The sequence below is a fragment of the Roseovarius sp. W115 genome, from assembly GCF_032842945.2.
Lineage (GTDB): Bacteria > Pseudomonadota > Alphaproteobacteria > Rhodobacterales > Rhodobacteraceae > Roseovarius > Roseovarius rhodophyticola.
On sequence record NZ_CP146606.1, the window covers coordinates 2,032,315 to 2,482,582 of the forward strand.

Genomic DNA, 450,268 nt, shown 5'->3' on the forward strand with positions numbered 1-450,268 from the left:
CATCGGGCCATCTTGGATGACCGTGGCGCCGGTGGCTTCCATGAACGGGTTGCAGTATGCTGTTTCTTGGGCGGCCTGATAGCTGCCGCCCCAGCTGGCAAAGACCATCTCGCGGCCCGACAAATCGACCGCGGCGTGGGCAGACCGGGTTCCGATGCCCAGGGCCGCCACCGATGCCGAGGCATAAAGCGACGTGGTCAGGAATTTACGGCGGCTCAGTCCCGCCAATTTGGTTTGGTCAGTCATGGTTTAGCTCCCTATTGGTTGACTGTTCTTGGGTTAGGGGACTGGCCGCATTCAGGCGGCCAAATCCTTGGTCTTGAAGTGAGGGATGATGCGCTCGCCAAACAATTCAATCGTGCGCGCGGCATCCTGGTGCGGCAAGCCGAAGGTCGGGCCGATCATGATGTGGTCGATCCCGGCAGTCTGGTAGCGTTCTAGTTTCTCGATCACCTCGTCCGGCGTACCGAATAAAAGGTTATCCCTGAGGTTTTCCGGCTGGTACTCGCCCCGAGCGGCAACTGTGTCGAAGTCCACCGGTTCCGGGAAACCATTGGTCACCGAGCCCGAGTTCTTGAACAGGTTTTCAAAATTACGCCCGAAATTGATGGCCGATTTGACGGCAGTTTCCAGAACACCCGGATCGTCATAGACACAGCAGACCCGCAGCGTTGCATGGGCAAGATGTGCGGCGTTTCCAGCAGCGGCCCTGGCGGCGTCAAACTTGGAGATCAGATCCTCGACCTCGCCGAAATCCTTGCGCAGGGCCGTGGACATGACGTTGCAGTTGTTGGACAGTGCGAATTCAAACGTGTTCTGGTCGCGTGCGGCCACCCACATGGGCGGTGCTTTCTGGATTGGTTTGGGGACACAGGCCACCGAGGGAAAGTTCCACAATTCGCCAACATGGGCATAGTCGCCCTCCCAAAGCCGCTGAACCGCCGGGATGATCTCGCGCAGGTAACGCCCGCCTTCGCCCTGGGGCATACCACCCGCCATGCGGTCAAACTCGTACTGATAGGCTCCGCGGCCCAGGCCAAGCTCTAGCCGGCCACCGGTGAGGATGTCACACATCGCGGCCTCACCAGCCAGGCGGATGGGATGCCAGTATGGTGCTGCAACCACCGCGGTGCCAAGCCGGGCATTCTGGGTGTGATTGGCCCAATGCGCCAACAGTTGGAACGGGTTGGGAGAAATGGTCAGTTCGATTGTGTGGTGTTCGGCCGTCCAGATGATATCGAATCCGGCCTGATCCGCAATTTTGACCAGCTCGAGTGCTTCTGCCGCGACCTCCTCCATGGATTTAGTCGTATCGAAACGGGCCATATTAACGACGATGGAGAACTTCATGTTGTGTCCTATTTGTTGATGCGCATCACAAAGGCGTCCTGCTGGGCGCCGGAATAGTCGATCACGACCGTCTTGATGCGGCTGTACTCTTCGATAGCGGCAAAGCCGTTGTGTTTGCCGTAACCCGAGGCCTTGAAGCCACCGACAGGCGACATCACAGAGGGGCTGCGGTAGGTGTTGATCCAGACCATTCCGGCCTCGATCCTGCGCATGAAGCGCAGCGCGCGGTTGATGTTTTGCGTCCAGATGCCCGAGGCCAGCGCGAAATCGCTGTCATTGGCCTGCTGAAGAAGGTCATCTTCGTCGCTGAATTTCAGGATAGCCAGCACCGGACCGAAAATCTCTTCGCGGGCGATGCGCATGTCGTTGGTGACATCGGTGAAGACCGTGGGTTCCACATACCAGCCATCGCCCAGCCCCTCGGGCCGCCCGCCACCAAAGGCCAGTGTTGCGCCTTGTGATTTGGCGCTTTCAACGAATTCGGCCACCTTTTCGACCTGGCTCCAAAGGGCCAATGGTCCAAGTTGCACGTCATCACGCCGCGGATCGCCGATTTTAATAGCGCGGGCTTTCTCGACGATGCGTGCCACGACCTCTTCATAGACGGTCTCCTGCACGAAACAGCGTGAGCCTGCGACGCACGTCTGCCCGGCGGCTGCGAAAATACCTGCCACGACACCGTTGGCAGCGGCATCCAGATCGGCATCGTCACAAACCACATGTGGGGATTTTCCGCCCAGTTCCAGCGAAGAGGGTGTTAGCGTATCGGCGGCGTTCCGGGCGATCACCCGGCCGGTGGCGGGCCCGCCGGTAAAATCGATCTTGGCAATGCCGGGATGGGTGATCAGGGCGTTGCCCGCGCTGTGTCCATAGCCGGTAACCACGTTGAAAACACCGTCAGGGAAACCGGCCTCGGTCACCATTTCGGCAAAGGCCACAGCCCCGGCGGAGGCATGTTCGGACGGTTTGACCACCACCGTGTTGCCGCAGGCCAGAGCCGGGGCAATGGCGCGGACCATCATATAAAGCGGTGAATTCCAAGGGATGATCACACCGATGACGCCCAAAGCTTCGCGCACGGTGAAATTCAACATGTCGGGCTTGTTCACGGGGATCGTCGTGCCCTCGATCTTGTCTGCCATCCCGGCAAAGTACCGCAGGCCCACAGGCAGCGCCTGGGCCAAGGCACGCATTTCGCGCAGCAGTTTGCCGTTATCCTTGACCTCGATCTCGGCGATCCGGTCGATGTTTTGTTCCGGGATCTCGGCCAGCCTTTGCATCAGCAGGCCACGCTGGCTTTGCGTGATATCGCGCCAGACCGGATCGCGCATTGCGGCGCCAGCGGCGGTGACGGCGGCATCGACCTCGGCGTCTGTACAATCTGATATCCGGCACCAAACCTGTCCCGTTGTCGGATCGTAACAGTCGATCTCGGGGCCATCAGATGCGCGATAAGCTCCGCCGATGCTGATGGGAAGGCAGGTGTCCTGCATGTGTGCCACGGTAATTGCGCTCACGCGATATTCTCCTGCTCGTTCATCAGTTTGCTCCAGGGGGTGGCGTTGCGATCAATCGGGTTGATCTGTCCGGCGCTTTTTGACCCATCGACGTAAAGACCGAACCGCGCCTCGCGGAATTCAGATTGATAGCGCCGCAGAACCGATCGCACTGGTCGAAGTGTCACATCCTGCAAAGGAAGGTCCTGTACCGGAAACAGCCGCAGATCGTCGGACAATGGCCCGTCCTCCATGTCGCCATGAAAGATCAGCCAGGTCGCATTGCCTGATGGGGCGTCGAACACTGAATAGAGAAAGCCTAGTTCGGCACGGATGCCGGATTGGCACAGAGTATCTTCCAGTGCGGTTCGGCCTTCGCGAAACCCCGGGCGCGCCGCCCCCATCGGCAGCCCCCAACCTTCGGACGTTTGGCGCAGCAGGACCTGCCCCTGGCAATTCAGTAGGCACCCCACCCGGACGCCCCCGTGATGTGACACGGATTCCGCGGCGGTCTCGGCCAGGCCCAGATCGAGATAATGACCCCTCAAGTAGGCCAGTGGCCGTCCGTCCGTCTGATCAAAGCCTGCAATCCGCCCGATCAGGACGACATGATCACCGGCGTCCACCACGTTGTCGGTTTCACAGTCGAACCAGGCGACGGCCCCGTCGATCAACGGGTTTTTCAATGCACTGCTCCGCCAGATCACATCGGCAAACCGGTCGGGTACGCGACTGGCAAAGCGGTTGGAAATGCCCTTTTGTGCCTCGCCAAGAATATTCACCGCAAAGTGACCGGCCTGGGAGAAATGACCGATATTGGACGAGGTCTTGGCAAGGCACACCAACAGAAGGGGCGGTTCCAGTGAAACCGAGGTAAAGGAATTGGCCGTGAAGCCCACCGGTGCACCTTCGGATGTTCGGGATGTGACCACGGTCACCCCCGTCGCGAAACTGCCAAAAGCCTGCCGCAAGCGCAGCCTTTGATCGCTCCGTTCACCATCCTTCTGTGCTGCCATGGAAACGTTTTCCCCTGCTGTCCAATTCGAGACTAATAGGCAGGGCGGCGGTGTGGCTTCCACCGGTTTGATTTAGATCAAAGTTTATTTTTCCTGTGTTTTATAGGAATTTTGAATCTTTGAGAGGCGAATTGCCAGATCCATCTCGAAGCATTTGTCCGAATCGTTGAAATCAATCCCATGTTGATCCTGCAACTGATCCAATCGGTAGCGCAACGTCGTGACATGGATGCCCAAGGTGTCTGCGGCCTCCTGATACCTTCGGCCCACGCGCAGGAACACGTCTATGGTCTCACGCGCAACCTGAGCCTTGCGCGATGACCCTGACAGCGCCCTGGGCAGCACGCTGTCCAGAAATGTTTGGATTCTCGACAAATCCGCAGAGGCCATCAAAAGAGGAAAGTCACCCATGTTCACCGGGCTGATCCATCCCTCAATCTGCATCGAGCGGGCCACTTCCATCGTGTTGACGCAGGTCTGTCTTGCATTGGGAAGATCCGCGATATCGACCAGCCGGTCCGACATCACCAGGACCGCACTGTCCGGCAAGACCGTTCGAATGCGCGACAGAAACGTCACCCTGCGATCCGGGGCCTTGTCCTTGTCATCGCCCAGCAAAAGCACCAGTCCATTATCCAGAAAGCAGGATATGACCGGACCGAACACCAACTGTGCGCTGCGTTGGACAAAGCTGTGCATGCCCTCATCGACAGAGTCGCCCGTCGGCAGGTCAATCATGATCAGTCGCATCGGGGTTTGCAGATCGAAATCCAGCATATGCGCTTCGTTCAGCATTTCCTCACGGTCACGCCAGTCTCCGCTTAGCAGTCTTGATAGCAATCGCCGGGCCGTCACCCTGCGCGATCTGAACTCGATAAAGCTGCGCAAAATAAACGATGACAGCGCCAGCCGGCCCGCCTTGGCCGCAATCCTTTCATGATCGCTCAGACCAGAGGCGCCAAAGAAGAACAACGCACCGACATGATTGCCGTCAATCTGCAAGGCGCTGATTTCAGACCGTATTCTAGAGCGGCCAATATACAGTTCCACCAATTCCTCGCTGGCATGTTCCTTGGCCGCGATGGCCGCGCGAAGCAAATCGTCCGAGACGCGGCGTGTTGTTCCCATTGGAATGGGCGGTGGAGTGTCCGGGTCAAAAAGGCCGCGCCCCGACGTCAAATCGACCGCCAGCCAACCCGCCGGAAACAGGCCGCTTAGCCCCCCGGCCAATGTATCGGTGGCCTCGGAATCCAATGAATTGTCAAGCGATGCCGTCATGTTTTCCAGGATCGCTTTTAGCCGCTGTGCCTGAAGTCGTTCGTTCTCTAGTTTGCGAATCTTCCGAATGGCGATGTTGGTGAGCTCCGCGACACATTGCAGGAACCCAAGATCGGCCTCGTCGACATCGACAACCCTGCGGGCCGCAACCGAGTAGACCATGGGCCTTTGTTCGGCATCCTGAACATCAAGGGGGATCATAACCGCCGTGTGATAGCGGCGGCGTAGTGCGTCGTCGCGAAAGTTTGGAACATCGTTCTGCGCTGCCGTGTCCCGCATGATGAATGGCTCTCCGGCCTCCAATACCTGACGGACCGGGCTGCACCGCGCATCCCAACCAGGAACCCGGCTTAGGTCTCCTCCGAAAAACGGATCATGGCGAACGATAGGGATGGCAAGACCCGCATCCAGATCGAGAACCTGAATGCTGCTAATATCCCATTTCGAATGCGCGCAAACGCCTTGGGTCAGCAGCTGATAGGTTTCTTCAGTGTTCTGACTTTCGTCGATAATCCGGGCGAGTCTGGAAATGCTCAGCAACTGGTTTTCCAAGTTTGGAACGATCATCTCCTGCAATCAATCCTCCGCGGGCATTTGCCTGCTTGTGAAGAGGTTCACCAACCATTGTCAATCAGACAGGTTTTTCCTGCCGTCTTCCATATCTCTGATGTTGCACCCCTGACAGGGACAGTTTCAAGGCACAAAAAGGATAGATGGAAACTCATCACCGTCTCATCATGCGGGAACAATCTCATTTGCCCCTTAAGGTTCAGATTTGTGAGATAGTTGGATCGGCAATTTCGGAAGGATGAATAGGGACTGGGAGCTGATTGCCATCTTGTCGAGAACTATCACGACAGCTAAATGTTTTTAGAAATGCAGTTTTCTCGTCCAATGAGACACTTGTGGACTTGCGGCTCATCGTTGCCAAGGACCGCAGTGGATAGTTCAGAATTGAAGCTCAATTTTGACCGATGCGGTTCTAGCCACAACCAAATTTGAACCGGACATTTAAGTTTGTATCGCGAATGCCTGGTTTGTCCGCAAACCAGCCTTCTACCCTAAAACTCCACGCCAATCTGCGCTTTGATGCCAGAGCGGAACGGGTGTTTGACCAGTTCCATTTCTGTCACAAGGTCAGCCGCTTCTATCAGTTCGTCCTTGGCGTTGCGGCCTGTGAGGACGACATGGGTCATTTCAGGCTTTTCCGACTGCAGGAACGCAACCACCTCGTTGATGTCGAGGTAGTCATAGCGCAGGGCGATATTGATCTCATCGAGAAGCACCATCTTGTTGCTTTCATCGCGGATCAGGTCCTTGGCCTTGGCCCAGGCCGCCTGGGCCATTTCGGTGTCGCGGGTTTTGTCCTGGGTTTCCCAGGTAAAGCCTTCGCCCATCGTGTGGAAGGCACAAGTGTCGGAGAATTTTGACAGGATCAGATCGCGCTCACCGGTGGACATGCCGCCTTTGATAAACTGCACGACGGCGCATTTCATGTCATGGGCGATGCAGCGAAAGATCATGCCAAAGGCGGCGGAGGATTTGCCTTTGCCTTTGCCGGTGTGCACGATGATCAGGCCCTTTTGATCGGTTTTTGTGGCCATGATCTTGTCGCGCGCGGCTTTCTTTTTGGCCATTTTCATTGCGTGGCGGTCTGGATCGTCGGTCATGGCGTGCTCCTTGGTGATCTTGATGAAACTGCGCTCAGCTTACCGCTGGTGCAAGTGGAATTCAGGCTTTGTCCTGCGCGCATCCCGGAAAATCCTCTGGCATCCAGGGCAGGCGCTCGTCGGCGTGGTAGATTTCTTGTGGCGTGAGCTTTGAGGGGTCATCCAGCAAGCTTGCATGAAAGTGGAGTTCATTTGGATAGCGGGTCGAGCTGTACGCCACCGACGCGCCACAGGTGCTGCAGAAATGGCGGAAATTTCCCGGAGAAGATTCGTAGACCGTTGGTGTTTCACCCGTCCAGCGCCAGTGCCCGTTGGGATGGCCGACAAATGTGACCAAGGGGGCTCCGGCGCTTCGTCTGCAACTGTCGCAGTGGCAATGGCCGACCCAGTTAGGAGGACCGGTCATCTCGAAGGTGATCTTGCGGCAAAGGCAATGGCCTTTGGTGCTCATGAGGCGACTCCTTCGGGTGCGCGAAGAGATCCGATGCGTGCGCGTGCCGAGTTTGAGCGCGGGGTCCAGAGCCCCCGGTCGATAGCCTCTTGCAGCCGCTCGGCGATCTCACGCAGGGCCGGTGCGTTGTGGTTTGCGATGAAGTCGCGCGTCTCTTCATCTTCCAGAAAGGCCGCTTCGACCATGTCGAAATGGTGGCCTTTCACAGCACCGGTCGTGGCGGCGAAGGCAAAGAGGTAATCAACGGTGGCGGCAATCTCGAAGGCGCCCTTGTAGCCGTGACGCTTGACCCCGTTGATCCATTTCGGATTCACCACGCGCGAGCGGACGACGCGCGCAATCTCATCATCCAGTGTGCGGATCACAGGGCGTTCGGGGCGGGAATGGTCATTGTGATAAATCGGGCGGTCTTGGCCTTGGAGGGTGGCGACGGCGGCGGCGGCCCCGCCTTCAAACTGATAATAATCATCGCTGTCCAGAAGGTCGTGTTCGCGGTTGTCCTGGTTTTGGACAATCGCTTCGGTTTGGCTCAGACGTGTTTCAAAACCGGCGCGATCCGGTGTGCCTTCTTCCTTGGCACCGTAGGCGTAAGAGCCCCATGTGAGATAGGCCTCTGCCAGATCCGCCTTGTTACCCCAGAGACGTTCGTCGATCATCGCCTGCAGGCCAGCGCCGTAGGCTCCCGGCTTGGAGCCATAGATACGCGATTGTGCCTCACCGGCGCGGGTGCGGGCGGCTGCGGGGTTTTGGTCTTCGCCCTCGTCCAGCGCTTGTACCGCACGCGCGGCACTGTCAAAAAGCGCGATGAGTTGCGGGAACGCATCGCGGAAAAAGCCGGAAATGCGCAGGGTCACATCCACACGCGGGCGGCCCAAGACGCTTTCTGGCAAGATCTCGAACCCGGTGACACGGCGGTTGGCGGCATCCCATTTGGGTTTCACGCCCAAAAGCGCCATGGCCTGTGCGATGTCGTCTCCGCCGGTGCGCATATTGGCCGTGCCCCAGGCGGTGATCAGCATTGTGCGTGGCCAATCTCCGTGGGTTTGCAGGTGTTTTTCGATCAGCAGGTTGGCGGATTTCCATCCCAGCGTCCAGGCGGTTGGCGTGGGCACGGCGCGGCTGTCGACGGAGTAAAAGTTCCGCCCTGTGGGCAGCGTGTCGAGACGGCCTCTTGTTGGGGCACCTGAGGGACCGGGTGGGATGGCCTGCCCATCCAGAGCTTTGAGCAGGTTTGCACCTTCCTCAGCACCGCACTGGCCCAAGCTGGGGCAGATGTGCTGCGCAATCTCCTGCATCACCGCTGCGGTGGCGGGCCCGGGGTGATGTGCCACGTCCTGAAATTGCTCAAGTGCCAGGAGCTCGAGCCGTTCAACCGTGTCGCCGTGGCTGCGCCAGGGTTCACCGCTTAGAGTTGCCAATGCCTTTGGTTTTGGTCCTGTCCAAGGAGCGGCCATGTCGCAATCCAGCGGATCGAAATCAAGTTCGAGGTCCTCTGCCATAGCCCGCAAGAGGGAGGCGTTTCCCCCTGTCCATCCCCGCGCGGGATGCGTGCCAAGGCAATGGTGAGGTCCAGAAACTGGCGCCCGGTTGGTGACTGGCCGAACACGTGCAACCCGTCGCGTATCTGTGCTTCTTTCAACTCACACAGATATGCGTCGAGCTTGGCCAGATCAGCGTCTTCATCTTCACCCTTGATACCGACATCCACGTCCAGACCGGTCGCAGAGGTCAGCGAAAGGATTTCACGACGAAGATGCGTGATACGGCGTGGATCGACGCCTGCGGCCTCGTAATACTCATCGACCAATGCTTCAAGATCGCGCAAAGGGCCATAGGTTTCTGCGCGGGTGAGCGGCGGGGTCAGGTGATCGACGATCACCGCCTGTGCGCGGCGCTTGGCCTGAGTGCCTTCTCCGGGGTCATTCACGATGAAGGGGTAGATATGTGGTGTGGGGCCGAAGATGGCCTCGGGCCAGCAGGTCTCAGAGAGCGCCAGCGCTTTGCCCGGAAGCCACTCCAGATTGCCGTGTTTGCCCATATGCACAATGGCCTGCGCGCCAAAATGGTGACGTATCCAGAAGTAGAAGGCGAGGTAGTTGTGCGGTGGGACAAGGTCAGGTGAGTGGTACGTATCGGTGGGATCAATATTGTACCCGCGAGCAGGTTGAATGCCGACAACCGCGTTGCCATAGGTCAGAACAGAGAGTTTGAACCCGCCTGCGGCGGGTGCCTCCGGCGGGGATATTTCCGGCAAGAAGAATGGGTCTTCTTCTGGCGTGCCCCAGCGATCGGTGATCTTTCCCTTGAGCGCCCAGGGCAGGGCGTTGAAATATTCGAGATACGTGTCGAGGGGGAGGGTTTCGCCGCCTGATTTATCGGCGCGATCTGTGAGCCAGTTCGTAGGGCCATTCATTATGGCCTGCATCAGTGTATCGCTATCCTCAGGGGCCTGGTCAATCTGGTAGCCTGCGTTCTTGAGCAGAGCCAATACGTGGACAGTGCCCGCAGGCGTATCCAAGCCCACGCCATTGGCGAGGCGCCCGTCCTTGTTCGGGTAGTTAGCAAGGACAAGTGCGACTTTACGGTCAGTGGCAGGGGTCTGGCGCAATGTGGCGCAGTTTTTGGCCAGCGCAGTCACAAATTCAATCCGGTTGCCTTGCGCATGGTACGTGGCAATTGGGCATTGAGTAGCGTCATCGTAAAATGCTTCACCCTTGAAGCTGATGGCGCGGGACAGGATGCGGCCATCGACCTCGGGCAGGGCCACGTTCATGGCGATGTCACGGGCACTGAGGCCTGTGAGCCCTTCGGCCCATGCCTCTTCTGAGGACCCGGCCAGAACGGTCTGAAACACTGGTGCGCCGTTGGCCGACGGCATGGCAAGCGGGTTTGTCGGACTGTCATCTCCGGCATGTGGGGACCCCACCGCAAAGGACGTGGCGTTGAGGATCACGCTTGGCGCTGCGGCCAGGAACAGCTGATCAAGCGTGGCGACCGAGACCGGGTCTTTCAGGGAGGCGACAAAAACGGGCAGCGGGTTCAAGCCGGCCCGCAACAGGGACCGGGTGAGCCGGTTTATGGGATTGAGGCCTGCGCCCTGGACCAAGGCGCGATAAAAGATGATTGGCACAATGGGTGCGTTTTTGGCCCACGCATCTTGCGCCGTTTTGAGATCAGCCAGACCACTTCCAGGCCAGTAGACGCCCGCGCGCAAGAGCGGGGAAGCGGCGGCAGGTTTTTCACCGCCATTCAGCATGGTGTTTACATAGCTTAGGAAATTTGCGGTGTTTGCCGGGCCTCCCTCAACCAGATAAGCCCAAAGCGCGTCGTAGTCGGCGTCAGAAACTGTTGACAGGCTGCGCAGGTCGTCATCCGGTTTGTCGTCACCGGGCAAAAGCGCCAGCTTTACTTCGGCCTCATGCAGGCGTGCGGCATATTGTTCGGCCCCGTATTTCCAGTATCCGACCCCTCCCAGAACACGAGCGACGACCAGGCGGGATTTCGTCGCACATGTATCCAGATGCAGGTCGACAGACATCGGGTGTTGCAGGTGAGTGAGATTTGCAAGCCTGAGGCTTGGCGCAGCTTCCATTTCAGCGCGTGCTTCGGACAAGGCGGCAAGTTCAGTATCTGCGGCAGAGATAAATATGACCTCAGCCGGACTCTGGTTTAGATCGACGGGTTCTTTCCCGTCATCAATCGCTCCGGGTGTGGCGGCAAGCAAATGCATCAGGTTAACGGCTTTTCCATAAAGACCGAGGTTTCATTGGGTCTGTAGTCGCCAAAGATATCGCAACGGGTAAAACCGTGGCGCTCGTATAAACGCATGGCTGCGGATAGCAGTTCTGCGGTTTCCAGGCGCAGAACAGGCAGGTTGAGTGCACGCGCCTGATCCTCGATCTGACGCAAAAGGGCTGCGGCCACACCTTTGCCGCGTGCGCCGTCGGCAGTGAACATCGACTTCACCTCGCCATAGTCATCCTTTGCAGCCAGCGCCCCTGTGCCCAGTGTGGTGTCGCCAATGCGGGCGGCAAAGAAATAGACATCCGGCTCGCACAGATCATCAATGTCGAGGAAATAGTTGTCCTCGGGCGGAAAGTTGGTGCGCATCAGGTCGTGGCTTGCTTCGAGCAGCGCACGTGGGCCATCCGTGCGTGGATCCGCTGGTTCAATAATGAGCGTCACGCGGCCAGCGCTTTTTCAATGGCCGCACGGTCAAGTCCCGATTGGCCGATGACCACCAACCTTGTTTCGCGGGCCTCTGCGCCAAAGGGACGGTCGAAATAAGTTTCCACGCGGGGGCCGACAGCCTGCAAGGTGAGCCGCATGGGTTTCCCCAATACCGCCGCGAAACCCTTGAGGCGCAGGATATCATGCGTGCGGATCACGTCCGCCACCTGTTCGGCAAAAGCATTTGGATCGCTGATCTCAGACCGGGTGACGACAAACGATTCAAACGCATCGTGGTCGTGATCGTGGTGATGATGGTCATGGTCGTCGTGGTGATCATCGTCATGATGATGGTGGTGATGTTCATGGCGGGCGTCCATGTCCGTCTCGGCACCGACGCCCTGACCCAGCAGCACATCCACAGGCAGCGCACCCATAGTGGATTTCACCACCTGAACGCCATCGCGGCTTTCAGAGCGCAGCTGACCCACCAATGTGTTGGCCTCATCCGCTCCCAGAAGGTCGGATTTGTTCACGACGATCATATCAGCACAGGAGACCTGATCTTCAAAAAGCTCTGACAGCGGTGTTTCATGGTCTAGGTTTTCGTCCTGAGCACGCTGAGCGTCGACAGCGGCCACGTCATGGGCAAACCGGCCCTCGGAAACGGCCTTGCCATCGACCACGGTCACAACGCCGTCCACGGTCACGCGGGTGGAAATCTCTGGCCAGCTAAAGGCACGGACCAAAGGCTGGGGCAGGGCCAGTCCGGAGGTTTCGATCACGATGTGGTCTGGTGCATCTGGGCGGTCGAGCAGTTTTTCAAGCGTTGGAATGAAATCCTCAGCCACGGTGCAGCAGATGCAGCCGTTTGATAGCTCCATCACGTCTTCCTCGGCACAACCTTCGATACCGCAGCCCTTCAGGATGCCACCATCGACGCCAAGGTCGCCGAACTCATTGATGATCAAAGCAATGCGGCGCCCGTTTGCGTTTTCCAGCATATGGCGGATGAGGGTGGTCTTGCCGGCTCCAAGAAACCCGGTGACGACAGTTGCGGGAATTTTCGACTGCATGGTGTTCTCCTTGAAGGGCTTGTCAGTGCTGCTGCCATGGCCTATCGGCGATTTGAGAGGAAATGCCGATGCACCGAATTGTGGTTTGTTCATCTTGTGAAGGCGTGGATGGACCTGCGTTCGCTGAGATGTTGCGAGTTGCCATCGCAGAGCACGGACTGACCTTTGAGGTACAGGACCACATCTGCATGTCGAATTGCGCGCGGGCACTTTCCGTCGCGTTTTCGGCTGCGGGTAAGGCCACGTATCTCTTTGGTGATATCGATCCTGATCGGGACTTGGCCGATACTTTGGCTTTCGCAAAGATGTACATGGACATGCCTGATGGTTGGATCGAAGACGCACGACCGGCTGGGCGTCTGAGACATTGCCTCGTGGGCCGGGTGCCAGCGTAAGTTCTCATTCGATCACAAAGGATTTGATTACTTCGAGCGGCTCACCATTGACGGCCAGATGCGAATGATCATTGGCATTTAGCGTCACGCGCAGGGTGTGTTCACCCTTGGGCAAGGCAGAAAGTTGCAACCACGGTGCATAGGCACGGGTGATTTTCACATCGTTGATGTAAACATGCGCATGCCCTTTCCCCGGCTCATGCTCGCCGTTGACGCCGACCGGGTCAAATTCGAAATTCGTGGTCACAATCTCAAGATTGCGGCTTTGGGGGCCATCTGGATGTAACACAACGCTAAGGGTCGGTGGCTTGTCAGACACGTCTGTCATCTTCGAGTGGTCCATGCCTTCGTGTCCGCCATGATCATGCGCGCTGTGGTCATGCACGGCAGACCCATGTTCATGCCCTTCGAGCTGTGCGCCGCTTGTGGCAGCGATGAGAAACCCAATACCTGTTCCAAAGAACAGTCCGATGATCAGAAAAATGATCGTCTTTGGCATTTCAGAACCCTTTCAAACAAATCCCGGCGCTACGCAACGCCGGGACAGAAAGATTATGCAATGGCTTCTTCCTGGTTTTCACTTTGCCAGAAGTAGCCTGCAAGTGCGCCAAGAATCGCCCAAACTATCAGCCCAACACCAAGCGCGCGGCTGGCAAAGAGCGCGGCAATTTCAGGTGGAACCGGTCCAATCAGGGTATCAGGATGCGGCGCGCCCCAAATATGTGGTGCCAAGATAAGCGCAAATCCAGCGCCCCAAGCCACCCAGTTGGATCCAAAGGCTAAGAGCATCAGGCCAATCCCGGTTGCAGTGACCGTTGACCACCACCAGATTTGCCGAAGCCCAACATCTGCTGCTGCAACACCGGGAACCTCGGGAGGCATCGAGAATGCTGGAGCAAAGTGGAACGTAACGAATCCGGCGATGCCCCACAGCAGCCCTTTGCGCGCGTCGATTTGGATGTCGCGCTCTGCTGCCATAGCCATGGCGGCCACGAGGATAAGCGCATACCCGACGTATATTAGCGCTGAGAAGAGGACACTCAGCCCATCCCGCATGGCGTCAAAGCCGGGAAGTTCGGGGTGCGCAGTCACAGGGTCAGCCCCGAAATGCACCAGATCACCGCCCTCATAGAGTTCGGCATGGAGCAACACAGGTTGCACGAATACGAACTGCAACACGGCTGCCAGCAGCCCTGCGCAGAAGCCAGCGAACAGCGCGCTGGTCAGAATTTTCTGAAACATGGCTTAGTGGCAGGGAAAGCCAGTTGCGTGGCGCACATCATGAGCCGCATCGTGCAGAGCTGCGGCTTGGACATGTCCGGCAACGGTGATGATGCCAAAGCCCAAAACCAGAGCCGCCACGATTGGCAAGACAGAGGATCTGGAGGTGGATTTTACCAGGGTCGTCATAGTTTGTCTCCTTTTACGGCTCTCACCCGAGCCGTTGAATTAGGTTCTACGAAGGCCGGTCTCCTGGCTCGCGGGTCGGTGCATCCATCGGCCTTCCCGGGGTCATCCCAGTGGCGCTGCGATGGGTGCTCTCCGCTTACAGTCGCGGGGGCGGCTGACGATTTGGCGCCCTGAATGGGTCCGCTGTCACGTCATTCCCAGTTTCATCCCCAGTGCTTTGCACATTGCGCGGGGAACCTTGCCTCTCTGGTATGAGACTGACCACACGCCCCGTCAAGAAAGATTCCGACCTCCAGCAGCTTTTGAGCGGCATTTCTCGCCGAAGCTTTCTTAAGGTTTATTCAATATCTTGTGGATAACTGGCAGAGTATAGCCACATACAGGGGTTTTGCGTTGACTCCATGGCTCCGGCTGGCGTTCCATATGCTTCCAAGGCTGGAATCACTTATAAAACCAGATCGGCCAGGTAAGAGGGATCGACACGCGTGCAGTTTTCCAAGCTCAGATTGACAGGCTTCAAAAGTTTTGTGGATCCGACCGACCTGTTCATCTCGGATGGTTTGACCGGTGTGGTTGGGCCAAACGGCTGTGGCAAGTCGAACCTGCTTGAGGCGTTGCGTTGGGTTATGGGAGAAAACCGACCCACCTCGATGCGTGGTTCGGGCATGGAAGATGTGATTTTTGCCGGTGCGGCAACGCGGCCCGCGCGCAACTTTGCAGAGGTCAGCATCCATATCGACAATTCCGAGCGCCTTGCCCCGCAGGGGTTCAACGATGCCGATCATCTTGAGATCGTGCGCCGGATCACCCGGGACGTGGGCAGCGCCTATAAGGTGAACGGCAAGGATGTGCGGGCGCGTGATGTTCAGATGCTCTTTGCCGATGCGTCGACGGGTGCGCATTCCCCGGCCCTGGTCCGGCAAGGTCAGATTTCAGAGTTGATCAATGCCAAACCCACGGCGCGTCGGCGTATTCTTGAGGAAGCGGCGGGGATTTCGGGCCTCTATCAGCGGCGGCATGAGGCCGAATTGAAGCTGAAGGGGGCAGAAACGAATCTGACCCGCGTGGATGATGTCATTGAACAGCTTGCCGGACAATTGGCGCAGTTGGCGCGACAGGCCAAGCAGGCCATGCGCTATCGCCAAATTGGGGAAGAGCTGCGGCAGGCCGAGGGTCTGTTGCTATACCGGCGTTGGAAAGAGGCCGATGTCGTGCGGGCCACTGCTGAGCAGGAGTTGACAGAGCGCACGGCAGAGGCTGGTCGCGCCGAGGCCGCGGCACGTGAAGCCGCCAAATTGCGTCAGCGCGCTGAGGAAGCCTTGCCACCGCTGCGCGAGGAAGAGGCGATTGCCGCCGCAATTCTGCAGCGCTTGATGGTCAGTCGCGATACTCTGGCCGATCAGGAACAGGCGGCGCAGGATCGCATTGAGACCTTGCAGGCGCGCATTGAGCAACTTGAGCTCGATATGGAGCGCGAGGGTAATCTCAACCGCGACGCGGGCGAGACCATCGAGCGGCTCGAATGGGAGGCCAAAGAACTGGCCAAGGCGACTGAGGGGCACGAAGACCGCGTGGCCGAGGCTGCAAAGGAAGCGCAGGATGCGGCGGCTGTGTTGCAGACACGGGAAACCGACCTGTCGCAACTGACCGAAGATGTCGCACGGTTGGCGGCCCGGCATCAATCTGTGCAGCGTTTGGTGGAAGATCATAAGACGACGCTGCAAAAATCTGAGGACCAAGCGACCCACGCGAAAGACGCCGCACAGGCCGCAGAAGCCGCGGTTGCTGAGGCATCGGAACAGTTTGAAACAGCCCAAAAAGCAGAAACCGAAGCTGCTTCGGCCGCCGTCGCAGCAGAGCAAGCGCTGACTGCAGCGGATGAAGCGCGGGCTGATGCACAGGCGCGCGAAGCGGAAGCACGCGCCGAACGTTCGGAGGCAGAAGGCGAGGTCAATGCGCTTTCGGCTGAGGCATCGGCTTTGGCACGACTTCTGGAGCGCGACACCGCTGAGGGTGGTCAGATCGTCGACATGGTGCAGGTCAATGCAGGGTACGAGAAGGCTCTGGGTGCAGCTTTGGCGGATGATTTGCGCGCTCCGGCTGTTGAGAGCGATGGCCCGTCTGGCTGGGTGAACCTGTCGCAGTATTCATCCGCACAAGCCCTGCCAAAGGGCGTTCCGGCACTCAGCGACTTTGTCACCGTTCCGGGTGTTTTGGCCCGACGTATTTCGCAAATTGGTTTGGTTGATCCGGACGAAGGGGCCAAGCTTCAGTCAGACCTCAAGCCCGGCCAGCGGCTGGTCAGTACCGAAGGGGATCTGTGGCGCTGGGACGGGTATCGTGCCTGGGCCGAAGATGCGCCTTCGGCCGCCGCTTTGCGCCTGCAACAGCTCAACCGATTGGAAGATCTCAAACAACAACTCTCACATGCCAACGCGCGCGCCGAAGGGGCCGCTGCAGCGCATGATACGCTCAAGACTCGGCTGACCGATACGACGGAAGCTGACCGTGCTGCCAGAGAAGCGCGTCGGGCGGCGGATAGTGCCATGGCAGACGCAAATCGTGCTCTGTCGCGCGCGGAGGCGGATCGCAACCTTGCGCAATCGAAGCTGGAAAGCCTGAAATTGGCGGTGACGCGGCATGCCGAAGAGGCGCTGACTGCGCGGGATGCCTTGTCAGAAGCTGAGACGGCGCTGGGTGACCTTGGCGATCTGGATGCGGCGCGTGCGCAGGTTGAAGACATCAAGATGACGGTTGAGGCTGCGCGGATCACGATGATTTCGCATCGGTCGTCGCATGATGAACTGCGCCGTGAGGGCGAGGCGCGCACCAAACGGGCGCAGGAGGTAACAAAAGAACTGTCCGGGTGGCGGCACCGGTTGGAAACCGCCGAGAAACGCAGTGCGGAATTGGCGGAGCGCAAGGTTGAAAGCGAAGCCGAACTTCAGGAGGCCATGGCCAAGCCAGATGAGCTTGCCAACAAACGAGCGGCGTTAAGCGAAGACATCACCAAGGCCGAAGCGCGCCGTGCAGAGGCTGCTGATATTCTGTCAAAGGCGGAAGCCGTGGCGCGTGATGCCGTAGCCGCAGAGCGCGACGCAGAGCGCGCCGCAGGAGAGGCGCGTGAGGCGCGGGCGCGGTCGGATGCGCGGGCTGAAGCGGCGCGTGAAACCCTGACATTGGCTGCCACGCGTATTGCGGAAGAGCTTGAGCTGACGCCGGAAACCCTGCTGGAGAAGCTTGATGTTGATCCAGAGGCGATGCCAGCTGCGGATGCGATTGAGGCAGATGTGAATCGCCTGAAACGTCAGCGTGATGCGCTGGGAGCGGTGAATCTACGCGCTGAGGAGGACGCCCGAGAGATTGAGCAAGAGCATATGGCGTTGCTGGAGGAAAAGACGGATCTGGAAGAAGCCATTCGCACGTTGCGCAATGGTATTGCATCGCTCAACAAGGAAGGTCGCGAACGATTGCTCACGGCTTTCGAGCAGGTCAACTCCAACTTTTCTCTGCTCTTCAAACATCTCTTTGGCGGCGGTGAGGCCAACCTGGTGATGGTTGAAAGTGATGATCCTCTGGAGGCCGGTCTTGAGATCATGTGCCAGCCGCCGGGCAAGAAGCTGGCGACGCTCAGCCTGTTGTCGGGGGAGCAGACGCTCACGGCCCTGGCGCTTATCTTTGCGGTGTTCCTTGCCAATCCGGCACCGATTTGTGTGCTTGATGAGGTCGATGCGCCTTTGGACGATGCCAATGTTGGCCGTTTCTGTGATCTGCTGGACGAGATGTGCCGCCGAACGCAAACGCGGTTTTTGATTATTACGCATCACGCGGTCACCATGAGTCGGATGGATCGTCTCTTTGGCGTGACCATGGCCGAGCAAGGTGTCAGTCAGCTTGTTTCCGTTGATCTCAAGAAAGCCGAACAGATGGTGGCCTGAGCGGTCTAACCGCTCAGTTGCCGACCGGGTGGCGCTGTCGTTCTGGCCAGGCGCAAGAGGTCCGGCGGTCGTCGCTTCTTAATCGTGACAGACAGGTGCGTATTTGGAGACTGCGCAGCATCATGACAATCGCTACCCAAGCAAGGTTGTCCCGGAACGCTGTGGACACGCGCTTGTTTGCTGGCGCTGGCCCCGTCGATCATGCGACTGTCATTCGCACCGCTCATCCGGCCTATGAAAATAGCCACAGCGATGAGAATGGCACCGGGGATCAGTCCCGCGCCAGGGTTCTCGCCAAGCAGCAGCATCGCAATCAGAATTGCGGCCAGAGGCGAGAAGGACGTGGCAAGAGCCAGGTCACTTGAGCTGGCATGCTTGAGCGCGAGGTTCCAGGCGATTTGGCCAAAGACAATGACCACACCGGCATAGACCCAGATCCAGCTCCAGAGCACAGGCGACAACAGATCACGGAATGTGTCCGGTCCGAAGATGAGTATTGCCAGCACGAAATATATGCCCGCACCGACGATGGTCCGGTAGACGGAAAAGATACCCATCGGCACGTCACGCAGGCTTTTGCGGGTCACGAGCGTAGAGGCGATATAAGACAAGGTTGCCGCCGCGGCCGCCCATTCGCCGATGCCCAGACCCATCATGCCGCCATGTTCGTTCATGCTGATCATCACGACGGCACCGGTCAGGGCTATAAGCCCGGCAATCATGGCGCGGGGTGGGAAGCGTTCGTTGAACACAAACCAGGCGGCCAGCAGAAACAGAGGCGGTTCGATACGGCTGATCAGAATCACATTTGTGACGGTCGTATTGGCCAGCGCGAAGAAGAAAAGCCCCGGCGTCAGGGCGGAAGACAGGAAGGCCGAGAGAGTCATCACCCGCCAGTCCCGAGGTTTGAGCGCTTGGATGTTGTCGCGGGTCAGGTCCTTGCGAAACAGGATGGCCATCGGGATCACCGATAGAAGCGACCCCAGCAAGAGCAGGTTGGAATAGGTGATCGCATTGCGACCATTGCCGACAGGATTGGCGGCACCAATATCAACGAGCTGCGTCACAATGGAATTTGAGGCGGCGTAGATCACCACAGCGATCCAGGCAAAGAGCACACCAAACCGCGACAGAGGCCACCGCGGCGAAAGCGGCAGCCCTGCGACTGGGGTGTTTGTGGCAAGAAGTGCCATGGTGTGCGTCTCTCCTTCGTGGACCTTTAGGCCCGAATTTCGACACGTTTTTTCACGCGCGTTTGACGACAGATACGCACGAATTCTGCAATTCGATCAGCAAGTTCGGTAAAGCTTTGGTGAGGTGCCGTGAACTAGGGCAACGGGGTCGTTGTCCACAGTTTGATTTTCAGGCCACCATGGGCGATCGGAGGGCCGGGTTGGATAAACGGAAGACCGGTTGTTTTGGCCAGATCAGCTTCGGTTGTCACAAGACCCACGCGCCAGCCGGAGAAGTGATTTTTCAAGCGTTCCCCGAGACTTGCGTATAGCCCATAGAGTGGTTTCTTGGTGCCGATCCGGGCTCCGTAAGGCGGGTTCACGATGACCAGACCGGGCGGGCCATCAGGGCGGTTAAGATTGCTCACGGGCTGGTGTGTGATGGAAATGACGTCAGCAACCCCGGCCCGTGCTACATTCTCATTTGCGCCTTTCACGGCACCTGTGTCGCGATCGAAGCCAAGGAATTTTTGATCCGGGTCGTTCGGCTTTTCTGCGGCACGCAGTGTTTCCCATGCGGCGCTGTCAAAACTCGCGAGATCTTCAAACGCAAAGCTTCGTGTCCGACCCGAAGCAAGCCCTTTGGCCATCTCTGCGGCTTCAATCAGAAACGTGCCAGAGCCGCACATTGGATCAACCACCGGTTCGGTGCCGGTATAGCCGCAAGCGCGCAGCAAAAGAGCGGCCATGGTTTCGCGCATGGGCGCTTTGGCGACGAATTGCTTGAACCCGCGCTGATGCAGAGGCGCGCCGCTGGTGTCGAGGCTGAACGTGCAGAGGTCATCCTCAATCCGCATCATAAGGCGCAGGCTGGCGTCTTTGGTGATGGGGGCGCCTAGTGTTTCATGGATGGCGCGTTCGATGCGTTGGGCCGCGGCTCTGTCATGGTAGATCTTGGACTTTTTGCACGTGGCTTCGACCCGCACAGGCACATTCGGGCGCAATAGGTCACCCCAGGGAAACTTGCGCGCGCGTTTGTCGAGCTGTGCCAGATGAAAGGCGCGGAAAGACCCGATACGCGCCAACACCCGTGAGGCGCCGCGCGACCACAGGTTGGCGCGCCAGACATCCGGCCAGGTTCCCATGAAACTGACACCACCGGGCGTCGCCTTGGCCTCGTGAAAGCCAAGCTCCTGCGTTTCTTTCAAAAGATAAGGCTCTAACCCCGGTGCCGTTGACAGAAATATCTCGAACGGGGCTTCCGTCATAGCCGGTTCAGAAGCGCCGCCGTAGGCCAGGCATCGGCAGGCATACCAAGTTCCTTTTGCACGTCCTGAACAGCAGCGCGAGTGCCTGCGCCGAGAATGCCGTCGATCTTACCCACATCATAGCCGCGATCAGCCAGTTTGCGTTGCAGCGCTTTCATTTGCTCTCCAGCAAGGCCCGGCTCTGGGGTGCCCGCGTCAAACACCGGCGCACCTTCGAGGCGGTTGGCAAAATAGGCGGCGGTCAGGACGTAGACAAAGCTTTGATTCCACTCGAAATACACGCGGAAATTCGGATAGGCGAGGAAGGCTGGCCCCTTGCGCCCCTGCGGCAGGATCAGGCTGGCCTCCAGTCCATCGGCGATTTGGCCGTGGCGCGGTGTGATACCCAGTGCCGCCCAGTCAGAGGCGGGTTTTGTGGTGCGCAACCCGCTTAGTGACCAATCAAGTGTGTCAGGCACGTCCACTTCCTGTAGCCAAGGTTCACCAGCGCGCCAGCCCAAAGATTGCAGCATCTTCCCGCCTGACATAAGCGCGTCCTTGGCAGAGCGTTTGAGATCGACTTTGCCATCCCCGTCGCCATCCACACCGTTTTCCAGAATATCGCGCGGCAGCATTTGCACCATGCCAATCTCACCGGCCCAGGCGCCGGTGGTGCGGACGGGGTCGAAGTCACCCTGCTCAAACAACTCCAACGCGGCGAAGACCTGTGGGCGGAAAAGTTCGGGGCGGCGGCAGTCATGGCTGAGCGTGACCAATGCGTTCAGCGTATTGAAACCCCCTGAAAACCGCCGAAATCGGTTTCAAATGCCCAGAAGGCGAGCAGGACACCGCGGCTGACACCGTATTCATTTTCGATCCGGTCGAAGGTTGATGCGAACTGACGACCCTTGGATATGCCAGTGTTGAGCCTGTTGGCGCTGATCAGGCGGCGTGCAAAATCGGTGAAGGGTTTTTGGAAAACACCCTGCCTGCGGTCGGCTTGCAGGACTTTTTGATCCTGACGCACGGCTGCGAAAAAACGATCAACGGTGGCGGCGTCGTGACCCTTTGATGTGGCTTCGGATTTCAGTGTGTCGACAAAACCCGAAAAGCTTCCGCCACAGCTCTGAGCGGCCACTGATCCGGCGCACAGGCTGAGCAGTCCGGCAAGTACATATGTTTTCATAGTCGTCCCCAAACCGTCCCTTCACCGGCAATCTAGCGTGCTATGGGATACGGGCAAAGCTTTCAGGTGTGATTTTCGTTGGTTACACGAAGAGTGCGAGCGTCGAGACACAGAGAAAGGTCAAGCCCCAGGCCATCCAAAGAGCACGACAGGCGGCGTCGATGTCGGCGGGGTTTGCATTTTTGCGGCCATGGGCATGTACAAAGGGAAAGTCACACAATTCGCCGCCATAGGATCGTGGGCCTGCCAAGGATACGCCCAGACCGCGCGCCATGGCGGCTTCGGGCCAACCGGCGTTGGGCGACCGGTGCAGCCGGGCATCGGCTTGGATATCGCGCCAGGCGTTCAACAGGCCAAAGACCAGTGCAAGCAAGGCAGCCGTGAGACGCGCAGGAATAAGATTGAGCAGATCATCAAAGCGCGCTGCTGCCCATCCAAAGGCTTCATGCCGGGGCGTGCGATAGCCGATCATGCTGTCGGCGGTGTTGGTGATCTTGTAGATGAAAAGACCCGGTAAGCCGCCGACAAGGAACCAGAAGGCTGGGGCGATGACGCCATCGCTGAAGTTTTCGGCAGCGGATTCGATGGCGGCGCGCGAGACACCTGCAGAGGTCATATGCGAGGTGTCGCGGCCCACGATCATGGCCACGCTGTGCCGACCATCTCCAAGGGACAGGCGCAGCGCGTCGGCCACGGCGGCGACATGATCAATGAGGGAGCGGTGCGCCAGAAGAATGGCGGCAAGGATAATCTCGGCCCACGCGCCAAAGGTCTGGAACAATAGACCCAGACCTAAGGCGGCCAGAACTAGCAAGAGCATCAGGGCCACGCCATTGAACTGCCGGGTTGCACCGCGATTGAGCCATTGGTCGCCAAGCTCTATCGCACGGCCCATGAGGATGGCGGGATGCGGGATGCGCTGCCAAAGCCAGCGGGGTTCACCAAAGAGTGCATCCAGCAAAAGCGCCAGCGCGAGGATAGCGAAGACCGTCACAGCGCGGCCTCAAGTTGATCCCATTGGTGCGGCGCTGGCAGGCCCAGACGGAGCCAGGTTTTCGAGTAAGGGAAGATGCGCGACCAGACGCGCCCCTTGGCAAGCCTGTCTTGCATCTCAATTGCATCGGGCACCTCATAGGTGCGAAACAAATCCGTTCCGCCCACCAATGGCCAATCAACCAATGCATCCAAACGTTTGGCATCTTTCGCCAGACGTGCACGCGTCGTTTCAACCCAATCGTGATCGCTCAGCGCTCTCGCCCCTATTTCCATTGCCGGTCCCGAAACAGCCCAGGGTCCAAGGTGATCCACGAGACTGGCGATGGGCATTTTCTTCTCGGGTTGCAAAGGCAGTTTGTAACGGTCCACGGGGAATAGGGTTTCAGGTGCGCCAATGGCGAAACCCAACCTAAGACCTGCAAGCCCCCAGAATTTGCCAAAGCTCTTCAAAACAAGAATACCCGGACCTTCCGTCAGGCCAATATGGCTTTCCCCGGGCGTCATGTCGCAGAAGCTTTCGTCAATGACAGTCAGGGGGCGTCCGCCCATCCGGTTTGCGTTCCACATCCTGCCAGTTGGATTGTTGGGGTGAACGTAAACATGCAGATAAGCATCGTCCGGGTCATCCGTGACCCAGCTGTGCCCGCACGCCTCTACAGCCGCTGCGTGCTCGTTATACGTGGGGCCAGGGATATATGCGCCGCCCACGTGATTTGTGAGGTAGGGCACTTTGGCAATGATCGCTGACGCTCCGTTGGCTGCCACGATCTCTGCATCGTCCGGCACGTTCCAGAACGACCGAGCGGCTTTCAGAAGACGGTTCATCGCCGCTTGGTCCGGCAGAGCTGTCCATGCCTCGGGGCCAATATCGCCAACTGGATAAGGCACAGGGTTGATACCAGTGCTCAGATCCACCCAGTCCGCGCGCGTACCGCCATAGCGCTCGATGGCGGCATCAAGGCCGCCACCGTGATCTCGCGCCGGTTTGCTCATCAGACTTTGCCGTCGCCGGGCAGGGGCGGGATGCGAGTCACGAAGTGGCCTTTGACTCCCTGTGGCCATTGCTTGAACGGAACCTGGCCGCTGTCGCTTTGGGCATGCAGCTCCGCGTAGTCAACGATGGCCTCGGCATCTTCTGGGTTGGGCTCAAACCGCCCAAGCGTGTAAGAAAGCTTGCCCTCAGCTTGAATCGCGATGTTGCAGCCATGGGTACACCCCATCAGGCAGGACACGCGCCGTGTTTCGACAGAGCGCCCCTGCGCTTGCGCCTCAACCAGCTCTGCGAGCTCTTCACCATGGGTACGGTCGTTTTTGGTCTCGTCCCAGTCCTCGCGTTTACAGGTGTCGCAAATGGTTATGAAAGTGGTCATCAGAAGGCCTTTCCAGTGCAGAACTGTGTTGAAACCGAAACCTGCACCGAAAACAAGCGGGATCAAGCCTAACGGGAATGTGAACAGGCAAATTAACCATTTGTTAAGATTTGAGGCGCACCACTGAAGATGCATTTACTAAATTTTTAGATCATTAACTCGGGTGGGTCCCTTGCGTGTCTTGATCGTCGAAACGAACCTGTCTCTTGGACAGGTCTGGCAACGCCATTTAGAGCGTCACGGAATCAAGGTCCGCCTTGAAACGGATCAGAGCGGCGCAATCGCAGCCCTGGCGGAACGTTCATATGATGTCGTAATTCTTAATCTAGTGTTAAAGGGCAGTAGCGCGCTGGCGATTTCCGATCTGGCGAGCATTCGCAACCCCGAAACGCGGGTGATCTTTGTCACCGACACGTCGTTCTTTTCCGATGGTTCGGTGTTCTCGCTCTGCCCGAATGTCTGCGCCTATCTGCAGGCTGACACGCCGCCAGATGATCTGACGGCGATGGTCGAGCATTACGGCAACCACGTCTGACCTGAGGCTACGCTGCCTTTGTGATTATCTCTGAGCTGCGCTCAAGCGTGCGGTGCACGGGACATTTGTCGGCAATTTCCATCAGCTTGTCGCGTTGTTCCGCCGACAGATTACCAGTCAGGCGGATCACGCGGGTGAACTGATCAATCTTTTCGTCGCTTGGGGCGTCGGCATCCTGCGCATGCACTTTGTGATGGGTGACATCGACACTTACATGATCCAATGGCCAAGCTTTCCGACGTGCGTACATACGGATCGTCATAGAGGTGCACGCCCCTAATCCGGCAGCAAGAAAGCCGTAAGGAGACAGGCCTCGGTCCGTGCCGCCATAGGCTTCGGGCTCATCTGCAACGAGGTGATGTTTGGCCCCGACATTGATGTCTTGCAGGAAGCCGTCCGGGTCTGCTTCGCTCACCCGCAAGACACCTTCCGGTGCGCCTGGGGGTGGGGCGGGAATGCGGAATTCCAAATAACGTTTGGCCCATGTGACGATCACCTCGGCAGCGTATTCAGCGTCGCAGGGAGCTGTGATCAGGTGGTCGGCATTGTCCAGCGTCACAAAGCTTTTGGGATGCTTGGCGGTGGTGAAAATGCGCGCTGCGTTTTCCACGCCAACGATTTTGTCATGCGGGGCATGTAGGACCAGAAGGGCACGTTTGAGATTTGCGATGTCCTCTTCCAGTTTTTCAGACCGCACGTTTTCGACAAACGACTTTCCGATCTTTACGGGTCGCCCGCCCAAAAGCACCTCAGCCGCGCCTCGCGATTCAATCTCGGCCAATGCGCCGCCAAAGTTGTGGGTGACATGTTCGGGGTCAAAGGGCGCCCCGATGGTCACGACAGCCCGCACGCTGTCAATTTGCCGTGCAGCCCCCAAAACAGCAGCCCCGCCAAGACTGTGTCCGATGAGCAGGCTCGGAGCCATGCCTTTGGCGTCCAGCGCTTCGGCCGCGAGAACGAGATCCTGAATGTTGCTGCGAAAGGACGTGTTTTCAAACTCGCCCTGGGAATGACCCAAGCCGGTGAAATCAAATCGTAAAACAGCGATGCCCAAGCCCGCCAACCGCGCCGAAATGCGCCGGGCGGCGGGGATGTCCTTGGAACAGGTGAAGCAATGCGCAAAAAGCGCCGTCGCCAAATGTGGCCCCTCGGGCAAATCCAGCCGCGCAGCAAGCTCGTGCCCGGCATGGCCCCGAAAGGTGAATTTCTCGGTCGGCACGCGGGTGCCTCCTTTCTTTGGTGTTGCCACAAAGGGTAGGAAGCCGCCCACTGTTTCGCCAGTGGAGTCGCACATGTGTCACGGCAAGGTGAGAGTCCGGGCCGATTCTGAAACACTTGCGCGGAAGGTCTGAGTTTTAGGTCAGGCCCATGAGTGCGGGGTCAAACGGGTATTTCGTCAGGTTTTCATACCCGTCTTCGGTGATCAGCACCTGATCTTCCAGCTTAATGGAGAAATCTCCGCCAACTTCACCGGCGAGCACTTCCACACAAAGGGTCATGCCGGGTTCCAGCGCGTAGTCGAAGGCACCTTCAACGGCCTTGTCAGGGTAAGCCACGAGAGGCCATTCATCGCAAAGCCCCACTCCATGCATCAGGCAGCCGTATTTCTGTTTCTGAAATTTGTCGTCTAGTACATGGGTGTTTGCGGTGAGTTCAGGGATAGTGACGCCTGGTTTGAGCATTTCCATATTGGTCATGATGTGCTCATGCGCGTGCTGCATAGCGTAGATCATGTCAGGGCGGGGCTTCTCATCGCCGATCCACCAGCTGCGGGAAATGTCCACGCAAATGCCGTAGCTGCCGACGAGGTCTGTATCAAAGGAAATGATTTCGTTGTTCTGGGCGATACGCGGGCCGCATTCCTGGAACCAGGGGTTGGTGCGGGGGCCTGAGGCGAGAAGGCGGGTTTCGATCCACTCACCGCCGCGTTTGATGTTCTCGGCATGCAGCACAGCCCAGATGTCGTCCTCAGATGTGTTGCCCGAGGGCACGCTTTCACGCGCAAAACGTTCCATCTCCGCGACGGCGGTCTCGCAGGCATGGCTGGCACAACGCATGGCGAGGATTTCGTCGGGGCCTTTGACAGCACGGCATTTCTCGGTGAGCTCTTCGCCTTCCATGATCTCAAATCCCTGCGCCTCAAGCGCGCGCAACCCGTGCAGCATGACCTTATCCACAGCAAGGCGCTTGTTGCCGGGGGCGTGCTCTTCGAGGAGCAGACGAACCTCGTTGGAAAACACATCTGCGGCCACATCAACCTTGTCCCCACGGTCAAAGTAAAAGAGATCGGCGCCAGAGCGTTGTTCGCGCACTAAGGGGTTGAAAGTGCTGAGGAAAGGAGAGTTCTTGTAATCCCAGATCACCATGTAGCCATCGGCGCAGACCAGCAGAGCCCGAAACGGGTTATGGGTGTTCCACAGCTGCATGTTGGTGCTGTCAGAGGCGTAGCGGATATTGAGCGGGTCAAAGACCAGAAGACCGGCATAGTCGCGATCCTGAATGAACTTGGTCAGACGCTCCCAACGGTAGCGGCGCATGGCTTGCAGGTCTGGCAGTTGCAGGCCCGCCGCTTCCCATTCCCGGAAGGCCAGTTGGGTGGGGCCGATCTCAATTCGGTCCGCGTCGTTGGGAGTGTTGTCCCCAAGCGTGGCACCGCGTGTGGGGTCGATCTTGCGGGTGTCGCGGTAATGCGTGTTCATGGGCCGGGCCTCCTCCGTTACGGTCAGGTTGGACCGCAGCAAAGGGGCCACGCCCGTCTGATTGCGACATGGATTTTGCCAGATTCCGCCGTGAGGGCCGCGAAACTTGGGTTAACTCCTGAAAAACAAGAGATTTGGCGCGTCGGTATCACGTCGGTAAAACGTCGGTGTCGCGTCGGTGCGCGGGTCGGTAGAGGGCCGGGTTACTGCGCCGTGCGGTGGGGTGAAGAGTTTCTTAAGATGTTTGAGGGAGGCTGTGAGACCCGTTGCCCATTCGTGTCTCGATCCGTGCCGAGTGTCTGTGTTTGAGAATTTCTGTCTGTTAAAGCGTTTCGCGATGAACCTGAGACGCAGATGATCGCGAAACGCCGCGCGACACTCAATCGGTGCACGCGTTTCGCCTTTCGCTGAGGTTTCAGGTTAAAGGCGCAGCGCTTTAGGTTGTTGTAGTGGAAACGTTATTTCGTCATGATCTGGTGACAGCTCCGCGGACTTTGTTGCCGTTGGCTCCATAGCACTTACCAACTAAGATGCGAACGATGGATATTGCCGTTCAAATTCTCGCCGAGACCGGAAAGCTGGAGAAAGCCCAGAAGATTGCGGTTTGGGCTGCGCAAGAAGTTCCGTTCCAACCGGAAAGATTTGAGCCACGGGGAGATGGAAAGTTCTTTCGTATTTTCGGAAGTATAGAGATTTCTGAGCATGATTGGCCCAGCATATTCTTAGAAACGTTTCGCCTTGCAACACTGGTCGGTCGAAACTTCGAAGTCACCACAGATGCGGAGAACGATTTGGAAGTGCTAGTCAAATCACCGTCTGTAGTCGGCGCACATTGGATAATGCTTTTCGCCCAATTGGATCGCTGACCTCCTGGTAGGTTTGGGCTCACAGCAGTCATCTGACGCGCACTGCCAATCGTTTTTGGTTTGAAAGGCTTGCTGCCGGAAATACGAAAAGCCAATGTTTGCTTGTTGTCTCAAGCATCCTTTGTTTGCACCTCCGAAACACTCTTGGACTCAAGACAAAGACTGTCATTTTCTGTTGCTCTTGTGAGGCCGGTTTTGCGCAGAACTCCGCCGATGGAGTTGCAGCGTTTTTTGCCTGTCACACACGTGTTTAACGAGCGAATGCGGCAGCTAAAGTTTCTTTTCTTTTAAGCGCTTGGCTATCCAGTGCCAAGTTTTCCACCAGAGACTCAAGTGGTTCAGAATCGTCAACTAGGGCAGAATTGTGTGCTTTCCCGCCATGCTTTTGCCCAGCTCTTCGTCGGAATTTGGCGCAGAAAACGCGCGCAAGATCCAAGGCTCCCCGCCTGCATAACGACGCGACACAAGACGGAGAATGAAAGTGGAAGACGACTTCAACGGAACGAATAGAAATGACCGCATTATCGTGGGAAGTGGTGCTCAGAATGTAGAAGGCGGGGGTGGAAATGACAGGATCGTTTCTTTGGCCGATGCTGGAGAACCAGATCCGGCCCAGACCGATGGCTCTGATGGTCGCGTAACCGAGGCTGTTTTAGCAGAGACTGCGAATGATACGCTGACCGGCGGTGACGGTGCGGATCGGTTTGAGTTCCACGCACTCATCGATGCGAAGGAAGAGGTCATTGCCCAGCACACAAATTCCGCTGGGCGCACGAATTGGGCCAAGGTCGCGGGCGAAAATGACAATGTTCACGACCACTGGGTCAATGGGTTTGGCTTCGATACCATCACGGATTTTTCCAAGGCTGAGTGTGACACAATCGAAATCAAAGGACACACGGCAACGATCCAATCCATCACGTATGGCGAGGATGAAGGGGGCGCGTATTCGCTGATCACTGTGATCAGCCAACCGGGCAACGGCGGCGCGGGTGGCGCCAATACAGCCACAGGCGCACATGACGAGGACCCGCTGGGTCAGATCAAAGTCTATGGCGACGAAGTCACACTGGATGATGTGAAGGTGACCAATACCAATGACGGGATTGATCGCCTTTACCACGCCGATGCGGTCTATGGCGCCATTGATGCTGGGGTTACACAGGAGGTTTACACGAACACCGACGGTGACAATTACGACGGGAGCCTCTATCGCCAACGCGACGTGGTGCATGCCGGCGAAGGCAGCCAGACGATTGACACAGGCGGTGGCAATGACCTGATTTTCAGCTATTCGGATGGCGGCGAACCGGATCCCGCGCAAACAGATGGTGCGGACGGCCGTGTTAACCCAGCCGTTCCGGATGGAGCCGCAGATGACGTTTTGGCGGGCGGGCAAGGCAAAGACACATTTGCATTCCGGCTGTTGCTCAATGCCAAGGAAGAAATCCTTGAAAAACACACGCGCGACGATGGCTCAGTTAACTGGCGCAAAGTGGCGGGTGAGAATGACAATGTACACGACCATTGGGTTGAAGGCATTGGCAATGACACGATCCTGGATTTTTCAAATCAGGATGGCGACAAGATCGACATTCGCGGACACACCGTAGAGATTGCGTCAATCACATATGGCGAAGATGACGGGGACGACTTCTCCCTGATCGCGTTGCGGTCGCAACAAGGCGATGGTGGCGGCGCGCATGATGAAGATCCGCTTGGCACAATCAAAGTCTATGGCGACAAGGTCACAGAGGACGACATCAATGTGAAGGCCAAGGTTTTCTATGGTGTGGATCAACTGGATGAGCTCAGCGACGGCGAAGCGACCGCTCCGGCCTCCACGCCCGAGCGTGAAATTGTGCAGCCCCAATGGGTCGCGGAGGATCCAGAAAGCATTGATCTGAATTTCGAAGGCACATCACGCTGGGACTTCATCAAGGCAGGTAGCGGCTCGCAGACGGTCAATGGCGGCGCAGGTGGAGACCGGTTCATTTCTTATGGTGACGCCGGTGAGCCGGACCCTGCCCAAACGGATGGTGCCGACGGCCGGGTCAATCCTTCGCTTTCCGAAAGTGCTTCGGATGACGTCTTTATCGGTGGTGCCGGGGGAGATCGATTTGAATTTCATGCGCTTTTGAATGCGCGCGCAGAAGTTCTTGCGCAGCACACCAATGATCGCGGTCACGTCAACTGGCGCAAAGTGGCTGGTGAGAATGACAATGTGCATGATCACTGGGTCGAAGGCATCGGCAATGACATGATCATGGACTACAACAAGTCCGAAGGTGACAAGATCGTCGTGCGCGGTCACACGGTCGAGATTGCCGACATCACCTATGGTGCAGATGAAGGTGGGGAGTTTTCCCTTGTTCGTATCATCAGTCAACAGGGTAATGGCGGCGCCGGGGGTGCCAACACCGAAACTGGCGCGCATGACGAAGACCCGCTTGGCACGATCAAGGTCTATGGCGACAAGGTCAATTTAGAGGACATCAAGGTCCAGGCCTCGGGCGTTTTCGACGGTGTCGACCGGCTTGCCGAGGCCGATCAACTCGCTGAGTTCAATGGAGGTGTGCAAAGCTTTGCGTCCTCCACCGACGGCGAAGAGATCATCACGGCACCAGCAAGCATCAAGACAACGGACCACATCGAAATCGGAGCTGGCGCGCAAACCGTGTTTGCCGGCGCAGGGCGCGACTACATTCGCGTATATGCCGATGCGGGCGAACCGGATCCGGCGCAAACCGATGGGGCCGAGGGTCGGATCAACCCACCCGTTGACCCCTCCACGACAAATGACGTGATATCCGGAGGGCAAGGCAAGGACCGGTTCACGTTTAATATGTTGCTCAACGCGACGGCCGTAGTACTTGCGAAACACACCAGAGACGATGGCTCTATCAACTGGCGCAAAGTTGCAGGCGAAAACGATGCAGTGCATGACCACTGGGTTGAAGGCATCGGGAATGACACCTTGCTTGATTTCTCTGAACAGGATGGGGACCAGATCATTTTGCGTGGCCATACTGTTGAGATTGCGGACATCACTTATGGCGAGGATGCGGGTGGTGACTACTCTTTGATCGCCATTCGCTCTCAACAAGGCGATGGCGGCGGTGCGCATGACGAGGATCCACTCGGCACGCTTAAAGTGTATGGCGACACAGTCACCCAGGAGAATGTTACGGTCCAAGCCAAGGGCGTATTCGACGGGATCGATGCGTTTGAACCTATTGCAAACGCCCCTGCCCATCAGGCCGGAACGGATGGTTCAGACAACCTTTTGGGCACGGATGGGGCCGACAACATTCACGGCAATCGCGGCAATGACCTGATCACCGCCGGTGACGGCAACGATTTTGTCTTTGGTGATGGCGGCAATGACATCCTGTTTGGCGGGGACGGAAACGACTACCTCGAGGGCGGATGGGGCCGAGACCTGTTGGATGGCGGAGATGACAACGATGTTCTGGTGTCAACCGGGGGCATTGACGTAATGATTGGCGGCGATGGTGCAGACACCTTTGGGTTCCAGGGCAAAAGCAAAGGCGGCACGATTGTTGATTGGGAAGCGGGCGTTGATCGAATTGATCTATCTCGTCTTGATGAAGTGGATGAATTCGAAGACATCACCATCACCCAAACGTCTGACACGGCGGCCACAATTACATTTGTGAATGACAAATGCCAAGAGGCGTCAGTGGATGTATTTTCCAGCTCAGCTTTTGAGCTCACCACCAACAATTTTCTAATCTAGCGTGTAACCACAGCTGCGAATGGAACCTGATCCGAGATGTCCACTTTGGATCAGGTTGCAAGCTCAGCACAGTAAATTTCTGAAAACACATTTTGGCATCCGGATTTTCGTAACCCTTACTACCAGTGCAGGCACCCAAGTTTTGCTTTTGTGACAACTTTTGAATGACTGCAACGGGCTCAGAGCGCTCATAGACGTCACCTAAAACCGCACAGTCACGCCTCGCGCACTGTGTCGATCATCAGCTGTACATTCTCAGGATCTGCATCCGGTGTGATGCCGTGGCCCAGGTTGAAGATATGTGGGCCTTTGCGGAAGGCCTCCACCACGGCTTTGGTTTCGCGCACAAGGGCGTCTCCGCCGGTGACCATATGGGAGGAGGCCAGGTTGCCCTGCACACAGCCCGCCACCTGCACATGCTCTGCGGCCCATTCGGGGCTGACGGAGTTGTCGATGGCGACGCAGTCGGCACCGGTTTTTTCGTGGAAACCTATATAGCCGTCGCCGCCTTCGCGGGGGAAGGCGATGATGGGGATGGAGGGATGTTTGGCCTTGAGTGCCGCGATGATGCGTTTGGTGGGGGCTACCGCGAAATCCTCAAAGTCTTGCCCTTTGAGCGACCCGGCCCAGCTGTCGAAGATTTTGACCACCTCTGCGCCGGCCTCGATCTGTGCCGAGAGGTAGACAATTGTGGCGTCGGTCAGCCGGTTCATCACGGCCTCAAAGAGCGGGCGGTTTTCGTCCTTGAGCGCATGAGCGGGGCCTTGATCCGGTGTGCCGCGCCCGGCGATCATGTAGGTGGCCACAGTCCAGGGAGCCCCGGCAAAGCCGATTAATGTGGTCTCGGAGGGCAGAGAGGATGCGAGGTTGCGCACGGTTTGATAGACGGGGTTGAGCGTGTCGTGGATGTCGTCGGCACCTTTCAGGGCATCGAACTCGGATTGCTGCGTGATGGTCGAGAGGCGCGGGCCTTCGCCCGTGACAAACCATAGATCAGCGCCCAAAGCCTGCGGCACCAGAAGGATGTCGGCAAAGAGAATGGCGGCGTCAAACCCGTAGCGGCGGATGGGTTGCAGGGTGACTTCGGTGGCCAGATCCGAGTTATAGCAGAGCGACAGGAAATCCCCGGCCTCAGCGCGGGTGGCACGGTACTCGGGCAAATACCGCCCGGCCTGACGCATCATCCAAATGGGTGGTGTGTCTTGAACCTCGCCCGCGAGCGCTTTCAAAATGGTTTTTTGTGCCGCCATACCCGGTCTCCCTTTGTCTTGGTGGTCCCAAGAGAGGAACGGAAAGTCAACCAAAACTTGTCAGGCTAGGTTTACACATCTAAACGGGTTGTATGACAAAAGAATTGCCCACCCCGTCCGCCCCACTGAAGATTGGCACCCGTGGCTCGCCTCTGGCGCTTGCACAGGCGCATGAAACAAGGTTGCGCCTTTCCAAGGCGTTCGACCTGTCGGAAGACTGTTTTGAAATCCATGTCATCAAAACAACCGGCGACCGGGTTTTGGACCGGCCTTTGAAAGAGATTGGCGGCAAGGGATTGTTCACGCGTGAGATCGAAGATGCGATGCTGTCAGGTGAAATTGACATTGCTGTGCATTCGATGAAGGACATGCCGGTGGAACAGCCCGGTGGGCTGGTGCTTGATACGTATCTGCCGCGCGAGGATGTGCGCGATGCATTTGTCTCACCGCATTTTGACGGGCTACAGGCGTTGCCGGAGGGCACCAAGGTCGGCACGTCGAGCCTGCGCCGCAAGGCACAGGTTTTGGTCAAATTCCCCCATCTTGAGGTGGTGGAGTTTCGCGGCAATGTACAAACCCGGCTGAAAAAGCTTGAGGATGGTGTGGCGGGTTGCACCTTTTTGGCGATGGCCGGGTTGAACCGGTTGGGACAGTCAGAGGTGGCCAAGGGGGCGATTGCGCCTGAGGATATGCTGCCGGCTGTTGCGCAAGGGGCCATCGGGATTGAGCGGCGCGTGGATGACACCCGCGTGGCCGATATGCTGGCGGCCATTCATGATGGGCCGACGGGACAAAGGCTGGCGGCAGAGCGGGCGTTTCTGGCGGCTCTGGATGGGTCTTGTGAGACCCCGATTGCCGGTTTGGCAGAGCTGGAAGGTGGGTCAATCCGGTTGCGCGGAGAAATCCTGCGCCCGGATGGAAGCGAGAGCCTGGAAGATGCGGCCACCGCTCCGATTGAGGATGGCGCGGCTTTGGGGGCTGAACTTGCACATGGATTGTTGAAGCGCGCGGGCGAAGGGTTCTTTGACTGGCGCGCCTGATCCGGCGGGGTTCGGGCCATCGGCGCGCGTGGACTGCGTCATCGGTAAGGCATTGCCGACAGTTTGGGAGGTCTTCGTACCAGTTTACCTGCCGGACCTCTTTCCGAAAGCCAAAGGTCCTATTCCACCGGTGGTGGATGTGCAGGATCAGACCGGGCGTTGGGATGAGGTTGGTCAAACCCGGACCGTGGTTCTGGGCGATGGCAACACGGCGCGCGAAGAGATCACCTATAGCGCTCCCAGCGGGGGACAGACAGCGGAGACCCTGGCGGAGTTTGCCTATACCGTGTCAGGGTTCACCGGGCCGTTTTCCTGGCTGGTGAAATCTGCGCATGGGCGGTGGGTCTTTACGGCGCAATCCGGCGAAACGCAAGTGGTGTGGACCTATGGGTTTCGCGCGACCAATCTCCTGTCGCGCTCTCTTGTGACGCTATTGGCGACCACGTTCTGGCGGGCGTATATGCGCGATGGCTTGGGCCATTTCAAAGCTTTGGCTGAGCGCGGTTAACCCCCTGACACAAGGGTCTTCCACGCCGCCTCAATGTGATCCGCTTTGAAGCTGTGCCCACCATCATGCAGGCATTTTGTCATCGTTGCTTCTTGTTCATTGCGCCAGCTTTCACAACTCAGATCAGAGGTCATATCGGGGCTGTCGGACGCGCTGTAGCCGCCGTTTGCGATGTACATGGCCAAGGTTTTGTTCACGTCGCCCTGATGGGTTTCCGCGATGGGCCGACCGGCGAGGGGTACGATCTTGTCTGATGTGCCATGGATATGGATGATGTTGGCCGTGGGCGTATCGCAGCTTGTCGGCTCAGGGGCCCAGAAGGTGCCAGCAATGGGGATGAACCCGGCATAGTCATCCGGGCGGGCGCAGAGGAGGTTCCAGACCATCATGCCGCCAGCAGAAAACCCTGCAACAACGATGCGGTCGGGATCGATGTTGTGTTTCGAGATGAGCGCTTCTTTGAGCGCATCGAAATAGGCGATTTCGTCGACATCGGGTGAGGTGCTTTGCCCCGGCGCGTTGGGGATAGACCAGTCGTCCATGATGGCATCGGGGGCGACAAGCGCTACGCCGAGCCGTTCAGCCAGGGCCGCAAGAGACTTGTTGCGCATTGTACCTCGCGCCGAGCCTTTGTAGCCATGCGCAAAGATCAAGGCGGCGGGTCTGTCGCCTGCGGTGTCTGGCATTTGAATGCGGTAGGTTCGGTCGCCAAGGGCGCAGTCGGCGTCTGCACCGCAGGCGTGCGCCGAAAGCGGGAACAGGGACAGGGCAAAAAACAGAGCAATAAAACGTTTCATGGCACAGTTGTATCAGCAGATGTGTCGCCGCAAAGAGGGCGAGTGTGGTGGTCACGCGCTATTGATGGATAGGGTCAAGAAAAACGCCCCGCGGATGAACCGCGGGGCGTTTCGTGCAAGGACGTGGCCTTTACTTGTGGTTTTTGTACTTGTTGCTTTCGATGCCATTGCCGAGGAGCAGGGCGGCGATGCAGATGCCGATGGCGATCATACTGTACATCATGGTTGAGCCACCGGCACCGCCAACGAATATCACGCCGCTGACGCCGTCCCAGGATGCGTTTTCATATGGAAATCCCATTTTTCATTCCTCCTATTCAGGTTATTGCGACGCCGGCGGTGAAACCGCGATGCCTTCGGGGTAGGCCTGTGCCGGCACTTTGACCGTGTCGAGACCCGCGATTTCGGCCGCTTCTGGCACACGCAGCATGCCAAGCATTTTCAGCACCAAGGCGCTTGCCAAGCCAGTGATCAGGCCAATCGTGATGAAGACGATTGAGCCGACGATCTGACCCACGAGGCTTACGGTTGGAACCGTGCTGCCTTCTGGAACTGAGAAGTCCATGACGGCAGGGTAGCCTGAGGCGAAGATGCCCAGCATCAGCATTCCGTAGATGCCCATGGTGCCGTGAACCGTCACAGCGCCCACCGCATCGTCAATGCCCATGCCTTCGAGGATCTTGGCTGCGGGTTTCAGCATGACACCTGCGCCAATCGCGATGATGAAGGTCAGCGACGGGAAGTAGATGTCGAGACCAGAGGCCACCGAGATCAGACCCGCCAGAGCACCGGACATCATCCAGAATGGATCGCGGGTGAAGAGCCACGCCCCGATGATGCCGCCTGCGACACCCATCAGGATGTTAAAGCTCAGCGCGCCGAGGTTTGTCGGTGTGCCATAGATGGTGGTGAAGTTTGAGCCCCACGACCATGCTTCTCCGCCGACCACGAGACAGGCCATCAGGAAGCCCCAGAAGCCCACGACGATGAGCATGAGGCCCATGGCCGTGAAGGGCATGTTGTGGCCCGGCAATTCGTTGGCCGTGCCGTCTGCGTTGAATTTGCCGATGCGCGGTCCAAGCACAATCAGCACACCCAGGGCAAAGAAGGCCGCAACCGCGTGTACAAGACCGGCAGCGCCGAAGTCATGAACACCCCAGTTTTGCACCAGCCAACCGTCTGCATGCCAACCCCAGGCCGCGGCCAGCGTCCAGCTGAACCCACCCAGAACGATCGCAAGAATGACAAAGCCCACGGTTTGAATGCGCTCAATCACAGCGCCCGACATGATCGAAGCTGTTGTTGCGGCAAAGAGTGTGAAGGCGCCCCAGAACACACCATCAATCTGATCTTCGGTGTTCGGGCCCATGTAGGCCGCAGATTCACCCCATGCCAAAGCGATGGAGCTGGCGTATTCGGCACCGGAAATCCCATTGGGTCCTGCCGAAAATGAGAAGCCCGTTGGGAAGGCCCAGTAGACCCACCAGCCAAAGAAGTAGAAGGCCGGGATCACGAATGCGAATGCCAGAATGTTTTTGACGCCCGATGAGAGCGCGTTTTTGGCGCGGGATGCGCCCATTTCATAGGCCAAGAAGCCTGCGTGAATGATGATCATCAAGGGGATTGTGAGATAGTAATATGTCTCTGCGAACATCGTGTTCGTCAGATTCCCCTTCGCCTCCATCTCGGCCACCTTGGCCGCGAGTTCCGCGAGTTGTTCTTCCATTTTTCTTGTTCCCTCCGTGTTGGCCGGTCGGCGCAGTCCCTTAGGCGTCGATTCCGGCGATGGTCATACTCAAGCTTGCGGCAGGACATCCGCCAATAGTTTTTTTTGAGTCATCCGACGCAGTTGGCCTGGTGCAAGTCGTGCGTGGCTGGCAGTAGGGGAAGAGCCACTTGATGGCACTAACAGGCCGGTGTTTTGCTAAAAAACTGATTTTCATACAGTTTTCGGCATGAAAGGGTTGTGTCACGCAGAAGTATCGCGGTTCTGATGTTCAGGGAAAATTCTTTTTATGAAATAATTTTGACCATGGAGAAAAAGTTAATTCCTTTTGTGTATAGACCAATAGTGATCCAAGATATGCATAAAATTTAGGCAAATTGTGGACTGCCACTCGCAATAAGACCAAATTTATACCGAAATAACTCGGTAGAGCTTAACGCGGTGACAAGGTATTTTCATGGCTGTTTACGGCTAGGGGAGATCATCCGGGGCGGGGATGACCTTGCCTGGATTCAGGATATTCTTGGGGTCCAGAGCACGTTTAATCGCGCGCATCACGTCAAGCGCGACCTTGTCCTTGTGCCTTGCCATCGCCGGGAGTTTTGATAGTCCCACGCCGTGTTCGGCCGAGAAAGAACCGCCTAACGCGATGGCCTCCTCTTCCACGGCGAGATTGATCGCGGCGTGTGTGTTTTTGTCTGTTGTTTTGGGCCAAGCCGTGAAGTGCAGATTGCCATCGCCAAGATGCGCAACGTTTAGCATCTTGATGTCAGGGTCCAGCGCATGGATGCGCGTTTCGATGCGCGTGAGTAGGTCTTGCATGCGGTCCACAGGAACAGCGATGTCGTTGTCGACAATCGGATCATGCAGACGAGACAACTCGGCTGCGGCTTCCCGACGGGCCCACATTTCGGCGCGTTGGGTTTCGTTCTGTGCGATGACAGCGTCGAGCACTTGTCCATTTTCCAGCATCTGCGAAAGCACGTCTTCGAGATGGGCGCGGGCCGGGATCTGTCCCTCTGGCGTTGGGTCGGCATCGCGTGAAGACAATGCGCCGACTTCGACAAAGATATTCACATCATAGCGCGCCTCAAAGGGCGCGCGGGCGTCGGGAAAGCGTTCCAGATGCCCCTCGATGAAGCTGGCGGGCATGTATTCAAAGGCCTCAACCGCGCCGCCGGTTTGCGCCTGTAGCGTATTGAGCACGTCCACCGCGGCCGATACGGACGAGCAGGCCAGCATGGCCGATGCATAGGCCAGGGGTTTGGGCATAAGGCGCAGCACGGCTGCCGTGATGATACCAAGCGTGCCCTCGGCACCGATCATCAGGTCACGCAGGTCATAGCCGGAGTTATCCTTGTGCACTGCACTCATCAGGTCAAGGATGCGGCCATCGGCGAGCACCACTTCGAGCCCAAGGCACAGGCCCCGTGTGCTTCCGTAGCGGACCACGTTCGAGCCACCTGCGTTGGTGGAGAGCGCGCCGCCGATCATCGCCGACCCGCGCGCGCCAAAGGTCAGCGGAAAGATCAGGTCATGCATATCTGCCGCCTTGTGCAGGTCTGACAGGATTACACCTGCTTCGACAACTGCGATGCGACCCGCGGGCCGAATTTCCCGGATCGCCGAGAGCCGGTCGAGCGACAGCAGCAATTGTCCGTCCGCCTTGGTGCCTTTGGTCAGGCCAGTGCGACCTGATACAGGCACCACGGGCACCTCATGCAAGTATGCAAGCTGCATGATCTGTGAAACGTCTTTTGTGTCTGCTGGCCGCAAGACGGCAAGTGGCGAGGTGTAAACCTGTCCGGTCCAGTCGCGCGCGAATGGTTCGGCGTGTTTGCCCGTTAAAACGTATTTGGCACCTAGCTCTTTGCGTAGTGCGTCCAGTATCGGATGGGTGGTCTGCGTCATAGGCGCAGACTGCGCGGCAATTTGCCGTGCATCAAGACCATTTGACGATGAATTATTCCTTGACCTGCGCGGGTGCCTGTCATACCTAGCGCCTCGGTCTGGCGGAGTAGCTCAGCTGGTTAGAGCAGCGGAATCATAATCCGCGTGTCGGGGGTTCAAGTCCCTCCTCCGCTACCAAATCTCCAAACTCAGGTTTTGTACGTATTGGCCGGTCACAAGTTGGCGGTTAAGCATATGCTGGGATTTGTGAGACGTGGGTTGCCTGTGGGGCAAGTCCGGATTTTCGCCTTTGCATCAGCAATTCTGCTTCAAAGCTTTTAAGTGTCCGGCGTGCGGCTGGGCCGTAGGTTGCCAGACTTTGGCCGAGGTTCGAAAGGGCGCCTTCGATCTCTGACACGGCTTTGACTCCTAACGCCGATTGGGCGCATTCACCGGGCAGGAGGCTTTCGCTTGCGATGCCCTCGGCAAACACAACCTCATGCCGATCTAGCAGGAAATGGTGGTATTCTACAAAGCCGCCACTCCTGCGATACACCTGATCGCCATCGACAAGGTCGACCGCTCGTACGAAGGCATTCTCGGTGCCAAAGAGCAATTCAACGCGCCAATCGTTCAACAAAACCCGGTGCTGCGGTGAGATGACGAGGTCTCTTTCGTTATCCAAAACTCCGGCCTGAATGACAACTGGAGCCAGCCGACCCAAAGCGGGAACACGTACGCTCCCGGTCCAGCGGATTGGTTGTGGTCCGTGGTCTGTGGTTTGCACAAAGTCGTTGGTTCTCAAAATTTCGACAGGACGTGGCCCAGTCGGCGTGTCGATCAGTGTGCCAGCGGCGTAGCATACAATGTCTGCACCCAGTCCAAGATGCGCCGTAAAGGCATCGTTTTCGACGATGTTGCCAATCGTGTAATCTTGGCCTGCGGGCGGTACTCCGTCGGGGAAAACCAGGTAGTAGCCGTCCTCGGCATCACCACCCACGACATCATTCAGGTCATCATCGTTATTGAGATCAACATCGATGACTGCAACGCGAAACACTGTGCCGTCTGCGGCAGTGACTTCGAAGGTGTAGTCCCAGATAACCTGTCGAAACGTGCCATCAACTTCGGTGACCTGTTCCCAGACACCACCGATCTGTTCGTTGGCAGAAACTTGTTCGTTGGTTGAATCGCCGTTGAAAAGCGTGGCTCCGTCATTTTCCCTGACGGCGAAGTTGGTGGTTGCACCTGTCCAACTCCAGGTGCCGCCATTGGGTGGGCCAAAATTATAGTTGAACGCAGAGCCGTTGACCGTGCTCTGCGTACCAAAGATAGCGTTTTGATACCCGTACCAAATGGGCATTATTGATCCTCAGACATCGTAAGTGCCACTTTTAGTCGGCTGAGTTTCGCATTTTGTTGTGACCGATGTAGGGGGAAAATTCGTCATAAATTTGCAGAAAAATTTACTCAAGATATTGATAATAAAACGAATTTTTAAAACGTGACACGATTGTCTTTCGGCGAAATGCGTAGGTGCACAGGCGATATCGGTTTCTGCTATTTTTCGAATGGAGTACCTGTGCGCGGATGGTTGCCGTGCATTGCAGTGATTTCCCGGTCTAGCCAAGACACAAAGGCGCGGCTGGCGGGGGTTTCGTCGTGGCTTGCCGGAGAGAGTAAGAAGTAGCCTTCTGGAAGTTTTGCCGCTCCTTCAAATGGGCGGACCAATTGCCCGGCCTCAACGAGATCCGCAGCTATGGCGTCATGGCTCATGCAGATACCTGCGCCGTGTAGGGCGGCTTGCATGGCGATCACATAGGTGGATGCCAAGTTGACTGTGTTGCTCTGGTCAAACGGTGTGTTTGTGGCTGTGCTCCAGTATTCCCAGTTCCCCATCATGCCGGAACAATCAAATAGCCGGGCTGTCTTCAGATCAAACGCGCCGTTCTGATATTGCGGGATGCAAACCGGGTACATGGTGTTGGCGGGTAGGGGACGTGCCGTTTGTGACATATCACCGGGGCGGCCAAAGCGGATTTCAACCGGTGCATCGTGGGCCGAACGTTCCGGATCCCAGATGGCAGTCGAGATATTGAGCGTCAGCCAAGGGTGCTGCGCATAGAGGCGCGGTAGGCGGGGGGCAAGCCAGAAGACAGAAAATGCCATATTGCACTGCACAAGAAGGGTCTGACCGGGATCACCACCTGTAAAAGAGCGGGTGCCACGTGCGAGCAGGTCAAACGCCTCTCGGACGGTGGGCAGGTAGTTGGCCCCTGCTTCGGTGAGTTGCAAAGCACGGGTGCGGCGAATGAAGAGCTCCCGTCCCAGAAACGCCTCAAGGCTTCGGACATGCTGGCTTATGGCGGACTGGGTCAGGTTCAACTCTTGCGAGGCCAGGGTGAAGGACAAATGTCGTGCGGCGGCCTCAAAGGCGCGCAGCCATGTGAGCGGGGGCAGGCCGGTGCTGTTCATATTATGCACGATCTATACATTAATTTTATTAATGTCATGGCGCGAAATCTATTGTTTGTAAAGTTTGACAGGCTTGGGCAACGTGAATGAAACGCGCGAAAGGAGTGGTTCCATGTTGCAGCCGAAATCCAACGAAACCGCAAATATTGCTTTCTGGCGGGAACGCGTGGAACTGGCCGCGACATTTCGCTGGACTGAGCGGCTGAATTTCCACGAAGCGGTGGCCAATCATTTCAGCCTTGCGGTGAACGACGACGGCACCCAGTTTCTGATGAATCCCAATCAGGTGCATTTCAGCCGGATCAAGGCGTCTGATCTGTTGCTGCTGGATGCCAATGATCCGGACACGCTGGACCGCCCCGGCGCGCCCGACCCCAGTGCCTGGGGTTTGCATGGATCCGTGCATCGGCGTTGCCCGCATCACAGGTGTCTGATGCATGTGCATTCCATTCACGCCACAGTGTTGGCGAGCCTTGCAGATAGCAACCTCCCCCATTGATCAGAACACAGCGACGTTTTTCAATCGCTATGTGATTGATGAAGATTTCGGCGGGTTGGCCTTTGAGGATGAGGGTGAACGCTGTGCCGCTCAGCTTCAGGACCCGACGAAAAAAGTCATGATCATGGGCAATCACGGTATTCTGGTCATGGGCGACACCGTCGCGGATTGTTTTAACCGGATGTATTATTTTGAGCGTGCGGCAGAGACCTATATCCGTGCGTTGCAGACCGGGCAGCCGATGCGTGTGCTGTCTGATGAGATTGCTGAAAAGACAGCGCGCGAGATTGAAGAATATCCCGGACAGGCCGAGCGGCATCTGGCGGAACTGATGGCGATTCTTGACGAAGAAGGCTCGGACTACGCGCATTGAGGAGCGTGCTATGACAGATGCAGCACATGACCCTGAGGCCGATCGCTGGAATCATCGGCCGGATGATCTTGTCACGCTGAACCCGGTGTTCAGCTGGCCGCCCAATCCCCGCGCGGTTTTGCGTTGGTATTCGGGCGCGTGGCTTCAGATCACCGCCCTGACGGTCTGTTTTGCCATTACAGTGTTTGTCTATGTTCTCTTCCTGCCGCCCCTGGAGGCGATGCAAAGTTTTGCGTTTGGCTGGATGTTTACGATCTGGCTGATCAACATGGTGCCTCAGACGCTGGTAGCAGGAGGCCTGCATTGGTGGCTCTACATTCGGCGCGGGCAGGATATGAAGACCAAGTTCGACCGCCGGGACCTGACGCGCAACAACGGCACGTTCACATTCAACAATCAGGTGCTGGACAACATCTGGTGGACGCTGGGCAGTGCGATGACTGTGGCGACGGTCTATCAGTGGGTCATCTTCTGGGCGATGGCCAATGGTTTTGCGCCGACGATCACATTCGCCAGCGCGCCTGTGTGGTTCGTGGCCTGGATGTTCTTCATCCCGATGTGGTCAGGCCTGCATTTCTACTGGGTGCATAGGCTGGAGCATCATCCAAAGCTCTACAAACATGTCCACGCGGTACATCACCGGAATGTCAATGTCGGTCCGTGGTCGGGGATCTCGAACCATTGGTTTGAGAATATGATGTATTTTACGACTTATTTCGTTCACCTGGTCGTGGCCTCGCACCCATTGCACGTGTTGTTTCACGTTTATTTCCAGCAGATTAGCCCGGTTTTGTCGCATTCCGGATTTGAAAAGCTGATCCCGAAAGACCAGCCAGCAGCGCGGGCCGGGGATTTCTTTCATCAGCTGCATCACCGGTATTTCGAGTGCAACTACGGCACCTCCGAGATCCCGTTTGATCGGTGGTTCGGCACGTATCACGATGGCACGGCTGACGCGACCGAGCGCACGCGGGCCTATAAAAAGCAGATGTACACGCGGTAGGTGCGACTTGGAGGAAGTCTTTTCGGAAAAGACTTCCGAAAAGCTTTTGAAAGCTTTTGGCCCGTTAGGCGTGGCCGGCTTCGGATGAGAGCGTGACTGAGCTGACGCCAAGCTTGTTAAGGGCCGCTTCCCACTTGCAGTCGTCTTGTGGCCCAAAAACCAAATCCGGGTCCGCCTCGACGGTCAGCCAAGCGTTTTGGGAGATTTCCGCCTCAAGTTGCCCCGGTCCCCAACCGGCATAACCCAGCGCCACAAGGCTCTGTTTTGGGCCCTGGCCGCTGGCGATATCCTCCAGGATATCAAGTGTCGCGGTCATGCCAAAGGCGTCGTTCACTTCCAGCGTTGATATGGAAGAATGATGCGCGCCATCATGTAAAACAAAGCCCCGGCCATTTTCGACCGGGCCACCGAAATGGACTGGCAGGTCTGTCGATTCGTCTTCGTGCGAAATGTCCAATTGGTCCAGCAATGCATGAAGGCTCAGCCCGTCTGCAGGTTTGTTGACAATAAGGCCCATGGCTCCTTCGCCAGAATAAGCGCACATGAAGACCACGGATTGCGCAAATCTGGGGTCGCTCATGGCGGGCATGGCGATCAGCAGTTTTCCGGTCAGATCAATTTCTCGCACGTGGGGCCTCTGAGTCTCACGTCTCCATGATGGGGGGCGTAATCGCCCGGTGCAAGCGTGCTCTCTTGGCATCACGACAAAATCTCGCTTGAATGTGAGTTGGACTTTATCGGCGGAATGGGCATGTCGTACCCTATGAAAATGATTCCGACTTTCCTGGCAGCGGCTGGTCTGGCCATATTGGGCTCGCTCTCAGAGGCGCAGTCCTTTGACGTGGACGACGTTGTGAAAGCACACGTGATCCCCGGTTGGCGGGGATCGGATGGTCGCCATGTTGCGGCGCTGCACCTTGAGTTGGGTGACGGGTGGAAAACCTATTGGCGCGCGCCGGGGGATGCAGGCATTCCACCACGGTTCAATTGGGCTGGCTCGCGTAACGTGTCGGAGGTCAAAGTGGACTGGCCGATGCCCAAGCAAATTCCGCAAGGGCGCTACATGACCATTGGCTATGACAGCTCGGTCACGTTACCGCTGCATGTCGCGCCCAAAGCGGCGGGACAGGCCATGCAGTTGAAGGGCGAGATTGAGCTGGGCGTGTGTCGCGAGGTGTGTATCCCGGTCAAGGTGTCCGTGGCACAGGATTTGCCGAACGCTAAGGGCAAACGTGATCCTGCAATTGTCGCCTCACTGGCCGCGCGGCCATATTCGGCCTCCGAGGCGGGTGTCTCACATGTGGCGTGCCGCATGTCTCCAATGGAGGGTGGCCTGAAACTTTCTGCGGTGATCACGATGCCAAAGCTGGGCGCGCGCGAGGTAACAGTGTTTGAGGTTGGGGACCCCAAGATCTGGGTGGCTCCAAGCAAATCAGAGCGTCAAGGCAGCAAAATCGTGGCTCAAACAGAGATGCAGCATGTGTCGGGGCGCTCCTTTGCTCTGAAACGCCCGGATGTCCGCATCACGGTTCTGGGTCAGGGGCGTGCTGTGGAAATTCAGGGCTGTCCTGCGGGCTGAGCGCGGTGACGCAGCAGAGCTGTGATTAAGTAGCACAAAACAATCAATACACTGAGACCAATCACGAAGACGGCTAAGGCGATTGGCATCTGAGCGCTGTCGCTTGCGTTGGGTGCGATGGCCGACAGAAATCCCGGCAAACGTCCCTCGACCGCTGTCCAGCCGAGCGTCAGCGCCATCCATGTGAATGACAGAACCACTCCTGCGCCCAATGTGATTTGCAACCCACCCTGACGGGTTTGCAGACCACGCCGCAGGGACCGTGTGTAGTGATGCACATCATTCTGGATGGCCATGATCGCAGGCACCAGGATCAGGACAAGAACCATGCCAAAGCCCAGCCCGTAGACCAGCGTGATCACCGCAGGCTTGATGAATTGCGCTTGGGTGGATTGTTCAAAAAGCAGCGGCGTAAGACCCAGTACCGTTGTGAGTGTGGTCAAAAGAACCGGTCGCAATCGGTCGGCAGCGCCTTCAATGATGGCCGGTACGATGGCGCGGTCGCGACGGTAGTCATCAATGGTGGTCACCAGAACGATGGAATCGTTGATGATGATGCCGATCATGCCCAAAAGGCCGATCACGCTGAAGAGGCTGAAGGGGATGTCCCAGTAGGCATGGCCCCATATCGCGCCAACAAGGCCAAAGGGGATCACCGCCATGACGACGATAGGTCGCGTCCAACTGGCAAAGACCCATGCCAGTACGAGGTAGATCCCTGCCAATGTCAGGATCAGGCCCACGCGGGTGTCTTGCAGGAATTCGTTTTCCTGCTCTGACAGTCCACCCAGACGCCATTCGACCTGATAGGTGCTCGCGATATCTGGCAGGACTTCTTCCCTGAGCGCATCCGTGACAGCCTGAGCGCGTGCCGGGTCATCTTCGGCGATATCGCCGGTGACATTGACCAGACGGATGCCGTTTTCGCGGCGAATGGTGGAAAAGCCGATGCTTTGCTGGACGCTGACAATATCGGCCAGAGGGACATATGCGCCCGAAGGTGCGCGGATCTGCATGGCTTCCAGGAAATCGGCTGAGATTTCATCTTCGGGCAGTTCTACGCGTATTTCCGCGCTGCGCGGACCAAGCGGATAGGTGGCGGCCTCAATGCCACTCAAGCGATGGCGAACAACGCGCCCCATCGTGTCTGTTGTGAACCCAAGCGCTTGGCCCTGTGCCGTGAGTTCCAGAACAAGCTCTTGCTTGTCAAAGGCAAGGTTGTCCTGCACAGCCGAAACCTCGGGGAAGCGCAGGAGCGCCTCTTTCAGAGCCTCGGAAGCGGCCTTTAAAGTGCCGGCAGACGCACCAAAGAACTCGACATCAAGTGCGTCACCCCCGGGGCCCGCGCGCCAGCCTCGAAAACTCAGCTCTTCGACAAGCGGGTGGCGATTGACGCGTTCCTGTAGTTCACCGACGAAGGCAAAGCTGGAATAGGGGCGCAGATCGGGGTCTATAAGTTCAATCGAAATGCCGCCCAATTGGTCCGGCTCTTTCGTGTCGGCCCCAGCGAGGCCAAAACCGGCATTGCCACCGATCTCGGCCAGAACGAAATCAATCGGATTGGCGCCGTAGCGGGTCTCATACTCTTGGCCCAGTTCCTCGGTGGCGCGTTGCAATTCACGCATCATCTCAAGCGTGTCGTTGCGCGTGGCACCGGGTGCCATCATGAAATTACCGGTGACACTGCCGCGTTCAGGGGCGTTGAAGAACCGCCATTGCACATCGCCTTTGATGAAAAGGGCGGCTTGTGCGGCCAGCAGCACGACGATGAAAGCAAAGACTGGATAGCGCGCCTTGATCACAAGCGCCATGAGCGGGCGGAACAGCGTCTCACGCACCCACGTAAAGCCTCGATTGACCATGCGGCTGGGCCAGTCGTACCAGCGCTCGCGCTCTGATTGGGTCAGCGCATGGGCCATATGGTTGGGCAGGATGAGAAAGCACTCGATCAGCGATGCGATGAGAACGGCGATGACCGTGAAGGGGATGGCGTAGATGAGGTTGCCAAACTGTCCGCCGATGGCCACGAGGCCGAAAAAAGCGATCAATGTGGTCAGTGTGGCGCAAAACACCGGAAGTGCCATGCGGCGTGCAGCACGTTCCGCGGCCTGCACGGGGGTCTCACCAAGTTTTCGCACACGCGCGTCGGCGTGTTCGCCGACGACGATGGCATCATCCACAACAATGCCAAGCGTGATGATAAGCGCAAAAAGCGAGACCATGTTGATGGTCAGACCCCCTAGATACATCAACGCAATCGTCGTCAGCATTGCCACGGGGATACCTGCCGCGACCCAAAACGCTGTGCGGGCGTTGAGAAAAAGGAACAGGAGCCCGATGACCAGAGCCAGACCTGTCAGACCGTTGTCGAGAAGCGTTTGCAGGCGGGCGGAAATAGCCTCGGATCTTGTGCGGATCAGAAAAACCTCGACACCTTCTGGCAGAGTGGATTGCATCGTCTGTGCAATCTCTTCAACCTGCGCCTGGACGGCGATGGCATCCCCTTCGGCGGAGCGATCTACGCGCACGGAAATGGCGGGTTTTTCATCAACAAAATAAGAGCGAACGCGGTCAATGCCTTTACTGCGCACAGAGGCGACATCTCCAATCCTGAGCTTGGTGCCATCGAGGTTGGAGCGCAGGACAATGTCCTCGATATCCCGCACATCACGTTTTTCAACGCCCACCCGAATGCGCGTGTCGCCGCCGCTGACATCTCCGGCGGGGTCTGCCTCGACCTCCTGATCAATGGCCTCGGCGATTTCGGCCATGGTGATGTCAAAAGCCAGAAGATTCGTGGTGGGTATTTCGACGATGGTGCGTGGGTCGGCGATACCGCGAATTGTAGTGCGGGTGACGCCTTCATCATAGAGCCGCAGGACAAGTTCGTCGGCGTATTGCCCAATTTGTGTGACGTCGACAGGGCCGGAAATGACCACATCGGTCACCCGGTCGCGCCAGACACCGCGTGTCACCGTTGGCTCTTCGGCATCCTCGGGCAGGTCGGTGATGGTATCAACCGCGCTTTCCACGTCGGCAGCAGCGCGAGACATGTCCCAACCGGGTTCGAATTCCAGGACAATACTGGCGTTTTCCTCGGTACTTGTGGCCGCGCTTTCAATGACGCCTTCCACGGCCAATAGCGTGGGTTCGAGAAGCTGGACCACGGCGCTGTCCATGTCCTCGGCGCTGGCGCGGTCCCAGATCACGGATACTGTGACATTGTCGATGATCACATCCGGAAAGAACTGCGCCTTCATCCGGGGGGCCGCAGCAAGCCCCAGGATGATCAGCAGCACCATCAATAAATTGGCGGCGGTACGATGACGGGTGAAATACGAAATCACGCCGCCTGCGCGGTCGGGCAAGTCGCGCATCACGACCTAGCCGCCCATCCGGCGTTCAAGCCGTTCGACCACACGTGCAGGCACACGGGGTTGGGTCAGCTGTTCTTGCAGTCGCTGTTTGACGGCCTCGGGCATGTCGGTATTGGATTGAACGAAGTTTTGAAGCCGCGCGCGATGTTCGTCACTTATCTCCAAGAAACTTGCAGTGGCTTGCTCGTTCTCATCTGCGAGGGGTTCAATGACTCGGACCTTTAGACCTGGACCAAGAAGAGGCGTGCGCTGGGCCACAATTCTTTGCCCTTCCAGCCCGTTGCCGCGTACGAGAACTTCATTGCCCTGGCGGCGTAGCAGTGTCACGACACGCGTCTCAAGTCGGTCTTCTGCCCCGACAATCAGCACCCGCCCGTCTGCCCCAAGTGCTGTTGCGGGCAGGCGCACGACGTTCTCCAGCGGTGGTTCGGTGATTTCCACAGTGACAAAATCGCCAGGTTTAAAGCCAACAGCGCTGTCTAACTGAGCAAAGACCAGGCGACCGGTTTGCCCGTCTTCGACCGATCCGCTGTCACGTGTGATGCGTCCGGTGCTTTCGATTTCAACACCAAACACGTCAAGACGCGCTGTAATCGGCGTTTGGGTAATGCGACCGGTTGCGTCCAACAGGCGCGTATGCTGCGAAGTGGACAGCCGAAACGCCACGTCCAGACGCGCGCTGTCAACAAGATCGGCCAGCTTTTCGTTCGCTGAGACAAACCGGCCCTCGACAACTGAGACATCTCCCAGCGTGCCGGAAAACCCTGCGACGATGCGTGTGTCCTCGAACCGCTTTTTGGCTTCTGCCAAGGCGATCCGAGACCGGGCGAGTTGTGTTTGAGCCTGATCCACGCGCGCCTCGGCCACAGCAAGGGCTTGTCGGCGCGACAGAACCGTCTGATCGGCTTGCGCCATTTCCAGTTCTGCCTGTTCCACCGTTGCGGTCGTGCCAACGCCCCGCTCTTGCAGGTCCAACTGGCGGGTCAAAGCTTTGTCGCGCAGTTTGGCCTGCGCGCGGGCGGCATTCAGATCATCCTGTGCAAGGAACAGCCCGCGCTCTGCTTCGCGCTCTTCGGCTTCGGCATCGGTGACATCGCTTTGTGCCCGATCCAGAGCAAATTGCGCGTCTGCCGGATCAATCCGCGCCAGAAGCTGGCCTTCCTCAACACGCCCGCCGTCTTCGAAATCCAGGGCCAGCTCGACCAGTGTGCCGCCCGTCCGTGCACGGATTTCCAGCGTGCGCCGGCTGATCACTTCACCAAAAGCCACTAGTGTTGGCGTTTCGGTGGCCAGTCTCCCCTCGACCGTGTTTACAACAAAGACCCGTTCACTGCGTGGTGCGCTAGGCGCCTCAGCGGCGATGCGTTCCTGAATGGCGGAATACACGATCTGCCCGGCATAGACGAACAGGCCCAATGTCAGAGACAACAGGAACAGTCCGGTCAGGCTGGTGCGTAAGAACCGCATTGGCAAAGACCTTTTGAGGCGCACGACGGCAATCGTTTCTACTCAAGAATATAAGAAAAACCACGACTGTTTCGAGGTTTAACGCACGAGCTTGTTATTTCCGACGCAAATGTTCGTCCAATCGAGGCATGATTTCCACGAAATTGCAGGGCCGGTGGCGGTAATCAAACTGATATTGCAGGATTTCATCCCATGCGTCCTTGCAGGCACCGGGGCTTCCGGGCAGGGCAAAAAGATATGTACCGCCCGCAACACCGCCTGTGGCGCGGGATTGCACGGCGCTGGTGCCAATTTTTTGCATGGAAACGATGGTAAAGACCGTGCCGAATGCGTCGATTTCCTTTTCATAGACATCTCTGTGGGCCTCAACGGTCACATCGCGACCCGTCAGGCCGGTGCCACCTGTCGAGAGCACGACATCCACGGTTTCATCCTCGATCCAGGTGCGTAGTTGCGCGGCAATCTGGTCGCGTTCATCTTTCACGATCCGCCGTTCCGCGAGGTGATGCCCGGCAGCGGTGATCCGCTCTGCCAGCACATCGCCGGATTTGTCCTGTGAGGAATCGCGCGTGTCGGAGACGGTCAAAAGGGCAATGCGGACCTGGATGAAGTCCTTGGTGTCGGTGTTTTGGGACATGGCGGCCTGTAAATTGTGTGATCAGATATCGAACCAATTGGGGCGTGGCCCGAGATTGACAATACGCGTTGCGCCAATCTGTCCGGTCTGGCCCCAGCTGTCGTGGATATGACCGCAAACGGCCAGTTTGGGCTGAACGCGGGTGATGGCATCGCGGATCGCGGTGGAGCCGACTGACATGCCAGCGGAGGTCAGGTCAGCCACGCCTTTGGGCGGGGAATGCAGGATGAAAACATCAGCGGCATCGCAGGCGTCCAGCAAAACGCCTGCCGCAGCTTCGCTCAGGTCGCAAGACCAGTCGCCAAAGGGTGTCGGTGGCACACCGTAGCCGAGGCCGAAGAAGGTCACCCCATCGACGGTGTATTCAGTTCCGTGCAGCACCTCAGCGGTCACTGGCGCGGCGGCGCGCAATTCTTCGACACTCTCGGCATTGCCGGGGACCAGGATCATAGGGGCAGCCATGTCGCTGAGCATGTCCATTGCCTCATTCAAGCCTTTGCGATGATTGCAAAAATCACCTGCGCCAATCACCAGATCAGCCTTCGCGCTGGCCTCAACCAACTCTGTGGCTCTGTTGCGGGCCATGTGCAAATCAGAGAAGGCCATAATCTTCATGTGCCTGACTCCAGCCGCGCTTTCAGTTCCAGCAGATCAGCCCAGGCTTCTCGCTTGGCCGCCGGGTTGCGCAAGAGATAAGCGGGGTGGAACACTGGTAGCGCAGGCTTGCCATAGGCCTCCGCCCAGGTGCCGCGCAGGCGGGTGATGCCGCGTCGGCCAAGGCCTGCGTCACAGCTGATATTCCCCACAAGAACAACAACATCAGGGTCCACGAGATCCACATGACGCTGCATGAAGGGACGCATCATGGCGATTTCTTCGGGTTTCGGGTCGCGGTTTTGCGGTGGGCGCCAGGGGAGGACATTGGTGATGTAAACCCCCGCTTCGGGTGTGTCCGATTGTCGATCCATGTCGATGGCCGCGAGCATTTTGTCCAGAAGCTGCCCGGCGCGGCCGACAAAGGGTTTGCCCTGCTGGTCTTCATCACGCCCCGGAGCTTCGCCGATGAACATGACGCGTGCACTTGGGTGGCCGTCAGAGAAGACGAGGTTCCGAGCACCTCGTTTGAGGTCGCAATGGTCATAGGCACCGAGCGCGGCTTGCAGTTGGGGCAGGTCTTGTGCATTCGCCGCGGCGGTGCGTGCATCGCCGATGGGATCTGTATCTGCCGAAGCCGTTGCGGTGGGTACGGGAGCTGCACTCTTGGGTTTTTCGATCCGGTCTGGCACGGCATAGCGGTCCACGGGGGCATCGCCGATGGCCTCGGTTGCGCCGAGATCAATCTGCCATTCAAGCTGGGCCAGTGCGGTGTGAGCATCCGATTCCATGCTCTGACTCTAGGCCGAGTTCGCGACGAGGGAAACGGGCCGATTTGGCATGTCGGTATCACGTCGGTATTGCGTCGGTATCACGTCGGTGCGCGCATCGGTCTGTGCGCCCCCTTGCCCTCGGCCCCTGACCACCCTTATAAGCGCAAAAATTCCGGAACGGAGCGCTTGATGGCCTTTTCGCACTCGCACCTTTTGGGGATCGAACCCCTGTCACCGGAAGATATCAACGCCATTCTCGATCTGGCCGAGCAATATGTGAAGCTCAACCGCCGTGAGGTGAAGCACGGGGATGCGCTGGCGGGTCTCACGCAGATCAACATGTTCTTTGAAAACTCCACTCGCACCCAGGCGAGTTTCGAGATTGCGGGCAAGCGGCTTGGGGCGGATGTGATGAACATGGCGATGCAGGCCAGTTCGATCAAAAAAGGTGAGACGCTGATTGATACAGCGATGACGCTGAATGCGATGCATCCCGATCTTCTCGTGGTGCGGCATCCTCAATCAGGCGCGGTGAACCTGCTGGCGCAAAAGGTGAAATGTGCAGTTCTCAATGCCGGTGACGGGCGGCATGAGCATCCTACGCAGGCGCTCTTAGATGCGTTAACCATTCGCCGGGCCAAGGGGCGTTTGCACCGGCTCAACATCGCGATTTGCGGGGATATTGCGCATAGCCGTGTGGCGCGGTCGAATATCCTGCTCTTGGGCAAGATGGAAAACCGGGTGCGGCTGGTGGGGCCATCGACACTGATGCCTTCGGGGATCGGCGAATTCGGCGTTGAGGTTTATGAGTCGATGCGTGAGGGCCTCAAAGACGTGGACGTGGTCATGATGCTGCGCCTTCAGCGCGAGCGGATGGATGGCGGGTTTATTCCCTCTGAGCGGGAGTACTACCACCGCTTTGGTTTGGACGCCGAAAAACTGAGCCATGCCAAGCCTGATGCGATTGTCATGCATCCCGGACCGATGAACCGGGGCGTCGAGATTGATGGCGAGATTGCCGATGACATCAACCGGTCTGTCATTCAGGAACAGGTCGAGATGGGCGTGGCGGTGCGCATGGCGGCGATGGACCTTCTGGCGCGCAACCTGCGGGCGCGGCCCAAAGAGGTGCTTGCGTGACCGAGGCTTTGCAGGTTCGCGAAAATGAGCGCGGCGTCGTGCGGCTGTTCACCGTGGACAAAGACGCCGAGGGCGCCAAGAAAATATCCATCGAGCCGGATTGGGAGGCGGATGCCGACGATCCCCCCTGGCCGTTGCGGGATGCGTTGGGTGTCACCTATCTGGATTCTGACTTCATTGAGCTTTTCGACGTGCGTGATCTCGATGACCTTGGCCTGACGGGCTACATGGTCGAAGGGCTTGGGATTGCCGAAGCGGATGTGGCCCAGCACCGGGCGCAGCTTGAGGCGATCAAAGGTTTGGTTCTCTTGGTTTATTCCAGTGCGTTGGGCGGATTTGAAACCACCTTGCGGCCCAAATCACCACTGCGCTGGGTGGGTACCTTCGTTGAAGAGCGTCCTCCTGTGACGTTTGAGCCGATGCCATCCGAGGCTGCGCAAGGCGATATCGCGCCTGAGGAAAAACCGCGCCCCTCTGATGCGGCCATGTCCGGCCGTGTGGCCATGGTGGTGCTTTTGGTGCTGTTTGCGCTGACCGCCGTAGTGATTTGGGTGGCGTCATGACCGAAGCCTACACCGTCATGACCCCCACAGCCGCGTTGCAGGAGGGGGAAACCGTGCAGCAAAGTTTCTACGCGGACCGGGGCACTTATTGGCGCGATCACGCGTGGTTGACCGCAGCGGCGATGGCCCTTGGGATGGTGGCGCTTTGGCTTTTGGGAAATCCGCATGTCTGGACCGGGGCCGTGGGCGGGCTTGCGGCGATTGCGGTGCGGGCGGGCTATCTGGCCTCGGATGAGTTGAAGGCGCGGTGGGATCTGACCGATCGCCGGTTGCTAGGCCCTTTGGGTAAGGATGTGGCGCTGGGAGATATCGCAGAGCTCAGGGTTCTGGGGTCTGCGGTGCAGATTGTGACCAAGGGTGGGGACAAGCACCTGATGAAGTATCAAAAGGACCGCGATGCGACACGACAGCGGATCGAGGCCGTGATGGAGGGACTTGCGCAATGAGTGTTCTTGGGCGCCTGGAGAAAGTAGAGCTTCGCGATATCTGGAAAACCGAGGCGCAGGACTTCACCCCTTGGCTCGCTGGCGAGGATAATCTCGCCCTCCTTAGTGATACGCTCGGAATTGATCTTGAACTAGAGGCCGTCGAACAGAACGTCGGACCGTTCCGTGCTGATATTCTGTGTAAGGACACGCTGAGTGATCGTTGGGTTCTAGTGGAAAACCAGTTGGAGCGTACGGATCACACCCACTTGGGACAGCTTATGACATATGCTGCGGGGCTGGACGCCGTGACAATCGTTTGGATTGCGTCGCGGGTGGCAGATGAACACCGCGCAGCGATGGATTGGCTCAATGAGATTACTGATGCTGAAGTGCGGTTCTTTGCGCTTGAAGTCGAACTCTGGCGGATCGGCGAAAGCCCGGCTGCGCCGAAGTTTAATGTCGTAAGTAAGCCAAATGATTGGTCTCGGAGTACCTCGGCTGCTTCCAAGGCTGTGTCGGAGGGAGAACTCTCACCGACTCGCCTACTGCAACGTGACTACTGGCAGGCGGTCGAAGAGCTCGTGGCTTCGAACTCTGGACCAATCAGGCCGGTTAAGCCTCAGGCAGCTTCTTGGATCGGTCATAGTATTGGTCGCACCCACTTTGGTTTAAACATGAGCATGAACACACGAGAAGATTGGATTCGTGTGGAACTTTATCTCTCCGGACCATCGGCAAAAGGGAATTTCGATTTTCTTGCTGATCAGAAAGACAAGATTGAGCAGGAATTGGGATTGAAACTTGATTGGCAGCGATTGGATGAAAAACGCGATGCGCGTATCTGTATAACAAGAAACGTGGCGGCGCTCGACCAAAGACAAAAATGGCCAGAACAACATAAGTGGCTTGCGGAAAAGTTGATTTCATTTCATGGCGCCTTTGCACCTCGCATTCGAGGAATTGACCCCGAAACGGTGGAATTGCTCTCATGACCACAACCCTTTTCACCAATGCCAGGCTGATTGATCCGGATGCGGGGACGGATTCGACGGGGGCTGTTCTGGTCGATAAGGGCGTGATCCAGGACGTGGTCGCGTCGGGCAATCCGGACCCCAAGGCGCAGGTTGTTGATTGCAGAGGCAAGTGCCTTGCGCCAGGGATTGTCGATATCGGGGTGAAGGTCTGCGAACCTGGTGAGCGCCACAAAGAGAGTTACCGCTCTGCCGGTGCTGCGGCAGCGGCGGGGGTGTGACCACGATGGTCACGCGGCCCGACACGGTGCCTGCAACAGATAACCCCGAGGCGCTTGAATTTGTCGCGCGCCGGGCCAACGCAGCGGCCCCAGTCAACGTTTTACCGATGGCGGCCCTTACTAAGGGCCGCGAAGGGCGAGAGATGACCGAGATCGGCTTTCTGATGGATGCCGGGGCCATTGCGTTTACCGATTGCGATCACGTGGTGCAGGACGCCAAGGTGTTTGGCCGGGCGCTCAGCTATGCGCGGTCGTTGGGCGCTTTGGTCATTGGGCACGTGCAGGAGCCTGTGTTAAGCGCCGGTGCTGCGGCCACGTCGGGCAAGTTTGCCTCGCTGCGGGGTTTGCCTGCTGTCTCGCCCGTGGCTGAACGGATGGGGCTGGAGCGCGACATTGCCATGATTGGCATGACAGGTGCGCGCTATCATGTGGATCAGATCACCACTGCACAGGCACTTGAACCGCTGCGCCGTGCGCGGGAAGACGGGCTGGACATCACAGCGGGCACGTCGATCCATCACCTGACGCTGAATGAACTGGATGTTGCTGATTACCGGACCTTCTTTAAGGTCAAGCCGCCTTTGCGCTCAGAGGAAGATCGCATGGCTGTGGTACAGGCGCTCAGCGAGGGTCTGATTGATACGCTGAGTTCGATGCACACGCCGCAGGATGAAGAGTCCAAGCGTCTGCCGTTTGAAGAGGCGGCCAGCGGGGCGGTGGGGCTTGAGACACTTTTGCCAGCGGCGTTGAGACTTGTGCATTCGGGGGACCTGGACCTGCCGACTTTGTTCCGCGCTTTGTCGCTCAACCCGGCAAGGCGGCTGGGTCTGTCATGTGGGCGAATGGCCAAGGGCGCGCCTGCGGACCTGATCCTGTTTGACCCGGATGTGCCTTTTGTGCTCGATCGCTGGGCGCTGAATTCCAAATCCAAGAACACACCATTTGACGGCCAAAGGATGCAGGGTAAGGTTCTTGCGACCTATGTGGCGGGTCGCGCAGTTTACGAGAAGACAGATGCCTGAACTTGTTTCATCCACGCCTGTTTTGGTTTTGTGGGGTGTGATTGGGTATCTGCTCGGCTCAATCCCATTTGGCATGGTCTTGGCTCGGGTGATGAACCTTGGTGATCTGCGCAAGGTTGGATCGGGGAACATAGGCGCCACCAATGTTTTGCGCACTGGCAATAAAGTGGCGGCGGCCTTGACGGTCTTATTGGACGGCGCAAAGGGCGCAGTTGCCGTATTGCTGGCGCGGGTGCTGGCGGGGGAAGATGCGGCTCAAGTTGCAGCTCTGGCTGCGTTTCTGGGCCATTGCTTTCCGGTCTGGCTTACGTTTCGCGGTGGCAAGGGTGTGGCGACTTTCCTGGGGCTGATGCTGGCCCTGGCATGGCCTGTTGGCCTTGCGTGCTGTGCGACGTGGCTTTTTGCTGCTGTGGCGACACGGATCAGTTCGTTGGCGGCAATATATGCGGCAGCCCTCTCGACGATCTGGGTTGTTTTGCTGGGCTACAGAGAAATGCTTTTCCTTGGCATGGCGCTCACGCTTCTGATATTTACGCGACACTGGCAGAACATCTTGCGCATACGCAAAGGCACGGAGCCGAAGATCGGCGAAAGCTGATGCAGGCGTTTTTGGACGCCTTTGATGCCCTTCCGGAAGGGGTTTTTGTTGGTCAGTCTCACGGACGGCGCTATGTCATCGTTCGACGTGTCTCTGGCGCAGTTCAGAAACTGGTTGCCGAAGAACTGGGCGGTCCGGATTACATCAGTCTCAACCTTTATCGCCTGGCGTCTGGGGCGAGGTTGAAGCCGTGCGAAATGCCAGAGCAGAAGGTTGTGGATTTTGTGCTGGACCTAAAGGTGTCGGGTCGGATGTAGAATAGCGGAAATGTAAAGAATATTAGTAGCTGAATTCGCCGTAAATCTTCGTCAAGTCACCCTCCCAGTCACCATGGTACTTCGTCAAAAGCTCATCGGCCGGAACCTGGCCCGACTCGACACTTTCACGCAGGGCGTTGAGGAAGTGAGTTTCATCCGGTACGAGGCCGCCTGCACCGGGGATGGATCGAGCTTTCAACCCAGCTTCTGAGAGGTCCAGAACTTCCCGCGCCAAGTCATGCATGCTGATCTTGCCGACGCGTGCGTCGAGCGCTTGTTCACTGGCTGCCACGCGCAATGCTTCTCGCGTTTCTGCGTCCCAGCCTTTGACCAGATCCCATGCGCCATCCAGAGCCGTCTGATCATACATCAGACCAACCCAGAAGGCGGGCAGCGCACAGAGTCTGCGCCATGGGCCGCCATCGGCACCGCGCATTTCCATGAATTTCTTGATGCGCGCTTCGGGGAAGATTGTCGTGAGGTGATCTGCCCAATCGCTGAGCGTGGGTGTTTCGCCGGGCAGGGCGGGCAGCTCGCCCTTGAGGAAATCGCGGAAGGATTGGCCGAGCGCGTCGACATATTCGCCATCACGGTAGACAAAATACATCGGCACATCGAGCGCGTAGTCTGCCCAGGCCTCAAACCCAAAGCCATCTTCAAAGACAAATGGCAGCATGCCGGTGCGATCCGCGTCAAGGTCGCGCCAAACGCGGGCGCGCCAGGATTTGTGCCCATTGGGTTTGCCGTCAAAGAACGGGGAGTTGGCAAAAAGAGCCGTGGCGACGGGTTGCAAAGCCAGCGCAACCCGCAGTTTTTGCACCATGTCGGCCTCGGATGAGAAATCGAGGTTCACCTGCACAGTGCAGGTGCGGAACATCATGGATTTGCCCATTGTGCCGACCTGATCCATGTAGGACTTCATCAGCTTGTAGCGCCCCTTTGGCATTATCGGCATGTCGTCATGCGACCAGATGGGCGCAGCCCCCAGACCGATAAACCCGACACCAACCTTATCGGCAATGTCTTTCACGTCGGCCAGATGCTGGTTCACCTCGTCACAGGTCTGGTGGATGCTTTCCAGCGGTGCACCGCTGAGTTCAAGCTGACCGCCGGGTTCCAGAGACACGTTGGCGCCGTCTTTGGTCAGGCCAATAAGGTTGCCGCCCTCTTCCAAAGGGGCCCAGCCGTGGCCATCGCGCAGACCTTCAAGAACGGCAAGAACACTGCGCTCACCTGCATAGGGAATGGGCTTGAGAGTGTCTTTGCAGTAGCCAAATTTCTCGTGCTCGGTGCCGATGCGCCAGTCTTCGCGCGGTTTGCACCCGCTTTCGAGATATTCGGCCAGTTGGGAGTGGCTTTCAATCGGGCCGCCGCCGGATTGGGGGATAGACATCTGAAAGCCTCCTGGCTTGGCGCATCTTTGGGCGCCAGAAGTGGCGCGGATTGTAGAGAGTGTCAATGCGCTCCGCACCGTCCCATGCGTGTTCACGCGTGATCAACTAGATCGGAGGATGACGTGATAAACATGGAACTTGCCAGCGTGAGTGACGACATGACCTTCAGATTTGAACAGGCCCATCACAGGAGTTTGAAATGTCTGGAACAATGTCACGACGCGGGTTTTTCACGTTTAGCCTGGCAGCGGGTGCAGCTGTAGCCATGAGCCAACCTGCCCTGGCACGCGGTGGACCGGATCCTGAAGACCGGTTAACCCCAAAGAAACGCCGCGAGCTTGAAGAGCAGCGGCGCAAGGCTCGCGAGCGCAGAAAGCAGGAGCGGAAGAATACGAAACGCTAAGGGTGTTTTCGGTGCCACAGGCGCACCGGGATGTCTGATGTGGTTCGCATTGCGGCGACAAGCGTTTCGCTGCGCAGGCCCGGAAGGGATGAGAACGCGTCAAAGAGCGTGTCGTTGCCGCTGGCTGAGACTGGAATGAAGAGCTTTGGCTGTCCGGGCTGCGACAGGCACCAATGGGCTGGCTGACCTGTCGGGTCGAGGGTCAGTTCGGTCATTTCGGCCAGATCAATGCTGCCGCCGGTGAGAGGGCCGAAATACGTGACCCGGCCCTCATCGATCTGCACCATGCCTGGCCCGCCTGTTTTGGATCGGAAACGACCGCGTTGTATGCCCGTGATGGTCAGGGACGCACCGATGGGAAGCAAGATCAGCCCGACCCAGGACAGAATTCCGTCTAGGCCCAATGCCCACCATCCACCCAGGGCGATCACCACCAGGCCAATAAGTGTTTCGCGCCACCGCTTCAGACTTTGGGCTGCCTCAGGGCGAATGAAACTCATGATGTTTCTCCGTCAAGCGGATGCCAGGTGGAGGCGTTCACGGACTGAACATCAGAAAGGTGTGTGTCATAAGGCGCGCGGATCGGCTCGAACGCCATATCGGAAAAATCACGTATCAACTTTTCGCCTGTCCCAGTCAGGCGGTAAAGGCATCCCAGCCTTGTTTCGTAGTGATCCAGTGCAGTGTCCCGGTCTGGCTTGGTGCGTCCAAGCAGCTGATTGCGAATGTCGGGGTCTAGCGGCGCGGGCGTGTTGTTCGCTAAGCGCAGGCCTGTGGTGCACCCTTTGCCGGGTGCGCCCTTGTAGACCCTGTGTATGTCCTTGGCCTCGTCAAACAGAGCAGTTTCGGTATTGGCATCAATGATGTAGTGATGATTGTCCAAAAACCGCCCACCGCCGCCCCAGGTGTCGCCTTGAGGGATGAGGGTCAAAGCTGTGAAGTAGGGCGGTTTTGAAATCGCGGTGTAGCTGCCTTTGGTCTCGGTCGGCCATTTGCCATCGAGTGCAAAGAACAGAAAGTGCTGACCATCAGGCGACAGATCACAGCGATCCGGATAAACCTTGTGCTTGAGCCATTGACCGTCTTCAAATCTGTCGCTGTCCCGATGCCACAGGATCAGGCGACTTACCTTTGAGGGGCCCTGCCGCAGGATCACGGCCTTGTCGTTATCTCGGGCAAAAAAAGATAAAGCCGGATTGATGGCGCGGTGTTCATGTCCAGTCTCCCAACGCCTGTTGCCAAATGGTCAGAGCTGCCACGGCGGCGGTGTCGGCGCGCAGGATGCGGGGGCCGAGGCTGATTGCATGGGCTTGGGGCAGTGCGGCCAGGCGTCGGCGTTCGGCATCGGAAAAGCCGCCTTCGGGGCCGATGAGGATGGCCCAAGGGCCACTTCTGTCGTTTTTGGCGAGGCTGATCAAAGCCGAGGATGGGCCAGCGAGCGCTTCGTCACAGAACAGGATTTGGCGGTCGTCAGGCCATGTGTTGAGCAATGCGTCGAGTTTTTGCAGGGCTGTCACTTCGGGCACGTATGTGCCGCCGCATTGCTCGGCGGCTTCGACGGCATGTGCCTGAAGGCGATCCTGTCGGATGCGTTCGGAATTCGTGAATTCGGTTTGCACAGGACAGATACGTGCGGCGCCCATTTCAGCGGCTTTTTCGACGATGAAGTCGGTGCGGGCCTTTTTTATTGGCGCGAAGAGGAGCCACAGGTCCGGTGGGTATTGTTGCGGGCGGGTCTGCTCCTCGACTATCAAAACCCCACGCTTTTTGCTCGCCTCTGCCACCGTGGCGCGCCATTCGCCGGATTGGCCTTCGAACACCAAAACGGCGTCACCAAGACCCAGCCGCATGACACCAAAGAGGTAATGCGCCTGATCGCGCTCTAACGGAACGGATTGCCCTTGCCCCAAAGGGTGATCTACATACAATCTGATCTTCGCGTTGCGCATGGGGCCAACATATGACCGGTGAGAACCAGACACCAGAGGCCTCAGGCCAGGTTGCGGATGCCGTCAAGGACAATTGGGTGGATCGTCTGGCTCCGCCCGCAGTACGGCCTTACCTCCGGCTTTCCCGGGCGGACAGACCGATTGGCACATGGTTGCTGCTCCTGCCCTGCTGGTGGGGGCTGCTCTTGTCGATGATCCATGACGGGCGGATGAGCTGGCATGATCTTTGGATTTTTGTGGGCTGTGGGATTGGTGCCTTTCTGATGCGCGGGGCGGGTTGTACGTGGAACGACATCACGGACCGGCATATTGATGGCAGCGTGGCGCGCACGGCGTCGCGGCCCATTCCTTCGGGGCAGGTGAGCGTGAAACAGGCCCTTGCCTGGCTGGTGGCGCAGGCCTTGATTGCTTTTTGTATTCTGATCACCTTCAACTGGGCGGCGATTGCATTGGGCATCCTGTCGCTCTTGCCCGTGGTGGTTTACCCGTTTGCCAAGCGGTTCACATGGTGGCCGCAGGTATTCCTGGGCATCGCGTTCAACTGGGGGGCTCTTCTGGCCTGGACGGCGCATAGCGGCAGTCTCGAACTGCCAGCGGTGATCCTCTATCTGGCTGGCATCTCTTGGACGCTCTTTTACGATACAATCTATGCCCATCAGGATGCCGAAGACGATGCTTTGATTGGGGTAAAGTCCACGGCGCGGCTTTTTGGAGAGCGCTCGCCGACCTGGCTATTGCGGTTTCTTATAGGTGCCGTAGTGTTGCAGGCGTTGGCTGTCATCATGGCCGTTGTCGGCGCCTCGCCCATCGCGCTGCTCTTGGCGCTGTGTGGATCCTGGGCATTCGGGTGGCATATGCATTGGCAACTGCAGCGGTTTGATCCCAATGACAATGACGTGCTGCTTCGGCTCTTCCGGTCAAACCGGGATGCGGGTCTAGTTCCCCTGCCGTTTTTTGCTATCGCGCTCTTCGTTTGATTGCACTTGAGGATACTGGCGCTTAAATAGGGCGCGGGAAGGAAAAGGGTGGTTTCGTGAATCTGCGCCTGTCTTCAGTGTTTTCGGTAGCTGGTATTTTCGCTGTCGCGTTTATTCTCTGCCTGTTTGCCGCGCGTTTTGCGGTGTCGGCCATCGAAGAGAATTCGCGCAATGCGGTGCGCGATACGCTCGATGAAAACGGTATGGTCTGGACGGAGGTCGATGCCGATGGCTTGCAGGTCTACCTTGCCGGAACAGCCCCGTCTGAGGCGACGCGCTTTCGGGCCCTGTCGATAGCCGGCAGTGTCGTGGAATCCGCGCGGATCATTGACCAGATGCTGGTCGAGGACACTGCAGGTATCGAACCACCGCGCTTTTCCGTGGAAATTTTGCGAAATGACAGCGGCATCTCATTGATCGGGTTGATCCCGGCTTCGATGGATCGTGACGACCTGCTCCTTGATGTGGCGCGACGCACCGGGGATCAGGAGATCACCGATCTTTTGGAAACCGCCGACTATCCTGAGCCGGAAACGTGGCAGGAAGCTGTCAACTATGCGGTGCGGTCGCTGGATGATCTGGAACGGGCCAAGATTTCGGTCGATGCGTCGCGGGTCGAGGTTACGGCCATGGCGGAGAGTGAACAGGATAAAACGAACCTTGAGACCGACCTGGCGCGTAGGTTGCCTGATGGGGTGCGGCTGGCCTTGGATATTTCCGCGCCTCGTCCAGTGGTGACGCCTTTTACTCTGCGGTACACTATTGAAGGCGGCGCTGGAAAATTTGATGTGTGCGCCGCCGACACTGACAATGCCCGAGAGCGTATTTTGCGGGCTGCGGGGCGCAACGGGCTGGACTACAAAGCACAGTGCACATTGGCTTTGGGTGTACCCTCGCCAAAATGGGCTGATGCAGCGGAACTGGCAATTGACGCGCTGGGTGAGTTGGGCGGTGGCAGCGTGACTTTTTCGGATGCGGACATCTCGCTTATTGCGGCCAACGGAACGTCAGAACCAATATTTGACGCTGTAGTGGGACGTCTTGAGACCTCGCTGCCAGATGTGTTCGCGCTTCACGCGGTGTTGCCTACGCCAGAGGTTGAAAACGCACTTGCGCCTGAGTTTGTAGCTACGCTTTCACCGGAAGGGTTGGTTCAGGTGCGCGGACGGGTGGACAGCGAACGCGCCCGTGAAACAATTGATAGCCTCGCCAAAGCTCGATTTGCGTCAGATGCGGTTTACACCACAGCACGGGTGGCTGAAAATCTGCCACGGGATTGGACGGTACGCACGCTGACGGCTTTAGAGGCGCTGGCCTACCTGTCGAATGGGGCTGTGACCGTAACACCGGATGCGATCAATGTCATCGGACAGACTGGCAACAAGGATGCCGAGGCGGCAATCACCAGTATGCTGGCGCAAAAGCTTGGAAACGCAGAGCAATACACAATCGACGTGTCTTACCAGGAGGCGCTTGATCCAGTAGCAAGCTTGCCCACCCCGGATGAGTGCGAGGCACAGATTGCGCAGATTCAGGTGGAGCGGAAAATCACCTTCGCCCCTAGTGAAACGACAATTGATGATATTGGTGCAGCGATCATGGATGACATCGCGGAAGTCGTTAAATCCTGTGGCGAGATCCGCATGGAAATTGGCGGGCACACGGACAGCCAGGGCCGCGAGGTAATGAACGAACAGCTGAGTCAGGCCCGGGCGCAAACCATCCTCAATGAGCTTCGGTCGCGTCAGGTTCTGACCGCGTCGATTTCGGCCAAGGGGTATGGTGAGAGTAAGCCGATTGCGGATAACGACTCTGAAGAAGGGCGCGAAGCCAATCGGCGCATTGAGTTTCGGGTGATCCGGCCCGATCCCATCAAGGAAGAGCAGACAACGCTTGAAGCGATGGAAGAAGAGGTTCAAAACGAGGATCAGGGTGAGGATGCAGGTGCGTCCCCCGAAGAACCGGAAGCTGAGGCGGAAAGCGCTGCGGAATGAACAGAACCGAATTCATCATAGCAACGGCGATCGTTCTGTTCGTGGCGTTTTGCATGGGCTGGTTCGCCAACTGGCTGGTGCACCGTTTTACACGTGTGCTGCCATCCGATGTGGGTGAGCTGGAGCGCATGTCGCAAGAGCTTCATGATGCCGAAGAGACACGGGATCAGGCGATCACTTATCTGCAGCAGCGGGAGGCGGAGTTGACCAATCAGTTAACGCAAACCGAAGCTGAGCTTTCGGCAACGATGGATGGGTTGCGAGAGGCGCGGCAGGAGGCCGAGATGTTGCGCAATGAGCTGTCCAAGGTGCGCACTTAAAATCCAGTTTTAGCTTTTGGCGAAGGTGACAACCGCGTCGCACAGGCAGGTTAGGCTGTCAGTTGTGGGCATGTCATTGGGCAGGGCACCCTGCAGTGGTGAAAGCTCTGTGTTAGCGACAAGGATATGTTCGGCACCTTGATCTAAAAGATCGTTCGCTATGGCTTGCAGGTTCTGTTCAAGACCGGCGCTCTGCTTTCCGCTTTTGGCGGCGGCAATGAGGTTGGACATCCCAGCCTCATCTTTCAGCCAAACAGGTGTCAGCCCCCTGGCGTCGAAGATTGCATCGAACACCTCGAATGTGCGACAGGCCGGTGCCGCCAAGAGGCCAATTTTGTTTGCGCCGCTCGCTTGGACCTGCGTCGCGGAAAGTTCAATGATATCAAGGAACGGCAAGGTCGTGGCATGGCTGACAGCCAGGGAATAGTGGTGCGCTTCGACATTCGGCATGGCGAGCGCTTGTGCGCCCGCGCGTTCAAGATCCTGTGCCATGCTCATCAAGGCAGGCATGGGTTCGCGGTCGTCACCGCCGTCAACAAGGGTCACGCGCGGCGGTAGTTGCGGGTTGTGATTGAGGATCAGTGGGATGTGATGGCTGCTATCCTGCGCTTGCGAGGCAGACAACAGCCTTTGCATCACAAGAACTGTGGTCTGCGGAACCATGCCGCCTAGGATGCCGATGGGCTTCATCTTGGAGAACTCATTTTACTGCTCGTACTCTGTCACGCTGCGTGGGGTCTTTTGCCCAAGCTTGGCGCAGACATAGCAGGTTTTCGCAGTTTTTGAAGCGGGTTTGCGCAGAGGTTCGTCGGACGTGAGGGGATTGGTTTGCCAACCGACCTTCGAGCAGGCGTTGATCAGGCCAGGCGTTGTCTCATCATTGACCAATGCAGGGGAATAGATGGGATGAAGAACAAAATCCACCATCCAAGACCAAACGCGATCAACATGGCGGGAATCCAGAGCACGGACAACACAAGGCCGACGGCACCGGTGATGACCATGGCATAGTCCTGCCGCACAAGACGCAAAAGGCCCAGATGAAAGAGCTTGCCGCCATCAAGAGGCTGTACCGGGATCAAGTTGAAGATCGCAAGGAACCCGTTGATATAGGCAAACAGCCCGAGCACTTCGGCAATGGTGGCCTGTGGGCTGTTGAACAGAATTTCCGGATTTTCGTACCCGGATGCCTGGGCAAAGATGCTGTCCCACATAACATTCGAAATCAATGAAAACACCGCCCAAAGCACGATGTTCACAATTGGGCCCATAGCAACGATGAATTCCTGCTCGTATGCTGTGGCAGAGCGCGCACGCTCGCAAAACCCGCCGCCGCCATAAAGCATGATGCGACGCACCGGAATACCCTGGATCAGACAGGCCCAGGCGTGGCCGAGTTCGTGCAGGAAGATCGACACGAAAAGCAGGGCAATAAAGGTTGCCGTCCAGGCGACATCGGTGCCGCCGGTGTAGAAATAGAAGCCCAGAAGCAGTACAAGCGAGGCGCCGATCTGAATAGGAACGCCAAAGGGGCCGCGGAACTCGAAAATCGGGTTATTGTCGTTGAACAAATGAATATTTCCAGGCGTTTAAAGACTTTTGCGCATAATGAGCGTAGTGTGATTTTGATACCGTTAAGTGGCAAGTTGAGCAAAACTAAGGCATGAAAAAGGTTGTTATTCTGACAGGTGCCGGAATTTCGGCCGAAAGCGGGTTGGGCACGTTTCGCGACGAAGGCGGGCTTTGGGCACAGCATGCGATTGAGGATGTGGCCACGCCCGAAGGCTTTGCCCGTAACCCGGGCCTTGTGCACGAGTTCTACAATGCGCGCCGGGCGCAGGCGGTCGAGGCCAAACCCAATGAGGCGCATTTTGCGCTAGCGCGGCTGGAGGCAGAAATTGATGGTGAAGTGCTTGTTATCACACAGAATGTCGATGGGATGCACGAGGCTGCGGGCAGCCGGAATGTGATCCACATGCATGGCGAATTGGCCAAAGCGCTGTGCCAGTCTTGTGAGCATCGTTGGCAGGCGCCATTAGTGATGTCGCCGGAGGATCCTTGCCCCAGTTGCGGAGAAGCCGCCACGCGACCGGATGTGGTGTGGTTTGGCGAAATTCCCTATGCGATGCACGTAATAGACCCCGCGCTCGCCGAGGCGGATATATTCGCCGCTATTGGCACTTCGGGGCAGGTGTATCCGGCGGCAGCTTATGGTCAGCATGCGCGAAGGATGGGGGCGCACACGGTGGAGTTGAACCTTGAGGCTTCTTCGGCATCACGCGACTTTGCTGAGCACCGAAGGGGTAAAGCGAGTGAGGTTGTGCCGGTTTGGGTGGAAGAGATTTTGGATGTTTGCGGCACATAAATCGGCTGTTTTTGCGACTCAAAGGTTAACGCCCATATTTCGCGGGTATTTGGACGTCGGTATGAAATCGGTATCACGTCGGTATTGCGTCGGTGCGGGGCCGGTTCAGCATGATGTTTAACGCGGCGTGCGTTGCAACCGTGGCCTTTATGGATCGCCGGCGACGCCGTAGCTGGGGGCGGCTGAGGGGTCGATCGCTCTGTTAAGATAATCGTTCATCTGCGGCTCATAGGCGTGCCACAGGCTACGAAGTTTTTCGATCGGCCCATTGTCTTCCCAATCCACGCGCAGATCAACGAGGTAGAAGGGCATTTTGTCGGCGACGATGAGAGCGGCGGAATGTACCGGGCCTTCTTCTCCGCCTGCGGCCAGCCCGCCTTCGATGCCGCTGAGCAGACGTTCGGCCAAATGGGCAGACGGATCTGCCATGAACCCATCTGTGATGGCCTTTGCCACCGCGGTGGATGACAAAAGATTGCCCGCCGCGACACAGTGAGTGTCTTCGCTGATGGCATTGGTTCCAAGAATATGCGCGCCAGTGAAATGTGCGGTTGTACCCTTGGCATCTACGGCGGTCAGTTGGCGGTAGTCGATATTGTCCCGGCCTTGGACGACGCTTGCAATGGCCTCGCTTGCGGAGTGCCCGGCCTCCATTGCGTTGAGCACCAATGTGGCCAGATGCGGGTCGGTGATGTTCTGTGTGGCGACTGCCCCGACACCGGCGCGGGCGTGCGGGCAGCGGGAGCCGACGGAGATGGACGAGGTCGTAATGGCGACGCCAAACTGCCCGGTGCGCTGGCAATGTCCTGCGATGGAAAAGGTCATGTGGTTGGCTGCCTTTGCTCAGGTCCCGTCGCCCAACCGGCGCGAGAGGTATTTCTGAAAGTCGTGGATTTCGCGCTCCAGCCAGCTCAGCGGGCCTGGGGCGGCTTGTGAAGCGGCTGATCCGGCGAAGATGCCTTCGACAACCTGACGGTCTTCTGTGTTCACATGTTCAAAGAAGGTGACAAGATCATCAATCCAGGCTTGCCGCTCATCCGCATATCCGAGCTCTGCATCCACTTCGGGCGCGATGGCCACGCCAAAGCGGACATCGACCTGTCCGACACCCTTGGGACGCAGGCTGAGATACCAAAGGTGATCCGGGGCGAGGACGTACATGTGTGTGGGAAACACGGTTGGCAAAACGGATGTGATGCGCCAGTTGCCTTCCAAGCGCTCATTATTGGGATGCGCATGCCCGTAGGTCGCGTTGCCGACCTTTTGGAACGTCTGGTAGGTGAACGCGTCGTGCACGTCTTCGGGGAACACCGTTTTTTCAACCGGGAACCATGCGCCCACGGTGGCCTTGTGCGCCACGGGCAAATGGTAGCCTTCCATGAAGTTTTCGGTCAGCAGTTTCCAGTTCGTGTTCCAGACATGCTCTTCATGGACCACGGGCACATAATGCTCCATGCCGTATCGCTCGACCACGTCGTGCAGAGGCGCAAGAATATCCGCAACCGGCGGCGCATCGGGGTTGAGCGTGACGTAAATCCAGCCATTCCAGATTTCGGTGCGGACCTCTGGCAAGCAGATGGATTTTTTGTCGAAGCTTTCCGTGCGCTCCATATGACCTGCGCCGATCAATTTGCCCGATAGATCATAAGTCCAGGCATGATACGGGCAGACCACGCGGCTGGTGCATCCCTTGCCTTCCAAAAGCTGCATCATCCGGTGGCGACACACATTTGAAAATGTTTTGATCTCACCCGCCTTGTCACGGATCGTGAAAATCGGGTCGCCTGCGATGCTGAACGTGATGTAGTCGCCCGGATTGGGGATTTCTGCGGCCAAGCCGGGGCATAGCCAGTCCTGCCGGAATATCGCGTCCGTTTCCCGCTTGGCGACGGCCTCGTCACGATAGAGCCTCGGATCAGCGCTCATTGCGCGTTCAAGAGGCCCGTTGGCTGTGAGCGCGAGTTGCTCAAGGAGAAGGGAGGCGGTCATCAGTTGAACCTCAGTCTGGGATCACAGCGGTCACTTCGATTTCAACCACCCATTCGGGTCGCGCAAGGGCAGGCACAACAAGACCGGTGGAACAGGGGTGCACCCCTTTGAGCCATTTGCCCATCTCCTGATAAACCTCTTCTCGGTACCGGATGTCAGTCAGGTAGACAACGATACGGCACACGGCCTCCATCGTGGTTCCCGCCTCTTCGAGAAGCATCTGGATGTTTGCCATGGTTTTGGCGGTCTGTTTGGTCACGTCGCCCACATGCAGGCTTTCCCGTGTATCCAGATCCTGGCTGACCTGACCGCGTAGAAAGACCATGGTGCCTTTGGCCACGACCCCCTGGCTCAGGTCGTTGTCGAGGTTCTGTTCCGGATAGGTCTCTTTGGTGTTGAAGGGGCGAATGCGTTTGTGAAGCATGGGATCGTCCTGCGTATGGGTTTGGCCTAGTGCCGGGTGCCTTTGCCCCAGACGTTATCTGACAGGTCTGCCGCTTTGTGCGCAAATTCCAGCGGGCCTTGCCAGTCAAAATTGCGATAGACAGCGGCCAGCTGGGCAAAGGGCGGCGATTGCGCAAAGAGTTGGAAGGTGAGGCGATGGCCGGCATAGTCCGAATTCAGCAGATCGCGCGCGAGGCTGAGAAGGCGGCGACGGTCATCGGCCACCCATTCATCATTGATGGAATAGAACTTGTCCATCCACGGCTTGGTGTCCGCTGCGGCGAAAGTGGCCGCATCGGGTGTCACGCAGATCTGACCGCCGCAGAGCTCTCGTGCCATATGCATCATGCGTGGCAGGTTGGTCAGGGCGTGCACCCGGCCAGACATCAGCATGGACTGGTTGGGCATCAACAGGCCATTGGGGCTTTTCTCAGCGGTGGCAATCGAGGCCGTCAGGAAGGCATCGATGCCTTCGCGCCAGACGGCCAGTTCGCTCAGTTTCTCTTGCACGGCTTGCTGTTTGTCGAGGCCGGTTTGTTTCACGTTCCAAAGCGCGGCACCGATGATGAGGTCGGCGTAGCTCAGCGTGCGCTGCACAAACGGGAAGGCGGAATACCGGTGCAGGGTGGTGCGGATGAAGGCGGCGGCGCGGGTATGCTGGTAGAACAGAACATCCTCCCAGGGGATCAGCACGTCGTCGAGAATCATTAGCGTGTCGATTTCGTCTACGCGGTTGGACAGAGGATAGTCGTTCGACCCTGCGCGACCGGCAAATCCGGTCCGGCAGATATGCTTCACTCCCGGTGCGTTCATTTTGACGATGCAGCCAAGCGCGTAGTCGCTGAGTTTGTCATTGCCCCAGTTCGCAATCGTGGGTTTCAGGAAGGCCTGATTGGAATAGGCCGCCGCGGTTTCATACTTCGCGCCACGAATGACGATCCCGGCATCGGTTTCCTTGACCACATGCACCAGCATATCCGGGTCCTGATCCTGCGGCGCCTTGGAGCGGTCGCCTTTGGGGTCAGTGTTGGCCGAGACGTGGAACGGATCATCCTTGATGCATTGATGGATGTGCCGTTCGATGTTGGTGGCAAAACGCGGGTCAATCTCGTTCAGGATGTCTTTGCCGTCCCAAAGTGACCACATCTCACCAATGGTCTCGTCGCCCATACGTGTGACCACACCGCCGATGTCGTTCATCACCAGATCAACGGCGTCGCGTTTGTCTTGCCAGTCCTGTTTTTCATACGGAAGACGCAGGCCTATGGCGAACCGTTCACCTTGCTCTTCATAAGTCATCGCGTCCTGGGTCTTGGGGTCGTGCTGCATGTCGTAGATGCGCGCACGGATATCGATCACCGGCTTGAACTGTGGGTGATTGCAGGGGTCATCGACGCGCTCTCCACCGATCCAGATTTCACGGCCATCATTGAGGGAGTCGCGGTAGTCGTTTCCAGTACGGATCATGGTGTCATCCTTTGGGTCAAAGCGGTCGCAGGGCTTGATAGGTGCGTTTGGAAAAGGCGAGTGGAGCGGCATCCTGGCTTATTGCGCGCGCCACGCGGCCTATGAAAATTCGGTGTGTGCCAGCATCATAACTTGTTTCGATATGACAATCGAAACTGGCCAGCGCTGACGATAAGAGCGGCGCAGTGGTTGCGGCCCTCTCCCATTCGGCACAAGAAAAATCGTAGGGTGTCACGTCGCCCGGGCGGCCGGCAAAACAATTTGCGATTTCGGCCTGATCATCGCCCAGCAGGTTCACGCAGAAGACACCATTTGCCTCAATCGCTGTTACGGACGGGCTGCGGCGGTTGATGCAAACGAGAACCAGAGGCGGCTCAGCCGAGACCGAGGAAAACGCACTGACTGTTACGCCGAAACGGCCTGAGGGGCCATCTGTTGTGACAACGGACACCTGTGTGGCGGCGCCGGCCATAGCGGCGATGAACCTGTCGGGGTTTTCGTGTGGCATCGGCGCATTGCGAAACATGGCTGTCATTGAGTCAGTCTCCTGTTTCACCAATCTGTAGCAAACCCCAGTCATTTTACAAAATTCATTGTATTTATTAAAGTATTAGCTTTTAACTAATGATATGCATCGCTTTACACTGCGACAGTTGGAATACCTGCTGACCTGCATTGACATGCGGTCTGTGGCAGGTGCCGCCGAAAAGCTCAGCGTGTCGCAGCCCACAATTTCCGTGGCCATAACCAAACTTGAAGAACAGCTTGGAGTGCAGCTGCTTTTGCGTCATCCATCGCGCGGGGTGGCGCCGACGGCCGCGGCAGACAAGATCTTGAATTCAGCCCGCAGTCTTCTTGCGCATGCTGCGGATCTGGAGCGGCAGACGATGGAGACCGGCAGCCACCTGGAAGGCGAGTTGCGGCTGGGAAGCTTCAGCACTTTGGCTCCGGCGGTCTTGCCTGGGTTGATACAATCGCTGAGCCAGCAACATCCCGGAATCCAGTTGCGCCTTCGCGAAGGGACACAGGATCAAATGATTGCGGCGCTTCAATCCGGTCAATTGGATCTGGCGCTGCTCTATGACATCAATTTGCCCGACGACGTTCACACGACCCCGCTTGCAACACGCGCGCCCTACGCGGTGCTTGGGATGAACCACCCGCTTGCTCAATGCGAGGAAGTCTCCCTTTGCTATCTGGCGAAGGCCCCATTGATCCTTTTGGACGTCCCGCCCAGCCGGGAGTATTTTTTGGGGCTATTCCGCAGCGCAGGGCTGGAGCCAAGGATTGCCTACAGTACTCCGTCCATTGAAATGGTGCGCGGCATGGTGGGATGCGGATTGGGATATTCTTTGCTCGTTACAAGACCCAAAGGCGACACCACGTATGATGGGCATAACCTGGCCATCAGACCGTTGACGGATGATGTCGAATACAGCGCAATGGTCCTCGCGCGCCTTGCCACGCTGCGGCCCACCCGGCTGATGTCTCGTTTCGAAGAGATTGCGGTGGATTTTGTTCAGTGATGCAAGTCGTGCGGTAGGGTTCATTCAACAAGAAGACGCGTCTGTGTGATGTTTATCAGGGACTTTACTGCAGTTGAACGCCATCGCGCGGCTCTTGGGGCTCTTCCGCCTCAGGCTCAAAACGACCGTTCACATTTACGATTGTTCTAAGGGTAGAGGGCCCTCGCGTTGGCGAACGAGAGGAGCTTTCTGGTATCTTCATCCCAGAGATGGAGCCGGGCATTGGCGAGGCTTTCGCGGATCGTCATACGGTTGCTTTTGGCCAGCGCATCATGGTCGCGGAGAACTTCCGGCAATCGATAGAACGGAATGCGGCTGTAGAGGTGATGCACGTGATGAATCCCAATATTGGCAGTGAACCATTGCAGCACAGGAGGCATTATGTAATGCGAACTTCCCTGCAACGCGGCCTCATGTAGTTGCCAATCGCCGTCAGCTTCCCAATGGGTGGTCTCAAATTGGTGCTGAACATAGAAAAGCCATACACCAGCCGTGGCAGCCAGCAGCGTAGATGGCAGAAAAATCAACAGGATTGGCATGAGGCCACCGAAGTACACGATGATGGCCAACCCAACGAAAATACCCGTATTCGTGCACATGGCACTGAGCCAGTATTTACCAATGGCCATGAAACCTAACGGTATACGGTTCCGGACAAGGAACAGATAGCCTGGTCCCAAGCCGAATAGGATGATCGGGTTGCGGTAGAGCCGGTACACCAGACGGTTCATCGGTGAGAGGTCGCGATATTCCGCCACGGTGAGCGTGTTGATGTCGCCTATGCCGCGACAACCCAGGTTGCCGGATGAACTATGATGGATGGAGTGCGAGCGCCGCCAAACGTCATAAGGTGTCAGCGTGAGAACTCCAATCACCCGCCCAAGCCAATCACTGACGTTACGGTTCTTGAAGAACGCACCATGGCCGCAGTCATGTTGGATGGCGAACAGGCGCAAAAGGAAAGCCGCATTGAAAAGCGAAATGGCGAGCGTCAGCCAATAACTGTAGGACAGTGACCACCAAGCGAGAACCCAAAATAAAACAAATGGGCCAATGGTGATGCAGAGTTCGATGCAACTGCGCAGGCTGCTGGGCTCACGGTATTCAGCAAGTATGCTAACCCAGTCCTTTGCCTCCCGAGTACCAGGATCTATCTCACAATCGACTGGAGCAATGGTCATTGGCCCGTATTCCTTGTTTTTTTGATATCATTGTTAAACGATTTGTGCGGACTGGGAAATGGCGGAAACGGTCTCATATCCAATCAACCGAAAAGTTCATTGGGAAAACCGGGTCATTTAAGAGAATGAATTTCAGCTTTGCGGATAAAGTGGGTTCCGAGCGTCCTCGCGAGGCTTTTTGGCTAAAATAGCTTTGAGCTCAAACCCGCCGTTTGATGGCCAATGTCGGAATCGTAGGATGCACGCCCCCTAAACAGGCAAACAAAAAGCCCCGCTTAATTGGGCGGGGCTTTCAAAATCACATATGCAAGACCTCAGGCGTTCGCGGCCTGCGCTTTGGCGATTTCTTTTTTCACTTTGAGCGCGCGGTCCGAGAGTTCGGAGTCCTTGGCTTTGGCCAAAAACGCGTCGAGGCCGCCGCGATGGTCTACGCTGCGCAGAGCCGCAGCTGAGATCCGCAGTTTGATGCCACGGCCGAGCGTTTCGGACTGCAGCGTCGTATCGTTCAGGTTCGGCAGGTAACGGCGCCGGGTCTTGTTGTTTGCGTGGCTCGAGTTGTTGCCAACCATCGGGCCTTTTCCGGTCAGTTCGCAGCGGCGCGACATGGGTTTATCCTCGTGTTGGGCGGGCGATGTGCCGCCTTCTCAATACAAATGGGCACCGCCCCTGGCAGCGCCCCAAATTCCGTTGGGCGTCTTTACGGTCAAAGACCTGAGGCGTCAAGGGATTCGGGTGTCTTTCCTTACGGGAAATACTGCCATACGGGCGAGCTGTCCCGATTTGCTGTGTTTCATGGGGAAAATAGGCGCGAGATCCGCGGCGGACAGGCGCAAATCTGTGCTTGTAAACATATGCCATAGTCTTTAGGTACAGGGCTTCTTGAGACATTTGCCCAATTCGGAGGTCATATGGCCCGCGTCACAACAGAAGATTGCGTTGATAAGGTCCCGAACCGGTTTGATCTGGTCATGCTGGCGGCTCATCGTGCGCGTGAGATTTCCGCTGGCTCTCCGATCACTGTGGATCGTGACAATGACAAGAACCCGGTTGTGGCCCTGCGCGAGATCGCAGAAGAGACCCAGCCGGCGGATGACCTGCGGGAACGTCTGATTGAATCGAACCAGAACCAGATCGAAGTGGACGAGCCTGAAGAGGACTCGATGGCGCTTTTGATGGGGGATGAGGCCGAGAAGCCCGCCGAAGATGATATGTCCGAAGAAAAACTGCTTCGGGCGTTGATGGAGGCGCAGGGGCAGGGCTAAGCCCCGCGCGCACCCTGCCTGGGGAAGCGGAGCGCAATGATTGCTGCCGATAACCTGATTGATCTGGTTCGCGCCTATAACCCCAAAACCGACGAAAACTTGATTCGCGATGCCTTTGAGTTTGGCCGCGACATGCATGAGGGGCAGTACCGGCATTCCGGTGAGCCGTATTTCACGCATCCTGTGTCTGTCGCCGCCATATTGGCCGAACAGCGGCTTGATGATGCAACGATTGTCACGGCGCTTTTGCATGACACGATTGAAGATACGCGCGCCTCGTTTGATATCGTGGCGCAGCGCTTTGGCCGGGAAGTGGCCGATCTTGTGGATGGCGTCACGAAACTGACCAATCTGCAGCTGTCGAGCACGGAAACCCAGCAGGCTGAAAACTTTCGCAAGCTTTTTATGGCGATGTCGAAAGATCTGCGTGTCATTCTGGTGAAGGTCGCTGACCGTTTGCATAACATGCGCACGATCCGGGCCATGCGTCCGGAAAAACAGCTCAAGAAAGCGCGCGAGACTATGGATATCTATGCGCCTCTGGCAGGGCGTATGGGCATGCAATGGATGCGCGAAGAGCTAGAGGATCTGGCGTTTCGGGTGATCAATCCTGAGGCACGGGCCTCGATCATGCGGCGGTTTATCACGCTTCAGAAGGAAGCAGGCGATGTGATCGAGAGGATCACCGGAGATATGCGCGCAGAGCTGCAGGGCGCAGGGCTGGAAGCCGATATTCTGGGGCGGGCAAAAAAACCCTACTCAATCTGGCGCAAGATGCAGGAAAAGGAGATGGGCTTTTCCCGGCTGAGCGATATTTACGGGTTTCGCGTGGTCACTGGGTCGGAAGAGGATTGTTATCGCCTGCTCGGCGTCATTCACCGCCGCTGGCGCGCGGTGCCGGGGCGGTTCAAGGACTATATCAGCCAGCCTAAGTCAAACGGATATCGGTCTATTCACACCACGGTTTCCGGACGGGACGGCAAGCTCGTCGAGGTGCAGGTACGCACGCGGCAGATGCATGAAGTGGCCGAGACCGGTGTTGCGGCGCATTGGTCCTATAAGGATGGTGAGCGGGCGGAGAATCCGTTTGCGGTGGATCCGGCGAAATGGATCTCATCCCTGACTGAACAGTTTGATGCCGAGGAAGACCACGAGGATTTCCTCGAAGCGGTCAAGCTTGAGATGTATTCGGACCAGGTATTCTGCTTCACGCCCAAGGGGGATGTGATCAAGCTACCGCGGGGCGCAACCCCGATTGATTTTGCCTATGCGATCCACACGCGAATTGGCAATGCCTGTGTCGGGGCCAAAGTGGACGGGATGCGCGTGCCGCTTTGGACGCGGATCAAGAACGGACAGTCGGTCGATGTCATCACCGCGGACGGGCAGACGCCACAGGCGACATGGCTGGATATCGCGACCACCGGCAAGGCGCGTGCTGCGATCCGGCGGGCCCTACGTGAGCTGGACCGGGATCGCTATATCAGGCTTGGGCGCGAGTTGGCGCGCGCTGCCTTTGAGCATGTGGGCAAGAAGCCTACGGACAAGGCATTGGAACGGGCGGCCAAGACGCTTCGTTTGAAAAACCACGATGAGGTTCTGGCGCGGCTGGGCAGTGCAGAATTGACGGCTCAACAAGTTTTGAACGCGGTTTATCCCGACTTGTCGCCGGGTACTGGCGCCGAAGTGCGCTGGGATCGTGCGGTGATCGGTCTTGCCCCGGATCAGCGATTTGATCGCGCACCCTGTTGTCAGCCTTTGCCTGGGGAACGCATTGTCGGGATCACCTATCGTGGCAAGGGTGTTGTCGTGCATGCCATTGACTGTGCAACGCTGCAGTCTTTTGAAGAACAACCGGAACGCTGGGTGGACCTGCATTGGCATGGCGGACGACATCCGGCGGTTTATGATGTCACGCTGGATGTCACGATTGGCAACGATGCGGGTGTACTTGGGCGGATTTGCACATTGATTGGAGAGCAGAAGGCCAATATCTCTGACTTGACGTTCATAGATCGAAAACCGGATTTTTACCGGCTGATGGTTGACGTCGAACTGAGAGATGCAGAACACCTGCATGGGGTGATTTCTGTTGTGGAAGCTGAGAGCGATGTGGCCGCGGTTGAGCGGTTCAGGGATGTCGCACTTGGTTTGGGCAATGGGTCTGAGCCTGGAAAGAACGAGTAACAGGAGCCGCTTCCAGTGGTCTTTAAGCGCCGAGACAAGCTGCCCTGGTGGAAGGCCACATTGCAATTTCTGTGGCCCAAGAGCGGTTGGTCGCGCGCTTTCCAATATGTCAAACATCGGGTTCGTCGCTTGCCAGACCCACCTCACAGGATCGCGCGTGGAATTTTTGCGGGCGTCTTTGTCACTTTTTCTCCCTTCTTTGGGCTGCACTTCTTTCTGGCTGCCGGGTTGGCGTGGATTATGCGGGGCAATATCGTTGCGTCGCTCTTGGCGACGTTTGTCGGCAATCCGGTCACGTTTCTGGCGATTGGCGCATCGTCGTTGCAAACCGGATATTTCCTCTTGGGGATCCGCAATGTGCCAGAGTTCCACGAGCACGGTACTTTGGGGACAAAGTTTGTCGATGCGGGGCGAGATCTGAAAGACAATATTTGGGCGATGTTTACTGAGGCGCGCGCGGATTGGACGCGGCTTGATATTTTCTATGACGAGGTGTTTTTTCCGTACATGGTGGGTGGGGTTATTCCAGGCCTTATATCAGGAATTATTGCTTATTATCTGAGCCTTCCGGTTATTCAGGCCTATCAGAACCGTCGCAAAGGGCGGCTTAAGGCAAAACTAGACGCCTTTAAGGAAAAAGCAGCTGAGAAGAAGGTGAAATCCAAGGCTAAGGACAGCGGTGTGTCGGGTGGGCCAAACGTTTGAAGATATAGAAATGCTTGCTTGAGTGCGCTTTCGGCTGACGCCTGAACAAAATCGCACTAGATTTGGTATTGAATTGAGACTCAAGCCAAGGAGAGCGCCATGTCTGCCGTTGGAGCGTTGCGTTTAGGTGTGAACATTGACCATGTCGCCACAGTGCGGAATGCCCGCGGTGGGGATTATCCCGATCCGATCCGTGCCGCAAAGCTGGCAGAAGAGGCCGGGGCAGACGGGATCACGGCGCATTTGCGCGAAGATCGGCGACATATCTCGGATGCGGATATTGACGGTCTGATGGCTGCGCTGGACGTGCCGCTCAATTTTGAGATGGCGGCAACCGATGAGATGCAGGCGATTGCCCTGCGTCACAAACCGCATGCGGTGTGCATTGTGCCCGAAAAGCGAGAAGAGCGCACCACGGAAGGCGGGCTGGAAGTGGCGCGCGAGGAAAACAAGCTGGCGCACTTCATTGGGCCTTTGCGCGAGGCCGGGTGCCGGGTTTCGATCTTTATCGCGGCGGATTCCAAGCAGATTGATGCGGCAAACCGAATAGGAGCGCAGGTGATTGAATTGCATACTGGCGCCTATTGCGATGCCCATTCTGAGGGGCGCTTTGAAGAACGCGACGCAGAGCTTAAAAGCCTGCGGGAAATGTCGGCTTATGCGCATTCGCTTGGGCTTGAAGTGCATGCCGGGCATGGCCTGACCTATGAAACCGTTGCGCCCGTGGCGGCGTTTCCCGAAGTGATGGAACTCAATATCGGGCATTTCATTATTGGTGAGGCGATTTACCGTGGTCTGGCGCCCGCAATCCTCGAAATGCGCAGGATCATGGATGAAGCGCGGGGCGAGCCGCTTAGGCCTGCGGGATGAGCTGGCTGCGCTATGCGCTGGTGTTTCTGGCCGTGGCCATTGGCGTCGCGCAACTGGTGCTTTGGCTGAACGCGGAGCAAGGCACGACATTGGGGTCAGCCGCGCAGTTGATGGTGCCTGCGATGATTGCAGCCCTGGTTGAGGGGCAACAGGTGGCCAAACAGCAAAGACTTGTGCCGCGCGGTGCGCAGGCATGGCAGTTTGCAATTGTCGCGACAGGTGTGGCCTTAACGCTGAACTTGGCGTTGGTCTATTCTGGCCCAGCGGTCGCGCCGGAGTTTGCCAAGCTGGCCATCGCGCCGGTTCTGTCCAAGCAGTTTTTGATCCTTCTGGGCCTTTATGCGCTGGGCTATCTCATTGCCAATCGGTTTTTCTATTCATTGGGGGCAGGCAATCAACTGAGCCTGATGAAGAACCGGGACGAGGCGGAGTGAACAAGGTGCTGCGGCCTTGAACATCCGTTGGGGCAGATGGCGTTTGGCCGGGGCGCTCGTTCTGTTGATCTGGAGCGTTTGGACCCTTGAGCAGGCGCGATCCGGCGTCAGCATTGAAGAGACGATGATTGGGCAGACACCCGTAACGGTGATGCAAGGAGAGGTGGATGCCCCCGCAGTTGTTGTGGCGCATGGGTTTGCTGGCTCGCGGCAGATGATGCAGGGCTATTCGCTATTGCTGGCGCAGGCTGGATACCGGGTATTCGCCTTTGATTTTGAAGGTCATGGCCAGCATCCGGTGCCAATGTCTGGGGATGTGAATGCAATTGAGGGTACGACGCGGCTGTTGATGAAACAGACGCAGGAGGTCGTGGCGGCTGCGCGGCAGGGGGATGCGCCGATCGCCTTGCTCGGGCACTCCATGGCGACCGACATCCTCATTCGTGTAGCTTTAGAGACAGACGGGATTGGGCCGCTTGTTTTGCTATCTGCCTTTTCGAAAGCAGTGACTGCGGACATGCCGCGCGACATGCTTTTAATAACCGGGGCGTGGGAGCCCGGTCTGCGGGAGTTTGCCCTGGAAACTGCAGCGGAGGCGACGCCAGCTGCCAATCGGGGAGCCTTTGTCGCGCCGGCGGTCGAGCATGTCTCTATCCTTCATTCCCGCGCCGGGCGAGAGGCCGCGCTGAGATGGATGAATGCATTTTACCAGCGTGATGAGGTGCCCTTCGTTAAACAGACAGGCTGGTCATTGATGGGGGTACTGGCGGCTATTACTCTGCTTTTCCCGGCCATTGCAAAGCTCGTACCGGTCAGGACTGTCGTGCCAGAACCTGTAAGCTGGCGCCTGTTTACCTTGGCCGCGATCCTCCCGGCGCTGTTCACTCCGCTTATTGCATCGGTGATCGGCATAAAAGTCCTGCCGGTTCTGGTCGCAGATCACCTCATGGTTCATCTGCTGGTCTTCGGAGCGTTGCAGCTGGCGGTTTTATTTTGGTTCAATCGGCGCATTGAGAGGCCCAGCGTTGTCGGGGCGGCGTTGCTTCTTTTCTGGACAATAGTCGTTTTTGGGTTTGCGCTGGATCGTTACGGCGCAAGCTTTTGGCCCACATCGGAGCGTTGGGGGATTATCGCGGTTCTGACACTGGGCGCGGTGCCCTTCATGCTGGCGGACGCAACGCTCACGTTCGGCGTCACATTGGTTCAGCGTATTTTCGCGCGTGCGGCGTTTCTAGCGTCATTGGGCATTGCGGTGGCTCTAGATTTTGAAGCGCTTTTCTTTCTTATCATGATCGCGCCGGTCATTGTTCTGTTTTACCTCAGTTTTGGGTATATGGGCCGGGTAAGTGCGCTTCGGTCCGGGCCAACCGGCGCGGGTTTCGCACTCGGGCTGGCACTGGCCTGGGCGATTGGGGTCAGTTTTCCGCTCTTTGCGGCGTAAGGGGAAGAGATGATTTTAGGTGTGGGCACGGACCTGGCGAATATCGAGCGTATCACCGGCACGCTGGAGCGTTTTGGTGACCGATTTCGCAACCGTGTGTTTACGGATACTGAACAGGCCAAAGCCGAACGGCGCAAGGATGTGGCAGGCACCTATGCCAAGCGTTGGGCCGCGAAGGAGGCATGCTCGAAGGCATTGGGCACAGGGCTTCGCATGGGGATTTCCTGGAAAGATATGTCGGTTGAAAACCTTGAGACAGGGCAGCCAGTGATGAGTGTCACAGGCTGGGCGGCCGAACGATTGGCGCAGATGACGCCACCGGGGCACGAAGCGACCATTCATGTGAGCCTGACCGATGATCACCCTTGGGCGCAGGCTTTTGTTGTGATCGAATCAAAACCTAAGAACATTGAACAGCCATAAGACAGGTGCAGAAAACGCAGGATTGTGAAGCGACAAACCCGTGCTCTGCGCCTTGACACCCCCGCGTCCGCCCCGCATGTAGCCCAAAGAGGCATTGGAGACAGGCATGGCCAGTGAAGCCAAGAAATCGAGCGCGATCTGGGAAACCGTCAAGACCGTTTTTTGGGCGCTGGTGGTTGCGGGGATATTCCGCACGATCTTCTTTCAGCCGTTCTGGATTCCGTCAGGATCGATGAAAGACACGCTGCTGATCGGCGACTTCCTTTTCGTAAACAAGATGGCCTATGGGTACTCTTACGCCTCTTGCCCAAATATCCGCCTGGGTGCGATCAACGTTGATGCGCAAAAACTATGCGCGTTTCTGGACGGGGACAACACCAGGCTCTGGGGTGACGAGCCAGAACGCGGTGATATCATTGTGTTCCGCCATTCGGTGCATGGCACGGATTTCATCAAGCGTGTGGTCGGGCTTCCGGGTGACAAGATCCAGATGAAAGACGGGCGGCTGATCATTAATGATGAGGTTCTACCGATTGAGGATGCCGGCGTTTTCCAGGAGGTGATGGAGCGTCAGGGGCCACTTCGCCGGACGCCGCAATGTGCCAATGGAGCTGTCGGGTTTGGGGCGATATGCGATAAACCGCGGTTCGTTGAAACCCTGCCAAACGGGCACAAGCACAACATTTTGAACATCGCCAACCAGCGGTACGACAATACGGGTGTCTTTGTTGTGCCCGAGGGTCACTATTTCTTCATGGGTGACAATCGTGACAACTCCACAGACTCGCGCGCACCGCTGACAGCGCAGGGTGTGGGGTACGTGCCATTTGAAAACCTGATCGGGCGTGCAGACCGGGTGATTTTCTCGTCGGCAGGACGCTCGATGCTGTTTTTCTGGACCTGGCGTGGAGATCGTTTTTTCGAGAAGCTGGAATGAAACTCTCTGCCGAGCTGAAAGCGTTTCAGGCGCGGCTTGGTCATGAATTTCAACGCCCCGAGCTTTTGGTGCGTGCGGTAACGCATGGGTCCATGACGACAGCCAATCGCGAAGATAATCAACGACTGGAATTCCTGGGTGATCGGGTTCTGGGACTTGTGATGGCCGAGGCGCTTCTTGATGATGATCGTGAGGCGTCAGAGGGACAACTTGCCCCGCGCTATAACGCTTTGGTGCGCAAAGAGGCCTGTGCCGATGTGGCCAAGGAGATTGACCTTGGCGCGGTGTTAAAACTGGGGCGGTCCGAGATGCTCTCAGGCGGGCGGCGCAAACAAGCTTTGCTCGGTGATGCGATGGAAGCCGTGATCGCCGCCGTGTACCGCGATGCCGGGTTTGAAGCAGCCAAGGCGCTGGTGCTGCGGCTTTGGGGCGCGCGGATCAAGACCGTTGAGGCGGATGCGCGTGATGCCAAAACCGCGCTTCAGGAATGGGCTCAGGCGCGGGGATTCGCGCCACCTGACTACGTTGAACAGGCGCGCAGCGGTCCCGACCATGCGCCGCAGTTCACCATCGAAGCGCGGCTGGATAATGGCAAAGCTGAGCGCGCAACCGCGGGGTCTAAACGTCAGGCAGAGCAAGCTGCGGCCAAGGCATTGTTGGCGCGGCTGGAGAAATCCTAATTGCTTTCGGTGGGGCCGCGTTTGGTGTGACACCAACGCATATGGTGGTGTACCGTTCTTTTCGGTATAGCTTCGCGCAAATTGCGGGGGGGCAATGGGATACGATCCTGTTTGTTGATAGGGCGACTTCCATATGGCGCATATTGGCGCGATGACCGCCTCGCATTCTGATACGGCTATGACGAGAAGAGGAGTGGCTCATGGCAAGCTATGCAGATGTGTATGGGAACTGGCAAACGGACCCTTTGGCATTTTGGGCAAAAGAAGCGCAGGCGGTGGACTGGATCAAGCCGCCGGAGCAGATCCTCGACGATAGTGAAGCGCCATTTTACCGCTGGTTTCCCGATGCGGAATGCAACACTTGTTACAACGCGGTCGACCGTCACGTAGAGGCCGGGCGCGGAGATCAACCGGCGATTATTCATGACAGCCCAGTTACGAACTCCAAAACGATTATCACCTATTCCGAACTGCAGGATCGCGTATCCAAAGTGGCGTCGGTGCTTAGCCAGCGTGGCGTGAGCAAAGGCGACCGCGTCATCATCTACATGCCGATGATCCCAGAAGCGCTTGTGGCGATGCTGGCATGTGCGCGGGTTGGAGCGGTGCATTCGGTGGTGTTTGGCGGCTTTGCCGCGCATGAACTGGCGGTGCGGATCACCGATGCCACCCCCAAGGCCATTCTAAGTGCGTCTTGCGGCATCGAAGGGTCGCGGATCATCGAATACAAACCGCTTCTGGATGAGGCAATTGAACAGGCTGAAACCAAGCCGGAGTTCACCCTGATCCTTCAGCGCCCGCAATGCCAGGCCAGCATGGTTGAGGGACGTGATATGGATTGGGCGACCGAGGAGGCCGCAGCCGAACCTATTGGCTGCACCCCGGTGGCGGCGACCGATCCGCTCTACATCCTCTACACCTCTGGCACCACCGGACAGCCTAAGGGCGTTGTGCGCGACAATGGCGGTCACATGGTGGCGCTGATCTGGACCATGCAGAACATTTACAACGTCAAACCGGGAGAAGTGTTCTGGGCGGCCTCAGACGTGGGCTGGGTCGTGGGGCATAGTTACATCTGCTATGCGCCTCTGCTGACCGGCTGCACGACTGTTGTGTTTGAAGGCAAGCCGGTGGGCACGCCAGATGCCGGGACGTTCTGGCGCGTGATTGAAGAGCATAAAGTTCGCGTGCTTTTCACTGCGCCAACCGCGCTACGGGCTATCAAGCGGGAAGATGCGGATGGGGATTTCATTAAGAAATATGACTTGAGCTCAATGCATACGCTCTTTCTGGCGGGTGAACGGGCCGATCCGCCGACGATTGAATGGGCGCAAAAGCACCTTGGCAAGCCGGTGATTGATCACTGGTGGCAGACTGAAACCGGCTGGGCGATTGCGGCCAACCCGATGGGGATTGAGCATTTGCCGGTGAAACTTGGCTCACCGACTGTCGGGATGCCTGGCTATCAGATTGATGTGCTGGACGAAGGCGGGCATCCGGTTGAGGCCGATACGCTGGGGGCGATTGCTGTGAAATTGCCGCTGCCGCCGGGCACGTTGCCGACGTTGTGGAACGCTGCGGAGCGGTTTCAGAAAAGCTATCTGAACACGTTCCCCGGTTACTATGAGACCGGCGATGCGGGGATGAAGGATGCAGATGGCTATGTCTATATCATGGCGCGCACCGATGATGTGATCAACGTGGCAGGGCATCGCCTTTCGACCGGCGCGATGGAAGAAGTGCTGGCCGCGCATCCGGATGTGGCGGAATGTGCTGTGATCGGAATCTCGGATAAGCTCAAGGGCCAGGCGCCTTTGGGTCTTGTGTGCCTGAGTTCCAACTCACAGCGCGATGAAGCGGATATCGAGAAGGAATGTGTCGCCCTGGTCCGGCAAGAGATCGGACCGGTTGCTGCGTTCAAGAAATGTATTGTGGTCAATGCGTTGCCCAAAACGCGGTCAGGTAAAATTCTGCGTGGTACGATGGTATGTATCGCTGACCAGACACCGTGGAAGATGCCCGCAACGATCGATGATCCGGCGTCGCTTGATCATATTGCAGAGCGGATTGCGGGCCTCGGCGAGGCCGTGGGCTAAGCCGCAAAGAGCGAAAGGATGAGAAGATGAAGGACGTAGTTATACTGGATGGCGCGAGAACAGCCATTGGCACTTTCGGGGGCTCTTTGGCGGGCGTGCCACCGACCGAATTGGCCACAGCCGTCTCGAAAGAGGCAATGTCTCGCAGCGGCATCGAGGCCGGGCAGATCGGACATGCCGTGTTTGGCCATGTGATCAATACCGAAGCCAAGGATATGTACATGGCCCGCGTCGCGGCGGTTAATGCAGGTGTTTCCGAAGACGCGCCTTCGCTCACGGTCAACCGATTGTGCGGCTCTGGCGCGCAGGCGATTGTGTCGGCGGCGCAGCATATCATGTTGGGCGATACCGATTATGCGCTGGCCGGTGGGTCGGAGAGCATGTCGCGCGCGCCACATTCGACACAGAGCATCCGTACAGGTGCCAAGATGGGCGATATCAGCATGACGGACATGATGATCGGTGGTCTCACGGACCCCTTCGGTGTTGGGCATATGGGCGTGACTGCGGAAAACGTAGCGGCTGAGAACCAGATCACCCGTGAACAACAGGACGCCTTTGCGGTGGAAAGCCAGAGGCGTGCGACTGAGGCGATTGCCGATGGACGGTTTGCATCACAGATCCTGCCCATCGAGGTAAAGGTGCGTCGGGATATGGTGTCGTTCGACACAGATGAGCACCCTAAGGCGAGCACAACGATGGAAAGCCTTGCTGGATTGCGTCCGGCCTTCAAAAAGGACGGGACCGTTACGGCGGGAAATGCCTCGGGTATCAATGATGGTGCGGCGGCGATGGTGCTGGCCTCGGCCGAGGCGGCGGAGAAAGCGGGTCTGAAACCACGTGCGCGGCTCCTGGGCTATGCGCATGCCGGTGTGCGGCACGAGGTGATGGGCATCGGGCCAATCCCGGCTGTGAGCAAGCTTTTGGAAAAGCTCGACATGAGCGCGGATCAGTTTGATGTCATCGAGTCGAATGAAGCTTTCGCGGCGCAGGCCTGTGCGGTGAATGCCGGGTTGGGGCTGAATACCGACAAGGTGAACCCCAACGGTGGCGCGATTGCTCTGGGCCATCCGGTCGGAGCGACGGGCGCGATCATCTCGATCAAGGCGCTTTACGAGCTTGAGCGGACTGGCGGACAGTACGGACTTGTCACCATGTGTATTGGCGGCGGGCAGGGCATTGCCCTGGCCTTTGAACGCTTGAACTAAAGCCAAAGGAGCGCGCGGCAGATGAATACCCTTAACCTGCTGCGCGATCTTATTGCCTTTCCAACGATCAGTGTCGATCCCAACCGGGCGTTGATTGACTATTGCGCCGACCGATTAGAGGCGGTCGGGGCGGATGTCACGATCATCGAGGATGAAACCGGTCTGAAGGCCAATCTCTATGCCACTATCGGTCTAAGGGACCGGCCTGGAGTCATGCTGTCCGGGCATACCGATGTGGTGCCGGTTGAAGGGCAGAACTGGACCGTGCCGGCTTTTGAGATGACCGAGGCAGATGGGCGCGTTTACGGGCGCGGGACCACCGATATGAAGGGATTTGTCGCATCGTCCCTGCGAGCCGCGTTGAACGCCTCAAAGATGGAGCTGCAAACCCCACTTCACCTGGCCTTTTCCTATGATGAAGAGCTTGGCTGTCTCGGCGTGCATTCGATGATCGACATGCTGCGCAAAGCGCCGTTCCGACCGATGTTCTGCATCGTGGGCGAGCCGACCGAAATGGGTGTGGCCACAGGGCATAAGGGCAAGACGGCGTTTCGGGTAACCTGCCGTGGCAAAGAGGCGCATTCCGCGCTTGCGCCAACAGGGCTCAACGCGATCTATCTGGCGATGGATATGATTGCTGCGCTGCGTCGCCTTCAGGAGGAGATCAAGGAGACTTCCGTTCGTGATGACGCCTATGACGTGCCCTACACAACAGTGCATGTGGCCAAAATTGAAGCGGGTGGTGCGCTCAATATCGTGCCAAACCATGCGGAATTCCGGTTTGAAATCCGCAACTTGCCAGAGGATGATCCGCAAGAGCTTTTGGCGCGCATTCGGGCTGAGGCGGACGCAATCATCGCCCCGGTCAAGGACGATTTTCCAGAGGCCTCCGTCGAGATTGAAATCACCAACAGCTACCCACCGCTGGCCACGGGACCGGACGCGGAAGTGGTGCGGTTTGTGAAATCGCTCACGGGTGGCAACTCTACTCTCAAAGTCGCGTTCGGTACAGAAGGCGGGCTTTTTCATCGCGAGTTGGGCATTCCCACGGTGATTTGCGGGCCGGGATCCATGGCGCAGGGGCACAAGCCGGATGAGTATGTCGCACTGGACCAGCTAGAGAAATGCGATGCGATGCTGGCGGCACTCTTGGAGAGGCTGCGCGAAGGACTGTGAAGGTCGCCGTTTGATTTTGCTCAATGCGCGTTCTGAATGCGGCTGTTGATGTATTGGGCAAAGTCGTAGTTGGGCCTCTCTAGATGCGACAAATGCCCAGGCTTTGCTGCTTTGGAGCACAGCCCGCGATAGACTTTTTCAGTGCATCCCTTGTCCTCGGCATTCACATCATCCAGCAGGCTTTTGAGATGCGCAAAGTGTTTCTGCGCGTCAGGGTCGTTGACATAATCGGGTGACATACCACCGCCAAACCCGATCTGAACCTGACCTACGCCATGCGGGTGTAGGGAAAGATACCAAAAATACCCTGGTGTGAGCGTAATCAGCAGGCTGGGGTAAATGGCCAGCAGGAAGGTTGTGCGCCGTAGATCGCCCTTCAGCCGGGTGTTGTCAGGATGCGCGAGCGCGATCTTGAGCGTGTCGTCCTTGAGGATCGTGTGATAGTTGAACGCCGCCTCGCCGGGGGGACAAACCATCTCTTCAAGTTTGGAAAGCCCGCCGATTGTGCCTGCGTGACAGACCGGAAGATGGTAGCTCTCCATGAAATTCTCAGCGAGCACCTTCCAGTTGGTGTCCCACAGATGGGTCTCGAAAAAGGTTTCGGTATAGGTCTCCATGCCAAAGTCGCCGATCAGGTTTTCGACGCTGCTCAGTTGTGACACGATGTCCGGCGCATCGGGATTAAGCGTAACAAACACCCAACCAAGCCATTCTTCGCATCGTACTTTGGGAAGCTGGTAGCTCTCCTTGCAAAACCCGTCATTGAGCGTCATGGCCGGAGCGCCGCGCAGGCTTCCGTCCAGATTGTAGGTCCAGGCGTGATAAGGGCAGACGATGCTGCGGGTGTTGCCCCGTCCTTCGAGCAGCGTGGACATACGGTGCAGACAGACATTGGACATCGCCTTAAGCTCGCCCTCGGCATCCCTCAGGACGATGATCGGCTGTTTGGCTAGCTCAAGTGTCACGTAATCACCGGGATTGCACAGAGCCGATGCGCGGCCGACGCAAAACCAGTCTTTTGAGAAAATCTGAGAAAGCTCCTGTTCCAGAAAGTCCTCAGACGTATAGACCGATGGCGGCATCGCGCGGGCCTGCTCAAATGGCACGGCAACGTTGTCTTTGAGTTCTCTGGCGGCGCCTTTCATGATCTACCCTGAAATTGGCAGCATTGCTTTGCGCTCAGCATACTATCGCGGAACACAGCCGTCACCGGTCTTTTGCGATGCGAACTTCTTTGGTCGCGTTGGCTGAGCTATTTTGCGCAAAACCAACGGGACCAAGTGCTTATAGAGAATTCTCAAGACATTATGTGGGCTTGACCAAATCTTGTCACACCGCCATGAAACGCAGAACGGAAAATTTGCGAACAAGGTGACATGGTACGCAGGGCCGAGAATGGCGCGGATATGCTGGATCGGGAGAAGTCAAAGCAAATAGGCGCTTTGGCGGCGATCTGGCCGTTTATCAAACCGTATCGATTATTGCTCACAGCCGCGCTTCTTGCGCTTGTTGCGACGGCCAGCGTATCGCTTGTGCTGCCTTTGGCCGTGCGCCGCGTTGTGGATAATTTTTCGGTCGAAGATGGTACAATTCTCGACCAGTATTTCTTGGCAGCCGTGGGTATTGCCGGGCTATTGGCGATAGGGACGGGCCTGCGCTATTTGTTGGTCAGTCGCCTGGGAGAACGTGTTGTAGCGGACCTTCGCAAAGCGGTATTTGGTCGTGTGATCGGCATGAGCCCCAGCTTTTTCGAGCGCAATCTGACGGGTGAAATTCTCAGCCGAGTGACCACGGACACCACGCTCATTCAATCCGTTATTGGCTCGTCAATTTCGATTGCGCTGCGCAACCTGCTGATTTTCTTGGGTGGGTTGGTTTTCATGTTGGTCACATCGGCCAAGCTCACGGGAATGGTGCTTTTGCTGGTGCCATTGGTGATCGTCCCGATCCTTGTGCTAAGCCGAAAACTGCGCCGCCTGAGCAAGGAAAACCAGGATTGGATTGCGGCGAGCTCTGGCAACGCGTCCGAGGCTTTGTTGAACGTTCAAACGGTGCAGGCGTTCACCCATGAAGAGGCCAGCCGAGGCGCGTTCAATAGCGTAACCGAGAAGAGTTTTCATGTCGCCAAGCATCGCGTGAACGTCCGGGCACTTATGACGGTGATTGTCATTTTCCTGGTGTTTACCGGGATTGTCAGCGTTCTTTGGATCGGTGCGCGAGACGTTCGTGCTGATTTGATGAGCGCAGGCACGCTCATTCAGTTTGTGATCTACTCGGTCATGGTGGCCGGTGCTGTTGCGGCTTTGTCTGAAATATGGGGCGAATTGCAGCGGGCGGCTGGGGCTTCCGAGCGTCTGGTCGAACTTTTGCAGGCCGAGGATGAATTGGAGGATCCCGTTTCGCCGGTCGCGCTGCCCAAACCTGTAAAAGGGCGCATAGCCTTTGAGGACGTAAGCTTCACATACCCCGCAAGACCGGATGCGCCTGCTTTGGATCGGTTCAATCTTGTGATCGAGCCGGGTGAAACCATAGCGCTTGTTGGACCGTCCGGCGCAGGAAAAACCACCGTGATCCAACTCATCCAGCGGTTTTATGATCCGCAAGCCGGGCAAGTGACTCTGGATGGTGTGGCTTTGCCTGATATGGCGCGCCCGGAATTTCGGGCTGCTTTGGCCCTTGTGCCACAGGAACCGGTGATCTTTGCCACCTCGGCGCGGGACAATATTCGATTTGGTCGCACGGATGCCAGCGATGCCGAGGTTGAAGCCGCGGCGAAGACGGCTTGGGCCCATGACTTTGTCGCAGCCTTGCCCGAGGGGTACGACAGCTACCTCGGAGAGCGCGGTGTGATGCTTTCAGGCGGGCAAAAGCAACGTGTCGCGATTGCACGAGCTATTTTGCGGGACGCGCCCGTACTGCTTTTGGATGAGGCCACATCAGCACTTGATGCTGAAAGCGAACGGGCGGTGCAAACGGCAGTGGACGCTCTTGCCAAGGAACGGACGACTGTGATCGTCGCCCACCGCCTGGCGACTGTAAAAAAAGCCGACCGGATCATTGTAATGGATGCCGGTCGGATCGTAGCACAAGGCACGCATGATAGTCTGGTTTCCGAAGGTGGACTTTATGCACGACTGGCGCGGCTGCAATTCACCGACGGCGAAGCGGCGTAAGGCGCTTTACGCGCCTTTGAAGTTCAAGTGACCTTCGGCCTCCATCGACTTGTCCATTTGCCGTTTCTGGCGCTCTGCTTCGGCGCGCTTCTCTTTGGTCTTTGCGCGCAGGCGTCCGTATTGCCCAATCGCGATGGCCGAGAGGATGATCAGACCGCCGGGGATAAGACCCGGGCCCGGGTCTTCGCCCAGGATCAGCATGGCAAGCACCAGCGCCGCAATAGGAGAGAAAGACGTGGCCAGAGACACATCGCCTGAGCGCGCGTGTTTCATGCCGAGGTTCCAGGCCAACTGCCCGCAGAGCACCACGATCACCGCATAGACCCAAACCCATTTCAGGACGATCGGTTCCAGAAGATCCTGGAAATGGTTGGGGCCGTAGAGGTAAAGACCGAGGAAATAGAAGATGATCGTACCCAGGACCGAACGGTAGATCGAGAAGATGCCAAGTGGGATGCCTTGCAAACCAACCCGTGTGATCAAGGTGGATGCGATAAAGGACAAGGTCGCGAAAACCGTGGCGATCTCTCCTTTGCCGAGGGTGAAGCCCTCTTCGCCAGTGTTGAGCACGAAGATGACCACAGCGCCGCAAAGCGCGATCAATCCACCGGTCAGTGCCCACCAGTCCAGCTTTTCTTTCAACAAGATTGCCGAAGCGATCAGGAAAAGCGGCGGTTCGATCCGACCGACGAGAACGACATTCGTGACGGTTGTCGCGTCAAGCGCAATGAAGAAAAGATAAGGCGTCAGGGCAGAAGACAGCCCGGCAGAGATCGTCAGTATGATCCAGTCCTTGCGCCGCAGGGCGCGGACCTTTTCCCGCGTCCAGTCTTTGCGAAACATGAAGGTCATCGGCACCAGCGATATCAGCGACCCCAGAAAAAGCAGGTTACAAAAGGAAATCGCATTGCGTCCTGCAATCTTGTTTTGCCAGCCGATCTCGGCCAAGGCGGACACGATGGAATTGGATGACGCGTAGATGATCACCGCGGCCCAGACGAGCAGGGCGCCCATGATAACTTTGGATTGTTCTGGTTGCGTGTTTGTACTTGCGAGGCTCACTGTATTTGTCCCGGTTTTTATTGGTTTCGGGAGCTATACGTGCAAACCTCGCTAGTTATTCTTTGGTTGAGAAGATTTTTTAGGCGCCTTTGAAATTAACGCGACCTTCCGCTTCCATCGCTTTGTCCATATCGTGCTTGCGGCGTTCTTCCTCGGCACGCTTCTCGGCGGCTTTGGCGCGCAGGCGACCGAACTGACCGATGGCAATAGCCGAAAGGATGACAAGCCCGCCGGGGACAAGACCGGGGCCCGGGTCTTCGCCCAAAAGCACCATCGCAATGATAAGGGCCGCAACAGGCGAAAACGATGTAGCCAGTGACACATCACCAGAGCGGGCGTGTTTCAGGCCGATGTTCCAGGAAAACTGACCCACGATGATCACGATGATCGCGTAGACCCACACCCATTTCAGAACGATGGGCTGGAACAGGTCTTGGAAGTGGTTGGGGCCGTAGAGATAGAGCGCTAGAAAATAGTAGATAATCGTCCCGAGCACCGTGCGATAGATTGAGAAGATGCCCAACGGCACGCCGCGCAGGCCCAGCCGCGTGACGATGGTTGAGGCAATAAACGACAACGTGGCAAAGATTGTTGCGATCTCGCCTTTGCCAAACTCAATCGCAGCACCGTTCATAACAAAAATGATCACAGCACCGAACAGCGCCACAATTCCGGCAGCCAAGGCCCATGGGTCGAGCCTTTCACCGAGGATCAATACAGTCGCCAGCAGGAAAAGCGGTGGTTCGATCCGCCCGATCAGCACCACATTGGTCACGGTGGTATAGTCCAGAGCGATAAAGAAAAGTGCTGGTGTCAGCGCCGAGGACAGGATTGCGGAGAGCGTTAGCACGCCCCAATCTTTGCGCGACAGCTTGCGTAGGTTCTCCATCGTCCAATCTCGCCAGAACATAAAGACCATGGGCACCAGCGAGATGAGAGATCCCAGGAAGAGCAGGTTGCATAACGATACCGCATTGCGGCCCATGACCGGGTTTTCCCGTCCGATATTGGCCAGCAAAGAGACGATTGAGTTGGACGAGGCGTAAATGATGACCGCTGCCCAAACGAGCAAGGCGCCCATGACAACCTTAGATGTGTCGGCTTGCGGATTTGTCGTGGCTTGTGCCATGGATCGTCCCCTCGCGGCGTGATTTAGAGGATACTGAGCCACAAAGGCCTGTTGTGGCAAGCGCACGGCACGCACAATGAGTCACGAAGCGAGTATATCTCGAAACAATGTTTCAGGGTGAGGGATCTGGGTCACGCCTGCGTTTTCGAATGTAACACTCGGCTGTAGTTGCCGCATGTGGTCTTACGTAGGGCTGGCATAGATTCTTGTGCTCGCGCTCTCTGTGTGCGTAGGAAGCTGTGCGTTGGATAACGAGAAGCGACTGCAGATATGATTGAAAACAAAGGGGCCCCGGGCCAGAAGATTGTCACCATCTATGATGACATCTACGATTTGCCGGATTGCCGGTCGTATTACCGGGCGATGCATAATGCGGGGTTTCGCACGGCGCATTATGCGTCGACCGCGTTTCGTGCGGTGTTGGCAGAGCTTAAGCACCTGCGGGGGTTGGACCAGGCCAATGTCATGGATTTTGCGAGCGGTTACGGCATCGCACCTGCGCTGATGCGGCATGATGTGACGCTGGATGATGTGCTGTCGCGTTACATTGAACCCTGGTATGATGAGGCAACCATCGAGGACGTGATTGCCAAAGATCGCGAGTGGTTTCAAAACCGCCGTCGCGTGGGGCAAAATGATCGCTTTGCCGGGATCGACATCGCCGGACGCGCGCTCGAGTATGGAAGGGCCGTTGGCATTTTTGATGCGGCATTCGCCGAAAACTTGCAGGATGATGCGCCGAGCGCGGAATTGCAGGCTTGGTTGGCCGAGACTGACTTGATCGTGGAATGCGGCAGCGTGGCGCATATGCTGCCCGGTGCATTGGACAAAATGCTTCAAGCCACGGCAAGCAAACGACCATGGATAGCGACTGCGCCTATTCGGGGCAACGACACATCTCAGGCGCTCGAAATGATGCGTGAGCATCAGTATGACGTGGTGGCGCTTGACATGCCTCCCTTCCGCCATCGCCGTTTCTCCAGCCAGGATGAACAGAAGCGCGCGATCGCCAATGCCGAAGCGCGTGGACATGACACCAAAGGTTTTGAGGACGCAGGGTACTTTCACGCCCAGGTGTTCATCGCGCGACCTAAGGAGGAAGTCACACATGTGGTCGACTGGGCGCACTCGCCTGTGGCTTAGGGTTGGTGCCCGGCATTGCGCATGTGTAAGCTTGGGCTAACCAAGGAGTTTGCCCGCAATGTCAAACGATCCTGCCTATGACCACAGCGTCGACCTTGTGGTGCCATCTGATACGCGCCGCGTCCTGCTGTTGGGTGCGACTGGCACGATTGGGCGTGCTGTCCTCAAGACGTTGCTCGAGGCGGGGTTTGATGTGACATGTGCGCTTCGCAGTCCATCCAGTTCCAAAGCGGAGTCGGATCACCCAGGTCTGACACTGCAGGTAGGTGATCTGACTTCCGATGGGTTTCTGCATGATATCTCAGACGGAGTGGATGCGGTTGTTTCCTGCCTCGCATCGCGAACCGGTGCGCCTTCGGATGCCTGGGCCGTGGATCATGGGATCAACAGCAGGCTTCTGACGGCGTGCAGGGCGCTGGGCAATCCGCACTTTGTGCTTTTGTCTGCCATTTGCGTGCAAAAACCCAAACTGGCGTTTCAACACGCCAAGCTGGCCTTTGAAGAAGAACTGGTCGCGTCCGGCCTGACCTATTCGATCGTGCGGCCCACCGCGTTTTTCAAATCGCTTTCCGGACAATTGGGCAGGTTACGCGCAGGCAAGCCCTTTTTGGTGTTCGGAGATGGGGCACACACCGCTTGTAAACCGATCAGCGACGCGGATCTGGCGCGTTTTGTGGTACGTTGCCTCACACACCCGGCTTGTCAAAATCGCATTCTGCCCGTCGGTGGACCAGGACCGGCACTTACACCAATTGAGCAGGGAAACCTACTTTTTCAGGCACTGAACGAAAAGCCGCAGTTCCGTCGCGTGCCGGTCGCCCTGATGAGCGCGATTATTTGGCTTTTGACAGCCGTTGGAATGTTCAGCCCGGCGGCACGGACGAAGGCTGAACTGGCCCGGATCGGACGCTACTATGCAACCGAATCAATGCTGCTCTGGGATGCGGACCGCCAAGGATACGACGCCGATGCCACCCCAGAGTTTGGCCAAGATACGCTGGCTGATCACTATCACGGCCTGACACGTGGCGAAGTGGAAGTAGACCTCGGCGAACATGCGGTGTTCTAAGACGGTTCTGGCGCTTTGGCCGAGGATGCGCTAGGGCAGAGCGCACGCAAAACTGAAAGCACACATATGTCCACGCGCGCTGGTTTCATTGCCCTGATCGGAGAGCCCAATGCGGGCAAATCCACGCTGCTCAACCGTATGGTTGGCGCAAAAGTCAGCATTGTGACCCACAAAGTGCAGACTACTCGAGCACGCATTCGGGGTGTGGCAATCGAAGGCGATGCGCAGCTTGTCTTCGTTGATACCCCAGGTCTTTTTGCGCCCAAACGCAGACTGGATCGTGCCATGGTCGCCGCGGCCTGGGGCGGTGCTGCAGATGCTGATTTGGTTGTGCTTTTGATCGAGGCGCATCGGGGCGTAACCGAAGGTGTTGAGCGCATTCTTGAGGGACTGGGTAACATCCCCAAGGGGCGTCGCGTGGCACTCGCGATCAACAAGATTGACAAGGTGAAATCTGAAGTGCTCTTGGGACTGGCCCAAGACCTTAACGAGCGGTTCCGTTTTGCCGACACGTTCATGATATCCGCCGAAAAGGGACATGGGGTTGCCGACCTGCGCCTGTGGCTCGCCGCGGAGTTACCCGAGGGCCCTTGGCTTTATCCCGAGGATCAGATTGCTGATCTCCCCATGCGCATGATCGCGGCTGAGGTCACGCGTGAAAAGCTCACCCTGCGCCTGCATCAGGAATTGCCCTATCAACTCACCGTCGAGACCGAAGCCTGGGAAGAACGCAAGGATGGCTCTGCCAAGATTGATCAAATCATCTATGTCACACGGGATGGTCACAAAGGCATCGTGTTGGGTAAGAAAGGCGAGACGATCAAGGCGGTCAGTCAGGCGGCGCGCGTCGAACTGGAAGAGTTTCTGGGCCGCCGCGTGCATCTGTTCACCCAAGTCAAAGTGCGCCCTGGCTGGCTTGACGAGGCCGAGCGCTATTCCGAAATGGGGCTTGATTTCAAGGACGGCAACGCGTGAGCCGGCTGACAGCAGAGTTCTGGGTGCATGCCTACTTGCGGCGCTTGAAACTGTTGGACATTCCCGGGTTTGTGGTCAAACACGGGGATGATACTGCGGGTGCTGTCGTCGTGAAGCTGAATACTCTGGATGGCAACGCCAAGGCATTTCAGCGCGGTTTTGATTTGATGAGTGGGGCGCGGCAATGGGATATGCTGACCGAAGGAGCAGAGACAGACGTGGACGAGGCGATCGACCGTCAAAAAAGCTTTGATCCTGACCTTTGGGTTTTGGAGATTGAGGATCGTCAGGGCCGACATCTACTGGATGAGCCGGGTCTGGCGGACTAGGCGCTATGGAGTGGCGCGATCAGGGCATCCTGCTGAGCAGCCGTCGCCATGGCGAAAGCAGCGCGATCATCGAGGTTTTTACGCCTGAGCATGGGCGCCACGCAGGTGTGGTACGGGGCGGCGCATCACGCAAAATGTCTCCTGTCCTGCAACCGGGCGCGCAACTGGATGTCAGCTGGCGCGCGCGACTGGAGGATCACCTTGGCACATATCAAGCGGAACTGGTGCGGTCGCGCGCTGCCCTCGCGATGGGTGACCGGCTCTCGCTTGCAGGGCTCAATGCGGTTGCATCGCTTTTGCTCTTTGCTCTGCCGGAGCGAGAGGTACACATATCACTCTATCAAAAAACTGAACAGCTTCTGGATCTTTTAGGCCAAGCCGATGTGTGGCCCCTGGCCTATTTGAAATGGGAAATGGCGCTGCTGGAGGATATGGGATTTGGCCTTGATCTCAGCACGTGCGCTGTCCTGGGAGGCACGGATCACAAACTGGCCTATGTCTCGCCGCGGACCGGGCGCGCGGTGTCACGTGAGGGGGCGGGAGAATGGGCTGAAAAGCTGCTTCCCTTACCGCCATGTCTTCTCGGGCAAAGCCCTTTGGATGATGCCGAGATTTTGCAGGCCCTGGAGGTGACGGGATATTTCCTGTCGCATTCCCTGGCACCGGAAATTGGGAATAAGCCTCTGCCGGAAGGGCGCGGACGTTTCATTTCACGCTACGCTGCACAAATCCGCGCGGAGTAAAATGTTTCGCGAAAAGCGTTAGCGCACCGCTTCGAAAACCATTTCACCGCCTGCATCATTGTTGAGAATGAGCGCGTTTGCTGACACTTCCGCCAAAGTCATCTTGTCCAAGCTTTGCAGCATCCACGTTTCGGCCTCCAGATCAGGGCACGCGCGACGCGTGCTGGCGAGGTTTTCGGTTTTGAACCATGGGTAGGGTTCTAATTGTGAGCCGAAAAACTGGTTGCATGGGCCTTCGCCGGTGATTTTGCCTTCTTCTGGGAATTTTATCGTGGCATTGGCGGGAAAGACTTGGCCATCTATTTCAACAAGCTTCCAAGTTGCATCCGACGCTCCATAGCCTGATAGCGTTTCATCGCCACTGCACTGAAACAGAGCAACAAGTAAAGGGAAGGTGAACGCAAACCGCATATCTATCGCAGGGCAAGCACCAGATCGACCAGCGATCCAATGGCCGCGGCGTTGTCGCTTGGGGCCTGCTTCCCGATCCCGTTCATCCCGATCGCTGCCGCGTAGATGATACGTGCCATTTCTGGGTTGGCGATGCCAATTTCAGTCAGCGCATTCTGTAAAAACCCAAGACGTGAAGCATCGATGCGTTCCACGGACCTGCGTGCGCCTTTGTGGGCTTGCGCCCAGCTTCGAACTGCTATTTCCAGCTTATCGAGTGTGGCAAAGGCCTGCGCCAGAGATCTTAACTGCGCAACTGGAGCGTCATCTGCATCCCTGACGTCTTCGCTGTGCGTCAACGCGTTGACTTCCCACTCCTGCAACAACGACTTTTGAAAGGCTGGAACGTCGCGAAAATGCCAGTAAAAAGAGCCTTTCGAGACCTTCAGCCGGACAGCAAGTGGCTCAGCTTTCAGCGCGTCTGGCCCTGCACTTGCCAAGGCTTTCGCGCCGGCTTTTAGCCAGTCGCCGGGTCCCAGACGTGAGGAAATGCGAGCCATGCGTTCGACATACTTTTGCGTATGTGCCAATTCAAGACGATCGACGTGATGGGGTCAATTGGTCACGCCCGCGCACCTGGATTTTGGAGCCAAATCGAGGGCAGACGAAAAAGAGCGGCCATAAGAGGCCGCTCTGTTTGGTACTCAAATAACTTGAAAAAAGCTGGGGACTTTTAACAAACTCACATTCAGAAAAGAACGCGACATCGCCATGAACATGTTGTGAAAAACCTGTGACAGTTCAAAGGTTATTCCTCGGCACGCCCATTCCTGTTTAAAGCGCTACGCGATAAACCTTACTCACAGATGACCGCGAAATGCAGCGCGAGACTCAATCGTTGCGCGCGTTTCGCCTTTTGCTGATGTCGCAGGTTAAAGGCAAAGCACTTTAGGCTCGCATCAAGAAAAATCTGGATTGATTTGAACTGGCTCGATGCACTCAAAGGCACCGAATGTCCTGCGGCTAACGCACACGTTTGGGTCTCATGCTGACAGCAGCTTTGCGATTTGCGCTACATCATCAGAAGCGCAAGGTCGCACATTATTCTGCAGGCGTGTCTTTGGCTTCGCGCTTTTTGGAGGCGCCAAACAAGGTGCCGGGAAAGATATCCTTGAGCATTTTGCCCATCAGCGCTGCGCCGAACAAAACCATCAACCCGATGGCAACCATCACAAACGTATCCATGAATGTATCCCTCTATTCGTAGAATTCCGACAGGCTGCGTAGTTAAGGAAAAGGGCGAGAAAATGACCAAATTGGCGCGTTTGTGGTCATAGCTGGAGGGTACAAGCCTTCAGATAGCGGTGGAGTGCACGCCCGAAAGTCAGATAAACATCTGAAATCATTATACCTTAGCCTTGCAAAGCCAGCCGTTGGATCAGATGAAACCGTCCTTGGGTGTCCTCGCCAACAAGGCTGAGCGCATCGACATCAAAGGGGCGGGGTACATGCGGCATGACATGCGACTCAAGGATGTCTTGCACAGATTTAGCCTGCGTTTTGGGCATTTTTTCGGTCAGCGTCATATGAAACCGAAAGGCATCCATCACATACGGATACCCCCATCGCGGCAAGAGCGCGTCCTGTTCGGCGTTCAGGTTATTTGCCCGACGTTTCGCGATCTCGGCGTCTGTCAGCGGGGCGCGAAAGGGATCAAGGTCGCGTACAGCATGCGATGCGAGTGCACCAAGAGCAGATGTGTCTCCTTCTGGCACAAGCGCCAGAAATCGCCCTAAGCGCGCAAGCGCAAGGCCCTTCAACTTCACCGGTTTCAAGCCTGCACACAGCGCCTCAAACCCGGCGCAGAGATCTGCCTCGGATTGCCCTTGGGCCAGTCGGAAGGGCGGTTTGATCGTTGCATGAAAGCCGTATCTGCCTGGGGTTCGAGTGATGTTTTGCCTGATATTGGCCAGTTCCGGGATACTTGGCGGCCGTGGTATCTGTCTTGTCAAAATGTCCCAGCCAAGCCAACCGGCGCCAAACGTTGCCAAGGGGCCTGGGGCGGGGGTGAAATAAATGGCATAGCGGATAAAATTCATGCGGGCCGAGCCTATCTGGGCACTTTGCTTTGTCCTGCAACGACGCAATAGCAAAGTTTGTTCTACCGGCACATGCCATGGCTTCTGTGTCGCGCGCAAGATTGCGCATCTTGTCAGTTGCAGCCTTGTGTCAGACCTGCGCATATCTTCTGAACAAAGGGAGACCCGTCGATGCCCACAAAAACGTTGTTCGAGCCGCCTCAAAACCCAATGTTGCCTGTAACTGGACAGGATGCTCAGTTCCCCATCCGCCGTATCTTTTGTGTGGGGCGCAACTATGCCGCTCATGCCGCTGAAATGGGCAACGAGGTGGACCGTGAAGCGCCGTGGTACTTCAATAAATCTGCGCATGCCTATTGTGCCAGTGGCACGCAAATCCCAATGCCACCAGAGACAGAGAATTGCCACTTTGAGATGGAATTCGTCGTGGCCCTTGATGGTGAGGCGGCCAATGTAAATGTCGAGCATGCTATGGACGCGGTTTTCGGATATTGCTGCGGTATAGATCTGACGCGGCGCGACCTGCAGGCACAAGCCAAGGAAAAGCGTCGCCCCTGGGATATCGGGAAGGATTTTGAAAATGCCGCCATTCTTGGCCGCGTATCACCCAGATCGGAGTTCGGAGAGATCGGTGACCAAACAATTTGGCTCGATCACAATGGTGTGCGTGTTCAGGAGGCCCCGCTGAGTGACATGGTTTGGTCCGTGCCGGAAATCATTGCGCATCTGTCGCGGTTTTACCGTCTTATGCCCGGAGATCTTATTATGACCGGAACACCAGCCGGTGTTGGACCGGTTGGTCCGGGAAGCCACCTTAAAGGCCAGGTAGAGGGCTTGAGCGAAGTTGAAGTTTCGTTTTCGGGATGACACGCGGCTTGATGGTTGCAAACAGCAGAACAATAATGCCATCGTTTTGGTCTAATTCGGCGGATTGAACAAAGGGGCGATCCGATTTTTGGGAGGATGAATTCATGAAATGTCTCAAGCTGACGGCGAGCGTTGCCATCGCCGCGATGTTGGCGACAGGTGCACTGGCGGCGGATGTTACGCTCAAAATGCATCAGTTTTTGCCACCTCAGGCGAACGTGCCCAAACTGATCCTTGAACCTTGGGCGGAGCGCGTCGAAGAAGCGTCCGACGGCAAGATCCAGATTGATCATTTTCCTTCAATGCAACTTGGCGGCAAGCCGCCGGAACTGATCAGTCAGGTTCAGGACGGCGTGGCCGATATCATCTGGGTGGTTGCCGGATATACACCGGGCCGCTTCCCGCAGGCCGAAGTTTTTGAACTGCCGTTCATGATGACCAATGCCGAGGACACGTCGCGCGCCTATTGGGAATTTGCCGAAGCCAACATGATGGACAAGGACTTTAAGGATCTTAAAATCCTGGGCGTTTGGGTGCATGGTCCGGGTGTGATCCATTCAGCGGAGCCCGTGGATGAGATTAGCGATCTCAACGGCATGACGGTGCGCGGCCCAACCCGGATCATCACCGGAATGCTTGGGGAATTGGGTGCAACACCCAAAGGCATGCCGGTACCTGCAATGCCAGAGGCCCTTTCAAAAGGCGTGATCGACGCTGGTGTTATCCCGTGGGAGGTCACAGCAGCTCTGAAAGTGCCGGAGTTGGTGGAAAACCATACGACATTTGGGGACGAGTCGCTTTACACGGCCGCCTTCATCTTTGCGATGAACAAGGAAAAGTACGAAAGCCTTCCGGACGACTTGAAAGCGGCTATCGACAGCCAGTCAGGCGCGGATTTCTCGGCCCTTGCAGGCAAGATCATGCAAGAGTCTGACGCGCCTGCGCGGGCTCTGGCCGAAGAGCGTGGCAACAACATCATCGATCTCACACCTGAACAGGTGGCCGAGTGGAAAGAGGCCGCAAGTGATGTTGAAGCCAAATGGATTGCCGAGATGAACGACAAAGGTTTTGACGGGCAGGCACTTGTTGATCAGGCGCGCGGGCTGATCGCGGAAAAAAGCGAGTAAGCAATGTGAACCGCGCTGCTGATGGTGCGGCGCGGTGCTTTCAGGGGGCAAGGCATGCCGCGATTGGTTCTGGCACTGGCACGCGGTATGGCGGTTTTGGGCGGTCTGGTTCTGACCGGTTTGATCCTGATCACCTGCGTGTCGGTTCTCGGCGGACTTGGAAACAGCTTTTTTCACAGTGCCTTTGCCGAGAGCGTGTTTCCCGAATTTGCACAAGGCGCACTTGATCTCGGCGTCGGCCCACTATTTGGCGACACCGAGATGGTCGAGGTCGGCATGGCTTTTGTCATCTTCTGTTTCCTGCCGCTGTGTCAAATCTCGGGTAGCCACGCGTCTGTTGATATCTTCAGCTCAAGGCTGCCGTTGCAGGTGAATCGTGCGTTGCAGGTGCTGATTGACCTGATCTTTGCGGTCATTCTGATCCTGATCGCGCTGCGGCTCTTTGCCGGGCTGCAGGAAAAGATGCAGTACAACGAGACCACCTATGATCTGCAATTCCCGATCTGGTGGAGCTATGGGGCCAGCCTTGCAGCGTCCGGGATTGCGGCGCTGGTCGGGGTCTATGTCGCGGGCGCCCGGGTTGTTGAGGCGACCAGCGGGCGCGTGATCCTGCCCAGCCGTCAGGGGATGGACGGGTGAGCAACCTAGAGATTGGCATTGCCTCATTTCCGATTTTGATGGGGTTGATCTTCCTGCGGGTGCCCATCGGGTTGGCGATGTTCCTAGTGGCGCTGGGTGGTCTTTTTGCCATCACCGATGGTTGGACCGTGGCGCTTGCCCGGCTCAAGCATGAAACCTACTCGACCTTTTCCAATTACTCTTTGTCGATTGTTCCGATGTTCTTGCTCATGGGCCATTTCGCGACATTGGGCGGCATGTCTACCGCGCTCTTCAAAGCGGCAGAGGCGTGGCTCGGCCATCGCAAAGGCGGGGTGGCCATGGCCTCAGTTGGGGCCTGCGCAGGGTTTGGCGCAATCTGTGGCTCATCTCTGGCCACCGCCGCCACCATGAGCCAGGTCGCGTTGCCTGAGCTACGCCGCTATGGCTACTCTGGCGGTTTTTCTACCGCGACGCTGGCTGCGGGCGGCACGTTGGGTATTCTCATCCCGCCATCTGTCGTGCTGGTCATCTACGCCATCCTGACCGACCAGAACATCGCCAAACTGTTCCTAGCCGCGTTTGTACCCGGAATTTTGGCGGCGATCGGGTATATGATCACGATCAACATCTATGCCCGCCTTCATCCCGAGGCCGCGGGCGCGCGTGATCCTGTGCCTATGCGCGAACGGGTGCGTGCATTGATTGACGTCTGGCCGGTTCTGGCGGTTTTCTCGCTTGTCGTCGGGGGCATCTATCTTGGCTGGTTCACACCCACAGCCGGGGCAGCGGTTGGAGCGGCGGGGACCGGGCTGATTGCGTTGTGCAAAGGTGGGATGGGCTGGAAAGCTCTGGAAGGCGCTTTCCACGCCACAGCACGCAATACCGCGATGATCTTTTTCATCATTCTGGGTGCCGCGTTCTACAACGGGTTTCTCGCACTCAGCCAAGCGCCTCAGGCCTTGTCAGAGTGGGTCATCGGCCTGGGCCTCAGCCCTTGGTCGGTCTTGATCTGCATCCTACTGCTGTACCTCGTCTTTGGTTGCCTGATGGACAGCCTGTCGATGATCCTGCTGACAATCCCGATCTTCTTTCCCATCATCAGCCAGCTTGATTTCAACTTTGTCTCCCTCGCCGCATTGCAAGCCGACGCTGCACGCGAGGTGCTCGCCAGTGGCATACCAGACGGCATGACCGCCGAAATGCTTGGCTCGATAGAGACCGCTATCGCGTCGGGGCAGGAACTCTCACGGGATATGATGCGCGCGCTGGATATCAACATCACCCAAGGCCGCGCCAACCGCATCGAGGCTGAAGAAGTGGCGATCTGGTTCGGCATTCTGGTTCTGATCGTGGTCGAAGTCGGCCTGATCACACCGCCTGTGGGAATGAATCTCTTTGTAATCAACGCTATGGACCCGCGCACAAGGATGTCCGAGACCTATCGCGCGGTGCTCTACTTTGTAGGCTCGGACGTGGTGCGCGTGGCCGTTCTGGTTGCGTTTCCGGGGATTACCTTGTTCCTGCTGCGATGGCTTCATTAGGAGTGAATGATGGTTGAAGACACCTCTCCCTGGCTGGCCCGCTTCCCAGTGACGCTTTTTACAACGGTGATGGGACTGAGCGGGTTGACACTGGCACTGGCCGAAGGAGAACGCGTGTTGAGCTTGGCTCACGGCATGTCGATACTCAGCGCGCTCATCACAGTTGTCGTCTTTATGCTGGTGACCGCCGCCTATGCTCTGAAGGCTCTACGATACACAGGTGCCGTGCAGGCCGAGTGGAACCACCCCGTCAGTCTGGCATTTTTCCCGGCGATCTCTATTTCCCTTCTGCTGCTCGCGGCTGTGGCTCTACCTTGGTCAGAACCAATCTCGCGCGGGATATGGATCATAGGGGCTGCGCTTCAGCTTGTTTTGACCTTGGCTGTCATCTCAAGTTGGATCGGTTCGCGCGCCTTTGTACATGGCCATCTAACCCCGGCCTGGTTCGTTCCTGCGGTCGGCAATGTCATAGCACCTCTGGCCGGGGCACAGCTCGGCTACATCGAAATCAGCTGGTTTTTCCTCTCCATTGGACTGCTCTTTTGGATCGTGCTGCTCGCCATGGTGATCAACCGGCTGGTGTTTCACGACCCTCTGCCGGAACGGCTTCAACCGACGTTGGTGATCTTGATTGCCCCACCGGCCATTGGATTTCTGGGCTGGACCAGTCTGAACCCCGGACTTGATCCTATGGCGCGCATCTTGATGAATTCTGCGCTGTTTTTCTTAATCGTCGTGATGGTGCAGCTCCCAACCATCCTCCGGTTGCCGTTTTCGCTGTCCTTCTGGGCGCTTAGCTTCCCCTTGGCTGCCGCGACGACAGCATCCTTGCGGTTTTCGACTCTATCCGGGTCAATGTTCCACCATTGGCTGGGCTTGGTTTTGTTGGGTATCCTTACGCTCACCTTGCTGGTTTTATTATATAAAACGCTCAAGTCGCTCGCTTCAGGACATGCCTTTTGAGGCCCCAATACCTTCATGGGAAAGCCAAATTGGTTTCCTTCATTTGACACAAACTGGTGGCAAACCCTTGGGGCATGAGCAGGGAAAACCAAAGCAAGCACCTCAAAGCCGCGTTACTTGGCGTGGCCGTGTGTGCAATTATCGTCTCTTTCCGCCTGTTTGGTGGAGGGCCAGAACGGCTTGTTCCCTACTTGTCTGAGCCGGTCATCAGCGTGACCGGTGACGCGCCGCTCTCAGGCAGCGCTGCGGAAGACTATGAGAGCCTTGTCGAGAACGCTGACTACTATGCGGCCTTCGCCATGGGCGAGGCAGGTGGTCATGGGTGGTCGGATAATCATTCCACCCAAGACATGGCTGATGCGTCCGCTTTGGCGTGGTGTGAAGAGTATGACGCCGAATGCCGTGTCATCCTGCGGATCGCTCCGGCCGCGCCTCTTACGCTCGATGACTTGCCCTTGTCAAAAACCTCCGCACTCGCGCTCAGCGAATACAAAAGCCGTCCTTCGACAAAAGCGATTGCCTTGTCAGAAACCGGGGTATGGGGGATGTCCTGGGGTCAGGACACCAAAAAAAGCGCGGTGACAGTCGCGGTCAAAAAATGCCAGGAGCGCCTGAACATGGGATTTCCTGACCGCCGCACCTACGGCACATGCCGTCTGGTCTGGTTCGACTGAACGGCTAGCCTAGAATCCGGCGCGCAATCACCTGTGCCTGAATTTCCGCGGCACCCTCAAAGATGTTGAGAATTCGCGCGTCACACAGCACGCGGCTGATGGCGTACTCAAGCGCAAAGCCGTTGCCGCCATGGATCTGCAGGGCATTGTCCGCCGCCGACCAGGCAACACGTGCACCCAAGAGCTTGGCCATACCCGCCTCGACATCACAACGTCGCCCCTCATCCTTCTCAAAGGCCGAGAAATAGGTGAGCTGCCGGGCGATCATGATCTCAACCGCCATCATCGCCAGTTTGTTGGCCACGCGCGGGAATTCAATCAGGGATTTGCCGAACTGCTTGCGGTCCTGAGCATATTGCATGCCTAGATCAAGCGCCGAGGCGGCAACACCAACCGCTCGCGCGGCTGTTTGGATACGCGCGCTCTCGAAGGTTTCCATAAGCTGCTTGAAGCCTTTGCCCTCTTCGCCGCCCAAGAGGTTCTCGCCCTTCACTTTGAAATCATCAAAGTTGAGCGTGTATTCCTTCATGCCGCGATAGCCCAAGACCTCGATCTCGCCGCCAGAGATGCCAGGATCCTGCCAAGGCTCTGCGTCGGTGCCGGGGGTTTTTTCGGCCAGGAACATGCTGAGGCCCTTGTAGTCCTCTGTGCCGGGCACGGTGCGTGCCAGCACCGTCATCACATGGGTACGCGCGGCATGCGTGATCCAGGTCTTGTTGCCATTCAGGATCCAGTCGCCGTTTTCATCCTGCTTGGCGCGGGTCTTGAGCGACCCAAGGTCAGAGCCTGTGTTTGGCTCCGTAAAGACAGCCGTTGGGAGTGTTTCACCAGAGGCGAGGCGCGGCAGCCATTTTTCCTTTTGTTCGTCCGTGCCGCCAGCGATGATCAACTCGGCGGCAATCTCGGAGCGTGTGCCGAGAGACCCCACACCAATATAGCCGCGGCTCAGCTCTTCGGAGACGACACACATGGACGCTTTGGACAGGCCAAAGCCGCCAAACTCCTCGGGGATAGTCAGGCCAAACACGCCCATTTCGGCCAGTTCGTTGATCACCTCCATCGGGATCAATTCGTCCTTGAGGTGCCATTCATGTGCCTCAGGCAACACACGGTCGACGGTGTAGCGGCGGAATTGCTCGCGGATCATTTCCAGCTCGTCATCAAGACCGCTGGCGCCCACGGTGATCTCGGCGGCACGCTCCTGCATCAGCTCCACAAGGCGCACGCGGGCCGCTTGTGTGTTTCCTGACTGCGTGAGCGTCATGACCTCGGGCGTCATAAGAACGCGCATATCGTCCTGGCTCAGGCCAATATCCTGCAGGCGCAGCACCTCGCCCTGGTTCATCGGAATGCCGCCATAGATCTGCCAGAGATACTCGCCAAACGCGATCTGGTGGATGAGCTGCTCTACTTCGCCAAACTTTCCATCGGAGTGTAGCCGAGAGGCCCAGTTTTGCATCTGACGTAGGGATTCGACATAGGTGGCCAGCCAGGCAAGCCCGTGCGTCGCGGTCTGATTTTCTTCCACGGCGCGGGATGAGACACGGCCATCGACCGCAACAAGCTCCTTCAGAGCCGACTTGGCCTTTTCCAGAATGGCCTCTGCCGGAGCGACGGCGGCACCGGTTAAAGTCAGAAGATCGTCAATGAGTATTGCTTTGGATGCCATTACGTCTTGTCCATCATGCGCCATGAATCACACTCCCTTTACTCGGTCGGACTGTCCTAGCTATTTCGCAGGTGCAGCGCAACTATTTTGCTTATGCGGCACAGCAAATGGTTTAATATTGCGCCAACCTGTCGCGGCTATGGGGTCGCCGGGCCCGAGTCGACGTATAATATCATGAAACTAACCCGTGCGGAGGCTGGGAAAAGTGATACCAACGGCCTATGGAGATTTTGCTCGGCCCGGATTGGGCGTTCCTGCTTGTCTTTGCTTTTTGCATTGCCGTTTTGGGCGGCATCGTGAAAGGCGTGGTGGGATTTGCCATGCCGATGGTGGTGATCTCGGGGCTTAGCACCTTCATTTCACCTGAAATAGCGCTGGCCGCCCTGATCCTGCCAACACTGGTGTCCAACGGATGGCAGGCCCTGCGCAATGGCGTGGTCGCGGCCTTGGGGTCTGTGTGGAAGTTCCGGGTTTTTCTTCTGGCAGGGGTGTTTTTTATGCTCGGCTCAGCCCAGCTTGTCCCTGTGATCCCCGAGGCGGCGATGCTCCTGATTATTGGCGTGCCGGTCGTGATATATTCCGCTTTCGCGCTTGTGGGCCGCCCCCTGGCGTTGCCACCCAATCCCGGCAAACGGATCGAGGCGGGGATCGGGGCCATTGCAGGGTTCTTTGGTGGCATCTCCGGCGTGTGGGGGCCGCCCACGGCCATCATGCTGACGGCGATGAACACCGAAAAGACCGAGCAGATGCGTGTTCAGGGTGTCATCTATGGTGTCGGCGCGGTGCTATTGGTGGTAGCGCACCTGTTTTCCGGGGTGTTGAATGCGCAAACGGTGCCCTTTTCGCTTATGCTCATTCCACCGGCGTTGCTGGGTTTATGGATCGGGTTTTCCATTCAGGACCGCATTGACCAGGCGCTCTTTCGCAAGCTGACGCTGGCGGTGTTGGTGATAGGTGGTCTAAACCTCGTGCGCCGCGGGGTGATGGGCGTTTGAATTTGGGTATTTTTGACAAGAAAGAAGCCCAAGACCCTTAGCCCTCTTTTATGCGCAGCGCTAATCCGGTAAAGCGCGCGGGACGTGACTGAAATTTATGGATAAGAGCCAATGAAGTTCACCCTGTCCTGGCTGAAAGACCATCTTGAGACCGATGCAAGCGTGGCGGAGATTTCCGACGCGCTGACCGATCTTGGGCTGGAAGTCGAAGAGATCATCAATCCGGGCGAGCGGCTGAAGGACTTTACCATTGGCAAGGTGCTCAAGGCCGAGCAACATCCGGATGCAGATCGTTTGCGCGTGTGTCAGGTGATGACGGATGAGGGCGAGACGCAAATCATTTGTGGAGCACCCAATGCGCGGACCGGCATCACAGTGGTGATTGCCAAGCCGGGGGTTTATGTGCCGGGCATTGATACCACCATCGGCGTCGGCAAAATCCGCGGCATCGAGAGCTATGGCATGATGTGCTCAGAGCGCGAGATGGAGCTTTCGGATGAGCATGATGGGATCATTGAGCTGCCAAGCGGTGAGGTTGGGGAACGCTTCATTGACTGGTTGGCGGAACATGATCCGGTAAAGGTGGATCCGGTGATCGACATCGCCATCACGCCCAATCGGCCTGATGCGCTGGGTGTGCGGGGGATTGCGCTTGATCTTGCAGCGCGGGGTCTGGGCACGATGAAAGAGGCGCCCTCCGCCAAGGTAGAAGGCCAATTCCCGAGCCCGATTACCGTGACGATCGATGAGGATACGCGCGACGGTGGTTGCCACGTCTTTGCCGGACGTCTCATTCGCAACGTCAAGAACGGCCCCAGCCCGGAGTGGCTGCAGGACCGCTTGCGCGCCATCGGACTGCGGCCCATCTCGGCGCTTGTCGATATCACCAACTTCTTCACCTATGACCGCAACCGCCCGCTGCACGTTTTTGATGCCGACAAGGTCAAAGGCAATCTGCGGGTGCACCGCGCTCAGGGCGGTGAGACGCTCGTTGGGCTGGACGAAAAGGAATACACGTTCAGCGCGGGGCAAGTGGTGATTTCCGATGACGACGGCATTGAAAGCATCGGCGGCATCATGGGCGGTCTGGAGACGGGCTGTACCGAAGAGACCACCAATGTGTTTCTCGAAGCCGCCGTATGGGACCATATTCAGATCGCCCATACCGGTCGCGCGCTCAAGATCAATTCTGATGCGCGCTATCGCAATGAGCGCGGCATTGATCCTGCGTTCAACATGGAAGGCCACGAGCTTGCCACGCAGATGATCCTTGATCTCTGTGGCGGTGAGCCGTCGAATGTCGTTGTGGCCGGTGACGTACCGGATGTCAGCCGAGCTTATCGCCTTGATGCGGCGCGGGTCCAGTCGCTCGTAGGTATGGACATCCCCGAAGCGGAACAGCGTCAGACGCTCACAAGTCTTGGCTTCAAGCTGGAAGGTAATATGGCGCATGTGCCCAGCTGGCGGCCTGATATTCTGGGTGAGGCCGATCTTGTGGAAGAGGTGGCGCGCATTGCCTCGCTGACCAAGCTGCAGGGTAAGCCGATGTCGCGCGCGCAGGCTGGCGTGCCGAAAGCCATTCTAAGCCCTGCGCAAAGAGAGAGCGCACCGCGCGTCGCACAGCGGCGGCTCTGGGTTACAATGAATGCGTCACCTACAGCTTTATTGATCAGGCCAGCGCGACGCTCTTTGGCGGCGGGTCTGATGCCACTATGCTCGCCAATCCAATCAGTTCCGAGATGAGCCATATGCGCCCGGCGCTCCTTCCCGGCCTGTTGCAGGCAGCGGCGCGCAATCAGGCGCGTGGTGCGATGGATCTTGCGCTTTTTGAAGTGGGTCATGCGTTCCATGGTGGAGAGCCCGAAGAACAGCATTTGCAGGTCTGTGGTCTTCTTGTCGGTCGAACTGGACCCAAAGATGTGCACGGCGCGTCCCGTCCTGTTGACCTTTATGATGCGAAGGCAGATGCCGAAGCCGTGCTGTCTGCGCTGGGCGCACCGGCCAAGGTACAAATCCTGCGCGGCGCGCGTGAATGGTGGCATCCGGGTCGGCACGGCATGATCTGTCTTGGGCCAAAGAAGGTCTTGGGTGTCTTTGGCGAGTTGCACCCCAAAGTGCTGCGCGAGATGGATGTCAAAGGTCCTGCCGTGGGTTTCACCCTCTGGCCACAGGAAATTCCCATGCCGCGCAATGCAGGCGCAAGCCGTGGGGCCATGCAAATCAGCGACCTGCAAGCGGTGGAACGTGACTTTGCCTTTGTCGTGGACACGGATGTTGAGGCGCTGACGCTGGTCAACGCCGCCGCAGGTGCGGACAAAGCCCTGATTGAGGATGTGCGTGTCTTTGATGAGTTCATCGGTGGCAGCCTTGGCGACGGCAAGAAGAGCCTGGCCATCACCGTGCGCCTGCAGCCGTCTGAGACGACGTTGAAAGACGCCGATATCGAGGCGGTTTCGGCCAAGATTATTGAGAAGGTGGTGAAAGCCACGGGCGGGGTGCTCAGGGGGTGACGTGCCCTTTGGGTCACAGACCCAATCTCTAAATCTCAAAAGGGCTTGAGGCGACTCAGGCCTTTTTTTATTCACGGCATTTCGCAACTGAATCTGAAAGAGGACACACCAATGCGTGTTCAACAGACCCCTATCGGACCCGTCGGAGGACGGATGTAAGTTGCCTGTGGACCCATCCGCAGGCGCGTTGTTAACGCTTGTGGAGATGGTCCATGACCCCTCAAGACGTAGAATTGATCGGGCAGCGTTTGCCCAAAGAAATGGTGTTTCCCTATTTCGCCGACCGTGAAAGCGCGTGGGTACTGGCGGCCTGCATGCCTGCGTCCGCGCGTATCGGTGACTTGCGCAAAACCCCGGTTGGCAAGCTTTTGGACCGGCCCGCGTTGCTTGCGTTGGTCGCGCGGTGTGGCGGTGTGCTGCACCGCGATGATGTGCTGGCGGTGGCTTATGCCGACCAGGCCATGGGGCGCGTCACACTCGGGCCCGTCGCTACGGCCGGGGTCGAGGCGGTGTTTGGCGAAACCTGGCATGATTTTTATCTCAGCTTCGATATCTGGGGCGACAGGCGGCGTTGGTACGACCAGACCACGCGCCAGAACGCCAACCTGGTGGTTCAAATGGGCTTTCCCAGTGATCATGCCGCTCTCATGGGGCGCTATCTGCAGGAGGGCGCGCGCAAGGATTTTGAATGGGATGGTCATCCCATCCGCACCTCAGGCCGACCGACGCTGGCCTGGGCACGGCTGGATATTGACCTTGAGGCGCGTGAAGCGCTGATCGATGAGGTGCAAACCGATTGGTTGCGCAACGCAGGGGATGAGGTCGCGGCCTTGCGCGACAGCGCCCCGCGCAGCCGTGCTCTGGCGCAGATGGAGCGGTATGAAAGCGGGCTTGTGGATCGTTACGGCAAGATCTGGAGCCGCGCGATGCTTCTGGCGGCGCTCATGTTGTTGCGCGATGGGCTTGGGGTAGAACGGGTGTGGATGCATCAGCCAACGCCAGGAAAACTCCTCAAACGCATCAATGGCGTTGCGCCACCTCGGTCGCTTTACACCAGTTTGCCACGATCCTTCTGTTTCGCACCCACCCGTGTGCGTCCGGGTTTCCTGCGGCATCTGCCCAAGAAGCTGACCAAGACACTGCCGAAAGATGCGCCGCTCTTTTGGCAAATGGAATTCGGCCAAAGAGGTGGTCGAATTGACACGGTTTAGACCATGCGCTCTTTCAGCATATCGGCCAACAAATCAAACACCAGCCGGATTCTCCGGCTGGTGTGTAAATCGCGATGCGTCACCAACCAAACCGGAAAGGTGATGTCTGCCGCCCCGTCCAGCAGGCGCACCATGTCGGGAAAATCGCGAGCGATATCATCTGACATCGGGACAATTCCGAACCCCTTGCGTGCCAGTGCCCAGGCAGTGCTGCCATTGGCTGAACTTGTTGTAAACTGGGCCGCATCAATCGAGATGCCCCATTCTTGCAACGCTGCGATAAGACGCTCGTCATCACCCATACCGACAAAGTCATGCGTGCTCAGGTCATCGGCCTTCATGGGTGTGCCGCGTGCGTTCAGATAGTCTCTGGAGGCATAGAGATGCGCAGGCGCATCGGCGATCAGCCGGGCAATCAGGTCCGGCTCGGTTGGTCTCACATGCCGGATGGCGATATCCGCCTCGCGCGCCAGAATATCGCGGATGTCGTTCGCGGCGATCACATCCACCCGCAGGCGCGGTGCCATGCTCCGCAACCGCACAAGGATATCGGGCAAGACATAAGTGCTGCTCATATCCGAGGCTGTGACGCGCACCACCCCCTCCAGGGAATGTGCCCGTCCTTCGGCAATAAGGGCAATACGATTGGCCGCATCCCCCATGGCCTTTGCATCAGCCAAAAGATCCTGTCCGGCGTCCGTGAGACGCAAGGCACGGCCACTGCGCTCAAACAGGGTCAGGCCAAGCTCTTCTTCCAGGGCGCTGACCTGACGGCCAAGCGTGGGTTGGGTCAATCCAAGCGATCGGGCGGCCGCAGAGAGAGATCCGGTCTGCGCCGTGGCCAGAAATGCCCGAAGCCGCGACCAGTCAAACGGCTGTTCTATACGTTTTTGCATGACAATCCTGCAATTTTCGCCAATTCAGTCTGAATTCATGCGGATTTATAGGGCATGGCAAAGGAGAGATGCAATGCACCCTGATTCCAAATTCTGGACAAAACTCGCTGAGAAATACGCCGCCCGACCAATCTCGGACATGGCGGCCTATGAGCAAACGCTGAGCCGCATTCGGGCACAACTGCCGCCTAATGCGCGCGTGTTGGAAATCGGCTGCGGCACAGGTGGGACAGCCGAGCGGCTGGCGACTGATGTCAAAACCTACATCGCAACAGACTTTTCCGAAGGCATGATCGCGCAGGCGCATTTGCGAGATGTGCCGAACAATGTGGAGTTCCACGTGGCCGATGTCTTTGACCCTGCATTTGAAACCAGCAGCTTCGATGCGGTGATTGCGCTCAACCTTCTGCACTTGGTGCCGGACACGCAACCGGTCTATGCGCGGGTGCAAAACCTGCTGAAACCAGGCGGTGTCTTTATCTCCAAAACGCCCTGCATTGGCGAACGTGATCTGGGGTTCAAATTTGGCCTTTTGAAATGTGCCATTCCGATCATGCAATGGTTGGGCAAAGCCCCGTTCGTGCGGTTTCTCAGCCGTAATGACATGGACCAGGAAATCACCACCGCGGGCTTTCGCATTGTCGAGACCGGCAACTACCCGGTGCGACCGCCCAACCATTTTGTCGTCGCACACCTGGCCTGACTTGCTTTTCTTTGCCGCCGCCGCAGGTTAAGCGCTAGAAAACGGAGGAGACCGCCCCATGCTGAACGTTTATTTGTCAGGTGAAATTCACACCGATTGGCGCGAACAGATCATCGCAGGCGCCAAGGGGCTGGATGTGGTGTTCAGCGCGCCCGTCACGGATCACGCGGCCTCTGACGATTGCGGTGTGGCCATCCTGGGTGCGGAAGAAAACAAGTACTGGCATGACCACAAGGGGGCGATGGTCAACGCCATTCGCACCCGTAAGGGGATTGCCGATGCCGACGTGGTCGTGGTGCGCTTTGGCGACAAGTACAAACAATGGAACGCGGCCTTTGATGCAGGCTATGCCAGCGCCTTGGGCAAGTCGCTCATCATCCTGCAACCGCCCGAGCATGACCACGCCTTGAAAGAGGTCGACGCGGCGGCTCTGGCTGTGACGCGCGAGCCGGGGCAGGTGGTGGAGATATTGCGTTACGTGCTGGATGGGTCGCTGCCGGGGTGAATTAGGCTTATTGGCGACTTTGAGCCCAAGACGACTCCCATCGCGCGGAATCAAGGCCGGAGGCCGCCGCGCGATCGCCAGACCGCCCCCGGGCTGGCGATAGGTCTACGTAAGTGCTTCGATCAAAGAACAGGCGGGTTTGGCTGGCATAAAGCGACCTGAACCAATGGCAGGTCGCCACCCCGCGGTCTGGCCATCACACGTCTTCACACTCCAATTGGCGATGTCAGCAACGTCCGCACACAGGCCAATCTTGTTTTTTCGATTCGACGCAAATCCTCCGCGCTATTTTGATTGCTCGACACATTGCGGACATTACACGACACAAATCATCAACTTGAATCCTTAATAAGTGCCAAACCCACTGTGCGCACGGTTAACCTGCGCCCTTTACTGACCCCGCACCGACGCAATACCGACGTGATACCGATGCAATACCGACATCCAAAATCCTGCAAAACAAAGCCATTAACCTTTTTCGGCCGGAATACGCCTCAAACCATGAAAAAGCCCGCGCTCCGTTGGGATGCGCGGGCTCGTGCTGCATATTCAGTTTGGGTGTAGTTTACCCGATCGCCGCAGCTTTCACATCGTCATCGATATGCGGCAGGTATTGCTCAAAGTTGTCGGCAAACATCTTCACCAGCTTTTCGGCCTGTGCGTCATAGCCTTCGGTGTCCCCCCAGGTGCGGCGCGGGTCGAGCAGAACCTCGGGCACGCCGGGCACGTCCACGGGGACGTCAAAGCCAAAGTTTGGATCCTTGCGGAACTCCACCTTGCTCAAAGAGCCATCCAGAGCGGCGGTCAGCAGGGCACGTGTCGCCTTGATCGGCATCCGCTGGCCTGTACCATAAGCGCCACCAGTCCAGCCTGTGTTCACCAGCCAGCAGGTCGCGCCATGCTTGGCGATCTTCTCGCGCAGCAGGTTGCCATAGACCTCGGGGCGACGTGGCATAAAGGGCGCGCCAAAGCAGGTCGAGAATGTCGGCTCTGGCTCGGTCAGGCCCCGCTCGGTTCCGGCCACCTTGGCGGTGAAGCCGCTGAGGAAGTGATACATCGCCTGCGCCGGGGTCAGCCGCGCGATGGGAGGCAGCACACCAAAGGCATCACAGGTCAGCATGATGATGTTCTTGGGATGCCCGCCAAGTGCGGTTTCCGAGGCGTTTGAGATGTAGTGCATCGGATAGGCGCAGCGCATGTTGGCGGTCAGGCTGTCATCGGCAAAGTCGAGGTCCAACGTTTCCTCGTCATAGACCATGTTCTCGATTACGGTCCCGAATTTCTCGGTTGTGGCGTAAATCTCGGGTTCTGCCTCGGGATCAAGATTGATCGTTTTGGCATAGCAGCCGCCTTCGAAATTGAATGTGCCGCGATCTGACCAGCCGTGCTCATCGTCGCCGATCAGCGTGCGGTTTGGATCGGCAGAAAGGGTTGTCTTGCCTGTGCCGGAGAGGCCAAAGAAGATGGCGGTATCCACGGGGTTGCCCTTGGCATGATTGGCCGAGCAGTGCATCGGCATGATGCCTTTTTCGGGCAACAGGTAGTTCAGCAGGGTAAAGACGGATTTCTTGTTTTCGCCCGCATATTCGGTGTTGCCGATCAGGATGAGTTTGCGGTCGAAATTCATTGCAATGACCGTGTCGGAGCGGCAGCCGTGTTTTTCAGGGTCAGCCTTGAAGCTGGGGCAGTTGATCACTGTGAAATCTGCCACGAACCGGTCCAAAGCCTCGCGCTCAGGACGACGCAGCATGTGACGGATGAAAAGACCGTGCCAGGCAAGCTCGGTCACCATCCGCATGTTAATCGAATGCGATGGGTCCGCGCCACCGACGAGATCCTGCACATAGTAATCACGGCCCTTCATATGTGCGATCATATCGTCATAGAGCCGGTCAAACGCCGCAGGGTCCATCGCCGCGTTGTTGTCCCACCAGATGCTGTCTGCGACGCTATCGGTTTTGACGACATGTTTGTCTTTGGGGGACCGGCCGGTGAACTTGCCCGTTGAAACAAGGAAGGTTCCGCCACGACCCAAGCGGCCTTCGCCATTGCGCAGGGCCAGCTCAATCAAGGCGGGCTCAATGAGGTTGTAGTGAACGTCCCCCAATCCCTCGATGCCTTGGTCTTCAAGCCGGAATTTCGGGTTCACCCGTCCTATTGTCATTGTGCGCTCCTACTTTGTCGCATGGCCTCAGGTGGGGCCGGAAAATACATCTTTTGCGCGGCTCTGTCGCGCCGGTCTGTTTGGCAATACCGATGAATGCCGGGGTCATAACACGCCGGTTTCTGGAATGAACAGGACGCAATTGCATCGTTAGCGCAACCAATGTGATGCGTTAGCGCAACCAAGGCCTTGCCCGCGAAACTTTGCCGTCAAATTGCTGGAACTGTTGCCTATTTGAAGGTGAATGCCTGCGAAAAAGTGAGGCAATTTAGCCATTCATAAGACATTTTGATGCCAAATGGCCGCAATCCCAGTGCTGATTCGCAGTTTAGCATTGATTGTAAAGGCCAAAACGGCTCTTATTGCGAAAAACAAAAGAACGAGAGCAGTATAAGGAAACGTTATGTCTAAGATCGCCCTTGTGGACGATGACAGAAATATTCTGACGTCGGTATCTATGACCCTTGAGGCTGAAGGCTTCGAGGTTGAAACCTACAATGATGGCCAACAGGCGCTTGATGCGTTTAGCAAAAAGCTCCCTGACATGGCTGTTCTGGATATTAAGATGCCGCGCATGGATGGCATGGATCTGTTGCAGCGGTTGCGTCAAAAAACGTCGATGCCAGTAATCTTTCTAACATCCAAAGACGATGAAATTGACGAGGTTCTGGGCCTGCGCATGGGTGCTGATGACTACGTCAAGAAACCTTTCTCGCAGCGCCTTTTGGTGGAACGCATTCGCGCTCTTTTGCGCCGTCAGGATGCCATGGATGGCAATGTGGTGGCTGATACCGAAGATACCAAGGTGATCGAGCGCGGCGACCTGCGGATGGACCCTCTGCGTCACGCGGTAACTTGGAAGGGGCAGGATGTGTCTCTTACAGTCACCGAGTTCCTGCTTCTGCAGGCATTGGCGCAACGCCCCGGTTTCGTCAAAAGCCGTGATCAGCTGATGGATGTGGCGTATGATGATCAGGTCTATGTCGATGACCGGACAATCGATAGCCATATCAAGCGTCTGCGCAAGAAGCTGCGTATGGTTGATCCGGAGTTTTCGGCCATCGAAACGCTGTACGGGATCGGGTATCGGTATAACGAAGAGTAAGTCCTTTGACCGGGGGCGTTTAGGTGCGAGATCATTCGATCAGCGATAATGATGACGTCGTCCTCGGCGATGACTTTGTTGCGCCCGAAAACACCGTTGAAGAAGAGGTGCGCATCAGGCGTGCGCGCCGCAGCTTTCTTCGAAATGGCAGCGGCGGGTCTCTGACGCGGAAAATCATCACGTTCAACCTTATTGCGTTGAACGTGCTGGTGGCAGGCATTCTTTACCTGAATTCCTCTCGTGACGGTTTGGCGCAAACACGCGCGGACAGCCTTTTGGGCGATGTGGAACTCATTGCTGATGTGTTTGAGGCCAAACTACCAGCGCCAGAGATATCTCTCCTCACCTCTTCAGGTGACGCGAATGCGCAAGACACGCTTGCACAGCTGGACATTCAGCAGGGCATGGAGGTGTTTGTCTACGACACCCAGCAGAATCTGCTTGCTTCGATTGCAGGATCGATGCCCCGGCCAAACCGCATTACAGACCTTGATCACCCCACTGTCATAACGGACGCAATTGACAGTGGGTGGGCCTTTGTGTCGAAACCTTTTGAGTTTCTGCTCAATCCGGATGCGCCTGAAACAATCGAAGATCAAGCGCGCTTGATTGTTGGCCCGTCTCTTGAGGCGGGTGTCCAAACCATTCAAGGCGAAGTTGACGGTACGACTGTCTACATTGTGGCGACGCCTGTGATGCAAGGCGAAAGGGCCGTTGGCGCAGTCGCTTTGGCCAGCGCGTCAGGCGAGATTGAAAAGCTGTTAAAGGTAGAACGAGAGCGCGTTTTGCAGATGTTCATTGTCGCAACGCTCGTCTCTGTGGCACTGAGTTTGATCCTCGCTTCAACGATTTCCAATCCGCTTGCAGAATTGGCCGCTGCTGCTGAAGTGGGGGGTGCGCGCAATCGTAGCAAAGGACAAGATGGCGGGCGTATTCGTATTCCTGATCTGACTGCGCGACCTGATGAGATCGGTCGTTTGTCTGGGGCTCTGCGCGGCATGGTGGGGGCGCTCTACAATCGCATAGATGGTAACGAACAATTTGCGGCGGACGTCGCACATGAGATCAAAAACCCGCTGGCCAGCCTACGGTCCGCCGTCGGCACAATGCGAGTGGCAAAGCGTGATGACCAGCGTGAGAAACTACTGGAAGTGATCGAGCACGACGTGCGCCGACTTGACCGGTTGGTCAGCGACATCTCGAATGCTTCACGGCTTGACAGCGAACTGGTCAAGGAAGATCAGGAGTTTTTTGATCTGGTGGGCATGCTCGACAATCTGGCTCGCTACCTAGGGGAAGAGGCAGATAAAAAAGGCATTGAATTTATTACGGATTTTCCGCCTGATCCGATAGAAGTCACAGGTCTGGAAGGGCGATTGGCGCAGGTTTTTGTGAACCTGATCAGCAACGCGATTTCCTTCTGCGAAGAAGGTGACGCTATTCGCGTTTGGACGCGTAAGCGCGAAAATCGCGTTGTGGTCGTCGTCGAAGACACTGGCCCAGGAATCCCTGAACAGGCGCTGACCAAGATCTTTCAAAGGTTCTATTCAGAGCGCGCTGAAAACGATTTTGGCAACAATTCCGGCCTTGGCCTTTCGATTTCCAAACAGATCGTCGAGGCACATGATGGTGTGATCTGGGCCGAAAACATCCGCCCGACGGACTCTGATATTACGTCTGACCCTCTGGGCGCGCGTTTCGTGGTCGGCCTGCCGGTCTGATACCGGGATGCCGTCTCACCCTGATCTGTCCAAGTTAACACTGCTGCACGCCACGACGATTGCCTTGGATGACCGTGCGGTTCTGATCCGCGGCGCGTCGGGTAGCGGTAAGTCTGGATTGGCGCTCCAACTGTTGGCGTATGGAGCGGGCCTTGTGGCGGATGACCGAACCCATGTTTGGGTGCAGGATGGGCATGTCATGGCGGATGTGCCCCAAACGATTTCGGGCCAAATTGAAGCACGCGGCGTTGGTGTTCTCAAAGCTCCGCCAACGGGCCCAAGACGCGTGAAACTTGTCGTTGATCTTGACTTGACAGAAACCGAGCGCCTGCCGCCTATGCGAGAAACACATTTGCTTGATGTTGCCGTTCCCCTAGTTGGAAAAACGGGTTTTGCCCATTTTCCTGCAGCAATCTTGCTATATCTAAGGCATGGACGATTGGCTTAGAAAGGGTTGGAATGCCGGATAAGGGACCGGATCAGACAATGCGCCAAAGATCGGTTCTGGTAACCGGACCCTCAGGCGCGGGGCGCAGCACGGCGATCCGGGCGCTGGAAGACATGGGGTACGAGGCCATCGACAACTTGCCCTTGTCGCTGTTGCCGCGCCTTATGGATGATGGTGGGCCCGAAAAACCTCTGGCACTTGGCATAGATGTGCGTAACCGCGACTTTTCCACCAACGCGCTCATCGAGGCCATTGACCTGAGCACGCATGGCAGAAGTTCTCCGCTTCAGGTGCTTTATCTGGATTGTCGCGCCGAGGTGCTGCAACGCCGGTTTTCCGAAACGCGGCGGCGTCATCCGCTGGCCCCGGCCGAGAGCCCTGATGAAGGTATTGCGCGTGAGTTTGACTTGTTGGGGCCGATCCGGGCGCGTGCTGACATCCTGATCGATACATCCGAGATGTCGCCTCACGAGTTGCGTGCAGAGCTTGAGCCCTGGTTTGCGGCCAAAGCCGAAGGTGAGTTGGCCGTTACTGTGCAATCCTTTTCTTACAAACGAGGGTTGCCGCGTGGGCTCGATATGGTGCTAGATTGCCGGTTTCTGAGAAATCCCTACTGGGAGGCACGGTTACGGTCCCTTGATGGACGCGCGCCGGAGGTTGCCACCTACGTCAAAGATGATCCCCGGTTTGACGAGTTTTCCAACCGCGTGAGCGATCTGGTGCAGATGCTGCTGCCTGCCTACCTTGCCGAGGGAAAGGCGTATTTGTCGATCGGGTTTGGATGCACGGGCGGCCAGCACCGCAGCGTCACAATGGCAGAAACATTGTCCCAAGCCCTTGCAGAGAGTGGCTGGCAGGTGTCTATACGTCATCGCGAGCTGGAACGTCGTGGCATGCATGCTACACCTGTTTCTGGCTCACATGGGGACAATACAGAAGAAAAGGAAGCGCAGCGTTGATCGGTGTCGTTATCGTGGCGCATGGCAGCTTGGCGCAGGAGTATCTTCGTGCCATTGAACATGTGTGCGGCACGCAAAAAGACATCAAAGCGATCTCGATCGAGGGCGATCATGACCGTGCGCAGAAACAGGCCGAAATTTGCGAAGCGGCTGATAGCGTGGATGTGGGGGATGGCGTTCTTATCGTAACAGATCTTTTCGGTGGCTCGCCTTCGAACCTGTCTCTCAAAGCGTGCCAGCCTGAGAACAGGCGGATCTTGTACGGAGCAAATCTCCCGATGCTGCTCAAGTTGTCCAAAAGCCGCCATCTGAGTGTCGCGGACGCGGCGCGTGCCGCCTTAACGGCGGGGCGAAAGTACATCGATAGTCATGCCGTGCTGCCAGCAGAACAAGATGCAGAAACTGACGTAGATGTCTCGGATGATCCTCACCAGGGCGCGTGAACAGGAAAGACCAAAAGTTCCATGAATGACTCTCTCTCCCGGCAAATCAAAATCATCAACGTAAAAGGTTTGCATGCACGCGCGGCCGCAAAACTTGTGGAAACGGTAGAAGCGTTCGACGCCTCTGCAGAAGTGTCGCATGATGGGCAAACAACCGGTGCAGACAGCATTATGGGTCTTTTGATGTTGGCAGCCTCTAAAGGAAAGACTATTGACGTGCGTGCTTGGGGGACCGATGCCGCAGAGTTGCTTGATGCAGTACAGGCCCTTGTCGCAGACAGGTTTGGTGAAAAGATGTAGGCGCGCAGGGCGCAACGGGACAGGATCAGACCACGTGGTGGAACGCGCTCAGGATCAAATTGGCACTCAAGTGAGCACTCCGGTGTCGCCCACCAAGTATGACCGGCGGAGCCTGACCTATGCCAATTCATTTGATGCGCCGCTGACGGCATTCACGATCCGAGCCGTCGAGTGGTTCACCGGTAAGTTAACGATCCTTCGGATGATCCGTGAGTTTGAACGCAAGGGTGCCCCGACAGGTCAGGCATTCTGGCGTGCGGCGCTTGGGACCATGGGTATCGACCTTTTGACTCCAAAAGAGCAGATTGATCAAATTCCCAAAACTGGTCCTGTGGTGATCGTGGCCAATCACCCCCACGGGTTGGTGGATGGCATGATTTTGGCTGATCTCATTGGTCAGCGACGCACCGACTACAAGATCCTGACACGGGCTTTGTTGACCGGGATTGATGAGGTTGCGGCGTCCTACATGATTTCGGTGCCCTTCCCGCATGAACCAGACGCTCAGCGTAAATCAGTGGAGATGCGCGCCAAGGCGATGGCGCATCTGAAAGAAGGCGGTGTGATCAGCGTCTTTCCTGCCGGTGTGGTGGCGTCAAGCGATACGATGTTCGGCCCTGCGATTGAACGTGAATGGGCCGTGTTCACAGCGCAGATGATCCGGCGTTCGGGCGCGCAAGTCGTGCCGATCTTTTTCCCGGGGGCCAACAGCCGCGTTTATCAGATGGCCAATCAGATATCCGCCACGCTGCGACAAAGCTTTTTGCTTCATGAAGTGGTCAAAAGCTGTAACAAGCCGCAGAATCCGGTTGTGGGCGCGCCGATTGACGAAGAGCGCATGAAGATGCTCCAAAGCGACCCAAGAGGTTTCATGGCCTGGTTGCGTGAGCATACACTCAGTCTTGAGAAATAAGGGTTTTCTGGAGAACCTGAACTGAAGGTGGATCAACGTGTCGGGACAGGTGTCTCGCCGCGATAGTCATAAAATCCACGTCCGGTTTTGCGGCCTAGCCAACCGGCCTCGACATATTTGGTCAAAAGCGGGCAGGGGCGATATTTGGTGTCCGCCAGCCCATCATGCAGCACATTCATGATGGCAAGGCAGGTATCCAGCCCGATGAAATCAGCAAGCTCCAGCGGCCCCATCGGATGATTGGTGCCCAGCTTCATCGACGTGTCGATTGAGGTCACACTGCCCACGCCTTCGTAAAGTGTGTAAACGGCTTCGTTGATCATCGGCATCAAGATGCGGTTGACGATGAAGGCGGGGAAGTCTTCGGAACTGGCCGCAGTCTTGCCGAGTTTTTCGACCACCCCGAAACAGGCGTCATAGGTCGGTTGATCCGTGGCAATACCGCGAATGAGTTCGACCAATTGCATGATCGGCACGGGGTTCATGAAATGAAACCCCATAAATTTTTCAGGTCGGTCCGTGCGGCTGGCCAGGCGGGTGATCGAGATCGAAGACGTATTTGATGTCAGGATCGTGTGCGGTTGCAAATGCGGCAAAAGATCTTCGAAAATGGCCTGCTTGACCGTCTCGCGTTCGGTGGCGGATTCGATGATCAGGTCTGCTTCGCCCAAGTCTGGCAAGGACAGCGTTGTCTGAATGCGCGCCAGGGCATCTGCCTTGGCGCTGGCCTCCATTTTGCCCTTGCCCACTTGACGTTCCATATTGCCATCAATGATCGAAACAGCCTTGTCGAGTGCATCCTGACTGATGTCATTAAACAGCACATCATACCCTGCGACGGCCATGACATGCGCGATTCCATTGCCCATCTGTCCTGCGCCTACGATTCCGACTTTGCGGATTTCCATCGACCTGCCCCTTTTGAAATGACCTGCTCAGGATACGCGGGGCGCATTGTGGGCTGCAAGGGTTGGTTCGACCCAAAATTACTACGAATTGTATGTTTAAGGGTTTCTCAAAACTTTTGACCTAAATCTGTCGCTTGGGTGAGTAAAAATATGGTGGGCGATATGAGTGTTCATTCCTTGGAACACCGTGGTGCGGCATATGAGATGTGTCAGTACCCCGGCTCAAAGTTAACGTTTCGCGGACCAGCAAAAAACCTCCGGCGGGATTTCATTGCGTGTTTAGGCGGCACAGAGACCTTTGGCCGCTTTGTGTCCTATCCATTTCCGCATTTGCTTGAGAACAGTTTGGAAATGCCTTGTGTTAACCTGGGATGGCCGAATGCAGGGATTGATGTTCTCACGCATGACAAAGTTCTGAATGATGTCGCGCGGCGTGCACAGCTTGTTGTGTTGCAGGTTCCTTGCGCCGTGAACATGAGTAACCGGTACTATACGGTTCATCCGCGTCGCAATGACCGCTTTCTGAAGGCCAATGAACCTCTGCAAGAGTTGTTTCCGGAAGTGGATTTTACGGAATTTAGTTTTACGCGCCATATGCTTGAAGACTTGCGTCTTGTATCCGCTGAGCGGTTTGTGCAGGTCCATGCAGAGCTGGCATCCTGTTGGATCAGTGGCATGAAGCGCTTTCTGAAACAAGTGGAGAGCCCTGTTGTTCTGTTCTGGTTTTCTGACCGTAAACCAGAAACTCATAGCAATGAGCCAGGTGTTCACTATGACCCAGCGCTGGTGACGCGCGCCATGCTGGATGCTGTGCGACCAGATGTGGCGGAAACTGTTGAATATGAGATTGCTGTGTCAGCCCATGCCGACAAGATAGACGCGGTTCGGGGGGACCCGGTGCTGACATCGGAAGATTTGCAAGTTGCGCGGGAATTGCCTGGGCAACGCGCACATGAAAAGGCGGCGCGTTTGTTGCGCCCGGTCGTGCATGCGGCCTTGAACACTTAGGTCCAAACGCAAAAAGGCCCGCTCGATGGCGGGCCTTTCAATTCTGCTGGCCAAGGTCTTAGCCTAGCTTTTCGGTCAACTCCGGCACAGCCTGAAACAAGTCGGCCACAAGGCCGTAATCGGCCACCTGGAAGATCGGTGCTTCTTCGTCTTTGTTGATTGCAACGATGATCTTGGAATCCTTCATCCCGGCCAGGTGCTGAATGGCGCCTGAAATCCCAACGGCGATGTAGAGATCCGGTGCCACAACCTTGCCGGTCTGACCGACTTGCCAGTCGTTTGGCGCAAAGCCCGAGTCTACAGCGGCACGTGACGCGCCAACAGCAGCACCCAGCTTGTCCGCAAGACCTTCGATCAGAGCGAAGTCCTCTTCGGACCCAACACCACGTCCACCGGAAACAACAATACCCGCAGAGGTAAGTTCGGGGCGATCGGATTCGGCAACCTTGTCCTCGACCCATTCTGACAGACCGGGATTGTCCGCTGCTGAGATGGATTCAACGGATGCTGATCCGCCTTCGCCGGCCGCGTCAAAGGTCGACGTCCGGAAAGTTACAACCTTTTTCGCATCAACAGATTTGACCGTCTGAATGGCGTTGCCCGCGTAGATTGGACGCTCAAAAGTGTTACCATCGACCACGCCGGATACGTCCGAGATCACCATTGCGTCGAGCAGGGCTGCGACGCGTGGCATGACGTTTTTTGCGTCAGTCGTGGCAGGCGCGACGATATGGTCATAGCCATCGGCCAGAGATACGATCAGAGCCGCGGTAGATTCCGCAAGACGATGACCCAGCGAGGCATCCTCGGCCACGAGAACCTTGGACACGCCGTCGATCTTGGCGGCAGCTTCGCCTGCTGCGGCGGCAGATCCACCTGCGGCAAGAACAGTCACGTCGCCCAGTGGCTTGGCAGCTGTCACGGCTTTGGCGGTGGCATCGAGTGCCAATTCGCCATCATTCACTTCGGCAAGAAGAAGTACAGACATTTACACAGCCCCCGCTTCTTTGAGTTTTGCAACAAGGTCATCCACAGAGCCCACGATTTCGCCTGCTTTGCGGGCCTCGGGTTCTTCGGTTTTGACGACTTCAAGACGCGGCGAGACATCCACGCCATAGTCCGCGGCGGTTTTCTCATCCAGCGGCTTTTTCTTGGCCTTCATGATGTTCGGCAGCGACGCATAGCGCGGCTCGTTGAGGCGCAGGTCTACGGTCACGATGGTTGGCATCTTGACCTTGATGGTTTGCAAGCCGCCATCCACTTCACGTGTGACCACGGCGTTGTCGCCGTCTACATCAAGCTTGGAGGCAAATGTACCTTGGCTCCAGCCGAGCAGCGCAGAGAGCATCTGACCAGTGGCGTTCATGTCATTGTCGATGGCCTGCTTGCCTGCGATGACAAGGCCAGGCTGTTCTTCTTCGACCACCTTGGCGAGGATTTTGGCAACAGCCAGCGGTTCGATATCGGTGTGAACATCATCCGCAGCTTCAACCAGGATGGCGCGATCCGCACCCATGGCCAGCGCAGTGCGCAGCGTTTCCTGGGATTGCTTGACGCCGATCGATACGGCGATCACTTCTTCCGCCTTGCCCGCTTCCTTGAGGCGAATGGCCTCTTCCACGGCGATTTCGTCGAACGGGTTCATCGACATTTTGACATTGGCAAGATCGACACCCGATCCGTCCGCCTTGACGCGAACTTTCACGTTATAGTCGATCACGCGTTTGACAGGCACGAGCACCTTCATTTGCATGGTCTCCCTAAATCAACAAAGAGCCGCGCAACGCGACTCTGCAAATTCCTCTGAGGCGTTTGATACAGATTTGTTTAGCGCCACAACAGAGCAAAATCGTCACGTTTCCGTCTTGCGACGTCGCGTTTCCGATGTGTTGGGAGGATTTTTTCACCAAAATCGCGCTTGGCGCTGAATTCAAAAGAAGAGCGACACAAGTTTTACCGGTTCGCGCCGGGCACCCAAAGCACGTCGGATTTGCCTTCATCATTGGCCATGCGCCCGGCCACAAAAAACCAGTCGGACAGACGGTTGAGATATTTGACTGCGGCCGGATTGATCGCTTCCATCGTGGCCAGTTCCACCGCAAGCCGTTCTGCGCGGCGCGAAACCGTGCGGCACAGATGGAGATGCGCGGCAAGCGCCGATCCCCCCGGAAGGATGAAGCTGCGCAGAGGCTCCAGTGCTTCGTTCATGACGTCAATTTCCGCTTCCAGCCGTTCAACCTGACTATCGGCCATGCGCAGCGGCGGATACTCGGCTTCAGCGTCCATTTCCATGTCGGGGCGACACAAGTCGGCGCCGAGATCGAAAAGATCGTTCTGAATGCGGGCCAGAGCGGCATCGGTGTCACCGCCACTGTGAAGGCGCGCCAGACCCACGGTCGCGTTGACCTCATCCACGGTACCATAGGCGGTCACGCGCATTGAGTGTTTCGCCACACGTGTGCCATTGCCAAGTGCGGTTTCCCCGGCATCCCCGGTCTTGGTGTAGATCTTGTTGAGTACAACCATTTATTCGCCTCCTGCCTGCCGGCGCACATAGACAAAGAGCAAAATCAGAAGCACCGCAATGAACTGTGCGATGATCCGGTATTGCATGAACTTGTTTGCGCGTTTTGCGTTGTCCACGCCTTCCTTGCCAAAGGTGCTGATGCCCTTGATCAGGATCACGGCCACCACACCGCAGGCCAACGCGGCCACAATAAAAAGAGGGTCTTTGAGCATTCGAAATTTTCCACTTGTCCCTTGCTTGGCCACTTAGACCGTGTGTCTGAAAAAGCGAACTGGAAATGGTGACGCAGGCAAAGAAGTTCAGTTTTTAGACAAAATCCAATCAAGAGCGCGGGTCGAAAGAACACGCCTCAGTCCGCCCATGAGGTAGGTTGGCGTGGTGACGTAGTATCGTGGTTTTGGACGTTTCGCCTCAATCGCATGAATAAGCTTCTTGGTCACAGCAGAGGCCGGAAGCTCAAAAGTGTCGCGTGATTTGGGGCCATAGAGGCGCTTGCGCAGGACCTCATAACTTTCCGCTCGCGCAGAATTTTCCCAGTCAATCCAGCTTTCGAAATGCGGAATTGCGTTTTGCCGGATTTTAGAGGTTACGGGACCTGGCTCAATGAGGGCCACGTGGATGCCGGTGCCGCGCATTTCGATGCGCATGGTGTCGGTAAGACCCTCAAGTGCGTGTTTTGTGGCATTATAGGCGCCGCGCCAAGGCAGTGTAATAAAGCCGAGGATTGATGAATTCTGTACGATACGGCCGTGACCCTGAGCACGCATCACTGGGATGACATAGCGGGTAAGCTCATGCCAGCCAAAGAAATTGGCCTCGAAAATCGCGCGCAAGGCGTCTGTTGGTAGATCTTCGACAAGCCCTGGACAGGCAAATGCGCCGTTGTTGAATAGCGCATCCAAGCGCCCGTCTGTTGCTTCCAGTACTTCTGCTAGCCCGGTGGCTATGGTTTCGGGGCTTTGGTAGTCTATCAGCGGGCTCTCAAAGCCCTCGCTGCGCATACGTTCACAGTCTTCTGGTTTGCGGCAGGACGCGAAAACACGCCAGCCACGCTCACGCAGACCAATCGCGCCATCGTAGCCGATACCGGAAGAACAGCCCGTGATAAGAATGGTTCTTTCGCTCATGCGCTGCACACTGGACCGCGCGTGCGCTTGATGCAATCAGTTTGCCGTACTCACAAGCCAGTCGGCCATCCAGCCTTCCTGCCCAGTTGTCATGACACGGAGCATGACCCAACCATTTCCTGGCGCATCCAAGATCGCAACTTCGGTGCCTTGGGACAGCTTCCCAACTGCGGCAAATTCAGTGCCCGGGCCACCGCGCATGTTAACAATATTGCCGGTGACATATCGGATGTCTTGGTTTGCGGCCTGTTCGTCTTGCTTCAACGCTTTGATGGATTCAGTTTGCTGAACGCGTTTGGCTTCTTGAAGCTGGAACAGCTCAATCGCTCCGGGCCAAACTTCGCGGGCGTCTTCCTCTGCCGCTTCCAACGCCTGTTGCTCGGCCTCATCCAGAGTCGCGTCGCTTGCTGTCACACGCACTGTTTTGGCGTCAGGCTGAGATGGGTAGGCCGACGCATCAACTTTGACCGAAGCGAGGGTAATATCCAGGCGCCGCGCTGACTGCGCCTTTGGTGCAGGTTTTGCAAGATCGGCTATGGACGGAGTCTCAACGGGTTCCAGTTCAGCAACGCTGACTGGTTGAGTTTGACCTGCCCGGGCTTGAATTGAGTTCGCATGGGGTTCGTAATCCGCACCACCACTTAGCTCATAAAAAGCAAATCCTAAAAACCCGAAGGTTATCATCATAAAGCGCCACATAGCGCGAACCCCTGTACGATTGGCAGCAAACTTCCCTATTCCAACCTATACGATTCGCAAAATAGCATCATGGGAAAACCTTTCGGATTTTCCCGAACAGGTGCTTTACGCCCTGAACCCGCACGAGTATCACATCATCTATGAGTGATTTGGTCGACGACCCCAACATAAGCCCTGAGGGCGGATCAGAAGCTGTTGCAGAACCGCTACGCCGGGCCATTGGCGAGCGCTATCTGACCTATGCTCTGTCGACGATCATGCATCGCGCGCTGCCCGATGCGCGGGACGGCTTGAAGCCTGTGCATCGGCGGATTCTCTATGCGATGCGCGAACTCAGGCTGGCCGCGAATGGAGGATTCCGGAAGTCGGCCAAGATCTCTGGCGACGTGATGGGGAACTACCACCCCCATGGTGATGCCGCGATCTATGACGCCATGGCGCGCCTCGCGCAGGATTTCAACGTGCGCTACCCGCTGGTCGATGGCCAGGGTAACTTTGGTAACATCGACGGGGACAACCCCGCCGCCAGCCGCTACACAGAAGCGCGGTTGACCATCGTGGCCGAGGCTTTGCTGGAAGGCCTCAATGAAAACGCGGTCGATTTTCGCGACAATTACGATGGAACGCTGACCGAGCCGGTTGTTCTGCCTGCGCAATTCCCGAATCTCTTGGCCAACGGCTCCAGCGGCATTGCCGTGGGTATGGCCACCAACATCCCGCCGCACAATATCGCGGAGTTGATCGATGCGTGCCTGCATCTGATCAAAACGCCCGATGCGCGTGATGATACGTTGATGAAATATGTGCCCGGTCCGGACTTCCCGACCGGAGGCATCATTGTTGAGCCGCCAGAGGCGATTGCCCAGGCGTATCGAACCGGCAAAGGTGGTTTCCGCCTACGCTGCAAATATGAGGTCGAGGATCTGGGCCGGGGCCAATGGCAGATCGTTGTCACTGAAATTCCTTATCAGGTGCAGAAATCCAAGCTGATCGAAAAGCTGGCGGAACTGATCCAGACCAAGAAAATTCCAATCCTTGCCGATGTTCGGGATGAGAGCGCCGATGACATCCGGGTCATCCTTGAACCGCGATCCAAGAATGTGGACCCTGAGGTTCTGATGGGCATGCTCTATCGCAACTCCGATCTGGAAGTGCGGTTCTCGCTCAACATGAACGTGCTGATTGACGGGCTGACGCCCAAGGTCTGTTCGATGAAGGAAGTGCTGCGCGCCTTCCTGGATTTCCGGCGTGAGGTTCTGATCCGGCGCTCGACGCACCGGATGGAAAAAATCGACCACCGGTTAGAGGTGCTCGAAGGCTTGATCGTGGCTTTCCTCAATCTCGACCGGGTGATCGACGTCATCCGCTATGACGAAGACCCTAAAGCCGCACTGATGCGTGAGGACTGGTCCAAGGATCACGTCCGGGCGAGCGATGAGGCTGACTATGTTCCGCCTCCGCCGGGTGAAGGCGAGTTGAGCGATGTGCAGGCCGAAGCCATTCTCAATATGCGCCTGCGCAGCTTGCGGCGCCTTGAGGAAATGGAGTTGTTGCGCGAACAGGGCGAGTTGATGGAAGAACGCGCCGGTTTGGAAGACCTTCTGGAAAGCGAAAAACTTCAATGGTCGGCGATTTCGGATCAGCTCAGAGACGTCAAAACCAAGTTTGGCAAAGACTACGAAGGCGGCGCACGTCGCACACAGTTTGCCGAGGCCGGAGAGGTCGAAGAAGTGCCGCTTGAAGCGATGATCGACAAGGAGCCGATCACGGTTGTGTGCTCGAAAATGGGCTGGATCCGGGCGATGTCGGGCCATATCGATCTGAATCGCGAGTTGAAATTCAAAGACGGTGATGAAGGACGGTTTGTCTTTCATGCAGAGACCACCGACCGTCTACTGGTCTTTGGCACCAATGGCCGGTTCTACACGTTATCGGCGGCCAATCTGCCCGGTGGGCGCGGTATGGGAGAGCCGCTGCGCCTGATGGTTGATCTGCCAAACGAGGCCGATATCGTCGCCATCCTGATCCACAGCCCCGGACGCAAATTGCTGGTGGCGTCCAGTGCTGGCGACGGATTCCTGGTTCCCGAAGATGAGGTTGTGGCCCAAACCCGCAGTGGCAAACAGGTGCTCAATGTCAAAAACGATGTGCGCGCGCAGGTGTGTCGCACTGTTGAGGGCGATCACGTGGCCTGTGTTGGCGAAAACCGTAAGGTACTGGTCTTCCCACTGGACGAGTTGCCGGAAATGGGGCGCGGCAAGGGTGTGCGGCTTCAGAAATACAAGGATGGCGGTTTGAGCGACGCCATGACGTTCACTCTGGCGGAAGGGCTAAGCTGGCTTGATCCCGCGGGTCGGACGCGCACCGAGACGGAACTTGCCGAATGGATAGGCAAACGCGCCAGCGCAGGCCGCATGGCCCCGCGCGGTTTCCCTCGTGACAATCGATTTACGAAACTGTGATTTGATCACAGTCGAATTGTGCTTACTTTTGCGGAGATCGCAGGAGGAGACCGCCCATGACGCTTTCAAGACGTGCCATCTTGATAGGGGCAACCGCGGTGCTGGTTGCACGACCCGCATTTGCCAAAGAGCCACGCTGGTATGACAGCGGCAGCGGCTATGCGGCTGACGGGGCGGATGTTGTGGCCTATTTCTCGCTTGATGAGACCGCCAGAGGCGTCAAAGGGTCATCTGAATATAGCACAGAGTGGAACGGCATGCGTTGGCGCTTTGCCAATGCCGAGAACCTCGCCGCATTTCAGGCAAATCCGGAAAAATACGCGCCTCAATTCGGCGGCTACTGCTCTTGGGCCGTGTCGCAGGGCTACACTGCCCATGGCGACAAAGATGCCTGGTCTGTCAAGAACGGTAAGCTTTACCTGAACTACAACAACCGCATCCGAAACCGTTGGCTTAAGGATGTGCCCGGATTTATCGCCAAGGGAGAAGCGAATTGGCCGGGTATCATCGGTTCTTGAAGCTCTAGAGCGAGTGGGCAAAAAGCGACCGGTAACGCAGGTCGCTTTTTTTACGCCGCGTTTGCCGGGCGAAACGGCCCGAGCGATTTCGCCTCCAGCCAAACACCGCCCTCAGGGCGCAGCGTCAGGATCATGACCGGGTCAGGGTCGCGACCCGCAACCGGCGTGAACTGGAACCGACTTAACAGCGTGCCGAGAATGATCACGGCCTCCTGAATGGCAAAGCTTGCCCCAATACAGATACGCGGCCCATCTCCGAAGGGCAGATAGGCGTAGCGTTCCATCGACTTGCGCTCCGCGAAGCGATCCGGGCGGAACGCATCCGGATCCTCCCAGAGCATATGATGCCGATGCAGGGCATAAATCGGGACAATAACCGTGTCGCCTTTGCGGATCTCGCGCCCGCAAAGCGTGTCATCGGCCATCGCCGTCCGCGACACCATGCCCGCAGGTGGATAAAGCCGCAGGGTCTCATCAATGATTTGCCGCACGAAAGGCAGGTTGGCGACATCGTCGCCCGTCACGGGCCTGTCGCCACAAACGCGATGCACTTCGGCACGCGCGCGCTTCTGGACCTCCTGGTCAAAGGCGCTGAGATACAGCGACCAACCCAATGTCAGCGCAGTTGTCTCATGGCCTGCCACGATGAAGGTGAGCAGGTTATCTCGAAGCTCGGCAGTATTCATCTGCCGCTTGGTTTCCGGGTCTTCGCCCTCCAGCAGCAGGTCCAGTAAGTCCGGCACGCCATCCGGGCCTCTTTTGCGCCGTGCTTCAATGGCTTGATCGGCCACGGTTTTCATCTCTGATACGGCCCCGCGTGAGAACAAAAGCCGCCCGGGTCTTGGCACCCAATCCGGCGCACCCAGAACGTCGAGCAGGGAAATCTTGCCTGCTTCCGCGATGTAGTTGTCGATGCCGCGATGCACGGCATCTGAGTCAAACATGCCATCGCCGGAAAAAGTAACCTCGGCGATCACGTCAAAGGTGGTGCGCACCATGTCTTCGGCCACATCCACCGCGCGGTCTCCGGCGGCGGCAATGCGTTCGGCGCTGCGTTCTGCGGCGGCGGTCATGATCGGTGCGAGGTTCATCACATTACGATGCGAAAACACCGGGGCCGCAGTGCGTCGCTGCCACCGCCAATGCGCGCCTTCGGCGATGAAAAGCGAGTCGCCGATGGCCGGTTTGAGCAGGTTTTTCGTGACCAGCGACTTGGGGTAGATTTCCAGACGTTCCAGAAGCATTTCCCGCAACGCGCCGGGGTCCATAACCATGTGCCAGCGCTTGCCCGTACGGCCTGAAACCATGGGCTGACGAGTGGCAATATCCGGAATAATGCTCAGAACGTTTCGGCGCGCGGCGTTCAAACTGCCAAGGATGCCCAGTGGTTCTGTGACCAATGGTACTCTGACTGGGATCGTTGAGGACATTGGACCACCTCCTTTGTCTCGGACACAATATAGGCCGACCGTTGCATTCCGGCAATTCTGGGGACTGCGACGAAAGGCCCTCGATTGCGCGAAACCCGTCCCTGCGATAATCACTGAAAGGAAGATTTTGTGGGAAGAGGACAACGCTATGCTTGGCAGAGTGGTGCTGGTGCTTCTGTGCTTGGTGGTTGCGGCCTGCACAAACGTCAATGATTTGGACAAGGAACCTACCTACCTTGGCAACTTCCATTTGGGGCACAATGTTGTTGTCGCACCCAATCTAACCAAGGGTCCGGCATCGCGCGACGCGACGAAGGAAGAATGGACCGAAGGGATGAAGCTAGCCATTGACGAACGCTTTGGGCGCTATGAAGGCACAAGGCTTTATCATCTAGGCATCAGCGTCGAAGGCTATGTCCTTGCCATCCCCGGCATCCCTTTGGTCGCGGCTCCAAAGTCGGCGCTTATCATCAGAGTGACAGCCTGGGACGATGAAAAAGAGGCCAAACTTAACGAAAAACCGGAAACCATCACGATTGTTGAGTCAATTTCCGGGCAGACCTTGATCAGCTCTGGGCTCACCCAGTCCAAAGAAACGCAGATGAAAAACCTCACACAGAACGCAGCCAAACTGATTCAGAACTGGTTGGTGAGGCAAAACAATCAGGAAGGTTGGTTTGAGGATGATGGTGTGCCCGCCAAAAACAAGCCACAAGGACGGGCAGCCCAGGCACAGCTTGAAGCGGAAGAGGCCGAGACAGCCGTTGCGACGGACACAGATGATACAGCCGTCGAGGCCGAGATCGAAAGTGACACTCCGGGCGAGGATGACACGGACGTGCCCTCCGAGGTGCCTGCACCTGTCTTATAAGTCATCCCACTCTGCCTCAGCGCCGAAAAGAGTGTTGACCTCACGCCGTGCGGTGCGCAACCTTATGGCGTAGATTGATGCGCTAAACACTCATAGGATTTTTCTGACATGCTGTCACGACGCAGCGTATTGGGCGTTCTGTTCGCGGTGCTTCTTGCAGGGTGTACAGAGCCACGCAAACCTGCGTTTGGAGAAAATGCAGTTGTGGATTTTGGGGTAAATAAGGATGTGGTCACAACGACCAACCTCGCTAAAGGAGTCGAGGGAAGACCCAATTCTATTTCGAAACAGCAAGTTGCACGCGATCTGTCCAGCGCCTTTGACTTCGTGTTCGCCAATCGCCGCTCTGGTGCGCGAAAGGTCAACATTGCTGTGGATGTGCGCAAAATTCGTCTGCCGCCCCGTCTGGAAACCGCAATAACTCCGGAAACGAGCCACCTTATCGCTGATGTGCGTGTCACCGATACACGAACAGGGCAGGATGTGATGCCACCGAGTTCTTTCGTGGGTGTGTCGGACTATGATGTCTCTCAGCCAGTCCATATCTTTTCTGCCCTGACGAAGCTCTCTGTGCAGGATGATTACCTTGACACCATCCAAATTTCTGCAGAGCAGTTGAATCAGGTCCTCTTTGGTCAGGATGGCACTCGCAAGTTCCCGGGTCCTTTGTCTGGTGCCTCGGGATGATACGGACAAAGCCACGAACTGCTTGATTTTCTCATCCCAACCCAATACATGCGCGCGGAGTAGAAAACGGGCCGTGTCTGGCCCCCCAAACGGATAGGGCGCCTAAGAGAGATGGCAAAGGAAAAGTTTGACCGCACGAAGCCACATGTGAACATTGGCACGATTGGCCATGTTGACCATGGTAAGACGACGCTGACAGCTGCGATCACGAAGCAGTTTGGCGATTTTAAAGCCTATGACGAGATTGACGGCGCGCCGGAAGAGAAGGCGCGGGGGATCACCATTTCGACGGCGCATGTTGAGTATGAGACGGAAAACCGTCACTACGCGCATGTCGACTGCCCCGGCCACGCGGACTACGTCAAGAACATGATCACCGGTGCGGCGCAGATGGACGGCGCGATCCTGGTTGTGAACGCGGCCGACGGCCCGATGCCCCAGACGCGCGAGCACATCCTTCTGGGCCGTCAGGTTGGCATTCCGTACATGGTTGTCTTCATGAACAAGGTGGACCAGGTCGACGACGAAGAGCTTCTGGAACTGGTGGAAATGGAAATCCGCGAGCTTCTGAGCTCGTATGAGTATCCTGGCGACGACATTCCGATCATCGCTGGTTCGGCTCTTGCCGCTCTGGAAGGTCGCGACGACAATATCGGGTCCGAAAAGATCTCTGAGCTGATGGCGGCTGTGGATGAGTATATCCCGACACCTGCACGGGCTGTGGATCAGCCGTTCCTGATGCCGATTGAGGACGTGTTCTCGATCTCGGGCCGCGGCACGGTTGTGACCGGCCGTGTGGAGCGCGGTGTGATCAATGTGGGTGATGAGATTGAGATTGTCGGCATCCGCGACACCAGCAAAACGACCTGCACGGGCGTTGAGATGTTCCGCAAGCTCTTGGACCGTGGTGAAGCGGGCGACAACATTGGCGCACTTCTGCGCGGTGTGGACCGTGAAGGTGTTGAGCGTGGTCAGGTTCTGTGTAAGCCGGGCTCGGTGACACCGCACACCAAGTTCGAGGCGGAAGCCTATATCCTGACCAAGGATGAGGGGGGCCGTCACACGCCGTTCTTCGCCAACTACCGTCCGCAGTTCTACTTCCGGACCACGGATGTAACCGGCACGGTTGAGCTTCCCAGCGGCACCGAGATGGTGATGCCGGGCGACAACCTGAAGTTCAACGTGGAGCTGATCGCGCCGATCGCGATGGAAAACGGCCTGCGCTTTGCCATCCGCGAAGGCGGCCGTACCGTCGGCGCCGGCGTCGTGTCCAAAATCATCGAGTGAGATAGACTCATGTGAGACCAGAAGGGTGCCCAATCGGGCGCCCTTTTTGTTGAAGATGCGCGGTCCTAAGCGCCAAATGTGCCCGTTTGCGATGTCAAGAAAACATGGACGTGAGTTTGGTTTCTGTCACATCATCAAGCGGAACCATCAGCTCGATTTCAATCCGTTCAAGACGCACGTCCTGCAGCGTGGAAAGCGATCCGATAAAAGGCGTCATTCTGAGACGGGTGCCATCAGGGAGACCCATCTCTGCACAGCTCATCACAGGGTTTGCGCTGCCGCTTGTGATGTGGCGCGGAACATCGTCAAACAGGCCCGACGCACGCGCGGCTTCAAATGCAACACGGACCGTCCTATCGCGTTCCGCCGCTGCCATAAGACGAAAGTAAAAGCCCGGACTGACCTCTTCCCAATTTAGAATAGCGGTCCGGAAACCCGGCGATAAAACCATGGTCAGCAGGCTTTGGTTTGCTTGCGACAAATCGATCCCGAACATCGCAAACATCGCGGTCGCGCTTGGATTGGCCCGCAGGATTGTCCAATCTTTATCCAATGCAAAGGCCGGAAAGGGCCAGTTTTGCAGAATGCGTCGCTCAATCGTGTCCAGGGCTTGCGTGATCTCAGTATCTGTAAGCTGGCGTTCGGGAAATGGGTTACGCAAGCCCGAGGCCTCAAACAACGCGCTGCGCTGTGCTGTTGAGAGGTTTAACTCAACGGCAACACGTTGCAAAAACTCTGATGTGGCGCGCGATCGGCCGGTTTCGAGAAATGAGATGTGTCGCTGGGTGCTGCCAAGGCGGTGTGCAAGTGCGAGTTGGCTCAGACTCAACGCATTTCGGATCCCTTTGAGCGTCAAACCGAATTCGTTTTGTATCGCCATCATTCCCTCCTAAGGAATTGTAGCTATTCCTTATTCTTCTTACCTCCAAATCGCACAATAAAGAAGGAATGGAATATGGTTTTCTGGATTTTGGCCGGACTGGCCTTGTATCTGATGAACGTGTTTGGGGCAGGAAGTTTTCTGATGCTGCGTGTCGGGCCTACGGCGTATATGGAACCTCGGGACAGCCTGCCGGAGCCAGGAAAATTCCATGCGCGGGCTTTAAAGTCCGCTAAGAATTTCTCGGAATCGTTGCCGGTTTTCGTGGTTCTTGGCCTGCTTGCGCTGATCGTGGATGGCGTTGATCTTGAGCTTGCCGAACAGGGCGCGATGCTCTTTGTTCTGGCAAGGCTGGCATATATTGCGGCCTATGTGGCCGGCGTTCCTTATATTCGGTCCGTTATTTTTACGGCAGGGTTTGTAGGGCTTGGCATGATGGCCTACGCGGTCATCTGACACGATCGGGTCGCGATTGAGGCAGCCAATGGTAAATTTCCGATTGCGGGCCAATGTGACTTGATTCCCAGCCGTAGGTGACGTAATTCGAGCCTTGGCCTTAGGGGTATAGCTCAGCTGGTAGAGCGACGGTCTCCAAAACCGTAGGTCGCGGGTTCGAACCCTGCTGCCCCTGCCAACTATCGTTCCAAATCAAACTCGACCCCGTAGTCTGTCAAATCGCTGACGTTCTTGGCGGGGTAATTGTCGGCCCAGATTGGAAAATCCGAACTTGGTAGCATGATGGGTAAGTTGAACGGACTAGTACCAGTATCCCGAGCGAACGGAAGGTTGACCAAAAGCCCATGCGGGTGATCGTTTTCATCTTTGTGATAAAACGCTTTTGTAGCAAAGCCGGTAGCCGCTTCGAGCCTTGACGCAGCATCTTGTAATTCGATGTCGGCGTCGGTCTGCTCTCCCAAGAGCTGCTGAAGACGTCGAATTTCGCTGTAACGCATTGATTGAATCTGATCGTCCTGACCGCCATATTCCTCCAGACCTCGACACCTTACCAGATAACCGCGCGCTAGCGACGGTTCCGCTCCGTAGACGGCGCGTAGATGCAGACAACACGCGGCTTCAATCGAATATCTCTCGTCATCGATCTTTTTATAGAGCGTGAAAGGCATATCCTGTTTGGCTTCGACAACGAGCGTAGACATGCCGCCGTGAATACGGGATTGATCAACGGTCTGACCGTTTCGGCTGACGATCTGGCCTGATGCGAGGTACCGGTCTTCTATATTGTCGACCCAACCTTTTGCGCCAAGGTATCGGTTGTCACCGTGGTTTGCGTAAGATGCCAAAGACAACATCATGAAACGCGTGCCTTTGTTCTTGTGTGGAAAGAAACGCACGAAGTTCAGCGATATCTGGCTGGTCAAGTTATGCGGGGGGCGTTGTCCCAATGCACGACGCTGCTCGACACGGTACATAACGTAGTCGCCGTTGAGTCTTATTTCTCCTGTTGTGGAGATTGGTTCGACAATACCAGGTCTACGGTAGAGGTAATAGTCGTCGCCTGGGAGTGGGTCGAACTTTTCTCCGTAGTAAAATTCGTAGGCTTCGATCACGTATTGCAGATCTTTGGAATGAATCCGAACGTAGTGAAGCTCTTTCTTTATTCGCGCGCAAAGGTCGCTGCCTGCTGTAAACCTACTGTAATCGGTCAAATTGATGTTTTTGAATTTAGCGCTGGTGTATTTCGGTTGGTCAGGTGGGCACCCTTCGACCTCGTTCAGGCGCTCCAGAAGTGTACCGTCAAAGGCAGTCGCGATGCCATCAACAATGCCGTTGGCTTTCAGCGCGTTAAAAAATTTGAATAGCTTTAATTGTTCCGTGACTTTTTCGTCATCTGAATATGGTTCAAACTCGAAGTGCCCCACTTTACCCTCAAACAGTCGTCAACCGAATCATTGCAACATTAGGTGGAGCTACCTGATCTGCCAACCTTTTAGGGTGACCACCCTAGTAGTGTCTCAAAAATCTTAAGAGGCGTAGAAGCCACCTTGCTTTTGCCTTCCGTGCTCAAGCCAGAGGTGCGGACTTAGGAAAGTGCTCCTAACGCGAGAACAATTCAGGGTGATTTGAATTTATTGTTTCTCATCAAGGAGTAATCTCGCGTTTTGGGACAGGCGGGTGGTTTGGTCCGAAAGTTTTCTTGCGAGAAGAAGAGGTGCCGCGCAATATCAATACGTCATCAATTGTTCGGCACCCCTCCAAGGAGTTAGCGCTCCTTGTACAAAGGTAACCTTGGTGTGGCGCTGGGACAAGTGGTGATGAACGCAACGCTCAAATGGGAGAAGTCCAATGGGTAACATCACTAACCTTGAAACCGTGGAACTGGCGTTCCGCTATCTGGGACTGGGGTCTCTGCTTGGTAAAGCTTGGGGACTGTTTCGCATCTTTCTGCAATTTGTCATCGACTTCATGATCATGACTTTCCTCAGCGACACTGAGGAAGACGGTGATGGCGGCGAGGGGGCGGACGAGCCGGAGTTTTGGGTCAGCACGACGAGACCCTCTTACGAGCGGGACGAAGCCCCGCAGTCGAACATATACAACTGCAACGACTACGCCATGGGCTAAGCCCAGTAGCCGAACGAGACTTCAAGGGGCGTCCTGCCGGGCGCCCTTTATGCGTTTGATATCTCATCAGTTCCCTAGCCGCTCATATACCGAACCTCGGGCACCGGCCTTGTCTGTATCCGACCTCAGGTCGATGACATGATATTGAGCAGTTCCATTGGAAGCAGCAGGCAACAATGTGCAAAGCAAGTGATTGCATACTCTTAAGTGTCTGAAATGAATAAAATTCCAAGGAAACCTTGCTGCTGAATATAAGGTGCTAGAAGTTACACAAATTCTTACACATTTTAGAAAAAGAAAAAAATAATTATATAAATCAATAAATTAAAGAATATGCCACCTATCTCCAAAACCGTAGGTCGCGGGTTCGAACCCTGCTGCCCCTGCCAAACACTTCCTCGATTTCAGACACTGCTGGTTTGCCTCGGTATTGTCGCGCCTTTCCCGGCGCTTGGCGTTCTGCGGTTTGAAGCGGGACGCGCTCCAGAGCGCTTTCAAGGCCGTTTTCGAGCCCAAGTCTCTGTTTGCGATTCCGGCGGTACGAGTTTGGGGAGGGTGTGGGTGTCAGAGCGCGGCGAATTGCGCGCGCTGCTCTGACCAGACAGCGGAGAAGCTGGTTTTGATCAGGTAATCGGTGGTCAGGCCGCTGGGTTGTTCGCCAAGCGTGATGGCGTCCAGAATGTCAGGAGCGATCAGTGCGAGACCGGCGACGTCCTGGACGCGGCGCGTTGATACGTTCTCGATGTCTGCGATTTCCGAAACCGGTTTGCCATCAATAATCATCGCCAACCAGCGGCGTCCCTTGGCAATATTCTGCACCAGCGTTTTGTCGATCTCCGGCGGGGGATCGCCAAGATGCAGTTTCAACTCGACACCTCGCCTGCGCATCTGGAATGGTGCTTCTATTGACAGTTCCGATGCGTTGATATTTCCCGGCAGGCACCTGCAAACGCGTTTCATTTGTTCACAGAAAGGTTCGTTGGCTTGATTTGAGAATTTTCAGGATTGGTGGTGAACTCAAATAAGCCGCCTATTCACCTTGTTCGGCGACAAAACAGTGGAACGTCCTATGGCAAGTCAAAGTGAAAAGATTGTCGTCATGTCAAGCGCCCGCTTTGGCGTCGTTTTGGCTTGGGTTGCTGTTCTTATCTACGCGTCATCCAATTCCATTGTGACTCTTCTCACGAATATTGGCGCAGAAAACCTGGTATATGGACGCAATGCGATCACGTTTTGCAATCTGCTTTTTCTTGGCTCGCTTATCTCGCTCATTCCTATGGTATTTTTCTTTTGGAGAGATTGGACGCGTGAGAATCTGCGCAAATTGACTAAGTCAGATTGGGTTTTTCTGACCACCTCCGCCTTTTTGTCCTCGGCTTTGACGCCTGGCCTGTTCTTCTTTGCCTTGGAGCATACGACGGTTACAAACGTCGTTCTCATTGGCCGAATTGATCCCCCCTTGTTTCTACTGGCGGCAACGTTCTTGTTGAAGGAAGAACTGGACCCTTGGGCGTTCGCGGGTGGCATCATCGCTCTGGTGGGCGCGGTCGTGATGATTGCGCTGAAGGAGGACAGCACCAGTTTCTCGTTTGGCAAAGGTGAAATTGCAGCGGTTCTTGCGACACTTTCTTTCATCGCGTCCACACTTGTGACACGCATTGGTCTCAAGGGGGTGCCGCTCGGAATATTCACAATCTATCGAACAGCGCTTGGAACCGTGGTTTACTTCACTTGGGCCATGTATCTATTTGGTCCGCATCATTTTCAGGATCTGTTCCAGCCAGTGGTTCTGAAGTGGATATGGGTTTACGCAGTTATCGTAATCATAGTTGGACAATTCGCCTGGAACCTCGGCCTAAAATACGCCAAGTCCGGGGATGTGGCGCTGGCAACATCATTCTCGCCACTGGCCGCCATTCTCATTGCAATGCTTCTTCTAGGCGAAGACCCCGGCGCCGGGCTCATTCCTGGTGCACTGGTCATTCTGCTGGGTATAGGTGTTGCTCAATACGGCCGTTGGAAACGCGATATGGCCGAAAAACAGGCGTCGCAAAAATCGCTCGAACTTGAAGGCAGCGTTAACTTTAAAGGGGCCTAGAATGTTTCAATTTATCTTTTTTCACGTGTTTGAAATCTTTGTCGTGTCGGCAAGTTTAGCGATCATTGGCGTTTTGATTTTTGCGATAAGGTACAGGATGAAAGAGAATGAGAAAGAACAAACCAATTTTGCCGACGAGGCAGCGACCAGAGAAATGATGAAGGTGCGTGAGGTCGGGATGGCGTCGGCAGGAATTGCTCAGACCTACACAACTGATGAAAAGCCGGCCGCGACAGATGACACCGAAAAAAAGCAGATAACTGAAGATTGCAAATGAACCTCTGCGCCTGACCTGCCTTTTACCGTCGCAATCGTTTCGGTGTAGTTGAGTGCGCTTCGGGCTCTCGTAAGTGCAATTTGATTTGCGCCCTTTCGCCACAATTCTGCCCGCCTGTAGACATCTTTTTGCCAGTTTTCGCCCATAGCGTGCCTTAGTCTGACGACTCGCATGCGAGGCGTTGGGTTTTTGCGTGGGGGCGTGAAACAGACACCGTGGGTGGTGAGGGTAGTGCTGCTATGACGGATACCGCAGGTTCCATGCCTTTGGGTCATCCGCGCGCCGCAAATCGGCGGCCGTCGCGGGACAAGATGCTCATGGAAACACCGACAATTGAAGATCCAAACTCCCCGCAGATGACGGCGATGATCAAGTCGATGTTGCTTGATCAGAAACGCGAAGAGCGTCAGCGCCGCCTGCCGGAACTTTCCCCGCCCGAGGTGACGCCAAGCCCGGCACAACCTGACGAGGCTACAGATGGCAAGCTGACAAAGCTGGACGTGTCCAAGCTTGTGCCGAGCATGCCGGCCTTGCGGCCGAAGCGCACTACGATGTTCGATGACGATGTGCCTGTACAGCAGCCAATTGAGTTGGATGAGGAAGATCCCCTTTTGTCACAAGACCAATTGATGGCTGAACCAGAAGATATCATCACACCTGAAGACATTGCCGAAGTTGTCGAAGAAGATAAAAAAGCGCTGGCCAAGCCTAAGAATACCCATGGCCCTAGGGTCAAGGCGCATGTCGCTGCGCTCAAGTCTCACGCCAATAAGATCTGGATCCATGCTCGCAAGGTCAAGGCAAAGCACGTCTTCCTGGCTTTTACAGCGCTGATTGTGATTTTACGCCCGTGGCTCGTTATGGGTGTGACACTTACACTTCTGATGGTGCTTTTGATCACCTACCTTTCGCTCGGGCACGAGCGGTTTGCCGAAGTTCTTTTGGCGCGCTGGTTGCGGTTCAAAAAGCGCAAACCCCAGAAAGCGGAACAGTATTTCAAGAAGGCAACGCAGCTTGTCGAGCAGTACAATGCCAAAGTGGCGCGATTGCCGAAAGCTTTGGCCGAGCGGGTGATTCTGCCGGACCTGGCAGAGTTGGAAAAGGAAGACGATCGGCCCGATCCGTTTGACCGTTTGGCCGAGCAGGCGCAGGACGTCTAAGCTCGGCATATAGGCAACAGGGCTGCTCTGGTGAAAAACCGGGGCGGCTCTCAGCTCTTGAATTCAGTCTGCTTGCGACGTATGTCCCGAATTGACTTCGACCCTTTCACACGGTGGATTCCATGGCCGTCACCAACCCGCTTCAGTTTATCCAGCAAGTTCGCGCAGAAGTTGCCAAAGTTGTTTGGCCAACCCGGCGCGAGGTTTTGCTAACCACGATCATGGTGTTCATCATGGCGGCCCTGACGGCCGTGTTTTTTGCCTTGGTGGATCTCTTGATCCGTAGCGGGCTTGAGGGGCTTTTGGGGCTCTTCGGCTAAAGCGCAAAAATCCCTGTCTGCGGCCTTGAAAAGAAGGACGAAGAGGGGTAATCCAGCCATCATTCCGATACAGCGCGCGGCGATTCGAGCCCGCGCGCTGATTTGTTTCATCGGGGTGGTTTGGGCCAAAAGCCTGAATGAAATAGAGAATTCCGGCCAGGTGCCGATAACAGCAGATGTGGGGTCCAGCATGGCAAAACGGTGGTACTCAGTGAGCGTTCTCTCGAATTTCGAGAAGAAAATCGCAGAGCAAATCCGTCAATCCGTGGCCGATCAGGGCCTTGAGGACGAGATCGACGAAGTGCTTGTGCCGACCGAAGAGGTGATCGAGGTGCGGCGCGGCAAGAAGGTCACGACCGAGCGGCGGTTCATGCCGGGCTATGTGCTGGTGCATATGGAAATGTCGGACCAGGGCTATCACCTGGTGAACTCAATCAACAAAGTCACCGGGTTCCTTGGACCACAAGGCCGTCCGATGCCGATGCGCGATGCGGAAGTGCAGGGGATCCTGGGCCGTGTGGAAGAGGGGGCCGAGGCGCCGAAGCTGCTGATCAGTTTCGAGGTTGGTGAGAAGGTCAAGGTCAACGATGGTCCGTTCGAGGATTTCGATGGCATGGTCGAGGAAGTCGACGAGGACAATCAGCGTCTGAAGGTGACGGTCTCGATCTTTGGTCGTGAGACGCCGGTAGAGCTGGAATACACGCAGGTGACGAAGCAAACCTGACCCGAGGATTAGCTCTCAGTTCTGGACGAAAATTGGAACCCTGGCTTTTGGCCGGGGTTTTCTTTTGCCCCACTCCAGTGAAGACTCCTGCATGTTTGGCGGCTCAAAGATTAACGCTCTTAATTTGCGGGGATTTGAGCGTCGGTACTACATTGGTATCATGTCGGTATTGCGTCGGTGCGATATCGGTAAAGCTTGTAGATTAATGCACCGTGGCGTCTGCTGCACGGTGTGTGCAACAGGTTCCCAAAATTTGAGCTTGCCGCAGAAGGTGGACGCACGGTGTTGCACAGTTCGGCGAATGTTCGTGAACGGTGTGTTCAGGACCTGTTCACTAAGTGCTGATGCAATCGTGATTAGCCATCTTGCCCGGAACCGTCATCTTTGGGTGCACTTGAAATGTGCACATGAAAGGTCCTTTGATGGCAACTACATTTGGCTCAACGCCGCGTCTCTTGATCCTTGCGTCGCTGATGATGCTCTTCGCTCTCTGGTCCACAGCGGTGCGTGCCGAACAGCCAGCCGCGCTGCCGGACTATGTGGTTGAGCAGTTTGGTCAGCCGCCTGCCATTCCGGATGGTGACTTGTCAGCGGACTTGAAGGCCGCCGCGAAGATGGCGTTTGTCGACAGTATCGAAGGGTCGACATGGGGTACGGATCAGGAAGTGGCCTTGCGCACGTTGGCTGCTTCAAAAGACCCGCGCCTTGCCTGGCCCATCAGCGACCTGATGCGCTTTGCCCCCGGACAAGCGCTCAATGTGCAGCTTGCAAATGCAGCAGCGACATTGCTTGAAATTGATATGCCCACTGAAAACCATTGGGGCGTTATAACCGATCACCTGATTGCGTGGGATGTGCCTGCGCCGCCGGATTACCTGAGTGCAAAACGGGCCATTTTCACCGGGATTATTCCCGGCTGGGACAAGATTTTTGTCGAAGGTGACATTGACTGGCGGATGGTGTCCTGGGGCGGCGTGCTGATTGATGACCGCGCCTATGACGCCACCGATGAGCAGTGCAACTGCATTCCGGCGGCGGATAACCCAGAGGTCAGCAGCGCGGCAGAGGCCACCTGGCTCAAGGATAGCGACATTGTCTTTGGCGTGGTCGTGAACGGTGAGGCGCGGGCCTATCCGCGTCGCATCATGGAAGTGCGCGAAATGGTCAACGATACCCTGGGCGGTCGTGATCTTGGTATTCCCTACTGCACTTTGTGCGGCGCGGCTCAGGCGTACTTTACCGATGACGTGCCTGTCGGTGTAGAGCGCCCGGTTTTGCGGACATCGGGGCTTTTGATCCGGTCCAATAAGGTCATGTATGACGTGCGTACGCATTCGGTGTTTGACACGTTCCTGGGTCACGCTGTGACAGGGCCCTTGGCCAAGAAGGGTGTGAAATTGGAACAAGCAGGTGTCGTGACCACTGACTGGGGCACGTGGAAGACAGCACATCCCGAGACAACCGTTTTGGTAGAAGAGCTTGCTCTTGGTCGGGATTTTGATTTTCGCAATGGGCGTGATGCCAACGGACCGATCTTCCCGGTGGGTGATGTCGATCCGCGTCTGCCGGTGCATGAAGACATTATCGGCATTGTCACGGCGTCAGGCAAACCTGTTGCCTTCCAGCGCAGCAAGGCGATGGCGGCGCTGCAGGGCGGCAACGAAATCGCAGTGGACAACGTGCGCCTGACGCTTGATGGCGGTGGGATCAAGGCGGTGGATGCGAATGGCGCTGACCTTGGCAGCCATCAGGCCTTCTGGTTTGCTTGGTCTCAGTTTCATCCAACGACTGAACTCTGGGAGGGGTGAAGCAGCGCCGAGGATTTCACTCCAAGGTGTAAAAGCCACGCGCAATGAGCAGCGCGTGGCTTTTTGGTTTCACGTCGCGATGAGCGTCACCTGTGTCAGATCATGCTTGTCAAACCGGCGTGCCCGGTGTAGTGCGCACGCCAGTCTCTTGAATGAGACCCCCATGTGGGAGGCGAGGGCATCGCGATGTTCGGACCAGACCACATCAACATAGGCTAAGGGGCGCGTCCTGAGGCTGTTTGAAAAGGAGATGGCCCATGGCCAAGAAACTTGCTGGCACCATGAAGCTTCAGGTGCCTGCCGGACAAGCAAACCCATCCCCGCCGGTCGGTCCGGCGCTGGGTCAGCGCGGCATCAACATCATGGAATTCTGCAAGGCGTTCAACGCCAAGACGCAAGACATGGAGCCCGGTGCGCCGTGCCCCACCGTGATCACCTATTATCAGGACAAGTCCTTTGAAATGGACATCAAGACGCCACCTGCGTCTTACTACCTGAAAAAAGCGGCCAAGTTGAAATCCGGTGCAAACGCGCCCGGTCGTGAAACTGTCGCCTCGGTCTCGGCCAAGCAGCTGCGTGAAATCGCAGAAGCCAAGTGGAAGGACCTGAACGCAAATGACGTCGAAGCCGCGATGAAGATCATTGCCGGTTCTGCACGCTCCATGGGCATTGAGGTGAAGTAAGATGGCAAAGCTTGGAAAACGCACAAAAGCGGCGCGTGAAGCGTTCGCGGGCAAAGAAAACGTCACCATCGAAGAGGCGGTGGCGCTGGTCAAAGGCAATGCCAACGCGAAGTTCGACGAAACTGTCGAGATTGCGGTGAACCTTGGGGTTGATCCCCGGCACGCGGATCAGATGGTGCGCGGTGTGGTTGGCCTTCCGAATGGCACAGGCAAGGATGTGCGCGTGGCGGTTTTCGCCCGTGGCCCCAAGGCCGATGAAGCGAAAGAGGCCGGTGCAGATATCGTCGGTGCCGAGGACCTGATGGAAACGGTGCAAGGCGGCAAGATCGACTTTGACCGCTGCATCGCCACACCAGACATGATGCCCATCGTGGGTCGTCTGGGTAAGGTACTAGGCCCACGTAACCTGATGCCGAACCCCAAGGTGGGCACGGTGACCATGGATGTGGCCGATGCCGTGAAAGCGGCCAAGGGCGGCGAAGTGCAGTTCAAAGCCGAAAAGGCTGGGGTTGTGCATGCCGGGATTGGCAAGGCGTCGTTCGATGAAGGCAAGCTTGTTGAAAACGTCCGTGCTTTTGTAGAAGCCGTGCAGAAAGCAAAGCCATCTGGCGCCAAAGGGGCCTACATGAAAAAGATCGCCCTGAGCTCGACCATGGGTCCGGGCGTGAGCATCGATGTAGCAGGTGCCGTTGGCGAATAAGCTGACGCCGATGTGACACGCAAATTCGGGGCTTCCTTCGGGAGGCCCCTTTTGTTTTTGCGAAATGGGTTGTTTGTCGGGTTTGCGGGACGAAGCTGACTTTGGATCAAAGCCGTGCCTGAGTGAGATGAACGAATGGCGTGCGCTACGGGCTCACAGCGGCCAATCAAAATGAAAGTAATGAGACATCTGACCTCCAGGAGTATAAACTTCAAATCGATGTCTGATGTCGTTTTGGGCGAATACGTTGGACACGCGTTCTGAGAAGTTGGCCAAAACATAGGCAGAATGGTTATCTGCTTCTATGCTGCCGCCCTGTTTCCCATCGAGTAAATCGTGAAAACCAAACCTGTCAAATTCCTCTAACCGTACCGAATGTTTGCCTTCATAGATGCGGAATCCAGCGGATTTGAACATTTTTGGCCAGTTCAGCTTTCGTTGGCCATTTTTCGATTTCTCCGTGCATTATTGCTCCATCATCCAAGTAAGGAGACTGATTAACTGCGCTGGCTATTTCAATTGCAATTCGCCTTGGCGTATCACTGCAAACCACCAGCTCGTTTTCTTGTTCAAGCTTTCGAATTTTGGTTTCTATCTTTTGGATCAGTTCGGCGTAGCCATTATTTTCCACATCAACCTCCGACCTTGTACCGTTCTAGCAGCCAGTTAATATGCATTTGGTACGGCGTGATAAAGTAGTTATGACTGGTCCGTATGGGCTCACAACAGACCTTGCGTAAAACTCAGCGTTCCTGAATATCGATCCCCTCAAACCCCGGTCTGAGCGGCTCTTTGTGGCCAGTTTTGAGCCTTGTTTAAAAGGGGCTTGGCATTTGCCTGGATGCGGTCTAGTTACTGCGTTGCACACGTGGTCCGATTCGTCGGGCCATTTGTGTTTCGTCCGAGACGGTGGGTGGTCGGGATATGCCGGTCATAATTCCTGCCTGAGACGGGAAAGACCAGAATTTTGCGCGGCTCTCCTAAGGTGGTTCCTCGTGTCTGGCTCAGCCCGTTTAACGGACCCAAAGGCTGGGTCTTTTGGCCCAGTAAGACTGAGCCGGGGAATTTCCCCACAATTGGAGTGAAACTGTGGATAGAGCCCAGAAAGAGAAAGTGGTCGAGGAACTCGGCCAGATCTTCGAAAGCTCTGGCGTCGTCGTGGTAGCCCACTACGCAGGCCTTACAGTTACCGAAATGCAGGATCTTCGTGCCCGCGCCCGCGAGGCCGATGCATCCGTACGCGTTGCCAAAAACAGGCTCGCCAAGATAGCCCTTGATGGAAAGCCATGCGCCAGCATTGCGGACTATCTGTCGGGCATGACTGTTCTGACCTTTTCGGAAGACCCTGTGGCAGCAGCCAAGGTCGCCGAAGGGTTCGCCAAGGATAACAAGAAGTTTGAAATTCTTGGCGGGGCTATGGGTGAGAACGCATTGGACCGCAAAGGCGTCGAAGACGTGTCGAAAATGCCATCTCGCGAGGAGCTTATTGCCTCCATCGTGGGCTGCATCGGCGCACCTGCTTCGAACATCGCCGGGGCCATTGGCGCACCTGCTTCGAACATCGCGAGCATTCTGTCATCCGTCGAGGAAAAGGCAGAAGCGGCATAGCGGAACTGGAAAAGGTCTGACGTGGACTGCCTGGTCTGACGTTGGAACACATCTAAGAGAACGGAAAAGAGCTAGATATGGCTGATCTGAAAAAACTCGCTGAAGAGATCGTTGGTCTGACGCTTCTCGAAGCACAAGAACTGAAAACCATTCTGAAAGACGAATACGGCATCGAGCCCGCCGCGGGCGGGGCTGTGATGGTTGCCGGTGCAGCAGGCGGTGACGCCGGTGGCGCAGGCGGCGGTGAAGAGCAAACCGAATTTGACGTGATCCTGAAATCGGCCGGTGCGTCGAAGATCAACGTCATCAAAGAGGTGCGCGCGATCACGGGTCTTGGTCTGAAAGAAGCCAAGGATCTTGTTGAAGCCGGCGGCAAAGCTGTCAAAGAAGGCGTCGACAAAGCCGAAGCAGACGACATCAAAGGCAAGCTGGAAGCAGCTGGCGCTGAGGTCGAACTCAAGTAATCCGTGGGTTTGCACCCATCCTAAAGTCATGTGCTTTGGGTGGGGCGACCCTCGTATTGCGACATGAATTTTGGCTGGTCCCGGCAAAATACGGGTCCAGCCGAACCTGTCTCAGAGAGGCCCTGTTGCGCGGGGCTTTTCTCAGGCGAGGTTCAACGATCGGGTGGCCCCTTGTGGGATGGGGGCCAAGAATGGATCGTACTCGCTGTCTCTGATGGACGTGCCGCTGGGCCCCGACAGCGCGCATGACCAGTGAGAAATGAAAGGTGACCCGTCACATGACGCAGAGCTTCCTTGGCCAAAAACGTCTTCGTAAATATTACGGCAAAATCCGCGAAGTGCTGGAAATGCCGAACCTCATTGAGGTGCAGAAATCAAGCTATGACCTGTTCCTGAAATCCGGCGACCAGGAGATCCCCACCGATGGTGAGGGGATCAAGGGCGTGTTTCAGTCGGTCTTTCCGATCAAGGATTTCAACGAAACAGCTGTGCTGGAGTTCGTGAACTACGACCTGGAAAAGCCGAAATACGATGTCGAAGAGTGTATGCAACGCGACATGACCTACAGCGCGCCGCTTAAGGTGACGCTGCGGCTGATTGTGTTTGATGTCGATGAGGACACTGGTGCGAAGTCCGTCAAGGACATCAAGGAACAGGACGTGTTCATGGGCGATATGCCCCTGATGACCCCCAACGGGACTTTTGTTGTCAACGGAACAGAGCGCGTGATCGTCAGCCAGATGCATCGCTCTCCAGGCGTGTTTTTTGACCATGACAAAGGCAAGACACATGCTTCGGGCAAGTTGCTCTTTGCCTGCCGCATCATTCCCTATCGCGGCTCATGGCTCGACTTTGAGTTTGACGCCAAAGACATCGTCTTTGCGCGCATCGACCGTCGCCGGAAGCTGCCTGTGACAACCCTGCTTTATGCTCTGGGTCTGGATCAGGAAGGTATCATGGATGCCTATTATGACACGGTTGACTTCAAGCTGAAGAAAAAGGGCAAGGCGGTTACCGGATGGGTGACCAAATTCTTCCCGGAACGTGTCAGGGGTACACGTCCGACACATGATCTGGTCGATGCCAAGTCCGGGGATGTCATTGCCGAAGCGGGTAAGAAAGTCACGCCGCGTGTGGTCAAGCAACTGATCGACGATGGGAAAGTGACCGAGCTTTTGGTGCCGTTTGAGCAGATTGTCGGCAAGTTTGTTGCCAAGGACATCATCAACGAAGAAACCGGTGCGATTTACGTCGAAGCCGGGGATGAGTTGACGCTTGAGCGCGACAAGGACGGCGAGATCATTGGTGGCTCAGTGCAAGAGCTTTTGGATGCCGGGATTACCGACATTCCTGTTCTGGACATCGATAACATCAATGTCGGGCCGTACATGCGCAACACCATGGCCAATGACAAGAACATGAACCGCACAACGGCGCTCATGGACATCTACCGCGTCATGCGTCCGGGTGAGCCACCCACCGAAGAAGCGGCCTCGGCGCTGTTCGACACGCTGTTCTTCGATAGTGAACGGTATGACCTGTCGGCGGTTGGCCGGGTGAAGATGAACATGCGTCTGGCGCTTGAGAAGCCAGACACACAGCGCACGCTGGATCGCGAAGACATCGTGGCCTGCATCAAGGCTCTGGTTGAGCTGCGCGATGGCAAGGGCGATGTGGACGATATTGACCACCTCGGCAACCGTCGTGTGCGCTCGGTTGGTGAGCTGATGGAGAACCAGTATCGCGTGGGCCTTCTGCGGATGGAACGTGCGATCAAAGAGCGGATGAGCTCGGTTGAGATCGACACGGTCATGCCGCAGGACCTGATCAATGCGAAACCGGCTGCTGCGGCTGTGCGTGAGTTCTTTGGCTCGTCGCAGCTGTCGCAATTCATGGACCAGACCAACCCGCTGTCAGAAGTGACGCACAAGCGTCGGCTCTCCGCGCTTGGGCCCGGTGGTCTGACCCGCGAACGGGCTGGGTTTGAGGTGCGTGACGTTCACGCTACGCATTACGGTCGCATGTGTCCGATTGAAACGCCAGAAGGGCCGAATATTGGTCTGATCAACTCGCTTGCCACCTTTGCGCGGGTGAACAAGTATGGCTTTATCGAAACGCCCTATCGCAAGGTTGAGGGCGGGCAAGTGACGGATGAAGTCACTTACATGTCTGCGACCGAAGAGATGCGCCACACCGTGGCGCAGGCCAACGCGACGCTGGATGCCAAAGGCAAGTTCGTCAACGAGATGGTCAACACCCGTCAATCTGGTGAATACATGTTGGCCCCGGTCGACAATGTGGACCTCATTGACGTGTCGCCCAAACAGTTGGTCTCGGTGGCAGCCTCGCTTATTCCATTCCTGGAAAATGACGACGCCAACCGCGCCTTGATGGGCTCGAACATGCAACGTCAGGCCGTGCCGACGCTGCGCTCCGAGGCGCCTCTCGTGGGCACCGGGATCGAAGGCGTTGTGGCGCGCGACTCTGGTGCGTCGGTCTTGGCCAAGCGGGCTGGTGTGATTGACCAGGTGGATGCGCAACGGGTTGTGATCCGGGCGACAGCCGATCTTGAGATTGGCGACCCGGGCGTTGACATCTACCGGATGCGCAAATTCCAGCGCTCGAACCAGAACACCTGCATCAACCAGCAGCCGCTGGTGAAGGTGGGCGATACGGTCTCGAAAGGCGAGGTGATCGCCGATGGTCCGTCGACGGATTTGGGCGAACTGGCACTGGGTAAAAACGTGCTCGTCGCGTTCATGCCCTGGAATGGGTACAACTTTGAGGACTCGATCCTGATTTCCGAACGTGTGGCGCGCGATGACGTCTTCACCTCGATCCACATCGAGGAATTTGAGGTTGCCGCCCGTGACACCAAGCTGGGCCCTGAAGAGATCACCCGCGATATCCCCAACGTCGGCGAGGAGGCTCTGCGCAACCTCGACGAGGCGGGCATAGTCTATATCGGGGCCGATGTGGAACCGGGCGACATTCTTGTTGGCAAAATCACTCCGAAGGGCGAAAGCCCGATGACGCCGGAAGAGAAGCTTCTGCGCGCCATCTTTGGCGAGAAGGCCAGCGACGTGCGCGACACCTCACTTCGGGTGAAGCCGGGGGATTATGGTACGGTCGTCGAAGTGCGCGTCTTTAACCGCCATGGCGTGGAAAAAGACGAACGTGCGCTTCAGATCGAGCGCGAAGAGGTCGAGCGCCTGGCGCGTGACCGCGATGACGAGTTGGCGATCCTGGATCGCAACATCTATGCGCGTCTGAAGTCACTCATCATGGGCAAAGTGGCCGTCAAAGGCCCCAAAGGCGTCAAGGCGAACTCGGAAATCACCGAGGACCTGCTGGAAACGCTGAGCCGGGGTCAATGGTGGCAGCTGGCGCTCAAGGATGAGAAAGACGCACAAATCGTCGAAGCGCTCAATGAGCAATATGAGGCGCAGAAGCGTACGCTGGATGCACGCTTTGAGGACAAGGTCGAGAAGGTGCGCCGCGGCGATGACCTTCCCCCGGGTGTGATGAAGATGGTCAAAGTCTTTATCGCGGTGAAGCGCAAGCTTCAGCCGGGCGATAAGATGGCCGGGCGTCACGGCAACAAGGGTGTGATCTCCAAGGTTGTGCCAATGGAAGACATGCCGTTCCTTGAAGATGGAACGCCGGTGGATTTCTGTCTCAACCCGCTTGGCGTGCCAAGCCGGATGAATGTCGGCCAGATTTTGGAAACCCATATGGGCTGGGCCGCGCGTGGCTTGGGCATCAAGATCGATGATGCATTGCAGGACTATCGCCGCACCGGTGATCTGACACCAGTACGCGAAGCCATGCATCATGCCTATGGCGACGATGTCTATGACGAAGGCATTGCCAAAATGGACGAAGGATTGCTCATCGAGGCGGCGGGCAACGTGACCCGTGGTGTGCCGATTGCCACGCCAGTCTTTGATGGCGCGAAAGAGGCCGATGTCAACGATGCGCTGCAACGCGCCGGGTTTGATGAAAGCGGTCAGTCGGTCCTCTATGACGGCCGCTCGGGCGAGCAATTTACCCGTCCAGTGACCGTGGGTGTCAAATACCTGCTGAAACTGCACCACCTTGTGGATGACAAAATCCACGCGCGCTCGACCGGGCCTTACAGTCTTGTCACACAGCAACCTCTGGGCGGTAAGGCACAGTTCGGTGGTCAGCGCTTTGGTGAGATGGAGGTTTGGGCGCTTGAAGCGTATGGCGCAGCCTACACGCTTCAGGAAATGCTCACCGTCAAGTCGGATGACGTGGCGGGTCGGACCAAAGTCTATGAAAGCATCGTCAAGGGCGAGGACAACTTTGAGGCCGGTGTGCCAGAGAGCTTTAACGTTCTCGTCAAAGAAGTCCGTGGCCTCGGCCTGAACATGGAACTCCTGGATGTGGAGGGGGATGACGAAGGGGACATTGCGGCGGAGTAACTGCCGCGTCCTCTCTTTCCCTTCTGCACCTGACCAAAGGATTCTCAAATGAACCAGGAACTGACAAACAACCCGTTCAACCCTAACGCTCCGGCCAAGGTGTTTGACGAAATCAAAGTCTCATTGGCCTCGCCAGAGCGTATTCTGAGCTGGTCTTATGGCGAGATCAAAAAGCCTGAGACGATCAACTACCGGACGTTCAAGCCCGAGCGTGACGGCCTGTTCTGTGCGCGTATCTTTGGCCCGATCAAAGACTATGAGTGTCTCTGCGGCAAATATAAACGCATGAAATATCGCGGTGTTGTCTGCGAGAAATGCGGTGTGGAAGTCACGCTGCAAAAGGTCCGTCGCGAGCGGATGGGCCATATCGAATTGGCCGCACCTTGCGCGCATATCTGGTTTCTGAAGTCGCTGCCGTCGCGTATTGGCCTCATGCTGGACATGACTTTACGCGATCTTGAGCGTGTATTGTACTTCGAGAACTACGTTGTGATCGAACCCGGTCTGACGGACCTCACCTACGGCCAGATGCTCTCGGAAGAAGAGTATATGGACGCGCAAGACGCCTATGGCATGGACGCGTTCACCGCCAATATTGGTGCGGAAGCCATTCGTGAGATGCTGGCCAATATCGACCTTGAGAATGAGGCTGAGACGCTGCGTGCCGATCTGGCAGAGGCGACAGGTGAACTGAAGCCCAAGAAGATCATCAAGCGTCTGAAAGTTGTCGAAAGCTTCATCGAATCCGGCAACCGCCCGGAATGGATGGTGATGACCGTTGTGCCGGTCATCCCACCAGAGCTGCGCCCGCTGGTGCCGCTGGATGGGGGCCGCTTTGCGACATCGGATCTCAATGATCTCTACCGCCGGGTGATCAACCGGAACAACCGCTTGAAGCGCCTCATTGAGCTGCGCGCGCCGGATATTATTGTTCGGAACGAAAAGCGGATGCTGCAAGAGTCGGTTGACGCTCTGTTCGACAACGGCCGTCGTGGCCGCGTGATAACCGGTGCCAACAAGCGTCCGTTGAAGTCGCTGTCTGACATGCTGAAAGGCAAGCAGGGCCGCTTCCGTCAGAACCTTCTCGGGAAACGGGTCGACTTCTCGGGCCGTTCGGTCATTGTGACCGGTCCTGAGCTTAAGTTGCATCAATGTGGTTTGCCCAAGAAGATGGCGCTGGAGCTGTTTAAGCCGTTTATTTACAGTCGCTTGGAGGCCAAGGGTCTGTCGAGCACAGTGAAGCAGGCGAAGAAGCTCGTCGAAAAAGAGCGCCCCGAAGTTTGGGATATCCTTGATGAGGTGATCCGTGAGCATCCGGTTCTTCTGAACCGCGCGCCAACGCTGCACCGTCTGGGTATTCAGGCGTTTGAGCCGGTTCTGATCGAAGGTAAGGCGATTCAGCTTCACCCCCTGGTTTGTTCGGCCTTTAACGCCGACTTCGACGGTGACCAGATGGCGGTGCACGTCCCTCTGAGCCTTGAGGCGCAGTTGGAAGCGCGGGTTCTGATGATGTCGACAAACAACGTGTTGTCGCCTGCGAACGGTGCGCCGATCATCGTGCCATCACAGGACATGGTTCTGGGCCTCTACTACACCTCGATCATGCGTGAAGGCATGAAGGGTGAGGGCATGACCTTTGCCTCCATCGAAGAGGTGCAGCATGCTCTTGATGCGGGTGAAGTGCACCTGCATGCCAAGATCACAGCGCGCATTCCTCAGATTGATGAGACTGGTCAAGAGGTCATGATGCGGTTTGAGACCACACCGGGCCGCGTGCGGATCGGATCTCTCTTGCCGCTCAACGCCAAAGCGCCGTTTGAGCTGGCCAACAAACTGTTGCGCAAGAAAGAAGTGCAGCAGGTGATCGACACCGTCTATCGCTATTGTGGTCAAAAAGAGAGCGTCATCTTCTGCGACCAGATCATGTCCATGGGCTTCAAGGAGGCGTTCCGTGCGGGCATTTCCTTTGGCAAGGACGACATGGTCATTCCTGACGACAAGTGGACGATTGTTGAAGAAACCCGTGACCAGGTGAAGGGGTTTGAACAACAGTATATGGACGGCCTGATCACCCAGGGTGAGAAGTACAACAAAGTGGTCGATGCCTGGTCGAAATGTAACGATCAGGTCACCGATGCCATGATGGGAACGATCTCAGCCGATAAACGGGATGAGGCCGGTGCCGTTGAGGAACCCAACAGTGTTTACATGATGGCGCACTCCGGTGCGCGGGGTTCGGTCACGCAGATGAAACAGCTGGGCGGCATGCGCGGCCTGATGGCCAAGCCAAACGGCGACATCATCGAGACACCAATCATCTCGAACTTTAAAGAAGGCCTGACGGTTCTTGAGTACTTCAACTCAACCCACGGCGCGCGGAAAGGTCTGTCAGACACCGCTCTGAAAACAGCGAACTCCGGTTACCTGACACGTCGTCTCGTGGACGTGGCGCAGGACTGCATCGTGCGGGAGCATGATTGCGGCACCGAGCGTGCGATCACCGCAGAGCCTGCGGTGAACGACGGTGAAGTCGTGGCATCTTTGTCCGAGCGTATCCTGGGCCGTGTTGCGGCGGAGGATATTGTGCACCCAGTGTCCAACGATGTGATTGTTGCCAACGGCCAGTTGATCGACGAACGCACGGCAGATGCCATTGAGGAGGCAGGTGTGCAAACGACGCGCATTCGCTCGCCTCTGACATGTGAGGCCGAGGATGGCGTCTGTGCCATGTGCTATGGTCGTGACCTGGCGCGGGGCACAATGGTCAACACCGGCGAAGCTGTGGGGATCATCGCAGCGCAATCCATTGGTGAGCCGGGCACGCAGCTGACGATGCGGACGTTCCACATCGGCGGTGTGGCTCAGGGTGGCCAGCAGTCCTTCTTGGAAGCAAGCCAGGCGGGCAAGGTTGTCTTTGAAAACGCCCAGACCCTTGAGAACGCCAATGGCGAGACCCTCGTCATGGGCCGCAACATGAAGCTGTTGATCATGGGCGACAAGGATGTCGAACTGGCCAGCCACAAGGTTGGGTATGGCACCAAGCTTTTTGCCAAGGATGGCGACAAGGTGGCTCGGGGCGACAAGCTCTTTGAGTGGGACCCTTACACGCTGCCTATTCTGGCCGAGAAGAGCGGGACGGCGAAATTTGTTGACCTGGTCTCGGGCATTGCGGTGCGCGATGTGACGGATGATGCCACTGGCATGACCCAGAAAATCGTGACCGACTGGCGGGCAGCACCCAAGGGCAATGAGCTCAAGCCTGAGATCCTGATTGTAGACAAAGATGGTGAGCCGGTGCGTAACGATGCGGGCAACCCGGTGACCTATCCGATGTCCGTGGATGCGATCCTGTCCATTGAAGAAGGCCAGGAGGTGCATGCCGGTGACGTCGTCGCGCGTATTCCGCGGGAAGGGGCCAAGACCAAGGACATCACCGGCGGTCTGCCACGGGTGGCTGAACTCTTTGAGGCGCGTCGCCCCAAAGATCACGCCATTATTGCCGAAATCGACGGCTATGTGCGCTACGGTCGCGACTATAAGAACAAGCGCCGGATCAGCATCGAGCCTGCCGATGAGAGCATGGAGCCCGTCGAATACATGGTGCCCAAGGGCAAGCACATTCCGGTTCAGGAAGGTGACTACGTCCAGAAAGGCGACTACATCATGGACGGCAACCCGGCCCCGCATGACATCCTGAGTATCATGGGTGTCGAGGCGCTTGCCGATTACATGATCGACGAAGTTCAGGACGTGTATCGACTGCAAGGTGTGAAGATCAACGACAAGCACATCGAGGTTATCGTGCGCCAGATGCTTCAGAAGTGGGAAATCCAGGATTCTGGGGAAACCACGCTTCTGAAAGGCGAGCATGTGGACAAAGCCGAGTTTGATGCCGCCAATGAAAAGGCCATCGAACGCGGCAAACGTCCGGCTCAGGGTGAGCCGATCCTTCTGGGGATCACCAAGGCGAGCCTGCAGACACGCTCGTTCATCTCGGCGGCGTCCTTCCAGGAGACCACGCGTGTTCTCACCGAGGCCTCCGTGCAGGGCAAACGCGACAAGCTTGTCGGTCTGAAGGAAAACGTCATCGTGGGTCGCCTTATTCCGGCGGGCACAGGTGGCGCGACACTTCAGATGCGCCAGATCGCGCAGCAGCGTGACAATGTGGTCATCGAGGCCCGTCGCGAAGAGGCCGAAGCGGCCGCTGCCTTGGCTGCGCCGATTGACGATATCGTCGGCGGCGATGCGTTCGATACGTTTATTGAAACGCCGGAGAGCCGCGAAGAGTAAGCTCTGGTTTAGCGGTTGAGAAATAGAAATGCCCCGCTGGAAACAGCGGGGCATTTTGGTTTTGTGAGGCGAGTGATTGGTAGGGTGGTGCGGGGCACCTCTGAATAGATTTGATTTCGGCTTCGAGTCTGCCAAGCACATCTGTTCATCTTACCAACGGCACGGCTAATTCAAACGGCAGCAAAGTTCGCAAAACAAACCTTTGCCAAAGGTCGCGTAAACTTCTGTTGAGAATGCCCGAGACCTCTGATCTGACCTCATGAAAAGCAGTTGTCTTGGGCGCCGCTTTCTGGAAGCGTGCCCACATGATGCGCCGTATGTCTCCCGATGATCTTGTCCTGACGCCGATGGGTGTGCGGTTTCGTGGGCGGCGGTATCCTTGCACGATTGGCAGCGGGGGTATTCGAGCCGACAAGCACGAAGGGGATGGGGCCACCCCGGTGGGGGTGCACCGGATTGTCGGGATGCTCTATCGGCCCGACCGGATGGCGCGGCCTGCGGATTGGGCGTTGCCCATTCGTCCCGGCGATCTTTGGTCAGATGATGAAGGCCATGAGGATTACAATCTCATGGTCCGGCATCCCTATCCGCATTCGCACGAGGTGCTGCGGCGCGCTGATCCGCTTTATGATCTCATCCTCATCACAGACTGGAACTGGCCCTATGCCACAAGAGGGCAGGGCTCCTGCATCTTCCTGCACCAATGGCGCAGGATGGGGTATCCCACGGCGGGCTGCGTGGCGTTCCGGCGCGACCATTTGCGCAAGATTGCGGCGCAGATCACCTATGATACAAGGCTTATCGTGCGGCCAAATCCTTTCTGAAAGGATTTGGCAAAAGCCTTCAGAAGGCTTTTGCGGCGCATCTAGCCATACGCGCGTGCACCGAAGATCGCGCTTCCGACGCGCACATGGGTTGCCCCCAAGGCAATCGCGCTTTCAAAATCACTGCTCATGCCCATGGAGAGCCCGGTCAACCCGTTCCGCTCTGCGATCTTGGCCAAAAGCGCAAAATGCAGGCTGGGTTCTTCATTGACCGGCGGGATACACATCAGCCCTTCAAGGGGCAGGTCCATGGCTCTGCACTCGGCCACAAACGCATCCGTCTCTTTCGGCGCAATCCCCGCTTTTTGCGCTTCTTCACCGGTGTTGACCTGAATAAAGAGGCGTGGACAGTGACCTTCCTCCTGGGCGAGACGCGCTATGGTTTTTGCCAATTTGGGGCGGTCCACGGAATGGACGGATTGGAACAGCTCAAAGGCCTGGCGCGCCTTGTTGGTCTGCAGCGGGCCAATAAGGTGCAGGTCAATGTTTTGAAAAGTTTCGCGAAATTCAGGCCATTTACCTGCCGCTTCCTGCACACGGTTCTCGCCAAAGGTGCGATGGCCATCTGCCAACACCGCAGCCACACGTTCATTGGGTTGCACCTTCGACACCGCAATAAGAGAAACCGCGTCTTCGGTGCGACTTGCGCCCTTGCAGGCCTTTGCGATGCGCGTTTTGATGTCATCCAGACTCACGCTGCTCTCCTTGCCGTGCTGCGTTGCTATGCGTTATGTGCCACAGCCTTTGAACCTGGGACAAGACCCACAATTTGCCAGAGTGAAGTTACGGTGCGGTAACATCTCGTGGTACTTAGTCGGCAAACTCCTTGCTCCGCTCTTAACGGTTAGATAGTAGAGTATGGAAACAGTAACGGACGACCCGATGTACCACGCCCTGAAGTTGAGAAACGTTGGTCTGCTCTTTGCAGCGTTTTGTGTTTTGGCGTCATGCAGCGTCTTTCGTGGTGCGAAATTGGATCCTGACGCGTTTACAGTCTCAACAGGACGAGAGTCGTCAGTTGGCTCACAAACAGGTGGCTCCAGTTTGTTTGACGCGTTCCGCGGTGATGGATCCGCCGGGATTAAGGTGAACAGGTTCCTGTGGACCGCGTCTTTGGAGGTTCTTGACTTCTTGCCGGTGCAAAATGCTGATCCCTTTACCGGAGTTATCTCCACCGGATTTGGTACACCACCAGGTGGGGGACGTGCCTATCGCGCGACCGTTTTGATCAGTGATCCAGCGCTGGATGCGCGATCGTTGAATGTCGCTTTGCAAAGCCGAGGTGGCCCTGTTTCGGCAGAGACGCAAAGGGCTGTGGAAGATGCGATTCTGACGAGGGCGCGCCAGTTGCGTCAACAAGCCGGGCGTTTCTGATCCCAGGTGCCTATAACGTCATTCCGTTCATAACCTTTGACAACCACTGCATCTGTTTTGGCAGGCACACAGAATTCAGATCATAGGTTTCTTTAATCGTTTTGCGTGCGTTTCGACCCAGTCTTGCACGCTCTGTTTTATCCTCCAGCAAACTGCAGATTTCTTCCAACAGAACCTCTTGATCAAAAAAGTCGATCAAGCGCCCGTCTTGTCCATGACGGATGACTTCGCGTACGGGCGCGGTGTCGCTTGCCACGATTGCCGCTTCGCAGGACATCGCCTCTAGCACGCTCCAGCTCAGCACGAAGGGGTAAGTCAGGTAAACATGCACCCGTGAGATTTGCAGAAGAGACAGGAACTGGTCGTAAGGCAAACGTCCGAGGAAATGCACGCGTGTCCAATCGTGGTCTGATATTTCAGGGCGGACCTCGCTTATGAACACCTGTTTCCAGCTTTTGTCGTTTGGGGGCGTGATGCCATAGCTGACCTCATCGCCGCCTACGATCAGGATCTGTGCTTTGGGGCGTTCTTTGAGCAAGCGCGGCAGAGCGCGCATGAACCGGTGATAGCCGCGCATGGGCTCCAGGTTGCGGTTCACAAAGGTGATAACCTCGTCAGAGCGCGTCAGCGTATCGCGGCCATTTACCCTCAGGCTGGCATTTGCATTGGGGCGCGCCTGTGTCGTGTCGATACCATCATGGCATATGGTGATCTTTCCCCGAAACTCGGCCGGGAATGTGTCGGCCTGGAACCTGGTGGGGCTGAGGCCTGCGTCGGCATGTGCAAAATGCAAATGATTGTTGAGGTTCTTGAGGCGAATGCGCAGGGTCTGCAGGTCTGAGTCTTGCCTGGCGAACTCAGGGTCAAAATCAAGATGTTCTTCGCCGGTGAGGTAGTAGAGTTCACAATAAAGCGCCATTCGCGCTGTGGGCCAAACATCCTTGAGGAACATTGCTTCTCCCCAGCCGGGATGTGCCAGGATGAGATCAGGAGTGAAACCGGAATCACGTAATGTGCGTGCGGCTTTAAAACAGGCTTCAGCCCGGGTGACTTTGGTGTCGAGATCCACCAGCCATGGATGCAGGTTTTGGCCTGTCCGCTTTAGCAGGGCATAGGGCAGGACACGTACACCTTGCCAGTTTGTGGGCTTTGTGACCTTCAGGGCGAGCGCAGAGCAGTCATGTCCGCGTGCTGCAAGCATGGGAGCGAGATGTTTGTACTGACCTGGAAAGTTTTGATGGATGAACAGGATTTTCATTGAAACAAAACCTGTGCTTAACCGATACAAGCTGACAAGGGGCAATATCTGAATGATACCGCATGAGCGCTTTATGACCTGTGATAGCTTGAACCTCCGTTAATTCATCACAATGCGCCTGTTCTATGGCGCGCGCGGATGTGCCCTGTTTTTACCGCTCAGCACTGGACCCTGCGCGCCCTTGGGCCTATCACGTTTCGGAGTTTGAAACGAAGAGGTCAGGTCCGGTTATGTCGCGTTATTCAGCCGCCGAGATCGAGAAGAATTGGCAAGAGGCCTGGGATAAGGCCGGTATCTTTCGTGCGCAGCGGTCGAAGGACAAGCCAAAGTATTACGTGCTTGAGATGTTTCCCTATCCCTCAGGGCGCATTCATATGGGGCATGTGCGCAATTATACATTGGGCGATGTGATTGCGCGTTACAAACGCGCGACCGGGCACAACGTGTTGCACCCCTTTGGTTTCGATGCATTTGGATTGGCTGCTGAGAACGCCGCGATGGATCGGGGTATTCATCCCAATGATTGGACCTATGCCAACATCGCCGACATGGTTGAACAAATGAAACCGTTGGGGTCTTCGCTCGACTGGGAGCGGATGTTTAACACATGCGATGTCGAATACTATGGGCAACAACAGGCTTTGTTCCTCGATTTCCTCGAAAAAGGGCTGGTTTATCGCAAGAACGCGGTGGTGAATTGGGATCCGGTCGACATGACCGTTCTGGCCAATGAGCAGGTGATTGATGGCAAGGGCTGGCGGTCGGGCGCGGATGTGGAAAAGCGCGAGCTGACGCAGTGGTTCTTCAAGATCTCTGATTTCTCGGAAGAGTTGCTGGAGGCGTTGGATACGCTGGAGGATTGGCCCGCCAAAGTACGGCTGATGCAGGAAAACTGGATCGGCAAGTCGCGGGGGATTGAGATCCCGTTTGAGCGCACGGATGGCGGTGATGCGATTGTGTGCTACTCAACCCGGCCTGACACGATGCGCGGCGCAAGTTTCATTGCGATTTCGCCGGAACATCCGCTGTCGCGGGAATTGGCAGAGAGCAACGCCGAGCTGGCCGCGTTCATTGCCGAGACGCGCAAGATGGACACCACTGAGGCCGCGATGGAGAAGGCCGAAAAGAAGGGTCTTGATACCGGGATAACGGTCAAGCATCCGGTTTATCCGGATCGCGACTTGCCGGTTTGGGTCGGCAACTTCGTGTTGATGGATTACGGGACCGGGGCGGTCTTTGGCTGTCCGGCGCATGACCAGCGCGATCTGGATTTTGCCCGGAAATACGACCTTGATGTGCGCAATGCGTTTTATATGCCGGGGCAGGAGGTCGAGGTCGAGAACGAGGCGCTTGTACCCGCCAAGACAGAACAAGTTGTGTTCATCGACCATTTTGCCGGTATCGCGGACTGCACGAGCCAAGAGGGCATTGATGCCACGATAGACTGGTTCGAAGCCAAGGGGCTTGGCACGGGCCAGGTCAAGTACCGCCTGCGGGATTGGGGACTGTCCCGCCAACGCTATTGGGGGTGCCCCATTCCGGTGGTGCATTGTGACGCTTGTGGCGTGGTGCCGGAGAAGAAAGAGAATCTGCCGGTGGAGCTGCCCTATGACGAGGATGGCGCGCCGATTGATTTCTCTATCCCCGGCAATCCGCTCGACCGGCATCCAAGCTGGCGGAACTGTACTTGTCCCGCTTGTGGCAAACCTGCGCAGCGTGAGACTGACACGATGGACACGTTTGTGGACAGCTCATGGTATTTCGCGCGGTTCACGGCGCCGCACGCAAAGGCGCCGACCGACATGGCCGAGGCCGAGTACTGGATGAATGTGGACCAGTATATCGGCGGGATTGAGCATGCGATCCTGCATCTGCTCTATAGCCGGTTCTTTGCCCGCGCGATGCAGATTTGCGGGCATTTGCCAGAAAAGGCGATTGAGCCGTTTGATGCGCTCTTCACCCAAGGTATGGTGACGCATGAGATTTATCAGACGCGTGATGGCAATGGGCGACCTGTCTATCACCTGCCAGAGGATGTCGAGTTACGCGAAGGAAAAGCCTTTCTGAGGCGAGAATTGAGAGATGAATCTGGCAATATTTTATTTGACTCGATTGGGCAGTCTTTGACTGCTTCTGAGGTCGAGATCATCCCCTCCGCCAAAATGTCCAAGTCCAAGAAAAACGTCGTTGACCCGGTCAACATCATTGAGGCGTTCGGCGCCGATACCGCGCGGTGGTTCGTGCTTTCTGACTCGCCTCCCGAGCGGGATGTTGAGTGGACCGCCGCAGGGGCGGAGGCCGCGCATAAATTCCTGGGCCGGGTCTGGCGCAAGGCCTATGAGCTGTCGCAGATGAAGGCGGACGGGGTGGCGGACCTTGATCAGTCACTGCAGGAGATCATGGACAGCTATCAGCTTGGGATCAACGCGCTGGATGACGAGTTGATGCGCGCGATGCACAAGACGATTGATGAAGTGACCAAGGGTGTTGAGAGTTTTGGCTTCAACGCGGCGATCGCCAAGATCTATGGTTTCTTCAACCAGCTCAGCAAAAGCAAGGCCGCAGCCTCGGTGCAGTGGCAGGCCATGCAGGTTCTCGCACAGCTTATGTCGCCCATGACCCCGCATCTGAGCGAGGAAATCTGGTCCATGCTTGGTGGGGACGGGCTGGTTGCGCAGGCGCCGTGGCCACAGGTTGACGAAAGCATGCTGGTGGAAGACACCGTGACCCTGCCCATTCAGGTCAACGGCAAGCGCCGGGCTGAAATCAGCGTGCCCAAGGATATGGACAAGGCAGAGGTTGAAAAAATTGTTCTGACGCAGGATGCTGTCATTCGAGCGCTGGAAGGGGCCACGCCCAAGAAGGTCATTGTTGTTCCGGGACGGATCGTGAATGTCGTCATATAGCCGCCGCTTCATCCTATGTGCCATGCCTGCCGCGTTGGCCGGGTGTGGATTTTCACCCGCCTTTGCGCCGGGGGTGCGGCCACACGGCTTCAGAACAACATTCTGCTGGATGAACCGAAAGGGCGTGAGGGCTTTCTCTTTAACCGCCATTTTGAAGATCGTCTGGGGCGCGGGGTGCAGGGAAAGTATGGCCTGAGCTATTCGATCACCTTGGATGAAGATGCCATTGCGATCGCCGAGGATAACGTAATTACGCGCTTTAACCTATTGGGAAGCGTGAAGTATGCGCTGCGCGATATGCAGAGCAAAGCGGTGCTTGTCTCGGGCCAGGTCGACAATTTTACATCCTACTCCGCATCCGGGACGACCGTTGCGACCCAGGCCGCACAGCGCGATGCCGAGGCGCGGCTGATGGTTATTCTGGCCGATCAGATCATCAACAAGCTGACCGCCGAGGCGGGCAAACTTCCGGCATGAAGTTAAGCCCGCGTGACGCGCCTGCCTATTTTGCCCGGCCTGATCCCGACAAAACCGGCTTGCTGATTTACGGTAATGACAGCATGCGGGTGGCTTTGCGGCGGCAAGAGGTGATCGCCGCTCTGATTGGCCCCGAAGGCGAAGAGGAAATGCGGCTGACGCGCATTCCTGCTTCAGAGCTGCGCAAGGATCCCGCGATGCTCAATGACGCGATCAAGGCGCAGGGGTTTTTCCCTGGGCCGCGCGTGGCTTTTGTTGAAGAGGCCAATGACACGGTGGCGCAGATCGTGACAGATGTGCTTGGGGATTGGCAGCCGGGTGATGCGCAAGTGGTCGTGACGGCGGGCAGTCTCAAGCCTACGTCCAAGCTGCGTAAGCTTTTTGAGGGGCACAAGTCTGCCTATGCCGCGGCGATTTACGACGATCCTCCCAGCCGGGCGGAGATTGAGGCGACGCTGGCAAAGTCAGGGTTGAAGGATGTCTCGGGCGAGGCAATGCGCGATCTGACGGCTTTGGCGCAAGAGCTTGATCCCGGGGATTTTCGGCAGACAGTAGAAAAGCTGGCGCTCTACAAGCTGAGCGATACAGCGCCGGTGTCGTCCGAGGACATCATTGCCTGTGCGCCTGCATCCACGGAGGCGGATCTGGACGATGTGATCCATATCGTGGCCGAGGCGCGTTCTGGTGAGATTGCGCCCGTCATGAAGCGTCTGCGCGCGCAGGGAGTGCAGCCTGTGGGGCTTTGCATGGCGGCGATGCGGCATTTTCGGACGCTCTACGCGGCGGCCTCTGATCCGGGAGGACCGTCGCAGGGGATTTCCAAAGTGCGCCCGCCTGTGTTCGGACCACGCCGGGACCGTATGCAGCGACAGGCGTCCAGTTGGGGGGCGGCCAAGCTGGAGGATGCGCTGGGGCTTTTGACCGATACGGATCTGCGGTTGCGTTCGGCAGGGCAAACCGCGCCGGATATGGCACTTGTTGAACGGGCCTTGGTCAGACTGGCCAACCTGGCGAGGCGGTAGCGGTCACTCAGGCGGAGCGTACATCGCAAAGACCTCGGCCCCGGTCATTTTCTTGGTGTCTCCGGCAAAGGCGTAGCCATCTGGTTTTTCATCGACGAAAATTTCTTCGGTCATGATGATGCCGTCGGGCTTGTCGAGCAATCCCAACCCGATATGCATGTCGCCTTTGATCGGTCCATCCATCGTGACCCGGTAAAACAGGTTCGTTCCGCAAATATTGCAAAAACAGCGTTCTGCCCATTCTGATGACGTGAAGGCGGTGATGTTGTCTTCGCCTTTGATCTTCGCCTCACCAGCTTTGACATTTAGCCCCAAGAAAACACCGCCTGACCACTTTCGACACATTGAGCAGTGACAGGCGCCCGTTGATTTTGGCGTCTGGGACAATTCGATTTCAACTGCGCCACAAAGGCAGCGTCCGGTGCATGGCATGTCGTTTCCCTTCTGTCGGATCGGTTTGATTTTAGCTTATCTTAGATTGTTGACATGAATTGTCAGTATTGCTGTCTTTGCCCTTGCCATTTTTGGCCGGGCACCGGAACGTGGGATGTCAGGTCAGAGCAGGAGCAGATCATGTATGAGGTCTTCGGAAGTCGGGGCAGCCGGGCTATTCGGGTGTTGTGGATGCTGGAAGAAATCGGTGTGCCTTACAGCCACGTTGCCGCAAAACCGCGCAGCCCTGAGGCGCTGGCCAACAACCCCTCCGGCAAAGTCCCAAGCATGCGTGATGGCGATGTTGTGCTAACGGACTCCGCCGCGATCCTGACCTATCTGGCGGACAAGCACGGCGCTTTCACGCACCCTGCCGGAACGCCAGAGCGTGGTTTGCAAGACTGCCTTTTGCATCAAGTGTTGGATGAGATTGACAGCACTCTCTGGATGGCGGCGCGGCACAGTTTCGTGCTTCCTGAAGAGCGGCGTGTTCCAGCGGTGAAGGATACGCTGAAGTGGGAATACGACCGCAACATCGCGCGGATTTCTGATCGGTTAGCAGGACCTTTCCTTATGGGCGAGACCATGACCGTGCCGGATATCGTTTTAACGCATTGTCTCGGCTGGGCGGATCGGGCTGGTTTTGAAAGATCGGGGGACGCGCTGGAGGCATACAGGGCGCGTATGGAAGCGCGGGATGCGTTTCAAAAAGTAGTCACATTGCCGTAAGCGCACTGCAATCCACGCAACTGTGAAAAGACTGTGTGCCGCTGGCAGGATAGTTCAATCTCGTCCAAAATATTCGGAGGAGAAAACAATGTCCTTGATCAAGTTGGTGCCCGCCGCAGCGCTCGTTTTGTCCATCTCACTGCCCGCTTCGGCCGCTGATCTCAAAATGACTGGCCCAAACGAAACCCGGGTACATATCAAGTGTGACAGTTCGAACTGTCGGGTGAAAGAAAAGACTCCTGACACCAAGTGGAGAACCGTGGAAAACACACAAGGCGGGAGTCGGAATTTTGACAAACTGAAGGCCAAGTATCAGGAGGCCGGATTCAAGTAGTCTTCTCGTTTGTAGCCCATTGAGCCGCCGCCAACCCCGCCCAACGGCCGGTGGCCAGACATGCTGTGATCAGATAGCCCCCTGTGGGGGCTTCCCAGTCTAGCATTTCTCCGGCGACGAATGTACCGGGACGGGTGCGCAGCATCAGGTTTTCGCCCAGCGCGTCGAAGCGCAAGCCCCCTGCGGTGGAAATCGCTTCGTCGATTGGGCGAGGGCCAGACAAGGGGATTGGCAGGGCTTTGATCATGAGGGCTATGTCGTCGGGTAGGGGACGGGCGCATTCCATCAACAAAGCCTGCTTTGCGGGATCAAGCCGCAAGGTTTTGCGCAGGTGATTTCCCAGGCTGGCCTTGCCCCTAGGTTTTGCAAGACGCGCCTGGATCGCCTCAAGCGGCACGTCCGGCATCAGGTCGATTGTCAAAGTGGCACCTTCTCGTAGAGCGCGCGAGAGCGCGTATATTCCCCGCCTTCGATACCGCGCTGGGACAGTATGACTTCTCCACGAGATATGTGGCCCCCTGCATCAAGGGCGATGCCCTTGAGTGGTCTGCCAAAGTGCTGGGTCATGTGGGAAGACCAGCTGATGTCAAAGCCCATATTGGCGGGTTGAAAGGGTGCGATCTGCGTGTCGTCTAAATGTCTGGCCCATGCCCCGTCCGAGCCGAGCCTTGCCCAGCTGGCCCCGCCGCACGCCAACACTGTGACATCGGCTTGCCGCGTTTGCACGCCGTCAGGCGTGTCGAACCTTAATGCACTCCCGTCCCAGCCGGTCCAGCGCCAGCGCCGTTGCAGCTTCACCCCAAGGCCCTCAAGCCTCGTCAACCAGGCGCGCAAAAGTGGCGACGCTTTCATGGACTTTGGAAAGACACGACCTGTGCTTCCTATGAACACATCTTGCCCAAGACGGGTCGCCCATTGAGCCACTTGCTCAGGTCCAAAGGCTTCTAAAGCCGGGCGCAGGTGCGGCAAGGCTTTGTCATAGTGTTTCAGGAACCTTTCCAACGGTTCGTCTTTGGTCAGGTTCAGCCCGGATTTACCAGCCATAAGAAACTTGCGCGCGGGTGAAGGTTTGGCCTCAGCAATGGTCACTTGTACCCCTGCATGTGCCAATACATCCGCCGCCATAAGTCCAGCGGGGCCTGCTCCGACAACAACGGCGGTGGTCATGCGCCCGGCGGCGTTGCCTCGCCCAGGCCTTTGTGGTGCACCACCTGTTGCGGGAACGGAATCTCGATGTTGTGTTCTTTGAGCGCGTTCCAGATCGCAAAGAGCACCTGCGGCGTGAAGCGGTTCTTGCCGTCATCAATGCCGTTCACCCAGAACTCGACCGCAAACTCCACGCCGCTGTCTCCAAAGGCGCGCAACTCGCAATCGGGTTTGTCCGGCTCTTGCAGGATGAAATCGAGCTTGCTGACGGCTTTTTCGATGATGTCGGGAATGATGTTGATGTCGGTGTCATAGCTGACCGAGAAAGGGGCCTCGTACCGGTTGGCACTGCCCTGATCAGAGTAGTTGACCACGCGAGTGGTGATAAAATCCTCGTTCGGGACAACAATCCAGCGGCCATCGAAGGTCTCCAGGATCATCGCGCGGGCCGTGGTTTTCACGATTGTGCCAGACTCGCCATTGTCGAGTTCCACATAGTCACCCACCGTGGCCTGCCCTTCGAGCAGGAGGATCACGCCCGAGATGAAGTTGGCCGCGATCTTTTGAAGGCCAAAGCCGAGGCCGACGCCAATGGCACCGCCGAGCACTGCAAGTGAAGTGAGCGAAATGCCCAGAAAATTCATCAGGATGAGAAAGGCCGCGCCAAAGATGGCAATTTCCGCCGCCTTGGCCGCGAGTTGCCGCGTGGCAGGCTGCATGTCTTCCTGGGCGTGAATGTAGCTGTGGGATTGATCATTGGACCACCGGCCCAGCCAGAACATGATGCCACCTGCAACAACGGCTTTGATCAACCACAACAGGTCGAAGGACATGTTGCCTAAGGGCACGATTGTTTCCTGAAGCCGCGTTGTCACCAGGTCCAGCACGCCAAGCGCATAAAGCGCAGCCACCGGGATCATCACGTAGCGCCCCAACAATTTGAGGAATGGATCGCTGATGATGTCGCGCACAAGGATGCGCACGGCCAGGAAGAGGAACACGCGCTTGCCGAACGCAATCACTTCGCCCGATCCAAAAACGGAGCGCGTGACCGCTTCGCCGATGCCCGTCAAGACATAGGCTAGAAGAGGCAGCACCAAAGGCACAAAGATCAGAACGAAGCGCCGGGCGCTTGCGATGACATGGGTTTGATCGTCGGGCGGCGTCAGCAGCCGTGTCAGGGCGGGGCGAAGTTTGCGGCTGATCAGAACGGCCAGCAGATAGGCTGCGATCAAGACCGCAAATTGAGACCAAGCAGCGGGGCTCAGGAGCCACCCTTTGGCGATGTCGATGCCCTGCTGACCATATTCCATGGCCTGGGCTACAATTTCGGGCGGATTGTCCCAATCCATGACGCACCCCTTGTCAATCTTCAAACTCCCGCCACCCTCTTGCCTGACCGGGAAAGGTGGATCAAGGAAAAGACATGGAAGACCCGATTTGCCCGCTCTGCCGCCGACCGATCCCGCCGGAGGCGAAGCAAAGCCAACATCACCTGATTCCGAAGCTGAAGGGCGGAAAGGGCGGGGAGACTGTGCTGTTGCACCAGATCTGTCACAACGAGATCCACGCCACGCTGACCGAGGCAGAACTGGCGCGCGACTATGCGACGATAGAAGCCTTGCGCGCGCATCCCAGGCTTGAGAAGTTTGTGGCATGGATTGCCAAGCGCCCGCCGGGGTTTCATTCCAAAACGCCAGGGCGGCGGCGGAAGCGGTGAGGGACGCAAAAAGGGCGGATTGAGTGACATGAAAAGACGCACATTCCTGAAAGGTTCTGCCTCGGTTTTGGCCGCTTCGATTGGTAAGTCTGTTCATGCGACCGCACACCTGCGCGACATCAGAGCAAGTTCAGGGGCAGTGCAGATCGCACCTGCTGGTTATCCTCAGACTGAAGTTTGGGCGTATAATGGGCAGGTGCCTGGCGCGACCCTTCGGTTTCGCCAAGGAGATTGGCTGGAGGCGCGGCTGATCAACGATTTGCAGGAGGACACGACACTCCATTGGCATGGGCTCAGGTTGCCCAATGACATGGATGGTGTGCCGGGCATGACACAAGAGGCGGTCGCGCCGGGCGCGTCTTTTGACTACCGCTTTCAGATGCGGGATGCGGGCACATTTTGGTATCATCCGCATCAAAACTCGGTCGAGCAGATTTCGCGCGGCCTGGCGGGTGTGATCATTGTTGATGAGGATGAACAGCCCGACATTGACGGCGAAGAGACACTCGTGCTGCAGGATTGGCGCATGACCGAAGAGGCGCAAATACATCCGTCTTTCGGCAACCGGCACGACATGTCCCATGCGGGGCGTTTGGGCAACTACATCTCGGTAAACGGGGGGCGGACGTCAAGGGATCCTATCCCAAAGGCGCGCGCCTACGTCTTCGTCTTGTGAACACAGCGACGGCCAAGATTATACAACTTGCTTTGCAAGGCTGGCGCGCGTGGGTTGTTGCGGTGGACGGGATGCCGCTTGACGTGCCGTATGAGACTGAGACTGTTGAGATCGGCCCGGCGCAGCGCGTGGATTTGATCGCTGATGTCATGGCGGAAGACGGGGAAGAGGCGCTGATCGGGTCGGTCGAGCGCGGCGGCACATTTGTTTTGGCGTCTTTCGGTGTAACGTCAGGGTCTGCCGCACGTCCGGCACCGCAACCCTTGCCGCCCAATGATATGCCTTCACCCGATCTGACGACTGCGAGGTCGGTTCCCCTTGTGATGGAAGGCGGCGCGATGCGTGGTTTACCAAATGGTGCGACGTGGCAGGGAGAAAAGATGGATGCGCGTGCTCTTGCGGAGGCTGGTCAGTTCTGGTCGTTCAACGCTGTGGCGGGAATGACGGATGCACCTTTGGTGGACGCAGGTCTGGGCGAGACAATCCGCATCCCGATGAAGAACAAAACCGCGTTCCCGCACGCGATGCATTTGCATGGTATGCATTTTCGCGAAGTCATGCAGGACGGATCGCTCGGGCCGTGGCGCGATACGCTGGTTATTCATGGTGATCAGGCGCGCGAGATTGTGTTTGTGGCCGAAAACCCTGGCGACTGGATGTTCCACTGCCATATGGCGTCGCACCAGATGTCAGGCATGATGAACTGGATCAGGGTGAATGCGACTTAACGCGTGCAGAGCGCTTTGATTGCCGCCGCGTGCTCGGCGGTTGCGGTCAGCGTGTCCGTTGCAAGATCGCGAGCCGTGTCCAAAAGCGCATCTTTCTCAACAACCTGATCAAAAAGCCCCCAGTGCAGGGCTTGCTCGGCTTCGATCTTTTGCCCTGCCATCAGGATTATCTTGGCGCGTGAGGGACCGATGAGCTGTCTCAGGCGTCCGGGATCTGAGGGTTGCGGGAGAAAGCCAAGGCGCATCACGGGATAGAAAATCTTGGTGCTGGGCACAGCCACGCGCAGATCGCAGGCCAGAACCATGCCGATGGCTCCACCCGCCACGGTGCCATTGAGGGCGGCGATGCTCAGGCCGGGCAGGGCGGCGATGGCGCCAGAGAGGCGCTCCCAGACCGGATCGGTGGCGAGTCCCGTTTTGGCAGCGTCGAGGTCCATGCCCGCCGAAAAGACCTTGCCCTCGCCGGTCAAAACAAAGGCACGGGCCTCAGTCGCGGCCTCCGCTATGTCGGCAAGCTCATTAAGCATCTCGCGGGTCAGCGAATTGGCCTTGTCCGGGCGGTTGATCGTGACCAGCCAGAGCCCGTCTGCGCCCTTGTCGAGAGTGATCATGTCAGGCCCACCCGCTTGCGTATATCCGGATCACGAAGCGAAATTTCCGCGCCGATGAATTCATCGGCATCCTTGGTGCACATCCACATCAGGGCGCGTGCGGGCCAATAAGGCGGGATGTGATCGGACCAGTCCAACTGACTCACAGGGTTAATGCCGCTGGCCTTGATTTCGTGCTGCATCTCGGTGGCCACAGTGCCTGGTGAAAGGCCCATGACGCGCAGGCCAGACGCGCGCCCTTCTTTGTCGGCGCACCGTGTGAGCATCGCGGCACCGGCTTTGGATGTACAATAATGGCTCCAGCCTTCGAGCGCGCTGCTTGCGGCCCCTGAACTGATGGTGATGATGGTGCCGCCACCTGCCTTTGTCATCACTGGCATTGCGGCGCGCATCCCGTAGAAAACGCCTTTGAGATTGATGTCGATCACCTTGCCCCATTCTTCCGGGTCGGCAGATTGCAGGTGAGAAATGGGTTCGATCACCCCCGCGTTGCCAATCAAGACATCAAGTCCACCAAACGTGCCGCAGGCAGCATCGACAGCGCGACACAGATCCTCGTACCGACCGACGTCGCAGGGCACGGCTAGTGCCTTGTTCCCAAGGTCAGACGCCAGCTCTGCTATGGCGCCTTCTGACCGCGCTGTGAGCACAACATTCGCACCCGCTTTTGCAAAATAACGCGCTGTTGATGCCCCAATTCCACGACTTGCGCCTGTGACCAGTACTGTTTTCCCAGAAAAATCCATTCATTTGTTCCTTTTGCGCTTCAAACTGGGTCACAAGAAAGTCAAAAAGACTCCCATCGAGCGCCCCAGACTTGCGTAACAAGCCCTTGACCATCCTCTGGCTTGCACAGAAGCTAGGGGCGATTTTTTAAAAACGGAAGGGTTCATCATGACCTCATTTGGACAGGCCACACTTCGCAGCAGTACTTCGGCAGTGGCTTTGGGATTTTTTATGACCGGAACGGCAGCATTTGCCGATGTGACAGCTCAGGATGTCTGGGCTGACTGGAAAGGTTACTTCGCGGGTTCTGGATACACTATGTCCGCCGAAGAAACGCTGTCGGGTGACACGCTTTCGGTGAAAAACATCGTGATGAGCATGGAGATCCCCGAGGAAGACGCGAATATCCGCGTAGAACTGGGTGAAATCAACTTTGTTGAAAAGGGCGACGGCACCGTTTCTGTCGAGTTCCCGGCGTCCATTCCGCTGAACATTGTGGTTGATGGACCCGAGGCTGTGACCATTGCGATGGATTACAACAACACCGGCCTTGTGATGAATGTCTCGGGTGATCCAAACGACATCACATATAACTACACGGCGGCGGAAATTGCTCTGAAGTTCAAGGAAATCGTGGCCGAGGGTCAAAGCATTGATCTGGGTGTGATGGATGTCACCGTGGCTGATATTGTTGGTACCACGACTATGAAAGTGGGCGATCTGCGTGTCGCGGACCAGAAAATGACCAGCGGTCCGGTCAGCTACAATATTGATTTTAAAGACCCTGAAAATGAAGATGCGCGCCTGGTTCTGAAAGGCAGCCTGGCTGGTATGGATGCCACCGGGACAAGCACGCTGCCGCTCGAAATGGATGCCGCGATGATGCATGCCGCCGTGGCCAACGGGTTCGCGGTCGATGCAGATTTGTCCTATCGCGACAATGCGATGGAGTTCGCGTTCACCGAAGGTGCCGAGAACGTTCAAGGCAGCACCAGTTCGACCACAGGTCAAATCAAAGTGGCCATGAGCGATAAGGGTCTGATTTACGACGTCGCGACCACAGGAACCAATGTCTCGATGGCGGGTGGTGAAATTCCATTTCCGGTCGAGTTTGCGCTTGAGGAAGCCGGGTTCAAGTTCGGCATGCCGATTATCAAAGGCGAAGATGAACAGGATTTCGCATTTGGATTCACCATGGGCAATTTCACGATGTCAGACCTGATCTGGGGTATTTTTGACCCAACGGGCCAGTTGCCACGTGATCCGGCGACGATTGCCATCGACATGACCGGCAAGGCGAAACTGTTCTTTGATTTCCTGAACCCGGAAGAAATGGAAAATGTCGAGACGTCGGGTGAGATGCCGGGTGAGCTTAACTCACTCAGCCTGAACACATTGACCGTTCGCGCGGCAGGGGCCGAGCTGACCGGGTCGGGGGCGTTTACTTTTGACAACACTGACCTGGAAACTTTTGATGGCATGCCGGCTCCGGACGGTTCAGTTGACCTGAAACTGGTTGGTGCCAATGCGTTGCTTGATACGCTGGTGTCCATGGGCTTTGTGCCAGAAGATCAGGCAATGGGTGCCCGTATGATGATGGGTCTCTTTGCCGTGCCTGGTGATGGTGAGGACACGCTCGATTCCACAATCGAGGTCAAAAGCGACGGTCAGGTTCTGGCAAACGGTCAGCGTTTGCGCTGATCTGGTCTGACACTTCGCTTTGACGGGTTATCTGAGGCCCGCGGTCTTGTAAGGCCGCGGGCCTCGGTCTACCTGTTGCGGGCCGGAGTGGAGACATGAATGCTGTCTGATTTGAAATCCTTGACCGACGCGCTTTTGAGTGCAGCGAAAAAGGCCGGAGCGGATGCGTCGGACGCCATCGCGGTTGAGGGGCGGTCGCTGGACATCGCGGTGCGTAAAGGGGCCTTGGAAAAAGCAGAGCGCGCGGAGGGGACTGATATCGGATTGCGGGTTCTTATTGGCCAACGACAGGCCTGCGTTTCGGCGTCTGATACAAGTGATGCGACAATTGCCATGCTGGCCGAGCGCGCGGTGGCGATGGCGCTAGAAGCGCCGGAAGACCCGCATATCGGCTTGGCCGATCCGGAGCAGATTGTTCGGGATTGGGATGCCACGGCGTTGCAGCTTGCTGATAATGCCGAAGAACCTGCGCCAGCAAACCTCCAGGCGCAGGCCCAGGAGGCAGAAGCCTCGGCCCTGGCGGTCACTGGAGTGACCCAAGTGCAATCGGCCTCGGGAGGGTATTCGTCGCAAAACATGCACATCGCTGCGAGCAATGGGTTTGAGGGCGGATATGCGCGAACCACCACATCGTTAAGCTGTGTGGCGATTGCCGGTGAAGGCATGTCGATGCAGCGCGATTATGACGGGGATAGCCGCATCTTTGCGACGGATTTGCGTGCTGCAGATGACATTGGGCGGACAGCAGGCACACGTGCGGTCGAACAGCTTGGGGCGCGCAAGCCGCCTACGGGCGGATATCCCGTTCTGTTTGACGAACGCGTGTCCAGCACGCTCATCGGTCATCTCTTGGTGGCCAGCAACGGATCAACTGTTGCGCGCGGGTCGTCATGGCTTTTGAACAAGCTCGGGGAACAAGTACTGCCCAAAGGTCTGTCGATCGTCGAAGACCCATTGAGACCGCGTGTTCCCGGGTCGCGCCCGTTTGATGCCGAAGGGCTTGCTGTATCGACTCGGAATATCGTGGAAGACGGCGTGCTGACAGGGTGGACGCTTGATTTGGCCACAGGGCGCAAGCTTGGGTTTGCGTCCACTGCCAACGCGCGGCGCAGCACCTCGTCACCGCCTAGCCCAAGCGTGGGCAATGTGGCCTTGACGCAAAGCACCAAGACCCGCGACGATCTGCTTGCCGAGATGGGCACGGGGCTATTGGTGACGTCGATGATCGGTTCAACCATCAATCCCAACACGGGTGATTATTCCCGCGGCGCATCGGGGTTTTGGGTGGAAAACGGAGAGATCACCTATCCGGTGAATGAATGCACCATTGCGGGTAGTCTGCCGGACATGCTGATGCGAATGCAGCCAGCGAATGACGCGCGCATGTGGCTGAGCCGCACGGTGCCATCGCTTCTCATAGAGGGCATGACACTTGCCGGCGACTGATCTGGACCTTTTGATCGAGGCGGCACAGGCCGCGGGCGATGTGGCGCGGCAGTATACCGGGCCAGCGGCCAAGGTTTGGGACAAACCGGAAGGCGCGGGGCCTGTGACCGAAGCGGATCTGGCCGTGAACCGAGTTCTGGAAGATACACTGCGCGCGGCGCGTCCGGATTACGGGTGGTTGTCCGAAGAAAGCGAGGATGACGAAGATCGACTTGACCGCGAGCGGGTGTTCATCGTCGATCCGATTGACGGCACGCGCAGCTTTATCGAAGGATCGAAAACCTGGGCGCATTCCATTGCTTTGGTTGAGCAAGGCAAAGTCGTTGCGGGCGTGATCTACCTACCCATGCGGGACAAGCTCTATGCGGCCGCGCGCGGGCTGGGTGCAACTTTGAACAGTGCGCCACTCAAAGTCGGTGCGTCTGACAGGTTGAATGGGGCCAGCATGCTGGCTGCGAAACCAAATTTTGACGGCAAACATTGGCGCGCAGGCGAACATCCGGGTTTGGTGCGCAACTTTCGACCATCTTTGGCCTATCGCATGGCCCTTGTCGCCGAAGGACGGTTTGACGCGATGATGACCCTGCGCGGCGCGTGGGAGTGGGACATTGCGGCGGGTGCTTTGATCCTGACCGAAGCGGGGGCGGCGATTTCGGATCGGGACGGAGAAAGCTTGGTGTTCAACAACCGGGCGCCGAAACTGCCAGGTGTCTTGGCGGCGAACCCTGTCTTGCACGGCGAACTGCGCGAAACTTTGAAGCCAGGGGCAATCATTTAGCCGCGGCTATTGGGTATTTTGGACAAGAAAGAAGCCGTGATCGGCTTGTGCCAAGGCCATCCGAAGTCTAGAGCCAAATTATGGCACGTTCTGACAACCTGACCGGTGCGCTTTTGATGATGGCGTCGATGGCGTGTTTCACGTTCAACGACACCGCGCTGAAACTGTTGGCAGGCGACATGCCTTTGTCGCAGGTCTTGATGCTGCGCGGTCTTCTGACGACAGGTTTGACAGCCTTGCTCGCGTGGCGTCTGGGCGTATTGCGCACCCGACTGCCGCGTCGGGACTTTGGCTTGGTGGGTGTGCGCACCTTGGCTGAACTAGGTGTTGTTTATTTCTTTCTCACGGCACTCTTCAACATGCCGATCGCCAATGTCACAGCGATCCTGCAGGCGCTACCGCTAACCGTGACTCTGGCCGCTGCAGTGTTTTTGCGCGAACCCGTGGGATGGCGCAGGATGCTGGCCATTCTGATAGGATTTGTTGGTGTTTTACTGATCATCCGGCCTGGGGCTGCGGATTTCAACGTCTATTCGCTATATGCCCTTTGTGCCGTGGGCTGTGTCACGATCCGCGATCTTTCGGCGCGCCAACTGTCGCCAGAGACCCCATCTGTATTCATCACGCTACTGACCGCGATTGCGACATTGGTTGTATTTGGAGGAGTTAGCCTTTTCGTGGTTTGGGAGCCTGTTGATCTACGCATGGCTTCGCTCATCGGGACGGCCGCACTTTTTGTGATGGGCGGTTTGTTGTTTTCGATCATGGTGATGCGTGTGGGCGACATCGCGTTCATCGCGCCTTTTCGCTACACGGGGCTTTTATGGGCTATGGTTTTGGGATGGCTCGTCTTTGGAGAGTGGCCTGACGCACTAACACTTTTGGGTGCGGCCATCGTGGTCGCCAGCGGGTTGTTCACACTTTATCGCGAAGTGCGGACAGGGAGGAAAAGGCCGCTTGCACAGCCGTCTCGTCGACATTGAACCGGGCTTTGAAAAAGGCGCGGTCCTCATCCGTTAGAGGTCTGAGTCCTGTATCCTTGCCGCGCGCACGGCTGTCATTGTCGTCATGTATGGCGCGCAGATACATAGGTGTGGTGGGGTCAATGATGGTTGGCATGGTGTGATGCAGTTTGTGATGGGCGAAATTCATCACCGTCTTCTTGTCTTGTGGGCGAAACAGGACGGTTAGTCCGCAGGCCAGAAACTGCCCTTGTATGTCTTTTGCCAAAATACCATCCGGGGTTAATTTTACAGAATAGCCGCTTGAATACTCAATCACGAGGTTCTGCCAATCGGCACGCAGTTTCCAGACGAGACGTGCGGTGCGACGGATACCGCGAATGAAATTTGTTCCAACGGCATCATCGTCATCAAGCCGGAATTGGAGGCTTTCGGTCTGGTCTTCTCCTAGTTCTGCCTTGATCACATTTTGCATGGCTGTGCGATGCTTGGCAGGCGGGGCCGTGACCACCTTTACCTCTGGCACTGGCGCGCAAATATCGTTGAGGCGATCCCAATAGGTTTTTGGCATACGCTCGCCGGTGACGACCAAAAACGTGAAGCGCTTGTCTTTCTGGGCCGCAATAGAGGGCAGAGTGAGGGCTTCAAAATGACGAAAGCGCAGATCCAAACGCTCGGGAGTGTACAGATAGGCCTCGCGTTCTTCGATGGTGTCATGCATGCGTTTGAACCCGCCAATGGCTGGGTAAGAAAACCGGCAAAGTCCGATAACGCGCATCAAAGAAAGTCCTGCTCAGGATTTCAGTTGTGTAACCGTGGCAAATGACATTACACCGGGCAAGGCAAAAGAACCTTTTGAAAGGCTTGTTTGAAAGCCTGTGTTGATCCCGCCGACGGCTGTTGACAGCCGCCCCGACTCCCCCTATACGCCGCTCATCTCGGTGCCGGGGGTGACCCCGAAATCCGAAATCAAAATTTAAGTGGACAAGATCCGGGCCGTTTGAGTTGCCCCGATCCTCTGGGAGCCCACCGCGTCGTTTGCCTCGGAATGGAAACGATTGCGGCCTTTTCGCTTTGCGGACGCGCGAAGCGCTATGAGATGAAACCGCACGAGGTCGTTCTTGTGCAGACACATGTGTTGAGAGACGGGAAAGAGACCCTATGCCAACGATCCAACAGCTGATCCGCAAACCGCGGCAGCCCAAAGTCCGATCCACCAAGTCGCTGCACCTTCAGGGGTGCCCGCAGAAACGTGGCGTGTGCACACGCGTCTACACCACCACACCGAAAAAGCCGAACTCGGCGATGCGGAAAGTGGCCAAGGTGCGCCTGACCAACGGGTTCGAGGTGATCAGCTATATCCCAGGTGAAAGCCACAACCTTCAGGAGCACTCTGTGGTTCTGATCCGGGGTGGCCGGGTGAAAGACCTTCCTGGTGTTCGTTACCACATTCTTCGCGGCGTTCTGGATACCCAAGGCGTCAAAGATCGTAAGCAGCGTCGTTCGAAATACGGCGCCAAGCGTCCTAAGTAAGGAGAGCAGAGCATGTCACGTCGTCACGCTGCTGAAAAACGCGAAGTTCTGCCCGACGCCAAATATGGCGACCGGGTTCTGACAAAATTCATGAACAACCTGATGATCGACGGCAAAAAGTCTGTTGCCGAACGCATCGTCTACAATGCCCTGGACCGGGTCGAAGACAAGGTCAAGCGCGCCCCTGTTGAGCTCTTCCACGAAGCGCTCGACAATATCAAACCATCGGTTGAGGTTCGCTCGCGCCGTGTGGGTGGTGCCACCTATCAGGTGCCTGTTGAAGTGCGTCCTGAACGCCGTGAAGCGCTGGCCATCCGCTGGTTGATCACCGCAAGTCGGGGCCGCAACGAAAACACGATGGAAGAGCGCCTTGCAGGTGAGCTTCTGGATGCTGTGAACTCGCGCGGCTCAGCCGTTAAGAAACGTGAAGACACCCACAAGATGGCCGAGGCGAACAAAGCCTTCAGCCACTACCGCTGGTAAACCTTTAGAGGCATTAGACCATGGCACGCGATTATCCGCTCGACCGTTACCGCAACTTTGGCATTATGGCCCATATCGATGCAGGCAAGACCACCTGCTCGGAACGGATCCTGTACTACACCGGCAAATCCCACAATATTGGTGAGGTGCACGATGGTGCGGCCACCATGGACTGGATGGAGCAGGAGCAGGAGCGTGGGATCACCATCACATCTGCTGCGACCACCACATTCTGGGAGCGCACGGAAGATGGCCAGACGCCCGATTCCGAAAAGCACCGCCTGAACATCATCGACACCCCCGGCCACGTCGACTTCACCATCGAAGTTGAACGTTCGCTGGCCGTTCTGGACGGCGCGGTCTGTGTTCTGGATGGCAATGCGGGTGTTGAGCCACAGACCGAGACGGTGTGGCGTCAGGCCGACCGCTACAACGTTCCGCGGATGGTGTTCGTCAACAAGATGGACAAGATCGGTGCCGACTTCTTCAATTGTGTGAAGATGATCGAAGAGCGCACTGGTGCGCGTCCTGTGCCGATCGGTATCCCGATTGGCTCTGAAAGCGATCTGGAAGGTCTGGTTGACCTGGTGACCATGGAAGAGTGGCTGTGGCAGGGTGAAGACCTGGGCGCGAGCTGGGTCAAAGCACCCATTCGCGACGGCCTGCAGGACATGGCCAACGAGTGGCGTGAGAAGATGATCGAAGCCGCCGTCGAGCAAGACGACGACGCGATGGAGGCCTATCTGGAAGGCAACGAGCCTGACGTGCCAACGCTGCGCAAACTGCTGCGCAAGGGCACGCTGGCGCTGGACTTTGTTCCGGTTCTGGGTGGCTCTGCTTTCAAGAACAAAGGCGTTCAGCCGCTGCTTAACGCTGTGATTGACTATCTGCCCAGCCCGCTGGATGTGGTCGACTATATGGGCTTTAAGCCAGGTGACGAAAACGAAGAGCGCAACATTGCCCGCCGGGCAGATGACAATATGGCGTTCTCGGGCCTTGCCTTCAAAATCATGAACGACCCGTTTGTCGGCTCGCTGACCTTCACCCGCATCTATTCGGGCGTCCTGAACAAGGGCGGCTCGATGCTGAACTCGACCAAAGGCAAGAAAGAGCGCGTTGGTCGGATGATGATGATGCACTCCAACAACCGTGAAGAGATCGAAGAGGCATTTGCCGGCGACATCATCGCGCTTGCGGGTCTGAAAGACACCACAACCGGTGACACGCTCTGTGACGAGAAGGATCCAGTGGTTCTCGAAACCATGACTTTCCCCGATCCGGTGATCGAGATCGCGGTTGAGCCAAAGACCAAAGGCGACCAAGAGAAAATGTCTCAGGGTCTGGCGCGTCTGGCGGCAGAAGATCCGTCCTTCCGTGTGGAAACTGACTTGGAGTCCGGTCAGACCATCATGAAAGGCATGGGCGAACTGCACCTCGACATTCTGGTGGATCGTCTAAAGCGTGAATTCAAGGTTGAGGCCAATATCGGTGCGCCTCAGGTGGCCTATCGTGAGACCATCTCTCATGAGGTCGAGCATACTTACACCCACAAGAAACAGTCGGGTGGATCAGGTCAGTTCGCCGAGGTGAAAATGATCATCACGCCGACCGAAGCGGGCGAAGGGTACTCGTTCGAGAGCCGCATCGTCGGGGGTGCCGTGCCTAAGGAATACATCCCGGGTGTGGAAAAAGGCATCGAGAGCGTTATGGACAGCGGTCCTCTGGCTGGCTTCCCTGTGATCGATTTTAAGGTTGCTCTGATCGACGGTAAGTTCCACGATGTGGACTCCAGCGTCATGGCGTTTGAGATTGCCGGACGTATGGGTATGCGCGAAGGCCTGAAAAAGGCGGGCGCGAAACTGCTTGAGCCGATCATGAAGGTCGAGGTGATCACGCCGGAAGAATACACCGGTGGCATCATTGGTGACCTGACATCTCGCCGTGGTCAGGTGTCCGGACAAGAGCCACGCGGCAACGCGATTGCGATCAACGCAAACGTGCCGCTGGCGAACATGTTCGGTTACATCAACACGCTGCGTTCGATGTCGTCGGGCCGCGCCCAGTTCACCATGCAGTTCTCGCATTACGAACCGGTGCCATCGAATATCTCGGAAGAGATTCAGTCGAAATACGCATAACCCGGGTGGCGGGGTGAACCCCGCCCTACCCACCACCGTAGGGTGGGATTTTATCCCACCATCCGCAAAGACAGGAGGCCATCATGGCAAAGGAAAAGTTTGACCGCACGAAGCCGCATGTGAACATTGGCACGATTGGCCATGTTGATCATGGTAAGACGACGCTGACAGCTGCGATCACGAAGCAGTTTGGCGATTTTAAAGCCTATGACGAGATTGACGGCGCGCCGGAAGAGAAGGCGCGGGGGATCACCATTTCGACGGCGCATGTTGAGTATGAGACGGAGAACCGTCACTACGCGCATGTCGACTGCCCCGGCCACGCGGACTACGTCAAGAACATGATCACCGGTGCGGCGCAGATGGACGGCGCGATCCTGGTTGTGAACGCGGCCGACGGCCCGATGCCCCAGACGCGCGAGCACATCCTTCTGGGCCGTCAGGTTGGCATCCCCTACATGGTTGTCTTCATGAACAAGGTGGACCAGGTCGACGACGAAGAGCTTCTGGAACTGGTGGAAATGGAAATCCGCGAGCTTCTGAGCTCGTATGAGTATCCTGGCGACGACATTCCGATCATTGCTGGTTCGGCTCTTGCCGCTCTGGAAGGTCGCGACGACAACATCGGGTCCGAAAAGATCTCTGAGCTGATGGCGGCTGTGGATGAGTATATCCCGACGCCTGCGCGGGCTGTGGATCAGCCGTTCCTGATGCCGATTGAGGACGTGTTCTCGATCTCGGGCCGCGGCACGGTTGTGACCGGCCGTGTGGAGCGCGGTGTGATCAATGTGGGTGATGAGATTGAGATTGTCGGCATCCGCGACACCACCAAGACGACCTGCACCGGCGTTGAGATGTTCCGCAAACTTCTCGACCGTGGTGAAGCGGGCGACAACATTGGCGCACTTCTGCGCGGTGTGGACCGTGAAGGTGTTGAGCGGGGTCAGGTTCTGTGTAAGCCGGGCTCGGTGACACCGCACACCAAGTTCGAGGCGGAAGCCTATATCCTGACCAAGGATGAGGGGGGCCGTCACACGCCGTTCTTCGCCAACTACCGTCCGCAGTTCTACTTCCGGACCACGGATGTAACCGGCACGGTTGAGCTTCCCAGCGGCACCGAGATGGTGATGCCGGGCGACAACCTGAAGTTCAACGTGGAGCTGATCGCGCCGATCGCGATGGAAAACGGCCTGCGCTTTGCCATCCGCGAAGGCGGCCGTACCGTCGGCGCCGGCGTCGTGTCCAAAATCATCGAGTGATGTAAACAAATTGGGGTGCGTGCAAGCGCACCCTTTCATTTTGGCGCGACGAAGCGCGGCAATCCCGCCTCTCTTCCTCTCCGCTTGAACCCTTTGAGGGATAAGAACAATGGCCGTTCAAAGCCAAAACATCCGCATCCGCCTGAAGGCGTTTGATTATCGTGTGCTGGACGCCAGCACGCAGGAAATCGTCAACACGGCCAAACGGACCGGAGCAGACGTACGTGGACCCATTCCACTGCCGAACAAGATCGAAAAATTCACTGTTCTGCGTGGTCCCCACGTCAACAAGAAATCGCGCGACCAGTTCGAGATCCGCACGCATAAGCGTCTCTTGGACATCGTTGATCCCACACCGCAGACCGTCGATGCGCTCATGAAGCTCGACCTGGCCGCTGGTGTGGACGTGCAAATCTCGGTCTAAGGGGGCTTCGATATGTTGCGCTCTGGTGTGATCGCAAAGAAAGTCGGCATGACCCGGCTTTTCATGGAGGACGGCAAGCAGATTCCTGTGACCGTGCTTCAACTGGACAAACTACAGGTCGTGGCTCAGCGCACGCCCGACGCACACGGCTATGCCGCTGTGCAGTTGGGTGCCGGCTCGGCCAAGGCAAAGCGAACTTCAAAGGCCATGCGGGGTCATTTCTCGGCGGCGAAGGTGGAACCCAAGCGCAAGGTTGCGGAATTCCGCGTTGCGCCTGAGAACATGATCGCTGTGGGGGAAGAGATTACTGCGAACCACTACTTTGAGGGTCAGTTCGTTGATGTCTCGGGCACGTCGATTGGTAAAGGTTTTGCTGGCGCCATGAAACGCCACAACTTTGGCGGTTTGCGCGCCACGCACGGTGTGTCGATCAGCCACCGTTCGCACGGCTCAACCGGACAATGTCAGGATCCGGGCCGCGTGTTCAAAGGCAAAAAGATGGCCGGCCATATGGGGGCTGCCCGCGTGACCACCCAAAACTTGCAAGTGGTGCGTACCGATGCCGACCGTGGCCTGATCATGGTCAAGGGCGCTGTTCCAGGCTCCAAAGGCGGTTGGGTGACGATCAAGGATGCGGTGAAAAAGCCGTTCCCAGAGAACGCCATTCTGCCGGCTGCCTTGAAATCCGCCGCTGCCGAAGCTGAAAAAGCCGCTGAGGAAGCTGCGGCCGCGGCCGCAGCTGAAGCAGAAGCCGCTGCAGCAGCGGCCGCCGAAGCAGAGCAAGCCGCGATGGAAGCGGCTGAGGCGGACGAGGCCAAGATCGATACCGTGGCCGAGGCAGAAGCTGCTGAAGCTGAAGAGAAGAAGGACGGTGAGGCATGAAACTCGACGTGATCAAACTCGACGGCAAGAAAGCCGGATCGGTCGATCTGGGCGAAGAGATCTTTGGTCTCGAACCCCGCGCCGATATCCTGCACCGCGTCGTCCGCTGGCAGCGCAACAAGGCGCAGGCTGGTACGCATAAGGTCAAGACACGGTCGGAGACCAGCTACTCGACCAAGAAGATCTATCGCCAGAAGGGCACCGGTGGCGCACGCCACGGGGACCGGAACGCGCCGATCTTCCGCAAGGGTGGTATCTACAAGGGTCCGACCCCGCGCAGCCACGCGCATGACCTGCCCAAGAAGGTCCGTATGTTGGGTCTTAAGCACGCTCTGTCGGCCAAGGCCAAGGCAGGTGAGCTTGTGGTGCTGGACGCCGCCGATTCCAAAGGCAAGACCAAGGACTTGGCCAAACAGGTCAAGGATCTGGGCTGGAAGCGGGCTTTGGTGATCGACGGGGCCGAGGTCAATGAAGGGTTTGCCAAAGCGGCGGCCAACATCGACGGTCTCGACGTGCTGCCAAGCATGGGCGCAAACGTATATGACATCCTGCGCCGCGACACGCTTGTGTTGACCAAAGCAGGGGTCGAAGCATTGGAGGCGCGACTGAAATGAGCGCGAAACCAGAACATTACGACGTGATCCGCAAGCCGATCATCACCGAGAAAGCCACGATGGCCTCTGAGGCCAACGCGGTTGTGTTCGAGGTGGCGATTGACGCGGCCAAACCGCAGATCAAAGAGGCCGTTGAGGCGCTCTTTGGTGTGAAGGTGAAGGCGGTCAATACGGCGATCACCAAAGGCAAAGTCAAACGTTTCCGCGGCCAGATGGGCAAACGGAAAGACGTGAAGAAAGCCTATGTGACGCTGGAAGAAGGCAACACGATCGACGTGACCACTGGTTTGTAGGCAAACCCGTCCCGGTCTTGAACCGGGACCTCGCATCGCTTGGTGGTGCGTTTAGTGAGAGAGGCCCCGGATCATGTCCGGGGCGCGAATTTCTGGAAACCCCGGCTGCGTAAGTGGTCGGGGTTTTTATCGACGCTACGCTCTAAGTAACTTCCAAGTCCCCCAAGGTTTAGTCTCAGTTGTTTGTCTTCAAAAGAAACTTGTCAGGGCAGTGCTTCCTCTGTGGTTCAGGTGAACGGCTTACTGGAGAGCACAAGATAAAGCGATCTTTGCTACGCATGCATTCGGTAAACGAACGTATGGAATTGCACAACGTAACCTTTAAACGTCCAAAACTCGCCCAAAGCGTAAAATCTAGGGTTTTTCATTTTACGTCAAAAATTTGCGAAAACTGCAACACGAACCTCACTCAATCAGCAGATAATGGTTTCGAGCGGTTCCACAGACAATTGGTCTGTGGATTAGACACTTTAAGACCGAAGCTCGTAGATGGTTACGTTACCGAAGGCGACTTTTTTGACAACACTGCCGAAGAAGTCTTTAGATATTTTGCGAAGCTGTTATGCGGCTTCATGGCAGACTCCAATGGGCCAAGGCCTAAGTCCATAGCTGCATTTGCAATCGGAAGCGCATCGCACAACCCTGTATTCTTGAGTATTCGCGTTGCAGATTGCGGAAGTAACAACCCTTCTCAAGTTGCTGCGCACGGTGGCTTGATGGGGCTCCTCGACAAAAAACAGAGATTTGTGAACCGTTTGATATGCTCTTTAACTTTGGGCCCTGTTACTTACGAGTTTTGGGTTCAATTGCGGTGGTTTGCGCGACTAGAGTTAACGCTTTTCCATCAGTATTTTCTTGAGCATTGCAGAGCATCAGTAGATGGAAACATGTTATGATTGCTTGGCGAGATTTTCAAAAATGAAGGCCGATAAGTCTGTTGCAAGGATCATTGAAGCACTGCGGTCCAACTGACACACTAGCCGAGTTCGCGCGGCTTTCCACTCTGCATCCTGTCATCCCCGACTTGATCGGGGATCTCCTGGCCAAGTGGTCCTCGGATCAAGCCCGGGGATGACGGCGTGGAGTTTCTCACCCAGCCCCCTTGACCCGCCCCCTCTCTTTCGTAAACGACCCCATCGGCAAGGCCCCGGATTCGTCCGGGGCTGTGCTTTTGGTCGTAAGACCATTTCAGCCGGGCACCTCCGGGGGCCTATACTCGGTGGATAGCAATCCACCTTACATAGCGGATCACATGGTTCGCGTTTGCTAAACGGAAGACAGAAAGCATGGCACTTAAGTCGTATAAGCCAACGACGCCGGGCCAGCGCGGGCTGGTGCTGATCGACCGTTCGGAGCTGTATAAAGGACGCCCCGTCAAGGCCCTTACTGAGGGTTTGACGAAATCGGGCGGCCGGAACAACACCGGGCGGATTACCTCACGTCGTCGTGGGGGAGGCGCGAAACGCCTTTACCGGATCGTTGATTTCAAACGTCGTAAATTTGATGTGGCGGCCACCGTTGAACGGATCGAGTATGACCCGAACCGGACCGCGTTCATCGCTCTTGTGAAATATGATGATGGCGAGCAGGCCTATATCCTGGCCCCTCAGCGTCTGGCGGTCGGTGACAAGGTCATCGCGAGCGCCAAGGCCGACATCAAGCCGGGCAACGCAATGCCGTTCTCGGGCATGCCCATCGGCACAATCATCCACAACATTGAACTCAAGCCAGGCAAAGGCGGTCAGATCGCCCGTGCCGCAGGCACCTATGCGCAATTCGTGGGTCGCGATGGCGGCTACGCTCAGATCCGTCTGAGCTCGGGTGAGCTTCGTATGGTCCGCCAGGAATGCATGGCCACAGTCGGTGCGGTATCGAACCCTGACAACTCAAACCAGAACTACGGTAAAGCCGGCCGGATGCGCCATAAAGGCATTCGTCCATCTGTACGTGGTGTGGTTATGAACCCGATCGATCACCCGCATGGTGGTGGTGAGGGCCGGACCTCTGGTGGTCGTCACCCGGTGACCCCATGGGGCAAGCCGACCAAAGGGGCACGCACCCGCAACAAGAACAAGGCGTCGCAGAAGCTTATTATCCGCTCGCGTCACGCCAAGAAGAAGGGCCGTTAACATATGAGCCGCTCAGTCTGGAAAGGCCCTTTTGTGGATGCTTACGTGCTGAAGAAAGCCGAAGCCTCGCGCGAAAGCGGTCGCAATGAAGTCATCAAAATCTGGTCGCGTCGCTCGACGATCCTGCCCCAGTTCGTGGGTCTGACGTTTGGCGTCTACAACGGTCAGAAACATATCCCCGTCAACGTGTCGGAAGATATGATTGGTCAGAAATTCGGCGAATACGCACCGACCCGTACCTATTACGGTCATGCAGCCGACAAAAAAGCGAAACGGAAGTAAGTCATGGGCAAGGAAAAGAACCCCCGCCGCGTGGCTGAAAACGAAGCAATGGCAAAACTGCGCATGCTTCGGACCAGCCCGCAGAAACTGAACCTGGTTGCGGCCATGATCCGTGGCAAGAAGGTCGACAAGGCTCTGAATGACCTGACCTTCTCGAACAAGCGGATTGCCGAGGACGTGAAGAAATGCCTTCAGTCAGCGATTGCCAATGCCGAGAACAACCACAACCTGGATGTGGATGAGTTGATCGTGGCAGAGGCCTATGTTGGCAAGAACCTGATCATGAAACGCGGGCGTCCGCGGGCGCGTGGCCGGTTTGGTCGCATTCTGAAGCCGTTTTCCGAACTCACCATCAAGGTGCGTGAAGTTGAGGAGCAAGCCTAATGGGAAATAAAGTCAATCCAATCGGCATGCGCCTTCAGGTCAACCGCACCTGGGACAGCCGCTGGTACGCCGATACCAAGGATTATGGTGATCTTCTGCTGGAAGACATCGCAATCCGTGAATTCATCAACAAAGAGTGCAAGCAAGCCGGCATCAGCCGTGTGATCATAGAGCGCCCGCACAAGAAATGCCGCGTGACTGTGCACACGGCACGCCCGGGTGTCATCATCGGCAAGAAAGGGGCAGACATCGAAGGTCTGCGCCGCAAGCTTGCCAACATGACCGACAGCGAGCTGCACCTCAACGTGGTGGAAGTGCGCAAGCCCGAGCTGGATGCGGCCCTTGTGGGCGAAAGCATCGCGCAACAGCTTGAGCGCCGTGTGTCGTTCCGTCGTGCCATGAAGCGCGCGGTTCAAAACGCCATGCGCATGGGCGCTCTGGGCATTCGTGTGAATGTGGCTGGTCGTCTGGGTGGTGCGGAAATCGCGCGGACCGAATGGTACCGTGAAGGTCGCGTGCCGCTTCATACTCTGCGTGCTGACATTGACTACGCGCCAACCGAGGCGGAGACGCCCTATGGCATCATCGGCATCAAGGTCTGGATCTTCAAAGGCGACATCATGGAGCACGATCCATCGGCCCGTGATCGCAAGGCGCAAGAGCTGCAGGACGGTCCCGCACCGCGCGGTGCTGGCGGCGGTCGGAGGAACTAATCATGCTTCAACCAAAGCGCACAAAATTCCGTAAACAGTTCAAGGGCCGCATCAAAGGCGAAGCCAAGGGCGGGTCTGACCTGAACTTTGGCACATATGGCCTGAAGGCGACCCAGCCGGAGCGTGTCACCGCGCGCCAGATCGAGGCCGCACGTCGTGCCATGACGCGTCACATGAAACGTCAGGGCCGTGTGTGGATCCGGATTTTCCCGGACACGCCTGTCACCGCCAAACCGATTGAGGTTCGGATGGGTAAAGGTAAAGGGTCTGTGGATCGCTGGGCCTGTAAGGTCAAGCCAGGCCGGATCATGTTCGAGATCGATGGCGTTGCAGAAGGCGTTGCCATGGAGGCTCTGCGCCTTGCGGCGATGAAGCTGCCGGTGAAAACCCGCGTGGTGGTTCGCGAGGACTGGTGATTGGTGGGGTGAAACCCCACCCTACGACATAGAGAACCCCTGCTGAGAGATTGGCGGGGGTTTTTACATTTTAGCTGATGTTCACCCGATAACCCGCACGTGGAAAATGCACATGCACCTTGCCAATAACGCTGTCTGATCGTGCGACCGAGATGGTGTCGACGCTGGTGGCAACGACCGTGCCTGAGACCGGTTGTTCCCCACCGTTAAGATCAGGTGAAACGGTTACCTCTATGCCTGGCTTTAATCCCTGTGGGTCATGCGGGTCGTGCCCCGATATGTGCACCGGATCATGAGCGGTGGCTTCTGCAATAGCCTGCTCGGGGGTCATGGCGGTGGAGGTGCCATGACCAATGGCGGCAATCTTTGCTTCCCAGGCCTCCAGCCCTTGGAACTCGGACAAAAAGACCGGACCGTTCTCCCAGCGGCCACGAATGAACCAGACCACATGATAAAGCTGTGCATCAATCGCCGCAGGCGCATCTCCGGTCAGGAACGCGCGGCCATCGGCGAATTGCTGATTGGCCCAGAAGAGCGGTGCGCGCAGTTGGGTGGCCAGGTGGGGTAAGGCGGCGTTGGCCGCTTTGAGCCCTTCGGCCCAGTCCGGGCCAAGATAAAGCCGCCCTCGATCAGCGGCGAAATCCTGTGGCAGCGCATCGCCCGCGGCCCCAAGCACCAGTTTGACTGTTGCGTCAAACAAGGCCCCATCCGTCCATCGGCTCAGGCACCACATCAGACCTGCATCGGCTGTAGGAAAGAAGCTGGGCGTGGGAAAACGGCGCTCCAGTTCACGGATGACGCATTGACTGTCACAATATATATCTGCGCCAATCTGCATCACCGGCGTACGCCGATACCCACCGGTCAGCTTGGTGAGCATCGGTTTGGGAGCAAGCCGCGGAATTTCGACAGAACGCCAGCTCAGCCCTTTGATGCCGAGGGCCACGCGGGCTTTTTCAGCAACTGGCGACTGCGGGTAATTGTGCAAGATAATGTCTGGCATGGTCCAGCTTTCGGCTTGGAATGGCTACAGTCTGCCTACCGATCTTTGGCGGGCTTCGCCATGAACAATGCTCTCGCCCAGTTCACAAATCCAAGATCGCCACATCGCGTTTGAGATCAACCATCCAGGATGTTCTGAACTTGAATTGCATAATGGTCATACCGCATGCCTGCCTTGTTGCCGGCCACACCGTCATAGTAGCTGCGCCCTGATGGCGTGGGCAGGCCAGCCCAGATTTTTGCGAGATTGAGCATAAAGGTCTTGGCGTTGATCTCACCTGTCTGAACTTTGAGCAGACCTGCATCGCCCAGAAGAAGATCGGCCAACTGATCCTGCACGCCAGCGTTAAATCGTGTGCCGGGGCCAAGACCCAGGCGTGCCGCAGAATGGCGGAGCGTTGCCGGGATAAACTGATATCGGCCAATGGCATGGTTTTGTCCTGGTGTCGCGGCGATCCAGTCGTAGATCTCCTGCAGGATCATATCTGTGGGGCGTTTGGGTGGTTTGATGCGCGCCCCATTCTGGACCGCATCATATCCGGCGCGCCCGGCCTCAACCGAGGCAATCAGATCGCGCAGGCGTGCAGCCTTGGGCCCGCCATGGCGCAAGGCCGCATCATGCCGTCCGGGCAGAGCGGCGAACAAACCTCCCTCGGCCTCACCCACAAAAAGACTGGCCGCTGAGACATAAGAGCGGTTTTGGGGGGATTGGGAAAACAGCGGCGCGCGTGCGGTGAACACGCCGCTCTGTGCAGTGTCGGCCATGCACATACAACTCGCACCAATCCAGAAGAAAATCGTAACTATTACTCGTACCACGCCGCGCCCCTTCTGGTGCTTGGAGTGTGTTTACGGCGCAAATCTCAACATTCATTGAACGAATTGTGCTTTGGGAAAACGACATCCGCGTCGCAGATGGACCATTGGCGTCGCGCTTGCATGCTATCGTCAGCCAGTATCGGTGCGAAAGGACGATGGGCATGGGCAAAGTTTTGACTGATGCGCAAATGGAGGCCTTTCATCGTGATGGGTTTGTTGCCCCCATCACGATCTTCTCGGAAGAGGAGGCCTTGCGTCTGCGCCGCGAACTTGAAGCGGCGGAGGCTAAATGGCCTGGTGCCTTTGAAGGTGCCGCACGCAACAACGCGCATCTCAATATCATGTGCCTTGATGAGATCACGCATCATCCGCGCATAGTCGACGCCGCAGAAGATCTGATTGGCCCGGATATCCTGAATTGCGGAACAGTTCTTTTTATCAAGGAGGCGCATGATCCGGGTTTCGTCAGTTGGCATCAGGACGCGCGTTATATGGGATTAGAGCCGCATGTGGGCATCACGCTTTGGGTGGCGCTGTCACATGCAAATGAACACAGCGGCAGCATGCGGATGATCCCGGGCACGCATGACCGGATCAGAGCGCACAAGGATACGTTCGGCGAAGAGAATATTCTCACGCGCGGACAGGAAATCGAAGATCTGGATGAAAGCACCGCTGTGACGTTGGACCTTAAGCCCGGTCAGATGTCGATCCACAGTGATCGCGTCATCCATAGCTCCTTGCCCAATCAAAGCGATGACCGGCGGATCGGGTTTGTCCTACAATGCTTCATCCCACCGTATGTAAAACAGACGGTCCGGCCCATGGTCGCTCAGCATGTGCGAGGACAGGACCCATACGGAAATTTCGAGATGATCGGCCGCCCAAAACGCGATATGGATCCCGACGATGTTTTCATGCGAGACCGGGTCAATCAGGTCTGGTCCGAAGTGCTCTATCATGGGGCGGAGAAACGTCGGAATTTCTGAAATCCATCGGGAAAGGCAGGTTGATATGATCAAACCGCGCAAAGTGGTGTTTCAACGCGAAGTGGTGACAGCGGCCTATGCCGGTGCGCCCTGTGATCCAATTACCCGAGTGGCGGTGATGGCCGTCTTTCGCAATCCTTTGGCGGGGCAGGTGGTCGACGATCTCTCGCCGCTTTTCCAGATTGGTCACGCCTTGGGCGAGCAACTGTCTGGAGAAGCGATCGCACAGCTGCCCGGCGCACCGGTGTCTTATGGCAAAGCCGCGCTTGTCGGGCCAATGTGCGAAATGGAGCATGGCGGCGCTGTCATTCATCCCAAGCTGGGTGCGCCAATGCGTGCCGCTGCAGGTGGTGGCAAGGCTGTGATCCCGTCCAACGTCAAAATCGGCCCCCCGGGCACGCTGATTGATGTGCCATTGGGGCACAAGGATGATCCGTGGTCCTTTGATCATTTCGACACGATGACGCTGTTCATTGCCGATGCGCCGGGACCTGAAGAGATCGTTCTGTGCCTGGCCTATGCCGATGGCGGGCGGCCCAATCCGCGCTGTGGCTCGGGGCCGGTAAAGAGCTAGGCTCTGGCGTCAAAGATGCGTCTGCGCTATGCGGATCTCATGCCAAATCTCAAATCACTTTTCGTCACCCGCCTCTATCACGCTGCCCTGTCAGAGCAGAAGCCGTCTATTGACCCGACAGAGCTGGAGGCGTCTTGCTATTCCATTGCGGAAGATGATGAGGCGGGGCAGGCCTGGTGCGAAGAGAACGGGTATCCCGGCTATACGTCTTACGCGTCTTTGACGGACCTGCCGTGGCGGTTTCCGATCTTTGGCGATTTGGTGAAGGCGCTCGACGCGCATGTGGCGGCGTTTGCAGAGGATCTGGAGTTTGATCTGGAAGACCGGGCGCTGACGCTTGAGGACATCTGGATCAACATCCTGCCCGAAGGCGGCACGCATAGCTCCCACATCCACCCGCATTCAGTGATTTCCGGCACGACCTATGTGGCGATGCCCGATGGAGCCTCGGCGTTGAAGCTCGAAGACCCGCGCTCTGCGCGCATGATGGCGGCACCCGCTCGCAAAAAGGACGCACGAGAGGCGTTGCGGACGTTTGTCTATGCCAAGCCGGTGGTGGGCGATGTCCTTCTCTGGGAAAGCTGGCTGCGCCATGAGGTGCCGATGAATATGAGTGAGGATGATCGGATTTCGGTGAGTTTTAACTATGGGTGGGGGTGATTTTGATAAGGTTATTGAAATGGCTGTTTCGGTTTATGAAGCAAAAGCAATCAACGCCGAGTTTGCCAGTTCGTTCAGAAAACCGTGCTGGCGGGATTATCCAATCAGAGCGAGAAGCACTTGAACGTGAATTAAAGCGCACAAAAGAAAACAAAGAAATAAAAGAGCTCATCAAAAACTGGCAGCAGAAGTGGCATGACCTTTTTGATCAAGACTCGAAACTTTTGGAAAGTGGTGAGTTTGTGCGTGATAATCCGATCCCGGACGATATCCGCACAGATTTTAGGCTAATCTTTGGTATTTCACATGCATCGCTCGGGACACAACGGGCTTGCTTTGACTTGTTTCCTGAAGGCAAGGAGATGTTCCGTAGATTCAACGACTACTTTCATGGAACTTACGAGGTTTTGGATGAAACGGAGGCGCGCAAACTATTGGGTGACCTTGCGGCAGCAATCACTGTTCTGAAGCCAACCGAGATACTTGACTGGGCAGATGTTGCTGTAATGACTTGGGAAAAGCTTGATGAGAGCGGTTTGTTGCAAGAAACATACCCTCTTTCCGAGGTAATTGAAACTGCGACGCTGCAATGTGCGGTAATAGATGAAGATAGGTTGCGATTGAAAAAATGGGCTGCAAATACCTTTCTAAGCGAGCCTTTGTACATGTCTGCAGGAAATGTGTATGAACTTCGAGATTGGGTCACAGGAGCGATGTTTGATCCGGCAGAAGACAATGTAAACAGAATTGTATTTAAGCTTCATTGTTCCAATTGGAGCATTAGGCAAGATGGGCAAAAAGTTTATCTTGTAAAACGTACATAGTGCCACTCTAACTTCCCCCTTGCCCCAACCTTCATCCTCCCCTATACCGCGCCAATCTGAACTCGCCGCGTCACGCGGGGATTCGTTTTGGTATTCATCCACCGGGGACCCCGTGTGACCCTGAGCCATCCAAATCAGGGGCCGGCCGGTGTTTTGAGAAGGAAGATGGCAATGAACGCCACCGAGTTGCGTGATAAAACGCCTGATCAGCTTCGTGAGGAGCTGGCCAACCTGAAAAAAGAGCAGTTCAACCTGCGCTTTCAGGCAGCGACCGGGTCGCTGGAAAACCCTGCACGGATCAAAACAGTGCGCCGTGATGTGGCGCGTGTCAAAACCGTGTTGAATGAAAAAGCTGCACAAGCGGCTGCGGATTAAGGAGAGCACATATGCCTAAGCGTATACTGTCCGGCGTCGTGACCTCCGACGCAAACGCCCAAACCGTCACCGTCTCGGTTGAGCGCCGCTTCAAGCACCCTGTGCTTCAGAAAACCATTCGTAAGTCCAAGAAATACCGGGCTCACGATGAAAAGAACGCTTTCAAGGTCGGTGACCAAGTCCGCATTATCGAATGCGCGCCGAAATCGAAAACGAAACGCTGGGAGGTTTTGGAGGCGTAAGCCTTTGAGCCTTTCGGTTTGATCGAAACCCTGGGGAAAAGGCAATAACGCCCCCCAAAGGTCGGGAGAAACCTCATGATCCAGATGCAGACCAATCTGGATGTTGCTGACAACTCCGGTGCTCGCCGGGTTCAGTGCATCAAGGTCCTGGGTGGTTCCAAGCGCAAATATGCGTCCGTGGGCGATGTCATTGTCGTCTCGGTGAAGGAAGCCATCCCACGTGGCCGTGTGAAGAAGGGCGACGTTCGTAAGGCCGTTGTTGTTCGCACCGCCAAGGAAATCCGCCGTGAAGACGGCACTGCCATTCGCTTTGACCGCAACGCCGCTGTGATCCTGAATACCGCAGGTGAACCCATCGGCACCCGTATCTTCGGGCCGGTTGTGCGCGAATTGCGGGCCAAGAACTTCATGAAGATCATTTCGCTCGCCCCGGAGGTGCTGTGATATGGCTGCTAAGTTGAAAAAAGGCGACAAGGTCGTCGTTCTGGCTGGCAAGGACAAAGGCAAGGAAGGCACGATTGCCTCTGTTGACCCCAAGGCCGGCAAAGCGGTTGTCGATGGTGTGAACATGGCCATCCGCCACACACGCCAAAGCCAGACAAGCCAGGGTGGCCGCCTTCCCAAGGCGATGCCAATTGACCTGAGCAATCTGGCTTTTGTTGATGCAAAGGGCAAACCCACTCGCGTTGGCTTCAAAATGGAAGGCGACAAGAAAGTGCGTTACGCCAAGACTACGGGGGACGTGATCGATGCTTGATACGAGCAACTACACCCCACGCCTGAAAGCCGCTTACAAGGAGGCCATCCGCGCCGCCATGAAAGAGGAATTCGGCTACAAGAATGACATGCAGATTCCGAAGCTTGAGAAGATTGTTCTCAATATCGGCTGTGGCGCAGAAGCGGTTAAAGACTCCAAGAAAGCCAAGTCGGCTCAGGAAGACCTGACCACCATCGCCGGCCAGCACGCTGTCATGACCACCGCCAAGAACTCCATCGCTGGGTTCCGGGTGCGTGAGGGCATGCCAATGGGCGCAAAGGTGACACTGCGTGGCGACCGGATGTATGAATTCCTCGATCGTCTGATCACCGTGGCCATGCCTCGCATCCGCGACTTCCGCGGCGTGTCGGGCAAGTCATTTGATGGTCGTGGCAACTATGCCATGGGCATCAAGGAACACATCGTTTTCCCCGAGATCAACTTCGACAAGGTCGACGAAGTTTGGGGCATGGACGTTGTTATCGGAACCACGGCGCAGACCGACGCTGAAGCCAAGGCGCTGTTGAAGCACTTCAACATGCCTTTCAGCAGCTAATCGCGAGGAATTTTAGACATGGCTAAGAAAGCAATGATCGAACGCGAAAAGAAGCGTCAGCGTCTGGTGAAGCAATACGCCGCCAAGCGTGCCGCTTTGAAAGAGATCATCAACGATCAGGAAAAGCCGATGGAAGAACGCTTCCGGGCGTCCCTGAAACTGGCGAACCTGCCGCGCAACAGCTCGGCTACCCGCCTTCATAACCGCTGCCAGCTCACCGGCCGGCCGCATGCCTATTACCGTAAGCTGAAAATCAGCCGGATTGCCCTGCGTGAGCTTGGGTCCGCCGGTCAGCTTCCGGGCATGGTCAAGTCGAGCTGGTAAGGAGGGACATGAGATGAACGATCCTATCGGCGATATGCTCACCCGTATCCGCAACGCGGGCATGCGTGGCAAATCCACTGTTATGGTTCCGGCCTCCAAAATGCGCGTGCGCGTTCTGGACGTGCTGGCTGACGAGGGCTACATCCGGGGCTTTGAAAATGCCACGGGCAAAGATGGCCACCCGGCCATCGAAGTGAGCCTGAAATACTTCGAGGGCGCGCCTGTGATCCGCGAGATGAAGCGGGTCTCCAAACCCGGTCGTCGGGTCTACATGAGCGTCGGTGACATTCCGCAGGTCCGTCAGGGTTTGGGCGTGTCGATTGTCTCCACCTCAAAAGGTGTGATGTCGGATGCAAACGCACGGGCGGCCAATGTGGGCGGCGAAGTGCTTTGCACCGTATTCTAAGGAGGCTTACACATGTCTCGTATCGGCAAACAACCGGTTGCTCTGCCTGATGGCGTTACGGCGTCTCTGAGCGGACAGACAATCGAGATCAAGGGCCCCAAGGCCACCAAATCCTTCACTGCCACGGATGACGTGACGCTGACGGTTGCGGATGGCACGGTCACTGTAGAACCGCGCGGCAAATCCAAGCGTGCGCGTCAGCAGTGGGGCATGACCCGCACGGTCATCGCCAACATGGTGCATGGGTCTAAAGAGACGTTCAAGAAAGAGCTGGAAATCCGCGGCGTGGGCTACCGGGCTCAGATGCAGGGCAATGTCCTGAAGCTGAACCTCGGCCTGTCGCATGATGTGGATTTCCCGGTTCCGGAAGGTGTGACTGTCACGGCGCCTAAACCCACGGAACTCATCGTGGAAGGCCATGACAAACAGCTCGTCGGTCAGGTCGCGGCCAATATCCGCGACTGGCGTCGGCCCGAGCCTTACAAAGGCAAAGGCATTCGCTACAAGGACGAGTACATCTTCCAGAAGGAAGGCAAGAAGAAGTAAGGATGCGATAAAATGGCAAACAGCAAAAGAACACTGTTCCTTAAGCGCCGCCTGCGCGTCCGGAACAAACTTCGCAAGGTCAACGCCGGGCGCGCGCGCCTCAGCGTGCACCGCTCGAACAAGAACATCAGCGCGCAGCTTATTGATGACGTCAATGGCGTCACATTGGCTGCGGCCTCGACTCTGGAAAAGGATCTGGGCGTCGTTGGCAAGAACAACGTAGAAGCTGCAACCAAGGTGGGTTCTGCGATTGCGGAACGTGCCAAGAAGGCTGGTGTGACTGAGGCCTATTTCGACCGTGGTGGATTTCTGTTTCATGGCAAGGTCAAAGCCGTGGCAGATGCCGCACGTGAAGGTGGTTTGAAAATATAGGTGGGATGAAATCCCACCCTACCAGAACGGCGTAGGGTGGGGCTTCGACCCACCTTTGGTGAAGGCGGCTAACCCGCCTCGATGATCCGGGGGTAACACCACCCACTGGGATTGGACAAACTGGTGCTACTGCGCCGCATATAAAGGACGCCGAGAATGGCAAGAGATGACAAACGCCGTGGTGGTGGTCGCGATCGCGACGAAGCCCCGGAATTCGCAGATCGCCTGGTTGCGATCAACCGTGTTTCAAAGACCACCAAGGGCGGTAAGAACTTTGGTTTTGCCGCGCTCGTCGTTGTCGGCGACCAAAAGGGCCGTGTTGGTTTTGGCAAAGGTAAAGCCAAAGAGGTGCCTGAAGCGATCCGCAAGGCCACTGAGCAAGCCAAGCGCCAGATGATCCGCGTACCTCTGCGCGAAGGCCGCACGCTGCACCACGACATCGAAGGCCGTCATGGCGCCGGTAAAGTGGTCATGCGCACAGCGCCGACCGGTACCGGTATCATCGCCGGTGGTCCGATGCGTGCTGTTTTTGAGATGCTGGGCGTTCAGGATGTTGTGGCCAAGTCGATCGGCTCGGCTAACCCTTACAACATGATCCGCGCCACAATCGACGGTCTGCAAAAAGAAGCCAGCCCGCGCATGGTGGCTCAGCGTCGTGGCAAGAAAGTTGCCGACATCCTGCGCAAGGATGAAGCGCCTGCTGCTGATGCAGCGGCCGAAGCGTAAGGAGACGGACACATGGCAAAAACCATCGTCGTCAAACAAGTGGGCTCGCCCATCCGCCGCCCTCAAGACCAGCGCGCCACGCTGATTGGTCTGGGCCTCAACAAGATGCACAAAACCCGCGAGCTGGAAGACACGCCTTCCGTGCGCGGCATGATCAACAAGATCCCGCATCTGGTGGAAATCGTCGAAGAAAAGGGTGAGCGCCGTCTCGTAAATCATCCAGTGGATGATTTAAGGCGCGAACGGGCGAAGCACCGACCTTCGGAATTAAGAGCACCCCGGTCAGAGATGGCCGGGGTAATTTTGTTTTATACTTAAAAAACTGCAGAGTATTTTTGCAAGAAATGTCATTGTATCCTCTGTTTCACAAGAATGGAAAGGATGCAGTTGTGACAGAAAAAAGTGATGGTGGGTTCTACCATATGTTTAAACGGTGCCTCTTAGCCGCTTGGGCGGTTGTTTCTTTTGTGTTCAGATCATTTCCCGCACTGGCTTTTCTAGTGTTTTTTGGTTTCTTTGTTCTGAGCCACACTGTCAAAAGCATTGCAAATTTCACTTCGGAAACGATCAACGCAGTGACTGGTGTAACGAGTGTATTGTCCGAAGCTACAACACTTCGAAATTCGGCAGATGCCAAGGCTGAAGCTGCGGAGTCTAAGCTTAAAAAGGCTGAAAAACGAGTAAGGGAATTGGAGGCTCAAACAAAGGCGCAAGCGAAAGTGGTAAAGTCGCTGAAATCGGAAAACGAAGGTCTTCGTAAAACCAAGTTTGTAACCTTTAAAGGCGAAAAGGTTTCGTTAGAAAAAGCCACAAGTACGACAATTCGTAGTTTGCAGTCCAGAACAACAAAAGTAGCGACTGCTAACGTAGCCAGCGCAGCTGGTGAGAGTATTCCGTTTTACGGAATTGCAATAATCGTTGGAGCAACGGCGTTCGAGTTGAACAGCGCTTGCACTACAATGCGTGACCTGCACGAGCTCGAAACCGCTATAAACCCCTCGACTGCTTCGCAGACGGACGTAAATAACGTATGCGGCTTAAAAGTTCCAACACGGGAGGAACTCTGGCAAGGCGTGAAGTCGTCGCCTGGTTTGGCTTGGTCAAAAGCCGTTGGCGCTTATGACAGTTCTTCAAACTGGGTGAGCGAATTGGAGGCTCCTGATTTTTCAGGAGGGTGGCAGAAGATGAAATCGAGGTTCAACTTCTTTTCCGAATAGCCACCTATCCAGCTCCCCCACCACCGCACACCCCAACGTCCGTCTTAACGCATCCACAAGCTCATCTACCGTTTCGGTCGTCACATAGCTCCCACCGGTCTGATCTGCGAGGCATTGCACCTCTGCGGCGGCGGCTTGAAACGCCTCAATACTGTTCCACGAAAACGGGTCAAACACCAACCTGAAGCCGATGATGTGCACCGTCAGATCGCGGCCTGTCGATGCCAGCTGCTGGCCTAGCCGGCACGGCGCGCCGCTGCAGGTTTCCGAGCCGTCTGTGACCAGCACGATGATGCCGGGGGTGGTGCGATAGTCCAAAACCTCAGCCGCCTCGCGCACGGCATCCGTGAGCGGGGTCAGGCCGGCAGGGCGAAGGGCCTTCACCTCGGCAATCACAGCCCTGTCTGCATCTGCCCTTGGTGTGAATTTCACCTGAATCCCGCGACAGCTGTCCGCTGCGCCCGGCCCATAGGTCAATAGCCCGATGCGACGGACCGGGGCGACCTGCGGCATCACCTCGGCCACCGCTGTACGGGCTTCTTCAATGCGTGAGGGGCCACTGGCGCCAAAGCCAAGTTCCGCCATGGAGGCTGAGCCGTCAAAGACCAACATAGCGTCCCGGCTGCATTGCGCCATGCTCTGGGTGGCCACGCATAACGCAAGGCCTGTTGCGGCGGCGGTTTTCAGAACTTTAGCCAATGAGGGCGCATCCCAGAGTGCGTCGCAGGGCCTGGCTCAGCTCATCAATGGTCTCGGTTGAGACATACATACCCCCGGTTTGATCCGAGAGACATTTGGCGACCGAAATGCCATCAGGGTACACATTGGCCTCGGGGCTGTCCCAGGCAAAGCGATCCGTGACCACGCGAAATCCGATGACGTGCACAGTTAGGTCGCGATCCGTTGCCGCGAGTTCGGCGCCCAAGGCGCAAGGCCTGCCACCACAGGTTTCGTTGCCATCTGTAACGAGCACCACGATACCAGGCTCTGAGCGATAGTTCAGCACGTCAGCAGCGGTGCGCACGGCCTCTGTCAGGGGGGTTAAGCCATTGGGATCAAGTAGCTCTATCGCCTCAAGGATCGGTTGCGCAGCATCCGCGACAGGCCCAAATTTGAGGTTGATCCCTTCGCAGGAGTTCTCCGGACCCGGCCCATAGGTCAACAGGCCAATCCGGCGCACCGGGGCAATCTGCGGCATTGCGTCGTGTAACGCAGTGCGGGCGTCGTCGATGCGCTTGGGATCCGCAAGGTTGAGACCCAATTCGGCCATGGAGGCTGATCCGTCAAACACCAGCATCGCATCACGGGCGCAATCGGTGGCAGAGGCTGTTGTGCTGAACGTGAGGCTTGCGGCGAGGCAGCTGGCCAGGATTGTCTTTGTGCTCTTCATATTGTCATAACATATCCCAACGGGCCTAAAATCAACTCACAGCACTGCGAGGGAATTGAATATGTTGGTAAAAACGCTTTCTGACGTACTTGGCACACCAGATCATGCCACGGGAGACGCCTTTGAAAGCCGGCGGATTTTGTTGGCACGCGATGGGTTGGGGTATTCGTTTCACGACACGGTGGTAAAGGCCGGCAGCACCCAGCACCTGCACTACAAGAACCATATTGAGGCGAACTACTGCATTGAAGGGAAAGGAGAAGTTGAGAACGCCGTCACCGGTGAAACCTGGCCGCTTGAGCCGGGGGTGATGTATGTTCTGAATGAGCATGACCCGCATATCATCCGGGCTGAAACGGATTTGCGGTTCATCTGTATCTTTACGCCAGCGCTCAGTGGGCAAGAGACCCATGACGCCGATGGGAGCTATGCGGCGCCATGCAATTCTGAGTAACGCTCTGACGCTAAACAAAAGGTCGATTGGGGGCCGTTCTGATCCGTAACCAGCACTTCTGGTCTTAGGTGTTGCACAAAAGATTCGGTCGTATATGAGGCGGAAATTTCGCCTTTGTCCGACCTTTGTCGATAGCCGCCAATGTGTTACGCACTAATCAACGGCGAAAAAAGCTCCAAATCTTGAGTGCAGGACAATGACAAACACCGTGGCGACCCTTTGGATAGGGCCCCAACTATCGTGGCTTGAGCGTCTTAGCCTGAAGTCTTTTCACGACATCGGCCAAACCCCAATTCTTTATACATACGACGAAATTGAGGACGTCCCAGACTATGTCGATCTGCGCGACGCAAGAGAGGTGATGGACGAAGCTTTTACGCAGACATACTGGGGCAAAGATCGTCTTGATGATCCTCGTATACATTCGGACATTTTCCGCGTCATGCTAATGCGCAAAACAGATCACATTTGGGTGGACGCGGATATCTATGCATCTTTATGCGTCTGGCATTCGCCGTCGGTTAGTCAGGCAAGGCATGAACGGCGTCCCGCCAGTTGATAGCTTTCTCGAATTGCTTTGCCGAGCGCACCGGATTGACCCCGAAGCCTACCCCATCACACATCGAGACAGCAAAGAAAGCGCGCAACTGCGCCGAAAACTCTATCGTGCTGGGAAATAGCGAAGGGGATAACAATGCGACAGAAGCTTCAAGATTCCTTCTCTACGATTGACTGGTCTGAGCACAAAAAGGGAGTGCCGCGTTCTGGTCCGGGATCTACTCTTGCGCATACAGAGTCCTTGCGCGCGGCGTTACCGATGTTGTTTCGCAAATACCAGGTCAAGAGTTTTGTCGACGCGCCTTGCGGCGACTGGCATTGGATGCAAAAGGTCGACCTGAAAGGTGTCTCATACCTTGGGCTTGAGATCGTCGAAGACCTGGTTGAAACCAACACAAAGCAGTTTGGCGGTCGAAGCGTAAAGTTTGAGCTGGCCGATATCACCAATGATCCGCTGCCCAAGGCCGATATGATCATGTGCCGTGATTGCTTGTTTCACCTAAAATTTTGGTTGCGCTGGGAGTTTTTTGAGAACTTCCTGGCATCTCATTCGTCTTATCTATTGACGACTGTGCACGATAATCCTTTTAACCGAAACGTTCCGGAGAATGGGAAATTCCGCTGGTTCAATCCGCGTATTGAACCTTTCAACTTCCCGCAGCCTTTGGAGTTGATTTCAGATGTACCCATTGGTCAAGATGAAGGCGGTGACGAAGATTTCCGTCAGCGACGTTACATGGGACTTTGGCATCGCGATCAGATCAGTGAGGCGTTGAAGGCTCGCGAAGGGGCATAAGCGCCGATGGAGTTACAGACTCTGCCTGGGTTATGACATTGACCACTTAAGTGCAGACACCATTTCAGACAGGTGGGTCCACAGGGTATTATCCCACGGATTCCAGATTTCTCAGAGTGTTCGGAAGGGATGTTGTTCCACGATCCCGAGAAACGGACCTGCGGTTCATCTGTATCTTTACGCCAGCGCTCAGCGGGCAAGAGACGCATGACGCAGATGGGAGCTATGCGGCTTCGGAGTAAGAGCGCCAATAAAGCCGCTCAAAGGTTAACACCCTTATTTTGCAGGATTTGGGCGTCGGTATTACATCAGTATCACGTCGGTATTGCGTCGGTGTGGCATCGGTATCCGGTCGGATTTAATGCGCCGTTCGGACGCAACATCGCAAGATGTTGAGAGAGTTATGCAAGCATCAATCTTGGTCAGACGTGGCCAGGTTTCACTCTTGCGCGGCGCGCAACCGCTGTTGGAAATAGGCGACACCTTGTTCGTGACGCGGCGACAGGGGACCGGGACGATACCCGCCGCTTTCGTAGTTCTTCTGCGTTTCCAGACAGACCTCAAAATCCTCACGCACCACCGCCAGATTGTCGGCGATTGTCTTGTCTCGTGCCGCTTTGGTCGCCTCAGAGGTGTCGGCAAAATAGAAATTGTAGATCAATTCGGTTTGTCGGTGATTGATTGGGTTGATCCGCGATGTGTTCATGCCGCCATTGAAAAGTGACAACGTCCAGTTGGGCCACATCCAAAGCCATTTGCCGCGGTAGAAAAGCGCGTCCTTGGGCGGCGCGGACATGCGTACAAGACCATCGCAGGCCACGGTCTCAAACTGTTCAAAATCGATAGCGGCGTGAAACTCGGGATGGATGCCCGGGATGTGATAGCCTTCGACGAAGTTGTCTGTGTAGATTTTCCAGTTGGCGTCGAAGATCAGACGCTCCTCATGGACCCAATGGAAGGTTTCCAGAGGTTCGTTTTCCAGTTCTGGCACTGTATCGGCAAGCTGGTCGGTCAGACTGATCTGCGGTGCAATCGCCACAAACAACAACCCGCGCCAAACCTCGAAAGACACGGTGTCGAGGGACCACTCGGCCATGTTGAAGTCGGCATCGTCCCCCCACCATGGCACATTCAGCAAGGACCCGTCTTCGCCCCAGACCCATTGGTGATAGGGGCAGCGGATGGTGCTGCACCGCCCCGTGCCCTCAGGGAGTAGGCGCGCACCGCGATGACGACAGACATTGCGAAAGGCACGAAGCCCGTCCCTAGCGCGCACCACGAATACCTTTTGACCGGCGATCTCGGTGGCGATGTAGTCGCCGCGCTCGGCCAGACGCGAGGCCGGGCCGATCATCTGCCATGTGCTGGCAAAGATGCGCTGCACATCAGAGGCGTGGATCTCCGCACAGGTGTAGTGACGCGGGTGCAGGTTTTGCATAGGGCGCTCTTTGGGTCGTTTCGGCCAGCCAACAAGAGGCGACGCTTTGCACCTAAAGATACATTAATCTGCAAGGCAAGGGGTCAAAGTTTCGAGTGGCTTCCATCGCACATTGGGGACTTGCCGGTGGCCTTGCACCCACAGAAGAAGACCTTGCCGTCCTTTTCTGCCGTGTATTTTAGGGGCGTGAAATCCGTATCTTTGTGACTTCCATCACAAAAGGGCTGGTTGCTGCTTTTCCCGCAAGCACACCAAAAGTAATTTTTCCCCGCTTCGACATCGACGGGATACGGGGATTTCTGGGCGATTTCTGGCTTGGACATGTCTGGCTCCGGTTGATGCTTTGGATAAATTTATGCTGGATGCAGGTTTTGACCAGCCCATGCGGTTTGCCAACACTGCCGTTGCGAAAGAAAGGAGTCTTCGGAAAGGATGAAGAATGGGTCATGAAGCGCAGTTTTGAAGGCGGCTTGGCGGACGATGCTGCCATAGCCAATTGAAGTACGAAGACGCGCGATGGCCAGACCGCGGGGTGGCGACCTGCCATTGGTCAGGTCACTTTATGGCAGCCAAGCCTGCAAATTCGTTGATCTCAGCGCCCACGTGGACCAATCGCCAGCCCGGGGGGCGGTCTGGCAATCGCGCGGCGGCGCTACGCGCCTTGATTCCGCGCGAAGGGAGTCTTCTTGGGCTCTCAGCTGACCTTTGCGTCACGTGCGCCGTACGCCGTTGAGTTTACAAATCTCGCAAATTAAGCCGTTTCTCCAACTTTTTCACGCTTTGTTAACACCTTACCTCACGCCGCTGTAACAGGGGTGCGGAATTCTTGGTTTCATAGCCTAGCGCGCATTCCAAAGATGCGGTGGGCTGAGAAAGAGCCGGGTGTGTGATGGTTTGGTATGAGTTTGCGAGTTTGGATTTTGTGTTCGTATGTCGGGCTGTGGGATTGGTGGGGGTGTCTATCTATGTGCTGGGATTTTTTGCCCTGTGTACCGGGCGCCTGAGCTGTTCCACACCGACATATTTTTTGCTGACGGGCAGTGCGGCGTCTTGTGTGATGGTGTCGCTGTTTGTGGACTTCAATCTCAGTGCGGCGCTGATCCAGGGGTTTTACATCGTGATGTCGCTGGGTGGTGCGGTGAAGCGCTGGCGGCAGTTGGGGTCGCGGCGTCTGCCGTCTGTTGAGGTCACATCGACCCATGTGGCGGCGTCTGATCCCCCGATTTTCGTGAGCGAACGTCGGAGGCAGGCCAGTCCGGCGCGGTTGCAATAGTCTTCGCACTTGATCACATATCGCTTCGGGTCTATACGCCCCCGGTGGCCCAGTGCCATACGACTCACAATCAAGAAACGCCGTGGTTGGCCCGTTACGCTTCGGGGGTCACATCCGGCTTAGGAGAAGCGATATGAAACTCAATGAATTGCGCGACAATCCCGGCGCGACCAAACGTAAGAAACGTGTTGGCCGTGGTCCTGGCTCTGGCATGGGTAAGACCGCTGGCCGTGGTATCAAAGGTCAGAAATCCCGGTCGGGCGTGGCCATTGCGGGTTATGAGGGTGGGCAAATGCCGCTCTACCAACGCCTGCCCAAGCGTGGCTTTAATAAGCCGAACCGCAAGAAGTTTGCCGTTGTGAACCTTGGTCTCATTCAGAAATTCGTCGATGCGAAGAAACTGGATGCCAAGAAAGCAATCACAGAAGACGTGCTTGTCGAGAGCGGTCTGGTGCGGCGCAAGCTGGACGGTATCCGCGTTCTGGCCAAGGGCGAGGTGAGTACCAAGCTCACGCTGGAAGTGACGGGCGCGTCGAAATCGGCCATTGAAGCAGTGGAAAAAGCAGGCGGTTCTTTGACCGTCGCGGCAGCTCAGGCGGCTGAATAAAACTTGTGAGAGGGCGGATGTCCCCTTACATAGCTTTTTAGTTTTCCAATCGACGCCGCCTGGCCGGAAAACGGCTCCGGGCGGCGTTTGACATAACAAAGAGACCACGCATGGTATCTGCAGCAGAACAAATGGCGGCCAATACGAGCTGGGCTGCCCTGGGCAAAGCAACAGAGCTTCGCAAGCGTATCTTCTTCACCATCGGCCTGTTGATTGTTTACCGGATTGGCACGTTCATTCCGGTGCCGGGCATTGATGGGGCTGAACTTCGCCAGTTCATGGAGGGCGCACAGGCCTCTATTGGCGGGATGCTGTCGATGTTCACCGGCGGTGCGCTGGGCCGGATGGGGATCTTTGCGCTGGGCATTATGCCCTATATCTCGGCCTCTATTATTGTGCAGCTCATGACGGCCATGGTGCCGGCGTTGGAGCAGCTCAAGAAAGAGGGAGAGCAGGGGCGTAAGAAGATCAACCAGTATACGCGCTACGGCACGGTGTTCCTGGCGACCTTGCAATCTTATGGTCTGGCCGCCTCGTTGCAGGGCGGCGGGTTGGCGTCTGACCCTGGGTTCTTCTTTATCGCAAGCTGCATGATCACGCTTGTGGGCGGGACGATGTTCCTGATGTGGCTGGGGGAGCAGATCACCGCACGCGGCGTGGGCAATGGTATCTCGCTGATCATCTTTGTGGGTATTATTGCCGAACTTCCTGCGGCTTTGGCGCAGTTCTTCGCGTCTGGCCGCTCTGGTGCGCTGAGCCCGGCGGTGATCATCGGCGTCATCGTCATGGTGATCGCGACCATTGCCTTTGTGGTCTTCATGGAGCGCTCTTTGCGCAAGATCCACATTCAGTATCCGCGCCGTCAGGTGGGGATGAAGGTCTATGATGGCGGCTCAAGTCACCTGCCGGTCAAGGTGAACCCCGCGGGTGTGATCCCGGCGATCTTTGCCTCTTCGCTGCTGCTGTTGCCCGCAACGCTCAGTACATTCTCGGGCGATCAGACCGGGCCGGTGATGTCCACGATCATGGCTTATTTTGGACCCGGACAGCCTGCCTATCTGGTGTTCTTTACGGTGATGATCGTCTTCTTCACCTATTTCTACACCTACAACGTGTCGTTCAAAGTGGATGACGTGGCCGACAACCTCAAGAACCAGAACGGCTTTGTCCCAGGCATTCGCCCAGGAAAGAAAACCGCCGAATATCTGGAATACGTGGTCACGCGCATCCTGGTGCTCGGTTCGGCCTATCTTGCGGCAGTTTGTCTCCTCCCGGAAATTCTGCGTGGCCAATTTGCGATCCCCTTCTATTTTGGCGGAACTTCGGTTTTGATCGTTGTGTCGGTGACCATGGATACGATCCAACAGGTGCAATCCCACCTTCTGGCGCATCAATATGAGGATCTGATCGAGAAATCGCAGCTCGGTGGCAAAGGTAAGAAACGGGCGCGCAGAAAAGGGACAGCACGTCGATGAACATCATTCTTCTCGGACCGCCCGGGGCGGGCAAAGGCACGCAGGCGCATTTCCTCGTGGAAGAGCGCAACATGATCCAGCTGAGCACAGGCGACATGCTGCGCGAGGCCAAGGACAGCGGTTCCGAGATGGGCAAGATCGTGGCCGATGTGATGGCGCGAGGTGATCTTGTAACCGATGAGATCGTCATTGGACTGATCCGCGAAAAGCTGCAGGGCGACAAAAAGGGTGGGTTCATCTTCGACGGGTTCCCAAGGACGCTGGCTCAGGCCGATGCCTTGGCGGACTTGCTGGAAGAAACCGGTGAGACGCTCGACAAGGTTGTGGCCATGGAAGTCAATGACGACGCGTTGGTGGCACGCATCACGGCACGCGCAACCTGTGCCGGATGTGGTGAGGTCTATAACGATATTACCAAGCCCATTCCGGCTGATGAAGTTTGCACCAAATGTGGCCAGGCCAAAGGCTTTACCCGCCGCGCGGATGACAATGAGGAAAGCCTCAAGAACCGCCTGATGGAATACTACAAGAAAACCTCGATGCTGATTGGCTATTACCACGCCAAAGGCAATCTGGCCTGGGTCAATGGCCTTGGCGAGATTGATGAGGTCAAGGCAGAGATTGCGGGTGTTTTGGGGTAAATTTCATTAGCTCCATCCTATTTCCGCCATAGGTCTTGACGCCCCTTCCAAACCCTTATAACACGCACCATCTCGCATGAGAGTAATGATTCTTGACAGGTCGCTCCTGTTGCCCGAATCGACCACCTGAATTCAGCTGCGGCCCGGAGCGAATGCGACGGGCCTACGTTGTGAAAAAAGGGTCTGGAACTACGGACCCGCAACGAAAGGATATGACACGTGGCACGTATCGCCGGCGTTAACATTCCGACCCATAAACGGGTCCCGATTGCCCTGACTTACATCACTGGTATCGGCCATTCTTCGGCCAAGGCCATCTGCGAAGCGGTCAAGATTGACCCTGCGCGTCGCGTCAATGAACTCTCGGATGCCGAGGTTCTGTCGGTGCGCGAGCATATTGACGCCAACTACATGGTCGAAGGTGACCTGCGCCGTGAAGTGCAGATGAACATCAAGCGCCTGATGGACCTTGGCTGCTACCGCGGCCTGCGTCACCGCCGCAACCTGCCAGTTCGTGGTCAGCGTACCCATACCAACGCACGCACGCGCAAAGGCCCTGCAAAGGCCATTGCCGGCAAGAAGAAGTAAGGGAGGGCTGAACCAATGGCACGTGACACAAAACGCACCAAGCGTAAGGTTTCCAAGAACATCGCCACGGGTGTGGCGCATGTGAACAGCTCGTTCAACAACACCAAGATCCTGATCTCGGATGTGCAAGGCAACGCGATTGCGTGGTCGTCGGCGGGCACCATGGGCTTCAAAGGCTCTCGGAAGTCGACACCTTATGCCGCGCAGATGGCCGCAGAGGACGCTGGCCGCAAAGCGCAGGAACACGGTATGAAAACGCTGGAAGTTGAAGTGCAGGGGCCTGGCTCTGGCCGTGAAAGCGCGCTGCGCGCGCTGGCGGCTGTTGGCTTTAACATCACGTCGATCCGTGATGTGACGCCGATTGCGCATAATGGTTGCCGCCCGCCGAAACGGCGTCGGGTCTAAACAGTATTCATGGATGGGGACCGTGTTTTTGCACGGCCCCATTCCGACATTTAAACCTCGGGCGTTCCAAGCCCACGGACATGCAGCTTGGAACAGGAATGGAGGGACCGCATGATCCATAAGAACTGGGCCGAACTGATCAAACCGACACAGCTTGATGTGAAGCCGGGCAATGACCCGCTGCGTCAGGCGATTGTTGTGGCCGAACCGCTTGAGCGTGGCTTTGGTCTGACAATGGGGAACGCGCTGCGGCGTGTGCTTTTGTCGTCTCTGCAAGGCGCGGCCATTACATCGGTGCAAATCGATAACGTGCTGCATGAGTTCTCAAGCGTGGCCGGTGTGCGTGAAGACGTCACCGACATCGTTCTGAACCTCAAGGGCGTGGCGCTTCGCATGGACGTCGAAGGGCCCAAGCGTTTGTCGGTCTCTGCCAAGGGGCCGGGTGTTGTGACCGCTGCTGAGATTTCGGATAGCGCAGGCATTGAGATCCTGAACAAAGATCACGTGATTTGCCACCTTGATGATGGTGCGGATCTGTTTATGGAGCTGACCGTCAACACCGGCAAAGGCTATGTCGCGGCCGACAAGAACAAGCCGGAAGACGCGCCGATTGGCCTGATCGCGATTGACGCGATTTATTCGCCTGTCACCAAAGTGAGCTATGACGTTCAGCCTACACGGGAAGGTCAGGTTCTGGATTACGACAAGCTGACCATGAAGCTCGAAACAGATGGCTCGATCACGCCGGAAGACGCGGTGGCCTTTGCCGCACGTATTCTGCAGGATCAGCTCAGCATCTTCGTGAACTTCGAAGAGCCTGAGAGCGCCAGCCGTCAGGACGAGGATGACGGGCTTGAGTTCAATCCGCTTCTGCTCAAGAAAGTGGACGAACTGGAGCTGTCTGTACGTTCGGCTAACTGCTTGAAAAATGACAATATTGTCTACATTGGAGATTTGATCCAGAAGACAGAAGCCGAAATGCTGCGGACACCGAACTTTGGACGCAAGTCGCTCAATGAGATCAAGGAAGTGTTGTCAGGCATGGGTCTGCATCTTGGCATGGATGTCGAAGATTGGCCGCCGGACAACATCGAGGATCTGGCGAAGAAATTCGAAGATCAGTTTTAACGGATGGGCCGGGGTGAACCCCGGCCTACACCATGCCGGGCACGTTGCCCCAAGGAGAGTCGGTGACACGCATCGCTGGCCAGACAAAGCAAAAACGCCCGTAGAGGGCAAAAGGAGTAAAGAAAATGCGTCACGCACGAGGCTATCGCCGCCTGAACCGCACCCATGAGCACCGCAAGGCGCTTTGGGCAAACATGGCAGGCTCGCTCATTGAACATGAGCAAATCAAAACAACGCTGCCCAAGGCCAAGGAATTGCGCCGGGTTGTTGAGAAACTGATCACGCTGGGCAAACGGGGCGATCTGCACGCGCGCCGTCAGGCCGCATCGCAGCTCAAACAGGATCAGTATGTTGCCAAGCTTTTTGACGTGCTTGGCCCCCGCTACAAAGAGCGCAACGGCGGCTATGTCCGCGTGCTCAAGGCCGGGTTCCGCTATGGCGATATGGCCCCAATGGCGATCATCGAATTTGTCGATCGTGATTTGGATGCCAAAGGTGCTGCTGACAAGGCCCGCACCGCCGCAGAAGAGATTGAAGCCGACGAAGAGTAAAGCTCTTACGTCTGACAGGTATTGAAACCCCCGCCCTGGTTGCGGGGGTTTTTCATTGTTTGTGCCCGGTTGATCTCTTTGGGTAGGAGATGCTTGCATTTGAACAAGGGTCTGAGCATATCAACAGCACAGACACATGGGGAGTGTGGATGATACACCGTTTGCTTTTCGCTTTGATCCTGACCTTTGGCACGTCGGTGGTGGCCTCGGAAATGCGCGTGCCGCAAAGTCAGGCCGAGATCAGCATGGGGTTTGTGCCGGTTGTGAAAGACGCTGCACCAGCGGTGGTCAATATCTATGCCAAAAGGATCGTGAATGTGCGTTCTAGCCCGTTTCGCAATGATCCTTTCTTCGAAGATATGTTCCGCAATTTTGGATCCACGCGCCAAAGGGTACAGAACTCACTTGGGTCCGGCGTGATCCTGAGCCAAGACGGTATCGTGGTGTCGAACTATCACGTGGTTGGCATGGCCACCGATATTCGTGTGGTGCTGAATGACCGCCGGGAGTATTCGGCGCGTGTTTTGTTATCAGATCAAGAAAGTGATTTGGCGATCCTCAAGCTTGACGACGCGTCCGACATGCCGGCTTTGACTTTGCGGGATAGTGATACGCTGGAAGTGGGTGAGCTGGCCTTGGCGATTGGAAATCCGTTTGGCGTCGGTCAGACCGTGACCAGTGGTATTGTCTCAGGTCTGGCGCGCTCCGGGACGGCGACGGGCAATGCGCGCGGATATTTCATTCAGACCGACGCGCCAATTAATCCAGGCAACTCCGGCGGTGCTTTGGTGGATATCAACGGTGACCTCATCGGCATCAACACACGTATCCTGAGCCGTTCTGGAGGGTCGAACGGTATTGGCTTTGCGATCCCTTCAGCCTTGGTTGCGCAGTTTGTGGCGCAGGCGCGAGCGGGCAAAACAGTGTTTGAGCGTCCCTGGGCAGGGTTGAGCGGTCAGCCGGTTGGTGCGGATATGACTGAGGCGCTGGGTTTGACCAGTCCGGGTGGATTGCTGGTATCAGATATACATCCGCAGAGCCCGTTTGCTGAGGTTGGTATCGCACCGGGTGATGTGATCACGCATGTCGATGGCCAGCCTGTGAACGCAGCCCCGGACATGATCTATCGAATGTCTGTCGCGGGTATAGGGGGCGAAACACGCATCACGCGCCTTCGCAATGGCGAAGAGGATCAGTTGACGTTGAAGCTTGGGGTCGCACCTGAGGACCCTCCGCGTGATACGCGCGAGACAAGCGAAGACACATTGATCCCTGGGCTGACTGTTTCGACGGTCAATCCAGGCGTGATTGCCGAACGCAACCTGCCTCTGACGGCACAGGGCGTGGTGGTTGAGTCACCGGGTCGTGTGGGGCAACGCGCCGGGTTGCGCCCAGGCGATATTTTGCGGGAAATCAATGGGGAGGCTGTGCGCTCAACGCGTGATGTGGAAACGCTCCTATCGCAAGGGGGGCGGTGGCTCACGCTTGACGTGCAGCGAGGGGCAAAGCGGTCGACCTTGCGGTTCAGGCTTTAGGCGTGAGCGATCTGTTTGATCAGGCCCAGAACGCCGTTCCCGATACTGCGCCGCGGCCTTTGGCTGACCGATTGCGTCCGCAAAAACTGTCGGACGTTATAGGGCAGGATCAGGTTTTGGGACCTGAGGCACCGTTGGGTGTCATGCTGGCCTCGGGGAGTTTGTCTTCGTTGGTCTTTTGGGGGCCGCCCGGTGTCGGCAAAACCACCATAGCGCGGCTCTTGGCGGATGAGACGGACCTGCATTTCGTGCAGATCAGTGCGATTTTTACCGGCGTGCCGGAGCTTCGCAAAGTGTTTGAAGAGGCCAAGATGCGGCGCGGCAACGGGCGCGGGACGTTGCTCTTTGTGGATGAAATTCATCGTTTTAACAAAGCCCAGCAGGATGGATTTTTGCCGCATATGGAGGATGGCACGATCCTTCTTGTGGGCGCAACGACGGAGAACCCCAGTTTTGAGTTGAATGCCGCCTTGCTGAGCCGGGCGCAGGTTCTGGTGCTGGAGCGGCTTGAATTGGCTGATCTGGAACATTTGGCACAGCGTGCAGAGCAGGAGCTTGGCGTGGCTTTGCCACTTGAAGGGGCGGCGCGCGAGGCACTTCTGGAGATGGCAGACGGGGATGGACGTGCTCTGTTGAACCTGATTGAGCAGGTCGCGGCATGGACCGTTGATGGCAAGCTCGATACAGAGGCTCTCTCAGCGCGCCTGATGAAGCGTGCCGCGAAGTACGACAAGTCGGGCGATGAGCACTATAACCTCATTTCGGCGCTGCATAAGTCAGTGCGCGGGTCAGACCCGGACGCCGCTGTCTATTGGCTGGCGCGGATGCTGGCGGGTGGCGAGGATCCACGATACCTTGCACGGCGCATCACCCGTATGGCGGTCGAGGACATCGGGCTGGCCGACCCTCAGGCGCAGGCGCAGTGCCTGCAGGCCTGGGAGACGTATGAACGTTTGGGCAGTCCCGAGGGTGAGCTGGCCTTGGCACAAGCAGTTTTGTACCTCGCCCTCGCGCCTAAATCGAACGCGGCCTATGTGGCTTATAAATCCGCCGTACGGCAAGCCAAGGACACCGGGAGCGCGCCACCGCCAAAACATATCCTGAATGCGCCAACACGACTGATGAAGGAGATTGGGTATGGTGCCGACTATGCCTATGACCATGATGCGGAAGATGGGTTCTCGGGACAGAACTATTTTCCGGAAGGCATTGAGAGACCATCGCTTTATCAACCTGTGGAGCGTGGGTTTGAGAGAGAGCTGAAAAAACGGCTCGACTACTTTTCCAAGCTACGATCGAAACGTGGGGCTGACGCCAGTTAAGCGATTCTCGCCTTTGATTTGGGAGATGCGAATCGTGATTTATGTCGTTTTTAGACTATGAATGTGACGGACTCTTCAGAAATCTTGAATGTGACTTCAGCTAAAATACGATTTGGACGCTCTAAACGGTTCTGTACACAGAAAAAAACGAAACTTTCGTGTGTAGGGCAGTTAGAGGCTAGATGCGTGGAAAATTTCGTGATTTGTTAACTTTATGTCGCAAACAAGCCGACCGGTTGGGGGAAACAACGCGAAGCTGCTGGGACTCTGGTCCGGAGATGGCTGGAGCGACATAAAAAGTCACAGGGAGAAACCATGACACATTCAAAAGACCAAGTCTTGCTGGACAAGCTGGCCGGTGCAGCGCGCGAAGGTCGTATCTCGCGTCGCTCATTTATGCATTATGCAGCCGTTGCCGGTGTCACAAGCACGACTGCCACCGGGCTGTGGACCAGCTCGGCCAAGGCAGAACCCAAGCGTGGCGGGACCTACCGTTTGGCGCAGCACGATGGTAACTCGTCGGATACGCATGACCCCGGTACGTATCTCACATTCGCCATGATCAACCTGGCGCATACATATCGGTCTTACCTCACGCAGATCGAACCCGATCAGTCTCTGGGTGGCGATATCGCGACAGAATGGTCGGCGACACCTGACGCGAAAGAGTGGACGTTCAAGCTGACGGACAAAGCGTCGTTCCACAGCGGTGGCAAAGTTACTGCGAACGATATCCTGGCCTCGATGAACCACCACCGTGGTGAAGGCAATACATCGGCCGCAGCTGCGCTGCTGGCGGATGTTGCTGACATTGTCGACAATGGCGACAATACCGTCACGTTCAAGCTGAACTCGCCCAATGCGGACCTGCCATGGCTGATGACAGACTATCACCTGGCGATTGTTCCGGCGAATGAAGACGGCTCGGCCAATTGGCAGAGTGGCGATGGCTCTGGCCCGTATAAGCTCGTTGAAAACGAGTTTGGTGTCGGCTCACGTCTTGTCCGCCATGATGGCTGGCATGGTGAGGGTGCTTACTTCGACGAAGTGCAGATCCTCATCATCAACGACCCGAACGCGCGCCAAACGGCCGTGATCACCGGTGACGTGGATGCGGCCAGCCAGCTTGAGAACAAGACGCTTGGCTTGCTGTCGCGCAACCCGGACATCAAGATCGACAACGTGGCGTCTGCGGCGGCGGTGACAATGCCGATGCACACCAATGCGGCTCCGTTTGACAATCCAGATGTGCGCAATGCGCTGAAGCTGTCGGTGAACCGTGAAGAGCTGATCGAGAAGATCCAGTTTGGTGCGGCGACCATCGGCAATGACTTCCACCATTCGCCAGCGATGCCGTACTTCCCCGAAAGCATTGAACAGCGTCCTTATGACCCTGATCAAGCCAAGGCCCTGCTGAAGAAAGCAGGCGCGGAAGGTCTTACGGTCAACCTGAGCACAGCTGACTCAGTGACATCTGGTGCGGTTGACGCGGCGGTTCTTTATGCCGAGCACGCGAAAGCAGCAGGCATCACGATCAACGTCGTGCGTGAAGCCAATGACGGCTACTACTCAGACGTCTGGCTCAAAAAGCCATGGTGCATGGTTCAGTGGGGCGCACGCCCAACGCCGGATGTTATGTATAGCCTGGCCTATAAAGATGACGCGTCCTGGAACGAGTCGTTCTGGCAGAATGAGCGCTTTAATGTTCTTCTGCGCCAAGGCAAGGCGGAACTGGACGATGCGGTTCGCGCCGAGATCTACACCGAGATGGGTCAGATCGCACGCGACGACGGCGGTACGGTCATTCCGTACTTCCCGAACTTCGTGTATGCGCGTCGCGGGAACCTGGAGCACACAGGTGAACTCGCGGCAAGCTGGCCAATGGATGGCGCCCGCGCAGCACAGCGCTGGTGGTTCGCATAAAACACTTTGCCCCGGCACCCAGGTGCCGGGGCACGCATTTTGGGCATAGCTTTTTTGGACAAAGCTGTGTCTGATGCAAAAAGGGGGCAAAATGGACGGACGTGTTCATAAAGACCCCACAACAAAAATGCTGAGAATCGACAGGCCGCGTGTCGGCGGATGTCAGCACAACAGCAGGAGGGACACATGGGTGACATTGCACGACTCGTAGGCCAGCGTCTTGGTCTCGGGTTGATCATTTTGTTAATCATCTCCGTCATCATCTTCTTCATGGTCGAACTTCTGCCTGGCGATATCGCGCAGGCAGTTCTTGGTCAGGGAGCGACGGAAGAGAACCTTGCGGCATTGCGCAAGGAAATGGGATTGGATCAACCCGCCATCGTCAGGTACTTGGCCTGGCTCAAGGATGCGGTGACGTTCGACTTTGGCAGCTCGATCGTGACGAAAACTCCGGTTACCGAGATCATCGGTGAGCGCTTTATGAACACGCTCTTTCTTGCGGCCTATGCGGCCGTGATCGCCGTGCCGGTCGCAATCATCTTGGGTGTTCTTGTCGCCCTTCTGCGCAACTCGATCTTCGACCGGGTGGCCAATGTGGCCACGCTGACGTCGATTTCCTCGCCTGAATTTTTCCTCGGCTACATCCTGATCCTCTACTTCTCGGTCAAATGGGGCATGTTCCCGGCGATCTCGAGCCTGAGTGAAGGGATGTCGTTTGGCGAGCTTCTCAATCGAACCTTCCTGCCAGCCCTGACGCTGGTTCTTGTCGTTGTGGCACACATGATGCGCATGACCCGAGCGGCGATCATCAACCTTCTTGCCTCGCCCTATATCGAGATGGCACGGCTGAAAGGCACCCCGCCATGGAAGGTGATCGTGAAACACGCCCTACCAAATGCATGGGCGCCGATCATCAACGTTGTGGCACTGAACCTGGCCTACCTGATCACGGGTGTGGTTCTGGTTGAGGTGGTGTTCGTCTATCCGGGCATCGGCCAGGCGCTTGTAGATGCCGTATCCAAACGAGACTTCCCGGTTGTACAAGCCTGCTGTCTGATTTTCGCCGCAACCTTCATCCTGCTCAATCTGGCAGCGGATGTGGGCGCGATCCTCACCAATCCGCGTTTGCGGCATCCGAAGTAAGGGGGTAGAGATATGAGCCTATTCGTTATCGGATACTACACCCTGCTGCTGGCGGTTTCGTGCCTTGCAGCTTACTTCAACAAAAAGACGATCTTCCTATTGGCCTTCTCGCTGACCTTGGTCTCGTTTGTCCTTGGGATCGTTGGTGGGCCGGGTGCTCTGCGGGCTGTGGCCATTTGCGCTGGCTTGTTGCTTTTGACCGGGATGGTGTCCTACGCCTTCCGCGAATTCCTCATCCAGATGGCCGAAAGCAATATCGGATTGTCCTTCACCAACAATCCGCCAGTGCTCTATGGCTGCATCATCATCCCGATTGTGCTGATTGTGCTGTCTCGCTTGCTAGAGTGGCCAATCACGGAGTTTGCGCTCGCAGCGCTCATTCTGGTGATCATCCTCATCGGGATGAACTCGGAGACCGCCAAGGAGCTTCGGACTGCGCCGATGACGGCGGCGTTCGGGATGTTCGTGATCTTCACCTATGCGATTGCCGGCATCTTCGCGCCCTACATCGCTCCGCATGGTGAGGCAGAGGTTATCTCGTCTGCCTTCGCTCCGGCAGATGAATCCATGCTTCTGGGCGCTGATCAGCTTGGTCGAGATATGTTCAGTCGTATCGTCTACGGCGCTCGTAACTCGGTTGGTCTCGCACTGACTGCAACTGTGGCGGCGTTTGTGCTTGGAGCAGGTGCCGGGCTTCTAGCTGCCACCAAAGGCGGCTGGTTTGATCAGTTGATGGGCCGGATTGCTGATGTGATCATGTCGATCCCATCCTTGATCTTCGCGCTTCTGATGCTCTCGATCTTCGGGCCCAGCACTGTGGTCATTATCTGTGCCGTCGCCATCATCTATGCCCCGCGTGTGTTCCGCCTGACCCGAGCGGTCGCGGGCAACGTTGTGGTCATGGACTATATCGAAGCAGCCAAGCTGCGCGGTGAAGGCACTGGATATCTGATCCGTCGCGAAATCCTGCCAAACTCCACGGCGCCTCTGATCGCTGAATTTGGTCTGGAGTTCTGCTTTGTGTTCCTGCTTGTCGCGGGTCTTAGCTTCCTTGGCCTTGGTATTCAGCCGCCCACGGCGGACTGGGGATCCATGGTGCGCGAGAATGCGACGCTGATCTCGTTTGGTGACATCACGCCACTTATCCCGGCGGCATCGATTGCGCTGTTGACGGTGGCGGTCAACTTCGTGGTTGACTGGATGCTGTTCCGGTCCTCTGGTTTGAAGGAGCAATAATCATGGCTAAAAAAGAAGTCCTTCTGAATATCAAAGACCTCAAGATTGAGGGGTACTCAGACGAAACCTGGGTGCCCATCATCAAGGGCGTTGATCTAACCCTGCACCGCGGTGAGGTCATGGGCCTCATCGGGGAATCCGGCGCCGGTAAGTCGACCATCGGAGCGGCGGCCATGGGCTATGCCCGGGACGGCACGCGCATTGTAGAAGGCTCCAAGATCGAGTTTGACGGGATGGAGCTCACCACGGCATCGGAATCTGAGAAACGCGCCCTGCGTGGCTCTCGGATCGCCTATGTGGCGCAGTCGGCGGCGGCATCGTTCAACCCGGCGCACAAGATCATCGATCAGCACACAGAGGCACCGCTGCATTATCGCATCCAAAAGCGCATGGAAGCGCAGGAAGATGCGATGGACCTCTATGAGCGGCTGCGGTTGCCCAACCCGAAAGAAATCGGGTTCCGCTATCCGCACCAGGTGTCTGGTGGTCAGCTACAGCGCGCGATGACGGCGATGGCGATGTCCTGTCGTCCTGACCTGATCATCTTTGATGAGCCGACCACGGCCCTCGACGTGACCACCCAGATCGAGGTTCTGGCCGCGATCCGGGACATTGTGGACCAGTTCAACACCGCAGCCCTCTACATCACGCATGACCTCGCGGTCGTGGCGCAGATGGCCGACACGATCAAAGTGCTGCTCAAGGGCAACGAGGTTGAGGAAGCCTCGACCGAGGAGATGCTCAACAATCCCAAGGAAGACTATACCAAGTCGCTCTGGGCCGTGCGCAGCTTTGAAAGTCCGCAGCGGCATCGTCCAAAAGACACCACGCCTCTCATTTCGGTAAAGAATGTCGACGCAGCCTACACGGCGGGTCCAAAAATTCTGGATGACGTGTCGTTTGATATCTACGAGGGCATGACCGTGGCGGTCGTGGGGGAATCCGGTTCAGGTAAGTCCACAACGGCACGGGTGATCACGGGTCTTCTGCCACCACAAAAGGGTGAGGTTCTGTTCAGAGGGGAACCTTTCCCGCCTGACTATCGGAACAGGTCAAAGGACCAGTTGCGGCAATGCCAGATGATTTATCAGATGGCGGATACGGCGCTTAACCCGAAGGTCAAGATTTCGGAGATCATCGGCCGTCCGGCGCAGTTTTATTCGGGGCTGACCGGAGCGGATCTTAAGAACCGGGTGGACGAGATTCTCGATCTGATCGAGCTTGATCCGTCGAAGTTCTACAATCGGTATCCATCAGAGCTTTCGGGCGGTCAGAAACAGCGGATCGGGATTGCCCGAGCGCTTGCTGCCGAGCCGACCTTTATCGTCTGTGACGAGGTGACCTCGGCGCTCGATCAGCTTGTGGCGGAAGGTATTCTGCGCCTGCTGGACCGGCTGCAGAACGAGCTTAACCTGGCCTATATGTTCATCACGCATGACCTTGCGACGGTGCGCTCGATTGCCGATGAGGTGATCGTGATGCAGCAGGGCAAAGTGGTAGAGCAGGGGCCCAAGGACGATATGTTCAAGCCACCGCACCATCCTTATACGGATCTGCTTTTGAGTTCTGTGCCTGAGATGGACCCCAACTGGCTCACGACGCTTCTGGAAGAGCGTGGAGTGGACAACGTGGGGGATGCCGCTTCGGCCAAGATCAGCGAATAGTAGTTTGGTCTTAGTTTTGAAACAGAGCGGCCGCCCAAAGAGGCGGCCGTTCTACTGTTATCCGGTGATGGCCATTCCAGTGAGCACCATCGTGCCCAAAATCAGCGCATAGACCAATACAACTGCTGGCCAGGAGCCGCGCTTGGCTTGTACTTCGCGGATCAGTTCATCGCGGGTCATTGTGGTTACTCCCAAAAACACAGAGGCGTTAAACGGAATAACCGCTCAACGCCTTGGATCGCCATATATAGGCAGAAAGGTTTAACGCGTGGTTAGCGTCTCAGCCAACGATGGCCATGGCTGAGAAAACCAAAGTGCCAACAAGTACGCCGTATACGAGTACGACAGCTTGCCAGGTGGCACTATGCATACGAAGTTCGCGGTTCAGTTCGTCGCGTGTCATGGGTGCCTCCTTCGGTTGGCGGTAACATTTTGGGTCGAACACGGCTTGTTCTATGAAACGCATGTAGTGAATAAAAATGCCGATGCAATTGATTTCGATCAAAATATCTATGCGTTTTCTGCATGCCTGAAATGGCGACACAGCATGGCTGTGGATAAGTATATTTTACTGTTTTAAAACATATACTTATTTTGGTGTTTCGAGTCTGGAAACGACTGTTTAAGTAGTGCCTTGTAGCGGCATTACCACAATATCTCCATCCTGCCGGGCTTTCATCGCCAGGGCCGCGGCATGTGCGGCGGCGGCTGTCGTGTAATAAGGAATCTTGTCATAAAGCGCGACGGAGCGGATGGAACGGCTGTCTTCGACCGCTTGCGCGCCTTCGGTGGTGTTCATAACCAGGCTGATCTGGCCATCCTTGAGCATGTCGACCACGTCTGGGCGACCTTCGTAAACCTTATTCACCACCTCGCAGGCGATCTCATGCCCTTCGAGGAAGGATGCCGTGCCGCGCGTGGCGATGATGGCAAAGCCCATATCCACCAGATGTCGCGCGGTCTCAACAAGCTGATCGGTCTTGTCGTCATTCTTGATTGAGAAGAACACTTTGCCGCTTTCGGGGAATGTGACGCCTGCGCCCATCTGAGCCTTGAGGAAGGCGCGGGGGAAATTCACGTCCCAGCCCATGACCTCGCCGGTGGAGCGCATTTCGGGGCCAAGGATGGTGTCGACGCCGGGGAAGCGGGCAAAGGGCATGACGGCCTCTTTGACTGAGAACCAGGGCATAGCCGGATCGGCGAGGGTCATCTGGTCGGCCATGGGCAGCGTGCCGGGTTTGGCGTCCTCGGGATAGGCGCCGCGATTTGGGAAGGCGCTTAGGCTTTCTCCGGCCATGAGGCGTGCGGCGATGGAGGCGATGGCGCTATCGGTTGCCTTGGCGACGAACGGCACGGTGCGCGAGGCGCGTGGGTTCACTTCAATGAGGTATATATCATTGTCCTTGACCGCGAATTGCACATTCATCAGGCCGCGTACGTTGAGTGCCAGCGCAAGTGCACGCGTCTGGCGGTCGATCTCGTCAATGGTCGATTGAGGCAGGGTGTGAGGCGGCAGGCAACAGGCGCTGTCCCCTGAATGCACGCCCGCCTCTTCGATATGTTCCAGGATACCCGTGATATGCACGTCTGTGCCGTCCGAGAGCGCATCGACGTCGCATTCTATTGCCCCGGCGAGATAGCCATCCAACAGAACCGGGCTGTCACCCGAGACGACCACGGCCTCGGAAATGTAGCGTTCCAACTGGGCCATATCGCGCACGATTTCCATTGCACGACCGCCCAGTACGTAAGAGGGGCGGATGACGAGCGGGAAGCCGATATCCTCTGCAATCTTGAGCGCCTCAGCGTCGCTATGGGCAATCCCGTTCTTGGGCTGTTTAAGGCCAAGCTGATTGACCAGCGCTTGGAACCGCTCGCGGTCTTCGGCGAGGTCAATGGCATCCGGCGAGGTACCAAGAATCGGAATGCCTTCGGCCTCCAGCGCATTGGCGAGTTTCAGCGGTGTTTGCCCGCCAAATTGCACAATGACCCCGTGCAGCGTGCCGTTTTCCTGCTCTTTGCTCAGGATTTCCATGACATGCTCAAAAGTGAGCGGCTCAAAATAAAGCCGGTCTGACGTGTCATAATCCGTGCTCACCGTTTCCGGGTTACAGTTGATCATGATCGTCTCATAGCCCGCGTCCGTAAGTGCGAAGCAGGCGTGGCAGCAGCAATAGTCAAACTCGATCCCCTGGCCGATCCGGTTGGGACCACCGCCAAGGATGACGACCTTTTTGCGATCTGAGGGACGCGCTTCGCATTCCACGTCGCCCATCATGGGCGTCTCGTAGGTCGAGTACATATACGGCGTCTGCGCCTCAAATTCGGCCGCACAGGTGTCGATGCGCTTGAAGACGGCCGTCACCCCTTTGGCGACCCGCGCCCGGCGCACATCGGCCTCTTTAAAGCCGGTCAGCTTGGCAAGACGCGCATCTGTAAAGCCCAGCATCTTGAGCTTGCGCAGGCTCTTCTCGTCGCTGGGCAAACCTTCGGCGCGGACGGTTTCCTCGGCTTCGATGATTTCGCGAATACGCGCCAGGAACCAGGGGTCGAACTTGGTGGCGGCGAAAATTTCATCGTCGGTAAGGCCATGGCGCATGGCCTGCGCGATGACACGGATCCTGTCGGGGGTTTGCTTGGCCAGCGCCTTGACCACGGCGGTTTTTTCCGGCGCGCCGTCGATCTCGATCTCGTCAAAGCCGGTGAGGCCGGTTTCCATCGACGCCAGCGCCTTTTGCAAGCTTTCGTGGATTGTCCGGCCGATCGACATGGCCTCGCCCACGGATTTCATGGCGGTGGTGAGGTACGGCTCAGAGCCAGGGAACTTCTCAAAGGCAAAGCGCGGGATCTTGGTGACCACGTAGTCAATCGTCGGCTCAAAGCTTGCTGGTGTCACCTTTGTGATGTCGTTGTCCAACTCATCAAGCGTGTAGCCCACAGCCAGCTTGGCCGCGATTTTTGCAATAGGAAAGCCTGTGGCCTTGGACGCCAGCGCCGAAGAGCGGCTCACGCGCGGGTTCATCTCAATGACCACCATGCGACCATCATCGGGGTTGATCGCCCATTGCACGTTGGAGCCGCCGGTCTCCACCCCGATTTCACGCAGGACGGCAATCGAGCCGTTGCGCATGATTTGGTATTCCTTATCCGTCAGCGTCAGGGCAGGGGCCACGGTGATGGAATCGCCGGTATGCACGCCCATTGGGTCCACGTTTTCAATTGAACAGACGATGATGGCGTTGTCGGCTTTGTCGCGCACAACCTCCATCTCATATTCTTTCCAGCCCAGCAGGCTTTCGTCGATCAGGATCTGACTGACCGGAGAAGCATCGAGGCCGGACTTGCAGAAATGCTCATAATCGGCGCGGTTGTAGGCCACGCCGCCGCCTGTGCCGCCAAGAGTAAAGGCCGGACGGATGATGGCAGGCAGGCCAATCTCTTCGAGCGCGTCCATGCATTCGTCCATGGTATTGGCGATGGTCGCCTTAGGATTTTCAATCCCCAAACGGTCCATCGCTTCACGAAAGAGCTTGCGGTCCTCAGCCATTTCAATGGCTTCACGGTTTGCACCGATCAACTCGACATCGAATTTCTCAAGCACACCCATGTCCGCCACGGCCAAGGCGGTATTGAGGCCGGTCTGCCCGCCCATGGTCGGCAAGAGCGCATCTGGACGCTCTTTTTCGATGATGCGCGCGACAACCTCAGGCGTGATCGGTTCGATATAGGTGGCGTCGGCCAGCTCAGGATCAGTCATGATCGTGGCCGGGTTGGAGTTGACCAGGATCACCCGGTAGCCCTCTTCCCTTAGCGCCTTGCACGCCTGAGCGCCGGAATAGTCGAACTCACATGCCTGCCCGATGATGATGGGTCCCGCTCCGATGATCATGATGGATTTGATATCGGTTCTTTTCGGCATGTGACCCCCCGGTTCCGCACGACTTTGCTGCTCCAACCCTATTGGCCAGTGCACCTAAATTGTCGTGGGTTATAGGGAAAGGTTGGGCAGTTTCAAGCGAGATCGGACGTGCCGGTCTGCTTCCTGCAAAATAATCGGCGCGGTCGCAAGTCTCCGCACCGATTTGATTGGATGAACTGTCAGATACTCAGAACCGCAAGGCGTAACCGAGACGAAGCTCATTTGTTTCGAAATCATCAAGCGTTATAGGCACGACACCCGGAAGGTCCGTCGCATTGGTGGACGAAGAACCATAGTTTGTGTAGCGATATTCGATCCTCAGCATTGAGCCGCTGGTCACAGCGACATCCAAACCCAACGCCGCTGTGTATCCATACAATGTCTCATTGCGCGAAGGGTCTCCAACGGCGACGTTGAGGGTTTGCAACTCTATTTCGCCCGCTGCGCCGCCAATGGCCGCGTAGGGCATGTATCTGCCTTGCGTGTATCCAGCTCGAAACCGCAACGCGGCACCGGCTTCCAAGGTTTGGTCAACTTGTTGCGCTGGAGCGACGTTTACCGGGCCAAAGTCCGATATGTTTGATACAAATAAATCGCCTTCGACGCCAGCAACCCAACTGGGTGAAACTTGCCAGTTATATCCAACAAAGGCGCCTGCCAACAGGCCTTCAGGAGTGGAATCAAAGCGTATTGCAGGTGCAGCGGTCGCAAAGCCCCCTGCATCGCCTTCTCCGTAACCCGCCTGAACACCGGCGTACAAACCGCTCCAGTCCTGCGCATGAGCCGGAATGCTTCCAAAGCTCAAAAACGCCGTGACAGCCAACACTATGGAGTGTTTCATTTTTGTTCCCCTGCCCACACGCTACTGCTCTGATGGCGCAATTTAAGACTAAAAGGAATCAAAAGATATGCCCCATCAGCGGCAGATGCTGTGAGTTGTGGCATATTTGCTCTACATTCGCCTCCACCTTATTCCGTGCGCTTTTGGTTGGATGGCGCAGGCCGAACAAGACTTCCTTCTTTGCTGTGAGCAAGCAAAGTGTTGGTGCCATGATCAATTCACTCTGCGGCGTGGCGCACTCCTTCTGCCGTGGATGAATAGAGGTAGTCGCGCGTCAAAGGCACAGTGTCTTGCTTTGGTGCAAGTTGGAACTGGAAAACCACCTGTTTGTTAAATCGGAAGGTTGTTTCGCAGGCCACCAAGTAATACCGCCACATCCGACAGAACCGGGCGTCGTAAAGCGCTTCGGCTTTCTCGATATTTTCCATAAAGCGGTCATACCAATGGCGAAGCGTCTCGGCATAATGCAGGCGCCAAATTTCGACATCAGCAGTGTGGAAGTCGTGGTTCTCAATGGCCTTTGCGGCTTCGGACAAGGAGGGCACGTAGCCGCCCGGGAAGATGTACTTGGCGATCCACGGGCTTGTTGTGCTGGGTGGGGCGCAGCGGCCGATGGTGTGGATCAGTGCTACGCCATCATCCTTCAATAGCTTGCGCACGGTACGAAAATACTCGTTGTAATGTGGCACGCCAACATGTTCGAACATGCCTACCGATACAATGCGGTCGAACGTACCTTGCACATCGCGGTAGTCCATCAGCTTGAACTGTGCCCTGTCAGCCAATCCCATGGCTTCGGCGCGTTGATTGGCCATGGCATGCTGCTCTTCTGAAAGAGTAACGCCTACAACATCGGCTCCGAAATCCCGCGCGAGTGTGAGACCCATGCCACCCCAGCCGCAGCCGATATCAAGCACGCGCATGCCCGGCTCAATCATCAATTTGCGCGCGATATGCTGTTTTTTGGCGACTTGTGCTTCTTCCAGTGTCATCTCCGGATCAGCAAAATAGGCGCAGGAATACTGTCGATCCTCGTCAAGGAACAGATCATACAGGTCCCCCGAAAGATCATAATGATGCGCCACGTTCGAGCGCGACCGGCTGGCCGGGTTGAACTGTTGTAGATGTCGCCCAAGATGTCGAAGTGCAACAAGTGGCTTGCGAAACCACGGCTGTCCCTGATCTGCGATGTTGCTGACAGCAAGAGTTAAAAACCCGTAAAGGTCGTCATTCTCGATCGTCAGTGTCCCATCAGTATAAGCCTCGCCGACTGCCAGGTCGGGAGACATGATGATGCGCCGTGGCAGGTTTTCTTCATTGAGCGTGATCGCCACCGAAGGCGTGCCGCCATCGCCATATGTTTGTTTGGTTCCATCCGGAAAGGTCAGTCGCAACTCACCCTTACGGAAAAGATGCCGGAGGAAGGCATCGAGCAGTTTGATCCACATAGTCCACCCCATGTCATTTGCGCCAGTCATGGCGGGTCTCGAGGTCCCTTATGCCGTCCTGCCGCGGTGCCGGTTCCCACTCCGGCTCATTCGTTGTGGGCAAGATTTTTGCGCAATTTGACATATCTGTAAACGATTTTGCCCCGCTGCGCGGTTTCCCGCACATCCGCCGGGTCTTGACTTTACCCGCGCACCCATGTGTATCGGCTCGGACGTCAAATGTGCGGCCTGTTTGGGCCGAAGAACGCCTTGGAGGCCTTAAAATGCACGCATATCGCTCTCACTCCTGTGCCGAGCTGACCAAGGAAAACGTTGGCGACACTGTGCGCCTTTCCGGTTGGGTGCACCGCATTCGCGATCACGGGGGCGTGCTCTTTATCGATCTGCGCGATCACTATGGCGTGACGCAGGTGCTCTGCGACCCCGATAGCCCGGTTTTTACCGAAGTGGAGAAGCTGCGGTCTGAATGGTGCATTCGCATCGACGGCAATGTCAAAGCGCGGGATGAGAGCCTGATTAACGCCAAGATCCCAACGGGTGAGATTGAGGTCTTTATCCGGGATATGGAGGTTCTGGGCTCTGCTGAAGAGCTGCCTTTGATTGTCTTTGGGGATCAGGAATATCCTGAGGAAACTCGACTGCGCTATCGCTACCTCGATCTGCGCCGTGAGGTGATGCAGGAGAACATGAAGCTGCGCTCTGACGTTGTGGCCTCTATCCGCAAAAGGATGTGGGATAAGGAGTTCCGCGAATATCAAACGCCGATTATCACGGCGTCCAGCCCGGAAGGCGCGCGCGACTTTCTGGTGCCGAGCCGCCTGCATCCGGGTAAATTCTACGCTCTGCCGCAAGCCCCACAGCAATTCAAACAGCTGATCATGGTGTCGGGCTTTGACAGGTATTTTCAGATTGCGCCCTGTTTCCGCGATGAAGACCCGCGCGCCGACCGGTCGCCCACGGATTTCTATCAGCTCGACATGGAAATGAGCTTTGTTGAGCAGCAGGATGTGTTTGACACGGTCGCGCCTGTGATTGCCGGTGTGTTCGAAGAATTCGGCGGCGGCGAGGCGGTGGATGCGCCGGAAAGCTGGCCGCAAATTCCTTACGCGGAAGCCATGCTGAAATACGGCTCTGATAAGCCCGACCTGCGCAACCCGATTGAGATGCAGGACGTGTCCGAACATTTCCGCGGCTCGGGCTTTGCAATCTTTGCCAAGCTTCTGGAGCAAGAGGGCACGGAAATTCGCGCCATCCCTGCCCCGACGGGTGGCAGCCGCAAGTTCTGTGACCGTATGAATGCCTTTGCCCAGAAAGAGGGCCTGCCAGGGATGGGGTATATCTTTTGGCGCGACCAGGGCGAGGGGATGGAAGCCGCTGGGCCGCTTGCGAAAAACATTGGCCCTGAGCGCACAGAAGCGATCCGCACACAGCTTGGTCTTGGTGTGGGTGATGCGGCGTTCTTTCTTGGGGGCAAGCCAAGCACCTTTGAACGTGTGGCGGCCAAAGCCCGCGATGTGATTGGCGAAGAGCTGACCCTCACCGACCAGAACCGCTTTGCCTTTGCCTGGATCGTGGACTTCCCGATGTATGAGGCGGATGAGGAAAGCGGCGCGATTGATTTCTCGCACAACCCGTTCTCCATGCCGCAGGGCGGGCTGGACGCACTCACCAGCGATCCGCTGTCTGTACTTGGTTACCAATATGACTTGGCCTGCAACGGGTATGAGCTCGTCTCTGGTGCTATTCGGAACCACAAGCTTGAGATCATGATCAAGGCGTTTGAGCTCGCAGGCTATGATGAGGCAGAGGTGCGCAAGCGCTTTGGCGGCATGGTCAATGCGTTCCAGTATGGCGCGCCGCCCCATGGTGGCTGTGCGGCGGGGATTGACCGGATCGTGATGCTGCTGGCGGGCACGTCCAACATCCGCGAGGTCATCATGTTCCCGATGAACCAACGCGCCGAAGACCTTATGATGAACGCGCCAAGCGATCCGACAAGTGACCAGTTGATGGAATTGGGGCTCAGGGTTATTCCGCAGGAGTGAACGTTTTCCCACTTTTCTTTTGGCCGCTGTCACGCCTATCGTTTGGGTAAGCGTGAAGGAGTGGGGGAATGCGTGCTGATCGTCCAATCGGACCCGTCGTCGAAGGCTGGCAAGAGCCGCCTTTGCCAGGAGATATGGTCTTGGAGGGCCGCTATGCGCGGTTGGAGCCCCTAGAGGCAGAGTTGCATGCGGCGCTTCTGTTTCGGGCGTTTGAGGGACATGACTGGGTTTGGGATTACATGCCGGCGGGGCCCTTTGGGTCAGCGGCGCAGTTTCACCGCTGGATGAAGGACGCCACAGCAGCGGATGACATCTTGTTTTTTGCCATTTTTGATAAGGATTCTGGCGCGTTTGGTGGCTTTGCCTCTTACCTGCGCATGAAGCCTGCCTCTGGATCTATCGAGGTGGGCTATATTGCCATGGCCCCGGCGTTGCAGCGGACGCGTGCGGCGACAGAAGCGATGTATCTGATGATGGAATGGGCCTTTAAGGCCGGTTACCGGCGGTATGAGTGGAAATGTGATGCTCTGAACCGGCCGTCTCGCGCCGCAGCGCAAAGGCTGGGGTTCAGCTTTGAAGGTGTCTTTGTGCAGGCCACAGTGGTCAAGGGGCGCAATCGTGACACGGCGTGGCTGGCGGTTATCGACAAGGAGTGGCCCGCTTTGAAGGAAGCCTATCAGCTTTGGCTTTCACCATCGAATTTTGATGAACTCGGTGCACAGAAAGAGCGGGTGAGTGATCTGACACGCTTAGTGCGTCGGGCAAATGACCCTAGTCTGGATTAAATCGCCACCTTTTGCGTGATCCGGTCGCGCACCATTTGCAGCAAATCCTTTACCATTTCAGAGGCAGTTTTGCCCTGCGCGCCATGCTGTTTCAGGCGCGATGCCGCTTCGGCCAGAGTCCTGTCGTCCGCTGAGCGCGCAACGCCCCCCAGAAACTGTGCGACATAGTCAAGCATCGGGCCATCGGTTTCGCCCTCTAAAAGGTCGGCAACATGGGACATGTCATCACGATAAGAGGCGGGATCAGGTATAATCTGGTCATCTGACACCGGTCGCAATCCTTTGGGTCGGTGTGTTTCCGGCAGGATGGCCAGCACCGCCTCTTGAAAGACCGCGAGGCTCTGCAAGGGTTTGCCGAGAAATCCGTCCGCGCCTGAGGACAGTGCAAGCTCTTCTGCGCCGTCATCGCCGCTAAGCCCCAGAAGTGCGCTAACCCTTGGAACAGCTTCATTCAGGTCCCGCAGCAGATCTTCTCCGCGGCCATCTGGCAGGCCCATATCCACGATAACCACAGAGGGTCGGTACACTTTCAGGTGTCGTCGCGCCGAACGTAGGCAATCCGCCCGTCTTATGCGCGCGCCGCTGCGCAGGCACATAAGGCGCATTGTTTCACAGGCAAAACGGCTGTCTTCGACCACCAGAACCGTGAGTCCAAGAAGGGGACGTCGTGCCGTGGGGGATGTGCGTTGTGCGAAAGGATCTAATTCATCCATCTTGGTCTCCTGCATCTCAATACCCGCAGCAACGCTACGCGGCCTTGGCTAATGAAGCGTTAATCAGCCCGATGCGCGTGACGGCGATCTATTGCGGCGCTCTGTCGCTTGTCTCTTGGCGCGCGTGCGCCCATAACAGTGCGGAGTAGAATTTCGAGGACACGACCCATGATCGGACGTCTAAATCACGTAGCTATCGCTGTGCCTGATCTGGAGGCAGCGGCAGAGCAATACCGCAGTGCGCTGGGTGCCAATGTGGGGGAGCCGCAGGATGAGCCGGATCATGGCGTCACGGTGATCTTCATCGAATTACCAAACACCAAGATCGAGCTTCTCTATCCCTTGGGTGAGGACAGCCCAATTAACGGATTTCTGGAAAAGAACCCCTCCGGTGGCATTCACCACGTGTGCTACGAGGTCGAGGACATTCTTGCGGCCCGGGATCATCTAAAGGAAACCGGTGCACGTGTGCTTGGCAGCGGTGAACCGAAGATCGGGGCGCATGGTAAGCCGGTTCTCTTCCTGCATCCAAAAGACTTCAATGGATGCCTTGTAGAGTTGGAGCAGGTCTGATGGGTGTGGCGTCTGGCATCGTTTTGTTTCTGGTGATCTGGTTCATGACTTTTCTGGTCGCGCTTCCAATTCGCATCCAGACTCAGGGTGAGGCAGGCACGACCGTGGAAGGCACGCATCATGGCTCTCCTGAAAAACACCATCTGCGTAAGAAGGTCTTCGTCACCACAGCTGTTGCCTTTGTGCTCTGGGCGATTGCGGCTTATATCATTCTCGGTGAAGTGATCACGGTGCGTGATATTGATGTTTTTGGAACAATGTCGGGCGCGCGGAACTAAAGCGCTTCGTCTCAGATGATGTCTCAACTCAAGGCGTAACGCTTTCAGGTTGCACTAAAGCAGTGGCAGGGCGGTTGTGTCCTTGATCTCTTCCATAACGAAACTTGCAGACACGTCGCCCATTGGAACGCGCGTCACCAAGGTCTGATACAGCCGGTCATAGTCGGCCATGTCTGCGACGCGCGCACGGATCAGGTAATCAAGATCGCCGGTCATGCGGTAGACGCCTTGAATCTGGTTCATATCTCGCGTCGCGCGGGCAAATTGCTCAAGCCAACTTGCGTCATGTGCAGCAGCCTTGATTTGGATGAAGACGCTCAGACCCAGGTCGAGCTTTTTCGCATCAAGAAGGGCCACACGTCCTCTGATAATCCCAGCCTCTTCCAGCGCTTTGATACGTCTCCAGCAGGCGTTGCGCGACAGGCCAACTATGTCGCCCAGTTCTTCGAGACCCAAGTCACTCTCATGTTGAAGAGCGTTCAGGATTTTAAGGTCTAATGCATCAATTTTTGACATATAGGACATTTACTAGGAAAATATCACAATATCTATCGACTTTGTATGATAATTGAGAATTCTTCATTCTTATTGTGCCGTAATCTGTCCCAACGTGGAGTAGGAGAAAGCACATGATCACCCGACTTTTTCTAAATCATCCTCACAGCGTGGATGAAAGCTATCTGGAACATGCTCGCTTTGCCGCCGGGTTCAGCCTTCGGCTGTTTGCTGCCGCATTCTGTGCGCTCATTCATGCGGTGTTGCCATTTGCCTTTGAAAAAACCGCCAGTCGCATGATCGCCGAGATGTACGCCAAGACGCATAGTCGCGGAACCTAAAACCACCCGCTTTCGCGTTACAACTGCGTGAGGGTTGTCGGTTTTTTGTTGAAATTGCGTGGCATTCCGTGGCCCATTTGCGCATCGAACCCTAGGTGAAAGAGGTGTTCCATGTGCCGCTGGGCCGCGTATCTGGGTGATCCCATCTTTATGGCTGATGTGATTTCGGCACCGCAGAACTCTTTGATTGTCCAATCACGCATGGCTTTGGAGAGCGTGACAGAAACCAATGCTGATGGGTTTGGTCTTGCCTGGTATGGGCACAAGGAAGAGCCGGGAATCTACCATGATGTGTTGCCTGCCTGGTCAGATGCCAACCTGATTTCCCTGGCTGAGCAGGTGCAGACAGGTCTCTTTCTGGCTCATGTGCGCGCCTCGACAGGGACGGCCACCAGTCGCGACAATTGTCACCCCTTTCATTGTGGTAAAATGAGCTTCATGCACAATGGTCAAGTCGGTGGCTTTGGTGCGTTTCGCAAAACGGCTGACATGATGATCAGTGATGAGTTCTATCACCATCGCAAAGGCTCAACGGATAGTGAGTCGCTCTTTCTTGTCTCGATGAGCCATGGGTTGCAGGACAACCCTAGAGAAGCGCTTGAACGCACGGTAGGCGAGTTTGAGCGCCTGTCGCGTGCGCACGGCGAAACCCCGCACATTCGCATGACAGCAGCGATTTCAGATGGCACCCGACTTTATGCGGTGCGCTATGCATCTGATGAACATGCGCCCTCGCTCTACTATCGCAAGAGCCAGCACTCAGATGGCTGGACCGTGGTGTCAGAACCTTTTGCATCCTGTGGCGATTGGCAGCAGATCGCCTCGGGTACATTCCTGACATTCGAAAAAGACACCGCAATTGCCGAACGGTTTGCGCCGAACGCCTGAAATGGCTCGCGGTCAGGCGTTCGGTTGGTGGGCGAAAGCGTTTGGCCGCTAAAGCTGTGATCCAGGTGTTTGGTCGAACGCTTTAGCCAATGATTGCGTTCAGCGTAGCGCTGGGACGCATGACCGAAGCCAGCTTGTCTGCATGATTGAGGTAGTAGCCCCCTGTATCCGCGGGTGTGCCTTGGCCTGCGTCCAGTTCCTCGATGATCTTCGCCTCATCTTTTGCCAACGCCTTGGCAAGCGGGGCAAATTCCGTCGCCAGATCTGTGTCATCGGTTTGCGCTGCCAGAGCTTCGGCCCAGTAACGGGCGAACCAGTAGTGGCTATCGCGGTTGTCAGGCAGACCAACCTTGCGACCGGGACTGCGGTTGTCATCCAGAATGCTTTGTGTGGCGGCTTCGACCGCGTCGCCCAGAACCCGTGCTTTTGCATTGCCTTTGGCATCTGCAAGGAATTTGAAGCTTTCGCCCAAGGCGCAAAACTCACCCAAGCTGTCCCAGCGCAGATGATTTTCGCCATGCAACTGCTGCACATGTTTCGGGGCAGAACCGCCCGCGCCGGTTTCAAACAACCCGCCGCCCTGCATAAGCTTCACAATCGACAGCATCTTGGCCGATGTGGCGAGTTCGAGGATCGGGAAGAGGTCAGTCAGATAGTCACGCAGAACGTTGCCGGTGATTGCGATGGTATTTTCGCCCTTCGTGATCGTTTCAAGCGAGGCGCGAGTGGCCTCGCGCGGGGCCATGATCTCGAACTTGTCAGCCACGCCTTTGGCCTCAAGAATAGGTGTCACGTATTTGATCAGTTCTGCGTCATGCGCGCGGCTGGCATCGAGCCAAAAAATTGCACGGAAACCAGTGGCTTTCTGGCGTTCGATGGCGAGATTTACCCAGTCTTCGATAGGGGCCTTGCGCGCCGAGGCAGAGCGCCAGATATCGCCGGCTTGCACATCATGTGAATGAAGCACCGTGCCATCGTCGAGGATCATCTTGACGGTCCCGGCCTCCGGGATTTCAAATGTGGTTGGGTGACTGCCGTATTCTTCGGCCTTCTGCGCCATCAGCCCCAGGTTCTGCACCGTCCCGGCGGTCGCCGGGTCCAGTTTTCCGTTGGCTTTGAAGAAGTTAATTGCTTCGTCATAGACCGGCGCATAGGAGTTGTCGGGGATCACACAGACCGCATCCGCCTCTTTCCCATCCGGTCCCCAACCCTTGCCACCGGCACGGATCAGAGCAGGCATGGAGGCGTCAATGATCACGTCAGAGGGCACGTGCAAATTGGTGATGCCCTTGTCGCTGTCGACCATGTACATCGGCGGGCGCTCGGCCATGCAAGCCTCAATCGCAGCTTTGATCTCGGCGTTGCCTTCAACCTTGTCCATTAGTGCGCCAAGACCTTGGTTCGGGTTAACGCCGAGCGCATCCATCTCGGTCCAGTATTTCTCAAATACAGGCGCAAGGAAGGTTTTGACCGCGTGGCCAAAGATGATCGGGTCAGAGACCTTCATCATCGTGGCTTTCATGTGCAGCGAATAGAGCACGCCTTCGGCTTTGGTTTTCTCGATTTCGTCGGTCAGGAACGCATCCAGGGCAGCGGCCGACATGAAGGTTGCGTCCACAACTGTGCCAGCGGGGTAGGACAGGCCGTCTTTCAGAACGGTTTCGCCATTTGCTGTTTCAAGAATGATCTTGGCGTCCGTCTCGTTCGGCAAGGTGGCCGATACCTCATTCGAGAAGAAGTCATTGCCTGACATGGCGGCTACGCGTGTTTTGCTGTCGGCGCTCCAGTCGCCCATGCGGTGTGGATTGTTCTGGGCAAACTTCTTGACGGCCGCGGCCGCGCGGCGGTCAGAGTTGCCTTCTCGTAGAACCGGGTTCACAGCGGAGCCTTTGATCGTGTCATAGCGGGCGCGGATTTCTTTCTCGGCGTCTGTGTCAGGCGTCTCAGGGTAATCGGGCACAGCAAAGCCTTTGCTCTGCAGTTCACGCACAGCTTCTACGAGTTGCGGAACGGAGGCCGAGATGTTCGGCAGCTTGATGACGTTGGCATCGGGTGTTTTGACCAGTTTCCCCAACTCGGCGAGGTCGTCCGCAATGCGTTGATCCTCTTTGAGGTGATCCGGGAAAGTCGCCAGAATGCGCCCGGCAAGCGAGATATCCTTGGTACCGACACTGACACCTGCGGCTTTGGCAAAGCGCTGGATAATGGGCAGTAGCGACGCGCTGGCAAGCTCGGGAGCTTCGTCAACCTTGGTGTAGATGATGTCGGGATTGGGAGTGTTGGCCATCTGAGATCCCTCTTGATCTGATTTGTTTCGAGCGATTGCGCGGTCCGGTGCCATACGCATGTGAAGCGGTGGCGCTGGGCGGGTCTAAAACGCATAAGACCCATCCAGCCCGGGAATCGTGATTTGTGCGCGTGATACCCTATTGGAAGCGTTCTGGCTAGACGGTATGCGATGGTATACTAAAATTGTTTTATGTCGAACTGCCTCTTTCCAGACCGCGCATGCGCTGTGTCAGGGCGCACGCGACGCATGCACAAATCAAAACGCCGACAAGTAAAGGAACCGGAGTACCGTTGAATGCAAGACCTATAGGTACAGAGAACACCACGGAACCCACCGTCGCAATCCCAGTCGTGATGCTGGCCGCCATTCCTGCGATATGGCCCAACGGTTCGAGCGCCAGTGCGTTGAGGTTGCCCAAGGTCAGGCCAATCATGAAGAAAACAGTGACCTGCCATGGGAAATAGATAAAGAACCCGGGCCCAGCGCTATTTTGGAGCAAAAAGAGCGCAAGGATTGGAACGGTCACGACAATCTGGCCAATAAGTGCCACGAGGATCAGTTTTCTCATGCCGAGCCGGAGAACCAGCGAGGCGTTTACGATGCTGCCAGTGGCGGCCACAAGTGCAATTAGGGCGAACCAATAGGGGAATTCCGATCCCCGGCCAAAGCTCTGGTCCATGATCTGCTGGATCGAGCTGATCGACGCGAAAAGCATTGTGAAGCAGAGCGTCTGCACGGCGATGGACAGGCGCACCATCGGGTGGGCGATAACTTCTTTCGCGGCGCTCAGAAGTGTGCGCAACTCGAATTTGTTGCGCTGCTCTGGTGGTAGGGGTTCTGTGAGACGTAAGCTGGTCCAGAGGGTTGTGATGGCGGCAAAAACCAGGAAGGAAACGAAAATCCCGCGCCATCCTGTAACGCTGAGAATGGCAGCTCCGGCCATAGGGGCAACGGCTGGCACGAGGGCAAAGACCAGCATCACAAAGCTCATAAGCCGGGCCATCTCACGCCCTTTATAAAGGTCTCGAATGATGGCCAGCGCCACGATCCGCGCCGCAGACGCGCCGAGGCCCTGAAGGATGCGCGCGGCGATGAGGGCCTCCATAGAAGGGGTCAGTGTGGCCAAGGCCGCGCCGATGACGTAGATCACTGCACCCCAGAACAGCACGGGCTTGCGCCCGAAGGCGTCCGATATCGCGCCCACGAAAAACGTGCCCAGACCTAGACCCAGAATGAAGCTGCCCACCACCAGTTGCGCGCGGTTTGGATCACTTGGCGATAGATCCGCACCGATCTGGGGCAGTGCGGGGAGCATGGCGTCGATGGAATAGGCAATCGTGGCCACGAGCATGGCCATAAGTGCCACGAATTCTGTGCGGCTTAGGGTTTGGTTGGTCGTGGCGGGAGACGATTGCATGACTGCGCGCTACCACAGGCAGCTGGTACGCAAAAGCACTATACCTCGCCATCTGCCTCTAGCTGAGCCGTGATTTCGTCAATCACCTTGATCCACATGCCGGTGGGCTGGCATCCGGGCACGGCGTGTTTGCCTGCAACAATGAAGCAGGGCACGCCCGTGACACCCATTTGCCGAAAAGCAGTGTCGCGTTGGGTGATGTCCTCGATATCGGCGTCGGAGGCGAGCAGCTTTTGCACTACGGCTGCGTCCATACCCGCGCTGTCGGCAATATCGCCGAGCACTTCGCGGTCGCCGATATCACGGCCTTCTTCGAAATAGGCGCGAAAAAGCGACATGGCGACGGGCATCTGGCGGTCCTCAACCCCGGCCCAGTGAATGAGCCTGTGGGCGTCCATGGTGTTGGGCGTGCGGGTGATCCCTTCGAAGTTGATGTGCAGCCCCTCGGCCTCAGCGCGTTCGACCACAGGGGCGTAGGCCTCCACCGCGCCTTTCTTGCCACCAAACTTGCCCTCCAGATAGGCGCGGCGATCCATGCCTTCCCTGGGCATGTCAGGATTCAGTTGAAATGGATGCCATTCAATGGTGAACGGATGTTTGGGCCGTTCGAGCAAGGCCTTATCCAAGGCAGTTTTTCCGATATAGCACCACGGGCAGATCGGGTCGGAGATGATATCAAGCTTGATCATGGAGGCTTTCGTAAATCGGTCGCAGGGCGCGACGCAGGAGTTTGCCGTTGGCGCCAGTGGGCAACGCCTCAACATGGAAAAAGCCGCGCGGTTGCTTGTAAGCGGCCAGGTTCTCTTGGACATAGGATGTCAGCGCGGCGTCGGCAACCGGGTTGGGGGCGGTGTAGAAGGCCATGATGAGGCGCGCGTCTTGCTTGACTTCGATATCGGTGACGGCGGCCTGTGTGATGTCAGGATGGGCGTTGAGCACGGCCTCTACCTCCATCGGAGACACGCGATAGCCCCCGGCGTTCATCATGTCATCGGACCGTCCGAGATAGGTAATGTTGCCACCTTCGTCCATAACGCCTTGATCTCCGGTCAGAAACCAATCGACCTGCATTCGCGCCTGGGTCTCTTCCTCGGTGTTCAGATAGCCCAGCATGAGACCCGGATCGGATCGGTGAATGGCAATGGTGCCTTCTTGACCGACCGGGACAGGGCCATCAGGACCCAAAAGCGCCAAGCGTCGGCCCGGTTGAGGCTGACCCAATGTTCCGGGTGCTGCGGGGTTTGACGGGCAGGCCGAGATAAAGGTGGAACACTCGGACATGCCATAGGCCTCATAAAGCGCGGTGTCTGTGGCACGCTCCCAACTTGTCCGGATTGTATCCGAAAGCTTTTCGCCTGCCGTAAGCCCATGACGCAGGCGTGGCACATGGATGCTTGTTTGATGTCCCAGAATTTTCCGGTAAACGCCTGGAGCTGCGGCAAAAATCGTCGCATCATGGCGTTTGAGCAAAAGCGGCAGTTGCTCTGGTGTGGTTCCGGTTTCCGGTATCAAGGCCGTGGCCCCGATGGTCCACGGATCCATCAGCCCGGTGCCAAGTGCATAAGTCCAATTGAATGCACCCGCATGCAAAAGTCGATCATCCTCGGTGAGGCCATACCAGCCGTCAAACATCATCTGCCGCGCCCAGATGGCGCGGTGGGCATGGACTACGGCACGCGGCGTGCCGGATGTTCCAGAGGTGAAGATGACATAAGCAGGCCGGTTCGGATCGCGCATCTCGAATGCAGCAGGGGGCAGATCGCGCATCTCGACTAACGCTTCGGTGCTGATCTGTGGAATATCCGTTGGGGGACAAGCAACGCTTTTGTCGCGTAGGATGCATTTGGGCGAAACGGTTTCTACGATCGCTGCGGTCTCGCGTTCAGTGAGCTGTGAAGAAGTCACCACCGGAACAAGTCCCACCGCAATTGCTCCAAGGTAAACAATTGGAAAATCTACGCTATTCCCTAGTCGCATCAATATGTGATCGCCCGGTTCCAAACCCGTTTTCAGCAGACCTGCGCCGGTGCCCAAGACTGCCGACTTCAGACGCGCATAACTCCAGCGTTCCGCGCCGGTCAGGCCGAGCACGGCGAGCGCGACTTTGTCGCAAAGATCGTCTGCGCGTCCCAAAACATGCGCCGCCAGGTTGAACGGCGCGGGGCAGGGCGGGAAAGGCTCAGATTGCGTTTGCGACAACATTTCCAAGGCTTAGGCCGCGACCTCGTTGGTTGCAAGGCGACAAAGCTCTGGCCTATAGCTGAAGCATGACAGATCGTTCACCCGTCAACCTGATCAGCATTGCGCGTGACAGCGGCACCGAAGAAGGCGCTGAACCGCTAAATCTTGGAATGCGTGTTCGCGGTCTTCGCAAATCAAAGGGCTGGACGCTTGAGCAAGCTGCGCGGCAGGCTGGGTTGGCGCGATCAACGCTGAGCAAGATCGAAAACGGGCAAATGTCGCCTACTTATGAGGCACTTAAGAAGCTGGCGACCGGACTTGAGATTTCAGTTCCACAGCTCTTTACGCCGCCCAGCCCTGGCCAGATCAGCGGTCGTATGGCGGTGACAAAGACCGGGCAGGGCAAGACCCATGCCACGGTCACCTACGAACATGAATTGCTGGGCGAGGCGCTCTCGAAAAAGCAGATGCTCCCTTATCGCGCTCGGATCAGAGCGCGGTCGGTGGAGGAATTTGATGGCTGGGTACGCCATGATGGTGAGGAGTTTCTCTATGTATTGACCGGGGTGATCCGGCTCTACACAGAGTTCTACGAACCCATCGAAATGCGCCGGGGCGACAGCGCTTATTATGATGCCACGATGGGGCATAACGTGGTGTCTGTCAGCGACGAAGATGCCACGATCCTGTGGGTGACGTCGCTCTCCTGATCTTCGCTCCAAACCAACGTCGGTATTGCGTCGGTGCGATTTGCAGCGTTGAGTGAGATATGATCAATTTTCTAATCCTGATTTCTGATGAGCATCGACGTGATGCGATGGGGTGCATGGGGCATCCGGTTGTCCAAACGCCAAACCTCGATGCGTTAGCGGCGCGCGGCACGCTATTCGATAACGCCTACACGCCGTCTCCGATGTGTGTGCCCACACGGGCCGCGATTGCCTGTGGCGACCATGTGCACCGGACGCGGTTTTGGGACAGTGCCACGCCCTATGACGGAAGCCGGACGAGTTGGATGCATCGGTTGAGGGAGGCAGGTGTTCATGTGGCCTCAATCGGCAAACTGCATTTTCGCTCCGGGACCGATGACAATGGGTTCAGCGAAGAAATCCTGCCGATGCATGTGGTGGGCGGCGTAGGGTGGGCCGTGGGGCTCTTGCGGGAGAACACGCCAGAATATGACGCGGCAAAGGAGCTGGCGGCGGATGTGGGCACGGGTGAGAGCAGCTATACGGCCTACGATCGGGACATCACAGATGCCGCTTGTGATTGGCTGCATGCGCCTGAGCGCCGCGAAACGCCATGGGCGTCGTTTGTGTCGCTAGTTAGTCCGCACTATCCGTTGACTGCGCCTGAGGATTGGGCACAGCTCTACGATCCCGAGGACATGGATTTGCCGGTGGGTTATGCGCCTGAGGAGCGCCCGTCGCATAGTGAGCTTGCTAACGTGCTGAGCTTCTTTGACTATGATCGCTATTTTGATGAAGCGCGTTTGAAAGAGGCGAAGGCCGCGTATTTTGCGCTTACCAGTTTCATGGATGATTGTGTTGGACGTATCCTGACGGCGCTGGAGGCTTCGGGGCAGGCGGAAGACACGGTTGTCCTTTACGTCTCAGACCATGGTGAAATGCTGGGCGATCATGGGTTTTGGACCAAACAGGTGATGTATGAGGCCTCAGCCGGAGTGCCGATGATCCTAGGCGGGCCGGGCGTGCCAAAGGGTAAACGCGTTGGCACAGGCACCAGTCTTCTGGATGTCTCTGCCACGGCCTTGGATGTTTTTGGCATGCCACAGGTATCGGACCTTCCCGGAAACTCCTTGTGCGACATAGCGCGGGCAGAGGATGATCTGGATCGAACTGTGTTGAGCGAGTATCACGACGGAGGATCGACCACTGGCACATTCATGGTGCGGTGGCGGGGGTGGAAATATGTTCACTACGTTGGACATGCACCGCAGTTGTTTGATCTGGAGGCGGATCCGCTGGAGCTTGAGGATCTGGTTGGGCGTTCGGGAGCGGATGCGCGGACTATCAATGCGCTTGCCGAGGGGGAACGCCGCTTACGTGCAATCTGCGATCCTGAGGCGGTGAATGTCCAATGCTTTGCTGACCAAAGGGCTCGGATTGACGCGCTGGGAGGCGAACAGGCATGTCGCGAGGCGTATGTGTTCAACCACACACCGACGCCGGATGAACAGTCGCGTGAGGGTTCGGCGCTTTAGAGGCTGTTCAAGCGGTGCGGTTTTTCAGCCCATGGAAGATGTGGGTGAATGTGGCCGCGCCCAGGATTGGGATCAGCAGGTTGATCAGCGGCACCGAGAGCGGAACGGCCATCAGGATGCCCGCCAACCAGATCGTGCCACGGTTTGCTTTGCGCATGTCACGGGCTTTGGCGCGCCCGACGCGGCGCATGGCGGCGAGTTGGAAATACTCGTGGCCCAGAAGATAGCCGTTCATGCCCCAGAATATGAAGAGCATCAGAGGCGGCACAAAGGCGTACAGAATGAGCGCCAGAATGTTCGCGCCGACGAGCACGCCTAGAAAGTTCACGGTGTCGCGTGTTGCATCCCACATGGACACTTTCATGGCCGGGGGAAGATCGCGATAGTGCTTGTCCTCAACGGCTTGGGCGACCTCATCCAGAAACATCGATGTGATGGCCGATGCGACCGGCACCATGAGGAAGATGGACAGCACAAACATGGCCAGTAAGCCCGTCCATCCCAGCAGGTCATCAAGCCATTGCACTTCGCCGATGAGCCAGACCTCGGTTGTGTCCCTCGCCAGCCATTGGATCAGCATCAGAAATGCAGCAGTGGCGGCAATGAGAAGAACCAGAGTCAGGCCGATGCCGAGCATCAGAACCTTGCGGAACCGTGGGTCGCTGATTTGCGACAGTGCTTTGAAAAAGCTTGCGAAAATCATTCAGACATCCAGGTCGTGATGGCGTCGATGTCGGGGCGAGGGCGTTCGGGCGGTGTGCTGCGTTCTGTGCCGATATGGATGAACCCGGCGACGCGTTCGTGTGCTGCGAGCCCAAGGCCCTCTTCGACGAAGCCGCGATCATGCGCAGGCCAGCCACTAAGCCAATTCGCCCCCAGCCAGAGGCCAGGGCTGCGTTCAACAAAGCCAGACAGGCCGCACCTGCCGAATAGGTCTGTTCCAGGGGTGGAATATTTTCCGACGGTTTTTGTGCTTCGATAACTGCGACTGCCAGACGGCCATCGGCGAATTGCATGCGGGCCTTTGCGATGTCTTCTGGGCTGCGATTGAGTTTTGCGCCCCGCGCGTCGACAAGGTTTGCCAAACGGGACAAAGCCGCGCGCTCCAAAACAATAAAACGCCATGGTTCTAGTTTGCCATGATCTGGGCTGCGCCCCGCTGCCGTTAGTAGTGGATGCAGGTCCGCGGGTTTCGGGATCGGTAAGTCGAGAGTTTTCGCGGGTCGGGAGCGGCGCGTAAGCAAAAACTCCATCGCAGCGGGGTTTGGATTGGGCATATTGGGCCTTTTGCAGTGATCTTTTGGGAAGATGTCGGGTTGGTGGGCACTTAGGTCAAGACGTAACACGCCGGAAGCCTCTGTACTTAGCTGGGTTGTGCAGACAGCTTGTAGACCCCTTCCGGCAGGTTCAGCGCGGCCTGCAGATCGCGCAACTGCGCCATGCTTAGCGTGACTTTTTGCACGTTATCTGTGCGCTGGTCGAATTGTTCGATTGTCACGCATTCCTCGAATGCGTTTATGACCACATCTTCAAGAAGAGGGGGCTGTCCTTCGTCCACCAAGGTGACAACGGTGGCATCAAATTCGTGCTCGATTGAAAACATTCTCGGACCCCTGGTGTTTGTTGCGACTAAAGCGTCCGGCATTTAGCATGAATCATCAAGTAAAGGCAGGGCGCGTGCAACATTCAAATGTCGCACTGCGGTCGACCAAAAGCTGTGAGACAGGTTTTTGATCGAACGCTTTATGCAGCAATGCTTGGCTCTCGTCACGAAAGCAATCGGCAAGGGGCGACTGAAATCCCTGGTTTGTTTGAACAGGGCTGGCGGGACTTGGATTCCCTGCTAGAATACAGTCCGAGTTTAGTGATGGGATGAGCATTATGCGTTGGATTGGCTTGATTTTTGCGTCGCTTCTGGCCGGGTGCGTTACAACGACGGAAGGGTCTGCGCCGCAGCAACCTGCACCGCAACAACGTGCAGCAGGCACAGCGTCCAGCACACCGACGGATGCGCAGGTGGCACGCTTTCGGCAAGTAATTGCGCGCGTCGAGCCTGTGGCGGAGCGATTCTGCCGCAACCAAAGGAAAAATGCGAATTGCGACTTTAACATCGTGATTGACAGACGCCCCAATCAGCCTGCCAACGCGTATCAGACACTCGACAAAAATGGACGTCCCGTCCTTGCATTCAATCTTGCGATTCTGGCGGATATGCGCAACTCCGATGAAATCGCCTTTGTTCTGAGCCACGAAGCGGCGCACCACATTGCCGGCCACATCCCGCGTCAGCAGCAAAACGCGACGGCCGGTGCCATCATTCTCGGCGGGTTGGCCACGCTTGCCGGTGCGGGATCAGGCGCAGTGGATGCCGCCGCGAATGTTGGCGCAACAGTCGGCGCGCGGACGTATTCCAAGGATTTTGAACTGGAGGCAGATGCGCTGGGTACGGTGATCGCGCGGCGTTCTGGGTACAATCCTGTCCGAGGTGCGGAGTTCTTTAATCGGATTCCGGATCCCGGTGATCGTTTCCTGGGGTCGCATCCGCCAAATGCGGAACGGATTCAAACCGTGCGTCGGGTAAACGCCGGGCTCTGATGTATCAAATCAAGAATGTTGTGAATGACCGGGGCTCGAAATATGCGGTTTCGGGAGGCTCTGCTGTGAGCCGCGAGGCTGTGGATGTCTTTCTTAAGGATTTGAAAAAAGACAAGAAATTTGCGCGCGCGACGCATAACACATGGGCTGTTTTGCAAAGGGATGGCACGCCTCTTAAATCAGATGATGGTGAGGCAGGCGCTGGAATGGTGATTATGCGCATGCTGGAGCGCGCGCAGCTTTTCGATCATGTTATTGTTGTAACCCGTTGGTATGGAGGCAAACATTTGGGTGGAGATCGGTTTCGACACGTCCAGGATTGCGTTCAGGCGTATTTTGACGCGCGGGGTTATTGACACAGATCAATGTTTTGAAAACCGGGCTGGGTCATCATGATCTTGGTGCAACAGGTTTTCGAAAGGTCAAACATGGCCGATACAATAACAATCAAACACCACGCAGATCTTGTCGACCGAATGGCCGAGACGCTGGGTGTCGATCTCGAAGAAAAGGTTTTGGAGGGTCTGCTTGATCCCTCGACGTTGTCAGAGGCGGTACTTGGCTGTACAGGCTGCGCCGATCCTGAAGGGTGTGAGCTTTGGCTGCAAGCGCATCAAGGTGTCGGAGCTTCATCGACGCCTGTCATGTGCCGGAATGCCTCCATGTTCGACACTCTGATCAAGGGGAAACGGGCATGAAGCACCTCGCGCTTGGCTCTGTGCAAGATCATACCATGCTGTTGCAGAACATGGGGAAAGTGATCGAAGTGGATTTCGCAGCCGTCTTCGATTCTGAGAGCCTGGAGCAAGAAGACTGGTCCGGAATGGTAACATCCTGCCGCGGATGCGAGTGGGTGGGTGGATGCCGCAAGTGGCTGCGAGCCGCGAAACGTGGGGATGAATGCCCGATGCAGTGCCGCAATCGCGCGGCATTGGCTGGGCTGTCCGCAAAACAAGGTGCATTGGCATGACGGTACATAACAGATCCCTTGGCGACGCGGACCGACATTTCTGGATCAATCGCTCTCTGGCTCGCAGTTTGGACGTCAATCTTTCCGAATCGATGCTGGAAAAAGATCTCACAGCAAAAGAGTATGCGACGCTCGTCACGCGGTGTCGGGCGTGCAAGCACGTGGAGGAATGTGTAGCCTGGCTTGCGAATTGCAGCGCTGGAAGCGACTGCGCCCCTGATTTTTGTCCGAATGCCGAGACGTTCAACCGTCTGTCGCGCGCGAAAGTGATGCGCAAAAAATTCGTGGCTAAAGCGCGGCGCGAGACACATACGGGTCAGGTTTTCGATCAAGAAATTTAAAAGTCACGAGGCTATGAGACGTCTAGACTGGCCCTGCCATAGCCCCCGAAATCCCCACAAAGCAACAGGTTGTCGCGATCAGCACGAAGGCGTGCCATATCGCGTTGGCATAACGCAAGTTTTCCCAGCAATAGAATACGACAGCCGAGGTATAGATGATGCCCCCGGCTATGATCAGGTTCAGACTCAGCTCTGGCAAAGCGCGGCTGAGCGGGATGATCAGGGCCAGTCCAAGCCAACCTAACGCCACCTGTGGCACCCACTCAGTGGTCATTTCGCCGGGTGCTGCGCGTAATTTGTTAGCGGCCCCCTTTAATGCCAGAAGCCAGATAAGCGCCAGGATGCTGTACGCAAAGACGTCACCCAACAAGACACCCAGAGGTGTTAAGGTTCCTGCGATCTTTATATAGATGGCGGCATGGTCCAGTCGTCGCAAAACCGGCCGGGCGGGCGTGTGCGCGGCCATGTGGTAGGCGGCAGACGCACTCAGCATGAGAACCAAGGCTATGCAGTAGACGGTCATGGCAATCGTCATGCCGTAGCTCATATGGTTCAGACCGTAGAAAAACACCAATGCTACCCCGGCGAGAGCAGCGGTGACACCGATCACATGTACGATGCCGTCGGCAATGCGTTCAGCGCGCGTATAGTCCGGATATGACACCTGACGGGCCTCCTGCGTTTGGATAAGCCGGTTTTCCCGGCTCCAGCATGGCAAAGACATGTCGCAACTTCGTTGAGCCTTTCTTCCTTTTTGACTCGAGTTTAACACATTGTTTTAAGGATTTAGCAACGCACAGGCCGGAGGGACGGGGCCTGTGCGTTGCAAATTTGCTATCAGCGGGCGTTCTGAAGGCGCTCCAGATAGGCAATTGTTGCGGCTGTCACGATGGCGTAAAGAACGTGGCCTGCGAGCGCCACCCAGGTGATCCCGGTGAAGTTCAGGAACGGCGCGTTGCCTGCGAATGTAGCGATGCCACCGATGGCAAACACCCAAAGTCCGATGCCATACGCGACCGAGGCAGGCAGCCAGTGCAAGCTGGGCATCACGCGCGCCAACACTGGGCGCGCCACGAAGAGCCAGCCGATTGGATAGGCCAGCAGGCCAACAAAGAAGAGGTGCATCAGGTGACCGTAGGCTGCGCTGTTGGGAAGGTCGAGCGCGCCGAGAAATCCGCGTGCCAGGCCTACGGGTGCCAAAGAGGCAAAACCAAGGAGCGGTGAAATGGCGCGGCCAAAGAGGTCGAAGGCCAGTGTGCCAGCGGCCCCGCCGAGCAGGATTAGCATGAGAGTGTTGACGGAGATGGAGGGCAGGGCCCATCCGCGGGATGTAGGTGTTGCGATATCGGTCATTGTCCGTTTCCTTTGTATACCGCCGTGTGCGGATTGTTGTGTCTGGCCATGACCTCGGAGTTCCGGGCATCAGTTTCAACCGTTGGAAACATGACTGCACGCAGCGGTGTGAATCATTACAAAACCGAAACATGCAATGACGGTTTGGTGTTGTTCTGAAATGTATTGAAAAGACGTGGGTGATGACACGTCAGCGGATCAACCGGCCCCAAAGATCGTAATCGCCAGCCTCGTCCACCTCGACGGTGGCAATGTCTCCGACCGACAGGCTCTCGGTATTTTCATCTATGAAGAGACAGCCGTCGATTTCTGGGGCGTCGGCCTTTGTGCGGCAGGTGGCGATGCCATCCTCGTCAATATCGTCCACGATGACGTCTTGCCGTGATCCAACCTTTGCAGCAAGTTTATCCACAGAAATGGCTTGAGCTGTTTCCATAAACCGGTTCCATCGGTCTTGCATGACCTCTTCGGGCACATGATCTGGCAAGGCGTTGGCGCGCGCGCCTTCAACGTTTTCATATTGAAAACACCCGACACGATCAAGCTGTGCTTCTTGCAGCCAATCGAGAAGAGTCTGGAATTCTTCCTCGGTTTCACCGGGGTATCCCACGATAAAGGTCGAGCGGATGGCGATCTCAGGACAAATCGCGCGCCAGGCTGCGATTTCGTCGAGCGTTTTGGCCCCAGCGGCCGGACGCGCCATGCGTTTCAATGTGTCAGGATGGGCGTGTTGAAACGGAATGTCGAGATAGGGCAGGAGGCCATTGTCAGGGTCGGCCATGAGCGGGATCAACTCACGCACATGCGGGTAGGGATAGACATAGTGCAGGCGGATCCATGCACCGAGCTTGCCGAGTTCTCTGGACAGATCGACGATGTGACTGCGCAGTTCGACATCGTTCCAGCTGTTCACGTCATACTTTCGGTCCAACCCGTAAGCACTTGTATCTTGGGAGATTACCAAAAGTTCGCGTACGCCGTTTTCGACCAACGCCGTGGCTTCGCGCAGGACGGCGTGGCCGGGCCGAGAGGCCAGCTTGCCGCGCATGTCGGGGATGATGCAGAACTTGCACTTGTGGTTACAGCCCTCGGAAATCTTAAGGTACGAATAGTGCCGCGGTGTCAGTTTGACACCGGTTTCGGGCAGCAGGTCCACAAACGGGTTGGGTTTTGGTGGAACGGCCTGATGCACGGCATCCAGAACCTGTTCGTACTGGTGCGGACCGGTCACAGCCAGAACGCTGGGATGCGCGCCGGTGATGTAGTCTTCTTCGGCGCCCAAACAGCCTGTTACGATCACACGCCCGTTTTCGCGCAGTGCCTCACCGATGGCATCCAGGCTTTCGGCCTTGGCGGAATCGAGAAACCCGCAGGTGTTCACGATCACGGCGTCCGCACCGGTATAGTCGGGTGAAATGCCATAACCTTCAGCGCGGAGCCGAGTCAGGATGCGTTCGCTGTCCACCAACGCTTTTGGACACCCCAGCGAGACCATGCCGATCACAGGCTGATCGCTGCGCTGCTCAGGCTTGACGCGCGGCTGCGCCAGATCCGGTCTTAGGTTGGGCGGGTTCGGTGACATAATCCGCGATATAGCGGCACGCCAATGTGATCAAAAGCCGAAAAACTGTTGTTGCGGGATTGTGTGGTTCTTAAGTTAAGATCAATCAAGGAGAGCAGTATGCGTTGGATTGTCCGCCTTTTGGGCCTGTTGATTGTCGTGGCCTTGCTTGCAGTGGTGTCGGTTTTTCTGCTTCCGGGTGACCGGATTGCCAAGATCGCTGCGGATCAGATCAGCAACATGACCGGGCGGCAGGTCACAATGACCGGTGACACGACCGTCAGTTTCTATCCAGTTTTGGGGATTAGCACAGGTGCTGTGACCGTGGCCAACGCGGATTGGGCTGGGGATACGCCCATGTTTCAGGCCGAGAGCTTGAAGATCGGTGTGGAGCCGCAGGCGCTCTTTGGCGGAGATATTCGCATTACCGGGCTCGAGGCGATTGGCCCACAGATCAACTTGCGACGCGACAAAAACGGCCGGGTGAACTGGGAATTGGGTGTCGAGGGTGTGGCGCCATCGGGGCAATCGGATGATGGTGCGCCTGCGCGGTCATCACGGCTTGCTCTCACCCTGGACAGGGCCTTGATTCAAAATGCGTCTTTCAGCTTTGTTGATGAATTGAACGGCACCACGACACAGCAATCCGGTGTGGATTTTGACCTGCGCTGGCCGGACTATGAGGGTGCCGCGGAGTTTGAACTTGGACTTCAGCCAGCGGGCGAACGCGTCAGCGTCAAGGGTAAGCTGGAACGTGTGGGGCACTTTATCTCGGGCGGTGTATCGGATGTCGTCGCGACTGTAAGCACATCGGCGGGAACGGCGAATTTTACAGGGAAAGCAGGGTCCACGCCCGAGTTTGCCGGAACCTTTTCGGCCGATGCGAAAGACACCTCGGCCTTGATGGTGGCTTTGGGCCTTGGCCCGATGGAGATTCCGCGCGGGCTTGGACGTGCGGCCAAGCTTGATACGTCTGTCACGTTTACGAATGAGCGACGCTTGTCATTGCGAGACACGCGGTTGCAATTGGACGGAAACGCGTTCACCGGGGCGGCGGATGTCGATATGTCTGGCGCAAAACCGCGGCTGAATGTTCAACTGAACGCTGGTGCGCTGGATTTGACCGGATTGAGCAGCGCGAACAATGAAAGCTCTGGAAACGGCTCATCAGCAAGCTCCGATGCCTCCAGCGGATGGTCCAAATCACCCATCAACGCCTCAGGTCTGGGAGCTGTGGATGGTGAATTTGCCCTTGTGGCGGACAGCATTGATCTAGGCGACTTCAAGCTCGGAAAGACGCGGACGCTGGCGTCGCTCGATCGGTCACGCCTAGTGTTTCAACTGCGCGAGGTGCAGGCCTATGCTGGGCTGATCACCGGCGAATTCGTCATGAACAATCGTTCGGGTCTGTCGGTGGGCGGTACGATGACAGCCAATGGTATCGATCTTGAGCGTTTCCTCAAGGATGCGATGGACGTTTCAAGACTGTCAGGCAATGCCAATGGTAATGTGTCGTTTCTCGCCTCTGGAGCATCTGTGCATGCAATCATGAATTCGCTTTCCGGTGATGGTGCGGTGAGCATGGCGCGCGGGGTGATTTCGGGCTTTGATTTGGACCGGATCATGCGTGGCGGGCAGCCCGGTGGCGGAACCACCGTGTTTGATACCATGTCGGCAACTTTCCGAATGGAAAACGGGAACATGTTTAACAATGATCTGAGCATGCGCTTGCCACAAGCGTCGGCGAGCGGTGAAGGGCGTGTTGGATTGGGTGCGCGCGATATTGACTACACTTTCACTCCGATCTTACTCGACAGCGGAGATGGCCGTGGGCTTGCCATTCCAGTGCGACTGCGTGGGCCCTGGTCAAATGTCCGTATCCAGCCTGATCTGGAGAAGGCCATCGATCTGAACCTTGCCGCAGAGAAGAAAGAGCTGGAAGAGAAAGCCAAGCAAGAGGTGGAACGCACGCTTGAGAAGGAGTTGGGGCTTGATCGGGAAGATGGCCAGTCGCTTGAAGATGCTGCGGAAGATGCGCTCAAGAAAGAGCTGGGTCGCGGGTTGCGCAACCTCTTTGATTGACCTTGAAGGTCGTGCGATTTAGGCCCGTTGCATGACCTTGAACCCTGTGACACCTGAGTTTGAATCTGAGCTGCGTGCGCAGTTGCCAGGCCCATGTTTTGGTGAAGTCACGCCGGGCTATCTGGAAGAGCCGCGAGGCCGATGGCAGGGACAGGCGGGGCTTTTGCTGCGACCCGGGACCACAGACGAGGTGGCGACGGTTGTGCGTAAGGCACATGAGGCACGTGTGCCGTTGGTACCCTATGGAGGCGGCACGGGGCTTGTCGGTGGACAGATTGCGATGGAAGGTCCGGCCCCGGTTTTGCTCAGCCTGGAACGGATGCGCGCGGTGCGTGGGATCTGGCCAGAGGAAAACGTCATGGTTGTCGAGGCGGGCGCGATCCTGTCGGATATTCATGATGCCGCGTCAGGGGTGGATCGGCTTTTCCCGCTCACTATCGCGGCCAAAGGCAGTGCACAAATCGGGGGCAATCTTGCGACAAACGCCGGTGGCGTGAATGTTCTAAGGTATGGCAATGCGCGCGACCTGTGCCTTGGGGTTGAGGCGGTATTGCCCAATGGTGATATTTTTCATGGGCTTAAACGGCTGCGCAAGGACAATAGCGGCTATGATCTGCGCAACCTCTTGATCGGTTCTGAAGGCAGTCTTGGGGTGATCACGGCGGCGGCGTTGAAGCTATACCCGAGGCCGGCGTTGGAGGGTACAGCACTGATGGTGGTGCCCGGACCGGAGGCGGCGCTATCTCTCTTGGCACTGGGGCGTGATCATCTGGGTGAGGGTATTTCAGCCTTTGAATTGATGCATCGCACCGGGCTGGAGTTTCTGAATGAAACGATGCCGGATGTGCGTTTGCCGTTTGCTGATTTGCCCGACTGGTTTGTCCTTATCGACATTGGGCTGGCGCGTGGGCTTGACCCGGCGGGGGCGCTGGAGGCGCTGTTTGCAGAGGCGTTGGACAAAGGATTGGCCTCTGACGGGCTGATTGCGCAGTCAGACGCCCAGCGACAAGCATTTTGGGCAGTGCGAGAGAGCATTCCAGAGGCAAACCGGCGGATTGGGTCCGTCAGCAGTCATGATATCTCAGTGCCCCTGAGCGTGGTTCCAGATTTCATAGCACGTGGCAATGAGGCCATTGCGGCGCTGGAGCCCTACCGGGTGAATTGCTTTGGCCATTTGGGGGATGGAAACCTGCATTACAATGTTTTCCCTCCGATGGGCGAGATGCGGGGCGCCTATGTGGCACAACGTGATGTGGTCAAGCGCACGGTGCATGATCTGGTGCACCAGATGGGCGGATCGGTGTCAGCCGAGCACGGCGTTGGGCGGCTCAAGGTTGAGGACTTGGAGCGTTATGGCGATCCGGCCAAGCTATCGGCGATGCGGGCCATCAAAGCGGCGCTGGACCCGCGTGGGATCATGAATCCGGGCGTTATTCTACGGGGCTGACCGCCGTTTGGGTATTTTTGACAAGAAAGAAGCCGCTTATTCGTCAAGCGAGCCGTGGATCGCAAATTGTTCGAGGCCTGCTTCCTGAGCGTCGATGACGCGGTAGGTTTCGCGCACCCCTGCATCGGTGAGTTCACGGGCTACGGTCAGCAGGGTGTTGGCGTCGTGATCGTCGCAGAGGTCGACCATTTGCGCGATTTCGTTGGCGGCGACAGGGCGGGCCGCGTCAAGGTCTGGCGCACCGTATATGTCGACAAAATGCTGTGCCAGCGCATCTGTGAGGGTTGCGCGTTCTGCCTCTTCGACCTGGGTGACAGCGACGAATGTCACACGCCCGAAGGTCTCCAGGCCGAGCCAACCGTTGGAAAAGGCCTGACGCTGTTTGCCGGTCAGGTCCGCCTCGGCCCAGTTGGAAAACTCAAAACCGCCAGAGATGCACCATTCACCGGTGCGCGCCGGAGAGTGGTAGACGCGAGTGTCGCTTTCATCGAAATGGATGGCGCGGGCGAGTTTCATGATTGGGACTCCAGAACTGAGCTGAGCGGGACAAGGTCTGTGGTTTCGCCAGAGCGCAGGAGCATCCCGAAATTTTCATCTACGCCGAGGAACGTGCCGGTCTGGCCGTTGATCTCGACCTCTTCGCCCATGGCGTGCGCAAGGCCACGCCATTCGGCGTGCAAGGGGCGCGATCCTTCGTCTTCCCAGCGGTTGATCCAGACCAGTGTATGTCTGGCCCAGCTTTCCAGAAGCTGGGTGGGGTCCACATCTGCGCAGCCTTCCTCGTAGAGCGCGGTCTGGTCAGGGTCGTCACCGGGGACCGCGCTGAGAAGAACCAATGGGAGTTCGAACCCCACCACGAGCCAGCCGGGCATCTCTTTGGGGTCATCAGAGCCAGCCATGGCGCGCATACGACCACAGGACGCCCCGTTGACGCGCAAGCCGCCTGCCCATTCCAGATGCACCGCCACTTCGGGTGGCGCCAGTGCGCCGAGCGCATTTTGGAAGCCGACACCGCAGGTAGGCAGCATGGCCATTGCCTCTTCCAGCGGCACTTCGGGGGCCATGACCAAAGCGCCGGCCAGGCGGTTGACCCCGACGCTGTAGACAATGGTGCCCGCGTCACAGCCAAGCGCGGCCATTGCACAGGCCTTCTCAAAAGGGTCGATCCCGGCATCCACCGCGTGCCCTTGCATTAAGGGCGGGAATGCAGGTGCTTCACTCATGCCACGCCAATCTCAATCAGCTTGCGTGCGACATCGCGGAAGGCTTGCGACTGCGCGGCCTGAGGTTTGGAGACCACGATGGGTGCGCCGCCATCGGCGGCCGTACGGATGTCTATGTGCAGCGGCACTTCAGCCAGCAGAGGCACGCCCATCTTTTCCGCCTCGGCCTTAACGCCGCCATGGCCGAAAACGTGTTCTTCGTGGCCGCAGTTGGAGCAGATATGGGTTGACATGTTCTCGATCATTCCAAGTATGGGAACGTGTAATTGATTAAACATATCAATGCCTTTTCGTGCATCCAGAAGAGCGACATCCTGAGGCGTTGAGACGATGATGGCGCCATCCACATGCGCCTTTTGCGCGAGCGTCATTTGCACATCACCGGTGCCGGGGGGCAGATCTACGAGCAAGCAATCAAGCGCACCCCATTGCACCTGCATCAGCATTTGCTGCAGCGCGCCCATGAGCATGGGACCACGCCAAACGACAGCCTGATCTTCGTTGGTCATCAGGCCCAATGACATCATCGTCACACCGTGATTGCGCATGGGTAGAATGGTTTTGCCATCGGGGCTTGCCGGGCGGCCAGACACGCCCAGCATCCGCGGTTGGGACGGACCATAGACATCGGCATCCAGAAGGCCCACGCGGCGCCCTTCGGCGGCGAGCGCGCAAGCGATGTTGGCCGAAACAGTGGATTTGCCGACGCCACCTTTGCCCGAGGCAATGGCGACGATGTGATTGACACCCGGCACTTGCTGGGGACCCTGAGGTTCTGCTTTGCGCTGTGGTTTGAGATCGGGCGGTGGTGACTTGGCGGAGTGCGCTGTCAAGACAGCCGACACGACCGCGTTGGGATCAAGCGCCTTGATGGCGGCCTCTGCATCGGCCTGTGCGGGTTGATAGAGGTCTGCCTTGGCCGGGTCGATTTCCATCACGAAGCGCACAGCCGTGCCCTCGACGTTCAAACCGCGTGTCACACCCGCTGCAACGATGTCATCGCCACTCACCGGGTCTTTGATCGTCTTGAGCGCGTCCAGCACGCTCTCTCTCGTCAATGCCACTTTATTCGCCGCCCTTGATCGTTCCTGTTACCACATGTTCCACGTCCAGACCTTCGATGGTCAGGACAACCTTGGCCTTGTATTCCTTGCCCGCGGTATCGCCGGCATCACGGATTCCGTTCTCAATCGCCTGCTGCGAGGTCACGCCGACCTGTTTGAGAAACTTGCGCATCGACATGTTGAAATCTTCGTTCATTGTTCTCTTCCTCTTCAAGGTCGTTGACGCAGTGGCTTGAGTTTTCTTAACCTTATGCCATGCGACAGGTGTGTTTATCCTTTTGCGCGGGCCTTGTCGCCCTTGTTATGGGGCTCGGCCCTATGTCGGCCATGGCCGAAGGCGAGGTCAGGCTGAGCGTGCCTCAATCCCTTGTTGACAGCGGTCTGCTCAAATACGTGCTGCCGCGCTTTTCGCTCAAGACGGGCGTGCGGCTGGCCGTGGTCGGAGAAGGCGAGAAGGCTGATCTGATCCTTGCGCCGGATGCAGACGGTCCGCGTGTGTTTACCGGGCCCAAAGCGACATGGCGTTTGGGCGTGGCGAATTCGGACCATGCCGGTGCCCAACGGTTTTCTGACTGGCTGCGGTCTCAGGTGGGACAGCGCACCGTCACCAGTTTCCAGGTGGATGGTGTTGCGCCGTTTTCTTTGCCTGCCGAAGGCGAGGTCGAGGTGGCCGCGATCAGCTTCGACGGAGACGCCATTAAAGGCGAGGATTTGTCGATCACCCATTGCGGGCGGTGTCACGCGGTAAACGAGGCCACGCGGATCAACACAATCGGGTCGACGCCCAGTTTCTTCGCCCTGCGGGCAATGAAAGATTGGGACACGCGGTTTCAATCGTTTTACGTTCTCAATCCGCACCCGGCCTTCACGCAGGTTGACGAGGTGACGCCGCCCTTCCCGACCAACCGGCCCTCGCCGATTGTGCCGGTCGAGATCACCTTGGATGATCTCGAAGCGATCCTGGCCTATGTGCAGATCATCCCGCCAGCCGACCTTGGCGCACCTGTCGAGCATCAATGATCCCTGCGCTTTGAAAAATAGTCATCCGTGGTGCGCACAGCGGGGCGTTCGCCGCCGGCGAATGGGTTATCCTTGGAATGGAACTGCGCTTTCACGCGACAATCGTCGCACATCTGGATCATGCGCGCTGCGGACTCTGAGCCAAACATGGAGTGTTTGCCTGCCAGCTTTTCGGTGATCTTCTCGATGGTTGATTTCACGCCGAAGGGCACGCCGCATTCGACGCATTCAAAGGGTTCTTCCTCATTGAGGACAACCTGCGTGAGGGCGGCATCGGTGAGGTTGAGACGCGGCTCGTAGGTGATGGCCGCCTCTGGGCACACGTTGGAACACAGCCCGCATTGCAGACAGGCGTCTTCCTGAAATCTCAGCTCGGGTTTGTCCGGGTTTTCAACCAGCGCGCCAGAGGGGCACAGCGAGACGCAACTGAGGCAGAGCGTGCAGGCGTCTGTGTCCACCAGAACGGCACCATAGGGCGCATCTTCTGGCAGCGGGAGAACCTTCTGATCACCGTGCAATGCCTTGGCGGCAAGGCGCGCGACCTGACGGCGGCTGCCCATGGGCAGTATGGGGTCCTCGACCGACGCGTGTTTTGCCGGGAAATCGTAGAGCAATTCACACAGCATATCGGGATCGGCCACGTCAAACACGTTAATACGGTCTTCGCCACCGATGGCACGCGCCAGGGGAACTTCGCGATCCAACGCGTCACGTTCTGTCGTGGGCGACAGAAGGAGTGAGACTTCAGCAAAGCCTGAGGCCAGAGCCGCTAGCATTTCGGCATGGCCAAATCCGCTGAGTGCGGTGACGTCGAGCGGGATCACATCAGCGGGCAGGCCCTTGCCATAACGCGCAGCCATGGCAATCATCTGACGGCCGTGATCCTGATCATGCACGAGAAGGCGGGTGCTTCTCCGCCTGTGGACAGGAACGTACTGGCCAGTGTTTGAATACGGCGGAACATGGTGCCTGGGCTGGGCGTGTCATAGGTGATTGCGCCGGACGGGCAGAGAGCCGCACACGCTCCACATCCAGCACAGATCATCGGGTCGATGGCGACATGGTTTCCGTCGGGTGTGATGGCTCCGGTGGGGCAAACATTCAGACAGTTGCTGCATCCAATCTTTTCGGCACGGGAATGGGCGCAGATGAGGGGTTCGAGCGCGACGTAAAGTGGCTTTTCGAAGGTGCCAACCAGCTGTGACGCTTCCAAAACAGCGTCGGCGACGGCCGTCAGGCTACCAGGATCGGCGCGCAGATATCCTTCGCGTTTTTGTGGAGCAGGGAACAACGGTGTGTTGCCTGAAAGGTCCAAGAGGATGTCACATTCGCTGCGCGCGCCGTCTTTGGGCTCGGTCCATGTGAGTGCACCACGACCTGCGGGGTTGACCTGTTGCAGGGCATCGATACGCAACTCAAAGGCGCCTAAAGCACCATGTGCCGTTTTGAGCTGTCCTTTGATGACGTCAAAGCCGCGGTCATCGCTCGGGCCAGCATCGTCTGTCAAAAGCACCGTGACGCTGAGGGCATTTTGCAGCTTCCGAGCGGCTTCAAGTGCGACACCGGACGCTCCGATGATCAGGCACATGCCTTCTGAGACAACATCAACAGATTTCTCGGACGGAACGGAAAGGGCGGCTTCGGCCAAAAGCGCGGCCATTTTGGGCAGTTTGCTGCGCGGGTCATCGGACCAGCCCGCACGATCCCGGAGGTCGGTGAGCGGGGGGCATCAACCTCAACCTCGGCGGCAAGCTCTTCAAAAAGGCGTTGTTCCTGTTGGCAGCATAGAATTGCATCGCCGGTTGCAATGGCTTTGGCGGCCTCTTCCATTTGGGTGGTGCAAAGGCCAGAAAACGTGCGGCTGCAGCTCAGGCCTGTCGCCTCTGACAGGGCGTCACTGTCAATGTCTTGTGTTCCGGAACAATTACATAAAATCAGTCTTTTAGACATGTTTGACTGGCGCTCCCCCGCCGGTGGTTTGCCGCGATGATTGTGTGCGCATTCCACGCCGTTCGACGCCGTTGAAGGAGACCATATTGAGCCTGATCTCTGGCATGGAAACGCGTTTCGAGCTTTTTACCGGGCGTGTGATTCTTTGTCGCATCACCGTCATCTTTCAAGGTCTGCTGAACAACCCCAGCGGAATTCGGACATTCTGTCCATCAGCGGAGGGGGTAGGGCCCCTGACTACCCAAATTGTCCAATCGATTGAAATGTCCACCATTGCGTGCAGTTTTTTCTTTGAGGTGCTTCGGTTTTCTCACAAGCTGAAAGTACGGGAGGACTTCACATCACATGATCCACAATCCGGACATGTACGCGACCATGCCGCTGGGTGTCGTTATGAGACGCACGCCCGGTGTGACGCGTTGGGCGGCCTGGGCATGGAAAGCCGTGGCAGTTTTGCCCGGAGCCGGTTCAGCGTCTTGGAAAGTGCTGCGCACGGAAGACAACGCGACCGAGTACCATGCCGCTACACTGACTTTGGAATTGCATGGCGCCGAAACCGAAGCTTACCTGCATGGTCTTTCGACACGAGAACCTTCCGTCTACGTGATCTTTCGGGAAAGCTCAGACCATGATTGTCCGCTGGAGGCTGTTCTGGTCACAGCCTCGCCTTATGAAGCGCAGGACTATGCCGATAACGGCGAGGACATTGTTGAGAAGGTTCCTATGCCCGAAGGTTTGGTGGCGTGGGTTCGCGATTTTGCGATGACCTACCACAAAGAAGAAGAATTCAAGAAACGCCGTCGTGATAAGCTGAAGGTCGATCGCAAGGAAGACGGGATCGGCGATCCGCGTATCAAGCAAGCCGCCGATATCTATCGGTCTCCCGGGCTTATCCGGAAGGAGCGGTTGCAATGAACACGCGCTCTGATTTCTGGTCGCGCCGTAAGGCAAAGGTGACCGAGGAGGCTTTGGCTGAAGCCGAAGAGATTGAAGCGACGAAGCTGGCAGAAGAACACGCCGTTCTTGAGGAAAAGACAGACGATGAGGTGCTGGAAGAGCTCGGCTTGCCAGACCCCGATACGATGCGCAAAGGCGATGATTTCAGCGCTTTTATGTCCAAGGCGGTGCCAGACCGCATTCGCCGCCGTGCCCTACGCAAGCTGTGGCTGTCTAACCCGGCGCTGGCCAATTTGGATGGTCTGCTCGATTATGGTGAGGACTTCACCGACAAGGCCAAGGTGATCGAAAATCTGCAAACCGCCTATCAGGTGGGTAAAGGGATGCTCGCGCATGTCGAAGAGCTGGCGCGTCAGGCAGAGGCAAAAGAGCATGACGCGGAAGAACCTGACGCTGTGGTAGCTGATGGCGAAACGTCAGAGGACGAAGAGCCCGTCGGAGACGCAGAGCCGGTTGCGGCCACTGAAATCCCTGAACAAGCCCCCGTGCCTCAGACAATTGAAGAAAAAGAACCAGACGAGATGGCCTATGCGCCAGCGCCGCGTCGCCGGATGCATTTCTCGTTTGAGGATCACGCCGGAGGCGCCACATGACGAAGCAAGAGGCACTGATGGAGACACCCGAGCCTAATCACGCGATCGCCGAAGAGGACCGCCTGCGTGCTGACCTCTACGATTTTCTTGCAGTCCTTCTGGCGGCACCGCCATCAGATGCGTTGTTGGCTAAGACCGCGAGCTTGTCCGGGGATGCGGAAACCGACCTTGGCACAGCTGTGGCGGCGCTGTCTCGGATTGCCAAGCACTCCAAAAGCACAGCCGTCGAGCGCGAGTTCAACGCGCTATTCATTGGTCTGGGGCGTGGGGAACTTCTGCCCTATGCGAGCTACTATCTCACGGGGTTCCTTAACGAGAAGCCTCTGGCGGCTCTGCGTCGTGACATGGCCGCACGGGGGATGACCCGGGCGCCCAACGTGTATGAACCGGAAGACAACATCGCCTCCATGATGGAAATGATGGCGAGCCTCATCACCGGACGGTTTGGAAAGCCTGCGTCTGTTGCTGAGCAAAAGACGTTTTTCAACAAGCATATCGGCCCCTGGGCCGGTCACTTTTTTACGGATTTGGAAGCCGCGAAGAACTCGGTTCTTTATGCCTCTGTCGGCGCTGTCGGGCGGGTGTTCATGGAGATTGAGACGGAAGGTTTCCGGATGAGCGCGGAGTGATCCGCATTAACCGGCAGGGCAACCTGTCATCAACGAGAGGAGGACTCTCATGACGAAGAAGGCCGAGGATGGCAGCAGCCGCCGCGATTTTCTGAAAATGGCCGCCGCAGGCGCGCCCGCAGTCGCGGTCGCAACAGCCGCGTCCACGGGCACGGCAGAAGCTGCCGAGCCTGACCTGTCATCGGACAAGATGCAGGACACCGCGCACACGCGCGCATACCTCGATTCCGCCCGGTTCTAAACCGGACGAAGTCACCCGACCCGCCGGCAATTGGTAGCGATAGGCCCGACCGTCCGGAGGATAAACTTAGTACCCACGCCCCAAACGAGAGGGGCACAGGGAGGAGAGAAACATGCTTAGGAAAAAGACCAACGGGGTTGCGAGACGCCCCCAGCGGACAAGTATCCTGTCTGAGGTTGCCGGGAAATCCGTCGACCGCCGCGCGTTCCTGCGTGGTTCAGGCCTGGCCATTGGTGGTCTGGCCGCGATTGGCGCAACGGGGGGCACTGTCACCCAGGCCAACGCACAATCTGCTGCCACTGCGGCGGTAGAAACAGTTAAATCAGTTTGCACGCACTGCTCGGTTGGCTGCACGGTTGTGGCCGAAGTGAGCGATGGTGTCTGGGTCGGGCAAGAGCCTGGCTGGGACAGCCCGTTCAACCTTGGCGCACACTGCGCGAAGGGTGCAGCGGTTCGTGAACATGCCCATGGCGAGCGCCGCCTCAAGTACCCGATGAAGAAAGAGGGTGGTGAGTGGAAGCGCATCAGCTGGGAACAGGCGATCGACGAGATCGGCGACGGCATGATGAACATCAAGGAAGAGAGTGGCGCGGACAGTGTCTACTGGCTCGGTTCCGCGAAGCACAACAATGAACAGGCCTACCTGTTCCGCAAGTTTGCAGCCTATTTCGGCACAAACAACGTGGATCACCAGGCCCGGATTTGTCACTCGACCACTGTTGCCGGTGTTGCGAACACATGGGGCTACGGCGCCATGACCAACAGCTACAACGACATCCACAACAGCCGTGCGATCTTTATCATCGGTGGGAACCCTGCCGAGGCGCATCCTGTTTCGCTTTTGCACGTTCTGCGTGCCAAAGAGCAAAACAATGCGCCTTTGATCGTGTGTGACCCGCGCTACACGCGGACTGCGGCGCATGCGGACGAATATGTGCGCTTCCGTCCTGGCACAGACGTGGCTCTGATCTGGGGCATCCTTTGGCACATTTTCGAGAATGGCTGGGAAGATCAGGAGTTCATCCGCACCCGCGTGTGGGGTATGGACCAGATCAAGGACGAAGTGGCCAAGTGGACGCCCGAAGAGGTCGAGCGTGTCACTGGCACACCCGGTTCGCAGCTTGAGCGCGTTGCGCGCACCATGGCCAACAACCGTCCTGGCACTGTGATCTGGTGCATGGGTGGCACGCAGCACACCAACGGCAACAACAACACACGTGCATACTGTGTGCTTCAGCTTGCGCTGGGCAACATGGGCACATCGGGAGGTGGCACCAACATCTTCCGTGGCCACGACAACGTTCAGGGTGCAACTGACCTTGGCGTTCTCAGCCATACGCTTCCAGGCTACTACGGCCTGTCGGCAGGGGCCTGGGGTCACTGGGCGCGTGTTTGGGGTGAAGATCCCGAATGGCTTGCCAGCAACTTTGGATCCATCAAGGACAAGGAAGGCAATGACAAGTCGTTGCAGAACCTGAAAGGTATTCCTGTCAGCCGCTGGATTGACGGTGTTCTGGAAGATGAAGCCAACATGGACCAACCGAACAAAGTTCGGGCCATGGTGCTTTGGGGCCATGCGCCCAACTCTCAGACCCGGATGGTTGAGATGAAGACGGCAATGGAAAAGCTCGATATGCTTGTCGTGATCGATCCATTCCCAACTGTCTCGGCTGTGCTGCATGACAGGACGGATGGGTGCTATCTGCTTCCTGCAACGACACAGTATGAGACCCGTGGCTCCGTGACCGCGTCTAACCGATCGCTGCAGTGGCGTGACAAGGTGATTGATCCGCTCTTCGAAGCGAAGACAGATCATGAGATCATCGGTCTTTTCTCCAAGAAGTTCGGGTTCCATGACCGCATCTTCCGCAACATTGCCCTTGAGGATGACGGGATTACCCCGGATGTCGAGGACACTCTGCGCGAGATCAACCGTGGTATGTGGACTATCGGCTACACTGGCCAGTCTCCGGAGCGTCTGAAGATGCACATGGAGAACCAGCACACGTTTGATCGCACAACGCTTCAGGCGGTGGGTGGTCCGGCGGATGGCGACTATTACGGTCTGCCATGGCCAAGCTGGGGCACGCCTGAGATGAACCATCCGGGTACGCCGAACCTTTACGATATGTCCAAACCAGTGGCCAAAGGTGGTCTGACCTTCCGTGCACGTTTCGGCGTGGAACGCGATGGCGACAACCTTCTGGCAGAAGGTGTGGCCTCCGTGGGATCGGAAATTCAGGATGGTTATCCTGAGTTCACCATGCAGATGCTGATGGACTTGGGCTGGGATGGCGATCTCACCGACGACGAACGCGCAGCGATCGACGCGGTGGCCGGACCGGACACCAACTGGAAAACCGACCTATCGGGCGGTATTCAGCGGGTGGCCATCGAGCACGGCTGTGCGCCATTTGGCAATGCCAAGGCCCGCGCGGTTGTGTGGACATTCCCCGATCCGGTGCCATTGCACCGCGAGCCGCTCTATACGAACCGGCGCGATCTGGTCGCGGATTATCCGACCTACGAAGACCGGCACGACTACCGGTTGCCAACGCTTTATGCGTCGATCCAGAAAAACGACTTCTCGAAGGATTATCCAATCATCCTGACGTCGGGCCGTCTGGTCGAGTATGAAGGCGGCGGGGATGAGACCCGGTCGAACCCGTGGCTGGCCGAGCTGCAACAGGACATGTTTGTCGAAGTGAACCCGCGTGATGCCAATAACCTTGGTGTGCGGGACGGCGAGCAGGTCTGGGTCGAAGGACCAGAAGGCGGCAAAGTCAAAGTCATGGCTATGGTGACCAACAGAGTGGGCGAAGGCGTGGCCTTCATGCCGTTCCACTTCGGTGGTCATTTCCAAGGTGAGGACCAAAGGAGCAAGTATCCTGAAGGTGCCGATCCTTATGTCTTGGGTGAATCTACAAACACCGCCCAGACATATGGCTATGACTCTGTGACCCAAATGCAGGAGACGAAGGCGACTCTCTGCAAAATCACTGCAGCATAAGGAGAATAGGATATGGCTAGAGCTAAATTCCTGTGTGACGCCGAACGCTGCATCGAGTGCAACGCCTGCGTGACCGCATGTAAGAACGAGCATGAGGTGCCTTGGGGCATCAACCGCCGTCGGGTTGTGACCATCGAAGATGGCAACCCCGGTGAACGCTCGATCTCGGTGGCCTGCATGCATTGTTCCGATGCGCCGTGTATGGCTGTGTGCCCGGTAGACTGTTTCTACCAGAATGAGGAAGGGGTGGTTCTTCACTCCAAAGACCTCTGCATTGGTTGCGGATATTGCTTCTACGCGTGCCCCTTCGGCGCGCCGCAATTCCCGCAGGCGGGCAACTTTGGGTCCCGTGGCAAGATGGACAAATGTACCTTCTGCGCTGGCGGACCCGAAGAGAACCACAGCCAGGCTGAGTTCAACAAGTATGGGCGTAATCGGATTGCAGAGGGCAAACTGCCGATCTGCGCCGAGATGTGCTCGACCAAGGCCCTGCTGGCCGGGGATGGCGATGTGGTCGCGAATATTTATCGCGAGCGTGTCGTTGCCCGTGGCTTCGGCTCAGGCGCTTGGGGTTGGGGTTCAGCCTACGGCAACACGGACGGCTGATAACTTGGTTCAGGGTGCGTGGTCTCACGCACCCGACACAAGCCTTGGGGGAGGGCGGCTTTTGGCCGCCCCTCTTTGAAAGACGGCGCGTCAGACGTTGTCACAAGAATGACAGGGATCCTTACCATGGCACGCATTCTGCTCACACTTATCCTTTCTTTGGGCCTAGCTGGACCCCTCGCTGCACCGGTTGCGGCGCAGGAGGCATCGCAGGCTGCAGAACCGGATCGCTCCGCCACTGGCGGAGCGCAGACTCTTGAAGACATCATGGCGCGACAGCGCGGTGAGAAGGTTGAAAATTTCCAGCGTGAAGAAGACCCCGATAGTGCTGCGGCGATGGCCGGGCAGCTTGGGGGTCTTGGTGGCGCATCAGATTCCGACGTTTGGAGCGCGTTGCGCTACGGCACCGCGGATGTGACTGTTACATCTGGTGGTCCGGAAGCTCGCGTTCTCATCCAGGACGGTGGCATGAAATGGTTGCAGTTCCGCGAGGGGCCGTTGACCACTTATGGCAATTGGCTCTTGGTCGGTACGATCTTTGTCCTCGCCCTGTTCTACTTGGTGCGCGGCAAGATTATGATCGATGGAGAAAAGACCGGGCGTACAGTGACGCGTTTCAAATCTATCGAACGGTTTGCGCATTGGCTGATGGCTGGATCGTTTATTGTTCTCGGTATCACCGGCTTGCTGGTGCTCACGGGCCGAACGATCATCATTCCTGTGTTTGGGCATGAGGCGTTTTCAACGATCGCGATCGGGTCGAAGTGGATTCACAACAACATTAGTTGGGCCTTCATGCTTGGGCTGATCATGTGTTTTGTGTTCTGGGTCGTGCACAACATCCCCAACAAGACCGACCTCAAATGGCTCAAAGTGGGCGGTGGGTTGTTCAGCGAAGGTGTGCACCCGCCAGCCAAGAAGTTCAACGCCGGGCAGAAGTTCATCTTCTGGTCTGTGATCCTGTTGGGTGGCTCTATTTCCGCCTCGGGCCTGTCTCTGCTCTTCCCGTTTGAGCTTCCGATGTTTGCCAAAACCTTTGTGATCCTGAACCAGACGGGCCTGCCGGAACTTCTGGGCTTTGGTGTCCTGCCCGAGCAGCTTGCGCCGCACGAAGAGATGCAATTCGCACAGCTTTGGCACGCCATCGTCAGCTTTGCTTTGATGGCGATCATCATTGGCCATATCTACATCGGCTCGGTCGGTATGGAAGGCGCCTATGACGCCATGGGGTCAGGCGAAGTGGACGAGCAATGGGCAAAAGAACACCATGGACTGTGGCTGGAAGAGGTGAAGTCGAAAGAAGGCGCAGCTTCTGGAAGCAAGGCCGCAACACCTGCTGAGTAAATGCGCGCTCTGGCCGCGATGTTGATAACGTTCCTGGCGGCGGGCCCACTCGCCGCGCAGGATTTTACCACCCTGAAAGGTCATGGTGGTCCGGTCATGGGATTGGCTGTGCATCCCGAGACAGGGCAGGTGGCGACTTCCAGTTTTGACAATTCGGTAGGGCTGTGGTCGGAACGCACGCCGCGATGGCTAGAGGGGCATGAGGCGGCCGTGGTGGTTGTCCAGTTCATTGATGAGACCAGGGCCATTTCTGGCGGGGATGACTTCGATATCATCCTGTGGTCGCTTGAGGATGGCACACAGCGCCGGTTTGAGGGGCACAAAGGCAAGGTCGCAGCACTCGATGTATCGCCCGACAAAACGCAGATCGTTTCAGCCAGTTGGGATGGCAGCGTTGGCGTCTGGCCACTGGACGGAAGCGAGCCGCGTTTCCTGACCGGTCATCAATCCGGCGTCAGCGATGTGGTGTTCTCTGTCGATGGACAGCGGATTTACACGTCTTCCGCCGATGGAACGATCCGGGTTTGGCGCTTGAGCGAACCTGACGGCGTTCCACGGATTATTGTCAACCAAGGGTTTGGGGTAAACAAACTGATCCTTGCTCCCGACGAAAGCTGGTTGGCCTATGGGGCGGTGGACGGCGTCACGCGTATCGTAGACCCCGAAAACGGTGAAACGTTGCGGGACTTCTCGCTTGACCGGCGTCCAATCCTGTCCATGGCGTATCATGAGGACACCCAGGCGCTCGCAGCTGGTGACGGGCTGGGGTATATCATGATGATTGACACATCGACGTGGGAAATCTCGCGTGACTTTCGCGCGATGCGCAATGGGCCGGTCTGGGCGCTGGATTTCTCACCTGACGGCACGCTGATCTATGCCGGGGGGATCGAGGACGTGGCCTTTGCATGGCCGGTGGCGTTTCTGGATGAATTCGACCCGGCAGGTGGCGAGGTGCGCAGCTTTCTCAAAGACCCAGAAGAGATGTCCAACGGAGAGCGGCAATTCATGCGCAAATGTTCGATCTGTCATGCTTTGACCCCGCCGCCATCACGCAAGGCGGGTCCAACACTTTTCGAGGTTTTTGGACGCCGTGCGGGCACGGTCGAGGGCTATCCCTATTCCGACACTTTAGACGGCTCAGACATCATTTGGTCGGATGAAACAATAGATGCCCTGTTCGACATCGGTCCGGATCACTATATTCCAGGATCAAAGATGCCAATGCAGCGGATAACGGGAGAGCAAGACCGCAAGGATCTTGTTGCGTTTCTGAAGGCCGCATCCAATGGTGCCGGATCAGAAGAAGATAAGAGGGAGAACTGATATGAAAGCCATGTATGCGGCCTTTCTGGCGACTGCGGTGATCGCTGTTGGCGCGTGGTATACGCTCGGAGAAATTGGGTTTTCTGCCAGCGACCGAAGCACGGGCAACGCCGTGCGCCTGGATGACGGGTAAACATGAACAAACCTGCGGCGCAGTCGGCCACCGTGTCAGCGGTACGACCGGATAAGGAATACGGAGAGAGTCTGCAATTTGCATCGGTGCTTGTCATTGATGACGAACCGGGTATGCGGAACTTTTTGACGAAAATCCTGGAACCGCGGGTGAAACGGATCGAGCAGGCCCGTTCAACGGAACAGGCGTCTGCCATTCTGGATCAGTCGCATTTCGATCTGGTGATCCTTGACAATATCATGCCCAAAAAGACCGGTTTGGAGTGGCTGGAAGAACAGCGGCAAGTGGGGCTTTTTGCCGATGCGATCATGATCACGGCTTATGCCGATCTGGATACCGCCATTCAGGCACTGCGCACGGGTGTGGCGGATTTTGTGCTCAAGCCGTTTCGGGCCAATCAAATCCTAAATGCCGTGGCGCGTGCCCTGGATCGCAAATTCCTGCGGCGCGAGAATTTCCTGCTCAAACATGAACTCACTGGCGGCAGTACACGTGGACCTGGGCGTCTACTGGGATATTCCCCCGCCATTCAGGCGGTACGAGACACGTTGGGCAAAGTGGCCCCAACACCGACGCCGGTGCTTTTCACCGGGGCAAGTGGTACAGGCAAGGAGGTTGCTGCGCGCACTTTGCATGGTTTGTCGGATCGTGCGGATAAACCCTTTGTCGCGGTGAACTGTGCTGCGATTTCTCCTGATCACATCGCTGAAGAGCTGTTTGGTGTCATCGAAGGGCAGGCGCATCGTAAGGACGGGCTATTTCTGCATGCAGATGGTGGCACGCTCTTTCTGGACGAAGTGGCGCTATTGCCAGATCAAGTGCAGGCAGCTTTGCTGCGTGTGCTGGAAGATCACCGCATCCGCCCTTTGGGGGCCGAGCGCGAAATACCTTTGAACCTGCGGTTTTTCTTTGCGACCAACGCCGATCTTAAAGACGAGGTCGCCGAAGGGCGTTTTCGTGCGGATCTTTACCACCGGATTAATGTCGTTCAGGTGCAGATGCCCAATCTCTGCGACCGCCAGGAAGATATTGTCGAGCTTGCCTCTTTGTTCATGAGTGAATCCTCGGAAACTCTGGGGCTGCCCGCGCTTGATCTTAACGAAGAAGTGTTGCTCAAGCTGAGCCGCTATAATTGGCCGGGCAACGTGCGGGAACTTCGCAATCTGATTGAAAGATCGGTGATTTTGGGGGCGTTCCCCGAAGAGTTTGATGGTCGCGGTGCAGTTACCGGGGCACAGGCCATTGAGACGCTTGAGTTGGTCGAGCAACGCCACATCCTGAATGTTCTGGACGCTTGTGGCGGCAACCGGGCGGAGGCCGCGCGGCGGCTGGGTGTCTCACGCAAAACGATTGACCGCAAATGCGCGGCCTGGGTTGGCTAGGCTAGGCGGCCTCTTGGTCGTCCTGCGCCTCGGGCAGCCAGACAGAAAATTCCGCACCACCTTCGGCTTTGTTGCGCACTGAAATAAGCCCATCGGCTTGAGCAATGAGCGTTTGACTGACGGAAAGGCCTAGTCCGGTGCCTTCGCCAAGCTTGGTTGTATAAAACGGATCAAATACTGTGTTGATCCGCCCGGTATCCACGCCCGGCCCTGTGTCGGACACCACAAGCGCCGTGCCGATCCGCCCGTCTCGCATGGATTTGCCAACGGTCAGAGTAAGCTTGCCTTTGTTGTCCATGGCTTGCACCGCATTGACCACAAGGTTGATGATCACTTGCTGCAATTCGCCTGTATTGATGCTGACGAGCGGCGCATCAGAGCGCTCGATCTCAACCTTTATGTCACCTTTACTCAGAACATAGTCCACAAGCACCAGGCAATCGTCCAGAACGCAGGCCACATCCACCTGTTCGGCGAACACGCCGTAGTCGCCGGGTCGAGCAAATTGCAAAAGCTTTCCGACAATGGCGTTGATTCGGGAAATCTGCTGGTCAATGAGCGCAAGTTCCGTCGCAACGGGGTCGGCTGCATCTGCCAGAGTTTCACGGATCACATCCACATTGCCCTGGATCACGGCAACCGGATTGTTGATCTCATGCGCAACGCCAGCGGTGATTTCACCGATGGAGGCGAGCTTTTCGCTCATCACCAGCTGCTGATATGTCGCTTCCAGCTTTTCGTTGGTCTCGCGCAGTTCCTTGGTGCGATCTTCAACGCGCGTGTTCAGTTCATCCGCCCAAGACCGGAGCGCCTGGTCACGTTCCTGAACCTGATCAAGCAACTCATCGAGATGCGCGGCGACCTCACCGATCTCGTCCTTGGCCGAGACCGCACCGATACGGGCATCCAATTGCCCGTCTTCGACGCGCTTCATGGTTTGCGTCATTCGCTCCAATGGCGAGAAAATACCACCTGCGAGTCGCAGAAACAGCGGGATTGTGAGGGCAAGCACCGCAGCGAAAGCGGCAAAGATCAGAACGTAAGCTCCGCGCTTGGCTGCGATGAACGGGGCTTCAAGATACCCGACATAGAGCATGCCCACTCGATGGCCCATGCTATCGATCAAGGGCAGATAGCCGGAGATATACCAATCGTTTACGACAAACGCGCGATTGAGCCAGGTCTGCCCCTCATCCAAGACGGCATGCCGCACGACCGCGGACACGCGTGTGCCAAGCGCGCGTTCTCCCTCAAAAAGCCGCACATTGGTCGACACGCGCACGTCCTCAAGAAAGAGCGTCGCTGTGCCTTGGCGATCGCCGCTTTCGGTGCCTTCTGAGTGGTAGACAAGAGCGTTGATCGTGTCGATGAAATCAAGGTTGCGATTGAGAAGGATACCTCCGACCAAAACACCAATACGACCCGGGACAGAAACACCCGTCGCGGTGTGAACCACCATGCCGCGATCCTCAATGTTACGGTCGGTGGGCACGGCGGCTTCGGTTTCGATCAAAGGAAGGCGCGCCCGCAGGGCAAGATCCTCATCAACCGCCACAAGGTCTCCCCCGGAAAAAATATCGATCTCTGTTGCCCCCGGTCCATTGATTGCCGCACCGATCACCGGCCACTTGGTTCCAGCGTGCTGTGCCGCGCCGCGTGGCAGGTAGTAAAGAAAGTCCAGACCAAGCTCTGCACGCTTGTTTTCCAGAAAGGCTTCGAATTTTGCGCGTGACAGGCCTGCGGCGTCCTTGAAGGTTGTCGAAGACGCCAGCCCCTCGACCCCGTCTCCGGTCGTGGTCATGATTTGGGCCAGATATTGCTCGGCGATGCGCAGATCGCTTTCGACATTGGCAATCAAAAGATTGTCGTAATTGGCGGCCCAACGGCTGACTGCGAGCCAAAGCAGCAATGGCATAAGCACCACCAATGGCAACAGAGCCAGGATCAAAAGTCTAAGACGAACCGACGTCATGCGTGTCCCAATCGTCGCGGTTTCCAAAAATTCTAGGTGAAACCGCCTCCTGCGTCCATTCCGATGGGTTTGGTTTTGTTTTTGGTACGCCACTGGGGTAATCAGCAAAAAACGGCACATGTAACGAGGGCGATAAAATGGCCGAACTATTGACGATTGAAAACCTTGGCAACCTGCTGATGCTGTGTTTCCTGCAGGCGGTTCTAGGGTTCGACAACCTTCTCTATATCTCGATTGAATCGCAGCGCGCACCCGTCGCACACCAAAAGGCGGTGCGATTCTGGGGTATCATCATCGCGGTGGCGTTGCGGGTTATCCTGCTGTTCACAATGATTCAGTTGATCGACGCGATGGCAGAGCCGTTTTACGTCTTCAACTCTCCCGGGTTAATCGAAGGCGGGGTCAATTTTGCCACCTGTGTGTTTATCCTGGGTGGCATATTTATCATCTACACAGCGGTGAAAGAGATCAGTCACATGCTCACGATTGAGCATCTTGATACCGATGTTGAGGGCAAATCCGGCAAGTCTGCTGTTAAGGTGGTGATGCTTATCGTTCTGATGAACCTTATCTTTTCCTTTGACTCCGTGTTGTCAGCTCTGGCGATCACGGACGTTTTCCCGATCCTGGCGACCGCGATCATCTTGTCCGGTATCGCGATGCTTGTACTTGCCGATGGTGTGACAAGATTTCTTGAGAAAAACCGAATGTACGAGGTTTTGGGTCTCTTTATACTCCTCATCGTCGGTGTGGTCTTGCTGGGCGAGGCGGGTCAGGCGGCGGCGCATGCGATGCATGATGATAGTCTGGCGCTCAAGGTTTTCGGGTATGAGGTCATTCCGATGTCCAAGACCACCTTCTACTTCTCTGTTCTGGTACTGGTGGCTGTGGAGATCATTCAATCGGGCTATACGCGCAAGCTCAACGCTGAGCGGCGAACGCATTCCAAACTGCACTAGAGATTGGTCAAAGAAACTTGTGGGCGCTCTGGTTGCGTCGGTGCCCACAAACTTCCCCCTAGCAAGGGGGGCGGGCATGACCTAAGTTTCATGGGGTGGACACAAATTTGAGGGGCATATGACTGGGAGCGGCCTGCAACGACTGGCGTTTTTTCTGCTTGTCATATTGATCCTCTACGTCTCGATAGCCGGAGGCGTGTAATGGCTCAGCGATTTGGCGGAAAACATAGCCCCGATGGTAAGCCGTCTGATGGGATCCCCGAACGTGGGGCGTACCAAGGTGCGCGTCGGACACAGGCGGGTGGGCGTGTTAATGTTCTTTTCCTTGCACCTCTGCCACTGATCTGGGCGGCTTTTACGTCAGGGCCGACCGGTCTGGCGCTTTATCTTGCGGCCCTAGGCCTTTTGCTTTTGGCAGCTTGGCTGACGCGCGAAGGGATTGTCGCGCAGGAATCCTATGAGGCGCGCAAAGTCGCTCGGGCGCCTGGGTTCCCACGCAAAATGGCAGGCTCTGCTCTCACGGGGTTGGGTCTGGCAGTGGCAGGTTGTGCCAGCGCCGGAGGCCTCGTGGTCCCGGTCATTTATGCGGCCTTGGGGTGCGTCTTGCACTTTTTCGCCTTTGGTCCTGATCCAATGCGGGACAAAGGAATGGAAGGAATAGACAAGGCTCAAACAGATCGCGTGGCACGCGTTGTGGACAAGGCCGAAAGCTATCTCAGTGGTATGACGGATGCGATCAAACGAGCTGGAGATCGTCAGGCCGAGGCAAGGCTTGAACGGTTTCAGGTGAGTGTCCGTGACATGTTGCGCACGGTTGAGGATGACCCGCGGGACCTAACTGCGGCGCGAAAGTACCTTGGTGTGTATTTAATGGGTGCGCGGGATGCGACCGTGAAGTTTGCAGATATCTATAGCCGGTCACGTGATGCCGGCGCGCGGTCGGACTACATGATGCTGCTCACCGATCTGGAAGAGAATTTTACGGCCAAGACGCGCAAGCTTTTGACCGACAACAACAGTGATCTGGAAATCGAAATCAGCGTTCTGCGTGACCGACTGGCGCGCGAAGGCATTCGTTTGGACGACACGCAATAGCCCGAAGAGGGGGTACTATGTCAGAAACTATTCGCAAAAAAGCCGAGGCTGCATTGGCCGAAGTGGAAGAGATCAGCCGGGTGATCTTGCCTGAGCCGAAAGAGGCGGGTGCCATCGTACCGCTTGCGCAGGCGGATCCTGCCGAGGGCGCTGAAATCCGCAAGCGGATGGATGAGATCGACATGGGGGATACCAATTCGATCGTGTCTTTCGGATCTGCGGCGCAGGCCGAGCTGCAGGAAATCTCTCAATCTATGCTGCAGGGCGTGCGGAACAAGGACGTTGGTCCGGCGGGCAGTTCGCTGCGCAATATCGTGACGACAATCCGGGGGTTTTCGGTCTCCGAGCTGGATGTGCGGCGGGAGCGGACTTGGTGGGAAAAGCTCTTGGGTCGCGCGGCACCATTTGCCAAGTTCACGGCAAAATTCGAAACGGTGCAGGGTCAAATCGACAAGATTACGGATGATCTTTTGGCGCATGAGCATACGCTTTTGAAGGATATCAAGTCGCTCGATCTGCTCTATGAGAAAACCCTGCAGTTCTACGATGAGCTGGCGCTCTACATCGCGGCGGGCGAGGAAAAGCTGAAAGAGTTGGACGAGACTGCCATTCCGGCCAAAGAGGCCGAAGTGCAGGCCGCGCCAGAAGATCAGCAGGTGATGCAGGCGCAAGAGTTACGCGATCTGCGCGCTGCGCGAGATGATCTTGAGCGCCGGGTGCATGACCTGAAACTGACGCGACAGGTGACGATGCAATCGCTGCCCTCGATCCGGTTGGTGCAGGAAAATGACAAGTCGCTGGTGACCAAGATCAACTCGACGCTTGTGAACACCGTGCCGCTTTGGGAAACCCAATTGGCACAGGCGGTCACGATCCAACGCTCTGCGGAAGCCGCAGCAGCGGTCAGGGATGCCAACGACCTAACCAATGAGCTATTGACGTCCAACGCCGAGAACCTGCGTGATGCCAACAAGATGATCCGCGAAGAAATGGAGCGCGGCGTGTTTGACATCGAAGCGGTGAAACAGGCCAATGCCGATCTCATTGGCACCATCGAAGAGAGCCTTCAGATCGCCGATGAGGGCAAGGCTCGTCGCGCAGCGGCGGAGGAAGAACTCAAAAAGATGGAAGCCGAGCTGCGCGATACGCTTGCAGCGGCCAAGTCACGGCGCGACGGTGTGGGCGACAATGCCGGTACGGCTGTGCCGGGCTAATCAACGGAGCCACTTAGCTTGCATAATGTTCATCGTGCTTGGCGAACGGTCATAGGTCTGGCGGGAACTGTGGTTCTCGCCGGATGTCTGGCGTCGACGGCGCTCGACCCATCGGCAAAACCACAGGCGCGACCTGCGGATTTGTTGGATGGGGATGATATTCAGCCGTCGGCAACCAGCGAAGCGCTGACGTTATACTATGCCAGACTGCAAAACGATCTGCAGGCGCAGGATTTGATGCGCACAGGGGGAGGGGGCATCGACACCCCCTATCGCGACACAGACCTCAAGCGCAATTTCGAGCGGATCGCGTTTTACAACGAATACCAGAACAATGGCGGCCTTAGCCCGGCGGATGACGTGCCGGGCCGGTTGCGAAAATGGCGCGCGCCGGTGCGCATCGGCGTCGAATTCGGGGCGCGCGTGCCCAAGGACATCCAGGCACAGGACTTGTCCAACATTCGCTCCTATGCGGGCCGGCTTTCCCGGATCACGGGTCATCCGATTTCGGTGAACAACAACAATGCAAATTTCACAGTGATGATCATGAGTGCCGATGATGCCGAAGAGGCCAGTGCGCGTACGCGGGAGATTCTACCGAGTTTTCAACGCGGCAGCGTAGGTTTCTACAACCGCCTGCCGCGTTCCATCCGATGCTTCGTCATCGCGGCGGGTATGGAGAATGACTACGAGTATCGTGTGGCGCTGGCCTATATCCGCTCGGAAAACACGGCACTTCAACGGCTTGCCTGCATTCACGAGGAACTGGCGCAGGGCCTAGGTCTTGCCAATGACAGTCCTCGTGCAAGACCATCTATTTTCAACGATGACGAGGAATTCGCGCTTTTGACCAGCCATGACGAGGAATTGCTGCGCACACTTTATAGCCCTGCGCTCAAACCTGGCATGGCTTTGGAAGAGGCGCGGCCGATCTTTTCTCGTATCTTTGCCAATCGCAGCGGTCCCAGCTGACGACAAAAGGAGACCAGACAATGGGTATTCTAGATTTTCTCACAGGCGAATTCATCGACGTCATCCACTGGACGGATGACACGCGCGACACCATGGTCTGGCGGTTTGAGCGCGAGGATCATGAGATCAAGTATGGCGCCAAGCTGACCGTGCGCGAAGGGCAAGCGGCGGTGTTTGTGCATGAGGGGCAGTTGGCGGATGTGTTCACGCCGGGTCTTTATATGCTTGAGACCAACAACATGCCGATCCTGACCACGATTAACAGCTGGGATCACGGATTCAGAAGCCCGTTCAAATCCGAGGTCTATTTCGTCAACACCACGCGGTTTAATGACCTGAAATGGGGCACGAAAAACCCTATTATGCTGCGTGATCCAGAGTTTGGCCCAACGCGTCTACGTGCGTTTGGCACCTATTCGGTGCGCGTCATTGACCCAGCAAAGTTCCTGATTGAGATCGTCGGCACCGATGGTGAATTTACCATGGACGAGATCAGCTATCAGATCCGCAACATCATTGTGCAGGCCTTTTCTCGCATAATCGCGGCGTCGGGCGTTCCGGTTCTCGACATGGCGGCCAATACAGCCGAGTTGGGCAAGCTTGTGGCCGAAGAAATTTCGGCCGTTGTCGCCGAATACGGACTGACAATCCCGGAATTCTATATCGAAAACATCTCATTGCCGCCTGCCGTTGAAGAAGCGCTCGACAAACGCACGTCTATGGGTGTTGCGGGTGATTTGCGCCGGTTCCGGGACTACTCCACCGCAGAGGCCATGACCGCTGCGGCCCGCAATCCGGATGGGGGTGGCGGCATGGGAGCTGGTCTTGGGATGGGTATGGGGATGGCCATGGCCACGCAGATGGCCGGACATCAAACGCCGCCTCCGCCTCCGGTTGAGCATGTGTGGCACATTGCCGAGAACGGCAAGACGCATGGGCCTTATTCCAAGGCTGACCTGGGCCGTTTGGCTGGCGAAGGCAAGCTGACGCGTGAAACTTACGTTTGGACGGCCGGTCAGGACGGCTGGCTTGTGGCGGATGAGGTGCAGGAACTGGCCCAACTCTTTACCATGATGCCCCCACCACCGCCCAAAGCTTAACGACCTTTCGGCCAGAAAGCCGCTGCCACACCACTTGGGAATTGCATCTTTGAGCCAGATACATGCCAGATGATCGCGCGCCAGTCGAAGAACACCGCTTTCCCTGCGACAATTGCGGTGCCGATTTTCGCTATGCCCCGCGCGAAGAGCAACTGATCTGTGATCATTGCGGCAACACCGAGGATGTCACGCAGTCCAGCCCTTGGGCATCTTCGGTCCGAGAATTAGATTTTCAAGCGGCTTTGGATGGACAACTGGCCGAAGCCGAGATCGAAGAAACCCGGGTGGTGCAGTGCCCCAACTGCGCCGCGCAGGTGGAGTTCGACGAGACGCTACATGCCGCAGAATGTCCGTTTTGTGCAACGCCTGTAGTCACGGATACAGGCATTCACCGGCATATCAAGCCAAGAGGGCTTTTGCCCTTCAGTGTTGAAGAACCGGCCGCGCGGGGGGCGATGTCGGACTGGCTTGGCAGCCTGTGGTTCGCGCCCAATGGACTGCAGGACTATGCCCGCAAGGGCCGCAAGATGCAGGGCATTTATGTGCCCTTTTGGACCTATGATGCAGATACCAAGTCGCATTATCGTGGCGAGCGGGGTACGGTTTACTACGAAAACAAAACCGTCATGCGCGATGGCAAACGCAAGAATGTACGCGTGGCCAAAGTGCGTTGGAGGCCAGTGTCCGGACGCGTGGCGCGGTTTTTTGACGATGTTTTGGTGTTGGCGTCGCGCACTTTGCCCAAGCGCTATACTGATGCGCTGGAACCATGGGATCTGAGCGATCTGCGCCCTTATTCGCCTGAATATTTGGCCGGGTTTCGGGCCGAAGGCTATCAGGTGGAATTGCCCGATGGGTTCTCTGAGGCACGGCAGATTATGGACAATGTTATTGCTCGCGATGTGCGCTTTGATATCGGAGGGGACCGGCAGCGTATTCACTCGATCAGCACGGATATTAAGGATGTGACGTTCAAACATGTGCTACTGCCGGTGTGGCTGGCGGCGTATAAATATCGCGGTAAGACCTATCGTTTTGTGGTCAATGGGCGAAATGGCAAGGTGCAGGGTGAGCGGCCTTATTCCGCGATCAAGATCGCTATAGCTGTTGTGCTGGGTGCTATTTTGGCTGCAGGGGTTGGATATGTGGTCGCTATGAACCAATGAGGGCCAAATGACATCTGATGCAGAAGCGTTGCGACGTGTGATGCAGGCACGCTATTCGTGTCGCGCATTTAAGCTGGACCCGGTGCCGCGAGATGTGATTGAGGAGATGCTCAATACAGCCCGGCACACAGCCAGTTGGAACAATGTGCAGCCCTGGCAGGTGGTCATTGCCTCGGGGGCGGAAACAGAAGCTTTTCGCCAAGCGCTGTTGAAGGAAGTGCAGGAAGGAAAACCCGGGCCTGACCTGCCTTGGCCGGAGGCGTATCCTGATGAATTGGGTGATCGACGGCGGACCTGTGGCTATGCGCTTTACAATGCGGTTGGGATCGCGCGGGAAGATCGCGCCGCGCGGGCACGCCAATCAATGCGAAACTTTGAGCTCTTTGATGCACCACATGTGGCCATTCTTCATACGCCACGCGTTCTTGGGGCCTATGGAGCGCTGGATGCAGGAGGGTTTCTGACGGCGTTCATGGCGGCGGCCACGGCACAAGGGGTCGGGACCATCGCACAGGCGGCTGTTGCAGCCTATCCCAATATGATCCGGCGTCACTTTTGCCTGCCTGAGGAGCGGATGATCCTCTGTGCGATTTCCTTTGGTTACGCAGATACGGAGCATCCTGTTAATAACTATCGGACAGAGCGCGAAGCGTTTGAAGACATCGTGAGTTTTCGCGGTTGAAGCCTGTTTCAGGTCATGGTTGATTGGCTACATCGGGGACGCACAATCTGGAGAGACCGATGACCCAAGGAATTAATCACCTGGGGCTGGCTGTGCGTGACCTTGATGCCAGCGTTGCCTTTTTCACCGATGTTTTGGGATGGAGCGAAAGCGGTAGAGACGACAGCTATCCGCGCAGTGCGGTGAGTGATGGCACAAGCCGTTTGACGCTTTGGCAGGTGGCGCAGGATCCACCACCGCGCGCATTTGACCGGCGGCAAAACATCGGACTTCATCATCTCGCTTTGGAAGTGGCAACGCGTGCCGAGTTGGATGAAATGCATGCCCGGATCAGGGCCTATCCCGGTGCTACGGTTGAATTTGCACCTGAACCCATGGGGCAGGGCCCGCGCCATCATATGATGTTTGCGGAACCAGGTGGCATCAGGTTGGAGCTGGTCTGGCCCGGGGAATGATCCCCGGGTGTTGGCACTAGTCTGCCCATTCCCAAGGGCGAGTGAACTGCCCCAAGGTTTGAGACAGGGCGGCCTCATCCACATCACCTGATTTTGTGACCTTGGCGATCAGGCCGCGCTTTTTGTCGTCAATAACTTCGGAAACTTGCGCGGAAATGCCGGCTTTGTCCAACTCGGCGTTATAGATACGCGTGATGGCGCGCTTGCGCAGATCAGGCTTGAATACCTTGCCCACGGCCGTCTTGGGCAGCTCAGGCAGCACTTCGATATGCTTGGGGATCGCAGCACGCTCATGCACGTGCTTTTTGCAATGCTCTAGCAAGGTCTCGCCGTCCACGTCGCCCCCGTCGACCAACTCCACATAGGCGCAGGGGATTTCACCCGCATGGGCATCGGGCTGACCGATGGCTCCGGCCATGGCGACAGCACCATGCGCCATAAGCGCCTCTTCGATCTCAGCCGGGTCAATGTTGTGTCCGCCGCGAATGATCAGGTCCTTGGCACGGCCTGTGATCCAGAGATATCCATCCTCATCAATCCGGCCCAGATCCCCTGTGCGTAGATATTCGTTGTAGTGGTAGAGGTCGGCGTTTTTCGCCGCTTCGGTGTAGGTATTGCCGGAAAAGACGCCAGGGTTTGAAATACAGATTTCACCGATCTGGTCCGGCTCACATTCCATGGGGCCGTTGTCGGTGGCGGTAATGATCTTCACATCCGTATGCGGAAACGGCACGCCGACGGAGCCGACTTTCTTTTCGCCCGTGGGTGGATTGCAGGAGACAAGGCAGGTGGCCTCGGTCAGGCCATAACCTTCAATGACGGCCATACCTGTGGCGGATTCAAAGCGTTTGAATAACTCCATTGGCATGGGCGCCGATCCGGAAAACGCGTTTTTCACGGTCGAGACATCGGCATCCACCTTGCGCTGCATAAGCGCGGCAACTGCTGTGGGCACGGTGATGATGAACGTGGTTTTCCAGCGCTCGCAAAGCTTCCAGAAATTGTCGAAAACCCCATCACCGCGATAGCCTGCGGGCGTAGGGAAGACCACATGTGCACCGGATTTGATCATCGCCATGAGGATCACGTGGCAGGCAAAGACATGGAACAGCGGCAATGGACACATCACACTGTCGTTTTCGGTAAAGAGCAAGCGGTGCCCCAGCCAGCCATTATAAACCATGCCGGAATAGCGATGCTGTGCGACCTTGGGCATGCCAGTGGTCCCACCGGTATGAAAATAAGCCGCGACGCGATCCTCTGTGCCGTCTTCAAAGCTGAGCGATTTGGGCTGCTTCGCCATCTCGGCGTTGAAATTCTTGAGGTCTGCGTGATGGTTGGCCGGATTCTTGGGACGGATCAGCGGCACGATCCAGCTTTTGGGAGGGGTCAGGTAGCGGTTCATGTCCACTTCGAGCACGGTATGCACGTTCGGTGCATGGCGCACGGCCTCGGCGGTTTTCTGGGCGATGTCCGTTTTGGGAAAGGCACGCAGGGTGACAACGACCTTGGCATTGGTTTCACGCAGGATCGCGCCGATTTGTTCCGGTTCCAAAAGCGGATTCACAGGATTGGCAATGCCTGCAACCATGGCGCCAATCGTGGCAATCGCGGTTTCAAGCGTATTGGGCATAACCAGCGCAACAACATCGTTTTCGCCAATCTTCAGGCTGCGAAAGAGGTTTGCCGCTTGGGTGATCTGGTCATGGAACTGTTGCCAGGTGAGTGTCTCGGCTTTGTCATTTGGGCCCGACATGATCTGATAGCTGATCGCCGGACGGTTGGGGAAGGACGATGTTGTCTGTGACAGCATCTGGTAGACAGTTTTGGGAACGTCGCGCTCTTCCCAAGGCATTTCATTTTGAATGTCCAGAACATCCTGGCGCGTGGCAAATGTCATTTATTTCGTCCTCCCAAACGGCAGTGGCTTCTGTCACTGCTTGTCTCCCATCGCGTTAACATGATCAGGTTTGCGCGTTGGCGCAAGTTTGACGCTGCGTTTTGACGCAATCCGCTCTGACTTTGTTCGTCACGGTGCGGTCAAAACTTGCTTCGAAACGTGATGCAAGTGGCGCGCATAGCTTTCCTGTGACCATCCGCAGTCTTGGGTCAGGCGCTCCCAGGTTGGAATGGAGAGCAATGTCCAAAGCAGGTCTGTGGCCTCTTTGGGCGTCAATCCGTTGGCCAAAACCCCATCACGTTCCAGCGCGTCAATGGCCGCCGCGCAGCCTTCTCGCATGTCGCCCATGCGCTGTGCCCAGGCTTTGGCAGCATCCTCATCCGTTTCCTTCATCACCATCAAAGTTTTTGCGACAGCAAATATCTTGGGGATGTAGCCCCCCCAGGCCCTGACAAAGGCGTCCAGCCGGTCAAGGCCCGTTTCGGCGGCCCTGCTTTCGGCAAGCATGTCATCCACACCAAACTGTTCGTCCTGATATCGCGTGGTGGCGATGAAAAGCTCGGTTCTGTTGGGAAAGTGCAGATAAAGCGCCTGCCGACTGACCCCTGCTTTTTTCGCAATGTCTGACATACGCGCGGCCACGCCGGGGTTTGAATCAAGCAAATTCCACGCAGCTTTGAGGATGCGAATGCGGGTTGGATTCTTTTCTATTGACACTGTGTAAAGCTCCTCCTATTTACACAGTGTCAATTTACACAGTGTCAAGTCAACATCTAACATAAGGAGTAAGCAAAATGACCCGTAAAATCTTCATCTGGGTGGCCAATCCAAAACCCGGTTCGCTCTGCGCCGGCTTGGCCGATGCGTATCAATCCGGAGCAGCGGCAAAGGGGGCGAGATCCGGCGGATGGATCTGGCGGATATGCAGTTCGATCCGCATTTTGAGGGGTATGGTCCGGAGGCCCCGGCGCTGGAACCTGATCTTGTCACATGGCAGGAAAACGTGGCTTGGGCGGATCATGTTCTGATCGTACATCCCTATTGGTGGGGGGCGATGCCAACCACGGCCAAGGCGGTTCTGGATCGTGGGCTTACGTCCGGGTTTGCGTACAAATACCATCGCCGTGGCATGAAATGGGACAAGCTTTTGTCAGGTCGCACAGCGGATGCGTTCATCACGTCGGACACGCCGCCTTTGCTTGATACGGTTCTCTATCGCAGCCCGGGCCGCCGCGTCTTGCGCAATCAGGTCTTCAAGTTCTGCGGCATCAAGCCCCGGAAAATCCTGCAATTCGGGTCGGTCAAACTGGCCGCGCCTGAGAAAATCAACAGCTGGCTCAACCGCGCCGAAACCCTTGGCCGCAGTGCGGCTTGACCCAGTGTTTCAGGAGATAGTCCTATGACACCTCTCATAACTGTAACCGTTTATGCGATTGCTGCACTGATCTTGGCCCTGATCTCAGGCGTATTTCTGGCCTTCTCGGACTTTGTCATGCGTTCGCTCCGTGCTGCGTCACCCACAAGCGGGATTGAGGCCATGCAACAGATTAACCGCAAAGTCTATTCCTCGGTTTTTCTCGCCTGGCTCTTGGGCATGGCACCGGCGGCCGTGCTGCTGTCTTTCTACGCTTTTTTCTTTGTGGAAGGGCCTGCAAGCACCTGGTGGATCGCAGGTGGCACCTTTTATGTGATCGGAACCTTTCTGGTCACGGTTCTTGGCAATGTTCCAATGAACCAACGGCTTGACCCGATGACACCGGACGGCATTGCCGCGCAGGACTACTGGCGCACTTACGCGACATTCTGGACGCTTTGGAACCATGTGCGCACTGTTGCGTCCGCCATTGCAGCGGCATGTTTCTTCGTTGGGTGTTTGATTTATGTGTAAGCTTAAAAAACGAGCCTTTGCAGGGTGCTGCAAAGGCTCGTTTCTTGTTTAACCGTGGCTGATCACGATACGTCTTTGTAGCTGATTTCGCGCTGGTCCTGACCGACCTTGTCACGGCGCACCAGCAGACGGTTGAGCGCATTGATATATGCTTTGGCAGAGGCCACGACGGTGTCGGTATCCGCTGACTGCCCGGTGGCAATATTCCCATCTTCTTCAAGCCGAACAGACACGGTGGCCTGCGCATCGGTGCCTTCGGTGACGGCATGCACCTGATAAAGCGACAGATGCGCGGTGTTGGGGTGCAATTCGCGCACTGCTTTGAAGGTCGCATCGACAGGGCCATCGCCCTGTTGAGAGGCCGTTTTCTCAACGCCCTCAATGGTCATCACCATTTCTGCTTCGGCCTGTCCGCTTGTCCCGCACACAACACGCAGTGATTTCAGAACAAGCTGGTCTTCCTCGGTGTTCTCACCTGCGGTGACCAGAGCGATGAGGTCATCGTCGAACACTTCTTTCTTCCGGTCTGCCAGTTCCTTGAACCGCACAAACACGTCGTTGAGTTGATTATCGGCCAGTTCAATGCCCAGATCGCTCAGCTTAGACCGCAAGGCAGCACGGCCTGAATGTTTGCCCATGACAATATTGGTCTCGGTGAGGCCCACATCCTCAGGGCGCATGATCTCAAAGGTTTCAGCGTTTTTGAGCATGCCATCCTGATGGATGCCACTTTCATGGGCAAAGGCGTTCTTGCCGACGATCGCCTTGTTAAACTGCACGTTGAAGCCCGAGACCGTGGCCACCCGGCGGCTGATATGCATGAGCTTTGTGGCGTCGATCTCGGTGTAGAAAGGCATGATGTCACTGCGCACTTTCATGGCCATCACGACCTCTTCGAGGGCCGTATTGCCCGCGCGTTCGCCCAAGCCGTTGATCGTGCATTCGATTTGTCGTGCACCACCTGCCACCGCGGCCAGCGCATTGGCGGTCGCCATCCCAAGGTCGTTGTGGCAGTGCGTTGCAAAGACAACCTCATCCGCGCCGGGAACCTCTTCAATCAGGCGGCGGATCAGATCGGCCGACTCAACAGGTGCTGTGTACCCTACAGTGTCAGGGATATTGATCGTTGTCGCCCCGGCCTTGATGGCGATCTCAACAACGCGCGCCAGATAATCCCACTCAGTCCGTGTCGCATCCATCGGCGACCATTGCACGTTATCACAGAGGTTACGCGCATGGGTGACGGTGTCGTGGATCTTGTCGGCCATTTCATCCTGCGTCAGGTTCGGGATCGCCCGGTGCAGTGGCGAGGTGCCGATGAAGGTATGGATGCGCGGGCGTTTGGCGTGCTGCACCGCCTCCCAACACCGGTCTATATCCTTGAAATTCGCGCGTGCCAGGCCGCAAATAACTGAATTTTCCGCGTTTTTCGCAATTTCGCTCACGGCGTTAAAATCGCCGTCAGAGGCAATTGGAAACCCGGCTTCGATGATATCGACACCCATTTCATCCAGAAGTCCGGCAATTTCGAGCTTTTCAGCATGGGTCATGGTCGCGCCGGGGCTCTGCTCGCCGTCGCGCAGCGTGGTGTCAAAAATGACAACTCTGTCTTTGGTTTGGTCGGTCATGATGTATCTCTTTGTTTGTCCTAAGCCTTTGGCGCGATCAGGCATCCTCTGAGCGGTCGCGCCGGGTCAGGGCACGCTCAGAGGCGGCTTAGGAGTAGCAGGTCGGAAACGCAACCCAAGGATGGGCACGTGTATTCCCTAACGATATGATCCTGCATCAACATGGTCGCGACTATAGGACTGAGGAAAGCGTTAGAAAACCCTGAATCTTGTGTAAGCCGCCAGACCTTGATCTGCGGCGAGACTCGGCTAGCTGCGCAAAGCATGGAAACGGCATTGATCATCGGCGCTTCGGGCGGCATCGGGAGCGCTTTGGTGCACACACTTGAGAAGCGCGAGGTTAAAGTGACGTCGCTGTCGCGAAGTGCGGACGGCCTGGATGTGACAGATGAAGCATCTGTCAAAGCGCATCTTGATGCATTGAGTGGGCCATTCGACCTGATTTTTGTTGCAACCGGTGCGCTGGAACTGAATGGGCGGGGGCCAGAGAAAGCTCTGAAAGAGATCGAACCGGAGGTCATGCTTGAGCAGTTTCGCTTGAATTGCATGGGGCCTGCGCTTGTTCTGAAATACTCGGCTCGGCTTTTACCGAGAGATCGAGCTGCAACCTTTGCCGCCTTATCTGCACGCGTAGGCAGCATTGGCGACAACAGCTTGGGCGGCTGGTACAGCTATCGCACGGCAAAAGCGGCTCTCAACCAGATGATCCGTGGTGCTTCGATTGAGCTGAAGCGCACTCATAAGAAATCAATTTGCGTGGCTCTACATCCAGGCACGGTCTCGACTCCATTGACGGCCAAATATGCCGGTGGTCGTGAAACGCACACCCCGGACGAAGCGGCGAAGGATCTGTTGAGCGTGCTGGAAGGTTTAGGACCACAGGATACAGGGTCGTTCTTCGACTGGTCCGGCAAACCTGTGCCATGGTAAAGCGATTGGTTCTCATACTGGGCGATCAGCTCAGTGAAGGTCTTTCCGCTTTGCGCGAAGCGGATAAGGCCACCGATCTTGTTGTCATGGCCGAGGTTGTAGGTGAAGCGGCCTATGTCAGGCATCATCCCAAGAAGATTGCCCTCATTTTTTCGGCAATGCGCCATTGTGCAGAGAAACTTCGGCAAAATGGATGGCAGGTTGCCTATGCGAAACTGGATGACCCTGACACATCGCCCTCGATTGTCGGAGAGCTTTTGCGCCGCGCGGAAGGTCATGGCACGTCTGAAGTTATCGCAACGCGACCCGGAGAGTGGCGGCTGATCGAGGCGTTAGAGGCGGCACCGCTGGCCGTAACGCTGTTGCCGGATGATCGGTTCGTGGCGTCCTTGGAAGAGTTCAATACCTGGGCCGAGGGGCGTAAGCAGCTTCGGATGGAATATTTCTACCCCGACATGCGCCGCAAAACCGGCCTTATGATGGAGGGTGATCAGCCGGCGGGCGGCAAATGGAACTTTGACCATGACAATCGCAAGCCTGCGTCGGATGACCTGTTCCGCCCCGAACCCCTGCAATTTGAGCCTGATGAGATCACGCGCGAGGTGCTTGATTTGGTCGGCGCCCGGTTTGGTGAGAATTTCGGGTCTCTGCGCCCCTTTTGGTTTGCCGTAACGCGAGAGCAGGCGCTCAAGGCGCTTGATCACTTCGCGACGCATCTTCTGGCCGGGTTCGGCGACTTTCAGGATGCGATGCTGCAAGGGGACAGGTTTCTGCATCATTCCGTTTTGTCGCCTTACCTCAACATTGGGCTTTTGGACCCTATAGAGATCTGCCAGAGGGTTGAGGAGGAATGGAGCGCTGGGCGCGTGCCCATCAATGCCGCCGAAGGCTATATCCGGCAAATCATCGGCTGGCGCGAATATGTGCGCGGCATCTATTTCCGTGAGGGGCCGGATTACCCGTCACGTAATGCGCTGGGCCACACACGCGATTTGCCCTGGATGTATTGGGGCGGCGAAACGGGTATGAATTGCATGGCGCATGCGGTTGAGCAAACCCGCGAAGAGGCCTATGCCCATCACATCCAACGTCTTATGGTGACAGGGAATTTTGCGCTTCTGGCTGGGGTTGACCCACATCAGGTGCATGAATGGTATCTGTCGGTCTATGCAGATGCATACGAGTGGGTTGAGGCGCCAAATACGGTGGGCATGAGCCAGTTTGCCGATGACGGGATCATCGCCTCGAAGCCTTACGTCAGCTCGGGCAACTACATCGACCGGATGTCGGACTATTGCAAATCCTGCGCCTATTCCGTGAAGGAAAAGACCGGCGATAGGGCATGCCCCTTCAACCTGCTTTACTGGGATTTCCTAATCCGACACCGCGAGCGGTTTTCCAACAATCCCCGCATGGGTCAGATGTACCGCACTTGGGATCGTATGGATGAAGGGCGTAGAGGTGCGGTATTGGAAGGGGCGGGGCGCATCTTGACGCGTTTGGATGGTGGGGACCCTGTTTAGTTCGCAGTGCTGTCCGCTTCGCTCTCGGTCCCAGTCTCAGGCGCTTCGTCGCCCACAGAAGACGTTGTTTGCGCCTCCAGCGCGCCGTCCGACCATGTGCCGGAGGCCTGTTCGCCCGTTGCATAGCGCATGGTGCCTTCGCCCTGACGTTTGCCGCCGGCAAACATGCCTTCATAGATATCCCCATTGGTGTAGGTGGCGACCCCCCGGCCAGTGATCTCTCCGTTTTGCCACTCACCTTCATAGGTAAACCCATCGGCCATCACGATTTTCCCTGCGCCTTGACGCTGGCCACCGACAAATTCACCGTCATAGACTGAGCCATCGGCATAGGTCGCTTTGCCCTTCCCGTGGCGCTGGCCGTTGCGCCATTCGCCTTCGTATCGGTAGCCATCAGGGTAGGTCATGATGCCTTGGCCGTGGTTCTTGGCGTTGAGGAACTCGCCCTCGTAGACGAGACCATTGGGGTAGGTGGATTTTCCACGCCCTTCAATCACGCCGCCAGACCATTCGCCTTCATATGTAGCCCCATCGGGATACGTTACTTTGCCCTGCCCATTGGCCAGATCATCGCGGAATTCTCCAACGTATACGGACCCATCAGGATAGATGACTTCGCCTTGGCCTGAGATTTTGCCTGCGACCCAGCTGCCGGTGTAACGGTAGCCGTCAGAGCCGGTAAAGACGCCTTGCCCATGGCGGCGGTCATCGGCGAAGTCGCCTTCGTAGATGTCACCATTGTTATACACGACCTTGCCCGTGCCTTCGCGACGGCCTGCGACAAGCTGACCTTCGTAAACATCGCCATTGGGCTGGATCAGTTTGCCAGAGCCGTTGATCTGTCCGGCGGCCCAAAGACCCTCATAAACCAAACCATCAGGCATGGTGAGTTTGCCTTGACCGTCTCGCGCGCCTCGCTTGACCTCGCCGTCATAGATCGCGCCGTCCGGATAGGTGATCTTGGCGCGGCCTTCCTTGATGCCGTTCACCCAATCGCCGTCATAGATATAGCCCCCTGGGCTGAGCATCTTGCCGCGTCCATTGTGCATGGCGTTTCGGAACCCGCCCTCATAACGCACGCCATTGGCATAGATGGCCACGCCATCGCCGCTGATCTTGCCATCTTGCCATGTGCCCTCATAGGTGCCGCCATCTGAGAACACGATCTTGCCAAGCCCCTCGGGTTTGCCTTTGGCGAACTGGCCTTCATAGACAGACCCATTGGGAAACCGCGCGACACCTTCGCCGAGGATTTCACCTTCGACCCATTCGCCGGAATACTCATAGCCATTGGGCAGGGTATAGGTGCCGGTGCCGTGCTGAAGCCCGTTCAGGAACGTACCTTCATAAATGCCGCCGTCGTCATATTGTTTGGTCTGCACCGTACCGGATTGTGCAAAGCCGGGTGTGCCGAGACCGATTGCTGCACCAATTACAAAGGCACCAAATGTCAAAGAAGTTTTAGCGTGCTGCATCACCTGCCCCCGAAGCCCCCTGAGCGCGTGGTGGGGAACTTAGAGGACACCTTCCAAGCTGACAACGGGTTTTCGGGGTTTCGGCTTTCCCTTGCGCACCGTTCTGCTAAATCAGGGACATCGCAGTATCAGAGTACACCCGGCATGGCAGATCGTTTTCGCATAACCCTGGCACAGCTCAATCCAACAGTGGGCGATCTGGAGGGCAATGCCGCGTTGGCTGAGCAGGCGTGGCAGGCGGGAAAAGAGGCAGAAGCTGATCTTGTGGCGCTGCCGGAAATGTTCATCACCGGGTACAATACCCAGGATCTGATCATGAAGCCTGCTTTTCACAAAGCGGCCATGGCAAAAATCGATGAACTGGCAAAGACTTGTGCAGATGGACCGACATTGGCCATCGGTGGGCCCTGGGCGGAGGATGATAGGCTCTACAACGCGTACCACATCCTTCGAGGTGGGCGGACGGTGACACGAGTATTGAAGCACCACTTGCCCAATGAGACCGTTTTCGATGAGGTGCGTATCTATGATGCCGCCCCTGTTGGTGGGCCCTATGCGGTTGGAAACGTGCGCGTGGGCAGCCCGATTTGCGAAGACAGCTGGCATGAGGATGTGTCCGAAACCCTGGCCGAAACAGGGGCGGAGTTTCTTCTGGTGCCCAATGGCTCGCCCTATTACCGCGGGAAGATGGAGGTGCGCCATCAGTTGATGGTCAAACGGGTGATCGAAACCGGTCTACCGCTCATCTACCTCAATCTTGTCGGCGGTCAGGATGATCAGGTTTTTGATGGTGGAACATTTGCGCTCAATCCCGGTGGCGCGCTGGCGCTTCAGATGCCTATGTTGCGCGAAGAGATTGCTCATATCGACCTGACGCGCGGTAACGAAGGTTGGCGGATCGAGCAGGGGCCTCTGGCTAAATTGCCGGACACGCTGGAAACTGACTATCATGCGATGGTCTGGGCACTGCGCGACTACATGCACAAAACCGGGTTCAAGAAGGTGCTTTTGGGCCTGTCCGGAGGGATCGACAGCGCGATTGTGGCGACAATTGCCGCTGACGCTCTGGGGCCGGAAAACGTGCGCTGTGTGATGCTGCCTTCGGAATACACGTCACAATCCTCGCTTGATGATGCCAAGGCCTGCGCTGAGGCGCTGGGATGCCGGTACGATTTTGTTCCCATAGCCGAGGGTCGCGCGGCCATCACCAACACTTTGGCTCCGCTCTTTGAAGGCACCGAGCCTGATGTGACCGAGGAAAATATACAGTCCCGACTGCGGGGCTTGCTCCTCATGGCGCTCAGTAACAAGTTTGGCGAGATGCTTTTGACGACCGGGAACAAATCAGAAGTTGCTGTCGGGTATGCCACGATTTATGGCGATATGTCAGGCGGTTACAATCCGATCAAGGATCTCTACAAAACGCGTGTTTTTGACATCTGCCGCTGGCGAAATTCTAACCATCGCGACTGGATGATGGGGCCGTCCGGTGCGGTGATTCCAGACAACATCATCCAAAAGCCGCCGTCGGCTGAACTGCGCGAAGATCAAAAAGACAGCGACTCGCTACCGGATTACCCAACGCTGGATGGCATTCTCGACATCCTTGTGGATCAGGACGGCTCCATCGAGGACTGCCTGGCCGCAGGATATTCACGCGAAGACGCCAAGCGGGTCGAGCATTTACTCTATATCTCTGAATATAAACGCTTTCAGTCGGCGCCGGGTGCACGCTTATCCAAGCGCGCGTTCTGGCTGGACCGGCGTTATCCGATTGTAAACCGCTGGCGCGATGGCGGATGATGTCACACGACTGCCGCTGAATCGCGTGCGATTGGGGTTTATCGCAGGAGGCTGTTTCCTGCCTGTGCTGATCCTTCTTCCCTTCGTGTTGGCGCTGGGATTTGAACTGTCATCAGAGATGCTCGGCCTTTGGGGGCTTATCGCCGTATTTGCGGCGCTGTCGTTCTACATTGCAGGTATCGCGCTTTTCACGCCGCATGGTTTGCGGTTGGACGCGTATGGGATGTCTGGCTACTACGCGCCTGCGCCCTTCAAATGGAGCGATATTGCCGAAATCGAGCTTGTGACATCCAACAAAAACAAACTCATCGGCCTGCGTCTGCATGATCGTGACGCGTATTGGGACGCGCTCACACCACGGCAGCGGTTGTTTCGCCTCGGTCAACCCGCGCCCTATCACGCCTCAATTCCTCTCGCTCCGTTCAAAGCAACCGAAACAGAGCTGTTGGCCCTGCTTCGGCGCTACTGGTGGAACAACAGGTAAGGTTCAAAGCTTCAGAATTTGAACACCTTGCCGAATTTTAGGCTCTTCTTGAACCGACGGCGCCGACGCGACTGAAAGCCGAAACTGTGACCATACCTACGGCGGCCGCTAAAGTGTTTGCGATGAACGCCGTGATGTTTCTTACCTCTTTTGTGAAACCCCTGTTTGCCTTTATGCCCATGCTTGAATGTGTTGGCCTCTGCAGGTTCAGCAGTGGCCATAACTATGGCGGTGGCAGGAATTGCCGCGAGGGCCGCAGTCAAAAAGCCTCTGCGCGAGAGAGTCGTGTCTTGCTGTGACATATTGGTCTCCTATGCATTCGTCTGCATAGAAGGTGGGGGTGAGGCGTGATCCGCTCAAATCACGCTTGCGCGGTCATCCCGTGAGCCGCGCGTCAGATTCTGTAACATCAAAGCATCAATTGATAGCTTGAGGGCACGTATTCAAACCCATCGCCCTTGGCTTCGACAAACCCGGTGCCTGGCCAGGGCATGTGGTATCCTACAAAAGGCATTTTATCCGCGGCGAGCATGCCAAGGAGTTTGCGTCGGGTCGCAGCAGCGGCGGCCTTGTCCATGTCGAATTTCACTTCCCAATCAGGATGAGCCAGAGACCATACATAGTGATTTGCGAAATCTGCGGCGATCATCAGGGATTTGCCATCACTCTCCACCACATGCACCATATGCCCCGGTGTATGGCCAAACGCAGCCATTGCAGTATGCCCGGAAAACGCGCTCGCATTGTCGTCGATCCTCGTCGTTTTCTCTGCAAGCGGGCGCATGTTGCTTTCAAAGCGGTCATTTTCGGCCTTGGCCCATGCGTCAAACTCGACCGCCCCGGTGACGTATCTCGCGTTGGCAAAGGTCGGTCCGCTTTCACTCATAAGACCACCGATGTGGTCACCGTGCATATGCGTGATGACAACAACGTCAATCATCTCTGAGGCGTACCCAGCCGCCTCAAGCGCCTTGTTTGTACCTTCTGCATTCAATCCGGTGTCGAACAGAACCAACTCAGATCCAGTGTTCACAACCGTTGGCGTGAAGAAGAATTGTGCGACATCTGCAGGTATGAGTGCCTCGGCAGACACTGCTTCAAACTCTTCGGCAGACACATTCAACCCGAAAATTGTATGTGGATCAGGCCGTGCGGTCGTTCCGACCAACAGGGTTGTCACCTCAAATTGTCCTAAAAGAAACCGGTTATAGAGCGGTGTAGACGCGCCCAGCATTGGTGCCTCGGCCCATGCAGGAAAGGACAGTGCAGGCAAAGCTGCGGCAGAGGTCAAAAGCGAACGGCGTGTAATGGGATGGGTCATAAGGCTCTCCTGTGCTATGATGATGAAACTAGCGCCTTTTCCCGACTAAGCAGCCGCCGTCACAACAAGTTGACAGAAGACGGCCAGGTTTTGCCGATGACCCAGAACAAGACCAAAGCCACGCAGCAATCCGTTGCCGATTTTGTCGCAAATGTGGACCCTGAGCGACGCCGGAAGGAAGCTGAAACACTCGTGTCGTTTTTTCGCGACGTCACGGGGTTTGAGCCGGTGATGTGGGGGCCGTCCATCATCGGATATGGCCGGTATCACTATGTCTATGCCTCTGGCAGGGAGGGGGATTTTTTGGCCACGGGCTTCAGTCCTCGGAAATCAGCACTGAGCATCTACATCATGCCGGGATACGCAGACTTCGGGAACATTTTGGAACGACTCGGCAAACATAAGATCGGAAAATCCTGTCTTTACATCAACAAGTTGGACGACGTGGACATGAATGTTCTGGCCGAGCTTGTGCATGCCGGACTAGCGGATCTGGCAACCCGTTGGACGGTCCACCCAAGCTGAGGTGTTGGCCCCGGAGGTTTGACACCTTAGGTTTCACAGCGTGATACAAGTTTTAAGACATCCAACATTTGCCGCACTCTTTTCCGCGCAGGTGGTAGCGCTTCTGGGCACCGGGCTTCTGACGGTGGCCTTGGGTCTTTTGGCGTTTGATTTGGCCGACGGGCAGGCCGGGGCTGTGCTGGGCACGGCTCTGACCATTAAGATGGTGGCGTATGTCGTCCTTTCCCCGGTTGCACAGGCGTTTTTTCAACACCTGCCGCGTCGCGTGGTTTTGATCACCGCTGATGTATTGCGTGCTGTCGTTGCAGTTTGCCTGCCATTTGTAACCGAGATCTGGCAGATCTACGCTTTGATCTTTGTGCTTCAAGCCGCGTCAGCCACGTTTACGCCCGCCTTCCAAGCTACAATTCCCGATGTTTTGCCGGACGAGGAAGAGTACACGCGCGCGCTGTCTTTATCGAGGCTGGCTTACGACATCGAAAACCTGGCGAGTCCGGCCTTGGCGGGCCTGCTTTTGACAGTCATGAGCTATAATTGGCTGTTTCTGGGAACAGTGGCGGGTTTTGTGGCCTCTGCTCTGCTGATCTGGCGCGCGCAGGTGCCGGTTGCTCCGAACCACACGGCACATAAACCTTTCTCAGAGCGCCTTACACGTGGAATTCGCATCTATCTCGCCACGCCCCGGTTACGGGGACTCTTGGCGCTCAATATGACAGCTGCGGCCACAAGCGCCTTTGTTCTCGTGAATACCGTTGTTCTGGTGCGCAGCTACATGGGCGGGACTGAAAGCGACCTGGCGCTGACTCTGGGAGCCTATGGCGCGGGATCCATGGCGATGGCGTTGGCTCTGCCACGGGTGCTGGATGCGGTGCGCGATCGCCCTGTCATGATCACGGGCGCCTTTGGATTGGCTGCGATCGCCGGGTTGCTTGGGGTTTTGATCCTCCAAGGCCTGTCTTGGACATGGCTTTTGATCGGGTGGGCCAGTCTGGGCGCGCTCTATTCCGCCGTCCTGACACCGTCGGGTCGCTTGTTGCGCCGCTCGGCTCATGCCGAAGACCGCCCTGCCGTTTTTGCCGCGCAGTTTGCGCTGAGCCACGCCTGTTGGTTGTTTACCTATCCGATGGCGGGGTGGGCTGGCGCCGTTTGGGGCCTTGGCCCGACCTTTATTCTTCTGGCCACCGTTGGACTATTGTCCGCCCTTCTGGCCCTTCGGGTTTGGCCTTCTGGCACGACTGATGTCGTGCCGCATGGCCATCCCGACCTGCCGCCAGATCATCCACATTTGCGCGCGCACCGGAACGGCAGGCGTCATGCGCATGCCTTTGTGATTGATGATGAACATCGCGTTTGGCCCACCAACGTCTGAACCGCTGCAATTTCTGGACAAATCCGACCGCCTGTGACATGTCCCGCGCGAATAGGAGACGTCCATGACCACGACCCGTTTTGCACCTTCGCCTACTGGTTACCTGCATGTCGGCAACCTTCGGACAGCTGTGATGAATTACCTCATCGCGCGCAAATCTGGGGGCAGTTTCATCCTGCGCATCGACGACACGGATCCGGAGCGCTCGAAAGAGGAATATGTCGACGCGATCAAGGAAGATCTAGAGTGGCTTGGATTGCACTGGGATCGGCTGGAGCGTCAGTCTCTGCGGCTTGAACGTTACGCTGAGGCGGCCGACAAGCTGCGCGAGGCGGGACTCTTTTACGAGGCGTTCGAGACACCTACGGAACTGGACCTCAAGCGCAAAAAACAACTCAATATGGGCAATCCACCGGTGTATGACCGGGCAGCGTTGTCGCTTTCGGAGGCAGAGAAAGTCGCATTGCGCGCCGAACGTGGTGATGGCGTGTGGCGGTTCAAACTCGATCACGAGCGGATCGAATGGGTGGATGGCATCCTTGGCGACATCTCAATTGATGCAGCCAGCGTGTCGGATCCGGTTTTGATCCGTGGCGATGGGCAGGTGCTTTATACACTAGCCTCGGTCGTGGACGACACAGAGATGGGCGTCACGCATGTGGTGCGAGGCTCGGATCACGTGACCAACACAGCCACACAAATTCAGATCATCGAAGCCCTGGGCGGAACATGCCCAGACTTTGCGCATCACTCGCTGCTGACCGGGCCGCAGGGTGAGTCACTTTCAAAACGTCTGGGCACGCTTTCTTTGCGGGATTTGCGGGCGCAAGGCATTGAACCTATGGCGCTTTTGTCGCTGATGGCGCGTCTTGGGTCATCCGATCCCGTAGAGCTTCGGTCGGAGATGAGCGAACTCGTTGATGGATTTGATATTGGCCATTTCGGGGCGGCTCCGACCAAGTTTGATGCTGACGATTTGCTGCCTTTAACAGCGCACCATTTGCAGTCACTGCCCTTTGAGGCTGTGTCTGACACTGTAACTGCACTCGGTGTGCCCAGCGACAAGGCCGAACAGTTCTGGCAGGTGGCGAAAGAGAACATCAACACGTTGCATGATCTGGAAGCCTGGTGGGTGCTGTTCCGCGACGGCGCAGCCCCTGTCATCGAAGACGAAGATAGGGAATTCGTGGCTCAGGCGATGTCGATGCTGCCCGATGGTCCTTATGACGCCGAGAGCTGGGGCAAGTGGACATCTGCGGTCAAAGAAGCCACAGGCCGAAAAGGCCGCGGATTGTTTATGCCATTGCGCAAGGCGCTCACCGGACAGTCACATGGCCCGGATATGAGTCAGGTTTTGCCGCTGCTGCAGGTTATTCGCGCCAAGGGCTGAGGCTTTTCATCGGTTCGCGTATGGCTCCGACGCGGGCAAGCATGTCATCGACGAGCATGTATTCATCTGCTGATAGGGATTGATGTCGCGGATAAACCGGTGCGTCGCGATCATCCACCACTGGGGCGTCCCAACCCCCGTCGTGTCAAAAAACCGCTGAACGCCTGCCTCGCCGAAATTGTGAAGGTAGCCCTGCACAACCACGTCTATGTAACTGAGCAGAACAGGGCTTTGCCGATCCGGGGTTCCATGACGGCCATCTTCAATTGCGTAGACCACGATTGCGGGCATGGCGGGTAGGGGGTGAGACACCTGATGCGCCGCATCGACACGGGCATAGGCGCGTTCGCGTTCATCCAATGCCTCCCAATCCCCATGCGGCACTTCGGCGATCAAACCGTCGATTTCTGCCTCAGAATCAGGCACCACAGTGAGGTAAGCTGCCTGCCGCATCGTGGTCTTGCGCCACATGCGCCGCCAGCCTTTGAGTTGCGCTGGATGCGCTTCTGCAAAGCTATGTGTGGCTGTATTCACCAGGCTGCCATAGCCAAAGAAGTATCCACCGCTCACGTGTATCTCGCTTTCATCATGTTGTTTTGCATGGCTATTTACGCTCTCGCGGTCAACCCTTTCCAACAGGGTCACAGGGTTTTGACGTGGCTTCGTCGCTTGGTGCTTGTCGCGACTCAGGTCGTATACTATGGTCGACCGCGATTGGATCGGGAGAACCGGCTTTGCCGGTGCCGAAGGAGCAACCGCCCCGGAAACTCTCAGGCACAAGGACCGTTCGATCACAACACTCTGGAGAGACCCCGGATCACGTCCCGGGGCGCCGAAGGGATAGCGATCTCAGGCGGAAGGACAGAGGGGGCATCAGACGCGCCATGCGGCGTGGAAAACTGATGCCGGATGCTTTGCAAGACAGACCCGGCTCGAAAGAGAAGAGGACCTGTGCCTTGGCTGAGCTGAAAGAGACCCCGCTGACGCAGTTGCACCGCGAATTGGGTGCCAAGATGACCGGTTTTGCAGGCTACGACATGCCGCTGCAATTCGCGCTTGGCGTCATGAAGGAACATCAGCACACACGCGCTCAGGCAGGGCTTTTTGACGTGAGCCATATGGGTCAGGTGATCGTGCGCCATGCGTCAGGTTACGGGGGCGCGGCGCAGGCCTTGGAAAGTCTGGTGCCAGTTGACCTCATGAGCTTGGGTGAAAAACGTCAACGTTACGGGTTTTTCACCAACGCAGAGGGCGGCATCCTGGATGATCTGATGCTGACAAACCGGGGCGATCATTTGTTTGTTGTGGTCAACGCAGCCTGCAAGGATGCGGATATCGCTCACATGAAGGCAGGGCTGCCCGATTGCGATGTCGTGGAAGTGACAGACAGAGCCCTACTGGCGTTGCAGGGCCCAGCCGCGGTAGAGGCGCTGGCACCCATTGCAGGTGGGTGCGAGATCATGAAGTTTTTGGATACGGGCATTTTCACATCCGATTTCGGGGAACTGTGGATATCGCGGTCTGGCTATACGGGTGAAGACGGTTATGAGATTTCTGTAATGGCAGATCAGGCCGAGGCATTTGCTCGTGCCTTACTGGCGCATGACGCGGTCGAGCCTATCGGTCTGGGCGCGCGTGACAGCCTGCGGTTGGAGGCGGGGCTGTGCCTCTACGGTCAGGATATTGATACGTCGACAACGCCGGTCGAGGCTGGTTTGACCTGGGCCATTCAGAAATCACGACGTGCGGATGGCAAACGGGCCGGAGGGTTTCCAGGCGCAGAGGTCATTCTTGGCCAGATGGCCAATGGCGTGGCCCGGTGCCGTGTCGGGCTGCGCCCTGAGGGTCGTGCGCCGATGCGGCACGGCACGGCGATTTTTGGCAGCGAAGACGCTGAGACACCGATCGGCCATGTCACATCCGGCGCATTTGGCCCCACAATCGAAGCGCCGATGTCGATGGGCTATGTCGCGGCCAGCCATACGGCGCCCGACACGCAGCTTTTCGGTGAGGTGCGCGGCAAACGCATGGCGGTAAAGGTCGCCTCGATGCCCTTTACCCCCGCTAATTTCAAACGCTGAAGACCAAGGAGAGAGCCTATGAAATTCACAGAAGAACATGAGTGGTTGCAGGATGACGATGGTGTCGTGACCGTTGGCATCACAGATCATGCCGCCGAACAGCTTGGTGATATCGTATTTGTCGAGTTGCCGGAGGTCGGCACCGAAGTGACCAAAGATGAAGAGGTGGTCGTGATTGAAAGCGTCAAAGCCGCCTCAGACATTCTGGCCCCGATCGACGGTGAGATTGTCGAGGTGAACGAGGCGATTGTGGATGAGCCGAGCAAGGTCAATGAGGACCCGATGGGGGATGGGTGGTTCTTCAAGGTGAAACCGAGTGATCCTGGACAGATGGCCGATTACATGGACGAGGCTGGTTACAAGAGCTTCATCGGCTGACTTTCGCGCCGGGAAAAATCTTTCAAAGATTTTTGCGCCTCCGGCGGGAGTATTTTGAGAACGATGAAAGACAGGGCGGTGCCACTGATTTTCGCAATGGGAGAAAGAAATGGCGTTCAAACCGATTGACTATTTGCCGTATGATTTTGCCAATCGCAGGCATATTGGCCCCTCGCCTGAGGAAATGGACGAGATGCTGGCTGTCCTAGAGGTTGGCTCGCTTGATGAGTTGATTGACGAGACAGTTCCCGCGTCGATCCGTCAGAAGGCCAAGCTTGATTTTGGCAAGCCGAAATCCGAGCGCGAATTGATGCATCACATGCGTGTCACAGCCGCCAAGAACAAGGTTTTGGTGAGCATGATCGGGCAGGGCTATCACGGCACTGTCACGCCCCCGGCGGTTCAACGCAATATTCTGGAAAACCCAGCCTGGTATACAGCTTATACGCCCTATCAGCCTGAGATCAGTCAGGGACGGCTTGAAGCGCTGTTGAACTTCCAGACGATGATCTCTGATCTGACGGGGTTGGAGATCGCCAATGCCTCGCTTCTGGATGAGGCCACGGCCTGTGCCGAAGCGATGACAATGGCGCAGCGAGTCGCCAAGTCCAAAGCGAATGCGTTTTTCGTGGACCGCGATTGCCACCCTCAGAATATCGCCGTGATAAAAACGCGCGCAGCCCCCTTGGGCATCAAGGTTATTGTCGGCAACCCCGATAAAATGGATGCAACCAAGGTCTTTGGCGCGCTGTTTCAATATCCTGGCAGCTATGGCCATGTGCGCGACTTCACAGATCATATCGCCAAGCTTCATGCCGAGAAGGCGGTGGGCATCGTCTCGGCTGATCCTCTGGCGCTGACGCTGTTGAAAGAACCTGGTGCGATGGGGGCGGATATTGCGGTGGGCAGCGCGCAGCGCTTTGGCGTGCCCATGGGCTATGGTGGCCCGCATGCGGCCTACATGGCGTGCCGCGATGCTTATAAACGCGCGATGCCGGGCCGTATTGTCGGGGTCAGCATCGACAGCCTCGGCAACCGCGCTTACCGGTTGAGCCTGCAGACCCGCGAACAGCATATCCGACGTGAGAAAGCCACCTCGAATGTCTGCACGGCGCAGGCTTTGCTGGCGGTGATGGCGTCGATGTATGCGGTGTTCCATGGGCCCAAGGGCCTCAAGGCGATTGCCCAGCGCATTCATCGCAAAACCGTGCGTCTGGCGCGTGGATTGGAGGAGGCTGGGTTCAAGGTCGATCCCAAATCCTTCTTTGACACAATTACCGTTGATGTGGGGCCATTGCAGGCTGCTGTGCTCAAATCGGCGGTGGACGAAGGGCTGAACCTTCGCAAAGTGGGGGAACGCCGGATCGGGATTACGCTGGATGAGGCGACCCGGCCCAAGAATATCGAGGCGGTCTGGCGGGCCTTTGGTATCCCACGCCGCGATAACGAGTTTAAGCCAGAGTACCGCGTGCCGGACAACATGCACCGGCGGTCGGATTTCCTGACGCATCCGATCTTTCATATGAACCGGGCTGAAACCGAGATGATGCGCTATATGCGGCGTCTGGCGGACCGGGACCTGGCGCTGGACCGCGCAATGATCCCTTTGGGGTCGTGCACCATGAAGCTGAATGCTGCTGCTGAGATGATGCCTGTGAGCTGGCGCGAGTTTTCGCGGCTGCATCCCTTTGCACCGCTGGATCAGGCGCAAGGGTATCACGAGTTGATCAGTGATCTGAGCGCCAAGCTGTGTGAGATCACCGGCTATGACGACATGTCGATGCAGCCCAATTCGGGCGCACAGGGTGAATATGCCGGGTTGCTGACTATTTCCGCTTATCATCGGGCCAATGGCGAGGGGCATCGCAATGTCTGCCTTATCCCGATGAGCGCGCATGGCACCAATCCGGCCAGCGCGCAGATGGTGGGCTGGAAGGTGGTGCCGGTGCAATCTGCCGAGAATGGGGATATTGATCTCGACGATTTCCGCGCCAAGGCGGAACTGCATGCCGACAATCTGGCCGGGTGCATGATCACCTATCCGTCGACCCATGGGGTCTTTGAAGAAACCGTGATTGATGTGTGCAAGATCACGCATGACCATGGCGGGCAGGTCTATATCGACGGGGCAAATCTCAATGCGATGGTGGGCCTGTCGCGTCCCGGTGATCTGGGGGGCGATGTGAGCCACCTCAACCTACACAAAACCTTTTGCATTCCCCATGGAGGTGGCGGGCCGGGCATGGGGCCGATTGGTGTCAAAGCGCATCTCGCCCCGCATTTGCCGGGTCATCCCAATAAGGCCGGCGCGGATGGTCCCGTTTCGGCGGCGCCTTACGGATCTGCGTCCATTCTTCCCATCAGCTGGGCGTATATTCTTTTGATGGGGGGCGAAGGCCTGACCCAGGCGACACGGGTGGCGATCCTCAACGCAAACTACATCGCCAAGCGGCTCGAAGGGGCCTATGACGTGCTTTACAAAGGGGGGCAGGGCCGGGTGGCGCATGAGTGCATCATCGATACGCGCCCCTTCGCTGAAAGTGCGGATGTCAGCGTAGATGATATCGCTAAACGTTTGATCGACAACGGGTTTCATGCGCCGACGATGAGCTGGCCTGTAGCGGGGACTCTCATGATCGAGCCGACTGAGTCAGAAACCAAAGCCGAGCTGGATCGGTTCTGCGATGCAATGCTCGCGATCCGGGCTGAGATTGCCGATATCGAAGAAGGGCGCATTGATCGCGAGAACAATCCGATGCGCAATGCGCCTCACACGATGGAGGATCTGGTGCGCGAATGGGATCGGCCCTACAGCCGTGAGCAGGCCTGTTTTCCGCCGGGTGCGTTCCGGGTCGATAAATACTGGCCACCGGTCAACCGGGTCGACAATGTTTATGGCGACCGGCATCTGGTCTGCACCTGTCCACCGATGGAGGACTATGCCGAAGCGGCGGAGTAAGTCAGGCCTTGGCGTCGTCCAGCAAGAACGCGAAATGATCGCGGAGCTTTTCCCAGGTCGCCTCGTTTGAGGCGACCAGGATGTATCCGTCGCTGACCGTGGCAGTGTAATCGTCGCCATTAAGCATGCGTGCAACCCCACCTGCGCGTTGGCAAATCAGAATACCCGCGGCATGATCCCAGGGGTTCAGCGTGCCGGAGAACAAGAAATCCGCGCCGCCACGGGCCAGCGTTCGATACTCGTGACAGGCGCATTGCAAAGACATGGCGCGCCCAAGCTTTGGCAGGGCCTTTGCAACACCCGGTTTGGCCTCTTGTGGCAGGTAATTGTAGTGGGTGAAGCCCGCAAGTTCGCCAAGATCACCGCCATCTGAAACAGTGAGCGGTCGCGTCGTTCCAATCGCGCGGGTTAACTCGGCCGGGCCATCCTCATCGGCACTGATCCAATCATCGGCGAGCGGGTCGTAAAGCAGGCCGAAGACCGGTTTGCCAAAGCGCGTGATGGACAGGATGACGCCAAAGACGCCCAAACCATTTGCGAAATTCCATGTGCCATCTACCGGGTCGATGATAAAGGCCAGCTCGGCCTCACCGATCTTTCCCTTCAGTTCAGGGTTGGTCGCAGCCGCTTCTTCTCCAACCACCAACGCAAGCGGAAACATCGCCTGAATGCCGCGTGCCATCATGGCCTCGGCGGCAGTGTCCGCTTCGGTCACGAGGTCATGTGCGTTGGATTTGCTACGGATGTCGCCTTGTCCGAGATTGCGAAATCTTGGGAGGATCTCTGCCTTGGCGGCACGGCGCACGAGGTTGATCAGGCTCGTTTTCTGCGCCGGGCTCAGGGGCGAGGTGAGCGGGATGGGTAAGCTGTCGGCCATTTTTCGGTTCCTTTGGCGAATCCGTCCAGGCGGGTTTTGCCCTGGCATCGCATTCGACCTGCCGAAGATCAATAAGGCGTTGGCATACTGCGCGATATGCTACTCGCTTGCGCGCAACACGCGGGCCGGGCGCGCCGACATTGGACCAATGGCAAAGGCAAGGCCCGCCAGCAGGCTTATCATGGCTCCCCCAAAAACGATGCCAAGCGCTGATGGCCAGTCGACGGCAAAGCTGGTTTCCATGATGTAGGTGCTGACCGCCCAGGCCCCGGCGACGCCTGCTCCAAGTGCGACGATGCCCGCCGCAGCCCCCAGCAAACTGGCGCGTAAGGTCAGCCCCCAAAGAATGCGTGCACGGCTGGCGCCCAGAGTTTTCAGGATCGCGGCCTCATAGCTGCGCGCGCGCTGATCAGCGGCGGCGGCCCCGATGAGCACCAGAAAACCGGTCAGCAAAGTGGCCGCAGCGCCCCAGGCCGTCGCAGAGGCGAGGCCTGCGAGAAGGTCACTCACCTGGTTCACAGCGTCCCGAACGGCTATGGCCGTTATGTTGGGAAATTGTTGGGTGAGGTCGCGCAGGATTGGCGTCTCAGAGGCTTCTTCTGCATAGACCGTGGCGATGTAGCTGTGCGGTGCGCTGACCAGTGCGGCTTCGTTCATGATCATGATGAACCCCATGCCAGCGCTGGAAAAATCCACCTCGCGAAAAGAAGTGACGTCCGCCGTGAGATCGCGGCCTAGAATGTTCACCGTGACGCTGTCACCGATCTTTATTCCCATCTCAGCCGCTTCTTCTGCAGCAAAACTTACTTGTGGGGTGCCGGTGTAATCCTCTGCCCACCATGTGCCGTCGGTGATTGTGCTGCGACTTGGCAGGGCCGCAGCGTAGCTGACACCTCGGTCACCTTCCAAAACCCAGTGATCGCCTGCGGTCTCTGATGCCGGTTTGCCATTGATTTGGGTGATGATGCCCCGCAGCATCGGGGCCGCATCCACACGGCTTACACCCTCATCGCCATCCAGACGCGCCTCAAAACCCGGCATCTGGTCACGTTGAATGTCGACAAAGAAAAAGCTCGGCGCGCGCGTGGGAAGATCGCGGGAAATCGCATCGCGCAGATTGCGGTCGATCTGTCCCACAGCGGCCAGAACGCTCAATCCAAGCCCCAGGGAAAGAACCACGGCGCTGGCGGTGCTTCCGGGGCCGGAAATGGCTGCCAAAGCCCAACTGAGCGAAACGCGCCCGCGTGTTCTGGGTCTTATGCTGCGGCTGATGGCGCGCAATCCCTGGCCTGCGAGCGCCAAGAGACCAAGTGCCCCGGCAATGCCACCTGCGGTCCAGATTGTCAGCGCAGTATTGCCTGAAAACCAAGCGGCCAGCCAGATCAGGAGGCCAACAAGCGCACTAATGGTCAGCACCGTGAACATGCCCGGATGCTGCAAGCTCTGCGCACCATCACGGTAAAGCGCTGCTGGCCGCACATTGCGGGCTCGAGCAATTGGCCAGAGCGTGAAAATGAGCACGGTCAAGACGCTGTAGATTGCAGCCTCGATCATGGGTTTGGGATAAGGCGCAAAGATAGCAGGTACAGGCAGGCGTGCCTCGATAAGTGCGGCCAGTACCACAGGCGTGCCGACACCCAATACAAGACCCAAGGCAATTCCGACGATGGCGAGCGCGCTGACCTGAAATAGATATGTCAGGAAGATCGCCCGCTGATCTGCGCCGAGCGTCCGCAACACGGCAATGACTTTGGTTTTTCCAGCTAGGTAGGCGCGCAAAGCGGCAGATATGCCGACGCCACCTACGGCCAGACCGGACAGCCCGACGAGGATTAAGAATGCGCCAAGACGGTCAACAAACACCGCCACTCCGGGTGCCCCGTTGCGCGCATCGCTCCAACGCATTCCGCTGCCGTCCAAGGCTGTTTCGGCCTGGGACGCAAGCGCGGTAAGGTCAGCATCGGATGGCAGATCCAGCCGGTAATGCGTGGAAAAGAGCGTGCCGGGCGCCAGCAGCCCGGAGCCTTCCAGTGCCTCCCGTTTGACGATACTGCGCGGACCAAGTCCAAATCCGGCTGTGCGCGTATCCGGTTCGCGCACAATCAGCGCGGTGACGATGAAGGCGGTCTCGCCGAGCCTCAAGCGATCCCCCGTAACGATGCCCAAACGATCTGCCAAAGTGGGGTGTATCACTATTCCTGGTGTTGTGCCGTCGCCCGCCAACGCGCCAGACAAAGGTATGTCAGGGTCCAGAGTTACTTGGCCAACCAAGGGGTAAAGATCATCCACGGCCTTCACCTGCGTCAGGCTGCGGCTTTCGTCCTCTGCCACGGCCATGGATCGAAAGTCGGCAATCTCTGAGACATTTGTGGCGACGCTGTCCATCCAGCCACGTTCAGCCTCAGTGGCAAAGCGATAGGTCAGCTCGATTTCGGCATCTCCGCCCAAGAGTTGCGCACCCTCGGCGGCCAGCCCGCGCGCGATGCTTTCGCGCACCGTGCCCACGGCAGCTATGGCGGCGACCCCAAGGATCACACAGGCGAGGAAAATGCGGAACCCGTGAAAGCCGCCGCGCATTTCTCGCGCGGCGAACCGGGCGGCGAGGGCGATGTTCATTCCGCGACGGCCTTGTCAGAATGGGTTTCGATCTGACCGTCTCGCAAGGTGATTTGCCGCGCGCATTGGGCCGCCAATCCGGCGTCATGCGTCACTAGAACAAGCGTGGCCCCATGGCGTTTTTGCAGGTCAAACAACAGGTTGACGATGTCGGCGCCGGTGTGACTGTCCAGATTGCCCGTGGGTTCATCTGCCAAAAGGATGTCCGGCCGAGGAGCTGCGGCACGGGCAAGGGCGACGCGTTGCTGCTCGCCGCCGGAGAGTTGCGACGGGTAATGCCCCAAACGTTCGCCAAGGCCCACAGCCTGCAGTTCTTCTTCAGCTCGTGCAAAGGCATCCGTGCGCCCGGCCAGTTCAAGCGGTGTGGCCACGTTTTCCAATGCTGTCATCGTGGGAATCAGGTGAAAGGACTGAAACACCACGCCGATGTGATCGCGCCTGAGGCGGGCCAGAGCGTCTTCACTCATTGCCGAAAGATCATGGCCCAAGGCGTGCACGGACCCGCTTGTGGCGCGTTCCAGCCCGCCCATCAGCATCAAAAGCGAGGACTTGCCGGACCCGGACGGCCCCACGAGACTTAGCGTGTCGCCCCGGTGGACATCCAGCGAGATCGCGTCAAGTATCCGAACAAGACCTGCATTGCCCTCCAGCGCCAATGTAGCAGAGCGAAGCGACAACACGGGATCTGTCATGGGATTGCGCCTGTTTTTGAAAGGTTTTCTGACATATGGGGTGCGCGCGCTGCGCGGCAAGGCGCTGGCCCTGGTTTTGATGGGAGCCCCTGCCTGGGCGGAGCCTGTGACGGTTCTGGCCTTTGGGGACAGCTTGACCCAAGGGTATGGATTGCCCGCAGAAGACGGGTTTGTTCCAAAGCTGCAGGACTGGCTGGTGGCGCATGGGGACGAGGTGACGCTGATCAATGGGGGTGTGTCGGGGGATACCACAGCCGGTGGCGCAGCGCGGGTCGAGTGGAGCCTGACGCCGGAGGTGGACGCGATGATCGTGGCGCTGGGAGGAAACGACGTGCTGCGGGGTATCGCACCTGAGATTGCACGCACCAATCTGACAAGTATTCTGGAGGTGGCGGCGTCGCGTGATCTGCCGGTTTTGCTTGTAGGACTGCCTGCGCCCGGCAATTACGGGGCGCAGTATAAAGCCGCATTTGATGCTATCTATCCCGATCTCGCGGAACAGTTTGACGTGCTTTATCTTCAAAGCTTTTTCACGGGATTGGGCGAGGGTCAGCCGTCTGAGCTGCAAGAGTTCTTTCAGGCCGATGGCATTCATCCCAATGCTGAGGGTGTCACGCAAATTGTTGAGGGGATGGGGCCTATCGTGCAAGAATTGATCGGCGAAATCGAGTAAGGATTAAACGTAAAAAAGGCCCCTGCGGGGGCCTTTTCGTTTTTTAATTCAAACGCTTATATTAGGCGAGTTCGATGTTCGCAGCAGAGCTGCGTCCGTCGCGGCCTGCTTCGATTTCGAAGTTAACCTTTTGGTCATCTTTCAGGCCGGTCAGACCTGCGCGCTCAACGGCGGAGATGTGTACAAACACGTCTTTGCCGCCATCATCAGGCGCGATAAATCCGAAGCCTTTAGTTGCGTTGAACCATTTTACGGTGCCACTGGCCATCCGTTTTCTCCTTGGTATGGTGCTGCCCGCGGAATGCGGCAGCCCGGCGTGTCAGTGCAAGATCGAGTGCCTGTGCCGGATAAGGGAGCAGATGGTCGATAGTGGTAACGTCGCGCGCCACATATGAGGCGCGCGATCCGATTAATCAAGGGTTTTCAATCAGGCTGTGGTTAAAGGACGGTTACAACAGTCCCCAACGGCACGCGCTCGTAGAGGTCCTGAACATGCTCATTGATCATGCGGATACAGCCGTTTGACACAGACCTCCCGATGGATTTTGGTGCCGTGGTACCGTGGATCCGGAAATACGTGTCGCGACCGTTCTGGAACAGGTAAAGTGCACGTGATCCCAGAGGGTTACCTGGGCCGCCAGGTTGAACGAAGTCGTTGTCGATGAATTTCGTGTAGAGATGCGGCTCGCGCTCGATCATTTCATTGGTGGGGCGCCAGGTTGGCCATTTCTTTTTGACGTCAATGGTGGCCTTGCCGGTGAATTCGAGCCCGGCACGGCCCACGCCGACGCCATAACGGCGGGCCTGACCGGGGGCTTCGATGAAATATAGAAAATGCGCGCGAGGTAGGACAAGCATCTGTCCTGGTTGATATTTCTTCGAAATATCAACGCTTTGCGGGCGGTATTTTGGATTCAGTTCAAACGATTTCGCGCTGGCAGGCACGGTTACGGCAGCCAAACCAGCGGCAACAAATGTACGGCGGTCCATCATATTGATTCCCCTCAAAAAAATACAGGTGGCAGGACAATAGAAATAAAGGGTCAGATTTTGTCCAAGAAATCAAAAACGGGTGAAATGGCCGAAATCCCACATATCCGTTGCAAAAGAGTCGCAGGGGAAAAGCGCGAAATTTTGGCAAAAACCCATGTCGGTATCACGTCGGTGCCGGATCGGTGCGGTCAGGATTTCGAAAGGGTTTACCGGAAACCTTGTGCCTCGGTTGAGGAGATGCCCATGGCCCGAATGTCCAAGATCGAACGCACCAGCCGCGACGTGCTGATGCGCAATTTGATTTACCTGACGCAAGAGAAATGGATCCCCCGCGCCATCAGCGACGAATTGCCGGAGGAGTGGCATTCGCTTTTGCATGACGTGGAGGTGACGGAGAAAAAGCAGAAGCTGACGCTTTACCTTGACCGGTCGGTGGCCAAGTTCTTTCGCGACATGGGCGTGGGATATCAGGCGCGGATCAACGCGGTTCTGTCGGCCTTCGCCCGAATGCACATCACCCGGCATGTCGAGTTGGAAAAACGGCTCAACAAGGTCCTTGAGTTAGGCACCGGGCCGGGCAAGGCCTATGCCGAATGGAACGGTATGGGGGAATGAAGCCCGGCCTGACACAAGGGGTGCAATGGGGGTAAATTAGGCCGGGCCTACAGGCATAAGCGCTAGAACGCTGCCCAATCAGAGAAGCGATAGGGCATCGGGCGCGGATGCCGGGGTAAAGGCGGTTTAGGCCGCGGGGCGGGCGGTTTTGTTGAAATGGGCATGGTCGCCTCCTTTCGCAGATTAGACGTAGGAGGCCCTGTTTTGTATGACGATAGCGTATCGCGCGGGTGTGATGATGGGTGATAGATAGGGGGCGAGTTCGCCGCGCGGCTTTGTGTTCAGAGGGTGGGTTGCAAACCCACCCTACATTTGAAGTTCAACAGCACCTTAGCGCCCAGAATGATAGAAGGGGTGCGCACGCATTTCCTTCGGAAACGCTTTCGCGCACGCGCCGAACGCAGGGCGTTCGACGTTACCTCGCAAATTTCTTGTGTTTGATCCGCTTTGGCTCCAGCGCATCCGGCCCCAGCCGCCGCTTCTTATCTTCCTCGTAATCCTCAAAGTTGCCTTCGAACCATTCCACGTGCGCCTCGCCTTCAAAGGCCAGGATGTGGGTGCAGATGCGGTCGAGGAAGAAGCGGTCGTGGCTGATGACCACGGCGCAGCCGGCGAAGTCGACAAGCGCGTCCTCCAGGGCGCGGAGGGTTTCGACGTCGAGGTCGTTGGTGGGCTCGTCGAGGAGCAGGACGTTGCCGCCTTCTTTCAGCAGGCGCGCCATGTGCACGCGGTTGCGTTCGCCGCCCGAGAGGAGCGAGACTTTCTTCTGCTGGTCGCCGCCCTTGAAATTGAAGGACGAGCAATAGGCGCGAGAATTGACCTGTGCGTCGCCCAGTTCGATGATTTCGGCACCGCCGGAAATGGCTTCCCACACGGTCTCACCATCCTTGAGGTCATCGCGGGACTGGTCGACATAGCTCAGTTGCACGGTGTCGCCGTATTCGATGGATCCCGCATCTGGTTTTTCCTGACCGGTGAGCATTTTGAATAGCGTGGATTTGCCCGCGCCATTGGGGCCGATGACGCCGACGATGCCACCGGGCGGGAGGGAAAAGCCGAGGTTCTCGATCAAAAGCTTGTCGCCCATGGCCTTTTGCAGGCCCTCGACCTCGATCACCTTGCTGCCCAGGCGCGGGCCGTTGGGAATGACGATCTGGGCGCGGGTGATTTTCTCGCGCTCGGACTGGTTGGCCAGTTCGTTATAGGCGTTGATCCGGGCCTTTTGCTTGGCCTGACGGGCCTTTTGACCCTGACGCATCCATTCGAGTTCGCGTTCCAGCGTTTTCTGTTTGGATTTGTCGTCCTTGGCCTCGTGCTCCAAGCGTTTGGCCTTTTGTTCCAGCCATGCGGAGTAGTTGCCCTCATAGGGAATGCCGCGGCCGCGGTCCAACTCGAGAATCCAGCCGGTGATGTCATCGAGGAAATAGCGGTCGTGAGTGACGATCAGGATGGTGCCTTTGTAGTCGATCAGGTGCTGTTGCAGCCAGGCGATGGTTTCGGCGTCAAGGTGGTTGGTCGGCTCGTCGAGGAGCAGCATGTCGGGGGCTTCCAGCAGGAGCTTGCAAAGTGCCACGCGGCGGCGTTCCCCGCCGGATAAGCTTGCCACATCCGCATCATCAGGCGGACAGCGGAGCGCCTCCATCGACACATCAACCTGCGCGTCGAGATCCCAGAGGTTCTGGCTGTCAATCTCGTCCTGTAGAGCGGCCATTTCATCGGCGGTCTCATCCGAGTAGTTCATCGCCAATTCGTTGAACCGGTCGAGTTTGGCCTTCTTAGCGGCCACCCCTAGCATGACGTTGTCACGCACATTCAGGGCCTCATCAAGCTGTGGTTCCTGTGGCAGATAGCCGACTTTTGCGCCTTCTGCGGCCCAGGCCTCTCCGGTGAAGTCGGTGTCGAGACCAGCCATGATTTTCATCAGCGTGGATTTGCCCGCGCCGTTGACGCCGACGACGCCGATCTTCACGCCGGGCAGAAAACTGAGATGGATGTTCTCAAAGCATTTCTTGCCACCGGGATAGGCCTTGGAGACCCCCTGCATGTGGTAGACATATTGATAAGCGGCCATGCGGTCTCTCCCGTCCGAACAGTTTCAGACCGGTAGATAGCGAAGGGCCGGGGGCGGGGCAATGCGTTCGGTGTATGAGATTTAGGGCTGGGATTTCAAAAGCCCCTCAGGTGCGGTCCCCCGCATCTGCGCGGGGGAGGCTGTGATTTATCCGGTTGGTTTAGCTGAAGAGGTCGATGCTCTGCTCAACCGGCGCTTCGAATGCGGCAAAATCAACGTCAAACTCGTTGAGGCTTTCCCGTCCTGGCAATTGACCAGAGGCCGGATCGTTGGGCCGGAGGTCAAATGAGAAGGCGAATTCGAACGTCTCGATCTCCTGATTCTGGCGTTCGGCGAGTTCTGACGCCTGAGTGAGAAGACGGCTGATGAAATCGCCCATGGAGACGTTACCAAAGACTGTTTCTGCGTCGCGAAATTCAAATACGTCGTCTGCAAACTCGAACCTTGCCGTATTGCGCAGAGGTGCGCCGTCGAAGTCATCGTCAAACAAAGGGCAGGCGTAGACGTCTTCGTCTGGCGTGTCCTCGACTTCGGGCTCTGTTGGTGCCGGATCGGGGGCTTCAGCGACGGGGGTGTCATCCTCTTCGTCTTCGTCCATCGCGGTGGGCTCGGTTGGCGCTGGATCAGGTGCCTCAGCGACAGGTGTTTCTTCGTCTTCGTTTCCTGCGTCTTCAGGTTCCGCTGGCTCAGGTTCCTGTGTTGGCGCTTCTGCAACGGGTGTTTCACCTTCTTCTTCGTCCGTGTTTTCCGGCTCCGTTGGTGCGGGATCAGGGGCTTCTGCTACGGGAACGTTTTCAGGATCGTCGGGCATTGGGGGTTCCGGATCAGGGTCGCTGACCTCAGGATCCGGGGTCGGCACGGGATCAGGCATTTCGAGTGGCGATGCGCCAGTCCCGGGGTCGACATCAACTTCGGCCGCGGTGGTCGCGAAATTCTGCGTTGCGATCAGCGACTGGAACGTGCCGCCGCTTGAATAGGTGAAGTCGCCAAGTTCAATGCCAAGCCCGATATATTCAAGATCGGGGTTTAGGATGTTTGCCCGGTGTCCGGGGCTGTTCATGAGCGACTCATGCAGGTTTTCCACGTCATCCAGCAGTCCGGGTTCTCCGCGAATGGACTGAATCGCGATGTTCTCGGCTGTGCGCCAGCTGCCTGTCAGGTCAAGTTCTGCTTCGATGCGGTCGGTGGCGGAGGACCCGCCTGCGCCTGTGTGAGAAAACACGTTTGTGTCGAGCATCCATTGCGAATGTTCTTCGGCGGACATGTTCAGGTTGGTTTCAAGTTCCAGCGGGTTTAGCCCGCGCGATTCCCTTTCTTCATTGATTAAGGACAACATATGGAGTTCCAGAGGATCAGCATTCACCGGCATTTTTTATCCTTTCAGTGCCTGAGCTTTGCGACCAGGTATCCCCAGAATTCTGATCACTCGGGTTTTGTAGAAGAGCATTTGTGGCCATATTAGGGTTGTGTCCCATTTTGGTCGGATTGCGCGTTTTCCTGCGTTTTCTACCGTCGGATTTCGGCGCAAAAAGGATCAGAGCAGTGGCCTAGCGGAATGTTGCCCGGACGGTTCTCCATTCTGGCAAGGATCAGCTTGGCCGTGTTGTAGTATCCTCTTTCATGCTGGATCTTGGCGGGCTTTTCCGGGCCATTGGCAAAAGAACAACATTGTTTTCTGGATGAAAACTTGTTTTGCAATTTAGTTGGCCGAGTGGTGAGGATGCACGTTAGTGTGTCCCAACAAGGAGGGGTTGGCCGAATGTCACTGCGTTCCACGGTTGCCATTTTGCTACTGATTGTGCTGGCGGCCTGTGCCGGTCGCAATACAACCGGGCTGCTATCGCCGACGCCAAACCTTTATACGTTCGAGACCGGAGAGGCTTATCCCGAAGCCGGTGTGCCCATACGGTTCCGTACAACCACAACTGAAATCCTTTACATGACAGACCGCAATCCGGTGGTCGACGAATTCGGAGCGGTGGTCAGCTACGGTGAACGGCGCGATGACTCGATGGCATTTGGGGCCAGTTGGGTCGAGTATGGCGGGCTTGGATCCTGGGGCGAGTTGATCGAACGCACGCAAGCGTCGGGGCCGGGGGCTATGACCCGGCTTGCGCCTGTGGGATTGACCGAATTGGCCCGCCTGCCGCAAACACCTTTGCCTTATCAGTCCGGTGGCGGGCGGCTGCAAGCCACTGCTGATGCCAATGCGGCTTATGCCGCGCGCAGTGCGACGATACGCGAAGAGGTAGCAGCGCGTATGCGGGCCAGTGGCGTAGACCGGGTGTTGTTATACGTTCACGGGTTCAACAACGAATTTAATGATGGTGTCGGAACGCTGGCGAGCATCTGGCACTATGCCGGGCGGCGGTCGCTTCCTGTGTTGTTTTCCTGGCCGGCGGGCAATGACGGGCCGCTGGCCTATTTCAGGGATATCGAGTCGGGCGAATTTTCGGTGTTTCACCTCAAGGAGTTCATGCGCATTCTGGCGGATGTGCCAGAGGTCAAGCGCATCGACATTGTGGCGCATTCGCGTGGGTCGGCTGTGATGACCGATGCGTTGCGTGAACTGATGCTGGAGAGTCGGGGCGGTGGGCGCGACCCCAGACAAGATCTCAAAACCGGTGTTCTGGTACTTGCGGCGGCGGATCTTGATATTGGCGTGACGCGTCAGCGTTTGGTGGCAGAGCGGTTTGCCGACGGGTTTGAGCAAATCAACATCTACACGAACCCCAATGACGGGGCACTTCGCCTCTCGCGTATCATCGGGAATGTGACTCGTCTGGGCAGTGTTGACCCCGACAAGCTGTCTGAGCGTGAACTTGCGGATCTAGAAGGCACTGGCAATGTTAACATTGTCATCGTCGATGGCGGGTCCGTCCGGCTGGGACATGCCTATTTCCGAGAGAACCCGGCGGTGTTGTCGGACATTGTGCTGGCCTTGCGGACGCGCGCCATGCCGGGCACACAGTTCAGGCCGCTTGATCCGGTTGCGGGCAATATCTGGAGCTTGCATCAGAATTATCCGGCCGAGGTTTTGCCGGAAATGCTCGATCTTCCACTGGTGGATCGATAAGCCTGACCCGCAGATGATCGCGAAACGCCGCGCGACACTCAATCGTTGCACGCGTTTCGCCATTCGCTGATGTCTCAGGTTAAAAATGGGGGGCTTTAGGAGATTTGGTTTTGTGTGCCTCAAAGGGCTGCTGCTCGGCGGGGGTATCTAGCCAGATCAGGAAGTCGGCAACCGGCATTGGGTGCGCCAGACCAAACCCCTGAACGTTTGGACAATCTGCGGCACGCAGCAAATCGAGTTGCTCTTGGCTTTCAACGCCTTCGGCGATCACCGTCATACCCAGTTGATGTGCCAGACTGACCAAGGCCTTTACAATGTCTTCTGTGCGGGTGTCTTTGCCAAGCCGGGCGATCATGGCGCGATCCAGTTTGATTGCATCCAAGTCAATGAAAGACAAATGGGCGAAGCCGGCATATCCGGTGCCGAAATCATCCAAAGCGACTTTGGCGCCGAGGCGCTTGAGCTTGTCCACTGTGGTGGTGATTTCGTAGTTTTCAGGGTGCAGGATCGCGGATTCCTGAATTTCGATACACACATCCTCCGGCGTCAAGCCGCGAGATTGCAATGCCCAGTCCAGTAAGCCGGTATAGTTGCTGTCTGCCATGACTTCTGCAGAGGCGTTCACGGCCAGCGTCAGTGTTTCGTGCCCGGCCTGCCGAATTTTGTTCAGGGCGTCGAGCGAAAGGGTCATCGAGTGATAGTCGAGATCCGCCAAGACACCGGACCGCCGCGCAATATCGAGGAACTCCACGGGGAAAAGTTGCCCGTACTCAGGATGCTCCCATCGCAAAAGCGCCTCGCAGCCCGTAACTTTATCATCCTCAAGACGCATTTGGGGTTGTAGCTCGACGGTGAACTGACCTTCGGTGATGGCGGTTTGAATTTCACGCGCCAGACGGGTTTTGGTTGTCTGAACTCTACCAAGCTCTGGAGTGAAAACAACGGTTTGGGCGCGCCCATTCTCTTTGGCGGCATAGAGCGCCTGATCCGCCTGATGAATCAATTCCTCGCCACAGGTGATTTCGGGAGAGGCAAGGCTGGCTCCGATGGAGCCTTTGATATACAGGATGTGATCCTGCCAGCGCAGTGGTTTACCCACCTCCTTGAGTAATAGTTCAGCCCGGGTCACTGAGTGCTTCGATCGATGCAACCTTTGGGCAAATCAAAACAAACTCGTCGCCGCCCGACCGGCAGGCAAGGTCCTGTGGGCCGGAACTTCGCCGCAGGGCTTCGGCAACGTGAATGAGGGTGCCGTCCCCGGCGGCGTGTCCAAAGCTATCGTTGATCTCCTTGAACTTGTCCAGGTCGAGTTGCAAGACGCCAACCTGTTGTTTTTTAAGGGCGTCCCGCACCAGCGGCGTTTCAAGATAGCCCTGCAATTTCTTACGGTTGGCCAGCCCTGTAAGATCGTCATGATAGGCGGCATGCCGCAACTCTTCCTGGGTTTGGCGCAGGGCGGTTTCGGTTTGCACCTGTTCCGAGATGTCCCGACAGCTGACCAGGATCATCATGTTCTGGTCTTCATGAATTGGTTCGACCTTGGCAAAGGTCTGTTGGTTCCAGAATTCAGACCCATCGCGACGTTTGTGACAGGCGACGACAAAGCGGTCGAAGATCGGGCTTTGCAAATCATAGTGGAACTTGGTGGGCAAGTTCGTATCGGCCATGACGGACACACCGGGTAATCCGCGAACGTCCTCTAAACGCCAACCAAACATGGTTTCTGCAGCGCGGTTCATCCACAATATCCGGCTTTGCAGATCCTGCAGTATGATTGCATCCTTGGCGCAGTTCACCAGCCGCGTGCAAAGCGACAGCGACGGGGCTTCGTCGTTCGGAGCTGACGTTAACCCATTGGGTTTAGGAGGCGCGATCACGTTTGTTACCATATCCAGATAGGATTGGCCTAGTCTGCGCACCGGTCTCTTAAGATGTGATGTTTCGCGTGCAACAAAATCTTTAAAATTTGCTTTGATCCTAGAGCGTTGCACCAAGGCGCCGGATATGCAGAATGGCGCTGTTTGATGCGCAAATCTGGACGGGGTGAGATGCTCTATCGACTGCCGCATATCCGACCGGGTCAGGTTGTCGGGCTTTTGGGAGGATCGTTTGATCCACCGCATGCGGGACATGCGCATATTTCGCGAGAGGCATTGCGGCGGTTCGATCTGGACCAGGTTTGGTGGGTTGTGAGCCCTGGCAATCCGCTTAAGTCGCGTGGCCCCGCGCCGATGGCACAACGCATCGCAGCCTGTGAAGCGCTTATTGGGCATCCGCGCATTCACGTCACGGATTTTGAGGCGCAGGCTGGCACACGCTACACCGCAGAGACCCTGGCCACACTTCAATCGGCCTGTCCTGCTGTGCGGTTTGTTTGGCTGATGGGGGCTGACAATCTGGCACAGCTTGATCAGTGGCAGGACTGGCATGATATCGTGGCGCGCGTGCCTTTGGGGGTTCTGGCGCGCCCGGGTCAACGTATCTCGGCGCGCATGTCCAAAGCGGCGCGGATCTACCGGGGGCAACGCATCCCTGGGCGACAGTCCAGAGCGCTGGCTTTCTCAGACGCGCCAGCCTGGTGTTTTGTCAACGTCCCTATGGCGGATATTTCTTCCACAGAGATCCGGGCGCGGGGCGACTGGCGTGGCCTGTCGAAAAGTTGATGGGGGAGTGAGCCGGAAAGCGGATTGTGCGAAGCCGGTGGCTTAGGTTAACTGCGTTTATGAATTACAGAGTTTCACGACGTTTCTTTTTGACAACTGCGTTGAGTGTGCTGGGCACTGCCGGTCTGGCGAATGCGCCAGAGGTCTCGCTTCGCCCGCAAAAAGACCGGATGGCCCTCGTGCGCCGCGCGCAACGGGCGCGCAAACGCTTGTTGATACGGCCAATTTAGGTGGTGATGTCAGTTTTGCGGTGGTGGATTCCAGTTCCGGCAAGGTGCTGGAGGCGATGAACGGGGCCAAGGGGTTGCCGCCTGCCAGCGTGACCAAAGCGCTGACGGCGCTCTATGCCTTGGATGTGCTGGGTGGCGATTTTCGGTTTGAAACCAGGCTTTTGGCAACTGGTCCTGTCAAGGACGGCGTGTTGGACGGAGATTTGATCCTAGCCGGGGGCGGGGATCCGACGCTAGACACCGATGTGTTTGGCGACATGGTGAAACGTTTGAAAGCAGCAGGGGTCAACCGGGTGACCGGTCGCCTGCGCTGTTGGGCAGGGGCGGTGCCATTTGTGCGCGCGATAGATCCGGGTCAGCCCGACCATGTTGGATATAACCCGTCGATCTCAGGTTTGAACCTCAATTTCAATCGCGTGCATTTTGAGTGGAAGCGCAAGGGCCAGAACTACGATGTGACTATGGAAGCGCGGACCAAGCGGTATCGCCCCGCCGTGAAGGCTGCGCGCATGGACATCTCGAACCGTAAAGGTCCGGTTTACGTTTATTCCGATGGCGGCGATCATGACCAGTGGAGCGTGGCACGGCGGGCCCTTGGCAATGGCGGTGCGCGGTGGTTGCCCGTGCGCTATCCGCATACCTACGCGACCGAGGTGTTTGCGCGTCTGGCCGAGGTGAATGATATTTCCCTGACCGCCGGAGAGCCGGTCAAATCCTTGCCGGATGCGCCCTTGCTGGTGAGCCACCAAAGCGCACCGTTGACAGACATTTTGCAGGATATGCTGAAGTTTTCCACCAACCTGACGGCTGAGCTGGTTGGGATGACAGCCTCTTTGCGACGCCGTGGGCGACGTACCGGGCTGGCGGTTTCTGCGCGGGAAATGAGCACTTGGGCGCAAAACGAGTTGGGTATGAAAAATGCACGGCTGGCAGATCACTCGGGTTTAAGCGATGCGTCGCGCCTGACGGCGGTGGATCTGGCCAAGGCTTTGGCGCGGTTCGGAAAATCGGAGGTGCTAAAGCCGATCCTGAAGCCGATCACATTGCGCGACAAAAATGGGTCTCCCAACAAGGGGCATCCCATTCAGGTCGCGGCAAAAACCGGCACGCTCTATTTCGTGAGTTCGCTGGCGGGGTATGCAACCACGCCGAAAGGCAAGGATCTGGCCTTTGCAATCTTCACCGCGAATGATGATCTGCGGGCCAAAGTGGACAGCAAGAACGACACACGTCCGCAAGGGTCCAAAAGCTGGAACACACGCTCCAAACGTCTGCAACAGAAATTGATAGAGCGTTGGAGCACGCTTTACGGTTAGTTCGAGCGGTCCAGCTTGGTTGCCAAATGTATAAGGCTTTCAGAGCCTTGCACGCCCTTTGCCTCGCCGATCCGGTCCAGTGCCTCGTCCAGTTCTTCGGTGCTTTCCGCCTCTAGCCCGACGATCAGGTCAAACCGACCGGACGTCGTGTGCACCTTGCGCACATTGGGCAGAGAGCTTAGCCGGGACATCACGGTGGGCTGGCTGCGCGCCTCGATCCGCACAAGTGCCGTGGCCCTTAGAGGCGCCCGGCGGACTGCGTTCACGCGCAGCGTATAGCCCGCGATGACCCCATTGGTTTCAAGCCGTTCGATCCGGGCCTGCACCGTGGTGCGGGCAAGACCCAGGCGCCGCGCCAGCATCGCCACGGGCGCCCGGGCGTTTTCCTGTAAGAGCGCAATCAGCGCTTCGTCTAGTTCGTCTGTATGCATGATTCCCCCAATCACTTTGCCGAAATAATACGTCAATTCATCCAAACTGCCGCCATATTTTAACGCAGACTGGTGTAAAGTTAAGAAAAACAATGTTTCGAGGCAGACCATGTATACGCGATTTCAATGGCCCAGTCCGATAGATCATTTGCGTCGCAAAACACCTGATACGGCGATTTTGTACTTTTGTCCCGCAGTGTTACAAGCCACGGCGCAGTCATTTCAAGTCGGGTTTCCGGGGCTTGTGACCTATGCGGTCAAAGCAAATCCCAACAAGGGTGTGTTGGAAAACCTAAGCGCTGCGGGGCTGACCGCTTTTGACGTGGCCAGCCCGGCGGAGATGGCAGCGGTACGTGCGGTCGCGCCAGACGCGTTGCTGCATTACAACAACCCGGTGCGGTCCCCGGAGGAAGTGCGATGTGCGATTCAGCATGGTGTGGTGTCCTATTCGGTGGATGAACTTTCGGAATTGGATAAACTGAACAACGTGCCGCAAGGCACGGAAATTGCGGTGCGTTTGGCACTTCCGGTCAAGGGCGCAGCCTATGATTTCGGGGCCAAGTTCGGAGCAGAACCGGAAGAGGCGGCGATGCTTTTGAGGCTGGTGGCGGAGCGGGGACATGCGCCAGCGATTTGTTTTCATCCCGGAACCCAATGTGCCGATCCGGAGCCTTGGGGCACCTATATTCGTGCAGTGGCCGACATGGCGAAGGCCGCCGAGGTCAAACTGGCGCGGATCAATGTGGGCGGCGGGTTTGCGTCGAACCGGGATGGCGCGGCCCCCGATCTGACGGCAATTTTTGAGCATATTGGTGCAGTGACCCGAGAGGTTTTCGGCGCGGTCGCCCCGCAGCTTTTGTGTGAGCCGGGGCGCGCGATGGTGGCGGATGCATTTTGCCTGGCCACGCGGGTCAAGGCCACGCGCGACTCTGGGGCTGTGTTCTTGAACGATGGGCTTTATGGCGCACTGGCTGAGGCGCGGGACATGGGAGCCGTGGCGCGGGTGCGGGTGGTGTCGGAAGAGGGGACACTCCGTGAGGGCGCGAAATCACCCCGGATTGTCTTTGGTCCGACATGTGACAGTCTGGACCGGTTGCCCGAGCGGCTCCCACTGCCGTCTGACATCGCGGAAGGCGATTATGTGATTTTCGATGGCATGGGCGCCTATGGAGAATGCCTGGCCACGGCGTTTAACGGCTACGGACCATCCGCGCCGGTGCTTGTATCGCAATTCGAATAGGCGGGGCTGGACACCGCAGCGCGCCACGCTAGGGTCCGCGTGACCCATAAGGTGTGGAGCAGTCATGGAAAAGTTTGGACGCAGTCAGCCTGTCACGCGGATCGAGGATCGGCGGTTTCTGACGGGGCATGGGCAATATGTCTCTGACTTTGCTCCGGATGGGTGTCTTCGTGGGTATTTCTTGCGCTCAGCGGTGGCGCATGCGGACTTCACACTGGATCTGAGTGAAGCACGCGCTGCACCGGGTGTGCATCTGGTTTTGGACTCAGATGGCCTCGCCGCCGCAGGCGTGACCGAACCGATGCCAGCGATGGGTGTGCCAAACCGCGACGGCAGCAAGACACCCATTCCGCGCCGTCCCCTTTTGGCCGAAAATCGCGTTCGCTTTGTGGGCGAGGCGATGGTTTTCATTGTCGCTGATAATCTTGATGCGGCGCGTGATGCGGCGGAGCTGATCGAGATCGACTACGACGAGCGCGATGTTCATCTGGACCTGGCGCCGGGCGGGTCACAATTGCATGAAGATGCACCTCAGAACCGGGCTTTTGATTGGGGTATTGGCGATGAGGCGGCCGCAGAGGTCGCGATTGCCCAGGCAACGCATGTGGTCAAGATGCATGTCGTGGACAACCGCATCATCGCCAACCCGATGGAAGGTCGTAGCGTTTTGGCGCAAGTCGAAGAGGGGCGGCTTCATATTGCGTTCAGTGGACAAAATGTATGGAACACTAAGCGGCATGCGGCGCGTATTCTGAGCATGCAACCTGAGGATATTCGGGTCACGATCCCGGATGTTGGGGGCGGTTTTGGCATCAAGGCCCCGGACTACCCGGAGACATTTGTTGTGGCACAGGCCGCGAGGATGGTGGGGGCACCAGTGCTTTGGGTGGCGGACCGGACCGAGACAATGCTGTCGGATAATGCAGGGCGGGACCTTGTGCATGACCTGGCGCTGGGCTTTGACGAAAACCTGAAGATCACCGGCTACCGCGTTGATACGCTTTGTAATTTGGGGGCTTACAATGGGCCTTTTGCACAGAACATTCAGACTGCACTTTTCTCAAAGGTCGTGATGGGGGTTTACGATGTGCAGAACGTCTATCTGCATGTTGAGGGCGTCTACACGAACACGACGCAAGTCGATGCCTATCGTGGCGCGGGGCGGCCCGAAGCCATTTTCGCGCTGGAGCGGATCATGGATCAGGCAGCGCGGGAGCTCGGCGTGGATCCGTGGGAGTTGCGGCGGCGGAATTTCATCAAGGCGGATCAGTTCCCTTATGTCACGGCCATTGGCGAGACCTACGACGTGGGTGATTTTGACCGGGTGCTGAACCGGGTGGAAGAGCTTTCAGACAAGGCCGGTTTTGAAACTCGGCGCGCCGGGGCAGTGAAACGGGGGAAGCTACGCGGTCTCGGTCTTTGTTTTTACATCGAGAGCATCCTTGGCGACCCGTCCGAGACTGCGCATATCGAGTTTACCGATGATGGCGGCGTGACGCTTTATGTGGGCACGCAATCCAACGGGCAGGGGCATGAGACGGTCTATGCGCAGTTCCTGCACGATCAGACTGGGGTTCCTGTGGATCAGATCACCGTGGTGCAAGGCGACAGTGATCGGATTGAAAAGGGCGGCGGTACGGGGGATCCCGCTCTGTCACCGTGCAGAATAACGCGACGCTGGTGACAGTGGGTGCAATGGTGGGGGCGTTTACGCCATATCTTGCCGAGAAAATGGGCGTGGCTGAAGACGATATTCACTTCGACCATGAGACATTCCGCGCGCCGGGGTCAAACATGACACCGACCTTGCTGGAAGCGGCCGAGATGGCGCGCACGGATGGGCGTCGCGATCTGTTGAACCATCGTGAAACCGCCAAGCTTCCGGCGCGGTCTTTTCCCAATGGGGCGCATGTCTGTGAGGTTGAGATTGATCCTGAGACGGGTCAGACAGAGATCGTCCACTACACAGTTGTCGATGATTTTGGCAACCTTATCAACCCGCTGCTGGTCGAGGGGCAAGTGCATGGCGGGGTGGTGCAAGGCATTGGACAAGCGCTTTGCGAACGCGTGAGCTATGATGAGGACGCGCAGCTTTTGACAGCGTCTTTCATGGACTATGCCATGCCGCGTGCTGCAGATGTGCCTATGTTTACCTTTACGACCGAAGCGGTGCCGTCGACCACCAATGTCATGGGCATGAAAGGGTGTGGCGAGGCCGGGACGGTAGGTTCGATGGCGGCTGTGGCCAATGCGGTGGCAGATGCCTTGTCACACGCGGGTGTCGCGCGGGCAGATATGCCCTTTACCCCGCACCGGGTATGGAAGATGCTGAACGAAGATGGACCTGACACGCTTCATTCGACCGCTTAAGCGCCTGCTGCCGGGGCGTCCCCGGCGTGCTCCGCGTGTGCGCCGGACACATCGCAGTGCTGTGACGCATGTCATCATCCTTGATGGCACCATGTCGACCTTGAGCGAAGGCTGCGAAACAAATGCAGGCCACACTTACAAGCTTTTGTCTGAAGTCGTCGGTTCGGGGCTTTCGATCTACTATGAGGCCGGTGTGCAATGGCCGGATTGGAAACGGACGACTGATGTCATTCTTGGCCGTGGCATCAACCGGCAGATCAAGCGCGCCTACGGGTATCTTGCGTCGCGATATCGCCCTGGAGACCGGATATTCCTTTTCGGGTTTTCGCGTGGTGCGTATGCAGTCCGCTCTTTGGCGGGTGTGATAGACCAGGTGGGTCTTTTGAAGCCGCAATATGCCACGGAACGACATATAGAGACGGCATATCGCCACTATCGCGAAGAGCCAGGGCGCGACGTTGCCGAAGCTTTTACATCGCGCCGCTGCCATCCAGAGGTCGAAATCGAGATGCTCGGTGTCTGGGATACGGTCAAAGCGCTTGGATTATGTCTGCCGATTGTCTGGCGGTTCAGCACGCCCAAACATGCCTTTCACAACCATGAACTTGGCCCTCATATTCGCCACGGGTATCATGCTCTTGCTCTGCACGAGACGCGTAAAGCCTATGCGCCTGTGCTATGGAATACACAGACCGACATGCCGGGGGCCAAGGGGCGGATTGAGCAGGTCTGGTTTCGCGGCAGTCATGGTGATGTTGGCGGGCAGCTGGACGGATTTCATGCGGCCCGACCGTTGTCGAATATCCCACTGGTGTGGATGCTGGAGCGTGCAGGCCATCATGGGCTGGAACTTCCCGAAGGGTGGCAAGAACGGTTTGAGCGAAATGCCATGGCGCCATCAGTGGGCACTTGGCGCGGCTGGGCGCGGATTTTCCTGATGCGTGCACCGCGCAAAATGGGTCAGGACCCGTCAGAGCGGTTGCACGAGTCAGTTGAGGCCGCGACCAAAGAAGAGGTGACGGGGGCGGAACCTGCGGTTTGAGCTAAAAAAGCCCCCACTCATGGGGGCGAGCGGGGGCAGGGTGTGCAGGCTTGGGGCCCTCACAGGGGTCTGATGTCAGGCGACGTGGCGCAGTTCCGTTTTGGGTGTGACGCCCAAAGCGTGGCAGATGTCGCGGGTCAATTCGGGGCGGTTGAGTGTGTAGAAGTGTAAGTGTTGGACGCCCTCGTCCAATAGATCGCTGCAAAGTTCTGTCGCAATTGCGGTGGCCAGAAGCTCTTCACGCCCGTCGCGCACAGCCTTGTCAAATGCGTCGCTGAGCCAGGTCGGGATGGAAGCGCCACAGGCCTTGGCAAACCGGCGGGTGCCGGACCAGTTTTCGATGGGCAACACACCGGGAATGATGGGAGCGTTGATCCCCGCCCTGGCACAGGCGTCACGGAAGCGAAAGAAGGTTTCGGCTTCAAAGAAGAATTGCGTGATTGCCTCAGATGCACCTGCATCTACCTTGCGCTTGAGCCAATCAATATTGGCTTTTTGGCTTGCAGCCTCGGGATGTTTTTCCGGGTAGGCACCGACACGAATGTTGAAGTTGCCGGTGTCTGCCAGCGACGAGATCAACTCACAACTATCGGCAAATCCGTTTGGGTGCGGCTCAAAGTTCGCAGCCCCCTTAGGAGGATCGCCGCGCAGAGCGACGATGTCTTTTACACCCGCCTTGGCATAGTCTTGCGCGACGGCAAGTGTTTCTTCACGGCTTGCGCCAACGCATGTCAGGTGGGCCGCGACGTTCAGGCCGCTGGATTTGTGCAAAGTGGCCACGGCATCGCGCGTCAGTTCCCGCGTGGTGCCGCCTGCGCCGTATGTGACGGACACAAATTGCGGGGCAAGCGGGGCGAGAGCCTGCACCGTGTCCCACAGTCGAAACGACGCCTCCAGCGATTTTGGCGGGAAGAATTCGAAGGATACGGATGGCGCGGACATGGCAGTGAACTCCTGTAAGAGCGGATGAGAACCTTGTCGCAAAGTCGTTTATGTGAGACAACTTCATAAAATTCATTGTTTGAATGAGGCGACCTCATAAAAAATGCATATCGACTTTCGACATCTCCGCACCATTCGTGCCATTCATCAGGCGGGTGGTCTGGCACGCGCGGCTGATCTTTTGCACATCACTCAGTCTGCTTTGTCGCATCAGATCAAAGGGTTGGAAGACCAGGCGGGAGTTGAGTTGTTCGTGCGGCGGTCCAAACCTCTGAAGCTTTCGGCGGCGGGTTTGAGGTTGTTGCGGGTGGCTGAAAAGGTGCTGCCTGAGGTTGAGGCGCTTGAGGCAGAGTTTTCGGGCTTGCGCCAGGGCAGCGCTGGACGATTGCATATCGCCGTCGAATGTCATGCCTGTTTTGAGTGGCTCTTCCCGGTGCTGGAGCGGTTTCGCCAGACATGGGCCGATGTGGATATTGATATCCGTCCCGGGCTTGCCTTTGATGCGTTGCCGGCTCTGCAGAAGGAAGAGGTGGATTTGGTTGTGTCGTCGGATCCTGAAACGTTGGATGGTGTTGTTTTTCAACCGCTTTTCGACTATGAGCCGTTGTTTGTTGCCTCAAGTCAGCATGCTCTGACTGCCCGGGATCACGTTATCGCCGAAGATTTTCGAGATGAGACGCTTATCACATACCCGGTGGATCGGTCGCGGTTGGATGTGTTCACCGAATTGTTGACGCCCGCCAAGGTCGAGCCGCGTGCGGTACGCCAGATCGAACTGACGGCCGTGATCCTGCTTTTGGTGGCGTCCAACCGCGGTGTCGCGGTCTTGCCCGACTGGGTTTTGCGAGAGCAGCGCAGCAGCACGGAATACGTGACCCGGAAACTGACTCCCAAGGGCGTGACCAAACGGCTTTATGCAGCGGTCAGAGAAGATGATGCGGATAAGCCCTTCATGGCGCATTTGATCCGTCTGGCACGGGAAATTCCGCTGCATTTGCAAAAGCCCGTGGAACCAGCATGAGCGACGTGGCTTGTGACCCTGTCGCGTTGGCACTAAGCATCTAGGTGACCTGAACAAGACGTCGGATCTATGTCGTGACACGCCTGCCTCTCTCAGTTGTTGTTCCCGCCCGCAATGAGGCTGAGACGATTGGTTCAGTTGTCCACCATCTTCTGAGTATGGACTGGGTCGATGAGGTGGTCGTTGTCGACAATGCCTCACAGGATGACACCGCAAAACTGGCGCAGGAGGCGGGCGCGCGGAGCGTATTTGAGCCGCAAGCCGGAATGGGCCATGCCGTGCGCGCTGGACTGGCCGCTGCGGCCCATGACTGGGTGATGAAAGTTGACGCGGATCTGGAAAAGTTTAACGTTAAACTATTTTCTGAAATGGTGGATGCGCGTGGTGGCAATATCGGCCTGATCAAAGGTGACTGGACCGATCCCAAAGACAACATGCCGATGACGCGGTTACTCGTAAAGCCGGGAATTGCCTGGCTTTTCCCGGGGCTCTCGGGGCTACGATCTCCGAACACCGGAATCTACCTCGTCAACCGCTCACTTATCGCCCATCAGGAAATCGTAGGCAATTATGCCGCTGATCTGGACGTCATGGTGCGTGTTTATGCCGCCGGAGCGGAGGTGATCGAGGCCGATATTGGCCGGATCGAGCATGATATGCGCGATGTTGGTCACTACAACAAGATGGCTGAAACGATCATGGGGTTTTTGCTGTTATGTCAGCAGACCCGGATCACCGAAGAAGTTGTTGTTCTGGCTCAGACCGCCGGGGACGTATTGCAAAATGCCCTTGGGCTTTGCTCTGTGCGGGCCAAGGCGGGTGCGCTGGTGACTGTCTTTTTGGAAGACGTGGGGTCAGCGCAAGCAGAAGTTCTGAAAGATACATTGGCGGCGTGGCCTACATCCCGGGTTTTGCCGCTCGCGGAGGCAAAAACCTTTGCGCCGGAGGGTCCTGAAGAGCGTATTCAACTGCTTTGTTCTGCCGCTTTGTCAGTACACGGGTTTGATGTGCAGACAGGTCTGACAGCGCGCGGTTGTTCAATGCCAGAGCCGCTTGTGATGGCAGGTTCTGATGGATTTCGGTCGGATCATGGGTTCGATGTCACATCCGTTCTTGACGTGAAGTCGAACGCCCTGACCCTCGCAGGGCTACCGCCGGCCGCGTCGCCGCGCGAAGTGTTTCAAAGCCTAAGCAGCTATGTGAACAAGGCCAAAGCCTCATGAAAATCGCCACCGCAGCCTATCCGCTTGATCCGGTCAAAACCTGGAGCGCCTATGCCCAAAAGATAGAAACCTGGGTTGCAGAGGCGGCGGAGCAGGAGGCTAAGCTATTGGTTTTCCCTGAATATGCGGCCATGGAGTTGGCCATGCTGTCAGGACCTGAGGTGGCTTCGGATTTGGAGAAATCCTTGCACGCGGTGTCCGACCGTGTGCCAGAGGCGGACGCTTTGCATGTTGAGCTGGCGGCCAAATATGACGTGCACATCTGTGCAGGCTCTGCGCCGGTTTATGATCCCGAGCTTGGAGATCGTCCTGTCAATCGCGCACGGCTGATCACACCAACGGGTGCAATTGGCATTCAGGACAAACAGATCATGACGCGATGGGAGCGTGATCCGATGCACGCTGTGTCAGGTGGTGGGCTGCGCCTCTTTGATACAGAGATCGGCAAAATTGGCATACTTATCTGTTATGACAGTGAATTTCCGCTTCTGGGCCGGGCGCTTCATGATGCGGATTTGATCCTTGCCCCTTCCTGCACAGAGGCTTTGTCAGGGTATTGGCGGGTCCGGATTGGGGCAATGGCCCGTGCTCTTGAAACGCAATGCGTCAGCGTGATGGCGTCTTTGGTGGGAGAGGCGCCTTGGAACGAAGTGGCGGACCTAACCACGGGGATGGGGGGTATTTTCGGCCCTCCTGATGCCGGGTTTCCAGAGACGGGTGTTTTGGCCGAAGGAGCCCTCAACGCGCCAGGCTGGACCTACGCCGAGGTTGATCTTGAGCAAATTGCCCATGTCCGTGCCGATGGGCGAGTGCTGGGGCGGACGCATTGGGCCGAACAAGAGGGCCGTGACAAACGCGTGACGTCGCGGTCTCTAAAGTAATATTCAGCTTGAAAAACACTACAAATAGGACCATTTAAGGCGCGTCCCAATGTGAGGGACGCCAAACAAAGGAGATACCATGGCCAAGGAAGACACGCTCGAATTTCCAGGTGTCGTCAAGGAACTCCTGCCTAACGCGACATTCCGGGTCGAGCTTGAGAACGGCCATGAGATTATCGCCCACACGGCAGGAAAGATGCGCAAGAACCGCATTCGGGTTCTGGCAGGCGACAAAGTTCAAGTCGAGATGACCCCCTATGATCTGACCAAAGGTCGGATCAACTATCGCTTTAAGTAAGCGTTTGAAATGACATGCGTTTGATCCTTGGATCGGGCAGTCCGCGTCGGCGCGAGCTGTTGGCGCAGATTGGCGTGGTGGCGGATGACATTTGCGCACCCGACATAGACGAGACCCCTCAAAAAGGTGAATTGCCCCGTCCGTATTGCGCGCGCATGGCTCGCGAAAAGGCAAACGCGGTTGAGGCGTCAGAAGGTGATGTGGTTTTGTCAGCGGACACAACTGTTGCCCTGGGCCGGCGCATTTTGGGTAAACCGGAAAACGCGGAGGAGGCGGAGGCGTTTCTACGCCTGATGTCGGGGCGGCGGCACAAGGTGATTACCGCTGTTGCGGTGCGTCGGGGGGACCAGATCTGGGAAAAGGATGTGGTCACGGATGTGAAAATGAAACATTTGTCTGAGATCGAATTGCGCGCCTATCTGGCCACTGAGGATTGGCGTGGCAAGGCCGGGGCCTATGGAATTCAAGGCCCGGCTGGGGCGCTCATTCCCTGGATTCAAGGCTCCTTTACGGCTGTTGTTGGCTTGCCTTTGACCGAAACCGCCGGGCTCTTACTGGCGGCGGGATATCCTGTGTTTGAGGGTGGCGCATGAAGGGCCGGGTGGTCGCACTGGGTCACGTTGGCGAGGCCGAGGCCGCGGCCCTGATCGAAGACGGACAGCTGGTTGATTTTCTCCGCGACAGTGATCAGCCGCGCCCGGGAACGATTTACCGTGCTATCTCGGATCGTCCGGTTAAGGGGCAGGGTGGCATGTTCGTCAAGACGCCCGATGGCATGGGGTTTTTAAGAAATATCAAGGGCTTGGGGGCAGGGAAACCTATTCTTGTACAGGTCACAGGATATGCAGAGCCGGGCAAAGCTATTCCCGTCGCCGCGCGGCTTTTGTTCAAGAGCCGATATGCGATTGTGACACCCCATGCCCCTGGTGTGAATGTCTCACGCGCCATTCGCGATGAAGACCACCGGGATGCGCTGGTTGTTTTGGGCAAGACGGCTATGGACGGATGTGAGGCGGGATTAATCCTGCGTTCATCCTGCGCCGAGGCAGAGGATGACGCGATTGCCGAAGACATCGCGCAAATGGTGTCGGTCGCCTCACAAGTGGCCGGGGATGCCGATGAGGGAGGGCCGGAGAAACTGCTGGAAGGCGATGGGCCGCATGAGTTGGCCTGGCGCGATTGGCCGCAGCCCGATCTTTGGTCTGATGCTTCGCAAGGCTTTGAAGATCATGGGGTTTTGGATCTTCTCGATGGTTTTATGCAGTCGCATGTAAAGCTCTCGGGCGGGGCTTCCCTCTATGTTGAACCCACACGGGCCTTGATTGCAGTAGACGTAAATACAGGTGCAGACACGTCCGCATCCGCAGGTCTCAAGGCCAATCTTGCCGCGGCACAGGCCTTGCCTCGGGAGCTTCGCGTGCGGGGTTTGGGCGGACAAGTTGTGCTTGACCTGGCCCCGATGCCCAAGCGGGACCGCCGTGCATTCGAAAGCGCCCTGCGCGCGGCGTTTCGCAAGGACACGGTCGAAACGACACTGGTCGGTTGGACGCCGCTGGGGCATTATGAGTTGCAACGCAAGCGGGATCGCTTGCCTTTGAGCGGGGGAATGACATGAGCTGTCCAATCTGCGGAAAAGACACGGTTCAAGCGGTGCGTCCGTTTTGCTCCAAGCGCTGTGCGGATGTGGATCTGGCAAATTGGATGCGCGGGAAATATGTCGTGGCGTCTGATGATGCAGACGAGGCGGACGAGGTTGAATTACGCTTACCAGACTTCACGAAAAGACCGATGAATTGAACGAAAATGCCTCTGGACAGCGCCAAGCAGGTCGCCTAGAACGCTGCGACGTAAACGCCCCGCGTTTCACGTGCCCGGGTAGCTCAGGGGTAGAGCAGTGGATTGAAAATCCTCGTGTCGGTGGTTCGATTCCGCCCCCGGGCACCATTAAAATCAAGCACGATACTTAGACTGCGCGGTTGTCTTCGGATGCATGGTCGCGGATTAAAACGTGGCGATCCCGGAAGGACTCGAACCCTCAGCCTGCTGATTAGAAGTCTTACAGTGTTACTTCTTTGTGCTGCAGCGTGCTTCGATTTTCTTCTTATATATTATATAATTCAAATTTTTGATGCTTCTTTTGCTTCGATAGACTTCGTGTAAGCTCTCCAAAATTTGCTTACCTATTGCTTACCTGTTTGATAGGTGCATAATTTGATCATGCCGAAAACGCAGCTCACGAAAACCAGAATAGATCGAACTCAGCCCGGAAACCGAGATGTGATCTATTGGGATCGGGCTTTGCCGGGATTTGGGTTGCGGGTTAAATCAACCGGAGTGAAAAGCTTCGTCGTGCAGTACCGCAATCGACAGACTGGACGATCTAAGCGCAAGACGCTTGGTCAATATGGACCAACCATGTCGCTCAACGATGCTCGGGAAATTGCGCGCGGAATGCTTGCTGATGTTGTGCGAGGCGGTGACCCGGTGGCGGACGCTCAGTTCCTTCGCCAGTCTCCGTCTGTAGCGGACCTAGCGGAGCAGTACTTGACAGAACATGCCGTTCCTAAGAAGCGTCCTGCCAGCGTTCGAAACGATCGCTCAATGTTGGATCGTTATGTCATTCCGCATTTGGGGCACCTCCGTGTTTTCGAGGTTACCTACAAAGATGTTCAGCGATTGCACAACAGAATGTCTCAAACTCCATACCAGGCTAACCGAACGCTGGCTTTACTGTCCAAAACATTCGAGCTTTCGATCCGATGGGGTATGCGCAAAGACAACCCGGCCCGGGGAGTGGAGAAATTTGCAGAAGAAAAGCGTCAACGTTGGCTGTCCGATGACGAACTGAACAGGCTGATGAAGGCCTTGTCAGATCACCCAAACCAGATTGCTGCAAATGCGATTCGACTGCAGTTGCTGACAGGGGCGCGGATCGGAGAAGTTTTATCTTCCACTTGGGAAGATTTTGCTCTCGATCGTGGCGTCTGGATAAAACCGTCGCATCACACAAAGCAGAAGCGCTCCGAACATCTACCATTGTCACGTGCTTCAATAGAGTTGCTCACAAGGATGCACGCAGAATCGTTCTCGTACAGCAGATTTCTATTTCCTGGACGTTCTCCAGATCAGCCCTACAGAGACCTGAAGGCGTTTTGGCGCTCGGTTACAAAAACAGCAGAGCTTGCGGACTACCGTATTCACGACAACCGTCACACTCATGCATCTCATTTGGTTTCAAGCGGATTGAGTCTTCCCATTGTCGGTAGACTGCTCGGGCATACAAACCCATCAACCACGCAACGATATGCCCACCTGGCAGATGATCCACTGCGCGAAGCGGCGGAAATAATGGCTCGGAAGATGTCGAAGGAGTAACAGGTTTCGGCTGGAATGCTGACTTTGCTTTCCCACGCAGCGAAATCGCTGAACGAGCCCAACCCGGAAGTGCGAATTTCTCGCTGCGCGCGCTCGCCGCGAAAGAATTTCTGCGCGCAAGGTCTTCAGCGCAGCTACACGGCGGTGAATCCGGCCATTCATTCGGGATGCCATTAGGTTTGGGGAACAAACTCACGGGTGGTAGGTCAGATGCAATCAGGTTTGCGAGTAGCATTCCAACGTCAGCGCGGTGCTGATGCTTGGGTTCGGAGGGCGGCAAGGAGGGCACATCATGCCTCGAGTCCAACTTCCTGCTGTCACCCCGAGACGTAAAGCCTGGAACAAGGGGCGGATCATCGGCCAGAAACGACCGTTGCTACCAAAACAGGTTTGGGCGATCCGAGCGCGACTGGAGCTGGCGAACACTCTTCGTGATCTGGTGCTATTTAACGTTGCCATCGACAGCAAACTACGTGGATATGATCTGGTCAGGCTCTCTGTGGTCGATCTGGTCAAAGAGGATCGCGTCCGAGAACGGGTTTCGGTCATCCAGAGCAAAACCAAGCGGCCTGTTCAGTTTGAACTGACGGAAAACACAAGGGAAACTGTCCTAGCTTGGGACAAATCACCCGAGATGTTGGCTTGCTCGTTCATGTTTCCCAGCCGCTTCCACGATCGCCCGCATAACTCAACCCGGCAGTATGGCCGGTTGGTGCACGATTGGGTGTCGGCGATTGGTCTGGAACCGAGTGGATATGGGACGCATTCGCTGCGCCGAACCAAAGCTGCTGAGATCTACAGGAAAACAGGTAACCTGCGCGCGGTTCAGCTCTTGCTAGGACATACAAAGGTCGACAGTACGGTGTGTTACTTGGGAGTCGAACTCGAAGATGCGCTGAGTATTGCCGAGAATATTGACCTTTAGGCATTGGGCGAGCGGCTGGAGCCGCTGGCCTTTGCGGGCCGACGCGCCGCACGCATCACGTTTGACATAAAATGACCAGCGCCGCCAAAAATCTATTTGTTGTCTGGTCGCCTCAGTCATCCCAGACTAAATCAAGTTCGATCGAATTGGTAATCAACCCCAATTGACCAATCACTCAGACGGCTAACTCTTTGGCTCATGTAGCGATACGGATGGCGGCGCAAAGTTCGGGGTGCAGAATCCAGTTCCCGGGCTTCTCTTCGTGTCCGGAATCACCGCAAAAACCAATTAGCGCAGTTCCATCCAAACTCTTCGCAGGCATCTTGGAACCTGTCTCTGAAGACAGATATCCAGCAATCATACGACCCGCGCTTGCCAGAACTTTTTGGCCGAGTTCGGGGACTTGTAGCTGCCAGCATCCGCAACCTTTTCCTCTGCCAACCCGTCCTCTTCCGCCAGCGACAACGCCATCAACATGGCGCGCTGCGGACGCGTCAGGTTTACAGAATTGAACGCTTCCACGTATTCGTCGGTACTCGGTACCAGCGTCCCTGTACGAGGATCCGTTCTGCGGTCTTCGTTCCTGCGGACTTCACGCGCATCGATGGCGGAATGCAAAGCGGTGATCGCGGCTTCTTCGGTCTCACCTGTGGCCTCGGCGATCATGCCACGCGCCTTCGTTGGCGGTTTGGAAAATGCGCGGGCAACGAATTTGCCGGCGAGGAGGCCCGACTTGATCTGATATCTGCCGTGTTCGCCGACTTGGATCGGGGGCTGTGTGTCTTTCTTACTGGCCTTGGCTTTCCTCTTTTTGGTCGTGCCTTTGAAGAGGTCATGGCCGGCATCTGTTCTGCCTTGTGCACTGGAACGTGTCATGGGGAACCCTTTCCTGGATTATTGAGTTTCGTGTGTCGATGTGACCGCCTTACGCGGTCAGCCGCCGAGCTTCGGCGAAGGAGACCAGCCGTCGGCCCTTTTCATCCCAAAGCGCCAGCATTGCGCAGCGCAGGCTGTCACGGAAGGTGAGACGCCGGACATTGGCGAGAGCGTCATGGTCGCGAAGGACTTCGGGAAGACGGTAGAATGGGATTCGGCTCGCCAGGTGATGAACGTGGTGGACGCCGATATTCCCGGTGATCCAGCGCAGAATGCCGGGCAGCGCATAGTGTGAACTACCCTCCAGCGCTGCTTCATGAATGTTCCAATCCTCGTCGCGTTGCCAGCTGGTTTCCTCGAATTGGTGCTGAATGTAAAAGAGCCACATGCCGGTCATCGCCGCGAGAAACATCGTTGGAAGAAACACGAACACCAGTACATGCCAACCGCTGAACCAGACGAGCGTTGCCAGGACAGCGGCGATAGCTGCATTTGTCGCGAGCGCGCTCAGCCAATAGTGCCAGCCTGATCGCATCAAACCGACCGGCAGCCGGTTCTGGATGAAGAAGGTATAAAATGGCACGACCCCGAACAGGAAGACCGGATTGCGGACAAGGCGGTACAAGCTCCGGCCGATCCACCCCTTTTCCCGATATTCTCTGACAGTCATCGTCGGCAGATCGCCAATGCCCCGACGGTCCAGATTGCCGGTTGTCGCATGGTGGATCGAGTGGGTTTCGCGCCAGACATCATAGGGCGTCAGCGTCACCACGCCTATGGCACGTCCCAACCAGTCGCACGCGCTCCGACTGCGAAACAAGGACCCGTGGCCGCAATCGTGCTGGATCATGAAAAGACGGACCAGGAAGGCCGCGTTTCCCAATGCCAAAATGACGGCCAGCACGGTGCTGACCGACAGCATCCACCAGGCCACTGCCCAAATCGCGACAAACGGCGCAACCGTGACAAACAGCTCTAAAAGGCTTCGGGCCGTGTTCGGTGTGCGGTATCGCGCCATAAGGCGCGTCCATTCCAGGGCGTCTCGTTCCGGTTGGGTCGTTTTGGATGGCTTTCTCATGGCGATGGGGCGCTCCATAGGAGCGCCCCGTTGCATTGTTCAGGCAAGCGCGATGTTGGTTGCGCTTTCGCGGCCGTCGCGGCCGGCCTCGACATCGAAGGTCACCTTTTGATCGTCTTTCAAAGTAGTCATCCCCGACTTCTCGAGGGCGGAGATGTGCAAGAACACATCCTTGCCTCCTGTGTCAGGTGCAATGAAGCCGAAGCCTTTGGTGGCGTTGAACCATTTCACTGTGCCGTTGGCCATGTGAATTTTCCTTAATTGATCGCTGCCCGCGACATGCGGCAGCCCGGCTTCTCACGACAGTGTCGAGTGCTGTGAGCCGGTAAAGGAAAACAGAAAGTCGAATGGAGGTCAGTAGCAAGTTTTACATGGTGACCGCCCGGAAGGTTTACAAGGTGCGCGCTATCTGCTTGCCGATGTTTCCTTTTGCCAAGTGAGCATCTATCCCCTATAGCTCACAAGCTGCCGGATACCCTGGCAGCCAGAAAAGGAAAGCCAGAATGTCGTTCAACGACTTGGCGAAGAAAGAGGCCGCCGCCAAAAAGGCCCCTCAAGAAAAAGATAAGCAGTCGCGGACTGCAATCGAACAGCCTCCTGAATCAAAGACCGAATCGACAGATCTGAAAACGAGTTGAGAGGCGCGATTGAGCATTTAGGCTTCGCTCATATCCAGCGTTAGAGGGTCGGCGTTACGAGCGTCTCGAAAGGTTGCCGCCAACAATGATCTCATTGATCAGCTTGGCGGTTGCCGCATGCAATTTTCGCTCTGTTTCCGGGCCTTGGGCATTTTCGTGGGTGGCTGCTGCATCGCGGAGAATGCCCACAATCTCGCGTTCCGGCAGCAGATTGCGTTCTTGCAAGGCAAGTAGGAGGGCCTCGCAAATCGAGAAGGCGGCCATGCCTGCGGGGTCTTGTGGGTCTGACATCGGCATTCCACTTTCGTTCGTTGTATTGCGACCGGGTTGGGTCTTGATCGTCCTAAACTCACAAAGAGTTTGGTATTCCGTACTGATCGAAAGCAGTCTCGGCGCCAAAATCTTCCAAGAGTATGCGCCGGTTCGGGAGGGATCGATGATAAACATCAAAGCCAGTCCGCTAACCCAAAAGCTCTCCGCGTTCGTTGCACTGTCGGAGACTGAACTGGCCGTTCTTGAGCGCTTGCATCAGCGGAGGAGGTCTTTCTCTGTGGGGCGCGATTTGGTTCACCAGGGCCAATCCGAACAGGCTGCCTACATCCTGGCAGCGGGTTGGGTCGTTTCTTACAAGATCCAGGCTGACGGGTCGCGGCAGATCGTTGATTTCCAGATACCGGGGGATTTTCTAGGGCTGCGCAGCGTTCTTTTGCACACATCGGATCATGGGATAGAACCAATCGTCGATATTGAGGCGGCGGAAGTTCTGGTGAGCGATCTCCTGCACGCCTTCGCAGAGACACCCCGGTTGGCTACGGCCATTCTTTGGGCCGTGTCACGCGACGAAGCGATGGTTGTCGAGCATCTGGTTGGGCTGGGGCGGCGCGATGCGGATGCACGCATGGCGCATTTCCTGCTGGAGCTTGGCGTGAGACTGTCCCTCGTCGGTATGGGAAGTCGGCAAGGCTATGCCTGCCCGCTCACGCAGTATCATCTGGCTGATGCGTTGGGGTTAAGCGCCATCCATGTTAACCGCGTCCTTCGCAAGCTCCGCGAAGGCGGGCTCGTCACGTTTCAGGGCGGGCTTGTTACGTTCGATGACTACGAGGGACTGGTTGCATTGGCGGATTTCGATCCGGCCTATCTCGATCAGTCACGACCTCTTTTGCCGTGAAACGACCGCCCCAAGTCAGGCTTTGGGCGGCCCTGCAGTCTTTTCACAGTTACCGACATTAAACCAATGCGCGGCTTGCCTGCTTGAGTTCGTTGTGAGCCTCTTCGTGGTTTTCGGCTTCATGGGCCTTTTCAGCGGCCTGATAGTGCTTCAGCGCTGCGGCCTTCTTGGGGCCTTCTGGCGCCTTGTCCCAGGCAGCCTTGACCGAGGCCATGTGTTTCACGGTCTGGTTTTCCTCGGATTGGTTTTCTTCATTCATCGAATGTCCTTTCCTGGACAGTCCGAGAAACAAGAGGCGCAAAATGCATACAGTTCTATTGAGGAACTGCATGTGCCCCGCGCCTCTGAGCTACTCGGAAAAAACCACCATGACTTTCGGTGGACAGGTTCACTTATCCGGTTTCTCGGTGTTTTTGCACTGACGCAGGTTAGCCCGTCTGAGCCAGATAGAAGAACCACGTTAGAACCACGACTCCAACGAGGGCCATCGTTGTCCAAGAGATCGATATTTTTGGAGAATTGTTGGCGCCTGCTTCGAGTGATTTTGGAACGCGAAGCGGCGCGCGCTTCGGCAGCAATGAAACCAGTTTTGCCGCTCTACCCTCGCTTGCCAGGGCCAGAGCCGGAATGTCTGTGATCGCTTCAAAATGCGTTGTCAGTCGAACTTGCGCGTCCTCCCGATCCATACTTGCAAGCTCATGCGCCTCGGTCCACGGTTCGAGGTCAAGACGCGCAAGCACAGACAAGACCGTAACAGCTGCACCGGTTCGGTCCTCACCCACGTGTGCGAAGAGGAAGGCATCGTAGTCGCTGCCATCCGGATGGAGAACGTCTGAGGCGGACATGGGGTTCCTTTCAGCGCGTAATAGAGACGAAGAACTGCGCGCAGGTGTCTGATGCCCGGAACGCGCTTGGCCTCTCATCCTGACAATAAAAAACCCGACAGGCGCTAACCTCGATCAGCATCGCCTCTCGCAGCTTCGGGTATTGTGCACTCAACGACTTTGTCTTGGCGAGGCGTTCCTTTCGGCGCTTGTCACTTCGGCGATGGCGGAAAAACCAGCATTCTACTCAATGGAGACCCGGGTTGTTCACGCGTTCGACCAGATCAACGGTGACGTTTTCAAACGACTTCACGATCGGCTACAGCCAGCTAGAGCTTCCGCCCGGCACATATGAAATCCTTGTCGAAGAAGAGCTTATACAAGGCCTCAGCTTCGAGGCTTACCGGCGCACCGCGACATACCTGATGATCCGGGGGCGCGGGAGCCATGCGGGACAAACGACGATGCAAATGACCACAAAGGAGGAGCTCGAACATGCCATCGCATGTGATCGGGCCCTCTCCGAAACCACCAATGACAGCGAAGCGGCGCTTTCCCCGCTGGAGGACACGAAATGACCACACCCGAATGGCTGAAACCCGGCATCTACGGCGCGCTCCTTGGCGCGGCGTTTGTCGGCATCGTTGGATTCTCGTGGGGAGGATGGGTGACCGGAAGCAGCGCCGAGAAGATGGCGAGTGAGATGGCGGAGGACAGCGTTATCGCAGCGCTCGTGCCCTTCTGCCTTGACATGTCCCGCACCGACAATGAACGCATTGCAAAGCTGGTTACGATCCGTGAGGCGTCGTCATTCAAGCGGCGCGACGCTGTGATGGAAACCGGTTGGGCAACGATGCCCGGATCAGATGGCCCGAACCGCGATCTGGCGCAGGCTTGCATCGAAGGTCTCGACCTTGATGCATCGTAATGACCTCAAACTGTCGCCTGTTTCGTCCAAGAGCACCTTAGGCGTGCTCGCCACAGTGTTTTTCACGGAATTCCTTGCGGTCGCCATTGTCGCGTTCATCGCGATCGGATCGCCGTCTTTCGCCCAATCTCAATCGGCCCCGATGCCCGCGAATGCGCGGCCCAAAAGCTATGGCGAGGGATGGGAGTGTGATCGTGGATACCGGCGTGACGGTGATACCTGCCTAACCATCATCGTCCCGCAGAACGCCTATGCCACCAACCGAACCTATGGCGCAGGCTGGGAGTGTTTGCACGGGTTTCAGGAGGTCGATGACGAGACGTGTCTTGAGGTCGTTGTGCCCGATGGCGGATATCTCGACCCGTCCGGGAAGAGATGGAACTGCCTTCGTGGTTACATGAAGGTTGACGATCTTTGCCTAGAGATCGATCTGCCTCCAAACGCTTATCTGGCCGACAATGTATATGGGTCTGTCTGGCTATGTAATCGGGGTTATGAGATCGAAGGTGACACATGCATTGCTATTGCCGTTCCCGAGAATTCCTTTCTGAACGGAGCTGGGTACGGACAGCCATGGACATGTGAGCGGGGTTACTTCGAACGCGAAGATACCTGTGAGGCTGTCGTCGTTCCGGAGAATGCCTATTTCTACGATGCAAGCTATGGCCCAGGCTGGAAGTGTAATCGCGGCTTTGCACAGTCTGACGATGGCTGCACAGCGATTGACCTCCCTGAAAATGCGCATCTCGACCGATCGGGAAACCGGTGGGAGTGCCATAGGAATTTTCAGCGATCTCGGGGGGTTGCGTCCTGAACGACTAACGCGCGCAATCCAGACTGAAATGCGGCGTTCCTTCCGAACTCATCTTTTGATCGGACCCGACGGGCCCGCTTTGTAAAGGAATAATCATGGAATCGGAAAATGCAGAAAACCTGACGGCCAGGCTGTCAGTGATAGGCCCGCAAGACCCACCTGACGTATCCGCATCCCGTCGAACTTGCGGCAGAAAAGCTATAACAAACTGGGTGCCCACAGCGGTTGTCTATTGTGAGGGGAACTTCGGGCAAGTCGACGGGAAGACCGCAAATGGGCTTGTCCGTCACAGCCAAGCCTACCGCATTCTTTCGGTCATAGACAGCAGACTTGAAGGGCGCGACAGCGGGCAGGTGCTGGACAATGTGAGTAACGCCATCCCCATTGTTGAAGACCTCGAGGCTGCGGTTACAGGAGCGGCGCAAATCCCCGACACATTGATCTATGGGATGGCCCCCTCTACAGGGAGTATGTCACCTACAGATCGAGAGGTTGTGCTGGATGCAATCGCTCTCGGCATGAACATCGTCAGCGGTCTGCACGAATACCTTGGTGATGATCCCGAGATCTCGAGCGCTGCTCATGCAGCCAACGTGACGATCCGCGATATCCGTAAACCCCGACCAAGCAAGGATATGCGCCTGTTTGATGGACGCGTGTCCAAGGTGAAGGCAATCCGCATCGCCGTACTGGGAACGGATTGTGCAATTGGCAAGCGGACGACAGCGACCGTTCTGGCCAAGGTGTTGAACGCGCGTGGCATCAAGACGGTTCTCGTTGGCACCGGCCAGACGGGGCTCATGCAGGGCGCGAAATACGGGATTGCCATGGACGCCGTGCCACCGCAGTTTTGCTGCGGGGAACTTGAACGCGTGATTGTCGCGGCGTCTCACGGCGACGAACCAGACGTCATCCTGATCGAAGGACAAGGCGCGCTCAGCCATCCGGCTTTTTGCACATCGGCGTTCATTCTTCGCGGCAGCCAGCCGCATGCTGTCGTTCTTCAACATGCGCCCAAGCGTGCCCACCGCTGCGACTTTCCCACCATGCCAATGCCCGAGCCGAAAAGCGAAATCGCCCTCATCGAAGCTTTTGCAGACACACAGGTGATTGGTGTCACAATCAATCACGAAACGATGACGGACGCCGAGGTCGATCGTGCAATCGACAGTCTTTCACGCGATCTCGGAGTTCCGGTGACGGACGCGCTGACCCGGCCGGAGGTGCACCTGACCGACATGGTCCTGACCGCCTTTCCACAGTTGCGGCCCGTGCCTCTCGTGGCCGCGGAATGACCACGCCGCGTGTGGAGATTGATCTGGGCAAGATCCAGGCAAACGCGCGATGTCTCGTCCGTCGTCTTGGCGCCCGTGGACTCTCGGTCACCGGTGTAACCAAGGCAGTGTGCGGGCATCCTGACATAGCCAGGGCGATGCTGGACGGTGGCGTTGTCGGTCTGGCCGACGCACGCATCGCAAATGTCGTTCGGATGCGGATCGCAGGGATCAATTGCCCAATTTCGATGATCCGCGCGCCGCTACTTAGCGAGATGGAAGACGCAATCCAGCATTGTGACGCGAGCTACAACACGGAGATGGACACAATCCGGAAGCTTGGCGCCGCCGCAAAGAAACTGGGTACCTCGCACGATGTTATCTTATTGGCTGAAATGGGGGATATGCGCGAAGGCATTTTGCCGGAGAACCTCAACGAGTGCGCCGCTCGCGTCATCGCAACACCTGGTGTCGCGCTCAAAGGCATCGCTGCGAATTTTGCCTGCATGGGCAACGCGGCACCGACGGGCGGCGACATGGCCATGCTCTCGAGACTGGCCGACCAAGTCGAAGGCGCTTGCGGACCTTTTGTCGAGCTTGTGTCAGGAGGTGGCTCGGCCAATTTGCCATGGGCGCTTGGTGAAGGTTCAACCGGGCGGGTCAACAACCTCCGCCTGGGTGAGGCGATCCTATTGGGCACCGACCCCGTGACAGGGCATCCGATCTCTGACCTTCATACGAACGCCTTTGCACTGATGGCCGAGGTGATCGAAACAAGGTGCAAACCAAGCGCGATACCACCTGCGTCAATTGCTCCTGAGCTTGGAATACTCAAATTGGTTCGGAATGATGCCCCCCGAGCCCGAACGATCCTTGCTGTCGGGCAGCAGGACACCGACACAAGCGGTCTTACGTTTCCCTCTGAATTTAGGTTTATCGGCGCGACCAGCGACCACACCGTTGTCGACACAGCCAAAACTGCCTTGCCAGTTGGCTCCGAGATGGAAATGGGCATGAACTACAGCGCCCTCATGCGGGCGATGAGCGCCCCAGATGTCGCAAAGACCGTTCATGGCAAGCAGACGATGAACGGAAGTGCCAAGGACCGAGAGACCCACCCCTTCCTGACCCTGGTATGACGTCCAGATGATCCCCCGCGGGGCATTTGTGACATACTACCCGCACCTTTATATGTCCATTCATGGTGCGGCAAAGGTACAACCTTGATGCGGCTCTCAGAAAAGGCTGGCAATGACCGCTTCGGTGACGTGCGCCGTGGAGCAACAAGAAATCTTTGGCAAGAGCGAACGGTTGCTGCGTTAGCAATAGCTGCGATTGCGCAAGTCCGGTTTGTCCCGCACACCAGACATTCATGCAGGTCGCTGTCAATGGCAGCACTGCGGACATTGCTGCCATCAAACTTGTTATTTTCAATGGTAGCTTTTTAGACTTATTCTGCCTTGGGAAACGCCAAACGTGAGAGCCACGCCGTTATGCGGAACAAACTACTATCTTTCGGATTGGCCGGAAGCGTGTTCGCGGCGTTGTGCTGCTTCACACCGCTCCTTTCAATTATCCTGACAACTTTTGGTCTGACCAGTTTGCTCGACATTCTCTACAACGATGCGGTTTTGCTACCGATGCTTGCAGGCTTTCTTATCCTAACGGGGTACGCGATATGGCGACAGAAGAAGCAGCGGTAGTTTTGGAGTCAACGCTCACCTGCCCCTCGTGCGGGCATGTCGAGACGGAGACGATGCCGACGGATGCCTGCCAGTGGTTTTATGAGTGCAAGGCTTGCAACACGGTCTTGAAGCCGATTGAAGGAGATTGTTGCGTATACTGTTCGTATGCGACGGTGCCATGCCCGCCTATCCAAGAAGGTAAGTCTTGCTGCGCATAGCCGACATTTGTCGTGTCGTAGCAACTTGGTAGGTTGGGGCTAGGTGCGGTCATTTGCAACAACGCTGACTTAGCGGTCATTCGTTTCCGCGCTTAAGCGAAGTGTTTTTTTGCGGCGAATTTTGCAAACATTGCCTGCTCGTCGTATCGCTTCTTCCAAGTTTGGCAAGGGCTTCTCCCGGTATTCGATGGACGTCAAACTGGCATCAAGTCTCATAACCAGCGCTTTGTAATCCGCGAGCGAAAGCCCATACACCTGAGTAAGCGTTCTTAGACGCTGACCAAAATCTAGCCCTAGCTGCTTAGATTTTTGATATGCCCCCTCCGCATCGAGGCCTTCGGACCGGTACTTTTGAAATTCTTCAATCATAATATTCTCTCTTAGCGCTTCAAGTACAGCGGTGGCCAAGTGACACAAACCACAAGTCTTTCGGTTGTCTGCATTTGCGCATCTTCGCGAGCTGGAGGAATCGTACTTTTGGTTGAAATAAAATGGCTTTGGCCAAAGGTTGACGATTGAAAGTTCCCCAATATCTCACCCGCCGGGCTTTCAAAGGTCTGTTTTTGCCAACTCATTGTAAATTGGGCCTTCGATCACGGTTTGCATGCGAATCCAGCTTTGCGAGTCTCGATCACGGCAAGCGATAGCTTTTCTGCGAATGTCTTGACCAGCAACCGCTATCGTTTCAGTGAAACTACGGCACCAATGCCCAGACACACTCTTATATGTTTCATCGGGACGTACGCTGGCGGATATCCCAAGTTTCTCGTCGTTGATCTCCAACGCCTCTCCGCTCAAATAAGTTTCGAGACCTTGTTGCACGGCGAGCGTCAAAGCAGATTCTCTTTTGCTTCCAGTGACGCCACCGTGTCTTGCCAGTCGCTGATACGCCAGTGGCTCCAAGCAGTGCCCAAAGCAACGGCTCCAATCAAACATGCGGCAAGAAACATTGTGCTTTTGCCGCCCAGTAAGGTTCCAGGCGCATGATTCATGTTTTGGGGGGCGGCGACTTGGTTGCTTCGACAAGGTTGAGCGGCAACTCACCTGCCAATTCCAGTTCCATTGCCGCCCGCAATTCGGCTTTTTGCCCGCGAAGCTTTCGAATGCGTTTTGCAAGCACATCGTCATCGTGCTCAGCGCGCAAGATTTCCAACTCTTCGGATGGGCTGCATTCACCATCGATAAATCGATGAAGCTGATCGTCGTTTTCTATCTTAGTCATCGTGAAACCTTTGTATGGCCGCGCGCCCGCGCGAAAGTCGACTTGTTACAGTGCCAATGGATATGTTTAGGATTTCTGCGGTTTCTGCGTAGCTGTATCCCTCAACAGACACTAAATGAATGACGGCTTGTTGCTCTGCCGGTAAGCCTCGCATGAAATTGGCTACAGCAATAAGGTCTGAATGCGCCTCTGCGCCGCCTTGAATCCAACTTTGGGTGCCGTTGATCATGTGCTGGTGTTTTTTTCTTGTTTCTGACCGCCGCACGTTGCTGATGTGTAGGTTTTGAGCGATTTTGTAGACCCAACTGTCAAAGCGACTGCCCTGCACCCACTTACCCTGATTGCGGATAGCCGTCGTAACTGTTTCCTGAGCCAAATCGTCTGCGTCATGGAAGTTGCCGGTCAATGACCTGGTAAACCGCCGGATTTTCGGAAGTGTTTGCACAAGCAAGTCGGAGAAGTCTTCGTCCATCAACAGAACCCAATAATGAGTGCTCTTATGATACAACGTGTATGAGGATGTTTTCTTCCCAAGATTCAAAATTTTTTTCAGCATGAAGGATTAATTTGACCGGGTTGTGCGTTGTTCCTTACAAATGCACACTGCGATGAGGTATCGACATGTCAATTGATAGAAAAAGATCATCTTCCACAAAAATCGTGTCTGCAAGTGCGCTTGCGACGGCTCTGATGGCTACAGAACCTGGTTATCTTCCCATGATTACCGGAGATATTTCGTCCGGCCTCGCCTATGCACAGAGCGGCGGCGAAGGTGGAGAAGGTGGAGAAGGCGGCAGCGACGGCGGCGACGGTGGAGAAGGCGGCAGCGACGGCGGCGAAGGTGGAGAAAGTGGCAGCGACGGCGGAGAAAGCGGCGAAGGTGGTGAGAGCGGCGGCGGTGAAAGTGGTGAGAGCGGTGAAAGCGGTGAAAGTGGTGAGAGCGGCGAAAGTGGTGAAAGTGGTGAGAGCGGCGAAAGTGGTGAGACGGGCGAAACAGGCGAAAGCGGAGAAAGTGGCGAAGGCGGCGTTTCATCAGACCGCAGTGGTCCATCTCTCAGCCGGTCGGGCGAGGCCAACTCGATTTCCAATGGCTGGGATTAATCTATGAGCGTATTCCCTCGCTTTATTGCCCTGCTTCCCTTAGCCTTGGCGGCCTGTGACTACAGCAGTTTGCCAATACCCCAAAGCGACACGTTTTTTCACATAGGCCTCGCGGACAACGAAAAACGTGCCTCTCAAGCCACGCTTCAAAGAGCGCTCGAACGGCAACTCAGCGGTGACGGCGCGTCATGGAGAACTGCGTCCGGGAGTAAAGGCACGATTGTGCCGACTGAGACTTGGAAGTCTACGTCTGATCATTGGTGTCGCAGCTTTCGTGAATCAATTGATCGACCTGGAAAACGAACGCGCACGCGGGATGGTACAGCCTGCCGTGTAAACGGGTCTTGGACTATAGTGGGTAGCTGACGTGCTTGAGACAATACCCGAACTGATATCCGAGGCGGTTCGCAAGGACTTGGTAGAAGCCATACAAAATCTTGATTTTGAAGATGGGCGAAAAACAGCTGGAAAACGCGCGGCACGGGTGAAGAAAAACGAGCAGTTAGGGAGCGTTGATCGAGAAGCGAAGGCGGATATTCAGAATAAAGTCATAAAATCATTGAAATCAAATGGACGGTTTCAACGCTTTGCCATGCCCAACAAAGTCGCAACTCCTCTGATCAGCCGATATAGGCCAGGCATGGAGTATGGCCTTCATGTCGACAACGCAACAATGGTCGACAGTACTTTGAGGACAGACCTCTCTGTCACGTTATTTTTGAATGAGCCCGATCAATACGAGGGCGGCGAGCTCGAGATTTTTTCTGGCTATGGGCCAGTCAAGATCAAGCTGCCAGCGGGTTCAGTCGTGGTCTACCCATCATCCACGCTTCATCGGGTTCTGCCTGTGACCAAAGGTGAAAGATTGGCGGCTGTTACCTGGGTGGAAAGCCAAATCCGAGACTTGGCGCGCAGAGAAATCTTGTACGACTTTGGTTTGGCGCGCAGCAAACTCGAAAAAGACGCACCCAACTCTGAAGAGACCGACAGGGCAAACCGGGCATATACAAACTTACTGCGCATGTGGACTGGCACATAATGAACCGCCCCTTGTTTGCCGGAGACCCAGAAGTAAGGATACTGGGTTATGGGAAAGACGAAGAACGGAACACGTTATCCAGAGGAACTGCGCGCCCGAGCGGTGCGGATGGTTTTGGATCACGAGGCAGAATATGCGAGCAGATCGGCAGCAATCTTGTCGATTTCTCAGAAGGTTGGATGCAGCAGGGACAGCCTGCGCATCTGGGTCAAACAACATGAGACAGACACGGGTAAGCGTGATGGTCTGACGACGGTTGAGAGGGAACGCATCAAGGAACTTGAACGCGAGAACCGGCAACTGCGTCAGGCCAATGAGATCCTCAAAAAGGCATCTGCTTATTTTGCACAGGCGGAGCTCGACCGCCCATTCCGCAAATGATTGCCTTCATCAAGGAGCACCGAAGCGTGCATGGGGTCGAGCCGATGTGCCGTGTTCTGCAGATTGCCCCGTCGACTTTCTACGAGCATCTGGCCGTTGAACGCGAACCTGACCGTGCATCGGATCGCGCCAAGCGGGATGCGTATCTGCGCAAAGAGATGAAAGACGTTTGGGAGAAGAACAGATCAGTCTACGGCGCACGTAAACTGTGGCATGCAATGAAGCGCGAGAGGATCGATATCGCCCGCTGCACGGTTGAACGCTTGATGCGCCAGCTTGGTATTCAAGGCGTTCGGCGGGGCAAGAAGGTCAAAACCACCTATGGTCAGCCTGCCGATCAATGCCCACTGGACAAGGTTAATCGCCAGTTCCGGGCTGCGATGCCAAACGAGCTTTGGGTGTCCGACTTCACGTTTGTGTCCACCTGGCGGGGCTTCGTCTACGTGGGCTTTGTCATTGATACCTTCGCCAACCGGATCGTCGGCTGGAAAGCATCGACAACACAGGACACGCAGTTTGTCTTGGATGCGCTCGAACAGGCGATCCATGCGCGCAGACCTGCTGAGAAACTGATCCATCATTCAGATCGCGGATCGCAATATGTATCGATCAAGTACACAGAGCGTTTGGTCGATGCAGGATTGGAACCATCCGTCGGCAGCGTCGGCGACAGCTATGACAATGCACTGGCTGAGACAATCATCGGCCTGTTCAAAACGGAAGTCATCAACAGGCTGGGGCCATGGAAGTCCAAAGATCAGGTCGAATGGGAAACCCTGCAATGGGTCGATTGGTTCAATAGGGAACGCTTGCTCGAACCTCTCGGCTACATCACACCAATCGAAGCGGAGGAGAAATACGAACAAGCCTTGAAATCAAACAAAATCGCAGCTTGAAATACGAACTCAACAGTCTCCGGCAAAACCGGGGCGGTTCAGGTCTCCAAATTTCTTGGCTAAAACCTTTTGTAGGTTTCGCTGTATAGGCGCGATTTTCGTCGCCGAGAAGTGACTAACAAGAGCAACGTGCTGACGATTTTCGACAATCTCCTGCAATGCGCCTGCAAACGAGTCCAAGCCCCCCGAGAACATCAGGATACGATCTGCCTTCCAAGAGCTTTCTTTGTCATATTTGAAGAACCGCGTGCGTTCGGCATCGGGCTCATTCTTTTGTGTGAACTCAAACTCAAATCGGTCATCGGAGAGAAACATCAATGTTTCTTCGAGCGTTTGTGCAATCTTTCCCGAATGCCAAAACAGGAGATCACGTACCGGCATTTCAACAATGAACCGGCGATGCCATTTCCGGCCCAGATTTTGATCCACTGGTCCGCCCCGGCTTACGGCGGCGTCCGCGCCATAGATAAGCGCTGCTACTTCCAACAGGTCTAGCGCACGATCCGGTAGCCCGGCCACCAACTGACTGTTCAATTGGCTGATCCGTAGCTTCACGCCCACAGGTTTTCCGTTAATCTCAAAACGAAGTTTCTCATCGCCGCCGGTTTTGGTTAGCGGAGCGAGGCATCGGACATGATGCTCATGCGTTGTCGCGACGCCGTCCAAGCTCGGACCTCATTTTCTTGAATGCGTATTTGGTGAAGCGGTCTATCTTCTCCTGATCCAGCGCCTGCTTCTGCCAAACGGTCTTGCCATACCAACCGGTCGCAAACTCCTTGACGATCCTCGATGCCTCGAAGGTGTGTTGAGCTAATGCGTGTTGAAAGGCCACTCGTTGCGCATCATCTGCGAACCGTTTGCCTTGTCCCGTGTGGTTGGCCAGTTCGCGGCTGAGATAATAGTCAAGCGACCGATATGACAGCCGGGCGAAGAAATCACGGGCGAGTTCCGCGAACCGATCTCCGGACGAATATTTTCCAAGAGCCGCGCGAATCTCCTGTGTCGTCGGTTCAAAGAGTGTTGGTAACTGGTCGCGCAATTGGACCGAGAGCGTTTCAAGAAATGCTGTTTTTGCGAGTTCGCCTGCATCCGATGAGGCACCGGTTTTGAAGCTCTGTTGGTCAATTACCAGCTCAAGGCCGGAGAGCAATCCTGCCACCGAGGTCAGCGGGTTTTCACCCACGCCGAGTCCAGCCAATGCATCCTCGAAACCCGGCGCTCGGGCCATCAAAGGTAATCGTACAAGTAGGGCGCTGATAAATTGAAATCGGGGGTCGTCGCTGGCACGTGAAAGATCGAGTTCTGACGCCCAGGCCGCCGCCTCGGCTATCGCGTCAATCGGCGCATCAGAATCAATTAAATCAACGACATCTCGCCACTTTTTTGACTGTGGCAATGTGCCGAGCCGAATATGGCCCATGACGTTCTCCCTGTGGTCTCAACGCTGACGCAACCTATGGAAGAAATCAAACAAAAAGGAGGTCGCTAAGCTTACCCAATGCTTACCCATACAAGGGCGACAAAAATAAAATAAGCTTTAAATATTTGAAATAATTGGCGATCCCGCGAGGACTCGAACCCCGAACCTGCTGATTAGAAGTCAGCTGCTCTATCCAGTTGAGCTACGGGACCGCTGGCTTTGGTTTAGCCGCGTCACAGGCCAAGATCAAAGGCTAATCGGCAAATGGGTCGTTGGGATATGTCACGCCAGCAAGATAGAGACCTTGCGGGGGGCAGACCGGGCCGCAGGCCGCGCGGTCACAGGCTTTTAAAGCCGTTCTTATGTCGTCTGGCACCCATGCGCTTCGACCTACACGTTCCAAGGTGCCAACGATGCTCCGGACCTGGTTGTGCAGGAACGACCGGGCGCGCAGGTGGAAATGTATTTCCGGCCCACTCAATCCCTCCTGCCATTCGATTCTAATCTCATCCAGTGTTTTTACCGGGCTTTTGGCCTGGCAGATGCTGGACCGAAAGGTGGTGAAATCGTGATTGCCGATGAGATGTGCCGCACCTGCACGCATGGCGTCGACATCCAGATCATAGGCCACTTGCCACACCAGCCCGGCATCATGGGTCGCCGGCGCGCGGCGCATCAAAAGCCGAAAGAGATACTGCCGCTCTACGGCTGAAAACCTTGCGTGCCAATCTTCATCCGTTTGCGCGCAGTCCAGGATTGCCACGGGAAGCGGCTTGAGGTGGTGATTGAGCGCTTCAGACAGGCGAAAAGGATCCCAGTCCTTTTCCAGATCGCACTGTGCCACTTGTGCCAACCCATGCACGCCCGCATCGGTCCGTCCTGCTGCGGCAATGGTGTGCGCGCCCGGTTCCAGCTTGGCCAGAGCGGCCTCAATGGCGCCTTGTACCGATGGCTGGTCGGCTTGTCTTTGCCACCCGGCAAAAGGCGCGCCATTGTATTCAACTTTCAGGGCATAACGTGGCATGGCGGGCTTGTAGCCTGCGTATTGGGTTATGCACAATCCCTCGTCATGCGGCCTGTTCTTCCGATACGTTTTTGCGTGAAAATTCCCCGCTGACTTCCCTCTGGCAAGCAGAGCGGCGCACGCTTATCTTGAGGCCAAAGGGGGCAGTCATTGGTGATCACCACATTAGCAGATGGGCTGACACGCGGCATTGAGAGCGTGTCGGACACCGTATCAGGCGTGTTTCGAGAGCCGGTTATTCGCCTTGGTGTCACCGGGCTGAGCCGGGCTGGTAAAACTGTGTTCATCACCTCGCTTGTGGCGAATATGATGGATCGCGGGCGCATGCCTGGCCTCTTGGCCGCAGCGGATGGCCGGATCACGGCGGCCTATCTGCAACCACAGCCAAACGACACTTTGCCACGTTTTGACTATGAAACCCATCTGGGCGCTTTGACAGCAGAGAACCCGCATTGGCCCGAAAGCACGCGGGCCATTTCAGAGCTGCGCCTCTCCTTGCGCGTACGACCATCGGGCCTTCTGGGTGGCCTGCAGGGGCCTCGCACGGTGCATGTGGATATTGTCGACTATCCGGGTGAATGGCTTTTGGATCTGGGGTTGCTGGACAAAAGCTTTGCAGAGTGGTCGGAGGAAACCCTGTCGCGGATCGACGCGCGGTCCGAAGCGGCCGGGTATCTTGAGACGATGCGTGCGCAGGATGCGGCTGCCCTACTGGACGAAACGGTGGCGCAAAGGCTGGCCAAAAGTTACACCGACTACCTTGCGCAGGCGCGCGCAGCCGGGTTGTCGGATTGCACACCGGGGCGGTTCCTTCTGCCGGGTGATTTGGCTGGCTCGCCCGTGTTGACGTTTGCCCCATTGCCGCAGCCCTCCAAGCCTGGGCGTAAATCCCTCTGGCGCGAGTTTGAGCGGCGGTTTGAGGCTTACAAAAGCCGCATCGTCAAACCGTTCTTTCGGGATCATTTTGCCCGAATTGACCGGCAGATTGTGCTGGTTGACGCGTTGGGCGCCGTGCATTCCGGCCCACAAGCGGTGGAGGATATGCGTCGCGCGATGCGGGATATTCTGAAGGCATTTCGTCCGGGGACCAATGCATTCCTCAGCCGAATTTTCATGGGCCGCAGAGTTGAGAAAATCCTCTTTGCTGCGACGAAAGCCGATCATCTGCATCATTCACAGCATGCGCAACTCACGGCCCTGATAGAGGCGCTATTAAGAGATGCACGCGACCGGGCCGCGTTTGCCGGGGCAGAAACATCTGCGCTGGCACTCGCCTCAATCCGGGCCACAACGGAGGAAACGCGCACGCATAAAGGTGAGACACTCAACTGCGTTCGCGGCACGCTTTTGACCCAAAGTGGCAAGCGCGGAAAACAGGCGGCTTTTTTCCTGGGGCTTTGCCGGAAGATCCCGGCAAGATCCTTACTCCGGCGCGCGACGGGGCTGAGCGCTGGCTTGAGGAACAGTACGAAGTGATGAAATTTGCGCCTGCGCCTCTGACGCTCAAGCCGGGCGAGGGTCCGCCGCATATCCGGCTTGATCGCGCGGCACAGTTTTTGGTCGGAGATCGGCTATGACGCCTCAGGTCGCGCAAATCTGGCAGGTACCTTCGCTCTTGCGCATTCTTTGGGCGCATCACCAATCCGACGGGCTTCGAGACGTGTGGGTGATGCTCAAAGTGACAGCGCGTGGCTGGGTGCGGGTGATAGAAGACGCCAAGGGGCCAGTTGGCTTTGCCATGCGGGACGATGCCCGGCTTCATGCGCTTTATGTTCACCCGCGCGGGCAGGGGGCTGGTGTGGGGCGAGCTTTGCTGATGGATGCGCAATCCGATACGAGCGCGATTGACCTTTGGGTGCGCCAAACCAACAGGTCTGCGCGGCGGTTCTATAGCCGTCACGGCTTTGCCGAAAAGCTCCGCGCGGGGCCTCAGGGGGCACATATTCTGATGGTCTGGCCGCCGGAACGAAGGAGCATGCCATGAATAAAGGTCCGGTTTTGATTGATCTGGAGGATGAGGCGCAGGCACCCAATCCGACCGAAGTTCCGCCTGTGCCTGATGTGACAACGGATATCGCACCCGAAGGGCGTGCGATGCGAACCATGGCCACACTTGCAAGTCGACGCCCATCGCGTCTGGCGCGGCTGTTTTGGGGATTGCTTCTGACGCTTTTGGGTGCAGTGGTTTCAATTGCCGCATGGAATTTTGTCACCGGGCTTATCGCGCAGAACCCTGTGTTGGGGTATGCGGTAACAGGCCTTGTTGCGGCCTTTGCATTGGTCTGTTTTGTGCTTGTTTTACGCGAGCTTGCCGCGTTTTCGCGTTTGTCTCGTATGGATCGTCTCCACCGCCGGGCTGAAACGGCTCTGACCACATCCGACCTCAGTGAAGCGCGGGGTGTTCTACGCGATCTAAACCGGCTCTATGCGGGGCGAGAGGACGTGCGCTGGGGGCAGGATCGGGTCCGTGCGTTAGAGCAGGATCAGTTGGATGCTTCCGGATTATTGGGGCTGGCAGAAACCGAAATTCTGAAGCCGCTCGATCTGGCCGCAAGCCGTGAGATCGAAGCGGCTGCCCGGCAGGTGGCGACAGTCACGGCCATCGTGCCACTGGCCTTTGCGGATGTCATTGCCGCTCTTACCGCGAACCTTCGGATGATCCGACGCATTGCAGAAGTTTATGGTGGACGATCGGGCACATTGGGCAGCTGGCGTCTGGCACGGGCGGTGATGACGCATTTGGTGGCGACCGGGGCTGTGGCGATTGGCGATGACATGATCGGATCCATAGCCGGAGGAGGGGTGCTGTCCAAGCTGTCGCGCCGCTTTGGAGAGGGGATTGTGAACGGCGCGCTTACAGCGCGGGTTGGCGTGGCCGCGATGGAGGTGTGCCGACCCATACCGTTTGCCACGGTCAAAAGGCCTTCGGTGACGCGGTTGGTGCAAAGAGCACTCACTGGCCTCTTCAGTAAAACCTAAGCCTTTGGCGAAAAAACAGTTTTTCCCAGGTTTGGAATGCCGTCCGGTAAGGTGTCACGTTCCACAACACCGGCGCGCAGGGTCTGCCCAATGCGATGCGTCAGGGCAGACCAGGCTGCGGCTTGATCAGGTGTCAGTTCCGCTTTGAGCACGCTGTCAAAGAGCGCCAGCCAGGTGGAAAACATACCCGGCTGAACATTCCCTGCGTTCACATGCGCGGCGAGTGCATTGCCCTCGTATCCACGTTCATGCAGGATTGTACCGGCCCAGAAGTCGGCCACCTTGGACTCATGCGCGTCCCAATCCTCGACATGTTTGGCAAAAACAGGCCCCAACCCGGGATGGGCACGACAGGCCTCGTAAAAGGCGGCCACAACACGCTCTATTTCGGGACGTGTGATGTCAAATCGGGGGGCAGGGCGGTGGTCATGGCAGAAGTTTGGCGCGTGAGAGCGGTGTTTGCAACGTTCTGTACGCGAATCATGGTTAACGCACTGATTTTGAGCGGAAAACTCATGTCGGTATGACATCGGTATCACGTCGGTATTGCGTCGGTGCCGATGACGGTGTGAGGGCGGTTTAACAGACCGCGCGGTGGGGTTACTCGTCGTAAAGCCGGTTTTCTTCATTGTTGCGCAAATGGGCGTGCATGTCGTCATAGTCCACGTCGAGATTGCCATGGGCGATGAGCGCTTCGGCATAGGTGGGCAGGCCCTCGGGCTTGGGATGGGCGTCGGATTGCCAGAGGCGGGAGCGGATCACTGATTTGCCACAGTGATAGAACGCTTCTTCGACGGTGACGATGACGGCGAAGTCAGGGATACGGCCTTTAATGGCGCATTGTTCGCGCACCTCCATGTCGCGCACCACCACGGCGCTGCCATTCACGCGCACCACTTCGGTGCGGTGCGGGACAAAGAAGACAAGGCCGATGCGGCCGGTCTCAAAGAGGTTCTGAAACCCGTCATAGCGGTGATTGCCGGGACGGTCAGGGATCGCGAGCGTTTTGCGGTCGAGCACCTTCACAAAGCCCGCCGGGTCGCCTTTGGGCGAGACATCCATGTTGCCGGACTTGTCCACCGTGGCCATGGTCAGAAAGGTCGAATGTTCGATCCAGACACGGATATGATCATCCACATGGTCGATGAATTTGCCCGTCTGGCTGTCGTAGGGGCGGCGCATGTCGGCGTAGATCTGATCGATTGAGGTGAGGACGTCTTTGGGCTGGTACATGGGTCTTCTTTGCGAGAGGGTTGGGTCACGCACAGTCTGACCGAAGAGGGGACTTATGTACAAACTGTATTACGCCACTGGCAGCGCCTCTATGGGGGTGCGGGTCGTTCTGGAAGAGATCGGCGTGCCCTACGAGCTTTTGGAAAGCACGATTGACCGGTCTCTGCCGCGTCCCAAGGGGCAGTTGGCGGTGAACCCAAATGGCTGGGTGCCGGTGCTGCTTTGGGACGAGGGTGCGATGTATGAAGCGGCGGCGATCACGGTGTTTTTGTGCGACAGGCATCCAGAGGCGGGATTGGCCCCGGCAATGGATGCGCCTGAGCGGGCGCTTTATTTGCAAACCCTCGTCTATTTTTCCAACACAGTGCAGACCGCCTATCAGCAGACATATTACCCGGACCGGTTTGTGGATGATCCCGCCGATGAGCCAAAGGCCGTGCAGCGCGGCGCGCGGCGTTTGCGCGAAAGCTGGCAGGTGGTTGAGGATCAGATTGGTGATGGTGATTGGGTTCTTGGCGCGCGGTTCAGCGCGGCGGATATCTATCTCTATATGCTGACCACGTGGCTGAGTGCGGAGAAAGGGCATCCTGAATTGCGTGAGTTTCCCAATGTGGCGCGGATCGCAGGTGCTGTGGCCGAGCGGGAGAGTGTTAGGGAGGTTTATGGGGCGTAGTGTCATCCCCGACCTGATCGGGGATCTTTTGGTCAAGAGATCCTCGGGTCAAGCCCGAGGATGACGGGGTGGTTTAATTTACCTCACCAAAGGCACTGCTTACATATAGATCAGTGTTTAACGGCTAGGAGGTCCCGGCTCGGAGGTCGGGACTGCGTTATATCATCCCCCGCATTCATTCTTGCCCCCACCTGCGCCCCTGCCTATAACCGCGGCCATGATGTATGCACGTGCCATCATTATTCGAATTATATGCCCGGCGCTCTGAGACCATTGAGCCGCCGGGACAAGGCGTTTGGACGCTCGCGCCGCCCCCTGATTTTCTAAGACACCTGACGATGAAAAGGACGCATCCGATGTGCGCCGACACGACTGATACGACACTGGACTACAAAGAGACACTGAACCTGCCGCAGACCGAGTTTCCGATGCGCGCAGGCCTGCCCAAGCGCGAGCCGGAGTGGCTTGAGCGGTGGAATAAGATGCGTATCTACACGCGCCTGCGCGACAAGGCGGAGGGGCGTGAGCCGTTCACGCTGCATGATGGGCCGCCCTATGCCAACGGGCATCTGCATATCGGGCATGCGCTCAATAAGATCCTGAAGGATATGGTGGTGCGGTCCCAGCAGATGATGGGGCGCGATGCGCGCTATATCCCCGGCTGGGATTGCCACGGGCTTCCGATCGAGTGGAAGATCGAAGAGCAATACCGCGCCAAAGGGCAGAACAAGGATCAGGTTGATGTGGTCGATTTCCGACAGGAATGTCGGAAATTTGCCGAAGGCTGGATCGATATTCAGCGCGAAGAGTTCAAGCGGCTGGGTGTGACGGGCCGTTGGTCGAAACCTTATGTGACGATGGAGTACCGATCCGAGCGGATCATCGCGGAGGAATTCCAGAAATTCCTGATGAACGGTACGCTTTACCAGGGGTCAAAGCCCGTGATGTGGTCACCGATTGAGCAGACGGCCTTGGCCGAGGCGGAGGTGGAGTATCACGACAAGGAGAGCTTTACGGTTTGGGTGAAGTTTAGGGTTCAGGGCAAGGAAACTAGGTCTAGTGCTGGGTCGCGCCTCGCTGTTCGAAAGGTCGCTGATGATCTTCAGGGTGGATTTGTGGTCATCTGGACGACGACCCCCTGGACGATCCCCTCTAACAAGGCCGTTGTTTATGGATCCGAGATTTCCTATGGCCTGTATGAGGTGACTGAAACGCCCGAGGAATGTTGGGCCGATGTGGGCGACAAGTTCATCCTTGCAGATAAACTGGCGGGTGATGTCATGGCGCGTGCTCGTCTGGAAGAGGGGCAGTGGGCCCGTGTTCGGGAGGTGACGGCTGAAGAGTTGTCGGGCCTGTCGCTGGCACACCCCCTCGCCGGGGCCACAGGTTCCAATGGCGAATGGGACGATCCTCGCGACTTCCGCGCGGCTGACTTTGTGACCGATGAGGAGGGCACCGGGTTTGTTCATTGCGCCCCATCCCACGGGATGGAGGAGTATGAGCTTTACCGTGATCTGGGCATGCTGGAGCAGGTGATCACCTATAACGTCATGGATGACGGATCGTTCCGGGCTGATCTGCCGTTCTTTGGAGGGACCTATATCCTCAGCCGCAAGGGCAAAGAGGGGGATGCCAATACCGCCGTCATCAACAAGCTGGTTGAGGTGGGTGGTCTGCTGGCACGCGGCAAGATCAAGCATTCCTATCCGCATTCCTGGCGCTCGAAAGCGCCGATCATCTATCGCAACACGCCGCAGTGGTTTGCCGCCGTGGATAAGGTTGTTGGCGATGGGCAGGATGAGTACGGCACGACGATCCGGGAGCGGGCGCTGAAATCGATTGACGAGCTGGTGCAGTGGACGCCACAGACGGGGCGCAACCGGCTTTATTCGATGATAGAGGTGCGGCCAGATTGGGTGCTTTCGCGCCAAAGGGCCTGGGGTGTGCCGCTGACCTGCTTCACCAAGAAGGGCGCATTGCCGACGGATGACGACTATCTACTCCGCGATGACGCGGTGAATGCGCGTGTTTTGGAGGCGTTCGAGAAAGAGGGCGCGGATGCCTGGTACAAACCCGGCGCGAAAGAGCGCTTTCTGGGCAATGACTATAACCCGGATGACTGGGACAAGGTCGATGACATTCTCGATGTCTGGTTTGACTCTGGATCCACCCATGCCTTTGTGCTGCGCGACCGGGAGGATGGGTCAGAGGATGGGCTGGCGGATTTGTATCTGGAAGGCACCGACCAGCATCGTGGGTGGTTTCACTCCTCGATGCTACAGGCCTGTGGAACCATCGGGCGTGCGCCGTATCGTGGGGTTCTGACGCACGGGTTCACGCTGGACGAGAAGGGCAACAAGATGTCCAAATCCCTGGGCAATACGATTGTGCCCGAGGAGGTTGTGAAGCAGTACGGCGCGGATATCCTACGGCTTTGGGTGGCGCAGACGGATTACACCAATGATCAGCGGATCGGGCCGGAAATCCTGAAAGGGACCGCCGACAGCTATCGGCGTTTGCGCAACACGATGCGGTTTATGCTCGGGGCGCTGAGCCATTTCGGCGAGAGTGATCGCGTTGAGCCGTCGGAGATGCCGGAATTGGAGCGTTGGGTGTTGCACCGTCTCGCGGAGCTCGATCACCGGGTGCGAACGGGCTATTCGGCTTATGATTTCCAAGGGGTGTTTCAGGCACTGTTCAACTTCTGCACCGTAGAACTCAGCGCGTTTTACTTCGATATCCGCAAGGATGTGCTCTATTGCGATGGCGACACGGCAGAGCGGCGCGCGGCGCGCACGGTGATGGACATCCTGTTCCACCGGCTGACCACCTGGCTTGCGCCGGTGCTGGTCTTTACCATGGAAGAGGTCTGGCTGGAGCGGTTCCCAGGCGAGGAGAGTTCCGTGCATCTGGAGGACATTCCCGAAACGCCGAAAGACTGGCTCGATGAGCCGCTGGCGGCGAAATGGGCCGAGATCCGGCGCGCGCGGCGCGTGGTGACGGCGGCTTTGGAGGTGCAGCGGACCGACAAGGTGATTGGTGCCTCGCTGGAGGCCGCGCCTACGGTGCATGTGCGCGATGAGGCGCTGCTGGAGGTGCTGAAATCTGTGGCGTTCGAGGATATCTGCATCACGTCGGCGGTCTCGCTGACCGGTGATCCCAGCCCGGCTGAGGCGTTCCGCCTGCCGGAAGTGGATGGTGTCACGGTGGTGTTCCAAAAGGCCGAGGGCGAGAAATGTCAGCGGTGTTGGAAGATACTGCCGGATGTGGGCAGCCACGCGCATCCGGGGACCTGCGGGCGGTGCAATAGCGCGTTGGGATGAAACGGGTGGGTGGGGTGAAACCCCACCCTACGGCATATGCCATGACGGATGACGACATTGCGGATGTCTTGATGGATCTTGCGCGTGAGCGTGGGGTTCATAAGACGTTATGCCCGTCAGAGGCCGCGCGGCGGCTGGCGTTGGACTGGCGGCCTCTGATGCCGCGTATTCGGCAGGTTGCTGCGGCATTACCGCTGCACGTGACGCAAAAAGGTGAAGAGATCGACATATCGACGGCCAAAGGGGCAATTCGTCTGTCGCTTGGGCCTCAAGATCTGGCGTGATGCCTGTTTTCTGGCGAGAGCAAACCGGTTAGCCTGGCTGCATAGAAAGAGAAGAGACGCTGCTATGCCCCCGATCCAGACGATTTCCACCGGGTTTGTCGTGGCGATGGTGGGGTTTTTCAGTTCATTTCCCATTCTGCTTCAAGGCATCACCGCCGTGGGGGCCAGCCCGGATCAGGCGGCGTCGGGATTGATGGCGGCGGCGCTGTCGATGGGTCTTGCGGGGGTATTCCTCAGCCTGGTGCATCGCATCCCGGCCTCGGTGGCCTGGTCCACGCCGGGGGCGGCGTTTCTGGCGGTGACTGCGCCGGTTGAGGCGGGGTTTGCCGGGGCCGTCGCCGGGTTCGTTGTTGCCGGTGCTTTGACCGTGATTTCAGGACTTTGGCGACCCTTGGGGCGGTTGGCCGAGGCAATACCTACGCCGTTGGCACAAGCCATGCTGGCGGGTGTTCTTTTGTCCATTGTCATTCTGCCGGTGACATCGGTGATTGAGGACCCAACGGTTGTGGTGCCGATTTTGATCACCTGGTTCGTTCTGGGACGGATAAACAAGCTGTTGGCGGTGCCGGGTGCGGTGGCTGTGGCGGGGTTGAGCGTGGTGATCCACGGTGATCTTTCTGCCTATGATCCGGCCTCAATTGTGCCGAACCCCGTCTTGGTGATGCCAGAGTTTTCGATTGCGGCGGTGTTGGGGATTGGCGTGCCGCTTTACATCGTGACGATGGCCACGCAGAACATCCCGGGCCTCGCGGTGATGCGGAGCTTTGGCTATGCGCCGGGTTCGCGGCCGCTTCTCAGTACGGTGGGGGCATTCAGCGCAGTCTCTGGGCCCTTTGGTGCGCCAGCCACATGTCTCGCGGCGATTACGGCGGCGATGTGTGCCAGTGAAGACAGCCATCCGGACAAGGAACAACGGTTCTGGTCTGCGGTTGTGGCAGGAGCGATCTACTGTGGGTTGGGTCTGTTTGCGGGCGCGATCACAGCCTTTGCCGCATTGGCCCCATCGGTGGTGTTGCCAACAATTGCCGGGTTGGCTTTGCTGGGCGTGTTCGTAGGGTCGATGACGTCAGCTTTGGCAGATGATACCTGTCGCGAAGCATCTGTGATCACATTTGTGATCACAGCTTCCGGGGTGACGGTTTTGGGCCTTGGAGGTGCTGTCTGGGGGCTATTGGTTGGCGGCGCGGTTTATTTGGTGCAGCGCCGATTGGACACGCGCAACATCACATAACAGCGTGCTTTTGGGCGGCGTTCGGATTCGGGTATTTTTGACAAGAAAGAAGCCAAGCGCTGGCGCTTTATGCCGTCCAGGTCGGATGGAAGCGGTTGCCGGCAGAGAGGGTGAAAATCTCGTACCCGTCTGACGTGACGCCAATCGAGTGCTCGAACTGTGCCGAGAGTGATTTGTCGCGGGTCACGGCCGTCCAGTCATCTGCGAGGATTTTTGTCTCGGGCCGACCGAGGTTGACCATGGGTTCGATGGTGAAGAACATGCCTTCTTCCAGAACAAACCCCGCGCCAGCGCGACCATAATGCAGCACGTTTGGTGGGGCGTGGAACACCCGGCCCAGCCCGTGACCGCAGAAATCGCGCACCACGCTCATGCGGTGGCCTTCGACGTAAGATTGGATGGCGTGGCCGATATCCCCGAAGGTGTTGCCGGGTTTGACCGCTTCGATGCCTTTCATCAGGGAATCGTGGGTCACCTGAATGAGGCGTTCGATTTTGCGGCTGCGGCGGCCTGCGACATACATGCGGGATGTGTCGCCATACCAGCCGTCGACAATGACGGTGACATCAATGTTCAGGATATCGCCGTCTTTGAGCTTTTTATCACCGGGAATACCATGGCAGACCACGTGGTTGACGCTGATGCAGCTGGCGTGTTTGTAGCCCTTATAGCCAATGGTGGCGGATTTGGCGCCCGCCTCATCGACCATTGCCTCAATGAGACGATCCAGTTCACCGGTGGTTTGCCCGACAAAGACATGATCGGCAATTTCATCGAGAATTTTTGAGGCCAGTGCACCTGCTTTGTGCATGCCAGCGAAGTCCGCGGCCTCGTGGATGCGGATACCGTCACGTGTCAGTCTGCCGCGGTGTTGTTCGTTCAAGGGGATGTCCTCGGCTCGTTCCATGGGGCTTATCTAGGCCGAATAGCTTCAAAGGGCCAGTGTTTGAGGGTCGCAGACCGGTAACTTCTTCCCAATCTCAATACTATGAGGCGTGATTTGAGTGTGATAGGCGAGGATTTCAACCCCGTTTGCTGTAGCTGTTTGTAGGGCGCTCGCATAGGTGGGATCAATATCCGCGGCCACGCTGACCTCTGTGCAATCGGTACGTTGCACAAGGTAGAAGAGCAGGGCGCGATGGCCGGATTGGGCCATTTGGGCCAGTTCAGTCAGGTGTTTGGCGCCGCGGGCCGTGACGCTATCGGGAAATTCGGCGAGGCCTGGCTGGCGCATGAGGGTGACGGATTTCACTTCGACATAGGCGTCGGGCAGGTTTAGGGCGCGCAGAAGGAAATCAATGCGGCTCTTGGTGCCGTATTTCTGCTCGGGTAGCACAGTGTCATAGGCCGATAATTCAGGGATAGTTTGGGTCATCAGGGCGGCTTTGAGAGCGCGGTTCGGCAGGCTGGTGTCGACGCCGGTAAAATGGCCGTTTTCGTGATCGACGAGCCGCCAGCCGTATTTCAGCTTTTTCTTGGGATCCTCATTGGGTTCGACCCAAATCCTGGTGCCGGGCTTCGCCAAGCCCATCATGGAGCCGGGGTTGGCGCAATGGGCGGTGACCTCGCGGCCATCTTCAAGCCGGATGTCGGCGAGAAACCTTTTGTAGCGGCGAATGAGCGTGGCGGGTTCAAGAGGGGTTTGAAAGCGCATGGGAGCAGGCCTATACCGGGCTGTGATATGACACAAGGTACCCTGCACAATGCCAAATCCTACTGCTGCCATGCTGGTGATCGGAGATGAAATCCTGTCGGGTCGGACGAAGGATGCGAATATGCATCATTTGGCCTGTGCGTTGACGGAGCATGGGATCGACTTGTGCGAGGTGCGGGTGATTTCCGACGATGGCGGTGCAATCCAGACGGCGGTAAATGAGCTGCGCGCATCATTTAGCCATGTGTTTACATCTGGCGGGATTGGGCCGACGCATGATGACATCACGGCAGACAATGTGGCGCGCGCCTTTGGTGCGAAGATTGATGTGCGTGAGGATGCGCGGGCGATCCTGCAGGCGCATTATGACCGGCAGGATCTGGAATTGAACGAAGCGCGGTTGCGCATGGCGCGGATTCCAGACGGCGCGGTGCTGATCGACAACCCGGTGAGTGGTGCGCCGGGGTTCAGTCTTGAGAATGTGCATGTCATGGCGGGCGTGCCGAAGATTTTCCAGGCCATGTTGGCCGGCCTTTTGCCGACGCTTACAGGTGGTGCGCCAGTATTGTCAGCAGCGCTTGATGTGATGCGGGGGGAAGGGGATATTGCCGGGCCCTTGGGGGATTTGGCCGACAGGTATTCCGCACTTAGCTTTGGTTCTTACCCGTTTCAACGCGATGGTCTGTTTGGCTCAAACGTTGTCATCCGTGGGCAGGACAAGGCGTCGATTGATCAGGCAATGGACGAGCTTAAAGAGCTTTTTGCGTCATGACCGGGTTGCCTGATGTTCAGACGCTATATGAGGTGACAGAACACACCTGGCCGTCCGCGGCGGTACAAGATGCAGGTGCATGGACCTTGCGAGACGGTCAGGGAGGCGGCAAGCGAGTCTCGGCGGCAACAGCGCGCAGGTCAGTTTCACAAGCCGATCTACACCTTGCTGAGACTGCAATGAAGGCCCTTGGTCAGACACCCTTGTTTATGATCCGCGAAGGGGAAGAGGCGCTGGATCAGATCCTGGAAGATGCAGGTTACGCCATTATTGATCCGGTCAATCTATATGTGTGCGATATAGAACGCCTTACCATGGACCGCCCGCCCAAGGTCACCGCCTTTGACATCTGGCCACCCTTGGCCATTCAGGCAGACATCTGGGACGCGGGCGGTATCGGCGCGGCGCGGCGAGAGGTGATGGCGCGCGTGAACGGGCCCAAAACTGCGCTTTTTGGGCGTGAAAGCAGCCGTCCGGCGGCAACCGGTTTTGTTGCAATACACAAGAGTATTGCCATGATCCATGCGCTTGAGGTGTTGGAGCCACATCGAGGACGTCGCATGGGCACGCATCTGACCCGCCATGCGGCTTTCTGGGCCGCCGATCAGGGAGCCACGTATCTGGCGGTACTCTGCACCAAGGCCAATCAGGGTGCCAATGCGCTCTACTCTTCCCTCGGCATGACGGTTGTGGGACAGTATCATTACCGTATCAAAGAAGGCTGACGTCTCGTGAACACTGATCCCACTGCGCTTGACCTGCCTATGGTCGACCCGCTTCCCGACGACACGCAGAAATATTTTGATATCTGCCAGGACAAATTGGGTATGATTCCCAATGTCCTGAAGGCCTATGCCTTTGACATTGAAAAGCTCAATACCTTCACGGCGATGTATAATGATCTGATGCTGGGCGACAGCGGATTGAGCAAGCTGGAGCGCGAGATGATCGCGGTGGTGGTGAGTTCCATAAACCGCTGCTGGTATTGCCAGGTTGCGCATGGCGCTGCGGTTCGGGCGTTGTCGGGCCAGCCGGAGCTGGGCGAGGCCATGGTCATGAACTGGCGCGCCGCTGATCTTGATGATCGTCAAACGGCGATGCTGGCATTTGCAGAGAAGATCACGAAAGCGTCTGCCGAGACCACGGAAGCGGATCGTCAGGCGTTGCGCGATGCGGGGTTCAGTGACCGGGATATCTGGGACATTGCGTCGGTGGTTGGGTTCTTCAACATGACCAACCGGGTGGCCAGCGCCACCGGCATGCAGCCCAATTCAGACTATCATGCGCAGGCGCGCTGAGGTTCTTATGTGGCGTGCCTTTGCTTCTTTGAGTTTGATGATTGTGCTGATGGGCGGGATCGCTCATGCTTTCGAACTTGAACTGCCGCCAAGCGCGAATTTGAACCGGGAAATCGATCAGCCTACAACAAGTTATCTGGTGCCAACCGGTCCTTTTGACGGCAAACGTATTCCGTCAGTGGAGGTTGAAGGTGTGGTGACGAAACAAGCCTGGCAATTCAGTGCACCTGGGCTGACTTCGCTTCAGATCATGCGACCTTTGCGGGATCAGATCATTGCAGCTGGCTATGAGGTGATCCTGGATTGCGCGGGACAGGAATGCGGCGGGTTTGACTTTCGCTATCAGATTGGCGTTTTACCTGCGCCTGACATGTTCGTTGACCTTTTCAACTACCGGTTTTTGGTGGGTGCGTCCGACATGGGTGAGCCAAATGCCAGTTATCTCATGCTTCTTGTCAGTCGGGTCGGGGCGGTTGGATATTTGCAGGTTACGCGCGTGTCGCAAACCGGCGACAGCGCCCCAAGTCTGAGTGTCTCGGCTGGAGCTGCTGCGGCCAGTTTACCCAATGCAGGTGAGAGTGAGGGGCTTGTTGCACGGCTGGAATCTCTTGGGCATGTGGTTTTGGCAGATCTTGAGTTTGACACCGGATCAGGCTCATTGGGTCCGGGCCCTTATGCGTCGCTGACAACGTTGGCAGAGTTTTTGACAAAGGACACCACCCGCCGCGTGGCGCTTGTTGGACATACAGATACGGTCGGTGGGCTGGCGCCTAACCGCGCGCTTTCAAAACGTCGAGCTGAGGCGGTGCGTGATCGGTTGGTGCAGGAGTATTCGGTGTCACCCGAGCAGCTAGAGGCCGATGGGGCAGCCTATCTTGCACCTGTGGCAAGCAACCTGACACCGGAGGGGCGCGAAGCCAATCGCCGCGTTGAAGCGGTGCTTTTGAACACGGAGTAGAGGACTTGTCGCAAGGATATGTCACAACGCCATTGGGCCATGTGCGCGTCACTTGCGAGAATGGGGCCGTGACGCGGGTGCGTTGGGGGCAGGTTCCGCCAAAGATTGATGATCAAGAACCAGACCCGGTATTGGCGGATGCATTGGCCCAGATTGAGGCCTACTTTGCAGGGGAATTGACTGCGTTCACCGTGCCGGTTGAGGTGGTTGGCTCTGCGTTTCAAAAGCAGGTTTGCAACGCCATGCAGGGCATTCCTTTTGGTGAAACCCGCACCTACGGCGATCTGGCCAAGCTGTGCGAGGCCCCGGCGCAGGCTATCGGTGCGGCCTGTGGGGGCAATCCGATTCCGATTATCATTCCCTGTCACAGGGTGTTGGGTGCCAACAACCTGGGTGGATTTTCAGGCTCCGGCGGAATCGAAGATAAGGTGTGGCTGTTGCGCCATGAGGGTGCGGCAGGTCTTTTGATCTAGCCGCGTTTACGCTCGGGGATGATCTGTTGTGCGATGCCCGCGAGTGTGAGGTAGACGCTGGTCACAATCAGCCCCCAATGTGCCCAGCTTTCAGGGTGAAAGTCGACCCAGGCGGCCCATCCGGCAAAAAAGGTCCAGGCCAGCGCCATGGGTAGGGTGAGAGTCCGCCAGCGGGCGGTGCGTACCGGGTGCACGAATTTGAACGGGATGAACATGGCGATGGCCAAGAGCGCCACGAGCGTGAGGGACACCCAGAAGTTCGGTTCAATCGCGAAGAGCACAAGCACCAGCATGTTCCAGCACCCGGGAAAGCCGGAGAAAGAATTGTCTTTTGTTTTCATGCGTGTATCTGCAAAATACATAGCGCTGGCAAAAGTGATGACAATTATGGCGAACCATCCCGTCCATCCGGGCAAGAGGCCTGATTTGAATAGCGCAAAGGCGGGGATAAAGACGTAGGTCAGGTAGTCGATGATCAGATCAAGCAGAACACCATCGAACTGTGGCGCATTGCTCTTTACATGGTATTTCCGCGCCAGCGGGCCGTCGATGCCGTCCACCAGAAAAGCGACGACAAGCCAGAGAAACATCAGGCTCCACTTTTCGTCAACAGCGGCCAGCATGGCCAGCATGGCGAACACGGCACCTGTAGCTGTCAGCAGGTGCACACCAAGTGCTTTGAGTTGGGTCGTCATGTGACTGTCATGGGCCATCGTGGCAAGCGATGCAAATGCAAAACCGCGCCGTGGCGACCGGCGCGGTTCAATGTTGTCTTAATGTCTGTTCAGCTCATTGGCTGACGCGGTATTCTTCGACCGGGTAGGCCAATGCATCCTGGCTTTCCCAAGCGATATGGCAGTCATGGCAAAAGCTCTGTTTGACTTTCATCGGTTTGCCATTGGGCTGAATTCCCCCATAGAGCCAGCCTTTGGTATCGGGTGCTTCATCAAGGCCAACTTTGGTCATTAGAAAGAGTGGACCAGGCCGAGCTTTTTGCTTCTTGATAGAGATAGAAATACTTTCTTTTGCCAGAACCGAACCCACCGGCATTTCAACGCCTTCGTCCTCGAATTTGAGATATTGCTCGGCGGCGACATCATTGGCGTATGTGAAAAGCACCCGCTTGCCGTGCGCACCGGCAACAGCGCCGAGTGTCTGCGTTGGTGTCCAGTTGCGGTACTCAGCTGCGATTGCGTCGCCCTGAGAGGCATAGCCTTCAGCCATTTGTGCGCCGAGGCATTCGTAGAGTGCGGTAACATGATCATCTGTAAGGTCAAAAGAGTCTTCGACGGTGATGGCGGCGCAGTCTTCAGCGCTGGCGGCGCCGGCAAAAGACATGAATGCTGCGGCGATAGCTAGCTTGCGGATCATTGGGGAGCTCCTTCAATTCCTGCCTTATTGGCAATAAATCCTCGCGCACCCTGTCACACACTGCGTTCCATGAGCCAATCAGAACTCCTCACGTTTGCTTGAGGTTTGTGACCATACAAACGCCACTCAGAAACCAGCCGCCGTTCTCACTTCGCTCTGGGATGGGTCTTGGCATAAACCTCCATCAATCGGGACGTATCCACCGCCGTATAGGCTTGCGTCGTGGAAAGTGAAGCATGGCCCAGAAGTTCCTGAATGGCGCGCAGGTCGCCGCCTGCGTTGAGCAGATGCGTGGCAAAGCTGTGGCGCATGGCATGGGGTGTTGCGGTTGACGGCAATCCCAGCTGCATGCGCACACGCGCCATGGTCTGTTGCAAAGTGCGTGGGTTCAGCGGCCCGCCTCGGGCACCGCGAAAAATCGGCTGCTCGGGCTCCATGGGGTAGGGGCAGGCAGCGACGTAACGCTCGACCGCCTCGCGTGCGGGCGCGATGACGGGCACAACACGTTCTTTACCGCCTTTGCCTTTGATGCGCAGCGCCTCTCCCAGCGGTAGGTCAGACCCCAGAAGGCCAAGCGCCTCGGAGATGCGCAAACCGCAGCCATAGAGCAGGGTGACAACTGCCTCGTCGCGCTTTCCGATCCAAGGTTGCGTGGTTTGAAACGACAGTGTGTCGATCACATCCTGCGCCGCACCGGGGCTGAGTGGGCGCGGCAGTTTGCGCTGATATTTGGGAGACCGGGCCGAAAGCACGGCAGTTGGTTCAATTCCTTCACGCTCGCTGAGCCAGCGGAAAAAGCTTTTGACCGCCGAGAGTTTGCGCGCCAGCGAACGCGGACCCACGTCGTCCCCTCGAGTAAACGCCATCCAGGCGCGCATGTCTGTGACGCTGATACGCTCCAACGCCCGCAAACCTTGGGTTTCGCCCTTGTGTTCTGTGATAAACGTCAGAAAGTCACTTACATCGCGGCCATAGGCATCCAGTGTGGTTTGCGGCGCACCGCGCAACGATTTTTGAAAGGCCAGCCAATCCTGCAGCGCGTCGCGGGCTGCGGGCGAAGTCATGACAGCCAGCGGCGCATCGCTCTTTCAAAGATACCTGCGAAGAAGGACAAAAGATCGGTGCCTTGTTGCGGGTTGAACTGATGCGGATCCTCTGCGCCCATGACCAGAAGGCCGGGCAGACGATTTTCGCCGAAATCCAGAAGCAGGCAGGCCTCTGAACGCATGAATTCCGCCTCTGGGCCGTAGACCCGCGGGTCGCCACGCTGAATTTGGCGCAAGGTGACCTGCCGGACGGGGTGGCCCTGTTCCACAGCAAGATATTGCTCGATGAAACCGGGGGTCTCGACCGAGAGAACATCGCCAAGTCGCTTGACCGCCGGGTCATCATCATTTTGGACAGACTCCAGCACCAGCTTGATGCAATCGACCCGCAGAATCGTGGCCACATCGCCGCCGAGATCCTTCAGGAAGTTTTCAAACTCAACCGGATCCAGCATACGCAGAATGGCGCGATGCACCTGATTGGTGCCTGCGAGATTTTCATATGCTGCGGCGATCACGCTGCGATGGGTGTCTTCCAACCGCTCCAGCCGCGCCTCAAGCCGGTCCATGGCGATGCCGCGCAGATCGACAATGTTGTTGCCCATTGCCCGCTCATTCGCAGCGATGAGTGCACGCATAAGGTCTTGATCTTCAAGAATTACATTCGGCTGCGCGATGATCTTCTCGCGCAGAACTTCGGTCATTTCAGGCTGACTGCTCACGTTACGCCCCATTTTTTTGTTGTGCTCTCTTTAGCAGAGCGGGACCCCGTGACGCTAGTTTTATCTGTCGAGGTTTTTACCTGTTGCGGGTTTGCACGATTTGTTGTGAGCAAGGTTTGGTTTTGCCCGCTATTCACGCCTCTTTCCGCAAATGTTGGCGCATGGTGCCCGTGTTGCTTTCTAAATTCACGATGCATATCGTCTACTTACTTGGTCAGATTGGAAACAACATGAACAAATTGCAGGCCACGTCGGCATCCATCCAAGACAAACCGGTGCGTTGGGGTGTCAACGCTCAGACAGGTGTTTTGACCGATGTACTGCTTGGTAAGCCGGATCATTTTCGCTGGGTTGCTCTGAACTCGATCTCCGCAGTGACCTTGGCGAATATGGAGGAAATGGGCCATCGCTTTGACAAGCAAAAAGCCATGAAGCAACACCGGCAAATGGTGGAGATCTATGCGCGCAATGGTGTGAATGTACATTTTGCGGAAGCCGACGCGGGGCTTCCATCTTCTGTTTTCACCCGTGACTCGAGCTTCATGACGCCCTGGGGTGCGGTCATCACATCTATCCAGACGCCTCCGCGTCGCCGGGATTATGCGGTCGCCAGCGAGTTTTACCACAAAGCAGGTATCCCAATTTGGAAATGGGTAACGGCCGGGCATTTTGAGGGTGGGGATTTTTGCATTTTGAAACCAGGTGTCGCCCTGCTGGGCTGGTCAGGGGATCGATCGACGAAGGAAGGTGCCGAGCAAGTCGCAGGCTGGCTTCGTGAACAGGATTGGGAGGTTTTGGTCGCGCCTATTCCACCACAGTTTGTGCATGTGGACGCGGTCGTTGTAATGCTCGAAAGAGGGTTGGCTTTGGTGTGCGAAGATGCGCTGCAACCCTACACGCTTGACTATATCAAAGAGACGCACGGCATTGAGACCATCCCGGTTGCCTACTCAGATTGTGTAAAGCTGGGTGGCAATTTGGTTAGCCTTGGTAACAAGCGTGTCTTGTCAATGAGCCACAATGTGAATGTCAACAAACAGCTGGAAGATCGCGGCTTTCACGTTGACGCGGTTGAGTACGACATGTTTGCGTTAGGTGGCGGCGGGGTTCACTGCTCATGTCATGAGCTTTACCGAGAGCCCGATTGACGCAGAAAGCAAATTTGCCGGTGCACGCCTGCAGTGTTCGCGCACCGAACGCTCCCTAATCAATCACTCGGTCCGTCAAACGATCTTGATATTCGCGCTGGCCGCATCTTTCAAAAACGCATCCAAACCTTTATCCGTCAGCGGGTGCAGCGCCATTTTCTTGATCACATCGGGGGGGCGGTCATCACATCCGCACCAATCAGGGCGGATTGGGTGGCGTGGTTCACGGTGCGGATGGAGGCGGCGAGGATTTGGGTTTCATACCCGTAATTGTCATAGATCGTGCGGATGTCGGCGATGAGGTCCATGCCGTCGAGGTTGATGTCGTCGAGCCGTCCGATGAAGGGGCTGATGAAGGTGGCTCCGGCTTTCGCGGCCAGAAGCGCCTGATTGGCCGAGAAACACAGCGTCACATTGACCATGTTGCCTTCGTTCGTCAGCACATTGCACGCCTTCAGCCCATCCCAGGTGAGCGGCACCTTGACGGCGATGTTGTCGGCGATCTTGGCCAGTTTGCGCCCCTCTGCGATCATTGCGTCAGCCTCGGTGGCCACCACTTCGGCACTTACAGGGCCATCGACCATGTCGGCGATCTCTTTGGTGACTTCGAGAATATCGCGCCCGGATTTCATGATCAGTGAGGGGTTTGTGGTCACCCCATCGACCATGCCCAGCTCATTGAGTTCGGCAATGGCATCGACTTCGGCGGTATCTACGAAAAATTTCATCTCAAGCGGCCCTTTTGGTGCGGGTTGGGGTTTTTCTCTTTTGGCTTTACCTCATAGAGTGGACGCCCGAAACCCCCTGTCCTGGACGTGATCCGGGACCTCCTAGCCAAGGGCCTCCTGTGACGTCTCCTTCGCCCAGCTTTTTTGATACCGGCGCGCTTGTCTCTGTTCTGACGACGCAGCCTTTGGGACGTCCGCTTGATTACAAAGCGCCTGAAGGTGGCTGTCATCTGGGCAGCTTTGTCGAGGTGCCGCTTGGGCCGCGCAAGGTTTTGGGCGTGGTCTGGGGCACCGGGCAGGGGGACTATGATCTTTCGAAAGTGCGCTCGGTGATCCGTGTGTTGGATGTGGCACCCATGCGGGAAGACATGCAGAGCTTTCTCAAACGCGCGGCGGATTATACGCTGACGCCTTTGCCTGCGATGTTGCGGCTGGCCACGCGCGCACCGGGTCTCAGCAACCCGCCCTCGATGCAAAAAGTGTATAGGCTGGGAGACCGCGCGCCGGAGCGCGAGACCAAGGCGCGTAGAAAGGCGTTGGAGGCGCTGCGCGAATACGGAGGCTTGGCGTTTACGCTCAAGGAGTTGAGCGATCTGGCCGGTGTAACGTCTTCTGTCGTGAAGGGCCTTGTGAAACAGGGGGCTGTCCTGGAGGAAGACACGCCGCGTGATGCGCCTTATCCGCCGTTGGATCCGGATCGCGGAAGCGCTGCGCTGACGCCTGATCAGACTGCCGCGGCACAGGCTTTGATCTCGGGTGTGTGCGGCGCGCGTTTTCAGGCAACGTTGTTACGGGGTGTGACCGGATCGGGAAAAACAGAAGTCTATCTGGAAGCCGTGGCCGAGACCTTGCGCTGCAAACGGCAGGCATTGGTTATGTTGCCAGAGATTGCCCTTACGGCGGAGTTTATTGACCGGGTCGAGGCGCGGTTTGGTGTGCGGCCCGCCGAATGGCATTCGGGCGTGACCATGACCGAACGCCGCCGCATCTGGAAGATGGTGGGGCAAGGGCAGTGCCAGATGGTTGTCGGTGCGCGCTCGGCGCTATTTCTGCCGTTTCAAGATCTTGGCCTCATTGTTGTCGATGAAGAGCATGATACGTCCTACAAGCAGGAAGACGGGGTGCTCTACAATGCGCGTGACATGGCTGTGCTGCGCGGAAGCCTATGTGATGCGCAGGTGGTGCTGGCCTCGGCCACGCCCAGCCTCGAGAGCTGGTCCAATGCCGAGGCGGGGAAATACACGCGGCTTGATCTTGATACGCGGTTTGGTGAGGCGGTCATGCCCGAGCTCGGCGCGATTGATATGCGCACGGAACGCCTACCCGCCAGCCGGTGGATTTCACCTACATTGCAAAAGGCGGTCGAAGCACGGGTACAGGCGGGCGAACAGGCGCTTTTGTTTTTGAACAGAAGGGGTTACGCGCCGGTCACGATCTGTCGAGCCTGCGGTCATCAGGTGGGCTGCGATCATTGCGATGCGCGGATGGTGGAGCATCGCTTTCTCAAACGGTTGATGTGCCACCAATGTGGAGAGACCAAGCCGATGCCGTCCGTGTGCCCCTCCTGCGAGGCCGAAGATCGGCTGGCGGCTGTGGGGCCGGGTGTGGAACGATTGACCGAAGAAACGCAGGCGCTCTTTCCCGAGGCGCGGGTGGTAACGCTCAGTTCGGATATGTTCGGCTCGGCGCGGGCGCTCAAAGCGCAGATTGCCGAGATTGCCGAAGGTGGGGCAGATATTATCGTTGGAACTCAGCTGGTTGCGAAGGGTCATAACTTTCCCAACCTCACGCTTGTTGGCGTGATCGATGCCGATCTGGGCTTGCAGGGCTCTGATTTGCGCGCGGCGGAGCGGACGTTTCAGCTGATGCGGCAGGTGGCCGGGCGTGCAGGGCGCGCGGAAAAGCCCGGTCAGGCGCTGTTGCAGACGTTCCAGCCAGAGCATCCGGTGATCCGGGCGATCCTGTCGGGAGATGAAGAGGGGTTCTGGCGCGCCGAGGCGGCAGAGCGCAATCAGGCAGGCGTGCCGCCCTTTGGGCGTATGGCGGGGATTATCCTGTCTTCGACCGATATGCAGGAAGCCTTTGATATCGGCAATTTGCTCGCGCGCAATGACGGCGCCATTCGCGCAGCAGGGGGGCAGGTTTTTGGCCCGGCGCCCGCACCCATTGCACGGGTGCGAGGACGGCACCGCGTGCGGCTTTTGGTCAAAGCGCCCAAAGGGGCGGCGTTACAGCCCGCGCTGGCGAAATGGGTGGCGCCGGTCAAGGGATCAGCCCAGTTCCGGCTGGCCGTGGATATTGATCCACAGAGTTTTTATTGAAGTGGGGTGGGGTGTTTTGCGGAGAATGTGTTCAACGCCCCCAAGGCGCGAACTCAAGGGGCAAAGCCCTGCCGCGCCAGCGCCGGACCGACCCGATGGGCCGGCGCTTTGTTCACGTAAGCGCGTGGCATGTATGAAGGATGTGCTTGGCTGGCATAAACCGCCGAGGCTCGGATGGAGGCTGCGCCGTCCCCCGGTCCGGCGCTGTCGCGGCTTGGTGTAAATTCACTTCGACCTCGACGCGTACATAGGACAGCTTTGCCAATGACTTTTGCGATTTTCGCACACCTGCTCTGCGTCCTGACCCATGGTCAAAACCGGGCAATGGGCGTAAGGCTGTCTCATGAGCACCACCTTTCCCCTTGATGATGCGCACCTGTTGCCGAAATGGCGGCGGCCTGTTGTGTTGCTCTTTCTCATGGCGGCGGCGATGCCTTTGGCGTTTTCCACCTGGATGGCGCTCATCAACAACTTTGTCATTGAGGCCGCGGATTTTGACGGTTCGGACATCGGCTGGCTGCATACGGTGCGCGAAATCCCGGGGTTCTTCGCCATTGGTGTGATTGCCATCATCATATTTATGCGCGAGCAGACGCTGGCACTGATCTCTTTGGTTCTCTTGGGTGTGGCCACGGCCATTACCGCGTGGTTTCCGACCATGGGCGGGATCCTGACGATCACGATGCTCAGCTCGATCGGCTTTCATTACTACGAGACGGTGAACCAGTCGCTTCAGCTTCAATGGCTGCCCAAACACCGTGCGCCGCAGATGCTGGGCTGGCTGGTCTCGGCGGGGTCTGCTGCGACGCTGGTGGCCTATGTGCTGATTGTCATGACCTGGGAGACGCTCGATCTGAGCTATAACACTGTCTATATCCTGGCCGGAGGGGCGACTGTTCTGATCGCGCTTTATTGCATGGTGGCTTTCCCGCAGTTTGAGGCGCCCAATCCGCAGGTAAAGAAGATGATCCTGCGCCGCCGGTATTGGCTTTATTATGCGCTGCAATTCATGTCGGGTGCGCGGCGGCAGATCTTCATTGTCTTTGCCGGGTTCATGATGGTCGAAAAGTTTGGCTTTGAGGTGCATGAGGTCACAGCGCTTTACATGATCAACCTTGTGGCCAACATGATCTTTGCGCCCCTCATGGGCCGGGCGGTGCATGTCTTTGGCGAGCGCGCGACGCTGCTGTTTGAATATGCCGGTCTGGCGCTGGTCTTTTTGCTCTATGGCGGGCTTTACTTCTTTGGCTGGGGCGTTTTGCTGGCGATGGTGCTCTACGTGGTGGACCATTTGCTCTTTGCTCTGGCACTGGCGCTGAAGACCTATTTTCAGAAAATTGCCGATCCCGGAGATATCGCGCCCACAGCCGCCGTGGCCTTTACCATCAACCACATCGCGGCGGTGTTTCTGCCTGCGGCATTGGGATACTTGTGGCTGGTCTCACCGGCGGCTGTCTTTGTGCTAGCGGCGTGCATGGCATCCGTGTCGTTTCTTCTGGCATTGCTTATTCCCCGCCATCCTGAACCGGGGTATGAGACGATCCTGATGCGCCGCGCTCCGGCGGTGGCAGAGTAAGTCCTTCAGACGGGTTCATCAGACATGCCGACATTCACCGCCCTCACCACGCTTGCCGGAAAAGACAAAGCCGAAGCTCTTGGTGCGGCGATGGAAGCACTGACGCCGGAACCGACGGGGGTTGGCGTCTTTGAACTTGAGGACGGCTCAGGCCTTTGGGAAGTGGGCGGATATTTCCAGGGCGCGCCTGATGCCGCAGGGCTTGCGCTTTTGGCGGCTTTGCATGGTGCGAAGGATTTTGTTGTCTCCGAGCTGCCCGAGGTGGATTGGGTGGCCAAGGTCAAGCGAGAGCTGACACCGGTCGAGGCCGGGCGGTTCTTTGTATACGGTAGCCATGACGCAGATAAAGTGCCCGAAGGGTGTGAACCTCTCTTGATTGAGGCCTCCATGGCCTTTGGCACTGGCCATCATGGGACCACGCAGGGGTGCCTGCAATTGCTGGAGACTGCGATTGTTGGAGGTGCTCAGCCGACAAGCGTTTTGGATCTAGGGTGCGGCACAGCCGTACTGGCGATGGCGGCGGCGCGAGTGTGGCCGCAAGCGCGCGTGCTGGCCAGTGACATTGATGCTGTGGCCGTCGAGGTGGCCGAGGCGAATGTGACCGCGAACGGGCTTGCAGGTCATGTCTTATGTGTGGAGGCCGAGGGACTGGACCATGAAGACATCCTCAAGGCCGCTCCGTTTGATCTGATTTTCGCAAATATCCTCAAAGGACCGCTGATTGGTCTCTGCGACAGAATCACTCAGGCACTTTCACCACAGGGAAATGTGATTCTTTCCGGTATCCTGAATGAGCAACGGCAAGAGATCGCCGATGTTTATACCGCCTACGGAAACAGTGTTGTTGAGACCCTAGTGATTGGTGACTGGTCGTCACTAATGCTCCGCAAAAGTGTCTGAAAAACAAAGAAAAAACAGCGCAAATAAGGCAGGCGCCCCATTTCTGCCACAATTCGTACCTAGCGTCAGGTCAGGGTTTAAGGACGAATATAAGGACGTTGTTATGACGGCTGACGGTTTTACAAGTTTCGACGAGCGCTTGCGGAAGATTGACCGCAAGAAGGCACGTATGGCTGGCGGGTACTCCGCGCGTGTTACACGTGAAGGTCTCATTGTTTTTCGCCCCAAGCGCCGCCGCACCGGGTTTTCGGTTCGTGGGCTGGCCTTCTTGGTGGTAGGTTTCTTCCTGTTCAAAGGAATGATCATGGCCCATCTGGGCACCACAGTTTACGATCAGCGCGTTGATGCGCTGAACCAAGGCACGATCATGGAACAAGCCGGTGCATTTGCAATGCAAAGCGATCCAATCACTTTGGAAATTGCCAAGCAGCTACACGTTTTGTTCAACTAAAGGAGTTCAGGGGTCCCTCCAGCGCGACAGCGTCGCCCCTTGAAGTCAAAGAAAAGCCCTGCACGTTGGTCCGCGTGCAGGGCTTCTTTTATCTGGAAAGCATGTGCCAGGGCAAACATGCTTAAAAGAAAGGGCTTAACCGGCGATCGTATCGATCTCTGCGCGGCTAATACCGATATCCTCCAACTCGCGATCTGACAAGCGCGCGAGCGCGCTGCGTGTGATCCGAGCGTCATTCCACGCATTGAATTGCGCGATGATGTTTTGAACCGTACGGCTAAGGGCATTGCCTTTGCCGCCGGCCACGGTGGTTGTGTCGATGACAGCCATTGTTATGGTCCTTTTGTTGAGACGCATGATGCGTTGTGATCACGGCGAGATAGTCTTGGACATGCGCGCCAACAAGGGGTGTTTTTTGCATAGTCAATATGCAGCTATTGCATAGGTGGATTCTGCGTAAACTTATGTAAAATCGTAATCTTTTTATATTTAACGAAAACCAGAAAGCTGTTTTTCGGCACGGCTTTCATAGCGGTTTTGTCAGGGCCACTTGCCAGGCTGTGTGTATTACTTCTTGGTCTTTGTTCCCGTTTCGTGCTAACGCAGTGAAAACAACAAGAACGGGCAGACATATGCGGGTCATTGGCATTGATCCCGGGTTGCGAAATCTGGGCTGGGGCGTGATCGACACAGAGGGCAGCCGGATCAGCCACGTGGCCAATGGCGTGTGTAAGACGCTGAACGTTAGTTTATCCGAGCGTCTTTTGTCTTTGCATGAACAACTCAGCGCGATTTTTTCGGCTTACGCACCGCAAACAGCTGCTGTGGAGCAGACATTTGTGAACAAGGATGGGGCGGGCACGCTCAAACTGGGTCAGGCGCGGGGCATTGCCATGCTGGTGCCAGCGCAGTTTGGCCTAACGGTTGGAGAATACGCGCCCAACACGGTGAAAAAGACCGTTGTAGGCGTGGGTCATGCCGCCAAAGATCAGGTGGCACATATGGTGCGGGTTCAGTTGCCGGGTGCTGATCTGGCGGGGCCTGATGCTGCAGATGCGCTGGCGATTGCGATTTGCCATGCGCATCATGGGGCGTCTCCGGTTCTCACAATGAGGCAACGCGCATGATCGGGCGGCTGGCCGGAAGGATAGATTATCGTGCTGCCGATCACGTGCTGATTGATGTGGGTGGGGTGGGATATCTCGTGTATTGCTCAGACCGGACATTGGCGGCGTTGCCCGGCATTGGGGAGCATGCAGCGGTTTACACAGACCTTCTGGTGCGCGAAGACCTGTTGCAACTTTTTGGCTTTACCACATTGGCCGAGAAAGAGTGGCACCGGCTTTTGATGAGTGTACAGGGCGTGGGGGCGAAGGCGTCTATGGCCATTCTTGGCACTCTGGGACCTGAAGGCGTAGGCCGCGCCATCGCGCTGGGCGATGCGGGGTCCATCAAGGCGGCCAAGGGGATTGGCCCCAAGACGGCGCAACGCGTGGTGCATGAGCTAAAAGACAAGGCCCCAGAGGTGATGGCGATGGGCGCAACACATGCGGTAAGTGCTGGCCCCACGCCTGAAGCGGATACGGATGCGGTGATTGAAGCCGAGATTGCGCCATCCGTCACCGCCCCTGCTGGCAATCCTGCTGCGCAAGCCGAGGCGCTCTCGGCCTTGACCAACCTTGGATATGCACCGGGGGACGCAGCGGCCGCGGTCGCGCAGGCGGCTGGTAACGGCGAGAGCGAAACACCGGCGCTTATCCGGGCGGCGTTGAAGCTTTTGGCGCCGAAGTCATGAAAGAAGTGACGTTCATCAGACCCCACGGTCTTCTTCGCGTCGAAAGCCCGACAGGGTTTGAGGAGCGCTGGATATGAGTGACCCTGACCCAACCTTGCGCCCTGATCCCTTGCCAGAGGATACCGACCGCGCTTTGCGACCCCAGATGCTGTCTGATTTTATCGGGCAACAAGAGGCGCGGGCCAATCTGAGCGTGTTCATCCAATCCGCCCGGCAACGCGGTGAGGCGATGGATCACACGCTCTTTCATGGTCCACCGGGTTTGGGCAAGACGACGCTCGCGCAGATCATGGCGCGTGAGCTGGGCGTGGGGTTTCGCATGACCTCGGGGCCGGTTCTGGCCAAGGCGGGGGATCTGGCGGCCATTCTGACCAATCTTGAGCGAAATGATGTGCTCTTTATTGATGAAATTCACAGGCTGAACCCGGCCGTGGAAGAGGTGCTGTATCCTGCATTGGAGGATTTCGAGCTTGATCTGGTGATCGGCGAAGGGCCTGCGGCACGGACAGTGCGGATTGAATTGCAGCCCTTCACGCTGGTGGGGGCCACGACGCGGTTGGGGCTTTTGACCACGCCTTTGCGGGATCGGTTCGGCATTCCAACCCGGCTGCAGTTTTATTCTGAGGATGAGCTGCATCAGATCGTAACGCGCAACGCGATGCGCATGGGCACGCCAGCAGATGAGGAAGGCGCGCGCGAGATTGCGCGCCGCTCGCGCGGCACGCCGCGCATTGCCGGACGGCTGTTGCGCCGGGTGGCTGATTTCGCCGTGGTGGAAAGCGACGGGCAGATCACACAGGCACTGGCCGATAATGCGCTCACTCGGCTGGGCGTGGATGGTCTGGGGCTTGACGGCGCGGATCGGCGGTATCTGCGTCTTATTGCCGAAGGGTATCAGGGCGGGCCAGTGGGGATTGAAACCTTGAGCGCGGCCCTTTCTGAAAGCCGTGATGCGCTCGAAGAGGTGATTGAGCCGTTTTTGTTGCAGCAGGCGCTGATACAGCGCACGCCGCGGGGGAGGATGTTGGCGCCTTTGGGTTGGCGGCATTTGGGGATGGACGCGCCCAAAGCCCCAGGGCAGAGCGATTTGTTTGGCAAGTGATGCCTTCGGCGAGGATATTTTTGGCAAGAAGAAAAGCCTTGTGCTCTTGCACCTCTGACAAGCTCTGATACCTGCAGGATATGGCTGACCTGATATCACATGAAGGCGTTGAGGCGCTGTTTACCCGTGCTGATGGCACTTACCTCTTTGCACGTTGGGGACGGCCTTTGGTGCCGGTGGTGTTCGGCACGGATGACAGCACGCTTGAAATCGTGAAGGGCGCGGTTGAGGCGGTTGTGCTCATGGCCGGGCACAACATGGCTGAGACGGACCCTGAGCTGGGCGTCAACTTGATGTTCTTTTTCTTCCGAGAGTGGGATGAGCTGACCGAGGTGCCTGATCTGGATCGGATGGTGCCAGACTTGGGGCCGTTGGTGGAGCGTCTGAAGGCGGCTGAGGCCAATCAATATCGGATTTTCCGCTTTGATGAGGCGGGCGCGATCAAGGCCAGTTTTGTGTTTCTGCGTATGGATGAGGAGCTTAGCAAGGTTCCCGCAGACACTTTGGCTTTGGCGCAGGTGGTGCAGACCATTGTGCTTTGGTCAGACACCGCATTTGTAGGGCGATCTCCTCTGGCGCAGGCGCCGGAGGGCAAGGTGATCCTGCGGCCCGATATCGGGGCTGTCATCCGGGCCAGTTATGATCCGGTCATGCCAGTGGTGGCGCAAGACCCAAGTCACGCGCTCAGACTGGCGGCGCGGGTTAAACAGGTCTAGGGTCGTGTCATGACACACACCTTCCCGATCCGCGTCTACTATGAAGATACCGACATGGCGGGCATTGTGTATTATGCCAATTACCTCAGGTACATAGAGCGCGCGCGCAGTGACTGGGTGCGGGAAATGGGGATTGATCAGAACGCCATGCGCGAAGAGGATGGTGTGGTCTTTGCAGTGCGTCGGGTCGAGGCGGATTACCATCTGCCTGCCAAGTTTGACGATGAGCTGGAGGTGCGCACAACGGTTGCTTCGGTGAGTGGCGCGCGGCTGATCATGGACCAAACGGTGTTTCGTGCGGATGAACTGCTTTTTGCCGCACAGGTCACCATTGCCTGCCTGACGGAAACAGGGCAACCCGTGCGTTTACCGGCAAATATTCGCCAGATCGTGCATTAAACTGTGCCCGATTGTCGCCAGGGTGCGGATGTTATTGGCTTTCCCCTTTAAAATCGGCTAGCGTGCCGCTCAATAAAGCACGGCACAAATAAGCCGATAAAAAAGAGCAGGCGGATGGAAGCAGAAACCCTGGCATTGGCACAGGAGATGGATTTCTCACTGTGGGCGCTATTTGCACGCGCAACTTTAATCGTAAAACTGGTGATGTTGATGCTGATCATAGCTTCGTTCTGGGCATGGTCGATCATCATCCAGAAATTGATCGTGTACCGCAAGGCGCGGGTGGAAGCGGATGTATTTGATCGCCGCTTCTGGTCCGGGGATCCTTTGGATGAGCTGTTTGACGAGATCGGCTCGGACCCGGCGGGGCAATCCGAGCGCGTCTTTGCGGCGGGCATGATGGAATGGCGGCGAAGCCATCGAAATGACGGTGGGCTGATTGCCGGAGCCACGGCGCGGATTGACCGGTCGATGGATGTGGCGATTGCCAAGGAAAGCAAGAACCTGCAGAGCGGGCTTACCATTCTGGCCTCGATTGGGTCGGTGACACCGTTCATCGGGCTTTTCGGCACGGTCTGGGGCATCATGAATGCCTTTATTGAGATTGCCGAGCAGCAGAACACCAACCTTGCCGTTGTGGCTCCGGGCATTGCCGAGGCGCTTTTGGCAACAGGTCTGGGCCTTCTCGCCGCGATCCCGGCGGTGATTTTCTACAACAAGCTCAGCGCGGATTGCGATGGTATTGTGGCCAGCTACGAGGCGTTTGCCGATGAGTTCGCAACGATCCTGAGCCGTCAGTTGGACAGCTGATATGGGCGCAGGTGTTGTTCAGAAATCAGGTGACTCCGGACGCAGGCGGCGCGGACGCGGGCGTTCTCGTCCTATGTCAGAGATCAACGTCACGCCCTTTGTGGACGTGATGTTGGTGCTTTTGATCATCTTCATGGTGGCCGCACCCTTGATGACGGTGGGCGTCCCTGTGGAACTGCCGGAAACGGCGGCCAACCCGCTGCCTGGCGAAGAAGAAGAGCCGCTGACCGTGACCGTGACAGCCGAAGGTGTGGTGATGATCCAGACCACAGAAGTCGCGCGCGGCGATCTTGTGAGCCGGTTGCAGGGCATTGCGGCCGAGCGTGACAGCACGCGGGTCTACCTGCGTGCGGATGGGTCGGTATCCTATGCGCAAGTGATGGAAGTCATGGGTGCGCTCAATCGTGGTGGGTTCAACAATATCGGTCTGGTGACAGAGGCCGGCGGCCCGACGCTTGATGAGCAAGACGGGTAACAGTCGATGAACACCGGTCAGGTCATATCCGGTGTGGCCCATACAGGGCTGGTCGCCTTTGCCATTTTTGGCGGGGCCTTTCAGGCCGAACCGTTGCCGTTTCGTGTAACCGAAGTGACTGCCATTTCAGCCGAAGAATACGCGGCACTTGTAGCTCCAGAGGCGTCGCCCGAAGCGGTGGCCAATGTGGACACACCCGAGCCGCCGCAGGAAGGCGAGTCAGCGCCGGAAGTGAATTCAGAGGCAGACGATACGCCGGAATTGGAAGCGCCGGAGGTGGCTGAGACGCCGCCGCCTGATCCTGTGCCGGAAGTGACAGAACCTGAGCCAGCTCCCGAGGCAGAGGTCAGTGACGAGCCACCTGTGCTTGATCCGCCGGACGAAGAAGTGGCGGTTCTTGTGCCAGAACAAGCAGAAGAGGCGCAGGCTGAGGATGCACCACGTGTGGCCCCCGAGCCTGTAGCGCAGCCGGAACCGGATGTGGCGATTGATGAGGTTGAGCGCGAAGAGGTGCAGCCAGATGCTCTGGCCGAGGAGGTGGCGCCTGACGAGGAGGCCACTGCGCCTGAGGAGGCGACGACCGAGATTGTGACGGAGGCGGATCAAGAAGCTGCGGCGGCGCCAACGCGGTCGTTGCGCCCGCAGACGCGGCCTGATCGGCCTGAACCGGCGGCGGAACCGGAAGAGGCAACCGAAGAGCCTGCGCAAACCGAGACGGCGCAGACCGAAGACGAGCCTGACACGAGCGCGGCGGTCAATGATGCTTTGGCCGAGGCCTTGGGTACCAATGAAGGTGCGGCGGATACGGCACCGCAAGGTCCACCGCTGACAGCGGGTGAGAAAGACGCGCTGCGTGTGTCGGTGCAGCGGTGTTGGAATGTCGGGTCGCTTAGCACAGATGCGTTGCAAACCACGGTGGTCGTGTCCGTCAACATGAGTGAAGATGCGCGGCCCGTGAGCAGTTCCATCCGAATGCTCAGCAGTTCGGGCGGTAGCACTGCGTCGGCAGAACAGGCCTTTCAGGCAGCCCGCCGCGCGATTTTGCGCTGTGGTGCAAGCGGATTTGACTTACCGGCTGACAAGTATGCCAGTTGGCGAGAAATTGAGATGACATTCAATCCGGAGAGAATGAGGATCAAATGATGAAATATGTACTGACCCTCCTTTCGGCCTTTCTGTTAGGGTTCGCCACCCCGGTTGCGGCGCAGGAGCGAGAAGGCCCGCTTCGGATCGAGATCACCGAAGGTGTGATTGAGCCTTTGCCCTACGCTGTTCCCGTATTCGTGGCCGACAATGCCGCAGCGGCGCAACACGCGCAGAACATCACGCAGGTGATTGCTGCTGATCTGAGTGGCACAGGGCTTTTCCGGGAAATTCCGGCTTCGGCGCATATCGGGCGGATCACCAATTTTGCAAGCCCTATTCAGTTCCCTGATTGGAAGGCCATCAATGCGCAGGCCCTGATTGTTGGTGGCGTTTCGGTGGATGGGGCAGGGCGGTTGACTGTGCGCTTCCGGCTTTATGACGTGTTTGCCGGCCAAGAGATCGGCCAGGGACTGCAATTGCAGGGCACTGTCGATGGGTGGCGGCGCATGGCGCATAAGGTGGCGGATCAAGTCTACTCGCGACTGACGGGCGAAGACGCCTATTTCGACAGTCGAGTTGTTTTCGTTGCGGAAAGTGGCCCAAAGGACAACCGTCAGAAGCAGTTGGCGATCATGGATTATGACGGGGCCAACTTGAACTATCTCACTGATGCGAGTTCCATTGTGCTTGCGCCGAGATTTTCGCCTGGAGACGATCAGGTTCTTTACACAAGCTATGAGAGTGGTTTTCCCAAGATTTATGTTCTGGACGTCGCCAGTGCCGGCCGGCGTGTGCTTGAGACGCAGCAAGGCACAATGAGCTTTGCGCCGCGTTTTGCACCTGATGGACGCACGGTGGTCTTTAGCCTTACATCGGGTGGCAATACAGACCTTTACACCATGGATATCGGAAGTGGTCGCACATCGCGCCTGACTTCCGCGCCATCTATTGAAACCGCGCCCAGCTTTAGCCCGGATGGAAGTCGCATCGTGTTTGAATCCGACCGCTCGGGCCTGCCACAGCTTTACGTCATGCCTGCCAGTGGGGGTGAGGCGCAACGCATCAGCTTTGGACAGGGGCGCTATGGCACGCCTGTGTGGTCGCCGCGTGGGGATCTTGTGGCCTTCACCAAGCAATCCAAAGGGCGGTTCCATATCGGTGTCATGCGCACAGATGGGAGTGAAGAACGGCTTTTGACGGCGTCGTTTCTTGATGAGGGGCCAACCTGGGCTCCGAACGGGCGGGTGATCATGTTCACCCGTGAATCGCAAGGCGCACAAGGGCAGGCGCGGCTTTACTCGGTGGATATCACAGGGCGCAATCTGCGTCAGGTGCCGCTGGATATCGGTGCCTCCGACCCGTCGTGGTCGGGCTTGCAGAAGTGAAGTGCATGCGATGTTTGCATATGATAAACTAAACAAAGAGCAGATGAAAAATGAGTGGGGCAATCCTATGAATATCTTGAGTAAAACGACAATTCTTGCCGCTGTGCTGGCCCTCGGGGCCTGTTCTTCAGCGGATCGCTTTGGCAATAGCGACGCGGTTGATCTAAACAACAGTGGTGTTGCAGGTGGCGCCCTGGCGGGATCGCCGCAGGACCCAACTTCAGCCGCCTATTTCCAGCAAACCGTTGGAGATAGGGTTCTTTTTGCCGTAGATCAGTCTACGTTGACACCGCAAGGCATGGCGACGCTGGATGGACAGGCGCAATGGTTGAGCACCAACGTGGAATACTCTGCCGTCATCGAGGGTCACGCCGATGAGCAAGGTACGCGGGAATACAACCTCGCGCTCGGTGCACGCCGGGCCAATGCGGTTTTGGAATATTTGACCGCCAAAGGGGTTGCGACAAACCGCATGAAAGTGATCAGCTATGGTAAGGAACGGCCGCTGGAAATCTGTAGTGAAGAAAGCTGTTATGCTAAAAACCGCCGAGCGGTTACCGTCATTTCGGTTGTGCCAACCAGCTAGGACAAAGAGTTAACGGGACTCAACATGCGTTGGATTTGTAAACTGGTCGTCGTTGCCATGCTCGGGATGCCGAGCGTGGCGCTGGCGCAAGACGGTGGTGAAACTCTTGCCGATATCCGGCAAGAGCTTGCTGTTATGTATGTTGAATTGCAGAAGCTTAAGCGTGAGCTGAGCACAACGGGTGCCTCTGGGCAGCTCACAGTAGGTGGTTCGGTAATCGACCGGGTCAATGCCATGGAAGCTGAGTTGCAGCGTCTGACATCCAAGGCAGAGCAGCTTGAGTTTCGGATCGACCGGGTGGTCACTGATGGCACCAACAGGGTGGGCGATCTTGAGTTTCGGGTTTGCGAGCTTGAGCCAGGATGCGACATTGGCACTTTGGAAGTCGGCGATACTTTGGGCGGCATCGCGCCGTCAACAGGGGCTACGGCAACGGGCACAGACACGGCGTCAACCACGATTACAACTGGCGAGATTTCGGGGTCGACTGATACAGGCACCACCGGTGGTGTAGAGCTTGCGGTGGGAGAACAGGCGGATTTCGATACAGCCATGGCCAGTTTTGAAGCTGGCAATATGGCTGAAGCCGCGCGGCAATTCGCGCTCTTTCAGGAAAACTACCCTGGAAGCCCGCTTGGTGGCGAAGCTGGCCTGAAGAGGGGTGAGGCGCTTGAGCAATCTGGTGAGATGACTCAGGCGGCGCGTGCCTATCTCGATACCTTCAGCGCCGAACCCAACGGAACCAAGGCTCCGGATGCTCTGTTCCGGCTGGGACGCGCCCTGGCGCAGTTGGGGCAAACCAACGAGGCCTGTGTGACCCTTTCCGAAGTGGGCGTCAGGTTTCCGCAATCCCCGGCCGCCGCCGAGGCACAGGCTGAAATTCAAAACATGAGCTGCGGGTGAGTGATCCGTTTTCCATCCTTCTGGATCGGGCGACCTCGCTGTTTTTCCCTCCCGGCCGGATAAGCTCGGCGTTGCCGTCTCGGGCGGAAGTGACTCGCTTGCGCTGTTGATGCTTCTCGTCAAATGGGCAGATCAGGGTGGCCCGCCTGTGCACGCGGTGACTGTGGACCACAATCTGCGGGCTGAGTCAGCGCGAGAAGCGAAGTTTGTGAAAGACGTGTGCGCACGGATCGGTGTTCCTCATGACACGCTTGTGTGGGACGGGCGACGCAGCACAGGTAACCTTCCCGACGCGGCCCGACGGGCGCGCTATAGCCTGATGGCCGACTGGGCGGAAGAGCGCGGTATCCCTAAAGTCGCGGTGGCTCATACGCAAAATGATCAAGCCGAGACGTTCCTGATGCGCCTCTCGCGCGAGGCCGGCGTCGATGGGCTGGCGGCCATGTCAAAAACCTGGCGCCATGGGCTGACAGAATTTTGCCGACCCGTTTTAGGGATCGAGCGGGTCGAGTTGCGCGGTTATCTCAATGCAATTGCTCAAGACTGGATTGATGATCCCACCAATGAAGATGAGATCTATGAGCGGACACGGGCGCGCAATGCTATTGATGCCCTGTCAGACCTCGGTCTGTCGACAAGATCATTGGCCACGGTTGCTCAGCATATGTCCGATGTGCGTGGCACGCTCTATTGGTACGTGTTTTTGACGGCCCGGGAGCATGCGCAGATCGACAGGGGAGATATCATTTTTCCGCGCAAGCAGTTTCGGACATTGCAACGCGATATTTCGAGCCGGCTTTTGCAGAAAATTCTGAAATGGATCAGTGGGGCAGTCTATGCACCGCGCGGGCGGTCTGTGGACTTCATGCTGGAGGCTATTCGCGGCGGAACTGGCATGACGCTGCATGGCTGCGAGATGACCTTGAGCGATGATGCCTTGCGGTTCACGCGCGAAGCACGGGCGGTTGAAGGGCACAGGTTGCCCGCTGGCGAACTCTGGGATGGTCGGTGGCAACTTAATGGTCCGTGGCCCGAAGGTGTAGAGATCGCTATGCTCGGAGAAGAAGGCCTTGCAGAGTGCCCAAATTGGCGTCACTCGGGCTTGCCTGCAACTTCGCTCAAGGCGAGTCCCGCTGTCTGGCGGGACGGGCATTTGGTCGCGGCACCCCTGGCCGGTCTGGGAAATGGCTGGACAGCCAAGCTATTGCGCGATCAAGACCACTTCTTTGCCGCGCTTTTGGCGCATTGAACATCTAGTCAGGATGTCTATTTATTGCACTACCCGCCTGTGATAGCTGTAGGCCGGTTATGATGTAAGGAGAAACCCCTTGGGCAACGCGCGCAATCTCGCCTTCTGGCTGGTGCTGTTTTTGTTGATCCTGGCACTGTTCAATCTGTTCAGCGGTTCGGGCAACACTCTGCAAAGCCGGGCAATCCCGTATTCGGAATTCGTGCAGGCGGTTGATGGCGGCGAGGTGGCCCAAGTCACGCTTGATGGTGAGAACGTTCGCTTCCGTGGGAATGACGGCAATGACTACGTTACAGTCAAGCCGGAAGATGCTGAAATCACGAAGCTTTTGATTGATGCGGGTATTCCGGTCGCTGCTGAATCCCAAGAGCAATCAGGCTTCCAGAGTTTCATCATCACGCTGCTGCCCTTCATCCTGCTGATAGGTGTCTGGATCTATTTCATGAACCGGATGCAAGGCGGCGGCAAAGGCGGTGCGATGGGCTTTGGCAAGTCCCGCGCCAAGCTTTTGACCGAGAAACACGGACGGGTCACATTTGATGATGTGGCGGGAATCGACGAGGCCAAGGAAGAGCTTGAAGAGATCGTAGAGTTCCTGCGCAATCCGCAGAAATTCTCTCGCCTTGGTGGCAAAATTCCCAAAGGTGCGCTTTTGGTTGGACCTCCTGGGACCGGTAAAACGCTTCTTGCGCGGGCGATTGCCGGTGAGGCAGGTGTGCCATTCTTCACCATCTCGGGTTCTGATTTCGTGGAAATGTTTGTCGGTGTTGGCGCAAGCCGCGTGCGCGACATGTTCGAGCAAGCCAAGAAAAACGCACCTTGCATTGTGTTCATCGACGAGATTGATGCGGTGGGTCGCCACCGGGGTGCCGGATATGGTGGCGGCAATGATGAGCGGGAACAGACGCTGAACCAATTGCTTGTTGAGATGGACGGCTTTGAGGCCAACGAAGGTGTGATCATCATCGCGGCTACGAACCGTAAAGATGTGCTTGATCCGGCACTTCTGCGTCCAGGCCGGTTTGACCGTCAGGTCACTGTGCCGAACCCTGATATCAAGGGCCGTGAGAAAATTCTGGCCGTACACGCACGCAAGACGCCGTTGGGTCCGGATGTCGATCTGCGCATCATCGCGCGCGGCTCGCCAGGCTTTTCCGGTGCGGACCTCGCCAACCTCGTGAATGAGGCCGCGTTGATGGCGGCGCGTGTGGGGCGCCGATTCGTAACTATGGAAGACTTCGAGCAAGCCAAGGACAAAGTCATGATGGGCGCAGAGCGCCGGTCGATGGTCCTGACGCCTGAGCAAAAGGAAAAGACCGCGTATCACGAGGCGGGGCACGCCATTGTTGGTCTTGCCTTGCCGCAATGTGACCCGGTCTACAAGGCGACGATCATCCCGCGCGGGGGTGCGCTGGGTATGGTTGTGTCCTTGCCTGAGATTGATCGCCTGAACTGGCATCGTTCTGAATGCGAGGAAAAGCTCGCCATGACGATGGCGGGCAAGGCGGCTGAGATCATCAAGTATGGCGAAGACAATGTCTCAAACGGCCCGGCCGGTGATATTCAGCAAGCCTCTAGTTTGTCGCGCGCCATGGTGCTGCGTTGGGGCATGTCCGACAAGGTTGGTAACGTTGACTACGAACAGGCCCATGAAGGTTATATGGGCAACGGGGCCGGCGGGTTCTCTATCTCTGCAGCGACCAAGGAATTGATCGAAGAAGAGGTCAAGCGCCTGATTGATGACGCGTATGAGACTGCACACAAGATTCTGACCGAGAAGAAAGACGACTGGGAGCGGCTGGCACAGGGGCTCTTGGAATATGAAACCCTGACCGGTGAAGAGATCGAGCGTGTCATTCGGGGCGAGCCGCCAGAGGCAGATGACGATTCCGGTAGTGCACCTTCGGCTGAAGACGACAAACCGTCTCTCACGGCCATTCCCAAAACAAAGCCGCGCTCAGAGCCAAAGAGCGGAGATGGCGGCATGGAGCCCGAACCCTCAGCGTGACGACGACGACTGCAACGACAGATTGGAATCCGGGTGCATATGCCCGGTTCCACGACTTGCGCCTGCGGCCCGGTCTCGATCTGATCAACACGATCACACATCTGGGCACCGGAGATGTCTACGACCTTGGCTGCGGCAATGGCGCTATGGGAGATGCCCTTCGCGCTCTGGCGGGTGGTCGTGCCGTGATCGGCGTTGATGCCAGCCCCTCGATGCTGGAAAAGGCGCGCATGGTCAAAGCCTATAGCAGCGTCAGCCAGGCCGATATTGCCAGCTGGCGCGCACCGCGCAAGCCTGGCCTTATCTTTTCCAACGCGGCACTGCATTGGGTTGGCCACCACGAAAAGCTGATGCCGCAATTGGCCGAGATGCTTGGCAAGGGCGGGACGCTGGCCGTGCAAATGCCGCATCAGAACAAGGCGCCGTCACACCGTGTCTGGCTGGGTTTGGTTGAGGAAATGTTCCCTGGTCGTGTTGAAAAGATGGGCACACCTGGTGTCATGGCGCCTGTGAAATATGAAGAGCTGTTATCTTCCATGGGCCAGTTCAGGCTTTGGGAAACCGAGTATTATCAGCGTCTTGTGGCCGAGTCAGGAAGCCATCCTGTGCGTCGTTTTACCGAAAGCACCTATGCGCGACCTGTTCTGCAGGCGCTTGATGAAGGTGAGAAAACCGCACTGATCAAACGCTACGAAGAGGCAATGCATGCCGCCTATCCGGTGCGTAAAGATGGTTCGGTTCTGTTCCCGTTCCGCCGGATGTTTTTCACTCTGACCATGTGATCTGGATTGAAAACAGGGGCTATGCCTTCAAAACTGGAAGGCAACACCTAAAGACAACTTTTGCACCGGGCCATTGCTAACTGTGTACCTTTGAGAGTTTGGTACGCCGTCTTGGTTGGCCTGAGTGAAGTTGCCATAATCGGTTATGCTATATTCAACGCGCAGTAACCAGTTTTCGTTAAAGAAGCGCTCTGCGCCGATGGCAAGAAGAGGCCCGAAATACAGGTCGTTTCGCATGTAAGCGTCTGAAAGAGTTAGCGCCCCACCATTCACATCGCCGCCAATGTTGCGGATCCTTGCAAATGACACACCGCCTTTGGCATAGAGCAACGTGTCGCCATATACCTGCCCGTACCGTCCAGTGATGTTCCCAGACCATTGAATTTCGACCTGATCGATATCGTTGTCAGCATTGAATGTAAGTTCCGAGCTCAGATCATCGGCAGAGAGGGAGAATTCACCACCATAAACCACTCTTCCAACACGTTTGTTCCATCCAATGAAACCGCTGAGACCAAAACCCTCGTAGGAATGATCGACACGGTTCACGGCTTGGTTCTGGTTAAAGGTAAAGCGATTTCCGATCGTCTTGTTTGTTCCACCTGCGTTATTCAGGGTCGCGCCAGTGTAAAAACCAGACCATTGCCCGTGGTCCACGGGGTCGGCTTGGGCAACTGACACGGCGCAAAGGCATGCGCATACTGGAAGAACGGCCTGTTTAAACATTTGGCTTTGGACTTTACCCAACAGATTTCACCGATTGCTAGCACATCTAGTTCGTACAAGCTCAACCGATAAGGGGAAAAGTCATCGAGAACACATCATCACGTAATTTGATTTGACCACATCATGATAGGCGTCGAAGTTGGTGCAAAACATTCAAAGGAACCAACATGCCCGCGTTATTGCCCACAGATCACTATGCTCGCGTTACCTGGCTTGGGTTCGTCAAAACGCAGGAGGATGGGATCCGGTCTGAGCCGCTGACATCGGTGGATGTCGGTTGGGATGGTGTGCCGGGCGAGTTCCATGGTGGCCGGACGCGACCTTCCTGTGTGCGGGTCAAGGATCAGCACGAAGAAGGCACCGAGATTGCCAATGTACGTCAGTTTTCGGTGCTCTCTGCCGAAGAACTTGCCGATATCTCGAAAGAGGTTGGGTTGGACGAAATGAACCCTGAATGGATGGGGGCCTCAATTGTGGTTGAGGGGATTGACGACTTTACGCACATTCCCCCCTCTTCGCGTTTGCAGTCTGATGAGGGCACGACTTTGGTTATCGATATGGAAAACCGCCCCTGCATCTGGCCCGGCAAGGAGCTTGAGAAAGATCACGAGGGGTACGGCAAACTCTTCAAACCCGCCGCACGTCACAGGCGCGGTGTGACGGCGTGGGTTGAACGACCTGGGCCACTCAGCATAGGGGACACATTGCGCCTGCATGTCCCTGATCAGCGCCCATGGATGCACCATGCAGACTGCCTGACCGGTAAGGCGTACTAAGCTCTTTGCATCTTGGATGTTTTTGCAGCGTCCTAAGCCCTTGGCATTTGCTGTGTTGCGCAATGGATGCCGCCGCCAAGTTCGCCAAGTATATCTGCATTCATCATCACAATCTCCCGTTCTGGGAAGTGTGCCATGAGCGCTTGCCGCGCCTTGGCGTCGGTTTCCGCATCGCCAAATTCCGAGGTGATCACCGCGCCATTGCAAACGTAGTAATTCACGTATGAGGCAACGAAATCATAGCTCTTGACCCGTCTTCGGTTTGGTTCCGGGATGACATCGACATCAAGGCCGCGGGCGATCAGGACGTCATAGGTCTCTATCATGGCGTTGTAGAATGGATCGTCAGGCAGCGGTTCTGGCGGTAAGTTCATCAAAACCCCTCCCGGCCCGGTAAAGCGCGCCAGGGCGTCTATGTGATAATCGGTGATGTCGTAATCTTTAAGGCCGGGCGCCCAGATCATTTTTGAGGCGCCAAAGGCTTGCAGCAAGGCGTTTTCAACGTCCTCGCGGGACCGTCCCGGATTTCGGTTTCGGATCACCCACGAGCTTTCATGCGCCATCAAAAGCCCATGCCCGTCCTGTTCAATGCCTCCGCCTTCGCCTTTGAGAGACGTGTCCAAGAGAGGCAGATTCAAAAGCTCTGCCACGCGAGGGGCAATTTGGCTGTCATGTGCATGCGTCTGCTTGTTTCCCCAGCCATTGAACTTGATGTGCTGGATGACCCTGTTTCCAGCTCCATCAATGGCAAAAATCGGGCCCGAGTCGCGACACCAGAGATCTTCGGTCGGGATGTTCCACAACGTGACGTTGCCAGAAAGGAGGGGGGCGATCTGCGCATGGTGTTCCGCATCGGCCAACATCACAACAGGTTCAAATTCCGCGATGAGGTTCGCGACTTCGGCGATCTTTGCCTGCACAAGTTTAAGAAAGCCGCTGTGTGAATAGACCTTTCTGCTGACGGGCCATTGCATGAAGGTGCATTCATGTGGTGCTTCTTCCGCAGGAACAAAAAACGTTTTGCTTTGGGCCGATGATATTGTCCCTCCAAAACCAAGACCAGCGGCCATACCCTGCAAGAGCGTGCGTCGTTTCACCACGTGCCCTTTCCCAACTCAATCTCACGAAACTCTGCATCGAAATGCTACAAGATCCGGTGTCGAAAGTGTAAGCGATGTTTCCGATATGAAACAAAACCGCGACCTGCCGCCGCATCAGAGACGGGAAATGTCGGATTCCTGACCTCGTATACGAGGGTCTACTTTGTATGGCTAACAGCGAACAGGAGTTGCCGTGCGCGGCCAGAGGGAAATCATCATGAGCTACAAGTCCGACATTGAAATCGCCCGCGAGGCCAAGAAACAGCCGATCCAAGCGGTCGGCGACAAGCTTGGCATTCCGACCGAGCATCTACTGCCCTATGGCCATGACAAGGCGAAGGTGAGCCAGGATTACATCAATTCGGTTCAGAAGAACAAAGATGGCAAGCTCATCCTTGTAACCGCGATCAACCCGACGCCTGCGGGCGAAGGAAAGACGACAACGACCGTGGGTCTGGGCGATGGTCTCAACCGCATCGGCAAGAAGGCGATGATCTGCATTCGCGAGGCGTCGCTTGGCCCGAACTTCGGGATGAAGGGTGGAGCCGCGGGCGGTGGCTATGCGCAGGTTGTGCCGATGGAGGATATGAACCTGCATTTCACGGGCGACTTCCACGCGATCACTTCGGCGCACTCGTTACTCTCGGCGATGATCGACAACCACATCTATTGGGGAAATGAGCAAGAGATTGACGTGCGCCGGGTGCAATGGCGCCGTGTCGTGGACATGAATGATCGTGCCCTGCGTCAGATCAACGTGTCGCTTGGCGGTGTGGCCAATGGCTTCCCGCGCGAGGGCGGGTTTGACATCACGGTGGCATCTGAGGTCATGGCGATCCTGTGCCTGGCCAGAGACCTCAAGGACCTTGAAAAGCGCTTGGGCGATATGATTGTGGCCTACCGCCGCGATCGCACACCGGTTTTCTGCCGTGATATCAAGGCAGAAGGGGCGATGACGGTTCTGCTCAAGGACGCGATGCAGCCCAACCTTGTGCAGACACTAGAAAACAACCCGGCCTTTGTGCATGGCGGCCCGTTCGCCAATATCGCGCATGGCTGTAACTCGGTGATTGCGACGACAACGGCGCTGAAGATTGCCGATTACGTGGTGACCGAAGCGGGCTTTGGAGCGGACCTTGGGGCCGAGAAGTTCATGAACATCAAATGCCGCAAGGCGGGGCTTGCGCCGTCGGCAGTGGTGCTGGTGGCGACCGTGAGGGCGATGAAGATGAATGGCGGTGTGGCTAAGGCCGATCTTGGCGCGGAGAATGTTGATGCGGTCAAGAATGGCTGCCCGAACCTTGGGCGTCACATCGAGAACGTCAAATCCTTTGGTGTGCCGGTCGTTGTGGCGATTAACCACTTTGTCACCGACACCGATGCTGAAGTCCAGGCGGTGAAGGACTATGTGTCTGAGCACGGTGCTGAGGCGGTTGTCTCCAAGCATTGGGAATTTGGCTCGGAAGGGTCTGAGGATCTCGCCAAGAAAGTGGTTGAGGTTGTGGATGCGGGCAATGCCAACTTTGCGCCGATTTATCCTGATGACATGAGCCTCTTTGAAAAGGTCGAGACCATCGCCAAGCGCATCTACCGCGCCGATGAGGTTTTGGCCGACAAGAAAATCCGCGATCAGCTCAAGCTCTGGGAAGAGCAGGGGTACGGCAACCTTCCGGTCTGCATGGCGAAGACACAGTACAGTTTCTCGACTGATCCGAACCTGCGCGGCGCGCCGACAGGCCATTCCGTGCCTGTTCGCGAAGTGCGTCTGAGTGCGGGTGCCGGGTTCGTCGTTGTTGTCTGCGGTGAGATCATGACCATGCCTGGTCTGCCCAGCAAACCGGCGGCCGAGAACATTCATCTCAATGACAGCGGCCAGATTGAAGGGCTGTTTTAATCCATGGCGGGGTGAAACCCCGCCCTACCAAGTTGTGTCGTAGGGCGGGGTTTACCCCGCCTTCCACATGTAAAAAGGAAAGAAGATGACAGCGCAGATCATTGACGGCAAAGCCTTTGCCGGCACCGTTCGGGAAAAAGTCGCAGGCCATGTGGCGCGGTTGAAAGAAGAGCACGGCATCACACCCGGCTTGGCCGTGGTGCTGGTCGGGGAAGACCCCGCTTCTCAGGTTTATGTGCGCTCCAAAGGCAAACAAACTGTCGAGGTGGGCATGAAGTCTGTCGAGCACAAACTGGATGCCGATACGTCCGAAGAGGATCTTCTGGCCGTTGTCGATCAGCTTAACAACGATCCTGATATTCATGGGATTTTGGTGCAGCTGCCCTTACCTGGGCATCTCAACGAGGATCTTGTGATCAACTCAATCGATCCTGCCAAAGATGTCGATGGGTTCCACATCTCCAATGTGGGCCTGTTGGGCACTGGTCAGAAATCTATGGTGCCCTGTACGCCTTTGGGCTGTCTGATGATGCTGCGCGACCATCACGGGTCACTTAGCGGTCTGGATGCTGTGGTTGTGGGACGCTCTAACATTGTGGGCAAACCCATGGCGCAACTCTTGCTCGGCGATAGCTGCACCGTGACGATCGCACATAGCCGGACGAAGGACCTTCCAGATGTTGTGCGTCGCGCCGATATTGTGGTGGCTGCTGTGGGCCGCCCTGAAATGGTCCCCGGTGACTGGATCAAGGAAGGGGCCACCGTCATTGACGTAGGCATCAACCGGATTGAGCGCGACGGCAAGAACAAGCTTGTGGGCGATGTGGACTTTGCCAGCGCGTCCGAACGAGCCGGGGCGATCACGCCCGTGCCGGGCGGTGTGGGGCCTATGACCATTGCTTGTCTGTTGGCCAACACGGTCACTGCTTGCTGCCGTGCCAACGGATTGGCCGAACCTGAGGGTTTGACAGCCTAACTGCGGGAGAGATCGACCGGCACCATGGTGCCGGTCAGCAACGCAATATGACGTTCTTGCCCGTCTTTCACAGCGAACACATCTGACTGGACAACCATCAGCCGTCGCCCTGGACGAATCACGCGCCCTCGCGCAATAAGCGCGTCGCCTTCTCCCGGTGCGAGCAGATTGATCTTCATCTCACTTGTCAAAACTTCGTGATTTTCAGGCAATAAGGTCAATGCAGAGTAGCCAGCTGCACTATCTCCGATCGAAAATGTAAGCCCGGCATGCGCAAAGCCCTGTTGCTGTAAACTGCTGTTTAAAATCGGAGCTTCGATCACTACACAACCCTTTTCGATAAGAGCCAGCTTCGCGCCGAGCGTCTCCATCATCGTTTGCGCAGTAAAACTCTTATTTATCTTTTCAATTACATAAGGGGATATTTCGGGGAGTTTTCCCATTAATTAACTCTACGATACTTGTGCAATTTTAGGTTAGTCTTGTCGGCGGTACGTGTGAACGGAAAATTGTTGAATTTCGAGCGGGTGTGTAGCGAGACGAATGGCGTCTGCAGAAAACATTAAACTGAGCGTTGCCGAAAACCTTCGGATGATGATGTCACCGATTACAGGTGTCGTTTGGCTTTTGACCGTCATCCTTACTGTACTGGCCGGTCCATTCGGAACGTTTGAGAGCATGGAGCTTTCGGCACGCGCGCTGTACTGGATATCTGTCGTATCTCTGGCCTTAGTTTGTGGCTACGTTGTACGTGGTGTCATTCTGGTGATGATCGGGCGTGATCGGCCCGCACTCTTCGATCTCGCAGCCAGTATTGTCGTGACTGTGGTGTTCACCCCCATTCTGGTTCTGATCGGCAGAGGTGTTGAACGCGTGTTGGGTGGTATGCCGCCCGAATTTCCAAATGTTGTCATCTACACGTTTGCTGTGGCTTTCGCCGCCTATGTTTCTCGTCGGGTTGTTGTGCGCGCAGAGGAGTGCACCTACCCGTTTCTCGAAAACGATGACGAACAAAGTGAACCCCGCCTCATGAGTCGATTGAGTCCAGAAATCAGGGGTAAGATCATCCGTATTTCAGGTCAGGATCACCATGTGGAGATTGCAACCTCTGCGGGGTCGGAAACACTTCGTTTGCGTCTGACTGATGCGATTAGTGAAATGGATGAAGTCGAAGGGTATTGCACGCATCGATCGCACTGGGTGGCGCGCGAGGCCATTGTCCAAGTGACGCGTGAGAACAGTCACAAAATCAATATCGTGCTGTCCAATGGAGATGTGGTTCCGGTAAGCCGCAAATATAAACCGTGTTTGGAAGAGGCTGACATCATCTAAAGCGTCCGGCCTTTGACCTGAGACATCAGAAAATGGCAGGGCGCACGCGACACTCATATCTTGCGCTGCATTCGACGCAAAGCTGTGAGTCGGGTTTTGGGTCGAACGCTTTAACCACGCGGCATTGGTGCGGCGCGGGGTGTGGTGCCGGTCAGAACAGCGATTGCTTCGCGTCGCATGAGATCACAAAGAGCTGTGTCATGGCTGCGTAACCCGCCGGTATAGGTGCCGAAGGCGGGCATGATCACACGGTCACTGTCAATCAGAAACGCTGGTCTTGTAATAGCACGACCTCTGACTGGTAAAGTGACCTTTGGATGATAATGCCCTGAGATTTCACCACTTTGCCCTGGCTTTGCGATATGACGAAAGACCAGCGGCGGCAGCGGTAACTCGGACAGATGCGTGCCACCAAGATCCACCGGACCCGGGTCATGGTTACCCTCTATCCAAACCCAGCGACGCCCGGCCTGCAAACGTGCAATCCAGAGCTTCTCGGCCTCACGAAGCGATACGGCCGCTTGTGTGTCGTCAAAACTGTCGCCAAGACAGATCACCGTTCCAGCCCTTGTGATGTCGAGATCACTTTGCAAACGCGACAGGGTGTCGTGGGTTTCATAGGGTGGCAGGATGGCATCGCCCAGCCGCGCGCGGCGCTCAGCCTTGCCCAGATGCATGTCCGAGACGCATAGCAGATTCTGGTCACGCCAATAAAGCGCGCCGGACCCAAGCGCGGTCAGCTGCGCGCCTGCGAGGGTGAAATCATAGCCGTTCATGCTCTGTTCTTGTGGCTTGGGCCCGGGTGATTTGCAAGCTCTAGTTCATCAGACCTGCTGCTTGCATCAAACGTTCGGTTTCTTCTTCCAAGAGACGTTCTTGCGCGACGCCTTCCACCGGGGTGCGCCCTGCCTCCAAAAACAAAGGGGCCGCAAAGGGTGTCACGCGTTCAAGCCGGATCAGGTCTATGCGCCCGTCAATCCGGTCAAGCATGTCATCAATCCGGCCAAAGTCGATCAGACCACGCATCGCTTCGTGCCGAGTGATGTCGAGCAGTAGGTGACCGGGGTCGTATTTTGCCAGCGTGTCGTAGAGGATGTCAGAAGAAAACGTTGCCTGACGCCCGGATTTACGAACCTGCGGCAGGTTACGCTGGATGAGACCGGCAATCGTGGCAGAGGCGCGAAAGGTTCGTTTCATCAAGGCATTACTGGCCAGCCAACGATCCAGCCCCTGTCGCAAAGCGTCCCTGTCAAAGAGCCCTGTTGCGTCTTGCAGCGGCTCCAGCCCCCAAATCAAGGTGGCGTAGTCGGTTGACACAAATCCCATTGGAGCAAGAGCCATTTCCTCCATTCGTTTTGTGATGAGCAAGCCGAGGGTTTGCTGCGCGTTGCGTCCAGCGAACCCATAGATACATACATGCTCGCGCCCATCATGCGGAAAGCTTTCGATCAGGAGCCTTCCGGCTTCGGGCAGCTGAGACATGCTTGCCTGCAAGGCAATCCAGTCCGCAGTATGCGCAGGCAGCGCTGAATGCTCATCACTGGCCAAGAGACGCAGAATACGTTGGCTAAGCTGCGTTGACGTGGCGAACTTGGTGCCGGAAAATACAGCGATCTTGGGTTTGCGCGCCGCATCGCGACTGACTTCGACAGTCATTTCGCGAAGGCCTTCATACTTCACGATCTGCCCGCCAATGAGGAACGTATCTCCAGGCGTGAGAGAGGCAGCAAAGCCTTCTTCGATCTCGCCCAACGGTTTGCCGCCTCGGGCCCGCTTCATACGGACTTTAAGCAGATCGCTGTCCTGAATTGTCCCGATATTCATGCGAATAAGTTTGGCGGTCCTCGGATCGCGCAAGTGCCACAATCCGTCGCGTTCCAGAAGTCTTTGCCACTGATCATAGGCGCGCAGGGCATAGCCACCGGTTGCGCAAAACTCCAGGCATTCGTCGAACTCTGCGCGTGTCAGGTCCGGATAAGCTCCAACAGTTTTGACTTCCTCAAAAAGTGCATTGGCGTCGAATGGGCCGGAACAGGCGCGGATCAGAATATGCTGGCAGAGCACATCACGGGGGCCGGGGCCACGCGCCTCGCCATCAAGATCATGGTCGCGTGCGGCCTCCAACGCGGCGTGGCATTCGATCACTTCAAATCGGTTGGCGGGCACCAAAAGCGCTTTGGACGGGGCATTGTAGCGATGATTGGCGCGGCCGATGCGTTGCACCAGCCGTTTGACGTTTTTAGGCGCGCCCACCTGAATGACGAGATCGACATCGCCCCAGTCAATGCCCAGATCAAGGCTTCCGGTGCAAACCACTGCGCGCAGTTCTCCACGTTGCATCGCGCCTTCCACGCGCTCTCGTTGCGCCCGGTCAAGCGAGCCGTGATGGATGCCGATGGGCAGGGCGTCTTCATTAGCAAGCCATAGGTTATGAAAGAAAATTTCCGCCTGCGCACGCGTGTTGTGAAAGATGAGCGTGATCTTGTGACGTTTGATTTCCTCCAACACGGCCGGAATAGCATAGACCGCACCCCCCAGCCCAGGGAGGAGGTGCGTCAGTATTGAGCATCGCGATTTGTGGTTCTGGACCGGGATCTGCCAGGAGAATTTCGCACGGGTCAGGATGGCGTGCCAAAAGGTGAGCGATGGCTTTGGGGTCTTCCACCGTCGCTGAAAGGCCCACGCGCTTGAGGTCAGGGCAAAGGGCCTGCACCCGGCTCAGCGCCAGCATCAGCTGATCGCCGCGCTTGGACTCTGCAAGGGCATGTATTTCGTCCACAACCACACGTTTCAATCCTGCAAAGATGCGTGGTGCATCCTCATAAGATGTGAGTAATGCAAGGCTTTCTGGCGTTGTCAGAAGGATATGAGGCGGATCGGCCCGTTGTCGTTTCTTACGCGCAGACGAGGTGTCACCCGTGCGGTCCTCAATCCGAATGGGCAGGCCCATCTCTTCGACCGGTGTGGTGAGGTTGCGCCGGATATCGGCGGCCAGGGCTTTCAACGGTGAAATGTAAAGCGTGTGCAGCCCCTCGTGCGGGTTTGAAGCCAGGTCGACCAAGGTCGGCAGAAACCCCGCCAGAGTTTTACCACCTCCCGTGGGCGCAATGAGCAAGAGCGCGGCATCATCGGCGCGGTTCAGCATGTCCTGCTGATGCGGATGGATGTTCCAGCCACGTTTGGCAAACCAAGTCTCAAAGGCAGGGGGCAGGGCGGTCATGTCCCAGAGTTAGGTCAAACCGCCGAACGGGACCACCCCGACCTGATATGAAAAAGCCCCGGAAAAATCCGGAGCTTTTGACATTCGCTACCCCAGGGCAGGCCAGGGTGCGATGGATTACTTAACGATCTTTTCTTCTTTCACGAACATGTTGGCCCAGGCGCGGTCCACCAGTTCGGGGGTCATCTGGTACTCCAGACCTTCGAATTCGCAGATCGAAATCATCTGGTCGATCAGGAAGATCGGCTGATAGTTCGAATAAATGTTGTTGATGGTCGGGTATTTCACCTTGAGCAGATGCAACAACGCCTCTTCGTCCAGCGGCATTTTGCGCTTCTTGGCGACCATGGCAAAGATTTTCAGGAAATCCTGCTGGCTCGGCCCGTCAATCTTGATCTTAAAGAAGATCCGGCGCAGGGCCGCTTGGTCAAAGATCTCATTTGGGTGGAAGTTGGTAGAGAAAATCACCAGCGTGTCGAATGGCACTTCGAATTTCTCACCCGATTGCAGGGCGAGGATGTCTTTGGATTCCTCCAATGGAACAATCCAGCGGTTCACCAGTGCCTGAGGCGGTTCTTGCTGACGACCAAGGTCGTCCACGATGAAGATGCCGCCGCTCGACTTGAGCTGCAAAGGCGCCTGATAGGTTCGCGCGGTTGGATTGTAGACAAGGTCAAGCATGCTGAGTGAGAGCTCACCACCGGTGATCACTGTGGGTCGTTCGCAGCGTACGTAACGTGTGTCGAAAGAACGCGACCGGCGCAATGAGTTAGGATCGTCAACTTCGACCTCTGCCGAAGAGTGAACAATCGGGTCATAAACCGTGATCACCTGACCGGAATACTCGATGGCGCGGGGAATGTAGATCTTGTCGCCCATCGCATCGCGAATACCGTTTGAAATCGAAGATTTACCGTTGCCCGGAGGGCCGTACATCAGAACCGAGCGACCGGCCGATACCGCGGGCCCAAGCTGATCCAGCAGGTCATTGGGAAGCACGAGATGCCCCATAGCACCGGTCAACTCGTCGCGTGAAATCTGAATGTCGCGGATTGACTGGCGTTTCACCTGTTCGCGGTAAACCGAAAGTGGTACGGGCATCGCGCCGAAGTACTCTGACTGCGCGAGTGCGTCCAGCGCGCGGGCCTTGCCGGCATCGGTCAACTGGTATCCCATTTCGTTGCCAGAGTTGGCATTGAGCGTACCGGTTGCCTCCAGCAGACGTTGCTCGCGGGCCATGTCGATCAATTCTTGTGTGACGGCGCGGGGCAAACAGATATTTTCTGCCACGTCTGTGGCGGTGTCCACGTTCTTGCGGAACATCGTTTTGATCAGAATATCCCGCATCATCACGATCGGAAGCTGCATGTCCTTCAGTCCAACCGGAGGGGGAGGAGGCTGAACGCCAGTTGTTGTTTGCATATTCATCGGTTTGGCCTGTCTCTTACCTGCACCACAAAAACGCCCACAAAAGGGGCGAAACATTTACAGACTGTGCCATCCAAACTTGCTGAAATTATGGTGATGCCCGGGCAGGGCTGGGGCAAACGCCTAGAGGATCTACTGACCCCAGATGGCCCCCATGACCAGGTAACAGGCCAAGGTCAAACCAAGTGCCGTTCCGAAGGGTATCGTGAATTTTTGCCCCTTGCCGACGGAGTCTGTGTTCTTGGGGTTTTTCGCAGCCCAGCTGGCCCAGTCGGGCGCAAGCTTGGTCAGAGGAGATTTGTAAACCCCGAGAACCGCCAAGGCAGAGCCGAAACATGCGGCTGCGAGGATGAACAGCACAGTCACGATATCACCGGGGTGCACATAGGGTGCGGCAGCGGCCATAAACTTTACATCGCCAGCCCCCATCTGCCGCGCCATCCAGAGCACGAAGCCATAAGCAAAGGCGGCGCCATAATGCGCAAAACGCCAAAGAAAATCGGTGAAGGGAAGCGTGAAAAATCCAATGATAACAAAGACAAGAAATACGGCCCACACGGTCAAGTTGGTGATCCGCTTGTATTTCATGTCGACGTAGAACGTCAGGATGCAGAGCGGCACGGCAAAGAGCGCGAAAAGAGTGGCCTGAACCGCGTCGATCTGCATCTGAAAGGTCTCGCTTACTTTGCGTTAGCTGGCATCTTCTTCCAGCGCACGCAAGCTGCGAACAGCCGCCTCGAAATGCTGTGGATGGGTGTCAATCGCATCACGCATCAAGCCACGACCAATATTGGTATCGCCTTGTTTGATGGCCGAAAGCCCTAGCGTATACAGCAGCTGCGCGCGTTCAATTTGCGAGGTTTGCAGCACTGGCAATGAATATTTCTTTTGAGCGCCACGGGCCAGGATCAAGTTATTCTTGGCGGTGAAGATCGAGTTGTCTTGCTTGATGGCGTCGGCAAAGAGCCGTTCTGCGCCCTCGTAATCGCCGCGTGTCAGTTTGGAGTAACCCCAGTTGTTCATAACACTGGCTGGTTTCGTTGTCAGGCCCACCGCTGTTTCGTAAAAGCTGTCGGCCTTTTTCCAATCCTGATTGCTGTCTGCGACCATCGCCTCAAGCCGGTAGCGTTTGAAAGTCTCAAATGTCGGTGGAACTGCGTCCAGCACCTGGTCAGCGCGTTCCCAATCATTGTTGCGGATAAGAGCATCTGCAAAATCCACCCGATCATCATTGGTGGCATCCTTGTGCTCGCTCACACGCTTCCAAGCAGCAACAGCTTCTGTGTTGCGCTTTGCGCGTACCAGTGATTTTGCCAGGCCGCGTTGAATGTCGACCCTGTCAGGATTGCTCGCAAGCGTGCGTTGGAAATACTCAACCCCTTCGTTGGGGTCAGCCACGTTCAGCATCACCTCATTGAGATTGGTTTCATCCACAACATTGATGTCAGAAAGCGCGCGTTCGACATCAGAAGTAGACTGTTGATCGCATGCGGAGAGTACAAAAGCACCTGCAACACAGATGCCTACAAAGATGGGATGGCGCATTTTTTGCGTCCTTTTACTGCCTTCGCCTCATTCCGGTGTTTTGCGGATCAAATAGTCGCTGCCTCCGCGCCGCACCAGTTTATAGTCTTGTTTTTGTTGTTCTTCGTCCGCACTATAAGTCGGGTTTTCGGTTTTTGCGAGAACTAACCGCAAATTGTCGCGAATTGCGTCACTTTCGCCATTATCGAGGGCAAAAGCACGCTTAAAGTGCTGTACTGCTTCGGCATTTTCACCTTTTTCAAGGAGCAAAACGCCCAAATTGTTCCAGATTTCAGGACTTCTTTCGTCTTTTTCCAGGGCTTCGCGCAAAATCTTTTCGGCCGTTCCAAGCCGTCCCAGTCCGAGGTTGGCTGCCCCTAAACCGGCCAGAACGTCGGCGCTCAACCCCTCATCCACGGCGGCGCGGTTGAAGGCATCAATGGCGAGCTCATATTGACCTGCGTCCAAAAGACGATTGCCTACGACAATTCCGTCTACCGCTGCCTCGTTACGTGCCACGCCTGGCGCAAAAGGGTTGTCATCTTCACGCGAAACGCTCTGGCTGCACCCAGCAGCCAGAGCGAGAGATATTAAAAGCCAAGCACCTGCCCGTGCCATGTAGCCTCACTTGTTTTTGTCAATTGACCCCTGTGCCCATTGCGAACAGTTCCATGATACCGAGTACCGAGGGGCCAACCAGAATGATTAGCAATGGGGGAACCGTAAGCATCATTGTGGCCAATGTCATCTTTGTTGGCAGCTGGTTGGCTTTTTCTTCCGCGCGCATGACCCGTTTGTCACGCATCTCCGCGGCATAGACCCGAAGTGCGTCAGCCACAGACGTACCAAAGCTTTGAGATTGCACAAGAACTGTCACAAAGCTTGAGATGTCCATCACGCCACAGCGCTCGGCCATTTCGTTGAGCACCGAGGGTTTATCCCGACCGGCTTTGATCTGATGTGCAACGATTTCGTACTCATCAGCCAGCGCGGGGTAGGACACCCTGATTTCGTTGGCAACGCGAATGATCGACTGGTCCAAGGACTGACCGGCTTCGACACATGTCAGCATCATATCAAGGCTGTCCGGAAATCCGTCGGTGATTTCCTCTTGCCGCTGTTGCAGACGTTTGGTGACCCAATACTTGGGGAAAAGATACCCTGCGCCACCCGGACCAAGGATATAGAGAATGGTCTGTTGCGTTGTTGTGTCGTCGTTTCCGGCGACAAATAGCACAAAGTAGAGAACGCCAAGGATCAGGAAACCGATACCAAAGGCAAATTGTGCGAAATGGTAATACCGGATTGCATCACGATCGCGGTAGCCCGCCTGCATTAGCGTCAGGCGAATTTGGCTCAGTGACTTTTCATCCTTCGGTTCAAGGAAGTTGGCGTATTTGTCCAGCTTCTCATTGCGGCGTCCTGTCCGCAGACGTTTTTTCTCAGCCTCGGGTTCAACACCTGAACGCGATGCTTTTTTGATTTTATCAAGCGGGTCTTTGGATTCCCGAATAAGAATTGGGATGGTGAGCAGCACCAGAATAAGACCCAGAGTGCCAACCGCGATGAGCGGGCCGAACGGACCAAGCGCGTCGGTCGCTGTTTGCATCAAGCTGTCAATCATTTCCCTGCTCCCTCACACTTTGATGTTCACAAGTGCGCGCATCACGATCAGGTTCGTGATCAAGAATGCGCCCACAATTAAACATGCCGGGATAAAGTAAGGGTGCTCCATCGCCTCATCATAGTAGTCCGGCTTGATAAGCTGGATCCCGATGAGGGCCAGAATGGGGAAACCCGAGAGGAACTTACCAGACCATTTCGCCTCAGCCGTAATGGCTTTTACCCGGCGAAACAGACGGAAGCGCGCTCGGATCACCTTGGCCAGACCATCCAGGATTTCAGCGAGGTTACCACCTGATTGCTGTTGGATGGTCACGGCCACGGCAAGAAAGCGCAAATCCTGCATATCGATGCGCTCTGCCATATCCTTAAGGGCTTCACCCATGTCGCGACCATAAGCAGCCTCGTCCGCGATCACGCCGAATTCGGTCGCCAATGGGTCTGCAACCTCGTCTGAGACAATTGCAATTGCCGACGAAAACGGATGGCCCACACGCAAGCTTCTGTACCATCAATTCGATGGCATCAGGCAGCTGCTCTTCCAGCAAAGCCATGCGTTTGTTGGCTTTCATGTTGATCCAGGTAAAGACGCCTCCGACGCCCATCGCGGCTGAGACGACGACGCGCACTGCAAACGGTGTTGCGGTACCGACGGAAAGCCCGACAAACGCCAAAAAGCTCAGGCCAATCATCAGAAAGACCAGTTGTTTTGGTGTAAAGGCAATTGCCGCTTTCTGCGCCTTGTTCGACAGGATCGAATAAAGCGGGATTTTCCGCGCTTTGAGATGTTGTTCCATCTCCTTGCGCAGCTTTTCCATAACCTCTTCGCGATTGCCGCTCTTGTCGAGCATCTCCAGTCGCCGGTTGACCCGGTTGTTGAGGCTGATCGATCGGCCAAAAACGGTCAGGTAAAGGCCCTCGACAAGAACCAGAACACCGATAAAGATCAGACCATAAATAATTGGTTCTGCACTGATAGACATGCCCGTTACTCCGCGGCGATGGGTTCGTAGATGCTTGGCGGGAGGTCGTACCCCCACAAGCGGAACCGTTCGGAAAAGTTGGACCGCACACCGGTGCCGGTGAAATGGCCCATGATTTTGTTGTCAGCAGTCAAGCCAACGCGTTGAAAGCGAAAGATTTCCTGCATGGAAATCACGTCACCTTCCATACCGGTGATCTCGGTGATCGATGTCATCCGACGCGAGCCATCCTGAAGACGGCTGGCTTGCACAAGAAGGTTCACAGCCGAGGCGATCTGAGAGCGGACCGCTTTCAGCGGCATTTCGATCCCGGCCATGGCGACCATGTTTTCCAGACGGCTGATGCCATCACGCGGGTTGTTGGCGTGGATCGTGGTCATCGAACCGTCGTGGCCGGTGTTCATGGCCTGCAACATGTCGATGACTTCCTCGCCCCGCGTCTCCCCCACGATGATCCGGTCAGGACGCATCCGAAGCGCGTTTTTCAGGCAATCGCGCGGGCTAACCTCGCCTTTGCCTTCCACGTTGGGGGGCGGCTTTCCATCCGGCCCACATGGGTCTGTTGCAGCTGAAGTTCCGCCGTATCCTCGATGGTCAGGATGCGTTCGGCATTGTCAATGAACGAGCTCAGAGCGTTGAGTGTGGTTGTTTTACCCGAACCCGTACCGCCCGAGACGATCACATTGAGGCGGGTTGCCACAGCGGCCTGGAGATAGGCGGCCATCTCTTCGGAGAAGGCGCCGAAATTCACCAGGTCATCGATGCCCAGCTTGTCCTTTTTGAATTTCCGAATCGAGACGAGCGAGCCATCCACCGCGATGGGCGGCACCATGGCGTTGAAACGCGAGCCATCCTGCAAACGGGCGTCCACATATGGGTTGGATTCATCGACACGCCGACCCACGGCCGAAACAATTTTGTCGATGATGCGCAGTAGGTGCTTTTCATCTTTAAACGTCGTGTCGGTCAGCTCCAGTTTACCAGCGCGTTCCACAAACACCTGTTGGGGGCCGTTGACCAGAATATCGTTGACTGTTTCGTCCTTGAGCAAAGGCTCAAGCGGTCCAAGACCACGGACCTCGTCATAAAGTTCCTGCGTCAGGGTGGTGCGATCTTCGCGATTGAGAACGATATTGCGTTCTTCCAGAGCTTCACCGGCAATCGAGCTGATCTCCGAGCGCAGGTCTGCTTCGCTGGCCCCTTCGAGCGCGCCGAGGTTGAGGTTATCCAAAAGTGAGCGATGCAGCTCAATCTTGATCTCGCCAAGGCGCTCTTTGCGCTTGCGTTCCTTGTCCTGCGGCGCGTCTGGCACCTGAGCTGCCGGTAAAGGTTTGCGAAGCGACGAGGATTTCGGCGCTTCGTTGACTGGTACGGTTTTTGGGGCATCTGCGGGTGTGGCTTTGTTGGCCTTGGCCGCATTGGCCGGATCATCTGGTTTCTTGTAACGCGAAAACATTTAAGTTGGTCCTTTTACGCGGCTTCCTCGGCATCGGTCTTGCCGATCTCATGCAATGAGTGTGCGAGTTTTGCGATTTCCTTGCGCAGCGGGTTTTTGGCTGCAGCTATGGCAAGTGGCTGACCGTGGTCTCCAGCCTGCATAACTTGTTTGCCACCGTCAGGCAGATGCACTTCGATGCTGATTTCCAGCCCCTCGGCCATCCGTTTGATGCGGCTTTTACCGCTGAGGTCAGTGAACTTGGGAGCACGGTTTAAGCAAAACCGCAGTTTTTCAATTGGCAGTTCTTCGGATTTTAACGCGCGCTTGAGGCGCAGCGCATTCTGCGCAGACCGCATATCCAGTTCGAGCGTCGTGAAGTAAATCTGGGCGGCGTTGAGAACAGTCTCGGTCCACTGCACCAACGTGTTAGGCATATCAATGATAACGTAGTCAAATTTCGCTCGCGCGAAATCGACAACCTTTTGCACGTCCTCCGGTGTGATCATATCAAGTGGAAGAATGTCGGCAGGGGCGGTTAGAACCCAAAGTTTTTCCTCAAACGAGACAAGCGCCTGTTTGAACATGTCTTCATCCATAGACTCGGTGTCTGTCCACATTTCGTAGACGACGTCACGCCGGGGCAGATCGAGATAGGTCGCGGCAGAGCCGGTCTGTAAACCGAGATCGATCAGGCAGACGCGTGGCCCGTTTTCCTTTTCGACAGTGGCCAACTCCCAGGCGAGATTTACGGCAAGTGTTGTCCCACCGGCGCCGCCAGCCAAAGCTTGCGTGGCAAGCACAACACCATCTGCCGGCGCATTGTCACCGGCAAAGACAGCGTTCGCCATATTTGCGGCAGCTTGTTTGCGTTGGCGCAAACGTTCAATGGCTGCTTCCAATTCGTTTTCAGGCAAAGGGTAGGGGACGAATTCATCGGCCCCCTGGCGCAACAGATGATGCAGTGACGCCGGACTGACGTCTTCGGCGATAAGAATGACTTTGATACTGCGCGCGCTGGCCAGCGAGATGATTTCGCTGAGAACGCTCAGATCATCTTCGTCGCTTTCGTCGATGGCCAGTGCGACGAATTCAAGCGCCTCGGCATCTGGCTGATTGAAAAAGGCAAGTGCCTCGGAAAACCCCAGATCCCCCCAGCTTTCACCCAAAATCGCTTCCATGTCTTCAATAAGAAGATCGAATTCCTGCACGTCACGGCTAATGGTACACGCCGTGATCGGGCTGGATTCGGTTTTTGACTGCGCACTACTCATCTCAGTTCGGTCCCGTAGCTTTGCCGCGGCGTATAATCCGCCGAAACCATTGTTATTTGCTCCAAAGCATGGACTTGTAGAGAAACCCCACACTCCGGACAGCATGAAACTGTCAAATAATCTGGGCGACATTTAGGCCAAAAAACCGTAATTGTGCGGTATAAAGCGACAAAAAAACCCGCCGAAGTGGCGGGTTTTAGGTGGCCCGGCTTGCGCCGGACAGGGAGAATTAGCTTTTATTGAGCATCGCCTGTCAGGGATGCGCCTTCTGTGACGATGATAATATTTGACGCAGGCTCGCCACTCAAAATGTACTCGCGTTGAATGACCGCAGCGTATTTGCCATCGATGGTGGCGGGATTCGACTCTACAAAACCTGACACTTCAGTCACTGTGCGGCGGTTCTTGCGCTCACGCCCTTGCGTGACAACCAGGGGCTGGGTTTCCCCAAATGACGCAACAGCTTCCAACCTGCTGCGGCTGATGCCCTGTGACACAAGGAAATTTACCACCGCATTGGCGCGGCGTTGGCCAAGGCTTTTGTTGTACCCAGGTGAGCCAACGAGGTCAGTATGCCCATAAACGCGGAAGCGCACCTCTGGGAATTGCCGGATCCAGTTGGCCTGTTTGCGCAGGGCTTGTTGTGCGTTGGCGTCTAGCGTCGTTGAGTCGAAGCCGAAGGTCACTGTGCTTGGCACGTCGCTGGCAAACTTATTTGTCAGGTCGATGACAAAGTTACGATTGCCTCCGTTAACCGCCGCATTGTGCGCAGTTGGGTTGCCAAAGTTACCACCGTCAATCAGATTGCCGGCTTCTCCAAAATAGGACCGATACACCTGGCCTTGTTTGGAACATGCCGTCAGAGCCAGTACCGATGCAGCGAGAAGAAGATATTTCATTGTGCTGCCCTCCTTAATCCATCACGTAGCCGTAGGACCCGTTAAAGTCCTGTTGAGCGACTTCGCCCGCGCCACTATTATCTTCGCCGGGGTTGATTGCGACACGACCGTTCAGGAAGAGATCCTTTTCGGTTGGAAGTTTGACCCGATCTGTCGGCAAGATGAACGCGTCTCCTTTCGTGGGGGAGACAAGATGCGCAGAGACAATGATCACCAGTTCAGATTGAGACCGCTGAAAGCTTGTGCTGCGAAAAAGAGTGCCCAAAATCGGGATGTCGCCCAACCACGGAATTTGCGCGTTCGTGTCGCTGAAGTCGTCTTGCAAAAGACCCGCGATTGCAAAGCTTTCACCATCGCGCATGACGACAGTTGTGCTTGCTTCGCGACGGCTGAACGCATCAATATCAAACCCAGCGGCCTGAATGCCGTTTGCAGGATCGAGAGATGACACCGCAGTTCCCAGTTCAAGATTGATTATGCCGTCGCCCACAACGCGCGGCGTGAAGTTCAACTCGACGCCGAAGGGGCGAAACTCGATACCAATTCCGTCGTCGTCTTGAATTGGGATTGGTACTTCACCGCCCGCAAGGAAATAGGCTTCTTGCCCTGACAAGGTCGTCAGGTTGGGTTCGGCAAGTGTGCGCACGAGGCCTTTGTTTTCAAGTGCTTCGAGTACCACATCAAATGCAACGGATCCGAGGTCAAAGCCAAAGTCGAGAACTCCCAACGAGCCAGTTGCGACTTCGAAGGCGTTGCCGTTTGATGTGGTCGATGTCGCTCCAGGCGCCAAAAATGACCCAGTCTCTCCACCAGTTTCATTACCCTGGAAGAGGAACGATCCGTTCAAACCTTTGGAAATTGAGCGCTGCATTTCTGCGAAGCGGACCTTCAGCATAACTTGCTGGGATCCCGCGACGTTCATCAGGTTGGATACGCGGTCTGGTGCATAGCGTTGTGCGAGTGCAAGCGCGCGATCCATGCGCGTCGTGCTCGACACAATCCCTGAAAGCACGATGCCATCATTCGCAGTGCGTACTTCAATGCGCTCACCTGGCAGGATTTGTTGCAGCCGTTCTTTGAACTCCGCAACGTCTGGGCTCACATGAACCTCGACATTGGTGATCAAACGACCGGTTGCATCCAACAGTGTGAGTGTTGTCCGGCCAGGTGTCTTACCCAAAAGATAGACAGTTCTGTCAGACAACGTTGAAAAGTCAGCAATGGCCGGGTTGGCGATGCTCAATTCCGCAAAGGGAACTTCACTTTCAACAACCACAGCGCGGTTCATGTCGACTTTGAGATTTTGGTTGGTGCCTTTACGCACAACCGTAACTGTTTCGGAAACGGCAACCCCTGGAACCATGGCAAACGCCACAGCACAGCCCAAGAGGGCCGCTTTCAACAAGCGTAAATATTTCATGTGACCTGCCCTTTCGATCACGCCTCTGGAAACGGGTCTTGTTGCCCGCGTATGAGCAGGACACTGGGGCAATTCGGATTTTATTGCAAGAATCAAAGGTTTTTATTTCGCAGCTACCGTGGTTTTCGGGGGACAGTTGCCGCACAGAAAAGAGGCGCCCAGTGGTTTGAGCGCCTCTTTAACACAAGATGTTGTGTTCGTGATTTGAGATTTAACTCAAAGTGAACCGGTCAGTTTGTCGCGCACGGGATCGGCGTTGTGATGACTTCACCACCGCGACGAGTTTTAATCGTGCAGATCTTTTCAGCTGGGGCTTCGACACGCGGCGCTGCTTCTACGATGCCCAAAAGGCTTCGCTGGTCAACCTGGATCGCGTCAGCTGTTGAATCGTCTTCAGCTCCGACAAGCGAAAGAGACAGGCGACCTGATGATTGCGCTTGGGCCAGGGCCGCCACCTGCTGTGGTTTGATAGATACAGTGATGGTCCGGGCGATGAGGGTCTCGGTCCGGTCAACATTTGCAACCTGGTCGACAGCCACGATGCGCACACCGGTTTCGATCAGCTGCGTAAAGCTCTGCCTGGAGCCAGGAGCGCGGCCTGTCCAGTAGACATCAACCCGGTCACCAGGACGCAGGAAACCGGATACACCGCTTGTTACGTCGACTTTAATAGCAAACGCACGCATGCCACGCTCAAGTTGCGATGTGATGCCCGCATCTTCGCCAGGTCCGGTAACTTTCGTTTTCAGGATAGCTTCACTGGGCTCCATTGTGCGCAGAACGGTCCGCGGTTCGTCTTCGCCCTCAGGAAACAGAGCTTCGATCGTTGCGAATGTACCGTCTGGAAGTGATCCAGCGGGATACGTAACTTGTTTTACGTGCTTTTTGAGCAGGCGTTGACCGTATTCTAGCTTTTGATTTGCGACGTAAACCTCGACGGTTTCGATCACAGGAGCGTTGTTAGCACGCTCAAGCTCAAGTTGAGCTTGATAACTTTGGATATAGTTCTTTGCCATGTAGACCGCAAAACCGGCAAGGCCCAGTCCGAGAATAAGTACAAGTCCGAAAACCACTCGCATGGCTTTTCCTTTCGATCACTGCTCGTTCGTCAAAAGCGAACGTATTTATTGTCAGCCTTTGGATGCCCATACATTGTGGTGGAAAAATGTTGGGGCAAAGGCGCTTTCAAGAAAAATCGTAGGGTGCTCGAGTAGACAAACGCGAAAGGCCCAGGTGAACCTGAGCTTCGACGCAACCAAAGCAACTGTCGCCAGCTTCTGTATTCGCTTTAACCGCCAGAGCCGCTGTTGTTCGTGCCAACGTCGATATCTTCCAAGCCATCGGCAATGCTATCTGCGACGGCATCTGTTGCCGATCCAACTTGGTCAATCGCACCGACCGCCAAGCCAATTATGGCAGCTGTTAAGACGACCCAGTCAACCGTCACCGCGCCCTCGTCGCGCTTCAAGAATGACTTAATCAGGTTTTTCATCTTTTCACTCACACACTAATGATTTGACACCACCGTGCCGGTGGAATGTGTTCCAAATGCGGCGTTTGAAGTAAGATTTTATGAGCACATGGAATTAAATTGTTGACTAAAAAGAAAAAATGGCCGCGGATCGAATGTCCACGGCCATTTTGTAAGGTTTAGAGAGAGGCTTAGCCGCCCGAACCTTGAGCTGCGTTGCCCACATCCTGTGCTTCAACACCGCTTTGGATGTTGCTTGCCAGAGTGTTAACACCACCTTGAACGGCGGTAACGCCTGCAACGCCAAGGCCAACAACGGCTGCGGTCAGAACGACCCAGTCAACTGTTACGGCGCCTTCGTCTTCCTTGCGGAATTTTTTGATGAACTTGATCATGGTTGGTCCCTCCAAAGGATCAGATTTACTCAGATTACAACCGCTCTTAGTCAGCGTGCTCGTTTTTCTTGAGCGCTCTACCGTTGCGGCATGGGATGGTTATACCTCTCCAATTCCGGCAAGATTTGGGCGGCATTAAAGCCATTTTTGCATTCGTAAACTTTTTTCGTATTGGTTCATTTAAGCAATTGAAAGCAAACAATAAAAAAATACATACTCTTGAATATTTTTTTGGTGCAGGGGGATTTGAGCGGATTTCAGCCACTTCGGTTGTTGCCGGATTTTGTACAATGCTGGTGCTGACCCTCGATTAGTGCCATACTGTCCAAAAACACAACGAGGCAGAGCAGGACTTATTATGCGATTCATCGCCATTTCGACGCTTTGCGCATCCTTGATGTGCGCAACCCCCGGATTTGCGGCTGATCCAGAGCCCTATCCCACATTTACATTTAAAAGAGAGAAAGCGCCTGCGCCTGGACAAACTCGGAAAATCACCGTGCAAGTCGATCCTGATGCTTATTTCGCGTATCTAAATCCCGAGCCCAAGCCTGAGACGTCAAAGAGGGAAGGTGAGAAAGCCGCTTTGCCATCGGTGCCTGTAACCAAGGCTGCTTATGACTGGTTCTGGACAAAGGTGCCCCCGGGTCAGGACGAAGAAGCCACAAAGCGCCTGCGCACGGCTTTGAACACCCTCGCAGATGGGCCGGATGGGCAGACCGTCAAAGGGCCAAGATTGCAGCACCTTCAAAAGATCGCTCAGGTTGAGGGCGCTAATATTCTGAAAGCTACGATTGGCACGGACGTTTCGCCTGCGCTCGTCTTGGCGGTGATCGCAGTGGAATCCGGTGGCAAGGTTCAGGCTGAAAGCCATGCGGGAGCGCAAGGCGTCATGCAACTCATGCCCGCAACCGCCGAACGCTTTGGCGTAGCCGACAGTTTTGTCAGTGCAGATAATATTAAAGGTGGTGTGGCCTACCTTGACTGGCTGCTCAAAGAGTTCGACGGCGATGCCGTTCTGGCCCTGGCTGGATATAATGCTGGAGAAAACGCCGTCAAAAAGCACGAGGGCGTGCCGCCCTTCGCGGAGACCCGTGACTATGTCCCCAAAGTGCTTGCGGCTTTTCAGGTGGCGCGGGGATTGTGTAAAACGCAGCCCGAGCTGGTGACAGACGCGTGTGCGCTGACGATCGCTTCAAACTAAAGCGTGTCGCCACGAGCTTGGCCGCCCAGCTATAAAGAATGTACTTAGCTCGCTTTCTTGCGCGCGCGGCCTTTGCCCTTCTTGGCGGCTTTTTCCGCAACGAGAGCCACAGCCATCTCAAGCGTCACATCCCCAGGTTCTACATCCTTGGGCAATGTCGCGTTGATCTTGTTCCATTTAACGTATGGCCCATAACGGCCATCCATGACGTTTACTGGCCCCCCTTCATCAGGATGCTCGCCCAATTCTTTCAAAGGAGCGACAGCCGCCCCGCGGCCCTTGCCTCGGCTCGCGGCTTTCTTGGCCAGCTCCTCAACCGCACGGTTCATCCCAATCGTAAAGACCTCATCGGCCTCCTTGAGATTGGCGTACAATCGGCCATGTTTCACAAACGGTCCGTAGCGGCCAATCCCCGCTTCGATCATCTCGCCATCCTCGGGGTGGGGCCCCACCTCGCGCGGCAGGCTCAAAAGCATCAATGCCTTTTCGAGATCCATATCATCCTGGCTCCACCCCTTAGGCAAGCTGGCGCGTGGCGGCTTCTTGTTCTCTTCGGTGGGCTCTCCGCGCTGGACATAGGGGCCAAACCGGCCAGAGCGCAGGCTGATCTCATCTCCGGCATCTTCACCAAGCACGCGGTCGCCGCCTTCGGCCCCTTCGCCGCCGATGGGACGGGTGAAGCGACACTCAGGGTACCGCGAGCATCCAACAAACCCACCAGTGCGGGATGTCTTCAAATGCAGACTTCCCTCGCCACACAGCGGACATTCGCGCGGATCTTTGCCATCTTCGCGTGGCGGATAGAGTTGCGGAGCAAGAACTTCGTCCAGCTTGTCGAGCACCTCGGTGATGCGCAATTCAGAGGTTTCAGAAATGGCCGCCGAGAAATCACGCCAGAACGTGGCGAGCACCTCTTTGTAGTCCGCATTCCCGGCGCTGATGACATCCAGTTCTTCTTCGAGGTTGGCGGTGAATTCATATCCCACGTATTTGCGGAAGAAGTTCAGCAGGAAGATCGTCACGATCCGTCCCTTGTCTTCTGGGATCAGCCGGTTCTTGTCCTTACGGACATATTCGCGGTCCTGAATCGTGGTGACAATGCTGGCATAGGTCGAGGGGCGTCCAATGCCGAGCTCTTCCATCCGCTTGACCAATGTGGCCTCGGTATAACGGGGGGAGGTTGCGTGAAATGCTGTTCCGGTGCGACGCTCTGCTTGGGTGTGGCATCGCCCTGGCTCATTTGCGGCAGACGCTTGTCATCCTCATCCACGACCTGATCATCGCGCCCTTCTTCATAGACACGCATGAACCCGTCAAAGAGAACAACCTGACCCGTGGCGCGCAGGCCAACCTGGCCATCGTCGCTGCCAATCTCCACCGTTGTGCGTTCTAGACGCGCGCCAGCCATCTGACAGGCCAGCGTGCGTTTCCAGATCAGATCATAAAGCTTGCGCTGATCCGCATCGGCGAGTTTCAGGCTGGCCGCGTCCCGGGTCATATCCGTCGGGCGAATGCATTCATGCGCTTCTTGCGCATTCTTCGCCTTGTTTTTGTACATGCGCGGGCTGTCGGGCACATAGTCAGCGCCATAGCGATCCTTGATCGCATCGCGTGCGGCCATCACCGCCTCGGGCGCCATGTCGATGCCGTCGGTTCGCATATATGTAATGTGACCTGCCTCATAGAGACGCTGAGCGGCACTCATGGTCTGTCGTGCACCCATGCCGAATTTTCGGCTGGCCTCTTGTTGCAGGGTTGAGGTCATGAAGGGCGCGGATGGGTTGCGGTTGGCTGGCTTGGCCTCAACCGACATGACTTTGAGATCACGGCTCTCAACGGCCTGCTGGGCCATTTCCGCCTGGGTCGCGTTCTCAAGGTCGTACTTGTCAAGCTTGTTGCCAGCAAGGCTGACCAGACGTGCTTCGAATTCCTGACCGCGCGGGGTGTTCAGTATCGCCTTCACGCTCCAGTACTCGCGTGCCTTGAACGCTTCGATCTCCATCTCTCTTTCGACAATGATCCGCAGCGTGACTGACTGCACGCGACCGGCGCTACGGGCCCCTGGCAGTTTGCGCCAGAGTACGGGACTCAGGTTAAACCCAACCAAATAGTCCAGCGCGCGCCGGGCGAGATAGGCTTCAACGAGGGGCGCGTCCACCTCACGCGGGTTCTCCATCGCTTCGGTCACAGCCGACTTGGTGATGGCGTTGAAGACCACGCGGCTCACCGGCGTGTCTTTCTTAAGGACCTTGCGTTTGCGCAGTGCCTCTTCAAGATGCCAGCTGATGGCCTCGCCTTCGCGGTCGGGGTCCGTTGCCAGGATCAGTGCGTTGTCATCCTTCAACGCATCGGCGATCGCCTTGATATGTTTCTTGCTGTCAGTGCCCACTTCCCACGTCATGGCAAACCCGTCCTCAGTGTCGACAGAGCCATTCTTGGCAGGCAAGTCACGCACATGCCCATAGGACGCCAGCACTGTATAATCAGGGCCCAAGTACTTGTTGATCGTTTTGGCCTTGGCCGGGGATTCAACGACAACAACTGGCATGGAAACTCCTTATAAACAGACAAGCGAGTCGCAAGCGACCTTTGGCGGCGCAACATGTGGGGTGGCGAGACGGAATGTCAATGCGACCGTCGCGGAGAAACCGCCGGCCTGGTCCAGTGAGGCAAATTGAGGCGCATTTTAATCCAGATGCCACGCCATGGAGTCTAGTGCGCCAACGAGACCAGTCCGCCTGGGTGACGCGTGATGCGGCCGCTCATTTCCAGATCGGTCAGAGCAGGTGTCATTTGCGCAGCAGAACTTGCCAGGTCACGGATCAATTGATCTTCGGCCAATGGCGAAGGACTGAGGTGATCAAGGATCAGACGGCGCAAGGCATCGGGTTGTTGGCAGGTTTTTTTGGAGGAGTGCTGTTTGCTTTCTGGCTTGTCGGCTGTTTGCTTCTTCAGGGCCAGGTCCCGTTGTCCCTGAAGCGCCTCTGCGATATCCGCACCTGTGCGCACCAGTCTCGCGCCGTCGCGAATAAGCATGTTGCAGCCCGACGCGCGCGCATCAAACGGGTGTCCTGGGACGGCAAGCACCTCGCGTCCCTGATCAAGGGCGGTGCGCGCTGTAATAAGAGAGCCGGATTTTGCGGCTGCCTCAACCACGACCACTGCTTCGCTTATGCCGCTGATAATGCGATTGCGTGTGGGAAAATGTCGTGCTTGGGGTGTTTGACCTATCGGTTGCTCGGAGACGCATAACCCCCGCGCGGCGATGTCCTGACCTAGATGTGTGTTTTCTGCAGGGTAGATAACGTCAATGCCACCTGCCATGACCGCGATGGTGCCCCCATCAAGCGCGGCCTTGTGGGCAGCGGTGTCAACGCCGCGGGCCAAACCCGAGACCACAACAAATCCGCCCTCAGTCAGTTCATGGGCCAAGGCGCGCGCCATGCGCAGACCCAGTGAAGACGCGTTTCTCGCGCCGACAATCGCCACCCGCCGCTTCTGCAGCAGGACTGGCTCACCTATGGCCCAAAGGAGTGGTGGTGCATCCGTGAGCTGCGAGAGTGCGACTGGATAATCTGTCTCGCCCCAACAGATTAGCCTGGCTCCAGCGTGCATCCCGGCTGCATACTCCATTTCCGCGGCCTCCAAGGTGCAGGGAACATATGTGTTTACCCCTGCATTACGTGCCACTTCAGGCAGCGCCTCCAAGGCCACTTGGGCATTTCCATGCTCTTGCATTAATCGGTGGAAAGTGGAGGGACCAACTCTGCGAGAGCGCAACAGGCGAAGCCACGATATCCGATCATCTTCCGTGGTGGGTGGGAGTGGGGGGTGAGTGGAAGGATGTGTATCCTCGAACATCATGACTCCGCCTGCTTGCAGAACCATAGGTACGATTTGCGTGGTTAATGAGGGGTAAACCAAACCCAAGATTGGCAGGCTTTGTTTGGGGTTTGTATTTTAAGTATTGAAATTAAAAGATATAATTCTGTGGCCCGACTGCTCTGACAATGAGGGGCTGATAAAAACGATACCTGCGCAATTCGCCGTTTCGGGGGAGGTATGCAACGAGATCGTGCGCAAAGGAGGAAAGACAATCCTTTGCGCACATAATGTATTCAGTCGTCTGGCAGTAGCTGCTGCTGTGCACTCAGCCATTCTTCGACATGATAGGATTGTACAATTTTGCCATCCTCAATCGTGTGAATGTCGATGGACATGATTTCAAAACGCTTGCCAGTCGGTTCGACGCCCAAGAACGGGACTGCCGGAGTGCCCGTAGCTTTTCCGCGGACAATGTATCGGTTTCCGTCTTGCAGGATTTCTTGCGGTGCCCAAGCAAGGTCCGGGATAACCGCGCCAAACCCTTTCAGCGTTTTCAATAGCCCCTCTGCACCTGGTCCGCCGCGTGGTGTGGGAATAGATACCCAGTCTTCGGCGACAACAGATCTCACGGCATCGCTGGTCACATCCGCGGGTGTGGTCAGCAGGTCGGCATAAAAGCTCTTAATAACGTCCAGATCGTCAGCTTGTACCATAACAGGCGCTGCTGCCTGTGTTCCTGCGAGAAAAAGTGAAGTTAGGCGTGTCATCCTTGATCCTTTTGATTTGATGGGTCTCACCAAACTTGACCGCCTTTGAATTTGTTAAGTAGATTAAAATTAAAAAAATGACTATTAGACAAAAGTTAATAAATGAGCACGAAACCTTCGCACCAGACTGTCCGCCGTTTGACTTATTTTGCTGCGATAGCACAGGCGGGGTCGATCCGTGGCGCGGCATCTTCGCTTGGTCTATCAGTGCCTGTCGTCTCGGCAGCCTTGTCTGAGTTAGAAGAAGAGCTGAACGTGACGTTGGCGGTGCGCACAACGCGAAGTTTTGCGCTGACAAAAACCGGAGAGCAGGTGTCTGCGGCCGCCCGCAAACTTTTGGCTGCTGCGGGGGCTGCAATGGACGCAGCAGGAGGACGGGCAGACGCGGATTTATCAGGATCTTTGTCCCTTAGCCTGACAACAGAGATGGCAGCGCATTGGCTGCCTCCGCATTTGGCCCGCTTTCGAAAGCATTTCCCAAATGTCACTCTGCATGTTGATGCGCGGGATGATGTCGTTACGCTAAAATCCAGTATCTTCGATCTGGCAATTCGTGCATATGGTCCCAGCCATCCGGGTCTTGACACCGGGCTGGGGCAAATTCCTCTCCAGTGCGTGTCCAAATCCATACCTGAGCTGCGCTACGCGCAAGGCGGCTGGACGGTGGATGCACCTCTTTTGACCGCGTCCGGCACCGATCCAGTCCTACAGGCCTGGGAGCCCACAAACCGGATCGAGCTGCCGATAACGTTTGCCGAGACTATTGTCGTGACCAATCGGGATGCTGCACGCAAGATGGCTCTCTCGGGTCTCGGCGTTGCGCTGCTTCTTGGCATTGCAGTGGAGGAAGACATAGCGCAAACACGGCTTCTGCCGCTGTTGCCGGAGTTGTCGTTTGGTGTTGTGTCCTACGATGTTGTCATGCGTGACACACTGCCGTCGCGCGAGGCGCGGGCCTTTGCCGACCTGCTTCGGCAAACCGTTTCAGACCGGCCGTAACTTACGTCGCAGAACCGCCCACGGTCAGCCCGCCTATCATAACTGTCGGTTGCCCCACACCCACGGGCACCCATTGCCCGGCCTTGCCGCAATTTCCCATGCCGGGATCCAGAGCCATATCATTGCCAAGCGCGCGGATCTGTTTGAGCGCCGTTGCTCCATCACCGATCAGTGTTGCGCCCTTAACCGGAGCGCCCACCTTGCCGTTTTTCACGCGGTAGGCTTCGGTGCAGCTAAAAACAAATTTGCCGTTGGTTATGTCCACCTGTCCACCGCCAAAGCCCACGGCGTAAATGCCGTCCTTAAGGTCGGCCACTATGTCTTCGGGTGCGGAATTGCCGCCCAGCATATAGGTATTGGTCATGCGGGGCATCGGAATATGCGCATAGCTTTCGCGCCGTCCGTTGCCTGTGGGTGCGACGCCCATAAGCCGCGCGTTCTGACGATCTTGCATAAATCCGACCAGAATGCCGTCCTCAATAAGAACGTTCTTGCCTGATGGCGTGCCTTCGTCGTCCACGGTGATCGATCCTCGTCGGTCCGGGATCGTGCCGTCGTCCAGAACTGTGATACCCGGAGCGGCAATACGTTCCCCCATCAGCCCAGCAAAGGCTGAAGTTCCCTTGCGGTTGAAGTCGCCTTCCAACCCGTGGCCGATAGCTTCATGCAGCAAGATGCCGGGCCAGCCGGGGCCAAGAACTACGTCCATTACACCTGCTGGGGCGGCTTCGGCTTTGAGATTTACCGTCGCAACCCTGAGCGCCTCGTCGGCTTTGGCCTTCCAGTCCTCTGCGTCAAGCAGCCCATCAAGCATCACCCGTCCGCCACCACCTGCACTGCCGGATTCGCGCCGACCGTTCTCTTCCAGAATGACGCTCACATTTAAACGCGTCATCGGGCGTGTGTCCCGAAGCTCTTTGCCGTCTTCCCGTAGAATGACCACTTCTTGCAAGGAGGCTGACATTGACGCTGTTACCTGAACCACCCGCGGATCACGTGATCTGGTATAGGCATCAATCTCCCGCAGCACCTCAAGCTTGACTGGGAAACTCTGCCCCGAGAGCGGGTCGTCATCGCTGTAGAGGCGCGTGTTTGTCGGGGCAGGGGCGTCCGACATTGCGCCACCGCCATCACCTACTGCGAGGCGCGCCGTTTCCACCGCGCGCGCCAGAGCTGGTTCGGAGATGTCTGAGCTATGCGCGTACCCCGCCACTTCGCCTTGAACTGCGCGTAACCCAAATCCTTCCGACGCATCGTAAGAGGCCGTTTTCACCCGACCATCATCGAACACCAGTGCCTCCGAACGACGCCGTTCAAAGAAAAGCTCGCCATCTTCGGCTCCCTCAAGGGCAGTGCGAAGATGCCGGGTCGCATCGTCACGCGAGAGCTTTGTTTCAAACGGATCAAAGCGTTTGTCAGTCATCTTTTTTCCTCTCCGGGCATCTTCTTTGAAAAAAATTGATCCAAATCAAGGAAAGTGCCGATTTGCCGCAACGGGGTCGCTTGTGTGCCTTGTCAGAATATGGTTTTTACTCGGCCCGAGACAACGGGATTCCTTTGCAGGCGCAAAGGATGAATCAAAAGTAAAAAAAGTTACAACGGATCAGGGTGCAACATGCGCAAATTGACCAGCTTTCTGGCCGCCGCAATGGCAGCGGTCGTCACGCTTCCTGCCAGGGCACAGGACAACCTTGAAATTATCGGTCGTCCAGAGGACGGTGGGTTGAATTTCCAGCCAGCGGCGACCGAACTCGCCCGTGATATTCAGTGGTTGGACAACCTGCTGCTGATCATCATCACAGCGATTTCGCTCTTTGTTGTATTGCTCTTGGCAATTTGCATCTTGCGCTACAACCGCAAAGCAAACCCAGAGCCTGCGAGTTTTACGCACAATTCTCCGATCGAAGTGGCGTGGACGGTGGTTCCGATCGTCATTCTGGTCTTTATCGCGGCATTCTCGCTGCCGGTGCTGTTCAAGCAGCAGGAAATTCCCGAAGGTGACATCAATATCAAAGTCACCGGCTACCAGTGGTATTGGGGCTATGAGTATGTCGACCATGAGTTTGCATTTGACAGCTTTATGATTGGTGAAGACAAGGTCCTGAACGACGACGTCGTGGCCGAACTGGAAGCCGCTGGGTACACGCGTGACGAATTCCTGCTGGCGACCGATACCGCCGTTGTGGTGCCCGTTGGCAAAACTGTTGTGATGCAAGTGACAGGCGCGGATGTGATCCACAGTTGGACCATACCGGCTTTTGGTGTGAAGCAGGACGCCGTTCCAGGACGGATCGCCCAGCTTTGGTTTGCAGCAGAGAAAGAAGGCGTTTACTTTGGCCAGTGCTCTGAGCTTTGCGGTAAGGATCACGCCTACATGCCGATCACTGTGAAAGTTGTGAGCCAGGAAGCTTATGACGCGTGGCTTAAGGGTGCGGTGGAAGAATACGCAGGCGATCCAGCCACTCTGCCCAAGCATCTTCAAGTGGCTTCAGCCGACTAAAGCTATGGTGAAGGATGTGTAGCTGCACACATCTTCTGCGGGGACCAAAATGAGCGACGCGAGCCTCAATAGTACAGAAACCCAAGCCTATGATGCGGGCTTTGGCGATTATTTTGCGTTGCTTAAGCCGCGTGTGATGACGCTTGTGGTCTTTACTGCCTTGGTGGGGTTGATTGCGGCACCCGTGGCGGTGCACCCCATCGTTGGCATTGCAGCGATCCTGTTCATCGCTGTGGGTGGCGGCGCATCAGGCGCACTTAACATGTGGTGGGACGCGGATATTGACGCAGTGATGAAACGCACCGCCAAACGCCCCATCCCATCAGGTCGTATCACCGGCGATGAGGCCTTTGCCTTTGGCATGGCGCTGGCGGGTATTTCGGTGGTCATGCTGGCCCTGGCGACGAATTTCCTGGCCGCCGCGCTTCTGGCCTTCACCATCTTCTTTTACGTGGTGATCTACACCATGTGGCTCAAACGCTGGACGCCGCAGAACATCGTCATTGGCGGCGCAGCGGGAGCCTTCCCTCCAATGATTGGCTGGGCGGCAGCAACGGGCTCCATATCTGTTGAGTCGATTTTGATGTTTGCGCTGATCTTTATGTGGACTCCGCCGCATTTCTGGGCTTTGGCGCTGTTCACCAAGATGGATTACGACAACGCCGAAGTGCCGATGCTCACCGTGACCCATGGCCGCCGGTCCACCCGTGTTCACATCCTGGTCTACACTGTGTTGCTAGCGATTTTGGCCGTTGGACTTGGTTTCACCTCTATTGGTGGGCCACTGTACCTGACGGTGGCGATTTTCCTGAATGCGCGGTTCCTCAAGGGGGCGGTTGATATCTGGCGGCGCGATGAGGACATGGCTGAGGCAGATCGTTTCCTGACAGAACGCAAATTCTTCAAAGCCTCGCTCATTTATCTCTTTGCGCATTTCGGTGCGATTGCCGTTGAAGCGATGCTGATGCCCTACGGCTGGGGAGGCTGGTAACCCATGTCTCTTTCGCGCCAACACGAAATGCACAAACGCCGGTTCAGCCGCAATCTGGGACTGGGCTTAGTACTGGCCGCTTTTGTGGCGTTGGTGTTTGGTTTGACGGTGGCGAAAGTCTCAAACGAGGATTTTGCTCTGCCCACAGGTGAGGAGGCGAGTTGATGGCGATGGACCCAAAAGTCAAAACCGTTACCCGCCTTGTTAGCGTCGCTGTTTTCATGGGCGCTTTGGCCTGGGCCTCTGTGCCACTCTACGACTGGTTCTGTCGTGTGACAGGCTATGGCGGTGCGACGGATGTGGCCGAGACCGGGTCGGACGAGATTCTGGATCAGACCATCACCATCCGCTTTGACGCCAGCCAGGAACGCGACTTTCCTTGGGAATTCAAGCCTATGCAGCGCGAAATGGAAGTGCGCATCGGGGAAACCGGTTTGGCCTTCTACGAGGCGTATAACCCAACGGATAAGCCTATTGCAGGGTCTTCAAGCTACAACGTGACGCCTTTCGAGGCTGGGGGGTTCTTTACCAAGATCGACTGCTTCTGCTTTGAAGAACAGGTTCTGCAACCCGGTGAGCGGGTGCAAATGCCGGTGACGTTCTTTGTGGAACCTGAGATCGTGGATGACCGGGACGCAAAGCACACCCACACGATCACACTTGGATACACATTCTACCAAATCGACCTGCCGGAAGAAGATGCGCAAGCCGCACTTGAATCGGCGGAAGACACAGATAATAACGTGAACTAACAGCCTTCGACGAGGGACCTTTAAAGATGGCACATGAAAAAAATCACGACTACCACATCCTGAACCCCTCAGTCTGGCCATTGCTGGGCGCGCTGGCCGGGTTCATCATGCTTTTCGGGGCGGTGATGTTCTTCCACGACAACGGGCCGTGGATGATGCTCATCGGTCTGGCGGGTGTGCTTTACGTCATGTTTGGCTGGTGGACCGATGTGGTCAGCGAAAGCCATGCAGGTGATCACACCCCGGTGGTGCGGATCGGCCTGCGCTATGGCTTCATCATGTTCATCATGTCCGAAGTAATGTTCTTTGCCGCCTGGTTCTGGAGCTTCTTCAAGCACGCCATGTATCCGATGGGAGAGATGTCTCCTATTCAGGATGGCGTCTGGCCGCCTGCAGGCATTGAGACGTTTGACCCGTGGCACCTGCCGCTCATTAACACGCTGATCCTTTTGTGTTCGGGCGCTGCGGCCACATGGGCGCACCACGCTCTTGTCCATGAAAACAATCGCAATGACATGAAATGGGGTCTGATCATCGCCATCGCTCTGGGCGCGATTTTCACCGTGTTCCAGGCCTACGAATACGGCCACGCGGGCTTTGGATTCTCCGGTAACATCTACGGTGCCAACTTCTTCATGGCGACAGGCTTTCACGGTGCACATGTCATTATCGGCACAATCTTTCTGTTTGTCTGCCTCATGCGGGTACTCAAGGGACACTTCACGCCTGAAAAGCATGTCGGCTTTGAAGCTGCGGCCTGGTACTGGCATTTCGTGGACGTGGTCTGGCTGTTTCTTTTCGCCGCGGTTTACATTTGGGGCGCGTGACAATTTTTCGCGGGAAAAATTGCGCCTTCGGCGAGAGTATTTTGAGAACGATGAAATGCGGGGGGGCGACCTCCGCATTTTTTACGTGAGGTGAGGACATGCGATTTCTGGTTTCCATTTTAGCGGCCCTTGGTTTGACATCACCGCCTGTGGCGGCAGACACGTCGACGAAGGAGCCGTCTGAGGCCGAGCTGGCGCGTAAATCCTATATCGAGAGTGTCTCTGCTGACCCCACCGAAGCGCAACTGACGCGCAAGGCACGTTCCATTGCAGAGATTGCAAGGCTGGGTCTTCCATACTCGGAAAACCTGCCTGTTATTGAGGATGAAGCAGGGGCGCTGCGCCGGTCGGATGAAGAGGTCGCGGCCCGCGCTCTGGCAGTGATGATCACCGCCGTAAAAGGTGAGACGCGCGATCAGGCGCTTGTTGAGTCCGTGATTGAGCAATACGGCGCCTGGGAGTTTTTCTCACCCGAAGAACGGGATTTCGTTGAGACTGCGGAGCTTCCGGATGAGGCCTATGTGCAGATGTCCTGGCGCTACGAATCCGTGGCTGTCCTGTTGTGGGCGATCGGTTTAATTGACGAGCTGCCTGCTCCGGATCAGATCATTGATGCGGCGATGCTTGGGTCCGTGTTTCGCGAGCTGGGCGCGGAGGGGCTTATTCAAAAGGCAAAGCTGCGGCCGCAATCGGAGATCCTTGATGCGGCTGATCTGGCCTATCGCCTGCATTGGGCCGCGGTGGAAGCCCGCGTGAAGGGCGCGCCGCCGCCCGACGGTTTGCATCCCGGCATTGCTTATGAGCGTCATTACGCCCTCAACTGGCTGATCGGCTATGCCGGTCTGGATTGGGACAACATGGCCACCGACACCTGACGTCTTTGGCTTGCTCCCAGGTCTCAGCTTGGTAGAAGGGCGCGATTTCTGGGAAAACTGGTGATGATGCGTCTGCTTGTTCCCTTGCTTTTTGGTCTCGTCGGGGCTGGCATCCTGATCTCTCTGGGGGTCTGGCAAGTGCAGCGATTGGCCTGGAAAGAGGGCGTGCTGGAGGAGATTGCGACAAAGATCGCGGCGGCCCCCGCGCCTTTGCCCGAAAGCCCAGACGCCTCGGTGCATAAATACTTGCCGGTAGAAGTCACTGGCACGTTCGGTGGCGGGGCCTTGCGCGTTTTGGTCAGCCGGAAGAAGATCGGGGCAGGGCATTTGATTGTCACACCCTTTGAAACGGAGACAGGGCGTCTGATCTTGGTGGATCGGGGGTTCCTCAAGCTGGACAAAGAGTTGCAGCCGCCACCCCCGGGGCAAGTGACGGTCACTGGCAATCTGCACTGGCCGGATGACCGCAACAGTTCCACGCCGGAAAACGATCTTGAGGGCAACATCTGGTTTGCGCGCGACATCGCGCAGATGGCTGACGTGTTTGGGACCGAGCCGGTTTTGCTTGTGGCACGAGAAATGTCGCAACCAGACAGCGCCATGACGCCGCTGCCCGTCGACACGAACGGCATTCCCAACGATCACTTGCAATACGCCATCACCTGGTTTTCGCTGGCCGCAATCTGGCTGGGGATGACCGGCTATCTCATCTTTCGCAGCCGCAAACCGGCGCAGGGGACAGACCCATGAAGTATATTTCAACCCGTGGCCAAGCGCCGGTTCTGAGCTTTGAAGACGCCATGCTTTCGGGGCTTGCCCGCGATGGTGGGCTGTATTTGCCCGAGACGATACCGACGCTGAGCCATGATGAGATCGCAGCGCTCCATGGTGTGTCCTACGAAGAGGCGGCGTTTCGCATCATGCGGTCCTTTCTGGGGGATGCCTTCACCGATGACGAATTCCACGAGATCATCGCGCGGGCCTATGACGGTTTTGGCCATGATGCGCGTGCGCCTTTGAAGCAGCTCGACAGCGGACACTTCCTTCTGGAACTCTTCCACGGTCCGACGCTCGCGTTCAAAGACTTCGCGATGCAACTCATCGGGCAGCTTTTCGAGGCCTCGCTCAAGCGCTCTGGCAAACGCGTGTGCATTGTGGGGGCGACCTCAGGTGATACTGGTTCGGCCGCTATTGAGGCGTTCCGGGGTCTGGAGGCGGTGGATGTCTTTATCCTTTACCCTCATGGCCGTGTCTCTGAGGTGCAGCGGCGTCAGATGACGACACCCTCGGATTGCAATGTGCATGCGCTGGCCATTGATGGGCATTTCGATGACGCGCAGGCGCGTGTGAAGGATATGTTCAACGATTTCGCGTTCCGCGATGGGGTCGGGCTGGCTGGGGTCAACTCGATCAACTGGGCGCGGGTGCTGGCGCAAGTGGTGTATTACTTTACCTCCGCCGTGAGCCTCGGTGCACCGCATCGCAAGGTGAGTTTCACCGTGCCCACGGGAAATTTTGGAGACATTTTTGCCGGCTACATCGCCAAGCGAATGGGCCTGCCGATTGATCAGCTTGTGGTGGCTACGAACCAGAACGACATCCTGCACCGGTGCCTGACGACCTCTGAGTACAAACCCGACGGTGTCGTTCCCTCAATCAGCCCATCAATGGATATTCAGGTCAGCTCCAACTTTGAGCGCGCTTTGTATTATGCTTATGGAGAGGATGGTGCCGCCGTTGCGCAGTTGATGGATGAACTGAAAGCAGGTGGGTTTTCGGTCAGCCAAGGCGCCTTGCAGGCTTTGCAGGAAAGCTTTGCTTCGGGGCGTTGCAGCGAGGAAGATACCTCCGCCACCATCGCAGCCACAGTTGCGCAGAGTGCCGAGCTGCTTTGCCCCCATTCTGCGGTTGGCGTGAAGGTTGCCAATGACCTGCGTGATCCGGCCACGCCCATGATCACACTCGCGACGGCGCATCCTGCCAAGTTCCCTGCAGCGGTCGAAAAAGCCGCAGGGGTGCATCCGCCCTTGCCTCGCGCCATGTCGGACCTGTATGAGCGGTCAGAACGCGTCACACGGGTTGCCAATGACCTTGACGCCATTGAGTCGTTGATCAAAGAGCGCCTGCCGCATTGAGTGTTAACCTGACCACATTGCCCAACGGGTTCCGCGTTGTGACGGAACACATGCCCGGCCTGCAATCGGCGGCCATTGGTGTGTGGGTTCTGGCCGGGGCACGCCATGAGGCGCCTGCGCAAAACGGTATCGCGCATTTTCTAGAGCATATGGCCTTCAAGGGCACGACGACACGCAGCGCGTTGCAGATTGCCGAAGCGATTGAGGATGTGGGCGGGTATATCAATGCCTATACCAGCCGAGAGGTCACAGCGTTTTACGCCCGTGTTCTGGCCGAGGATGTTCCACTGGCGGTGGATGTGGTGGCCGATATCCTGCGCAATCCGGTGTTTGACCCGCGTGAGATCGAGATTGAGCGCGGCGTGATCCTTCAGGAAATCGGGCAGGCGCTTGATACACCCGATGACATCATTTTCGACTGGTTGCAGGAAGAGGCCTATCCCGATCACCCACTGGGCCGCACGATCCTTGGCGCAGAAGAGCGCGTGCGTGCCTTTTCGCGTGAGGATCTCAAGCGGTTTGTCGATGAAAGATATCTGCCCGGTCAAATGATCCTGTCCGCCGCAGGGGCGGTAGATCACGACGCATTGGTGCGCCTGGCAGAGACACTTTTTGGCGACATGCCTGCGTCTGACCGGGTGGAAGCCACTGCTGCGCAATTCGCAGGCGGAGAGCGGCGCACTGTGAAGTCACTGGAGCAAGCGCATTTTGCCTTGGCATTTGAAAGCCCGGACTATCTTGATCCCGCCATTCACACAGCACAGATCTACGCCTCAGCGCTGGGCGGCTCGATGTCGTCGCGGCTTTTTCAGGAAATCCGCGAAAAACGCGGGCTGTGCTATACGATCTATGCTCAGGCAGGGGCCTATAGCGACACGGGCATGATGACGATCTACGCCGGCACATCCGCCGAGGAAATGGCTGGCTTGGCGCAAATCACAGTCGATGAAATGAAGCGCGCCGCAGAAGATTTTGGTCAGGCCGAACTGGATCGCGCCCGCGCGCAGATGAAGGCGGGGCTTTTGATGGGGCTGGAAAGCTCATCGAACCGGGCCGAGCGGCTGGCGCGCATGCTGCAGATCTGGGGCCGTGTGCCGCGTCTTGAAGAGGTGGTGGACAAGATCGACGCTGTTAGCCTCGGCGATTTACGCGCCCTGGCCGAACAAATCGCGACCAAAGCCCCGGCTGCTTTGGCGCTCTATGGTCCGGTCGAAAACGCCCCGAGCCTTCAGGATTTGCAGGACAGGCGCGCCGCGTGATGTTCATGCCGCGTCGTAAAATCCGGATTGAGACAGAGCGCCTGACGTTGCGCCCTCCGGTTTTGACGGATTTTCGCGAATGGTCGTCCTTGCGCGAACGCAGCGCCGAGTTTTTGGTGCCGTGGGAGCCACAATGGGCCTCTGACCATCTCTCGCGCAAAGGGTTTGCCAACCGTGTGCACTGGTCGCAGCGCTCAATCTCGCAAGGGTCTGCCGTGCCGCTTTTCCTCATTCGGCGTGAAGATAGCGTGCTTTTGGGCGCGATCACGCTCGACAATATCCGCCGTGGCCCGGCCCAGGCAGGCACGCTTGGCTACTGGACGGGCGAACCCTATGCACGACAGGGCTTCATGCGGGAGGCGCTTCTGGCGATGGTGCATCATGCGTTTGAGCGGTTGAACCTGTCGCGGCTAGAGGCGGCGTGCCTGCCCGAAAACCAACCGTCCAGACGTCTTCTGGAAAAATGCGGATTCAAATATGAGGGGGTGGCGCAAAGCTACCTTCAAATCGACGGGCGCTGGCGCACACATGTGCTTTATGCCGCCTTGCGGTCTGACCGCCGTGGCCGGACGGATGCTGGGTAACGCGCAACTGCTCAACCTTTTTCCGTGTGGCAAAGCGGGCGTATCAGCACCAGTATGTGACGCGGAGTTTTGATCGTATGAAAACCAAAGCGATATTGAAGACCTGCACCGTTTGGTTCTGCGTCGCTTTGATTGGTGTTGTGGTACTTTCCTTTACTGGACAGTTTTTTGCCCCGGGTAACTCTGCTGCCGTGATCCGCTTCCCAGTCGGAATCTTGTTGGTGTTGCTGGTGCCATTTCTTTTCTGGGGCAGGGCAAAGCTTTTGGCCATCGTTGCGTGCGGTGCCGCGTTGGTGGCACTTGTCCCTTTGGGGATGGGGTACTTTCAATCTAATCTGCCATGCGAAGGGCCCTGCCTGACACTGTATCAGAAGAACCTGATGAGCAAATCCTGGCCGCGCACGCCCTTGGCCGAGGAAATCATCGCGTCTCAAGCCGACGTGATCACTTTGCAAGAGGTGTCAGACCACAACCGAAAATTCATGGCGCCGTTGTTTGAGGCCTACCCGTTTTCTGTCATTTGCCCCTTTCGACCGCATCAAGAAGTTGGGGTCCTGACGTCATTGCCCGTTGTCGACAACACAAACTTTTGTCTCGACGGGGCAGGTATGGCTGGGGTTCAGGTGCGTATCCCTGAGGGACAGGTTGTGTGGGTTGTTTCAATCCATCTTGAGTGGCCCTTTCCCTTTGGTCAATTTGCACAGGCCAGCCTGATAGAAGACAAATTGCAGTCTATGGAGGGACCGATCTTGATCGGAGGGGATTTCAATATGGTCACCTGGGGCGGCAGTGTTGTGCGTTTGGCCAAGGCTGCGGGCAATGAGCCTCTGGGGCCGTATCGCAATACATATCTTTCTGGTCGACCATATTTACCGCTTGCCATCGACAACGTGCTTGTCCCCAAAGGCGTTACAGGCCATGTCGAAAGACGACCTCGCCTCGCGTCCGATCATATGGGTTTGCTGGCGCGGATTAAGCTGCCTTAAAAATCTCTGACTTTCTCTCAGGGCGCGCTACCATCGATAGATCGGAGGTTTGCCATGATCCGCTTATTCGCGTGTCTCATCTGTCTTACATTTTCGACCACACCCCTTTTCGCTCAGGAACCTATCGAGCGCACGCCCAGCCATTGCCGGGCCGTCGCTGAGGCCGCACCAGGCCTTACATACCTGCATCAAGCTTCGTTCAAGGACGCCGTGCCGACCAACCGCGTGCGCATCCATTACATCGCCCATGCCTCCTTCCTTATTCAGTCCCACGGCGGCACTGACGCGGTCACAGACTTCACCGGGTTTGTTGGCAATGTGGATTTCATCCCTGACGTGGTCACCATGAACCACGCCCATTCCACCCATTGGACCGCCTTTCCTGACCCCGCCATCCCGCATGTGCTGCGTGGTTGGGGCGAGGAGTTTGGGCAAGGGATCGAACACCACCTCGACCTGGGGGATATGGTGATACGCAATGTCTCGACCGATATTCGTGCGGCGTTTGGGACCGTCTCGGAACCCAAGGGCAATTCCATTTTCGTTTTTGAAGCGGCGGGGCTGTGCATTGGGCATCTGGGGCATCTGCATCATCAGCCGACGGATGAGCAATATGCGGCGCTGGGACGGGTCGATGTGCTTCTGGCCCCGGTGGACGGCGGATACACATTGCGGATTGACGAGATGATCAAGGTAATCCAGCGCTTGCGCTCTTCCATCGTGATCCCAATGCACTGGTTTGGCGATGCAACTTTGGCGCGGTTTCTGAATGGGATGGAAGATAGCTTTGCCGTTGTCGAAACAGGAGAAAATGCTTTGACGGTATCGCTTGATACACTTCCATCGCAGCCGACAATCATGCTGCTCAGACCGGCCTATTTGATTGAAAATGAATGAGGCTCTCCGCCTTGTTTTGAAAGGGACACCAAAAGCCCACTAGCGACAATGATCCCAAGGCCCAAGACCGTGACGGCATCCGGAATATTCTGAAACATCAGCGCCCCTAGAGCGGTGGCTCCAAGAATTTGCACATAACTGAACGGGGCCACGATGCTGGCCGCTGCGCGCGCATAGGCGAGGATGATCAGGAAATGGGTCAGGGCAGCCAATCCGCCGACTGATGCCATCAAAAAAAGCTCCCACAGGGTTGGCTGAACCCATCGTACCAGCATCACCGGGGCCAGGATCAATGATCCGATAGCAGCAGGTCCAACCAATAGCAGTAGAGATGAAGATCCGTGGGACATCTTTCGTGTCAGCACCACATAGATCGCAGTGCAAAATGCCGCGAACAGGGCAAAGAGCCAACCAATATTGGGTGTCCCAATTCCAGGCTGAATGACAAGTAACGCTCCGCCGAACCCGAGCACCACTGCGCCCCAGTGCAAAGAACGAACGTGTTCTCCCAAAGCCAGCCAAGACAGACCTGTCACGATCAAGGGAAACAGAAAGACAATCGCCAAGGCGTCTGTTAGCGGCATCCAGATCAGCGCCGCAACGTAAGACACCGTCATGGCCACAAAGCAAAGGCCGCGTGTTACCTGAAAAGGTTGCAATAATTCCTTGAAATCAAAACTTTTTCGCTGCGCTCCAATCACGGGGAGCAGAAGCCCGAAGTGAAAAAGGTTGCGCATCCATGTGATCTGCTCTGGTGGGAACTTTTGCACCAGAAGTTTGGACAGGGCATCCCCAAAAGGCAGCACGATCATGGCCGCGACCATAAACGCTATGCCCCAGTTTGAGGTGTCAGCAGGGCGTGTCACATCGGATCAGACGGGCGCTAGCGACGGCGGTCGCGACGCGCACTCATTGGCTGGAACGCTACACCGACATGTGCCTCGCAATAGGGTTTACCCGATTGCACCGGCAGGCCGCAGAACCAGAAATCATCGGTGGCCGGATCGCCCACGGGCCATTTGCAGGTCCGTTCGGTCAGTTCCATAAGCGAGAGTTTCTTGGCCTTCTTCTCAATCTCATTGACCTTGGCCAAAGCCGCCGGGTCAATCTCATTGGCTGAGGGTTGCGGTGGCAAAGGCTGTCCTGCGGGTATGATCGCCTTAACACGGCTGACAGGAGTTGCTGTAGCGGTTTCCTTTGGAGCCTCGGTTTTGGGTTCCGCCTTGGCCGCTTTTGCACGTGCGGCCGGTTTGGCCTTGGCTGCGGTTTTGCTCTTGGCGGATTCTGATCCGCCCGAGCCACTGCGATTGGACAGGCCCAGACGATGCACCTTGCCGATCACAGCATTCCGGGTCACACCGCCAAGCTCTTTGGCGATCTGGCTGGCCGACTGACCTTCGCCCCACATTTTCTTCAAAAGCTCAACGCGCTCGTCGTTCCACGACATGGGGCACCTATCCTCTGACGTTTGGGTGTCTTTTTGTTGACAGCCCGGTTTTCATCCCGAAGGCCTTATTCTAAACACTGCATCACGAGTTACAAGCCGTACTCGTCCAAGAAACCCACCGCTGATGCAGGAAATCTGATGCAAGATCGCTCTGATATGGGACTGCGCCGCTTTGGGCGCGTGAACTGGCTTGGGCTTTACACGCTGGCGGCGCGGGAAATCCTGCGTTTTTTGTCTGTTTGGACCCAAACGCTTATGGCGCCTCTCGTCACGGCGGGTCTGTTTATGGTGATCTTCACAATTGCAATTGGGGCGCGCCGGGGCGACGTGATGGGCGTGGATTTCGCGCTTTTCATAGCCCCTGGCATCCTGATGATGACGGTCATACAGAACGCGTTTGCCAATACCTCATCGTCGGTGGTGATCTCCAAGGTGCAGGGCAACATCGTCGACACACTAATGCCGCCGCTTTCGGGGCTGGAAATGGTCCTAGGGTACCTTGCCGGATCATTGGCGCGCGGGGTGTTGGTCGCACTGGCCATTGCGCTGGGTTTGGCCGTGTTTGTTGGGCTTGTGCCGCAACACCCCTTGATCTGGTTGGGATTTGTCGCCCTGGGCGCGGTGTTTCTCGGCGCGCTGGGGCTGGTGGCGGGTATATTCGCCAACAAGTTCGACCAGATGGCCGCGATTACCAACTTTGTTGTGACCCCTTTGGCCTTTTTGTCAGGTACGTTTTACTCGGTGCAGGATTTGCCACCGATGCTCTCGGTGATCACGCATGTGAATCCGGTTTTCTACCTGATCGACGGGGGCCGGTACGGAATGATTGGTGTGTCGGATTCCAGCCCGGAACTGGGTTTTGCGGTTGTCGGACTGTCAACGATGGCGGTTGCCGCGCTGGCCTGGTGGATGTTCGAGAAAGGCTACCGGCTCAAGCCGTAGCGTGATTTCAGCGACAAATCGCCTCCGCCCGCTCCTCGTAGGCGCGATAGGCGTCCCAGAACCGTTCGTCACTGGCACGGTCAGACTGGCGAATGGACTGTGCTGCTGCGGGGTCAGAATAGAAGGTCACCGCACGATTTTGCTGCGATGCAGTCAGGGTTTCATTCGCCGCATACTGAATGCAGCCACACAGCGCACGTGAACGGGCCTCGCGGCTCGACGACAAACAGGCCTGGCTAATTGGGCCAGATGCGACCGGCGCGACACGCGCCACCGTGGCTGGTGCTGTGGCCGAGGCCGGCGTCACGCGAGACGTGTTCTCAAACCGTTCTGGGCTGCTGCAGGCCGCGAGGCTCAGCATCGTCGCGACGAATAACGCGTGTTTCATAATTAGACTGTACCCTGCTCGAATACTGACACTTGCTGTTTTCACACCAAAACAATTGGCGTTTTTTAGTTGCGCCCCTTTTGCCCGATTGGCCGGGGTTTTTCAATTCTCAAGATATTGTACCCGGTTCAAGCCTGCTGGCTCCGGCGCGTCGCGGTTCAGTTGCCACGAAACGTGCCTTTCCAGGAGGTGAAGCGCGATGGGAGCACTGAACCAGACAGCAACGCCGGGTTCGCGGCCTCGCTCGGGCCAAAGCGGATTTCGATGCCGTCACGTGATCCGTCGCGATCCTGCACCACGACATGCCGTGGAATCCGTATTTCGACGCTTGCATTGCCTTGCCATGGCAGAGATGTGCCAACGCAAGTGGCTTCGGATTTGGCATAGCTTTTGCTTGGGGCGACCTGGTTGAGGAAACTGAGGTCCCGATATACGACACGCCCATTCACCGCCAGACTGCCGCGGTCCAGAACAGAAGGGCCTGATCTGCGAACATAAGCGATGAGCCGATCACTCTGCGCCCAGACCCCACAAAGCGCCAGTTGATCATCAACGGTGCGCCGCGGTTCAACTGCAATTGTAATGCCGCCGCCTGTGGAATATTCACCGCCACCTAATGTAGGGGCACCGCCAAGTGAAACAGTAGAAGGCGCGGCCAGCGCGATCTGGCAAAACATCAGACCTAAGGTCACTGCACAAAGTTGGAGTTTCATAAACCTGCTCCTTTTGGCCTAACTCTACGACCCGGCGCGGTGCGCATCAACTTTGGTGAGATCACGTTTTCCTGTGCACGATCCTCAAGCATGCCGCATACCGCGCCTGCTCGGGCTTGTGGTCCCGTAAAACTGACATATTTCACTGTTCTTGGGCCATTTCATCATTTGGCTGTCACGATCCTTTGGCGACATAAAAAAGAGGCATCATCCCATGTCATCTCCGACTTCAACAGCATATGCCCTCTTTGCCCTTCGCATGTCTTTGCTGATCTTTATGCTGATGTGGGCGGTGTTCAAAATCATGACCCCGGCGTCCTACGGCGTCACCGAGGGAGGGTCCGGAATTTTCGGCAAGTTTTATGGCATCGAGCTTGGTGAAGGGCTCGTTTACATCATTGGCGTCGCGCAAATTCTATTTCTGCTGGCGTTTGGCGCAGGTGTTCTGAAACTCTTCACCACGGGTGGTGTGTTTTTGATGAACCTTGCAACATTGGTCGTCTCGTTGCCCAGTATCCTGACCTCTCTGGGCGGAGAGGGAAATTTGCTCTTTGCTGCATCTTTTCCGGTTTTGGGAGCATCGCTTGCGCTCTTTCTGATGCGCGATCAGGACACGTTTTTGTCGTTTGGCGCCAGCAAGCCCGGCACGTGATGCACAAGGCGCGGCAGATGCGCATGCTTTGAAGCATGAGTGCGCGTCACGCGCACGCGCTACTGCGTGTCATACCCCATTGACGGCTCACCCTTTCCACCGCATATCCCAAGCATGACACCGCTTTCGCATATCCGCAATTTCTCCATCGTGGCGCATATTGACCACGGGAAATCCACGCTGGCTGACCGCCTGATCCAATCCACCAACACGGTGGCGGAACGGGACATGAAAGAGCAGCTTCTGGACAGCATGGATATCGAGCGAGAGCGCGGCATCACGATCAAAGCCAACACAGTGCGCATCGACTACACTGCCAAGAATGGCGAGGCCTATGTGCTCAACCTGATCGACACGCCCGGTCACGTGGATTTCGCTTATGAAGTCAGCCGGTCGATGCGCGCGGTTGAAGGCTCCCTTCTGGTGGTGGACAGCACCCAAGGGGTTGAGGCGCAGACGCTGGCCAATGTCTACCAGGCCATTGACGCAGATCATGAGATCGTGCCGGTGTTCAACAAAATCGACCTGCCCGCCAGCGACATCGACCGCGTCGCCGAACAGGTGGAGGACGTTATCGGCATCGACGCGTCAGGGGCTATCGCTGTCTCGGCCAAGACCGGCGAAGGCATCGTGGAAACGCTGGAAGCCATCGTGACAGAACTGCCCGCCCCAACCGGCGACTCCGATGCCCCCCTCAAAGCCATGCTGGTCGACAGCTGCTATGATCCCTACCTTGGCGTCGTCGTGCTGGTGCGGATCATGGACGGGATGCTCAAGAAGGGCGACCAGATCAAAATGATGCAAACCGGGGCCAAATACGGCGTCGACCGCATCGGCGTCTTCCGCCCTGAAATGCAGAATATCGACGCGCTCGGCCCGGGTGAGATCGGCTTCATCACAGCCTCCATCAAACAGGTGCGTGACACCCGCGTGGGCGACACAATCACCCATGAGAAAAAGGGCACCGACACGCCCTTGCCAGGCTTTAAACCCGCACAACCGGTGGTCTTCTGTGGTCTCTTCCCGGTGGACAGCGCGCAATTCGAAGACCTGCGCGACGCCATCGACAAACTGGCCCTCAACGACGCCAGCTTCAGTTTCGAGATGGAGACCTCCGCCGCCCTCGGCTTTGGCTTCCGCTGCGGCTTTCTCGGCCTGCTGCACCTTGAGGTGATCCGCGACCGGATAGAGCGGGAATATGACATTGAACTGATCACCACAGCGCCCAGCGTGATCTACCACGTCTATATGAAAGACGGCACGCAGATCGATCTGCACAACCCCGCCGACATGCCGGATCCGTCGACCGTCGATCACATCGAGGAGCCGCGCATCAAGGCCACGATCCTCGTGCCGGATGACTACCTCGGAGATGTGCTGAAACTCTGCCAGGACCGCCGCGGCATTCAGCTTGACCTGACCTACGCGGGCAGCCGCGCGATGGTGGTCTATGACCTGCCGCTCAATGAGGTGGTCTTCGACTTCTACGACCGGCTGAAATCTGTCACCAAGGGCTATGCGAGCTTTGACTACCAGATGGAGGGCTACCGCGAGGACAACCTTGTGAAGATGTCCGTGCTGGTGAACGAAGAACCGGTCGATGCGCTCTCCATGATGGTGCACCGCGACCGGGCCGAAATGCGCGGTCGGGCCATGTGCGAGAAGCTCAAAGACCTGATCCCGCGCCACATGTTCAAAATTCCGATCCAGGCGGCCATCGGCGGCAAAGTCATCGCCCGAGAGACGCTCTCCGCCTTGCGCAAAGACGTGACGGCCAAATGCTATGGCGGAGATGCCACGCGGAAGAAAAAGCTTCTGGAAAAGCAGAAGGCGGGCAAGAAAAAGATGCGCCAGTTCGGGAAGGTGGATATTCCGCAGGAGGCGTTTATTTCGGCGCTGAAGATGGATGGGTAAACTACTTGCTAAATCTGGTGCAACGCGGAAAAGCCTGACAAATAGTCGTTAATTCTTTATAGTGCGAAGTGCCAGCGTCTCGGCTTTCCCCAAGTCAGTCACAGTCCAAAAGTTAGCCATCGATCCACCCATGGTTTTGAAGTACTCGACCTTTATTAAACCTGCTGCTTCAAGTTGTAATCGAACCGTATTCAGCGACTCGCGCTCAAGTTCAAATTTGTACGCGACAGGGTTTCTCAGCTGTATTCCCCGAGTTGCGCTGACTGCCAAGATATTGGATACTTTATCTTGATTGCATGGTTCGAAAATGTTCGGTCCTAAAACGGAGAACAGTTCTTGCAGATTGCATGTGACTTGGACATCGGCGCCTTTTACGACTGAGCTATTGTAATCTCGTTCATACGTTTTGATCGTCAAATCAACATTTACTTTTAGTTCTGCAGAACTTGCGGCAGTGGTTCTATGAATTTCAAATTCCCTCAATTTCTCACGCGCAATCGAAAGCTCAGTCTGTGTTTCAACCAATTTTCTCAATAGCTCTTCGCCATCGCTTCCATCGCTTCTCACCCAGCCGTTTCTAGGAAAATCATTCATTGCTCTATTCAAAGCAAGGACGACAGATGCTGCAAGTCCAGAACTGAACCGCCCCTTGTTTGCCGGAGACCCAGAAGTAAGGATACTGGGTTATGGGAAAGACGAAGAACGGAACACGTTATCCAGAGGAACTGCGCGCCCGAGCGGTGCGGATGGTTTTGGATCACGAGGCAGAATATGCGAGCAGATCGGCAGCAATCTTGTCGATTTCTCAGAAGGTTGGATGCAGCAGGGACAGCCTGCGCATCTGGGTCAAACAACATGAGACAGACACGGGTAAGCGTGATGGTCTGACGACGGTTGAGAGGGAACGCATCAAGGAACTTGAACGCGAGAACCGGCAACTGCGTCAGGCCAATGAGATCCTCAAAAAGGCATCTGCTTATTTTGCACAGGCGGAGCTCGACCGCCCATTCCGCAAATGATTGCCTTCATCAAGGAGCACCGAAGCGTGCATGGGGTCGAGCCGATGTGCCGTGTTCTGCAGATTGCCCCGTCGACTTTCTACGAGCATCTGGCCGTTGAACGCGAACCTGACCGTGCATCGGATCGCGCCAAGCGGGATGCGTATCTGCGCAAAGAGATGAAAGACGTTTGGGAGAAGAACAGATCAGTCTACGGCGCACGTAAACTGTGGCATGCAATGAAGCGCGAGAGGATCGATATCGCCCGCTGCACGGTTGAACGCTTGATGCGCCAGCTTGGTATTCAAGGCGTTCGGCGGGGCAAGAAGGTCAAAACCACCTATGGTCAGCCTGCCGATCAATGCCCACTGGACAAGGTTAATCGCCAGTTCCGGGCTGCGATGCCAAACGAGCTTTGGGTGTCCGACTTCACGTTTGTGTCCACCTGGCGGGGCTTCGTCTACGTGGGCTTTGTCATTGATACCTTCGCCAACCGGATCGTCGGCTGGAAAGCATCGACAACACAGGACACGCAGTTTGTCTTGGATGCGCTCGAACAGGCGATCCATGCGCGCAGACCTGCTGAGAAACTGATCCATCATTCAGATCGCGGATCGCAATATGTATCGATCAAGTACACAGAGCGTTTGGTCGATGCAGGATTGGAACCATCCGTCGGCAGCGTCGGCGACAGCTATGACAATGCACTGGCTGAGACAATCATCGGCCTGTTCAAAACGGAAGTCATCAACAGGCTGGGGCCATGGAAGTCCAAAGATCAGGTCGAATGGGAAACCCTGCAATGGGTCGATTGGTTCAATAGGGAACGCTTGCTCGAACCTCTCGGCTACATCACACCAATCGAAGCGGAGGAGAAATACGAACAAGCCTTGAAATCAAACAAAATCGCAGCTTGAAATACGAACTCAACAGTCTCCGGCAAAACCGGGGCGGTTCACCTTCATTCCACATTTTGACCATTCGTGATTCCATTACTTCGTTTCGAAAACGGTAGAACTGCTCAGCTTTTTTTGCGTCACTAAGGTCAGATTTTTTCTCGTCTAAGCCTCCGGGGTCGTCATGAATGAACGCTAGGATTGGAATTCCAATACTCTTTGCAAACTGATATTCCCTCTCGGTAAAGCTAACACCTTCTCTGTCAAGGCTCCCATATCTGGCTCCAACAATTAAAATATAATAATCAGTGTCTTGGATGATCCTCTTGATGAAAGATAGTTGCTCCTCATCGGCTGCTGGGAAGGCCTCCATGCCAACAGGTATGCAATCCATCTCATATAGCGCTTTAGTTATTGAATCTCTCTCGGATCGCAGGTCTGAGTAAGTCGAAGAAAGAAAAACTTGGTACTTTTTGCGTGACATTGATGATGACCGAGATTTTGATGAGCTAATGCTAATATGCTGCTTAGTGGGTTTCGGAGTAGAAGCAAGTGTAGCGCGGGGTTTCACACCACTATGCATCCAAATTAACGGGCCGAAATCCCGCCCTACAACTTCACCCAACCGTAGGCCGGGGTTCACCCCGGCCCCTCCACGATAACACATGGCAAGCCTTTGCCGGGGTAAACCCCGGCCTACCGCCCTACAACATCAAATCCATGTCCTTCTGAAACCGTCTATCCCGATGCACGCTGGAATAGGGCCAATCCTCGGGCCGCTTGACCAATCCGTGCTTGACCGGGTTCAACCAACAATATCGGACATGCGCACGGTAATCAGCCTCATCGCGGATGTGGTGCTCCCAAAAGCGGCGTTGCCAGATGCCAACCTCGCCTTTGTCATGCCGTAGGCCGGGGTTCACCCCGGCATATCGTCCCGAAGTGACCATGGGCAAACGGGATGGCGGGGTGAACCCCGCCCTACGAACCGACATCGTAAACCGCGCCTTGATCGCACCCCATCGCGTCGAAAAATCCGCATCTCCGGCGGGCAATGTCCAAAGCGCGTGCAGGTGATCGGGCAAGACCACCCAGGCATCAATGTGAAACGGACGCTCGGTTTTGGTTTGCCGGACAGCGGCGCGCAGCCGCGTCACCTCATCCACCAGAAGCGATCCACCACGCTGTGCCAGGGCAACGGTGAAGAACACGGTTGCCCCGGATACCCTTGGGCGGCGATAGAAGGACATGCGCCTTTATCGCCGAGTTCAGGCTAATGGACTGTGAACGGCGCATTCAGTCGATGCGCCGGGGCGTCTTAACCCCGTCGCACTTCCCTCACCAGCTTTTGCACCTGTTTGACCATCGCATCCCGGTCGCCCACCAGCCGTGGATCACGGCACACGGCCTCGGCAATGCGAATTGCATCCTGAGTGCTGAGCCCATTGGCCTCCAGTGTTTCGATGAAGATGTCGTTGGGCCGGTCCCAGATCACGGCCTCCCACGGACCGCGGTAGCAGCTCACCAGGACCACATTGTCCTCGTGTGCACCATGGCTATTTCGTGTGACGTCATGCGCCTGCGCTCCGCTGCCCAGAACCAGAAGCGCCGCGCTTACGGCGAGAATGCGTGTCGTGCTCATGGTTTCACCCCCAGGTGTGTTGTGAGCTTTAAATATCTTGACGCACTATGCGATTGGTCCGAACCAAAATCAAACAATATGCGCCTCATTCTTGCCGTATTTTCAGCAAGGGGCGCCTTAATCAAGGCAAAGGCCGAGTAAAATGAGCAAGGTCTGCCATCGCTGGATAGTAACTTAAAATACTGAAAATAAGTAATTTTCATCTGGCATGATGTTCAATGAATTCGTCATAGGAAACAGTTAGTTTCACAGAATTTTGTTCAATTTGCCCCAATTTCGCCGCAATGTGGCACCGGTAAGAGTAACGTCTTGTTGTGGGGAACAAGCTTTATGCAAGTGGACTATTTTACGATTGCCCGTCGAGGGCGTCTCAATGCGCTGAAGGCGCTTGATCGACGGCAACTTGAGTTGCCTGGTATGTCTGAGCCAACACTGTGGAAAGATGTCACGTATGAGGCATCGGAGCCTGAGTTTGATCTCGGCACTGCGCGGGCTCAAGCGGTCTGAGTATGACTATCTGATTTCTGCCACGGCCTAATGGCCATTAACCTCCAAAGGGGCAGACCTCGTAGACCCGGTTCCTGCAAGGGAGCCGGGTCGCTTTTTCATGCTGATTCTACTTTCATCCGCGTTTTATGGCGTTTGCAGGTGCAGAAATCAGTGAGTGCACCCGGTTTTCCCGGATATTCTTCCAAAGCTCTTGCAACTGTGCCGAAACACGTCCAAATATTGACTTATCCACAGAGAATTCCCACTGAATATCAACAAGTTATCCCCAAGAAATTTTCATGCTGCAGTGCTTTTTTCTTGCGTGAGGGCATGGGTGTCGGTCACCTTTGAAGTGTTACAGCGGTTCTTTTGAACCAATGTGACGCCGCAAAGGCCCCTCGGGACCCGCGCGGATGGAACCGGGGGTCTTCGGATTTACCGACCATCAGCACAGGTTCAGGAACGGTTCGCCGCTTCCCTCTCACCTTCGGGTGCGTTGGACATGCAGCGTTCCAATCCGGGTCGATGCAGACGGATAGGGGCCTTGGCCTCTTTTCGTCGCCAATACTTCTTCGGAAGTTGCGGCAGCCGTATCTCGCGAGAGGTGCGGAACATCTTGGGGGTCGCAAGATGCCTGAGGTTCCTCTGGAGCAATCCAGGGGAGGCGGAAGGCCTTTCGAGGTTGGATGCAGCTGGGTCGGAGGCCCCCTAGGGGCGGAACATCCGGTTTAAGGCGTCAGGGTGTGGCGCGGGTCGCAAGACCCAAGTCACGATGCAAGGACCGCGTCTGAGCACCTGGCGCCTTTTCTAATTCCTGAACTCTTCCGAGGTATGGAATGCGAACGGGGTCCGTGGCTTTTGCCTTCGGACCCCGCTGTCAGTTGATGCTACCGCGTCTAACACCTGTGCGCTTTCGGTACACGGGGCAGGAGTCGTGGTCAACCATATCTTGTGTCATTTAACGTTTTTGCCGCTGATTGTGGGTTTCAGCGCAAGTTTTTCTGTCTGCCAACGGCCAAAGCATGCGTTTCTGCGCTGGATCAAAGCCCTCTGGAGAGCCCCGTGATATTCTGCTGGCATGATGCCATCAAACTCGGAGGATATCATGGGTTGGCTTGTGGTCGTGTTACATGTCTTCATCGGATCTACAGTTGCAGGGTCGTTGGTGGTGGCCGCGCTTGTCATGGGCTATGACACCTGGGTGCAGATTTTGACGGCCGTGTTGGTCGGCTATCTCATGGCGGCACCGGTGTCTTGGGTCATTGCAAAAAGGCTGGTTGCGCAGGACAAATAACCGCGCGTTTCAACCCTTGTTGTCGAGCCACGTCCTGACCACGGCCTCAAACTCACGTGGCTTTTCCGCGTGCAGCCAGTGCCCGGCGCCCTTGATCTTGGCGAAACTTGCGTTTGGAAACAGCGCTTTGATCTTTTCCCGATGCTCCGCCAAAACGTAGTCCGAGTCTGCACCCGAGACGAACAAGGTTGGTTTGTCAAATTGCCCCGTGACCTCTGGAAACCCTATAATCTGATCCATGTCGCGCGCTAAAACGTCCAGGTTGAGCCACCATTTTTTCCCTTTGACATCAAGGGACTGGGTGAAAAACGATTGCAGTGTCCTGTCATCGACCAGAGCCGCGAGCTGCGCCTCTGCATCCGAACGTTTCTCTACCCGCGAGAGGTCCACCTGGCGCATGGCCTCGATATACTGAATCTGGCTATGCCCGTATCCAACCGGTGCGATATCCGCCACAACAAGACGTTGCACCAGATCAGGGCGGCAGAGTCCCAAAACCATGGAGGCCTTACCCCCCATGGAATGCCCCAAAAGGTCGACGGGGCCAATGCCCTCAGCCTCAATGACCTGCGCGAGATCATCTGCCATATCCTGATAGGTTTGCGTGTCATACCAGGGGCTTAATCCATGATTGCGCTGATCTACCGCCAAGACAGGTCCGCGATCAGAGAGCCGTTTGGCAATCATGCCCCAGTTGCGCGCCGAGCCATAAAGCCCGTGCACGATCAAGAGTGGCGATGCCTGTTCTTCTGAACCATGGTGCACAATGTTCAACATGGCTTTCGTGATACAGTTTGACCCGTTTGCGTGCCAGCCCATTGTTTGGTCACGCGCCAGCGGATAGAGTGCCGGGCCGGGGGATGACGAATGTGATTGACCAAGAGCAATTTCACAAGCGCGCCGCGCATCTTGAGGAGATGTTGCACGCCAAGCTGGGCGTGCGGGGCAAGACGCTTGAGCGCAAGTTCAAGCGCGCTGGACGGCTGTTGCCGCGGCGCATGCGTGCCGCTGGGCGCATTTTGACAGAAACGCAAGGCAAAATGGCGCACCCCATCGTTATGCGACAGGTGGATCCCAATCAGGTTTCATCGGCCTTTGCCGAGCTGGAGACGCACCTCAAATCGATTGATCCGGTGGATCGCCGCAGAGGCAAGATGCTCAATTGGGCGGGTGGAACAGTGATGAACCTGTTGATCATCTGCGCCTTGGCAGCTGCAATTATCCATTGGAAAGGCTTGATCTAAAAATAAAAAAAACCCCGCCCAGCATAAGCTGCGCGAGGCTGTTTTGATTTCAAGATTGGCTTACAGGTTCGGATAAAGCGGGAAGCGTGCGCACATCTCGGCCACTTCGGCTTTGACCTTGGCCTCAACCGCGCTGTTGCCGTCTTCGCCATTAGCCGCAAGACCATCGACCACTTCGACAATCCAGTCCGCGATTTGACGGAACTCTGCTTCGCCAAAGCCCCGCGTTGTGCCCGCAGGTGAGCCAAGTCGGATCCCGCTGGTGACCATCGGCTTTTCAGGATCAAACGGCACGCCGTTCTTGTTGCAGGTGATATGGGCACGGCCAAGCGCCTTTTCGGTGGCATTGCCCTTCACACCCTTGGGACGCAGGTCCACCAGCAGGACATGGGTGTCTGTGCCATGGGTCACAGTATCCAACCCGCCCTTGATCAGCTGGTCGCTCATCGCTTGGGCGTTGATGATCACTTGCTGAATGTAGGATTTGAATTCGGGGCGTAGCGCCTCGCCGAATGCCACAGCCTTCGCCGCGATGACATGCATAAGGGGGCCACCCTGAATGCCGGGGAAAATGGCGGAATTGAACTTCTTGGCCAGTGCCTCGTCATTGGTCAGGATCATGCCGCCACGCGGTCCGCGCAGGGTTTTGTGCGTGGTTGTGGTTGCCACATGTGCATGCGGGAAAGGCGAGGGATGCTCGCCCGCCGCGACCAGACCAGCAAAGTGCGCCATGTCCACATGCAGATAGGCACCGACGATATCGGCGATCTCGCGCATCCGGGCGAAGTCAATCTGACGTGGTACGGCGGAGCCACCCGCGATGATCAATTGCGGTTTGTGCTCTTTGGCCAGCGCCTCGACCTGATCATAGTCAATCAGGTTGTCCTCTTTGCGCACGCCATACTGCACCGCTTTGAACCACTTACCAGACTGGTTGGGGGCAGCACCATGGGTCAGGTGCCCACCGGCATCAAGGCTCATGCCCAAAATGGTGTCGCCGGGCTTTAGAAGGGCGGTAAAGACGCCTTGGTTCGCCTGGCTCCCCGAGTTTGGCTGCACATTTGCAAAGCCACAATCAAAGAGCTTGCAGGCGCGTTCAATCGCAAGATCCTCGGCAATATCGACAAACTGGCATCCGCCGTAATACCGGCGGCTTGGATAGCCTTCGGCGTATTTATTGGTCATCACGCTGCCTTGCGCTTCCATCACGGCGCTTGAGACGATGTTTTCCGAGGCGATCAGTTCGATCTCATCGCGCTGACGACCCAGTTCAAGGCCGATGGCCTTCGCGATCTCAGGGTCGCGCGAGGTCAGCGATTCGGTGAAAAAACCTTCTGAAACAAATGATTGATGTCCGTCATGAGCCATAATGTCTACTCCGCAAGAGGTCAGGCGAGTTTTCCTATAGGAAACTATGTGTCCTTGAAAGACCGGAAAGCGACAATTTTCTTTCGCAGTCCGGCATCGCTGGCACTGGTTGCAATTTTGTGGTTCGATCGAGGTCCAGTTAGTTCTCGGGAAGCACCTGTCATGCCCAAATACGAAAAAATCGCATTCGTGGCCAGTGATGTGCCACTGGCCCAGACCGCGCGCGCTGCGCTGGCGGCGCGATTTGGACATGTGGATGAGGAAAAGGCCGAGGTGGTCGTGGCGCTGGGTGGCGATGGGTTCATGCTGGAGACACTGAACAAAGTGCGAGATCACGGCGTGCCGGTCTATGGGATGAATCGGGGCACGGTCGGCTTTCTGATGAACGAATATAGCGAAACTGACCTGATGGAGCGTCTCTCGGAAGCCGAAGAAGAAGTCATCAACCCGCTTTTGATGAAGGCGCAGTGTGTCAATGGCGAGACGCAAGAGGCGCTTGCGATCAATGAGGTGTCCTTGCTGCGAAGCGGACCGCAGGCCGCTAAACTGCGGATTTCCATTGATGGGCGATTGCGCCTTGAAGAACTGGTATGCGATGGCGCGATGGTGGCGACACCTGCCGGATCTACGGCTTACAACTACAGCGCACACGGTCCTATCCTGCCCATCGGGTCGGATGTGCTTGCTTTGACAGCCGTGGCCGCGTTCCGGCCGCGTCGCTGGCGAGGGGCTTTATTGAACAAAAACGCCGCTGTGCGCTTTGACGTGATCGATCCCGAGAAACGTCCGGTCATGGCCGACGCCAATAGCAACTGGCTTCCCAATGTGCTCTGGGTCGAAGTGAAATCCGAGCCCAGTGTCAGCCACCGTATCCTCTTTGATCCTGGTCACGGGCTGGAAGAACGGCTTGTGCGTGAGCAGTTTTCCTGAATTCTAACCGTAGACTGCGACTGGCGTACCCGCGATAGCGGCCATGTTCAGAAGCCCACGCGACGTGATCGAGGGAGTTGTGATATGCGCCCGGTTGCCCATGCCCATCAGGATTGGTCCCACCTCAAGTCCACCGGCCTTCATCTTGAGAATATTGCGCACACCCGACGCCGTGTCTCCGTTGGAAAAGAGCAAGATATTGGCCGCACCTTCCATGCGGTTGTCGGGCAGGAGCCGGCCACGCAGATCTGCGTCCAGTGCCGCATCCAAGTTCATCTCACCCTCGTACACGAAATCACGCGGTTCCTGATCCAAGAGAGCAATGGCCGCACGCAGGCGCTTGCCAGAATCGCTGCCTTGATTGCCAAATTGAGATTGCGAACAAAAGGCCACCCGTGGCGCAAGACCAAAGCGCCGCACATGACGCGCTGCACCAATCGCAGTTTCGGCTAGTTCTTCTGGGTTTGGATGACTTCGGACATGCGTGTCAGCAATAAAAAGCGGCCCGTCTTCCAGGATCATCATCGACAAGGCCCCATGTGGGTGGTGATCTTTGTCGCCAAGGACTTGCGTGACATAGTTCAAGTGCCAGCGATACTCCCCAAATGTTCCACAAAGGAGAGAATCTGCCTCTCCGCGATAGACCATGATTGCGCCGATTGCAGTGGTATTGGTGCGCATGATCGCCTTGGCAATGTCAGGGGTCACGCCGCGCCGTTTCATGATGTCATGATAGGTTTCCCAATAGTCGCGATACCGCTCGTCCCATTCCGGGTTCACAATGCTGAAATCACGATCGGGCCGGATGTTGAGACCCAAGCGTTCACAGCGTGCATTGATCACCTCGGGACGACCGATCAGGATCGGGAGCTCGGTGGTTTCCTCTAAAATCGCCTGCGCGGCGCGGAGCACACGCTCATCTTCTCCCTCGGCAAAAACGATTTTGCGGGCGGCTGTGCCCGCGGCCTCGAACACAGGCCGCATCAGGAGCGCTGATTTGAAGACAGATGCTGTCAGGCTATCGGTATAGGCGTGCAGATCCTCTAGCGGGCGTGTGGCCACGCCGGTTTCCATGGCTGCCTTGGCGACTGCAGTCGGAACAATGCTCGACAGGCGCGGATCAAACGGTTTGGGGATCAGATAGTCCGCCCCGAACGTGAGTTGTTCCCCCTGATACGCCGCCGCAGCTTCGGCAGATGTTGTCGCGCGTGCCAATTCGGCGATGGCCTCGACACAGGCGATTTGCATCTCGTCGTTGATCTCGGTGGCGCCGACGTCCAGCGCGCCGCGGAAAATAAAGGGAAAACACAGTACGTTATTGACCTGATTGGGAAAATCGCTGCGCCCTGTGGCAATGATCGCGTCGGGCGCCACTTTGCGCACTTCATCGGGCATGATCTCGGGCACAGGGTTGGCCAGCGCCAGGATGATCGGCTTTTTGGCCATTTTGGCGACATGCTCGGGCTTGAGAACCCCAGCGCCAGAGAGACCCAGAAATAGATCTGCGCCGTCCACGACATCGTCCAGCGTGCGCAATTCGGTTTTCTGCGCAAACGCCGCCTTTTGCGGGGTCATGTCTTCTTCGCGCCCCTCGTAGACCAGCCCGTGGATGTCACAGAGCCAGACGTTTTCGCGTTTTACCCCCAGTTTCAGCAGCAGGTTAAGACAGGCAATACCTGCCGCCCCGCCGCCGGTTGAAACAATCTTGATGTCTTCCAGCTTCTTTTTTGCCACGTGCAACGCGTTGCGTGCTGCGGCGCCGACGACGATAGCTGTGCCATGTTGGTCATCGTGGAAAACGGGGATGTTCATCCGGTCACGACAGATCTTCTCGACGATAAAGCAATCCGGCGCCTTGATGTCTTCTAGGTTGATCGCGCCAAAAGTCGGCTCTAGTGCACAAACGATATCGGCCAGCTTTTCAGGGTCTTTCTCATCCACCTCGATATCAAAACAATCAATATCGGCGAATTTCTTGAACAGAACCGCCTTGCCCTCCATCACTGGCTTGGACGCGAGTGCGCCGATGTTGCCAAGGCCCAAAACAGCTGTGCCATTTGAAACAACCGCGACCTGATTGCCACGTGCGGTGTAACGGCTGGCATCTGCCGGGTTCGCATGAATTTGCATGCACGCCTCTGCCACGCCGGGGGAATAGGCGCGGGCGAGATCACGGCCGTTGGCCAAGGGTTTGGTGGCGCGAATTTCGAGTTTTCCGGGCTTTGGAAACTCATGATAGTCCAGCGACGCCTGTCGCAAATTGTCGTTTTGGCTATCCACCATGTCTCGCTCCTCCAAATTAGTTTAGCCCTAAACTATCTTTCATTGCGGCCCACAAGAACGGAGATGCGGACTGCGACAAGATAGCGTGCTTCCCTTGCTTATCACAGCCAAATCGCGCCGTCTTGGCAATGCTCTAAGTTGTGAATTCCTGTTAGAGATCATCATGCTGGACGAAACGGCTTCGCAAAGCGTTGCACTGGGACCTTTATTTTGAAAAACTCCGCTCGAGCCATCTGGCGCAAACCGCAATTCAGGAGCCCCCATGCAGGACCATCTGACCGTCGTTGATCATCCTTTGGTTCAGCACAAGCTGACCTTGATGCGGGACAAATCCACGCCTACGGCTGTGTTTCGCCAACTTCTTCGCGAGATCAGCCAGCTTCTGGCCTATGAGGTCACGCGCGAGCTGGAAATGAGCGTGCGCACCATTGAAACCCCTTTGCAGGAAATGGAGGCTCCGGTTCTGGCGGGGCGCAAGCTGGCGCTGATTTCGATCTTGCGTGCTGGTAACGGTCTTCTTGATGGAATGCTCGAACTCATTCCGTCAGCGCGGGTTGGGTTTGTCGGGCTCTACCGCGATGAGAAAACGCTCAAGCCGGTGCAGTATTACTTCAAAGTCCCTGATCAATTGGAAAGACGCCTTTCCATTGTGGTGGACCCAATGCTGGCCACCGGCAATTCCTCTGCCGCGGCCGTGGACCTGGTGAAGCAAGCTGGAGCCAAGGACATTCGTTTCCTGTGCCTTTTGGCCGCCCCCGAAGGTGTCGCGCGGATGAAAGAGGCGCATCCCGATGTGCCGATTGTGACGGCGTCGCTGGATGATCGGCTCAATGACATTGGCTACATTCTTCCCGGCCTTGGCGATGCTGGCGACCGGATGTTCGGCACCAAATAGTCCAACCAGGTTTACTCACAGGGGTGAATCAGGCACTCTCACGACATTCTGCGTGGGGGCGAGATGAAACTGTTTGTTGGAATGTTGGTCGTGGCGGCGACCGTGGTTGGGTTCGGAACGCAAAGCGTTGCGCAAAGCGGAAGCAGTTTTGATTTGCCTGCCGAGTTTCCACCGACCTCTTACACTGGGCGCCAATATATTGACAGCCGTGGGTGCGCCTATGTGCGTGCTGGTATTGACGGACAGGTCACATGGATCCCGCGCGTTACACGTGATCGCAAGGTGATCTGTGGGCAAACGCCGACCTTGGCGGGCGCGGTGAAACCTGCTGCAGCGACCCCCGCCAAAGCGCCTGAACCGGTTCAGATCACCGTTCCAGCCTCCAAGCCTGTGGTCGCAGCAAAGCCGAAGCCTACAAAACATGTCGCGCGGCAGGTGCGTCCGGTCAAAGCGTCAACCGGGCCAACGCCTCATGTGAATTTGCGCCCGGGGAAACCCGTGACACCACAGACCAGCCCAACCACAATCGTGGCGCCGCGCCATGTCTATGAAAACCAAAGGCAAACCAACGGTCTTTACGTGCCCAAGGGCTATGAACCTATCTGGACCGATGACCGTCTGAACCCGCGTCGCCAACACCAGACACTCGCGGGCAAGGCACAAACAGATGCGCTCTGGAGCAAAACCGTGCCGCGGCGTTTGCAAAAGGACGAAACGAGCCGCTGAGTGGGTCAGCCACCGCAGATGCCCTGCAGTCGCAGCCAGTCCGCATCGCTCAACAACGGTGGAGGCGGCGTGGTGACAAAGGGATCGGCCTCAATAAGGCCCAGAGTTTTTTCCCCAGTCAGATCAATTGCATAGGCATAAGGTCTTGCGCGCACCGACCAGCTTTTGAACCCGTTCAACAGAGCCTCATCGGTGAGGGTTGGACGTGGAGATGTCAAAAGGTGTTCCGCATATCGCGACACTGCGTTGTCTGGCAAGTCCCCGGTGGTCAAGAGTCGGATGGCGTCGATCGTTGAACCATGATCCAGAAGTTGCGCCAGCGGGTCGTCTAGACCAGCGCGAAGATGTTCGGCGACAATGTATCCGGCCAACACATCGGGTTCCTCGTGATCCTCCACCAACGCCCGCCCGATCAGGATCGTGCCCCCCGGCAAAGAGATCGCCCCATCCACGCCATTGCGCATGACGTCAAAACGTCCCGATCCCTGGGGTGTGGGGAGCCGATGCGCCAATCGTTCCAGCGCGCCGGTGCCCTCTGGAGTGGCACAGGCGGCTCCCGTCACGCGCTCCATTTTTGTGCGCAGGGCTTCACCGATCTGAGCGCGCTTCACCTCTGGCACAACCGAGACCGCATGATGGCGCAACGCGCCGGGCAACCAGAAGACCACCAGGGCGATGACGGCCGCGATTGACATCAGGAACGTCACGAGCCGTAGGCGTCCCGGATGCGGACGTCCCCGTCCCACAGCGCGGCGCAGCTTTTCGATGGCGTCGATCATGGCCACTTCATCGACGCCAAGCTCCAAAGTCTCGCCAGGATCGCCATTGGGAAAATAGATTGCTGGTCGTTGTCCGGGATTTGCCCGTTCCAGAGCCGCCAATGACCAATGTGTCAGAGGCTGATCCCGGGCATCAGAGATCGTCAGTGTGGCATCGCCAACTGAAACCACCACATCCAACCGCTGCGCATCGGGGGCAGCACGCCAAAGACCTGCTGCCTCAAGCCGTTGGTATTCGTGAAGTGCGGTCATAGTCGTGCGGGCCTGCTCTGCCTCGTTGGGCAAACAGTAGCACGCCCATTCCAAGTCGGGCAATCATTCCTGTGCGAAACGGCTTACTTAAACGCTTTGCGCAGTTCGAACTTCTGGATTTTGCCTGTCGAGGTTTTTGGCAGTTCCTGAAACACCACTTTCTTTGGGCTTTTGAAGCCTGCCAGCTTCTCGCGCACAAAGCCGATCAACTCTTCCTCTGTGGCCTCAACTCCGTCTTTCAGCTCAACAAAGGCGCAGGGCACTTCGCCCCATTTCTCATCCGGCATGGCCACCACCGCACAAAGAAGCACAGCAGGGTGTTTCATCAACGCGCCTTCGACTTCGATGGAGCTGATATTTTCACCACCCGAGATAATGATGTCTTTCGCGCGGTCCGCAATCTTCAGATAGCCATCCTCGTGCTGATAGGCCAAATCGCCCGAGTGAAAATACCCACCTTCAAAGGCCTCGGCGGTGGCTTCGGGGTTTTTGAGGTACCCTTTCATCACCGAGTTGCCCCGGATCATAACTTCTCCTTGGGTTTCGCCGTCCATCGGCACTTGTGTCATGGTCTCTGCATCCATGGCGGTGATGTCTTCCATGAAGGGCATCAGAATCCCGGTCCGCGCCTTGATGGCATAACGCTCTTCCTCGGGTTGGTCGTTCCACTTGTCATGCCACATGCATTCCGTGACATGGCCGTAAGTCTCGGTCAGCCCGTAGACCTGCGTGACGTCAAAGCCCAAAGGTTCAATCGCGCGCAGCGTGGCAGCCGGGGGCGGGGCTCCGGCGGTAAACACGCTGACCGTGTGGTCAAAGTCGCGGCGCTCTTCATCCTTGGCGTTCACGATCATGCTCAGAACAATCGGGGCAGCCCCGAAATGGGTCACACCTTCATCCGCGATCGCATCGTAGATGGCTGTTGCCGTAATATCGCGACAACACACCAGCGTGCCGCCCACCATGGGCAACGCCCAAGTGTGGTTCCAGTTGTTGCAATGAAACAGCGGCACAATGGTCAGGTAACGGGTGTGCCGGGGAAGGGGCCACGTGATCGCCGTACCCAAAGTCAGTAGATATGCACCACGGTGATGATAGACGACCCCCTTGGGTCGCCCGGTCGTGCCGGAGGTATAATTGAGCGCAAGGCTCTCCCATTCGTCCTCGGGCATCATCCATTTGAAATCTGGGTCGCCCCCTGCGATGAAATCCTCGTATTCGGTATAGTCTCCGATGGAATGCACGCCAGCCTGATCATCGGCCACTTCGATGATCGTAGGCGCGGGCCCCTCCATCATTTCAATCGCCTGCGCCGTGACCGGGATGAACTGCGGGTCCACAAGAACCACCTTCGCCTCACCATGGTCAAAGATGTAGGCGATCGTTTCGGCCTCAAGCCGGGTGTTGATCGTATTGAGAACCGCGCCGCAGGCGGGCACACCAAAATGCGCCTCGGCATGGGCCGGAATATTGGGCAAGAGCGTGGCCACCACGTCGCCGGGTTCAACGCCCATTTTGGTCAGAGCAGAGGCCAGTCGCGTGGCGCGCTCATAGTATTCAGCATAGGTTTTGCGGAAATTGCCATAGACCACAGCGTCAGTATCGGAAAAGACGTGAGCGGCGCGTCTCAGATGTGACAGCGGCGTCATGGGTACGAAATTGGCGGCGGTTTTGCCCAGCCCTGTTTCGTCCTTCATCCAACCCATGGCATGTCTCCTTTGTCGAGCGGTAAGTGGCCTTCAAACGCGGGGGATATTGCGCAATTCATGCCCGAAAGCAAAGCGGTTTTCTGGGCTGGCGTGACTTTTCAAAAACAACGTCCTTGCGTAACGTTGAGAAATGATAATTTCGCCCGGTCGCCGCTACATCTTTGTGCATATTCCCAAGACGGGCGGCACGTCTCTTGCGCATGCGCTGGAGGCGCGCGCCAAAAAGGACGATATCCTTATCGGAGACACGGAAAAGGCGCGGCGCAGACGCGGCAGAGTTCAGGGTTTGCAAGCGGCGGGTCGGCTTTGGAAGCATTCAACCTTAGCGGATATCGACGGTGTGGTGCCGGATGAAGATATCGCCGAGTGGTTCTGTTTCACTCTGGTGCGCAACCCCTGGGACCGGATGGTCAGCTACTACCATTGGCTGCAGACCCAAAGCTTTGACCATCCCGCAGTGGGGCTGGCAAAGTCGGTGAGTTTTTCCGAGTTTCTGCACGCGCCGCATATCGAGGATGCCTTCGCGAGCAATCATGCAGCGACCTACATGACCACATCCCGAGGTGAGGACTGCGCCGATCTTTACATTCGGTTGGAGCATTTTGAGCAAGATGTCGATCCACTTTGGTCGCATTTGGGGTTCCGTCTTGAGATGCCCCATCTCAATCGGTCTGACCGTGAATCGGACTACCGCAGCCTTTATTCAGCGGCAGACGCAGAACAGCTCGCAGCCTTGTGTTCTAAGGACATAACGCGGTTTGGCTATACGTTCTGATCGTCTTTGTTTCTGAATTAAGCAGAATCCTATGCAAATGAACCAGACTGTTCACACGCCGAAACAATGCCACAATTCGAACACCTTTCGGGCAAATGCCTGACCTTCGAATCATGCCTTTTGATCACGTCTGTTTTGTCGGTTCACCGGTACTCATTGGGGAAACAGGATGCTCAATCAGAAGGTTGGCGAATTAAAAAAGAAGTCTGTGGTCGGATCAAATCTCCCTCAGCCTATCGAACATCAGGAGACTCAACTTGCGGGTCTCTTGTCGGGAACACGTGTGGCCACACCCGTAGGTTGGAGCCCTGTGCAAACCATCGGTGTCGGTGATGAGGTCTTAACCTTTGATTGTGGCCTGCAAGAAGTGACCAAGGTGGATCTCATTCGCCTTTGGGATGGCAAGGGCACATGCCCGTCTCGCTTCTGGCCTCTGGAAATTCCGGCCAAAGCGCTTGGCAATCGCGCGACAACGCATGTGCTGCCGGGCCAAAACCTGATGATCGAAAGCGATGCGGCCGAGGCACTTTTCGGTGACCCGTTCACACTCATTCCAGCAGGTGCGACTGAGGGTCTCCGGGGGGTCAAACGTACACCACCAGAACATGCCTATTTCGTCGTGCTTTTGCATTTCAGCCAAGAACAGGTGGTGTATTCGCAGAGCGGCGCGTTGCTGTTCTGTCCTGCATTTGACGACACGCCACCAGAACTGGTGACAACCCAAACCACATCCTATTCCGCTCTGCCCATGCACGAGGCGCGTTATCTCGCCGAGCATCTGGGCGACCAAGACTCCGCAGCTTGCACGTACCACCCCCAGGGATTTGGGGCTGCGGCTGTTCCGGCCTAACCGATCTTCCCCAGGATCGGCGGAACATTTGACCCGCGCGGTGAGTAGAGCACCGCGCGGGTTTTTATTTTACCGACAAGGTCTCTTTTACGCCGCTTCTGCCTGTGTGCTGAACCGCTCGTAAAAGCCCTGGCCTTTGTCCGCCATCTCGCGCAAGAGCGCAGGCGTTTCAAACCGTGCGCCATACTCTTTGGTGAGCGCATCGCACCGTTCGGCGGCATATGGCGCGCCAATGATGTCGAGCCAGGCAAACGGGCCACCGGACCAAGGCGCAAAGCCCCAGGCCAGGATCGCGCCCACATCGCCCTCGCGGATGTCTTCCAGCACGCCTTCTTCCAGTGCCCGCACCGCTTCGAGGACTTGGGCGAACATCAAACGATGCTGCACTTCCACAAGATCAGGCTGCTCATCAGCACGCGGATACTGCGCTTCAAGACCATCCCAATATCCCAAACGCTTGCCTTTCTCGTCATAGTCGAAGAACCCTGCGCTGGTCTTGCGGCCCAGACGGCCCTGTTCTTCCATCCAGAAGATCACGTCATCCACAGCACCATCAGGATACTCATCGCCCATCGCGGCCCTGGTCGCGCGGGCAATCTTTGCCCCCAGATCAATCGAGGTTTCATCGACCAGTTGCAGGGGTCCCACCGGGAAGCCCAGCTGACGCGCGGCATTGTCGATAAGGGCAGGGGCCACGCCCTCAGCCACCATGCGGATGCCTTCGTTGATGTAGGGGATGATGCAGCGGTTGCAGTAGAAGAACCGCGCGTCATTCACGACAATCGGCGTCTTCTTAATCTGTCGCACATAGTCGAGCGCTTTGGCGACAGCACGTTCGCCGGTTTTCTGACCCTTGATGATCTCGACCAGGAACATCTTTTCCACTGGCGAGAAGAAGTGAATGCCGATGAAGTTCTCTGGATTGCTTGAGGCCTTGGCCAGCTCGGTGATCGGCAGGGTCGAGGTGTTGGTGGCAAAGATCACGTCGTCGCCAACCGCTTCGAGCACATTCTTGGTCACTTCGGCTTTGACGCCGGGGTCCTCAAACACGGCCTCGATAATCAGGTCTGCACCTTTCAGGGCGCTGTAATCCGTCGTCGCTGTGATCCGGTCGAGCAGGGCGGCTTTCTTTTCTTCGGTTGCCTTGCCGCGCTTGATGCCCTTGTCCATATACGCCTCGGAATAGGCTTTGCCCTTGTCCGCGGCCTCTTGTTTCTGGTCGATCAGGACAACTTCCATCCCGGCCTGAGCCGAGACCAACGCGATACCAGCCCCCATCATGCCCGCGCCCATGACGCCGACTTTCTTAACAGTCTGGTCGGTCACGTCGGGGCGGTTGGCACCTTTCTCCAGCGCTTCCTTGTTGATGAAGAGGCTGCGGATCATGGCGCTTGAGGATGGGTTCATCAGCACATTGGTGAACCAGCGCGCTTCGATCTTGAGAGCCGTGTCAAACGGCACCAGCGCGCCTTCGTACACCGCGCTCAAAAGCGCCTTGGCCGCCGGGAACGCACCTTGGGTCTTGCCATTGACCATGGCCGAAGCACCGACAAAGTTCATGAATCCCGCCGGATGATAGGGCGCGCCGCCCGGCATCTTGTAGCCTTTCTCGTCCCAAGGCTTGACGATACTCGGCTCGCTCAGGACCCACTCGCGCGCCTTCTCAATGAGCTCATCTGCAGGCACAACCTCATCCACAACACCAGCGGATTTGGCTTTTTGCGGATTGTTCACTTTGCCTTCCAGCAAGAGTGGTGCCGCCGCAATCGCACCCATCTTGCGCACCAGACGCGTGGTGCCACCCATGCCGGGGAAAATACCCACCATGATCTCGGGCAGGCCGATTTTGGCCTTTGGGTTATCCGCGGCGAAAATCCGGTGACAGGCCAGCGGAATTTCCAGACCAATGCCAAGCGCCGTGCCGGGCAGACAGCAGGCAATCGGCTTGCCGCCCTTGTTGGTCTTGGGGTCCATGCCCGCGCGCTCCATCTTGCGCAGGAAGGTGTGGGTTTTCATCAAACCTTCAAAGAGACCCTTGGCCGGATTGTCGCCCGCCATCTCTTTCATCTTCGAAATGATGTTGAGGTCCATGCCCCCGGCAAAAGATCCTTCCTTGCCCGAGGTGAGGATCACACCCTTCACCGCATCATCGGCCAACGCGTCATCAATCAGTGCCTCAAGATCGTCAAACCCTTGCTGGTTCATCACGTTCATGGACTTGCCGACCGTGTCCCAGGTGATGATCGCGACGCCATCTGCGCCTTTTTCCATCGTAAAATCAGTCATGTGTCTTCTCCGGTCTGGTCAGCCGTCAGGGGGCTGCCGTCTTTGCGGGTAAAGGAAAAACCGGCCTCATCGAACGTCACCATCATGTCGATGTCGCTATAGTACCCGGTTTCGGTTTTGGTCCGCGTGCCCACCACCAGAAAGGCGGCAGGCGCGTCGGTTTTGTTCACAAGATGATGGCCATTGGCCTCACCCGCCGGGAAAGTGGCGCAATCGCCAACCCCCATCTGGTGTGCGCCCTCATCATCAATCAGGGTGCAGACCCCTTTGGTCACCATCACAAACTCATCCTGCTGCATATGGTAATGCCGCAAGGACGAGGCCGCGCCGGGTGCGAGGCGCACAAGGTTCACGCCATATTGCGTGAGCCCGCGCGCATCCCCGAGCGCCTGAACAGAGCGGGCTTCAAACCCGTCCGCCAGTTTGCCTGGGTAGCCCGACCCGGTTTTGGCCGGGATGGCTGAGAGATCAAGCTTCGGCATCAGACCCGCTCGATGATCGTGGCAGCACCCATGCCGGATGCAATGCACAGCGTGGCAAGGCCGACTTCTTTGTCGGTGCGCTCCAGCTCATCCAGCAATGTGCCGATGATGATCGCACCGGTCGCACCCAGCGGGTGCCCCATGGCAATCGAGCCGCCATTGACGTTCACAAGCTCTGGGTCGACGTCAAACGCCTGTTGGAAGCGCAGCACGACACTGGCGAAGGCCTCATTCACCTCAAAAAGATCAATGTCGGAAATCTTCATACCGCTATCAGCCAGGATTTTCTCAGTCGCAGGTACAGGCCCGGTCAGCATGATCACAGGATCGGTCCCGATCTTGCAGGTCTGGCGAATGCGCGCACGCGGCTTCAGCCCATATTTCTTACCAAATTCCGCATTGCCAATGAGCACCCCGGCAGAGCCGTCCACGATGCCTGACGAATTGCCCGCATGGTGCACATGGTTGATCTTTTCCAGATGCGGATACTTGAGCTTGGCCACGGCATCAAAGCCCGGCATCATCTCGCCCATCTGCTGAAACGCCGGGTTCAGGCCGCCCAATGATTGCATATCCGTGCCGGGGCGCATGTATTCATCGTGATCCAGAATGGTCAGCCCGTTCTGATCCTTCACCTCGATGATCGAGTTTTCAAAACGCTTGTCGTCCCAGGCGGCTTTCGCGCGCTGCTGACTGGCCATGGCAAGCTGATCGGTCTCATCGCGGGTAAACCCATATTCCGTCGCGATAATGTCGGCGCTGATACCTTGCGGGACGAAATAGGTCTCCATGGCAACGCTGGGGTCCACGGCAATCGCCGCGCCGTCGCTGCCCATGGCCACGCGGCCCATCATTTCCACGCCACCGGCGATATAGGCCTCACCGGCCCCGCCTTTGACCTGATTGGCAGCAAGGTTCACCGCCTCCATGCCCGAGGCACAGAACCGGTTGATCGCAAGGCCAGGGATGGATTCGTCCAGATCAGAGGCGAGAACCGCCGTCCGTGCCAGACAGCCGCCTTGCTCCATCACCTGCGTGACATTGCCCCAGATTACGTCCTCCACCGCATGACCATCCAGACCATTGCGGTCCTTCAGCGCATTGAGCACCTGGGTGCTCAGCCGAACGGCTGTCACTTCGTGCAAAGCACCGTCTTTGCGGCCCTTGCCGCGCGGGGTGCGCACGGCGTCGTAGATAAAAGCGTCAGACATAGAGGTCTCCTTGGTTCAGGCGCGGTCAGCCGGGCTGCCGGGCATCAGGTCATAGGGGTGTTTCCAGCCGGGTATGGCCTCGATATTGCCAAGCCAGCGGTCGATATTGGGCCAGTCGGCGCGATCAAAGCCGAAGGGTTCAGGGTAAAAGAGGTAACCGCAACAGGAAATGTCGGCATTGCTGATCTGATCACCGACGATCCAGTCGCGGCCCTCAAGCCGGGTGTTGAGCGTCTCAAAAGCCGCCTTAAGACGCCCTTGCATAAAACCGATCACTTCTGCAGGGCGTTTGTCCTCGGGCAAAAAGTTCATCAAAAACCGCGTCATGCCGGCCTGTGACGAAAGCTTGTGATTGTCCCACAAAACCCAGCGGAACATCTCGTAGTTCTCCGTATGGTCCTTGCCGCCAAACTTGCCGGATTTCTCGGTCACATAGGCCTGAATCGCGCCTGACTGGCTGGTCTTGAAATCGCCATCCACCAGCACCGGGGCCTCGCCCATCTCGTTGACGTCCTTGCGGTAGGCGTCGCTGCGCGTCTCACCGCCAAAGAAATCCACCTTCACGGGCTCCCAGTCGAGACCGGACAATTCCAGCGCCAGAGCCGCCTTATAGGCATTGCCGCTCTCGCCAAAGCAGTAAAGTTGGATGGTCATTTCTGGCTCTTCCTTGCGCTTCGGGGTGGTGTTGGATTTGAGGATTTGAGGAACGATGAAAGTACAGTCCTGCTTTCACTGTTCGCAAAATACTCCCGCCAGAGGCGTCCGTCAGATGTGGTATATGCATGCGCATGTATCATCATAGCGACCTCGAAATCAGTTCTTTCATGATCTCATTCGTGCCGCCATAGATGCGCTGCACGCGGGCATCGGCCCACATTTCGGCAATGTCATATTCGGCCATATAGCCATAGCCGCCATGGAGCTGAACGCAGGTGTCGAGCACCTCAAACTGCGTGTCGGTGAGCCAATATTTGGCCATCGCGGCTTTTTCCACGCTGAGCTTGCCTTGCAAATGCTCGGCGATGCATTCGTCCAGAAAGGCGCGCGCGACTTTTGTCTTGGTTAGGCATTCGGTCAGCGTGAAGCGGATCGTCTGGAATTTCTCAAAGATCGGCCCGCCAAAGGCTTCGCGCTCTTTGGTGTAGGCAATCGTGCGCTCGACACCGCCTTCCAGAGCGCCTTGCGCGCCGCAAGCAATGATCAGGCGTTCCTGTGGCAGCTGCTCCATCA

447 protein-coding genes, 4 tRNA genes, 18 pseudogenes, 2 riboswitches and 2 other annotated features (2 of these 473 running past the window's edge) are annotated in these 450,268 nt (G+C 56.8%); of the genes and pseudogenes, 281 read left to right on the plus strand and 188 right to left on the minus strand.

What is annotated here, in order from left to right:
* From RZS32_RS10260 to cobW, 10 genes and pseudogenes are all read right to left on the minus strand, one after another.
* Window positions 1-246, minus strand: the start of a protein-coding gene (locus RZS32_RS10260) for an ABC transporter substrate-binding protein (protein ID WP_317056886.1). Its footprint begins 831 nt before the window's first position; 246 of the gene's 1,077 nt are visible here — the first part of the coding sequence; it begins with the start codon at window positions 244-246; its stop codon lies off the left edge, out of view.
* A gap of 51 nt (window positions 247-297) precedes the next feature.
* A complete protein-coding gene (locus RZS32_RS10265) occupies window positions 298-1,350 on the minus strand; it encodes an LLM class flavin-dependent oxidoreductase (protein WP_317056887.1) in 1,053 nt (350 codons plus the stop codon).
* An 8-nt stretch (window positions 1,351-1,358) separates the two neighbouring features.
* A complete protein-coding gene (locus tag RZS32_RS10270; RefSeq protein WP_317056888.1) occupies window positions 1,359-2,867 on the minus strand; it encodes an aldehyde dehydrogenase in 1,509 nt (502 codons plus the stop codon).
* A complete protein-coding gene (locus tag RZS32_RS10275) occupies window positions 2,864-3,862 on the minus strand; it encodes a flavin reductase (protein ID WP_317056889.1) in 999 nt (332 codons plus the stop codon). Before RZS32_RS10275 ends, RZS32_RS10270 begins: the two co-directional genes overlap by 4 nt.
* An 84-nt stretch (window positions 3,863-3,946) precedes the next feature.
* Window positions 3,947-5,707: a helix-turn-helix domain-containing protein gene (locus tag RZS32_RS10280; protein ID WP_339106611.1), complete on the minus strand. Its 1,761-nt coding sequence runs from the start codon at window positions 5,705-5,707 to the stop codon at window positions 3,947-3,949.
* 494 nt (window positions 5,708-6,201) lie between these two features.
* A complete protein-coding gene (gene cobO, locus RZS32_RS10285; RefSeq protein WP_317056892.1) occupies window positions 6,202-6,810 on the minus strand; it encodes a cob(I)yrinic acid a,c-diamide adenosyltransferase in 609 nt (202 codons plus the stop codon).
* 61 nt (window positions 6,811-6,871) lie between these two features.
* On the minus strand, window positions 6,872-7,261 hold the full coding sequence (locus RZS32_RS10290; protein WP_317056893.1) for a GFA family protein: 390 nt from the start codon (window positions 7,259-7,261) through the stop codon (window positions 6,872-6,874).
* Window positions 7,258-10,991 (minus strand): annotated as a pseudogene (gene cobN / locus RZS32_RS10295) (cobaltochelatase subunit CobN). The gene RZS32_RS10290 and the pseudogene cobN overlap by 4 nt, the downstream one beginning before the upstream one ends.
* Window positions 10,991-11,446, minus strand: coding sequence for a GNAT family N-acetyltransferase (locus RZS32_RS10300; RefSeq protein WP_317056894.1), 456 nt, complete (start codon window positions 11,444-11,446; stop codon window positions 10,991-10,993). Before RZS32_RS10300 ends, cobN begins: the two are co-directional and overlap by 1 nt.
* Entirely contained in the window at window positions 11,443-12,507 is a 1,065-nt protein-coding gene (gene cobW, locus RZS32_RS10305) for a cobalamin biosynthesis protein CobW (protein ID WP_317056895.1), read from the minus strand. Before cobW ends, RZS32_RS10300 begins: the two co-directional genes overlap by 4 nt.
* Window positions 12,508-12,575: 68 nt before the next feature.
* Here cobW and RZS32_RS10310 point away from each other — a divergent pair, with 68 nt between their 5' ends.
* The gene (locus RZS32_RS10310; RefSeq protein ID WP_317056896.1) at window positions 12,576-12,902 is read left to right on the plus strand and encodes a DUF1636 domain-containing protein; all 327 of its coding nucleotides are present in this window, start codon (window positions 12,576-12,578) and stop codon (window positions 12,900-12,902) included.
* A 4-nt stretch (window positions 12,903-12,906) separates the two neighbouring features.
* On the opposite strand, the gene RZS32_RS10315 is transcribed toward RZS32_RS10310, so the two are convergent.
* Genes RZS32_RS10315 through RZS32_RS10325 form a run of 3 tightly spaced genes read right to left on the minus strand, consistent with a single transcriptional unit; the run spans window position 12,907 to window position 14,312 of the window.
* Window positions 12,907-13,401 carry a hypothetical protein gene (locus tag RZS32_RS10315; protein WP_317056897.1) on the minus strand — a complete coding sequence of 165 codons (495 nt, stop codon included), beginning with the start codon at window positions 13,399-13,401 and terminating at the stop codon, window positions 12,907-12,909.
* Between the two features lie 53 nt (window positions 13,402-13,454).
* The gene (locus RZS32_RS10320; RefSeq protein WP_317056898.1) at window positions 13,455-14,144 is read right to left on the minus strand and encodes a CbtA family protein; all 690 of its coding nucleotides are present in this window, start codon (window positions 14,142-14,144) and stop codon (window positions 13,455-13,457) included.
* 3 nt (window positions 14,145-14,147) lie between these two features.
* Window positions 14,148-14,312 (minus strand): CbtB domain-containing protein, encoded by a 165-nt coding sequence (locus RZS32_RS10325; RefSeq protein ID WP_317056899.1) that lies wholly within the window; start codon window positions 14,310-14,312, stop codon window positions 14,148-14,150.
* 36 nt (window positions 14,313-14,348) lie between these two features.
* Window positions 14,349-14,567: riboswitch (cobalamin riboswitch) on the minus strand.
* Window positions 14,568-14,797: 230 nt separating this feature from the next.
* Here RZS32_RS10325 and smc point away from each other — a divergent pair.
* Entirely contained in the window at window positions 14,798-18,250 is a 3,453-nt protein-coding gene (smc, locus tag RZS32_RS10330; RefSeq protein WP_339106612.1) for a chromosome segregation protein SMC, read from the plus strand.
* Window positions 18,251-18,255: 5 nt separating this feature from the next.
* On the opposite strand, the gene RZS32_RS10335 is transcribed toward smc, so the two are convergent.
* The 6 genes and pseudogenes from RZS32_RS10335 to RZS32_RS10360 form a co-directional block, all read right to left on the minus strand.
* Window positions 18,256-19,443 (minus strand): DMT family transporter, encoded by a 1,188-nt coding sequence (locus tag RZS32_RS10335; RefSeq protein ID WP_317056900.1) that lies wholly within the window; start codon window positions 19,441-19,443, stop codon window positions 18,256-18,258.
* Window positions 19,444-19,577: 134 nt separating this feature from the next.
* The gene (locus tag RZS32_RS10340) at window positions 19,578-20,690 is read right to left on the minus strand and encodes a THUMP domain-containing class I SAM-dependent RNA methyltransferase (RefSeq protein ID WP_317056901.1); all 1,113 of its coding nucleotides are present in this window, start codon (window positions 20,688-20,690) and stop codon (window positions 19,578-19,580) included.
* Window positions 20,687-21,855 (minus strand): annotated as a pseudogene (locus RZS32_RS10345) (lytic murein transglycosylase). The gene RZS32_RS10340 and the pseudogene RZS32_RS10345 overlap by 4 nt, the downstream one beginning before the upstream one ends.
* An 82-nt stretch (window positions 21,856-21,937) precedes the next feature.
* Window positions 21,938-22,849, minus strand: coding sequence for an adenosylcobinamide-phosphate synthase CbiB (gene cbiB / locus RZS32_RS10350; protein ID WP_317056902.1), 912 nt, complete (start codon window positions 22,847-22,849; stop codon window positions 21,938-21,940).
* The gene (locus RZS32_RS10355) at window positions 22,846-23,844 is read right to left on the minus strand and encodes a threonine-phosphate decarboxylase (RefSeq protein WP_317056903.1); all 999 of its coding nucleotides are present in this window, start codon (window positions 23,842-23,844) and stop codon (window positions 22,846-22,848) included. The genes cbiB and RZS32_RS10355 overlap by 4 nt, the downstream gene beginning before the upstream one ends.
* Window positions 23,844-24,221 (minus strand): DUF1636 domain-containing protein, encoded by a 378-nt coding sequence (locus RZS32_RS10360; RefSeq protein WP_317056904.1) that lies wholly within the window; start codon window positions 24,219-24,221, stop codon window positions 23,844-23,846. The genes RZS32_RS10355 and RZS32_RS10360 overlap by 1 nt, the downstream gene beginning before the upstream one ends.
* A gap of 163 nt (window positions 24,222-24,384) precedes the next feature.
* On the opposite strand from RZS32_RS10360, the gene RZS32_RS10365 reads away from it, so the two are divergent.
* Window positions 24,385-24,756 carry a response regulator gene (locus RZS32_RS10365; protein ID WP_339106613.1) on the plus strand — a complete coding sequence of 124 codons (372 nt, stop codon included), beginning with the start codon at window positions 24,385-24,387 and terminating at the stop codon, window positions 24,754-24,756.
* A gap of 7 nt (window positions 24,757-24,763) precedes the next feature.
* Here the strand turns inward: RZS32_RS10365 and RZS32_RS10370 are convergent, their stop codons facing one another.
* Both RZS32_RS10370 and dddP read right to left on the minus strand, forming a co-directional pair.
* Window positions 24,764-25,975 (minus strand): bifunctional alpha/beta hydrolase/OsmC family protein, encoded by a 1,212-nt coding sequence (locus RZS32_RS10370; RefSeq protein ID WP_317057893.1) that lies wholly within the window; start codon window positions 25,973-25,975, stop codon window positions 24,764-24,766.
* A gap of 136 nt (window positions 25,976-26,111) precedes the next feature.
* Window positions 26,112-27,455, minus strand: coding sequence for a dimethylsulfonioproprionate lyase DddP (dddP, locus tag RZS32_RS10375; protein WP_317057894.1), 1,344 nt, complete (start codon window positions 27,453-27,455; stop codon window positions 26,112-26,114).
* A gap of 539 nt (window positions 27,456-27,994) precedes the next feature.
* On the opposite strand from dddP, the gene RZS32_RS10380 reads away from it, so the two are divergent.
* Entirely contained in the window at window positions 27,995-28,321 is a 327-nt protein-coding gene (locus RZS32_RS10380; RefSeq protein ID WP_317056906.1) for a hypothetical protein, read from the plus strand.
* Window positions 28,322-28,796: 475 nt separating this feature from the next.
* Entirely contained in the window at window positions 28,797-32,081 is a 3,285-nt protein-coding gene (locus RZS32_RS10385; protein ID WP_317056907.1) for a calcium-binding protein, read from the plus strand.
* A gap of 215 nt (window positions 32,082-32,296) precedes the next feature.
* Here RZS32_RS10385 and hemE read toward each other — a convergent pair whose 3' ends face one another.
* Window positions 32,297-33,331, minus strand: a complete 1,035-nt coding sequence (hemE, locus tag RZS32_RS10390; RefSeq protein WP_317056908.1) for a uroporphyrinogen decarboxylase — start codon at window positions 33,329-33,331, stop codon at window positions 32,297-32,299.
* Window positions 33,332-33,423: 92 nt separating this feature from the next.
* Here hemE and hemC point away from each other — a divergent pair, with 92 nt between their 5' ends.
* Together hemC and RZS32_RS10400 are read left to right on the plus strand one after the other, a co-directional pair.
* Window positions 33,424-34,371, plus strand: a complete 948-nt coding sequence (gene hemC / locus RZS32_RS10395; protein WP_317056909.1) for a hydroxymethylbilane synthase — start codon at window positions 33,424-33,426, stop codon at window positions 34,369-34,371.
* Window positions 34,355-34,879 (plus strand): SRPBCC family protein, encoded by a 525-nt coding sequence (locus RZS32_RS10400; RefSeq protein WP_317056910.1) that lies wholly within the window; start codon window positions 34,355-34,357, stop codon window positions 34,877-34,879. The genes hemC and RZS32_RS10400 overlap by 17 nt, the downstream gene beginning before the upstream one ends.
* Here the strand turns inward: RZS32_RS10400 and RZS32_RS10405 are convergent.
* The 4 genes from RZS32_RS10405 to RZS32_RS10420 form a co-directional block, all read right to left on the minus strand.
* Window positions 34,876-35,676: an alpha/beta hydrolase family esterase gene (locus RZS32_RS10405; protein WP_317056911.1), complete on the minus strand. Its 801-nt coding sequence runs from the start codon at window positions 35,674-35,676 to the stop codon at window positions 34,876-34,878. The two genes, RZS32_RS10400 and RZS32_RS10405, sit on opposite strands and share 4 nt — an antisense overlap.
* Before the next feature lie 130 nt (window positions 35,677-35,806).
* Window positions 35,807-35,977: a hypothetical protein gene (locus tag RZS32_RS10410; protein ID WP_317056912.1), complete on the minus strand. Its 171-nt coding sequence runs from the start codon at window positions 35,975-35,977 to the stop codon at window positions 35,807-35,809.
* Between the two features lie 21 nt (window positions 35,978-35,998).
* Window positions 35,999-37,402: an ammonium transporter gene (locus RZS32_RS10415; protein ID WP_317056913.1), complete on the minus strand. Its 1,404-nt coding sequence runs from the start codon at window positions 37,400-37,402 to the stop codon at window positions 35,999-36,001.
* Window positions 37,403-37,873: 471 nt separating this feature from the next.
* The gene (locus RZS32_RS10420) at window positions 37,874-39,313 is read right to left on the minus strand and encodes an FAD-binding oxidoreductase (protein ID WP_317056914.1); all 1,440 of its coding nucleotides are present in this window, start codon (window positions 39,311-39,313) and stop codon (window positions 37,874-37,876) included.
* 100 nt (window positions 39,314-39,413) lie between these two features.
* On the opposite strand from RZS32_RS10420, the gene RZS32_RS10425 reads away from it, so the two are divergent.
* Window positions 39,414-39,490: transfer RNA gene (locus RZS32_RS10425), tRNA-Met, on the plus strand.
* A 49-nt stretch (window positions 39,491-39,539) separates the two neighbouring features.
* Here the strand turns inward: RZS32_RS10425 and RZS32_RS10430 are convergent.
* Together RZS32_RS10430 and RZS32_RS10435 are read right to left on the minus strand one after the other, a co-directional pair.
* Window positions 39,540-40,655: a Hint domain-containing protein gene (locus RZS32_RS10430; protein WP_317056915.1), complete on the minus strand. Its 1,116-nt coding sequence runs from the start codon at window positions 40,653-40,655 to the stop codon at window positions 39,540-39,542.
* Window positions 40,656-40,852: 197 nt separating this feature from the next.
* A complete protein-coding gene (locus RZS32_RS10435; protein ID WP_339106615.1) occupies window positions 40,853-41,767 on the minus strand; it encodes a LysR family transcriptional regulator in 915 nt (304 codons plus the stop codon).
* Window positions 41,768-41,879: 112 nt separating this feature from the next.
* On the opposite strand from RZS32_RS10435, the pseudogene RZS32_RS10440 reads away from it, so the two are divergent.
* Both RZS32_RS10440 and RZS32_RS10445 read left to right on the plus strand, forming a co-directional pair.
* Window positions 41,880-42,639, plus strand: a pseudogene (locus tag RZS32_RS10440) (class II aldolase and adducin N-terminal domain-containing protein).
* Between the two features lie 10 nt (window positions 42,640-42,649).
* A complete protein-coding gene (locus tag RZS32_RS10445) occupies window positions 42,650-43,642 on the plus strand; it encodes a sterol desaturase family protein (RefSeq protein ID WP_317056917.1) in 993 nt (330 codons plus the stop codon).
* A gap of 64 nt (window positions 43,643-43,706) precedes the next feature.
* Here RZS32_RS10445 and RZS32_RS10450 read toward each other — a convergent pair whose 3' ends face one another.
* Window positions 43,707-44,261 carry a YqgE/AlgH family protein gene (locus RZS32_RS10450; protein ID WP_317057896.1) on the minus strand — a complete coding sequence of 185 codons (555 nt, stop codon included), beginning with the start codon at window positions 44,259-44,261 and terminating at the stop codon, window positions 43,707-43,709.
* 132 nt (window positions 44,262-44,393) lie between these two features.
* Here RZS32_RS10450 and RZS32_RS10455 point away from each other — a divergent pair, with 132 nt between their 5' ends.
* The gene (locus tag RZS32_RS10455) at window positions 44,394-45,221 is read left to right on the plus strand and encodes a protein-disulfide reductase DsbD domain-containing protein (protein ID WP_339106616.1); all 828 of its coding nucleotides are present in this window, start codon (window positions 44,394-44,396) and stop codon (window positions 45,219-45,221) included.
* Here the strand turns inward: RZS32_RS10455 and RZS32_RS10460 are convergent.
* From RZS32_RS10460 to RZS32_RS10480, 5 genes are all read right to left on the minus strand, one after another.
* Window positions 45,200-48,598: an efflux RND transporter permease subunit gene (locus tag RZS32_RS10460; protein ID WP_339106617.1), complete on the minus strand. Its 3,399-nt coding sequence runs from the start codon at window positions 48,596-48,598 to the stop codon at window positions 45,200-45,202. The two genes, RZS32_RS10455 and RZS32_RS10460, sit on opposite strands and share 22 nt — an antisense overlap.
* 6 nt (window positions 48,599-48,604) lie before the next feature.
* A complete protein-coding gene (locus tag RZS32_RS10465; RefSeq protein WP_317056919.1) occupies window positions 48,605-50,065 on the minus strand; it encodes an efflux RND transporter periplasmic adaptor subunit in 1,461 nt (486 codons plus the stop codon).
* Between the two features lie 94 nt (window positions 50,066-50,159).
* A complete protein-coding gene (moaB, locus tag RZS32_RS10470) occupies window positions 50,160-50,702 on the minus strand; it encodes a molybdenum cofactor biosynthesis protein B (protein ID WP_317056920.1) in 543 nt (180 codons plus the stop codon).
* A 21-nt stretch (window positions 50,703-50,723) separates the two neighbouring features.
* Entirely contained in the window at window positions 50,724-51,317 is a 594-nt protein-coding gene (locus tag RZS32_RS10475; protein ID WP_317056921.1) for a metallophosphoesterase family protein, read from the minus strand.
* The gene (locus RZS32_RS10480) at window positions 51,314-52,087 is read right to left on the minus strand and encodes a uracil-DNA glycosylase (protein WP_317056922.1); all 774 of its coding nucleotides are present in this window, start codon (window positions 52,085-52,087) and stop codon (window positions 51,314-51,316) included. Before RZS32_RS10480 ends, RZS32_RS10475 begins: the two co-directional genes overlap by 4 nt.
* 171 nt (window positions 52,088-52,258) lie before the next feature.
* Here RZS32_RS10480 and RZS32_RS10485 point away from each other — a divergent pair, with 171 nt between their 5' ends.
* The 7 genes and pseudogenes from RZS32_RS10485 to RZS32_RS10515 all read left to right on the plus strand — a co-directional run bounded on the left by RZS32_RS10485 (window position 52,259) and on the right by RZS32_RS10515 (window position 57,329).
* Entirely contained in the window at window positions 52,259-53,209 is a 951-nt protein-coding gene (locus RZS32_RS10485; protein ID WP_317056923.1) for an aspartate carbamoyltransferase catalytic subunit, read from the plus strand.
* Entirely contained in the window at window positions 53,206-53,772 is a 567-nt protein-coding gene (locus RZS32_RS10490; RefSeq protein ID WP_317056924.1) for a hypothetical protein, read from the plus strand. Before RZS32_RS10485 ends, RZS32_RS10490 begins: the two co-directional genes overlap by 4 nt.
* A complete protein-coding gene (locus RZS32_RS10495; RefSeq protein ID WP_317056925.1) occupies window positions 53,769-54,218 on the plus strand; it encodes a hypothetical protein in 450 nt (149 codons plus the stop codon). Before RZS32_RS10490 ends, RZS32_RS10495 begins: the two co-directional genes overlap by 4 nt.
* A complete protein-coding gene (locus RZS32_RS10500) occupies window positions 54,215-55,192 on the plus strand; it encodes a DUF4268 domain-containing protein (RefSeq protein WP_339106618.1) in 978 nt (325 codons plus the stop codon). Before RZS32_RS10495 ends, RZS32_RS10500 begins: the two co-directional genes overlap by 4 nt.
* Window positions 55,189-56,474 (plus strand): annotated as a pseudogene (gene pyrC, locus RZS32_RS10505) (dihydroorotase). The gene RZS32_RS10500 and the pseudogene pyrC overlap by 4 nt, the downstream one beginning before the upstream one ends.
* Window positions 56,467-57,072, plus strand: coding sequence for a glycerol-3-phosphate 1-O-acyltransferase PlsY (gene plsY, locus RZS32_RS10510; RefSeq protein ID WP_317056929.1), 606 nt, complete (start codon window positions 56,467-56,469; stop codon window positions 57,070-57,072). Before pyrC ends, plsY begins: the two are co-directional and overlap by 8 nt.
* Window positions 57,072-57,329 carry a hypothetical protein gene (locus RZS32_RS10515; RefSeq protein WP_317056930.1) on the plus strand — a complete coding sequence of 86 codons (258 nt, stop codon included), beginning with the start codon at window positions 57,072-57,074 and terminating at the stop codon, window positions 57,327-57,329. The genes plsY and RZS32_RS10515 overlap by 1 nt, the downstream gene beginning before the upstream one ends.
* A 22-nt stretch (window positions 57,330-57,351) precedes the next feature.
* Here the strand turns inward: RZS32_RS10515 and RZS32_RS10520 are convergent, their stop codons facing one another.
* Window positions 57,352-58,722, minus strand: a complete 1,371-nt coding sequence (locus RZS32_RS10520; RefSeq protein WP_317056931.1) for a glutamate--cysteine ligase — start codon at window positions 58,720-58,722, stop codon at window positions 57,352-57,354.
* Between the two features lie 200 nt (window positions 58,723-58,922).
* On the opposite strand from RZS32_RS10520, the gene RZS32_RS10525 reads away from it, so the two are divergent.
* On the plus strand, window positions 58,923-59,126 hold the full coding sequence (locus RZS32_RS10525) for a hypothetical protein (protein ID WP_317056932.1): 204 nt from the start codon (window positions 58,923-58,925) through the stop codon (window positions 59,124-59,126).
* Here RZS32_RS10525 and RZS32_RS10530 read toward each other — a convergent pair.
* From RZS32_RS10530 to RZS32_RS10540, 3 genes are read right to left on the minus strand one after another with little or no spacing between them, the layout of a single operon-like run.
* A complete protein-coding gene (locus RZS32_RS10530; protein ID WP_317056933.1) occupies window positions 59,123-59,626 on the minus strand; it encodes a hypothetical protein in 504 nt (167 codons plus the stop codon). The two genes, RZS32_RS10525 and RZS32_RS10530, sit on opposite strands and share 4 nt — an antisense overlap.
* Window positions 59,623-60,282 (minus strand): hypothetical protein, encoded by a 660-nt coding sequence (locus tag RZS32_RS10535; protein WP_339106619.1) that lies wholly within the window; start codon window positions 60,280-60,282, stop codon window positions 59,623-59,625. The genes RZS32_RS10530 and RZS32_RS10535 overlap by 4 nt, the downstream gene beginning before the upstream one ends.
* Before the next feature lie 55 nt (window positions 60,283-60,337).
* Entirely contained in the window at window positions 60,338-61,075 is a 738-nt protein-coding gene (locus RZS32_RS10540; protein ID WP_317056935.1) for a 16S rRNA (uracil(1498)-N(3))-methyltransferase, read from the minus strand.
* An 11-nt stretch (window positions 61,076-61,086) separates the two neighbouring features.
* Here RZS32_RS10540 and ubiA point away from each other — a divergent pair, with 11 nt between their 5' ends.
* From ubiA to RZS32_RS10555, 3 genes are read left to right on the plus strand one after another with little or no spacing between them, the layout of a single operon-like run.
* Window positions 61,087-62,052 (plus strand): 4-hydroxybenzoate octaprenyltransferase, encoded by a 966-nt coding sequence (gene ubiA, locus RZS32_RS10545; protein ID WP_317056936.1) that lies wholly within the window; start codon window positions 61,087-61,089, stop codon window positions 62,050-62,052.
* Between the two features lie 56 nt (window positions 62,053-62,108).
* Window positions 62,109-64,046, plus strand: a complete 1,938-nt coding sequence (locus tag RZS32_RS10550; RefSeq protein WP_317056937.1) for an OmpA family protein — start codon at window positions 62,109-62,111, stop codon at window positions 64,044-64,046.
* Complete coding sequence (locus tag RZS32_RS10555; RefSeq protein ID WP_317056938.1) at window positions 64,043-64,366, plus strand: hypothetical protein; 324 nt, start codon at window positions 64,043-64,045, stop codon at window positions 64,364-64,366. The genes RZS32_RS10550 and RZS32_RS10555 overlap by 4 nt, the downstream gene beginning before the upstream one ends.
* A gap of 9 nt (window positions 64,367-64,375) precedes the next feature.
* Here the strand turns inward: RZS32_RS10555 and RZS32_RS10560 are convergent, their stop codons facing one another.
* Window positions 64,376-65,056, minus strand: a complete 681-nt coding sequence (locus tag RZS32_RS10560; RefSeq protein WP_317056939.1) for an aspartate/glutamate racemase family protein — start codon at window positions 65,054-65,056, stop codon at window positions 64,376-64,378.
* A gap of 167 nt (window positions 65,057-65,223) precedes the next feature.
* Window positions 65,224-65,937 carry a M50 family metallopeptidase gene (locus tag RZS32_RS10565; RefSeq protein ID WP_317056940.1) on the minus strand — a complete coding sequence of 238 codons (714 nt, stop codon included), beginning with the start codon at window positions 65,935-65,937 and terminating at the stop codon, window positions 65,224-65,226.
* Window positions 65,938-66,029: 92 nt separating this feature from the next.
* On the opposite strand from RZS32_RS10565, the gene RZS32_RS10570 reads away from it, so the two are divergent.
* Window positions 66,030-66,731, plus strand: coding sequence for an NAD-dependent deacylase (locus tag RZS32_RS10570; protein ID WP_317056941.1), 702 nt, complete (start codon window positions 66,030-66,032; stop codon window positions 66,729-66,731).
* A gap of 147 nt (window positions 66,732-66,878) precedes the next feature.
* On the opposite strand, the gene RZS32_RS10575 is transcribed toward RZS32_RS10570, so the two are convergent.
* From RZS32_RS10575 to RZS32_RS10595, 5 genes are read right to left on the minus strand one after another with little or no spacing between them, the layout of a single operon-like run.
* Window positions 66,879-67,556 carry a DUF1028 domain-containing protein gene (locus tag RZS32_RS10575; protein WP_317056942.1) on the minus strand — a complete coding sequence of 226 codons (678 nt, stop codon included), beginning with the start codon at window positions 67,554-67,556 and terminating at the stop codon, window positions 66,879-66,881.
* 18 nt (window positions 67,557-67,574) lie between these two features.
* Window positions 67,575-68,720, minus strand: coding sequence for an aromatic ring-hydroxylating oxygenase subunit alpha (locus RZS32_RS10580; RefSeq protein WP_317056943.1), 1,146 nt, complete (start codon window positions 68,718-68,720; stop codon window positions 67,575-67,577).
* A 10-nt stretch (window positions 68,721-68,730) separates the two neighbouring features.
* The gene (locus RZS32_RS10585; RefSeq protein WP_317056944.1) at window positions 68,731-69,144 is read right to left on the minus strand and encodes a RidA family protein; all 414 of its coding nucleotides are present in this window, start codon (window positions 69,142-69,144) and stop codon (window positions 68,731-68,733) included.
* 26 nt (window positions 69,145-69,170) lie between these two features.
* Window positions 69,171-70,631: a 4-hydroxyphenylacetate 3-hydroxylase family protein gene (locus RZS32_RS10590; RefSeq protein WP_317056945.1), complete on the minus strand. Its 1,461-nt coding sequence runs from the start codon at window positions 70,629-70,631 to the stop codon at window positions 69,171-69,173.
* 16 nt (window positions 70,632-70,647) lie between these two features.
* Window positions 70,648-71,166, minus strand: a complete 519-nt coding sequence (locus tag RZS32_RS10595) for a flavin reductase family protein (protein ID WP_317056946.1) — start codon at window positions 71,164-71,166, stop codon at window positions 70,648-70,650.
* 94 nt (window positions 71,167-71,260) lie between these two features.
* On the opposite strand from RZS32_RS10595, the gene RZS32_RS10600 reads away from it, so the two are divergent.
* Entirely contained in the window at window positions 71,261-72,157 is an 897-nt protein-coding gene (locus tag RZS32_RS10600) for a LysR family transcriptional regulator (protein ID WP_317056947.1), read from the plus strand.
* Window positions 72,158-72,303: 146 nt separating this feature from the next.
* Here the strand turns inward: RZS32_RS10600 and RZS32_RS10605 are convergent, their stop codons facing one another.
* Both RZS32_RS10605 and rpmB read right to left on the minus strand, forming a co-directional pair.
* Window positions 72,304-73,338, minus strand: coding sequence for a fatty acid desaturase (locus tag RZS32_RS10605; RefSeq protein ID WP_317056948.1), 1,035 nt, complete (start codon window positions 73,336-73,338; stop codon window positions 72,304-72,306).
* A 314-nt stretch (window positions 73,339-73,652) separates the two neighbouring features.
* Window positions 73,653-73,943 carry a 50S ribosomal protein L28 gene (rpmB, locus tag RZS32_RS10610; RefSeq protein ID WP_317056949.1) on the minus strand — a complete coding sequence of 97 codons (291 nt, stop codon included), beginning with the start codon at window positions 73,941-73,943 and terminating at the stop codon, window positions 73,653-73,655.
* Between the two features lie 303 nt (window positions 73,944-74,246).
* On the opposite strand from rpmB, the gene rpoZ reads away from it, so the two are divergent.
* The 12 genes and pseudogenes from rpoZ to argE all read left to right on the plus strand — a co-directional run.
* Entirely contained in the window at window positions 74,247-74,600 is a 354-nt protein-coding gene (gene rpoZ, locus RZS32_RS10615; protein WP_317056950.1) for a DNA-directed RNA polymerase subunit omega, read from the plus strand.
* Window positions 74,601-74,636: 36 nt separating this feature from the next.
* Window positions 74,637-76,787, plus strand: coding sequence for a RelA/SpoT family protein (locus RZS32_RS10620; RefSeq protein WP_317056951.1), 2,151 nt, complete (start codon window positions 74,637-74,639; stop codon window positions 76,785-76,787).
* Between the two features lie 15 nt (window positions 76,788-76,802).
* Window positions 76,803-77,492: a DUF2062 domain-containing protein gene (locus RZS32_RS10625; RefSeq protein ID WP_317056952.1), complete on the plus strand. Its 690-nt coding sequence runs from the start codon at window positions 76,803-76,805 to the stop codon at window positions 77,490-77,492.
* 99 nt (window positions 77,493-77,591) lie between these two features.
* A complete protein-coding gene (locus tag RZS32_RS10630) occupies window positions 77,592-78,362 on the plus strand; it encodes a pyridoxine 5'-phosphate synthase (protein WP_317056953.1) in 771 nt (256 codons plus the stop codon).
* On the plus strand, window positions 78,359-78,796 hold the full coding sequence (locus RZS32_RS10635; RefSeq protein WP_317056954.1) for an ABZJ_00895 family protein: 438 nt from the start codon (window positions 78,359-78,361) through the stop codon (window positions 78,794-78,796). The genes RZS32_RS10630 and RZS32_RS10635 overlap by 4 nt, the downstream gene beginning before the upstream one ends.
* A 16-nt stretch (window positions 78,797-78,812) precedes the next feature.
* The gene (locus tag RZS32_RS10640) at window positions 78,813-80,237 is read left to right on the plus strand and encodes an alpha/beta hydrolase (RefSeq protein ID WP_317056955.1); all 1,425 of its coding nucleotides are present in this window, start codon (window positions 78,813-78,815) and stop codon (window positions 80,235-80,237) included.
* A gap of 9 nt (window positions 80,238-80,246) precedes the next feature.
* Complete coding sequence (gene acpS, locus RZS32_RS10645) at window positions 80,247-80,660, plus strand: holo-ACP synthase (RefSeq protein ID WP_317056956.1); 414 nt, start codon at window positions 80,247-80,249, stop codon at window positions 80,658-80,660.
* A gap of 106 nt (window positions 80,661-80,766) precedes the next feature.
* Window positions 80,767-81,597 (plus strand): signal peptidase I, encoded by an 831-nt coding sequence (gene lepB / locus RZS32_RS10650; RefSeq protein ID WP_317056957.1) that lies wholly within the window; start codon window positions 80,767-80,769, stop codon window positions 81,595-81,597.
* Window positions 81,594-82,277 (plus strand): ribonuclease III, encoded by a 684-nt coding sequence (rnc, locus tag RZS32_RS10655; protein WP_317056958.1) that lies wholly within the window; start codon window positions 81,594-81,596, stop codon window positions 82,275-82,277. The genes lepB and rnc overlap by 4 nt, the downstream gene beginning before the upstream one ends.
* 200 nt (window positions 82,278-82,477) lie before the next feature.
* A complete protein-coding gene (locus RZS32_RS10660; protein ID WP_317056959.1) occupies window positions 82,478-84,373 on the plus strand; it encodes a propionyl-CoA synthetase in 1,896 nt (631 codons plus the stop codon).
* 26 nt (window positions 84,374-84,399) lie between these two features.
* Entirely contained in the window at window positions 84,400-85,581 is a 1,182-nt protein-coding gene (locus RZS32_RS10665) for an acetyl-CoA C-acyltransferase family protein (RefSeq protein WP_317056960.1), read from the plus strand.
* Window positions 85,582-85,599: 18 nt separating this feature from the next.
* Window positions 85,600-86,757: pseudogene (argE, locus tag RZS32_RS10670) on the plus strand (acetylornithine deacetylase); the annotation flags it as partial.
* 20 nt (window positions 86,758-86,777) lie between these two features.
* On the opposite strand, the gene RZS32_RS10675 reads toward argE, so the two are convergent.
* On the minus strand, window positions 86,778-87,902 hold the full coding sequence (locus RZS32_RS10675; protein ID WP_317056961.1) for an aromatic ring-hydroxylating oxygenase subunit alpha: 1,125 nt from the start codon (window positions 87,900-87,902) through the stop codon (window positions 86,778-86,780).
* Between the two features lie 231 nt (window positions 87,903-88,133).
* On the opposite strand from RZS32_RS10675, the gene RZS32_RS10680 reads away from it, so the two are divergent.
* A complete protein-coding gene (locus RZS32_RS10680; protein WP_317056962.1) occupies window positions 88,134-89,930 on the plus strand; it encodes an ABC transporter transmembrane domain-containing protein in 1,797 nt (598 codons plus the stop codon).
* Between the two features lie 6 nt (window positions 89,931-89,936).
* Here the strand turns inward: RZS32_RS10680 and RZS32_RS10685 are convergent, their stop codons facing one another.
* Window positions 89,937-90,992, minus strand: coding sequence for a DMT family transporter (locus RZS32_RS10685; RefSeq protein ID WP_317056963.1), 1,056 nt, complete (start codon window positions 90,990-90,992; stop codon window positions 89,937-89,939).
* A gap of 79 nt (window positions 90,993-91,071) precedes the next feature.
* A complete protein-coding gene (locus RZS32_RS10690) occupies window positions 91,072-92,121 on the minus strand; it encodes a DMT family transporter (RefSeq protein WP_317056964.1) in 1,050 nt (349 codons plus the stop codon).
* Between the two features lie 270 nt (window positions 92,122-92,391).
* Between RZS32_RS10690 and RZS32_RS10695 the strand changes: the two genes are divergently transcribed.
* From RZS32_RS10695 to recO, 5 genes are all read left to right on the plus strand, one after another.
* Window positions 92,392-93,264: a hypothetical protein gene (locus RZS32_RS10695; RefSeq protein ID WP_317056965.1), complete on the plus strand. Its 873-nt coding sequence runs from the start codon at window positions 92,392-92,394 to the stop codon at window positions 93,262-93,264.
* A 58-nt stretch (window positions 93,265-93,322) separates the two neighbouring features.
* Window positions 93,323-94,333: an NAD(P)H-binding protein gene (locus tag RZS32_RS10700; RefSeq protein ID WP_317056966.1), complete on the plus strand. Its 1,011-nt coding sequence runs from the start codon at window positions 93,323-93,325 to the stop codon at window positions 94,331-94,333.
* 66 nt (window positions 94,334-94,399) lie between these two features.
* Entirely contained in the window at window positions 94,400-95,308 is a 909-nt protein-coding gene (era, locus tag RZS32_RS10705; RefSeq protein WP_317056967.1) for a GTPase Era, read from the plus strand.
* A complete protein-coding gene (locus RZS32_RS10710; protein WP_317056968.1) occupies window positions 95,305-95,637 on the plus strand; it encodes a DUF1491 family protein in 333 nt (110 codons plus the stop codon). The genes era and RZS32_RS10710 overlap by 4 nt, the downstream gene beginning before the upstream one ends.
* Before the next feature lie 5 nt (window positions 95,638-95,642).
* On the plus strand, window positions 95,643-96,380 hold the full coding sequence (gene recO / locus RZS32_RS10715; protein ID WP_317056969.1) for a DNA repair protein RecO: 738 nt from the start codon (window positions 95,643-95,645) through the stop codon (window positions 96,378-96,380).
* An 18-nt stretch (window positions 96,381-96,398) separates the two neighbouring features.
* On the opposite strand, the gene RZS32_RS10720 is transcribed toward recO, so the two are convergent.
* From RZS32_RS10720 to RZS32_RS10735, 4 genes are all read right to left on the minus strand, one after another.
* The gene (locus RZS32_RS10720; RefSeq protein WP_317056970.1) at window positions 96,399-96,791 is read right to left on the minus strand and encodes an META domain-containing protein; all 393 of its coding nucleotides are present in this window, start codon (window positions 96,789-96,791) and stop codon (window positions 96,399-96,401) included.
* 2 nt (window positions 96,792-96,793) lie between these two features.
* Entirely contained in the window at window positions 96,794-97,330 is a 537-nt protein-coding gene (locus tag RZS32_RS10725; protein WP_317056971.1) for a TetR family transcriptional regulator, read from the minus strand.
* A gap of 541 nt (window positions 97,331-97,871) precedes the next feature.
* Window positions 97,872-98,015, minus strand: coding sequence for a hypothetical protein (locus RZS32_RS10730; RefSeq protein ID WP_317056972.1), 144 nt, complete (start codon window positions 98,013-98,015; stop codon window positions 97,872-97,874).
* Window positions 98,016-98,182: 167 nt separating this feature from the next.
* Window positions 98,183-98,869 carry a DUF1045 domain-containing protein gene (locus RZS32_RS10735; protein WP_317056973.1) on the minus strand — a complete coding sequence of 229 codons (687 nt, stop codon included), beginning with the start codon at window positions 98,867-98,869 and terminating at the stop codon, window positions 98,183-98,185.
* Between the two features lie 171 nt (window positions 98,870-99,040).
* On the opposite strand from RZS32_RS10735, the gene RZS32_RS10740 reads away from it, so the two are divergent.
* From RZS32_RS10740 to RZS32_RS10765, 6 genes are all read left to right on the plus strand, one after another.
* Window positions 99,041-99,736: a fumarylacetoacetate hydrolase family protein gene (locus RZS32_RS10740; protein ID WP_317056974.1), complete on the plus strand. Its 696-nt coding sequence runs from the start codon at window positions 99,041-99,043 to the stop codon at window positions 99,734-99,736.
* Between the two features lie 104 nt (window positions 99,737-99,840).
* Window positions 99,841-100,863 carry a TRAP transporter substrate-binding protein gene (locus RZS32_RS10745; RefSeq protein WP_317056975.1) on the plus strand — a complete coding sequence of 341 codons (1,023 nt, stop codon included), beginning with the start codon at window positions 99,841-99,843 and terminating at the stop codon, window positions 100,861-100,863.
* 54 nt (window positions 100,864-100,917) lie between these two features.
* Window positions 100,918-101,502 carry a TRAP transporter small permease gene (locus tag RZS32_RS10750; RefSeq protein ID WP_317056976.1) on the plus strand — a complete coding sequence of 195 codons (585 nt, stop codon included), beginning with the start codon at window positions 100,918-100,920 and terminating at the stop codon, window positions 101,500-101,502.
* Window positions 101,499-103,004, plus strand: coding sequence for a TRAP transporter large permease (locus RZS32_RS10755; RefSeq protein ID WP_317056977.1), 1,506 nt, complete (start codon window positions 101,499-101,501; stop codon window positions 103,002-103,004). The genes RZS32_RS10750 and RZS32_RS10755 overlap by 4 nt, the downstream gene beginning before the upstream one ends.
* 9 nt (window positions 103,005-103,013) lie before the next feature.
* A complete protein-coding gene (locus RZS32_RS10760; RefSeq protein WP_317056978.1) occupies window positions 103,014-103,967 on the plus strand; it encodes an SLAC1 anion channel family protein in 954 nt (317 codons plus the stop codon).
* A gap of 74 nt (window positions 103,968-104,041) precedes the next feature.
* Window positions 104,042-104,641: a hypothetical protein gene (locus RZS32_RS10765; protein ID WP_317056979.1), complete on the plus strand. Its 600-nt coding sequence runs from the start codon at window positions 104,042-104,044 to the stop codon at window positions 104,639-104,641.
* Between the two features lie 4 nt (window positions 104,642-104,645).
* On the opposite strand, the gene RZS32_RS10770 is transcribed toward RZS32_RS10765, so the two are convergent.
* Window positions 104,646-106,334, minus strand: coding sequence for an acyl-CoA dehydrogenase family protein (locus tag RZS32_RS10770; protein ID WP_317056980.1), 1,689 nt, complete (start codon window positions 106,332-106,334; stop codon window positions 104,646-104,648).
* 197 nt (window positions 106,335-106,531) lie between these two features.
* Here RZS32_RS10770 and RZS32_RS10775 point away from each other — a divergent pair, with 197 nt between their 5' ends.
* The 3 genes and pseudogenes from RZS32_RS10775 (at window position 106,532) to RZS32_RS10785 (ending at window position 111,026) form a co-directional block, all read left to right on the plus strand.
* The gene (locus tag RZS32_RS10775; protein WP_317056981.1) at window positions 106,532-107,305 is read left to right on the plus strand and encodes a sulfite exporter TauE/SafE family protein; all 774 of its coding nucleotides are present in this window, start codon (window positions 106,532-106,534) and stop codon (window positions 107,303-107,305) included.
* Window positions 107,306-107,416: 111 nt separating this feature from the next.
* A pseudogene (pheT, locus tag RZS32_RS10780) lies at window positions 107,417-109,815 on the plus strand (phenylalanine--tRNA ligase subunit beta).
* A gap of 212 nt (window positions 109,816-110,027) precedes the next feature.
* The gene (locus RZS32_RS10785) at window positions 110,028-111,026 is read left to right on the plus strand and encodes a hypothetical protein (protein WP_317056983.1); all 999 of its coding nucleotides are present in this window, start codon (window positions 110,028-110,030) and stop codon (window positions 111,024-111,026) included.
* Here the strand turns inward: RZS32_RS10785 and RZS32_RS10790 are convergent.
* The gene (locus RZS32_RS10790) at window positions 111,023-111,922 is read right to left on the minus strand and encodes a LysR family transcriptional regulator (protein WP_317056984.1); all 900 of its coding nucleotides are present in this window, start codon (window positions 111,920-111,922) and stop codon (window positions 111,023-111,025) included. The two genes, RZS32_RS10785 and RZS32_RS10790, sit on opposite strands and share 4 nt — an antisense overlap.
* Window positions 111,923-111,995: 73 nt before the next feature.
* Here RZS32_RS10790 and RZS32_RS10795 point away from each other — a divergent pair, with 73 nt between their 5' ends.
* Together RZS32_RS10795 and RZS32_RS10800 are read left to right on the plus strand one after the other, a co-directional pair.
* Window positions 111,996-112,625: a class I SAM-dependent methyltransferase gene (locus RZS32_RS10795; protein WP_317056985.1), complete on the plus strand. Its 630-nt coding sequence runs from the start codon at window positions 111,996-111,998 to the stop codon at window positions 112,623-112,625.
* Window positions 112,626-112,683: 58 nt separating this feature from the next.
* Window positions 112,684-113,130 carry a YtoQ family protein gene (locus RZS32_RS10800; RefSeq protein WP_317056986.1) on the plus strand — a complete coding sequence of 149 codons (447 nt, stop codon included), beginning with the start codon at window positions 112,684-112,686 and terminating at the stop codon, window positions 113,128-113,130.
* Between the two features lie 565 nt (window positions 113,131-113,695).
* On the opposite strand, the gene RZS32_RS10805 is transcribed toward RZS32_RS10800, so the two are convergent.
* Window positions 113,696-115,294: a phosphoenolpyruvate carboxykinase gene (locus RZS32_RS10805; protein WP_317056987.1), complete on the minus strand. Its 1,599-nt coding sequence runs from the start codon at window positions 115,292-115,294 to the stop codon at window positions 113,696-113,698.
* Between the two features lie 403 nt (window positions 115,295-115,697).
* Between RZS32_RS10805 and RZS32_RS10810 the strand changes: the two genes are divergently transcribed.
* Genes RZS32_RS10810 through RZS32_RS10840 form a run of 7 tightly spaced genes read left to right on the plus strand, consistent with a single transcriptional unit; the run spans window position 115,698 to window position 121,183 of the window.
* The gene (locus tag RZS32_RS10810; RefSeq protein ID WP_317056988.1) at window positions 115,698-116,399 is read left to right on the plus strand and encodes a response regulator transcription factor; all 702 of its coding nucleotides are present in this window, start codon (window positions 115,698-115,700) and stop codon (window positions 116,397-116,399) included.
* A 23-nt stretch (window positions 116,400-116,422) separates the two neighbouring features.
* Window positions 116,423-118,120 carry a sensor histidine kinase gene (locus tag RZS32_RS10815; protein ID WP_317056989.1) on the plus strand — a complete coding sequence of 566 codons (1,698 nt, stop codon included), beginning with the start codon at window positions 116,423-116,425 and terminating at the stop codon, window positions 118,118-118,120.
* 7 nt (window positions 118,121-118,127) lie between these two features.
* Complete coding sequence (locus RZS32_RS10820; RefSeq protein ID WP_317056990.1) at window positions 118,128-118,568, plus strand: HPr kinase/phosphorylase; 441 nt, start codon at window positions 118,128-118,130, stop codon at window positions 118,566-118,568.
* An 11-nt stretch (window positions 118,569-118,579) separates the two neighbouring features.
* Complete coding sequence (gene rapZ / locus RZS32_RS10825; protein ID WP_339106620.1) at window positions 118,580-119,527, plus strand: RNase adapter RapZ; 948 nt, start codon at window positions 118,580-118,582, stop codon at window positions 119,525-119,527.
* Entirely contained in the window at window positions 119,524-119,970 is a 447-nt protein-coding gene (locus RZS32_RS10830) for a PTS sugar transporter subunit IIA (RefSeq protein WP_317056992.1), read from the plus strand. The genes rapZ and RZS32_RS10830 overlap by 4 nt, the downstream gene beginning before the upstream one ends.
* Window positions 119,971-119,991: 21 nt before the next feature.
* Window positions 119,992-120,270, plus strand: coding sequence for an HPr family phosphocarrier protein (locus tag RZS32_RS10835; RefSeq protein ID WP_317056993.1), 279 nt, complete (start codon window positions 119,992-119,994; stop codon window positions 120,268-120,270).
* Window positions 120,271-120,304: 34 nt separating this feature from the next.
* Window positions 120,305-121,183: a lysophospholipid acyltransferase family protein gene (locus tag RZS32_RS10840; protein ID WP_317056994.1), complete on the plus strand. Its 879-nt coding sequence runs from the start codon at window positions 120,305-120,307 to the stop codon at window positions 121,181-121,183.
* 32 nt (window positions 121,184-121,215) lie between these two features.
* Here the strand turns inward: RZS32_RS10840 and RZS32_RS10845 are convergent, their stop codons facing one another.
* Window positions 121,216-122,091, minus strand: a complete 876-nt coding sequence (locus tag RZS32_RS10845; RefSeq protein ID WP_317056995.1) for a 3-hydroxybutyryl-CoA dehydrogenase — start codon at window positions 122,089-122,091, stop codon at window positions 121,216-121,218.
* A 162-nt stretch (window positions 122,092-122,253) separates the two neighbouring features.
* Between RZS32_RS10845 and RZS32_RS10850 the strand changes: the two genes are divergently transcribed.
* Window positions 122,254-123,099, plus strand: coding sequence for a DUF6473 family protein (locus RZS32_RS10850; RefSeq protein ID WP_339106621.1), 846 nt, complete (start codon window positions 122,254-122,256; stop codon window positions 123,097-123,099).
* 58 nt (window positions 123,100-123,157) lie between these two features.
* Here RZS32_RS10850 and RZS32_RS10855 read toward each other — a convergent pair whose 3' ends face one another.
* The 6 genes from RZS32_RS10855 to RZS32_RS10880 all read right to left on the minus strand — a co-directional run bounded on the left by RZS32_RS10855 (window position 123,158) and on the right by RZS32_RS10880 (window position 127,440).
* Window positions 123,158-124,087: an electron transfer flavoprotein subunit alpha/FixB family protein gene (locus RZS32_RS10855; RefSeq protein WP_317056997.1), complete on the minus strand. Its 930-nt coding sequence runs from the start codon at window positions 124,085-124,087 to the stop codon at window positions 123,158-123,160.
* A complete protein-coding gene (locus RZS32_RS10860; protein WP_317056998.1) occupies window positions 124,088-124,846 on the minus strand; it encodes an electron transfer flavoprotein subunit beta/FixA family protein in 759 nt (252 codons plus the stop codon).
* A 206-nt stretch (window positions 124,847-125,052) separates the two neighbouring features.
* Window positions 125,053-125,625, minus strand: coding sequence for a cob(I)yrinic acid a,c-diamide adenosyltransferase (locus tag RZS32_RS10865; protein ID WP_317056999.1), 573 nt, complete (start codon window positions 125,623-125,625; stop codon window positions 125,053-125,055).
* Window positions 125,626-125,838, minus strand: a complete 213-nt coding sequence (locus RZS32_RS10870; RefSeq protein ID WP_317057000.1) for a twin transmembrane helix small protein — start codon at window positions 125,836-125,838, stop codon at window positions 125,626-125,628. It abuts the gene before it with no gap.
* Window positions 125,839-125,925: 87 nt separating this feature from the next.
* Window positions 125,926-126,753 carry an SDR family NAD(P)-dependent oxidoreductase gene (locus tag RZS32_RS10875; RefSeq protein WP_317057001.1) on the minus strand — a complete coding sequence of 276 codons (828 nt, stop codon included), beginning with the start codon at window positions 126,751-126,753 and terminating at the stop codon, window positions 125,926-125,928.
* A 36-nt stretch (window positions 126,754-126,789) separates the two neighbouring features.
* Window positions 126,790-127,440: an SH3 domain-containing protein gene (locus RZS32_RS10880; protein WP_339106622.1), complete on the minus strand. Its 651-nt coding sequence runs from the start codon at window positions 127,438-127,440 to the stop codon at window positions 126,790-126,792.
* A 152-nt stretch (window positions 127,441-127,592) separates the two neighbouring features.
* On the opposite strand from RZS32_RS10880, the gene RZS32_RS10885 reads away from it, so the two are divergent.
* Together RZS32_RS10885 and RZS32_RS10890 are read left to right on the plus strand one after the other, a co-directional pair.
* A complete protein-coding gene (locus tag RZS32_RS10885) occupies window positions 127,593-129,914 on the plus strand; it encodes a DNA topoisomerase IV subunit A (RefSeq protein WP_317057003.1) in 2,322 nt (773 codons plus the stop codon).
* A gap of 56 nt (window positions 129,915-129,970) precedes the next feature.
* A complete protein-coding gene (locus tag RZS32_RS10890; RefSeq protein WP_317057004.1) occupies window positions 129,971-130,432 on the plus strand; it encodes a YHS domain-containing (seleno)protein in 462 nt (153 codons plus the stop codon).
* 50 nt (window positions 130,433-130,482) lie between these two features.
* On the opposite strand, the gene RZS32_RS10895 is transcribed toward RZS32_RS10890, so the two are convergent.
* Window positions 130,483-131,862 (minus strand): cytochrome P450, encoded by a 1,380-nt coding sequence (locus RZS32_RS10895; RefSeq protein ID WP_317057005.1) that lies wholly within the window; start codon window positions 131,860-131,862, stop codon window positions 130,483-130,485.
* 148 nt (window positions 131,863-132,010) lie between these two features.
* On the opposite strand from RZS32_RS10895, the gene RZS32_RS10900 reads away from it, so the two are divergent.
* From RZS32_RS10900 to tuf (RZS32_RS10910), 3 genes are all read left to right on the plus strand, one after another.
* Window positions 132,011-132,733: a hypothetical protein gene (locus tag RZS32_RS10900; RefSeq protein WP_317057006.1), complete on the plus strand. Its 723-nt coding sequence runs from the start codon at window positions 132,011-132,013 to the stop codon at window positions 132,731-132,733.
* A 108-nt stretch (window positions 132,734-132,841) separates the two neighbouring features.
* Entirely contained in the window at window positions 132,842-133,420 is a 579-nt protein-coding gene (locus RZS32_RS10905) for a hypothetical protein (RefSeq protein ID WP_317057007.1), read from the plus strand.
* 111 nt (window positions 133,421-133,531) lie between these two features.
* Window positions 133,532-134,707, plus strand: a complete 1,176-nt coding sequence (gene tuf, locus RZS32_RS10910) for an elongation factor Tu (protein ID WP_317057008.1) — start codon at window positions 133,532-133,534, stop codon at window positions 134,705-134,707.
* A gap of 94 nt (window positions 134,708-134,801) precedes the next feature.
* Here the strand turns inward: tuf (RZS32_RS10910) and RZS32_RS10915 are convergent, their stop codons facing one another.
* Window positions 134,802-135,587, minus strand: coding sequence for a helix-turn-helix domain-containing protein (locus RZS32_RS10915; protein WP_317057009.1), 786 nt, complete (start codon window positions 135,585-135,587; stop codon window positions 134,802-134,804).
* Window positions 135,588-135,662: 75 nt separating this feature from the next.
* Here RZS32_RS10915 and RZS32_RS10920 point away from each other — a divergent pair, with 75 nt between their 5' ends.
* Both RZS32_RS10920 and RZS32_RS10925 read left to right on the plus strand, forming a co-directional pair.
* The gene (locus tag RZS32_RS10920; protein WP_317057010.1) at window positions 135,663-136,043 is read left to right on the plus strand and encodes an MAPEG family protein; all 381 of its coding nucleotides are present in this window, start codon (window positions 135,663-135,665) and stop codon (window positions 136,041-136,043) included.
* Between the two features lie 102 nt (window positions 136,044-136,145).
* Window positions 136,146-136,221: transfer RNA gene (locus RZS32_RS10925), tRNA-Trp, on the plus strand.
* 1 nt (window position 136,222) lies between these two features.
* Here RZS32_RS10925 and RZS32_RS10930 read toward each other — a convergent pair.
* Window positions 136,223-137,467 (minus strand): hypothetical protein, encoded by a 1,245-nt coding sequence (locus RZS32_RS10930; protein ID WP_317057011.1) that lies wholly within the window; start codon window positions 137,465-137,467, stop codon window positions 136,223-136,225.
* 424 nt (window positions 137,468-137,891) lie between these two features.
* Here RZS32_RS10930 and RZS32_RS10935 point away from each other — a divergent pair, with 424 nt between their 5' ends.
* A complete protein-coding gene (locus RZS32_RS10935) occupies window positions 137,892-138,170 on the plus strand; it encodes a hypothetical protein (RefSeq protein ID WP_317057012.1) in 279 nt (92 codons plus the stop codon).
* Between the two features lie 564 nt (window positions 138,171-138,734).
* Here RZS32_RS10935 and RZS32_RS10940 read toward each other — a convergent pair.
* Window positions 138,735-139,037 carry a hypothetical protein gene (locus RZS32_RS10940; protein WP_317057013.1) on the minus strand — a complete coding sequence of 101 codons (303 nt, stop codon included), beginning with the start codon at window positions 139,035-139,037 and terminating at the stop codon, window positions 138,735-138,737.
* Between the two features lie 232 nt (window positions 139,038-139,269).
* Between RZS32_RS10940 and RZS32_RS10945 the strand changes: the two genes are divergently transcribed.
* From RZS32_RS10945 to rplA, 8 genes are all read left to right on the plus strand, one after another.
* The gene (locus RZS32_RS10945; protein ID WP_339106623.1) at window positions 139,270-140,268 is read left to right on the plus strand and encodes a DMT family transporter; all 999 of its coding nucleotides are present in this window, start codon (window positions 139,270-139,272) and stop codon (window positions 140,266-140,268) included.
* A gap of 1 nt (window position 140,269) precedes the next feature.
* Entirely contained in the window at window positions 140,270-140,545 is a 276-nt protein-coding gene (locus RZS32_RS10950) for a hypothetical protein (RefSeq protein WP_339106624.1), read from the plus strand.
* A gap of 239 nt (window positions 140,546-140,784) precedes the next feature.
* A complete protein-coding gene (locus tag RZS32_RS10955; protein WP_317057016.1) occupies window positions 140,785-141,705 on the plus strand; it encodes a hypothetical protein in 921 nt (306 codons plus the stop codon).
* A 122-nt stretch (window positions 141,706-141,827) separates the two neighbouring features.
* Entirely contained in the window at window positions 141,828-142,025 is a 198-nt protein-coding gene (gene secE, locus RZS32_RS10960; protein ID WP_317057017.1) for a preprotein translocase subunit SecE, read from the plus strand.
* Between the two features lie 190 nt (window positions 142,026-142,215).
* Window positions 142,216-142,749: a transcription termination/antitermination protein NusG gene (gene nusG / locus RZS32_RS10965; RefSeq protein WP_317057018.1), complete on the plus strand. Its 534-nt coding sequence runs from the start codon at window positions 142,216-142,218 to the stop codon at window positions 142,747-142,749.
* Window positions 142,750-143,171: 422 nt separating this feature from the next.
* The gene (locus RZS32_RS10970) at window positions 143,172-144,557 is read left to right on the plus strand and encodes a DUF3179 domain-containing (seleno)protein (RefSeq protein ID WP_317057019.1); all 1,386 of its coding nucleotides are present in this window, start codon (window positions 143,172-143,174) and stop codon (window positions 144,555-144,557) included.
* A 257-nt stretch (window positions 144,558-144,814) separates the two neighbouring features.
* A complete protein-coding gene (rplK, locus tag RZS32_RS10975; protein ID WP_317057020.1) occupies window positions 144,815-145,240 on the plus strand; it encodes a 50S ribosomal protein L11 in 426 nt (141 codons plus the stop codon).
* Window position 145,241: 1 nt separating this feature from the next.
* On the plus strand, window positions 145,242-145,940 hold the full coding sequence (rplA, locus tag RZS32_RS10980; protein ID WP_317057021.1) for a 50S ribosomal protein L1: 699 nt from the start codon (window positions 145,242-145,244) through the stop codon (window positions 145,938-145,940).
* A 385-nt stretch (window positions 145,941-146,325) separates the two neighbouring features.
* On the opposite strand, the gene RZS32_RS10985 is transcribed toward rplA, so the two are convergent.
* Window positions 146,326-146,571: a hypothetical protein gene (locus RZS32_RS10985; protein ID WP_317057023.1), complete on the minus strand. Its 246-nt coding sequence runs from the start codon at window positions 146,569-146,571 to the stop codon at window positions 146,326-146,328.
* 458 nt (window positions 146,572-147,029) lie between these two features.
* Here RZS32_RS10985 and rplJ point away from each other — a divergent pair, with 458 nt between their 5' ends.
* The 5 genes from rplJ (at window position 147,030) to RZS32_RS11010 (ending at window position 157,574) form a co-directional block, all read left to right on the plus strand.
* A complete protein-coding gene (rplJ, locus tag RZS32_RS10990) occupies window positions 147,030-147,548 on the plus strand; it encodes a 50S ribosomal protein L10 (RefSeq protein WP_317057024.1) in 519 nt (172 codons plus the stop codon).
* 77 nt (window positions 147,549-147,625) lie between these two features.
* A complete protein-coding gene (gene rplL / locus RZS32_RS10995; protein WP_317057025.1) occupies window positions 147,626-148,012 on the plus strand; it encodes a 50S ribosomal protein L7/L12 in 387 nt (128 codons plus the stop codon).
* 278 nt (window positions 148,013-148,290) lie between these two features.
* The gene (rpoB, locus tag RZS32_RS11000; RefSeq protein ID WP_317057026.1) at window positions 148,291-152,460 is read left to right on the plus strand and encodes a DNA-directed RNA polymerase subunit beta; all 4,170 of its coding nucleotides are present in this window, start codon (window positions 148,291-148,293) and stop codon (window positions 152,458-152,460) included.
* Between the two features lie 48 nt (window positions 152,461-152,508).
* Window positions 152,509-156,750 (plus strand): DNA-directed RNA polymerase subunit beta', encoded by a 4,242-nt coding sequence (gene rpoC / locus RZS32_RS11005; RefSeq protein WP_339106625.1) that lies wholly within the window; start codon window positions 152,509-152,511, stop codon window positions 156,748-156,750.
* A gap of 317 nt (window positions 156,751-157,067) precedes the next feature.
* Complete coding sequence (locus tag RZS32_RS11010) at window positions 157,068-157,574, plus strand: L,D-transpeptidase family protein (protein WP_317057897.1); 507 nt, start codon at window positions 157,068-157,070, stop codon at window positions 157,572-157,574.
* Between the two features lie 41 nt (window positions 157,575-157,615).
* Here RZS32_RS11010 and RZS32_RS11015 read toward each other — a convergent pair whose 3' ends face one another.
* Window positions 157,616-158,269, minus strand: coding sequence for a YggS family pyridoxal phosphate-dependent enzyme (locus RZS32_RS11015; protein ID WP_317057027.1), 654 nt, complete (start codon window positions 158,267-158,269; stop codon window positions 157,616-157,618).
* A 163-nt stretch (window positions 158,270-158,432) separates the two neighbouring features.
* Here RZS32_RS11015 and RZS32_RS11020 point away from each other — a divergent pair, with 163 nt between their 5' ends.
* Entirely contained in the window at window positions 158,433-158,948 is a 516-nt protein-coding gene (locus RZS32_RS11020; protein ID WP_317057028.1) for a DUF3576 domain-containing protein, read from the plus strand.
* A gap of 10 nt (window positions 158,949-158,958) precedes the next feature.
* On the opposite strand, the gene RZS32_RS11025 is transcribed toward RZS32_RS11020, so the two are convergent.
* A complete protein-coding gene (locus RZS32_RS11025) occupies window positions 158,959-160,206 on the minus strand; it encodes a glycosyltransferase (RefSeq protein ID WP_317057029.1) in 1,248 nt (415 codons plus the stop codon).
* 230 nt (window positions 160,207-160,436) lie between these two features.
* Here RZS32_RS11025 and leuS point away from each other — a divergent pair, with 230 nt between their 5' ends.
* From leuS to holA, 3 genes are read left to right on the plus strand one after another with little or no spacing between them, the layout of a single operon-like run.
* Entirely contained in the window at window positions 160,437-163,112 is a 2,676-nt protein-coding gene (gene leuS, locus RZS32_RS11030) for a leucine--tRNA ligase (RefSeq protein ID WP_317057030.1), read from the plus strand.
* Between the two features lie 15 nt (window positions 163,113-163,127).
* On the plus strand, window positions 163,128-163,589 hold the full coding sequence (gene lptE, locus RZS32_RS11035; protein WP_317057031.1) for an LPS assembly lipoprotein LptE: 462 nt from the start codon (window positions 163,128-163,130) through the stop codon (window positions 163,587-163,589).
* Window positions 163,586-164,611 (plus strand): DNA polymerase III subunit delta, encoded by a 1,026-nt coding sequence (gene holA / locus RZS32_RS11040; RefSeq protein ID WP_317057032.1) that lies wholly within the window; start codon window positions 163,586-163,588, stop codon window positions 164,609-164,611. Before lptE ends, holA begins: the two co-directional genes overlap by 4 nt.
* Window positions 164,612-164,614: 3 nt before the next feature.
* Here the strand turns inward: holA and RZS32_RS11045 are convergent, their stop codons facing one another.
* Window positions 164,615-165,043 (minus strand): GFA family protein, encoded by a 429-nt coding sequence (locus RZS32_RS11045; RefSeq protein WP_317057033.1) that lies wholly within the window; start codon window positions 165,041-165,043, stop codon window positions 164,615-164,617.
* 141 nt (window positions 165,044-165,184) lie between these two features.
* On the opposite strand from RZS32_RS11045, the gene RZS32_RS11050 reads away from it, so the two are divergent.
* Window positions 165,185-165,772 carry a glutathione S-transferase family protein gene (locus tag RZS32_RS11050; protein WP_317057034.1) on the plus strand — a complete coding sequence of 196 codons (588 nt, stop codon included), beginning with the start codon at window positions 165,185-165,187 and terminating at the stop codon, window positions 165,770-165,772.
* Window positions 165,773-166,098: 326 nt separating this feature from the next.
* Here RZS32_RS11050 and RZS32_RS11055 read toward each other — a convergent pair.
* Both RZS32_RS11055 and RZS32_RS11060 read right to left on the minus strand, forming a co-directional pair.
* Window positions 166,099-167,273 (minus strand): annotated as a pseudogene (locus RZS32_RS11055) (TIGR03862 family flavoprotein).
* On the minus strand, window positions 167,270-168,604 hold the full coding sequence (locus tag RZS32_RS11060) for a mechanosensitive ion channel family protein (RefSeq protein WP_317057037.1): 1,335 nt from the start codon (window positions 168,602-168,604) through the stop codon (window positions 167,270-167,272). The pseudogene RZS32_RS11055 and the gene RZS32_RS11060 overlap by 4 nt, the downstream one beginning before the upstream one ends.
* A gap of 74 nt (window positions 168,605-168,678) precedes the next feature.
* On the opposite strand from RZS32_RS11060, the gene RZS32_RS11065 reads away from it, so the two are divergent.
* From RZS32_RS11065 to RZS32_RS11075, 3 genes are read left to right on the plus strand one after another with little or no spacing between them, the layout of a single operon-like run.
* Complete coding sequence (locus RZS32_RS11065; RefSeq protein ID WP_317057038.1) at window positions 168,679-168,972, plus strand: HNH endonuclease; 294 nt, start codon at window positions 168,679-168,681, stop codon at window positions 168,970-168,972.
* 28 nt (window positions 168,973-169,000) lie between these two features.
* Window positions 169,001-169,648, plus strand: coding sequence for a multicopper oxidase family protein (locus RZS32_RS11070; protein WP_339106626.1), 648 nt, complete (start codon window positions 169,001-169,003; stop codon window positions 169,646-169,648).
* Entirely contained in the window at window positions 169,645-170,376 is a 732-nt protein-coding gene (locus tag RZS32_RS11075; RefSeq protein WP_339106627.1) for a multicopper oxidase domain-containing protein, read from the plus strand. The genes RZS32_RS11070 and RZS32_RS11075 overlap by 4 nt, the downstream gene beginning before the upstream one ends.
* Here RZS32_RS11075 and RZS32_RS11080 read toward each other — a convergent pair.
* Both RZS32_RS11080 and RZS32_RS11085 read right to left on the minus strand, forming a co-directional pair.
* On the minus strand, window positions 170,373-170,987 hold the full coding sequence (locus RZS32_RS11080; RefSeq protein ID WP_317057040.1) for an enoyl-CoA hydratase/isomerase family protein: 615 nt from the start codon (window positions 170,985-170,987) through the stop codon (window positions 170,373-170,375). The two genes, RZS32_RS11075 and RZS32_RS11080, sit on opposite strands and share 4 nt — an antisense overlap.
* Entirely contained in the window at window positions 170,984-171,733 is a 750-nt protein-coding gene (locus RZS32_RS11085; protein WP_317057041.1) for an SDR family oxidoreductase, read from the minus strand. The genes RZS32_RS11080 and RZS32_RS11085 overlap by 4 nt, the downstream gene beginning before the upstream one ends.
* Before the next feature lie 148 nt (window positions 171,734-171,881).
* Here RZS32_RS11085 and RZS32_RS11090 point away from each other — a divergent pair, with 148 nt between their 5' ends.
* From RZS32_RS11090 to RZS32_RS11105, 4 genes are all read left to right on the plus strand, one after another.
* Window positions 171,882-173,414 carry a DUF2125 domain-containing protein gene (locus tag RZS32_RS11090; RefSeq protein ID WP_317057042.1) on the plus strand — a complete coding sequence of 511 codons (1,533 nt, stop codon included), beginning with the start codon at window positions 171,882-171,884 and terminating at the stop codon, window positions 173,412-173,414.
* 99 nt (window positions 173,415-173,513) lie between these two features.
* On the plus strand, window positions 173,514-174,860 hold the full coding sequence (locus RZS32_RS11095; RefSeq protein WP_317057043.1) for a TldD/PmbA family protein: 1,347 nt from the start codon (window positions 173,514-173,516) through the stop codon (window positions 174,858-174,860).
* Entirely contained in the window at window positions 174,847-175,638 is a 792-nt protein-coding gene (locus RZS32_RS11100; protein ID WP_317057044.1) for an inositol monophosphatase family protein, read from the plus strand. The genes RZS32_RS11095 and RZS32_RS11100 overlap by 14 nt, the downstream gene beginning before the upstream one ends.
* A gap of 80 nt (window positions 175,639-175,718) precedes the next feature.
* Complete coding sequence (locus RZS32_RS11105) at window positions 175,719-176,621, plus strand: DMT family transporter (RefSeq protein ID WP_317057045.1); 903 nt, start codon at window positions 175,719-175,721, stop codon at window positions 176,619-176,621.
* Here RZS32_RS11105 and RZS32_RS11110 read toward each other — a convergent pair.
* The gene (locus tag RZS32_RS11110) at window positions 176,554-177,378 is read right to left on the minus strand and encodes a glycosyltransferase (RefSeq protein WP_317057046.1); all 825 of its coding nucleotides are present in this window, start codon (window positions 177,376-177,378) and stop codon (window positions 176,554-176,556) included. The genes RZS32_RS11105 and RZS32_RS11110 overlap by 68 nt on opposite strands.
* Before the next feature lie 383 nt (window positions 177,379-177,761).
* Here RZS32_RS11110 and rpsL point away from each other — a divergent pair, with 383 nt between their 5' ends.
* From rpsL to rplP, 14 genes are all read left to right on the plus strand, one after another.
* Window positions 177,762-178,133, plus strand: coding sequence for a 30S ribosomal protein S12 (gene rpsL, locus RZS32_RS11115; RefSeq protein WP_317057047.1), 372 nt, complete (start codon window positions 177,762-177,764; stop codon window positions 178,131-178,133).
* Between the two features lie 12 nt (window positions 178,134-178,145).
* Window positions 178,146-178,616, plus strand: coding sequence for a 30S ribosomal protein S7 (gene rpsG, locus RZS32_RS11120; RefSeq protein WP_317057048.1), 471 nt, complete (start codon window positions 178,146-178,148; stop codon window positions 178,614-178,616).
* Between the two features lie 20 nt (window positions 178,617-178,636).
* The gene (fusA, locus tag RZS32_RS11125; RefSeq protein WP_317057049.1) at window positions 178,637-180,754 is read left to right on the plus strand and encodes an elongation factor G; all 2,118 of its coding nucleotides are present in this window, start codon (window positions 178,637-178,639) and stop codon (window positions 180,752-180,754) included.
* Between the two features lie 83 nt (window positions 180,755-180,837).
* A complete protein-coding gene (gene tuf, locus RZS32_RS11130; RefSeq protein WP_317057050.1) occupies window positions 180,838-182,013 on the plus strand; it encodes an elongation factor Tu in 1,176 nt (391 codons plus the stop codon).
* 109 nt (window positions 182,014-182,122) lie between these two features.
* Window positions 182,123-182,437, plus strand: coding sequence for a 30S ribosomal protein S10 (rpsJ, locus tag RZS32_RS11135; protein ID WP_317057051.1), 315 nt, complete (start codon window positions 182,123-182,125; stop codon window positions 182,435-182,437).
* A gap of 12 nt (window positions 182,438-182,449) precedes the next feature.
* A complete protein-coding gene (gene rplC, locus RZS32_RS11140) occupies window positions 182,450-183,319 on the plus strand; it encodes a 50S ribosomal protein L3 (RefSeq protein ID WP_317057052.1) in 870 nt (289 codons plus the stop codon).
* The gene (rplD, locus tag RZS32_RS11145) at window positions 183,316-183,933 is read left to right on the plus strand and encodes a 50S ribosomal protein L4 (protein WP_317057053.1); all 618 of its coding nucleotides are present in this window, start codon (window positions 183,316-183,318) and stop codon (window positions 183,931-183,933) included. Before rplC ends, rplD begins: the two co-directional genes overlap by 4 nt.
* A complete protein-coding gene (locus RZS32_RS11150) occupies window positions 183,930-184,226 on the plus strand; it encodes a 50S ribosomal protein L23 (RefSeq protein WP_317057054.1) in 297 nt (98 codons plus the stop codon). Before rplD ends, RZS32_RS11150 begins: the two co-directional genes overlap by 4 nt.
* Window positions 184,227-184,504: 278 nt before the next feature.
* Window positions 184,505-185,122: a hypothetical protein gene (locus tag RZS32_RS11155; protein ID WP_317057055.1), complete on the plus strand. Its 618-nt coding sequence runs from the start codon at window positions 184,505-184,507 to the stop codon at window positions 185,120-185,122.
* A gap of 390 nt (window positions 185,123-185,512) precedes the next feature.
* The gene (gene rplB / locus RZS32_RS11160; RefSeq protein WP_317057056.1) at window positions 185,513-186,355 is read left to right on the plus strand and encodes a 50S ribosomal protein L2; all 843 of its coding nucleotides are present in this window, start codon (window positions 185,513-185,515) and stop codon (window positions 186,353-186,355) included.
* A 3-nt stretch (window positions 186,356-186,358) separates the two neighbouring features.
* On the plus strand, window positions 186,359-186,637 hold the full coding sequence (gene rpsS, locus RZS32_RS11165; RefSeq protein WP_317057057.1) for a 30S ribosomal protein S19: 279 nt from the start codon (window positions 186,359-186,361) through the stop codon (window positions 186,635-186,637).
* A gap of 3 nt (window positions 186,638-186,640) precedes the next feature.
* Window positions 186,641-187,021: a 50S ribosomal protein L22 gene (rplV, locus tag RZS32_RS11170; protein ID WP_317057058.1), complete on the plus strand. Its 381-nt coding sequence runs from the start codon at window positions 186,641-186,643 to the stop codon at window positions 187,019-187,021.
* Window positions 187,021-187,734, plus strand: coding sequence for a 30S ribosomal protein S3 (gene rpsC, locus RZS32_RS11175; protein ID WP_317057059.1), 714 nt, complete (start codon window positions 187,021-187,023; stop codon window positions 187,732-187,734). Before rplV ends, rpsC begins: the two co-directional genes overlap by 1 nt.
* A gap of 2 nt (window positions 187,735-187,736) precedes the next feature.
* On the plus strand, window positions 187,737-188,150 hold the full coding sequence (gene rplP, locus RZS32_RS11180; protein WP_317057060.1) for a 50S ribosomal protein L16: 414 nt from the start codon (window positions 187,737-187,739) through the stop codon (window positions 188,148-188,150).
* A gap of 70 nt (window positions 188,151-188,220) precedes the next feature.
* Here the strand turns inward: rplP and RZS32_RS11185 are convergent, their stop codons facing one another.
* Both RZS32_RS11185 and RZS32_RS11190 read right to left on the minus strand, forming a co-directional pair.
* Window positions 188,221-189,153 (minus strand): glutathione S-transferase family protein, encoded by a 933-nt coding sequence (locus tag RZS32_RS11185; RefSeq protein ID WP_317057061.1) that lies wholly within the window; start codon window positions 189,151-189,153, stop codon window positions 188,221-188,223.
* 116 nt (window positions 189,154-189,269) lie between these two features.
* Entirely contained in the window at window positions 189,270-189,917 is a 648-nt protein-coding gene (locus RZS32_RS11190; protein ID WP_317057062.1) for a hypothetical protein, read from the minus strand.
* Between the two features lie 215 nt (window positions 189,918-190,132).
* Between RZS32_RS11190 and RZS32_RS11195 the strand changes: the two genes are divergently transcribed.
* The 16 genes and pseudogenes from RZS32_RS11195 to RZS32_RS11270 all read left to right on the plus strand — a co-directional run bounded on the left by RZS32_RS11195 (window position 190,133) and on the right by RZS32_RS11270 (window position 198,539).
* Window positions 190,133-190,960, plus strand: a complete 828-nt coding sequence (locus RZS32_RS11195) for a phytanoyl-CoA dioxygenase family protein (RefSeq protein ID WP_339106628.1) — start codon at window positions 190,133-190,135, stop codon at window positions 190,958-190,960.
* Between the two features lie 25 nt (window positions 190,961-190,985).
* Window positions 190,986-191,534 carry an amino acid synthesis family protein gene (locus RZS32_RS11200; RefSeq protein ID WP_317057064.1) on the plus strand — a complete coding sequence of 183 codons (549 nt, stop codon included), beginning with the start codon at window positions 190,986-190,988 and terminating at the stop codon, window positions 191,532-191,534.
* Window positions 191,535-191,573: 39 nt separating this feature from the next.
* On the plus strand, window positions 191,574-192,194 hold the full coding sequence (locus tag RZS32_RS11205) for a 2OG-Fe(II) oxygenase family protein (protein ID WP_317057065.1): 621 nt from the start codon (window positions 191,574-191,576) through the stop codon (window positions 192,192-192,194).
* 35 nt (window positions 192,195-192,229) lie between these two features.
* A complete protein-coding gene (locus RZS32_RS11210) occupies window positions 192,230-193,018 on the plus strand; it encodes a hypothetical protein (protein ID WP_317057066.1) in 789 nt (262 codons plus the stop codon).
* A gap of 171 nt (window positions 193,019-193,189) precedes the next feature.
* The gene (gene rpmC, locus RZS32_RS11215; protein ID WP_317057067.1) at window positions 193,190-193,393 is read left to right on the plus strand and encodes a 50S ribosomal protein L29; all 204 of its coding nucleotides are present in this window, start codon (window positions 193,190-193,192) and stop codon (window positions 193,391-193,393) included.
* A gap of 11 nt (window positions 193,394-193,404) precedes the next feature.
* Window positions 193,405-193,635 (plus strand): 30S ribosomal protein S17, encoded by a 231-nt coding sequence (gene rpsQ / locus RZS32_RS11220; RefSeq protein ID WP_317057068.1) that lies wholly within the window; start codon window positions 193,405-193,407, stop codon window positions 193,633-193,635.
* Window positions 193,636-193,710: 75 nt separating this feature from the next.
* Window positions 193,711-194,079, plus strand: a complete 369-nt coding sequence (rplN, locus tag RZS32_RS11225) for a 50S ribosomal protein L14 (protein WP_317057069.1) — start codon at window positions 193,711-193,713, stop codon at window positions 194,077-194,079.
* 1 nt (window position 194,080) lies between these two features.
* Window positions 194,081-194,392, plus strand: a complete 312-nt coding sequence (gene rplX / locus RZS32_RS11230) for a 50S ribosomal protein L24 (protein ID WP_317057070.1) — start codon at window positions 194,081-194,083, stop codon at window positions 194,390-194,392.
* Complete coding sequence (rplE, locus tag RZS32_RS11235; protein WP_317057071.1) at window positions 194,385-194,948, plus strand: 50S ribosomal protein L5; 564 nt, start codon at window positions 194,385-194,387, stop codon at window positions 194,946-194,948. The genes rplX and rplE overlap by 8 nt, the downstream gene beginning before the upstream one ends.
* Window positions 194,949-194,966: 18 nt before the next feature.
* Complete coding sequence (rpsN, locus tag RZS32_RS11240) at window positions 194,967-195,272, plus strand: 30S ribosomal protein S14 (RefSeq protein WP_317057072.1); 306 nt, start codon at window positions 194,967-194,969, stop codon at window positions 195,270-195,272.
* A 13-nt stretch (window positions 195,273-195,285) separates the two neighbouring features.
* Window positions 195,286-195,678: a 30S ribosomal protein S8 gene (rpsH, locus tag RZS32_RS11245; protein WP_317057073.1), complete on the plus strand. Its 393-nt coding sequence runs from the start codon at window positions 195,286-195,288 to the stop codon at window positions 195,676-195,678.
* A 12-nt stretch (window positions 195,679-195,690) separates the two neighbouring features.
* Window positions 195,691-196,224 carry a 50S ribosomal protein L6 gene (rplF, locus tag RZS32_RS11250; protein WP_317057074.1) on the plus strand — a complete coding sequence of 178 codons (534 nt, stop codon included), beginning with the start codon at window positions 195,691-195,693 and terminating at the stop codon, window positions 196,222-196,224.
* A 12-nt stretch (window positions 196,225-196,236) separates the two neighbouring features.
* A complete protein-coding gene (gene rplR, locus RZS32_RS11255) occupies window positions 196,237-196,596 on the plus strand; it encodes a 50S ribosomal protein L18 (protein ID WP_317057075.1) in 360 nt (119 codons plus the stop codon).
* A gap of 156 nt (window positions 196,597-196,752) precedes the next feature.
* Window positions 196,753-197,322, plus strand: coding sequence for a 30S ribosomal protein S5 (rpsE, locus tag RZS32_RS11260; RefSeq protein WP_317057076.1), 570 nt, complete (start codon window positions 196,753-196,755; stop codon window positions 197,320-197,322).
* A gap of 12 nt (window positions 197,323-197,334) precedes the next feature.
* Window positions 197,335-197,520, plus strand: a pseudogene (gene rpmD / locus RZS32_RS11265) (50S ribosomal protein L30); the annotation flags it as partial.
* A gap of 191 nt (window positions 197,521-197,711) precedes the next feature.
* Window positions 197,712-198,539, plus strand: coding sequence for a hypothetical protein (locus RZS32_RS11270; RefSeq protein WP_317057078.1), 828 nt, complete (start codon window positions 197,712-197,714; stop codon window positions 198,537-198,539).
* Here the strand turns inward: RZS32_RS11270 and RZS32_RS11275 are convergent.
* Together RZS32_RS11275 and RZS32_RS11280 are read right to left on the minus strand one after the other, a co-directional pair.
* On the minus strand, window positions 198,489-199,238 hold the full coding sequence (locus tag RZS32_RS11275; RefSeq protein ID WP_339106629.1) for a vWA domain-containing protein: 750 nt from the start codon (window positions 199,236-199,238) through the stop codon (window positions 198,489-198,491). The two genes, RZS32_RS11270 and RZS32_RS11275, sit on opposite strands and share 51 nt — an antisense overlap.
* Window positions 199,231-199,929, minus strand: a complete 699-nt coding sequence (locus tag RZS32_RS11280; protein WP_338549058.1) for a vWA domain-containing protein — start codon at window positions 199,927-199,929, stop codon at window positions 199,231-199,233. The genes RZS32_RS11275 and RZS32_RS11280 overlap by 8 nt, the downstream gene beginning before the upstream one ends.
* 61 nt (window positions 199,930-199,990) lie before the next feature.
* On the opposite strand from RZS32_RS11280, the gene RZS32_RS11285 reads away from it, so the two are divergent.
* From RZS32_RS11285 to RZS32_RS11300, 4 genes are all read left to right on the plus strand, one after another.
* A complete protein-coding gene (locus RZS32_RS11285; RefSeq protein WP_317057082.1) occupies window positions 199,991-200,383 on the plus strand; it encodes an ectoine synthase in 393 nt (130 codons plus the stop codon).
* Window positions 200,384-200,579: 196 nt separating this feature from the next.
* On the plus strand, window positions 200,580-200,942 hold the full coding sequence (locus RZS32_RS11290) for a hypothetical protein (RefSeq protein ID WP_317057083.1): 363 nt from the start codon (window positions 200,580-200,582) through the stop codon (window positions 200,940-200,942).
* Window positions 200,943-201,077: 135 nt separating this feature from the next.
* On the plus strand, window positions 201,078-201,737 hold the full coding sequence (locus RZS32_RS11295) for a class I SAM-dependent methyltransferase (RefSeq protein WP_339106630.1): 660 nt from the start codon (window positions 201,078-201,080) through the stop codon (window positions 201,735-201,737).
* Window positions 201,738-201,853: 116 nt separating this feature from the next.
* On the plus strand, window positions 201,854-201,979 hold the full coding sequence (locus RZS32_RS11300; RefSeq protein WP_317057898.1) for an ectoine synthase: 126 nt from the start codon (window positions 201,854-201,856) through the stop codon (window positions 201,977-201,979).
* 197 nt (window positions 201,980-202,176) lie between these two features.
* Here the strand turns inward: RZS32_RS11300 and RZS32_RS11305 are convergent, their stop codons facing one another.
* A complete protein-coding gene (locus RZS32_RS11305) occupies window positions 202,177-203,175 on the minus strand; it encodes an aromatic ring-hydroxylating oxygenase subunit alpha (RefSeq protein ID WP_317057085.1) in 999 nt (332 codons plus the stop codon).
* Between the two features lie 83 nt (window positions 203,176-203,258).
* Window positions 203,259-203,498 carry a CDGSH iron-sulfur domain-containing protein gene (locus RZS32_RS11310; RefSeq protein ID WP_317057086.1) on the minus strand — a complete coding sequence of 80 codons (240 nt, stop codon included), beginning with the start codon at window positions 203,496-203,498 and terminating at the stop codon, window positions 203,259-203,261.
* Between RZS32_RS11310 and RZS32_RS11315 the strand changes: the two genes are divergently transcribed.
* The 15 genes from RZS32_RS11315 (at window position 203,379) to RZS32_RS11385 (ending at window position 218,666) form a co-directional block, all read left to right on the plus strand.
* Window positions 203,379-203,675, plus strand: coding sequence for a hypothetical protein (locus tag RZS32_RS11315; RefSeq protein ID WP_317057929.1), 297 nt, complete (start codon window positions 203,379-203,381; stop codon window positions 203,673-203,675). The two genes, RZS32_RS11310 and RZS32_RS11315, sit on opposite strands and share 120 nt — an antisense overlap.
* Window positions 203,676-204,064: 389 nt before the next feature.
* Window positions 204,065-204,448, plus strand: a complete 384-nt coding sequence (locus RZS32_RS11320; protein WP_317057087.1) for a CBU_0592 family membrane protein — start codon at window positions 204,065-204,067, stop codon at window positions 204,446-204,448.
* 133 nt (window positions 204,449-204,581) lie between these two features.
* The gene (gene rplO / locus RZS32_RS11325; RefSeq protein WP_317057088.1) at window positions 204,582-205,055 is read left to right on the plus strand and encodes a 50S ribosomal protein L15; all 474 of its coding nucleotides are present in this window, start codon (window positions 204,582-204,584) and stop codon (window positions 205,053-205,055) included.
* Between the two features lie 110 nt (window positions 205,056-205,165).
* Entirely contained in the window at window positions 205,166-206,530 is a 1,365-nt protein-coding gene (gene secY / locus RZS32_RS11330) for a preprotein translocase subunit SecY (protein WP_317057089.1), read from the plus strand.
* A complete protein-coding gene (locus tag RZS32_RS11335) occupies window positions 206,527-207,171 on the plus strand; it encodes an adenylate kinase (protein ID WP_317057090.1) in 645 nt (214 codons plus the stop codon). Before secY ends, RZS32_RS11335 begins: the two co-directional genes overlap by 4 nt.
* Window positions 207,172-207,390: 219 nt before the next feature.
* A complete protein-coding gene (gene rpsM / locus RZS32_RS11340) occupies window positions 207,391-207,759 on the plus strand; it encodes a 30S ribosomal protein S13 (protein WP_317057091.1) in 369 nt (122 codons plus the stop codon).
* A gap of 15 nt (window positions 207,760-207,774) precedes the next feature.
* A complete protein-coding gene (rpsK, locus tag RZS32_RS11345; protein ID WP_317057092.1) occupies window positions 207,775-208,164 on the plus strand; it encodes a 30S ribosomal protein S11 in 390 nt (129 codons plus the stop codon).
* 111 nt (window positions 208,165-208,275) lie between these two features.
* A complete protein-coding gene (locus RZS32_RS11350; protein WP_317057093.1) occupies window positions 208,276-209,292 on the plus strand; it encodes a DNA-directed RNA polymerase subunit alpha in 1,017 nt (338 codons plus the stop codon).
* A 125-nt stretch (window positions 209,293-209,417) separates the two neighbouring features.
* Window positions 209,418-209,843, plus strand: coding sequence for a 50S ribosomal protein L17 (rplQ, locus tag RZS32_RS11355; protein WP_317057094.1), 426 nt, complete (start codon window positions 209,418-209,420; stop codon window positions 209,841-209,843).
* 149 nt (window positions 209,844-209,992) lie between these two features.
* Window positions 209,993-211,378, plus strand: coding sequence for a Do family serine endopeptidase (locus RZS32_RS11360; RefSeq protein WP_317057095.1), 1,386 nt, complete (start codon window positions 209,993-209,995; stop codon window positions 211,376-211,378).
* A gap of 2 nt (window positions 211,379-211,380) precedes the next feature.
* Complete coding sequence (locus RZS32_RS11365; RefSeq protein ID WP_317057096.1) at window positions 211,381-212,700, plus strand: replication-associated recombination protein A; 1,320 nt, start codon at window positions 211,381-211,383, stop codon at window positions 212,698-212,700.
* A gap of 315 nt (window positions 212,701-213,015) precedes the next feature.
* Window positions 213,016-214,623: an ABC transporter substrate-binding protein gene (locus RZS32_RS11370; protein WP_317057097.1), complete on the plus strand. Its 1,608-nt coding sequence runs from the start codon at window positions 213,016-213,018 to the stop codon at window positions 214,621-214,623.
* Window positions 214,624-214,809: 186 nt separating this feature from the next.
* Window positions 214,810-215,766, plus strand: coding sequence for an ABC transporter permease (locus RZS32_RS11375; protein WP_317057098.1), 957 nt, complete (start codon window positions 214,810-214,812; stop codon window positions 215,764-215,766).
* A gap of 12 nt (window positions 215,767-215,778) precedes the next feature.
* Entirely contained in the window at window positions 215,779-217,002 is a 1,224-nt protein-coding gene (locus tag RZS32_RS11380; RefSeq protein ID WP_317057099.1) for an ABC transporter permease, read from the plus strand.
* A gap of 2 nt (window positions 217,003-217,004) precedes the next feature.
* Complete coding sequence (locus RZS32_RS11385) at window positions 217,005-218,666, plus strand: ABC transporter ATP-binding protein (protein WP_317057100.1); 1,662 nt, start codon at window positions 217,005-217,007, stop codon at window positions 218,664-218,666.
* Between the two features lie 57 nt (window positions 218,667-218,723).
* On the opposite strand, the gene RZS32_RS11390 is transcribed toward RZS32_RS11385, so the two are convergent.
* The 5 genes from RZS32_RS11390 to RZS32_RS11410 form a co-directional block, all read right to left on the minus strand.
* A complete protein-coding gene (locus RZS32_RS11390; protein WP_317057101.1) occupies window positions 218,724-218,846 on the minus strand; it encodes a hypothetical protein in 123 nt (40 codons plus the stop codon).
* A 100-nt stretch (window positions 218,847-218,946) separates the two neighbouring features.
* Window positions 218,947-219,069, minus strand: a complete 123-nt coding sequence (locus RZS32_RS11395) for a hypothetical protein (RefSeq protein WP_317057102.1) — start codon at window positions 219,067-219,069, stop codon at window positions 218,947-218,949.
* 219 nt (window positions 219,070-219,288) lie between these two features.
* Window positions 219,289-222,585 carry a carbamoyl-phosphate synthase large subunit gene (carB, locus tag RZS32_RS11400; protein WP_317057103.1) on the minus strand — a complete coding sequence of 1,099 codons (3,297 nt, stop codon included), beginning with the start codon at window positions 222,583-222,585 and terminating at the stop codon, window positions 219,289-219,291.
* Between the two features lie 187 nt (window positions 222,586-222,772).
* A complete protein-coding gene (locus RZS32_RS11405; protein ID WP_317057104.1) occupies window positions 222,773-223,426 on the minus strand; it encodes an outer membrane protein in 654 nt (217 codons plus the stop codon).
* 218 nt (window positions 223,427-223,644) lie between these two features.
* Window positions 223,645-224,874: a cyclopropane-fatty-acyl-phospholipid synthase family protein gene (locus tag RZS32_RS11410; RefSeq protein WP_317057899.1), complete on the minus strand. Its 1,230-nt coding sequence runs from the start codon at window positions 224,872-224,874 to the stop codon at window positions 223,645-223,647.
* A 263-nt stretch (window positions 224,875-225,137) separates the two neighbouring features.
* Here RZS32_RS11410 and aspS point away from each other — a divergent pair, with 263 nt between their 5' ends.
* Window positions 225,138-226,919 carry an aspartate--tRNA ligase gene (gene aspS / locus RZS32_RS11415; RefSeq protein ID WP_317057105.1) on the plus strand — a complete coding sequence of 594 codons (1,782 nt, stop codon included), beginning with the start codon at window positions 225,138-225,140 and terminating at the stop codon, window positions 226,917-226,919.
* Between the two features lie 68 nt (window positions 226,920-226,987).
* Entirely contained in the window at window positions 226,988-227,704 is a 717-nt protein-coding gene (locus tag RZS32_RS11420) for a GNAT family N-acetyltransferase (RefSeq protein ID WP_317057106.1), read from the plus strand.
* Here RZS32_RS11420 and RZS32_RS11425 read toward each other — a convergent pair.
* Window positions 227,701-228,417, minus strand: a complete 717-nt coding sequence (locus RZS32_RS11425) for a response regulator (RefSeq protein WP_317057107.1) — start codon at window positions 228,415-228,417, stop codon at window positions 227,701-227,703. The genes RZS32_RS11420 and RZS32_RS11425 overlap by 4 nt on opposite strands.
* 168 nt (window positions 228,418-228,585) lie before the next feature.
* Between RZS32_RS11425 and mce the strand changes: the two genes are divergently transcribed.
* Together mce and RZS32_RS11435 are read left to right on the plus strand one after the other, a co-directional pair.
* Complete coding sequence (gene mce, locus RZS32_RS11430; RefSeq protein ID WP_317057108.1) at window positions 228,586-228,990, plus strand: methylmalonyl-CoA epimerase; 405 nt, start codon at window positions 228,586-228,588, stop codon at window positions 228,988-228,990.
* Window positions 228,990-229,268 carry a DUF1467 family protein gene (locus RZS32_RS11435; protein ID WP_317057109.1) on the plus strand — a complete coding sequence of 93 codons (279 nt, stop codon included), beginning with the start codon at window positions 228,990-228,992 and terminating at the stop codon, window positions 229,266-229,268. Before mce ends, RZS32_RS11435 begins: the two co-directional genes overlap by 1 nt.
* Window positions 229,269-229,322: 54 nt before the next feature.
* On the opposite strand, the gene RZS32_RS11440 is transcribed toward RZS32_RS11435, so the two are convergent.
* Entirely contained in the window at window positions 229,323-229,784 is a 462-nt protein-coding gene (locus RZS32_RS11440) for an Lrp/AsnC family transcriptional regulator (protein WP_317057110.1), read from the minus strand.
* Between the two features lie 113 nt (window positions 229,785-229,897).
* Here RZS32_RS11440 and RZS32_RS11445 point away from each other — a divergent pair, with 113 nt between their 5' ends.
* Both RZS32_RS11445 and RZS32_RS11450 read left to right on the plus strand, forming a co-directional pair.
* On the plus strand, window positions 229,898-230,104 hold the full coding sequence (locus tag RZS32_RS11445) for a DUF6356 family protein (protein WP_317057111.1): 207 nt from the start codon (window positions 229,898-229,900) through the stop codon (window positions 230,102-230,104).
* Window positions 230,105-230,215: 111 nt separating this feature from the next.
* A complete protein-coding gene (locus RZS32_RS11450) occupies window positions 230,216-230,992 on the plus strand; it encodes a class II glutamine amidotransferase (protein ID WP_317057112.1) in 777 nt (258 codons plus the stop codon).
* Window positions 230,993-231,074: 82 nt separating this feature from the next.
* Here the strand turns inward: RZS32_RS11450 and RZS32_RS11455 are convergent, their stop codons facing one another.
* The 4 genes from RZS32_RS11455 to RZS32_RS11470 all read right to left on the minus strand — a co-directional run bounded on the left by RZS32_RS11455 (window position 231,075) and on the right by RZS32_RS11470 (window position 236,901).
* On the minus strand, window positions 231,075-233,279 hold the full coding sequence (locus RZS32_RS11455) for an NADP-dependent isocitrate dehydrogenase (RefSeq protein WP_317057113.1): 2,205 nt from the start codon (window positions 233,277-233,279) through the stop codon (window positions 231,075-231,077).
* Window positions 233,280-233,469: 190 nt separating this feature from the next.
* Entirely contained in the window at window positions 233,470-234,699 is a 1,230-nt protein-coding gene (locus RZS32_RS11460) for a multidrug effflux MFS transporter (RefSeq protein WP_317057114.1), read from the minus strand.
* Window positions 234,700-234,737: 38 nt separating this feature from the next.
* Window positions 234,738-235,388, minus strand: coding sequence for a DsbA family oxidoreductase (locus RZS32_RS11465; RefSeq protein ID WP_317057115.1), 651 nt, complete (start codon window positions 235,386-235,388; stop codon window positions 234,738-234,740).
* Window positions 235,375-236,901, minus strand: coding sequence for a class I adenylate-forming enzyme family protein (locus tag RZS32_RS11470; RefSeq protein ID WP_317057116.1), 1,527 nt, complete (start codon window positions 236,899-236,901; stop codon window positions 235,375-235,377). The genes RZS32_RS11465 and RZS32_RS11470 overlap by 14 nt, the downstream gene beginning before the upstream one ends.
* 65 nt (window positions 236,902-236,966) lie before the next feature.
* Between RZS32_RS11470 and RZS32_RS11475 the strand changes: the two genes are divergently transcribed.
* Together RZS32_RS11475 and RZS32_RS11480 are read left to right on the plus strand one after the other, a co-directional pair.
* Entirely contained in the window at window positions 236,967-237,590 is a 624-nt protein-coding gene (locus RZS32_RS11475; RefSeq protein ID WP_317057117.1) for a helix-turn-helix domain-containing protein, read from the plus strand.
* Window positions 237,591-237,649: 59 nt separating this feature from the next.
* Entirely contained in the window at window positions 237,650-239,104 is a 1,455-nt protein-coding gene (locus RZS32_RS11480) for a sulfatase-like hydrolase/transferase (RefSeq protein ID WP_317057118.1), read from the plus strand.
* 7 nt (window positions 239,105-239,111) lie between these two features.
* Here RZS32_RS11480 and RZS32_RS11485 read toward each other — a convergent pair whose 3' ends face one another.
* The 3 genes and pseudogenes from RZS32_RS11485 to RZS32_RS11495 form a co-directional block, all read right to left on the minus strand.
* Entirely contained in the window at window positions 239,112-239,807 is a 696-nt protein-coding gene (locus RZS32_RS11485; protein ID WP_317057119.1) for an EI24 domain-containing protein, read from the minus strand.
* Window positions 239,804-240,381, minus strand: a pseudogene (locus RZS32_RS11490) (nitroreductase family protein). The gene RZS32_RS11485 and the pseudogene RZS32_RS11490 overlap by 4 nt, the downstream one beginning before the upstream one ends.
* A gap of 86 nt (window positions 240,382-240,467) precedes the next feature.
* Complete coding sequence (locus tag RZS32_RS11495; protein ID WP_317057121.1) at window positions 240,468-240,707, minus strand: hypothetical protein; 240 nt, start codon at window positions 240,705-240,707, stop codon at window positions 240,468-240,470.
* A 278-nt stretch (window positions 240,708-240,985) separates the two neighbouring features.
* On the opposite strand from RZS32_RS11495, the gene RZS32_RS11500 reads away from it, so the two are divergent.
* The 5 genes from RZS32_RS11500 to RZS32_RS11520 all read left to right on the plus strand — a co-directional run bounded on the left by RZS32_RS11500 (window position 240,986) and on the right by RZS32_RS11520 (window position 243,010).
* Window positions 240,986-241,699 carry a M48 family metallopeptidase gene (locus tag RZS32_RS11500; protein WP_317057122.1) on the plus strand — a complete coding sequence of 238 codons (714 nt, stop codon included), beginning with the start codon at window positions 240,986-240,988 and terminating at the stop codon, window positions 241,697-241,699.
* A complete protein-coding gene (locus tag RZS32_RS11505) occupies window positions 241,699-242,055 on the plus strand; it encodes a YigZ family protein (RefSeq protein WP_317057123.1) in 357 nt (118 codons plus the stop codon). Before RZS32_RS11500 ends, RZS32_RS11505 begins: the two co-directional genes overlap by 1 nt.
* A gap of 72 nt (window positions 242,056-242,127) precedes the next feature.
* Window positions 242,128-242,397 carry a DUF6455 family protein gene (locus RZS32_RS11510; RefSeq protein WP_317057124.1) on the plus strand — a complete coding sequence of 90 codons (270 nt, stop codon included), beginning with the start codon at window positions 242,128-242,130 and terminating at the stop codon, window positions 242,395-242,397.
* A complete protein-coding gene (locus RZS32_RS11515; protein WP_317057125.1) occupies window positions 242,394-242,669 on the plus strand; it encodes a DUF6455 family protein in 276 nt (91 codons plus the stop codon). The genes RZS32_RS11510 and RZS32_RS11515 overlap by 4 nt, the downstream gene beginning before the upstream one ends.
* Window positions 242,666-243,010, plus strand: coding sequence for a DUF6455 family protein (locus RZS32_RS11520; protein WP_317057126.1), 345 nt, complete (start codon window positions 242,666-242,668; stop codon window positions 243,008-243,010). The genes RZS32_RS11515 and RZS32_RS11520 overlap by 4 nt, the downstream gene beginning before the upstream one ends.
* Window positions 243,011-243,032: 22 nt before the next feature.
* Here RZS32_RS11520 and trhA read toward each other — a convergent pair whose 3' ends face one another.
* The 3 genes from trhA to rimO all read right to left on the minus strand — a co-directional run bounded on the left by trhA (window position 243,033) and on the right by rimO (window position 245,945).
* Window positions 243,033-243,734, minus strand: a complete 702-nt coding sequence (trhA, locus tag RZS32_RS11525) for a PAQR family membrane homeostasis protein TrhA (protein WP_339106631.1) — start codon at window positions 243,732-243,734, stop codon at window positions 243,033-243,035.
* A 113-nt stretch (window positions 243,735-243,847) separates the two neighbouring features.
* Window positions 243,848-244,363: a hypothetical protein gene (locus tag RZS32_RS11530; protein WP_317057128.1), complete on the minus strand. Its 516-nt coding sequence runs from the start codon at window positions 244,361-244,363 to the stop codon at window positions 243,848-243,850.
* A 190-nt stretch (window positions 244,364-244,553) separates the two neighbouring features.
* The gene (gene rimO, locus RZS32_RS11535; RefSeq protein ID WP_317057129.1) at window positions 244,554-245,945 is read right to left on the minus strand and encodes a 30S ribosomal protein S12 methylthiotransferase RimO; all 1,392 of its coding nucleotides are present in this window, start codon (window positions 245,943-245,945) and stop codon (window positions 244,554-244,556) included.
* Window positions 245,946-246,044: 99 nt separating this feature from the next.
* On the opposite strand from rimO, the gene RZS32_RS11540 reads away from it, so the two are divergent.
* Together RZS32_RS11540 and RZS32_RS11545 are read left to right on the plus strand one after the other, a co-directional pair.
* Complete coding sequence (locus tag RZS32_RS11540) at window positions 246,045-248,006, plus strand: AsmA family protein (RefSeq protein WP_317057130.1); 1,962 nt, start codon at window positions 246,045-246,047, stop codon at window positions 248,004-248,006.
* Between the two features lie 31 nt (window positions 248,007-248,037).
* Window positions 248,038-249,453 (plus strand): FAD-binding oxidoreductase, encoded by a 1,416-nt coding sequence (locus RZS32_RS11545; RefSeq protein ID WP_317057131.1) that lies wholly within the window; start codon window positions 248,038-248,040, stop codon window positions 249,451-249,453.
* A 36-nt stretch (window positions 249,454-249,489) separates the two neighbouring features.
* Here RZS32_RS11545 and RZS32_RS11550 read toward each other — a convergent pair whose 3' ends face one another.
* Genes RZS32_RS11550 through RZS32_RS11565 form a run of 4 tightly spaced genes read right to left on the minus strand, consistent with a single transcriptional unit; the run spans window position 249,490 to window position 251,936 of the window.
* Window positions 249,490-249,969 (minus strand): DUF6505 family protein, encoded by a 480-nt coding sequence (locus RZS32_RS11550; RefSeq protein WP_317057132.1) that lies wholly within the window; start codon window positions 249,967-249,969, stop codon window positions 249,490-249,492.
* Window positions 249,966-250,676: a biotin/lipoate--protein ligase family protein gene (locus RZS32_RS11555; RefSeq protein ID WP_317057133.1), complete on the minus strand. Its 711-nt coding sequence runs from the start codon at window positions 250,674-250,676 to the stop codon at window positions 249,966-249,968. The genes RZS32_RS11550 and RZS32_RS11555 overlap by 4 nt, the downstream gene beginning before the upstream one ends.
* Window positions 250,673-251,740: an Mrp/NBP35 family ATP-binding protein gene (locus RZS32_RS11560; protein WP_317057134.1), complete on the minus strand. Its 1,068-nt coding sequence runs from the start codon at window positions 251,738-251,740 to the stop codon at window positions 250,673-250,675. Before RZS32_RS11560 ends, RZS32_RS11555 begins: the two co-directional genes overlap by 4 nt.
* Window position 251,741: 1 nt before the next feature.
* Window positions 251,742-251,936 (minus strand): DUF6494 family protein, encoded by a 195-nt coding sequence (locus tag RZS32_RS11565; protein ID WP_317057135.1) that lies wholly within the window; start codon window positions 251,934-251,936, stop codon window positions 251,742-251,744.
* Window positions 251,937-252,058: 122 nt separating this feature from the next.
* On the opposite strand from RZS32_RS11565, the gene RZS32_RS11570 reads away from it, so the two are divergent.
* On the plus strand, window positions 252,059-252,760 hold the full coding sequence (locus tag RZS32_RS11570; protein WP_339106632.1) for a hypothetical protein: 702 nt from the start codon (window positions 252,059-252,061) through the stop codon (window positions 252,758-252,760).
* On the opposite strand, the pseudogene RZS32_RS11575 reads toward RZS32_RS11570, so the two are convergent.
* A pseudogene (locus RZS32_RS11575) lies at window positions 252,754-254,710 on the minus strand (4Fe-4S binding protein). The gene RZS32_RS11570 and the pseudogene RZS32_RS11575 sit on opposite strands and share 7 nt — an antisense overlap.
* A 345-nt stretch (window positions 254,711-255,055) precedes the next feature.
* On the opposite strand from RZS32_RS11575, the gene RZS32_RS11580 reads away from it, so the two are divergent.
* The 10 genes from RZS32_RS11580 (at window position 255,056) to RZS32_RS11625 (ending at window position 264,931) form a co-directional block, all read left to right on the plus strand.
* Entirely contained in the window at window positions 255,056-255,625 is a 570-nt protein-coding gene (locus tag RZS32_RS11580; RefSeq protein WP_317057137.1) for a DUF3305 domain-containing protein, read from the plus strand.
* Complete coding sequence (locus RZS32_RS11585; RefSeq protein ID WP_317057138.1) at window positions 255,622-256,260, plus strand: DUF3306 domain-containing protein; 639 nt, start codon at window positions 255,622-255,624, stop codon at window positions 256,258-256,260. Before RZS32_RS11580 ends, RZS32_RS11585 begins: the two co-directional genes overlap by 4 nt.
* A complete protein-coding gene (locus tag RZS32_RS11590; protein WP_317057139.1) occupies window positions 256,257-256,889 on the plus strand; it encodes a TorD/DmsD family molecular chaperone in 633 nt (210 codons plus the stop codon). Before RZS32_RS11585 ends, RZS32_RS11590 begins: the two co-directional genes overlap by 4 nt.
* 49 nt (window positions 256,890-256,938) lie before the next feature.
* Complete coding sequence (locus tag RZS32_RS11595) at window positions 256,939-257,130, plus strand: ubiquinol-cytochrome c reductase iron-sulfur subunit N-terminal domain-containing protein (protein WP_317057140.1); 192 nt, start codon at window positions 256,939-256,941, stop codon at window positions 257,128-257,130.
* A 112-nt stretch (window positions 257,131-257,242) separates the two neighbouring features.
* A complete protein-coding gene (locus RZS32_RS11600; RefSeq protein ID WP_317057141.1) occupies window positions 257,243-260,140 on the plus strand; it encodes a formate dehydrogenase subunit alpha in 2,898 nt (965 codons plus the stop codon).
* A gap of 12 nt (window positions 260,141-260,152) precedes the next feature.
* Complete coding sequence (gene fdh3B, locus RZS32_RS11605) at window positions 260,153-260,746, plus strand: formate dehydrogenase FDH3 subunit beta (protein WP_317057142.1); 594 nt, start codon at window positions 260,153-260,155, stop codon at window positions 260,744-260,746.
* 126 nt (window positions 260,747-260,872) lie between these two features.
* Entirely contained in the window at window positions 260,873-262,090 is a 1,218-nt protein-coding gene (locus RZS32_RS11610) for a formate dehydrogenase subunit gamma (RefSeq protein WP_317057143.1), read from the plus strand.
* Window positions 262,091-263,416 (plus strand): c-type cytochrome, encoded by a 1,326-nt coding sequence (locus RZS32_RS11615; RefSeq protein ID WP_317057144.1) that lies wholly within the window; start codon window positions 262,091-262,093, stop codon window positions 263,414-263,416. It begins immediately after the preceding gene.
* Between the two features lies 1 nt (window position 263,417).
* A complete protein-coding gene (locus tag RZS32_RS11620) occupies window positions 263,418-263,549 on the plus strand; it encodes a hypothetical protein (protein ID WP_317057145.1) in 132 nt (43 codons plus the stop codon).
* Window positions 263,550-263,551: 2 nt separating this feature from the next.
* Window positions 263,552-264,931 carry a sigma-54-dependent transcriptional regulator gene (locus RZS32_RS11625; RefSeq protein WP_317057146.1) on the plus strand — a complete coding sequence of 460 codons (1,380 nt, stop codon included), beginning with the start codon at window positions 263,552-263,554 and terminating at the stop codon, window positions 264,929-264,931.
* A gap of 1 nt (window position 264,932) precedes the next feature.
* Here RZS32_RS11625 and RZS32_RS11630 read toward each other — a convergent pair whose 3' ends face one another.
* Window positions 264,933-266,903, minus strand: coding sequence for a sensor histidine kinase (locus RZS32_RS11630; RefSeq protein WP_317057147.1), 1,971 nt, complete (start codon window positions 266,901-266,903; stop codon window positions 264,933-264,935).
* 137 nt (window positions 266,904-267,040) lie between these two features.
* Here RZS32_RS11630 and RZS32_RS11635 point away from each other — a divergent pair, with 137 nt between their 5' ends.
* From RZS32_RS11635 to RZS32_RS11670, 8 genes are all read left to right on the plus strand, one after another.
* Entirely contained in the window at window positions 267,041-267,862 is an 822-nt protein-coding gene (locus tag RZS32_RS11635) for a TerC family protein (RefSeq protein WP_317057148.1), read from the plus strand.
* Window positions 267,863-268,063: 201 nt separating this feature from the next.
* Window positions 268,064-268,957 (plus strand): 5-bromo-4-chloroindolyl phosphate hydrolysis family protein, encoded by an 894-nt coding sequence (locus RZS32_RS11640; protein ID WP_317057149.1) that lies wholly within the window; start codon window positions 268,064-268,066, stop codon window positions 268,955-268,957.
* 17 nt (window positions 268,958-268,974) lie between these two features.
* Window positions 268,975-270,171 carry a toxic anion resistance protein gene (locus RZS32_RS11645; RefSeq protein WP_317057150.1) on the plus strand — a complete coding sequence of 399 codons (1,197 nt, stop codon included), beginning with the start codon at window positions 268,975-268,977 and terminating at the stop codon, window positions 270,169-270,171.
* An 18-nt stretch (window positions 270,172-270,189) separates the two neighbouring features.
* Window positions 270,190-271,143 carry a DUF2927 domain-containing protein gene (locus tag RZS32_RS11650; RefSeq protein WP_317057151.1) on the plus strand — a complete coding sequence of 318 codons (954 nt, stop codon included), beginning with the start codon at window positions 270,190-270,192 and terminating at the stop codon, window positions 271,141-271,143.
* Window positions 271,144-271,163: 20 nt separating this feature from the next.
* On the plus strand, window positions 271,164-272,243 hold the full coding sequence (locus RZS32_RS11655) for an SPFH domain-containing protein (RefSeq protein ID WP_317057152.1): 1,080 nt from the start codon (window positions 271,164-271,166) through the stop codon (window positions 272,241-272,243).
* Between the two features lie 62 nt (window positions 272,244-272,305).
* Entirely contained in the window at window positions 272,306-273,409 is a 1,104-nt protein-coding gene (locus tag RZS32_RS11660) for a TFIIB-type zinc finger domain-containing protein (protein WP_317057153.1), read from the plus strand.
* A 7-nt stretch (window positions 273,410-273,416) separates the two neighbouring features.
* On the plus strand, window positions 273,417-274,091 hold the full coding sequence (locus tag RZS32_RS11665; protein WP_339106633.1) for a nitroreductase: 675 nt from the start codon (window positions 273,417-273,419) through the stop codon (window positions 274,089-274,091).
* A gap of 59 nt (window positions 274,092-274,150) precedes the next feature.
* Window positions 274,151-274,546 (plus strand): VOC family protein, encoded by a 396-nt coding sequence (locus RZS32_RS11670; protein ID WP_317057155.1) that lies wholly within the window; start codon window positions 274,151-274,153, stop codon window positions 274,544-274,546.
* 16 nt (window positions 274,547-274,562) lie between these two features.
* Here RZS32_RS11670 and RZS32_RS11675 read toward each other — a convergent pair whose 3' ends face one another.
* Window positions 274,563-276,446 carry an acyl-CoA synthetase gene (locus tag RZS32_RS11675; RefSeq protein WP_317057156.1) on the minus strand — a complete coding sequence of 628 codons (1,884 nt, stop codon included), beginning with the start codon at window positions 276,444-276,446 and terminating at the stop codon, window positions 274,563-274,565.
* Between the two features lie 129 nt (window positions 276,447-276,575).
* Complete coding sequence (locus RZS32_RS11680) at window positions 276,576-277,163, minus strand: TetR/AcrR family transcriptional regulator (RefSeq protein WP_317057157.1); 588 nt, start codon at window positions 277,161-277,163, stop codon at window positions 276,576-276,578.
* 97 nt (window positions 277,164-277,260) lie between these two features.
* On the opposite strand from RZS32_RS11680, the gene RZS32_RS11685 reads away from it, so the two are divergent.
* Window positions 277,261-277,821 (plus strand): NAD(P)H-dependent oxidoreductase, encoded by a 561-nt coding sequence (locus RZS32_RS11685; protein ID WP_317057900.1) that lies wholly within the window; start codon window positions 277,261-277,263, stop codon window positions 277,819-277,821.
* Window positions 277,822-277,845: 24 nt separating this feature from the next.
* Window positions 277,846-278,334 carry a DUF1772 domain-containing protein gene (locus tag RZS32_RS11690; RefSeq protein ID WP_317057158.1) on the plus strand — a complete coding sequence of 163 codons (489 nt, stop codon included), beginning with the start codon at window positions 277,846-277,848 and terminating at the stop codon, window positions 278,332-278,334.
* 62 nt (window positions 278,335-278,396) lie between these two features.
* Here RZS32_RS11690 and RZS32_RS11695 read toward each other — a convergent pair whose 3' ends face one another.
* A complete protein-coding gene (locus RZS32_RS11695) occupies window positions 278,397-279,962 on the minus strand; it encodes a 2-isopropylmalate synthase (RefSeq protein WP_317057159.1) in 1,566 nt (521 codons plus the stop codon).
* 264 nt (window positions 279,963-280,226) lie between these two features.
* Between RZS32_RS11695 and RZS32_RS11700 the strand changes: the two genes are divergently transcribed.
* Together RZS32_RS11700 and RZS32_RS11705 are read left to right on the plus strand one after the other, a co-directional pair.
* A complete protein-coding gene (locus tag RZS32_RS11700) occupies window positions 280,227-280,892 on the plus strand; it encodes an SDR family NAD(P)-dependent oxidoreductase (RefSeq protein ID WP_317057160.1) in 666 nt (221 codons plus the stop codon).
* Window positions 280,886-282,415 carry a cryptochrome/photolyase family protein gene (locus tag RZS32_RS11705; RefSeq protein WP_317057161.1) on the plus strand — a complete coding sequence of 510 codons (1,530 nt, stop codon included), beginning with the start codon at window positions 280,886-280,888 and terminating at the stop codon, window positions 282,413-282,415. The genes RZS32_RS11700 and RZS32_RS11705 overlap by 7 nt, the downstream gene beginning before the upstream one ends.
* Here RZS32_RS11705 and RZS32_RS11710 read toward each other — a convergent pair.
* The gene (locus RZS32_RS11710; protein ID WP_317057162.1) at window positions 282,412-283,890 is read right to left on the minus strand and encodes an MORN repeat-containing protein; all 1,479 of its coding nucleotides are present in this window, start codon (window positions 283,888-283,890) and stop codon (window positions 282,412-282,414) included. The two genes, RZS32_RS11705 and RZS32_RS11710, sit on opposite strands and share 4 nt — an antisense overlap.
* Before the next feature lie 144 nt (window positions 283,891-284,034).
* On the opposite strand from RZS32_RS11710, the gene RZS32_RS11715 reads away from it, so the two are divergent.
* Window positions 284,035-285,693, plus strand: coding sequence for an NAD+ synthase (locus tag RZS32_RS11715; protein ID WP_317057163.1), 1,659 nt, complete (start codon window positions 284,035-284,037; stop codon window positions 285,691-285,693).
* Window positions 285,683-286,177, plus strand: coding sequence for a hypothetical protein (locus RZS32_RS11720; protein WP_317057164.1), 495 nt, complete (start codon window positions 285,683-285,685; stop codon window positions 286,175-286,177). Before RZS32_RS11715 ends, RZS32_RS11720 begins: the two co-directional genes overlap by 11 nt.
* Before the next feature lie 409 nt (window positions 286,178-286,586).
* Here the strand turns inward: RZS32_RS11720 and RZS32_RS11725 are convergent, their stop codons facing one another.
* Window positions 286,587-287,498, minus strand: a complete 912-nt coding sequence (locus RZS32_RS11725) for an MBL fold metallo-hydrolase (protein ID WP_317057165.1) — start codon at window positions 287,496-287,498, stop codon at window positions 286,587-286,589.
* 96 nt (window positions 287,499-287,594) lie between these two features.
* Between RZS32_RS11725 and RZS32_RS11730 the strand changes: the two genes are divergently transcribed.
* The 3 genes from RZS32_RS11730 (at window position 287,595) to gltX (ending at window position 290,782) form a co-directional block, all read left to right on the plus strand.
* Window positions 287,595-288,023 (plus strand): DUF1801 domain-containing protein, encoded by a 429-nt coding sequence (locus RZS32_RS11730; RefSeq protein WP_317057166.1) that lies wholly within the window; start codon window positions 287,595-287,597, stop codon window positions 288,021-288,023.
* 40 nt (window positions 288,024-288,063) lie between these two features.
* The gene (locus RZS32_RS11735) at window positions 288,064-289,392 is read left to right on the plus strand and encodes an MFS transporter (protein ID WP_317057167.1); all 1,329 of its coding nucleotides are present in this window, start codon (window positions 288,064-288,066) and stop codon (window positions 289,390-289,392) included.
* A 64-nt stretch (window positions 289,393-289,456) separates the two neighbouring features.
* Window positions 289,457-290,782 (plus strand): glutamate--tRNA ligase, encoded by a 1,326-nt coding sequence (gltX, locus tag RZS32_RS11740; protein ID WP_317057168.1) that lies wholly within the window; start codon window positions 289,457-289,459, stop codon window positions 290,780-290,782.
* Between the two features lie 6 nt (window positions 290,783-290,788).
* On the opposite strand, the gene RZS32_RS11745 is transcribed toward gltX, so the two are convergent.
* Window positions 290,789-291,352 (minus strand): gamma-glutamylcyclotransferase family protein, encoded by a 564-nt coding sequence (locus tag RZS32_RS11745; protein WP_339106634.1) that lies wholly within the window; start codon window positions 291,350-291,352, stop codon window positions 290,789-290,791.
* 140 nt (window positions 291,353-291,492) lie between these two features.
* Window positions 291,493-291,578: riboswitch (glycine riboswitch) on the plus strand.
* Window positions 291,579-291,738: 160 nt separating this feature from the next.
* Here RZS32_RS11745 and gcvT point away from each other — a divergent pair.
* The 3 genes from gcvT (at window position 291,739) to gcvP (ending at window position 296,200) form a co-directional block, all read left to right on the plus strand.
* Window positions 291,739-292,863: a glycine cleavage system aminomethyltransferase GcvT gene (gene gcvT / locus RZS32_RS11750; protein WP_317057170.1), complete on the plus strand. Its 1,125-nt coding sequence runs from the start codon at window positions 291,739-291,741 to the stop codon at window positions 292,861-292,863.
* Between the two features lie 18 nt (window positions 292,864-292,881).
* Window positions 292,882-293,241 (plus strand): glycine cleavage system protein GcvH, encoded by a 360-nt coding sequence (gene gcvH, locus RZS32_RS11755; RefSeq protein ID WP_317057171.1) that lies wholly within the window; start codon window positions 292,882-292,884, stop codon window positions 293,239-293,241.
* A 109-nt stretch (window positions 293,242-293,350) separates the two neighbouring features.
* Window positions 293,351-296,200 carry an aminomethyl-transferring glycine dehydrogenase gene (gene gcvP / locus RZS32_RS11760; RefSeq protein ID WP_317057172.1) on the plus strand — a complete coding sequence of 950 codons (2,850 nt, stop codon included), beginning with the start codon at window positions 293,351-293,353 and terminating at the stop codon, window positions 296,198-296,200.
* Between the two features lies 1 nt (window position 296,201).
* Here gcvP and RZS32_RS11765 read toward each other — a convergent pair whose 3' ends face one another.
* The 3 genes from RZS32_RS11765 to RZS32_RS11775 form a co-directional block, all read right to left on the minus strand.
* Entirely contained in the window at window positions 296,202-297,077 is an 876-nt protein-coding gene (locus RZS32_RS11765) for an inositol monophosphatase family protein (RefSeq protein WP_317057173.1), read from the minus strand.
* A gap of 99 nt (window positions 297,078-297,176) precedes the next feature.
* The gene (locus RZS32_RS11770) at window positions 297,177-299,693 is read right to left on the minus strand and encodes an ABC transporter permease (RefSeq protein ID WP_317057174.1); all 2,517 of its coding nucleotides are present in this window, start codon (window positions 299,691-299,693) and stop codon (window positions 297,177-297,179) included.
* Window positions 299,690-300,385: an ABC transporter ATP-binding protein gene (locus RZS32_RS11775; RefSeq protein WP_317057175.1), complete on the minus strand. Its 696-nt coding sequence runs from the start codon at window positions 300,383-300,385 to the stop codon at window positions 299,690-299,692. Before RZS32_RS11775 ends, RZS32_RS11770 begins: the two co-directional genes overlap by 4 nt.
* Here RZS32_RS11775 and RZS32_RS11780 point away from each other — a divergent pair.
* A complete protein-coding gene (locus RZS32_RS11780; RefSeq protein WP_317057176.1) occupies window positions 300,384-301,058 on the plus strand; it encodes an arylesterase in 675 nt (224 codons plus the stop codon). The two genes, RZS32_RS11775 and RZS32_RS11780, sit on opposite strands and share 2 nt — an antisense overlap.
* A gap of 61 nt (window positions 301,059-301,119) precedes the next feature.
* Here the strand turns inward: RZS32_RS11780 and RZS32_RS11785 are convergent, their stop codons facing one another.
* Together RZS32_RS11785 and RZS32_RS11790 are read right to left on the minus strand one after the other, a co-directional pair.
* The gene (locus RZS32_RS11785) at window positions 301,120-301,326 is read right to left on the minus strand and encodes a cold-shock protein (protein ID WP_317057177.1); all 207 of its coding nucleotides are present in this window, start codon (window positions 301,324-301,326) and stop codon (window positions 301,120-301,122) included.
* 170 nt (window positions 301,327-301,496) lie between these two features.
* Window positions 301,497-302,051, minus strand: coding sequence for a L,D-transpeptidase (locus tag RZS32_RS11790; RefSeq protein WP_317057178.1), 555 nt, complete (start codon window positions 302,049-302,051; stop codon window positions 301,497-301,499).
* Between the two features lie 243 nt (window positions 302,052-302,294).
* Here RZS32_RS11790 and RZS32_RS11795 point away from each other — a divergent pair, with 243 nt between their 5' ends.
* A complete protein-coding gene (locus RZS32_RS11795; RefSeq protein WP_317057179.1) occupies window positions 302,295-302,666 on the plus strand; it encodes a BrnA antitoxin family protein in 372 nt (123 codons plus the stop codon).
* A 415-nt stretch (window positions 302,667-303,081) separates the two neighbouring features.
* Here the strand turns inward: RZS32_RS11795 and ettA are convergent, their stop codons facing one another.
* Together ettA and RZS32_RS11805 are read right to left on the minus strand one after the other, a co-directional pair.
* A complete protein-coding gene (gene ettA / locus RZS32_RS11800; protein WP_317057180.1) occupies window positions 303,082-304,737 on the minus strand; it encodes an energy-dependent translational throttle protein EttA in 1,656 nt (551 codons plus the stop codon).
* Between the two features lie 160 nt (window positions 304,738-304,897).
* Entirely contained in the window at window positions 304,898-306,106 is a 1,209-nt protein-coding gene (locus RZS32_RS11805) for a CAP domain-containing protein (protein ID WP_317057181.1), read from the minus strand.
* Between the two features lie 390 nt (window positions 306,107-306,496).
* On the opposite strand from RZS32_RS11805, the gene RZS32_RS11810 reads away from it, so the two are divergent.
* Entirely contained in the window at window positions 306,497-307,813 is a 1,317-nt protein-coding gene (locus tag RZS32_RS11810) for an alpha/beta hydrolase (RefSeq protein ID WP_317057182.1), read from the plus strand.
* 79 nt (window positions 307,814-307,892) lie between these two features.
* On the opposite strand, the gene RZS32_RS11815 is transcribed toward RZS32_RS11810, so the two are convergent.
* Together RZS32_RS11815 and RZS32_RS11820 are read right to left on the minus strand one after the other, a co-directional pair.
* Entirely contained in the window at window positions 307,893-308,912 is a 1,020-nt protein-coding gene (locus RZS32_RS11815; protein ID WP_339106635.1) for a GGDEF domain-containing phosphodiesterase, read from the minus strand.
* A gap of 16 nt (window positions 308,913-308,928) precedes the next feature.
* Window positions 308,929-309,690, minus strand: coding sequence for a diguanylate cyclase domain-containing protein (locus RZS32_RS11820; RefSeq protein WP_339106636.1), 762 nt, complete (start codon window positions 309,688-309,690; stop codon window positions 308,929-308,931).
* Between the two features lie 147 nt (window positions 309,691-309,837).
* On the opposite strand from RZS32_RS11820, the gene RZS32_RS11825 reads away from it, so the two are divergent.
* Both RZS32_RS11825 and dacB read left to right on the plus strand, forming a co-directional pair.
* Complete coding sequence (locus RZS32_RS11825; RefSeq protein WP_317057184.1) at window positions 309,838-310,476, plus strand: nicotinate-nucleotide adenylyltransferase; 639 nt, start codon at window positions 309,838-309,840, stop codon at window positions 310,474-310,476.
* Between the two features lie 253 nt (window positions 310,477-310,729).
* A complete protein-coding gene (gene dacB, locus RZS32_RS11830) occupies window positions 310,730-312,022 on the plus strand; it encodes a D-alanyl-D-alanine carboxypeptidase/D-alanyl-D-alanine endopeptidase (protein WP_339106637.1) in 1,293 nt (430 codons plus the stop codon).
* Here the strand turns inward: dacB and RZS32_RS11835 are convergent.
* Window positions 312,019-312,453: an Lrp/AsnC family transcriptional regulator gene (locus RZS32_RS11835; RefSeq protein WP_317057186.1), complete on the minus strand. Its 435-nt coding sequence runs from the start codon at window positions 312,451-312,453 to the stop codon at window positions 312,019-312,021. The two genes, dacB and RZS32_RS11835, sit on opposite strands and share 4 nt — an antisense overlap.
* 109 nt (window positions 312,454-312,562) lie before the next feature.
* Between RZS32_RS11835 and RZS32_RS11840 the strand changes: the two genes are divergently transcribed.
* The 3 genes and pseudogenes from RZS32_RS11840 (at window position 312,563) to RZS32_RS11850 (ending at window position 317,105) form a co-directional block, all read left to right on the plus strand.
* On the plus strand, window positions 312,563-313,693 hold the full coding sequence (locus tag RZS32_RS11840) for a type III PLP-dependent enzyme (protein WP_317057187.1): 1,131 nt from the start codon (window positions 312,563-312,565) through the stop codon (window positions 313,691-313,693).
* A gap of 64 nt (window positions 313,694-313,757) precedes the next feature.
* A pseudogene (locus tag RZS32_RS11845) lies at window positions 313,758-316,063 on the plus strand (xanthine dehydrogenase family protein molybdopterin-binding subunit).
* Window positions 316,032-317,105: a DUF2235 domain-containing protein gene (locus RZS32_RS11850; RefSeq protein ID WP_317057189.1), complete on the plus strand. Its 1,074-nt coding sequence runs from the start codon at window positions 316,032-316,034 to the stop codon at window positions 317,103-317,105. The pseudogene RZS32_RS11845 and the gene RZS32_RS11850 overlap by 32 nt, the downstream one beginning before the upstream one ends.
* 75 nt (window positions 317,106-317,180) lie before the next feature.
* Here RZS32_RS11850 and metF read toward each other — a convergent pair whose 3' ends face one another.
* Window positions 317,181-318,047: a methylenetetrahydrofolate reductase [NAD(P)H] gene (metF, locus tag RZS32_RS11855; protein WP_317057190.1), complete on the minus strand. Its 867-nt coding sequence runs from the start codon at window positions 318,045-318,047 to the stop codon at window positions 317,181-317,183.
* Between the two features lie 103 nt (window positions 318,048-318,150).
* Between metF and RZS32_RS11860 the strand changes: the two genes are divergently transcribed.
* The 10 genes from RZS32_RS11860 to RZS32_RS11905 all read left to right on the plus strand — a co-directional run bounded on the left by RZS32_RS11860 (window position 318,151) and on the right by RZS32_RS11905 (window position 325,770).
* A complete protein-coding gene (locus RZS32_RS11860; RefSeq protein ID WP_317057191.1) occupies window positions 318,151-319,068 on the plus strand; it encodes a LysR family transcriptional regulator in 918 nt (305 codons plus the stop codon).
* Between the two features lie 74 nt (window positions 319,069-319,142).
* Complete coding sequence (locus RZS32_RS11865) at window positions 319,143-320,291, plus strand: glycosyltransferase (protein WP_317057192.1); 1,149 nt, start codon at window positions 319,143-319,145, stop codon at window positions 320,289-320,291.
* Window positions 320,288-321,172 (plus strand): carbon-nitrogen hydrolase family protein, encoded by an 885-nt coding sequence (locus RZS32_RS11870; protein WP_317057193.1) that lies wholly within the window; start codon window positions 320,288-320,290, stop codon window positions 321,170-321,172. The genes RZS32_RS11865 and RZS32_RS11870 overlap by 4 nt, the downstream gene beginning before the upstream one ends.
* Before the next feature lie 79 nt (window positions 321,173-321,251).
* Window positions 321,252-321,470 carry a translation initiation factor IF-1 gene (infA, locus tag RZS32_RS11875; protein ID WP_005978431.1) on the plus strand — a complete coding sequence of 73 codons (219 nt, stop codon included), beginning with the start codon at window positions 321,252-321,254 and terminating at the stop codon, window positions 321,468-321,470.
* 14 nt (window positions 321,471-321,484) lie between these two features.
* Window positions 321,485-322,063 carry a Maf family protein gene (locus RZS32_RS11880; RefSeq protein WP_317057194.1) on the plus strand — a complete coding sequence of 193 codons (579 nt, stop codon included), beginning with the start codon at window positions 321,485-321,487 and terminating at the stop codon, window positions 322,061-322,063.
* Window positions 322,060-323,085: a ribonuclease E/G gene (locus RZS32_RS11885; protein WP_317057195.1), complete on the plus strand. Its 1,026-nt coding sequence runs from the start codon at window positions 322,060-322,062 to the stop codon at window positions 323,083-323,085. Before RZS32_RS11880 ends, RZS32_RS11885 begins: the two co-directional genes overlap by 4 nt.
* On the plus strand, window positions 323,082-323,267 hold the full coding sequence (locus RZS32_RS11890; protein WP_317057196.1) for a DNA gyrase inhibitor YacG: 186 nt from the start codon (window positions 323,082-323,084) through the stop codon (window positions 323,265-323,267). Before RZS32_RS11885 ends, RZS32_RS11890 begins: the two co-directional genes overlap by 4 nt.
* Window positions 323,268-323,339: 72 nt before the next feature.
* A tRNA-Phe gene (locus RZS32_RS11895) sits at window positions 323,340-323,414 on the plus strand.
* A gap of 273 nt (window positions 323,415-323,687) precedes the next feature.
* Entirely contained in the window at window positions 323,688-324,845 is a 1,158-nt protein-coding gene (locus RZS32_RS11900) for a tyrosine-type recombinase/integrase (RefSeq protein ID WP_317057901.1), read from the plus strand.
* 292 nt (window positions 324,846-325,137) lie between these two features.
* Window positions 325,138-325,770: a tyrosine-type recombinase/integrase gene (locus tag RZS32_RS11905; protein WP_317057197.1), complete on the plus strand. Its 633-nt coding sequence runs from the start codon at window positions 325,138-325,140 to the stop codon at window positions 325,768-325,770.
* A gap of 357 nt (window positions 325,771-326,127) precedes the next feature.
* On the opposite strand, the gene RZS32_RS11910 is transcribed toward RZS32_RS11905, so the two are convergent.
* Genes RZS32_RS11910 through RZS32_RS11920 form a run of 3 tightly spaced genes read right to left on the minus strand, consistent with a single transcriptional unit; the run spans window position 326,128 to window position 327,970 of the window.
* Complete coding sequence (locus RZS32_RS11910) at window positions 326,128-326,646, minus strand: hypothetical protein (RefSeq protein ID WP_339106638.1); 519 nt, start codon at window positions 326,644-326,646, stop codon at window positions 326,128-326,130.
* 49 nt (window positions 326,647-326,695) lie between these two features.
* Window positions 326,696-327,724, minus strand: a complete 1,029-nt coding sequence (locus tag RZS32_RS11915) for a fatty acid desaturase (RefSeq protein WP_317057199.1) — start codon at window positions 327,722-327,724, stop codon at window positions 326,696-326,698.
* A 39-nt stretch (window positions 327,725-327,763) separates the two neighbouring features.
* Complete coding sequence (locus RZS32_RS11920) at window positions 327,764-327,970, minus strand: cold-shock protein (RefSeq protein ID WP_317057200.1); 207 nt, start codon at window positions 327,968-327,970, stop codon at window positions 327,764-327,766.
* A gap of 257 nt (window positions 327,971-328,227) precedes the next feature.
* Here RZS32_RS11920 and RZS32_RS11925 point away from each other — a divergent pair, with 257 nt between their 5' ends.
* Entirely contained in the window at window positions 328,228-328,362 is a 135-nt protein-coding gene (locus RZS32_RS11925) for a hypothetical protein (protein ID WP_317057201.1), read from the plus strand.
* A 54-nt stretch (window positions 328,363-328,416) separates the two neighbouring features.
* Here RZS32_RS11925 and RZS32_RS11930 read toward each other — a convergent pair whose 3' ends face one another.
* Window positions 328,417-328,653, minus strand: coding sequence for a hypothetical protein (locus RZS32_RS11930; RefSeq protein WP_317057902.1), 237 nt, complete (start codon window positions 328,651-328,653; stop codon window positions 328,417-328,419).
* A 145-nt stretch (window positions 328,654-328,798) separates the two neighbouring features.
* On the opposite strand from RZS32_RS11930, the gene RZS32_RS11935 reads away from it, so the two are divergent.
* On the plus strand, window positions 328,799-329,533 hold the full coding sequence (locus RZS32_RS11935) for a Crp/Fnr family transcriptional regulator (protein ID WP_317057202.1): 735 nt from the start codon (window positions 328,799-328,801) through the stop codon (window positions 329,531-329,533).
* 58 nt (window positions 329,534-329,591) lie between these two features.
* Here RZS32_RS11935 and RZS32_RS11940 read toward each other — a convergent pair whose 3' ends face one another.
* Together RZS32_RS11940 and RZS32_RS11945 are read right to left on the minus strand one after the other, a co-directional pair.
* On the minus strand, window positions 329,592-329,792 hold the full coding sequence (locus tag RZS32_RS11940) for a hypothetical protein (protein ID WP_317057203.1): 201 nt from the start codon (window positions 329,790-329,792) through the stop codon (window positions 329,592-329,594).
* Window positions 329,793-329,961: 169 nt separating this feature from the next.
* Window positions 329,962-330,378, minus strand: coding sequence for a hypothetical protein (locus tag RZS32_RS11945; RefSeq protein ID WP_317057204.1), 417 nt, complete (start codon window positions 330,376-330,378; stop codon window positions 329,962-329,964).
* A gap of 242 nt (window positions 330,379-330,620) precedes the next feature.
* Here RZS32_RS11945 and RZS32_RS11950 point away from each other — a divergent pair, with 242 nt between their 5' ends.
* From RZS32_RS11950 to RZS32_RS11980, 7 genes are all read left to right on the plus strand, one after another.
* Window positions 330,621-330,935 carry a hypothetical protein gene (locus RZS32_RS11950; protein WP_317057205.1) on the plus strand — a complete coding sequence of 105 codons (315 nt, stop codon included), beginning with the start codon at window positions 330,621-330,623 and terminating at the stop codon, window positions 330,933-330,935.
* The gene (locus RZS32_RS11955) at window positions 330,932-331,285 is read left to right on the plus strand and encodes a hypothetical protein (protein WP_317057206.1); all 354 of its coding nucleotides are present in this window, start codon (window positions 330,932-330,934) and stop codon (window positions 331,283-331,285) included. The genes RZS32_RS11950 and RZS32_RS11955 overlap by 4 nt, the downstream gene beginning before the upstream one ends.
* Window positions 331,275-332,099 carry a hypothetical protein gene (locus RZS32_RS11960; protein ID WP_317057207.1) on the plus strand — a complete coding sequence of 275 codons (825 nt, stop codon included), beginning with the start codon at window positions 331,275-331,277 and terminating at the stop codon, window positions 332,097-332,099. Before RZS32_RS11955 ends, RZS32_RS11960 begins: the two co-directional genes overlap by 11 nt.
* 95 nt (window positions 332,100-332,194) lie before the next feature.
* Window positions 332,195-333,394 (plus strand): DUF1611 domain-containing protein, encoded by a 1,200-nt coding sequence (locus RZS32_RS11965; RefSeq protein ID WP_339106639.1) that lies wholly within the window; start codon window positions 332,195-332,197, stop codon window positions 333,392-333,394.
* Entirely contained in the window at window positions 333,391-334,512 is a 1,122-nt protein-coding gene (locus tag RZS32_RS11970; RefSeq protein ID WP_317057209.1) for an alanine/ornithine racemase family PLP-dependent enzyme, read from the plus strand. The genes RZS32_RS11965 and RZS32_RS11970 overlap by 4 nt, the downstream gene beginning before the upstream one ends.
* A gap of 354 nt (window positions 334,513-334,866) precedes the next feature.
* Window positions 334,867-335,076: a mercury resistance system transport protein MerF gene (gene merF, locus RZS32_RS11975; RefSeq protein ID WP_317057903.1), complete on the plus strand. Its 210-nt coding sequence runs from the start codon at window positions 334,867-334,869 to the stop codon at window positions 335,074-335,076.
* Window positions 335,052-335,276 (plus strand): GDCCVxC domain-containing (seleno)protein, encoded by a 225-nt coding sequence (locus tag RZS32_RS11980; protein WP_317057210.1) that lies wholly within the window; start codon window positions 335,052-335,054, stop codon window positions 335,274-335,276. The genes merF and RZS32_RS11980 overlap by 25 nt, the downstream gene beginning before the upstream one ends.
* A gap of 69 nt (window positions 335,277-335,345) precedes the next feature.
* Here RZS32_RS11980 and RZS32_RS11985 read toward each other — a convergent pair whose 3' ends face one another.
* The 4 genes from RZS32_RS11985 to RZS32_RS12000 all read right to left on the minus strand — a co-directional run bounded on the left by RZS32_RS11985 (window position 335,346) and on the right by RZS32_RS12000 (window position 337,054).
* Window positions 335,346-335,645 (minus strand): hypothetical protein, encoded by a 300-nt coding sequence (locus tag RZS32_RS11985; RefSeq protein WP_339106640.1) that lies wholly within the window; start codon window positions 335,643-335,645, stop codon window positions 335,346-335,348.
* A gap of 180 nt (window positions 335,646-335,825) precedes the next feature.
* Complete coding sequence (locus tag RZS32_RS11990) at window positions 335,826-336,110, minus strand: DVU3141 family protein (RefSeq protein WP_422395912.1); 285 nt, start codon at window positions 336,108-336,110, stop codon at window positions 335,826-335,828.
* A 154-nt stretch (window positions 336,111-336,264) separates the two neighbouring features.
* On the minus strand, window positions 336,265-336,498 hold the full coding sequence (locus RZS32_RS11995) for an anti-sigma factor family protein (protein WP_317057213.1): 234 nt from the start codon (window positions 336,496-336,498) through the stop codon (window positions 336,265-336,267).
* A complete protein-coding gene (locus RZS32_RS12000; RefSeq protein ID WP_317057214.1) occupies window positions 336,491-337,054 on the minus strand; it encodes an RNA polymerase sigma factor in 564 nt (187 codons plus the stop codon). Before RZS32_RS12000 ends, RZS32_RS11995 begins: the two co-directional genes overlap by 8 nt.
* Before the next feature lie 134 nt (window positions 337,055-337,188).
* On the opposite strand from RZS32_RS12000, the gene RZS32_RS12005 reads away from it, so the two are divergent.
* The 3 genes from RZS32_RS12005 to RZS32_RS12015 all read left to right on the plus strand — a co-directional run bounded on the left by RZS32_RS12005 (window position 337,189) and on the right by RZS32_RS12015 (window position 339,915).
* The gene (locus tag RZS32_RS12005; protein WP_339106642.1) at window positions 337,189-337,599 is read left to right on the plus strand and encodes a hypothetical protein; all 411 of its coding nucleotides are present in this window, start codon (window positions 337,189-337,191) and stop codon (window positions 337,597-337,599) included.
* A gap of 367 nt (window positions 337,600-337,966) precedes the next feature.
* Window positions 337,967-338,638: a Fe2+-dependent dioxygenase gene (locus RZS32_RS12010; protein ID WP_317057216.1), complete on the plus strand. Its 672-nt coding sequence runs from the start codon at window positions 337,967-337,969 to the stop codon at window positions 338,636-338,638.
* A gap of 48 nt (window positions 338,639-338,686) precedes the next feature.
* Window positions 338,687-339,915 (plus strand): IS3 family transposase gene (locus RZS32_RS12015; protein WP_422395913.1). Its coding sequence is split into 2 segments (ribosomal slippage): window positions 338,687-338,981 and window positions 338,981-339,915, totalling 1,230 coding nucleotides; the frame shifts between segments, so codons are not numbered across the junction.
* Window positions 338,974-339,090 (plus strand) — a sequence feature (AL1L pseudoknot). (Overlaps the previous gene by 117 nt.)
* 9 nt (window positions 339,916-339,924) lie before the next feature.
* Here RZS32_RS12015 and RZS32_RS12020 read toward each other — a convergent pair.
* The 4 genes from RZS32_RS12020 to truA all read right to left on the minus strand — a co-directional run bounded on the left by RZS32_RS12020 (window position 339,925) and on the right by truA (window position 342,359).
* Window positions 339,925-340,581, minus strand: a complete 657-nt coding sequence (locus RZS32_RS12020; RefSeq protein WP_317057217.1) for a hypothetical protein — start codon at window positions 340,579-340,581, stop codon at window positions 339,925-339,927.
* Window positions 340,556-341,335, minus strand: a complete 780-nt coding sequence (locus RZS32_RS12025) for a hypothetical protein (protein WP_317057218.1) — start codon at window positions 341,333-341,335, stop codon at window positions 340,556-340,558. Before RZS32_RS12025 ends, RZS32_RS12020 begins: the two co-directional genes overlap by 26 nt.
* Window positions 341,336-341,470: 135 nt before the next feature.
* A tRNA-Arg gene (locus tag RZS32_RS12030) sits at window positions 341,471-341,547 on the minus strand.
* A 41-nt stretch (window positions 341,548-341,588) separates the two neighbouring features.
* Window positions 341,589-342,359: a tRNA pseudouridine(38-40) synthase TruA gene (gene truA / locus RZS32_RS12035; RefSeq protein ID WP_317057219.1), complete on the minus strand. Its 771-nt coding sequence runs from the start codon at window positions 342,357-342,359 to the stop codon at window positions 341,589-341,591.
* A 150-nt stretch (window positions 342,360-342,509) separates the two neighbouring features.
* On the opposite strand from truA, the pseudogene RZS32_RS12040 reads away from it, so the two are divergent.
* The 3 genes and pseudogenes from RZS32_RS12040 (at window position 342,510) to RZS32_RS12050 (ending at window position 345,338) form a co-directional block, all read left to right on the plus strand.
* Window positions 342,510-343,936, plus strand: a pseudogene (locus tag RZS32_RS12040) (YcjX family protein).
* Window positions 343,933-344,343: a GNAT family N-acetyltransferase gene (locus tag RZS32_RS12045; protein WP_317057221.1), complete on the plus strand. Its 411-nt coding sequence runs from the start codon at window positions 343,933-343,935 to the stop codon at window positions 344,341-344,343. The pseudogene RZS32_RS12040 and the gene RZS32_RS12045 overlap by 4 nt, the downstream one beginning before the upstream one ends.
* On the plus strand, window positions 344,340-345,338 hold the full coding sequence (locus RZS32_RS12050) for a YcjF family protein (RefSeq protein ID WP_317057222.1): 999 nt from the start codon (window positions 344,340-344,342) through the stop codon (window positions 345,336-345,338). Before RZS32_RS12045 ends, RZS32_RS12050 begins: the two co-directional genes overlap by 4 nt.
* On the opposite strand, the gene RZS32_RS12055 is transcribed toward RZS32_RS12050, so the two are convergent.
* Together RZS32_RS12055 and RZS32_RS12060 are read right to left on the minus strand one after the other, a co-directional pair.
* Window positions 345,335-345,712 (minus strand): group III truncated hemoglobin, encoded by a 378-nt coding sequence (locus RZS32_RS12055; protein WP_339106643.1) that lies wholly within the window; start codon window positions 345,710-345,712, stop codon window positions 345,335-345,337. The genes RZS32_RS12050 and RZS32_RS12055 overlap by 4 nt on opposite strands.
* Window positions 345,713-345,938: 226 nt before the next feature.
* Window positions 345,939-346,571, minus strand: a complete 633-nt coding sequence (locus RZS32_RS12060) for an MSMEG_1061 family FMN-dependent PPOX-type flavoprotein (RefSeq protein ID WP_317057224.1) — start codon at window positions 346,569-346,571, stop codon at window positions 345,939-345,941.
* 55 nt (window positions 346,572-346,626) lie between these two features.
* Between RZS32_RS12060 and RZS32_RS12065 the strand changes: the two genes are divergently transcribed.
* From RZS32_RS12065 to RZS32_RS12080, 4 genes are all read left to right on the plus strand, one after another.
* Window positions 346,627-347,244, plus strand: coding sequence for a glutathione S-transferase family protein (locus RZS32_RS12065; protein WP_317057225.1), 618 nt, complete (start codon window positions 346,627-346,629; stop codon window positions 347,242-347,244).
* 356 nt (window positions 347,245-347,600) lie between these two features.
* Complete coding sequence (ileS, locus tag RZS32_RS12070) at window positions 347,601-350,567, plus strand: isoleucine--tRNA ligase (protein WP_317057226.1); 2,967 nt, start codon at window positions 347,601-347,603, stop codon at window positions 350,565-350,567.
* Window positions 350,568-350,608: 41 nt separating this feature from the next.
* On the plus strand, window positions 350,609-350,851 hold the full coding sequence (locus RZS32_RS12075; protein WP_317057227.1) for a DUF3253 domain-containing protein: 243 nt from the start codon (window positions 350,609-350,611) through the stop codon (window positions 350,849-350,851).
* Window positions 350,852-350,915: 64 nt separating this feature from the next.
* Window positions 350,916-352,082, plus strand: coding sequence for a benzoate/H(+) symporter BenE family transporter (locus RZS32_RS12080; RefSeq protein WP_317057228.1), 1,167 nt, complete (start codon window positions 350,916-350,918; stop codon window positions 352,080-352,082).
* Between the two features lie 67 nt (window positions 352,083-352,149).
* On the opposite strand, the gene map is transcribed toward RZS32_RS12080, so the two are convergent.
* Both map and sfsA read right to left on the minus strand, forming a co-directional pair.
* Window positions 352,150-352,989: a type I methionyl aminopeptidase gene (gene map / locus RZS32_RS12085; RefSeq protein ID WP_317057229.1), complete on the minus strand. Its 840-nt coding sequence runs from the start codon at window positions 352,987-352,989 to the stop codon at window positions 352,150-352,152.
* Between the two features lie 24 nt (window positions 352,990-353,013).
* Complete coding sequence (sfsA, locus tag RZS32_RS12090; protein ID WP_317057230.1) at window positions 353,014-353,736, minus strand: DNA/RNA nuclease SfsA; 723 nt, start codon at window positions 353,734-353,736, stop codon at window positions 353,014-353,016.
* A gap of 49 nt (window positions 353,737-353,785) precedes the next feature.
* On the opposite strand from sfsA, the gene RZS32_RS12095 reads away from it, so the two are divergent.
* Genes RZS32_RS12095 through RZS32_RS12115 form a run of 5 tightly spaced genes read left to right on the plus strand, consistent with a single transcriptional unit; the run spans window position 353,786 to window position 357,237 of the window.
* Window positions 353,786-354,508, plus strand: coding sequence for a competence/damage-inducible protein A (locus tag RZS32_RS12095; protein ID WP_339106644.1), 723 nt, complete (start codon window positions 353,786-353,788; stop codon window positions 354,506-354,508).
* Entirely contained in the window at window positions 354,505-355,233 is a 729-nt protein-coding gene (locus tag RZS32_RS12100; protein ID WP_339106645.1) for a GNAT family N-acetyltransferase, read from the plus strand. Before RZS32_RS12095 ends, RZS32_RS12100 begins: the two co-directional genes overlap by 4 nt.
* Before the next feature lie 6 nt (window positions 355,234-355,239).
* Window positions 355,240-355,806, plus strand: a complete 567-nt coding sequence (locus RZS32_RS12105) for a peroxidase-related enzyme (protein ID WP_317057234.1) — start codon at window positions 355,240-355,242, stop codon at window positions 355,804-355,806.
* Window positions 355,807-355,855: 49 nt separating this feature from the next.
* The gene (locus RZS32_RS12110) at window positions 355,856-356,764 is read left to right on the plus strand and encodes an OmpA family protein (RefSeq protein WP_339106646.1); all 909 of its coding nucleotides are present in this window, start codon (window positions 355,856-355,858) and stop codon (window positions 356,762-356,764) included.
* Window positions 356,765-356,769: 5 nt separating this feature from the next.
* On the plus strand, window positions 356,770-357,237 hold the full coding sequence (locus RZS32_RS12115; protein WP_339106647.1) for a methylated-DNA--[protein]-cysteine S-methyltransferase: 468 nt from the start codon (window positions 356,770-356,772) through the stop codon (window positions 357,235-357,237).
* Here the strand turns inward: RZS32_RS12115 and RZS32_RS12120 are convergent.
* The 4 genes from RZS32_RS12120 to RZS32_RS12135 all read right to left on the minus strand — a co-directional run bounded on the left by RZS32_RS12120 (window position 357,234) and on the right by RZS32_RS12135 (window position 360,358).
* On the minus strand, window positions 357,234-357,932 hold the full coding sequence (locus RZS32_RS12120) for a CDP-alcohol phosphatidyltransferase family protein (RefSeq protein WP_317057236.1): 699 nt from the start codon (window positions 357,930-357,932) through the stop codon (window positions 357,234-357,236). The two genes, RZS32_RS12115 and RZS32_RS12120, sit on opposite strands and share 4 nt — an antisense overlap.
* A 94-nt stretch (window positions 357,933-358,026) precedes the next feature.
* Window positions 358,027-358,608 carry a cytochrome P460 family protein gene (locus RZS32_RS12125; protein WP_317057237.1) on the minus strand — a complete coding sequence of 194 codons (582 nt, stop codon included), beginning with the start codon at window positions 358,606-358,608 and terminating at the stop codon, window positions 358,027-358,029.
* A 146-nt stretch (window positions 358,609-358,754) separates the two neighbouring features.
* Window positions 358,755-359,672: a tyrosine recombinase XerC gene (locus RZS32_RS12130; RefSeq protein WP_317057238.1), complete on the minus strand. Its 918-nt coding sequence runs from the start codon at window positions 359,670-359,672 to the stop codon at window positions 358,755-358,757.
* Window positions 359,669-360,358 (minus strand): DUF484 family protein, encoded by a 690-nt coding sequence (locus tag RZS32_RS12135; protein ID WP_422395967.1) that lies wholly within the window; start codon window positions 360,356-360,358, stop codon window positions 359,669-359,671. The genes RZS32_RS12130 and RZS32_RS12135 overlap by 4 nt, the downstream gene beginning before the upstream one ends.
* A 248-nt stretch (window positions 360,359-360,606) precedes the next feature.
* Here RZS32_RS12135 and RZS32_RS12140 point away from each other — a divergent pair, with 248 nt between their 5' ends.
* A complete protein-coding gene (locus RZS32_RS12140) occupies window positions 360,607-361,524 on the plus strand; it encodes a dimethylarginine dimethylaminohydrolase family protein (protein WP_317057239.1) in 918 nt (305 codons plus the stop codon).
* 75 nt (window positions 361,525-361,599) lie between these two features.
* Here RZS32_RS12140 and fsa read toward each other — a convergent pair.
* A pseudogene (gene fsa / locus RZS32_RS12145) lies at window positions 361,600-362,252 on the minus strand (fructose-6-phosphate aldolase).
* Window positions 362,253-362,371: 119 nt separating this feature from the next.
* On the opposite strand from fsa, the gene RZS32_RS12150 reads away from it, so the two are divergent.
* From RZS32_RS12150 to RZS32_RS12165, 4 genes are all read left to right on the plus strand, one after another.
* The gene (locus RZS32_RS12150) at window positions 362,372-364,573 is read left to right on the plus strand and encodes a primosomal protein N' (RefSeq protein ID WP_317057240.1); all 2,202 of its coding nucleotides are present in this window, start codon (window positions 362,372-362,374) and stop codon (window positions 364,571-364,573) included.
* A 343-nt stretch (window positions 364,574-364,916) separates the two neighbouring features.
* The gene (locus RZS32_RS12155; protein ID WP_317057241.1) at window positions 364,917-366,149 is read left to right on the plus strand and encodes an MFS transporter; all 1,233 of its coding nucleotides are present in this window, start codon (window positions 364,917-364,919) and stop codon (window positions 366,147-366,149) included.
* A 24-nt stretch (window positions 366,150-366,173) separates the two neighbouring features.
* Entirely contained in the window at window positions 366,174-367,049 is an 876-nt protein-coding gene (locus RZS32_RS12160) for a 50S ribosomal protein L11 methyltransferase (RefSeq protein ID WP_317057242.1), read from the plus strand.
* Window positions 367,050-367,152: 103 nt separating this feature from the next.
* The gene (locus tag RZS32_RS12165; protein ID WP_317057243.1) at window positions 367,153-367,500 is read left to right on the plus strand and encodes a hypothetical protein; all 348 of its coding nucleotides are present in this window, start codon (window positions 367,153-367,155) and stop codon (window positions 367,498-367,500) included.
* Between the two features lie 135 nt (window positions 367,501-367,635).
* On the opposite strand, the gene RZS32_RS12170 is transcribed toward RZS32_RS12165, so the two are convergent.
* Entirely contained in the window at window positions 367,636-367,830 is a 195-nt protein-coding gene (locus RZS32_RS12170) for a DUF1127 domain-containing protein (protein WP_317057244.1), read from the minus strand.
* 302 nt (window positions 367,831-368,132) lie between these two features.
* Between RZS32_RS12170 and ruvC the strand changes: the two genes are divergently transcribed.
* The 14 genes and pseudogenes from ruvC to RZS32_RS12240 all read left to right on the plus strand — a co-directional run bounded on the left by ruvC (window position 368,133) and on the right by RZS32_RS12240 (window position 380,796).
* The gene (gene ruvC / locus RZS32_RS12175; RefSeq protein ID WP_317057245.1) at window positions 368,133-368,627 is read left to right on the plus strand and encodes a crossover junction endodeoxyribonuclease RuvC; all 495 of its coding nucleotides are present in this window, start codon (window positions 368,133-368,135) and stop codon (window positions 368,625-368,627) included.
* Complete coding sequence (gene ruvA, locus RZS32_RS12180; protein WP_317057246.1) at window positions 368,624-369,295, plus strand: Holliday junction branch migration protein RuvA; 672 nt, start codon at window positions 368,624-368,626, stop codon at window positions 369,293-369,295. The genes ruvC and ruvA overlap by 4 nt, the downstream gene beginning before the upstream one ends.
* A gap of 73 nt (window positions 369,296-369,368) precedes the next feature.
* Window positions 369,369-370,397 (plus strand): Holliday junction branch migration DNA helicase RuvB, encoded by a 1,029-nt coding sequence (gene ruvB, locus RZS32_RS12185; protein ID WP_317057247.1) that lies wholly within the window; start codon window positions 369,369-369,371, stop codon window positions 370,395-370,397.
* Between the two features lie 80 nt (window positions 370,398-370,477).
* The gene (locus RZS32_RS12190) at window positions 370,478-371,113 is read left to right on the plus strand and encodes a hypothetical protein (protein WP_317057248.1); all 636 of its coding nucleotides are present in this window, start codon (window positions 370,478-370,480) and stop codon (window positions 371,111-371,113) included.
* A gap of 9 nt (window positions 371,114-371,122) precedes the next feature.
* Window positions 371,123-371,512 (plus strand): tol-pal system-associated acyl-CoA thioesterase, encoded by a 390-nt coding sequence (gene ybgC / locus RZS32_RS12195; RefSeq protein ID WP_317057249.1) that lies wholly within the window; start codon window positions 371,123-371,125, stop codon window positions 371,510-371,512.
* A 114-nt stretch (window positions 371,513-371,626) separates the two neighbouring features.
* Complete coding sequence (tolQ, locus tag RZS32_RS12200) at window positions 371,627-372,322, plus strand: protein TolQ (RefSeq protein WP_317057250.1); 696 nt, start codon at window positions 371,627-371,629, stop codon at window positions 372,320-372,322.
* A gap of 1 nt (window position 372,323) precedes the next feature.
* Window positions 372,324-372,797 (plus strand): protein TolR, encoded by a 474-nt coding sequence (gene tolR / locus RZS32_RS12205; RefSeq protein WP_317057251.1) that lies wholly within the window; start codon window positions 372,324-372,326, stop codon window positions 372,795-372,797.
* Window positions 372,798-372,803: 6 nt separating this feature from the next.
* Window positions 372,804-373,940: an energy transducer TonB gene (locus RZS32_RS12210; RefSeq protein ID WP_317057252.1), complete on the plus strand. Its 1,137-nt coding sequence runs from the start codon at window positions 372,804-372,806 to the stop codon at window positions 373,938-373,940.
* Window positions 373,937-375,268 (plus strand): Tol-Pal system beta propeller repeat protein TolB, encoded by a 1,332-nt coding sequence (tolB, locus tag RZS32_RS12215; RefSeq protein ID WP_317057253.1) that lies wholly within the window; start codon window positions 373,937-373,939, stop codon window positions 375,266-375,268. Before RZS32_RS12210 ends, tolB begins: the two co-directional genes overlap by 4 nt.
* A 67-nt stretch (window positions 375,269-375,335) precedes the next feature.
* Entirely contained in the window at window positions 375,336-375,854 is a 519-nt protein-coding gene (gene pal, locus RZS32_RS12220; protein ID WP_317057906.1) for a peptidoglycan-associated lipoprotein Pal, read from the plus strand.
* 24 nt (window positions 375,855-375,878) lie between these two features.
* On the plus strand, window positions 375,879-376,757 hold the full coding sequence (ybgF, locus tag RZS32_RS12225) for a tol-pal system protein YbgF (RefSeq protein ID WP_317057254.1): 879 nt from the start codon (window positions 375,879-375,881) through the stop codon (window positions 376,755-376,757).
* A 73-nt stretch (window positions 376,758-376,830) separates the two neighbouring features.
* Window positions 376,831-378,006, plus strand: a pseudogene (gene tilS / locus RZS32_RS12230) (tRNA lysidine(34) synthetase TilS); the annotation flags it as partial.
* Between the two features lie 79 nt (window positions 378,007-378,085).
* Window positions 378,086-380,014 (plus strand): ATP-dependent zinc metalloprotease FtsH, encoded by a 1,929-nt coding sequence (gene ftsH, locus RZS32_RS12235; protein ID WP_339106648.1) that lies wholly within the window; start codon window positions 378,086-378,088, stop codon window positions 380,012-380,014.
* Between the two features lie 101 nt (window positions 380,015-380,115).
* A complete protein-coding gene (locus RZS32_RS12240; RefSeq protein ID WP_422395968.1) occupies window positions 380,116-380,796 on the plus strand; it encodes a methyltransferase domain-containing protein in 681 nt (226 codons plus the stop codon).
* A 27-nt stretch (window positions 380,797-380,823) separates the two neighbouring features.
* On the opposite strand, the gene RZS32_RS12245 is transcribed toward RZS32_RS12240, so the two are convergent.
* On the minus strand, window positions 380,824-381,522 hold the full coding sequence (locus tag RZS32_RS12245; protein ID WP_317057256.1) for an outer membrane protein: 699 nt from the start codon (window positions 381,520-381,522) through the stop codon (window positions 380,824-380,826).
* Window positions 381,523-381,689: 167 nt separating this feature from the next.
* Here RZS32_RS12245 and RZS32_RS12250 point away from each other — a divergent pair, with 167 nt between their 5' ends.
* Window positions 381,690-382,298, plus strand: a complete 609-nt coding sequence (locus tag RZS32_RS12250; protein ID WP_317057257.1) for an MOSC domain-containing protein — start codon at window positions 381,690-381,692, stop codon at window positions 382,296-382,298.
* Between the two features lie 32 nt (window positions 382,299-382,330).
* Here the strand turns inward: RZS32_RS12250 and RZS32_RS12255 are convergent, their stop codons facing one another.
* Window positions 382,331-383,395 carry an agmatine deiminase family protein gene (locus RZS32_RS12255; RefSeq protein WP_317057258.1) on the minus strand — a complete coding sequence of 355 codons (1,065 nt, stop codon included), beginning with the start codon at window positions 383,393-383,395 and terminating at the stop codon, window positions 382,331-382,333.
* A 220-nt stretch (window positions 383,396-383,615) separates the two neighbouring features.
* Here RZS32_RS12255 and RZS32_RS12260 point away from each other — a divergent pair, with 220 nt between their 5' ends.
* A complete protein-coding gene (locus RZS32_RS12260) occupies window positions 383,616-385,292 on the plus strand; it encodes a formate--tetrahydrofolate ligase (RefSeq protein ID WP_317057259.1) in 1,677 nt (558 codons plus the stop codon).
* Between the two features lie 85 nt (window positions 385,293-385,377).
* Window positions 385,378-386,268: a bifunctional methylenetetrahydrofolate dehydrogenase/methenyltetrahydrofolate cyclohydrolase FolD gene (gene folD, locus RZS32_RS12265; protein ID WP_317057260.1), complete on the plus strand. Its 891-nt coding sequence runs from the start codon at window positions 385,378-385,380 to the stop codon at window positions 386,266-386,268.
* Here the strand turns inward: folD and RZS32_RS12270 are convergent.
* Window positions 386,265-386,711, minus strand: coding sequence for a PaaI family thioesterase (locus tag RZS32_RS12270; RefSeq protein ID WP_317057261.1), 447 nt, complete (start codon window positions 386,709-386,711; stop codon window positions 386,265-386,267). The two genes, folD and RZS32_RS12270, sit on opposite strands and share 4 nt — an antisense overlap.
* Before the next feature lie 100 nt (window positions 386,712-386,811).
* Here RZS32_RS12270 and RZS32_RS12275 point away from each other — a divergent pair, with 100 nt between their 5' ends.
* The gene (locus tag RZS32_RS12275; RefSeq protein WP_339106649.1) at window positions 386,812-387,600 is read left to right on the plus strand and encodes a LytTR family DNA-binding domain-containing protein; all 789 of its coding nucleotides are present in this window, start codon (window positions 386,812-386,814) and stop codon (window positions 387,598-387,600) included.
* A 110-nt stretch (window positions 387,601-387,710) separates the two neighbouring features.
* Here the strand turns inward: RZS32_RS12275 and pdeM are convergent, their stop codons facing one another.
* The 15 genes and pseudogenes from pdeM to RZS32_RS12350 all read right to left on the minus strand — a co-directional run bounded on the left by pdeM (window position 387,711) and on the right by RZS32_RS12350 (window position 403,272).
* Window positions 387,711-388,376, minus strand: a complete 666-nt coding sequence (gene pdeM / locus RZS32_RS12280) for a ligase-associated DNA damage response endonuclease PdeM (RefSeq protein ID WP_317057263.1) — start codon at window positions 388,374-388,376, stop codon at window positions 387,711-387,713.
* Window positions 388,377-388,416: 40 nt separating this feature from the next.
* A pseudogene (locus RZS32_RS12285) lies at window positions 388,417-390,820 on the minus strand (ligase-associated DNA damage response DEXH box helicase).
* 117 nt (window positions 390,821-390,937) lie between these two features.
* On the minus strand, window positions 390,938-392,248 hold the full coding sequence (locus tag RZS32_RS12290) for an ATPase (RefSeq protein WP_317057264.1): 1,311 nt from the start codon (window positions 392,246-392,248) through the stop codon (window positions 390,938-390,940).
* Between the two features lie 132 nt (window positions 392,249-392,380).
* Complete coding sequence (locus RZS32_RS12295) at window positions 392,381-392,914, minus strand: A24 family peptidase (RefSeq protein ID WP_317057265.1); 534 nt, start codon at window positions 392,912-392,914, stop codon at window positions 392,381-392,383.
* Window positions 392,915-392,938: 24 nt separating this feature from the next.
* On the minus strand, window positions 392,939-393,793 hold the full coding sequence (locus tag RZS32_RS12300; RefSeq protein ID WP_317057266.1) for a tetratricopeptide repeat protein: 855 nt from the start codon (window positions 393,791-393,793) through the stop codon (window positions 392,939-392,941).
* A gap of 27 nt (window positions 393,794-393,820) precedes the next feature.
* Window positions 393,821-394,291 (minus strand): tetratricopeptide repeat protein, encoded by a 471-nt coding sequence (locus tag RZS32_RS12305; protein WP_317057267.1) that lies wholly within the window; start codon window positions 394,289-394,291, stop codon window positions 393,821-393,823.
* A 118-nt stretch (window positions 394,292-394,409) separates the two neighbouring features.
* Complete coding sequence (locus tag RZS32_RS12310; RefSeq protein WP_317057268.1) at window positions 394,410-395,396, minus strand: type II secretion system F family protein; 987 nt, start codon at window positions 395,394-395,396, stop codon at window positions 394,410-394,412.
* 12 nt (window positions 395,397-395,408) lie between these two features.
* A pseudogene (locus RZS32_RS12315) lies at window positions 395,409-396,378 on the minus strand (type II secretion system F family protein).
* Window positions 396,379-396,383: 5 nt separating this feature from the next.
* Window positions 396,384-397,834, minus strand: a pseudogene (locus RZS32_RS12320) (CpaF family protein).
* 14 nt (window positions 397,835-397,848) lie between these two features.
* Complete coding sequence (locus tag RZS32_RS12325; RefSeq protein WP_317057269.1) at window positions 397,849-399,087, minus strand: AAA family ATPase; 1,239 nt, start codon at window positions 399,085-399,087, stop codon at window positions 397,849-397,851.
* Window positions 399,088-399,323: 236 nt separating this feature from the next.
* Window positions 399,324-399,986: an OmpA family protein gene (locus RZS32_RS12330; RefSeq protein WP_317057270.1), complete on the minus strand. Its 663-nt coding sequence runs from the start codon at window positions 399,984-399,986 to the stop codon at window positions 399,324-399,326.
* Window positions 399,987-399,999: 13 nt separating this feature from the next.
* Entirely contained in the window at window positions 400,000-401,406 is a 1,407-nt protein-coding gene (locus tag RZS32_RS12335) for a type II and III secretion system protein family protein (protein ID WP_317057271.1), read from the minus strand.
* Between the two features lie 230 nt (window positions 401,407-401,636).
* The gene (gene cpaB / locus RZS32_RS12340) at window positions 401,637-402,485 is read right to left on the minus strand and encodes a Flp pilus assembly protein CpaB (RefSeq protein WP_317057272.1); all 849 of its coding nucleotides are present in this window, start codon (window positions 402,483-402,485) and stop codon (window positions 401,637-401,639) included.
* A 209-nt stretch (window positions 402,486-402,694) separates the two neighbouring features.
* Window positions 402,695-402,898 (minus strand): Flp family type IVb pilin, encoded by a 204-nt coding sequence (locus RZS32_RS12345; protein WP_317057273.1) that lies wholly within the window; start codon window positions 402,896-402,898, stop codon window positions 402,695-402,697.
* A 170-nt stretch (window positions 402,899-403,068) separates the two neighbouring features.
* Entirely contained in the window at window positions 403,069-403,272 is a 204-nt protein-coding gene (locus RZS32_RS12350) for a hypothetical protein (RefSeq protein ID WP_317057274.1), read from the minus strand.
* Between the two features lie 95 nt (window positions 403,273-403,367).
* Between RZS32_RS12350 and RZS32_RS12355 the strand changes: the two genes are divergently transcribed.
* Together RZS32_RS12355 and RZS32_RS12360 are read left to right on the plus strand one after the other, a co-directional pair.
* On the plus strand, window positions 403,368-403,586 hold the full coding sequence (locus RZS32_RS12355; protein ID WP_317057275.1) for a hypothetical protein: 219 nt from the start codon (window positions 403,368-403,370) through the stop codon (window positions 403,584-403,586).
* Window positions 403,587-403,771: 185 nt separating this feature from the next.
* A complete protein-coding gene (locus tag RZS32_RS12360) occupies window positions 403,772-404,476 on the plus strand; it encodes a lytic transglycosylase domain-containing protein (protein WP_317057276.1) in 705 nt (234 codons plus the stop codon).
* Window positions 404,477-404,520: 44 nt separating this feature from the next.
* Here the strand turns inward: RZS32_RS12360 and topA are convergent.
* From topA to RZS32_RS12375, 3 genes and pseudogenes are all read right to left on the minus strand, one after another.
* Window positions 404,521-407,024: pseudogene (topA, locus tag RZS32_RS12365) on the minus strand (type I DNA topoisomerase).
* Between the two features lie 164 nt (window positions 407,025-407,188).
* Window positions 407,189-408,337 (minus strand): DNA-processing protein DprA, encoded by a 1,149-nt coding sequence (dprA, locus tag RZS32_RS12370; RefSeq protein WP_317057277.1) that lies wholly within the window; start codon window positions 408,335-408,337, stop codon window positions 407,189-407,191.
* Window positions 408,338-408,594: 257 nt separating this feature from the next.
* The gene (locus tag RZS32_RS12375; RefSeq protein WP_317057278.1) at window positions 408,595-409,068 is read right to left on the minus strand and encodes an ester cyclase; all 474 of its coding nucleotides are present in this window, start codon (window positions 409,066-409,068) and stop codon (window positions 408,595-408,597) included.
* Between the two features lie 102 nt (window positions 409,069-409,170).
* Here RZS32_RS12375 and RZS32_RS12380 point away from each other — a divergent pair, with 102 nt between their 5' ends.
* A complete protein-coding gene (locus RZS32_RS12380) occupies window positions 409,171-410,067 on the plus strand; it encodes a LysR family transcriptional regulator (RefSeq protein ID WP_317057279.1) in 897 nt (298 codons plus the stop codon).
* A 1-nt stretch (window position 410,068) separates the two neighbouring features.
* Here the strand turns inward: RZS32_RS12380 and tldD are convergent, their stop codons facing one another.
* The gene (gene tldD / locus RZS32_RS12385; RefSeq protein WP_317057280.1) at window positions 410,069-411,490 is read right to left on the minus strand and encodes a metalloprotease TldD; all 1,422 of its coding nucleotides are present in this window, start codon (window positions 411,488-411,490) and stop codon (window positions 410,069-410,071) included.
* Window positions 411,491-411,682: 192 nt separating this feature from the next.
* Between tldD and coxB the strand changes: the two genes are divergently transcribed.
* From coxB to RZS32_RS12435, 10 genes are all read left to right on the plus strand, one after another.
* A complete protein-coding gene (gene coxB, locus RZS32_RS12390; RefSeq protein WP_317057281.1) occupies window positions 411,683-412,567 on the plus strand; it encodes a cytochrome c oxidase subunit II in 885 nt (294 codons plus the stop codon).
* A 49-nt stretch (window positions 412,568-412,616) separates the two neighbouring features.
* The gene (gene cyoE / locus RZS32_RS12395) at window positions 412,617-413,558 is read left to right on the plus strand and encodes a heme o synthase (protein WP_317057282.1); all 942 of its coding nucleotides are present in this window, start codon (window positions 412,617-412,619) and stop codon (window positions 413,556-413,558) included.
* Window positions 413,559-413,561: 3 nt separating this feature from the next.
* Entirely contained in the window at window positions 413,562-413,723 is a 162-nt protein-coding gene (locus tag RZS32_RS12400) for a hypothetical protein (RefSeq protein ID WP_317057283.1), read from the plus strand.
* Window positions 413,723-414,310 (plus strand): cytochrome c oxidase assembly protein, encoded by a 588-nt coding sequence (locus RZS32_RS12405; protein WP_317057284.1) that lies wholly within the window; start codon window positions 413,723-413,725, stop codon window positions 414,308-414,310. The genes RZS32_RS12400 and RZS32_RS12405 overlap by 1 nt, the downstream gene beginning before the upstream one ends.
* A 26-nt stretch (window positions 414,311-414,336) precedes the next feature.
* Window positions 414,337-415,137: a cytochrome c oxidase subunit 3 gene (locus RZS32_RS12410; protein WP_317057285.1), complete on the plus strand. Its 801-nt coding sequence runs from the start codon at window positions 414,337-414,339 to the stop codon at window positions 415,135-415,137.
* Window positions 415,138-415,235: 98 nt separating this feature from the next.
* On the plus strand, window positions 415,236-416,012 hold the full coding sequence (locus RZS32_RS12415; RefSeq protein ID WP_317057286.1) for a DUF4272 domain-containing protein: 777 nt from the start codon (window positions 415,236-415,238) through the stop codon (window positions 416,010-416,012).
* A 63-nt stretch (window positions 416,013-416,075) separates the two neighbouring features.
* Entirely contained in the window at window positions 416,076-416,762 is a 687-nt protein-coding gene (locus tag RZS32_RS12420; protein WP_317057287.1) for an SURF1 family protein, read from the plus strand.
* Window positions 416,759-418,147 (plus strand): threonine synthase, encoded by a 1,389-nt coding sequence (thrC, locus tag RZS32_RS12425; RefSeq protein ID WP_317057288.1) that lies wholly within the window; start codon window positions 416,759-416,761, stop codon window positions 418,145-418,147. The genes RZS32_RS12420 and thrC overlap by 4 nt, the downstream gene beginning before the upstream one ends.
* Entirely contained in the window at window positions 418,144-419,406 is a 1,263-nt protein-coding gene (locus tag RZS32_RS12430) for a M16 family metallopeptidase (protein ID WP_317057289.1), read from the plus strand. Before thrC ends, RZS32_RS12430 begins: the two co-directional genes overlap by 4 nt.
* A complete protein-coding gene (locus RZS32_RS12435; protein ID WP_317057290.1) occupies window positions 419,406-419,990 on the plus strand; it encodes a GNAT family N-acetyltransferase in 585 nt (194 codons plus the stop codon). Before RZS32_RS12430 ends, RZS32_RS12435 begins: the two co-directional genes overlap by 1 nt.
* 11 nt (window positions 419,991-420,001) lie before the next feature.
* On the opposite strand, the gene RZS32_RS12440 is transcribed toward RZS32_RS12435, so the two are convergent.
* Window positions 420,002-420,319: a hypothetical protein gene (locus tag RZS32_RS12440; RefSeq protein ID WP_317057291.1), complete on the minus strand. Its 318-nt coding sequence runs from the start codon at window positions 420,317-420,319 to the stop codon at window positions 420,002-420,004.
* 51 nt (window positions 420,320-420,370) lie between these two features.
* On the opposite strand from RZS32_RS12440, the gene RZS32_RS12445 reads away from it, so the two are divergent.
* Together RZS32_RS12445 and RZS32_RS12450 are read left to right on the plus strand one after the other, a co-directional pair.
* Window positions 420,371-420,976 (plus strand): endonuclease/exonuclease/phosphatase family protein, encoded by a 606-nt coding sequence (locus RZS32_RS12445; RefSeq protein ID WP_317057292.1) that lies wholly within the window; start codon window positions 420,371-420,373, stop codon window positions 420,974-420,976.
* 54 nt (window positions 420,977-421,030) lie between these two features.
* The gene (locus tag RZS32_RS12450; RefSeq protein ID WP_317057293.1) at window positions 421,031-421,873 is read left to right on the plus strand and encodes an MBL fold metallo-hydrolase; all 843 of its coding nucleotides are present in this window, start codon (window positions 421,031-421,033) and stop codon (window positions 421,871-421,873) included.
* Here the strand turns inward: RZS32_RS12450 and RZS32_RS12455 are convergent.
* On the minus strand, window positions 421,852-422,739 hold the full coding sequence (locus tag RZS32_RS12455; protein WP_317057294.1) for a DMT family transporter: 888 nt from the start codon (window positions 422,737-422,739) through the stop codon (window positions 421,852-421,854). The two genes, RZS32_RS12450 and RZS32_RS12455, sit on opposite strands and share 22 nt — an antisense overlap.
* 17 nt (window positions 422,740-422,756) lie before the next feature.
* A complete protein-coding gene (locus tag RZS32_RS12460) occupies window positions 422,757-423,320 on the minus strand; it encodes a GcrA family cell cycle regulator (protein ID WP_317057295.1) in 564 nt (187 codons plus the stop codon).
* A 138-nt stretch (window positions 423,321-423,458) separates the two neighbouring features.
* Between RZS32_RS12460 and RZS32_RS12465 the strand changes: the two genes are divergently transcribed.
* A complete protein-coding gene (locus RZS32_RS12465; RefSeq protein WP_317057296.1) occupies window positions 423,459-424,262 on the plus strand; it encodes an ABC transporter permease in 804 nt (267 codons plus the stop codon).
* A 7-nt stretch (window positions 424,263-424,269) separates the two neighbouring features.
* On the opposite strand, the gene RZS32_RS12470 is transcribed toward RZS32_RS12465, so the two are convergent.
* Entirely contained in the window at window positions 424,270-424,650 is a 381-nt protein-coding gene (locus tag RZS32_RS12470; RefSeq protein ID WP_317057297.1) for a hypothetical protein, read from the minus strand.
* A 158-nt stretch (window positions 424,651-424,808) separates the two neighbouring features.
* A complete protein-coding gene (locus RZS32_RS12475; RefSeq protein WP_317057298.1) occupies window positions 424,809-425,363 on the minus strand; it encodes a hypothetical protein in 555 nt (184 codons plus the stop codon).
* A 214-nt stretch (window positions 425,364-425,577) separates the two neighbouring features.
* Here RZS32_RS12475 and RZS32_RS12480 point away from each other — a divergent pair, with 214 nt between their 5' ends.
* Window positions 425,578-426,015 (plus strand): hypothetical protein, encoded by a 438-nt coding sequence (locus RZS32_RS12480; protein ID WP_317057299.1) that lies wholly within the window; start codon window positions 425,578-425,580, stop codon window positions 426,013-426,015.
* A gap of 114 nt (window positions 426,016-426,129) precedes the next feature.
* The gene (gene lepA, locus RZS32_RS12485) at window positions 426,130-427,929 is read left to right on the plus strand and encodes a translation elongation factor 4 (RefSeq protein ID WP_317057300.1); all 1,800 of its coding nucleotides are present in this window, start codon (window positions 426,130-426,132) and stop codon (window positions 427,927-427,929) included.
* Between the two features lie 48 nt (window positions 427,930-427,977).
* Here lepA and RZS32_RS12490 read toward each other — a convergent pair whose 3' ends face one another.
* Window positions 427,978-428,523, minus strand: coding sequence for a hypothetical protein (locus RZS32_RS12490; protein WP_317057301.1), 546 nt, complete (start codon window positions 428,521-428,523; stop codon window positions 427,978-427,980).
* 92 nt (window positions 428,524-428,615) lie between these two features.
* On the opposite strand from RZS32_RS12490, the gene RZS32_RS12495 reads away from it, so the two are divergent.
* A protein-coding gene (locus tag RZS32_RS12495; protein WP_422395913.1) for an IS3 family transposase occupies window positions 428,616-429,844 on the plus strand; the annotation gives its coding sequence in 2 pieces (ribosomal slippage) (window positions 428,616-428,910 and window positions 428,910-429,844; 1,230 coding nt in all).
* Window positions 428,903-429,019, plus strand: a sequence feature (AL1L pseudoknot). It overlaps the preceding gene by 117 nt.
* Here RZS32_RS12495 and RZS32_RS19005 read toward each other — a convergent pair.
* The 3 genes from RZS32_RS19005 to RZS32_RS12505 all read right to left on the minus strand — a co-directional run bounded on the left by RZS32_RS19005 (window position 429,780) and on the right by RZS32_RS12505 (window position 431,465).
* Window positions 429,780-430,490: a DUF4062 domain-containing protein gene (locus RZS32_RS19005; RefSeq protein ID WP_422395914.1), complete on the minus strand. Its 711-nt coding sequence runs from the start codon at window positions 430,488-430,490 to the stop codon at window positions 429,780-429,782. The two genes, RZS32_RS12495 and RZS32_RS19005, sit on opposite strands and share 65 nt — an antisense overlap.
* A gap of 37 nt (window positions 430,491-430,527) precedes the next feature.
* Window positions 430,528-431,073 carry an REP-associated tyrosine transposase gene (locus tag RZS32_RS12500; RefSeq protein WP_317057302.1) on the minus strand — a complete coding sequence of 182 codons (546 nt, stop codon included), beginning with the start codon at window positions 431,071-431,073 and terminating at the stop codon, window positions 430,528-430,530.
* A gap of 68 nt (window positions 431,074-431,141) precedes the next feature.
* Window positions 431,142-431,465: a hypothetical protein gene (locus tag RZS32_RS12505; protein WP_317057303.1), complete on the minus strand. Its 324-nt coding sequence runs from the start codon at window positions 431,463-431,465 to the stop codon at window positions 431,142-431,144.
* A 330-nt stretch (window positions 431,466-431,795) separates the two neighbouring features.
* Here RZS32_RS12505 and RZS32_RS12510 point away from each other — a divergent pair, with 330 nt between their 5' ends.
* Window positions 431,796-431,972: a hypothetical protein gene (locus RZS32_RS12510; RefSeq protein ID WP_317057304.1), complete on the plus strand. Its 177-nt coding sequence runs from the start codon at window positions 431,796-431,798 to the stop codon at window positions 431,970-431,972.
* A 1,087-nt stretch (window positions 431,973-433,059) separates the two neighbouring features.
* Entirely contained in the window at window positions 433,060-433,248 is a 189-nt protein-coding gene (locus RZS32_RS12515) for a CTP synthetase (RefSeq protein ID WP_317057305.1), read from the plus strand.
* A gap of 9 nt (window positions 433,249-433,257) precedes the next feature.
* Here the strand turns inward: RZS32_RS12515 and RZS32_RS12520 are convergent, their stop codons facing one another.
* Window positions 433,258-434,025: an alpha/beta fold hydrolase gene (locus RZS32_RS12520; RefSeq protein WP_317057306.1), complete on the minus strand. Its 768-nt coding sequence runs from the start codon at window positions 434,023-434,025 to the stop codon at window positions 433,258-433,260.
* 83 nt (window positions 434,026-434,108) lie between these two features.
* Here RZS32_RS12520 and RZS32_RS12525 point away from each other — a divergent pair, with 83 nt between their 5' ends.
* Window positions 434,109-434,492, plus strand: a complete 384-nt coding sequence (locus tag RZS32_RS12525; protein WP_317057307.1) for a hypothetical protein — start codon at window positions 434,109-434,111, stop codon at window positions 434,490-434,492.
* A 60-nt stretch (window positions 434,493-434,552) separates the two neighbouring features.
* Here RZS32_RS12525 and glyA read toward each other — a convergent pair whose 3' ends face one another.
* Entirely contained in the window at window positions 434,553-435,860 is a 1,308-nt protein-coding gene (gene glyA, locus RZS32_RS12530; RefSeq protein ID WP_317057308.1) for a serine hydroxymethyltransferase, read from the minus strand.
* Between the two features lie 162 nt (window positions 435,861-436,022).
* On the opposite strand from glyA, the gene RZS32_RS12535 reads away from it, so the two are divergent.
* On the plus strand, window positions 436,023-436,790 hold the full coding sequence (locus tag RZS32_RS12535; protein WP_317057309.1) for an NAD kinase: 768 nt from the start codon (window positions 436,023-436,025) through the stop codon (window positions 436,788-436,790).
* Between the two features lie 3 nt (window positions 436,791-436,793).
* On the opposite strand, the gene RZS32_RS12540 is transcribed toward RZS32_RS12535, so the two are convergent.
* Complete coding sequence (locus RZS32_RS12540; RefSeq protein WP_317057310.1) at window positions 436,794-439,073, minus strand: NADP-dependent malic enzyme; 2,280 nt, start codon at window positions 439,071-439,073, stop codon at window positions 436,794-436,796.
* 262 nt (window positions 439,074-439,335) lie between these two features.
* Between RZS32_RS12540 and upp the strand changes: the two genes are divergently transcribed.
* Both upp and RZS32_RS12550 read left to right on the plus strand, forming a co-directional pair.
* Window positions 439,336-439,968 (plus strand): uracil phosphoribosyltransferase, encoded by a 633-nt coding sequence (gene upp, locus RZS32_RS12545; protein WP_317057311.1) that lies wholly within the window; start codon window positions 439,336-439,338, stop codon window positions 439,966-439,968.
* 63 nt (window positions 439,969-440,031) lie between these two features.
* Window positions 440,032-440,694, plus strand: coding sequence for a hypothetical protein (locus RZS32_RS12550; protein WP_317057312.1), 663 nt, complete (start codon window positions 440,032-440,034; stop codon window positions 440,692-440,694).
* A 5-nt stretch (window positions 440,695-440,699) separates the two neighbouring features.
* Here RZS32_RS12550 and RZS32_RS12555 read toward each other — a convergent pair whose 3' ends face one another.
* The gene (locus RZS32_RS12555; RefSeq protein ID WP_317057313.1) at window positions 440,700-441,725 is read right to left on the minus strand and encodes a hypothetical protein; all 1,026 of its coding nucleotides are present in this window, start codon (window positions 441,723-441,725) and stop codon (window positions 440,700-440,702) included.
* Between the two features lie 83 nt (window positions 441,726-441,808).
* Complete coding sequence (locus tag RZS32_RS12560) at window positions 441,809-443,431, minus strand: long-chain-fatty-acid--CoA ligase (RefSeq protein WP_317057314.1); 1,623 nt, start codon at window positions 443,429-443,431, stop codon at window positions 441,809-441,811.
* A gap of 133 nt (window positions 443,432-443,564) precedes the next feature.
* Here RZS32_RS12560 and RZS32_RS12565 point away from each other — a divergent pair, with 133 nt between their 5' ends.
* Both RZS32_RS12565 and RZS32_RS12570 read left to right on the plus strand, forming a co-directional pair.
* Window positions 443,565-444,209 (plus strand): sulfotransferase family 2 domain-containing protein, encoded by a 645-nt coding sequence (locus RZS32_RS12565; protein ID WP_317057315.1) that lies wholly within the window; start codon window positions 443,565-443,567, stop codon window positions 444,207-444,209.
* Window positions 444,210-444,378: 169 nt separating this feature from the next.
* Window positions 444,379-445,059 (plus strand): Hint domain-containing protein, encoded by a 681-nt coding sequence (locus RZS32_RS12570; protein WP_317057316.1) that lies wholly within the window; start codon window positions 444,379-444,381, stop codon window positions 445,057-445,059.
* 87 nt (window positions 445,060-445,146) lie between these two features.
* Here the strand turns inward: RZS32_RS12570 and RZS32_RS12575 are convergent, their stop codons facing one another.
* The 5 genes from RZS32_RS12575 to RZS32_RS12595 all read right to left on the minus strand — a co-directional run.
* Window positions 445,147-447,345 (minus strand): 3-hydroxyacyl-CoA dehydrogenase NAD-binding domain-containing protein, encoded by a 2,199-nt coding sequence (locus RZS32_RS12575; RefSeq protein ID WP_317057317.1) that lies wholly within the window; start codon window positions 447,343-447,345, stop codon window positions 445,147-445,149.
* Window positions 447,342-447,827, minus strand: coding sequence for a cupin domain-containing protein (locus tag RZS32_RS12580; protein WP_317057318.1), 486 nt, complete (start codon window positions 447,825-447,827; stop codon window positions 447,342-447,344). The genes RZS32_RS12575 and RZS32_RS12580 overlap by 4 nt, the downstream gene beginning before the upstream one ends.
* Entirely contained in the window at window positions 447,827-449,038 is a 1,212-nt protein-coding gene (locus RZS32_RS12585; RefSeq protein ID WP_317057319.1) for an acetyl-CoA C-acetyltransferase, read from the minus strand. The genes RZS32_RS12580 and RZS32_RS12585 overlap by 1 nt, the downstream gene beginning before the upstream one ends.
* A 15-nt stretch (window positions 449,039-449,053) precedes the next feature.
* Complete coding sequence (locus RZS32_RS12590; RefSeq protein ID WP_317057320.1) at window positions 449,054-449,692, minus strand: glutathione S-transferase family protein; 639 nt, start codon at window positions 449,690-449,692, stop codon at window positions 449,054-449,056.
* A 142-nt stretch (window positions 449,693-449,834) separates the two neighbouring features.
* Window positions 449,835-450,268 carry the final stretch of an acyl-CoA dehydrogenase family protein gene (locus tag RZS32_RS12595; protein WP_317057321.1) on the minus strand. It continues 706 nt past the right edge of the window, so the window shows 434 of its 1,140 coding nt (coding positions 707-1,140); its start codon lies beyond the right edge, outside the window; its stop codon occupies window positions 449,835-449,837.

What these genes read in the sequence shown, in the direction of transcription:
- RZS32_RS10265 (WP_317056887.1), bottom strand. Translation starts at nt 1,350, where the DNA reads ATGAAGTTCTCCATCGTCGTTAATATGGCCCGTTTCGATACGACTAAA.
- RZS32_RS10275 (WP_317056889.1), bottom strand. Translation starts at nt 3,862, where the DNA reads ATGGCAGCACAGAAGGATGGTGAACGGAGCGATCAAAGGCTGCGCTTG.
- RZS32_RS10280 (WP_339106611.1), bottom strand. Translation starts at nt 5,707, where the DNA reads ATGATCGTTCCAAACTTGGAAAACCAGTTGCTGAGCATTTCCAGACTC.
- cobO (WP_317056892.1), bottom strand. Translation starts at nt 6,810, where the DNA reads ATGACCGACGATCCAGACCGCCACGCAATGAAAATGGCCAAAAAGAAA.
- RZS32_RS10290 (WP_317056893.1), bottom strand. Translation starts at nt 7,261, where the DNA reads ATGAGCACCAAAGGCCATTGCCTTTGCCGCAAGATCACCTTCGAGATG.
- cobW (WP_317056895.1), bottom strand. Translation starts at nt 12,507, where the DNA reads ATGCAGTCGAAAATTCCCGCAACTGTCGTCACCGGGTTTCTTGGAGCC.
- RZS32_RS10310 (WP_317056896.1), top strand. Translation starts at nt 12,576, where the DNA reads ATGCACCGAATTGTGGTTTGTTCATCTTGTGAAGGCGTGGATGGACCT.
- RZS32_RS10315 (WP_317056897.1), bottom strand. Translation starts at nt 13,401, where the DNA reads ATGCCAAAGACGATCATTTTTCTGATCATCGGACTGTTCTTTGGAACA.
- RZS32_RS10320 (WP_317056898.1), bottom strand. Translation starts at nt 14,144, where the DNA reads ATGTTTCAGAAAATTCTGACCAGCGCGCTGTTCGCTGGCTTCTGCGCA.
- RZS32_RS10325 (WP_317056899.1), bottom strand. Translation starts at nt 14,312, where the DNA reads ATGACGACCCTGGTAAAATCCACCTCCAGATCCTCTGTCTTGCCAATC.
- RZS32_RS10335 (WP_317056900.1), bottom strand. Translation starts at nt 19,443, where the DNA reads ATGGCACTTCTTGCCACAAACACCCCAGTCGCAGGGCTGCCGCTTTCG.
- RZS32_RS10340 (WP_317056901.1), bottom strand. Translation starts at nt 20,690, where the DNA reads ATGACGGAAGCCCCGTTCGAGATATTTCTGTCAACGGCACCGGGGTTA.
- RZS32_RS10355 (WP_317056903.1), bottom strand. Translation starts at nt 23,844, where the DNA reads ATGAGCAAACCGGCGCGAGATCACGGTGGCGGCCTTGATGCCGCCATC.
- RZS32_RS10360 (WP_317056904.1), bottom strand. Translation starts at nt 24,221, where the DNA reads ATGACCACTTTCATAACCATTTGCGACACCTGTAAACGCGAGGACTGG.
- dddP (WP_317057894.1), bottom strand. Translation starts at nt 27,455, where the DNA reads ATGAACACGCATTACCGCGACACCCGCAAGATCGACCCCACACGCGGT.
- RZS32_RS10380 (WP_317056906.1), top strand. Translation starts at nt 27,995, where the DNA reads ATGGATATTGCCGTTCAAATTCTCGCCGAGACCGGAAAGCTGGAGAAA.
- RZS32_RS10385 (WP_317056907.1), top strand. Translation starts at nt 28,797, where the DNA reads ATGAAAGTGGAAGACGACTTCAACGGAACGAATAGAAATGACCGCATT.
- hemE (WP_317056908.1), bottom strand. Translation starts at nt 33,331, where the DNA reads ATGGCGGCACAAAAAACCATTTTGAAAGCGCTCGCGGGCGAGGTTCAA.
- hemC (WP_317056909.1), top strand. Translation starts at nt 33,424, where the DNA reads ATGACAAAAGAATTGCCCACCCCGTCCGCCCCACTGAAGATTGGCACC.
- RZS32_RS10405 (WP_317056911.1), bottom strand. Translation starts at nt 35,676, where the DNA reads ATGAAACGTTTTATTGCTCTGTTTTTTGCCCTGTCCCTGTTCCCGCTT.
- RZS32_RS10410 (WP_317056912.1), bottom strand. Translation starts at nt 35,977, where the DNA reads ATGGGATTTCCATATGAAAACGCATCCTGGGACGGCGTCAGCGGCGTG.
- RZS32_RS10415 (WP_317056913.1), bottom strand. Translation starts at nt 37,402, where the DNA reads ATGGAAGAACAACTCGCGGAACTCGCGGCCAAGGTGGCCGAGATGGAG.
- RZS32_RS10420 (WP_317056914.1), bottom strand. Translation starts at nt 39,313, where the DNA reads ATGACGCAGACCACCCATCCGATACTGGACGCACTACGCAAAGAGCTA.
- RZS32_RS10430 (WP_317056915.1), bottom strand. Translation starts at nt 40,655, where the DNA reads ATGCCCATTTGGTACGGGTATCAAAACGCTATCTTTGGTACGCAGAGC.
- RZS32_RS10435 (WP_339106615.1), bottom strand. Translation starts at nt 41,767, where the DNA reads ATGAACAGCACCGGCCTGCCCCCGCTCACATGGCTGCGCGCCTTTGAG.
- RZS32_RS10445 (WP_317056917.1), top strand. Translation starts at nt 42,650, where the DNA reads ATGACAGATGCAGCACATGACCCTGAGGCCGATCGCTGGAATCATCGG.
- RZS32_RS10455 (WP_339106616.1), top strand. Translation starts at nt 44,394, where the DNA reads ATGTCGTACCCTATGAAAATGATTCCGACTTTCCTGGCAGCGGCTGGT.
- RZS32_RS10460 (WP_339106617.1), bottom strand. Translation starts at nt 48,598, where the DNA reads ATGCGCGACTTGCCCGACCGCGCAGGCGGCGTGATTTCGTATTTCACC.
- RZS32_RS10465 (WP_317056919.1), bottom strand. Translation starts at nt 50,065, where the DNA reads ATGCGGTTCTTACGCACCAGCCTGACCGGACTGTTCCTGTTGTCTCTG.
- moaB (WP_317056920.1), bottom strand. Translation starts at nt 50,702, where the DNA reads ATGTCCCAAAACACCGACACCAAGGACTTCATCCAGGTCCGCATTGCC.
- RZS32_RS10475 (WP_317056921.1), bottom strand. Translation starts at nt 51,317, where the DNA reads ATGAAGATTATGGCCTTCTCTGATTTGCACATGGCCCGCAACAGAGCC.
- RZS32_RS10480 (WP_317056922.1), bottom strand. Translation starts at nt 52,087, where the DNA reads ATGGAATCGGATGCTCACACCGCACTGGCCCAGCTTGAATGGCAGATT.
- RZS32_RS10485 (WP_317056923.1), top strand. Translation starts at nt 52,259, where the DNA reads ATGGCCTTTTCGCACTCGCACCTTTTGGGGATCGAACCCCTGTCACCG.
- RZS32_RS10495 (WP_317056925.1), top strand. Translation starts at nt 53,769, where the DNA reads ATGACCGAAGCCTACACCGTCATGACCCCCACAGCCGCGTTGCAGGAG.
- RZS32_RS10500 (WP_339106618.1), top strand. Translation starts at nt 54,215, where the DNA reads ATGAGTGTTCTTGGGCGCCTGGAGAAAGTAGAGCTTCGCGATATCTGG.
- plsY (WP_317056929.1), top strand. Translation starts at nt 56,467, where the DNA reads ATGCCTGAACTTGTTTCATCCACGCCTGTTTTGGTTTTGTGGGGTGTG.
- RZS32_RS10515 (WP_317056930.1), top strand. Translation starts at nt 57,072, where the DNA reads ATGCAGGCGTTTTTGGACGCCTTTGATGCCCTTCCGGAAGGGGTTTTT.
- RZS32_RS10520 (WP_317056931.1), bottom strand. Translation starts at nt 58,722, where the DNA reads ATGTCTATCCCCCAATCCGGCGGCGGCCCGATTGAAAGCCACTCCCAA.
- RZS32_RS10525 (WP_317056932.1), top strand. Translation starts at nt 58,923, where the DNA reads ATGTCTGGAACAATGTCACGACGCGGGTTTTTCACGTTTAGCCTGGCA.
- RZS32_RS10530 (WP_317056933.1), bottom strand. Translation starts at nt 59,626, where the DNA reads ATGAGTTTCATTCGCCCTGAGGCAGCCCAAAGTCTGAAGCGGTGGCGC.
- RZS32_RS10540 (WP_317056935.1), bottom strand. Translation starts at nt 61,075, where the DNA reads ATGCGCAACGCGAAGATCAGATTGTATGTAGATCACCCTTTGGGGCAA.
- ubiA (WP_317056936.1), top strand. Translation starts at nt 61,087, where the DNA reads ATGACCGGTGAGAACCAGACACCAGAGGCCTCAGGCCAGGTTGCGGAT.
- RZS32_RS10555 (WP_317056938.1), top strand. Translation starts at nt 64,043, where the DNA reads ATGAACAGAACCGAATTCATCATAGCAACGGCGATCGTTCTGTTCGTG.
- RZS32_RS10560 (WP_317056939.1), bottom strand. Translation starts at nt 65,056, where the DNA reads ATGAAGCCCATCGGCATCCTAGGCGGCATGGTTCCGCAGACCACAGTT.
- RZS32_RS10570 (WP_317056941.1), top strand. Translation starts at nt 66,030, where the DNA reads ATGAAAAAGGTTGTTATTCTGACAGGTGCCGGAATTTCGGCCGAAAGC.
- RZS32_RS10575 (WP_317056942.1), bottom strand. Translation starts at nt 67,556, where the DNA reads ATGACCTTTTCCATCGCAGGACATTGCCAGCGCACCGGGCAGTTTGGC.
- RZS32_RS10580 (WP_317056943.1), bottom strand. Translation starts at nt 68,720, where the DNA reads ATGACCGCCTCCCTTCTCCTTGAGCAACTCGCGCTCACAGCCAACGGG.
- RZS32_RS10585 (WP_317056944.1), bottom strand. Translation starts at nt 69,144, where the DNA reads ATGCTTCACAAACGCATTCGCCCCTTCAACACCAAAGAGACCTATCCG.
- RZS32_RS10590 (WP_317056945.1), bottom strand. Translation starts at nt 70,631, where the DNA reads ATGATCCGTACTGGAAACGACTACCGCGACTCCCTCAATGATGGCCGT.
- RZS32_RS10595 (WP_317056946.1), bottom strand. Translation starts at nt 71,166, where the DNA reads ATGACAGCCATGTTTCGCAATGCGCCGATGCCACACGAAAACCCCGAC.
- RZS32_RS10600 (WP_317056947.1), top strand. Translation starts at nt 71,261, where the DNA reads ATGCATCGCTTTACACTGCGACAGTTGGAATACCTGCTGACCTGCATT.
- RZS32_RS10605 (WP_317056948.1), bottom strand. Translation starts at nt 73,338, where the DNA reads ATGACCATTGCTCCAGTCGATTGTGAGATAGATCCTGGTACTCGGGAG.
- rpmB (WP_317056949.1), bottom strand. Translation starts at nt 73,943, where the DNA reads ATGTCGCGCCGCTGCGAACTGACCGGAAAAGGCCCGATGGTTGGCAAC.
- rpoZ (WP_317056950.1), top strand. Translation starts at nt 74,247, where the DNA reads ATGGCCCGCGTCACAACAGAAGATTGCGTTGATAAGGTCCCGAACCGG.
- RZS32_RS10620 (WP_317056951.1), top strand. Translation starts at nt 74,637, where the DNA reads ATGATTGCTGCCGATAACCTGATTGATCTGGTTCGCGCCTATAACCCC.
- RZS32_RS10630 (WP_317056953.1), top strand. Translation starts at nt 77,592, where the DNA reads ATGTCTGCCGTTGGAGCGTTGCGTTTAGGTGTGAACATTGACCATGTC.
- RZS32_RS10635 (WP_317056954.1), top strand. Translation starts at nt 78,359, where the DNA reads ATGAGCTGGCTGCGCTATGCGCTGGTGTTTCTGGCCGTGGCCATTGGC.
- acpS (WP_317056956.1), top strand. Translation starts at nt 80,247, where the DNA reads ATGATTTTAGGTGTGGGCACGGACCTGGCGAATATCGAGCGTATCACC.
- lepB (WP_317056957.1), top strand. Translation starts at nt 80,767, where the DNA reads ATGGCCAGTGAAGCCAAGAAATCGAGCGCGATCTGGGAAACCGTCAAG.
- rnc (WP_317056958.1), top strand. Translation starts at nt 81,594, where the DNA reads ATGAAACTCTCTGCCGAGCTGAAAGCGTTTCAGGCGCGGCTTGGTCAT.
- RZS32_RS10660 (WP_317056959.1), top strand. Translation starts at nt 82,478, where the DNA reads ATGGCAAGCTATGCAGATGTGTATGGGAACTGGCAAACGGACCCTTTG.
- RZS32_RS10665 (WP_317056960.1), top strand. Translation starts at nt 84,400, where the DNA reads ATGAAGGACGTAGTTATACTGGATGGCGCGAGAACAGCCATTGGCACT.
- RZS32_RS10675 (WP_317056961.1), bottom strand. Translation starts at nt 87,902, where the DNA reads ATGAAAGGCGCCGCCAGAGAACTCAAAGACAACGTTGCCGTGCCATTT.
- RZS32_RS10680 (WP_317056962.1), top strand. Translation starts at nt 88,134, where the DNA reads ATGGTACGCAGGGCCGAGAATGGCGCGGATATGCTGGATCGGGAGAAG.
- RZS32_RS10690 (WP_317056964.1), bottom strand. Translation starts at nt 92,121, where the DNA reads ATGGCACAAGCCACGACAAATCCGCAAGCCGACACATCTAAGGTTGTC.
- RZS32_RS10695 (WP_317056965.1), top strand. Translation starts at nt 92,392, where the DNA reads ATGATTGAAAACAAAGGGGCCCCGGGCCAGAAGATTGTCACCATCTAT.
- RZS32_RS10700 (WP_317056966.1), top strand. Translation starts at nt 93,323, where the DNA reads ATGTCAAACGATCCTGCCTATGACCACAGCGTCGACCTTGTGGTGCCA.
- era (WP_317056967.1), top strand. Translation starts at nt 94,400, where the DNA reads ATGTCCACGCGCGCTGGTTTCATTGCCCTGATCGGAGAGCCCAATGCG.
- recO (WP_317056969.1), top strand. Translation starts at nt 95,643, where the DNA reads ATGGAGTGGCGCGATCAGGGCATCCTGCTGAGCAGCCGTCGCCATGGC.
- RZS32_RS10720 (WP_317056970.1), bottom strand. Translation starts at nt 96,791, where the DNA reads ATGCGGTTTGCGTTCACCTTCCCTTTACTTGTTGCTCTGTTTCAGTGC.
- RZS32_RS10725 (WP_317056971.1), bottom strand. Translation starts at nt 97,330, where the DNA reads ATGGCTCGCATTTCCTCACGTCTGGGACCCGGCGACTGGCTAAAAGCC.
- RZS32_RS10730 (WP_317056972.1), bottom strand. Translation starts at nt 98,015, where the DNA reads ATGGATACGTTTGTGATGGTTGCCATCGGGTTGATGGTTTTGTTCGGC.
- RZS32_RS10735 (WP_317056973.1), bottom strand. Translation starts at nt 98,869, where the DNA reads ATGAATTTTATCCGCTATGCCATTTATTTCACCCCCGCCCCAGGCCCC.
- RZS32_RS10740 (WP_317056974.1), top strand. Translation starts at nt 99,041, where the DNA reads ATGCCCACAAAAACGTTGTTCGAGCCGCCTCAAAACCCAATGTTGCCT.
- RZS32_RS10745 (WP_317056975.1), top strand. Translation starts at nt 99,841, where the DNA reads ATGAAATGTCTCAAGCTGACGGCGAGCGTTGCCATCGCCGCGATGTTG.
- RZS32_RS10750 (WP_317056976.1), top strand. Translation starts at nt 100,918, where the DNA reads ATGCCGCGATTGGTTCTGGCACTGGCACGCGGTATGGCGGTTTTGGGC.
- RZS32_RS10760 (WP_317056978.1), top strand. Translation starts at nt 103,014, where the DNA reads ATGGTTGAAGACACCTCTCCCTGGCTGGCCCGCTTCCCAGTGACGCTT.
- RZS32_RS10765 (WP_317056979.1), top strand. Translation starts at nt 104,042, where the DNA reads ATGAGCAGGGAAAACCAAAGCAAGCACCTCAAAGCCGCGTTACTTGGC.
- RZS32_RS10770 (WP_317056980.1), bottom strand. Translation starts at nt 106,334, where the DNA reads ATGGCGCATGATGGACAAGACGTAATGGCATCCAAAGCAATACTCATT.
- RZS32_RS10775 (WP_317056981.1), top strand. Translation starts at nt 106,532, where the DNA reads ATGGAGATTTTGCTCGGCCCGGATTGGGCGTTCCTGCTTGTCTTTGCT.
- RZS32_RS10785 (WP_317056983.1), top strand. Translation starts at nt 110,028, where the DNA reads ATGACCCCTCAAGACGTAGAATTGATCGGGCAGCGTTTGCCCAAAGAA.
- RZS32_RS10790 (WP_317056984.1), bottom strand. Translation starts at nt 111,922, where the DNA reads ATGCAAAAACGTATAGAACAGCCGTTTGACTGGTCGCGGCTTCGGGCA.
- RZS32_RS10795 (WP_317056985.1), top strand. Translation starts at nt 111,996, where the DNA reads ATGCACCCTGATTCCAAATTCTGGACAAAACTCGCTGAGAAATACGCC.
- RZS32_RS10800 (WP_317056986.1), top strand. Translation starts at nt 112,684, where the DNA reads ATGCTGAACGTTTATTTGTCAGGTGAAATTCACACCGATTGGCGCGAA.
- RZS32_RS10805 (WP_317056987.1), bottom strand. Translation starts at nt 115,294, where the DNA reads ATGACAATAGGACGGGTGAACCCGAAATTCCGGCTTGAAGACCAAGGC.
- RZS32_RS10810 (WP_317056988.1), top strand. Translation starts at nt 115,698, where the DNA reads ATGTCTAAGATCGCCCTTGTGGACGATGACAGAAATATTCTGACGTCG.
- RZS32_RS10820 (WP_317056990.1), top strand. Translation starts at nt 118,128, where the DNA reads ATGCCGTCTCACCCTGATCTGTCCAAGTTAACACTGCTGCACGCCACG.
- rapZ (WP_339106620.1), top strand. Translation starts at nt 118,580, where the DNA reads ATGCCGGATAAGGGACCGGATCAGACAATGCGCCAAAGATCGGTTCTG.
- RZS32_RS10835 (WP_317056993.1), top strand. Translation starts at nt 119,992, where the DNA reads ATGAATGACTCTCTCTCCCGGCAAATCAAAATCATCAACGTAAAAGGT.
- RZS32_RS10845 (WP_317056995.1), bottom strand. Translation starts at nt 122,091, where the DNA reads ATGGAAATCCGCAAAGTCGGAATCGTAGGCGCAGGACAGATGGGCAAT.
- RZS32_RS10850 (WP_339106621.1), top strand. Translation starts at nt 122,254, where the DNA reads ATGAGTGTTCATTCCTTGGAACACCGTGGTGCGGCATATGAGATGTGT.
- RZS32_RS10855 (WP_317056997.1), bottom strand. Translation starts at nt 124,087, where the DNA reads ATGTCTGTACTTCTTCTTGCCGAAGTGAATGATGGCGAATTGGCACTC.
- RZS32_RS10860 (WP_317056998.1), bottom strand. Translation starts at nt 124,846, where the DNA reads ATGAAGGTGCTCGTGCCTGTCAAACGCGTGATCGACTATAACGTGAAA.
- RZS32_RS10865 (WP_317056999.1), bottom strand. Translation starts at nt 125,625, where the DNA reads ATGGTTGTACTCAACAAGATCTACACCAAGACCGGGGATGCCGGGGAA.
- RZS32_RS10870 (WP_317057000.1), bottom strand. Translation starts at nt 125,838, where the DNA reads ATGCTCAAAGACCCTCTTTTTATTGTGGCCGCGTTGGCCTGCGGTGTG.
- RZS32_RS10875 (WP_317057001.1), bottom strand. Translation starts at nt 126,753, where the DNA reads ATGAGCGAAAGAACCATTCTTATCACGGGCTGTTCTTCCGGTATCGGC.
- RZS32_RS10880 (WP_339106622.1), bottom strand. Translation starts at nt 127,440, where the DNA reads ATGATGATAACCTTCGGGTTTTTAGGATTTGCTTTTTATGAGCTAAGT.
- RZS32_RS10885 (WP_317057003.1), top strand. Translation starts at nt 127,593, where the DNA reads ATGAGTGATTTGGTCGACGACCCCAACATAAGCCCTGAGGGCGGATCA.
- RZS32_RS10890 (WP_317057004.1), top strand. Translation starts at nt 129,971, where the DNA reads ATGACGCTTTCAAGACGTGCCATCTTGATAGGGGCAACCGCGGTGCTG.
- RZS32_RS10895 (WP_317057005.1), bottom strand. Translation starts at nt 131,862, where the DNA reads ATGTCCTCAACGATCCCAGTCAGAGTACCATTGGTCACAGAACCACTG.
- RZS32_RS10900 (WP_317057006.1), top strand. Translation starts at nt 132,011, where the DNA reads ATGCTTGGCAGAGTGGTGCTGGTGCTTCTGTGCTTGGTGGTTGCGGCC.
- RZS32_RS10905 (WP_317057007.1), top strand. Translation starts at nt 132,842, where the DNA reads ATGCTGTCACGACGCAGCGTATTGGGCGTTCTGTTCGCGGTGCTTCTT.
- tuf (WP_317057008.1), top strand. Translation starts at nt 133,532, where the DNA reads ATGGCAAAGGAAAAGTTTGACCGCACGAAGCCACATGTGAACATTGGC.
- RZS32_RS10915 (WP_317057009.1), bottom strand. Translation starts at nt 135,587, where the DNA reads ATGGCGATACAAAACGAATTCGGTTTGACGCTCAAAGGGATCCGAAAT.
- RZS32_RS10920 (WP_317057010.1), top strand. Translation starts at nt 135,663, where the DNA reads ATGGTTTTCTGGATTTTGGCCGGACTGGCCTTGTATCTGATGAACGTG.
- RZS32_RS10935 (WP_317057012.1), top strand. Translation starts at nt 137,892, where the DNA reads ATGGGTAACATCACTAACCTTGAAACCGTGGAACTGGCGTTCCGCTAT.
- RZS32_RS10945 (WP_339106623.1), top strand. Translation starts at nt 139,270, where the DNA reads ATGTCAAGCGCCCGCTTTGGCGTCGTTTTGGCTTGGGTTGCTGTTCTT.
- RZS32_RS10950 (WP_339106624.1), top strand. Translation starts at nt 140,270, where the DNA reads ATGTTTCAATTTATCTTTTTTCACGTGTTTGAAATCTTTGTCGTGTCG.
- RZS32_RS10955 (WP_317057016.1), top strand. Translation starts at nt 140,785, where the DNA reads ATGACGGATACCGCAGGTTCCATGCCTTTGGGTCATCCGCGCGCCGCA.
- secE (WP_317057017.1), top strand. Translation starts at nt 141,828, where the DNA reads ATGGCCGTCACCAACCCGCTTCAGTTTATCCAGCAAGTTCGCGCAGAA.
- nusG (WP_317057018.1), top strand. Translation starts at nt 142,216, where the DNA reads ATGGCAAAACGGTGGTACTCAGTGAGCGTTCTCTCGAATTTCGAGAAG.
- RZS32_RS10970 (WP_317057019.1), top strand. Translation starts at nt 143,172, where the DNA reads ATGGCAACTACATTTGGCTCAACGCCGCGTCTCTTGATCCTTGCGTCG.
- rplK (WP_317057020.1), top strand. Translation starts at nt 144,815, where the DNA reads ATGGCCAAGAAACTTGCTGGCACCATGAAGCTTCAGGTGCCTGCCGGA.
- rplA (WP_317057021.1), top strand. Translation starts at nt 145,242, where the DNA reads ATGGCAAAGCTTGGAAAACGCACAAAAGCGGCGCGTGAAGCGTTCGCG.
- rplL (WP_317057025.1), top strand. Translation starts at nt 147,626, where the DNA reads ATGGCTGATCTGAAAAAACTCGCTGAAGAGATCGTTGGTCTGACGCTT.
- rpoB (WP_317057026.1), top strand. Translation starts at nt 148,291, where the DNA reads ATGACGCAGAGCTTCCTTGGCCAAAAACGTCTTCGTAAATATTACGGC.
- rpoC (WP_339106625.1), top strand. Translation starts at nt 152,509, where the DNA reads ATGAACCAGGAACTGACAAACAACCCGTTCAACCCTAACGCTCCGGCC.
- RZS32_RS11010 (WP_317057897.1), top strand. Translation starts at nt 157,068, where the DNA reads ATGTCTCCCGATGATCTTGTCCTGACGCCGATGGGTGTGCGGTTTCGT.
- RZS32_RS11020 (WP_317057028.1), top strand. Translation starts at nt 158,433, where the DNA reads ATGGAAACAGTAACGGACGACCCGATGTACCACGCCCTGAAGTTGAGA.
- RZS32_RS11025 (WP_317057029.1), bottom strand. Translation starts at nt 160,206, where the DNA reads ATGAAAATCCTGTTCATCCATCAAAACTTTCCAGGTCAGTACAAACAT.
- leuS (WP_317057030.1), top strand. Translation starts at nt 160,437, where the DNA reads ATGTCGCGTTATTCAGCCGCCGAGATCGAGAAGAATTGGCAAGAGGCC.
- lptE (WP_317057031.1), top strand. Translation starts at nt 163,128, where the DNA reads ATGTGCCATGCCTGCCGCGTTGGCCGGGTGTGGATTTTCACCCGCCTT.
- holA (WP_317057032.1), top strand. Translation starts at nt 163,586, where the DNA reads ATGAAGTTAAGCCCGCGTGACGCGCCTGCCTATTTTGCCCGGCCTGAT.
- RZS32_RS11045 (WP_317057033.1), bottom strand. Translation starts at nt 165,043, where the DNA reads ATGCCATGCACCGGACGCTGCCTTTGTGGCGCAGTTGAAATCGAATTG.
- RZS32_RS11050 (WP_317057034.1), top strand. Translation starts at nt 165,185, where the DNA reads ATGTATGAGGTCTTCGGAAGTCGGGGCAGCCGGGCTATTCGGGTGTTG.
- RZS32_RS11060 (WP_317057037.1), bottom strand. Translation starts at nt 168,604, where the DNA reads ATGGATTGGGACAATCCGCCCGAAATTGTAGCCCAGGCCATGGAATAT.
- RZS32_RS11065 (WP_317057038.1), top strand. Translation starts at nt 168,679, where the DNA reads ATGGAAGACCCGATTTGCCCGCTCTGCCGCCGACCGATCCCGCCGGAG.
- RZS32_RS11070 (WP_339106626.1), top strand. Translation starts at nt 169,001, where the DNA reads ATGAAAAGACGCACATTCCTGAAAGGTTCTGCCTCGGTTTTGGCCGCT.
- RZS32_RS11080 (WP_317057040.1), bottom strand. Translation starts at nt 170,987, where the DNA reads ATGATCACTCTCGACAAGGGCGCAGACGGGCTCTGGCTGGTCACGATC.
- RZS32_RS11085 (WP_317057041.1), bottom strand. Translation starts at nt 171,733, where the DNA reads ATGGATTTTTCTGGGAAAACAGTACTGGTCACAGGCGCAAGTCGTGGA.
- RZS32_RS11090 (WP_317057042.1), top strand. Translation starts at nt 171,882, where the DNA reads ATGACCTCATTTGGACAGGCCACACTTCGCAGCAGTACTTCGGCAGTG.
- RZS32_RS11095 (WP_317057043.1), top strand. Translation starts at nt 173,514, where the DNA reads ATGCTGTCTGATTTGAAATCCTTGACCGACGCGCTTTTGAGTGCAGCG.
- RZS32_RS11105 (WP_317057045.1), top strand. Translation starts at nt 175,719, where the DNA reads ATGGCACGTTCTGACAACCTGACCGGTGCGCTTTTGATGATGGCGTCG.
- RZS32_RS11110 (WP_317057046.1), bottom strand. Translation starts at nt 177,378, where the DNA reads ATGCGCGTTATCGGACTTTGCCGGTTTTCTTACCCAGCCATTGGCGGG.
- rpsL (WP_317057047.1), top strand. Translation starts at nt 177,762, where the DNA reads ATGCCAACGATCCAACAGCTGATCCGCAAACCGCGGCAGCCCAAAGTC.
- rpsG (WP_317057048.1), top strand. Translation starts at nt 178,146, where the DNA reads ATGTCACGTCGTCACGCTGCTGAAAAACGCGAAGTTCTGCCCGACGCC.
- fusA (WP_317057049.1), top strand. Translation starts at nt 178,637, where the DNA reads ATGGCACGCGATTATCCGCTCGACCGTTACCGCAACTTTGGCATTATG.
- tuf (WP_317057050.1), top strand. Translation starts at nt 180,838, where the DNA reads ATGGCAAAGGAAAAGTTTGACCGCACGAAGCCGCATGTGAACATTGGC.
- rpsJ (WP_317057051.1), top strand. Translation starts at nt 182,123, where the DNA reads ATGGCCGTTCAAAGCCAAAACATCCGCATCCGCCTGAAGGCGTTTGAT.
- rplC (WP_317057052.1), top strand. Translation starts at nt 182,450, where the DNA reads ATGTTGCGCTCTGGTGTGATCGCAAAGAAAGTCGGCATGACCCGGCTT.
- rplD (WP_317057053.1), top strand. Translation starts at nt 183,316, where the DNA reads ATGAAACTCGACGTGATCAAACTCGACGGCAAGAAAGCCGGATCGGTC.
- RZS32_RS11150 (WP_317057054.1), top strand. Translation starts at nt 183,930, where the DNA reads ATGAGCGCGAAACCAGAACATTACGACGTGATCCGCAAGCCGATCATC.
- RZS32_RS11155 (WP_317057055.1), top strand. Translation starts at nt 184,505, where the DNA reads ATGCATTCGGTAAACGAACGTATGGAATTGCACAACGTAACCTTTAAA.
- rplB (WP_317057056.1), top strand. Translation starts at nt 185,513, where the DNA reads ATGGCACTTAAGTCGTATAAGCCAACGACGCCGGGCCAGCGCGGGCTG.
- rpsS (WP_317057057.1), top strand. Translation starts at nt 186,359, where the DNA reads ATGAGCCGCTCAGTCTGGAAAGGCCCTTTTGTGGATGCTTACGTGCTG.
- rplV (WP_317057058.1), top strand. Translation starts at nt 186,641, where the DNA reads ATGGGCAAGGAAAAGAACCCCCGCCGCGTGGCTGAAAACGAAGCAATG.
- rpsC (WP_317057059.1), top strand. Translation starts at nt 187,021, where the DNA reads ATGGGAAATAAAGTCAATCCAATCGGCATGCGCCTTCAGGTCAACCGC.
- rplP (WP_317057060.1), top strand. Translation starts at nt 187,737, where the DNA reads ATGCTTCAACCAAAGCGCACAAAATTCCGTAAACAGTTCAAGGGCCGC.
- RZS32_RS11185 (WP_317057061.1), bottom strand. Translation starts at nt 189,153, where the DNA reads ATGCCAGACATTATCTTGCACAATTACCCGCAGTCGCCAGTTGCTGAA.
- RZS32_RS11190 (WP_317057062.1), bottom strand. Translation starts at nt 189,917, where the DNA reads ATGGCCGACACTGCACAGAGCGGCGTGTTCACCGCACGCGCGCCGCTG.
- RZS32_RS11195 (WP_339106628.1), top strand. Translation starts at nt 190,133, where the DNA reads ATGGGCAAAGTTTTGACTGATGCGCAAATGGAGGCCTTTCATCGTGAT.
- RZS32_RS11200 (WP_317057064.1), top strand. Translation starts at nt 190,986, where the DNA reads ATGATCAAACCGCGCAAAGTGGTGTTTCAACGCGAAGTGGTGACAGCG.
- RZS32_RS11205 (WP_317057065.1), top strand. Translation starts at nt 191,574, where the DNA reads ATGCCAAATCTCAAATCACTTTTCGTCACCCGCCTCTATCACGCTGCC.
- RZS32_RS11210 (WP_317057066.1), top strand. Translation starts at nt 192,230, where the DNA reads ATGAAGCAAAAGCAATCAACGCCGAGTTTGCCAGTTCGTTCAGAAAAC.
- rpmC (WP_317057067.1), top strand. Translation starts at nt 193,190, where the DNA reads ATGAACGCCACCGAGTTGCGTGATAAAACGCCTGATCAGCTTCGTGAG.
- rpsQ (WP_317057068.1), top strand. Translation starts at nt 193,405, where the DNA reads ATGCCTAAGCGTATACTGTCCGGCGTCGTGACCTCCGACGCAAACGCC.
- rplN (WP_317057069.1), top strand. Translation starts at nt 193,711, where the DNA reads ATGATCCAGATGCAGACCAATCTGGATGTTGCTGACAACTCCGGTGCT.
- rplX (WP_317057070.1), top strand. Translation starts at nt 194,081, where the DNA reads ATGGCTGCTAAGTTGAAAAAAGGCGACAAGGTCGTCGTTCTGGCTGGC.
- rplE (WP_317057071.1), top strand. Translation starts at nt 194,385, where the DNA reads ATGCTTGATACGAGCAACTACACCCCACGCCTGAAAGCCGCTTACAAG.
- rpsN (WP_317057072.1), top strand. Translation starts at nt 194,967, where the DNA reads ATGGCTAAGAAAGCAATGATCGAACGCGAAAAGAAGCGTCAGCGTCTG.
- rpsH (WP_317057073.1), top strand. Translation starts at nt 195,286, where the DNA reads ATGAACGATCCTATCGGCGATATGCTCACCCGTATCCGCAACGCGGGC.
- rplF (WP_317057074.1), top strand. Translation starts at nt 195,691, where the DNA reads ATGTCTCGTATCGGCAAACAACCGGTTGCTCTGCCTGATGGCGTTACG.
- rplR (WP_317057075.1), top strand. Translation starts at nt 196,237, where the DNA reads ATGGCAAACAGCAAAAGAACACTGTTCCTTAAGCGCCGCCTGCGCGTC.
- rpsE (WP_317057076.1), top strand. Translation starts at nt 196,753, where the DNA reads ATGGCAAGAGATGACAAACGCCGTGGTGGTGGTCGCGATCGCGACGAA.
- RZS32_RS11280 (WP_338549058.1), bottom strand. Translation starts at nt 199,929, where the DNA reads ATGAAGAGCACAAAGACAATCCTGGCCAGCTGCCTCGCCGCAAGCCTC.
- RZS32_RS11285 (WP_317057082.1), top strand. Translation starts at nt 199,991, where the DNA reads ATGTTGGTAAAAACGCTTTCTGACGTACTTGGCACACCAGATCATGCC.
- RZS32_RS11290 (WP_317057083.1), top strand. Translation starts at nt 200,580, where the DNA reads ATGACAAACACCGTGGCGACCCTTTGGATAGGGCCCCAACTATCGTGG.
- RZS32_RS11295 (WP_339106630.1), top strand. Translation starts at nt 201,078, where the DNA reads ATGCGACAGAAGCTTCAAGATTCCTTCTCTACGATTGACTGGTCTGAG.
- RZS32_RS11305 (WP_317057085.1), bottom strand. Translation starts at nt 203,175, where the DNA reads ATGCAAAACCTGCACCCGCGTCACTACACCTGTGCGGAGATCCACGCC.
- RZS32_RS11310 (WP_317057086.1), bottom strand. Translation starts at nt 203,498, where the DNA reads ATGTCCAAGCCAGAAATCGCCCAGAAATCCCCGTATCCCGTCGATGTC.
- RZS32_RS11320 (WP_317057087.1), top strand. Translation starts at nt 204,065, where the DNA reads ATGGTTTGGTATGAGTTTGCGAGTTTGGATTTTGTGTTCGTATGTCGG.
- rplO (WP_317057088.1), top strand. Translation starts at nt 204,582, where the DNA reads ATGAAACTCAATGAATTGCGCGACAATCCCGGCGCGACCAAACGTAAG.
- secY (WP_317057089.1), top strand. Translation starts at nt 205,166, where the DNA reads ATGGTATCTGCAGCAGAACAAATGGCGGCCAATACGAGCTGGGCTGCC.
- RZS32_RS11335 (WP_317057090.1), top strand. Translation starts at nt 206,527, where the DNA reads ATGAACATCATTCTTCTCGGACCGCCCGGGGCGGGCAAAGGCACGCAG.
- rpsK (WP_317057092.1), top strand. Translation starts at nt 207,775, where the DNA reads ATGGCACGTGACACAAAACGCACCAAGCGTAAGGTTTCCAAGAACATC.
- RZS32_RS11350 (WP_317057093.1), top strand. Translation starts at nt 208,276, where the DNA reads ATGATCCATAAGAACTGGGCCGAACTGATCAAACCGACACAGCTTGAT.
- rplQ (WP_317057094.1), top strand. Translation starts at nt 209,418, where the DNA reads ATGCGTCACGCACGAGGCTATCGCCGCCTGAACCGCACCCATGAGCAC.
- RZS32_RS11360 (WP_317057095.1), top strand. Translation starts at nt 209,993, where the DNA reads ATGATACACCGTTTGCTTTTCGCTTTGATCCTGACCTTTGGCACGTCG.
- RZS32_RS11370 (WP_317057097.1), top strand. Translation starts at nt 213,016, where the DNA reads ATGACACATTCAAAAGACCAAGTCTTGCTGGACAAGCTGGCCGGTGCA.
- RZS32_RS11375 (WP_317057098.1), top strand. Translation starts at nt 214,810, where the DNA reads ATGGGTGACATTGCACGACTCGTAGGCCAGCGTCTTGGTCTCGGGTTG.
- RZS32_RS11380 (WP_317057099.1), top strand. Translation starts at nt 215,779, where the DNA reads ATGAGCCTATTCGTTATCGGATACTACACCCTGCTGCTGGCGGTTTCG.
- RZS32_RS11385 (WP_317057100.1), top strand. Translation starts at nt 217,005, where the DNA reads ATGGCTAAAAAAGAAGTCCTTCTGAATATCAAAGACCTCAAGATTGAG.
- RZS32_RS11390 (WP_317057101.1), bottom strand. Translation starts at nt 218,846, where the DNA reads ATGACCCGCGATGAACTGATCCGCGAAGTACAAGCCAAGCGCGGCTCC.
- RZS32_RS11395 (WP_317057102.1), bottom strand. Translation starts at nt 219,069, where the DNA reads ATGACACGCGACGAACTGAACCGCGAACTTCGTATGCATAGTGCCACC.
- carB (WP_317057103.1), bottom strand. Translation starts at nt 222,585, where the DNA reads ATGCCGAAAAGAACCGATATCAAATCCATCATGATCATCGGAGCGGGA.
- RZS32_RS11405 (WP_317057104.1), bottom strand. Translation starts at nt 223,426, where the DNA reads ATGAAACACTCCATAGTGTTGGCTGTCACGGCGTTTTTGAGCTTTGGA.
- RZS32_RS11410 (WP_317057899.1), bottom strand. Translation starts at nt 224,874, where the DNA reads ATGTGGATCAAACTGCTCGATGCCTTCCTCCGGCATCTTTTCCGTAAG.
- aspS (WP_317057105.1), top strand. Translation starts at nt 225,138, where the DNA reads ATGCACGCATATCGCTCTCACTCCTGTGCCGAGCTGACCAAGGAAAAC.
- RZS32_RS11420 (WP_317057106.1), top strand. Translation starts at nt 226,988, where the DNA reads ATGCGTGCTGATCGTCCAATCGGACCCGTCGTCGAAGGCTGGCAAGAG.
- RZS32_RS11425 (WP_317057107.1), bottom strand. Translation starts at nt 228,417, where the DNA reads ATGGATGAATTAGATCCTTTCGCACAACGCACATCCCCCACGGCACGA.
- mce (WP_317057108.1), top strand. Translation starts at nt 228,586, where the DNA reads ATGATCGGACGTCTAAATCACGTAGCTATCGCTGTGCCTGATCTGGAG.
- RZS32_RS11435 (WP_317057109.1), top strand. Translation starts at nt 228,990, where the DNA reads ATGGGTGTGGCGTCTGGCATCGTTTTGTTTCTGGTGATCTGGTTCATG.
- RZS32_RS11440 (WP_317057110.1), bottom strand. Translation starts at nt 229,784, where the DNA reads ATGTCAAAAATTGATGCATTAGACCTTAAAATCCTGAACGCTCTTCAA.
- RZS32_RS11445 (WP_317057111.1), top strand. Translation starts at nt 229,898, where the DNA reads ATGATCACCCGACTTTTTCTAAATCATCCTCACAGCGTGGATGAAAGC.
- RZS32_RS11450 (WP_317057112.1), top strand. Translation starts at nt 230,216, where the DNA reads ATGTGCCGCTGGGCCGCGTATCTGGGTGATCCCATCTTTATGGCTGAT.
- RZS32_RS11455 (WP_317057113.1), bottom strand. Translation starts at nt 233,279, where the DNA reads ATGGCCAACACTCCCAATCCCGACATCATCTACACCAAGGTTGACGAA.
- RZS32_RS11460 (WP_317057114.1), bottom strand. Translation starts at nt 234,699, where the DNA reads ATGCAATCGTCTCCCGCCACGACCAACCAAACCCTAAGCCGCACAGAA.
- RZS32_RS11465 (WP_317057115.1), bottom strand. Translation starts at nt 235,388, where the DNA reads ATGATCAAGCTTGATATCATCTCCGACCCGATCTGCCCGTGGTGCTAT.
- RZS32_RS11470 (WP_317057116.1), bottom strand. Translation starts at nt 236,901, where the DNA reads ATGTTGTCGCAAACGCAATCTGAGCCTTTCCCGCCCTGCCCCGCGCCG.
- RZS32_RS11475 (WP_317057117.1), top strand. Translation starts at nt 236,967, where the DNA reads ATGACAGATCGTTCACCCGTCAACCTGATCAGCATTGCGCGTGACAGC.
- RZS32_RS11480 (WP_317057118.1), top strand. Translation starts at nt 237,650, where the DNA reads ATGATCAATTTTCTAATCCTGATTTCTGATGAGCATCGACGTGATGCG.
- RZS32_RS11485 (WP_317057119.1), bottom strand. Translation starts at nt 239,807, where the DNA reads ATGATTTTCGCAAGCTTTTTCAAAGCACTGTCGCAAATCAGCGACCCA.
- RZS32_RS11495 (WP_317057121.1), bottom strand. Translation starts at nt 240,707, where the DNA reads ATGTTTTCAATCGAGCACGAATTTGATGCCACCGTTGTCACCTTGGTG.
- RZS32_RS11500 (WP_317057122.1), top strand. Translation starts at nt 240,986, where the DNA reads ATGCGTTGGATTGGCTTGATTTTTGCGTCGCTTCTGGCCGGGTGCGTT.
- RZS32_RS11505 (WP_317057123.1), top strand. Translation starts at nt 241,699, where the DNA reads ATGTATCAAATCAAGAATGTTGTGAATGACCGGGGCTCGAAATATGCG.
- RZS32_RS11510 (WP_317057124.1), top strand. Translation starts at nt 242,128, where the DNA reads ATGGCCGATACAATAACAATCAAACACCACGCAGATCTTGTCGACCGA.
- RZS32_RS11515 (WP_317057125.1), top strand. Translation starts at nt 242,394, where the DNA reads ATGAAGCACCTCGCGCTTGGCTCTGTGCAAGATCATACCATGCTGTTG.
- RZS32_RS11520 (WP_317057126.1), top strand. Translation starts at nt 242,666, where the DNA reads ATGACGGTACATAACAGATCCCTTGGCGACGCGGACCGACATTTCTGG.
- trhA (WP_339106631.1), bottom strand. Translation starts at nt 243,734, where the DNA reads ATGTCTTTGCCATGCTGGAGCCGGGAAAACCGGCTTATCCAAACGCAG.
- RZS32_RS11530 (WP_317057128.1), bottom strand. Translation starts at nt 244,363, where the DNA reads ATGACCGATATCGCAACACCTACATCCCGCGGATGGGCCCTGCCCTCC.
- rimO (WP_317057129.1), bottom strand. Translation starts at nt 245,945, where the DNA reads ATGTCACCGAACCCGCCCAACCTAAGACCGGATCTGGCGCAGCCGCGC.
- RZS32_RS11540 (WP_317057130.1), top strand. Translation starts at nt 246,045, where the DNA reads ATGCGTTGGATTGTCCGCCTTTTGGGCCTGTTGATTGTCGTGGCCTTG.
- RZS32_RS11545 (WP_317057131.1), top strand. Translation starts at nt 248,038, where the DNA reads ATGACCTTGAACCCTGTGACACCTGAGTTTGAATCTGAGCTGCGTGCG.
- RZS32_RS11550 (WP_317057132.1), bottom strand. Translation starts at nt 249,969, where the DNA reads ATGAAACTCGCCCGCGCCATCCATTTCGATGAAAGCGACACTCGCGTC.
- RZS32_RS11555 (WP_317057133.1), bottom strand. Translation starts at nt 250,676, where the DNA reads ATGAGTGAAGCACCTGCATTCCCGCCCTTAATGCAAGGGCACGCGGTG.
- RZS32_RS11565 (WP_317057135.1), bottom strand. Translation starts at nt 251,936, where the DNA reads ATGAACGAAGATTTCAACATGTCGATGCGCAAGTTTCTCAAACAGGTC.
- RZS32_RS11570 (WP_339106632.1), top strand. Translation starts at nt 252,059, where the DNA reads ATGTCGGCCATGGCCGAAGGCGAGGTCAGGCTGAGCGTGCCTCAATCC.
- RZS32_RS11580 (WP_317057137.1), top strand. Translation starts at nt 255,056, where the DNA reads ATGATCCACAATCCGGACATGTACGCGACCATGCCGCTGGGTGTCGTT.
- RZS32_RS11585 (WP_317057138.1), top strand. Translation starts at nt 255,622, where the DNA reads ATGAACACGCGCTCTGATTTCTGGTCGCGCCGTAAGGCAAAGGTGACC.
- RZS32_RS11590 (WP_317057139.1), top strand. Translation starts at nt 256,257, where the DNA reads ATGACGAAGCAAGAGGCACTGATGGAGACACCCGAGCCTAATCACGCG.
- RZS32_RS11595 (WP_317057140.1), top strand. Translation starts at nt 256,939, where the DNA reads ATGACGAAGAAGGCCGAGGATGGCAGCAGCCGCCGCGATTTTCTGAAA.
- RZS32_RS11600 (WP_317057141.1), top strand. Translation starts at nt 257,243, where the DNA reads ATGCTTAGGAAAAAGACCAACGGGGTTGCGAGACGCCCCCAGCGGACA.
- fdh3B (WP_317057142.1), top strand. Translation starts at nt 260,153, where the DNA reads ATGGCTAGAGCTAAATTCCTGTGTGACGCCGAACGCTGCATCGAGTGC.
- RZS32_RS11610 (WP_317057143.1), top strand. Translation starts at nt 260,873, where the DNA reads ATGGCACGCATTCTGCTCACACTTATCCTTTCTTTGGGCCTAGCTGGA.
- RZS32_RS11615 (WP_317057144.1), top strand. Translation starts at nt 262,091, where the DNA reads ATGCGCGCTCTGGCCGCGATGTTGATAACGTTCCTGGCGGCGGGCCCA.
- RZS32_RS11620 (WP_317057145.1), top strand. Translation starts at nt 263,418, where the DNA reads ATGAAAGCCATGTATGCGGCCTTTCTGGCGACTGCGGTGATCGCTGTT.
- RZS32_RS11625 (WP_317057146.1), top strand. Translation starts at nt 263,552, where the DNA reads ATGAACAAACCTGCGGCGCAGTCGGCCACCGTGTCAGCGGTACGACCG.
- RZS32_RS11630 (WP_317057147.1), bottom strand. Translation starts at nt 266,903, where the DNA reads ATGACGTCGGTTCGTCTTAGACTTTTGATCCTGGCTCTGTTGCCATTG.
- RZS32_RS11635 (WP_317057148.1), top strand. Translation starts at nt 267,041, where the DNA reads ATGGCCGAACTATTGACGATTGAAAACCTTGGCAACCTGCTGATGCTG.
- RZS32_RS11640 (WP_317057149.1), top strand. Translation starts at nt 268,064, where the DNA reads ATGGCTCAGCGATTTGGCGGAAAACATAGCCCCGATGGTAAGCCGTCT.
- RZS32_RS11645 (WP_317057150.1), top strand. Translation starts at nt 268,975, where the DNA reads ATGTCAGAAACTATTCGCAAAAAAGCCGAGGCTGCATTGGCCGAAGTG.
- RZS32_RS11655 (WP_317057152.1), top strand. Translation starts at nt 271,164, where the DNA reads ATGGGTATTCTAGATTTTCTCACAGGCGAATTCATCGACGTCATCCAC.
- RZS32_RS11660 (WP_317057153.1), top strand. Translation starts at nt 272,306, where the DNA reads ATGCCAGATGATCGCGCGCCAGTCGAAGAACACCGCTTTCCCTGCGAC.
- RZS32_RS11665 (WP_339106633.1), top strand. Translation starts at nt 273,417, where the DNA reads ATGACATCTGATGCAGAAGCGTTGCGACGTGTGATGCAGGCACGCTAT.
- RZS32_RS11670 (WP_317057155.1), top strand. Translation starts at nt 274,151, where the DNA reads ATGACCCAAGGAATTAATCACCTGGGGCTGGCTGTGCGTGACCTTGAT.
- RZS32_RS11675 (WP_317057156.1), bottom strand. Translation starts at nt 276,446, where the DNA reads ATGACATTTGCCACGCGCCAGGATGTTCTGGACATTCAAAATGAAATG.
- RZS32_RS11690 (WP_317057158.1), top strand. Translation starts at nt 277,846, where the DNA reads ATGACACCTCTCATAACTGTAACCGTTTATGCGATTGCTGCACTGATC.
- RZS32_RS11695 (WP_317057159.1), bottom strand. Translation starts at nt 279,962, where the DNA reads ATGACCGACCAAACCAAAGACAGAGTTGTCATTTTTGACACCACGCTG.
- RZS32_RS11700 (WP_317057160.1), top strand. Translation starts at nt 280,227, where the DNA reads ATGGAAACGGCATTGATCATCGGCGCTTCGGGCGGCATCGGGAGCGCT.
- RZS32_RS11705 (WP_317057161.1), top strand. Translation starts at nt 280,886, where the DNA reads ATGGTAAAGCGATTGGTTCTCATACTGGGCGATCAGCTCAGTGAAGGT.
- RZS32_RS11710 (WP_317057162.1), bottom strand. Translation starts at nt 283,890, where the DNA reads ATGCAGCACGCTAAAACTTCTTTGACATTTGGTGCCTTTGTAATTGGT.
- RZS32_RS11715 (WP_317057163.1), top strand. Translation starts at nt 284,035, where the DNA reads ATGGCAGATCGTTTTCGCATAACCCTGGCACAGCTCAATCCAACAGTG.
- RZS32_RS11720 (WP_317057164.1), top strand. Translation starts at nt 285,683, where the DNA reads ATGGCGGATGATGTCACACGACTGCCGCTGAATCGCGTGCGATTGGGG.
- RZS32_RS11725 (WP_317057165.1), bottom strand. Translation starts at nt 287,498, where the DNA reads ATGACCCATCCCATTACACGCCGTTCGCTTTTGACCTCTGCCGCAGCT.
- RZS32_RS11730 (WP_317057166.1), top strand. Translation starts at nt 287,595, where the DNA reads ATGACCCAGAACAAGACCAAAGCCACGCAGCAATCCGTTGCCGATTTT.
- gltX (WP_317057168.1), top strand. Translation starts at nt 289,457, where the DNA reads ATGACCACGACCCGTTTTGCACCTTCGCCTACTGGTTACCTGCATGTC.
- gcvH (WP_317057171.1), top strand. Translation starts at nt 292,882, where the DNA reads ATGAAATTCACAGAAGAACATGAGTGGTTGCAGGATGACGATGGTGTC.
- gcvP (WP_317057172.1), top strand. Translation starts at nt 293,351, where the DNA reads ATGGCGTTCAAACCGATTGACTATTTGCCGTATGATTTTGCCAATCGC.
- RZS32_RS11765 (WP_317057173.1), bottom strand. Translation starts at nt 297,077, where the DNA reads ATGGCCGACAGCTTACCCATCCCGCTCACCTCGCCCCTGAGCCCGGCG.
- RZS32_RS11770 (WP_317057174.1), bottom strand. Translation starts at nt 299,693, where the DNA reads ATGAACATCGCCCTCGCCGCCCGGTTCGCCGCGCGAGAAATGCGCGGC.
- RZS32_RS11780 (WP_317057176.1), top strand. Translation starts at nt 300,384, where the DNA reads ATGGGATTGCGCCTGTTTTTGAAAGGTTTTCTGACATATGGGGTGCGC.
- RZS32_RS11775 (WP_317057175.1), bottom strand. Translation starts at nt 300,385, where the DNA reads ATGACAGATCCCGTGTTGTCGCTTCGCTCTGCTACATTGGCGCTGGAG.
- RZS32_RS11785 (WP_317057177.1), bottom strand. Translation starts at nt 301,326, where the DNA reads ATGGCCAGTGGCACCGTAAAATGGTTCAACGCAACTAAAGGCTTCGGA.
- RZS32_RS11790 (WP_317057178.1), bottom strand. Translation starts at nt 302,051, where the DNA reads ATGATGGACCGCCGTACATTTGTTGCCGCTGGTTTGGCTGCCGTAACC.
- RZS32_RS11795 (WP_317057179.1), top strand. Translation starts at nt 302,295, where the DNA reads ATGGCCCGAATGTCCAAGATCGAACGCACCAGCCGCGACGTGCTGATG.
- ettA (WP_317057180.1), bottom strand. Translation starts at nt 304,737, where the DNA reads ATGGCCGCTTATCAATATGTCTACCACATGCAGGGGGTCTCCAAGGCC.
- RZS32_RS11805 (WP_317057181.1), bottom strand. Translation starts at nt 306,106, where the DNA reads ATGCCGGTGAATGCTGATCCTCTGGAACTCCATATGTTGTCCTTAATC.
- RZS32_RS11810 (WP_317057182.1), top strand. Translation starts at nt 306,497, where the DNA reads ATGTCACTGCGTTCCACGGTTGCCATTTTGCTACTGATTGTGCTGGCG.
- RZS32_RS11825 (WP_317057184.1), top strand. Translation starts at nt 309,838, where the DNA reads ATGCGCAAATCTGGACGGGGTGAGATGCTCTATCGACTGCCGCATATC.
- RZS32_RS11835 (WP_317057186.1), bottom strand. Translation starts at nt 312,453, where the DNA reads ATGCATACAGACGAACTAGACGAAGCGCTGATTGCGCTCTTACAGGAA.
- RZS32_RS11840 (WP_317057187.1), top strand. Translation starts at nt 312,563, where the DNA reads ATGTATACGCGATTTCAATGGCCCAGTCCGATAGATCATTTGCGTCGC.
- RZS32_RS11850 (WP_317057189.1), top strand. Translation starts at nt 316,032, where the DNA reads ATGGACCTGACACGCTTCATTCGACCGCTTAAGCGCCTGCTGCCGGGG.
- metF (WP_317057190.1), bottom strand. Translation starts at nt 318,047, where the DNA reads ATGTCCGCGCCATCCGTATCCTTCGAATTCTTCCCGCCAAAATCGCTG.
- RZS32_RS11860 (WP_317057191.1), top strand. Translation starts at nt 318,151, where the DNA reads ATGCATATCGACTTTCGACATCTCCGCACCATTCGTGCCATTCATCAG.
- RZS32_RS11870 (WP_317057193.1), top strand. Translation starts at nt 320,288, where the DNA reads ATGAAAATCGCCACCGCAGCCTATCCGCTTGATCCGGTCAAAACCTGG.
- infA (WP_005978431.1), top strand. Translation starts at nt 321,252, where the DNA reads ATGGCCAAGGAAGACACGCTCGAATTTCCAGGTGTCGTCAAGGAACTC.
- RZS32_RS11880 (WP_317057194.1), top strand. Translation starts at nt 321,485, where the DNA reads ATGCGTTTGATCCTTGGATCGGGCAGTCCGCGTCGGCGCGAGCTGTTG.
- RZS32_RS11885 (WP_317057195.1), top strand. Translation starts at nt 322,060, where the DNA reads ATGAAGGGCCGGGTGGTCGCACTGGGTCACGTTGGCGAGGCCGAGGCC.
- RZS32_RS11890 (WP_317057196.1), top strand. Translation starts at nt 323,082, where the DNA reads ATGAGCTGTCCAATCTGCGGAAAAGACACGGTTCAAGCGGTGCGTCCG.
- RZS32_RS11900 (WP_317057901.1), top strand. Translation starts at nt 323,688, where the DNA reads ATGCCGAAAACGCAGCTCACGAAAACCAGAATAGATCGAACTCAGCCC.
- RZS32_RS11905 (WP_317057197.1), top strand. Translation starts at nt 325,138, where the DNA reads ATGCCTCGAGTCCAACTTCCTGCTGTCACCCCGAGACGTAAAGCCTGG.
- RZS32_RS11910 (WP_339106638.1), bottom strand. Translation starts at nt 326,646, where the DNA reads ATGACACGTTCCAGTGCACAAGGCAGAACAGATGCCGGCCATGACCTC.
- RZS32_RS11915 (WP_317057199.1), bottom strand. Translation starts at nt 327,724, where the DNA reads ATGAGAAAGCCATCCAAAACGACCCAACCGGAACGAGACGCCCTGGAA.
- RZS32_RS11920 (WP_317057200.1), bottom strand. Translation starts at nt 327,970, where the DNA reads ATGGCCAACGGCACAGTGAAATGGTTCAACGCCACCAAAGGCTTCGGC.
- RZS32_RS11925 (WP_317057201.1), top strand. Translation starts at nt 328,228, where the DNA reads ATGTCGTTCAACGACTTGGCGAAGAAAGAGGCCGCCGCCAAAAAGGCC.
- RZS32_RS11930 (WP_317057902.1), bottom strand. Translation starts at nt 328,653, where the DNA reads ATGTCAGACCCACAAGACCCCGCAGGCATGGCCGCCTTCTCGATTTGC.
- RZS32_RS11935 (WP_317057202.1), top strand. Translation starts at nt 328,799, where the DNA reads ATGATAAACATCAAAGCCAGTCCGCTAACCCAAAAGCTCTCCGCGTTC.
- RZS32_RS11940 (WP_317057203.1), bottom strand. Translation starts at nt 329,792, where the DNA reads ATGAATGAAGAAAACCAATCCGAGGAAAACCAGACCGTGAAACACATG.
- RZS32_RS11945 (WP_317057204.1), bottom strand. Translation starts at nt 330,378, where the DNA reads ATGTCCGCCTCAGACGTTCTCCATCCGGATGGCAGCGACTACGATGCC.
- RZS32_RS11955 (WP_317057206.1), top strand. Translation starts at nt 330,932, where the DNA reads ATGACCACACCCGAATGGCTGAAACCCGGCATCTACGGCGCGCTCCTT.
- RZS32_RS11960 (WP_317057207.1), top strand. Translation starts at nt 331,275, where the DNA reads ATGCATCGTAATGACCTCAAACTGTCGCCTGTTTCGTCCAAGAGCACC.
- RZS32_RS11965 (WP_339106639.1), top strand. Translation starts at nt 332,195, where the DNA reads ATGGAATCGGAAAATGCAGAAAACCTGACGGCCAGGCTGTCAGTGATA.
- RZS32_RS11970 (WP_317057209.1), top strand. Translation starts at nt 333,391, where the DNA reads ATGACCACGCCGCGTGTGGAGATTGATCTGGGCAAGATCCAGGCAAAC.
- merF (WP_317057903.1), top strand. Translation starts at nt 334,867, where the DNA reads ATGCGGAACAAACTACTATCTTTCGGATTGGCCGGAAGCGTGTTCGCG.
- RZS32_RS11980 (WP_317057210.1), top strand. Translation starts at nt 335,052, where the DNA reads ATGGCGACAGAAGAAGCAGCGGTAGTTTTGGAGTCAACGCTCACCTGC.
- RZS32_RS11985 (WP_339106640.1), bottom strand. Translation starts at nt 335,645, where the DNA reads ATGATTGAAGAATTTCAAAAGTACCGGTCCGAAGGCCTCGATGCGGAG.
- RZS32_RS11995 (WP_317057213.1), bottom strand. Translation starts at nt 336,498, where the DNA reads ATGACTAAGATAGAAAACGACGATCAGCTTCATCGATTTATCGATGGT.
- RZS32_RS12000 (WP_317057214.1), bottom strand. Translation starts at nt 337,054, where the DNA reads ATGCTGAAAAAAATTTTGAATCTTGGGAAGAAAACATCCTCATACACG.
- RZS32_RS12005 (WP_339106642.1), top strand. Translation starts at nt 337,189, where the DNA reads ATGGCTACAGAACCTGGTTATCTTCCCATGATTACCGGAGATATTTCG.
- RZS32_RS12025 (WP_317057218.1), bottom strand. Translation starts at nt 341,335, where the DNA reads ATGGGCCATATTCGGCTCGGCACATTGCCACAGTCAAAAAAGTGGCGA.
- truA (WP_317057219.1), bottom strand. Translation starts at nt 342,359, where the DNA reads ATGCCACGTTATGCCCTGAAAGTTGAATACAATGGCGCGCCTTTTGCC.
- RZS32_RS12045 (WP_317057221.1), top strand. Translation starts at nt 343,933, where the DNA reads ATGACGCCTCAGGTCGCGCAAATCTGGCAGGTACCTTCGCTCTTGCGC.
- RZS32_RS12050 (WP_317057222.1), top strand. Translation starts at nt 344,340, where the DNA reads ATGAATAAAGGTCCGGTTTTGATTGATCTGGAGGATGAGGCGCAGGCA.
- RZS32_RS12060 (WP_317057224.1), bottom strand. Translation starts at nt 346,571, where the DNA reads ATGTACCAGCCCAAAGACGTCCTCACCTCAATCGATCAGATCTACGCC.
- RZS32_RS12065 (WP_317057225.1), top strand. Translation starts at nt 346,627, where the DNA reads ATGTACAAACTGTATTACGCCACTGGCAGCGCCTCTATGGGGGTGCGG.
- ileS (WP_317057226.1), top strand. Translation starts at nt 347,601, where the DNA reads ATGTGCGCCGACACGACTGATACGACACTGGACTACAAAGAGACACTG.
- RZS32_RS12075 (WP_317057227.1), top strand. Translation starts at nt 350,609, where the DNA reads ATGACGGATGACGACATTGCGGATGTCTTGATGGATCTTGCGCGTGAG.
- RZS32_RS12080 (WP_317057228.1), top strand. Translation starts at nt 350,916, where the DNA reads ATGCCCCCGATCCAGACGATTTCCACCGGGTTTGTCGTGGCGATGGTG.
- map (WP_317057229.1), bottom strand. Translation starts at nt 352,989, where the DNA reads ATGGAACGAGCCGAGGACATCCCCTTGAACGAACAACACCGCGGCAGA.
- sfsA (WP_317057230.1), bottom strand. Translation starts at nt 353,736, where the DNA reads ATGCGCTTTCAAACCCCTCTTGAACCCGCCACGCTCATTCGCCGCTAC.
- RZS32_RS12095 (WP_339106644.1), top strand. Translation starts at nt 353,786, where the DNA reads ATGCCAAATCCTACTGCTGCCATGCTGGTGATCGGAGATGAAATCCTG.
- RZS32_RS12100 (WP_339106645.1), top strand. Translation starts at nt 354,505, where the DNA reads ATGACCGGGTTGCCTGATGTTCAGACGCTATATGAGGTGACAGAACAC.
- RZS32_RS12110 (WP_339106646.1), top strand. Translation starts at nt 355,856, where the DNA reads ATGGGCGGGATCGCTCATGCTTTCGAACTTGAACTGCCGCCAAGCGCG.
- RZS32_RS12120 (WP_317057236.1), bottom strand. Translation starts at nt 357,932, where the DNA reads ATGACGACCCAACTCAAAGCACTTGGTGTGCACCTGCTGACAGCTACA.
- RZS32_RS12125 (WP_317057237.1), bottom strand. Translation starts at nt 358,608, where the DNA reads ATGATCCGCAAGCTAGCTATCGCCGCAGCATTCATGTCTTTTGCCGGC.
- RZS32_RS12130 (WP_317057238.1), bottom strand. Translation starts at nt 359,672, where the DNA reads ATGACTTCGCCCGCAGCCCGCGACGCGCTGCAGGATTGGCTGGCCTTT.
- RZS32_RS12135 (WP_422395967.1), bottom strand. Translation starts at nt 360,358, where the DNA reads ATGACCGAAGTTCTGCGCGAGAAGATCATCGCGCAGCCGAATGTAATT.
- RZS32_RS12140 (WP_317057239.1), top strand. Translation starts at nt 360,607, where the DNA reads ATGAACAAATTGCAGGCCACGTCGGCATCCATCCAAGACAAACCGGTG.
- RZS32_RS12155 (WP_317057241.1), top strand. Translation starts at nt 364,917, where the DNA reads ATGAGCACCACCTTTCCCCTTGATGATGCGCACCTGTTGCCGAAATGG.
- RZS32_RS12160 (WP_317057242.1), top strand. Translation starts at nt 366,174, where the DNA reads ATGCCGACATTCACCGCCCTCACCACGCTTGCCGGAAAAGACAAAGCC.
- RZS32_RS12165 (WP_317057243.1), top strand. Translation starts at nt 367,153, where the DNA reads ATGACGGCTGACGGTTTTACAAGTTTCGACGAGCGCTTGCGGAAGATT.
- RZS32_RS12170 (WP_317057244.1), bottom strand. Translation starts at nt 367,830, where the DNA reads ATGGCTGTCATCGACACAACCACCGTGGCCGGCGGCAAAGGCAATGCC.
- ruvC (WP_317057245.1), top strand. Translation starts at nt 368,133, where the DNA reads ATGCGGGTCATTGGCATTGATCCCGGGTTGCGAAATCTGGGCTGGGGC.
- ruvA (WP_317057246.1), top strand. Translation starts at nt 368,624, where the DNA reads ATGATCGGGCGGCTGGCCGGAAGGATAGATTATCGTGCTGCCGATCAC.
- ruvB (WP_317057247.1), top strand. Translation starts at nt 369,369, where the DNA reads ATGAGTGACCCTGACCCAACCTTGCGCCCTGATCCCTTGCCAGAGGAT.
- RZS32_RS12190 (WP_317057248.1), top strand. Translation starts at nt 370,478, where the DNA reads ATGGCTGACCTGATATCACATGAAGGCGTTGAGGCGCTGTTTACCCGT.
- ybgC (WP_317057249.1), top strand. Translation starts at nt 371,123, where the DNA reads ATGACACACACCTTCCCGATCCGCGTCTACTATGAAGATACCGACATG.
- tolQ (WP_317057250.1), top strand. Translation starts at nt 371,627, where the DNA reads ATGGAAGCAGAAACCCTGGCATTGGCACAGGAGATGGATTTCTCACTG.
- tolR (WP_317057251.1), top strand. Translation starts at nt 372,324, where the DNA reads ATGGGCGCAGGTGTTGTTCAGAAATCAGGTGACTCCGGACGCAGGCGG.
- RZS32_RS12210 (WP_317057252.1), top strand. Translation starts at nt 372,804, where the DNA reads ATGAACACCGGTCAGGTCATATCCGGTGTGGCCCATACAGGGCTGGTC.
- tolB (WP_317057253.1), top strand. Translation starts at nt 373,937, where the DNA reads ATGATGAAATATGTACTGACCCTCCTTTCGGCCTTTCTGTTAGGGTTC.
- pal (WP_317057906.1), top strand. Translation starts at nt 375,336, where the DNA reads ATGAATATCTTGAGTAAAACGACAATTCTTGCCGCTGTGCTGGCCCTC.
- ybgF (WP_317057254.1), top strand. Translation starts at nt 375,879, where the DNA reads ATGCGTTGGATTTGTAAACTGGTCGTCGTTGCCATGCTCGGGATGCCG.
- RZS32_RS12245 (WP_317057256.1), bottom strand. Translation starts at nt 381,522, where the DNA reads ATGTTTAAACAGGCCGTTCTTCCAGTATGCGCATGCCTTTGCGCCGTG.
- RZS32_RS12250 (WP_317057257.1), top strand. Translation starts at nt 381,690, where the DNA reads ATGCCCGCGTTATTGCCCACAGATCACTATGCTCGCGTTACCTGGCTT.
- RZS32_RS12260 (WP_317057259.1), top strand. Translation starts at nt 383,616, where the DNA reads ATGAGCTACAAGTCCGACATTGAAATCGCCCGCGAGGCCAAGAAACAG.
- folD (WP_317057260.1), top strand. Translation starts at nt 385,378, where the DNA reads ATGACAGCGCAGATCATTGACGGCAAAGCCTTTGCCGGCACCGTTCGG.
- RZS32_RS12270 (WP_317057261.1), bottom strand. Translation starts at nt 386,711, where the DNA reads ATGGGAAAACTCCCCGAAATATCCCCTTATGTAATTGAAAAGATAAAT.
- RZS32_RS12275 (WP_339106649.1), top strand. Translation starts at nt 386,812, where the DNA reads ATGGCGTCTGCAGAAAACATTAAACTGAGCGTTGCCGAAAACCTTCGG.
- pdeM (WP_317057263.1), bottom strand. Translation starts at nt 388,376, where the DNA reads ATGAACGGCTATGATTTCACCCTCGCAGGCGCGCAGCTGACCGCGCTT.
- RZS32_RS12290 (WP_317057264.1), bottom strand. Translation starts at nt 392,248, where the DNA reads ATGAATATGCAAACAACAACTGGCGTTCAGCCTCCTCCCCCTCCGGTT.
- RZS32_RS12295 (WP_317057265.1), bottom strand. Translation starts at nt 392,914, where the DNA reads ATGCAGATCGACGCGGTTCAGGCCACTCTTTTCGCGCTCTTTGCCGTG.
- RZS32_RS12300 (WP_317057266.1), bottom strand. Translation starts at nt 393,793, where the DNA reads ATGCGCCATCCCATCTTTGTAGGCATCTGTGTTGCAGGTGCTTTTGTA.
- RZS32_RS12310 (WP_317057268.1), bottom strand. Translation starts at nt 395,396, where the DNA reads ATGATTGACAGCTTGATGCAAACAGCGACCGACGCGCTTGGTCCGTTC.
- RZS32_RS12325 (WP_317057269.1), bottom strand. Translation starts at nt 399,087, where the DNA reads ATGAGTAGTGCGCAGTCAAAAACCGAATCCAGCCCGATCACGGCGTGT.
- RZS32_RS12330 (WP_317057270.1), bottom strand. Translation starts at nt 399,986, where the DNA reads ATGAAATATCTTCTTCTCGCTGCATCGGTACTGGCTCTGACGGCATGT.
- RZS32_RS12335 (WP_317057271.1), bottom strand. Translation starts at nt 401,406, where the DNA reads ATGAAATATTTACGCTTGTTGAAAGCGGCCCTCTTGGGCTGTGCTGTG.
- cpaB (WP_317057272.1), bottom strand. Translation starts at nt 402,485, where the DNA reads ATGCGAGTGGTTTTCGGACTTGTACTTATTCTCGGACTGGGCCTTGCC.
- RZS32_RS12345 (WP_317057273.1), bottom strand. Translation starts at nt 402,898, where the DNA reads ATGAAAAACCTGATTAAGTCATTCTTGAAGCGCGACGAGGGCGCGGTG.
- RZS32_RS12350 (WP_317057274.1), bottom strand. Translation starts at nt 403,272, where the DNA reads ATGATCAAGTTCATCAAAAAATTCCGCAAGGAAGACGAAGGCGCCGTA.
- RZS32_RS12355 (WP_317057275.1), top strand. Translation starts at nt 403,368, where the DNA reads ATGGTTATACCTCTCCAATTCCGGCAAGATTTGGGCGGCATTAAAGCC.
- dprA (WP_317057277.1), bottom strand. Translation starts at nt 408,337, where the DNA reads ATGTTCGAGGATACACATCCTTCCACTCACCCCCCACTCCCACCCACC.
- RZS32_RS12375 (WP_317057278.1), bottom strand. Translation starts at nt 409,068, where the DNA reads ATGACACGCCTAACTTCACTTTTTCTCGCAGGAACACAGGCAGCAGCG.
- RZS32_RS12380 (WP_317057279.1), top strand. Translation starts at nt 409,171, where the DNA reads ATGAGCACGAAACCTTCGCACCAGACTGTCCGCCGTTTGACTTATTTT.
- tldD (WP_317057280.1), bottom strand. Translation starts at nt 411,490, where the DNA reads ATGACTGACAAACGCTTTGATCCGTTTGAAACAAAGCTCTCGCGTGAC.
- coxB (WP_317057281.1), top strand. Translation starts at nt 411,683, where the DNA reads ATGCGCAAATTGACCAGCTTTCTGGCCGCCGCAATGGCAGCGGTCGTC.
- cyoE (WP_317057282.1), top strand. Translation starts at nt 412,617, where the DNA reads ATGAGCGACGCGAGCCTCAATAGTACAGAAACCCAAGCCTATGATGCG.
- RZS32_RS12400 (WP_317057283.1), top strand. Translation starts at nt 413,562, where the DNA reads ATGTCTCTTTCGCGCCAACACGAAATGCACAAACGCCGGTTCAGCCGC.
- RZS32_RS12405 (WP_317057284.1), top strand. Translation starts at nt 413,723, where the DNA reads ATGGCGATGGACCCAAAAGTCAAAACCGTTACCCGCCTTGTTAGCGTC.
- RZS32_RS12410 (WP_317057285.1), top strand. Translation starts at nt 414,337, where the DNA reads ATGGCACATGAAAAAAATCACGACTACCACATCCTGAACCCCTCAGTC.
- RZS32_RS12415 (WP_317057286.1), top strand. Translation starts at nt 415,236, where the DNA reads ATGCGATTTCTGGTTTCCATTTTAGCGGCCCTTGGTTTGACATCACCG.
- RZS32_RS12420 (WP_317057287.1), top strand. Translation starts at nt 416,076, where the DNA reads ATGATGCGTCTGCTTGTTCCCTTGCTTTTTGGTCTCGTCGGGGCTGGC.
- thrC (WP_317057288.1), top strand. Translation starts at nt 416,759, where the DNA reads ATGAAGTATATTTCAACCCGTGGCCAAGCGCCGGTTCTGAGCTTTGAA.
- RZS32_RS12435 (WP_317057290.1), top strand. Translation starts at nt 419,406, where the DNA reads ATGTTCATGCCGCGTCGTAAAATCCGGATTGAGACAGAGCGCCTGACG.
- RZS32_RS12445 (WP_317057292.1), top strand. Translation starts at nt 420,371, where the DNA reads ATGAGCAAATCCTGGCCGCGCACGCCCTTGGCCGAGGAAATCATCGCG.
- RZS32_RS12450 (WP_317057293.1), top strand. Translation starts at nt 421,031, where the DNA reads ATGATCCGCTTATTCGCGTGTCTCATCTGTCTTACATTTTCGACCACA.
- RZS32_RS12460 (WP_317057295.1), bottom strand. Translation starts at nt 423,320, where the DNA reads ATGTCGTGGAACGACGAGCGCGTTGAGCTTTTGAAGAAAATGTGGGGC.
- RZS32_RS12465 (WP_317057296.1), top strand. Translation starts at nt 423,459, where the DNA reads ATGCAAGATCGCTCTGATATGGGACTGCGCCGCTTTGGGCGCGTGAAC.
- RZS32_RS12470 (WP_317057297.1), bottom strand. Translation starts at nt 424,650, where the DNA reads ATGAAACACGCGTTATTCGTCGCGACGATGCTGAGCCTCGCGGCCTGC.
- RZS32_RS12475 (WP_317057298.1), bottom strand. Translation starts at nt 425,363, where the DNA reads ATGAAACTCCAACTTTGTGCAGTGACCTTAGGTCTGATGTTTTGCCAG.
- RZS32_RS12480 (WP_317057299.1), top strand. Translation starts at nt 425,578, where the DNA reads ATGTCATCTCCGACTTCAACAGCATATGCCCTCTTTGCCCTTCGCATG.
- lepA (WP_317057300.1), top strand. Translation starts at nt 426,130, where the DNA reads ATGACACCGCTTTCGCATATCCGCAATTTCTCCATCGTGGCGCATATT.
- RZS32_RS12490 (WP_317057301.1), bottom strand. Translation starts at nt 428,523, where the DNA reads ATGAATGATTTTCCTAGAAACGGCTGGGTGAGAAGCGATGGAAGCGAT.
- RZS32_RS19005 (WP_422395914.1), bottom strand. Translation starts at nt 430,490, where the DNA reads ATGTGTTATCGTGGAGGGGCCGGGGTGAACCCCGGCCTACGGTTGGGT.
- RZS32_RS12500 (WP_317057302.1), bottom strand. Translation starts at nt 431,073, where the DNA reads ATGTCCTTCTATCGCCGCCCAAGGGTATCCGGGGCAACCGTGTTCTTC.
- RZS32_RS12505 (WP_317057303.1), bottom strand. Translation starts at nt 431,465, where the DNA reads ATGAGCACGACACGCATTCTCGCCGTAAGCGCGGCGCTTCTGGTTCTG.
- RZS32_RS12510 (WP_317057304.1), top strand. Translation starts at nt 431,796, where the DNA reads ATGCAAGTGGACTATTTTACGATTGCCCGTCGAGGGCGTCTCAATGCG.
- RZS32_RS12515 (WP_317057305.1), top strand. Translation starts at nt 433,060, where the DNA reads ATGGGTTGGCTTGTGGTCGTGTTACATGTCTTCATCGGATCTACAGTT.
- RZS32_RS12520 (WP_317057306.1), bottom strand. Translation starts at nt 434,025, where the DNA reads ATGTTGAACATTGTGCACCATGGTTCAGAAGAACAGGCATCGCCACTC.
- RZS32_RS12525 (WP_317057307.1), top strand. Translation starts at nt 434,109, where the DNA reads ATGACGAATGTGATTGACCAAGAGCAATTTCACAAGCGCGCCGCGCAT.
- glyA (WP_317057308.1), bottom strand. Translation starts at nt 435,860, where the DNA reads ATGGCTCATGACGGACATCAATCATTTGTTTCAGAAGGTTTTTTCACC.
- RZS32_RS12535 (WP_317057309.1), top strand. Translation starts at nt 436,023, where the DNA reads ATGCCCAAATACGAAAAAATCGCATTCGTGGCCAGTGATGTGCCACTG.
- RZS32_RS12540 (WP_317057310.1), bottom strand. Translation starts at nt 439,073, where the DNA reads ATGGTGGATAGCCAAAACGACAATTTGCGACAGGCGTCGCTGGACTAT.
- upp (WP_317057311.1), top strand. Translation starts at nt 439,336, where the DNA reads ATGCAGGACCATCTGACCGTCGTTGATCATCCTTTGGTTCAGCACAAG.
- RZS32_RS12550 (WP_317057312.1), top strand. Translation starts at nt 440,032, where the DNA reads ATGAAACTGTTTGTTGGAATGTTGGTCGTGGCGGCGACCGTGGTTGGG.
- RZS32_RS12555 (WP_317057313.1), bottom strand. Translation starts at nt 441,725, where the DNA reads ATGACCGCACTTCACGAATACCAACGGCTTGAGGCAGCAGGTCTTTGG.
- RZS32_RS12560 (WP_317057314.1), bottom strand. Translation starts at nt 443,431, where the DNA reads ATGGGTTGGATGAAGGACGAAACAGGGCTGGGCAAAACCGCCGCCAAT.
- RZS32_RS12565 (WP_317057315.1), top strand. Translation starts at nt 443,565, where the DNA reads ATGATAATTTCGCCCGGTCGCCGCTACATCTTTGTGCATATTCCCAAG.
- RZS32_RS12570 (WP_317057316.1), top strand. Translation starts at nt 444,379, where the DNA reads ATGCTCAATCAGAAGGTTGGCGAATTAAAAAAGAAGTCTGTGGTCGGA.
- RZS32_RS12575 (WP_317057317.1), bottom strand. Translation starts at nt 447,345, where the DNA reads ATGACTGATTTTACGATGGAAAAAGGCGCAGATGGCGTCGCGATCATC.
- RZS32_RS12580 (WP_317057318.1), bottom strand. Translation starts at nt 447,827, where the DNA reads ATGCCGAAGCTTGATCTCTCAGCCATCCCGGCCAAAACCGGGTCGGGC.
- RZS32_RS12585 (WP_317057319.1), bottom strand. Translation starts at nt 449,038, where the DNA reads ATGTCTGACGCTTTTATCTACGACGCCGTGCGCACCCCGCGCGGCAAG.
- RZS32_RS12590 (WP_317057320.1), bottom strand. Translation starts at nt 449,692, where the DNA reads ATGACCATCCAACTTTACTGCTTTGGCGAGAGCGGCAATGCCTATAAG.